At 38.7% G+C, this 461,373-nt stretch carries 429 protein-coding genes, 5 tRNA genes, 27 pseudogenes, 1 CRISPR repeat array, 2 riboswitches and 2 other annotated features (2 of these 466 cut by a window edge); of the genes and pseudogenes, 178 read left to right on the top strand and 283 right to left on the bottom strand.

Annotation, left to right across the window (positions count from 1 at the left end; translation table 11 throughout):
• Nucleotides 1–420 carry the 5' end (the start) of a LacI family DNA-binding transcriptional regulator gene (locus ABKA15_RS04940; protein WP_350015314.1) on the bottom strand. 582 nt of this gene lie to the left of the window's left edge, so 420 of the gene's 1,002 nt are visible here — the first part of the coding sequence; it begins with the start codon at nucleotides 418–420; its stop codon lies beyond the left edge, outside the window.
• Nucleotides 421–661: 241 nt separating this feature from the next.
• Here ABKA15_RS04940 and ABKA15_RS04935 point away from each other — a divergent pair, with 241 nt between their 5' ends.
• From ABKA15_RS04935 to ABKA15_RS04910, 6 genes and pseudogenes are all read left to right on the top strand, one after another.
• The gene (locus ABKA15_RS04935; protein ID WP_350015313.1) at nucleotides 662–1,840 is read left to right on the top strand and encodes a galactokinase; all 1,179 of its coding nucleotides are present in this window, start codon (nucleotides 662–664) and stop codon (nucleotides 1,838–1,840) included.
• A gap of 72 nt (nucleotides 1,841–1,912) precedes the next feature.
• Nucleotides 1,913–3,394 (top strand): UDP-glucose--hexose-1-phosphate uridylyltransferase, encoded by a 1,482-nt coding sequence (gene galT, locus ABKA15_RS04930; protein ID WP_049514006.1) that lies wholly within the window; start codon nucleotides 1,913–1,915, stop codon nucleotides 3,392–3,394.
• 70 nt (nucleotides 3,395–3,464) lie between these two features.
• Nucleotides 3,465–3,701, top strand: a pseudogene (locus ABKA15_RS04925) (hypothetical protein); the annotation flags it as partial.
• A gap of 143 nt (nucleotides 3,702–3,844) precedes the next feature.
• The gene (locus ABKA15_RS04920) at nucleotides 3,845–3,979 is read left to right on the top strand and encodes a DUF4044 domain-containing protein (RefSeq protein WP_003024272.1); all 135 of its coding nucleotides are present in this window, start codon (nucleotides 3,845–3,847) and stop codon (nucleotides 3,977–3,979) included.
• Nucleotides 3,980–4,036: 57 nt separating this feature from the next.
• Nucleotides 4,037–5,347 carry a GTPase ObgE gene (obgE, locus tag ABKA15_RS04915; protein ID WP_049514009.1) on the top strand — a complete coding sequence of 437 codons (1,311 nt, stop codon included), beginning with the start codon at nucleotides 4,037–4,039 and terminating at the stop codon, nucleotides 5,345–5,347.
• Nucleotides 5,348–5,361: 14 nt separating this feature from the next.
• The gene (locus tag ABKA15_RS04910; protein ID WP_003024275.1) at nucleotides 5,362–5,523 is read left to right on the top strand and encodes a hypothetical protein; all 162 of its coding nucleotides are present in this window, start codon (nucleotides 5,362–5,364) and stop codon (nucleotides 5,521–5,523) included.
• Nucleotides 5,524–5,555: 32 nt separating this feature from the next.
• On the opposite strand, the gene ABKA15_RS04905 is transcribed toward ABKA15_RS04910, so the two are convergent.
• Nucleotides 5,556–6,506, bottom strand: coding sequence for a polysaccharide deacetylase family protein (locus ABKA15_RS04905; RefSeq protein ID WP_049514010.1), 951 nt, complete (start codon nucleotides 6,504–6,506; stop codon nucleotides 5,556–5,558).
• A 180-nt stretch (nucleotides 6,507–6,686) separates the two neighbouring features.
• Here ABKA15_RS04905 and ABKA15_RS04900 point away from each other — a divergent pair, with 180 nt between their 5' ends.
• The 6 genes from ABKA15_RS04900 (at nucleotide 6,687) to ABKA15_RS04875 (ending at nucleotide 13,483) form a co-directional block, all read left to right on the top strand.
• On the top strand, nucleotides 6,687–7,973 hold the full coding sequence (locus ABKA15_RS04900) for a homoserine dehydrogenase (RefSeq protein WP_049514012.1): 1,287 nt from the start codon (nucleotides 6,687–6,689) through the stop codon (nucleotides 7,971–7,973).
• Between the two features lies 1 nt (nucleotide 7,974).
• The gene (gene thrB, locus ABKA15_RS04895; protein ID WP_049514013.1) at nucleotides 7,975–8,841 is read left to right on the top strand and encodes a homoserine kinase; all 867 of its coding nucleotides are present in this window, start codon (nucleotides 7,975–7,977) and stop codon (nucleotides 8,839–8,841) included.
• A 360-nt stretch (nucleotides 8,842–9,201) separates the two neighbouring features.
• The gene (locus ABKA15_RS04890; RefSeq protein ID WP_049514015.1) at nucleotides 9,202–10,131 is read left to right on the top strand and encodes a hypothetical protein; all 930 of its coding nucleotides are present in this window, start codon (nucleotides 9,202–9,204) and stop codon (nucleotides 10,129–10,131) included.
• A gap of 141 nt (nucleotides 10,132–10,272) precedes the next feature.
• The gene (locus ABKA15_RS04885) at nucleotides 10,273–11,601 is read left to right on the top strand and encodes a PTS sugar transporter subunit IIC (protein ID WP_049514026.1); all 1,329 of its coding nucleotides are present in this window, start codon (nucleotides 10,273–10,275) and stop codon (nucleotides 11,599–11,601) included.
• The gene (locus tag ABKA15_RS04880; protein WP_049514016.1) at nucleotides 11,594–12,436 is read left to right on the top strand and encodes an alpha/beta hydrolase; all 843 of its coding nucleotides are present in this window, start codon (nucleotides 11,594–11,596) and stop codon (nucleotides 12,434–12,436) included. Before ABKA15_RS04885 ends, ABKA15_RS04880 begins: the two co-directional genes overlap by 8 nt.
• Before the next feature lie 198 nt (nucleotides 12,437–12,634).
• Nucleotides 12,635–13,483 carry an aldo/keto reductase gene (locus ABKA15_RS04875; RefSeq protein WP_049514018.1) on the top strand — a complete coding sequence of 283 codons (849 nt, stop codon included), beginning with the start codon at nucleotides 12,635–12,637 and terminating at the stop codon, nucleotides 13,481–13,483.
• Between the two features lie 849 nt (nucleotides 13,484–14,332).
• On the opposite strand, the gene ABKA15_RS04870 is transcribed toward ABKA15_RS04875, so the two are convergent.
• Nucleotides 14,333–14,836 (bottom strand): LysR family transcriptional regulator, encoded by a 504-nt coding sequence (locus tag ABKA15_RS04870; RefSeq protein ID WP_065428427.1) that lies wholly within the window; start codon nucleotides 14,834–14,836, stop codon nucleotides 14,333–14,335.
• 256 nt (nucleotides 14,837–15,092) lie between these two features.
• Between ABKA15_RS04870 and ABKA15_RS04865 the strand changes: the two genes are divergently transcribed.
• The 6 genes from ABKA15_RS04865 to ABKA15_RS04840 all read left to right on the top strand — a co-directional run bounded on the left by ABKA15_RS04865 (nucleotide 15,093) and on the right by ABKA15_RS04840 (nucleotide 20,693).
• Entirely contained in the window at nucleotides 15,093–16,268 is a 1,176-nt protein-coding gene (locus ABKA15_RS04865) for an IS256 family transposase (RefSeq protein ID WP_350015312.1), read from the top strand.
• A 257-nt stretch (nucleotides 16,269–16,525) separates the two neighbouring features.
• Nucleotides 16,526–17,764 (top strand): MFS transporter, encoded by a 1,239-nt coding sequence (locus ABKA15_RS04860; protein WP_049512746.1) that lies wholly within the window; start codon nucleotides 16,526–16,528, stop codon nucleotides 17,762–17,764.
• Nucleotides 17,765–17,858: 94 nt separating this feature from the next.
• Nucleotides 17,859–18,740 (top strand): LysR family transcriptional regulator, encoded by an 882-nt coding sequence (locus ABKA15_RS04855; RefSeq protein ID WP_049512748.1) that lies wholly within the window; start codon nucleotides 17,859–17,861, stop codon nucleotides 18,738–18,740.
• Nucleotides 18,741–18,834: 94 nt separating this feature from the next.
• Nucleotides 18,835–19,578, top strand: coding sequence for a carboxymuconolactone decarboxylase family protein (locus ABKA15_RS04850; protein WP_049512749.1), 744 nt, complete (start codon nucleotides 18,835–18,837; stop codon nucleotides 19,576–19,578).
• A gap of 24 nt (nucleotides 19,579–19,602) precedes the next feature.
• Nucleotides 19,603–20,043 (top strand): cupin domain-containing protein, encoded by a 441-nt coding sequence (locus tag ABKA15_RS04845; RefSeq protein WP_049512752.1) that lies wholly within the window; start codon nucleotides 19,603–19,605, stop codon nucleotides 20,041–20,043.
• A 254-nt stretch (nucleotides 20,044–20,297) separates the two neighbouring features.
• Entirely contained in the window at nucleotides 20,298–20,693 is a 396-nt protein-coding gene (locus tag ABKA15_RS04840) for an NAD(P)H-binding protein (protein WP_225620254.1), read from the top strand.
• A 235-nt stretch (nucleotides 20,694–20,928) separates the two neighbouring features.
• Here the strand turns inward: ABKA15_RS04840 and ABKA15_RS04835 are convergent, their stop codons facing one another.
• A complete protein-coding gene (locus ABKA15_RS04835; RefSeq protein WP_049512754.1) occupies nucleotides 20,929–21,837 on the bottom strand; it encodes a LysR family transcriptional regulator in 909 nt (302 codons plus the stop codon).
• A 192-nt stretch (nucleotides 21,838–22,029) separates the two neighbouring features.
• On the opposite strand from ABKA15_RS04835, the gene ABKA15_RS04830 reads away from it, so the two are divergent.
• The 9 genes and pseudogenes from ABKA15_RS04830 to ABKA15_RS04790 all read left to right on the top strand — a co-directional run bounded on the left by ABKA15_RS04830 (nucleotide 22,030) and on the right by ABKA15_RS04790 (nucleotide 28,968).
• Nucleotides 22,030–22,836 carry a dihydroorotate dehydrogenase electron transfer subunit gene (locus tag ABKA15_RS04830; RefSeq protein ID WP_049512755.1) on the top strand — a complete coding sequence of 269 codons (807 nt, stop codon included), beginning with the start codon at nucleotides 22,030–22,032 and terminating at the stop codon, nucleotides 22,834–22,836.
• A 9-nt stretch (nucleotides 22,837–22,845) separates the two neighbouring features.
• The gene (locus ABKA15_RS04825) at nucleotides 22,846–23,787 is read left to right on the top strand and encodes a dihydroorotate dehydrogenase (protein WP_049512757.1); all 942 of its coding nucleotides are present in this window, start codon (nucleotides 22,846–22,848) and stop codon (nucleotides 23,785–23,787) included.
• A 192-nt stretch (nucleotides 23,788–23,979) separates the two neighbouring features.
• On the top strand, nucleotides 23,980–24,675 hold the full coding sequence (pyrF, locus tag ABKA15_RS04820) for an orotidine-5'-phosphate decarboxylase (RefSeq protein ID WP_021001617.1): 696 nt from the start codon (nucleotides 23,980–23,982) through the stop codon (nucleotides 24,673–24,675).
• A pseudogene (locus ABKA15_RS04815) lies at nucleotides 24,668–24,993 on the top strand (inorganic diphosphatase). Before pyrF ends, ABKA15_RS04815 begins: the two are co-directional and overlap by 8 nt.
• A 10-nt stretch (nucleotides 24,994–25,003) precedes the next feature.
• Nucleotides 25,004–25,633 carry an orotate phosphoribosyltransferase gene (pyrE, locus tag ABKA15_RS04810; RefSeq protein WP_049512759.1) on the top strand — a complete coding sequence of 210 codons (630 nt, stop codon included), beginning with the start codon at nucleotides 25,004–25,006 and terminating at the stop codon, nucleotides 25,631–25,633.
• Nucleotides 25,621–26,094 carry an ASCH domain-containing protein gene (locus ABKA15_RS04805; protein ID WP_222611892.1) on the top strand — a complete coding sequence of 158 codons (474 nt, stop codon included), beginning with the start codon at nucleotides 25,621–25,623 and terminating at the stop codon, nucleotides 26,092–26,094. Before pyrE ends, ABKA15_RS04805 begins: the two co-directional genes overlap by 13 nt.
• A gap of 77 nt (nucleotides 26,095–26,171) precedes the next feature.
• Nucleotides 26,172–27,701 (top strand): membrane protein, encoded by a 1,530-nt coding sequence (locus tag ABKA15_RS04800; RefSeq protein WP_049512761.1) that lies wholly within the window; start codon nucleotides 26,172–26,174, stop codon nucleotides 27,699–27,701.
• On the top strand, nucleotides 27,698–27,913 hold the full coding sequence (locus ABKA15_RS04795) for a YozE family protein (RefSeq protein ID WP_003032832.1): 216 nt from the start codon (nucleotides 27,698–27,700) through the stop codon (nucleotides 27,911–27,913). Before ABKA15_RS04800 ends, ABKA15_RS04795 begins: the two co-directional genes overlap by 4 nt.
• A 74-nt stretch (nucleotides 27,914–27,987) precedes the next feature.
• A complete protein-coding gene (locus ABKA15_RS04790; protein ID WP_049512763.1) occupies nucleotides 27,988–28,968 on the top strand; it encodes a PhoH family protein in 981 nt (326 codons plus the stop codon).
• Nucleotides 28,969–29,190: 222 nt separating this feature from the next.
• Here the strand turns inward: ABKA15_RS04790 and ABKA15_RS04785 are convergent.
• Nucleotides 29,191–29,553: pseudogene (locus ABKA15_RS04785) on the bottom strand (alanine dehydrogenase); the annotation flags it as partial.
• A gap of 130 nt (nucleotides 29,554–29,683) precedes the next feature.
• Here ABKA15_RS04785 and ABKA15_RS04780 point away from each other — a divergent pair.
• The 23 genes and pseudogenes from ABKA15_RS04780 (at nucleotide 29,684) to ABKA15_RS04670 (ending at nucleotide 50,185) form a co-directional block, all read left to right on the top strand.
• A complete protein-coding gene (locus ABKA15_RS04780) occupies nucleotides 29,684–30,253 on the top strand; it encodes a GNAT family N-acetyltransferase (RefSeq protein WP_049512765.1) in 570 nt (189 codons plus the stop codon).
• Between the two features lie 144 nt (nucleotides 30,254–30,397).
• Nucleotides 30,398–30,470, top strand: a tRNA-Thr gene (locus ABKA15_RS04775).
• 41 nt (nucleotides 30,471–30,511) lie between these two features.
• Nucleotides 30,512–31,220: pseudogene (locus ABKA15_RS04770) on the top strand (FAD-binding protein); the annotation flags it as partial.
• Between the two features lie 284 nt (nucleotides 31,221–31,504).
• Nucleotides 31,505–33,235: an ABC transporter ATP-binding protein gene (locus ABKA15_RS04765; protein WP_049512770.1), complete on the top strand. Its 1,731-nt coding sequence runs from the start codon at nucleotides 31,505–31,507 to the stop codon at nucleotides 33,233–33,235.
• On the top strand, nucleotides 33,232–34,968 hold the full coding sequence (locus ABKA15_RS04760; RefSeq protein WP_049512773.1) for an ABC transporter ATP-binding protein: 1,737 nt from the start codon (nucleotides 33,232–33,234) through the stop codon (nucleotides 34,966–34,968). Before ABKA15_RS04765 ends, ABKA15_RS04760 begins: the two co-directional genes overlap by 4 nt.
• A gap of 117 nt (nucleotides 34,969–35,085) precedes the next feature.
• A complete protein-coding gene (gene ybeY / locus ABKA15_RS04755) occupies nucleotides 35,086–35,583 on the top strand; it encodes an rRNA maturation RNase YbeY (RefSeq protein WP_003032841.1) in 498 nt (165 codons plus the stop codon).
• The gene (locus ABKA15_RS04750) at nucleotides 35,564–35,968 is read left to right on the top strand and encodes a diacylglycerol kinase (RefSeq protein WP_049512775.1); all 405 of its coding nucleotides are present in this window, start codon (nucleotides 35,564–35,566) and stop codon (nucleotides 35,966–35,968) included. Before ybeY ends, ABKA15_RS04750 begins: the two co-directional genes overlap by 20 nt.
• 67 nt (nucleotides 35,969–36,035) lie before the next feature.
• Nucleotides 36,036–36,935: a GTPase Era gene (gene era, locus ABKA15_RS04745; protein ID WP_049512777.1), complete on the top strand. Its 900-nt coding sequence runs from the start codon at nucleotides 36,036–36,038 to the stop codon at nucleotides 36,933–36,935.
• A gap of 12 nt (nucleotides 36,936–36,947) precedes the next feature.
• Nucleotides 36,948–37,724, top strand: a complete 777-nt coding sequence (locus ABKA15_RS04740; protein WP_049512778.1) for an alpha/beta hydrolase — start codon at nucleotides 36,948–36,950, stop codon at nucleotides 37,722–37,724.
• 2 nt (nucleotides 37,725–37,726) lie between these two features.
• Complete coding sequence (locus tag ABKA15_RS04735; protein ID WP_049512779.1) at nucleotides 37,727–38,197, top strand: NUDIX hydrolase; 471 nt, start codon at nucleotides 37,727–37,729, stop codon at nucleotides 38,195–38,197.
• A 53-nt stretch (nucleotides 38,198–38,250) separates the two neighbouring features.
• Entirely contained in the window at nucleotides 38,251–38,775 is a 525-nt protein-coding gene (locus ABKA15_RS04730) for a DUF664 domain-containing protein (RefSeq protein ID WP_049512780.1), read from the top strand.
• Nucleotides 38,776–38,783: 8 nt separating this feature from the next.
• Entirely contained in the window at nucleotides 38,784–39,227 is a 444-nt protein-coding gene (locus ABKA15_RS04725) for a GNAT family N-acetyltransferase (RefSeq protein ID WP_049512798.1), read from the top strand.
• Nucleotides 39,228–39,234: 7 nt separating this feature from the next.
• Entirely contained in the window at nucleotides 39,235–40,059 is an 825-nt protein-coding gene (gene mutM / locus ABKA15_RS04720) for a DNA-formamidopyrimidine glycosylase (protein WP_049512781.1), read from the top strand.
• Between the two features lie 3 nt (nucleotides 40,060–40,062).
• A complete protein-coding gene (gene coaE, locus ABKA15_RS04715) occupies nucleotides 40,063–40,674 on the top strand; it encodes a dephospho-CoA kinase (protein ID WP_350015311.1) in 612 nt (203 codons plus the stop codon).
• Nucleotides 40,652–41,617: an NAD(P)-dependent alcohol dehydrogenase gene (locus tag ABKA15_RS04710; protein ID WP_049512783.1), complete on the top strand. Its 966-nt coding sequence runs from the start codon at nucleotides 40,652–40,654 to the stop codon at nucleotides 41,615–41,617. The genes coaE and ABKA15_RS04710 overlap by 23 nt, the downstream gene beginning before the upstream one ends.
• 236 nt (nucleotides 41,618–41,853) lie before the next feature.
• Nucleotides 41,854–43,059, top strand: a complete 1,206-nt coding sequence (locus ABKA15_RS04705; protein ID WP_080984151.1) for a multidrug efflux MFS transporter — start codon at nucleotides 41,854–41,856, stop codon at nucleotides 43,057–43,059.
• On the top strand, nucleotides 43,043–43,192 hold the full coding sequence (gene rpmG / locus ABKA15_RS04700; protein ID WP_003024746.1) for a 50S ribosomal protein L33: 150 nt from the start codon (nucleotides 43,043–43,045) through the stop codon (nucleotides 43,190–43,192). The genes ABKA15_RS04705 and rpmG overlap by 17 nt, the downstream gene beginning before the upstream one ends.
• Nucleotides 43,193–43,231: 39 nt before the next feature.
• A complete protein-coding gene (gene secG, locus ABKA15_RS04695; protein ID WP_003024744.1) occupies nucleotides 43,232–43,465 on the top strand; it encodes a preprotein translocase subunit SecG in 234 nt (77 codons plus the stop codon).
• Nucleotides 43,466–43,556: 91 nt separating this feature from the next.
• Entirely contained in the window at nucleotides 43,557–45,890 is a 2,334-nt protein-coding gene (rnr, locus tag ABKA15_RS04690; RefSeq protein ID WP_049512784.1) for a ribonuclease R, read from the top strand.
• A complete protein-coding gene (smpB, locus tag ABKA15_RS04685) occupies nucleotides 45,853–46,320 on the top strand; it encodes an SsrA-binding protein SmpB (protein ID WP_049512786.1) in 468 nt (155 codons plus the stop codon). The genes rnr and smpB overlap by 38 nt, the downstream gene beginning before the upstream one ends.
• A gap of 181 nt (nucleotides 46,321–46,501) precedes the next feature.
• Nucleotides 46,502–47,206, top strand: coding sequence for a helix-hairpin-helix domain-containing protein (locus ABKA15_RS04680; protein WP_049512789.1), 705 nt, complete (start codon nucleotides 46,502–46,504; stop codon nucleotides 47,204–47,206).
• Nucleotides 47,190–49,418: a DNA internalization-related competence protein ComEC/Rec2 gene (locus ABKA15_RS04675; protein WP_049512791.1), complete on the top strand. Its 2,229-nt coding sequence runs from the start codon at nucleotides 47,190–47,192 to the stop codon at nucleotides 49,416–49,418. The genes ABKA15_RS04680 and ABKA15_RS04675 overlap by 17 nt, the downstream gene beginning before the upstream one ends.
• An 80-nt stretch (nucleotides 49,419–49,498) precedes the next feature.
• Entirely contained in the window at nucleotides 49,499–50,185 is a 687-nt protein-coding gene (locus tag ABKA15_RS04670) for a DUF805 domain-containing protein (protein WP_225620253.1), read from the top strand.
• Between the two features lie 143 nt (nucleotides 50,186–50,328).
• On the opposite strand, the gene ABKA15_RS04665 is transcribed toward ABKA15_RS04670, so the two are convergent.
• Nucleotides 50,329–50,487 carry a hypothetical protein gene (locus tag ABKA15_RS04665; RefSeq protein ID WP_185952229.1) on the bottom strand — a complete coding sequence of 53 codons (159 nt, stop codon included), beginning with the start codon at nucleotides 50,485–50,487 and terminating at the stop codon, nucleotides 50,329–50,331.
• Nucleotides 50,488–50,564: 77 nt separating this feature from the next.
• Nucleotides 50,565–51,502, bottom strand: a pseudogene (locus tag ABKA15_RS04660) (IS30 family transposase).
• Between the two features lie 280 nt (nucleotides 51,503–51,782).
• Here ABKA15_RS04660 and ABKA15_RS04655 point away from each other — a divergent pair.
• From ABKA15_RS04655 to ABKA15_RS04600, 12 genes are all read left to right on the top strand, one after another.
• Nucleotides 51,783–52,769, top strand: a complete 987-nt coding sequence (locus ABKA15_RS04655) for a Gfo/Idh/MocA family oxidoreductase (protein WP_049513380.1) — start codon at nucleotides 51,783–51,785, stop codon at nucleotides 52,767–52,769.
• 21 nt (nucleotides 52,770–52,790) lie between these two features.
• The gene (locus tag ABKA15_RS04650; protein WP_049513377.1) at nucleotides 52,791–53,444 is read left to right on the top strand and encodes a uracil-DNA glycosylase; all 654 of its coding nucleotides are present in this window, start codon (nucleotides 52,791–52,793) and stop codon (nucleotides 53,442–53,444) included.
• 36 nt (nucleotides 53,445–53,480) lie between these two features.
• Complete coding sequence (locus ABKA15_RS04645) at nucleotides 53,481–53,951, top strand: 8-oxo-dGTP diphosphatase (protein WP_003043000.1); 471 nt, start codon at nucleotides 53,481–53,483, stop codon at nucleotides 53,949–53,951.
• 12 nt (nucleotides 53,952–53,963) lie between these two features.
• Nucleotides 53,964–55,241, top strand: coding sequence for a dihydroorotase (locus tag ABKA15_RS04640; RefSeq protein WP_049513375.1), 1,278 nt, complete (start codon nucleotides 53,964–53,966; stop codon nucleotides 55,239–55,241).
• 265 nt (nucleotides 55,242–55,506) lie between these two features.
• Nucleotides 55,507–56,700: a methionine adenosyltransferase gene (gene metK / locus ABKA15_RS04635; protein ID WP_049513373.1), complete on the top strand. Its 1,194-nt coding sequence runs from the start codon at nucleotides 55,507–55,509 to the stop codon at nucleotides 56,698–56,700.
• A 490-nt stretch (nucleotides 56,701–57,190) separates the two neighbouring features.
• Nucleotides 57,191–58,450, top strand: a complete 1,260-nt coding sequence (locus tag ABKA15_RS04630; protein ID WP_049513371.1) for a UDP-N-acetylglucosamine 1-carboxyvinyltransferase — start codon at nucleotides 57,191–57,193, stop codon at nucleotides 58,448–58,450.
• A gap of 78 nt (nucleotides 58,451–58,528) precedes the next feature.
• Nucleotides 58,529–59,080 carry a GNAT family N-acetyltransferase gene (locus tag ABKA15_RS04625; RefSeq protein ID WP_049513369.1) on the top strand — a complete coding sequence of 184 codons (552 nt, stop codon included), beginning with the start codon at nucleotides 58,529–58,531 and terminating at the stop codon, nucleotides 59,078–59,080.
• The gene (spxR, locus tag ABKA15_RS04620; protein ID WP_049513367.1) at nucleotides 59,073–60,350 is read left to right on the top strand and encodes a CBS-HotDog domain-containing transcription factor SpxR; all 1,278 of its coding nucleotides are present in this window, start codon (nucleotides 59,073–59,075) and stop codon (nucleotides 60,348–60,350) included. The genes ABKA15_RS04625 and spxR overlap by 8 nt, the downstream gene beginning before the upstream one ends.
• Before the next feature lie 24 nt (nucleotides 60,351–60,374).
• A complete protein-coding gene (locus ABKA15_RS04615) occupies nucleotides 60,375–61,232 on the top strand; it encodes a methionyl aminopeptidase (protein ID WP_049513365.1) in 858 nt (285 codons plus the stop codon).
• Between the two features lie 50 nt (nucleotides 61,233–61,282).
• A complete protein-coding gene (locus ABKA15_RS04610; protein WP_003024700.1) occupies nucleotides 61,283–62,191 on the top strand; it encodes a YihY/virulence factor BrkB family protein in 909 nt (302 codons plus the stop codon).
• 71 nt (nucleotides 62,192–62,262) lie between these two features.
• A complete protein-coding gene (locus tag ABKA15_RS04605) occupies nucleotides 62,263–62,712 on the top strand; it encodes a MarR family transcriptional regulator (protein WP_049513364.1) in 450 nt (149 codons plus the stop codon).
• Between the two features lie 10 nt (nucleotides 62,713–62,722).
• The gene (locus ABKA15_RS04600; protein WP_049513389.1) at nucleotides 62,723–63,430 is read left to right on the top strand and encodes a B3/4 domain-containing protein; all 708 of its coding nucleotides are present in this window, start codon (nucleotides 62,723–62,725) and stop codon (nucleotides 63,428–63,430) included.
• Nucleotides 63,431–63,495: 65 nt separating this feature from the next.
• Here ABKA15_RS04600 and ABKA15_RS04595 read toward each other — a convergent pair whose 3' ends face one another.
• Entirely contained in the window at nucleotides 63,496–63,939 is a 444-nt protein-coding gene (locus tag ABKA15_RS04595; protein ID WP_049513362.1) for a GtrA family protein, read from the bottom strand.
• A 28-nt stretch (nucleotides 63,940–63,967) separates the two neighbouring features.
• Nucleotides 63,968–64,076, top strand: a riboswitch (PreQ1 riboswitch).
• Here ABKA15_RS04595 and ABKA15_RS04590 point away from each other — a divergent pair.
• Nucleotides 64,074–64,583, top strand: coding sequence for a QueT transporter family protein (locus ABKA15_RS04590; RefSeq protein WP_049513360.1), 510 nt, complete (start codon nucleotides 64,074–64,076; stop codon nucleotides 64,581–64,583). It overlaps the preceding riboswitch by 3 nt.
• Nucleotides 64,584–64,718: 135 nt before the next feature.
• Here ABKA15_RS04590 and ABKA15_RS04585 read toward each other — a convergent pair whose 3' ends face one another.
• Nucleotides 64,719–65,666, bottom strand: coding sequence for a 2-dehydropantoate 2-reductase (locus ABKA15_RS04585; protein ID WP_049513358.1), 948 nt, complete (start codon nucleotides 65,664–65,666; stop codon nucleotides 64,719–64,721).
• A 198-nt stretch (nucleotides 65,667–65,864) separates the two neighbouring features.
• On the opposite strand from ABKA15_RS04585, the gene ligA reads away from it, so the two are divergent.
• The 5 genes from ligA to kphA all read left to right on the top strand — a co-directional run bounded on the left by ligA (nucleotide 65,865) and on the right by kphA (nucleotide 71,754).
• Complete coding sequence (gene ligA, locus ABKA15_RS04580) at nucleotides 65,865–67,823, top strand: NAD-dependent DNA ligase LigA (protein ID WP_049513356.1); 1,959 nt, start codon at nucleotides 65,865–65,867, stop codon at nucleotides 67,821–67,823.
• A gap of 8 nt (nucleotides 67,824–67,831) precedes the next feature.
• The gene (locus tag ABKA15_RS04575) at nucleotides 67,832–68,791 is read left to right on the top strand and encodes a diacylglycerol kinase family lipid kinase (protein WP_003029816.1); all 960 of its coding nucleotides are present in this window, start codon (nucleotides 67,832–67,834) and stop codon (nucleotides 68,789–68,791) included.
• A 13-nt stretch (nucleotides 68,792–68,804) separates the two neighbouring features.
• Nucleotides 68,805–71,105 carry a type I pullulanase gene (gene pulA / locus ABKA15_RS04570; RefSeq protein ID WP_049513354.1) on the top strand — a complete coding sequence of 767 codons (2,301 nt, stop codon included), beginning with the start codon at nucleotides 68,805–68,807 and terminating at the stop codon, nucleotides 71,103–71,105.
• A 118-nt stretch (nucleotides 71,106–71,223) separates the two neighbouring features.
• A complete protein-coding gene (rpsP, locus tag ABKA15_RS04565) occupies nucleotides 71,224–71,496 on the top strand; it encodes a 30S ribosomal protein S16 (RefSeq protein ID WP_003024685.1) in 273 nt (90 codons plus the stop codon).
• Between the two features lie 18 nt (nucleotides 71,497–71,514).
• On the top strand, nucleotides 71,515–71,754 hold the full coding sequence (gene kphA, locus ABKA15_RS04560; protein ID WP_003001620.1) for an RNA-binding protein KphA: 240 nt from the start codon (nucleotides 71,515–71,517) through the stop codon (nucleotides 71,752–71,754).
• 58 nt (nucleotides 71,755–71,812) lie between these two features.
• Here the strand turns inward: kphA and ABKA15_RS04555 are convergent, their stop codons facing one another.
• Both ABKA15_RS04555 and ABKA15_RS04550 read right to left on the bottom strand, forming a co-directional pair.
• Entirely contained in the window at nucleotides 71,813–72,322 is a 510-nt protein-coding gene (locus ABKA15_RS04555; protein WP_049513352.1) for a transcription repressor NadR, read from the bottom strand.
• Nucleotides 72,323–72,360: 38 nt separating this feature from the next.
• A complete protein-coding gene (locus ABKA15_RS04550; RefSeq protein WP_049513350.1) occupies nucleotides 72,361–72,885 on the bottom strand; it encodes an ECF transporter S component in 525 nt (174 codons plus the stop codon).
• Between the two features lie 143 nt (nucleotides 72,886–73,028).
• On the opposite strand from ABKA15_RS04550, the gene ABKA15_RS04545 reads away from it, so the two are divergent.
• The 5 genes from ABKA15_RS04545 (at nucleotide 73,029) to ABKA15_RS04525 (ending at nucleotide 78,843) form a co-directional block, all read left to right on the top strand.
• A complete protein-coding gene (locus ABKA15_RS04545; protein WP_049513348.1) occupies nucleotides 73,029–73,895 on the top strand; it encodes a GNAT family N-acetyltransferase in 867 nt (288 codons plus the stop codon).
• Between the two features lie 51 nt (nucleotides 73,896–73,946).
• Nucleotides 73,947–74,579: a copper homeostasis protein CutC gene (locus ABKA15_RS04540; RefSeq protein WP_350015393.1), complete on the top strand. Its 633-nt coding sequence runs from the start codon at nucleotides 73,947–73,949 to the stop codon at nucleotides 74,577–74,579.
• Between the two features lie 12 nt (nucleotides 74,580–74,591).
• Entirely contained in the window at nucleotides 74,592–75,263 is a 672-nt protein-coding gene (locus ABKA15_RS04535; RefSeq protein ID WP_049513344.1) for an MmcQ/YjbR family DNA-binding protein, read from the top strand.
• 95 nt (nucleotides 75,264–75,358) lie between these two features.
• A complete protein-coding gene (locus ABKA15_RS04530; RefSeq protein WP_049508264.1) occupies nucleotides 75,359–77,098 on the top strand; it encodes an ABC transporter transmembrane domain-containing protein in 1,740 nt (579 codons plus the stop codon).
• A gap of 2 nt (nucleotides 77,099–77,100) precedes the next feature.
• A complete protein-coding gene (locus ABKA15_RS04525) occupies nucleotides 77,101–78,843 on the top strand; it encodes an ABC transporter ATP-binding protein (protein ID WP_049513343.1) in 1,743 nt (580 codons plus the stop codon).
• Between the two features lie 183 nt (nucleotides 78,844–79,026).
• On the opposite strand, the gene ABKA15_RS04520 is transcribed toward ABKA15_RS04525, so the two are convergent.
• Nucleotides 79,027–80,313 (bottom strand): PLP-dependent aminotransferase family protein, encoded by a 1,287-nt coding sequence (locus ABKA15_RS04520; protein WP_049513342.1) that lies wholly within the window; start codon nucleotides 80,311–80,313, stop codon nucleotides 79,027–79,029.
• Nucleotides 80,314–80,509: 196 nt separating this feature from the next.
• Between ABKA15_RS04520 and cas9 the strand changes: the two genes are divergently transcribed.
• The 7 genes from cas9 to rpsU all read left to right on the top strand — a co-directional run bounded on the left by cas9 (nucleotide 80,510) and on the right by rpsU (nucleotide 90,547).
• Nucleotides 80,510–83,890, top strand: a complete 3,381-nt coding sequence (cas9, locus tag ABKA15_RS04515) for a type II CRISPR RNA-guided endonuclease Cas9 (protein ID WP_186832735.1) — start codon at nucleotides 80,510–80,512, stop codon at nucleotides 83,888–83,890.
• 160 nt (nucleotides 83,891–84,050) lie between these two features.
• Entirely contained in the window at nucleotides 84,051–84,962 is a 912-nt protein-coding gene (gene cas1, locus ABKA15_RS04510; RefSeq protein ID WP_037619531.1) for a type II CRISPR-associated endonuclease Cas1, read from the top strand.
• On the top strand, nucleotides 84,962–85,285 hold the full coding sequence (cas2, locus tag ABKA15_RS04505; RefSeq protein WP_037590192.1) for a CRISPR-associated endonuclease Cas2: 324 nt from the start codon (nucleotides 84,962–84,964) through the stop codon (nucleotides 85,283–85,285). The genes cas1 and cas2 overlap by 1 nt, the downstream gene beginning before the upstream one ends.
• A complete protein-coding gene (gene csn2-St, locus ABKA15_RS04500; protein ID WP_049513336.1) occupies nucleotides 85,282–86,325 on the top strand; it encodes a CRISPR-associated protein Csn2-St in 1,044 nt (347 codons plus the stop codon). Before cas2 ends, csn2-St begins: the two co-directional genes overlap by 4 nt.
• Before the next feature lie 72 nt (nucleotides 86,326–86,397).
• Nucleotides 86,398–87,224: a CRISPR direct-repeat array (repeat unit 36 nt; unit sequence GTTTTTGTACTCTCAAGATTTAAGTAACTGTACAAC).
• A 129-nt stretch (nucleotides 87,225–87,353) separates the two neighbouring features.
• Nucleotides 87,354–89,669: a CAP domain-containing protein gene (locus ABKA15_RS04495; RefSeq protein WP_049513334.1), complete on the top strand. Its 2,316-nt coding sequence runs from the start codon at nucleotides 87,354–87,356 to the stop codon at nucleotides 89,667–89,669.
• 226 nt (nucleotides 89,670–89,895) lie between these two features.
• Nucleotides 89,896–90,234 carry an ATP cone domain-containing protein gene (locus tag ABKA15_RS04490; protein ID WP_049513332.1) on the top strand — a complete coding sequence of 113 codons (339 nt, stop codon included), beginning with the start codon at nucleotides 89,896–89,898 and terminating at the stop codon, nucleotides 90,232–90,234.
• 136 nt (nucleotides 90,235–90,370) lie between these two features.
• A complete protein-coding gene (gene rpsU, locus ABKA15_RS04485) occupies nucleotides 90,371–90,547 on the top strand; it encodes a 30S ribosomal protein S21 (protein WP_000048054.1) in 177 nt (58 codons plus the stop codon).
• 241 nt (nucleotides 90,548–90,788) lie between these two features.
• Here rpsU and mscL read toward each other — a convergent pair whose 3' ends face one another.
• Complete coding sequence (gene mscL, locus ABKA15_RS04480) at nucleotides 90,789–91,169, bottom strand: large conductance mechanosensitive channel protein MscL (RefSeq protein WP_049513331.1); 381 nt, start codon at nucleotides 91,167–91,169, stop codon at nucleotides 90,789–90,791.
• A 155-nt stretch (nucleotides 91,170–91,324) separates the two neighbouring features.
• Between mscL and dnaG the strand changes: the two genes are divergently transcribed.
• The 10 genes and pseudogenes from dnaG to ABKA15_RS04430 all read left to right on the top strand — a co-directional run.
• Entirely contained in the window at nucleotides 91,325–93,100 is a 1,776-nt protein-coding gene (gene dnaG / locus ABKA15_RS04475; RefSeq protein WP_301331515.1) for a DNA primase, read from the top strand.
• A gap of 2 nt (nucleotides 93,101–93,102) precedes the next feature.
• Entirely contained in the window at nucleotides 93,103–94,215 is a 1,113-nt protein-coding gene (rpoD, locus tag ABKA15_RS04470) for an RNA polymerase sigma factor RpoD (RefSeq protein ID WP_049513326.1), read from the top strand.
• Nucleotides 94,216–94,233: 18 nt separating this feature from the next.
• Complete coding sequence (locus ABKA15_RS04465) at nucleotides 94,234–94,563, top strand: metal-sulfur cluster assembly factor (protein ID WP_003024629.1); 330 nt, start codon at nucleotides 94,234–94,236, stop codon at nucleotides 94,561–94,563.
• Between the two features lie 154 nt (nucleotides 94,564–94,717).
• Nucleotides 94,718–96,039, top strand: a pseudogene (gene brnQ / locus ABKA15_RS04460) (branched-chain amino acid transport system II carrier protein).
• 281 nt (nucleotides 96,040–96,320) lie between these two features.
• Nucleotides 96,321–97,034: a thiol-disulfide oxidoreductase-associated membrane protein CcdA2 gene (gene ccdA2 / locus ABKA15_RS04455; protein WP_152907029.1), complete on the top strand. Its 714-nt coding sequence runs from the start codon at nucleotides 96,321–96,323 to the stop codon at nucleotides 97,032–97,034.
• A gap of 169 nt (nucleotides 97,035–97,203) precedes the next feature.
• Nucleotides 97,204–97,611, top strand: a pseudogene (locus tag ABKA15_RS04450) (redoxin domain-containing protein); the annotation flags it as partial.
• Between the two features lie 12 nt (nucleotides 97,612–97,623).
• Nucleotides 97,624–98,742 (top strand): peptide-methionine (R)-S-oxide reductase MsrB, encoded by a 1,119-nt coding sequence (gene msrB / locus ABKA15_RS04445; protein ID WP_049513387.1) that lies wholly within the window; start codon nucleotides 97,624–97,626, stop codon nucleotides 98,740–98,742.
• Between the two features lie 57 nt (nucleotides 98,743–98,799).
• Nucleotides 98,800–99,531 (top strand): response regulator, encoded by a 732-nt coding sequence (locus ABKA15_RS04440; RefSeq protein ID WP_049513317.1) that lies wholly within the window; start codon nucleotides 98,800–98,802, stop codon nucleotides 99,529–99,531.
• Nucleotides 99,531–100,516: pseudogene (locus ABKA15_RS04435) on the top strand (cache domain-containing protein); the annotation flags it as partial. The gene ABKA15_RS04440 and the pseudogene ABKA15_RS04435, both read left to right, overlap by 1 nt.
• A gap of 7 nt (nucleotides 100,517–100,523) precedes the next feature.
• A pseudogene (locus tag ABKA15_RS04430) lies at nucleotides 100,524–101,564 on the top strand (sensor histidine kinase); the annotation flags it as partial.
• Nucleotides 101,565–101,591: 27 nt separating this feature from the next.
• Here the strand turns inward: ABKA15_RS04430 and ABKA15_RS04425 are convergent.
• The 6 genes from ABKA15_RS04425 to ABKA15_RS04400 form a co-directional block, all read right to left on the bottom strand.
• Complete coding sequence (locus tag ABKA15_RS04425) at nucleotides 101,592–102,371, bottom strand: ABC-2 family transporter protein (RefSeq protein WP_186832738.1); 780 nt, start codon at nucleotides 102,369–102,371, stop codon at nucleotides 101,592–101,594.
• A 2-nt stretch (nucleotides 102,372–102,373) separates the two neighbouring features.
• Nucleotides 102,374–103,153, bottom strand: a complete 780-nt coding sequence (locus ABKA15_RS04420; RefSeq protein WP_186832739.1) for an ABC-2 family transporter protein — start codon at nucleotides 103,151–103,153, stop codon at nucleotides 102,374–102,376.
• Nucleotides 103,146–104,129 (bottom strand): ATP-binding cassette domain-containing protein, encoded by a 984-nt coding sequence (locus tag ABKA15_RS04415; RefSeq protein WP_186832741.1) that lies wholly within the window; start codon nucleotides 104,127–104,129, stop codon nucleotides 103,146–103,148. The genes ABKA15_RS04420 and ABKA15_RS04415 overlap by 8 nt, the downstream gene beginning before the upstream one ends.
• A gap of 151 nt (nucleotides 104,130–104,280) precedes the next feature.
• Nucleotides 104,281–105,528, bottom strand: a complete 1,248-nt coding sequence (locus ABKA15_RS04410; RefSeq protein ID WP_049513310.1) for an NAD(P)H-dependent oxidoreductase — start codon at nucleotides 105,526–105,528, stop codon at nucleotides 104,281–104,283.
• Nucleotides 105,529–105,547: 19 nt separating this feature from the next.
• Complete coding sequence (locus ABKA15_RS04405; RefSeq protein ID WP_049513309.1) at nucleotides 105,548–106,156, bottom strand: NADPH-dependent FMN reductase; 609 nt, start codon at nucleotides 106,154–106,156, stop codon at nucleotides 105,548–105,550.
• Between the two features lie 19 nt (nucleotides 106,157–106,175).
• The gene (locus tag ABKA15_RS04400; RefSeq protein WP_318630706.1) at nucleotides 106,176–107,105 is read right to left on the bottom strand and encodes an FAD:protein FMN transferase; all 930 of its coding nucleotides are present in this window, start codon (nucleotides 107,103–107,105) and stop codon (nucleotides 106,176–106,178) included.
• Between the two features lie 285 nt (nucleotides 107,106–107,390).
• On the opposite strand from ABKA15_RS04400, the gene ABKA15_RS04395 reads away from it, so the two are divergent.
• A complete protein-coding gene (locus tag ABKA15_RS04395; protein WP_049513305.1) occupies nucleotides 107,391–108,764 on the top strand; it encodes an FAD-dependent oxidoreductase in 1,374 nt (457 codons plus the stop codon).
• 296 nt (nucleotides 108,765–109,060) lie between these two features.
• On the opposite strand, the gene ABKA15_RS04390 is transcribed toward ABKA15_RS04395, so the two are convergent.
• Both ABKA15_RS04390 and ABKA15_RS04385 read right to left on the bottom strand, forming a co-directional pair.
• Nucleotides 109,061–110,371, bottom strand: coding sequence for a HAMP domain-containing sensor histidine kinase (locus tag ABKA15_RS04390; RefSeq protein WP_021001669.1), 1,311 nt, complete (start codon nucleotides 110,369–110,371; stop codon nucleotides 109,061–109,063).
• Entirely contained in the window at nucleotides 110,372–111,061 is a 690-nt protein-coding gene (locus tag ABKA15_RS04385) for a response regulator transcription factor (protein ID WP_049513304.1), read from the bottom strand.
• A gap of 171 nt (nucleotides 111,062–111,232) precedes the next feature.
• On the opposite strand from ABKA15_RS04385, the gene ABKA15_RS04380 reads away from it, so the two are divergent.
• The 8 genes and pseudogenes from ABKA15_RS04380 to ABKA15_RS04345 form a co-directional block, all read left to right on the top strand.
• Nucleotides 111,233–112,141, top strand: a complete 909-nt coding sequence (locus ABKA15_RS04380; protein ID WP_049513303.1) for an ATP-binding cassette domain-containing protein — start codon at nucleotides 111,233–111,235, stop codon at nucleotides 112,139–112,141.
• Nucleotides 112,141–112,881 carry an ABC transporter permease gene (locus ABKA15_RS04375; protein ID WP_003024586.1) on the top strand — a complete coding sequence of 247 codons (741 nt, stop codon included), beginning with the start codon at nucleotides 112,141–112,143 and terminating at the stop codon, nucleotides 112,879–112,881. Before ABKA15_RS04380 ends, ABKA15_RS04375 begins: the two co-directional genes overlap by 1 nt.
• The gene (locus ABKA15_RS04370) at nucleotides 112,878–113,606 is read left to right on the top strand and encodes an ABC transporter permease (RefSeq protein ID WP_049513302.1); all 729 of its coding nucleotides are present in this window, start codon (nucleotides 112,878–112,880) and stop codon (nucleotides 113,604–113,606) included. The genes ABKA15_RS04375 and ABKA15_RS04370 overlap by 4 nt, the downstream gene beginning before the upstream one ends.
• A 227-nt stretch (nucleotides 113,607–113,833) precedes the next feature.
• Nucleotides 113,834–115,389: pseudogene (locus tag ABKA15_RS04365) on the top strand (chloride channel protein).
• A gap of 194 nt (nucleotides 115,390–115,583) precedes the next feature.
• Nucleotides 115,584–116,567, top strand: coding sequence for a GMP reductase (gene guaC / locus ABKA15_RS04360; protein ID WP_049513301.1), 984 nt, complete (start codon nucleotides 115,584–115,586; stop codon nucleotides 116,565–116,567).
• Nucleotides 116,563–116,658, top strand: a riboswitch (purine riboswitch). It overlaps the preceding gene by 5 nt.
• Before the next feature lie 98 nt (nucleotides 116,659–116,756).
• Nucleotides 116,757–117,338, top strand: coding sequence for a xanthine phosphoribosyltransferase (locus ABKA15_RS04355; RefSeq protein WP_003031369.1), 582 nt, complete (start codon nucleotides 116,757–116,759; stop codon nucleotides 117,336–117,338).
• Nucleotides 117,338–118,603: a nucleobase:cation symporter-2 family protein gene (locus ABKA15_RS04350; protein ID WP_186832740.1), complete on the top strand. Its 1,266-nt coding sequence runs from the start codon at nucleotides 117,338–117,340 to the stop codon at nucleotides 118,601–118,603. Before ABKA15_RS04355 ends, ABKA15_RS04350 begins: the two co-directional genes overlap by 1 nt.
• Before the next feature lie 99 nt (nucleotides 118,604–118,702).
• A pseudogene (locus ABKA15_RS04345) lies at nucleotides 118,703–119,383 on the top strand (MATE family efflux transporter); the annotation flags it as partial.
• An 8-nt stretch (nucleotides 119,384–119,391) separates the two neighbouring features.
• Here the strand turns inward: ABKA15_RS04345 and ABKA15_RS04340 are convergent.
• Nucleotides 119,392–120,255: an IS982 family transposase gene (locus tag ABKA15_RS04340; protein WP_049512690.1), complete on the bottom strand. Its 864-nt coding sequence runs from the start codon at nucleotides 120,253–120,255 to the stop codon at nucleotides 119,392–119,394.
• 88 nt (nucleotides 120,256–120,343) lie between these two features.
• Here ABKA15_RS04340 and ABKA15_RS04335 point away from each other — a divergent pair.
• Nucleotides 120,344–121,015 (top strand): annotated as a pseudogene (locus tag ABKA15_RS04335) (MATE family efflux transporter); the annotation flags it as partial.
• A 73-nt stretch (nucleotides 121,016–121,088) separates the two neighbouring features.
• Here the strand turns inward: ABKA15_RS04335 and ABKA15_RS04330 are convergent.
• On the bottom strand, nucleotides 121,089–121,271 hold the full coding sequence (locus ABKA15_RS04330) for a 4-oxalocrotonate tautomerase (RefSeq protein WP_049513296.1): 183 nt from the start codon (nucleotides 121,269–121,271) through the stop codon (nucleotides 121,089–121,091).
• Between the two features lie 121 nt (nucleotides 121,272–121,392).
• On the opposite strand from ABKA15_RS04330, the gene ABKA15_RS04325 reads away from it, so the two are divergent.
• From ABKA15_RS04325 to ABKA15_RS04290, 8 genes are all read left to right on the top strand, one after another.
• Nucleotides 121,393–121,977 (top strand): thymidine kinase, encoded by a 585-nt coding sequence (locus ABKA15_RS04325; RefSeq protein ID WP_106082815.1) that lies wholly within the window; start codon nucleotides 121,393–121,395, stop codon nucleotides 121,975–121,977.
• An 18-nt stretch (nucleotides 121,978–121,995) separates the two neighbouring features.
• Nucleotides 121,996–123,075 (top strand): peptide chain release factor 1, encoded by a 1,080-nt coding sequence (gene prfA / locus ABKA15_RS04320; protein ID WP_186832634.1) that lies wholly within the window; start codon nucleotides 121,996–121,998, stop codon nucleotides 123,073–123,075.
• Nucleotides 123,075–123,905, top strand: coding sequence for a peptide chain release factor N(5)-glutamine methyltransferase (prmC, locus tag ABKA15_RS04315; protein ID WP_049513294.1), 831 nt, complete (start codon nucleotides 123,075–123,077; stop codon nucleotides 123,903–123,905). The genes prfA and prmC overlap by 1 nt, the downstream gene beginning before the upstream one ends.
• A complete protein-coding gene (locus tag ABKA15_RS04310) occupies nucleotides 123,898–124,488 on the top strand; it encodes an L-threonylcarbamoyladenylate synthase (protein WP_049513293.1) in 591 nt (196 codons plus the stop codon). The genes prmC and ABKA15_RS04310 overlap by 8 nt, the downstream gene beginning before the upstream one ends.
• A 49-nt stretch (nucleotides 124,489–124,537) precedes the next feature.
• The gene (gene glyA, locus ABKA15_RS04305; RefSeq protein WP_049513292.1) at nucleotides 124,538–125,794 is read left to right on the top strand and encodes a serine hydroxymethyltransferase; all 1,257 of its coding nucleotides are present in this window, start codon (nucleotides 124,538–124,540) and stop codon (nucleotides 125,792–125,794) included.
• A gap of 1 nt (nucleotide 125,795) precedes the next feature.
• Nucleotides 125,796–126,770: a nucleoid-associated protein gene (locus tag ABKA15_RS04300; RefSeq protein ID WP_049513291.1), complete on the top strand. Its 975-nt coding sequence runs from the start codon at nucleotides 125,796–125,798 to the stop codon at nucleotides 126,768–126,770.
• Nucleotides 126,770–127,372 (top strand): lysozyme family protein, encoded by a 603-nt coding sequence (locus ABKA15_RS04295; protein WP_106388323.1) that lies wholly within the window; start codon nucleotides 126,770–126,772, stop codon nucleotides 127,370–127,372. Before ABKA15_RS04300 ends, ABKA15_RS04295 begins: the two co-directional genes overlap by 1 nt.
• A 115-nt stretch (nucleotides 127,373–127,487) precedes the next feature.
• Complete coding sequence (locus ABKA15_RS04290) at nucleotides 127,488–128,333, top strand: alpha/beta hydrolase (RefSeq protein ID WP_049513288.1); 846 nt, start codon at nucleotides 127,488–127,490, stop codon at nucleotides 128,331–128,333.
• 55 nt (nucleotides 128,334–128,388) lie between these two features.
• Here the strand turns inward: ABKA15_RS04290 and guaA are convergent, their stop codons facing one another.
• Complete coding sequence (gene guaA / locus ABKA15_RS04285; RefSeq protein ID WP_049513286.1) at nucleotides 128,389–129,948, bottom strand: glutamine-hydrolyzing GMP synthase; 1,560 nt, start codon at nucleotides 129,946–129,948, stop codon at nucleotides 128,389–128,391.
• 141 nt (nucleotides 129,949–130,089) lie between these two features.
• Here guaA and ABKA15_RS04280 point away from each other — a divergent pair, with 141 nt between their 5' ends.
• The 4 genes from ABKA15_RS04280 to xerS all read left to right on the top strand — a co-directional run bounded on the left by ABKA15_RS04280 (nucleotide 130,090) and on the right by xerS (nucleotide 134,107).
• Nucleotides 130,090–130,788, top strand: a complete 699-nt coding sequence (locus ABKA15_RS04280; protein WP_022525842.1) for a GntR family transcriptional regulator — start codon at nucleotides 130,090–130,092, stop codon at nucleotides 130,786–130,788.
• Nucleotides 130,789–130,903: 115 nt separating this feature from the next.
• The gene (locus tag ABKA15_RS04275) at nucleotides 130,904–131,236 is read left to right on the top strand and encodes a putative DNA-binding protein (protein WP_003034487.1); all 333 of its coding nucleotides are present in this window, start codon (nucleotides 130,904–130,906) and stop codon (nucleotides 131,234–131,236) included.
• Nucleotides 131,237–131,299: 63 nt separating this feature from the next.
• The gene (gene ffh / locus ABKA15_RS04270) at nucleotides 131,300–132,850 is read left to right on the top strand and encodes a signal recognition particle protein (protein ID WP_022525125.1); all 1,551 of its coding nucleotides are present in this window, start codon (nucleotides 131,300–131,302) and stop codon (nucleotides 132,848–132,850) included.
• Nucleotides 132,851–133,036: 186 nt separating this feature from the next.
• Entirely contained in the window at nucleotides 133,037–134,107 is a 1,071-nt protein-coding gene (gene xerS, locus ABKA15_RS04265; protein WP_049513283.1) for a tyrosine recombinase XerS, read from the top strand.
• A gap of 95 nt (nucleotides 134,108–134,202) precedes the next feature.
• Here xerS and ABKA15_RS04260 read toward each other — a convergent pair whose 3' ends face one another.
• The 19 genes from ABKA15_RS04260 to ABKA15_RS04170 all read right to left on the bottom strand — a co-directional run bounded on the left by ABKA15_RS04260 (nucleotide 134,203) and on the right by ABKA15_RS04170 (nucleotide 153,003).
• Nucleotides 134,203–135,192, bottom strand: a complete 990-nt coding sequence (locus ABKA15_RS04260) for a lipoate--protein ligase (RefSeq protein WP_049513281.1) — start codon at nucleotides 135,190–135,192, stop codon at nucleotides 134,203–134,205.
• An 8-nt stretch (nucleotides 135,193–135,200) separates the two neighbouring features.
• Nucleotides 135,201–136,904 carry a dihydrolipoyl dehydrogenase gene (gene lpdA, locus ABKA15_RS04255; protein ID WP_049513279.1) on the bottom strand — a complete coding sequence of 568 codons (1,704 nt, stop codon included), beginning with the start codon at nucleotides 136,902–136,904 and terminating at the stop codon, nucleotides 135,201–135,203.
• Between the two features lie 31 nt (nucleotides 136,905–136,935).
• Nucleotides 136,936–137,979: a dihydrolipoamide acetyltransferase gene (locus ABKA15_RS04250; RefSeq protein WP_049513277.1), complete on the bottom strand. Its 1,044-nt coding sequence runs from the start codon at nucleotides 137,977–137,979 to the stop codon at nucleotides 136,936–136,938.
• A 107-nt stretch (nucleotides 137,980–138,086) separates the two neighbouring features.
• Nucleotides 138,087–139,079 (bottom strand): alpha-ketoacid dehydrogenase subunit beta, encoded by a 993-nt coding sequence (locus ABKA15_RS04245; RefSeq protein WP_049513275.1) that lies wholly within the window; start codon nucleotides 139,077–139,079, stop codon nucleotides 138,087–138,089.
• Nucleotides 139,080–139,098: 19 nt separating this feature from the next.
• Nucleotides 139,099–140,067, bottom strand: a complete 969-nt coding sequence (locus ABKA15_RS04240; protein WP_049513274.1) for a thiamine pyrophosphate-dependent dehydrogenase E1 component subunit alpha — start codon at nucleotides 140,065–140,067, stop codon at nucleotides 139,099–139,101.
• 161 nt (nucleotides 140,068–140,228) lie between these two features.
• Nucleotides 140,229–141,389, bottom strand: a complete 1,161-nt coding sequence (locus tag ABKA15_RS04235; protein WP_049513272.1) for an ATP-grasp domain-containing protein — start codon at nucleotides 141,387–141,389, stop codon at nucleotides 140,229–140,231.
• A 19-nt stretch (nucleotides 141,390–141,408) separates the two neighbouring features.
• Nucleotides 141,409–142,149, bottom strand: a complete 741-nt coding sequence (locus ABKA15_RS04230) for an alpha/beta hydrolase-fold protein (protein ID WP_049513270.1) — start codon at nucleotides 142,147–142,149, stop codon at nucleotides 141,409–141,411.
• A gap of 34 nt (nucleotides 142,150–142,183) precedes the next feature.
• Nucleotides 142,184–143,008, bottom strand: coding sequence for an alpha/beta hydrolase (locus ABKA15_RS04225; protein ID WP_049513268.1), 825 nt, complete (start codon nucleotides 143,006–143,008; stop codon nucleotides 142,184–142,186).
• A gap of 132 nt (nucleotides 143,009–143,140) precedes the next feature.
• Complete coding sequence (gene trmFO / locus ABKA15_RS04220) at nucleotides 143,141–144,475, bottom strand: methylenetetrahydrofolate--tRNA-(uracil(54)-C(5))-methyltransferase (FADH(2)-oxidizing) TrmFO (RefSeq protein ID WP_049513266.1); 1,335 nt, start codon at nucleotides 144,473–144,475, stop codon at nucleotides 143,141–143,143.
• 173 nt (nucleotides 144,476–144,648) lie between these two features.
• Entirely contained in the window at nucleotides 144,649–145,146 is a 498-nt protein-coding gene (locus ABKA15_RS04215; protein WP_049513264.1) for a hypothetical protein, read from the bottom strand.
• Between the two features lie 63 nt (nucleotides 145,147–145,209).
• Nucleotides 145,210–147,303, bottom strand: a complete 2,094-nt coding sequence (topA, locus tag ABKA15_RS04210) for a type I DNA topoisomerase (protein WP_152907028.1) — start codon at nucleotides 147,301–147,303, stop codon at nucleotides 145,210–145,212.
• An 85-nt stretch (nucleotides 147,304–147,388) separates the two neighbouring features.
• On the bottom strand, nucleotides 147,389–148,231 hold the full coding sequence (gene dprA / locus ABKA15_RS04205) for a DNA-processing protein DprA (RefSeq protein ID WP_049513260.1): 843 nt from the start codon (nucleotides 148,229–148,231) through the stop codon (nucleotides 147,389–147,391).
• A gap of 82 nt (nucleotides 148,232–148,313) precedes the next feature.
• The gene (locus ABKA15_RS04200; protein ID WP_049513258.1) at nucleotides 148,314–148,871 is read right to left on the bottom strand and encodes a sugar O-acetyltransferase; all 558 of its coding nucleotides are present in this window, start codon (nucleotides 148,869–148,871) and stop codon (nucleotides 148,314–148,316) included.
• The gene (locus ABKA15_RS04195; protein ID WP_049513256.1) at nucleotides 148,861–149,688 is read right to left on the bottom strand and encodes a PRD domain-containing protein; all 828 of its coding nucleotides are present in this window, start codon (nucleotides 149,686–149,688) and stop codon (nucleotides 148,861–148,863) included. The genes ABKA15_RS04200 and ABKA15_RS04195 overlap by 11 nt, the downstream gene beginning before the upstream one ends.
• Nucleotides 149,685–150,467: a ribonuclease HII gene (locus ABKA15_RS04190; RefSeq protein WP_049513254.1), complete on the bottom strand. Its 783-nt coding sequence runs from the start codon at nucleotides 150,465–150,467 to the stop codon at nucleotides 149,685–149,687. Before ABKA15_RS04190 ends, ABKA15_RS04195 begins: the two co-directional genes overlap by 4 nt.
• Complete coding sequence (ylqF, locus tag ABKA15_RS04185) at nucleotides 150,454–151,305, bottom strand: ribosome biogenesis GTPase YlqF (protein ID WP_049513251.1); 852 nt, start codon at nucleotides 151,303–151,305, stop codon at nucleotides 150,454–150,456. Before ylqF ends, ABKA15_RS04190 begins: the two co-directional genes overlap by 14 nt.
• A 119-nt stretch (nucleotides 151,306–151,424) precedes the next feature.
• Nucleotides 151,425–152,342, bottom strand: a complete 918-nt coding sequence (locus tag ABKA15_RS04180) for an MBL fold metallo-hydrolase (RefSeq protein WP_049513249.1) — start codon at nucleotides 152,340–152,342, stop codon at nucleotides 151,425–151,427.
• Nucleotides 152,343–152,345: 3 nt separating this feature from the next.
• Nucleotides 152,346–152,807 (bottom strand): acyl-CoA dehydrogenase family protein, encoded by a 462-nt coding sequence (locus ABKA15_RS04175; protein WP_225620252.1) that lies wholly within the window; start codon nucleotides 152,805–152,807, stop codon nucleotides 152,346–152,348.
• Complete coding sequence (locus tag ABKA15_RS04170) at nucleotides 152,770–153,003, bottom strand: hypothetical protein (protein ID WP_225620251.1); 234 nt, start codon at nucleotides 153,001–153,003, stop codon at nucleotides 152,770–152,772. The genes ABKA15_RS04175 and ABKA15_RS04170 overlap by 38 nt, the downstream gene beginning before the upstream one ends.
• A gap of 331 nt (nucleotides 153,004–153,334) precedes the next feature.
• On the opposite strand from ABKA15_RS04170, the gene ABKA15_RS04165 reads away from it, so the two are divergent.
• Nucleotides 153,335–154,651, top strand: a complete 1,317-nt coding sequence (locus ABKA15_RS04165) for an FAD-containing oxidoreductase (RefSeq protein WP_049513247.1) — start codon at nucleotides 153,335–153,337, stop codon at nucleotides 154,649–154,651.
• Nucleotides 154,652–154,854: 203 nt separating this feature from the next.
• Here ABKA15_RS04165 and ABKA15_RS04160 read toward each other — a convergent pair whose 3' ends face one another.
• The gene (locus tag ABKA15_RS04160; protein WP_049513244.1) at nucleotides 154,855–155,598 is read right to left on the bottom strand and encodes a class A sortase; all 744 of its coding nucleotides are present in this window, start codon (nucleotides 155,596–155,598) and stop codon (nucleotides 154,855–154,857) included.
• Between the two features lie 20 nt (nucleotides 155,599–155,618).
• Nucleotides 155,619–158,066 (bottom strand): DNA gyrase subunit A, encoded by a 2,448-nt coding sequence (gene gyrA / locus ABKA15_RS04155; RefSeq protein WP_049513241.1) that lies wholly within the window; start codon nucleotides 158,064–158,066, stop codon nucleotides 155,619–155,621.
• Between the two features lie 199 nt (nucleotides 158,067–158,265).
• On the opposite strand from gyrA, the gene ABKA15_RS04150 reads away from it, so the two are divergent.
• Nucleotides 158,266–159,249 (top strand): L-lactate dehydrogenase, encoded by a 984-nt coding sequence (locus ABKA15_RS04150; RefSeq protein WP_003024429.1) that lies wholly within the window; start codon nucleotides 158,266–158,268, stop codon nucleotides 159,247–159,249.
• A 131-nt stretch (nucleotides 159,250–159,380) separates the two neighbouring features.
• On the opposite strand, the gene ABKA15_RS04145 is transcribed toward ABKA15_RS04150, so the two are convergent.
• The 12 genes from ABKA15_RS04145 to parE form a co-directional block, all read right to left on the bottom strand.
• Complete coding sequence (locus tag ABKA15_RS04145) at nucleotides 159,381–159,785, bottom strand: NUDIX hydrolase (RefSeq protein WP_049513239.1); 405 nt, start codon at nucleotides 159,783–159,785, stop codon at nucleotides 159,381–159,383.
• Nucleotides 159,786–159,850: 65 nt separating this feature from the next.
• Nucleotides 159,851–159,922: transfer RNA gene (locus tag ABKA15_RS04140), tRNA-Arg, on the bottom strand.
• An 82-nt stretch (nucleotides 159,923–160,004) separates the two neighbouring features.
• Nucleotides 160,005–161,204 carry a 30S ribosomal protein S1 gene (gene rpsA, locus ABKA15_RS04135; RefSeq protein WP_186832636.1) on the bottom strand — a complete coding sequence of 400 codons (1,200 nt, stop codon included), beginning with the start codon at nucleotides 161,202–161,204 and terminating at the stop codon, nucleotides 160,005–160,007.
• Between the two features lie 161 nt (nucleotides 161,205–161,365).
• A tRNA-Gln gene (locus ABKA15_RS04130) sits at nucleotides 161,366–161,437 on the bottom strand.
• Between the two features lie 42 nt (nucleotides 161,438–161,479).
• A tRNA-Tyr gene (locus tag ABKA15_RS04125) sits at nucleotides 161,480–161,560 on the bottom strand.
• Nucleotides 161,561–161,612: 52 nt separating this feature from the next.
• Nucleotides 161,613–161,843, bottom strand: a complete 231-nt coding sequence (locus tag ABKA15_RS04120) for a DUF2969 domain-containing protein (RefSeq protein ID WP_106387957.1) — start codon at nucleotides 161,841–161,843, stop codon at nucleotides 161,613–161,615.
• Nucleotides 161,844–161,946: 103 nt separating this feature from the next.
• Nucleotides 161,947–162,966: a branched-chain amino acid aminotransferase gene (locus tag ABKA15_RS04115; RefSeq protein ID WP_186832637.1), complete on the bottom strand. Its 1,020-nt coding sequence runs from the start codon at nucleotides 162,964–162,966 to the stop codon at nucleotides 161,947–161,949.
• A 139-nt stretch (nucleotides 162,967–163,105) separates the two neighbouring features.
• Nucleotides 163,106–165,562 carry a DNA topoisomerase IV subunit A gene (parC, locus tag ABKA15_RS04110; RefSeq protein WP_186832638.1) on the bottom strand — a complete coding sequence of 819 codons (2,457 nt, stop codon included), beginning with the start codon at nucleotides 165,560–165,562 and terminating at the stop codon, nucleotides 163,106–163,108.
• 212 nt (nucleotides 165,563–165,774) lie between these two features.
• A complete protein-coding gene (locus tag ABKA15_RS04105; RefSeq protein ID WP_186832639.1) occupies nucleotides 165,775–166,596 on the bottom strand; it encodes an aminoglycoside 6-adenylyltransferase in 822 nt (273 codons plus the stop codon).
• A 19-nt stretch (nucleotides 166,597–166,615) separates the two neighbouring features.
• Nucleotides 166,616–167,350, bottom strand: coding sequence for a DUF6261 family protein (locus ABKA15_RS04100; protein WP_186832640.1), 735 nt, complete (start codon nucleotides 167,348–167,350; stop codon nucleotides 166,616–166,618).
• Nucleotides 167,351–167,581: 231 nt separating this feature from the next.
• Nucleotides 167,582–168,445 carry a hypothetical protein gene (locus tag ABKA15_RS04095; RefSeq protein WP_350015392.1) on the bottom strand — a complete coding sequence of 288 codons (864 nt, stop codon included), beginning with the start codon at nucleotides 168,443–168,445 and terminating at the stop codon, nucleotides 167,582–167,584.
• A 9-nt stretch (nucleotides 168,446–168,454) separates the two neighbouring features.
• Entirely contained in the window at nucleotides 168,455–170,398 is a 1,944-nt protein-coding gene (gene parE, locus ABKA15_RS04090) for a DNA topoisomerase IV subunit B (RefSeq protein ID WP_186832642.1), read from the bottom strand.
• 182 nt (nucleotides 170,399–170,580) lie between these two features.
• Here parE and plsY point away from each other — a divergent pair, with 182 nt between their 5' ends.
• On the top strand, nucleotides 170,581–171,228 hold the full coding sequence (gene plsY / locus ABKA15_RS04085) for a glycerol-3-phosphate 1-O-acyltransferase PlsY (protein WP_037567299.1): 648 nt from the start codon (nucleotides 170,581–170,583) through the stop codon (nucleotides 171,226–171,228).
• A gap of 37 nt (nucleotides 171,229–171,265) precedes the next feature.
• Here the strand turns inward: plsY and nt5e are convergent, their stop codons facing one another.
• The 4 genes and pseudogenes from nt5e to ABKA15_RS04065 all read right to left on the bottom strand — a co-directional run bounded on the left by nt5e (nucleotide 171,266) and on the right by ABKA15_RS04065 (nucleotide 175,329).
• Nucleotides 171,266–173,419: a cell surface ecto-5'-nucleotidase Nt5e gene (gene nt5e, locus ABKA15_RS04080; RefSeq protein WP_186832643.1), complete on the bottom strand. Its 2,154-nt coding sequence runs from the start codon at nucleotides 173,417–173,419 to the stop codon at nucleotides 171,266–171,268.
• Nucleotides 173,420–173,578: 159 nt separating this feature from the next.
• On the bottom strand, nucleotides 173,579–174,214 hold the full coding sequence (locus tag ABKA15_RS04075) for a tetratricopeptide repeat protein (protein ID WP_264340941.1): 636 nt from the start codon (nucleotides 174,212–174,214) through the stop codon (nucleotides 173,579–173,581).
• A 47-nt stretch (nucleotides 174,215–174,261) separates the two neighbouring features.
• Nucleotides 174,262–174,728 (bottom strand): annotated as a pseudogene (locus tag ABKA15_RS04070) (cytidine/deoxycytidylate deaminase family protein).
• A 16-nt stretch (nucleotides 174,729–174,744) separates the two neighbouring features.
• Complete coding sequence (locus ABKA15_RS04065) at nucleotides 174,745–175,329, bottom strand: TetR/AcrR family transcriptional regulator (protein WP_106387948.1); 585 nt, start codon at nucleotides 175,327–175,329, stop codon at nucleotides 174,745–174,747.
• Nucleotides 175,330–175,463: 134 nt separating this feature from the next.
• On the opposite strand from ABKA15_RS04065, the gene ABKA15_RS04060 reads away from it, so the two are divergent.
• A complete protein-coding gene (locus ABKA15_RS04060; protein ID WP_106387947.1) occupies nucleotides 175,464–176,309 on the top strand; it encodes a DegV family protein in 846 nt (281 codons plus the stop codon).
• A gap of 42 nt (nucleotides 176,310–176,351) precedes the next feature.
• On the opposite strand, the gene ABKA15_RS04055 is transcribed toward ABKA15_RS04060, so the two are convergent.
• The 4 genes from ABKA15_RS04055 to eno form a co-directional block, all read right to left on the bottom strand.
• Nucleotides 176,352–177,083 carry a DUF3307 domain-containing protein gene (locus ABKA15_RS04055; RefSeq protein WP_186832646.1) on the bottom strand — a complete coding sequence of 244 codons (732 nt, stop codon included), beginning with the start codon at nucleotides 177,081–177,083 and terminating at the stop codon, nucleotides 176,352–176,354.
• Entirely contained in the window at nucleotides 177,076–177,750 is a 675-nt protein-coding gene (locus ABKA15_RS04050; protein ID WP_049512839.1) for a SatD family protein, read from the bottom strand. Before ABKA15_RS04050 ends, ABKA15_RS04055 begins: the two co-directional genes overlap by 8 nt.
• A gap of 160 nt (nucleotides 177,751–177,910) precedes the next feature.
• Nucleotides 177,911–178,651, bottom strand: coding sequence for an NAD-dependent protein deacylase (locus ABKA15_RS04045; protein WP_350015391.1), 741 nt, complete (start codon nucleotides 178,649–178,651; stop codon nucleotides 177,911–177,913).
• 78 nt (nucleotides 178,652–178,729) lie between these two features.
• A complete protein-coding gene (eno, locus tag ABKA15_RS04040; protein WP_003029634.1) occupies nucleotides 178,730–180,034 on the bottom strand; it encodes a surface-displayed alpha-enolase in 1,305 nt (434 codons plus the stop codon).
• Nucleotides 180,035–180,209: 175 nt separating this feature from the next.
• Between eno and ABKA15_RS04035 the strand changes: the two genes are divergently transcribed.
• Both ABKA15_RS04035 and ABKA15_RS04030 read left to right on the top strand, forming a co-directional pair.
• A complete protein-coding gene (locus ABKA15_RS04035; protein ID WP_049512842.1) occupies nucleotides 180,210–180,662 on the top strand; it encodes a DUF1694 domain-containing protein in 453 nt (150 codons plus the stop codon).
• An 11-nt stretch (nucleotides 180,663–180,673) separates the two neighbouring features.
• Nucleotides 180,674–180,997 carry a nuclear transport factor 2 family protein gene (locus ABKA15_RS04030; RefSeq protein ID WP_003032172.1) on the top strand — a complete coding sequence of 108 codons (324 nt, stop codon included), beginning with the start codon at nucleotides 180,674–180,676 and terminating at the stop codon, nucleotides 180,995–180,997.
• 85 nt (nucleotides 180,998–181,082) lie between these two features.
• Here ABKA15_RS04030 and ABKA15_RS04025 read toward each other — a convergent pair whose 3' ends face one another.
• The 6 genes and pseudogenes from ABKA15_RS04025 to ABKA15_RS04000 all read right to left on the bottom strand — a co-directional run bounded on the left by ABKA15_RS04025 (nucleotide 181,083) and on the right by ABKA15_RS04000 (nucleotide 186,771).
• Nucleotides 181,083–181,832, bottom strand: coding sequence for a PHP domain-containing protein (locus tag ABKA15_RS04025; RefSeq protein ID WP_049512843.1), 750 nt, complete (start codon nucleotides 181,830–181,832; stop codon nucleotides 181,083–181,085).
• A 213-nt stretch (nucleotides 181,833–182,045) separates the two neighbouring features.
• A complete protein-coding gene (locus tag ABKA15_RS04020; protein WP_049512845.1) occupies nucleotides 182,046–183,239 on the bottom strand; it encodes an MFS transporter in 1,194 nt (397 codons plus the stop codon).
• A gap of 320 nt (nucleotides 183,240–183,559) precedes the next feature.
• A complete protein-coding gene (gene asnS, locus ABKA15_RS04015) occupies nucleotides 183,560–184,906 on the bottom strand; it encodes an asparagine--tRNA ligase (RefSeq protein WP_049512847.1) in 1,347 nt (448 codons plus the stop codon).
• 19 nt (nucleotides 184,907–184,925) lie between these two features.
• Nucleotides 184,926–185,059: pseudogene (locus ABKA15_RS04010) on the bottom strand (glyoxalase); the annotation flags it as partial.
• 48 nt (nucleotides 185,060–185,107) lie between these two features.
• Entirely contained in the window at nucleotides 185,108–186,286 is a 1,179-nt protein-coding gene (locus ABKA15_RS04005) for a pyridoxal phosphate-dependent aminotransferase (protein ID WP_350015390.1), read from the bottom strand.
• Nucleotides 186,283–186,771, bottom strand: coding sequence for a DUF5590 domain-containing protein (locus ABKA15_RS04000; protein WP_049512851.1), 489 nt, complete (start codon nucleotides 186,769–186,771; stop codon nucleotides 186,283–186,285). Before ABKA15_RS04000 ends, ABKA15_RS04005 begins: the two co-directional genes overlap by 4 nt.
• A gap of 84 nt (nucleotides 186,772–186,855) precedes the next feature.
• Here ABKA15_RS04000 and ABKA15_RS03995 point away from each other — a divergent pair, with 84 nt between their 5' ends.
• Both ABKA15_RS03995 and ABKA15_RS03990 read left to right on the top strand, forming a co-directional pair.
• The gene (locus ABKA15_RS03995; protein ID WP_049512852.1) at nucleotides 186,856–187,302 is read left to right on the top strand and encodes a MarR family transcriptional regulator; all 447 of its coding nucleotides are present in this window, start codon (nucleotides 186,856–186,858) and stop codon (nucleotides 187,300–187,302) included.
• A gap of 66 nt (nucleotides 187,303–187,368) precedes the next feature.
• The gene (locus ABKA15_RS03990; RefSeq protein ID WP_350015389.1) at nucleotides 187,369–187,920 is read left to right on the top strand and encodes an NADPH-dependent FMN reductase; all 552 of its coding nucleotides are present in this window, start codon (nucleotides 187,369–187,371) and stop codon (nucleotides 187,918–187,920) included.
• 47 nt (nucleotides 187,921–187,967) lie between these two features.
• Here ABKA15_RS03990 and yaaA read toward each other — a convergent pair whose 3' ends face one another.
• Complete coding sequence (gene yaaA, locus ABKA15_RS03985; protein ID WP_049512856.1) at nucleotides 187,968–188,693, bottom strand: peroxide stress protein YaaA; 726 nt, start codon at nucleotides 188,691–188,693, stop codon at nucleotides 187,968–187,970.
• 113 nt (nucleotides 188,694–188,806) lie between these two features.
• Between yaaA and ABKA15_RS03980 the strand changes: the two genes are divergently transcribed.
• Both ABKA15_RS03980 and ABKA15_RS03975 read left to right on the top strand, forming a co-directional pair.
• Entirely contained in the window at nucleotides 188,807–189,265 is a 459-nt protein-coding gene (locus ABKA15_RS03980) for a DUF1836 domain-containing protein (RefSeq protein WP_049512967.1), read from the top strand.
• Complete coding sequence (locus ABKA15_RS03975) at nucleotides 189,249–189,896, top strand: hemolysin III family protein (RefSeq protein WP_350015388.1); 648 nt, start codon at nucleotides 189,249–189,251, stop codon at nucleotides 189,894–189,896. Before ABKA15_RS03980 ends, ABKA15_RS03975 begins: the two co-directional genes overlap by 17 nt.
• Nucleotides 189,897–190,005: 109 nt before the next feature.
• Here ABKA15_RS03975 and ABKA15_RS03970 read toward each other — a convergent pair whose 3' ends face one another.
• From ABKA15_RS03970 to ABKA15_RS03935, 8 genes are all read right to left on the bottom strand, one after another.
• Nucleotides 190,006–190,962 carry an ABC transporter permease gene (locus ABKA15_RS03970; protein WP_049512858.1) on the bottom strand — a complete coding sequence of 319 codons (957 nt, stop codon included), beginning with the start codon at nucleotides 190,960–190,962 and terminating at the stop codon, nucleotides 190,006–190,008.
• Between the two features lies 1 nt (nucleotide 190,963).
• Nucleotides 190,964–192,028, bottom strand: coding sequence for an ABC transporter permease (locus ABKA15_RS03965; protein WP_049512860.1), 1,065 nt, complete (start codon nucleotides 192,026–192,028; stop codon nucleotides 190,964–190,966).
• A complete protein-coding gene (locus tag ABKA15_RS03960) occupies nucleotides 192,021–193,556 on the bottom strand; it encodes an ABC transporter ATP-binding protein (protein WP_003024370.1) in 1,536 nt (511 codons plus the stop codon). The genes ABKA15_RS03965 and ABKA15_RS03960 overlap by 8 nt, the downstream gene beginning before the upstream one ends.
• A 136-nt stretch (nucleotides 193,557–193,692) precedes the next feature.
• Nucleotides 193,693–194,748, bottom strand: a complete 1,056-nt coding sequence (locus ABKA15_RS03955; RefSeq protein ID WP_003032189.1) for a BMP family protein — start codon at nucleotides 194,746–194,748, stop codon at nucleotides 193,693–193,695.
• Between the two features lie 72 nt (nucleotides 194,749–194,820).
• Nucleotides 194,821–195,210, bottom strand: coding sequence for a cytidine deaminase (locus tag ABKA15_RS03950; protein ID WP_049512864.1), 390 nt, complete (start codon nucleotides 195,208–195,210; stop codon nucleotides 194,821–194,823).
• A complete protein-coding gene (gene deoC, locus ABKA15_RS03945; RefSeq protein WP_049512866.1) occupies nucleotides 195,197–195,859 on the bottom strand; it encodes a deoxyribose-phosphate aldolase in 663 nt (220 codons plus the stop codon). The genes ABKA15_RS03950 and deoC overlap by 14 nt, the downstream gene beginning before the upstream one ends.
• Before the next feature lie 18 nt (nucleotides 195,860–195,877).
• On the bottom strand, nucleotides 195,878–197,155 hold the full coding sequence (locus tag ABKA15_RS03940) for a pyrimidine-nucleoside phosphorylase (protein WP_106387931.1): 1,278 nt from the start codon (nucleotides 197,153–197,155) through the stop codon (nucleotides 195,878–195,880).
• A complete protein-coding gene (locus ABKA15_RS03935; RefSeq protein WP_350015387.1) occupies nucleotides 197,152–197,745 on the bottom strand; it encodes a class I SAM-dependent methyltransferase in 594 nt (197 codons plus the stop codon). The genes ABKA15_RS03940 and ABKA15_RS03935 overlap by 4 nt, the downstream gene beginning before the upstream one ends.
• Before the next feature lie 94 nt (nucleotides 197,746–197,839).
• Between ABKA15_RS03935 and coaA the strand changes: the two genes are divergently transcribed.
• The 3 genes from coaA (at nucleotide 197,840) to ABKA15_RS03920 (ending at nucleotide 199,638) form a co-directional block, all read left to right on the top strand.
• The gene (coaA, locus tag ABKA15_RS03930) at nucleotides 197,840–198,760 is read left to right on the top strand and encodes a type I pantothenate kinase (protein WP_049512872.1); all 921 of its coding nucleotides are present in this window, start codon (nucleotides 197,840–197,842) and stop codon (nucleotides 198,758–198,760) included.
• Between the two features lie 53 nt (nucleotides 198,761–198,813).
• The gene (gene rpsT / locus ABKA15_RS03925) at nucleotides 198,814–199,065 is read left to right on the top strand and encodes a 30S ribosomal protein S20 (protein WP_020999623.1); all 252 of its coding nucleotides are present in this window, start codon (nucleotides 198,814–198,816) and stop codon (nucleotides 199,063–199,065) included.
• A gap of 63 nt (nucleotides 199,066–199,128) precedes the next feature.
• Nucleotides 199,129–199,638: a DNA topology modulation protein gene (locus ABKA15_RS03920; RefSeq protein ID WP_049512874.1), complete on the top strand. Its 510-nt coding sequence runs from the start codon at nucleotides 199,129–199,131 to the stop codon at nucleotides 199,636–199,638.
• Between the two features lie 48 nt (nucleotides 199,639–199,686).
• Here the strand turns inward: ABKA15_RS03920 and ABKA15_RS03915 are convergent, their stop codons facing one another.
• The gene (locus tag ABKA15_RS03915) at nucleotides 199,687–201,300 is read right to left on the bottom strand and encodes a M20/M25/M40 family metallo-hydrolase (protein WP_049512875.1); all 1,614 of its coding nucleotides are present in this window, start codon (nucleotides 201,298–201,300) and stop codon (nucleotides 199,687–199,689) included.
• 176 nt (nucleotides 201,301–201,476) lie between these two features.
• On the opposite strand from ABKA15_RS03915, the gene ABKA15_RS03910 reads away from it, so the two are divergent.
• Nucleotides 201,477–202,925 (top strand): alpha-amylase, encoded by a 1,449-nt coding sequence (locus ABKA15_RS03910; RefSeq protein WP_049512877.1) that lies wholly within the window; start codon nucleotides 201,477–201,479, stop codon nucleotides 202,923–202,925.
• 388 nt (nucleotides 202,926–203,313) lie between these two features.
• Here ABKA15_RS03910 and ABKA15_RS03905 read toward each other — a convergent pair whose 3' ends face one another.
• From ABKA15_RS03905 to ABKA15_RS03790, 24 genes are all read right to left on the bottom strand, one after another.
• On the bottom strand, nucleotides 203,314–204,660 hold the full coding sequence (locus ABKA15_RS03905; protein ID WP_049512879.1) for a HAMP domain-containing sensor histidine kinase: 1,347 nt from the start codon (nucleotides 204,658–204,660) through the stop codon (nucleotides 203,314–203,316).
• On the bottom strand, nucleotides 204,650–205,324 hold the full coding sequence (locus ABKA15_RS03900) for a response regulator transcription factor (protein WP_003024352.1): 675 nt from the start codon (nucleotides 205,322–205,324) through the stop codon (nucleotides 204,650–204,652). Before ABKA15_RS03900 ends, ABKA15_RS03905 begins: the two co-directional genes overlap by 11 nt.
• Nucleotides 205,325–205,595: 271 nt before the next feature.
• Nucleotides 205,596–206,051 carry a hypothetical protein gene (locus tag ABKA15_RS03895; protein WP_003029592.1) on the bottom strand — a complete coding sequence of 152 codons (456 nt, stop codon included), beginning with the start codon at nucleotides 206,049–206,051 and terminating at the stop codon, nucleotides 205,596–205,598.
• Between the two features lie 404 nt (nucleotides 206,052–206,455).
• Nucleotides 206,456–206,527: transfer RNA gene (locus ABKA15_RS03890), tRNA-Arg, on the bottom strand.
• Nucleotides 206,528–206,566: 39 nt separating this feature from the next.
• Nucleotides 206,567–206,914, bottom strand: coding sequence for a 50S ribosomal protein L19 (gene rplS, locus ABKA15_RS03885; RefSeq protein WP_049512881.1), 348 nt, complete (start codon nucleotides 206,912–206,914; stop codon nucleotides 206,567–206,569).
• 150 nt (nucleotides 206,915–207,064) lie between these two features.
• Complete coding sequence (locus ABKA15_RS03880) at nucleotides 207,065–208,024, bottom strand: ROK family glucokinase (protein ID WP_003027901.1); 960 nt, start codon at nucleotides 208,022–208,024, stop codon at nucleotides 207,065–207,067.
• A gap of 103 nt (nucleotides 208,025–208,127) precedes the next feature.
• Complete coding sequence (gene carB, locus ABKA15_RS03875; protein WP_192208657.1) at nucleotides 208,128–211,307, bottom strand: carbamoyl-phosphate synthase large subunit; 3,180 nt, start codon at nucleotides 211,305–211,307, stop codon at nucleotides 208,128–208,130.
• A gap of 27 nt (nucleotides 211,308–211,334) precedes the next feature.
• A complete protein-coding gene (locus ABKA15_RS03870) occupies nucleotides 211,335–212,423 on the bottom strand; it encodes a carbamoyl phosphate synthase small subunit (protein WP_049512885.1) in 1,089 nt (362 codons plus the stop codon).
• 41 nt (nucleotides 212,424–212,464) lie between these two features.
• Nucleotides 212,465–213,385, bottom strand: a complete 921-nt coding sequence (locus ABKA15_RS03865) for an aspartate carbamoyltransferase catalytic subunit (RefSeq protein ID WP_049512886.1) — start codon at nucleotides 213,383–213,385, stop codon at nucleotides 212,465–212,467.
• Nucleotides 213,386–213,443: 58 nt separating this feature from the next.
• Complete coding sequence (locus ABKA15_RS03860) at nucleotides 213,444–214,712, bottom strand: solute carrier family 23 protein (protein ID WP_003024843.1); 1,269 nt, start codon at nucleotides 214,710–214,712, stop codon at nucleotides 213,444–213,446.
• A 4-nt stretch (nucleotides 214,713–214,716) separates the two neighbouring features.
• On the bottom strand, nucleotides 214,717–215,238 hold the full coding sequence (pyrR, locus tag ABKA15_RS03855; RefSeq protein ID WP_049512890.1) for a bifunctional pyr operon transcriptional regulator/uracil phosphoribosyltransferase PyrR: 522 nt from the start codon (nucleotides 215,236–215,238) through the stop codon (nucleotides 214,717–214,719).
• A gap of 280 nt (nucleotides 215,239–215,518) precedes the next feature.
• The gene (gene whiA, locus ABKA15_RS03850) at nucleotides 215,519–216,430 is read right to left on the bottom strand and encodes a DNA-binding protein WhiA (RefSeq protein ID WP_049512892.1); all 912 of its coding nucleotides are present in this window, start codon (nucleotides 216,428–216,430) and stop codon (nucleotides 215,519–215,521) included.
• Entirely contained in the window at nucleotides 216,427–217,404 is a 978-nt protein-coding gene (locus ABKA15_RS03845) for a YvcK family protein (protein ID WP_049512894.1), read from the bottom strand. The genes whiA and ABKA15_RS03845 overlap by 4 nt, the downstream gene beginning before the upstream one ends.
• On the bottom strand, nucleotides 217,401–218,291 hold the full coding sequence (gene rapZ / locus ABKA15_RS03840) for an RNase adapter RapZ (protein WP_049512896.1): 891 nt from the start codon (nucleotides 218,289–218,291) through the stop codon (nucleotides 217,401–217,403). The genes ABKA15_RS03845 and rapZ overlap by 4 nt, the downstream gene beginning before the upstream one ends.
• A 152-nt stretch (nucleotides 218,292–218,443) precedes the next feature.
• A complete protein-coding gene (gene ndk, locus ABKA15_RS03835; protein WP_003024857.1) occupies nucleotides 218,444–218,866 on the bottom strand; it encodes a nucleoside-diphosphate kinase in 423 nt (140 codons plus the stop codon).
• Nucleotides 218,867–218,944: 78 nt separating this feature from the next.
• The gene (locus tag ABKA15_RS03830) at nucleotides 218,945–219,895 is read right to left on the bottom strand and encodes a CPBP family intramembrane glutamic endopeptidase (RefSeq protein WP_049512898.1); all 951 of its coding nucleotides are present in this window, start codon (nucleotides 219,893–219,895) and stop codon (nucleotides 218,945–218,947) included.
• Nucleotides 219,895–220,533, bottom strand: a complete 639-nt coding sequence (locus tag ABKA15_RS03825; protein ID WP_350015386.1) for a TIGR01906 family membrane protein — start codon at nucleotides 220,531–220,533, stop codon at nucleotides 219,895–219,897. Before ABKA15_RS03825 ends, ABKA15_RS03830 begins: the two co-directional genes overlap by 1 nt.
• The gene (locus tag ABKA15_RS03820; protein WP_049512902.1) at nucleotides 220,523–221,296 is read right to left on the bottom strand and encodes a TIGR01457 family HAD-type hydrolase; all 774 of its coding nucleotides are present in this window, start codon (nucleotides 221,294–221,296) and stop codon (nucleotides 220,523–220,525) included. Before ABKA15_RS03820 ends, ABKA15_RS03825 begins: the two co-directional genes overlap by 11 nt.
• A gap of 22 nt (nucleotides 221,297–221,318) precedes the next feature.
• Nucleotides 221,319–222,050 (bottom strand): acyl-[acyl-carrier-protein] thioesterase, encoded by a 732-nt coding sequence (locus ABKA15_RS03815; RefSeq protein WP_049512904.1) that lies wholly within the window; start codon nucleotides 222,048–222,050, stop codon nucleotides 221,319–221,321.
• Nucleotides 222,051–222,053: 3 nt separating this feature from the next.
• Nucleotides 222,054–223,184 (bottom strand): radical SAM family heme chaperone HemW, encoded by a 1,131-nt coding sequence (hemW, locus tag ABKA15_RS03810; protein WP_049512906.1) that lies wholly within the window; start codon nucleotides 223,182–223,184, stop codon nucleotides 222,054–222,056.
• 141 nt (nucleotides 223,185–223,325) lie between these two features.
• Entirely contained in the window at nucleotides 223,326–223,877 is a 552-nt protein-coding gene (locus ABKA15_RS03805) for a DUF1697 domain-containing protein (protein WP_350015385.1), read from the bottom strand.
• Nucleotides 223,878–223,902: 25 nt separating this feature from the next.
• The gene (locus tag ABKA15_RS03800; RefSeq protein WP_049512910.1) at nucleotides 223,903–224,466 is read right to left on the bottom strand and encodes a hypothetical protein; all 564 of its coding nucleotides are present in this window, start codon (nucleotides 224,464–224,466) and stop codon (nucleotides 223,903–223,905) included.
• Nucleotides 224,467–224,482: 16 nt separating this feature from the next.
• Entirely contained in the window at nucleotides 224,483–226,471 is a 1,989-nt protein-coding gene (gene uvrB / locus ABKA15_RS03795) for an excinuclease ABC subunit UvrB (protein ID WP_049512913.1), read from the bottom strand.
• 90 nt (nucleotides 226,472–226,561) lie between these two features.
• Nucleotides 226,562–227,521 (bottom strand): CPBP family intramembrane glutamic endopeptidase, encoded by a 960-nt coding sequence (locus tag ABKA15_RS03790; RefSeq protein WP_049512915.1) that lies wholly within the window; start codon nucleotides 227,519–227,521, stop codon nucleotides 226,562–226,564.
• A 162-nt stretch (nucleotides 227,522–227,683) separates the two neighbouring features.
• On the opposite strand from ABKA15_RS03790, the gene ABKA15_RS03785 reads away from it, so the two are divergent.
• The 3 genes from ABKA15_RS03785 to ABKA15_RS03775 all read left to right on the top strand — a co-directional run bounded on the left by ABKA15_RS03785 (nucleotide 227,684) and on the right by ABKA15_RS03775 (nucleotide 232,566).
• On the top strand, nucleotides 227,684–229,867 hold the full coding sequence (locus ABKA15_RS03785) for an ABC transporter substrate-binding protein/permease (protein ID WP_049512917.1): 2,184 nt from the start codon (nucleotides 227,684–227,686) through the stop codon (nucleotides 229,865–229,867).
• Entirely contained in the window at nucleotides 229,867–230,607 is a 741-nt protein-coding gene (locus tag ABKA15_RS03780) for an amino acid ABC transporter ATP-binding protein (RefSeq protein WP_049512918.1), read from the top strand. The genes ABKA15_RS03785 and ABKA15_RS03780 overlap by 1 nt, the downstream gene beginning before the upstream one ends.
• A gap of 423 nt (nucleotides 230,608–231,030) precedes the next feature.
• A complete protein-coding gene (locus ABKA15_RS03775) occupies nucleotides 231,031–232,566 on the top strand; it encodes an ABC-F family ATP-binding cassette domain-containing protein (RefSeq protein ID WP_049512920.1) in 1,536 nt (511 codons plus the stop codon).
• 20 nt (nucleotides 232,567–232,586) lie between these two features.
• Here the strand turns inward: ABKA15_RS03775 and ABKA15_RS03770 are convergent, their stop codons facing one another.
• From ABKA15_RS03770 to ABKA15_RS03675, 20 genes and pseudogenes are all read right to left on the bottom strand, one after another.
• Nucleotides 232,587–234,335, bottom strand: coding sequence for an ABC transporter ATP-binding protein (locus ABKA15_RS03770; RefSeq protein WP_049512922.1), 1,749 nt, complete (start codon nucleotides 234,333–234,335; stop codon nucleotides 232,587–232,589).
• Nucleotides 234,316–236,061, bottom strand: a complete 1,746-nt coding sequence (locus ABKA15_RS03765; RefSeq protein WP_350015384.1) for an ABC transporter ATP-binding protein — start codon at nucleotides 236,059–236,061, stop codon at nucleotides 234,316–234,318. Before ABKA15_RS03765 ends, ABKA15_RS03770 begins: the two co-directional genes overlap by 20 nt.
• A gap of 172 nt (nucleotides 236,062–236,233) precedes the next feature.
• Nucleotides 236,234–236,941 (bottom strand): glucosaminidase domain-containing protein, encoded by a 708-nt coding sequence (locus ABKA15_RS03760; RefSeq protein ID WP_049512925.1) that lies wholly within the window; start codon nucleotides 236,939–236,941, stop codon nucleotides 236,234–236,236.
• A 121-nt stretch (nucleotides 236,942–237,062) separates the two neighbouring features.
• A complete protein-coding gene (gene yihA / locus ABKA15_RS03755) occupies nucleotides 237,063–237,650 on the bottom strand; it encodes a ribosome biogenesis GTP-binding protein YihA/YsxC (protein WP_049512928.1) in 588 nt (195 codons plus the stop codon).
• Between the two features lie 11 nt (nucleotides 237,651–237,661).
• Nucleotides 237,662–238,894, bottom strand: coding sequence for an ATP-dependent Clp protease ATP-binding subunit ClpX (gene clpX / locus ABKA15_RS03750; protein WP_049512931.1), 1,233 nt, complete (start codon nucleotides 238,892–238,894; stop codon nucleotides 237,662–237,664).
• Between the two features lie 38 nt (nucleotides 238,895–238,932).
• Nucleotides 238,933–239,106 (bottom strand): hypothetical protein, encoded by a 174-nt coding sequence (locus ABKA15_RS03745; protein ID WP_003024903.1) that lies wholly within the window; start codon nucleotides 239,104–239,106, stop codon nucleotides 238,933–238,935.
• Nucleotides 239,106–239,618 (bottom strand): dihydrofolate reductase, encoded by a 513-nt coding sequence (locus ABKA15_RS03740; protein ID WP_049512933.1) that lies wholly within the window; start codon nucleotides 239,616–239,618, stop codon nucleotides 239,106–239,108. The genes ABKA15_RS03745 and ABKA15_RS03740 overlap by 1 nt, the downstream gene beginning before the upstream one ends.
• A gap of 186 nt (nucleotides 239,619–239,804) precedes the next feature.
• On the bottom strand, nucleotides 239,805–240,644 hold the full coding sequence (locus ABKA15_RS03735) for a thymidylate synthase (protein WP_049512935.1): 840 nt from the start codon (nucleotides 240,642–240,644) through the stop codon (nucleotides 239,805–239,807).
• 85 nt (nucleotides 240,645–240,729) lie between these two features.
• The gene (locus ABKA15_RS03730) at nucleotides 240,730–241,947 is read right to left on the bottom strand and encodes a voltage-gated chloride channel family protein (RefSeq protein ID WP_049512937.1); all 1,218 of its coding nucleotides are present in this window, start codon (nucleotides 241,945–241,947) and stop codon (nucleotides 240,730–240,732) included.
• Nucleotides 241,948–241,961: 14 nt separating this feature from the next.
• Nucleotides 241,962–242,228: a chorismate mutase gene (locus ABKA15_RS03725; RefSeq protein ID WP_049512940.1), complete on the bottom strand. Its 267-nt coding sequence runs from the start codon at nucleotides 242,226–242,228 to the stop codon at nucleotides 241,962–241,964.
• 38 nt (nucleotides 242,229–242,266) lie between these two features.
• A pseudogene (locus ABKA15_RS03720) lies at nucleotides 242,267–243,110 on the bottom strand (phosphate ABC transporter ATPase).
• A gap of 197 nt (nucleotides 243,111–243,307) precedes the next feature.
• Complete coding sequence (locus tag ABKA15_RS03715; protein WP_049512970.1) at nucleotides 243,308–243,943, bottom strand: Pr6Pr family membrane protein; 636 nt, start codon at nucleotides 243,941–243,943, stop codon at nucleotides 243,308–243,310.
• 8 nt (nucleotides 243,944–243,951) lie between these two features.
• The gene (locus ABKA15_RS03710) at nucleotides 243,952–244,290 is read right to left on the bottom strand and encodes a zinc ribbon domain-containing protein YjdM (RefSeq protein WP_049512942.1); all 339 of its coding nucleotides are present in this window, start codon (nucleotides 244,288–244,290) and stop codon (nucleotides 243,952–243,954) included.
• 199 nt (nucleotides 244,291–244,489) lie between these two features.
• The gene (gene proC, locus ABKA15_RS03705; RefSeq protein WP_049512944.1) at nucleotides 244,490–245,287 is read right to left on the bottom strand and encodes a pyrroline-5-carboxylate reductase; all 798 of its coding nucleotides are present in this window, start codon (nucleotides 245,285–245,287) and stop codon (nucleotides 244,490–244,492) included.
• A gap of 4 nt (nucleotides 245,288–245,291) precedes the next feature.
• Entirely contained in the window at nucleotides 245,292–246,554 is a 1,263-nt protein-coding gene (locus ABKA15_RS03700; protein WP_049512946.1) for a glutamate-5-semialdehyde dehydrogenase, read from the bottom strand.
• A 13-nt stretch (nucleotides 246,555–246,567) separates the two neighbouring features.
• Nucleotides 246,568–247,677: a glutamate 5-kinase gene (gene proB / locus ABKA15_RS03695; RefSeq protein ID WP_350015383.1), complete on the bottom strand. Its 1,110-nt coding sequence runs from the start codon at nucleotides 247,675–247,677 to the stop codon at nucleotides 246,568–246,570.
• 86 nt (nucleotides 247,678–247,763) lie between these two features.
• Complete coding sequence (locus ABKA15_RS03690; RefSeq protein ID WP_003032254.1) at nucleotides 247,764–248,660, bottom strand: RluA family pseudouridine synthase; 897 nt, start codon at nucleotides 248,658–248,660, stop codon at nucleotides 247,764–247,766.
• Nucleotides 248,650–249,111, bottom strand: coding sequence for a signal peptidase II (gene lspA, locus ABKA15_RS03685; protein WP_003032263.1), 462 nt, complete (start codon nucleotides 249,109–249,111; stop codon nucleotides 248,650–248,652). Before lspA ends, ABKA15_RS03690 begins: the two co-directional genes overlap by 11 nt.
• On the bottom strand, nucleotides 249,108–250,016 hold the full coding sequence (locus ABKA15_RS03680; protein WP_049512951.1) for a LysR family transcriptional regulator: 909 nt from the start codon (nucleotides 250,014–250,016) through the stop codon (nucleotides 249,108–249,110). The genes lspA and ABKA15_RS03680 overlap by 4 nt, the downstream gene beginning before the upstream one ends.
• A 151-nt stretch (nucleotides 250,017–250,167) precedes the next feature.
• Nucleotides 250,168–250,608 carry a hypothetical protein gene (locus tag ABKA15_RS03675; RefSeq protein ID WP_049512953.1) on the bottom strand — a complete coding sequence of 147 codons (441 nt, stop codon included), beginning with the start codon at nucleotides 250,606–250,608 and terminating at the stop codon, nucleotides 250,168–250,170.
• A 173-nt stretch (nucleotides 250,609–250,781) separates the two neighbouring features.
• Between ABKA15_RS03675 and ABKA15_RS03670 the strand changes: the two genes are divergently transcribed.
• Complete coding sequence (locus ABKA15_RS03670) at nucleotides 250,782–251,039, top strand: metal-sensitive transcriptional regulator (protein ID WP_003024959.1); 258 nt, start codon at nucleotides 250,782–250,784, stop codon at nucleotides 251,037–251,039.
• Between the two features lie 411 nt (nucleotides 251,040–251,450).
• Entirely contained in the window at nucleotides 251,451–251,939 is a 489-nt protein-coding gene (locus tag ABKA15_RS03665) for a prolyl-tRNA synthetase associated domain-containing protein (RefSeq protein ID WP_049512956.1), read from the top strand.
• 48 nt (nucleotides 251,940–251,987) lie between these two features.
• Here the strand turns inward: ABKA15_RS03665 and ABKA15_RS03660 are convergent, their stop codons facing one another.
• From ABKA15_RS03660 to ABKA15_RS03600, 13 genes and pseudogenes are all read right to left on the bottom strand, one after another.
• Complete coding sequence (locus tag ABKA15_RS03660) at nucleotides 251,988–252,284, bottom strand: rhodanese-like domain-containing protein (RefSeq protein ID WP_049512957.1); 297 nt, start codon at nucleotides 252,282–252,284, stop codon at nucleotides 251,988–251,990.
• Nucleotides 252,274–253,929, bottom strand: coding sequence for an FAD-dependent oxidoreductase (locus tag ABKA15_RS03655; RefSeq protein ID WP_049512959.1), 1,656 nt, complete (start codon nucleotides 253,927–253,929; stop codon nucleotides 252,274–252,276). The genes ABKA15_RS03660 and ABKA15_RS03655 overlap by 11 nt, the downstream gene beginning before the upstream one ends.
• Nucleotides 253,930–253,951: 22 nt before the next feature.
• Nucleotides 253,952–254,257 (bottom strand): rhodanese-like domain-containing protein, encoded by a 306-nt coding sequence (locus tag ABKA15_RS03650; RefSeq protein ID WP_049512972.1) that lies wholly within the window; start codon nucleotides 254,255–254,257, stop codon nucleotides 253,952–253,954.
• Nucleotides 254,258–254,389: 132 nt separating this feature from the next.
• Nucleotides 254,390–254,683, bottom strand: coding sequence for a 50S ribosomal protein L27 (rpmA, locus tag ABKA15_RS03645; protein ID WP_003032879.1), 294 nt, complete (start codon nucleotides 254,681–254,683; stop codon nucleotides 254,390–254,392).
• A gap of 17 nt (nucleotides 254,684–254,700) precedes the next feature.
• Entirely contained in the window at nucleotides 254,701–255,045 is a 345-nt protein-coding gene (locus ABKA15_RS03640; RefSeq protein ID WP_003040403.1) for a ribosomal-processing cysteine protease Prp, read from the bottom strand.
• A gap of 16 nt (nucleotides 255,046–255,061) precedes the next feature.
• Nucleotides 255,062–255,376, bottom strand: a complete 315-nt coding sequence (gene rplU / locus ABKA15_RS03635; protein WP_003035040.1) for a 50S ribosomal protein L21 — start codon at nucleotides 255,374–255,376, stop codon at nucleotides 255,062–255,064.
• A gap of 34 nt (nucleotides 255,377–255,410) precedes the next feature.
• Nucleotides 255,411–255,482 (bottom strand) — a sequence feature (ribosomal protein L21 leader region).
• A 166-nt stretch (nucleotides 255,483–255,648) separates the two neighbouring features.
• The gene (locus tag ABKA15_RS03630) at nucleotides 255,649–257,913 is read right to left on the bottom strand and encodes a DEAD/DEAH box helicase family protein (RefSeq protein WP_106387904.1); all 2,265 of its coding nucleotides are present in this window, start codon (nucleotides 257,911–257,913) and stop codon (nucleotides 255,649–255,651) included.
• A complete protein-coding gene (locus ABKA15_RS03625) occupies nucleotides 257,913–259,481 on the bottom strand; it encodes a site-specific DNA-methyltransferase (protein WP_106387903.1) in 1,569 nt (522 codons plus the stop codon). Before ABKA15_RS03625 ends, ABKA15_RS03630 begins: the two co-directional genes overlap by 1 nt.
• Nucleotides 259,482–259,743: 262 nt before the next feature.
• Nucleotides 259,744–260,958, bottom strand: a complete 1,215-nt coding sequence (thiI, locus tag ABKA15_RS03620; RefSeq protein ID WP_049513391.1) for a tRNA uracil 4-sulfurtransferase ThiI — start codon at nucleotides 260,956–260,958, stop codon at nucleotides 259,744–259,746.
• Nucleotides 260,959–260,961: 3 nt separating this feature from the next.
• Nucleotides 260,962–262,104, bottom strand: coding sequence for a cysteine desulfurase family protein (locus tag ABKA15_RS03615; RefSeq protein WP_350015382.1), 1,143 nt, complete (start codon nucleotides 262,102–262,104; stop codon nucleotides 260,962–260,964).
• Nucleotides 262,105–262,216: 112 nt separating this feature from the next.
• Nucleotides 262,217–264,136, bottom strand: a pseudogene (locus ABKA15_RS03610) (fructose-1,6-bisphosphatase).
• Between the two features lie 42 nt (nucleotides 264,137–264,178).
• Nucleotides 264,179–264,997: a pyruvate, water dikinase regulatory protein gene (locus ABKA15_RS03605; protein WP_186832651.1), complete on the bottom strand. Its 819-nt coding sequence runs from the start codon at nucleotides 264,995–264,997 to the stop codon at nucleotides 264,179–264,181.
• A gap of 13 nt (nucleotides 264,998–265,010) precedes the next feature.
• Nucleotides 265,011–265,640 (bottom strand): CBS domain-containing protein, encoded by a 630-nt coding sequence (locus ABKA15_RS03600; RefSeq protein ID WP_049513396.1) that lies wholly within the window; start codon nucleotides 265,638–265,640, stop codon nucleotides 265,011–265,013.
• Nucleotides 265,641–265,817: 177 nt separating this feature from the next.
• Between ABKA15_RS03600 and ppdK the strand changes: the two genes are divergently transcribed.
• Together ppdK and ABKA15_RS03590 are read left to right on the top strand one after the other, a co-directional pair.
• Nucleotides 265,818–268,427, top strand: coding sequence for a pyruvate, phosphate dikinase (gene ppdK / locus ABKA15_RS03595; RefSeq protein WP_049513400.1), 2,610 nt, complete (start codon nucleotides 265,818–265,820; stop codon nucleotides 268,425–268,427).
• A gap of 198 nt (nucleotides 268,428–268,625) precedes the next feature.
• Nucleotides 268,626–269,054 carry a DUF6556 family protein gene (locus tag ABKA15_RS03590; RefSeq protein WP_049513402.1) on the top strand — a complete coding sequence of 143 codons (429 nt, stop codon included), beginning with the start codon at nucleotides 268,626–268,628 and terminating at the stop codon, nucleotides 269,052–269,054.
• Between the two features lie 238 nt (nucleotides 269,055–269,292).
• Here ABKA15_RS03590 and ABKA15_RS03585 read toward each other — a convergent pair whose 3' ends face one another.
• The 7 genes from ABKA15_RS03585 to lepA form a co-directional block, all read right to left on the bottom strand.
• Nucleotides 269,293–270,363, bottom strand: a complete 1,071-nt coding sequence (locus ABKA15_RS03585) for an ABC transporter substrate-binding protein (protein ID WP_049513406.1) — start codon at nucleotides 270,361–270,363, stop codon at nucleotides 269,293–269,295.
• Nucleotides 270,360–271,133 carry an ABC transporter permease gene (locus ABKA15_RS03580; RefSeq protein ID WP_049513408.1) on the bottom strand — a complete coding sequence of 258 codons (774 nt, stop codon included), beginning with the start codon at nucleotides 271,131–271,133 and terminating at the stop codon, nucleotides 270,360–270,362. Before ABKA15_RS03580 ends, ABKA15_RS03585 begins: the two co-directional genes overlap by 4 nt.
• Nucleotides 271,130–271,936 (bottom strand): ABC transporter permease, encoded by an 807-nt coding sequence (locus ABKA15_RS03575; RefSeq protein WP_049513410.1) that lies wholly within the window; start codon nucleotides 271,934–271,936, stop codon nucleotides 271,130–271,132. The genes ABKA15_RS03580 and ABKA15_RS03575 overlap by 4 nt, the downstream gene beginning before the upstream one ends.
• Nucleotides 271,917–273,074: an ABC transporter ATP-binding protein gene (locus tag ABKA15_RS03570; RefSeq protein WP_003032878.1), complete on the bottom strand. Its 1,158-nt coding sequence runs from the start codon at nucleotides 273,072–273,074 to the stop codon at nucleotides 271,917–271,919. Before ABKA15_RS03570 ends, ABKA15_RS03575 begins: the two co-directional genes overlap by 20 nt.
• A gap of 97 nt (nucleotides 273,075–273,171) precedes the next feature.
• Complete coding sequence (gene murB / locus ABKA15_RS03565) at nucleotides 273,172–274,074, bottom strand: UDP-N-acetylmuramate dehydrogenase (RefSeq protein ID WP_003025014.1); 903 nt, start codon at nucleotides 274,072–274,074, stop codon at nucleotides 273,172–273,174.
• Between the two features lie 195 nt (nucleotides 274,075–274,269).
• Nucleotides 274,270–274,914, bottom strand: coding sequence for a hypothetical protein (locus tag ABKA15_RS03560; RefSeq protein ID WP_049513412.1), 645 nt, complete (start codon nucleotides 274,912–274,914; stop codon nucleotides 274,270–274,272).
• A gap of 108 nt (nucleotides 274,915–275,022) precedes the next feature.
• Nucleotides 275,023–276,846: a translation elongation factor 4 gene (gene lepA, locus ABKA15_RS03555; protein ID WP_049513414.1), complete on the bottom strand. Its 1,824-nt coding sequence runs from the start codon at nucleotides 276,844–276,846 to the stop codon at nucleotides 275,023–275,025.
• A 136-nt stretch (nucleotides 276,847–276,982) separates the two neighbouring features.
• Here lepA and ABKA15_RS03550 point away from each other — a divergent pair, with 136 nt between their 5' ends.
• Both ABKA15_RS03550 and pepT read left to right on the top strand, forming a co-directional pair.
• Nucleotides 276,983–277,798 carry a Cof-type HAD-IIB family hydrolase gene (locus tag ABKA15_RS03550; RefSeq protein ID WP_049513416.1) on the top strand — a complete coding sequence of 272 codons (816 nt, stop codon included), beginning with the start codon at nucleotides 276,983–276,985 and terminating at the stop codon, nucleotides 277,796–277,798.
• Nucleotides 277,799–277,931: 133 nt separating this feature from the next.
• Complete coding sequence (pepT, locus tag ABKA15_RS03545) at nucleotides 277,932–279,155, top strand: peptidase T (RefSeq protein ID WP_049513418.1); 1,224 nt, start codon at nucleotides 277,932–277,934, stop codon at nucleotides 279,153–279,155.
• A 59-nt stretch (nucleotides 279,156–279,214) separates the two neighbouring features.
• Here the strand turns inward: pepT and ABKA15_RS03540 are convergent, their stop codons facing one another.
• Complete coding sequence (locus ABKA15_RS03540; RefSeq protein ID WP_049513420.1) at nucleotides 279,215–279,895, bottom strand: YoaK family protein; 681 nt, start codon at nucleotides 279,893–279,895, stop codon at nucleotides 279,215–279,217.
• Between the two features lie 39 nt (nucleotides 279,896–279,934).
• Entirely contained in the window at nucleotides 279,935–280,570 is a 636-nt protein-coding gene (gene udk / locus ABKA15_RS03535; RefSeq protein ID WP_049513421.1) for a uridine kinase, read from the bottom strand.
• A gap of 104 nt (nucleotides 280,571–280,674) precedes the next feature.
• On the opposite strand from udk, the gene ABKA15_RS03530 reads away from it, so the two are divergent.
• Together ABKA15_RS03530 and ABKA15_RS03525 are read left to right on the top strand one after the other, a co-directional pair.
• Nucleotides 280,675–281,664, top strand: coding sequence for a Gfo/Idh/MocA family oxidoreductase (locus ABKA15_RS03530; protein WP_049513423.1), 990 nt, complete (start codon nucleotides 280,675–280,677; stop codon nucleotides 281,662–281,664).
• Complete coding sequence (locus ABKA15_RS03525; RefSeq protein WP_186832653.1) at nucleotides 281,651–282,736, top strand: DEAD/DEAH box helicase; 1,086 nt, start codon at nucleotides 281,651–281,653, stop codon at nucleotides 282,734–282,736. Before ABKA15_RS03530 ends, ABKA15_RS03525 begins: the two co-directional genes overlap by 14 nt.
• A gap of 51 nt (nucleotides 282,737–282,787) precedes the next feature.
• On the opposite strand, the gene ABKA15_RS03520 is transcribed toward ABKA15_RS03525, so the two are convergent.
• From ABKA15_RS03520 to ABKA15_RS03490, 7 genes are all read right to left on the bottom strand, one after another.
• On the bottom strand, nucleotides 282,788–284,152 hold the full coding sequence (locus tag ABKA15_RS03520; protein WP_186832654.1) for a polysaccharide deacetylase family protein: 1,365 nt from the start codon (nucleotides 284,150–284,152) through the stop codon (nucleotides 282,788–282,790).
• Nucleotides 284,153–284,253: 101 nt separating this feature from the next.
• Complete coding sequence (locus ABKA15_RS03515; protein WP_186832655.1) at nucleotides 284,254–284,640, bottom strand: VOC family protein; 387 nt, start codon at nucleotides 284,638–284,640, stop codon at nucleotides 284,254–284,256.
• Between the two features lie 278 nt (nucleotides 284,641–284,918).
• Complete coding sequence (gene rplT, locus ABKA15_RS03510) at nucleotides 284,919–285,278, bottom strand: 50S ribosomal protein L20 (RefSeq protein WP_000124834.1); 360 nt, start codon at nucleotides 285,276–285,278, stop codon at nucleotides 284,919–284,921.
• A 46-nt stretch (nucleotides 285,279–285,324) separates the two neighbouring features.
• Nucleotides 285,325–285,525 carry a 50S ribosomal protein L35 gene (rpmI, locus tag ABKA15_RS03505; protein ID WP_003025048.1) on the bottom strand — a complete coding sequence of 67 codons (201 nt, stop codon included), beginning with the start codon at nucleotides 285,523–285,525 and terminating at the stop codon, nucleotides 285,325–285,327.
• A 33-nt stretch (nucleotides 285,526–285,558) separates the two neighbouring features.
• Nucleotides 285,559–286,089, bottom strand: coding sequence for a translation initiation factor IF-3 (infC, locus tag ABKA15_RS03500; RefSeq protein ID WP_003025051.1), 531 nt, complete (start codon nucleotides 286,087–286,089; stop codon nucleotides 285,559–285,561).
• 15 nt (nucleotides 286,090–286,104) lie between these two features.
• Nucleotides 286,105–286,234, bottom strand: a sequence feature (ribosomal protein L20 leader region).
• 26 nt (nucleotides 286,235–286,260) lie between these two features.
• Nucleotides 286,261–286,938, bottom strand: coding sequence for a (d)CMP kinase (gene cmk / locus ABKA15_RS03495; RefSeq protein WP_049513427.1), 678 nt, complete (start codon nucleotides 286,936–286,938; stop codon nucleotides 286,261–286,263).
• A gap of 9 nt (nucleotides 286,939–286,947) precedes the next feature.
• The gene (locus ABKA15_RS03490; RefSeq protein ID WP_049513428.1) at nucleotides 286,948–287,400 is read right to left on the bottom strand and encodes an SAG1386/EF1546 family surface-associated protein; all 453 of its coding nucleotides are present in this window, start codon (nucleotides 287,398–287,400) and stop codon (nucleotides 286,948–286,950) included.
• A 45-nt stretch (nucleotides 287,401–287,445) separates the two neighbouring features.
• On the opposite strand from ABKA15_RS03490, the gene ABKA15_RS03485 reads away from it, so the two are divergent.
• A complete protein-coding gene (locus ABKA15_RS03485) occupies nucleotides 287,446–287,643 on the top strand; it encodes a ferredoxin (RefSeq protein ID WP_003040052.1) in 198 nt (65 codons plus the stop codon).
• Here the strand turns inward: ABKA15_RS03485 and ABKA15_RS03480 are convergent.
• The 6 genes from ABKA15_RS03480 to cdaA all read right to left on the bottom strand — a co-directional run bounded on the left by ABKA15_RS03480 (nucleotide 287,630) and on the right by cdaA (nucleotide 293,167).
• Complete coding sequence (locus ABKA15_RS03480) at nucleotides 287,630–288,124, bottom strand: EbsA family protein (protein ID WP_003040420.1); 495 nt, start codon at nucleotides 288,122–288,124, stop codon at nucleotides 287,630–287,632. The two genes, ABKA15_RS03485 and ABKA15_RS03480, sit on opposite strands and share 14 nt — an antisense overlap.
• Before the next feature lie 215 nt (nucleotides 288,125–288,339).
• A complete protein-coding gene (locus ABKA15_RS03475) occupies nucleotides 288,340–289,452 on the bottom strand; it encodes a glycerate kinase (protein ID WP_049513430.1) in 1,113 nt (370 codons plus the stop codon).
• Nucleotides 289,453–289,455: 3 nt separating this feature from the next.
• Nucleotides 289,456–290,106 (bottom strand): phosphoserine phosphatase SerB, encoded by a 651-nt coding sequence (gene serB / locus ABKA15_RS03470; RefSeq protein WP_049513433.1) that lies wholly within the window; start codon nucleotides 290,104–290,106, stop codon nucleotides 289,456–289,458.
• A gap of 108 nt (nucleotides 290,107–290,214) precedes the next feature.
• Nucleotides 290,215–291,567, bottom strand: a complete 1,353-nt coding sequence (gene glmM / locus ABKA15_RS03465) for a phosphoglucosamine mutase (RefSeq protein WP_049513434.1) — start codon at nucleotides 291,565–291,567, stop codon at nucleotides 290,215–290,217.
• A gap of 24 nt (nucleotides 291,568–291,591) precedes the next feature.
• Nucleotides 291,592–292,323, bottom strand: coding sequence for a CdaR family protein (locus ABKA15_RS03460; protein WP_049513435.1), 732 nt, complete (start codon nucleotides 292,321–292,323; stop codon nucleotides 291,592–291,594).
• Nucleotides 292,310–293,167, bottom strand: coding sequence for a diadenylate cyclase CdaA (gene cdaA / locus ABKA15_RS03455; protein WP_049513439.1), 858 nt, complete (start codon nucleotides 293,165–293,167; stop codon nucleotides 292,310–292,312). Before cdaA ends, ABKA15_RS03460 begins: the two co-directional genes overlap by 14 nt.
• A 107-nt stretch (nucleotides 293,168–293,274) precedes the next feature.
• Here cdaA and murT point away from each other — a divergent pair, with 107 nt between their 5' ends.
• The 3 genes from murT to ABKA15_RS03440 are packed head-to-tail and all read left to right on the top strand — an operon-like array spanning nucleotide 293,275 to nucleotide 295,680.
• A complete protein-coding gene (gene murT, locus ABKA15_RS03450; protein WP_049513441.1) occupies nucleotides 293,275–294,618 on the top strand; it encodes a lipid II isoglutaminyl synthase subunit MurT in 1,344 nt (447 codons plus the stop codon).
• The gene (gatD, locus tag ABKA15_RS03445; RefSeq protein ID WP_049513442.1) at nucleotides 294,618–295,403 is read left to right on the top strand and encodes a lipid II isoglutaminyl synthase subunit GatD; all 786 of its coding nucleotides are present in this window, start codon (nucleotides 294,618–294,620) and stop codon (nucleotides 295,401–295,403) included. The genes murT and gatD overlap by 1 nt, the downstream gene beginning before the upstream one ends.
• Before the next feature lie 28 nt (nucleotides 295,404–295,431).
• Entirely contained in the window at nucleotides 295,432–295,680 is a 249-nt protein-coding gene (locus tag ABKA15_RS03440; RefSeq protein WP_003035088.1) for a LapA family protein, read from the top strand.
• Nucleotides 295,681–296,057: 377 nt separating this feature from the next.
• Here the strand turns inward: ABKA15_RS03440 and ABKA15_RS03435 are convergent, their stop codons facing one another.
• The 7 genes from ABKA15_RS03435 to ABKA15_RS03405 all read right to left on the bottom strand — a co-directional run bounded on the left by ABKA15_RS03435 (nucleotide 296,058) and on the right by ABKA15_RS03405 (nucleotide 304,839).
• A complete protein-coding gene (locus ABKA15_RS03435; protein ID WP_049513444.1) occupies nucleotides 296,058–297,956 on the bottom strand; it encodes an ABC-F family ATP-binding cassette domain-containing protein in 1,899 nt (632 codons plus the stop codon).
• Between the two features lie 74 nt (nucleotides 297,957–298,030).
• The gene (locus tag ABKA15_RS03430) at nucleotides 298,031–298,396 is read right to left on the bottom strand and encodes a hypothetical protein (RefSeq protein WP_049513447.1); all 366 of its coding nucleotides are present in this window, start codon (nucleotides 298,394–298,396) and stop codon (nucleotides 298,031–298,033) included.
• A gap of 1 nt (nucleotide 298,397) precedes the next feature.
• Nucleotides 298,398–299,102: a M57 family metalloprotease gene (locus ABKA15_RS03425; RefSeq protein ID WP_049513448.1), complete on the bottom strand. Its 705-nt coding sequence runs from the start codon at nucleotides 299,100–299,102 to the stop codon at nucleotides 298,398–298,400.
• Nucleotides 299,103–299,246: 144 nt separating this feature from the next.
• Nucleotides 299,247–300,038, bottom strand: a complete 792-nt coding sequence (locus tag ABKA15_RS03420) for an alpha/beta hydrolase family protein (RefSeq protein ID WP_049513450.1) — start codon at nucleotides 300,036–300,038, stop codon at nucleotides 299,247–299,249.
• A 96-nt stretch (nucleotides 300,039–300,134) separates the two neighbouring features.
• Nucleotides 300,135–301,796 carry a ribonuclease J gene (locus ABKA15_RS03415; protein WP_049513452.1) on the bottom strand — a complete coding sequence of 554 codons (1,662 nt, stop codon included), beginning with the start codon at nucleotides 301,794–301,796 and terminating at the stop codon, nucleotides 300,135–300,137.
• Nucleotides 301,797–302,492: 696 nt separating this feature from the next.
• Entirely contained in the window at nucleotides 302,493–303,779 is a 1,287-nt protein-coding gene (locus tag ABKA15_RS03410) for a U32 family peptidase (RefSeq protein WP_003032731.1), read from the bottom strand.
• 130 nt (nucleotides 303,780–303,909) lie between these two features.
• Complete coding sequence (locus ABKA15_RS03405; RefSeq protein WP_049513454.1) at nucleotides 303,910–304,839, bottom strand: peptidase U32 family protein; 930 nt, start codon at nucleotides 304,837–304,839, stop codon at nucleotides 303,910–303,912.
• Between the two features lie 138 nt (nucleotides 304,840–304,977).
• On the opposite strand from ABKA15_RS03405, the gene ABKA15_RS03400 reads away from it, so the two are divergent.
• The gene (locus tag ABKA15_RS03400; protein ID WP_003027603.1) at nucleotides 304,978–305,271 is read left to right on the top strand and encodes a DUF3270 domain-containing protein; all 294 of its coding nucleotides are present in this window, start codon (nucleotides 304,978–304,980) and stop codon (nucleotides 305,269–305,271) included.
• Nucleotides 305,272–305,368: 97 nt separating this feature from the next.
• Here ABKA15_RS03400 and ABKA15_RS03395 read toward each other — a convergent pair whose 3' ends face one another.
• The 12 genes and pseudogenes from ABKA15_RS03395 to ABKA15_RS03340 form a co-directional block, all read right to left on the bottom strand.
• Nucleotides 305,369–305,836: a YtxH domain-containing protein gene (locus ABKA15_RS03395; protein WP_049513455.1), complete on the bottom strand. Its 468-nt coding sequence runs from the start codon at nucleotides 305,834–305,836 to the stop codon at nucleotides 305,369–305,371.
• Between the two features lie 15 nt (nucleotides 305,837–305,851).
• Complete coding sequence (locus ABKA15_RS03390) at nucleotides 305,852–306,235, bottom strand: DUF948 domain-containing protein (protein WP_049513457.1); 384 nt, start codon at nucleotides 306,233–306,235, stop codon at nucleotides 305,852–305,854.
• An 18-nt stretch (nucleotides 306,236–306,253) separates the two neighbouring features.
• Complete coding sequence (gene lgt / locus ABKA15_RS03385) at nucleotides 306,254–307,027, bottom strand: prolipoprotein diacylglyceryl transferase (RefSeq protein WP_049513459.1); 774 nt, start codon at nucleotides 307,025–307,027, stop codon at nucleotides 306,254–306,256.
• The gene (hprK, locus tag ABKA15_RS03380) at nucleotides 307,020–307,952 is read right to left on the bottom strand and encodes an HPr(Ser) kinase/phosphatase (RefSeq protein WP_049513461.1); all 933 of its coding nucleotides are present in this window, start codon (nucleotides 307,950–307,952) and stop codon (nucleotides 307,020–307,022) included. The genes lgt and hprK overlap by 8 nt, the downstream gene beginning before the upstream one ends.
• A gap of 115 nt (nucleotides 307,953–308,067) precedes the next feature.
• The gene (locus tag ABKA15_RS03375; RefSeq protein WP_049513462.1) at nucleotides 308,068–308,586 is read right to left on the bottom strand and encodes an NUDIX domain-containing protein; all 519 of its coding nucleotides are present in this window, start codon (nucleotides 308,584–308,586) and stop codon (nucleotides 308,068–308,070) included.
• 50 nt (nucleotides 308,587–308,636) lie between these two features.
• Nucleotides 308,637–308,909 (bottom strand): PspC domain-containing protein, encoded by a 273-nt coding sequence (locus ABKA15_RS03370; protein ID WP_049513502.1) that lies wholly within the window; start codon nucleotides 308,907–308,909, stop codon nucleotides 308,637–308,639.
• A 104-nt stretch (nucleotides 308,910–309,013) separates the two neighbouring features.
• Complete coding sequence (locus ABKA15_RS03365; RefSeq protein ID WP_049513464.1) at nucleotides 309,014–309,463, bottom strand: SprT family protein; 450 nt, start codon at nucleotides 309,461–309,463, stop codon at nucleotides 309,014–309,016.
• The gene (locus ABKA15_RS03360; RefSeq protein WP_049513466.1) at nucleotides 309,450–311,579 is read right to left on the bottom strand and encodes a Tex family protein; all 2,130 of its coding nucleotides are present in this window, start codon (nucleotides 311,577–311,579) and stop codon (nucleotides 309,450–309,452) included. The genes ABKA15_RS03365 and ABKA15_RS03360 overlap by 14 nt, the downstream gene beginning before the upstream one ends.
• A gap of 168 nt (nucleotides 311,580–311,747) precedes the next feature.
• A pseudogene (locus ABKA15_RS03355) lies at nucleotides 311,748–311,924 on the bottom strand (DpnII family type II restriction endonuclease); the annotation flags it as partial.
• A gap of 10 nt (nucleotides 311,925–311,934) precedes the next feature.
• Nucleotides 311,935–312,369 carry a DpnD/PcfM family protein gene (locus tag ABKA15_RS03350; protein ID WP_049513468.1) on the bottom strand — a complete coding sequence of 145 codons (435 nt, stop codon included), beginning with the start codon at nucleotides 312,367–312,369 and terminating at the stop codon, nucleotides 311,935–311,937.
• A 2-nt stretch (nucleotides 312,370–312,371) separates the two neighbouring features.
• Entirely contained in the window at nucleotides 312,372–313,142 is a 771-nt protein-coding gene (locus tag ABKA15_RS03345) for a DpnI domain-containing protein (RefSeq protein ID WP_049513470.1), read from the bottom strand.
• A 73-nt stretch (nucleotides 313,143–313,215) separates the two neighbouring features.
• Nucleotides 313,216–313,356 (bottom strand): annotated as a pseudogene (locus ABKA15_RS03340) (DNA adenine methylase); the annotation flags it as partial.
• Nucleotides 313,357–313,498: 142 nt separating this feature from the next.
• On the opposite strand from ABKA15_RS03340, the gene ABKA15_RS03335 reads away from it, so the two are divergent.
• From ABKA15_RS03335 to zwf, 5 genes are all read left to right on the top strand, one after another.
• Nucleotides 313,499–313,639: an SPJ_0845 family protein gene (locus ABKA15_RS03335; RefSeq protein WP_003027644.1), complete on the top strand. Its 141-nt coding sequence runs from the start codon at nucleotides 313,499–313,501 to the stop codon at nucleotides 313,637–313,639.
• Nucleotides 313,636–314,541, top strand: coding sequence for a permease (locus ABKA15_RS03330; RefSeq protein ID WP_049513474.1), 906 nt, complete (start codon nucleotides 313,636–313,638; stop codon nucleotides 314,539–314,541). Before ABKA15_RS03335 ends, ABKA15_RS03330 begins: the two co-directional genes overlap by 4 nt.
• Complete coding sequence (locus ABKA15_RS03325) at nucleotides 314,538–315,353, top strand: TIGR03943 family protein (RefSeq protein ID WP_186832657.1); 816 nt, start codon at nucleotides 314,538–314,540, stop codon at nucleotides 315,351–315,353. The genes ABKA15_RS03330 and ABKA15_RS03325 overlap by 4 nt, the downstream gene beginning before the upstream one ends.
• A 114-nt stretch (nucleotides 315,354–315,467) precedes the next feature.
• Nucleotides 315,468–316,832, top strand: a complete 1,365-nt coding sequence (locus tag ABKA15_RS03320; RefSeq protein ID WP_106388381.1) for an MFS transporter — start codon at nucleotides 315,468–315,470, stop codon at nucleotides 316,830–316,832.
• Between the two features lie 47 nt (nucleotides 316,833–316,879).
• The gene (zwf, locus tag ABKA15_RS03315) at nucleotides 316,880–318,367 is read left to right on the top strand and encodes a glucose-6-phosphate dehydrogenase (protein WP_049513478.1); all 1,488 of its coding nucleotides are present in this window, start codon (nucleotides 316,880–316,882) and stop codon (nucleotides 318,365–318,367) included.
• 51 nt (nucleotides 318,368–318,418) lie between these two features.
• Here the strand turns inward: zwf and ftsY are convergent, their stop codons facing one another.
• From ftsY to ccpA, 13 genes are all read right to left on the bottom strand, one after another.
• Nucleotides 318,419–319,891, bottom strand: a complete 1,473-nt coding sequence (gene ftsY / locus ABKA15_RS03310) for a signal recognition particle-docking protein FtsY (protein WP_049513480.1) — start codon at nucleotides 319,889–319,891, stop codon at nucleotides 318,419–318,421.
• 12 nt (nucleotides 319,892–319,903) lie between these two features.
• Nucleotides 319,904–320,716 (bottom strand): Cof-type HAD-IIB family hydrolase, encoded by an 813-nt coding sequence (locus ABKA15_RS03305; protein WP_350015381.1) that lies wholly within the window; start codon nucleotides 320,714–320,716, stop codon nucleotides 319,904–319,906.
• On the bottom strand, nucleotides 320,716–321,510 hold the full coding sequence (locus ABKA15_RS03300) for an HAD family hydrolase (protein ID WP_049513483.1): 795 nt from the start codon (nucleotides 321,508–321,510) through the stop codon (nucleotides 320,716–320,718). Before ABKA15_RS03300 ends, ABKA15_RS03305 begins: the two co-directional genes overlap by 1 nt.
• Nucleotide 321,511: 1 nt before the next feature.
• Complete coding sequence (gene smc / locus ABKA15_RS03295; RefSeq protein WP_049513485.1) at nucleotides 321,512–325,045, bottom strand: chromosome segregation protein SMC; 3,534 nt, start codon at nucleotides 325,043–325,045, stop codon at nucleotides 321,512–321,514.
• Nucleotides 325,036–325,734, bottom strand: a complete 699-nt coding sequence (rnc, locus tag ABKA15_RS03290; RefSeq protein ID WP_049513488.1) for a ribonuclease III — start codon at nucleotides 325,732–325,734, stop codon at nucleotides 325,036–325,038. The genes smc and rnc overlap by 10 nt, the downstream gene beginning before the upstream one ends.
• A 385-nt stretch (nucleotides 325,735–326,119) precedes the next feature.
• Entirely contained in the window at nucleotides 326,120–326,479 is a 360-nt protein-coding gene (locus ABKA15_RS03285; protein ID WP_049513490.1) for a DUF454 family protein, read from the bottom strand.
• 8 nt (nucleotides 326,480–326,487) lie between these two features.
• Nucleotides 326,488–327,291, bottom strand: a complete 804-nt coding sequence (locus tag ABKA15_RS03280; protein ID WP_049513492.1) for an MBL fold metallo-hydrolase — start codon at nucleotides 327,289–327,291, stop codon at nucleotides 326,488–326,490.
• Nucleotide 327,292: 1 nt separating this feature from the next.
• Nucleotides 327,293–328,645, bottom strand: a complete 1,353-nt coding sequence (gene vicK, locus ABKA15_RS03275) for a cell wall metabolism sensor histidine kinase VicK (RefSeq protein ID WP_022526267.1) — start codon at nucleotides 328,643–328,645, stop codon at nucleotides 327,293–327,295.
• Nucleotides 328,638–329,339, bottom strand: coding sequence for a response regulator YycF (yycF, locus tag ABKA15_RS03270; protein WP_049513494.1), 702 nt, complete (start codon nucleotides 329,337–329,339; stop codon nucleotides 328,638–328,640). The genes vicK and yycF overlap by 8 nt, the downstream gene beginning before the upstream one ends.
• Before the next feature lie 283 nt (nucleotides 329,340–329,622).
• Nucleotides 329,623–329,964 carry a hypothetical protein gene (locus ABKA15_RS03265; RefSeq protein WP_106388375.1) on the bottom strand — a complete coding sequence of 114 codons (342 nt, stop codon included), beginning with the start codon at nucleotides 329,962–329,964 and terminating at the stop codon, nucleotides 329,623–329,625.
• 26 nt (nucleotides 329,965–329,990) lie between these two features.
• Complete coding sequence (locus ABKA15_RS03260; RefSeq protein WP_106388374.1) at nucleotides 329,991–331,304, bottom strand: glycosyltransferase family 4 protein; 1,314 nt, start codon at nucleotides 331,302–331,304, stop codon at nucleotides 329,991–329,993.
• Between the two features lies 1 nt (nucleotide 331,305).
• Entirely contained in the window at nucleotides 331,306–332,304 is a 999-nt protein-coding gene (locus ABKA15_RS03255; RefSeq protein ID WP_106388373.1) for a glycosyltransferase, read from the bottom strand.
• Nucleotides 332,305–332,635: 331 nt separating this feature from the next.
• A complete protein-coding gene (ccpA, locus tag ABKA15_RS03250) occupies nucleotides 332,636–333,640 on the bottom strand; it encodes a catabolite control protein A (RefSeq protein WP_049514346.1) in 1,005 nt (334 codons plus the stop codon).
• A 263-nt stretch (nucleotides 333,641–333,903) separates the two neighbouring features.
• Here ccpA and ABKA15_RS03245 point away from each other — a divergent pair, with 263 nt between their 5' ends.
• Complete coding sequence (locus tag ABKA15_RS03245) at nucleotides 333,904–334,986, top strand: Xaa-Pro peptidase family protein (RefSeq protein ID WP_264340923.1); 1,083 nt, start codon at nucleotides 333,904–333,906, stop codon at nucleotides 334,984–334,986.
• Between the two features lie 192 nt (nucleotides 334,987–335,178).
• Here ABKA15_RS03245 and ABKA15_RS03240 read toward each other — a convergent pair.
• From ABKA15_RS03240 to ABKA15_RS03205, 8 genes and pseudogenes are all read right to left on the bottom strand, one after another.
• Nucleotides 335,179–338,625: pseudogene (locus ABKA15_RS03240) on the bottom strand (GBS Bsp-like repeat-containing protein).
• A gap of 66 nt (nucleotides 338,626–338,691) precedes the next feature.
• Complete coding sequence (gene tpiA / locus ABKA15_RS03235) at nucleotides 338,692–339,450, bottom strand: triose-phosphate isomerase (protein WP_049514349.1); 759 nt, start codon at nucleotides 339,448–339,450, stop codon at nucleotides 338,692–338,694.
• A gap of 155 nt (nucleotides 339,451–339,605) precedes the next feature.
• Nucleotides 339,606–340,802 (bottom strand): elongation factor Tu, encoded by a 1,197-nt coding sequence (tuf, locus tag ABKA15_RS03230; protein ID WP_003023932.1) that lies wholly within the window; start codon nucleotides 340,800–340,802, stop codon nucleotides 339,606–339,608.
• Between the two features lie 123 nt (nucleotides 340,803–340,925).
• Nucleotides 340,926–341,990: pseudogene (locus ABKA15_RS03225) on the bottom strand (anti sigma factor C-terminal domain-containing protein).
• A pseudogene (locus ABKA15_RS03220) lies at nucleotides 341,977–342,448 on the bottom strand (RNA polymerase sigma factor). Before ABKA15_RS03220 ends, ABKA15_RS03225 begins: the two co-directional pseudogenes overlap by 14 nt.
• 146 nt (nucleotides 342,449–342,594) lie before the next feature.
• The gene (locus ABKA15_RS03215) at nucleotides 342,595–343,119 is read right to left on the bottom strand and encodes a hypothetical protein (protein WP_186832671.1); all 525 of its coding nucleotides are present in this window, start codon (nucleotides 343,117–343,119) and stop codon (nucleotides 342,595–342,597) included.
• A gap of 58 nt (nucleotides 343,120–343,177) precedes the next feature.
• A complete protein-coding gene (gene ppc / locus ABKA15_RS03210) occupies nucleotides 343,178–345,877 on the bottom strand; it encodes a phosphoenolpyruvate carboxylase (RefSeq protein ID WP_186832659.1) in 2,700 nt (899 codons plus the stop codon).
• Nucleotides 345,878–345,915: 38 nt separating this feature from the next.
• Nucleotides 345,916–347,148, bottom strand: coding sequence for an FtsW/RodA/SpoVE family cell cycle protein (locus tag ABKA15_RS03205; protein ID WP_186832660.1), 1,233 nt, complete (start codon nucleotides 347,146–347,148; stop codon nucleotides 345,916–345,918).
• A gap of 280 nt (nucleotides 347,149–347,428) precedes the next feature.
• On the opposite strand from ABKA15_RS03205, the gene ABKA15_RS03200 reads away from it, so the two are divergent.
• The 5 genes from ABKA15_RS03200 (at nucleotide 347,429) to lysS (ending at nucleotide 351,941) form a co-directional block, all read left to right on the top strand.
• On the top strand, nucleotides 347,429–348,265 hold the full coding sequence (locus tag ABKA15_RS03200) for a glycoside hydrolase family 25 protein (RefSeq protein ID WP_186832661.1): 837 nt from the start codon (nucleotides 347,429–347,431) through the stop codon (nucleotides 348,263–348,265).
• A gap of 126 nt (nucleotides 348,266–348,391) precedes the next feature.
• Nucleotides 348,392–349,234 carry a DUF368 domain-containing protein gene (locus tag ABKA15_RS03195; protein WP_106388058.1) on the top strand — a complete coding sequence of 281 codons (843 nt, stop codon included), beginning with the start codon at nucleotides 348,392–348,394 and terminating at the stop codon, nucleotides 349,232–349,234.
• Nucleotides 349,234–349,716, top strand: a complete 483-nt coding sequence (locus tag ABKA15_RS03190; RefSeq protein ID WP_049533096.1) for an aminoacyl-tRNA deacylase — start codon at nucleotides 349,234–349,236, stop codon at nucleotides 349,714–349,716. Before ABKA15_RS03195 ends, ABKA15_RS03190 begins: the two co-directional genes overlap by 1 nt.
• 12 nt (nucleotides 349,717–349,728) lie before the next feature.
• On the top strand, nucleotides 349,729–350,370 hold the full coding sequence (locus tag ABKA15_RS03185; RefSeq protein WP_049533097.1) for a histidine phosphatase family protein: 642 nt from the start codon (nucleotides 349,729–349,731) through the stop codon (nucleotides 350,368–350,370).
• Nucleotides 350,371–350,453: 83 nt separating this feature from the next.
• On the top strand, nucleotides 350,454–351,941 hold the full coding sequence (lysS, locus tag ABKA15_RS03180; RefSeq protein WP_106388057.1) for a lysine--tRNA ligase: 1,488 nt from the start codon (nucleotides 350,454–350,456) through the stop codon (nucleotides 351,939–351,941).
• Nucleotides 351,942–352,062: 121 nt separating this feature from the next.
• Here lysS and ABKA15_RS03175 read toward each other — a convergent pair whose 3' ends face one another.
• From ABKA15_RS03175 to ABKA15_RS03145, 7 genes are all read right to left on the bottom strand, one after another.
• Nucleotides 352,063–352,494 carry a pyridoxamine 5'-phosphate oxidase family protein gene (locus tag ABKA15_RS03175; RefSeq protein ID WP_186832662.1) on the bottom strand — a complete coding sequence of 144 codons (432 nt, stop codon included), beginning with the start codon at nucleotides 352,492–352,494 and terminating at the stop codon, nucleotides 352,063–352,065.
• 10 nt (nucleotides 352,495–352,504) lie between these two features.
• Nucleotides 352,505–353,359: a VOC family protein gene (locus tag ABKA15_RS03170; protein WP_106388056.1), complete on the bottom strand. Its 855-nt coding sequence runs from the start codon at nucleotides 353,357–353,359 to the stop codon at nucleotides 352,505–352,507.
• A gap of 41 nt (nucleotides 353,360–353,400) precedes the next feature.
• Nucleotides 353,401–354,030 (bottom strand): NAD(P)-dependent oxidoreductase, encoded by a 630-nt coding sequence (locus tag ABKA15_RS03165; RefSeq protein ID WP_350015380.1) that lies wholly within the window; start codon nucleotides 354,028–354,030, stop codon nucleotides 353,401–353,403.
• A 136-nt stretch (nucleotides 354,031–354,166) separates the two neighbouring features.
• On the bottom strand, nucleotides 354,167–354,616 hold the full coding sequence (locus tag ABKA15_RS03160) for an Rrf2 family transcriptional regulator (RefSeq protein ID WP_049514361.1): 450 nt from the start codon (nucleotides 354,614–354,616) through the stop codon (nucleotides 354,167–354,169).
• Nucleotides 354,617–354,682: 66 nt separating this feature from the next.
• Nucleotides 354,683–355,519, bottom strand: coding sequence for a metallophosphoesterase family protein (locus ABKA15_RS03155; RefSeq protein ID WP_049514362.1), 837 nt, complete (start codon nucleotides 355,517–355,519; stop codon nucleotides 354,683–354,685).
• A 91-nt stretch (nucleotides 355,520–355,610) separates the two neighbouring features.
• Nucleotides 355,611–358,976 (bottom strand): FtsX-like permease family protein, encoded by a 3,366-nt coding sequence (locus ABKA15_RS03150; RefSeq protein WP_350015379.1) that lies wholly within the window; start codon nucleotides 358,974–358,976, stop codon nucleotides 355,611–355,613.
• A gap of 14 nt (nucleotides 358,977–358,990) precedes the next feature.
• Nucleotides 358,991–359,692 carry an ABC transporter ATP-binding protein gene (locus ABKA15_RS03145; RefSeq protein WP_049507924.1) on the bottom strand — a complete coding sequence of 234 codons (702 nt, stop codon included), beginning with the start codon at nucleotides 359,690–359,692 and terminating at the stop codon, nucleotides 358,991–358,993.
• Between the two features lie 133 nt (nucleotides 359,693–359,825).
• On the opposite strand from ABKA15_RS03145, the gene ABKA15_RS03140 reads away from it, so the two are divergent.
• Nucleotides 359,826–360,380 carry a TetR/AcrR family transcriptional regulator gene (locus ABKA15_RS03140; RefSeq protein ID WP_186832665.1) on the top strand — a complete coding sequence of 185 codons (555 nt, stop codon included), beginning with the start codon at nucleotides 359,826–359,828 and terminating at the stop codon, nucleotides 360,378–360,380.
• A 188-nt stretch (nucleotides 360,381–360,568) separates the two neighbouring features.
• On the opposite strand, the gene thrS is transcribed toward ABKA15_RS03140, so the two are convergent.
• The 5 genes and pseudogenes from thrS to ABKA15_RS03115 form a co-directional block, all read right to left on the bottom strand.
• Nucleotides 360,569–362,521: a threonine--tRNA ligase gene (thrS, locus tag ABKA15_RS03135; protein ID WP_186832666.1), complete on the bottom strand. Its 1,953-nt coding sequence runs from the start codon at nucleotides 362,519–362,521 to the stop codon at nucleotides 360,569–360,571.
• Nucleotides 362,514–363,155 carry an ATPase AAA gene (locus tag ABKA15_RS03130; protein ID WP_049514426.1) on the bottom strand — a complete coding sequence of 214 codons (642 nt, stop codon included), beginning with the start codon at nucleotides 363,153–363,155 and terminating at the stop codon, nucleotides 362,514–362,516. The genes thrS and ABKA15_RS03130 overlap by 8 nt, the downstream gene beginning before the upstream one ends.
• Nucleotides 363,156–363,197: 42 nt before the next feature.
• Nucleotides 363,198–363,322, bottom strand: a pseudogene (locus ABKA15_RS03125) (AAA family ATPase); the annotation flags it as partial.
• A 262-nt stretch (nucleotides 363,323–363,584) separates the two neighbouring features.
• Entirely contained in the window at nucleotides 363,585–364,970 is a 1,386-nt protein-coding gene (sufB, locus tag ABKA15_RS03120) for a Fe-S cluster assembly protein SufB (protein WP_049514368.1), read from the bottom strand.
• A gap of 132 nt (nucleotides 364,971–365,102) precedes the next feature.
• Nucleotides 365,103–365,546 (bottom strand): flavodoxin, encoded by a 444-nt coding sequence (locus ABKA15_RS03115; protein ID WP_003030007.1) that lies wholly within the window; start codon nucleotides 365,544–365,546, stop codon nucleotides 365,103–365,105.
• Nucleotides 365,547–365,697: 151 nt separating this feature from the next.
• Between ABKA15_RS03115 and ABKA15_RS03110 the strand changes: the two genes are divergently transcribed.
• Nucleotides 365,698–366,636 (top strand): bifunctional oligoribonuclease/PAP phosphatase NrnA, encoded by a 939-nt coding sequence (locus ABKA15_RS03110; RefSeq protein ID WP_049514369.1) that lies wholly within the window; start codon nucleotides 365,698–365,700, stop codon nucleotides 366,634–366,636.
• Between the two features lie 102 nt (nucleotides 366,637–366,738).
• Nucleotides 366,739–366,984: a type B 50S ribosomal protein L31 gene (locus tag ABKA15_RS03105; RefSeq protein ID WP_003023866.1), complete on the top strand. Its 246-nt coding sequence runs from the start codon at nucleotides 366,739–366,741 to the stop codon at nucleotides 366,982–366,984.
• 129 nt (nucleotides 366,985–367,113) lie between these two features.
• Here ABKA15_RS03105 and ABKA15_RS03100 read toward each other — a convergent pair whose 3' ends face one another.
• The 13 genes and pseudogenes from ABKA15_RS03100 to ABKA15_RS03040 all read right to left on the bottom strand — a co-directional run bounded on the left by ABKA15_RS03100 (nucleotide 367,114) and on the right by ABKA15_RS03040 (nucleotide 379,734).
• Nucleotides 367,114–367,404 carry an AraC family ligand binding domain-containing protein gene (locus tag ABKA15_RS03100; RefSeq protein ID WP_049514370.1) on the bottom strand — a complete coding sequence of 97 codons (291 nt, stop codon included), beginning with the start codon at nucleotides 367,402–367,404 and terminating at the stop codon, nucleotides 367,114–367,116.
• Nucleotides 367,405–367,429: 25 nt separating this feature from the next.
• A pseudogene (gene ldcB / locus ABKA15_RS03095) lies at nucleotides 367,430–368,047 on the bottom strand (LD-carboxypeptidase LdcB/DacB); the annotation flags it as partial.
• Nucleotides 368,048–368,233: 186 nt separating this feature from the next.
• Nucleotides 368,234–369,198: pseudogene (locus tag ABKA15_RS03090) on the bottom strand (zinc-binding dehydrogenase).
• Between the two features lie 11 nt (nucleotides 369,199–369,209).
• Nucleotides 369,210–369,929 (bottom strand): ABC transporter ATP-binding protein, encoded by a 720-nt coding sequence (locus tag ABKA15_RS03085; RefSeq protein WP_049514372.1) that lies wholly within the window; start codon nucleotides 369,927–369,929, stop codon nucleotides 369,210–369,212.
• Entirely contained in the window at nucleotides 369,926–371,458 is a 1,533-nt protein-coding gene (locus ABKA15_RS03080; protein WP_049514373.1) for a glycine betaine ABC transporter substrate-binding protein, read from the bottom strand. The genes ABKA15_RS03085 and ABKA15_RS03080 overlap by 4 nt, the downstream gene beginning before the upstream one ends.
• On the bottom strand, nucleotides 371,455–371,907 hold the full coding sequence (locus ABKA15_RS03075; RefSeq protein WP_049514374.1) for a MarR family transcriptional regulator: 453 nt from the start codon (nucleotides 371,905–371,907) through the stop codon (nucleotides 371,455–371,457). Before ABKA15_RS03075 ends, ABKA15_RS03080 begins: the two co-directional genes overlap by 4 nt.
• Nucleotides 371,908–372,148: 241 nt before the next feature.
• Nucleotides 372,149–372,730 carry a uracil-DNA glycosylase family protein gene (locus ABKA15_RS03070; protein WP_049514375.1) on the bottom strand — a complete coding sequence of 194 codons (582 nt, stop codon included), beginning with the start codon at nucleotides 372,728–372,730 and terminating at the stop codon, nucleotides 372,149–372,151.
• A 9-nt stretch (nucleotides 372,731–372,739) separates the two neighbouring features.
• Entirely contained in the window at nucleotides 372,740–373,597 is an 858-nt protein-coding gene (locus tag ABKA15_RS03065) for an SDR family oxidoreductase (protein WP_049514377.1), read from the bottom strand.
• Nucleotides 373,598–373,652: 55 nt separating this feature from the next.
• Nucleotides 373,653–375,053 carry a dipeptidase PepV gene (gene pepV, locus ABKA15_RS03060; protein ID WP_049514379.1) on the bottom strand — a complete coding sequence of 467 codons (1,401 nt, stop codon included), beginning with the start codon at nucleotides 375,051–375,053 and terminating at the stop codon, nucleotides 373,653–373,655.
• Between the two features lie 19 nt (nucleotides 375,054–375,072).
• Nucleotides 375,073–375,678: a nitroreductase family protein gene (locus tag ABKA15_RS03055; protein ID WP_049514381.1), complete on the bottom strand. Its 606-nt coding sequence runs from the start codon at nucleotides 375,676–375,678 to the stop codon at nucleotides 375,073–375,075.
• Between the two features lie 106 nt (nucleotides 375,679–375,784).
• Nucleotides 375,785–377,584 (bottom strand): excinuclease ABC subunit UvrC, encoded by a 1,800-nt coding sequence (gene uvrC, locus ABKA15_RS03050; protein WP_049514383.1) that lies wholly within the window; start codon nucleotides 377,582–377,584, stop codon nucleotides 375,785–375,787.
• A 151-nt stretch (nucleotides 377,585–377,735) separates the two neighbouring features.
• Complete coding sequence (gene ptsP / locus ABKA15_RS03045; RefSeq protein WP_003031909.1) at nucleotides 377,736–379,469, bottom strand: phosphoenolpyruvate--protein phosphotransferase; 1,734 nt, start codon at nucleotides 379,467–379,469, stop codon at nucleotides 377,736–377,738.
• Between the two features lies 1 nt (nucleotide 379,470).
• Nucleotides 379,471–379,734 (bottom strand): phosphocarrier protein HPr, encoded by a 264-nt coding sequence (locus tag ABKA15_RS03040; RefSeq protein ID WP_003023815.1) that lies wholly within the window; start codon nucleotides 379,732–379,734, stop codon nucleotides 379,471–379,473.
• A gap of 396 nt (nucleotides 379,735–380,130) precedes the next feature.
• On the opposite strand from ABKA15_RS03040, the gene nrdH reads away from it, so the two are divergent.
• The 3 genes from nrdH (at nucleotide 380,131) to nrdF (ending at nucleotide 383,814) form a co-directional block, all read left to right on the top strand.
• Nucleotides 380,131–380,349, top strand: a complete 219-nt coding sequence (nrdH, locus tag ABKA15_RS03035) for a glutaredoxin-like protein NrdH (protein WP_003023812.1) — start codon at nucleotides 380,131–380,133, stop codon at nucleotides 380,347–380,349.
• Nucleotides 380,350–380,604: 255 nt separating this feature from the next.
• Entirely contained in the window at nucleotides 380,605–382,764 is a 2,160-nt protein-coding gene (nrdE, locus tag ABKA15_RS03030; protein ID WP_049514385.1) for a class 1b ribonucleoside-diphosphate reductase subunit alpha, read from the top strand.
• Between the two features lie 90 nt (nucleotides 382,765–382,854).
• Nucleotides 382,855–383,814, top strand: coding sequence for a class 1b ribonucleoside-diphosphate reductase subunit beta (nrdF, locus tag ABKA15_RS03025; protein ID WP_049514387.1), 960 nt, complete (start codon nucleotides 382,855–382,857; stop codon nucleotides 383,812–383,814).
• Nucleotides 383,815–383,944: 130 nt separating this feature from the next.
• Here nrdF and ABKA15_RS03020 read toward each other — a convergent pair whose 3' ends face one another.
• The 5 genes from ABKA15_RS03020 to ABKA15_RS03000 all read right to left on the bottom strand — a co-directional run bounded on the left by ABKA15_RS03020 (nucleotide 383,945) and on the right by ABKA15_RS03000 (nucleotide 389,054).
• Nucleotides 383,945–384,646: a type II CAAX endopeptidase family protein gene (locus tag ABKA15_RS03020; protein WP_049514388.1), complete on the bottom strand. Its 702-nt coding sequence runs from the start codon at nucleotides 384,644–384,646 to the stop codon at nucleotides 383,945–383,947.
• 152 nt (nucleotides 384,647–384,798) lie between these two features.
• Nucleotides 384,799–385,512, bottom strand: a complete 714-nt coding sequence (locus ABKA15_RS03015) for a DUF3169 family protein (protein WP_224785079.1) — start codon at nucleotides 385,510–385,512, stop codon at nucleotides 384,799–384,801.
• On the bottom strand, nucleotides 385,490–385,717 hold the full coding sequence (locus ABKA15_RS03010) for a helix-turn-helix transcriptional regulator (protein WP_037607910.1): 228 nt from the start codon (nucleotides 385,715–385,717) through the stop codon (nucleotides 385,490–385,492). The genes ABKA15_RS03015 and ABKA15_RS03010 overlap by 23 nt, the downstream gene beginning before the upstream one ends.
• 189 nt (nucleotides 385,718–385,906) lie before the next feature.
• Complete coding sequence (locus ABKA15_RS03005) at nucleotides 385,907–388,006, bottom strand: C69 family dipeptidase (protein ID WP_049514391.1); 2,100 nt, start codon at nucleotides 388,004–388,006, stop codon at nucleotides 385,907–385,909.
• Nucleotides 388,007–388,313: 307 nt separating this feature from the next.
• The gene (locus ABKA15_RS03000) at nucleotides 388,314–389,054 is read right to left on the bottom strand and encodes a 1-acyl-sn-glycerol-3-phosphate acyltransferase (RefSeq protein ID WP_049514393.1); all 741 of its coding nucleotides are present in this window, start codon (nucleotides 389,052–389,054) and stop codon (nucleotides 388,314–388,316) included.
• Nucleotides 389,055–389,173: 119 nt separating this feature from the next.
• On the opposite strand from ABKA15_RS03000, the gene ABKA15_RS02995 reads away from it, so the two are divergent.
• From ABKA15_RS02995 to ABKA15_RS02985, 3 genes are all read left to right on the top strand, one after another.
• Complete coding sequence (locus ABKA15_RS02995) at nucleotides 389,174–391,528, top strand: cation-translocating P-type ATPase (RefSeq protein WP_049514395.1); 2,355 nt, start codon at nucleotides 389,174–389,176, stop codon at nucleotides 391,526–391,528.
• A 106-nt stretch (nucleotides 391,529–391,634) separates the two neighbouring features.
• Nucleotides 391,635–392,381, top strand: coding sequence for a tRNA1(Val) (adenine(37)-N6)-methyltransferase (locus ABKA15_RS02990; protein ID WP_003030036.1), 747 nt, complete (start codon nucleotides 391,635–391,637; stop codon nucleotides 392,379–392,381).
• Nucleotides 392,371–392,628, top strand: a complete 258-nt coding sequence (locus ABKA15_RS02985; RefSeq protein ID WP_003030037.1) for a GIY-YIG nuclease family protein — start codon at nucleotides 392,371–392,373, stop codon at nucleotides 392,626–392,628. Before ABKA15_RS02990 ends, ABKA15_RS02985 begins: the two co-directional genes overlap by 11 nt.
• A 33-nt stretch (nucleotides 392,629–392,661) precedes the next feature.
• On the opposite strand, the gene ABKA15_RS02980 is transcribed toward ABKA15_RS02985, so the two are convergent.
• The 7 genes and pseudogenes from ABKA15_RS02980 to ABKA15_RS02950 all read right to left on the bottom strand — a co-directional run bounded on the left by ABKA15_RS02980 (nucleotide 392,662) and on the right by ABKA15_RS02950 (nucleotide 401,065).
• The gene (locus ABKA15_RS02980; protein WP_049514397.1) at nucleotides 392,662–394,890 is read right to left on the bottom strand and encodes a glycosyl hydrolase 53 family protein; all 2,229 of its coding nucleotides are present in this window, start codon (nucleotides 394,888–394,890) and stop codon (nucleotides 392,662–392,664) included.
• 112 nt (nucleotides 394,891–395,002) lie between these two features.
• The gene (locus tag ABKA15_RS02975; RefSeq protein WP_003041218.1) at nucleotides 395,003–396,658 is read right to left on the bottom strand and encodes a PTS lactose transporter subunit IIBC; all 1,656 of its coding nucleotides are present in this window, start codon (nucleotides 396,656–396,658) and stop codon (nucleotides 395,003–395,005) included.
• Nucleotides 396,659–396,662: 4 nt separating this feature from the next.
• A complete protein-coding gene (locus ABKA15_RS02970; protein ID WP_003030041.1) occupies nucleotides 396,663–396,986 on the bottom strand; it encodes a PTS lactose/cellobiose transporter subunit IIA in 324 nt (107 codons plus the stop codon).
• Nucleotides 396,987–396,998: 12 nt separating this feature from the next.
• A complete protein-coding gene (gene lacG / locus ABKA15_RS02965; protein WP_049514401.1) occupies nucleotides 396,999–398,399 on the bottom strand; it encodes a 6-phospho-beta-galactosidase in 1,401 nt (466 codons plus the stop codon).
• Nucleotides 398,400–398,409: 10 nt separating this feature from the next.
• Nucleotides 398,410–399,246: a PRD domain-containing protein gene (locus ABKA15_RS02960; protein WP_106388037.1), complete on the bottom strand. Its 837-nt coding sequence runs from the start codon at nucleotides 399,244–399,246 to the stop codon at nucleotides 398,410–398,412.
• Nucleotides 399,247–399,500: 254 nt separating this feature from the next.
• Nucleotides 399,501–400,034 (bottom strand): isoprenylcysteine carboxyl methyltransferase family protein, encoded by a 534-nt coding sequence (locus tag ABKA15_RS02955; protein WP_049514405.1) that lies wholly within the window; start codon nucleotides 400,032–400,034, stop codon nucleotides 399,501–399,503.
• Nucleotides 400,035–400,132: 98 nt separating this feature from the next.
• Nucleotides 400,133–401,065 (bottom strand): annotated as a pseudogene (locus ABKA15_RS02950) (PfkB family carbohydrate kinase).
• Nucleotides 401,066–401,227: 162 nt separating this feature from the next.
• Between ABKA15_RS02950 and lacA the strand changes: the two are divergent.
• Nucleotides 401,228–401,659 (top strand): galactose-6-phosphate isomerase subunit LacA, encoded by a 432-nt coding sequence (lacA, locus tag ABKA15_RS02945; protein WP_003030052.1) that lies wholly within the window; start codon nucleotides 401,228–401,230, stop codon nucleotides 401,657–401,659.
• Between the two features lie 18 nt (nucleotides 401,660–401,677).
• Nucleotides 401,678–402,196, top strand: coding sequence for a galactose-6-phosphate isomerase subunit LacB (lacB, locus tag ABKA15_RS02940; RefSeq protein WP_003030053.1), 519 nt, complete (start codon nucleotides 401,678–401,680; stop codon nucleotides 402,194–402,196).
• Between the two features lie 135 nt (nucleotides 402,197–402,331).
• Here lacB and ABKA15_RS02935 read toward each other — a convergent pair whose 3' ends face one another.
• Nucleotides 402,332–403,078, bottom strand: a complete 747-nt coding sequence (locus tag ABKA15_RS02935; protein WP_003030054.1) for a DeoR/GlpR family DNA-binding transcription regulator — start codon at nucleotides 403,076–403,078, stop codon at nucleotides 402,332–402,334.
• 170 nt (nucleotides 403,079–403,248) lie between these two features.
• Between ABKA15_RS02935 and lacD the strand changes: the two genes are divergently transcribed.
• Complete coding sequence (gene lacD / locus ABKA15_RS02930; protein WP_049514408.1) at nucleotides 403,249–404,199, top strand: tagatose-bisphosphate aldolase; 951 nt, start codon at nucleotides 403,249–403,251, stop codon at nucleotides 404,197–404,199.
• 64 nt (nucleotides 404,200–404,263) lie between these two features.
• On the opposite strand, the gene ABKA15_RS02925 is transcribed toward lacD, so the two are convergent.
• The 17 genes and pseudogenes from ABKA15_RS02925 to ABKA15_RS02845 all read right to left on the bottom strand — a co-directional run bounded on the left by ABKA15_RS02925 (nucleotide 404,264) and on the right by ABKA15_RS02845 (nucleotide 421,545).
• A complete protein-coding gene (locus tag ABKA15_RS02925; RefSeq protein ID WP_049514429.1) occupies nucleotides 404,264–405,820 on the bottom strand; it encodes a DEAD/DEAH box helicase in 1,557 nt (518 codons plus the stop codon).
• A 398-nt stretch (nucleotides 405,821–406,218) separates the two neighbouring features.
• A complete protein-coding gene (locus ABKA15_RS02920) occupies nucleotides 406,219–407,127 on the bottom strand; it encodes a magnesium transporter CorA family protein (RefSeq protein WP_022526649.1) in 909 nt (302 codons plus the stop codon).
• Between the two features lie 520 nt (nucleotides 407,128–407,647).
• The gene (locus ABKA15_RS02915; RefSeq protein WP_049514410.1) at nucleotides 407,648–409,192 is read right to left on the bottom strand and encodes a peptide chain release factor 3; all 1,545 of its coding nucleotides are present in this window, start codon (nucleotides 409,190–409,192) and stop codon (nucleotides 407,648–407,650) included.
• Nucleotides 409,193–409,413: 221 nt separating this feature from the next.
• Entirely contained in the window at nucleotides 409,414–409,734 is a 321-nt protein-coding gene (locus ABKA15_RS02910) for a hypothetical protein (RefSeq protein ID WP_049514411.1), read from the bottom strand.
• Between the two features lie 11 nt (nucleotides 409,735–409,745).
• Entirely contained in the window at nucleotides 409,746–410,153 is a 408-nt protein-coding gene (locus ABKA15_RS02905) for a helix-turn-helix transcriptional regulator (protein WP_049514412.1), read from the bottom strand.
• A 123-nt stretch (nucleotides 410,154–410,276) separates the two neighbouring features.
• Nucleotides 410,277–410,957: a TIGR02206 family membrane protein gene (locus ABKA15_RS02900; RefSeq protein WP_049514431.1), complete on the bottom strand. Its 681-nt coding sequence runs from the start codon at nucleotides 410,955–410,957 to the stop codon at nucleotides 410,277–410,279.
• A gap of 6 nt (nucleotides 410,958–410,963) precedes the next feature.
• Nucleotides 410,964–411,662: a TIGR02206 family membrane protein gene (locus tag ABKA15_RS02895; protein WP_049514414.1), complete on the bottom strand. Its 699-nt coding sequence runs from the start codon at nucleotides 411,660–411,662 to the stop codon at nucleotides 410,964–410,966.
• Between the two features lie 3 nt (nucleotides 411,663–411,665).
• Nucleotides 411,666–412,217 (bottom strand): DUF1697 domain-containing protein, encoded by a 552-nt coding sequence (locus tag ABKA15_RS02890; protein ID WP_186832667.1) that lies wholly within the window; start codon nucleotides 412,215–412,217, stop codon nucleotides 411,666–411,668.
• A complete protein-coding gene (murF, locus tag ABKA15_RS02885; RefSeq protein ID WP_049514417.1) occupies nucleotides 412,207–413,577 on the bottom strand; it encodes a UDP-N-acetylmuramoyl-tripeptide--D-alanyl-D-alanine ligase in 1,371 nt (456 codons plus the stop codon). The genes ABKA15_RS02890 and murF overlap by 11 nt, the downstream gene beginning before the upstream one ends.
• Nucleotides 413,578–413,709: 132 nt before the next feature.
• Complete coding sequence (locus tag ABKA15_RS02880) at nucleotides 413,710–414,756, bottom strand: D-alanine--D-alanine ligase (RefSeq protein ID WP_049514418.1); 1,047 nt, start codon at nucleotides 414,754–414,756, stop codon at nucleotides 413,710–413,712.
• Nucleotides 414,757–414,888: 132 nt separating this feature from the next.
• Entirely contained in the window at nucleotides 414,889–415,485 is a 597-nt protein-coding gene (gene recR, locus ABKA15_RS02875; RefSeq protein WP_003030149.1) for a recombination mediator RecR, read from the bottom strand.
• A 10-nt stretch (nucleotides 415,486–415,495) separates the two neighbouring features.
• The gene (pbp2b, locus tag ABKA15_RS02870; RefSeq protein WP_186832668.1) at nucleotides 415,496–417,556 is read right to left on the bottom strand and encodes a penicillin-binding protein PBP2B; all 2,061 of its coding nucleotides are present in this window, start codon (nucleotides 417,554–417,556) and stop codon (nucleotides 415,496–415,498) included.
• 135 nt (nucleotides 417,557–417,691) lie between these two features.
• Nucleotides 417,692–418,384, bottom strand: coding sequence for a phosphoglycerate mutase (locus tag ABKA15_RS02865; protein ID WP_186832669.1), 693 nt, complete (start codon nucleotides 418,382–418,384; stop codon nucleotides 417,692–417,694).
• A 140-nt stretch (nucleotides 418,385–418,524) separates the two neighbouring features.
• Complete coding sequence (locus ABKA15_RS02860) at nucleotides 418,525–418,986, bottom strand: Fur family transcriptional regulator (RefSeq protein WP_186832670.1); 462 nt, start codon at nucleotides 418,984–418,986, stop codon at nucleotides 418,525–418,527.
• A 167-nt stretch (nucleotides 418,987–419,153) separates the two neighbouring features.
• Nucleotides 419,154–419,429: an HU family DNA-binding protein gene (locus ABKA15_RS02855; protein ID WP_003023726.1), complete on the bottom strand. Its 276-nt coding sequence runs from the start codon at nucleotides 419,427–419,429 to the stop codon at nucleotides 419,154–419,156.
• Nucleotides 419,430–419,557: 128 nt separating this feature from the next.
• Nucleotides 419,558–420,391: a DegV family protein gene (locus tag ABKA15_RS02850; protein WP_049514425.1), complete on the bottom strand. Its 834-nt coding sequence runs from the start codon at nucleotides 420,389–420,391 to the stop codon at nucleotides 419,558–419,560.
• A 134-nt stretch (nucleotides 420,392–420,525) separates the two neighbouring features.
• Nucleotides 420,526–421,545 (bottom strand): annotated as a pseudogene (locus ABKA15_RS02845) (IS30 family transposase).
• 251 nt (nucleotides 421,546–421,796) lie between these two features.
• Here ABKA15_RS02845 and ABKA15_RS02840 point away from each other — a divergent pair.
• The 4 genes from ABKA15_RS02840 to ABKA15_RS02825 are packed head-to-tail and all read left to right on the top strand — an operon-like array spanning nucleotide 421,797 to nucleotide 425,456.
• A complete protein-coding gene (locus ABKA15_RS02840) occupies nucleotides 421,797–422,750 on the top strand; it encodes an iron chelate uptake ABC transporter family permease subunit (RefSeq protein WP_049513051.1) in 954 nt (317 codons plus the stop codon).
• Entirely contained in the window at nucleotides 422,743–423,705 is a 963-nt protein-coding gene (locus tag ABKA15_RS02835; RefSeq protein ID WP_186832710.1) for an iron chelate uptake ABC transporter family permease subunit, read from the top strand. Before ABKA15_RS02840 ends, ABKA15_RS02835 begins: the two co-directional genes overlap by 8 nt.
• Nucleotide 423,706: 1 nt before the next feature.
• Nucleotides 423,707–424,459: an ATP-binding cassette domain-containing protein gene (locus tag ABKA15_RS02830; protein ID WP_049513055.1), complete on the top strand. Its 753-nt coding sequence runs from the start codon at nucleotides 423,707–423,709 to the stop codon at nucleotides 424,457–424,459.
• A 22-nt stretch (nucleotides 424,460–424,481) separates the two neighbouring features.
• Nucleotides 424,482–425,456 (top strand): siderophore ABC transporter substrate-binding protein, encoded by a 975-nt coding sequence (locus tag ABKA15_RS02825; protein ID WP_350015378.1) that lies wholly within the window; start codon nucleotides 424,482–424,484, stop codon nucleotides 425,454–425,456.
• 62 nt (nucleotides 425,457–425,518) lie between these two features.
• Here the strand turns inward: ABKA15_RS02825 and ABKA15_RS02820 are convergent, their stop codons facing one another.
• The 8 genes and pseudogenes from ABKA15_RS02820 to ABKA15_RS02785 all read right to left on the bottom strand — a co-directional run bounded on the left by ABKA15_RS02820 (nucleotide 425,519) and on the right by ABKA15_RS02785 (nucleotide 432,438).
• Entirely contained in the window at nucleotides 425,519–426,250 is a 732-nt protein-coding gene (locus ABKA15_RS02820) for a metallophosphoesterase (RefSeq protein ID WP_049513057.1), read from the bottom strand.
• Nucleotides 426,251–426,296: 46 nt separating this feature from the next.
• Nucleotides 426,297–427,955, bottom strand: a complete 1,659-nt coding sequence (gene recN / locus ABKA15_RS02815) for a DNA repair protein RecN (RefSeq protein ID WP_049513060.1) — start codon at nucleotides 427,953–427,955, stop codon at nucleotides 426,297–426,299.
• Between the two features lie 7 nt (nucleotides 427,956–427,962).
• The gene (locus ABKA15_RS02810; protein ID WP_049513062.1) at nucleotides 427,963–428,394 is read right to left on the bottom strand and encodes an arginine repressor; all 432 of its coding nucleotides are present in this window, start codon (nucleotides 428,392–428,394) and stop codon (nucleotides 427,963–427,965) included.
• Complete coding sequence (locus ABKA15_RS02805) at nucleotides 428,387–429,202, bottom strand: TlyA family RNA methyltransferase (RefSeq protein WP_049513064.1); 816 nt, start codon at nucleotides 429,200–429,202, stop codon at nucleotides 428,387–428,389. Before ABKA15_RS02805 ends, ABKA15_RS02810 begins: the two co-directional genes overlap by 8 nt.
• Nucleotides 429,168–430,070 carry a polyprenyl synthetase family protein gene (locus ABKA15_RS02800; protein WP_049513065.1) on the bottom strand — a complete coding sequence of 301 codons (903 nt, stop codon included), beginning with the start codon at nucleotides 430,068–430,070 and terminating at the stop codon, nucleotides 429,168–429,170. Before ABKA15_RS02800 ends, ABKA15_RS02805 begins: the two co-directional genes overlap by 35 nt.
• Nucleotides 430,067–430,279: an exodeoxyribonuclease VII small subunit gene (locus ABKA15_RS02795; protein ID WP_003041167.1), complete on the bottom strand. Its 213-nt coding sequence runs from the start codon at nucleotides 430,277–430,279 to the stop codon at nucleotides 430,067–430,069. Before ABKA15_RS02795 ends, ABKA15_RS02800 begins: the two co-directional genes overlap by 4 nt.
• Nucleotides 430,257–431,597, bottom strand: a complete 1,341-nt coding sequence (gene xseA, locus ABKA15_RS02790) for an exodeoxyribonuclease VII large subunit (RefSeq protein WP_049513068.1) — start codon at nucleotides 431,595–431,597, stop codon at nucleotides 430,257–430,259. The genes ABKA15_RS02795 and xseA overlap by 23 nt, the downstream gene beginning before the upstream one ends.
• A gap of 127 nt (nucleotides 431,598–431,724) precedes the next feature.
• Nucleotides 431,725–432,438 (bottom strand): annotated as a pseudogene (locus tag ABKA15_RS02785) (TraX family protein).
• Between the two features lie 268 nt (nucleotides 432,439–432,706).
• Here ABKA15_RS02785 and ABKA15_RS02780 point away from each other — a divergent pair.
• On the top strand, nucleotides 432,707–433,168 hold the full coding sequence (locus ABKA15_RS02780) for a MarR family transcriptional regulator (RefSeq protein WP_049513073.1): 462 nt from the start codon (nucleotides 432,707–432,709) through the stop codon (nucleotides 433,166–433,168).
• A 44-nt stretch (nucleotides 433,169–433,212) separates the two neighbouring features.
• Complete coding sequence (locus ABKA15_RS02775) at nucleotides 433,213–434,442, top strand: acyl-CoA thioesterase/bile acid-CoA:amino acid N-acyltransferase family protein (RefSeq protein WP_049513075.1); 1,230 nt, start codon at nucleotides 433,213–433,215, stop codon at nucleotides 434,440–434,442.
• A gap of 94 nt (nucleotides 434,443–434,536) precedes the next feature.
• Here ABKA15_RS02775 and ABKA15_RS02770 read toward each other — a convergent pair whose 3' ends face one another.
• The 7 genes from ABKA15_RS02770 to ABKA15_RS02740 form a co-directional block, all read right to left on the bottom strand.
• Nucleotides 434,537–436,000 carry a glycoside hydrolase family 32 protein gene (locus tag ABKA15_RS02770; RefSeq protein WP_049513077.1) on the bottom strand — a complete coding sequence of 488 codons (1,464 nt, stop codon included), beginning with the start codon at nucleotides 435,998–436,000 and terminating at the stop codon, nucleotides 434,537–434,539.
• A 7-nt stretch (nucleotides 436,001–436,007) separates the two neighbouring features.
• A complete protein-coding gene (locus ABKA15_RS02765; protein WP_049513079.1) occupies nucleotides 436,008–436,859 on the bottom strand; it encodes a carbohydrate ABC transporter permease in 852 nt (283 codons plus the stop codon).
• A 1-nt stretch (nucleotide 436,860) separates the two neighbouring features.
• On the bottom strand, nucleotides 436,861–437,745 hold the full coding sequence (locus ABKA15_RS02760; protein WP_049513081.1) for a sugar ABC transporter permease: 885 nt from the start codon (nucleotides 437,743–437,745) through the stop codon (nucleotides 436,861–436,863).
• A gap of 87 nt (nucleotides 437,746–437,832) precedes the next feature.
• On the bottom strand, nucleotides 437,833–439,146 hold the full coding sequence (locus ABKA15_RS02755) for a sugar ABC transporter substrate-binding protein (RefSeq protein ID WP_049513083.1): 1,314 nt from the start codon (nucleotides 439,144–439,146) through the stop codon (nucleotides 437,833–437,835).
• 149 nt (nucleotides 439,147–439,295) lie between these two features.
• Nucleotides 439,296–440,276 (bottom strand): LacI family DNA-binding transcriptional regulator, encoded by a 981-nt coding sequence (locus ABKA15_RS02750; RefSeq protein WP_049513085.1) that lies wholly within the window; start codon nucleotides 440,274–440,276, stop codon nucleotides 439,296–439,298.
• Nucleotides 440,277–440,350: 74 nt separating this feature from the next.
• Nucleotides 440,351–441,196 carry an NAD(P)H-hydrate dehydratase gene (locus tag ABKA15_RS02745; protein WP_049513087.1) on the bottom strand — a complete coding sequence of 282 codons (846 nt, stop codon included), beginning with the start codon at nucleotides 441,194–441,196 and terminating at the stop codon, nucleotides 440,351–440,353.
• 85 nt (nucleotides 441,197–441,281) lie between these two features.
• Nucleotides 441,282–442,136, bottom strand: a complete 855-nt coding sequence (locus ABKA15_RS02740; RefSeq protein ID WP_049513089.1) for a bifunctional methylenetetrahydrofolate dehydrogenase/methenyltetrahydrofolate cyclohydrolase — start codon at nucleotides 442,134–442,136, stop codon at nucleotides 441,282–441,284.
• A gap of 267 nt (nucleotides 442,137–442,403) precedes the next feature.
• Between ABKA15_RS02740 and ABKA15_RS02735 the strand changes: the two genes are divergently transcribed.
• From ABKA15_RS02735 to ABKA15_RS02725, 3 genes are read left to right on the top strand one after another with little or no spacing between them, the layout of a single operon-like run.
• Nucleotides 442,404–443,696: an FtsX-like permease family protein gene (locus ABKA15_RS02735; protein WP_049477045.1), complete on the top strand. Its 1,293-nt coding sequence runs from the start codon at nucleotides 442,404–442,406 to the stop codon at nucleotides 443,694–443,696.
• Between the two features lie 11 nt (nucleotides 443,697–443,707).
• Nucleotides 443,708–444,355 (top strand): ABC transporter ATP-binding protein, encoded by a 648-nt coding sequence (locus ABKA15_RS02730; protein WP_003030192.1) that lies wholly within the window; start codon nucleotides 443,708–443,710, stop codon nucleotides 444,353–444,355.
• 23 nt (nucleotides 444,356–444,378) lie between these two features.
• A complete protein-coding gene (locus ABKA15_RS02725; RefSeq protein WP_350015377.1) occupies nucleotides 444,379–445,767 on the top strand; it encodes an ABC transporter permease in 1,389 nt (462 codons plus the stop codon).
• Between the two features lie 483 nt (nucleotides 445,768–446,250).
• Here the strand turns inward: ABKA15_RS02725 and ABKA15_RS02720 are convergent, their stop codons facing one another.
• The 5 genes from ABKA15_RS02720 to ABKA15_RS02700 all read right to left on the bottom strand — a co-directional run bounded on the left by ABKA15_RS02720 (nucleotide 446,251) and on the right by ABKA15_RS02700 (nucleotide 450,022).
• Entirely contained in the window at nucleotides 446,251–446,793 is a 543-nt protein-coding gene (locus ABKA15_RS02720) for a ClbS/DfsB family four-helix bundle protein (RefSeq protein WP_049513093.1), read from the bottom strand.
• Between the two features lie 73 nt (nucleotides 446,794–446,866).
• A complete protein-coding gene (locus ABKA15_RS02715) occupies nucleotides 446,867–447,001 on the bottom strand; it encodes a FeoB-associated Cys-rich membrane protein (RefSeq protein ID WP_003030194.1) in 135 nt (44 codons plus the stop codon).
• Between the two features lie 8 nt (nucleotides 447,002–447,009).
• A complete protein-coding gene (feoB, locus tag ABKA15_RS02710) occupies nucleotides 447,010–449,154 on the bottom strand; it encodes a ferrous iron transport protein B (RefSeq protein WP_049513095.1) in 2,145 nt (714 codons plus the stop codon).
• Nucleotides 449,151–449,627: a ferrous iron transport protein A gene (locus ABKA15_RS02705; protein WP_049513097.1), complete on the bottom strand. Its 477-nt coding sequence runs from the start codon at nucleotides 449,625–449,627 to the stop codon at nucleotides 449,151–449,153. Before ABKA15_RS02705 ends, feoB begins: the two co-directional genes overlap by 4 nt.
• Nucleotides 449,628–449,791: 164 nt before the next feature.
• A complete protein-coding gene (locus ABKA15_RS02700; RefSeq protein WP_003023686.1) occupies nucleotides 449,792–450,022 on the bottom strand; it encodes a DUF1797 family protein in 231 nt (76 codons plus the stop codon).
• Between the two features lie 238 nt (nucleotides 450,023–450,260).
• On the opposite strand from ABKA15_RS02700, the gene ABKA15_RS02695 reads away from it, so the two are divergent.
• Nucleotides 450,261–452,540, top strand: coding sequence for an ATP-dependent Clp protease ATP-binding subunit (locus ABKA15_RS02695; protein WP_049513098.1), 2,280 nt, complete (start codon nucleotides 450,261–450,263; stop codon nucleotides 452,538–452,540).
• 35 nt (nucleotides 452,541–452,575) lie between these two features.
• Here the strand turns inward: ABKA15_RS02695 and ABKA15_RS02690 are convergent, their stop codons facing one another.
• Together ABKA15_RS02690 and ABKA15_RS02685 are read right to left on the bottom strand one after the other, a co-directional pair.
• A complete protein-coding gene (locus ABKA15_RS02690) occupies nucleotides 452,576–453,832 on the bottom strand; it encodes an ISL3 family transposase (protein ID WP_350015376.1) in 1,257 nt (418 codons plus the stop codon).
• A 172-nt stretch (nucleotides 453,833–454,004) separates the two neighbouring features.
• Complete coding sequence (locus ABKA15_RS02685) at nucleotides 454,005–454,613, bottom strand: GyrI-like domain-containing protein (protein WP_049511921.1); 609 nt, start codon at nucleotides 454,611–454,613, stop codon at nucleotides 454,005–454,007.
• Nucleotides 454,614–455,002: 389 nt separating this feature from the next.
• Here ABKA15_RS02685 and ABKA15_RS02680 point away from each other — a divergent pair, with 389 nt between their 5' ends.
• From ABKA15_RS02680 to ABKA15_RS02670, 3 genes are all read left to right on the top strand, one after another.
• The gene (locus tag ABKA15_RS02680; RefSeq protein WP_049511923.1) at nucleotides 455,003–456,127 is read left to right on the top strand and encodes a PTS sugar transporter subunit IIC; all 1,125 of its coding nucleotides are present in this window, start codon (nucleotides 455,003–455,005) and stop codon (nucleotides 456,125–456,127) included.
• A 75-nt stretch (nucleotides 456,128–456,202) separates the two neighbouring features.
• A complete protein-coding gene (locus tag ABKA15_RS02675; protein WP_049511925.1) occupies nucleotides 456,203–456,652 on the top strand; it encodes an NUDIX hydrolase in 450 nt (149 codons plus the stop codon).
• A gap of 63 nt (nucleotides 456,653–456,715) precedes the next feature.
• A complete protein-coding gene (locus tag ABKA15_RS02670; protein WP_049511927.1) occupies nucleotides 456,716–457,015 on the top strand; it encodes a DUF1827 family protein in 300 nt (99 codons plus the stop codon).
• Between the two features lie 70 nt (nucleotides 457,016–457,085).
• On the opposite strand, the gene ABKA15_RS02665 is transcribed toward ABKA15_RS02670, so the two are convergent.
• The 6 genes in view from ABKA15_RS02665 to ABKA15_RS02640 are tightly spaced (at most 41 nt apart) and all read right to left on the bottom strand, a layout consistent with a single transcriptional unit that may run on beyond the window.
• Complete coding sequence (locus ABKA15_RS02665; RefSeq protein ID WP_106388505.1) at nucleotides 457,086–459,140, bottom strand: sodium:proton antiporter; 2,055 nt, start codon at nucleotides 459,138–459,140, stop codon at nucleotides 457,086–457,088.
• An 11-nt stretch (nucleotides 459,141–459,151) separates the two neighbouring features.
• The gene (locus ABKA15_RS02660; protein ID WP_003041513.1) at nucleotides 459,152–459,406 is read right to left on the bottom strand and encodes a hypothetical protein; all 255 of its coding nucleotides are present in this window, start codon (nucleotides 459,404–459,406) and stop codon (nucleotides 459,152–459,154) included.
• Between the two features lie 12 nt (nucleotides 459,407–459,418).
• A complete protein-coding gene (locus ABKA15_RS02655; protein ID WP_350015375.1) occupies nucleotides 459,419–459,967 on the bottom strand; it encodes a class I SAM-dependent methyltransferase in 549 nt (182 codons plus the stop codon).
• Nucleotides 459,961–460,905, bottom strand: a complete 945-nt coding sequence (locus ABKA15_RS02650) for a TIGR01212 family radical SAM protein (RefSeq protein WP_065428419.1) — start codon at nucleotides 460,903–460,905, stop codon at nucleotides 459,961–459,963. The genes ABKA15_RS02655 and ABKA15_RS02650 overlap by 7 nt, the downstream gene beginning before the upstream one ends.
• A 41-nt stretch (nucleotides 460,906–460,946) precedes the next feature.
• Nucleotides 460,947–461,273, bottom strand: a complete 327-nt coding sequence (locus ABKA15_RS02645) for an MGMT family protein (protein WP_049511931.1) — start codon at nucleotides 461,271–461,273, stop codon at nucleotides 460,947–460,949.
• Nucleotides 461,274–461,303: 30 nt separating this feature from the next.
• Nucleotides 461,304–461,373 carry the final stretch of a phosphatase PAP2 family protein gene (locus tag ABKA15_RS02640; RefSeq protein ID WP_049511932.1) on the bottom strand. 581 nt of this gene lie beyond the right edge of the window, so only the last 70 of its 651 coding nucleotides appear in the window; its start codon lies beyond the right edge, outside the window; the stop codon is at nucleotides 461,304–461,306.

Genomic DNA, 461,373 nt, shown 5'->3' with positions numbered 1-461,373 from the left:
AATAAAAACAAGCTGCTCTGTGTGGAGTTCCAACTCCTTTATCTTTTGAGGGCTGAATTTTCCAATCGCAACGATACCGTCAACTTGGACGAGCTGTTCTAATTCTTCATTATTGAAAAAGCGCATAACATCATAACCCAACTCTTGGGCTTTTTTCTCTACGCCGATTCGGATAGCATAGTAGTAGAGGTCGTCTAGTTCCTCCTCTTCTGTGTACCATTCCACAATCGCAATTCTGCGGTTTTGAGAATTGCGATTGCTTCCTCTTTTTGTTTTTTTGTATTCTAATTCTTCTGCAATGTCAAATATTTTTTGGCGAGTCTCATCGCTGACAGACATGGATTTGTCATGATTTAAAACGCGCGATACAGTTGCTGGAGAGACACCTGCACTTTTTGCAATATCTTTAATCGTTGCCATGATTGTTTCCTAATTTCTTTAAAGAATATGTCTATTATATCTTAAAAATTAGTAAAATACAAAAATATTTAGTAAATTTCCTAAACTTTACTATGAAAGGTTGGTGAGTAATACTTCTTACAACTTGATTGATAAAATTTTGGTAAAAATTTACTAAAATACTTGAAATTTTACTAATGATATTTTATAATAAAGATAATAAAACGGTTACAAGGCCTAACAAAACAAAAGGAGACTTTTTATGTCAACAACTCTTTCAACTCAACAATTGCGTTCAAACTTTGCAACAATTTTTGGAACAGAAGCAGATCATACATTCTTCTCACCGGGACGCATTAACCTGATTGGTGAGCATACAGACTACAATGGTGGTCATGTCTTTCCGGCAGCTATTTCATTAGGAACTTACGGAGCGGCGCGCAAGCGTAACGATAACTTACTTCGTTTTTACTCAGCAAACTTTGAAGGCAAGGGAATTATTGAGGTGCCGCTAGAAGATCTTCGCTTTGAAAAAGCGCATAATTGGACGAATTATCCAAAAGGTGTGCTTCATTTCTTGCAAAAAGCAGGACATGTTATTGATAAAGGGATGGATGTCTATGTTTTTGGAAATATCCCAAATGGTTCGGGTCTCTCTTCATCTGCTTCTTTAGAGCTACTGACAGGAATTATTGCAGAGAAACTGTTTGATTTAAAATTAGACCGTTTAGATTTAGTAAAAATCGGTAAACAAACAGAGAACGAATTTATCGGTGTTAATTCTGGAATCATGGATCAGTTTGCCATTGGCATGGGAGCAGATCAACGGGCAATTTACTTAGATACGAACACGCTCGAATACGAGTTAGTGCCGCTTGATCTTAAAGACAATGTGGTTGTCATCATGAATACAAACAAGCGTCGTGAACTAGCAGACTCCAAATACAATGAACGCCGTGCAGAGTGTGAAAAAGCAGTAGAGGAATTAAAGCAAAAACTCTCTATTGCAACCTTGGGTGAATTAAATGAGTGGGATTTTGATGAATACAGCTACTTAATTCAAGATGAAAATCGACTCAAACGCGCTCGTCACGCTGTGTTGGAAAATCAACGGACACTTCAAGCTCAAGCCGCATTGCAAGCTGGCGATTTGGAAAAATTCGGACGCTTAATGAACGCCTCTCATGTCTCACTTGAACATGATTATGAAGTCACAGGATTAGAGTTGGATACATTGGCTCATACTGCATGGAAGCAAGAAGGAGTGCTGGGCGCTCGCATGACAGGAGCAGGATTTGGCGGTTGTGCCATTGCTTTGGTTCGTAAAGACGCAGTGGAAACTTTTCAAAAAAATGTTGGTCAAAAATATGAAGAAGTCGTAGGTTATGCACCGAGCTTCTATATTGCTGAAATTGCTGGTGGCAGTCGCGTATTGGATTAAGCAAGCGTTTTACATAATAGTAATGAGGGCTGACGAGGATTTCAGCCCTTTCTATAAAAGAAAGGAAAATCAATGGCACGAAATTTACTGAATGCCTTTGTAACGGAGGTCATAGCAAATAGCTCTTTTACAGAAATCGACCGGATTTATCTAGTAAATCGCGTCATGAGTCTGGTTGGAGAAGAAGCTGCAAAGCAAGAGACAGCAGCAACCGGCTTAATTGATCTCAAAGATGATTTACTAGAAGTTGCTTTAGCAGTTGGAAAAATCGGCTCAACTCTTGCAGAACAGGATATTCTTGGGGCAGAGTTGATGAATTTAGTCACGCCAGCACCCGGTCAGCTCAATCAGCAATTTTGGCAGACTTATGAACAAGATCCCAAGCGGGCTATTGCTGATTTTTATGAGCTTAGTAAGCGTAATGATTATATCAAGGTCAAAGCCATTTCTAAAAACATTGCCTATCAAACGCCGACTGAATATGGTGATTTGGAGATTACGATCAATCTTTCTAAGCCGGAAAAAGATCCCAAGGAAATTGCAGCAGCTAAGAAAGCCAAGACGAGCCACTATCCAGCTTGCCAGCTTTGTTTTGAAAATGAAGGATATCAAGGGCGACTAGATCATCCAGCGCGAGTGAATCATCGAATTATCCGCTTTGATTTAGCCGGACGAGAATGGGGCTTTCAGTATTCGCCCTATGCATATTTTAATGAGCATTGTATCTTTTTAGATAGCAAGCATACTCCTATGGCTATCAGTCGTGCTACTTTTGAACGTCTTTTGGACATTGTAGAGACTTTTCCGGGTTATTTTGCAGGCTCCAATGCGGATCTTCCTATCGTAGGAGGATCCATTCTCACTCACGACCATTATCAAGGTGGACGACATACTTTTCCTATGGAAAAGGCAGAGCTGGACAAAACTTTCATCTTTGCAGGTTTTGAAAATGTAGAAGCCGGTATTGTCAATTGGCCTATGTCGGTTTTAAGGTTGCAATCAACTGATAAATCCACATTGATAGATTTGGCGGATAAAATTTTACAGAAATGGCGCAGTTACTCCGATCCGACTGTTCAGATTGTAGCTGAGTCAAATGGTGAACTACATCATACGGTTACTCCAATAGCACGTCAAAAAAATGGTCAGTTTGAATTAGATTTGGTTCTTCGGGACAATCAAACGTCAAAAGAATATCCAGATGGTATTTATCATCCGCATAAAGATGTTCAGCACATCAAGAAAGAAAATATCGGCTTGATTGAGGTCATGGGTTTGGCGATTCTCCCACCTCGTTTGAAAAATGAGCTAAAAGAAGTTGAAGAACTTCTTTTGGGGCAAAGAAAAGAAGTGGCTCCTTATCATCAAGCGTGGGCTGAGCAGTTAAAAGCTAGCCATTCAGATATAACAGCAGAATCAGTCCAGACAATCGTGCGTGCTTCGGTTGGTCAGATTTTCAAACGTGTCTTGGAAGATGCAGGTGTTTACAAGCGCACAAAAGAAGGTCAAATCGCCTTTATGCGCTTCGTTGAATCAGTTGGTCTTAAGGAATAGTGTCCTTTTTATGATATAATCTAAAAAATAGGAAGGAATGGTTATGGCAATTTTAGTATTAGGAGGAGCTGGTTATATCGGCTCCCACATGGTTGATCGATTGGTTGAAGCAGCACGAAAGGTGACAGGACACCCCATTCCACTTGAAATCGCAGGTCGTCGCCCAGGTGATCCGGACACACTTATTGCATCGTCTGATAAGGCGCGTCAGGTCTTGGGTTGGCAACCGAAATTTGACAATATTGAGATGATTATCGAAACAGCTTGGAAATGGCATTCGACACATCCAAACGGTTACGCTGATTGACATTGAAATCCAGCAGGAAGCCTGTTGGATTTTTACTTTGTAGTAATTTTCAGTTGTAATCTTTTTATTTCAGCTATCATTTGAAAAACTCTCACCTTCATGTTACAATTAAGAGAACAAATTAAATATATAGAGGTAGTATCGTGGCTTTTGGTGATAATGGACAACGGAAAAAAACAGGATTTGAAAAATTGACTTTGATTGTCGTTGTTATCATGTTATTGGTAACAGTTGGAGCAATCTTTGCAAGTGCACTTGGTGCTTTGAGCAATTTCTAATCCTCGAACGCTTGAAAGAGCGTTTTTTTAGAGTGGAAAACGAGAAAAGAGAAAAATATGAGTATGTTTTTAGATACAGCTAAGATTAAAGTCAAGGCTGGTAATGGCGGTGATGGCATAGTAGCTTTCCGCCGTGAAAAGTATGTCCCAAATGGCGGACCTTGGGGCGGTGACGGTGGTCGTGGCGGCAATGTTGTTTTTGTCGTAGATGAAGGACTTCGTACCCTGATGGATTTTCGTTACAATCGTCATTTTAAGGCTCAGTCTGGTGAGAAGGGAATGACTAAGGGAATGCACGGTCGTGGAGCAGAAGATTTGATTGTTCATGTACCGCAAGGAACGACAGTCCGTGATGCTAAAACAGGGAAAATCTTGACAGATTTGATTGAAAATGGACAAAAGTTCGTCGTAGCTCGCGGCGGTCGCGGCGGTCGTGGCAATATCCGCTTTGCGACGCCTAAAAATCCAGCACCAGAAATTTCTGAAAACGGTGAACCGGGACAAGAACGTGAACTCCAGTTGGAGCTTAAAATTTTGGCAGATGTTGGTTTGGTTGGATTTCCGTCTGTTGGAAAATCCACTCTTTTGAGTGTTATCACTTCTGCTAAGCCGAAAATTGGCGCTTATCATTTCACGACCATTGTACCTAATCTTGGAATGGTTCGGACGCAGTCCGGTGAATCTTTTGCTGTGGCAGACCTGCCTGGCTTGATTGAAGGAGCCAGCCAAGGTGTAGGACTTGGAACACAATTTCTTCGCCATATTGAGCGAACTCGTGTCATCTTGCATGTCATTGATATGTCAGCTAGCGAAGGACGTGATCCTTACGAAGATTATCTTGCTATCAATAAGGAATTGGAATCCTACAATCTTCGCTTAATGGAACGTCCGCAGGTTATTGTTGCTAATAAAATGGACATGCCTGAAAGTGCAGAGAATCTAAAAGTCTTTAAAGAAAAATTAGCAGCAAATTATGATGGATTTGATGAGCTGCCACAGATTTTTCCAATTTCAAGTTTGACGAAACAAGGCTTGTCAACGCTTTTGGATGCAACTGCAGAATTGCTTGATAAAACACCTGAATTTCTGCTTTATGATGAATCCGAGATGGAAGAAGAAGCCTACTATGGCTTTGATGAAGATGCTCCAGCCTTTGAAATTTCACGCGATGATGACGCTGTCTGGGTTCTAACTGGTGATAAGTTGGAAAAACTCTTTACCATGACGAACTTTGACCGTGAGGAGGCTGTTATGAAATTTGCCCGGCAACTACGTGGTATGGGGGTGGACGAAGCCTTGCGGGCGCGTGGTGCTAAGGATGGTGACTTAGTTCGCATCGGCAAGTTTGAATTTGAATTTGTAGACTAAAAAGGGGTGATATCATGGGTGATAAACCAATATCCTTTCGCGATGAAAATGGCAATTTCGTTTCCGCAGCTGACGTTTGGAATGAAAAAAAGCTTGAAAAACTTTTTAACAAACTCAATCCGAACCGAAAACTTCGCTTGGAACGGGAGAAATTGGCACAAAAGAAAAAAGAATAGGACTTGCTCGTTTTTGAGCTAAGTCCTATTTTTCAGTTTGTAGCAATTTCATTTAATAAATCTTGTGCAGTCGTGGTTGGATTGACACGGATACGGTTGAGGGTTAAAAGTCCGTCATTAAGGGAAGCTAGTCCATTGTTGGTGGTCAGTCCCATTTTATAGCCGAGGCTTTCAGCAATCTGTGTCGTCGTTTCACTATAACGTCCAGAAGGATAAGCAACCGTCGTTGTATTTTGGGAGAGGTTGTTATCTAGATATTGCTTAGAAGCTTGCAATTCTGTCGTTTGTGTTTCAGCACTGGCAAGGGATAAATCTGGATGATTAACGGTATGATCTTCAAAAGACATTCCCTTTTGCTTCATTTCCTTGATTTGCTCAAGTGTCAGCATATCCTCGCGTCCATTTTCGACAAAGCCAGTAATGACATTATTGGTTGCCTGCATTTGGTATCTTTGAAGAAGTGGAAAAGCATTAGTGTAGAAATCTCTCAAACTATCATCAAAGGTCAACCATACGACTTTTTTATTTTCTGGAAGAACATTTTCGGTTAAGACTTTATAGGCTTCTTCTGGTGTGAGAGTATAATAACCAGCGTCTTTCAAGGCTTTCAAATGACTTTCAAATGTTTCTGGTGAGACAATCAAACCAGCATTTGCCGCTTCGGAAGGATCCATATTATGAATCGCATGGTACATCAAAATAGGGAATTTAACAGGTTGTTCCTGTTTCACCCATTTGATTTTACTTGTTTTCTGGCTAGAATTATCTGTTTCTTTTGTCGTTGACTGAGAGGTAGAAGATTTCTTTACTGTTGAAGTGGCAGTTCTTGTATGGTTATTAGCCAGATTTGTTCCAGAACGTCTCCACATGAATGTCCCTGCAATCACCAGAACAACCAATAAGATGAGACTAATAATAGCGCGTCGTTGTCTTCTTTTACGAATGCGATTCCGGGTAGAACGATTACCAGAATGTTTCCCCATTGTGTAGAACTCCTTTTACTTTTAAATCACTATGTTTATTTTACCATATTTCTGACTAACCGTTCACAATTTTTTAAAATAGATTTCTATTATTTTTATAAAAATAATAGAAATCTGCTTACTAGAAAAAAACAAGTTTATTTGCTATAATAAAAAGCATAAAAATCTCAAGGAGTAGTCATGTCTATTAAAATTGCTTTACTTGGTTTTGGGACAGTTGCTAGCGGTGTTCCATTTTTATTGAAAGAAAATAGTGAAAAGATTGTGCAAGCAGCTCATTCAGAAATTGAAATTGCGAAAGTATTGGTAAAAGATGATGCTGAAAAAGAACGCTTATTAGCAGCAGGAAATCATTTTAATTTTGTCACAACAATTGACGAAATTGTAAATGATAAAGAAGTAACGATTGTTGTTGAGTTGATGGGGCGTATTGAACCTGCAAAAACTTTCATCACTCAAGCGCTAGAGGCGGGTAAGCATGTTGTCACTGCAAATAAAGACTTGCTGGCAGTTCATGGCGCTGAGTTGCTTGAGATTGCTGCAAAACATAAAGTAGCTCTTTACTATGAAGCGGCAGTAGCGGGAGGAATTCCGATTTTACGCACGCTTGTTAATTCCCTAGCTTCTGATAAAATTACACGTATTCTCGGTGTGGTCAATGGGACATCCAACTTCATGATGACCAAAATGGTAGAAGAGGGCTGGTCTTATGAAGCGGCACTTGCTGAAGCACAACGACTTGGATTTGCAGAAAGCGACCCAACCAATGATGTGGACGGAATTGATGCTGCATATAAAATGGTTATTTTAAGTCAATTTGCCTTTGGAATGACGGTTAAATTTGAAGATGTCGCCCACCAAGGCATTCGCAATATTACACCAGAAGATGTAGCAGTTGCGCAGCAATTAGGCTATGTTGTCAAATTAGTTGGTTCCATTGAAGAAACGGAATCAGGTCTTGCTGCAGAAGTCACACCGACCTTTTTACCAAAATCTCATCCTCTTGCTAGTGTGAATGGCGTGATGAATGCAGTCTTTGTAGAATCTATCGGTATTGGTGAGTCAATGTATTACGGTCCAGGTGCGGGACAAAAACCTACCGCAACAAGTGTTGTTGCAGATATTATTCGGATTGTTCGATGGATAGACGAAGGAACCGTTGGAAAAGCCTTTAATGAGTTTCAGCGTGAATTAGTTCTGGCTAAACCAGAAGATCGTAAGAGCCTGTACTACTTTTCGATATTAGCACCTGATGCGAAAGGACAAGTTTTACGCTTAGCAGAAATTTTTAATGCTGAAAATATCTCCTTTAAGCAAATCCTGCAACAAGGAACAGACGGAAATACCGCACGTGTTGTGATTATTACCCATGCTGTCAACAAAACGCAGCTAGAAAATGTCACTCGAAAATTGCAGGCAACTTCTGATTTTAAATTATTAAACACCTTCAAAGTATTAGGAGAATAAAATGAAAATTATTGTACCTGCAACGAGTGCGAATATTGGTCCGGGATTTGACTCGGTTGGTGTAGCTGTCAGTAAATATCTAACCATTGAAGTTTTGGGAGAAAGCGACCATTGGCTGATTGAGCATGATTTGGAGCGGCGTATTCCTTCTAACGAACGGAATTTATTGATTAAAGTGGCGCGCAGAATTGCTCCAGCTATTCAACCTCATCATTTAAAAATGACAAGTGATATTCCTTTAGCGCATGGTTTGGGTTCTTCTAGTTCCGTTATTGTTGCAGGGATTGAACTTGCAAATCAATTGGCAAATTTGCAGTTGTCAAATGCTGAAAAATTGAATTTTGCGACGAAAATTGAGGGACATCCAGATAATGTAGCACCTGCTATTTATGGTAATTTGACGATTTCTAGTTATTTAAACGAGAAAGTTTCAACTGTAGTGACGGAATTTCCAGAAGTAAGCTTTATTGCCTATGTTCCAAATTATGAATTGCGTACTAAAGACAGCCGTGGCGTTCTTCCAAAAGGTTTATCTTATCGTGAAGCTGTCACTGCAAGCTCTGTAGCGAATGTGGCTATTGCCGCTTTAATGAAGGGCGATATGGTAATAGCGGGGCGTGCTATTGAGTCCGACCGTTTTCATGAGCGTTTTCGCCAAGGTTTGATTAAGGAATTTCCAAAAATCAAGATGTTGGCAAGGAAAAATGGTGCGTATGCGACTTATCTATCAGGAGCAGGACCTACTGTGATGGTTCTAGCACCAAAAGAGCAGTCGAATATGATAAAAGAGAAAATAGAAGAGCAACAATTTAAAGGACAAGTTTTTGAACTTCAGGTTGATGGTCAAGGCGTCCGAGTAGAAAAATGAGAAGAGTGAAGAGGAGGAGAACAGAACTAAATGAAACAAAAATTTAGTTCGTAATCTTACCCTTACAAGGTTGCTCAATAGTCTAAGCAACTATTGAGGTGGCAGATAAGGAAAACGAAGTTTTCGCCAAAAGTGGCTCTTCCGAGCTTGAAAAGTGAACTGCTTTGAAAGCTCTATCTGCCACCTCAAGGCAGTACTTTGAGCAATCAGTCGCTGCGTCGTTGATTTATTACATAGTATACTTTTTAGGTTGGGAATTTTTGTCCTAACCTCTTTTAATATTCTTACAAAAAATCTCCTCTTGTCTATTTATTCAAATGTATGCTATAATAAATAAAGAATATATAAAGGAGCACGGTTATGAATAAACTTGATTTGCAGGCACTTGCGGATGAGTTAGGGTTGCAGTTTGATGAGACTTCATCTGTTATTTTTGGTCAAAAAGATGGTTATACTTTCTATATTGAACAAACGAATCAAAAAAATCAATACTGTATTTGTTGTTCGGTAAAAAATGGTGAAGCATTACCGTCTTTGGAAGAATTTAAAGAATTGACGAAATCTTCTAAGGCTTTGAAAACTTATCAGGTTAATTTATATAAAGCAACTTTTTATATTAAAACTGGTATGACTAAAGGAAAAACACGTGAACATATTCGTCAAGGATTACAAGACATTATCGTGTTCTTGAAAGAAAAAAATCTTACGAATGTTTGTGAGCAGACCGGAAAAACAGGTCAAGTAGATCTTTATCAAGTCGGAGGGAACCTTTTACTGCTTTCACCAGAAGCATTTCAAGAATTAAGCTCAAACTTGTCAATTGAAAACCAAGTTTATGACCACCAAAAGGAAAGTATCTTAGCAGGGACGGTAGGAGCCTTTCTAGGGAGCTTGATAGGGGGAATTGTTACCTTGGTGATTGCTCAACTTGGATATGTAGCTGTTGTTGCAGGGATTGTCATGGGAGTTTGTACGATTAAAGGATATGAACTGTTAGGCAAAAAGTTATCCAAAGTTGGAATTGCAATTAGTGTGCTTTTCATGCTGGTGATGATGTTGGTTGCACATCAGTTTGACTATGCTATTCAGCTTGCAAAAGCAGAAGGAGTGGATGTTTTTACAGCCTTTACTTATCTAACAGAGTATATTTTTAATGGCAATGAAGTGCATATCTCTTATTGGACAAATCTTGGTTTGCTATTATTATTCACAGGTGCCGGTGCTGTGGGAACGATTATTAGCGTTTTGTCTGCACAGTCACAAAAATATGTTACAAGAAAATTAGGGTAAAAGAATTCAAAGGTTTAGATTTTTATCTGAGCCTTTTTAGGTCTGATTAAAAAACATTGAATAATAAATATTCAAAACGTTTAGCATTTAATTTTAAAGAAGCTAATTGAATTGTCATCTCAACTATGCTACAATCAAGCTATGATATTCAATAAATTAACCAGAAAAAGTCGTATAGATCAATACTTAATAAAAAAAATGATTGCTTTTCGGCAAATGAGCTTTATTAAAATTACACAAGAAACATTGGTATCGCTCTTTCCGTTTTTCTTACTGACGACGATAACAATGGTTTTTTCTGAATCCATTTTTGGTATAAATGGCTATATCAACAATCTTTTTGCGATTCGGCATTGGTTTCCTCATTTTTCAACTATTAGCTTAGTTACGACAAATTTCACCTATCTGATAGGAGGATTGGCAGGACCATTAGCAACTCATTTTAGTGCAAAGTACACAGCTGGTTATTATGGTCGTAGTACGGGGACAGCTGGGATTACAGCCTTTATTTTTAGCTTATTAGTCAATTCACGCGAATTATTTTCGGTGGTTTTAAATGACGGCGCTTTGACGAGAATCAATCTTCCTGTCAATATCAATCTAATTGTTGCAATATTGATTGGTTATGTGGTGGGACAAATTTTTCGATTTTCAAGTCCGAATGATGATCACATTGTAGATGAGCATTTTATTTATTACCCTAAAACGTTGCGCCCTATCTTCTGCTCGTTTGCTCTGGCTGTCTTGGTTAGTTTTCTCATTAATCTGGGCAATCGATACAATGTTTTCTCAACAATTGCAAATTTTTTGTCAGGCTTAATTGTCAATCGAAACAATATCTTTGTCATTGAAATGAATACTGCCTTACGGACTTTTAGTGCTTGGATTGGAAATAATAATCCATTTAATGACCTGTCGTTTGTCAATGACTCCTCTGCCTTGGATAATCTCAATTATGCTTTGAAACATCATACTACGACAGGGGTACCTTATCTCTTTTCAACGACCAATCTGTATGATGCTTATGGAACGTTTTCAGGTCTGGGCGGAGTTTTAGCTCTTCTCGTAGCTATTCTCTGGAAATCCCGTAGCGACAAAGATCGTGATGTGAGTTTGAAGAGTATCTTTCCTTCCTTATTTAACCACGGCGTAGCCTTTATGGTTGGGATTCCTATATTTTTCAATTTTCTATTTTTAATCCCTTTTATCCTCATACCAATGCTGAATGTCTTTGTAGCTAGTATTTTTCTATATTTTAGAATAATGCCTCCGGCTGTCTATCCAGTTCCTAGCGGAGCGCCAAGTGTACTCTATGCTTTTATTGGGACAGGCGGAAGTTTGCGAGCATTAGCAGTAGGAATTTTTATTTTTATTATCGATGTTCTCATTTATATCCCCTTTGTGAGATTTAATGACCGGATTCATGAGGAACTCAGACAAATGGATCGGAAAGGAGGCGAACATGACTAAAAAGATAAAAATAGTGCTACTAATTGTTCTAATTTTTTTGATAGGACTAGCAATTCCCTCTTATAGTTGGACAAGAAAAAACATTGATCAAATTGCTAAATTTTATAATGCTCGGATGTCGCCAATCATTATGATACCAGGTAGTTCTGCTACGGAGAGCCGCTTTGACGGCTTGGTTCAAAAGCTCAATCAAAGACGTCGTGGCGTGAAGCATAGCTTGCTCAAAGTTAAGGTCTGGAATGACGGACGAATTACATATAATGGCTCTATCGCAGCGAATGATAACGAGCCAATCATTGTAATTGGTTTTGAAAATAATAAAGATGGCTATAGTAACATCAAAAAACAGGCCAAAATGGTTGACGCTGCCTTTGAAAATCTCCAAGGAAAATACAATTTCAATAATTTTAAGGGCTTGGGTCACTCAAACGGTGGTTTAATTTACACAGCTTTTATTGAAACTTACCTCGGCAGCTATGATGTGGAATTGAAGAAATTGATGACAATCGGAACGCCTTATAACTTTACTGAAACCAATATCAACAACAAAACTGAGATGTTAGCTGATTTCATTAAAAATCGCGAAAATATTCCGACAACTTTAGCGATGTATTCCGTAGCAGGGACTATTACTTATGATTCAGACGAATTAGTACCAGATGCGAGCGTGAGTGCAGGGAAATATATTTATCAGGGGCAAGCAGCGCACTATACTGAAACCACAGTCACAGGTGCGGATGCCCAGCACTCGGACTTGCCAACCAATGATGAGGTTGTCTCCTTAGTCCAAGAGCGCCTTGTAGATAGACAAAACCAGCGAAATCAAAGAAATTGAGAAGGAGTAGGACAGACGACTAGGGCTGCTGACACAATCATGGTCATCTATCCTAATCTCCTCTTTTTGTTGTTATAAATTATGAATCGGACGATAATTGCTATTCATTTTTTGCATACTACTCTGCAATTTTGCTATTGTACTTTTTCTGAAAAGAGCGTTATACTTATGATAAAAATTGCGAAAAGAGGGAATCACATGCAAAATATAACCTTAAACAACGGTGTCGAAATTCCAATTTTAGGTTTTGGAGTGTACCAAATTGCTCCCAAAGATACCAAGAGTGCTGTACTAAATGCTATCAAGGCAGGTTATCGTCATTTTGATACTGCTCAAGCCTATGCCAATGAACAGGAAGTAGGCGAGGCGATTCGAGAGTCTGGGAGTGACCGCAAAGAGTTTTTCATCACTAGTAAAGTCTGGCTATCCAACTATGGCTACGACAAGGCTTATGCCTCGGTTTTAGAATCTCTTGACAAAATGAAGTTAGATTATCTGGATCTTATGTTGCTCCACCAACCTTTTGGTGACTATTATGGTGCCTACCGTGCTTTGGAAAAACTTTACAAAGAAGGAAAACTTCGAGCGATTGGTGTGTCTAATTTCTATCCAGATCGTCTCAGCGACATTGTAGCCTTCAATGAGATTACACCACAAGTCAATCAAGTGGAAACTCACCCACTGAATCAACAGATATTCGCACAAGAAAATATGATAAAAAATAAGGTGCAAATTGAATCTTGGGCTACTTTTGCAGAAGGTCGTGGTGACATTTTCAACAATCCAATTCTCAAAAATATTGCTGATAAACATGGTAAATCCACTGCACAAGTCATGGTTCGCTGGCAAGTTCAACGGGGAATTGTTTGCTTGACTAAGTCTTCACGTTTTGAGCGAATGAAGGAAAATATTGATGTTTTTGACTTTGAACTCAGTGCAGAGGACATGGTAAAGATTGCAAGCATGGACACCCAAACCAGCCTTTTCTTTAATCATCAAGAAGCTAGCACAATAGATCTCTTTTTAGGATTTCTGGGGAGAAAATGAAAACAGGATTTTCGTTTGATTTCAGAAACTAACTATGTTAGTTTTCATTCAGATAACATTTTAATAACAATTGGGTATAATTAGTTGATTTTCGTTTGAAAAATATTATTATATATGTAAGTAATCTGATGTAAAGAATGCTTTATTATAATTTTTGAAAGGTTATCTAATGTTAACTCCCAAATTTAGTCTGTTTGTTCTTGCTAGCTATTTTATCTTACCAATTATTGCATTGTTATTTCCAAACAAATATGTTAAATTAATCGTATTTGTGATATTTCTATTAGAAAATATTTTGGTGATAAGTCTGTATATAAAGGGCAAGTATTTTAACTAATCATCTTATTTTACAATACATATAGTAACAATAGTACCAAGAAAAAGCCTAACTTTTTATTTTGATTGAGTTGGGCTTTTTCATCTTATTCAGTTTTAATACTAGAACAGTATTTAGTTGTTTAATAATCTTATTTTATAGTGAATATATCATGTTTTTTCATGAACATAGATCATTTAGTTTTCACCAACTCCTGTAAAATAGCTTTATTCTTCTTCAAAACGGAAATGTAGAAAGTCTTGGTAGTTTCTTTGTCCGAGATAGGAATCTGGATACGTTGGCTATTCACAGTGGATTCTTCAGTGTTTTGTTGAGTAATATTGGTAGAAAAAGTTGGTAATTCAGAAGCATTTACCAAATCAACAAAGGCTGCCCAATCTTTTTGAACAATAAACTTTGTTTGCGTCAGTTGATTGACTAATGGCTGTCAAATGCCTAGATCTGAGCGCAGCAGCATAGTCAAATTTGCAATTCTGCAAGTTTTATCTCTTTTCGTGTGGCATACGGGTGAGTCAAAGGAACGGATAAGTAAAGTTGCTCCATGAAAAGCTCCATGGAAAGAATATGCTCTTTTTGATAGGATAGTCTGTTACAATGAAGTGAACGTTTTCGTCATCCAGAGCTTTTTCCAATTCGTCATTCGTCTTTTGCTCAATTTGAATGTGTTGCTCCAAGCCCTTTTCTTTTATACGACTTTCCAGTTCAAAGATGGCTCCCGGTGCATTAACACCACCAAAAATAGTACTTTCTTTTAATGCAAAATGTTGTACATCATCGAGAAATTTTTGTTTTTGTTTCAGAAATTTTTTGGTTAGTTTAACTGTTTGATGACCGGTTTCCGTGAAACTTAATTTATTTTTTCTTCGCTCAAAAAGAGTAACTCCCAATTCATCTTCCAGCATTTGCATATTTCGAGTTAAGGACGGCTGAGAGATAAGTAGGACTTCGGCTGCTTTAGACAAGGTTCCCTCCTGTGAGAAAACAATAAGTTGCTCCAAGTGTTGTAAATTCAGCATGATGTCCCCTTTTTGATCAATGAATTGGACAGTTTTAACTATCGTTAAAATGAATACTAATATTATCTATCGTTATTCTACAATTTTTTATTTGTCTTGTAAAATGAAAGTAGAGAGTAGCACAAGTCATTCAAAACTATTTTTTTAAAATCTCTTGACAAATCTTTGGTAGTGTAAAATAAGTTGTGTAAACACAAAAAGGAATAAATCCGTTATAGTAGAGTTGCGAAACATTACTAGAAAGAGATTTATTCCTATGACTCAGTTTACCACAGAACTACTTAATTTCCTAGCCCAAAAGCAAGATATTGATGAATTTTTCCGTACTTCTCTTGAAACAGCTATGAACGACCTGCTTAAAGCAGAGTTATCAGCATTTTTAGGGTATGAACCTTACGAAAAAGTAGGCTATAATTCTGGTAATAGTCGTAACGGAACCTATTCACGGAAATTTGAAACCAAATATGGGACTGTTCAGTTAACTATTCCAAGAGATCGTAATGGGTACTTTAGTCCAGCTTTGATCCCCGCTTATGGACGTCGAGATGACCACTTGGAAGAGATGGTGATTAAACTCTATCAAACCGGTGTAACGACTCGAGAAATTAGTGATATCATCGAGCGTATGTACGGTCATCACTATAGTCCTGCCACAATTTCTAATATCTCAAAAGCAACTCAGGAGAATGTCGCTGCTTTTCATGAGCGAAGCTTAGAAGCCAATTACTCTATTTTATTTCTTGACGGAACCTATCTTCCATTAAGACGGGGGACCGTTAGTAAAGAATGTATTCATATCGCACTTGGCATTACGCCAGAAGCACAGAAGGCTGTTCTTGGATATGAAATCGCCCCAAATGAAAACAATGCTTCTTGGTCGACTCTGCTAGACAAGCTTCAAAACCAAGGAATCCAACAGGTTTCTCTTGTAGTGACTGATGGCTTCAAGTGGCTTGATCAGATTATCAGTCAGGCTTACCCATTAGCCAAGCAACAACGTTGCTTCATTCATATTAGTCGAAATCTGGCTAGTAAGGTGAAACGATCTGATCGAGCGGTTATTCTGGAGCAATTTAAAACGATTTATCGTGCCGAAAATTTAGAAATAGCAGTACAAGCTTTAGAGGACTTTATCGCTGAATGGAAATCAAAGTATAGGAAAGTCATGGAAAGTCTGGAGAATACGGATAATCTTTTAACTTTTTATCAGTTTCCCTACCAGATTTGGCACAGCATTTATTCGACAAACCTCATTGAGTCTCTCAACAAAGAAATCAAACGTCAAACGAAAAAGAAGGTTCTTTTTCCTAACGAGGAGGCTCTGGAACGTTATTTAGTTACTTTGTTTGAAGATTATAATTTCAAGCAAAGTCAACTAATCCATAAAGGGTTTGGCCAATGTTATGACACACTTGAAAGCTTATTTGATTAACACTCAATAACTCTACTTGAGTGTTTACACAAAATTATTGACAGTATCAAATCTTTCAATCTATTTTATACTTAATGCAATTAAATACAACTTTAATCATGTCCCGTGAGGCATAAAAGTAATCGTTAAAATGGATTAGTGCGCTAATCTACTATTTTACTGTAAACTTTTGGCTCAGGACTTCCTGAGCTTTTTGATTTATAGGCTGTATTCGATTAATAAATGTAGTCTGTGAGCTACAATTAAGGAGGATGTGCATGTCTTTAGACAAAAATAATAAGCGAGCACTGGTTGCTGCGATTGTTGCATCAGGAACGGACGACTTAAACGTCATGTTCTTAGCTTTTTCGATGTCATCTATTATTTCAGAATTAGGTGTTACTGGAGCGCAAGGAGGCTGGATTGCAACAATTACCAATCTGGGAATGTTGGTTGGAGGTTTGCTTTTTGGCTTATTGGCTGATCGCTATCACAAGTTCAAAGTCTTTAAATGGACGATTGTTATCTTTTCCTTGGCGACAGGACTGATTTACTTTACCCAAAATATTTATTATCTCTATCTCATGCGTTTTATTGCTGGGATAGGCGTTGGCGGCGAGTATGGAGTTGCTATTGCGATTATGGCAGGGATTGTCCCTGTTGGAAAAATGGGACGTATTTCCTCTCTGAACGGAATCGCAGGTCAAATCGGTTCTATCACTTCAGCGCTTTTAGCAGGTTGGTTAGCGCCGGCACTTGGCTGGAAAGGGCTTTTCCTCTTTGGACTTGCGCCTATTGCCTTGGTTTTGTGGATGATATTAGCAATTGATGATGACCATATTCGAGATAATGGCAATGTGAAATCAATGGCAAAAGAACGTCAGTCTGTTAAAATGAGCGAATTGTTTAAAACACCAGCTCTAACAGCTCAGACGGTAGCATTAATGGTCATGACGACGGTACAAATTGCTGGGTATTTTGGGATGATGAACTGGCTTCCAACCATTATCCAAACAAGCCTGCATATTTCTGTAAAAGATTCCTCACTTTGGATGGTCTCAACGATTTTGGGAATGTGTCTGGGGATGCTCACCTTCGGTCAAATCCTCGATAAATGGGGACCAAGATTTGTTTATTCAATCTTTCTTTTAGCTTCTTCTATGTGTGTTTACCTCTTCCAATTTGCTAATTCAATGCCAGCCATGATTATCGGCGGTGCGATTGTCGGTTTCTTTGTAAATGGTATGTTTGCGGGTTATGGCGCGATGATTACGAGATTGTATCCAGCTCACATTCGCTCTACAGCTAATAATGTCATCTTAAATGTCGGGCGAGCAATTGGAGGCTTTTCATCTGTGATTATTGGGAAAATTTTAGATGTTTCAAGTGTCTCAATGGTCATGATTTTCCTAGCAAGTCTTTATTTGATTAGCTTTGCTGCCTTGTGGACGATTAGGAACTTAAAAGCAGAACGTTACTCACAATTAGGAGAAGAATTAGTCGCAGAAGAAGCGTAGTGTATTAAGTTTTAATGAAAGTCTGTTCATTTGAATGACAGGCTTTTTGTATTTCATGATATAATGAAATCAGGCAAGTATAGGAGGAAATGGGATGAATTTTAAACAGCTGTCTTATTTTCAGGATATTGTTCGTACAGGGAGTTTTACAGAAGCAGCAGAAGAAAATTTTATTTCGCAATCGGCCATGTCCCAACAGATGAAGTCGCTGGAAGAGGAGCTTGGTGTGACCCTTTTTGAACGAAAAAATCGCGGATTTCATTTAACGAGAGCTGGGAAATTTTTTTATCAAAAAAGTCAACGGTTGCTAGAAGATTATAACGGTTTGGTAGCTGATACACAAGTTTTGACAGGGACACAACCAGTTTCCATGCGGATAGGTCTATTGTGGGGAATGACGGAAAGCGTACTGCCTCAGATTTTAGTCAAATTCAAAGAGCATTTTCCAAGTGTTCAGTTGGAAATCATGGTAGGAAGTCATGAGGAGATTGGCACAGCACTGCGCCAGCAAAAGTTGGATATGACCATTAGCGACCAGCGAAAAGCATTTTCTGGCAATTATGCGAATATTTGCTTAACTTCTTTCCCGCTTTATATCAGAATTGGGCAAACTCACCCCTTATCCCAATCAAAATCTGTTCAGATGAAAGACTTGCAGGCTTATTCAGCTTTGTTATTAGCCGTGAAAGGACAGGAAAAGATAGAATCTGATTATTATCGTGACAATCTTGGTTTTCAGTCGGAATTTAATTTTGCTTATTCTCCAGAAGAAGCAGCATTGCAACTCATGGTTTCTACTGCTTATTTTCCTTTTGAAAAAATGACTACTAAGGCAACTTCAAACCTTTATTGCGAATTTCCTCTTTTGCAGAATCAGCAACCGATAGAGCGAGACTATTTTCTTTTTTATCATTTTGAGCATACTCATCCTTACACAGAAGATTTTTTAGAAATTGCTAAACGTTATTTCAGATAAGTTTTTCTTATCTGATTTTTCTTGTAATTCAAATTGATTTGTCAAAATCAAAGCCGTACAATAAGAAATGTGAAGAAGAAAGTGAGGAAATGTCATGGATATTGATAATAAAGTCTCTTTTCCGGATTTGCTAGGCTTATCTGAAACAGATCCAGAATTTGTTGTACTCTTTAAACAATTCGCTTTTCAGGAAGTGCCGAAAGACCTCCCCTTCTCATTAGATGAAAGAAGATATTACTTAGCCACTTTAGCTGTTTTAGTTGGCAGTCAAGGGCTTGAAGCTTATAAAGAGATTCTTCCCGTTGCTTTGGACAATGAGGTGAAAGCCGTAGAAGTCAAAGAATTGCTGTATCAAGCGGTTGCTTATTTAGGACTTAGTCGTGTTTATGCTTTTTTCGCACCAACGAATACGATTTTTACTAATCAAGGAACTTCTCTTCCTTTGGCTAGTCAAAAAAATACGAAAAATCAAACTCGCTTAGAAGCTGGAGAAGAAGCTCAGATTGCAATTTTTGGCGACCAGATGAAGGGTTTTGCGACAAAGGGCGAGCCGGATGTACGCCATATCAACAAATGGTTAGTCGATAATTGCTTCGGTGATTATTATACTCGCTCTAGCCTTGATTATTCTGAGCGTGAATTATTGACATTCTGTTATCTTTATTCTCAAGGGGGCTGTGAACCGCAGTTGAAGGGACATATTGCAGCCAATCTTTGCTTGGGAAATGATAAAACGTTGTTAATTGCAGTCATCTCTGCCTGTATCCCTTATATCGGTTATCCGCGTACTCTCAATGCACTTAGCTGTATCAACGAAGTTGCAAATGCACAACAATAAATTTATCACAAAGGAAGTAGAAAAATGAAATATCAAACAAAAGAAGCCTTTGATAAGGCAAATCATTTCGGACTTGGTGCATCAAATGATGCTTATGCTCAATACTTTATCGGTCAATCGTATCTAAATGCCCTCGGTGCAACAAAAGATGGTGTAATCGCCCTTCATAATGTTACTTTTGAGCCTGGCTGTCGAAATAATTGGCATATTCACCATGCTAGCAGGGGCGGTGGACAAATTTTGATTTGTACGGCTGGTGAAGGTTGGTACCAAGAAGAAGGAAAAGAAGCCGTTAGTTTATCTGAAGGCTCTGTGGTTGTTATTCCAGCTAATGTAAAACATTGGCATGGTGCGAAAAAAGATTCTTGGTTCAGTCATATAGCGCTTGGTGTTCATGGGGAAGATTTGTCGAATGAATGGTGTGAAGCCGTTTCAGACGAGGAATATAATCAATTAAAAGATTAGAAAGTTACTGTTAGCATGAAAAAAGTTCTTATTTTAGGAGCCAATGGGCAAATTGCTCGTTTGGTGATTCCAAGATTATTACAGGAAACAGATGTACATTTGACGCTTTATTTGCGAAAAAGTGCTCGTTTATAGTCACTTGCAGGTGAACGAGTGGATGTTCTTGAAGGGGATGTCAATGATTTTGCAGCCTTGACAAAAGTTATGAAAGGTCAAGATATGTCTACGCCAATCTTGGTGGACAGTTTGAGCCTATGGTAGCAAATATTGTTAAAGCAATGGAAGAAAATCAAGTTTCTCGTTTGATTTATGTAACAGGCCTTGGTTTGTATCACGAAGTTCCAGGAGAGTTTGGTCGTTGGGTGGAAGAAAGTATTGGTTCGGATATTATGGACGATACTCGTCGCGCAGCGAAAATCATTGAAGAGTCTACTGTTAATTATACGATTTTACGCGCCGCATACATGACAAATAATCCTGAAATTGACTATGAATTAACAGAAAAAGGGGAGTTTTACAAGGGAACAATCATTTCAAGAGTAAGTATTGCGGATTTGATTGTTCGTATCATAAAAGAACCGTCTTTACACAGTTATGCTAGTCTAGGCATTTCAAAGCCAAGAACAGACGGCGATAGACCTATGTATTAAAGAAAATAGCACAAACCTATGGTAAGAAAGTTTGTGCTGTTTTTATTTGTGAGCTTTCAGATCATTCTATCTATGGAATATAGTCCGCCCGCTGGGTAGAAAGACGAGAATTGTAGAAAAAACTCCCACCGCAGTACAATAAAAGGATTCAAGCCTATTGTAAAGCGACAGGAGAAAATATAGCATAAAAATTTCATTGTTTATCACATATAAGAGTGGAACAGATGGTTATGATTTACTTATCAAATTGAACTTCTTCTAACAGGTACTCAATGAATTTATCCCCCATTTTAGACAAACTAGCTTTTTCGTGTTTGATATAAACTAGCTCAATAGGGTCATCAATATCTAGCGGAATGGAAACAATATTGTCACCGTTGAGGTTGCTGTTGAGAATACCAGTTGCGATAGTGTAACCGTCAAGACCAATCAAAAGATTGAAAAGGGTTGCTCGGTCGCTGACGACAATCGATTTTTTATGGTGTTCTTGGGATAGGATTTCTTCTGAAAAGTAGAAAGAGTTGTGAGTTCCTTGGTCATAGCTCAGATAAGGAAAATCTTCTAGATCAGCTAGTTGAACCAGTTTTTTCTTTGCTAGAGGATTGCTCTTGCTGACAAAGATATGGGGCTGTGCGGTAAAGAGATGAGTGGCAAGCAAGTGATTGTCATCTAGCATTTTGGAGAGGACATCGCGGTTATAGCTGTTGAGAAACAGAACACCAATTTCACTACGGAAATTTTTGACGTCATCAATGATTTCCCAAGTTCGGGTTTCCCGCAGGAAGAGCTCGTACTTTTCCATGTCACTTTTTTTGAGCAGAGATACGAAAGCATTGACCACAAAGGCATAGTGTTGGGAGGAAACGCTGAAAAGCTCTCGGTTAGCAACGGGATTTTTATAACGTTCTTCCAGTAGCTGGGTTTGCTCCACCACCTGACGAGCATAGGAGAGGAATTCCATCCCGTCCTTGGTCAGGGTAATGCCCTTGGGGTTGCGGATGAAAATCTCGATGCCCATCTCATTTTCCAGGTCACGGACGGCATTGGACAGGCTGGGCTGGGTGATAAAGAGCTGTTTGGAAGCCTCGTTCATGCTACCAGTTTCGACGATTTTAATAATATAATGTAATTGCTGAATTCTCATGAATCTATTTTATCACATTAGCATTGACAAAACACTTGTTAAGTTGTAAAATATATTAAATTTAACCTTTAAGAAAGTCCAGCGAGGCTTCCAAGGTTTCAGGTGAAAGAAGAGTGAGAAAATCTGCTCTCCATTTTCGTGAAGCCTTGCGTGTATATGCAGGGTCTTTTTTAATAAAGAAATGAGGTAGAAATGGTAAATAGCTCGTGTAAGGCAAGATTTGGAAAAATCATGTTGGAGAAGATGAGCATTGTGCATCAAGAGGAAATTGCTCCGCGAATTTTTGCTATGGATTTACAAGGGCAAATGGTTAGCCAGATGAAGGCTGGTCAGTTTCTACATATTCGAGTCCCAGATGATACGAAGCTTCTACGGCGACCTATTTCAATTTCAGAGATTGACAGAGAACAGAAAATCTGTCGGATTATTTACAGGATAGAAGGAGCGGGCACGGAAATTTTCTCTCAGCTGCAAAATGGTTTTCAGTTGGATGTCATGGGTCCTCAAGGAAATGGGTTTGATTTATCTGGTTTGGGCATTGAAGATACAGCCTTAATCATAGGAGGCGGTATTGGTGTTCCGCCCTTGCTGCAAGTAGCAAAAGAATTACATATCAAAGGGGTCAAGGTCACTTCAGTTCTTGGGTTTGCAACAAAAGCCGCCGTTATTTTGGAAGAAGAGATGAAAAAATACGGTCGTGTCATCGTAACAACAGATGACGGTTCTTATGGTCGCAAAGGCTACGTTTCCTCTGTTGTGAATGAATTGCCAGAAAGTTTTACAGCGGTTTATGCTTGCGGAGCTCCCGGCATGCTCAAATATGTTGATGAAACATTTCGTAGTCATCCGCGAGCTTACATTTCTATGGAGTCACGAATGGCTTGTGGAATGGGGGCCTGCTATGCTTGCGTACTTCATGTGGCTGGTGAGGATCAATCAGTCAATAAGCGTGTCTGTGAAGACGGTCCAGTTTTTGAGACTGGTACAGTTTTGGTGTAGGAGGTGAACATGTCGAAAAATCGTTTAGCAGTTTCTCTTCCGGGATTGGAACTGAAAAATCCAATTATTCCAGCTTCGGGTTGTTTTGGTTTTGGTCAGGAATATGCCAAATATTATGATCTGGATGTGCTTGGCTCAATCATGATTAAAGCAAGCACGCAGAATCCTCGTTTTGGCAATCCGACACCGCGTGTGGCGGAAACACCAGCTGGTATGCTCAATGCTATTGGTTTGCAAAATCCTGGTGTAGATGTGGTGTTAGCAGAAAAGCTCCCTTGGCTGAATCAACATTATCCTAATCTACCGATTATTGCTAATGTTGCTGGATTTTCCAATGAAGAATATGCTTTTGTCGCAGGAAAAATTTCTCAAGCACCAAACGTTAAAGCAATTGAACTCAATATTTCCTGTCCTAATGTGGATCATGGCAATGGAGGATTATTGATTGGGCAGGTGCCGGATTTGGCTTACAATGCTACAAAAGCAGCAGTTGAAGCTTCTAGTGTGCCGGTATATGTCAAATTAACGCCAAGTGTAGCAGATATTACCGAAATTTCTAAAGCTATAGAAGCTGCAGGAGCAACAGGTTTTACCATGATTAACACCTTAGTTGGTATGCGATTTGATTTAAAAAGCAGAAAACCCATTATTGCAAATGGAACAGGCGGGATGTCAGGGCCAGCCGTTTTTCCAGTTGCCTTGAAGTTAATTCGTCAGGTAGCTCAATCTAGTAGTTTGCCAATCATTGGCATGGGTGGAGTAGATTCAGCAGAAGCAGCTATTGAAATGTTTATTGCTGGAGCATCAGCTATTGGTGTCGGCACAGCAAATTTCACAGACCCTTATGCTTGTCCTAATATTATTGAGAACCTACCTAAAGTTATGGATAAGTATGGCATTGAAAGTTTGGAAAGTCTGCGAGCAGAAGTTAGAGAAAATTTTCTTGCTTAATTAATGTTTTACTTGACAAGAAATAAAGTAAATTATAAAATAATTGAAATAAAACCTTTAAAGAAGTCCAGAGAGGCTCCAAGGTACATACGGTTTAAAATGGCAATAAAATGCTGATTTTCGTGCAACCTTGCTCTCAGGCAAGGTTTTTCTTTATGATTATTACCAGTAAAAATAAGGAGATTATCCCCCATGCGTGAAGAACGTCCTATTATTGCCCTTGATTTTCCGTCATTTGATGATGTCAAGGAGTTTTTGGAGCATTTTCCAGAAGACGAAAAGTTATATGTCAAAATTGGTATGGAATTTTTCTATGCCATTGGTCCGGAAATTGTGCATTATCTGAAAGGTTTGGGACACAGCATTTTCCTAGATTTGAAATTGCACGACATTCCAAATACAGTGCGCTCTGCCATGTCAGTTTTGAGAACCTTTGGGATTGATATGGTGACGGTTCATGCGGCAGGTGGCGTGGAAATGATGCGAGAAGCCAAGAAGGTTTTAGGTGATCAGGCAAAGCTCGTAGCAGTGACCCAGCTGACTTCTACCAGTGAGGAAGATATGCGGGATTGCCAAAATATCCAAACAACTGTTTCAGAATCTGTTGTCAACTATGCCTGCAAAGCTAAGGAAGCTGGACTGGACGGAGTTGTTTGTTCGGCTCAGGAGGTTAAGCTGATTAAATCCGCAACATCAGAAGATTTTCTGTGCGTCACTCCAGGTATTCGACCAGCTGGTTCTGAAATCGGAGATCAAAAACGGGTTATGACGCCGCAAGAAGCTCATCAAATTGGTAGTGATTACATTGTGGTTGGGCGTCCAATCACACGAGCAACTGATCCAGTAGCTGCTTACCGAGCTATAAAGGCGGAATGGGTGAATGGTTAGAAAAATCTATCGAGCAATCATTGACAGACCAATAGGTTACAAAGACAACTTGGCAATTGTTATCCTATCAACTATGGTTATATTCCGGATTTATTTGCTGGAGACGGCGAAGAACAAGATGTTTATATCATTTCGGAAAAAATACGAGAACCTTTGGAATCTTTTGAAGGAGAATTGATTGCTGTTATTCACCGACAAGATGATGTGGAGGATAAGTGGGTACTGACCTCTACAAATGAGAATATTACCATAGAAGATATTAAAGAAAAGACATATTTTTTGGAACAATATTTTGCTTCCACTATTGAATTATTGTAAAGGAGAAATCATGACTTTAGCAAAAGATATTGCCCGTGACTTACTGAAAATTGAGGCTGTTTACTTGAAACCGGAAGAACCGTTCACTTGGGCAAGCGGCATTAAGTCTCCAATCTACACAGACAATCGTGTGACCTTAGCCTATCCGGAAACGCGGACGTTGATCGAAAATGGTTTTGTGGAGAAAATCAAGACTGAATTTCCAGAAGTAGAAGTCATTGCTGGAACAGCGACAGCAGGTATTCCTCACGGTGCAATTATTGCAGATAAGATGAACTTACCGTTTGCCTATATCCGTAGCAAACCAAAAGACCACGGTGCTGGAAATCAGATTGAAGGCCGGGTAAAATCAGATCAAAAAATGGTCGTGGTTGAGGATTTAATTTCAACTGGTGGTTCCGTTTTGGATGCTGTTGCAGCAGCGAAGCGAGAAGGTGCAGACGTCATTGGAGTAGTGGCTATTTTCACTTACGAATTGCCTCGGGCAGAAAAGAATTTTTCAGATGCAGGTGTGAAACTAGTGACCTTATCTAACTATACTGAATTGATCAATCTGGCGGAACAAGAAGGCTATGTTTCAGCAGAAGGATTGGCACTACTTGAGAAATTTAAGCATGATCAAGAAAATTGGGAGGGATAAGGAAAATAAATCTAGTAGAACTAAGTAGGAAGTATCCTCAGGCAGAAGTTTGGGCACATCCGGATGAATTTCCAGACTTATATGATTTGACATTGAGAGGAACTAAGCAAGCAACAAGTTCTTGGTTTGAAGAGTATGAAAAAGACAAGGTATCGTTACCTAAAGTTGGAGAAGTCTCCATCATGCTAGATAGAATGGAGAATCCTAGTCGAGCCTTGGTTATGGTGACAAACAAAGTTCTTGTCCGTCCCTTTCATCAAGTGACAGCAGAAGAAGCTTTTTTAGAAGGGGAAGGCAATCGTAGTTTAAGAGATTGGCAGACTATTTTTGGGGATTATTGGCGTAAAACCTTGCCAGAAGAAGGATTAGAATTTTCAGAGTCTGGTTTGGTTGTTACAGAAATTTTTACTGTTTTAGAAGATTATCTTTTAGACAATGAAGAAAACGGACGTAGCAAGTAATTAGACGTTAAGCAGCAATCTGACGATTGTTGTTTTTTTAAATAGCGAAACACTGTAGATTTTGTTATAATATCCCTATGCTAAAAATGTACTCTTTTTTCTTTGGAATCTTGCAAAAAATCATGTTAATTGTGGGCTTGCATTGGTTTTTTACTGCGATTATTCATCTAGGGACAATTTCTAGTCTGGCTTTGATTGGAGTGACGATACTAGCGTTTCTGGCTTATCGTTATCTAGAAAATTTTAAAAAATGCTACCACTACCTGATGAAGCACAAAGTTGCTATTATGATAGCGGTGATTATATTTCAGTTAGCAATGCTTTTGTCTGCTCAATTGTTGATTCGGCGAGATGCAGCAGTTGTTTTTAACGGCGCTTTTAAGTACTTAAAAGAATCTTCTATTTCCAGCTATTTGACACGCAATCCGAATAATCTGTTTCTCTTTTTGTATGAGCGCTTTTTTTATAATATCTTTGGAAGTTCAGCTTTATGGATTTTGCAAGGGTTAAATATATTTTATGCCGATATAACGGCTCTCATTTTGTATAAGGGAATGAAAAAATATGTGAGAGAGTCTGCTGCTGATGTGACATTTAGTTTGTATATCTTGCTAGTTGGTTTTTCACCTTATTTTTATTCGATGTACACGGATATATGGCCTCTTCCGCTCATCGCTTTACAAATATTCTTACTTTTTGATTTATTTGGGCTTCAATGGCAGGATAAAAGGGTACTCTTCATAAAGACAATCGGATTGGGCTTGATAAGCGGACTTGCATTTCTGATTCGACCAACTGTGTTGATTGTCATTATGGCAGGTTTTATGTTGCTGTTTTTCAAAAAGGAATGGAAGAAATTTATCCTAATCTTTTTCACCTTTCTCTTATCGTTTAGCATGATTTCTCTCGGCGGGAACTATTTGAAAGCGACACAAACAGAAGTGACATTGATACATGGGAAAGGATTGGCAAAAAGTCCTCTGCTCTTTATTGACTTAGGGTTGACTTTTATTGGACACGACCAAGAAGACATGAAAGAGGGCTTGCTTCAATACATTGATGTGGATGAGCAAGATCAGTATAATAATGGAATGTTCAAGCAAGAAAATGTCAAAAAAGAAATCAAGCGGCGTTTAAAAGAATATTCGTTTTTTGGATTTCTCAGTCATCTTTACTATAAGCATTCATTAACTGTTTCAGAGGGAACTCTGGGGTGGTTGTATCGAGATGTGGAATATGAGAAAACGCCCTATATCTCACCGCTTTATCCTTATACAAAAAAGAATCCTATGGCGCGGTTTATCAGAACTTATTTTCTGAGTGTCGATAAGAGTGAGTATCGGTATTATGAGATTGTGAAGCAAGTTGTTTGGATTGTGACGAGTCTGGGGCTTGTTTTTGCCTTGTGGAAATATCGTGCAAATGATAAATTGAATTGTATCAGCCTTGCAGTTTTTGGAGGTTTGTTGTTTTTACTCATTTTTGAAGGTGGAAAGACGCGGTATTTGATACAATTTTTACCGCAAATCATCATATTATCTGCATTAGGTTTGACTGAATATTTACCAGATTGGTTAAAAAGTAAGAAAGGAGAAAAGATAAAATGAGAAAATCGTTTTACACTTGGTTGATGACGGAGCGCAATCCCAAAAGCAAAGCACCGAAGGCGATTTTAGCAGACTTGGTGTTTCATGAAACAAATTTCCCTAAGCACACGGATGATTTTGATGAAGTCAGCCGCTATTTGGAAGAACATGCTGACTTTTCCTTTAATCTTAGCGATTTTGATGCGATTTGGGAAGAATATCAGGCTCATTAGTTTAGGAAAATATAGAATTTTTCAAGTTACTTTGCTATAATATAGTAAATAATGTGAAGAAAGAGGTTCTTTGTTTGCAAGAACATTCAGTAGAAATTACCTTACAGCATCCGGATGATGCTTTTCATCTTTTTGGTTCCAATGAACGTCACTTGCGTTTAATGGAACAGGAGTTACAGGTAACCATTCATGCAAGGACGGAGGTTGTCCAGATTATCGGTAGCGAAGCAGCTTGTGAGGAGACTCGCCAGGTGCTTCAAGCTCTGCTAGTTTTGGTGAATCGCGGGATGACGATTGGGACGCCAGATGTAGTGACGGCTATTACCATGGTTAAAAATGGTGAAATTGATAAGTTTGTGGCTCTGTATGAGGAAGAAATTATCAAAGATTCTTATGGCAAGCCCATTCGTGTCAAGACCCTAGGGCAGAAAGTGTATGTCGATAGCATTAAGAATCATGATGTTGTCTTTGGGATTGGACCAGCAGGGACAGGGAAGACCTTTCTTGCGGTGACCTTGGCGGTGACAGCTCTCAAACGCGGTCAGGTCAAGCGGATTATTTTGACCCGTCCGGCGGTTGAAGCGGGGGAAAGTCTTGGTTTCTTGCCAGGAGATCTAAAAGAAAAAGTAGATCCTTATCTGAGACCCGTTTACGATGCACTCTTCCAAATTCTTGGGAAAGAACAGACTACGCGCCTTATGGAGCGAGAAATCATTGAGATAGCCCCTTTAGCTTATATGCGTGGACGAACATTGGATGATGCCTTTGTCATCTTAGATGAAGCGCAAAATACGACCATTATGCAGATGAAGATGTTTTTGACACGACTTGGTTTTAATTCTAAGATGATTGTCAATGGGGACATTAGCCAGATTGACTTGCCGAAGAACAGTAAATCAGGTCTCATTGATGCGACAGAGAAATTGAAAAATATCAAGCAGATTGATTTTGTTTATTTATCTGCAAAAGATGTTGTCCGCCATCCTGTAGTAGCTGAAATTATCAAGGCTTATGAACATTCTACTGAAATGGCGCATCATCATTTTTCTAAATAAGAACATTCAAATTTAACCAGTTATGAAATTGTCAATAAGGTAATCAAAGAGAAGGAATCAGAAGATGATGAAGGAATATCTCTTGACTAATCTGAACAAGTAGCACACGACTAATTTTGGGGAAGTACGCTTGCAAAAGAATCTGCTACGTGACTGATGGCTATCAATGCATCTTCCTATGTCATAATCACAGGGCACAAGCAAGGGGAGATGCCCCTCTTAGTCACGAACGGTTTCGTAAGCAATTCCTATTGTCTTGCTAATCGTCATAGCATCAGCTAATTCAGGTGCAGCAGCCATGTGCAAGTAAGTGAAAAGCAAGAGATCATCACGTAAGAAGCCGTATTCAGCAGCTAAGGGTTCTTTCACTTTGACAACTAGATCAGCTGTCCAAGCTTCGGCTGCAGTTGTAACAATTGTCGCTCCCTGTGCTTTGTAGTCAGCGTCTGTAAATCCAGAACCAAGACCAGCTATAGTTTCAACCAAAACCTGATGACCTTTTTGGACGAGACTGTGAATGCCAGCTGGTGTTAAAGCAACACGATTCTCATTGTTTTTAATTTCTTTTGGAATACCGATTAACATAGATTTACTCCTTTTTTGAGATGTTTTTATTGTATATGAAAACGCTTTAAAAATCAAGATGAAATCAAAAAACATTGGTTTCGGTGAGTATTTGTGTTATGCTATGAGGCAAATAGGAGGTTCGTGCAAAATGGAAAATATTTATCTAAAGCTAGCTGAAAACCGAACTTTGGAAACAGAGCGCCTGCTTTTGCGGCCTGTGACCTTAGATGACGCTGAGGATATGTTTGAATATTCCTCTGATGAAGAAAATACTCGCTACACTTTTTTACCTAATAAAGATTTGGAAGAAACTAAAAATATTATTGCTCGTTTATTTATTGGTCGACCGCTCGGAAATTGGGGAATTGAACTGAAGGAGAGTGGCAAACTGATTGGTAGCATTGACCTGCACAAATTGGATCCCGTTCTCAAAAAGGCAGCTATCGGCTATGTGGTTCATAAGAATTACTGGAATCAAGGATTGGCAACGGAAGCATTGAAAGAAATAATCCATCTGGCTTTTGAACGTTTGGATATGAATATGTTGGTGGCTCTCCATGATGTGGAAAATCCAGCTTCAGGACGAGTTATGGAAAAGGTTGGTATGAACTTTTCTCACATAGATCCGTATGCTGCCTTGAATTTACATAAAGAAGGTCGAATTTCTCAGAGAGCTTATTATCGTTTGACAAAGGAAGATTATTTTGAAAAACACTGATGTGAATGTGATATTTATAGGAAATTTTAATGGTGATTAGGTTCTTTTTGGAACGTTTTAGCAAAAAGTTCTTTCTCTTATGATGAAAACATTTTTCAAATCTATTGACAAGAATCTGTCTGCATGATATAGTAGATAGGTACTGCTGATTTAGCTCAGTTGGCAGAGCGCATCCATGGTAAGGATGAGGTCGCCGGTTCGATCCCGGCAATTAGCATGAAGAATAGGAAAAAGCCTAATTTTAATGGGCTTTTTTGCATTGGTGACGATATTAAGACATCAAATTCACCAGCTATTATAGGTGATGGTATTCTCTTGAGTCAAAGCGTTGGTACAGACCTAGTCGGCTTGAACTTTTATCAAATAATACTGGTATTTGACCCGATTACAGGCGCCTCCGGCTAACTTCATCATGGTCAATACTTAAGGAAAACGTTTTGTAGATGAGTATGGTAGTTGGGATAAATGAGTTCAGGCAGCAATTGACAATGGTGGTTTTTTCTATCTGATTGTAGACGATAATATGAAAGAAATAGCTAGTCAAGAAAAGATTGATGCACAAGTAGCACATGGAATGATTTACCGATCAGATAGTTTGGAAGAGTTGGCTTAACAGCTACAAATGGATCCACAGGTTTTTATCAAGACGATCACAGCTTATAATATTTATGTTGATGCAGGCTATAATCCTGAATTTGAAAAGGGAGCTTTCGACCTTAAGGTTGAAAAGGCGCCGTTTTATGCTACTCCTCGGAAACCAGCTGTTCACCACACTATGGGCGGTCTTAAGATTGATACGGAAACGCATGTTATCAATAAACAAGGACAAGTTATCCGAGGTCTCTATGTAGCTGGAGAAGTAGCTGGCGGACTGTATGCCGGAAACCGTTTAGGTGGCAATTCCCTTACTGATATTTCAACTTTTGGACGTATCGTAGCCGAAACTGCTATTGCAAAGAATTGCTAATCTTGATTTTAAGGCAGAAAATTCATTCAGTTTTGGGAGGATTTTTTGTAAATATTCTTGACAAGCATTTCTTTTAATGTTAAAGTATTAACTAATTAAAAGTAGAAAGGAGAATGTATCATGAATAATGTAAAACAAAACAATACTCAGGTATATCATACGACAGAACTCCTTTCTAGCACAGCACTGTAATTTATTTTTGATGAAAAAATAAATAAAACAAGTAAGCTCAGGACAGGTCTATTCTGTCTTGGGCTTTTTTGTGCGTTTCGGAAAGGATTAGGATGATTAAAAGTTTATTTGGATATATAAAAGAGCATAAATGGTTATATTTATCCATTGCTCTGGTTTTACTATTGTATGATTTTACCATGTTGATTCCAACACAGGTGATTCAGCGTTTGGTAGATCATCTGTCGCATCATACTTTGACACAGCAGAATTTAATTAGAGACGTTGGTTTGTTAGCTTTGGTGACAATTTGCAACTATCTGTCGGCTTACTATTGGCATTTAAAAATATTTCAGTCGTCTATTGACTATAAGTTTCTCATGCAAAGAAGAGCTTTTGAGAAATTGGTAGCTATGAGAACGCCTTTCTACGAAAAATTTCGTTCTGGCGATATTCTAACGCGTTTTTCAACAGATGTTGAGGGAATGATGGAGATGGCTGGCTATGGGATTGTCATTCTCTTATACGCAGGAGGCATGATTGCCTTTGTCGTTCCGACCATGTTTTTTATCTCATGGGAAATTAGCTTACTGGCTATGCTTCCGCTTATGATATTGATGATATGGATTTATGTTCTTGGGAAAAAACAAGATAAATTAGTTGAAAATAATCGTGAAGCAGTGGCATCTTTGAATGATGAGGTATTGGAAACGATAGAGGGAGTCCGAGTTGCGCGTGCTTATAGCAAGAAAGCAACTCAGAAAGAACAGTTCCAATTGCGCACGAAAGCTTTATCTAAGGTCGGCGATCAAATTGCTGGCATTCAATATCTTTACGCACCGCTCTCCTCGGTCTTTATCGCTTTATCAACGATTATTGTACTTCTTATTGGTGCTGCTTTTATAAAAACGGGACAGTTGACAATTGGGCAAGTGATTGCTCTTCAATTGTATATGATTAGCCTGATTGAACCTTTTTGGATGCTGTCGGATTTTATCTTGGTCTATCAAACGGGGAAGACGTCTTTTAAAAAGGTAACAGAACTGATTGAAACGACAGATGATATGGAAATGAGTGGAAAAGAGGAGTTGCAACATCTTATCTCTATTCGTTTTCAGGATTATTATTTTACTTACCCACAAGCAGAAAACCCCAGTTTGCGTAACATAGCTTGGCAAATCGAAGCAGGAAAAACGTATGGTATTGTTGGAAAAACTGGCTCTGGTAAAACAACCTTAGTTCGTCAGCTTCTTCAGCAATATCCTATTGGACAAGGTGAATTTCAGATAAATGGAAAATCTGTCGGTCACTATTCACGTCAGTCGATTGAAGCGATGATTGGCTATGTCCCACAGGAACATATTTTATTTTCAAAATCCGTCAAAGACAATATTGCCTTTGGCAAGAGGAATGCGACATTAAGTGATATTGAGCGGGCTATTGAAACAGCGGCATTTTCAGAAGATTTAAAACGAATGCCAGACGGGCTGGAAACTCTTATTGGTGAGAGGGGAGTGTCAATATCTGGCGGTCAAAAACAAAGAATTTCTTTGGCACGCGCTTTTATTAGACAGCCAGAAGTCCTTATTTTGGATGATTCTTTGTCTGCAGTTGACGCTCAGACAGAACGCCGAATTATCCAAAATATCCAGAAGGTACGAGCGAATCAGACAACAATCATTGTGACGCACCGTTTGTCAGCTATCCAGCAGGCAGACTGGGTTCTTGTCTTAGAAGACGGACAAATTGTAGAAGAAGGGACACCGAACCAGTTGCTAAATAAAGGAGGCTGGTATGCCGAACAATATCAGCGGCAGCAACATCAGAAAGGAGGGAGCAAATGAGTATCATTAGTCGTTTGTTAAAAGAACTAAGAGTTGTTCGAACTGCATTCTTTTTTGCGGTTGGAATTGCTGTTTTAGCAACGGTGATTAGCCAACTGTCTCCTCTCTGTTTGAGGAATATGATAGACGGACCGCTTACACAGATTGGAAGCGGAAAAGATCGTCAGGTTCAGCTTTTGCAATTAGCTGGATTATACATAATTGTTGTAGTTTTGGGGAGCATACTGACTTACTTAGGTGATCGCCTTTTAGCGCATTGTGGAAACAAAGTAGCAGAACATCTGAGGAATGAAGCTTATCAGGTGATGCAAAATTTGCCGATTTCTTACTTTGATGATAAGCCGGCAGGTAAGATTGCAACCAGAATTGTAAATGATACGGAAACCTTACGAAGACAATTTTATGCTAGTTTAGTTAGTGTTTTGATTCAAGTTCTTCGGATTGTTTTTACCTACGCTTTATTGTTTTACCTTAGTCCGCTTGCTGCCTCGGTACTTTTGCTATTGCTTCCTGCTTTTTATGGGATACAAGTATTTTATAAAAAACTAACGGACAAGCCGATGAAAGACTTTTATGATTCACGGAGTGACATCAATAATCAAGTGAATGAATTGATGCATGGAGCTAGCTTGATACAGTTATATCATCAGGAAAAAACAGTTCTTTCAGAATTTAATGCAACTGCTCGAAAAATGAGCCAAGCAGATAAACAAATTGTATGGGTAAGTGCTCTTTCGTCTTGGCCATTAACGGAATTTTTAAAAAATACAGTGCTTGCTGTTATTTTGACAATAGTTGGTCAGCAATTTTTAGGCGGTCATAGCGTTATTACCGCAGGTGTACTGTTTGTCTATCTCAATTATATTATTGATTTATTTGAGATGATGGGTTTTCTGGTTCGGCTTTTTCCGAATGTACAACGATCATTGGAAACAGGAAAACGAGTTTTAGAATTGCTAGATCAACCTCAGGAAGCGGATGAGAAAACGCAGTTAACAGTCAATAAAGGTGAGGTTGTGTTTGAACATGTGAGCTTTGCGTATGAGAAAGGCAAGACTATTCTGCATGATATTAGCTTTAAGGCAAAGCAAGGGGAGACGATTGCTTTGGTGGGACATACTGGCTCTGGAAAATCTTCTATCATGAACCTACTTTATCGTTTCTACGATCCTCAAAAAGGGAGAATATATATTGATCAACAAGACATTCAACAATATTCTCGTGAAAGTCTTCGTAGTCACATGGGAATTGTCTTGCAAGATCCTTATCTATTCACGGGAACGCTAGCAAGCAATGTAGCTATGAGTCATTCAGGCATCAATCGTGAAAAAGTTCTGGAAGCTTTAGAAAAGGTTGGTGCAGGGGACTTGCTGGCTCGTTGTAAAAAAGGAATTGATGAACCTGTAAAGGATAAAGGGACAGCATTTTCGAGCGGTGAACGGCAATTGATTTCATTTGCACGAACTCTCTACGCTAATCCCAAAATTTTAATATTGGACGAAGCAACTTCTCATATTGATACAGAAACCGAAGAAATGATTCAAAAAGCAATGGCTGTTGTAAAGGAGGGGAGGACAACTTTTATCATTGCTCACCGTTTGTCCACCATTCAAGATGCAGACCAAATTTTGGTTATTTCTGAAGGAAAGATTGTAGAACGTGGGCAACATGATACATTGGTAAAACAAAATGGCATTTATGCTCAAATGAGCCATCTCCAGCAACAAGTATAAGTTTTGAAAGAAAAAATGTGAAGTAAAGAGCAGAACGAAATAGTAAATGATTAATAAATCAGGCACCCCTATCTGAAATATGGTATAATGAAGTGATACTAATAAAGTGGGTGTAATATGTATATAGAAATGGTCGATGAGACAGGACAAGTTTCGGAAGAAATCATCAAGCAAACACATGATATACTGGAATTTGCTGCTAAAAAGATTGGCAAGGAAGAAAAAGAAATGGCGGTGACATTTGTTACCAACGAGCGCAGCCATGAGCTGAATTTGGAATATCGAAATACAGATCGTCCGACAGATGTTATCAGCTTGGAGTACAAGCCTGAGCTGGACATTGCCATTGACGAGGAGGATTTACTAGAAAATCCTGAGCTGGCGGAAATGTTAGAGGATTTTAATGCCTATATCGGAGAACTCTTTATTTCCATAGATAAGGCGCGTGAACAAGCAGAAGAATATGGTCACAGCTTTGAGCGGGAAATGGGCTTTCTTGCAGTACATGGTTTTCTGCATATCAATGGATACGATCACTATACGCCAGAAGAAGAGGCGGAAATGTTTGGCTTACAGGAAGAAATTTTGACTGCTTATGGACTTACAAGACAATAATACAAACAAACGCAAATGGAAAAATCGAGATGTGATTTCGAGTTTAGAATTTGCTCTGACAGGGATTTTTACAGCAATAAAAGAAGAGCGCAATATGCGCAACCATGCTGTTTCAGGAGTTGCGGTTGTGCTTGCAGGCGTCCTTTTTCAGGTATCTGCGATAGAGTGGCTCTTTCTCTTTTTGAGTATTTTTCTAGTCATTTCTTTTGAGATTATGAATTCAGCTATTGAAAATGTGGTGGATTTAGCTAGTGATTATCACTTTTCTATGAGAGCTAAAAATGCCAAGGATATGGCAGCTGGAGCTGTTTTGGTTGTTTCCGGTTTTGCGGTTATAACAGGAGTGATTATTTTCGTTCCAAAAATTTGGAATTTGCTTTTTTAACGTGAAAATCGGAGAATCCTTTCCGATTTTCTTATATTAGACTAATAAGGAATAAACGAGGTGAAAAATGACCTTTAAATCAGGATTTGTTGCTATTTTAGGACGTCCAAATGTTGGAAAGTCTACTTTCTTAAATCACGTTATGGGGCAAAAGATTGCTATTATGAGTGATAAGGCTCAGACGACTCGTAACAAGATTATGGGGATTTACACGACAGATCAGGAGCAGATTGTCTTTATTGATACGCCAGGGATTCATAAGCCCAAGACTGCCTTGGGCGACTTTATGGTGGAAGCCGCTTACAGCACGTTGCGTGAAGTGGATACGGTCCTCTTTATGATATCTGCTGATGAAGCTCGTGGTAAGGGAGATGACATGATCATGGAGCGCTTAAAAGCAGCTAAGGTTCCTGTCATCTTGGTGGTCAATAAGATTGACAAGGTGCATCCTAATCAGCTGCTGAGTCAGATTGATGATTACCGCAAGCAGATGGACTTTAAGGAAGTTGTGCCGATTTCTGCTCTTCAAGGCAATAATGTTTCGCATCTGGTTGATATTTTAAGTGAAAATTTAGAGGAAGGCTTCCAGTACTTCCCAGCTGACCAGATTACTGACCACCCTGAGCGTTTTTTGGTTTCTGAGATGATTCGGGAAAAGGTTTTATTGCTGACACGTGAAGAAATTCCGCATTCGGTGGCGGTGATCATTGACAGTATGAAGCGTGATGAGGAGACTGACAAGATTCATATCCGCGCTACCATTATGGTGGAAAGAGACAGTCAAAAGGGCATTATTATTGGCAAAGGCGGCTCTATGCTTAAGAAAATTGGCTCCATGGCTAGGCGGGATATTGAACTCATGCTAGGTGATAAGGTCTTTCTTGAAACTTGGGTTAAAGTCAAGAAAAACTGGCGGGACAAAAAGCTAGACTTGGCAGATTTTGGGTATAATGAGAAGGAATATTAGAGGCTGAGGAAGATAAGGTCATTATTTGTTGTAGAAAAAGGACAGCAAAATGATAAGAGTATTGTCCTTTTGCATGCGTCTGGTTCTAGCAGTCAGATGTGGGCACATCATATCACTGAGTTAAAAAATGATTTTCACTGTATAGCTGTTGATTTGCCTGGACATTGTTCTAGCCGCGACATTGGGTGGACAAATTTTAATGATGTTACAGAAATGATTGCTGATATCATCAAAAACAGGGCTCACGGCAAGCCACACCTTGTTGGATTATCGTTGGGAGGCAGTCTCGTTCTTAAATTGTTGGAAAAACATGCTGATTTATTTGATAGAGCGATTGTTGATGGTGTTAGTCACCACCCTATAAAAGGCTACCGCAAAGTCATAGCTGGTGTTTACATCATGTCGCTGTTTAAAAACACGAAAATAGTTGCTAATTTGATGACCAAGATGATGCAGGATGATGGGGTCACTGAAGAGAGCTATCGTCGTTTTATAATGGATTTGCAAAGGGATTCTGCTAAATCATTTCGCCGAGCAATGTCACAGGCAAATCTGCTGAGGATTACTGCAAATTTCGACAATCCTGTTTTCTTTGTTTCGGGCGGTAAAGAATTTGAGACTATTCATGAATCTCATAAAGAATTTGCAAGAAAAAACAGACTGAGTGATTGTGCCTATTATCCAAATAAAGGGCATGCTTGGTTGTTTAGTGATATTGACACGCATATACAATTACTCCGTTACTTTTTTCAAGACGGATTATTTCCAGATAAATTGAAAGGTTTCTAAATATGGACTACATTTCTTATATTCGATCAAAGGTTGGGCATGACAAGGTTATTCTGACCTTTGCTGGCGGCATTTTAGCAGATGACGAGGGACGCGTGCTGTTACAACTACGCGGTGATAAGAAAACATGGGCTATTCCAGGCGGAGCAATGGAACTTGGTGAGTCCACTCTTGATACTGCTAAGCGTGAGTTTTTTGAAGAAACAGGCATTGAGGTAGAAGCTACTCGTTTTCTCAATGTTTACAGTAATTTCGAGGAAGTTTATCCGAATGGTGATGCGGTGCAGACGGTTGTCTTCATCTATGAGCTGGTGGCGGTTTCATCAGTGAATATTGCAGATTTTCACAATGAAGAAACTCTACGCCTGCGTTTCTTTTCTAAGGAAGAAATTGAGAATTTAGAATCTGTGAGTAGTAAGCATCGCCTGATGTTAGCTGAGTATTTTGATGACAACTTTGCTATGGGACATTGAGTTGAGATTGACATATAATCCGTGATTGGTTTATTTTTTAAGGAGGTAGGGCAATGGAATTTGTAAATCTTTTAGTAGAAAACGTGGAACGAGTCGAGGAGCGTTTTTTATCGGTGCTGGATAATTTATCTGTGGAAGAAGTAAATGCTTTTCCGGTTGCAAATACAGTTCCGTCCATTAAGTCTGTGACTTGGTTGACTTGGCATACGGCGCGGGAGCTGGATTTTCAGATTGCTGATTTAGCTAAGACCGAGCCAGTCTGGTTCTCTAAAGGTTGGAAGAAAAAGTTTGCCTTGGATTTGCTAGATGATACGGAAGATTGGCACCATACTCCTCAAGAAGCGCATAAAGTTGTGGTGACAGATATTGAGTTGCTCAAAGGCTATCTGTCTGATGCGGTTGCGGCAACAATTGCTTATTTATCAGAGGTGAATGAAGACAGTTTGGACGATGTTGTTGATGAGAATTGGACTCCAGCAGTTAAGCGTGGGAATCGTTTAGTATCTATCATCGACGATGCTGCTATGCATTCAGGTCAGGCAATCTATGCTCGCCGCCTGCTAGGAAGAGAAGATTGAAAAAGGTAATGGTAGGGGAAGTTCGAGCGGTCGAAAAATCTCATCTAGCTGACTGGGCTTACTTTGCTCATTTAGTTTGGAAAACAGAGAAAAAGAAATTACTAGCAGCATTTTCTGAAGGAAAATTTCCTAATGAATTTTTGTACTACATAGAAGGAGAAGCCGTTGCTTGGGTCAGCTTATCTATGCGTTCGGAGTATGTGGAAGGAGCAGAGCAACTTCCTGTCGCATATATTGAAGGCATAGCGGTAGCACCTGTTTTTCAAAGACATGGTATTGCTACTCAGCTTCTTGACTTTGCTCAGTCGTGGGCGACAGAAAAAGGAGCATCTCAGCTAGCTTCAGATTGTGATATAGACAATGCAGTCAGTCAAGCTTTTCACAAGAAGACAGGATTTGAAGAAATAAGTCGAACGGTGCATTATATGTTACATTTGGATAAGAAAGGATAAAGATTTCATGCCCGAACTGCCAGAAGTAGAAACGGTACGCCGTGGTTTAGAGCGACTGGTTAAAGGAAAAGAGATTGAAAAGGTAGATGTCCGTTACGCCAAGATGATTGGAACAGGGGCAGATGCTTTTGTCTTGGATTTACCGGGACAAAGCATCAATGCTGTTGGGCGGCGGGGTAAGTATCTAATTTTTTATTTGACGAATTGGGTGCTGATTTCGCATTTGCGCATGGAAGGAAAGTATCTTTTCTACCCTGAAGAGGTCCAGTTGACGAAGCATTCTCATGTAATTTTTCATTTTACAGATGGTAGTAGGCTCGTTTATCAGGATGTTCGGAAATTTGGCACGATGGAGTTGTTAAGAAAAGAGAGATTAGCATCCTATTTTACTGAGCGAAGGCTGGGATCAGAACCGACTGAATCAGATTTTCATTTACCACCATTTAAAGCTGCTCTGAAAAAATCTAAGAAATTGATTAAACCTTACCTGTTGGATCAAACTTTAGTAGCTGGTCTTGGCAATATCTATGTAGATGAAGTATTATGGCGGGCGCAGATTCATCCGGCAAGAGCAGCTCAAAGTTTGACCGCTGGAGAAGCAGAGGAATTGCGCAAGCAGATTATTGCAGTCTTGCAGCTAGGTATTGAAAAAGGCGGTTCAACCATTCGCACCTACCGCAATGCTTTGGGAGAAGACGGAACCATGCAGGATTTCTTGCAAGTCTATGGAAAAACAGGCCAACCTTGTACTAGATGTGGTCACGAAATTGAAAAAATCAAACTAGCTGGTCGTGGAACTCACCTTTGTCCACATTGTCAAAAAATGAGGTAGGACATGGCAAAAATAATCGGAATTACAGGCGGTATTGCTTCTGGCAAATCAACGGTCACAGATTATCTCATGCAAAAGGGCTATCAGGTTATTGATGCGGATCAGGTGGTTCATGAATTGCAGGCGAAAGGCGGTAAACTCTATCAAGCATTGGTCAGATGGCTAGGATCTGCTATCTTGAACGAAGCAGGTGAGCTTGATCGTCCTAAACTGTCTCAGCTCATTTTTTCCAGCCAAGAAAATTTAGCGAAATCTTCCCAGCTACAAAATGCTATCATTCGGCAAGAGCTAGCCGATCGACGCGACCAACTAGCTAAGACTGAGGAGACTTTCTTTATGGATATTCCGCTCTTATTTGAGCAGGATTATGCAGACTGGTTTGATGAGGTTTGGCTGGTTTACGTGAATCCAGAGACACAAATCAAGCGGCTGAAGGCACGAAATGGTTATTCACAAGGAGAAGCGTTGCAGCGCCTTGCCAGTCAGATGAAGCTGGAGAATAAAGTTCCTTATGCAGATTTTGTAATCAAAAATGATGGCAATTTAGAAGAGCTGATAGAACAGATTGATAAGAATCTTAGGAAATTAAGAAATGATGAAAGCAATGGTTTATAGAGGAGGCGATTTGGGGAATGCTTTTGAAGTACAAGAGAGAAAACGCCCAATTCCTAAGGAACACCAGATTCTAGTGAAAGTAAACTATTCTTCTCTCAATAATGTTGATTATGAGCGCTTTAAAAGGGAAAAACTGTCTCTGTTTGCTCGAGCAACCCTTCTTTTTGGAGGTAAAGGAAAAATTTTGGGAGGTGAAGTTTCAGGGCAGGTCGAAGCAGTTGGAGAACAAGTTCAAAACTTTAAAAAAGGAGATGAGGTCTTTGGTCAAACATTAGGTTTCATGGCTTTCGGAGCTTGGGCTGAATATGCTTTACTGGAAGAAAAGCAGACTGTACTTAAACCAAGCTACCTCTCATATGAAGAAGCAGCTGTTTTAGCTAGTGCCTCTAAGACAGCCATAGGCGCTTTATGTACAGGGCAATTGCAGTCTGGTCAGAGTGTCTTAATTTATGGTGCTTCGGGTGGTGTAGGGCACCTTTTAGTGTATTACGCCAAAGTTTTAGGAGCATCTGTCACAGGTGTATGCAGCCAGCGCAATTTGAAGATGGCAACTGATTTGGGATGTGATAGAGTCATTGATTATCAACATGATGACTTTGAGAAAGCGGCGGGAAAGTATGATCTCATTTTAGCTGTTAATGGACATGTTGATTTGAAGATACTAAAGGCACATTTGAAGAAAGAGGGTATTCTAGTAGGTGTAGGAGCGAGCTATCTGCCTGCTTCATTCTTGCAATCTTTCTTTTCAAAAAGAGTTCGTTATTTTAGTTACTTTCTAAAACCAAGAGCAGCTTATTATAATGAAATGCAGATGTTAGTGATGAAGGAAGAAATCAAACCTTTCATTGATAAGACCTATCCCATTACTGAGGTTTCACAAGCTATCCAATATGTGATGAACGAACACCCCCAAGGAAAGATTGCTTTAAGAATGCATTTTTAGTATAGATAACATCATATTAGATAGGCTATCATTCAGATGATGCTCAAAGTATTCTAATAGATTGATTAATTGTGTCAATTGAACATTGATTATAAAAAAATTTTTAAAGATTGGCTGAGAAAATAATTATTAAAAGTGCACAACTAGGATTTTTAGAAGAATTAAAAAGGCAGAGTGATGTTTATTATTCTGTGTTATAAACAAGTTGGAAAGAAGATGATTTTATTAAGAATCAAGTGAATTGGAAACGGAATTTATGGATTGCTTGGCTAGGGAACTTTTTTGTAGGTGCTAGCCTGTCACTGGTGGTTCCCTTTATGTCTTTGTATGTGGAAGAATTAGGTGCTAGAGGCTCCATGGTTGAATTTTATTCAGGTTTGGCGGTTTCGAGCACAGCTTTGACAGCCGCTCTTTTATCTCCTGTCTGGGGAAGTTTAGCTGATAAATATGGCCGCAAGCCCATGATGATTCGAGCTGCTTTTGCAATGACTTTTACCATGGGAGGCTTGGCGTTTGTGCCAAATGTATTTTGGCTCATTGTATTGAGACTGTTAAATGGGGTGTTTTCTGGTTATGTACCAAATAGCACGGCATTGATTGCTAGTCAAGCGCCTAAAAAGCACTCTGGATATGCTTTGGGAACATTGTCAACAGGTGTCGTAGCGGGGACGCTGATGGGACCTCTTTTAGGAGGAATGATTGCTCAGAGTTTGGGAATGAGAAATGTCTTCCTTTTGGTTGGATTTTTCTTGTTTGTTGTTACTTTGTGGACCATTTTTGGGATAAAAGAAGATTTTCATCCTGTCTCTAAGGAAAAAGAAGTTTCGACCAAGCAACTATTTCAACGAATTCCTCAAAAATCAATCCTTTTTGGTTTGTTCATTACTAGCATGGTGATTCAGATGATTGGGCAGTCCATTTCCCCTATTTTGACACTTTATATTCGCTCTTTAGGGCAAAAAGAAAATCTGCTGCTAGTATCTGGTGCAATCGTTTCAGCTATGGGAGTTTCAAGTATATTTTCTTCTAGTTGGCTGGGAAAACTAGGAGATAAAATGGGAAATCACCGTTTGCTCTTGCTGGCTCTCTTATATAGTTTTGTAATTTATATTTTCTGTGCGAGGGCTGGTACGCCGCTTGAATTGGGAATTTATCGTTTCCTGTTTGGTCTGGGAACGGGGGCGCTTTTGCCTGGAGTTAGCTCTCTGCTAAATAAAATCACTCCCAAAGAAGGTATTTCCAGAATTTTTAGTTACAATCAAACATTCTTCTATATTGGAGGTGTTATTGGTCCTCTAATGGGCTCAATGATTTCTGTCCATTTTGGCTATCATTGGGTTTTCTATAGTACAGCAGGCTTAGCATTATTGGATTTTTTCTTTTTATTATTTAGTTTTAGAAAGTATTTAGGAGTGAGAGAAGTCAGTGCGGGTAAAGATTAATTTAAAATGTTCAAGTTGTGGTAGTCAGAATTATTTAACAAGCAAAAATATGAAGACTCATCCAGAGAAAGTTGAAGTCTTAAAGTATTGCCCTAAAGAGAGAAAAGTGACCTTACATCTTGAATCAAAATAAATTTTATGGTAAAATAGATGAGATTTTAAGGAGTTTGATATGTATAATTTATTATTAACCATTTTATTGATTTTATCAGTATTTATTTTAATCGCAATTTTTATGCAACCTACAAAAAATCAATCAAGTAATGTATTTGACGCAAGTGCAGGAGATTTGTTTGAACGACCAAAAGCAAGAGGCTTTGAAGCAGTTATGCAGCGTTTGACGGGAGTGATGGTTTTCTTTTGGTTGTTGATTGCACTAATGCTGACAATCTTATCTAGTAAATAAAATGGGCTCTGACTTTGTCTTTGCCTATTTTTTCTGCAGTAGATGAGAAAAGGCAACTTAAAGTTTAGAAAACATAAGAGAAAAGGAAATAATGAAAGAAGAAATTTTAAGCTATTTAAGAGAGAAAAAAGAAGCTAGCATAGATGAACTGGCACAAAAATTAGGAAAAGAAAAAGCAAAAGACTTTAGAAACCTAGTTAAAACGATTTCTGAAATGGAACGAAAGCGTCAGCTGAGCTTTAGTAATGCAGGCAAAATCCAGCTTCACAAAGAAAAGCAAATGCTTACTTTGAAAGGGACCTTTCACGCCCATAAAAATGGCTTTGGTTTTGTTACCTTAAATGAAGAAGAGGATGATCTTTTTATTGGTCGCAATGATGTCAACTATGCGATTGATGGTGATACGGTAGAAGTTTCAATCACTAAGATTGCAGATCGCAGCAAGGGAACATCTGCTGAAGCGAAGGTTATTGATGTTTTGGAACACAGCTTGAAAACAGCAGTGGGTCAGCTTATCTTAGACGAAGAGAAGCCTAAGTATGCTGGCTATATTCGATCAAAAAATCAGAAAATCAGTCAACCTATTTATATCAAGAAACCAGCTTTGGTTTTGGATGGAACAGAGATTTTAAAAGTAGAGATTGATAAATATCCAACTAAAAAGCATGACTTTTTTGTTGCTACTGTTTTAGATGTGGTCGGTCATAAGGACGATCCGGGGATTGATGTTCTGGAAGTTTTGGAGTCCATGGACATTGTGTCTGAGTTTCCAGAAAGAGTTTTGAAGGAAGCATCAACGATTCCAGAGATGTTGTCTGAAAAGGATTTAGAAGGTCGTTTAGATCTGCGTAATGAAATTACCTTTACCATTGATGGGGCAGATGCGAAAGATTTGGACGATGCAGTTCATATCAAGAAGCTGAAAAATGGACATTTTGAACTGGGAGTTCATATTGCAGATGTTTCTTACTATGTCAAAGAAGGATCTGAGTTGGACAAGGAAGCCCTCAGCCGAGCGACATCGGTTTATGTCACCGACCGTGTAGTACCAATGCTACCTGAGCGCCTGTCAAATGGCGTCTGCTCGCTCAATCCTAATGTAGATCGACTGACGCAATCAGCTATCATGGAGATTGATCAAAAAGGTCGAGTTGTCAAGCATACCATTACACAAACAATCATTAAAACTACTTTTCGTATGACTTATAGCGATGTGAATGACATGATTGCTAGAGACGAAGAAAAGCGAGCGGCTTTTAAAGCAATTGTTCCAAGCGTTGAAGCAATGGCAGAACTTCATACTATTTTAGAAACGATGCGGTTTAAGCGTGGAGCCCTCAATTTTGATACGAAAGAAGCTAAAATTTTGGTCAATAAGACTGGACGTCCAGTAGATATTATTTTACGCCAGCGTGGACTTGCGGAGCGTATGATTGAGTCCTTTATGCTAGTCGCCAATGAAACAGTAGCAGAGCATTTTGCTACGTTAAACCTGCCCTTTATCTATCGGATTCATGAAGAACCTAAAGCTGAGAAAGTGCAGAAGTTTATTGATTATGCTTCTACTTTTGGCGTTCGAGTTTACGGAACTGCTAACTCTATGAGCCAATCTGCCCTTCAGGATATTATGAAAGCAGTCCACGGTCAGCCTTATGAAGAAGTGCTGTCTATGATGCTTTTGCGCTCCATGCAGCAGGCTCGTTACTCAGAGCACAATCACGGTCATTATGGCCTAGCTGCCGAGTTTTATACCCACTTTACTAGTCCAATTCGCCGTTATCCAGACCTTTTGGTTCACCGTATGGTGCGCGATTATGGGCATTCTAAAGAAATAGCAGAGCATTTTGAACAAGTCATCCCAGATATTGCTAGTCAGTCATCCAGTCGGGAGCGGCGAGCTATTGAGGCTGAACGAGAAGTAGAAGCTATGAAAAAAGCTGAGTTTATGGAAGAGTTTGTCGGAGAAGAATTTGACGGTATCGTGTCTAGTGTTGTTAAATTTGGTCTTTTTGTTGAACTCCCCAATACAGTTGAAGGCTTGATTCATGTAACCAACTTGCCAGAATTTTTTCACTACAATGAACGTAATCTAACTTTGCAGGGCGAAAAGTCAGGTGTTGTTTTCCGTGTCGGTCAACAGATTCACATTAAGCTAGTTCGGGCTGATAAGGCTACGGGAGAGATTGACTTCGAATACCTACCTAGTGAATATGATGTGATTGAAAGGAGAAAGCAATCCAATCGTGATAGGCGTCAACAGTCGCATCAAGATAACAGAGGACGAAGAGACAAGTCTCCGAAAGAAAAAGTTTCTAGGGATAAGAAATCAAAGAAAAACAAGGGCAAGAAACCCTTTTATAAAGAAGTGGTAAAGAAAGGAAGCAAGAATGGCAAAGGGAGAAGGAAAGGTCGTAGCGCAAAATAAAAAAGCACGACACGACTATACCATTGTTGATACGATTGAAACGGGCATGGTTCTGACCGGAACTGAAATCAAAAGTGTGCGGGCTGCACGAATTAACCTGAAAGACGGCTTTGCTCAAGTCAAAAACGGAGAGGTCTGGCTTAGTAATGTTCACATCGCTCCCTATGAAGAGGGCAATATCTGGAATCAAGATCCTGAACGTAGGAGAAAATTGCTATTGCATAAAAAGCAAATCCAGAAATTAGAGCAGAAAACCAAAGGAACTGGAATGACTTTGGTTCCCCTCAAAGTTTATCTTAAGGACGGTTATGCCAAGTTACTTTTAGGATTGGCTAAAGGGAAACATGACTATGATAAGCGTGAATCCATTAAACGTCGTGAGCAAAATAGAGACATTGCTCGGACGATGAAGGCTTATAATGTGAGATAATGTACGAGATATAAAAATCGGAAGTTGTTTCCGATTTTTTAGTAGTTCGAGGTAGTTGATTGGTCAATCTTTCTCAAAAACCCTTTTCTAACATGGCAAAAGCTGAGAAATTTTTTCGGCTTTTTTATTTGTTTTACGAATAAATAGATAAAGCAAATTTTCATTCAACTGAGGAGGAAAGATGTTAGAGACAATCATTGAAAAGATGAAAGAGTATAAAATTTTGATTGGTTTAAGTTTGATTGGTTTGATAATAGCAGGATTTTTTATGATAAATGGTCAATCTAGTAGACAATCAAATGTAGCAGAGCTCGCACAGGAAACAGTTGCTAGTTCTAAAACAGAATCAGAAGAAATTTCAACTGGAACGAAGAAAAACTCACAGAAAGAAAAAGCAGAGACTCAAACGAGTTCAAGTGAAGAATCAGAATTTTTAACCGTAGATGTCAAGGGTGCAGTCAAAAATCCAGGTATTTATCAACTGAAAAAGACTAGCCGTATCAATGATGCAATTCAAAAAGCGGGTGGTTTAACGACAGATGCTGACAGCAAGTCTATCAATTTGGCGCAAAAACTAACAGATGAAGCTGTTGTTTATGTGGCAACTGTTGGTGAGAATGCGACAAGTGTTGCAAGTGGAACAGGACAATCTTCAACGTTAGGAACTAGTGAAGTCGCATCGCAAAAAGGGAATAAGGTCAATCTAAATACAGCTGATTTATCTGAGCTGCAGACCATTTCTGGTATTGGTCAAAAACGTGCACAAGATATTTTAGATTATCGTGAGGCAAACGGGAAATTTAATTCCGTTGATGACCTGAAAAATGTATCAGGAGTAGGTGCTAAAACACTAGAGAAATTGAAGGAATATGTCACAGTGGATTAAAAGATTTCCGATTAAGCCAATTTACATAGCTTTTTTGCTTGTCTGGTTGTATTTTGCAATCTACCAAAGTAGTTGGTTAGCTTGTCTTGGTTTTATCTTTCTGGTGATTCGTCTTTTTCGCTTTTATTCACCGAAAGAATGTTTCATGACCTTCATGATCCTCTCTTGTTTTGCTGGTTTTTTCTTTGTTCGTAGGGAAATGGTAGAGCAGAAGACGAAAGTAGAACCTTCTCCCGTAAGACAAGTAGCAGTTCTACCCGACACGATTAAGGTAAATGGAGATTCACTTTCTTTCCGTGGTAAAACAAATGGGCAGACTTATCAAGTTTACTACAAATTGAAATCAAAGGAAGAACAGTTGGCTTTTCAAAATCTCTCTAGTCTGGTTATATTGACCGTTGAAGGGGAATTTGAAATCCCTGAGAAGAAGCGTAATTTTGCTGGTTTTGATTACCAATCCTATTTAAAAACGCAAGGGATTTATCGAATTTTAAAAGTGGATACCATTTTATCGAGCCAAGATAGAATCAGCTTGCACCCTTTTGAGTGGCTTTCTAGCTGGCGAAGAAAAGTACTGGTATTTATCAAGAAGCATTTTCCAAATCCGATGAGTAATTACATGACAGGACTCTTATTTGGTGCCTTGGATACAGACTTCGATGAAATGAACAATCTTTACTCTAGCTTGGGGATTATTCATTTATTTGCGCTGTCTGGCATGCAAGTTGGCTTTTTTATGGAGGGTTTTCGTAAGTTGCTGTTAAGGCTGGGTCTTACACAGGAAATGGTCCATAAATGCCAATATCCATTTTCTTTCTTCTATGCGGGAATGACTGGATTTTCAGTATCCGTTGTACGGAGCTTAGTTCAGAAATTATTGTCGCAACATGGTATCACTAAGTTAGATAATTTTGCTTTAACAATAATGGTGTTGTCCTTGCTTATGCCATCTTTTCTTTTAACGGCAGGAGGAGTTCTCTCCTGTGCCTATGCTTTTGTTATTAGTGTGATAGATTTTGAAAGTCTGACTTTTTGGCGAAAGATTGTTGTAGAGAGCAGTGTCATTTCGCTTGGTGTTTTACCGATTCTAATCTTTTACTTTGGTGAATTTCAACCTTGGTCTATTTTGTTGACATTTGTTTTTTCACTGATTTTCGATACAATGATGCTGCCAGGCTTGACGTTGATTTTTATTTCTTCGCCTTTGATAAAGCTAACTCAGGTCAATTTTCTATTTGAAGGGTTAGAAAATAGCATTCGTTGGATAGCAAGTGTCTTTAGCAGACCAATCGTTTTTGGGCAACCCAGTCCGCTTTTGCTGATTGTTATGCTACTTGTACTGGCTATTTTGTATGATATTAGAAAAAATAAAAAATGGGTAATATTTCTTAGTTTGTTTCTTTCATTGCTCTTTTTCATAAATAAATTTCCTTTGCAAAATGAGATCACAATGGTGGATGTTGGGCAGGGAGATAGTATTTTTCTGAGAGACTGGAAAGGACGAAATGTATTGATTGATGTTGGTGGACGTGAGGAAATTAGAACAAAAGAAGCTTGGCAAAAACGAGCGACTAGCTCAAATGCAGAGAAAACTTTGATTCCTTACTTAAAAAGTCGTGGTGTAGATACGATTGATACTTTAGTCTTAACAAATCCTAATCCAGATTATGCAGGAGATGTATTAGAAGTTGCTAAAAAATTTGCAATAAAGAAAATTTATATTTCCAGAAGTAGTCTAAGCAATGCAGATTTTCTAGAGAAATTAAGGAAAATAAACACATTCATTCATGTTGTAAAACAAGGCGACAAACTTCCTATTTTTGATCATCATTTGAAAGTTCTTTCGAGTGCTAGCAAGAACGACCATTCGATCGTTTTATATGGTCAGTTTTTCCGTACAAGATTTTTATTTGCGAGCGACTTGAAAGAAGAGGGCGAAGCAAAGTTAATGCAGCATTATCCAAAGTTGAAAACAGATGTTTTGAAAGTCGGACAGCATGGAGCCAAAAATTCATCACATTCAAAGTTTTTACAGCAAATAGAGCCCGCAGTTGCGCTCATTTCTGTTGGGAAAAATAATCAATCTAAGCAACCAAGTCAAGATACAATAGAGCGATTTGCACAATTGCCTGCTAAGGTCTATCGGACAGATGAACAAGGGGCAGTTAAATTTTCAGGGTGGACAAACTGGCGATTAGAGATGATCAAGTAATTGTTCTCTAAAAATTAATTTCCGTTGATTTATTAGGAAAAGTATGATATTCTATTAGAAATTAAAATGTTAGGAGATTTATGATGTTTACAGCTTATAAAAAGTTTTGGACTCACTATGCTGATTTTGAAGGAAAATCAACTAGATCTGACTATTGGTGGTCTGTTTTATGCAATGCTTTAATTACCCTTCCATTTGTGATAATAGCTTTTGGAGCGATTATGACAGCAATTTTCAGTGCTATTCAACAAGCAGCTTACTATGAAGGAGGGAGTGGTTTTGATCCAAGCGTCTTTATAGCTGGATTAGGTTCTACACTTTTCGTCTTTGTTTTATTGAGTTTATTTGGGATAGCAACTTTAATCCCAAATTTGGCGATTATTGTGCGTCGTTTGCGGGATGCTGGCTATCATTGGGCATTTATCTTTTTATATGCAGCTCCTATACTTTTGATGTGGGTTCCAATTTTAAATATTTTGGCTGCTGTTGCTATGTTACCATGTTCTATCGCTCTAATTGTCCTACTTTGTATGCCAACTAAAGTACAACCTATGGTTTACCAAGGACAATTTACAACGCAACAAGCACAACCTCAGCAACAACCTGTTCAAGCACAACAATTTACTCAACCACAAGAACAAGCAGTTGAACCCGAAACAACACCAACTCAATCTCAACAAGAATCTGCGATTACAACTGAAACTCCAGAACAAGTTGTTCAATCAGATGAGAAAGAGTTGGACTCAGCTATCTCTGAAGATAACTAAACTAGAAACGCTCCAATAATGCATTGGGGTGTTTTTTAGAAATGACGATTTTTTTTAATATCATTTTTATGAATTTACTCCTGAATAAGCCAATCTTATATCTCATTTATCCCATTAGAAAAATGACTTACTTAAGCCAATTTTTAGTCTTTATTTGGATCGTTTTGAAAATCAATGATAAGGCAAATGATAGCAATCGCAAAAATAAATAATCCAAATCCGATAATAGTTTTTATTATGATATTTGAAAGGTAAAATAAAGCAATAATCAAAAGTAAAAATACAATAAACCAAGACCACATAATAAACTTCCTTTCTGTCTTCATTATAACACAGGTGAATCTTTTTATATGATAAATTGCAATAAAAAGTGCAACGTTTACTCGTACTCATCCACTAGAGCTTCACAAGCAGTTCTGTAAGCTAAACATTTTCGTTGTCGGTGATTGATATCATATAAGGCCTTGTTCAAAGCCTCATCAGAGATAGCGGCTAAATCTGTTTTCTTTGGAAAATATTCTCTTAGTAAGCCATTTGCGTTTTCATTGCTTCCTCTCTGCCAGGATGAATAGGCATCCGCAAAGAAAAAGGAAATTCCTAAGTTCTCTACCAGAGGATAGCAGGCAAACTCTTTTCCCCTGTCTGAAGTGAAGGTTTTAAGAGCCTCTTTTGGAAGTAGCCTACAAAGTTGTTCGATGGCTGAAAACATGGATTTGGCTGTTCTATCTGGTATCTTGAAAGCTAAGTAAAAACGCGTTTTTCGCTCTAGAAAGGTCGCTAAACACCCCTTACTTTTGCCTCTGGAAGACACCACAGTATCGAGCTCCCAGTGACCAAAGGTCTCACGATTCCTGACCTCTTTAGGACGTTTGGCAATCGACGTGCCAATCCTAAATCTTCCACGTGTTTCTATGGGTTGTCGAGTCTTTCCTTTACGACGAAGGACGCTTAAATCCAGATCAATCAAACCAGCATAGAGCCCCAGTTATAGATAGTTTTAAAAGCAACCATTGGCTTTTGTTCAAGCTGATAGCGGCCGCAAATCTGTTCAGGTGACCAAGAGGATTTTAAACCGGTCTCAATTTCCTTTTTCAACTTTGGTGTCAAACAAGACTTCCGACCCTTTTGTTTAGCCCTGCGGTCGTACTGTTCCTGTGCTAAGGTAGCGGAATAACCATTTTGACATCGTCTTAACTCTCTTGAAATAGTAGACTTATGGATTCCAAGTTTATTTGCAATTTGGCAAGCTTTCAAACCTAATTCTAAGTAGGTTTCTATCTTTATTCGGTCGGTTATGGTAAGATGGGAGTAGCTCATAGTTTTTCCTCGGGTTCTGTTTGTGTGGTTACTTACAGTTTACACCAATGAAACGCTATGAGTTTTTTTGTTGCACTATATTTTACAATTTATCATATTATTTGAGATAATGTATGTCGTCTGTAGAGAGTTATGCTAGCATTGCTTTTGAATGTTGTTGAAATGTTTAAAAGAAGTGCTACTTTTTCTTCACTAAAGCAATTGATTTCTACACAAAAAGTCAGCTAAATGAAGGAAAATTTGGTATGATAAAAGTAATCATGTAGCTAGGAGAAAGACTATGGAAAACAAAGTGCGCTACAATTGGGCGACTTTAGGTACGGGTGTGATTGCTAATGAATTGGCACAGGCTTTGCAGCAGCTAGGTGGAAAGCTCTATTCTGTTGCTAATCGAACACATCAGAAAGGCTTGGACTTTGCACAAAAATACGGTATTGAAAAAGTTTATGATCAGATTGATGACGTATTTAAGGACGAAAATGTGGATATTATTTACATTTCCACGCCACATAATACGCATATTGATTTTTTACGAAAAGCATTAAAAAACGGAAAACATGTTTTATGTGAGAAGTCCATTACGTTAAATTCAGAAGAATTGGAAGAAGCAGTTTTGTTAGCCGAGCAAGGACACGTCGTTTTGGCAGAAGCGATGACGATTTACCACATGCCAATCTATCGACAATTGAACAACATCATTTCCAGTGGTCAATTGGGTGATTTAAAAATGATTCAAATGAACTTTGGTAGCTACAAAGAATACAATATGACCAATCGTTTCTTTAATCGTCAGCTTGCTGGCGGTGCACTGTTAGATATTGGCGTGTATGCCTTGTCATTTGTTCGGTGGTTTATGACATCTAGCCCTAACCAAGTCCTTTCGCAAGTGAAATTTGCACCAACGGGTGTCGATGAGCAAGCAGGGATTCTTCTAACGAATGCCCAAGGAGAAATGGCGACTTTGACCTTGAGCCTCCATGCTAAACAGCCCAAGCGTGGAACAATTGCTTATGATAAGGGCTACATTGAAATGTATGAATATCCTAGAGGACAAAAGGCGGTTATTACTTATACTGAAGATGGGCATCAAGAAATCATTGAAACGGGAAAGACGAGCGAAGCTTTAATGTATGAAGTTCTTGATATGGAAGCAACAGTAGCTGGCGACAAAAATGAGATGCATTTGGATTACAGCTGTGATGTCATGAAAATCATGACAGATTTGCGAAAAGAGTGGGGTATGACTTATCCAGAGGAAGAAAAATAACGATACAGAACAGGAGAAACAATGGAACATTCAGCTTGGCATAGTTTGATTAAGCAGCAATTGCCTGAAGGGTATTTTGGTAAAATCAATTACTTTTTAAATCAAGTTTATTCATCAGGGACAATCTATCCACCACGTGAAAAAGTTTTTAATGCGATTCAAACGACGGATTTAGCAGATGTAAAAGTAGTGATTTTGGGGCAAGATCCCTATCATGGTCCGCGTCAAGCGCAGGGGCTGAGCTTTTCAGTACCAGATGATATTCCAGCACCGCCTTCTCTTCAAAATATTTTGAAAGAGTTAGCAGATGATATTGGCATCAAAGAATCTCATGATTTGACACCTTGGGCACAGCAAGGAGTCTTGCTGTTGAATGCCAGTTTGACCGTTCCTGCTGGGCAAGCAAACGGGCATGCTGGTCAAATCTGGGAACCGTTTACGGATGCTGTGATTAAGATTGTCAATGAAAAAGATACACCTGTTGTCTTTATACTCTGGGGCTCTTATGCACGCAAGAAAAAAGCCTTGATCACTAATCCTAGACATCTCATTTTAGAATCTCCTCATCCAAGCCCTCTCTCAGCTCATCGTGGATTTTTTGGTAGCAAACCTTTTTCTAAAACAAATGCCTTTCTAACGTCTCAAGGGATAGAACCGATAAATTGGTTATTGTAAGTAGTTTTATATAGTAGTATTTTTTAAAGGAGAAAAATGGTTAAATTAGCAACGATTTGCTACATTGACAACGGCAAAGAATTTTTATTGCTACATCGAAATAAAAAGCCTAATGATGTCCATGCTGGTAAGTGGATTGGTGTTGGGGGTAAGTTAGAGAAAGGTGAAACGCCGCAGGAGTGCGCTGTAAGAGAAATCTTAGAAGAAACAGGCTTGCGAGTCAATAAGCCAGTATTAAAAGGTATTATCACGTTTCCAGATTTTACACCTGATAATGATTGGTACACGTACGTATTTAAAGCGACAGAATTTGAGGGAGAATTGATTGACTGCGATGAAGGGACTTTGGAATGGGTGCCTTATGAACAAGTTTTGTCCAAACCGACTTGGGAAGGAGATCATACGTTTCTATCTTGGATTTTAGAAGATAAACCATTCTTCTCGGCTAAATTTTCCTATAAAGGGGATAAATTAGTGGAGAGTCATGTTGATTTTTATGGAGAATAAGGAGAAAAGTGCATGTTGTTAATTAAAAATGGTCGCGTTATGGATCCAAAATCTGGTTTTGATAAGGTTTGTGATGTCCTAGTTCAGGATAAAAAAATTCTTCAAATTGGTCAGGATTTGAAGGCAGAAAATACTCAGGTGGTTGATGCGACTGGATTGGTGGTGGCGCCAGGACTGATTGATATTCATGTTCATTTTCGTGAACCTGGTCAGACGCATAAAGAAGACATTCATACGGGTGCTTTAGCTGCGGCAGCGGGTGGATTTACAACGGTTGTCATGATGGCAAATACCACTCCAACGATTTCAACAGTAGAGACGTTGAAAGAAGTAATAGAATCTGCCCACCGTGAAAACATTCATATTAAGTCTGTCGCGACCATTACAAAGAATTTTGATGGACAGCATTTGACAGATTTCAAAGCGCTTTTGGAAGCGGGAGCTATTGGTTTTTCAGATGACGGAATTCCATTAAAAAGTACAAAAGTGGTACGCGAAGCTTTGGAAGAAGCTGACAAAAATGGTACATTTATCTGCCTTCACGAAGAGGATCCAGAACTCAATGGTATCCTTGGATTTAATGAACAGATTGCCAAAGAACATTTTGGATTTTGCGGTGCGACTGGGGTCGCTGAATATAGTATGATTGCGCGTGACGTGATGATTGCTCATGCAACTAATACTCATATTCATATCCAGCATTTATCAAAAGCAGAAAGTGTGAAAGTCGTGGAATTCGCTCAGCGATTGGGCACTCACGTAACGGCAGAAGCAGCGCCCCAGCATTTTTCTAAGACAGAAGAGCTATTGTTGTTAAAAGGCAACAATGCCAAAATGAACCCGCCACTTCGTTTGGAATCAGATCGTTTAGCTGTCATTGAAGGACTTAAGTCTGGAGTGATTTCAGTCATTGCGACAGACCATGCACCTCACCACGCTGATGAAAAGAATGTAGAAGACATCACCAAAGCACCGTCTGGCATGACAGGTCTAGAGACATCACTTTCGCTTGGCTTGACGTATTTGGTGGAAGCAGGTCATTTGACACTCATGCAGTTGCTGGAAAAAATGACGATTAACCCAGCGCAACTCTATGGTTTTGAAGCGGGTTATCTTGCTGAGAATGGCCCAGCAGATCTCACCATTTTCGATGCAAATGCTGAACGCATGATAACAGAAGATTTTGCCTCAAAAGCAGCTAATTCACCATTTATCGGCGAAAAATTAAAAGGCGTTGTTCACTATACGATCTGTGATGGGCAAATTGTCTATGGAAGCAAATCATCATAACAAGCATAAGGTTGGAAGTGTTTTTCAACCTTATTGTATTTTAAATTTCTTATAATTTTTAGAAAATTTTCTGTTTATTTTAATAAAAAATGATACAATAGAGAAGTTAAAAGAGTCCCGAAAAGGTAGTCAAAGGTTAAATATTGACCGTAGAGACTAGTGCTTTGTAACTTTTTAACGTAAGTCTGTTTACAGATTTTCAAGTAACTTCCTAGCAATAATAGAATTTCTAGGGACAATATTTCATTAAAAGGGGGACATGAATATGTCAGAGCGTAAACTTTTCACGTCTGAATCTGTATCTGAAGGACATCCAGATAAGATTGCAGACCAAATTTCAGATGCTATTTTAGATGCTATTTTGGAGCAGGATCCAGAAGCTCATGTAGCTGCTGAGACAGCTGTCTATACAGGTTCCGTCCATGTTTTTGGAGAAATCTCTACAAATGCTTATGTGGATATTAACCGCATAGTTCGCGATACAATTGCAGAGATTGGTTATACAAAAGCTGAATATGGTTTTTCAGCAGAAACGGTGGGGGTACATCCATCGCTTGCTGAGCAATCACCAGATATCGCTCAAGGGGTGAATGAAGCCCTTGAAATTCGTGGAAATGCTGAACAAGATCCGCTTGATTTGATTGGTGCCGGTGATCAGGGGCTGATGTTTGGTTTTGCTGTAGATGAAACACCTGAACTAATGCCGTTGCCTATTTCTCTCAGTCACAAATTAGTCCGTCGTTTAGCAGAGCTTCGCAAATCTGGAGAAATTTCCTATCTTCGTCCGGATGCAAAATCTCAAGTAACGGTTGAATACGATGAAAACGACAAACCTATACGTGTGGATACTGTTGTTATTTCCACTCAACATGACCCAGAAGTAAGCAATGAGCAGATTCATCAAGATGTGATTGAAAAGGTCATTAAAGAAGTGGTTCCAGCAGAGTATTTAGATGAAAAAAGTAAGTTTTTCATCAATCCGACTGGTCGCTTTGTTATTGGCGGGCCTCAAGGAGATTCTGGTTTAACTGGACGTAAAATTATCGTTGATACATATGGGGGGTATGCACGTCATGGCGGTGGAGCCTTCTCTGGGAAAGATGCTACGAAAGTCGATCGTTCAGCGTCTTATGCTGCGCGTTATATTGCTAAGAATATTGTTGCAGCAGGATTAGCTAAGAAAGCAGAAGTTCAGCTAGCCTATGCCATCGGAGTCGCACATCCAGTATCAGTCCGCATTGATACTTTTGGCACAGGTACAGTTTCAGAAAGCAAGATTCAAGAAGCAGTTCGACAAATCTTTGATCTTCGTCCAGCGGGTATTATTCAAATGCTTGATTTGAAACGACCAATTTACCGTCAGACTGCTGCCTATGGGCACATGGGACGTACAGATATTGACCTGCCGTGGGAAAAACTTGATAAAGTAGATGCTTTGAAAGCAGTTGTTGCAAAATAAAGAAGAAGTTAGGATACAAGTCTCTTGTTTATAAATTTTTTATGAGGCATTTTATAATCAGTCGCAGTTGCAATCTGACTTAAAACGTATTTATTTGTGCCGATTATATTAGTGTTATCTGCAAACTCCAGCAGTTCCCTAGATTGTCGGATCTAGTTATCATTTTGAGGAAGCTGAGACAAAAGTGCTCGGCTTCCTTTGTTTATTAAGACGCAGTGGTTGAGTAGGACTCTAATACGTTGATAAATCAACTTTCACAGCCCTACTCAACCGTGCAGAGGTGGGACGATGAAATCAAGTTTCTACGAAACTACTGATTTCTGTCCCACTCTCTTTTTAGAATACCACCAAAATAAAAGAGTTTTGTAATCGTTATATAACAAGAATGACAAGTTAAAAGAGATTTCTTTAAAAGGATAGGATTTTCACAGAAACTGTGTTATAATAAAGTGCAGTATATTTGATTATAAATTCCTTGAAAGAGCTAAAAATGAAAAAAATTGTAATTAATGGTGGTCGCCCCTTAAAAGGAGAGGTGACTATTAGTGGTGCTAAAAATAGCGTAGTCGCTTTAATTCCGGCGACAATTTTATCTGATGAAATCGTGACATTGGACTGTGTGCCAGATATTTCCGATGTTGTGAGTTTGATTGACATTATGGAAGCTATGGGAGCTACTGTTGAGCGCCAAGATGATACACTGAGAATTGATCCTTGTGGTATAAAAAATATGCCCATGCCTTATGGTAAAATCAATAGCTTGCGTGCTTCTTATTACTTTTATGGTAGCTTGCTGGGCCGCTATGGCGAAGCAACAGTTGGTTTGCCTGGTGGCTGTGATTTGGGTCCGCGACCTATTGACTTGCATTTGAAAGCATTTGAAGCCATGGGGGCTACTATGTCTTACGAGGGGAGTTCCATGAACCTTTCGACAGGCGGTAAACATCTCCACGGAGCTAGTATATACATGGATACAGTCAGTGTTGGAGCGACCATTAACACCATGCTTGCAGCAGTAAAAGCAAAAGGGCGCACCGTTATTGAAAATGCGGCTCGTGAGCCTGAAATCATTGATGTAGCGACACTTTTGAATAATATGGGAGCACACATTCGAGGAGCGGGTACGGATATTATTGTCATTGAAGGTGTTGACAAACTTCATGGTACTCGTCATCAAGTCATTCCAGATCGAATTGAAGCAGGAACTTATATCTCAATGGCTGCTGCAATTGGTGAAGGTGTGCAAATCAACAATGTCCTTTATGAACACTTAGAAGGCTTTATTGCGAAATTAGAAGAAATGGGAGTTCACATGACCGTTTCTGAAGATAGTGTGTATGTCGAAAAGCAGCATAATTTGAAAGCAATCAATATTAAGACGGCTCCTTATCCAGGCTTTGCTACAGACTTGCAACAGCCTATTACGCCACTTTTGTTAACTGCTGAAGGACGTGGCTTAATTATTGATACGATTTATGAAAAGCGAGTAAATCATGTCCCTGAGTTAGCAAAAATGGCAGGAAAGATTTCAACGAGTACCAATCATATTGTTTATGAAGGGCCTAATCAATTGCAAGGTGCAGCGGTCAAAGCGACTGATTTGCGGGCAGGAGCAGCTCTTGTAATTGCAGGCTTGCTAGCTCATGGAAAAACCGAAATTACAAATGTAGAATTTATTTTACGAGGTTATTCAAATATTATTGAAAAGTTGACGAGTTTAGGAGCAGACATTCAGCTTGTCGAAGGATAGATTCGAAACAGCGTTGACATGATGAGGTGAAATAGCCCAGTTGGCGTACCAACTGGGTCTTATCTTTAGAGGTAAGATATGAATTTGTGGACAAAATTGGCAGAATTTGCCTTTATAGAAACAGAACATTTAGTATTGCGTCCCTTTTCCTTTATGGATAGTGAAGATTTTTATAAAATTGCTTCCAATCCTGAAAATTTGCGTTTCATTTTCCCTGTGCAGGCTAATTTACAAGAAAGCCAACATGTATTGGCTAATTATTTCATGAAATATCCTCTTGGCATTTGGGCGATCTGTGATAAAGATTCTGAGAAAATGATTGGTTCTGTTAAATTTGAAAAGATAGACGAAATCAAGGGTGAAGCAGAGCTTGGTTATTTTCTTCGGCATGATTATTGGGGACATGGTCTGATGACTGAGTGCGTCAAAAATATTGTTTATTTGGCATTTACACAGTTTGATTTGAAGCGACTTTATATTGTAACTCATCTGGAAAACAAAGCTAGCCAAAGGGTTGCCGAGAAGACAGGCTTTTCTTGTAGGCGGCAGTTCAAGGGGAGCGACCGTTATACACGTAAAATGCGGGATTATTTAGAGTTTTGCTATGAAAAAGGAGACTTTCATGAGTAAACATCAAGAAATTATCGCTTATTTGGAAGAATTACCAGTAGGAAAGCGTGTTAGTGTACGCAGTATTTCCAATTATTTAGGAGTAAGCGAGGGGACTGCTTATCGTGCGATTAAAGAAGCCGAAAATCGTGGATTGGTAGAAACACGTCCTCGTAGCGGCACGATTCGCGTGAAATCTCCTAAAGTAGAGCTGGAGCACTTAACATTTAAAGAAATTGCTGAAATTACGAGATCAGAAGTATTAGCTGGTCAAGACGGACTTGAAAAGGAATTCAGTAAATTCTCAATCGGGGCAATGACCGAGAAGAATCTCTTACGTTACTTAACAGAAGGAGGTCTCTTGATTATTGGAGACCGCACCCGTATTCAGTTATTGGCTTTGAAACATGAAAATGCAGTTTTAGTGACAGGTGGCTTAGAAGTGAGTCCTGATGTTTTAAAATTAGCGAACCGCTTAAGTATTCCTGTTCTAAGATCCCAACATGATACCTTTACAGTTGCGACAATCATCAATCGCGCATTGTCCAACATGCAGATCAAAACAGATATTTTAACCGTGGAACAGGTTTATCGTGGTAGTCATGAGTATGGTTTCTTAAAAGATACAGATACCGTTCGTGATTTTATGGATTTGGTTCGGAAAAACCGTAGCAGTCGTTTTCCTGTTGTTAATCAGCATAATATGGTTGTTGGCGTGGTGACTATGCGTGATACTGGTGACAAGTCTCCTCACACTATTTTGGACAAAGTTATGACAAAAAATATCTATGCCGTTACTTTAAACACCAGTATTGCCAATGTTAGCCAGCGCATGATTACAGAAGACTTTGAAATGGTGCCAGTCATTCGGAGCAATCAAACTCTTCTTGGAGTCATTACGCGTCGCGATGTCATGGAAAAAATGAGTCGGGAACAAATCTCCAGCCTACCGACTTTTAGTGACCAAGTCTCTCAAAAACTTCGTCATATCAACAATGAATTTTCTTTTGTTGTGGAACCTTTTATGTTAGAAAGTAACGGTGTTTTATCTAACGGGATTCTAACAGAGATTTTAACGACGGCAACACATCAATACATGACATCTGGCAAGAAAAATATTATTATTGAGCAGATGATGATTTATTTCTTGCAAGCTGTTCAGATTGATGAAACTTTGACGCTGCGACCAAGAATTGTCCGACAAACACGGCATTCTGCTATTTTGGATTACGATATTTACCTAAAACTTCAACTGGTTGCAAAAGCAACAATTACAGTAAAAATAAATTAATACCTCAGATATTAAGGAGAAAGAATGATAACTTTAAAATCACAACGTGAAATTGATTTAATGGAAAAAAGCGGTGCATTTCTCGCCAGTATTCATATCGGTTTAAGGGATTTGATTAAGCCAGGTATTGACATGTGGGAAATTGAAGAGTACGTCCGCAGACGTTGTAAGGAGGATAATGCTCTTCCGCTTCAGATTGGTGTGGAAGGCAGCATCATGGACTACCCTTATGCCACTTGCTGCTCATTGAATGACGAAGTGGCACATGCTTTTCCACGCCACCAAAAATTAGTTGAAGGTGACTTAATTAAAGTCGATATGGTTGTTGGCTTGGTTGATAAATCAGAATTGGATGTTTCTAAGCTGGATTTCAACAATGTAGAGCAGATGAAATACTATACAGAAAATTTCCGTGGAGGTGTGGCGGATTCTTGCTGGGCTTATGCAGTTGGTCAAGTAAGTGAAAAAGTGCAACAACTGATGGACGTCACAAAAGAATGCCTTTATCGTGGAATTGAAGCTGCTCAAGTTGGTAATCGAATCGGTGACATTGGTGCAGCGATTCAAGAATATGCGGAAAGTCATGGTTATGGTGTTGTTCGTGACTTAGTAGGACATGGTGTTGGACCAACTATGCACGAAGAGCCAATGGTGCCTCATTACGGACGTGCTGGACGTGGTTTACGTCTTCGTGAAGGCATGGTCTTGACAATTGAGCCGATGATTTCAACAGGCACTTGGGAGATTGACACAGATTTTGAAACGGGTTGGGCTCACAAAACGCTGGATGGTGGACTTTCATGTCAATACGAACATCAATTTGTGATTACCAAAGATGGTCCTGTTATCTTAACCAGCCAAGGAGAAGAAGGAACTTATTAAAAATAAGAATGGAAAGGGGCTTTTTGCTCTGTATTCTAGTAGGAGACGAGATGAAAAAGTTTGTTTCTAAGATTGGACAGAACCCGTTTTTACAATCCTTTTTTAAATTTTATCAAGCATCAGAGATTGATTTGACAAGCATTGCAGTGGCTTATTATTTGCTGATTTCGATTTTTCCGTTGCTATTGATTGTTGTGAATATATTGCCTTATTTTCAAATTCCGATAGCAGAATTTTTGGAAGCAATGGAAGATGTTCTGCCTGAATCGCTGTATGAAGTCGTTGCAAAGGTTACCCGAAATTTGCTAACTCAGCCTTCTTCTGGCTTGTTGAGTTTTTCCATCCTTTCGGCTCTATGGGCATTTTCACAATCAATGTCATTTTTACAAAAAGCATTTAATAAAGCTTATGGTGTTGCAAAAGATAGAGGTCTGATATCACATAGATTATTTAGTTTAGTCATTAGCTTGGGGTTGCAATTTCTCTTTGCCTTGTCTCTTTTACTGACAATGTTTGGGAGAATGTCGCTTCGCTTGCTTCATAGCTTTTGGGAGTTTGACGATCAACTATATGCCAGTTTGCAAAGAATGACCCAGCCGACTATTTACACCTTGCTGTTTCTTTCTTTACTGATGCTTTATTACTTTTTACCCAATGTAAAAATCAGGAAAATCCGCTATGTTCTGCCAGGAACGATTTTTGTAGTTTTTACGATTGGAGTATTGTTAAATTTATTTTCCGTTTATTTGGATACTTATGTAAATCACTTAATGGATGTTCGATTTTTTAGTTCCATTTTTGTTGTCGTCGTCATGATTTGGTTTACCCTCATTGCCCAAATTATGATTATTGGGGCAATCTTAAATGCAAGTTATCAAGGTTGTCACGAAAAAGAATTTGAAACGAGACATAAACAACTGACAACGAGACTTATAAAAAATAAAGAGAAGTTCAAATGAAACTTCTTTTTTTGCGTTATTTTTGTTGCATTTGCAATAAAATGTAGTATAATATTGTTTAAGGAGGCAATATGACGATTTTGCGAGAGATTGGTATTATCGCCCGAGCGCTGGATTCAATGGCGAATATTGAATTTCGCCATGTTGATTTGGCCAAAGGGCAGTATCTTTATTTGGTTCGTATCGTAGAAAATCCCGGTATTATTCAAGAAGAGCTTTCGGATTTGCTGAAAGTTGATCGGTCAACCGTTGCTCGCTCCGTCAAAAAATTAGAGAGTAAAGGTTGGATTGAAAGAAGAAGTGCAGCTGGAAATTTAAAAAATAAAGAGCTTTTTGCGACAGATACAGGAAAAAAACTTTATCCGTTTATCTTAGCAGAGCACACTTATTCTGAGCAGCAGGCTTTGACAGGATTTTCAAAAGAAGATGCTCAATTGTTAGAAGACATGTTAGCAAAGGTGCGACAGAATATTACTGATGATTGGGAATTGGTTAAAAAAGGACAAAAAAGAAATTATTGAGAGGTGTAAAATGAAAGTCACAGTTGAAAATGAATTTTGGGAATTATTCCCTCAAGCGCAAATTAGCATTATGGTTGTTAAAGGTTTGGATAATAGCGTTGACGAAAGCAAAGACCCTTATTTTAAATCTTTGTTAGACAAGGGAAGCAAGCGTGCAGAAGATTTTATCGTAGATGAAACCTTTACGCAAAATGACGTGATTCAAGAATGGCGTAGTGCTTTTAGTAAGTTTAAAACTAAAAAAGGTGCGCGTTCTTCTATTGAAGCTCTTTTAAAAAGGGTAAGTCAAGGTCGTGAGTTCAATCCAATCAATCCATTGGTAGATATTTATAATAGTGTGTCACTTTCCTATGCCGTTCCTTGTGGTGGTGAAGATATAGCTAAGATTCAAGGAGGGTTGCATCTTGGAAAAGCGCAAGGAGGCGAACCCTTCTTTCCACTTGGTGCAGAGACAGACGCACCAGCTCTTCCAGAGGAAATTATTTATTATGATGATGAAGGAGCTGTTTGTCGTTGTTTTAACTGGAGGGAAGCGCAACGGACAATGCTGACTGAAGGCACAACGGATGCAGTATTAGTCATCGAAGCAATCAATGAAGACCAAGTTAAACGTGCGCAAGCAGCTATGCAGGAATTGCAAAGTTTAGTTGAAGATTATTTTGGAGTCAAAGGAGAAATCACTCATCTAACAATTGACAATCCAAGTGTAGACATTTAAGAAAAAAGAGCCTTAAAGCTCTTTGAGATTGCAGACAAACCACCATTTGAGGTAGGTTTGTCTTTTTAATTAGTTGATTTATTTTTAAATACAAAGACTTTACTAAAAACATAATTGAGCACAATAATAACGATTTGGGCAAATAAAGTTTCAATGGTATTAACTGCTTTGATGTCATTGTGGACAAATTGACCAATAATGTTAGGAAATGTTGTGACAAAAATGAATGTGAGCCCCATGTCCAGCAGAAAAGTAGAAAGTCGCGCAAGAGCAAATTTGACAAAACGAGCGCCCCAGCCTTTTCTTTGTTGCTTAAAAACAATCGTGTCATTTGTCGCAAAAGCAAAAAGGATTCCAGCGATATTGCCTATTGCTGTAGAAAGTAATTCATTACTCGTCAAAGCATAACAAAGCATACGTGTAAGAACTGCAACAGCAGTTGTAGCAACACCGAAAAACAAATAAGATAAAATTTCGTTGTCAAAAAAGTGTTTAACATATTTTTTCATAGATTTAGTCTATCATATTTGCAAAAAATGTGCTATACTTGAAAAGCTGTATTCGTTTTGTCAATACAGCCCTTGGCGCTTAGTTCCCTTTCGTCAAGCATATTACACGCGGTTTAGTCGCTAAAGGAGAAAACATGAAAAAAATTACTGTTCGTGATATGGCTCAGATTGCTCTTGTTGCTGCGATTTACGTTGCTCTGACAATGACACCGCCCCTGAATGCTATTAGCTACGGTGCCTACCAATTTCGGATTTCTGAAATGATGAACTTTATGGCTTTTTATAAACCAAAGTACATCATCGGAGTCACGTTGGGGTGTATGATTGCAAATTTATTTAGTTTTGGAATCATCGATGTCTTTGTCGGTGGTGGTTCAACCTTGGTCTTTTTGAGCTTAGGTGTGTATTTCTTTAGAAAATACATGAATGAATACTTGTTTAATGGACTAATCAATAAAGCTTTCTTTTATTTTGCGATTTTCTTTTCACTTTCTATGGTGACCATTGCAGCTGAATTATACATTGTTGCTAAAGCACCGTTTTTCTTGACCTGGTTTACGACAGCAGTAGGAGAGTTTGCTTCACTCATCATTGGTGGAATTTTAATGGATAAGCTAAATAAGCGGATTGATTTAGGAAAATAATTTTCGTTAATATTAGATTCAATAAAAAATATGCCCAAAAATTCTTCGGCATATTTTTGTTTATCTGGAAATTAAAAAATATAAGACCATATAGTTTTAATATTTTTGTAAAAACAATGAATTTTCTAGCTAAGTTTATTTTGCACCTAATAATTGTTCTTTACAATGGACGAGTTCAGTTATAAGGGCACAGTATGGCGTGTCTACACCATATTGTTGTCCCTTTCGTGCAATAGCTCCGTTGATATAATCAATTTCTGTCAAACGATTGTGCTCGTTCAAATCTTGATACATTGACGGATAATGCAAGCCAATTGTATCGCGATTATAACAATTCTTTTCAATGTAGTCCACGGTTTCTGTGACATTCAAGTCTACATTTTCGTGTTTTGCAACTGTTGCAAACTCGCTAACAATTTTCACAACAATATTATGTGCAGGAGTAGTGTCTCCAAAGTCCGCCATATTAGCAAGCAAAAGGGTACACAAACTATTCATCGTTCCGTTGACACAAGCTTTTTTATAAATGGCATATAAGATATTTTCTGTATATTGCGCATTTAATCCGGCAGAATTCAAGGTTTCAATGACTTTATAAGCTGCTTGTTCGGCTTTTGGATCTGCGACTAAATTCTTCAAAGCGATTGAGCCGTTTCCGAATAATTTTGCACGTCCGGGTTCTTCCATACCAGCAGTCCACATGGTATTTCCAATCATAATTTGATTTCTTGGGACGTATTTTTCAATGACTTCTTCGTGACCAATCCCATTTAATAGGCAGAGAACAGCTGTATCATCATGTATTAAAGGTTGAATATCTGCTAACATCGCTTCTAGCTGCATAGCTTTTGTAAACAGAATAATTAAGTCATTAGATAAAGTTGGATCTACTTGACTTTGAAAGTAGATTGGTAACTTAGCAACAACTTCTTCGCCGTTTAAGTTAGCTCGTAAGCCATCTTTTTGGATAGCTGTGACATGTTCTTTCCAACCATCTACTAAAGTCACTTTATGTCCTGCTCGATGCAACATCAGAGCAAAGCGGCTACCCATGGCACCGACACCTGCAATTGTAATATTCATACTAACAATTCTCCTAGCTTTTTTATTTATAGTATATTTTACTTCTTTTATGTATTTTAATCAATTAAATTTTGGAAATTTATCATATTTGATGTGATGATGATTATTTTTCTGCTATTTTACATTTTTGTCTAATTTTTTGTAAAGAATATAGGTAAGAATGCTGTAGAAACGCATGAATTATGATAAAATAGAAATATGAAAGACAGAATGTTAGAACTGGTGAAGTTGCTCAATCAGTATGCTCATGAATATTATACGACTGATAATCCAAGCGTATCGGATAGTGAATATGATAAGTTGTATCATGAATTATTAGATTTAGAAAAGCAGTATCCAGAGTTCGTTCAGCCTGATAGCCCAACTCATCGTGTGGGAGGTAAGGTTTTAGAAGGTTTTGAAAAATACCAACACCAGTATCCGCTCTATAGTTTGCAGGATGCTTTTTCACGTGAAGAGTTAGATGCATTTGATGCACGGATTCGGAAAGATTTTCCAGATGTTAGCTATCTATGTGAACTAAAAATTGACGGCCTCTCTATTTCTCTCATGTATGAAAAGGGGATTTTAGTTGCAGGAGCGACTCGCGGAGACGGTTCTGTCGGGGAAAATATCACAGAAAATTTGAAAAGAGTGAAAGATATTCCTTTAAAGTTGCCAAGCGAAGTTGATATGACTGTTCGTGGTGAGTGTTATATGCCACGCAGCTCTTTTGATGCGGTAAATCAGCTACGTCAGGAAAACGGAGAACCAGAATTTGCTAATCCGAGAAATGCAGCGGCAGGAACGTTACGCCAGTTGGATACGGCAATTGTAGCCAAACGTAACCTTGCAACCTTTCTCTATCAAGAAGCCAGTCCGACAAGTGCGACGAGCCAAGAAGCTGTTTTAAATCAGTTATCTAAAAATGGCTTCAGTGTGAATGAGCGGCATATTTTGGCACATTCGATGGATGAAGTGTGGCAGTTTATTGGACAAATCACTCAAGAACGCGACCAGTTACCGTATGATATTGACGGTGTTGTAATCAAGGTAAATGATTTGGTTATGCAGGAAGAACTCGGTTTTACTGTAAAAGCACCAAAATGGGCGATTGCTTACAAATTTCCCGCCGAGGAAAAAGAAGCGCAGCTTTTATCAGTTGACTGGACAGTTGGACGGACTGGGGTTGTTACGCCAACCGCCAACTTGACGCCTGTGCAATTAGCGGGGACAACGGTCAGCAGAGCCACTTTGCACAATGTGGATTACATTGCTGAAAAGGATATTCGCAAAGGCGATACGGTCATCGTTTACAAAGCAGGTGACATCATTCCAGCTGTTTTGCAAGTGGTTGAAAACAAGCGCCAATCAGAAGAGAAATTGGAGATTCCAAAGAATTGTCCAAGTTGCAACAGCGAGTTGATTCACTTTGAAGATGAGGTTGCTTTACGCTGTATCAATCCACGTTGTCCTGCACAAATCAAAGAAGGCTTGATTCATTTTGCTAGTCGCGATGCCATGAATATCATAGGTCTTGGTCCTGCTGTTGTAGAAAAGTTATTTGATCAGCAGTTGGTAAATGATGTGGCTGGCATTTATCGCTTGACTGTTGAAGATTTGCTACAATTGGAAAATTTTAAGGAAAAATCAGCTAGTAAGTTGTATACTGCTATTCAGACTTCTAAGGAAAATTCTGCCGAGAAATTATTATTTGGCTTGGGCATTCGCCATGTTGGAAGTAAAGTCAGTCAGATTTTGCTAGAGCATTTTCATGATTTGGAGCAATTAGCAAAAGCAAAAAGAGAAGAAATTGCTGCGCTGGATAGTCTAGGAATGGTGATTGCTGAGAGTCTTTCTAGCTATTTCGCACAAGAAGGAACTCATATTTTATTGTCGGAATTAAAAGAAGCGGGGTTAAATTTCACTTACCTTGGCGAAAAAGTGGCAGCAGATGCAGCGCTTTCTGGATTGACCGTTGTTTTAACAGGAAAATTGGAGCGTCTCAATCGTTCAGAGGCGAAAAAGAAATTAGAAAGTTTAGGTGCAAAGGTGACGAACTCGGTCTCTAAGAAAACAAGTCTAGTCGTTGCCGGAGCAGACGCAGGAAGTAAATTAACAAAAGCTCAAGAGTTAGGAATTGACATTCGTGATGAAGCTTGGCTTGAGAGCTTGTAGAGGTTTGTATGGAAACAGCTAGAAAAAGAGCACGATTGATTTATAATCCGACCTCTGGTCAAGAAATTATTAAAAAAAATATCGCAGAAGTTTTAGACGTTTTAGAGGATGTAGGCTATGAAACAAGTGCCTATCAGACGACGCCTGCTCCTTTGTCAGCTCAAAATGAAGCAGAGAGAGCAGCTAAAGCAGGATTTGATTTAATTGTTGCGGCTGGTGGAGATGGGACAATCAATGAAGTGGTCAATGGGGTAGCACCGTTGGAAAATCGACCTAAGTTAGCCTTTATTCCAACTGGTACGACCAATGATTATGCACGCGCTCTCAAGATTCCAATGGGGGATCCGGTGGCAGCTGCGCGGATTATTGAAAAAAATCAAACCATAAAAATGGATATTGGTCAGGCTTATGGGAAAAAATATTTTATTAACATTGCTGCAGCGGGAACTTTGACAGAATTGACCTATAGTGTTCCAAGTGAAGTCAAGTCACGTCTAGGCTACCTTGCCTATGTCGCAAAAGGAGCAGAAATGCTGCCAAAATCTAAATTACGCAAGGTACACATTGAACATGACCACGGTGTGTTTGAAGGTAAAGTTTCTTTAATCTTTGTTGCCTTGACAAATTCAATCGGCGGTTTTGAAAAATTAGCGCCAGATACAGTGCTAGATGATGGTAATTTTACCTTGATTTTGGTGAAAACTGCTCGGTTGTTTGATATGTTGGCGTTGATGATTCAAGCAATCAATGGTGGTCAACATGTGACAGATGTGAATGTAGAATATTTAAAAACAAGTAAGTTAAAGTTAGAAGTTTTAGACAAAAAGGCCCCATTCATGTTAAATCTGGATGGCGAATATGGTGGAGATACTCCTGTTGAATTGGAAGTTCTTCATAACCATTTAGAATTTTTTGCAAATATTGATGAGATTAGCGATAGTGCTTTGTCATTGGAGAATAAAGAATAATCAGGAGAATGTGATGTTAGACTATCGTGTCTTAATCCATTACCATAATCAATTAGGAAATTATGCAGCCTATAATATGTGGAAATGGCAAATGAATAAATGGGGAGAAGAGAGTGCTTTTTTCCAGTATGATGATTTTGGGATTCAAGGAACCTTGTCCTATACAAGTGAACAAGCTTTGAGTAATGTCCATGTCATTGTAAAAACAACCGATTGGTCTCACCAGTCGGTTGACTATTCCATTCAGTTGTTACCGCCTCATTTAGTGACTGAGGTTTGGATTATCGAAGGAGACAGTCAAGTTTATTATTCTAGGCAGGCTGCTATGACTAGTCCGTATTACGCAAAGTGTGATCCTCACGCCTTTGATATGGCATTGGACAGCAAACATTTTGACCAGCACTGGGGGTATCAAGGTTGGTTGGGATGCCAGTATAATGGTGAGCAAGCAGAATTCAAACTCTGGGCACCGACTGCAAAAAAAGTTCAGTTAGTAGTCTATAAGAATAGCACTAACAAAGCGAAAATCTGGAAGGTCTACGACTTACAAAGAGGAAAAGACTTTTCCAAAGATCATGCTAAAAATACAATCGGAGTCTGGTCTCGGGTGATTTCGGATGACTTGGCAAATAAAGCCTATCAGTATCAGCTAGAGTTTGAACATCACAAAACAGTAACACGCGATCCGTATGCGGAAGCCGTAACGGAAGATGGAAAGCGTTCTGTCATTTTATCGCCTGCGGAGCGAAATCCAAAACATTTCCAAGTGAAACAAGGGCAACAAGCAATTTGGCGTCTAGAGAATCCTTGTCAAGCTGTTATTTATGAGATGCATGTACGAGATTTGACGAAGTCTAACAGTTCTGGCGTGTCTAAAAAACACCGAGGAACCTTTTTAGGGGCTTGTCAAAAAGGAACAAAAAATAGAACAGGTCAAGCGACAGGATTTGATTATATTCAATCATTAGGTGTCAATGTCGTACAATTGCAGCCCATCTCTGATCGACACAAAGAGTATGACCAAGATGGAAATGTAATGTATAATTGGGGCTATGACCCTCAAAATTACAATGCTCCTGAAACGAGTTTTTCAACAGATCCAGCAAGCCCGTCTCAAGGAATGCGGGATTTAAAAACGATGATTCAAGCCTATCATGATGTGGGCATTTCCGTAGTGATAGATGTTGTATACAACCATATTTATTCGACTCATGATTCACCGTTTCAACAAGCAGTGCCTGATTATTACTATCGGATGAATCCAGACGGATCTTTCCAAAATGGAACAGGCGTGGGGAGCGAGACAGCTAGTGAGCATGAAATGTTTCGTAAATATATGATTGATTCTATCCTTTATTGGGCAAAAGAGTATAATATTGATGGTTTTCGTTTCGACTTAATGGGCATTCATGATATTGAAACGATGCGTCAAATTCGGGAAGCGTTAGATGAGATTGACCCTAGAATCTTGACTTATGGTGAAGGTTGGGATATGGGGACAGGATTGCTTCCGCTTGACAAAGCCAAAAAAGACAATGCCTTTGAATTACCTAATATCGGATTTTTCAACGATACTGAACGTGATGCGATCAAAGGAGCAGAAGTCTACGGCGGCTTAAAAGCCGGCTTTGTAAGTGGTCAAGCGACAGAATCAATTGTTGCCAAGGCAATTCTAGGAAGCAGTGAGTTAGGAACCTATCTAGAGCCAAAACAAGTCGTTAATTATGTAGAAGCACATGATAATTACAATTTGCACGATTTGTTAGCCGAACTTCATCCAAATGATGATGAATTGACTCGTACTAAGCGGATTGAATTAGCGACTGCGATGAATCTCCTCTTGCAAGGTATGAGTTTTATGGAGCTGGGACAGGAATTTTCACGTAGCAAACTAGTGGCAACTGGAGCAAATGGGAATACCATTCAGGCAGATCATAAGCGTGCTATGAACAGTTATAACGCTCCCGACGCTGTCAATCAAGTAGACTGGGATTTATTAGCTCATCATCAAGAAAGTATCAACTATATCAAACAGATGATTCATTTAAAAACGATAACAAAAGAATTTTCTTACCAGCATTATGATGACATTTACCAGCATGCCTTTGTACATTCGGCGTATTCCGGAAGTGGAATTGTCATTTTTGAAGTGAAAGATGATAATTATTACCTCGTAATTTTTAATGCAAGTGGTGATAGATACAATATTGAAGATATTGGAAATTTGAAACTTGTAGCTGGAAATAGTCGTCAAGTTAGCGATTCTTTTGTTGAAGATCTGACAGCTACAGTCTTTGAAGTCTTAGAATGGTAATATCAAAAGATGTCAAGATTTTTTCTTGACACCTTTTCTTTCTTGTGATAAGATAGAGTATGTCGGGAATAGCTCTGCTATCCCTAAAAATAAAAAAGAGAAAAGAGAAATTTTTAAAATGGCAGTTAAAATCCGTTTAACTCGTATGGGTTCTAAGAAAAAACCTTTCTACCGTATCAATGTAGCAGACTCACGTTCACCACGTGACGGACGTTTTATCGAAACAGTTGGAACTTACAATCCACTTGTCGCTGAAAACCAAGTAACTTTAAAAGAAGATCGTATTCTTGACTGGTTGTCAAAAGGTGCTCAACCTTCTGATACTGTTCGTAACATTCTTTCAAAAGCTGGTGTGATGAAGAAATTCCACGATTCTAAATACTCTAAATAATAGAAGTGCAGGTTGACTATGGACACGATTGAAAATCTTATTATTGCGATAGTGAAACCTTTGATTTCACAACCAGATGCTTTAACTATCAAGATTGAAGATACACCAGAATTTTTGGAATATCATTTAGATCTTGACCCTAGTGATGTTGGACGTGTAATCGGTCGTAAAGGTCGCACGATCTCTGCGATAAGAACGATTGTTTATTCTGTCCCAACCGAAGATAAAAAAGTCAGAATTGTTATTGATGAGAAATAAAAATGGAGCCATTCAGGCTCTATTTTTTTGCAATCTATATAGAAAGCATGTTTGCATTTTACAATAAAAATCCTAATTCTTCTAATGCTTTTTCGACATAGTCCAAATCTTGTTGCGAATCAGCTTCTACTAGATGATAATGGACACCGTCTGTCAATTCAGATAAACCGCGGAAATTGGTCTCGTGAATTTGTTGGATGAAATGCCGAACATCTCTGCGACAAGTTAATTTCAGATAGGTTTGAATTTCCCCATAAACGGGATGCTCTACCATAATATTTTGAACTCGTCCACCGTTATCTACAATTGCCAGTAATTCCGCTTCAATATCTTCAATCGTATGCTTAACTTTAAAAAGCTGGTGATAATATTTAGCACTATCATTCGTTTTGTAAATATAGCCTCGATTTGTACTAATAATAGGGGCACCATCTGCTCGTAAAACGGCAATGTCTTGTACAATGATTTGCCGAGTAACATGGAATTTCTCAGCTAAAATTTGTCCATTTAAGGGAGTTTCTGCAGTTTTTAAAAGCTGTAATAAATCTGTTCTTCTTTGTTTTATCATAAATTCATTGTAGAATAAATCTGTTAAATATTCAAGATTTAGCGGATTTTTTGTAGAGCTTTATAGATAAATTGTGCAATGATAAAATCAACGATACTATGAATGATAGTTCCAACTCCTACGAGTATGAAAAGAAGATAAAACATATTTGCTGGAAAAGAGGTTGAGGCGTAAAAGATGAGACAAGCAAGGACTTCAGCAATCGCATGAACAAAAGCAAGGACAATATTAAGAATCCAAGTCTGGATTGGCTTATCTAAAGTTTTAGGATATTTTTTTAGATAAAGAGCGCCTACCAAGCCGAAGAATAGGTGTGACAGGGCGCGAAGAACGATAACAATGGGATAACCAGCTACTAAAAAACCAAAAGTAGAACCTAAAATAACAATCAAAGTCATTAACGGCGAGATAAACATGGCTAAGAAAATAGGAACGTGGCTTGCTAAAGTATAAGAAGCAGGTGGAATAATAATTTTTGCAGGCATAACCATTGGAATAACAATAGCTAGTGCAGTCAAGAGAGCTGTAAGAGTTATAAATTGATTTTTTGTTTTAGGTTTCATAATTTTATCCTTTTAACTGTATATACACAAGTATAGTATACTGTTTTTTCAGATAATGTCAAGAGAAAATTTTGATAGAATAGGACAGAATTTCTAAATAATCTGTGTAATTTCTGTAAAAATGTTAGTAGTAGGAGAATATTATGATAGATGTAAAGAAACAACCAGAGTATATTTTCATTGATTCTTCCTTACGTTTGCGAAAGTATGATGGACAAGCTCATCTTGCCTTTTCTTGGTATCAAGACCCTGAGGTAATCCGTTTGATTGATGGTAGTCGAGAGCCTTACACACTTCAACGAATCAAGAAAATGTATGACTATTTTACTTATCATGGAGAAGTGTATTTTATTGAAGTTTTGATAAATGCTGGTTGGCAGCCGATTGGTGATGTGGGTTTTTGGCAAGAGGACATGTCGATTGTGATTGGAGACTCAGCTTATCGTGGTCAGGGAATCGGGAGGACAGTTGTTCAGGTATTGGTTGAACGTGGACGCAAGTTGGGCTATAAGCGCTTGTATGTTCAAGAAATCTATGATGACAATGAAGCTTCTAAGAAGATGTTTGAGTCAGTAGGATTTTATCCTTTGGAAAAGACTGAAAATGGGCATCGCTATGCTTTGGATTTGATGCTTCCTTTGTCAGCTATTCAACCAAGTCAATTTTATCTTTCTGAAAAGAAATTAGAGCAGGTACAGATATGGTTCGATACAAAGGACATAAACGCCTTAAATCCTTTACCAATTAAGCGATTGAAAGGTAAAATCTTTTTCACTGATGGCCACAGCAGAGCATTTATAGCCTATCAATCTGGTTTTGAAGAGATTCCAGTTTATGCAGAAGAGGACGATTTGAATTGGGATTTCTATTACTATTGTCTTCAAACTTGTGAAGAAAAAGGAATTTTGACGATAAAAGATTTAGAAAATCGTATCTTGCCTGAGTCGGATTATAGGAAAAAATGGTTGGATTGGTGCCAGCGGTCGCGAAAGATTTTGAAGAATAAATAGTGATTATATTATAATAAACAAGAAAAAACTTTCACATAGAAGAGGTCAAAAATGATTTATGAATTTTGTGCAGAAAATGTGACTAATTTGGGAAAAGCCATGCAGGCTGGTGCTCGACGAATTGAACTTTGCGATAATCTAGCAGTTGGCGGAACAACGCCTAGTTACGGTGTCATACAAGCAGCTGTTGAGTTAGCAAAAACTTACAATGCGACCATTATGACGATGATTCGTCCACGCGGGGGAGACTTTGTATACAATGACTTGGAAATGGAAATCATGCTAGAAGACATTCAAATGGCGCGCAGCGCTGGGACACACGGACTTGTTTTTGGTGTTTTGACAACTGCTAATAAAATTGATTATCCAAAAATGGAAAAATTATTAAAAGCCTCGCAAGGGCTGGAAGTCGTCTTTCACATGGCTTTTGACGCCATTCCAAGAGAATATCAATTTAGTGAAATGGACTGGCTAATGGAACATAGCGTGAAACGGATTCTAACTCACGGTGGACTGGCAGAAGAGCCGATTCAAGAGCATTTTTCTTGGTTATATGAATTGATAAATCATGCAGCTGGTCGGATTGATATTTTACCAGGAGGCGGTATTACGGTTGATAATCGTGATAAAATTGTTGCAAAGCTCGGCGTCAATCAACTTCATGGTATCAAAATTGTATTTTAGAAAGTGAAGATCATGTTAGACTTATTTGAGAAATATCAAGCAAATCCAGAAAAATTACAGGTATTTGGTTTTGAAAAAATAGGAGAAGAGTTTGTTTATTCTCAGGAAATAATGAATGGTGATTTTCTGTTACAGCTAAAATTGCAGGGTGATAAGCTGGACTATCAAGTGTTTGACCAAGAGACTGATGATGAATATGTGCAAGTCAAAATGGAGGCTATGACGGGTGAGTTTGTCGGTCAAGTCCGTGAAGCCTGTCAGGAGATTTTTTTGATGATCCGAGCTAATTGTTTTGAGGAAGTTGGCTTTCTTTATGAACAGAGCAGCCGCTTGCAGGATTATGTAGCGAAGACCTATGGCGGACGACTGGAATATCTCTGGGAGAATTCTTCAAAAAATGGCAATCTTCATGCTGGTGTTTTTCGACATCAGGATACTAAAAAATGGTATGGTATTTTTATGACGATAGACTGGTCGAAGTTTGAAAATGGCAAAACTGGTCAAATAGAAGTGCTGAATGTCAAAAACAATCAAGTAGCTGATTTGCTTAAGAAAGCAGGAATTTACCCAGAATTTCACATGAATAAAAAATATTGGCTGAGCCTGCCCTTGGATGATACTTTGACGGATACAGAACTTTTTTCCCTTTTGGATAAGAGCTTTGAATTGACCCAAAAGAAATGAGGAACACAGTTAGTTTATGCTAGCTGCGTTTTATCTTTACAGATAATGCAACAAAATAGTGTATAATGGTAATCAGTAATAGCAGAGGAGAGAGTATGAATCTTATCAGAAAATTGGGCTGGTTTTTCAAACTGGAGAAAAAACGTTATATTATCGGAATTCTAGCCTTGTCTTTGGTTAGTGTTTTTAATTTAATTCCTCCTAGAGTAATTGGTGTGGTGATTGACCGTATTGCTAGCCGAAATCTAACGTCAGACCAGTTGCTTTTAAATCTTTTACTTTTGGTTGCTTCGGCCTTTATTATGTATGGTCTGCGATATCTTTGGAGGCTGTACATTTTTGGAACGGCAAATCATTTGGGACGACTTTTGCGTTCTCAACTCTTTGAGCACTTTACCCAAATGGCACCGTCTTTTTACCAAAAATATCGAACAGGAGATTTGATGGCGCATGCAACGAATGACATTAATGCAGTTGTAAGTGTAGCAGGTGGGGGTGTCATGTCGGCGGTAGACGCATCAATCACAGCACTGGTAACGCTGCTGACCATGTTTTTTGTTTTAGACTGGCGCTTGACTTTGATTGCTATTCTGCCATTGCCATTTCTTTCTTGGGGAACCAGTTTAATTGGACGAAAAAATCACGAGAGCTTTAAAGCGGCTCAGGAGGCTTTTTCTGACTTGAATAACAAGGTACAGGAAAGCGTTTCGGGGATTAAAGTGACGAAGTCTTTTGGCTATCAAAAAGCAGAAAGTTACTCTTTTGCTAGAACAAATCAGGATGTCTATGAGAAGAATATTTTAGCTGCTAAATACAATTCCCTCTTCGATCCTATGGTTCTGATTTTCATTGGCTTATCTTATGTGTTAACCTTGATTTTTGGGGGAATGTTCATCTCTAGAGGACAATTTACAGTTGGAGAGTTAGTGACATTTATTACTTATCTAGATATGCTGGTATGGCCTTTGCAGGCGATGGGCTATCTCTTCAACATCAGCCAAAGAGGAATGGTTTCTTATGAACGGATTGAGCGACTATTGGTAGAAAAATCGGATGTCGAAGAGACCAAAAACCCCGTTTTCCCTATAAAAAATGGCCGTTTGGTCTATGATATTCAGCGTTTTTCTTATGAAGAAACAACCACTTTATCCAATATTCATTTTGCATTAGAAAAGGGGCAGACGCTAGGAATTGTCGGACAAACAGGTTCTGGTAAAACAACACTATTACGCCTGCTCATGCGAGAACAGGATATTCAAGAAGGTGCTGTTTATCTGAATGATTACGATATTCGAGATTATAGCTTAAACGATTTGCGGAGTTTGATTGGTTACGTGCCGCAAGAACAGATTCTTTTTGCAATGTCGATTGCGAACAATATTCGTTTTGCAAATCCAGACTTGTCAGATGACGAAGTGATTCAAGCTAGTAAACTTTGTGGTCTTTATGAGGATATTATTGCCATGCCAGAAGGCTTTCAGACAATTGTCGGCGAGAGAGGAGTATCGCTTTCAGGAGGTCAAAAGCAACGTTTAGCCATGAGTCGAGCGCTCGTTCTGAAACCAGATATTTTAATCTTGGATGATTCTTTGTCTGCTGTTGATGCTAAAACAGAGCATTTGATTTTGGAAAATCTCAAGGAAGAACGAGACGGCAAGACGACGATTATTACTGCTCACCGATTATCAGCAGTTGTTCATGCAGATTTGATTTTGGTGATGGAGAATGGACGCATTAAAGAGCGTGGCACTCACCAAGAATTGCTGGCACAAAACGGTTGGTATGCGCATACTTATCACAACCAGCAACTGGCAGAAAGTCTGAAGGAGGAGTGATTATGAAAAAACAAACAACTTTTCATCGCCTTCTGACTTATATGTGGCGTTATAAATGGGTGAGCATTTTGGCACTTACTTTTATCTTTGCGACAACTTTGGTGACGACAGCTTTGCCGCTTTTGGCCCAGTATTTTATTGACCATTTTATCAGTCGTCGTCAGATTATGGCGGGATTTTATATTTTGATTCTCTATTATGCTCTCTTTCTTTTGAGGGTACTATTTACTTTCTTGGGACAGTATTCTTTTGCCCGTGTGGCATATAGCATTGTTCGCGATCTGCGTCAGGAGAGTTTTGAAAATATTGAGCGGCTACGTATGGCTTATTTTGATCAAACGGCTGCAGGAGCGATTGTTTCCCGTTTGACGAATGATACACAAGCGGTAGCAGATATGTTTAGTAGCATATTTTCAAGTTTTCTAAGTTCCATTTTTATTCTTGTTGTAACAGTAGTGACGATGTGCACCTTGAATTGGCGCTTGACAGGACTTATTGTACTCTTTTTACCAGTCATGCTGGGCTCCATTTTACTTTATCAACGCTTATCTAATCGTCTGCTAAAACTCGTCCGAAGCAAACTGAGCGATTTGAATGTCAAACTTTCTGAAAGTATTGAGGGGATGCGAATTATTCAGGCGTTTGGTCAGGAAAAACGCCTAATAAATGAATTTGAAACGATTAACGGCGAGCATTTGGAGTATACAGTTCGCTACCTCAATATCAATAGCCTTTTTCTGCGTCCAGCTATGTCTTTGCTGAAAATTTTAGCTTATGCGGTTATTTTAGCCTACTTTGGCTTTACTTGGCAGGTTGCAGGAGTGACAGCAGGAGTCATGTATGCTTTTATCCAATATGTCAATCAACTTTTCAATCCTCTGATTGATTTGATGCAAAATTACTCTATTTTGCAGACATCTATGGTGGCTGCAGACCGTGTTTTTGCAATCATAGACCGTAGAGACTATGAGCCCAATCAAGCTAATCTTCCATTGGAAATTACAGCTGGGAATATTGTATTTCGTCATGTTTCCTTTTCATACGACGGCAAGCGTGATGTTCTGAAAGATATTTCATTTTCAGTCAAGCAGGGGGAAACAATCGCCTTTGTCGGTTCGACTGGCTCAGGCAAGTCTTCAATCATCAATCTTTTTCTGCGATTTTATGAATTTGAAAGAGGAGAAATTTTAATTGATGATAAAAATATTAAGAATTACAGCCAAGCTGAACTGCGCCGGAATATTGGTTTAGTTCTTCAAGATCCTTTCCTCTATCACGGTACCATTGCTTCTAATATCCAAATGTATCAAGAAAATATGAGTCGAGAGGATATTGTAGAAGCTGCGAAGTTTGTGGATGCTCACGATTTTATTAATCAGCTTCCTGCAGGTTATGACAGTTCCGTAACTGAGCGAGGTGCGACTTTTTCAAGTGGACAAAGGCAATTGCTAGCTTTTGCCCGAACAATCGCTACCAAGCCTAAAATCTTGATTTTAGACGAAGCAACTGCTAATATTGATTCGGAGACTGAAGAACTTATCCAAACTTCACTGAAAAAAATGCGCCAAGGACGAACAACGATTGCCATTGCTCACCGGCTGTCTACCATTCAGGACGCTAACTGCATTTATGTCATGGAGCAGGGGCGTATTGTCGAATCCGGCACACATGAAGAGCTTCTAGCGCTTAAGGGAACCTATTATAAAATGTATCAGTTGCAAGCTGGAATGATGAAAGAAGAGTGATATGTTAAAGAAGAGGCTGTGCAAAAAGTGTCACAGCTTCTATCAGATTTAGTAATAAACGAAGAACGCAGTAGGTGATTGGACTCTTCATTCGCTTTTCAAGCTCAGAAGAGGACCTAATCACCCTTGCGGGGGTAGAACTACGAACTAAAAATTTTCGATTTTTAGTTCTGTCCCACTCCCTTATAAATATTCATTTAAGTGTTCTAAGGTTTTTTCTAGATCCTCGTATTTAATTTTTGCGTATTGATAAGGACAATCCTGTATATAGCTTGCTTCAAAAAAATCCAATGGCAGATTGCTATGTTTGAGGGAGCTGACAGATTTAAGTCCACGTAAATCTAGTAAGATACCATCCCTATTGATAAAGTGGGAAAGTTTGAGCTGATTTTGGCTTAAAAGTTTTCTAGCTCTCGTCAATTCTTTTTCTTGTTGATTGAGAAGAGAGAGACGATTTTTTTCAAACATGAGATTGTCAATATAAAGGGATAGAGCTTTCTGCATGATGAGATTGCTGTCGTAGTCTACTGCTTTTTTGTAGGTAATAAAAGTAGACTGAATAGCTGGAGGAAATAGCAAAGCTGTTATCCGAAGGGCAGGGAAGAGGCTGGTAGAAAAAGATTTGATATAGATAACATGCTGGCTATCGTCCAAGTAATGGAAGGTCAGTCCGCGTTTGCTGTCAAAGTCAGCCAAATAATCATCTTCTATGATATAAACATCATAAAGCCGAGCAAGACGAATGATTTCTTCCTTCTCCTTTCGACTGTAAGAATGCCCCAAGGGATAATGAAAGCGCGGGATAGTATAGAAGAATTTGATACGACCAGATTGAAAAATCCGCTCCAATTCTTCTAAATCAATCCCTTCTGGAGTTCGCTCAATTGTTTGATAAGGAAGTTGTTGCGCAGTTAGCAAATCGTTTATCCGATGGTAGGTCGGCTGCTCAACTAGAATTTCATATTTTTTATTTGGAAAGACAATTTGCGAAAGAATATAAAGAGCTTGCTGGGTACCAGATGTCAGAACGAGCCTGTCAGCAGAGGTGTAGATAGCTGAATCCAGAAGCAGCTGCTGGACAGATTGTCGTAAGTCTTCCAGCCCTTCTTGCTGAGAAAAGTAGTTAAAAAGATAATTCTCACGTCCAATCAACGTTTCATTGAGACAAAGTCGAAAGTCTTCATAAATTTGGTAGTGGTCATCTCTGACGGTTAATTCTATGTCCTGCTGGTCTTCCAGACTATTTTCCAGTACATAGTAGCCACTTTTAGGAACCGCATAGATATACTTCTGATATTTCAACTCTATCAGTGCCTTCTGGGATGTGTCTTTGCTACAGCGATAGTCGTCTGCCAGCTGACGGACAGAAGGAATCTTTTGTCCCTTGGACAATTTCCCACTTTTAATATCTTGGCTAATCTGATCTATGATACATTGATACTTAGTTTTTATCATCTTAACTGTCCCCATACAGAAGAATTTTTTCTCTATTGTAACGTATTTTGAAATCTTTTACAATCAGGAAATGATGTATGGTATTTGTTATTGACGGTAGCGATTGAAATATTTTTAAATTTTAAAACATTTTGCTTATTATTATGTTATAATGTGTATGATAGCGCTTTAAATATGATTTGTAGCAAAATTTTTATAAAAGGAGAGCATCATGAACGGTTTGGTTTTAGGATTGGATATCGGTATTGCATCTGTCGGAGTAGGAATTTTAAATAAAGAAACAGGTGAAATTATTCACGCTAATTCGAGAATTTTTCCTGCTGCAACTGCCGATAGCAATGTAGAACGTCGTGGATTTAGACAAGGCAGAAGACTTGGTCGAAGGAAGAAACATCGCAGCGTTCGCTTAAACGACCTTTTTGAAGAATTCGGTTTTGTAACAGATTTTTCTGATGTCCCTTTAAACTTAAATCCTTATATTCTGCGTGTGAAAGGTTTGAGTGAGGAATTAACAATTGAAGAGTTGTTTATTGCGCTTAAAAATATTATTAAACGGCGTGGTATCAGCTATTTGGATGATGCTAGTGAAGATGGAGAAACAGCTTCCAGTGAATATGGAAAAGCAGTTGAAGAAAATAGAAAATTACTTACCGATAAGACTCCTGGACAAATTCAATTAGAACGCTTTGAAAAATATGGACGGGTTCGCGGTGATTTCACTGTAGTTGAGAATGGCGAAAATCATCGCCTCATTAATGTTTTTTCAACCTCTTCTTATAAAAAAGAAGCTGAAAGGATTTTGAAAAAACAACAGGAATATAATCAAGATATTTCAGATGAATTTATTCAAGACTATTTAACAATTTTGACCGGTAAACGCAAGTATTATCATGGTCCTGGAAATGAAAATTCAAGAACGGACTACGGACGCTTTAGAAAAGATGGAACAACTTTAGAAAATATTTTCGGTATTTTAATTGGAAAATGTACTTTTTATCCTGATGAATATCGAGCAGCAAAGGCGTCATATACCGCGCAGGAATTTAATTTGCTCAACGACCTCAATAATTTAACAGTTCCAACTGAAACGAAAAAATTAAGACCAGAACAAAAGCGGCAGATTGTCGAGTATGCTCGAACTGCAAAAACTTTAGGAACTCCAACTTTACTGAAATATATTGCTAAGTTAGTAGATGGTTCTATTGATGACATAAAAGGATATCGGATTGATAAATCTGATAAACCGGAGATGCATACTTTTGACGCCTATCGTAAAATGAGAACACTAGAACTGGTGGATGTCGATATATTATCAAGAGAAACCTTGGATGATTTAGCGCACATTCTAACCTTGAACACAGAAAGTGAAGGTATTTTAGAAGCTCTTAACAGTAAAATGCCTGGTACATTTACCAAAGAGCAGATTGATGAGTTAATTCAGTTTAGGAAGAAAAACAGTGCGGTATTTGGAAAAGGTTGGCATAATTTTTCTCTTAAGTTAATGAATGAATTGATTCCGGAGCTTTATGAGACTTCAGAGGAGCAAATGACTATTTTGAATCGTCTAGGTAAACAAAGAAGTAGAGAAATTTCAAAACGAACTAAATACATAGATGAAAAAGAATTAACAGATGAAATTTATAACCCTGTTGTTGCCAAATCTGTCCGTCAGGCTATTAAAATCATCAACTTAGCGACCAAAAAATATGGCATTTTTGATAATATTGTCATTGAAATGGCGCGTGAAAGCAATGAAGATGATGAGAAAAAAGCAATTCAAAACGCCCAAAAAGCCAATGAAGATGAAAAGAAAGCAGCAATGGAAAAAGCTGCTGATCTATACAATGGTAAAAAAGAGTTACCAGACAGTATTTTTCATGGACACAAAGAGTTAGCAACCAAAATTCGCCTTTGGCATCAACAGGGAGAACGCTGCCTTTATACAGGAAAGAACATCTCTATTCATGATTTAATTCATAATCCACATCAGTATGAAATTGATCATATTCTGCCGCTTTCACTTTCTTTTGATGATGGCTTAGCCAATAAGGTTCTGGTGCTAGCAACAGCTAATCAGGAAAAGGGACAGAGAACACCATTCCAGGCTTTAGATAGTATGGATGATGCGTGGTCTTACATAGAGTTCAAACAATATGTCAGGAATTCTAAAAGCTTAAGTAATAAGAAAAAAGACTATCTGCTGACCGAAGAAGATATCAGCAAGATTGAAGTAAAACAAAAATTCATTGAGCGCAATCTCGTGGACACACGTTACTCATCACGGGTAGTCCTAAATACTTTGCAGGAATTTTACAAAACAAATGATTTCGATACAAAAATTTCGGTTGTTCGTGGTCAATTTACATCACAACTGAGAAGAAAGTGGAAAATTGAAAAAAGTCGTGATACCTATCACCACCACGCAGTAGATGCTCTCATCATCGCGACCTCCAGTCAGTTGAGACTCTGGAAAAAGCAGAATAATCCTTTGATTTCTTATAAAGAAGGGCAGCTTGTAGATCCTGAAACGGGAGAGATTCTTTCACTGACAGATGACGAATATAAGGAACTTGTTTTCAGACCACCATATGATTATCTTGTAGATACATTGAAGAGCAAATCGTTTGAAGACAGTATCTTGTTTTCTTATCAAGTGGATTCTAAATATAACCGAAAAATATCAGATGCTACAATCTATGGAACTAGAAAAGCTCAGTTGGGGAAAGATAAGCAGGAGGAAACTTATGTACTTGGAAAAATTAAGGATATCTATTCTCAAAAGGGCTATGAAGATTTTATCAAGAGATATAAGAAAGATAAAACTCAATTCTTGATGTATCACAAAGATCCACAGACCTTTGAAAAAGTTATTGAAGAAATTCTTAAAACCTATCCTGACAAAGAGTTAAACGAAAAGGGTAAAGAAATTCCCTGCAATCCTTTTGAAAAGTACAGACAAGAAAATGGACCTATTCGAAAATACAGCAAAAAAGGCAAAGGCCCAGAGATTAAAAGCCTTAAGTATTATGATAATAAACTTGGCAATCACATTGATATTACTCCTGTAAACAGTCAGAACCAGGTTGTTTTGCAGTCCTTGAAGCCTTGGCGGACAGATGTTTATTTTAATCCCCAGACTTCCAAATATGAATTGATGGGATTGAAATACTCAGATTTAAGATTTGAAAAAGGGAGTGGAAGCTACGGTATTTCACCTGAAAAATATAATAAAGTCAAAGCAAAAGAAGGGGTGGACGAGGATTCAGAATTTAAATTTACTTTATATAAGAACGATTTGATTTTGATAAAAGACACCGAAATTGGAGAGCAGCAGTTGTTTAGATATCTTTCAAGAAATGATGGAGGTTCAAACAAAGCTCAGATTAAACCGTATAAAAAGGCGGAATTTGAACCTAAAGAGAAACTGATGAGTATTTTAGGTAATGTTCCAAACAGTACCTCTCAATGCGTAAAAGCACTTAATAAAACTAACATCTCCATCTATAAAGTTAAAACAGATGTTCTTGGTAATAAATATTTTATTAAAAAAGAGGGTGATCAACCACAGCTCGATTTCAAGAAAAAAATTTAAAAAAAGAGTTGCAAACGCTTTTGCAATGTATTATAATAGTGACTGTAAGGGACGCCTTACACAGTTACTTAAATCTTGCAGAAGCTACAAAGATAAGGCTTCATGCCGAAATCAACACCCTGTCTATGACGGGGTGTTTTCGTGTTGTAAAGGAGTTTTTATGACGTGGAGAATTGTACATATCTGTCAAAGTGAAAAGATGAGACTAAAATTAGACAATTTGTTAATAAAGAAAATGGGGGAAGAGTATACAATCCCTTTAAGCGATATTTCAATCATAGTAGCTGAAGGTGGTGATACTGTCGTTACTCTTCGGTTGTTGAGTGCTTTAAGTAAGTATAATATCGCCTTAATTGTATGTGACAATGAACACTTACCAACGGGAATTTATCATTCTCAAAATGGGCATTTTCGGGCCTATAAACGACTGCAAGAACAGTTGCTCTGGTCTCAGGAACAAAAAGATAAGCTCTGGCAACTTGTTACCTATTTTAAAATCAATAATCAGCAGGATGTTTTGGCAATGTTTGAAAAGAATCTTGATTGTATCCAATTGTTAGCGGATTATAAGGATCATATTGAACTAGGAGATAAGACAAATCGAGAAGGACATGCCGCTAAGGTCTATTTCAATGAATTATTTGGCAAGAAGTTTATCCGTGTAACTCAGCGAGAATCAGATGTCATTAATGCGGGGTTGAATTACGGATACGCCATTATGCGAGCACAGATGGCAAGAATCGTTGCTGGATATGGACTAAATGCTTTAATTGGAATTTTTCATAAAAATGAATACAACCAGTTCAATCTGGTGGATGATTTAATGGAACCTTTCCGCCAAATTATTGATGTTTGGGTTTATGAACATTTGAGAGATGAAGAATATTTAAAATATGAATTCCGCTTGGCTTTAACAAATCTACTGAACGCAAAAATTAAATATGGCAAAGAAACCTGCTCGGTCACAGTTGCAATGGACAAATATGTAAAAGGTTTTATCAAATGTATTGCTGATAAGGATACAACAAAGTTTTACTGTCCAATAGTTTCTAGTTTGGAATGGAGTATGTAATGAGGTATGAAGCGATGAGATTATTATGTTTCTTTGACTTGCCAATGGAAACCAATCAGGAAAAACGAACCTATCGTAATTTTCGCAAAGAATTGATTGCCAATGGGTTTGAAATGCTGCAGTTTTCTGTATATTATCGAACTTGCCCAAACAGAAGTTTTGCCAGTAAATTTTATAAAAAGCTGAAACAAAGCAATTTACCAAGTGGCAATGTCCGTTTACTAGCTGTTACAGAAAAACAATTTTCAGAAATGGTCTTGATTATCGGAGGGAAGACCAAGCAAGAAGAAGTAATAAGTGATAATAAGCTGGTGATTATATGAAAATGAATTTTACACATCCTTATAGAGAGAATTTATCTATTAATTTTGGCCCGTTTACTCAAATAGTGGGAGATAATCAGCAATTAAAATACTATATGTGGCAGCTCTTAATTTGGTATTTCAACGGTAAAAAGTATAATGTAGAAGACTTGAACCTTTTTGGACAAATGGAACCAGAAATTACCGAAGAGAATACGATTTTTAAAAGAACAGATTACAAGATTATTTCTATTTCAGATATCCAAGATTTAATCGAGCAAATGGATTATAAAAAAGGGACTGTAGCGTTTGATTTTTTGAAGTCAAAACTAGATAATCTTGAAATAATGGAACAGATAGATTATATCAATGATAAGCTGGATCAAATTTCAATGATTGTAAATAAACGTTTGAATTTTCAAATTGAAGATATACATTACCATACAGAAAGTCAGTATTTTACAACTGAGCAGCTGATTCTTAAGAATTTTTTACCTTATTTTGGGTTCAAAGATAAGAATATATCGTTTGAATTTGTCGAAAATGAAACGAAATTTATTATTTTTATGCAAATGCTAGAACAGTTGATTCAAGGCCAGACCAATCGTATTTTGCTCGTCCTTAGAAATATGGACGATTACTTAAGTTATTCCTCATTTGTAAAATGTTGTGAGCAATTACAGAGAATGGCCGACAATTACAGTAATTTTAGTGTCATTATTTTCCCGTCAAATGAAGGCTATCTTTATTTGAATCGCGAGAATATGGAATACGTCAATGTTGTTTCTGATTTGGTTGAACATTTTTATGAATTTTCTTTTATGTATGAAAGGTTTAGTGGTCAATATCCTACTAACGACGTACCTACAGAAGATGATTTCATCGTCTCTTTGCAAAAGATTTCACCATATTTATTTAGTAAAGACGTGACACATATGAGTTTATCTATCCAAGATATAGTAACCTTGAAAATTATGAACAGTTTATACCATTATAACAAGAAAATTCATTTTGCTTATAATCCACCTACTCAATTATTAATTAATTTTTTAAAAAATTAAGATTGACAAGCTCATCAAAGGACTTTATAATCAATGTAAGGGTACAAAAATCAAAAAATTTTTTAATTTGAGGTTTTTGTACTCTCAAGATTTAAGTAACTGTACAACAATGGAGCCGGTGGGAGAATCTGAAAGGCTGTTTTTGTACTCTCAAGATTTAAGTAACTGTACAACTTTGGTGACGGAATTTTCCAAGAAACCACGTTTTTGTACTCTCAAGATTTAAGTAACTGTACAACTTCGCAAGGAGTTTGTCACCATTTTCTGCCGTTTTTGTACTCTCAAGATTTAAGTAACTGTACAACATATTTGGCAGAAATATTCAACGGCAATGGGTTTTTGTACTCTCAAGATTTAAGTAACTGTACAACGGAAGTTGTTCCAGCTGACTTGCCAGAACCGTTTTTGTACTCTCAAGATTTAAGTAACTGTACAACCCAAATGATTTATAGGTCTATTGACCGTGTGTTTTTGTACTCTCAAGATTTAAGTAACTGTACAACGTCATTAAAGATTTTAAGCCGTGGGCAATCGTTTTTGTACTCTCAAGATTTAAGTAACTGTACAACTGATTGATTTTGTGACCGGCACATTAGCCGGTTTTTGTACTCTCAAGATTTAAGTAACTGTACAACAATTTTGTTTTACGGATTGAACCGAATGCTGTTTTTGTACTCTCAAGATTTAAGTAACTGTACAACTTCAGCATAATCTCATAGTTATCCTTATCCGTTTTTGTACTCTCAAGATTTAAGTAACTGTACAACAGTTAGCATAAGAGCACAATGAAGAAGCAAGTTTTTGTACTCTCAAGATTTAAGTAACTGTACAACTGCTTTTGAAAAAAATAAAAAGATTATTCTGTTTTTGTACTCTCAAGATTTAAGTAACTGTACAACTACATTAGGAATTGTTTGATGTAAAAGAATTGTAATCTAATAGTTATCTGAGTAATACATTAGCGGAATTGTAATTTAGGCTGAAATGGTTTATAATGAAAAGTAGCAAGTATATTAGGAGACCGTCTAATGGAGAGAAAAATTAAAAAATCGGTAGTTGCGACCGGTTTAGCTGCAACCACTATTATTTCAGGCAGTTTATCACATCAAGTAAATGCCGAAGAAGTAAAAACACAATCTACTAAGCCAAAGACATCTGAAAAAATCACCAAACCAGTTACAGAAACAGATGTTCAATCAGCAAAGTTGCAAGCCGATGCTACAAAGGTTCAGACAGATGCTCAGCAAAAAGTTGTAGAGCAAGTTAAAGGGGATGTAAATACTTCAAAGGACGCGGTAGCAGATAGCGAAAAAGCTGTTGCAAATGCTAAGGCAGAAAAGAAAGAAGCAACTCCAGAAGTTATTGAAACCGCAAAAGAAGAAGTGGCGACATCAGAGAAGGCGGTTACAACAGAGGAAAATAAGGTTCAAGAAGCAGAACAGTCTGAAACAAAGGCAAAAGAAGCTGTTAAAAATCAAGAAAATGTTGTTGCAGGGCAACAATCACTTGTTGATGTAGCACAACGTGAATTAGATACAGCAAAAGCTCCGGTCGCAAATGAGCAGCAAGAGCTCAACCAAGCACAAGATTCAGAAAAACAAGCAGAAAAAGATTTAGCAGAAAAGCAAAATAATCTTGCTAAAGTGAAGGAAGAAGTTGCTAATCTTCCTAAAGAAATCAATTCAGCTACCGAACAAGTCAAGAAAAGTGAGCAAAAAGTTGCAGAAAATCAAGCAGCTATTGATCAAAAAGCCACTGAAGTAGCTCGTGCCGAACAGTCAGCTGATAATAGAAGAAATGTTGATTTAAGCAAAGCAACCTACGGTGAATTTTTACAACACGCTAAAACAAATGGAGCCAACCAAGCGATTCGTAATGCAGCTGCTGAAGCTCTAACAACTTATGAAAGAGCTAAACGTGAAGACGGTATTACAGTTGGTTCTGACACAACAAGCCCAGCAACTTTAGAAAATAATTTAAAAGCAATTGAGTTAGTTAGAGCGATCAATGCTTATCGTAGACAAGCTGGATTAAAAGAATTATTAATTGATCCTTACAAAAATCCAGCCAGCCAAGTCCAAACTCTTTATTTTGAAAGAGCAGATTGGCATATGGGCAAATATTTGAGAAATGAAAATGTAGCGATTAGTTTTACTCCGAAAGGAGCCGTTGACTTCTGGCATAAGGAAAAATCTATCTATATGGCTGAGGCAGCTAAGTATGGCTTAACAACCAATGAGCGAGACATTGATTCCAATCAAATTTATACCACCTTACGTAATCGTGGTCAACTTACTTTCTTCTATAGAGTTGGTCACTATCTTCAAATGATGGATAAAAACTTTAATACCATTTCAGCTGCATATGATCAAGTTCCAAATCAATACAGCAATGTATATGGAACGTCTGAAGTTGGATTCTATAACGATCATAATTTTAATGCGCGTGTTAATAATGGCACTCTTCTTAGCGCAGATGCGTATGAGCAAGCAATCCGTAATTTTGCTGGTGCTGCAAAAGCTGCAAATGCACAAGCAACAGCAGCGAAAAAACAATTAGGCGTGTTGCGAGCTCAAAGAACGGGTTATGTATCTACTTTAAATATTCAAAAAGCAAAATTAGCAGACCTTCAAAAGTTGGCTGCGAATCGTTCAGCTGCCCTTGCTACTGCGAATGCTGGAGTGATTACAGCAGAAGCTGCTTTGACAAAAGCAAAGCAAAATGTCGCGGTAAAACAAGCAACTTTGGAGCGCGCTACTGCAGCTATTGCGTCCAAGTTAACACCAAAACAAGTAGCTTTAGAAAAAGCTCAAAAAGTGCTAGATAGTGCTAAAAATAAATTAGCAGAACTCAAGAAAGTCTTAATTACAGCAGAATTAAACGTTGCCAAGACAAAAGCTGCTTTGCAAGCTAGTCAAACCAAGCTAAAAGAAGCACAAGATAACTTGGAAAAATTACAAAATGCACCACAAGCACTTGAAGCAGCTCAAAAGGCTCTTCAAGCTGCACAAGTCGACTATGCTGCTAAGGTTAAAACGTTAAAAGATGAAGAAGCAAAACTAGAGATTTCTCGCTCAATTTATACCAAGTTACAAGAAAACTATGAGCAATTGAGAAGTCAACTTCCTCCGAAGGCTCAAAAAGAAACATATGGAGAAGTACAAAAGTTACACTTATCTAGAACTTACCAACCAAAACCATTGTTAGTTAGACAACAAAATACTGGTCAAAAAGTTCTGCATGCTACAGGTACTAAAGCAGATCAGGTTGCTGCATTAGGTTTGCTACTTGGTTTAGGAACTCTAGCTAGTGCTCGCCGTCGTAAAAGAAATAACGAAGATTAAATAATTGAAGATTTTAGAAAAAATCTAATCTTTCTTCCCAAAGACAAACAACTCTGTTTTTGAGTGTTTGTCTTTTTTTAATCAAGACAATCAAAAGCAAGCATTGAAAACCGCAGCTTTTGTCTACCAACTCTCCCACAGTATCTATCATTTTGAGAATCAGCACAAAAATAGTATAATAAATTGTATTCTCTTAATGAAACGAATAAAACTAAAGGAGTTTTCTATGCAAGTCATCAAACGTAATGGAGAAGTTACTGATTTTAATCCAGATAAAATTTATCAAGCTATTTTGAAAGCAGCACAAACGGTTTATGTCTTGACAGATGATCTACGTCAAAATTTAGCGCTTGTAACTAAAAAAGTAGTGTTGGATCTAGAGGAAGCTGGTGTTGAACGAGCTACTATCAGTATGATTCAATCTATGGTAGAAAATCGTCTGCTAGGTGCTGGTTATATCACTATTGCCGAGCATTATATTTCCTACCGCTTGCAACGAGATTTGGAGCGCAATGGTTATGGCAATCATATTGCAGTCCATTTACATTTTGAACAAATTCGCTAAAATTCAACTCTCTTTTAAGTTAATAATATTGCTTGTTCTACAAAAGATTACACATTTCCTTAATTTCTGGGACTTGACAAGTGTATTTTTATATGATAGAATTTAAAAGATTTTAAGCTTGAAGGGAGTGAAAAAAATGTCAAAAACAGTAGTACGTAAAAATGAATCCCTTGACGATGCTCTTCGTCGTTTCAAACGTGCGGTTACTAAAGCTGGTACTCTTCAAGAAACACGCAAACGTGAATTCTATGAAAAACCTTCTGTAAAACGGAAACGTAAATCAGAAGCAGCTCGTAAACGTAAAAAATTCTAATTGAGCAAAATGACAGACTTCGGTCTGTTTTTTGTTTCTGTTTAGATAAAATTGAACTCGTACTCAATAAAAATCAATAGTTTTAGCAGGTTTACCGTATGGACGTTATCTGCCATCTCAAAACTCCACCGCAAGTTTAATAGAAGTAGCAGCTAGAGGGGCAGGTTAAGGCAAACAGAATATCAAGAAACCGTGAGAATAAACAAAAAACACTGATTTTCATCAGTGAATTTTTTCATAATTATTTGCTTTCGAGCAATGCTTTGATTTCTTGGAGAACTTCTAATTCAGTTGGTCCTGCAGTTTCTTCAGTAGTGTCTTCTTCTTTTTTAGTAAGGCTTTGCGCTTTTTCAACAGACTTGACGATGAAGAAGAGAACTGTTCCGATGACGAGGAAATTGATAACAGCGCTTAAGAAACTACCATATGCAATACCATTCCATTTTAAACCAGCAATTTGTTCTACACCAGCAGCTTTTAAAGCTGGATTGAGAAAGAGTGGAGTAATAACATCTCCGATAAGTGAAGTCACAATAGCTCCAAAAGCATTGGCAATGATAACACCGACTGCTAAATCAATTACATTGCCGCGAAGCAAAAACTCTTTAAGATCTTTTAACATTTTCTTTTTCCTTTCAAAATACTAAAACATATTATATCTTAAAAAAGTGAAAAGTTCAATAAAATGTCTAAAAAGCATAGTGAATATTTTACTTTTTGACAAATTTGTTATAAAATGTAAGTTGTCATTCTATGATAAATTGGGGGTATTGTCTATTGATTGATAAAGAAATCATTTCTGATATTAAAAATAGTGTCAATATCGTCGAAATCATAGGAGAAGTCGTTGCTCTAACGAAAGCTGGAAGAAATTATCTAGGGCTTTGTCCTTTTCATGGTGAAAAAACTCCATCATTCAACGTGGTAGAAGAAAAGCAATTTTATCACTGTTTTGGCTGTGGAAAGTCAGGTGATGTCTTTAAATTTATTGAAGATTATCGTGGTGTTTCTTTTATGGACGCTGTACAAATTGTTGCAGATCGTGCAGGGATTCCATTAGAAATAGAGCATAACAGAAAAGAACAGTCAATGCGTACGCATCCTCATCAAGCGCTTTATGACATTCATACGGAAGCTGCAAGATTTTACCATGCAGTATTGATGACAACAAAGATAGGAGAAGAAGCACGTTCTTATCTTTATGAACGTGGCTTAACAGATGAAGTTATCAAGCATTTTCAAATTGGTTTAGCGCCCAATGAAAATAACTATCTTTATAAAAGTGTTAGTGGGAAATTTGACGAGCAAGTCATTATGAATTCTGGTTTGTTCAACTTAGCTGATAACAATTTGGTTTATGACGCCTTTCAAAATCGGATTATGTTTCCATTGACAAATGATAAAGGCCAAGTCATTGCTTTTTCAGGTCGTATTTGGCAAGCAAGCGATATAGAGCAGAAAGTTGCTAAGTATAAGAATAGCCGCAGTACACCGATTTTCAATAAAAGTTATGAGTTGTATCATCTGGATAAAGCCAAACCGACTATTAAGAAAAGTCACGAAATTTACTTAATGGAAGGCTTTATGGATGTTATAGCCGCTTATCGTGCTGGAATTGAAAATGCTGTAGCATCTATGGGGACAGCATTGACGCATGAGCATGTGGATCATCTTCGTAAATTCGCAAAGAAAGTCATTTTAACGTACGATGGTGATAAAGCAGGACAAGCAGCGACAGCAAAAGCTCTGAATGAATTGCACGATTTATCAGTTGAAATTGTCAGGATTCCTGATAATATGGATCCGGATGAATTTATCAAAAAAAATTCTGCTGATGATTTACAAAATTTACTGACTAAAACACGAATTAGTGATATAGAGTTTCTTTTGAACTATTTGAAACCAGATAATATCGAAAACTTGCAAGCTCAAATTGAATTTGTTGAACAAATGTCTCCTTTGATTGCGCAGGTTCAATCAATCACTGCACAAAATTCCTATATTTATATGTTAGCTGAATTGTTACCTGATTTTGACTACCAGCAGGTGGAGCAAGCTGTTAATAATCATCGTTTAGTAAATAGAAGAGAGCAACAACAGCAATCTCATCAACAAGTGTCAAGACTTGACATTCCGGTAACGCAGCAAGTATCGCGGCTAATTAAGGCAGAGAGTCATCTTCTGCAGCGGATGATTGATAATCCTGTGATTTTAAATGATTATCGTTTGAGGAAAGATTTTCATTTCGCAACAGTAGAATTGCAGACTTTGTACGATATTTTAAAAACAAATGGCGAGGTAACGCCACAAGATTTGTCTGAGCAAAATGATTCGGTACAGCAAGCTTGGTATCGGGTCTTAGAAGAAAATCTACCAGAGGAAGTTTCTGAGCAGGAACTGATTGAAGTGGAGCAAACGCGAGATAAGGAATTGCTTCGCAAAGAAAATCAATTGATTGGTAAAAAAGTCCGTGAAGCATCTCATAGTGGGGATGCAGATACGGCATTAGAAGAGCTAGAGCGATTTATTGCTCAAAAAAGGAGAATGGAGTAGGAATGGCTACAAAACAAAAAGAAGTAACAACTTTTGATGTTCAAGTTGCAGAATTTATTCGCAACCATAAAAAAACTGGTACAGCAACCGATGATGAAATCAATGATCAGCTAGTCATTCCATTTACTTTGGAAGCTGATGGCATTGAAAATCTTCTTCAACGGATTCAGGACGCAGGGATTGCTATTACGGATAAAGAGGGCAACCCAAGTGAACGGGTTTTAAATACAGAGGAAGAAGAAGCTGAATTAACAGATGAGGAGTTGCTTGGTAGCAATTCTGCTAAAGTGAACGACCCTGTCCGTATGTATTTAAAGGAAATTGGTGTTGTTCCGTTATTGACCAATGAAGAAGAGCAAGAATTAGCTGTTCTTGTGGAGCAAGGCGACTTAGAAGCGAAACAACGTTTGGCAGAAGCTAATTTGCGGTTGGTTGTCTCTATTGCTAAGCGCTATGTTGGACGCGGCATGCAGTTTCTTGACTTGATTCAAGAAGGCAATATGGGATTGATGAAAGCCGTTGACAAGTTTGACTATACCAAAGGTTTCAAATTTTCAACCTATGCTACTTGGTGGATTCGTCAAGCAATTACTCGTGCGATTGCTGACCAAGCTCGTACGATTCGGATTCCGGTTCACATGGTTGAGACAATCAATAAATTAGTGCGGGAACAACGAAATCTTTTGCAAGAATTGGGGCAAGATCCAACGCCAGAGCAAATTGCGGAGCGCATGGATATGACACCAGACAAAGTTCGTGAAATTTTGAAGATTGCTCAAGAGCCGGTCTCTCTTGAAACCCCAATTGGAGAAGAAGATGATAGTCATCTTGGCGATTTCATCGAGGATGAAGTGATTGAAAATCCAGTTGATTACACAACACGTATCGTTCTGCGTGAACAATTAGATGAGGTTCTTGACACATTAACAGACCGTGAAGAAAATGTACTACGTCTGCGTTTCGGTCTAGATGATGGGAAAATGCGTACGCTGGAAGATGTTGGAAAAGTCTTTAACGTAACTCGTGAACGGATTCGACAAATTGAGGCCAAAGCCCTACGCAAATTGCGTCATCCAAGTCGTAGCAAGCCACTTCGTGACTTTATTGAGGATTAGTAGACAAAAGGAGGCACCATGGCATACACAAACGAACAAATTGATGATATTAAAAATCGTATCTTAGAAAGTTTAGAGCAAGTTATTGACCCTGAATTAGGAATTGATATTGTAAACCTTGGTTTGATTTATGAGATTCGATTCAATGGTGAAAACGGCGAGACACAAATTGATATGACTTTAACAACAATGGGTTGTCCACTGGCTGACTTATTAACTGATCAGATTCATGATGCGATGTCAGATGTACCTGAAGTGAGCAAAGTGGAAGTGAGATTGGTGTGGTATCCTGCCTGGACTGTTGATAAAATGAGTCGCTACGCTCGTATTGCTCTAGGGATTAAATAAGAATATAGCAGCATGACTTGATTATGCTGCTTTTGTTTTGCTCAAACATTCAGAATTTGTGCAATATTTTAACTTTATACTTTATATCACTTGAAGTATTGTAAGAATCTATTATAATGGTTGAACATACTAAATTTTAGAAAAGGGAGAGAAGATGTTTAAAAAGGGAGCACTGACGGGATTACTCTTGTTTGGAATATTTTTCGGCGCAGGGAATTTAATCTTTCCGCCAACTTTAGGAGCTTTGTCTGGCGAACACTTCTGGTCAGCAATTGCAGGCTTCGTACTTTCAGGAGTTGGAATTGCTATTTTAACATTGATTATCGGTACTTTAAATCAAAGGCTATGTTTACGAAATTTCTAAAAAGGTTTCTCCTTGGTTTGCGACCAGTTACTTGGTAGTTCTATATCTAGCGATTGGTCCATTTTTTGCCATTCCTCGGACGGCAACGACTTCTTATGAAGTTGGAATTGTACCATTGCTTTCGAGTAATATGACTGGATTAGGACTTATTATTTTTACAATCTTGTATTTTGTGGCTGCTTACTTGATTTCATTAAATCCTTCCAAAATTTTGGATCGGATTGGTCGGATTTTGACTCCTGTGTTTGCCATTTTGATTGTCATTCTAGTCATTTTAGGGGCGATAAAATATGGAGCAGCTGCACCGCAAGCTGCTAGCACGGAATACGCAAAAGCAGCTTTTGGAACTGGCTTTCTTGAAGGGTATAATACACTTGATGCACTTGCCTCTGTTGCTTTTAGCGTTATCGCTGTGCAAACATTGAACCAACTCGGCTTTTAAAAAAGAATATATCTCAACGATTTGGATTGTTGGAATTGTTGTTGCATTGGGATTTAGTGCGCTTTATATTGGATTAGGATTTCTTGGAAATCATTTCCCAATTCCGGCTGATGTAATATCTTCTGATGCCAATAAAGGAGTTTATGTCTTATCTCAAGCTACACAAGCTATTTTTGGTCCGACAGCACAGATTTTCCTTGCAGCCATGGTAACAGTGACCTGCTTCACGACTACGGTTGGTTTGATTGTTTCAACATCAGAATTTTTCAATAAAACCTTTCCTAAAATCAGCTACAAAACTTATGCAACAGTCTTTACATTGATTGGATTTGCAATTGCAAATCTTGGTTTGGGAGCGATTATTCAGTATTCAGTTCCTGTCTTGCAAATTTTGTACCCGATTACCATTGCGATTGTAATGATTGTGATTGTCAATAAGTTTATTGCCTTATCTAAGATTGGAATGCAGCTAACGGTCGCAGTTGTAACAATTATTGCCTTTGCGAATATCATTGGCTCGCAATTTAAATTGACTAGTGTGAGCAATTTAATCAATGCTTTGCCATTTGCGCAAGCTTCAATTCCTTGGCTGGTACCAACGATTGTCGGGATTGTGTTGTCTTTGTTTTTGCCAAATAAACAAAAGAGTGACACATTTGAAATGGAATGATAAAAAAGAAGCTGAGACAAAAGTGCTCAGCTTCTATTAGATTTAGTAATAAACGAATAACGCAGTAGGTGATTGGACTCTTCATTCGCTTTTCAATCTCAGAAGAGCACCTAATCACCCTTGCGGGGGTGGGACTACGAACTAAAAATTTTCAATTTTTAGTTCTGTCCCACTCCCTTTTTTATGACCATATCAAATTCAAGTTTTTACAAATCGTATCCTCTATTTTTAGATAGTGAACCAGTGTATACTTTTCCTAGAAAGAAAATGAGGAGGAAAAGATAATGATATCTATTGTGTTTTTGATTTCTGTATTTCTAGCGGGAATTTTATCATTTTTCTCGCCTTGTATATTGCCATTGCTTCCTATATATGTTGGTATTTTATTGGATACAGATGAACCAAGAGCAATCATTATTTTTGGAAAGAAGATTGCTTGGTATGGAATTATAAAAACACTATTTTTCATTGCAGGATTATCAGTAGTCTTTTTAATTCTTGGATATGGCGCTGGCTTTTTGGGAAAAGTTCTCTATACAGAGTGGTTCCGCTATGTATTAGGAGCAATTGTTATTTTGCTCGGTGTTCATCAAATGGAACTGATCAATTTTAAGTTACTACAACGACAGAAAAGTGTTCAATTAAAAAAAGATAAAAATAGAAATGATTTTTACAATGCTTTCTTGCTAGGTGTGACCTTTAGCCTTGGTTGGACACCTTGTGTAGGTCCTGTTTTGAGTTCTGTTCTCGCAATTGCAGCTTCTGGTGGTAATGGAGCAGTACAAGGTGGCTTCCTCATGTTAGTTTATACCCTTGGTCTTGCTATCCCATTTCTCATTTTGGCACTTGCCTCTTCTATTGTTTTACGCCATTTTGGGAAAATAAAACCTTATATGGGACTACTAAAGAAAATTGGCGGGTTACTTATCATCTTGATGGGAATTTTACTTATGCTGGGAAATCTTAATGTTCTAGCTTCAATATTTGGTGGATAAAAGGAGGAATCTCATGAAAAAAACAATGTTAGTCATCACAGGTCTTGTTTGTGTTGCTCTGTTGGGTGCCTGTGGAAATCAAAAATCAGCTAGTGAAACTAAGTCTGGACACGGACAATTTACAAATAAAACGACAGCTACAAAGTTGAATCAAGGTGAAGCAGCTCCTGATTTTGAACTAAAAGGAGTTGACGGGAAAACTTATAAATTGTCAGATTTCAAAGGAAAGAAAGTTTATCTCAAATTTTGGGCATCTTGGTGTTCTATCTGCTTATCTACATTAAAGGATACTGATGAGTTAGCTAAAAATGCTGGGAAAGACTATGTAGTTTTGACGGTTGTTTCACCGGGGCATGTTGGTGAAAAATCTGAAGCAGATTTTAAAAATTGGTATGAGAAATTAAATTATAAACATTTACCTGTTTTACTAGATCCTAGTGGTAAATTATTGGAGCAATATGGTGTTCGTTCCTATCCGACAGCTGCATTTATTGGAAGTGATGGAAAATTGGTAAAAACTCGTCCTGGACTTATTAAAAAAGCAGAAATTGAATCAACTCTTAAAAGCATTAAATAGGAGGGGAGGATGATGGATCATAAAATGAAATGGTTATTATTGGGTGGAGCAGTCCTGCTGGTTTTAGGTTTATTTGTGCTGGGAAGTCGCATGATACCAACCCTTAAAAATCAGTCTGCTATTAATCAGATTAAGGAAGCAGCTGTTAGCCAGGTTGAACCGGTTAAGCAAAAGAAAGCGGACTTGAAAAATGCAAATTTAAAGCATATCTATTTGGCAGGAGGTTGCTTCTGGGGGGTAGAAGAATATTTCTCACGAGTAGATGGGGTGGTTGATGCAGTCTCTGGTTATGCTAATGGCACTAGCGAAACCACGAAATACGAACTAATCTCGCAGACAAAACATGCAGAAACGGTTCATGTAACCTATGATGCCAATAAAATCTCTTTAAGAGAAGTCTTGCTACATTATTTTAGAATCATTGATCCGCTCAGCAAAAATAAGCAAGGCAATGATCGTGGAGTGCAATATCGGACAGGTGTGTATTATAAAGATCAGGCTGATGTAGAAACAATTAATAAAGTCTTTGACGAGCAGAAAGAAAAATTTAAAGAGCCGTTGGCGGTTGAAAAACAACCATTAAAACATTTTATTAAGGCTGAAGAGTACCACCAAGATTATTTAAAGAGAAATCCAAATGGGTATTGCCATATCAATGTTAAGCAGGCTTCTTATCCAGTTATTGATGCTTCTAAATATAAAAAGCCTAGTGATGCAGAGATTAAAAAGAAACTATCCGATGAAGAATATGCTGTAACACAAAAAAATGATACAGAGCGTGCTTTTTCTAATCGCTATTGGGATAAGTTTGATGCAGGTATTTATGTAGATGTTGTAACAGGTGAGCCACTTTTCTCTTCCAAAGATAAATTTGAGTCTGGTTGTGGTTGGCCTAGCTTCACACGTCCAATCAGTCCAGATGTAGCGACTTATAAAGAAGATAAGAGCTTTAATATGACACGGACGGAAGTTAGAAGCCGTATTGGAAATTCACATCTTGGTCATGTCTTTACGGACGGACCAAAAGATAAGGGCGGACTTCGCTACTGTATTAACAGTTTAGCCATTCGTTTTATTCCGAAAGACCAAATGGAAAGTAAAGGTTATGGATATTTATTAGACTATGTGTAACAGCAATTTTCACAGAAATTTGCTATAATGAGTTTAATAAATAATAGGGGTGCGCTAGTGTATTCAATTATGATTGTAGAAGATGAATACCTTGTTCGGCAAGGTATTTCGTCTTTAGTAGATTTTGAAACATTTGATATGGAAGTCATGGATGAGGCTGAAAATGGCTTGGATGCTTGGGAAAAGATACAGCTTGCACAGCCCGATATTGTCTTGACAGATATCAATATGCCACATATAAGCGGGATTAAACTAGCTCAATTGGTCAAAGAACAATATCCTTCTGTTCATATTATCTTTTTAACGGGTTATGACGACTTTGACTACGCTTTGTCAGCAGTAAAATTAGGTGCTGATGATTATTTACTAAAGCCGTTTTCGCGGGAAGATGTGGAAACGATGTTGTTGAAAGTCAAAGAGAAATTGGACAAGGAGCGAAAGCAGCAGCAAGTTCATGAACTGGTTGAGCAAGCAGAATTTTCTGATTTAGAACAAACAATTCATGATCGTTTGACCGATACAGAATTGTCTCTTAAATCACTCGCTTTTCAACTAGGGTTTAGTCCGTCTTATTTGAGTGTTCTCATCAAAAAAGAGCTGGGCTTGCCATTTCAGGATTACTTAATTCAAGAACGGATGAAGAAAGCAAAATTACTGCTTTTGACAACTGACTTGAAGGTTTATGAAATTGCAGAGCAGGTAGGCTTTGAAGATATGAACTATTTTTCTCAACGCTTCAAACAAGTCGTTGGAGTGACACCGCGGCAATTTAAACGAGGAGAAGGGTAATGAAACGTTATTCGCTTCTGATTCAGTTAGTGATTTATGTTTTTATCATGATATTAGCTCTTTTGGGAATTGTCGGTGGGATTTATTATCAGACTAGTTCGGTTGCTATTCGCCAGACAACTGAGCAAAACACACGCAAGACCATTCAGCAAAGTGGTCAGTTTATCATTCTTATTTACAAAAAGTTAAACAGACAACGAGTAGTTTGGCTGAAAATGAGAAAATAAAGACATACGCACAAACACCAAGCCAAGAAAACGCTGAACAACTTCGGCAATTATTCGCAACGATTTTAAAAACAGATTCGGATTTGGTATCTGCTATTTTGGTAACAAAAGACGGAAATCTCATATCAACGGATCCTGAATTAACCATGAAGATATCCGCTGATATGATGAAAGAAAAATGGTATCAGGATGCTATCCATAAAGGTGCTATGCCGATTTTGACACCAGCACGAAGAACCGTCAGCCATACAATTGGTCAAAAATGGGTGATTTCAATCATGCAGGAAGTTGTAGATAAAGACGGTAAAAATTTGGGAGTTGTTCGCTTAGATATTGGATACAAGACGTTGGAAGCTTACTTAGATCAACTGCAGTTAGGAAAAGAAGGATTTACCTTTATCGTCAATGCCAATCATGACTTTGTCTATCATCCTAAAAAAGCAGTTTATTCTTCTAACGCTGAAATGAAAGCGATGGCGCCCTATCTTTCTGTCAAAAATGGCTATGTCAAATCAAAACAAGCTTATGTATCTCAATATCAAATTCCAAATAGTGGTTGGACATTGATTGGGGTTTCTTCAATGGAACAATTGCATGCAGTTCAAACGCAGATTTTGTGGTCTTTTATTGGAACAGGTCTGTTTGCTTTGGGTATTTGTCTAATAGGGATCTGGTTTGTGCTTCGGCTTTGGATTAGGCCATTGCGAGATTTGCAAGCAACCATTTTAAAGGTTGGAAGTGGGCATTCAGATTTGAAATGAAACCGCAGTTTATTCTTCTAACGCTGAAATGAAAGCGATGGCGCCCTATCTTTCTGTCAAAAATGGCTATGTCAAATCAAAACAAGCTTATGTATCTCAATATCAAATTCCAAATAGTGGTTGGACATTGATTGGGGTTTCTTCAATGGAACAATTGCATGCAGTTCAAACGCAGATTTTGTGGTCTTTTATTGGAACAGGTCTGTTTGCTTTGGGTATTTGTCTAATAGGGATCTGGTTTGTGCTTCGGCTTTGGATTAGGCCATTGCGAGATTTGCAAGCAACCATTTTAAAGGTTGGAAGTGGGCATTCAGATTTGAGGGCTAATGAAACCGGCTCTCCTGAATTAGTTGATTTGGCAAGACAATTTAATATTATGTTAGACCGGATTGATCAATTGATGATTGCAGTCAAAGAAGAGGAACAGAATGTCAGAAAATATGAATTGCAGGCGCTTTCCAGCCAAATCAACCCGCATTTTTTGTACAATACGTTGGATACAATTGTATGGATGGCAGAATTTAATGACAGCAAGCGTGTGGTAGAAGTAACAAAATCACTAGCTAAGTATTTCCGTTTAGCTTTGAACCAAGGACATGAACAAATTTCTCTTAAAGATGAAATTGACCATGTGCGTCAGTATCTCTTTATTCAAAAACAGCGCTATGGTGAGAAATCGCAATATGAGATTAAAGAGTTGAAGCAATATGATGACTACAAAATTCCAAAGTTGATTTTGCAGCCTTTGGTTGAGAACGCCATTTACCACGGTATCAAAGAAATGAATCGTCAAGGGATGATTCGAGTTAGCGTTTCTGAAAATGACACGCAGCTCATCGTTTCAATTTATGACAATGGTCGTGGCTTTGTCGCCAGCGAAACTACAAATGCTACACTCGTTCGCTTGGGTGGTGTCGGTTTGAAGAATGTTAATCAGCGTTTGCAATTACAATTTGGTAAATCCTATCACATGGAAATTAAATCTGAAGAAAATACTTATACGGAGATTCGTCTCTATTTTCCAAAGGCAAATAAAACCAACTGATGAAAGATTTCAGTTGGTTTTTAATATTTAATTCCCAACACTGGAGAATTTTTTCATGCCGTATTTGAATAAAGCGTAGTTGATAGTAAAAATAACAAGTAGGACTAAAGGAAGTAGCAAACCAATCCAGCTTAGATTTAAAAAATAAAGAGCTGGAAAAAAAGAAGTAAAAGCATAAGGAAATACAAAAATTAGTATCAATTGGATAAAGGTTGGGTAAATTTTGATAGGGTATTGTGCCATTTGATTGAGGGAGAAAATCCCCATTGTGATAGGGAAAGATTCGACAATCCAAAAAGCAAGAGCAGTAGGTCCTAATTGAATAGCGGCATAGAGTAAACCAATACAAATACAGATAAAGACAAAGAGAAGTAGATGAAAAATGTTCCAATGCAGTCCGAGTAAATGATAGGATTGATAAGTTGCAATAGCTCCCATCAGTGTTGTGCCAAATCCTTGTAGCTGCACGCGTTCACAAATTAGCTGAAAAAGAGGATTGATGGGCATGATAAGCAGGCGTTCAAACTCACCTTTGCGAATATAGCGGCTTCCAAACATCCAAAGATTGTCAAAGAAAATCAGGTGAACTGAACGTCCGATAGTTGCCATTCCATAAATAAATAGCATTTGTCCATAGTTGAATCCGGCAATTTCCTTGATATTTGCAAATAATACATTTAAAAAGATTAAATAAACAATCTGTTCAATCAAAGAAGAAATAAGTCCGATGAAGAAGTCCATTCGATAAGACATGCTAGCAATCAAGTAAGCTTTGAGATTATAAAAATAAATATTGATGTATTTCATCTTCAACCTCCTAAAATGACTAAACGACGTTTAGCTTGATACCAAAGAAAAGCAATGAAAGCTGAAAGTATCGGAATCCAAGCTAATTGAATCCAGAAGAGTTCAAAATTAACCTGTCTTTTCAAAAGGATATTGACCGGAAAATTAACAGCAAAGCTATAAGGTAATAGTTTCAAAATGTTTGCAATATTTTCTGGATAAAAACTTAGTGGCAAAAGTGCTCCTGAAGCGAGTGAAAAAAGCCCGTTTCTGAGAATCAAAATTCCCCAAGTATTTGCCGTGAAGAAGGCTGTTAAGCTAAATCCTAAATCTAACAGGAGGATGATAAACATTCCTAATAAACTAGAAAATAGAAAAAGCAATCCTGTCTGCCAATTTGGAAGATAGAGCTGCCCTTGAATGAAAGGAATCACCAGTAAAATTGGAATGAATTTAACAATTTCAACAATTTTGACAGCAAAGTCTTGGAAAAAGAGCGAAGTAATTAAAGAGTAAGGATAAAGTAGCTCGCCAGTAATATTCCCATCTACAATCATCAGAGATAGATCCCGTCCAATACTAAAACTATTTAGATTTCCTAGTAGATTTGCGAAGATAATATAGGTAGTGAACGTTTCTAAAGTATAACCATTAACGTGAGATTGGGTGAAAAAAATGGTTTTCCAAACAAAAATGGATACAAAAACTTGTATGAAAGTACGAATCAGGGTTGCAACAAAGAAAGATTTATATTGAAGTTGCGTAATAAGAGCTAATCGTGTGATATGGATATATTTACTCATCAAGCCCCTCCTCATAAATTTGTTTGACGATATTTTCAATTGTCAATTCTTTGATAGCTAGGTCTTCGATTGAATAATGATCAAAAATCTGATTAATAACTTGGGCGTTAGTATAAATATCTGTCTGATAATGAATATTGAAATGATAAGAGTCAATTTTCTCAAAACGAAAACCATTGATTTGGAATAGCTCTTCTATTGGCGTTTGCGTTTTGAAAGAAATGGTTTTAACTGTCGAAAACTTTTCTCTTAATTTCGTCAGACTTCCATCATAAACCTTTTTGCCCTTATCAATGATAAAAATTCGTCCACAGAGTGATTCAATATCTTGCATATCATGAGACGTAATGAGAAAAGTTGTCTGATGTTCCATATTCATAAAACGAATAAAAGAGCGGATGGTTTCTTTTACACTGGCATCAAGGCCAATTGTAGGCTCATCTAAGAAAACAACGGCAGGCTGATGAATGAAAATAGCAGCAAATTCGCAGCGAACTCGTTGCCCGAGCGAAAGATTACGAACAGGCTGGTGAATAAAATCTCCTAGCTGCAACAGGTCAATTAATTGCTCCAAGCGTTCCTCAAAAACTTTATCAGGAACGTCATAGATTTTCGCATGCAAAATAAAAGATTCCAGCACAGGAATATCCCAACGTAAATGTGATTTTTGTCCGAACAAAACGCCAATTTGCTTATTGACTGCTGTACGATGTTTCTGTGGGGTAAGTCCATTAATTTTAACACTACCTCGATCTGGATAAAGAACACCTGTCAGCATTTTAATAGTCGTGGATTTTCCGCTTCCATTTGAACCAATATAACCAATAATTTCACCTTTTTGAACCGTTAATGAAATATTCTGTACAGCGTGAATTTGTTTTTTCTTAGGGCGAAAAAAGGCTTTGATAGAACCTTTAAGACCTAATTCTTTCTCGACAATACTATATGTCTTATATAATTGATTTGCTTCAATCATCATCATTATCTCCTTATGATAGAAAACGTTTGCAGACAACAATCATTATAACAGGTGCACGGTTTATATGCAAGAGGATTTTCTGAAAATACTTTTTATTTCATATAGAAAAAGACTAAGATAAAGTTCTCAATCTTTCAAAGTTCTTTTATCAACGACTGGAAGCGCCAGAAGTGGCATCTGCTTCGCCTGTGCTATTGTCGCTGTGACTGCCTGCATCAGAAGCACCGGAAGTAGCATCAGCTTTAGCCTGTCCTCCTGCAGGAGCGAATGGACCGCTTCCACCAACTAGCTGCTGACCAGTTGTTTCCAAGTACCATTCCAGCCATGGTCTGAAATTAAAGACAATTTCATTGATCCCAGCGTAAGAGCCGTCTGGATAGTACATGGGCTGATAATTGTGTGTATTTAAAACTGGTGAATGCGGATTTGGAATCAGGGTGCGGACATATTCTTGATTGCCGTTACGCAAGGTTCCGACCACCCACTCTACATTTTTCATTCTGCCAGCCGGAAGTGAATTGTGAACCGTTGATAGGCGGTTTCCTGACTGAGATGGTACACGTTTTGCCAGCATGGTATCAGGGTCTTGATGTGCATTGTTGTAGTAGAGGAATTGGTTGTTGTCATCGGCGTAAGTCAGTTCAAAAGGCATGGATTTCAAGAACATGTTGATCTGATCCACCGTTAAAATACCGTGGTCTAGTTTTACATAGGTATCTCCTGAGACAGCGCCCACCATGGCAGCAGCCTTTTCAACCCATTCGGGATTATCTGGGTCAATGCCTTGAATCGTTGTTGCGATAGGTTTGGTCACATCTAAATCTTCTGGTTCAATTGGTTTTGGTTTTTTCAATTTTGAAACGACCTCTACATATTTCATAAAATTATCTAAGCAGGTTTCAAGGAATTTGACGGTTCCTTCATTGATAATATTGCCCTCATCGTCGAAGGCTTCTTTGGCTTTTCCAAGCAGAAATTCATTCCCGGGAAGAGTATAAGCATTGACACCTGGTGCGTCAAGAATTTTGCGTAAATGGACCTGTGCGCGTGAAGTTCCTTGATCGTAGTAAGAAGCGCCCACAATCATGACAGGCTTGTTTTCAAATGGATGAACTTCAAATGACAGCCACTCAAGCACGCTTTTCAGAGCGGCGGTAATGGTATGGTTGTGCTCAGGTGTTGCGATAATGACTCCGTCTGCACGGGTAATTTTGTTGTATAGGAGGCGAAGCTGGAAAGATTCGTCCCATTTTTCGTCTTGATTAAACATCGGAACTTCATCGATTTCCAAGACTTCCAATTCAAATTTTAGTTTAAAATGCCTTCTGATAAATTCCAGTAATTCACGATTATACGATTGCTCTGCATTTGAGCCTACAATTCCTACAAATTTCATTGCATCATTTCTCCTTTACTTACAAGTTTTCCCAGTCGAAGTTTTCAGCTTCTTTGTGCAATAATTCCTGCGCGCTGGATAGTTTCTCGGTAATTTTCACAAAAAGACGGAAATCATCAAAGAGTGCATCTAATTTTTGAATGGTTTCAAGGTCGATGAGATTGCCATCTTTATCAAATGCCTGCAGAGAGTGCGACAGCAAAAATTCAGAGCCAGGCATGACGGAAGCTTTCAACTCAGGGGCATCCAAAATCTGGCGAAGCTGTAACTGTGCACGAGATGACCCCAATGTTCCATAAGAGGCGCCTGTAATCATCACTGGTTTATTGAGCAGTGGGTAAATGCCGTAAGATAACCAAGCCAGAGCACTCATGAGCGAAGCTGGAATAGAGTGGTCGTATTCAGGCGTTCCGATAATGACCCCGTCAGCGGCTTCTATTTTTCCAGCGATTTCCGTTACAATAGCCGGAAGTTTTTTGTCTGCGGGTTTATTGAAAATGGGAATATCTTTGATTTCCACCAGTTCAATTTCTGCTTTATCCGCAAAATGTTTTTGCATATATTGTAATAGTTGGCGATTGGTGGAACGTTTTGAATTTGTACCAACTAAACCGATGAGTTTTAACATAATTATTTCCTTTCCGATATTAAAATAGCAGTTCTGGCTTTAAACCAGAAGAATAGAATAATTGACCATCTTTTGTAATCCCTAACGCTTCAATCTGTTCTTCTTTTTCAACTTGTTCTAGAATAGACGATGGGCTTTCACCAAATAATCGGGTTGTCCAAATTTCACCGTCTACAGAGCGATTAGACACAATCGTTAAACTAGCGACATCTGTCTCCACAGGATAGCCTGTCTTGCTATCAAGAATATGGTGATAGGAATGTCCTTGTTTTTCAAGGGTTCGCTCATAAATTCCTGAAGTCACAACAGATTGATTTATGATAGGAAGAATAGCCAGATTATTTCCGCGTGTTAATTTTGGATGTTGAATTCCAATCCGCCAAGGATGCTTAGAAACTTGGTTGATTCCTAGGGTCAATACATTCCCACCTAGGTTGATGAGAGCAGAAGTTACTCCTTTATTTTTTAAGAACTCCATCACTTTATCAGCAATATAACCTTTTGCAAGTGCTCCAAGGTCAATTTTCATTCCTTCTTTTGCCAAAAAAACACTAGAAGAAGCAGAATCGAGTTTAATAAAAGTAGGGTCTATTAAAGAGAGGCAATATTTGATTTCTTCCGACTGAGGCACTTTGGCGTCTGAAAAGCCAATTCGCCATGTTTGTACAAGTGGTCCGATAGTAATGTTTAAGTGACTATTTTGAGCTAAACTATGTTGTTTTCCTAGCTCAATCAGCTCAAATAAGTCAGGATGCACCTGAACCCATTGTTTTCCAGCTTGATGGTTGACTTTCATCAACTCCGAAGCATCATCATTTGCACTAAAGCGTTTCTCATACAGAAAAAGTAGTTGAATGACCTCGTCAAGTAGCAGACCTGCTTGTGGATGCAGAATTGAAATCGTAATCGTCGTTCCCATTAATTGAATGGAACGAGATCTGAAGTCCACCATATCACATCCTTTCTACAAATAAAAAATACATATCTATTATAACAGATAGATAACGTTTTCACAAACTTTTTCTATAATTTTCTGACAATTTCAACAAAGCTGTCTGTCTACAAGATGAGATAAAAACTACATTGAGATTAGAAATGAAAGCATTCATGAAAAGTTCTCTTAAATTGATAGAAAATGTAATATTTTTCAGTTTTATGAGCAAATATATTGTAAACGCTAACACGTAATGTTATAATGTTTTAGTAAATTAAAAATTAAGGTAGGAATTGCTCTATGAGTAAAATTGTTGTTATCGGTGCCAACCATGCTGGTACAGCTTGTATCAATACGATGTTAGACAACTTCGAAAATGAAAACGAAGTTGTGGTATTTGACCAAAATTCAAACATTTCTTTTTTAGGATGCGGAATGGCGCTTTGGATTGGTAAGCAAATTGACGGTCCAGAAGGATTGTTCTATTCAGATAAGGAAAAACTTGAAGCAAAAGGTGCTAAAGTTTACATGGAAAGCCCTGTTTTATCAGTTGACTATGATAAAAAAGAAGTGACCGCACTTGTAAACGGTCAAGAACATCTTGAATCTTATGACAAATTGATTTTTGCGACTGGTTCACAACCAATCATTCCGCCGATTAAAGGTGTTGAAATTGTAGAAGGGAATCGCGAATTTAAAGCGACTCTGGAAAACGTTCAATTTGTAAAATTGTATCAAAACTCAGCTGAAGTGATTGAAAAACTAAAAAACAATAAAGGAATCAATCGAGTTGCTGTTGTTGGAGCTGGCTACATTGGTGTTGAACTCGCAGAAGCTTTTGAACGCCTTGGAAAAGAAGTAATCTTGATTGACATTGCAGATACTTGCCTTGCTGGTTACTACGACCGTGAATTGTCTGACTTGATGAGTAAAAACTTGGCAGATCATGGCATCAAACTTGCTTATGGTCAAACTGTGAAAGCAGTTGAAGGGGAAGGCAAAGTTGAACGTATTGTAACAGATAAAGAAACATTTGACGTAGATATGGTCATTATGGCTGTTGGCTTCCGACCAAACACAGCTCTCGGCGCTGGCAAGATTGAACTTTTCCGTAATGGCGCCTTCCTTGTTGATAAAAAACAAGAAACAAGCATTCCAGGTGTTTATGCAGTTGGTGACTGTGCAACGATTTATGACAATTCCCTTGGTAAAATGAGCTACATTGCCCTTGCTTCAAACGCTGTTCGTTCAGGTATCGTCGGAGCTTACAACGCAACTGGTCATGAGTTAGAAGGCATTGGTGTGCAAGGTTCAAACGGTATCAACATTTACGACCTTAAAATGGTTTCAACTGGTTTGACATTGGAAAAAGCAAAAGCTGCTGGCTACAATGCGGTTGAAACAGGATTTAATGACCTTCAAAAGCCAGAATTTATCAAACACAACAACCATGAAGTAGCTATTCGTATCGTATTTGATAAAGATACACGCGTCATCCTTGGCGCACAAATGGCTTCACACGAAGATATTTCAATGGGAATTCATCTTTTCTCACTTGCAATCCAAGAAAAAGTAACCATTGATAAACTAGCTTTGACAGATATTTTCTTCCTGCCACACTTTAATAAGCCTTATAACTACATTACAATGGCAGCATTGACGGCTGAAAAATAAAGATAAGATATTGAGTTTATAAAGCGTTTTTAGTGTAATTCGTATCTAGTTGTTGACAAAACATTTTAACAGTAAAAGAGTGCAACTTTATTTGTTCACTCTTTTTTTGCGTATAACAGAAAAATTTTTGATAAATAGAATAGTATTGTTACTTATTTATCAAAAATTTACGATGATTAGACGAAAGAATATTTTGCCCCAAAAATAGCATTTAGAAATATTTAGAAGATAAATAATGTGTTGCGATGCTCCAAATGGTTAGTTTTCTGAGTGTAAGCTTGTTCTTAGGTAGGTCATCAGTCCTTTACTAAAGGTAAAGAAATGATGACTTTTAAGCCTGGCTGATTGTCTAAAAAAACAATTTCACCTTGATGTAATTTAATAATTTGTTTAGTGATAACCGTTCCCATACCATGTGATTCATAATTAGTTGATTTTTGATTTAGCTCAGTAATTTTTTGAGCTGTAATATCTCCTTGATCCGCAATGATGATGAGCACTTTATTATCAGATAATTGATAAGTCAGATCAATCTGGTTAGAACCGCTGTGTATGATACTATTAAGCAAGAGATTTCTAAAAGCTCTTTCTAGTAAAGTTACCTCTCCTTTTACCAACACTGCCTCGGTAGGCAAATCAAAATGAAGTGTAATTGTTTCATAATTATTCAATATATCGGCAATTACTGTTCGTAGGACTGCAACCAAATCAAGACTCGAAAATTCGGAGTGATGCTTTTGATTATCCAATAAGTAGCTCATATTGAGATTAGAAATCATTTCTTTCATAGTTTGAATCTGATTTTCAATTTCCTCCGTCTGCTTTCCTTTACCATATTGCTGCTCTAGCTGACTGTTATAACCTGATATGAGCATAAGAGGATTGCGTAAATCATGACTGACCCCTCTAATCCATTGCTCTTTCATCGTGTTGCTTTCTTCCAAAATATGAGATGTTTCATTAAGGGCTGTCTTAATTTCTGAGAAATTTCCCTTTTCATTAAGAGCAATATTTTGACCCTGAGACAAAGAAGTGACAGCAGTAATAATCGGATCCATTTCCTTTTTAATGCGTAGCTTTGATCGGCTCAAAAGAATAAAAATAAGTAAAAGAATAATACCCAAGAAAACAAGTCCCAAACTGAGAAAATTCCTAATAAATTGTGTATTAGCATAGAAATTAAATTTTGCTAAGGAATGCTTTTTAGGATAGCCCAAAACTAAAATTTGCTGACCTCGTACATAGGAGAAAACAGGGTAATCTTCTAAATACCAACGTGAAAATTTAACCATATCAGCATTGGTATAATGTCTTTTGAGCTGTTGAGGTAAATGATAAGATTGGACAATATTGCCATCTTGATTCAGTACCATAGCCCAAGTATTTTGTTTATCCATTTCAATTTTGCTGCTTTTATCAAAATTAAAATTATTCTGTTGACTCGATTGAGCGATTTTAGTGTAAAGTAGTTCCGGTTTTTCCTTTCCATAGAAACTAAAATAGGATGAGAAAACCAAACCATAAACAAAAACAAGTCCTATGATTAAAGCCAAGAGTAATAGAACATACCTGGTTAATAACTTAGTAAAAAATTTAACGGTATCCATTTAATTCACCTTTAGTTTGTAACCCAAACCTTTAACCGTTATTAAGCTTTCTGGTTTAGATGGATTGGCTTCGATCTTTTGTCGAATCTTACGAATATGAGCCATTAGGGTATTATCATAGCCTTGGTATTGTAAGCCCCAGACTTTTTCTAAGAGTTGGTCAAAAGTAACAATGCGATTCTTATTATCATATAAGACCTTAAGAATACTGTATTCCTTAGCTGTCAGCTGAATCTCTAGTTTTCCTTTGGTAATCAAGGCTTGGCTAAAATGCACCTGGCAAGTAGGCAAAACAAGGGTATCTTCCTTTTCGGGATAGGCTCTTTTTAAGATGGAAAGAATACGCAACTCCAAATCTCTTGGGCGGAAAGGCTTGATAATATAGTCATCTGCCCCTAACTCAAAGCCCTGATATTGTTTTTCTATATCGGAGATTGCCGACAAAAACAAAACAGGAACCGTTGAAGTCTTACGGATACCTTTTAAAACTTCAAATCCTGATCCTTCAGGCAGCATAATGTCTAAAATAACTAAATCAAAAGATTTTTCTTCAAATTGCTCCAAAGCTTCTTTTTGTGATTGTACACTTGTTAGATTGCTAAAACCAGCAATGTTCAATGATTCTTGCACCATTTCTAAAATTTCTGGATTATCGTCTAAAATTAAGATCTTCTTTTCTTTATAATTCATACTATTACCTCAATAAGACTAGTATAACACATTGCTTCCTTGGTCAAGGACTTTAAAGTAAAAATTAAGGAAGAATTAAGGTAATGAATAGGTTAAAATAAAGGAGTTTCATTATAATAAAAATAGCGAAAGGATATAACATCACTCTAAGATTTTTAAAGGAGAAAACAAATGAACAATTATATCGTTGAAACCAACCAATTAAGTAAGGATTTTTCAGGTGAAGTAGCCGTTAATCAGCTCTCTATTCATATTAGAAAAAATGAAATTTATGGTTTTTTAGGACCAAATGGTGCTGGTAAGAGCACTGCTATGAAAATGCTTTTGGGATTGTTGCAACCAACCCATGGTTCCATTAAGCTCTTTGGCAAAACCTTTAATAGCAATCAAATATCACTCCTCTCAAATGTAGGTTCCCTTATTGAGGAGCCCTCTTACTATGCTAATTTGACCGGCTATGAAAATCTTGAAATTATCCAAAAATTACTTAAATTACCAAAAAGAAATATTGATGAAGTCTTAAAGATTGTCAAACTTTTCGATCAAAAAGACAAGCTAGTTAAAAACTATTCACTAGGCATGAAACAACGTCTAGGAATTGCGCTAGCCATTGTTAAATTTCCTAAATTACTGATTCTGGATGAGCCAACTAATGGTTTAGATCCTGCTGGTATTCAAGAAATTCGTGAGCTCATCAAGTCATTACCACAAAAATACGATATGACTATCATCGTTTCTAGCCATATTCTTTCAGAAATTGAACAGATGGCTACGACTGTCGGTATTATTAATCATGGTCAATTACTTTTTGAAGGTCACCTATCTGACCTTGAAGAAGATGAAAAATATCTGTTTGAGACCAGTGATGATGTAACTGCTAAAAGAATACTAATGTTCAATGGTTTTAATTTGGATGATGACAAAAAATTGATTGTCAACGATAACGATAAAGTTAATATAGCCACTGCTATTCGACTCTTAGTTGAAAATGATGTTGATATTTATCAAGTTCGTATGATTCGTCGATCGCTGGAAGATGTTTTCCTTGATATGACAGGACGGGAAGGAAGTGTTTTGTAATGCTAAATTTACAATTAGAATTTATCAAATTAAAAAGACGTTCTTTCTTGCTATCTTTGATTGCTATTGTAGCAGTGGGCTTGATTTGGAGTGGCGTTGTTATCAAATATGAATTACCTAAAACACATGAGGCCTATAATGCCATTTATACCATGACTTACTTGAATGATTGTATTTTGCCACTTTTCATTGCAGTTTTAGCGTCTAGACTACTGGAATTGGAACATCTAGGCAAAACTTTTAAACTCTTGCAAACCAGTAACGAAAGTCCTTGGCAACTTTTTAAGGCTAAATTGACTGTGATGGCTATTTTTGCCTTTGTTGTCAGTTTGATTCAAACGCTTTTTCTGAAATTTATTATTCAAGGCATGCAGGTCAGTGTGACACCTGTTTCATTGAGTCTCTTTTTGTTCACAACTTTTTTGGTTTGTCTCTTTCTGTCTTGTTTACATCTTTGCTTAGCTTTTATCTATCCAAAGCCAAGTGTGACAGTGGTAACAGGCTTAATTGGTTCCTTCCTGTCATTTGTAGGTATCGGTGCGTTACCATTTCCTATTCGTATTTTCATTCCTTGGCAATATTTCTCTATGATGGGAATCGCTAAACGGGTGGCTGGAACTAACACTTATCTTTTTCAATATGATAATGCTTATCCCTTTAAATTAGTCACATTATTGCTTATCATTTTTTTAAGCATCTTTGTCAGTAAAAAACTCATTGGAAAGGCGGATCTATTATGATTATTTTTGAATTTAAAAAAATCAAAAAAAGTGCTATTCCGATAACGCTAATCTTCTTTAACCTTGTTGGGTCCTTATTGGGAGCAATGATTTACGCTCTCAATCGAAAGGTGCTCCTAGATGGTACACAAGCTCGCGTCCTTTGGGGACAAACAGTTTTCTATTCCTCGCAGATATTTACTCCTATTCTGATCGGGATTATCTGTTCCATCAGTTGTCAATTCGAGGAAAGTAATAAAAACTGGCAGCGCTTATTAAGTATTCCGGTTAAAGCCAATCGTATCATTTTATCAAAAATCACCAGCTTATCACTAGTCATGGCTATTAGTCAACTGATAGTTCTTCTCTTTTATATTATCAGCGCTTTGGTTTTGAAGGTACCTTTTGCAAATTATCTACTGGACTTTTTGCTTTGGTCTATCACAGGTTGGATAGCAACCATTACTATTATCACCATTCAAATTTTTCTTAGTATTCGCTTAAAAAATTTCGCAGTGCCTATTATTATATCAGCTATTTTGGCTATAGCAGGGCTTATGACCCTATTTATTGGACAAGGTCTTTTTAGCATTTTCCCTTATGCTCAGATTGCTGTTGGTGATCGAGCTCGTTCTTTAGTCCCTTTTACCTTATCTGAATTTATCCTTTTCTTAGTTGTCAATGGTGCTTATATTTTTGTCTTCTATACCTTAGCAGTTAGACAGCTTAAAAAGAGATTTATTTAATCTCATTTATAGTAAAAAACAAGAAGAAAGCGAAGATTTATCGTAATTGTTATACAATTAATGATCAGCAAATAAACAGTGTAGAGATTTAATAAGGATATTATCATAAACCAGTTTCGCATGAAGCTGGTTTGATTTTTTCTCTAGACTTCATTTTCTAAAATAATTTCTATAAGCAATAAGAAAAATTATGCTAAAATAGAAGGAGAACATATTGGGAGGTAATGATGTCTGTTCAGACAGAAAAGAGAATATCAAATACTAAGAAAGAATTTTCATTTACATCTAGTTCGATTATTCTGCAAGTTTCAAGAGGAATTTTAGTCGGGATTATCGTGGGTGCAATTGTTGGTTCTTTTCGTTTTTTGATTGAAAAGGGATTTCATATCATTCAACATTTCTATCAGCAAGGTCATGATAGTATGATTTGGTTTGCTTTATTTTGTTATTTTATGCTTGCGTGATTTGGATAAGTGCAAAGTTAACGCTCTCGGAAAAGGATATTAAAGGTTCTGGAATTCCGCAAGTAGAAGCAGAGCTGAAAGGTCTGATGAGCTTATCATGGTGGAGTGTCCTTTGGAAAAAGTACATTCTTGGTGTTTTAGCCATTGCAAGCGGCTTGATGCTAGGACGTGAAGGACCCAGTATTCAACTTGGAGCAATGGGTGGAAAGGGAATCGCCAAACATCTTCATTTAAGCCCTGTGGAAGAGCGTTCTTTGATTGCTAGTGGAGCGGCAGCAGGATTGGCAGCAGCTTTTAATGCTCCGATTGCGGGTTTACTGTTTGTGATTGAGGAAGTCTATCATCATTTTTCGCGTTTCTTTTGGGTCTCGTCTTTGGCGGCAAGTTTAACAGCGAATTTTGTTTCGCTTATGATTTTTGGAATGACCCCTGTATTAAATATGCCAGATAATATTCCTCTGATGGGGCTAGGGCAATACTGGCTTTATTTGTTGTTAGGAATCTTTCTTGGTTTTTCAGGATTTTTATATGAAAAAGTTGTTCTAGCCATGCCTCGTATTTATGATATGATTGGTAAAATTTTGCATCTTTCTCCGCAATATTATCCTATTATAGCCTTTATTTTCATTTTACCAGTAGGATATTTCCTTCCACAGCTTTTAGGCGGTGGCAATCAACTGGTTCTCTCTTTAACCAGTCAACACTATCTGCTATTAACATTAGTGATGTTTTTTGTTATTCGCTTTATCTGGAGTATGATTAGTTATGGTAGTGGGCTTCCTGGTGGTATTTTTCTCCCCATTTTAGCTCTTGGCTCTCTTTTGGGAGCAATTGTTGGTGTCGTTTGTGTGCAATTAGGCTTTGCAACTCAAGAGCAATTTCCCATTTTTATTATTTTAGGTATGAGTGGCTACTTTGGTGCCATTTCAAAGGCTCCGCTAACTGGCATCATTTTGGTGACTGAAATGGTTGGTGATATACGAAACCTCATGCCTCTTGGTTTAGTGACTTTAGTGGCATACGTTGTAATGGATTTATTGGGCGGAGCCCCCGTGTATGAAGCTATGCTAGAGCGCATGTTACCAGATAACGTGGTAGATGAGGGCGAGACAACCCTTATCGAAATTCCAGTCTCTGAAAAAATAGCGGGTAAGCAAGTTCATGAATTGGAACTACCAAAAGATATTCTAATTACCATGCAACACCACAACGGAAGAAATCAAACAGTGAATGGTAGCACGCGCCTGTATCTAGGAGATATGATTTATGTAGTCTTGAAAAAATCAGATATTGGACGCATTAAAGATTTGCTATTGTAAAAGAGGGAAACCTCTTTTTTAGAACCTAAAAGAACAATCCGTAATTTCCGAACGATAAAAAATATTATACGTCATTATATTGTAATTTCTGTATCTTATGTTATAATACTAAAGAAAATGTCAGGAAAGACATAGCGATGTGAAAGCATAGGTAGGTTATTTTTGCATACAATTTACAATTTAAGGAGAGTGACATGCTGAACGAATTTCCTATTTTTGATTATGAAGACATTCAATTGATTCCTAATAAATGTATCCTCAAAAGTCGGTCAGAAGCTGATACGACCGTTACTTTTGGAAATCACACCTTCAAACTTCCTGTTGTTCCAGCTAATATGCAAACAATTCTGGATGAAGATGTAGCAGAAAAATTGGCGAAAAGTGGCTATTTCTACATCATGCACCGTTTTGACGAATCTGACCGTATTCCTTTCATCAAGCGCATGCATGAGCAAGGACTGATTGCTTCCATTTCGGTTGGTGTGAAAGATTATGAATATAATTTCGTTAGCCAGTTGAAAGAAGATGCACCAGAATATATCACGATTGATATTGCGCATGGACATTCAGATAGTGTGATTGATATGATTCAGCACATCAAAAAAGAACTCCCTGATACTTTTGTGATTGCAGGAAATGTCGGGACACCAGAAGCTGTTCGTGAGCTGGAAAATGCTGGAGCAGATGCAACAAAAGTTGGCATTGGACCAGGAAAAGTTTGTATCACAAAAGTAAAAACTGGCTTTGGTACAGGAGGTTGGCAATTAGCGGCTCTTCGTTGGTGTGCAAAAGCTGCTCGCAAACCAATTATTGCGGACGGTGGTATTCGTACGCATGGCGACATTGCCAAATCTATTCGCTTTGGTGCTACCATGGTGATGATTGGTTCCCTATTCGCAGGTCATATCGAAAGCCCAGGTCAAACGGTCGAAGTAGACGGTGAACAATTCAAAGAGTATTATGGTTCGGCTTCAGAGTACCAAAAGGGTATGTATAAGAATGTGGAAGGAAAGAAAATTCTTTTACCGGTTAAAGGACATTTAGCTGACACTTTGGTTGAAATGGAGCAAGATTTGCAAAGTGCCATTTCCTATGCCGGCGGAAGAGATCTAGCTGGTCTTAAGCACGTAGATTACGTCATTGTGAAAAATTCCATTTGGAATGGTGACGCTCATTAACAATAAAATAATTACTTATTTATATTACGAATTTGGCGTAATGTTTCTACAAGGCACCTAATGTCTAACAATAAGTAAGTCTTCAACTTTCCTGCTGTGTTTTAGTAAGGGATTTTGTATTCAGTTGGTTAACCAATTGTTTTAGGCTTGCTTTTGGCAAGTCTTTTGTTTTTTCTAAAAGGAGATTTTATGAAATTATTAGAAGAACGCATCCTAAAAGACGGAAATGTTTTAGGAGAAAATATTTTAAAAGTGGATTCATTTCTGACTCACCAAGTCGATTTCAACTTGATGAAAGAAATTGGTAAAGTGTTTGCAACCTATTTTCGCTCGGCTGGTATTACAAAAGTTGTGACAATTGAGGCATCTGGAATAGCACCTGCTATCTATACAGCAGAAGCATTGGGCGTTCCGATGATTTTTGCGAAAAAATCAAAAAACATCACTATGACAGAAGGTATTTTGACGACCGAGGTCTATTCTTTTACCAAGCAAGTGACAAGTACGGTCTCAATTGCAGGGAAATTTTTAAATCATCATGATAAAGTGCTTATTGTCGATGATTTTCTAGCAAATGGGCAAGCAGCTAAAGGGCTGGTTAATATCATTGAACAATCAGGTGCCCATGTGGAAGCGATTGGCATTGTGATTGAAAAATCATTTCAAGAAGGAAGAAAGTTGCTAGAAGAAGATAGGCGAAAAGTCGTTTCTTTGGCTCGTATTCAAAAATTTGAAAATGGAAAAGTTGTATTTATGGAGGCTGATGCATAATGGAACTGAAAGAAGAAAAACATTCACAGGCGGCTGTCTTAGGTTTGCAGCACTTATTAGCAATGTACTCAGGGTCAATCCTTGTACCCATTATGATTGCTGGTGCGCTAGGTTATTCGAGCCAACAGCTGACCTATCTCATCTCTACAGATATTTTTATGTGTGGTGTGGCAACATTTTTGCAATTGCAACTCAATAAATATTTCGGAATTGGCTTGCCAGTCGTACTTGGCGTTGCTTTCCAATCGGTTGCACCTCTGATTATGATTGGTCAAAAACATGGAAGCGGAGCCATGTTTGGAGCGCTCATCGTTTCCGGTATCTACGTTCTTTTGATTGCAGGCATTTTTTCTAAAATTGCTAATTTCTTTCCACCAATTGTGACGGGCTCAGTGATTACAACTATTGGTTTGACACTTATTCCTGTTGCGATTGGCAATATGGGAAATAATAGTGAAAAACCAACTGCACAAAGTTTGCTGTTGGCTGCTGTCACGATTTTAATTATACTGTTAGTAAATATCTTTGCGAAAGGCTTTCTAAAATCCATTTCCATTCTGATTGGCTTAATTATTGGAACGATTATTGCCAGCTTTATGGGCTTAGTAGATTTTGCGCCAGTAACTCAAGCTCCTCTTGTACATGTTCCGACACCGTTTTATTTTGGAATACCTAAGTTTGAACTTTCATCCATCGTCATGATGTGTATTATCGCAACAGTTTCTTTGGTAGAATCAACAGGTGTTTATTTTGCGCTTTCAGATATTACGAATGAAAAGTTAGACAGCATTCGTCTGCGAAATGGTTATCGTGCAGAAGGACTTGCAGTGCTTCTTGGCGGTATTTTTAACACTTTCCCTTATACAGGATTTTCACAAAATGTTGGTTTGGTCAAACTTTCTGGAATTAAAACACGGCTCCCAATCTATTATGCAGCAGGATTCTTAGTCTTGTTAGGATTGGTACCGAAATTCGGCGCTTTGGCACAAATTATTCCAAGTCCTGTACTCGGTGGTGCCATGCTTGTCATGTTTGGTTTTGTTTCTGCCCAAGGAATGCAAATGCTAGCACGAGTTGATTTTGAACACAATGAACATCATTTCTTGATTGCCGCTGTGTCTATTTCTGCAGGAGTCGGCTTAAATGGAAGCAATCTTTTTAATAGTTTGCCAACTGGCTTACAAATGTTTTTCTCAAACGGGATTGTTATGGCGAGCGTCATTGCGATTGTATTGAATCTTATTTTAAATTGTGAGAAGAGATAAAGCTCGACAAGAGGCTGGGAGGATTTCCTCCTAGCTTTTTTGACTATTCTAAGTGCTTATAGTATAGTTAAGAGAGAAGGAATAATTTGAGGAGATTTTATGTACCAAGCTCGCAATTTAAAAGAACGAATGACCTTATTTGTCTCGATTTTTTTGCCAATTTTGATTTATCAACTGGCTAATTTTTCGGCTTCTTTTGTGGATACAACTATGACGGGGCAATACCATACGTTGCATTTGGCAGGAGTTTCAATGGCGAATAGCTTATGGAGTCCGTTTTTTACCTTTCTGACTGGTATTGTTTCAGCCTTGGTTCCGATTATTGGACACCATCTGGGACAAAAACAAGAAGAAAAAATCGCTTCTGATTTTTATCAGTTTATTTATTTATCTCTCGGCTTGTCTCTTCTCTTGTTTGGACTCGTTTTTTTAGGTGCACCGCTTGTCTTGTACAATATTGGCTTAGAACCACTAGTAGCAGAAGTTGCTATACATTATCTCTGGTATTTGGCATTTGGTATTATCCCTTTGCTTTTATTTAGTGTTGTACGCTCTTTATTAGACGCATTAGGATTGACAAGATTATCCATGTACCTTATGTTGCTCTTACTACCGTTGAATGCCAGCTTTAATTACATTTTAATTTATGGGGCATTTGGTTTCCCAGAAATGGGCGGAGCAGGAGCGGGGCTGGGGACTTCGTTGGCTTACTGGGTGCTGTTAATCCTTTCGGTAGTAGTTGCCAAAAGACATCCTAGAATTAAAAAATATCAATTATACCCGTGGTGCTAGTTAAGTTCAAAATAGCTCAAATTATAAGCCAATAGGATTTGTTCAATCCTCAGTTGTAGTCCAGTTACTCCTCTGGCGAAGGTGTGTTCCATATCAAAGAGAGCACATAACTCAGAAAAGCGAGTTTCAATGGTTCGCCTCATAGCCAGTAATCTCCCATTGTTATGCTGGCTCGCGCTTCCCATATTCTGACGCAAGGGCGTCCATAAATGATACCCTCTCTGTTTCAACCGATCTTTAAGAGCCTGGCTGAGATAACCTAAATCTGCTAAAATCACAGATTGTTGGCAGCCTTCCAATAAATCCTCCACCACTTTGATATCATGAACAGAAGCTGAGGTGACAATATAGTTCAGAATATAGCCAGATAAGGTAACGAGCATGTGAACTTTGAAACCGTAAAACCACTGGTGTTTTGACGCATTGTAGCCAATGTCTGCCACTCCTTCGAAAATACTTGCTCTATGGTTGCGAACAGACTGACAAAGTGGTAGGGGAAAACTGTCTACGATGGCAATCGTATCGGAGGACACTTGGTCATTCATCGCTTGTCGAATGAGTTGTAGCAACCAAATCAACTGTCTTGAACGACGATTGAAGCGACTTCTTTCAAGCAGTCGGCCACAGGGAAATAGTCGACAGATTCGGTGAAAATGACGTTGCGATTTGATTCCTAGTTCAGCTTGCAATAACAGTAGGACTAATAGAAATTCATCCGAAACTTTTGACAAGCTGACATTACGGCGATGCTTCAATGAATCGGGGCAATAATCCCGATAAAGCTGATGACAAATTTTGGATAATTGCTTCATATTCCATTGTAAATGATGGGATTTAGCGGTATACTGTAAGTGGCTCATTTGGATAACCTCCTGTTTGTTTCATCACTTACAGTATAGTCCTTTTGGGCTTTTTATTGTTGTTTTGACGTTAACTAGCACCACGGGTCAATTATGGAAAATTCGACCTTTGGACAAAGAAGGATTGCAGGAAGGGATTCGTCTCGGTTTTCCTATTGGTGGGACTGTCTTTGCAGAAGTTGTGATATTTTCAGTCGTAGGTTTGCTCATGGCTAAGTTTTCTTCGTTAATCATTGCCAGTCACCAATCAGCTATCAGCTTTTCCAATCTTATGTATGCTTTCCCTATGAGCATTTCTAATGCTATGGCGATTATCGTTTCTTACGAAATCGGTGCAAAGCGTCTAGACTATGTCAGAAAATATTGTGTTTTAGGAAGATTGACTGCGCTTGGGTTCGCTGTTTTCACGCTGACATTTTTATATCTTTTCCGTTATCAAGTCGCTTCGTTGTATGGAACCAACAAGGAATTTATACGTTTGACGTCCATTTTCTTAACTTACAGTTTATTTTTTCAATTAGCAGATACTTTCGCAGCGCCACTTCAAGGGATTTTACGCGGATACAAGGATACAAAAGTTCCATTTTATTTGGGCTTAATTGGCTATTGGGGTGTGTCGCTACCAGTTGGGTTACTATTGGATTACACGACAAATTTAGGTCCCTTTGCTTATTGGATTGGTTTAATCTCTAGTCTGGTCGTTAGTGGCATTTTATACCAACTTCGTCTTAATCATATTCAAAAAAAGAAATTAGCTTAAATGTTGCATCTACATCATTTATCATTCTGAATTAAAAAAGAATCTCAGATTTTTATCCAAGATTCTTTTTTTGTTATTTTGTACGCATTTCACCTTGTGGGAAATAAGTCCCTTCTGGCATGTCGTTTATGATGACATGAACAGCAGATTGTGGTGCGCCAGTATTTTTCACGACAGCAGCAGTAATTTCTTTTGCAAGAGCTTTCTTTTGCTCTAAAGTGCGTCCTTCAAATAAATCAATTCTGACAAATGGCATAGTGTTTCTCCTTTTTATCTTTGATATTTTTATTTTATCATAAATTAGGTTTTAAAGCGTGTCAGATTATGGTAAAATAAGAAGTATTAAAAATTGGAGAATTTGAAACGAATTAAAGAAAATGGCTCAGTTGTATTATAAATATGGCACGATGAACTCGGGCAAAACAATCGAAATTTTAAAAGTAGCACACAACTACGAAGAACAAGGCAAAGGTGTTGTCATTATGACGAGCGCCCTTGATACACGTGACGGTTTCGGCGTTGTTTCTAGTCGTATCGGAATGAAGCGAAAAGCAATTGCAATAGCAGAAGATACTGATATTTTCCGCTTTATTCAAGAAATGCCCGAAAAACCTTATTGTGTATTGATTGATGAAGCGCAGTTTCTATCTCGTCATCATGTCTATGATTTGGCAAGAGTAGTTGATGAATTAAATGTACCAGTTATGGCTTTTGGTTTGAAAAATGATTTTCGCAATGAGTTATTTGAAGGCTCCAAATATCTCCTGCTTCTAGCAGATAAAATTGATGAGATTAAAACGATTTGTCAGTTTTGCTCCAAAAAAGCAACCATGGTATTAAGAACAACGAATGGTAAGCCGGTCTATGAAGGGGAGCAGATTCAAATCGGTGGGAATGAAACATATATTCCTGTCTGTCGGAAGCATTATTTTCAGCCAGAAATTGACGAAATGAAGAGTTAAGGAGAGGTGTAGCAAACGATGAATATTTATGAACAACTACAAGCCGTTGAAGATCGTTACGAAGAGCTGGGGGAACTTCTGAGTGACCCAGATGTTGTCAGTGACACCAAGCGTTTTATGGAATTGTCCAAAGAAGAAGCGAGTACACGCGATACGGTAGCAACTTATCGTGAATATAAAAAAGTTCTCCAAAACATCACAGACGCTGAAGAAATGATTAAAGACGCTTCAGGCGATGTTGATTTGGAAGAAATGGCAAAGCAAGAGCTCAAAGATGCAAAAGCTGAAAAAGAAGAATACGAGGAAAAATTGAAAATCCTTCTTTTACCAAAAGATCCAAATGATGATAAAAACATCATCTTAGAAATCCGTGGTGCAGCAGGAGGTGATGAAGCCTCGCTCTTTGCCGGTGATCTTCTGACAATGTATCAAAAATACGCTGAATCGCAAGGTTGGAAATTCGAGGTTATGGAAGCTTCTATGAATGGAGTCGGTGGCTTCAAAGAAGTAGTAGCTATGGTTTCTGGTCAATCCGTGTATTCTAAATTAAAATACGAATCAGGTGCTCATCGCGTACAACGTGTCCCAGTAACAGAAAGTCAAGGACGAGTTCACACTTCGACAGCAACCGTCTTAGTTATGCCTGAAGTTGAAGAAGTGGAATACGATATTGATCCAAAAGATCTTCGGATTGACATTTATCACGCTTCTGGTGCTGGCGGTCAGAATGTCAACAAAGTTGCAACAGCCGTTCGGATTGTTCACTTGCCGACAAATATTAAGGTTGAAATGCAGGAAGAACGAACCCAGCAAAAGAATCGCGACAAAGCTATGAAGATTATCCGTGCGCGCGTAGCGGACCATTTTGCACAAATTGCGCAAGACGAGCAAGATGCCGAGCGGAAATCAACTATTGGCACTGGAGACCGATCGGAGCGGATTCGTACCTATAATTTTCCACAAAATCGTGTGACAGATCATCGTATCGGTTTAACGCTGCAAAAGCTAGATACGATTTTAGCTGGGAAATTAGATGAAATCGTGGACGCCTTGGTATTGTATGACCAAACACAAAAACTAGAAGAATTGAATAAATAATGAAATTAGCTCAAATTCTTGCTGAAATGGAAAAACAGCTTGAAGCAATTGGCGAAGAAGCTGAAAGTCTCTCCTTTACTTTTCGAATGTCGAAAAACTTATCTTTTACCCAATTTGTGTTGAAAATGCAGGCAGAAGCAACAGCAGATGATATAGAATTACTGAAAAAGATTCAATCTCAATTATTAGTTCATAGACCTGCCCAATACATTATTGGGAACGCAGAATTTCATGGACATTCGTTCAAAGTAGATGAACGAGTGCTGATTCCCCGACCAGAAACCGAGGAATTAGTTGACCTAATCTTGTCTGAAAATCCCAATACTAGTATAAAGGTTTTAGATATTGGAACTGGAAGCGGAGCAATTGCTCTCTCTTTGGCTACCGAGCGTTCGAAATGGCAGGTCACGGCTTCCGACATTTCCCAAGATGCTCTGGATTTGGCGCAAGAAAATGCAGAAGCAATTGATGTAGCGATTGATTTTGTTCAGTCTGATTGTTTTCAGGCAATTACAGGAAAGTATGATATTATTGTATCCAATCCGCCCTATATTTCAGAAACGGACAGAGAAGAAGTAGGACTAAATGTCCTTGCTTCAGAACCTCATCTTGCTCTTTTTGCTGAAGAAGACGGGTATGCTGTGTATCGAAAAATTGCTGAGAACGCCCAAAAATATTTGACAGAAAAAGGTAAAATCTATCTCGAAATTGGCTACAAACAAGGGGAACATGTAAAAGAACTATTTCAGTCTGCATTTCCAAAAATGAGAATTCGCGTCTTGCAAGATCAATTCGGAAAAGATAGAATGGTAGTGGTAGATAATGGATAAAATTGAAGAAATGCTGAGCAGCGGAGGAGCAGTCGTGCTGCCAACGGAGACTGTATATGGTTTATTTTGTAAGGCACTGGATGAACAGGCTGTCAGTCATGTCTATGACTTAAAAGGCAGACCTCGCGAAAAGGCCTTGAATTTAAATGTTTCAAGTTTAGAAGAGATTTATCAATTTTCCAAACATCAGCCTCAGTATTTAAAAAAACTTTATCAAGCCTTTCTACCAGGTCCTTTGACCATTATTTTACAAGCTAATGAACAAGTCCCAGTTTGGGTAAATTCAGGTATGAAAACAATTGGTTTTCGTGTCCCTAGTCATCCTAAAACATTAGACTTGATTAGAAAATTTGGACCTCTCATTGGTCCGTCCGCAAATTTATCTGGAAAGAGTAGCGGAGTAAACTTCCAGCAAATTATGACCGATTTCAATCACGAAGTTCTTGGTATAGAAGATGATGCTTTTCTAACAGGACAGGATTCAACTATTTTGGATTTATCTGGTGAAACAGCCTATATTCTACGCCAAGGTGCTGTCACTTGCGAAGAAATTCTCGCTAAAATTCCAGAAATTCACTTCTAAACCTTGACTAAATAGGTTTTAGCCCCGCTTTAAGAGAAGGGAGACTCTTATGATTTTTGACCATAAAGACTATAAAGAATATGACGCTGAGCTTTGGGAAGCCATTGCTGCAGAAGAAAAACGTCAGCAAAACAATATTGAATTGATTGCTTCAGAAAATGTTGTTTCAAAAGCTGTTATGGCAGCACAAGGTTCTATTTTAACCAATAAATATGCCGAAGGTTATCCAGGCCGTCGCTATTATGGTGGTACGGACGTTGTGGATGTGATTGAAACTTTAGCGATTGAACGTGCTAAAGAAATCTTTGGAGCAAAATTTGCTAATGTTCAACCCCACTCAGGCAGTCAGGCGAATTGTGCGGCTTATATGGCCTTAATTGAGCCAGGCGACACAGTAATGGGAATGGATCTTGCAGCAGGCGGACATTTGACACATGGTGCAGCTGTTAGCTTCTCTGGAAAAACCTACAACTTTGTACCTTATAATGTCGATCCTGAAACGGAACTTTTAGATTTTGATGCTATTTTGGCGCAGGCTAAAGAAGTCAAACCTAAATTGATTGTTGCAGGTGCTTCTGCCTATTCTCATATTATTGATTTTGCTAAATTCCGTGAAATTGCAGATACTGTCGGAGCCAAACTCATGGTAGACATGGCTCATATTGCCGGTTTGGTTGCCGCTGGTTTGCATCCAAGTCCAGCACCGTATGCACATATTACGACAACTACTACTCATAAAACCCTTCGAGGACCTCGTGGTGGCTTAATTTTGACCAATGATGAAGAGTTGGCGAAAAAGATCAATTCCGCAATCTTCCCAGGAATCCAAGGAGGACCGCTAGAGCATGTCGTGGCGGCTAAAGCAGCTGCTTTTAAAGAAGTGTTGGATCCAGATTTCAAAGTTTATGCTCAGCAGATTTTGGATAACGCTAAGGCAATGGTTCAAGTATTCCAACAACATGGTAATTTCCGTGTTATTTCAGGTGGTACGGAGAATCATCTTTTCCTTGTGGATGTGACCAAAGTCGTTGAAAATGGAAAAGTCGCTCAAAATCTTTTGGATGATGTCCATATCACTCTCAACAAAAACTCTATCCCTTACGAAACCTTATCACCATTTAAAACAAGTGGCATTCGTATTGGAACTGCAGCTATTGCAGCTCGTGGCTTTGGGGTAGCTGAAAGTACTAAAGTAGCAGAATTGATCATCAAGACTTTAGAGAATGCAAACAACGAAGCTGTTTTAGAGCAGGTCCGTGCAGAAGTTAAAGAATTGACCGATGCCTTTCCACTATATGAGGACTGAAATGGACATTTACGTAAAAAAAGCTATTATTCATCAATTTGGTCCATCAGACACCGACCTTCTTTTAGCAGATAAATATCTTAATATTACTCCAAAAATTGAAGAATATCTTCGCAAGAAGATTGAACGTGTCTATTCAGATGAGGCCAAAACGGGTATTTTTACCGAAGATAATGTCTTTTTATCACATATTACAAAAGACCTTTTAGAAACCTCTGTCAGTATTGCCAACCTCTGGAAAGAGGAGTTTTCGGTGAGCGAAAATCAGAAAACCAACGATTTGATTTTTGTTCAATTTGACAAGGAAGGCGTGGAGCATTTTGCTTTTTTGCGGATTGCTCTGCGAGAAACACTCACTCACTTGGGTGGAGAAGTAGACAATCCCATCAAGATTACCCAGAACAATTTGCCGGGATTTGGTACAGGTGCCGATGAAGCCTTGATTATCAATCTTCAATCACGTAAATACCATTTGATTGAAAAACGGATTAAATACAATGGTGCTTTTCTCAATTATTTTTCTGATAATCTGTTACAAGTCAATCCTAAAATTTCTCCTAAAAAATCTATCAAAGCCTTAGAAAAAACGGCTCAAAAAGTTGCAGAAAGTTTTAATCAAGATGATTTTCAATTTCAATCCAAGGTTAAATCGTCTATTTTCAAAAATTTAGAAGAAAATGATGAATTATCACCAGAAAAATTAGCAGATGACTTGTTCGATAACAATCTGACAGCTCGTTTGACTTTTATTGATCAGGTTAAGGAAACAATTCCAGAAACTGTTAAATTTGATGAAATTGATAGTAGTCGGCAGAAGAAAAAATTTGAAAATCAAAAGCTCTCTCTTTCAAATGGAATTGAGCTTATTGTCCCCAATAACATCTATCAAGATGCGGAATCCGTAGAATTCATACAAAACGAGAATGGGACCTATTCCATTCTCATCAAAAACATAGAAGATATCCAAAGTAAATAATGTTTAAAATTCTTAGAAAATTGATCCTTCTCATTCTTTTAATCTTTGTTGGTTACAAGCTTGTTCAAGTTCATCATGATGTCAAGCAAGTGATGAACTACCGTAGCTTAGTAAGAGAAGTGCTAGACGAGCAAGATACTGCGGCCAATGAGGAACTAGTCCTTGCTATGATTTACACAGAAACAAAAGGAAAAGTTTCTGATGTCATGCAATCTAGTGAAAGTGCGACGGGTCAGAAAAACTCTATTTTAGATAATAAAGAAAGCATTCGTCAAGGTGTTCAGACTTTATCTGCGAATCTAAATGTAGCTCAAGAAAAGAAAGTAGATGTTTGGACCGCTGTACAAGCCTATAACTTTGGTCGAGCTTACATCGATTATATTGCAAAACACGGTGGCGAAAATACCCTTGATTTGGCAAAAAAATACTCCAAAAATGTCGTCGCACCAAGTTTAGGAAATGTGACCGGCAAAACCTATCCTTATTACCATCCCATCGCCCTCCTTCATGGCTCTAAGCTCTATATCAATGGTGGGAATTATTATTACTCCCGACAAGTTCAGATGAATATGCACATCATGAAAGTGATGAATTGGTTTTAATAACATCACACCCCTAGTAGCTTATTCCTACTAGGGATTTTCAAACAAATCAATTGTTATTTAGATTGTTGCATGTTATACTTAAAAATATATCTCACAGAAAGAAGCGATAAAAATGACGAAAAAAGCGGTCCTAACTACAGGACTTTTAACAGTTCTGATTGCTATTTCTGCTTTTTTATTTTACAACGTTGAAGCAGACGGTAAATTAGACAAAAAAAATTATGTGCAATCCACTACGCCAACCCTTTTCTTTCATGGTTATGGAAGTAGTGCCAATGTGGAGCGGCATATGACGAATGCAGCAAAAAAAGCAGGAGTAACAAAAACAGTTATTCGAGCAAATGTTGATAGAAATGGTGCAGTTACGTTGAGGGGAGACATTCCCAAAGGCGCTATCAATCCAATCGTAGAAGTGAATTACGAAGATAATCGCAATCCTATTGATGTTGGACGATATGCAAAAGCTGTCGTCAGCAAGCTACAGGAAAAGTATGGCTTTACAAAAATGAATATGGTAGGTCATTCTTTAGGAAATATGTCGATTTTGTATTATCTTTTAGAACATGCTCAAGATGAGAATTTGCCACAGCTGCAAAAACAAGTGAATATTGCGAATTTTGCTGCCGGTTTAGAAGCTATGGGCTTACCAGCTGATGTAAAAGTAGATAAAACGACAGGGAAACCAAATCAAGTCACACAAACTTTCCAAAGATTATTACCATTACGTGAAGTATTCCCACAAAATCAAATTGATGTTTTGAATATCTACGGTGATTACAAAAATGGCTCAGACGGTTCTGTTTTAAATGCTTCATCTCGCAGCTTGAAATATTTGGTTGCTGATAATGCCAAATCTTATCAAGAAAAGAAAATTACCGGCAAACTAGCACAACATAGCCAATTACATGAAAATCAAGAAGTAGATAAAATACTAATTCAATTTTTGTGGGGAAAATAAGCTGATAAATTTAAAAGCCAAACTTCTTATTTCTTGAGGTTTGGCTTTTTTGTTTTTATTCCCACTCGACCGTTGCTGGTGGTTTGCTAGTGATATCGTAGACAATGCGGTTGACATGGTCTACTTCATTGACGATACGAACAGAGATTTTTTGTAGTACTTTCCAAGGGACTTTAGCAAAATCTGCTGTCATTCCATCGATAGAAGTAATAGCACGAATGGCAATGGTATAATCATAAGTTCGACCATCACCCATAACACCGACTGAGCGAACACCAGTATTCACAGTGAAGTATTGCCAAATATCACGATCGAGTCCAGCTTTCACGATTTCTTCACGAAGAATGGCGTCGGATTCACGTACAGTTGTAAGTTTTTCTTCTGTAATTTCCCCCATGACACGTATAGCAAGTCCTGGACCTGGGAATGGCTGACGCCAAACAATTTCATCCGGCATACCAAGTTCTGTACCAAGCGCACGAACTTCATCTTTGTAGAGGGTGTTCAGAGGTTCAATCAGCTTGAACTGCATGTCTTCAGGAAGTCCACCGACGTTGTGGTGCGATTTGATTGTTTGAGCAGTATCTGTACCAGATTCAATCACATCAGTATAAAGTGTTCCTTGTGCGAGGAATTTTACATCTTTCAACTTACTTGCTTCATCATCAAAGACGTAGACAAATTCATTGCCGATGATTTTACGCTTTTGCTCTGGATCAGAAACACCAGCTAATTTATCAAGGAAACGTTTGGCAGCGTCTGCTTTGATGATATTCAGACCAAATTTTCCTCCAAGGGAATCCATGACTTGATCTGCTTCGCCCTTACGGAGCAATCCATGATCTACAAAGATACAGATAAGCTGGTCTCCGATAGCTTTTTGAAGGAGAACGCCAACAACGGATGAATCAACGCCGCCTGAGAGCCCAAGAAGAACACGTTTATCGCCAACCGTTTCTCGAATTCGCTTGATTTGCATTTCAATAAAGTTATCCATTGACCAGTCGCCTTTGGCGCCACAAATATTCAAAGCAAAATTGCATAGAATGTCATACCCATAAACAGAATGACGTACTTCAGGGTGGAATTGGATACCATAGATTTTCTTAGCTGGATTTTCAATAGCTGCAAATGGACAATCAGCAGAAGTTCCAGTTCGTACGAATCCTTGAGGAATTTCGGTAACAGCATCTCCGTGACTCATAAGAACGATTTGTTTTTCAGGAGTGCTTGCAAAAAGCTGTGAATCAGTATGAATAAGCTCTGATTGCCCATACTCACGGTTTCCGGCATTTCCAGCAGGTACAACTTTCCCACCTAATTTGTGAGTCAAAAGCTGCATTCCATAACAAATCCCTAGAATTGGAATACCCAATTCTAAAATTTCAGGGTCAAGATCAAATGAGCCTTCTTCATAGACAGAATTTGGTCCACCAGACAGGATAATTCCGACCGGATTTATCTCACGAACTTCAGCGGCTGTGATTTTATTGCTTTTTAGCTCAGAAAAAACACCAATCTCCCGAATACGGCGTGAGATGAGCTGATTATATTGGCTGCCATAATCCAATACAATGATTCTTTCAATATCTTGCAATTCAGTTGTAGTTGCCATTTCTTTCCTTTCTCAAATGAAACTTCTTTGTTTATTCTAACACAAAATAGAGACTTTTTCCAACAACATTAAGTAGCGATTGACTTTTATTTCAATTGATAATACAATGAAGAGAGGAAACTATTCTTGAAAGGGGTTACTATGCTTCCAGCCTATATTAAAATTCACGATCAAATAAAAAAAGAAATTGACGAGGAAATTTGGAAAATCGGGCAACGTCTGCCAAGCGAGCGCGATTTAGCTGAACAATTTGAAGTTAGTCGCATGACACTTCGTCAGGCAATCACTCTTTTAGTAGAAGAAGGAGTGCTGGAACGTCGTATGGGAAGTGGTACATTTGTAGCCAGTACGCGAGTTCAAGAAAAGATGCGCGGCACAACCAGCTTTACAGAAATCATCAAATCCCAAGGCAAGACACCTTCAAGCCAACTGATTTCTTACCGTCGAACACTGCCAAGTAAAGAAGAGGTCGAAAAATTAGGAATTGAAAAGACGGAAAATGTTGTCCGAATGGAGCGGGTACGATATGCGGATAATATTCCCGTAGTTTATGAAGTCGCTTCCATTCCAGAGAAATTCATCAAAAACTTTAATAAAGAAGAAATTACGAAGCATTTTTTCCAAACCTTGCAAGAGCACGGCTATAAAATTGGAAAATCTCAACAGACCATTTATGCTCGTCTTGCCAAAGAAAAGATTGCACATTATCTAGAAATCCCTAGAGGACATGCCATTCTTGGTTTGACACAGATTTCTTATTTTGATAACGGTACCGCTTTTGAATATGTTAAAAGTCAATATGTGGGAGAACGATTTGAATTTTATTTGGAAAACAATTGATTTGTTTTACATAATTTTATATACGTAAACACCCTTGCTGATTTAAGAGTGTTTTTTAGTGAGTAAAACTCTTCGCTAGTAGAGTTTATCTGTATTTTTTGATATAATGTTTTTTATGGAAATTGAAAAAACCAATCGAATGAATGCTCTTTTTGAGTTTTATGCAGCGCTTTTAACAGATAAGCAAATGAATTATATCGAGCTTTACTATGCGGATGATTACAGTTTGGCTGAGATTGCTGAGGAATTTCAAGTTAGTCGTCAGGCTGTTTATGACAATATCAAACGAACAGAAAAGATTCTCGAAGACTATGAAAAGAAGCTCCACATGTATTCAGACTATATCGTCAGAAGTCAGATTTTCGATCAAATAACGGAAAAATATGCTAATGATGCCTATTTACAAGAGCAAATCGCAATTTTATCTAGTATTGACAATCGAGAATAGTGAATTGTCGACTCAAAAATACCAAAACATCATCAATAACAATAACTAGGAGAAATAAAATTTATGGCATTTGAAAGTTTAACTGAACGTTTACAGAACGTTTTTAAAAATCTGCGTCGCAAGGGCAAAATTTCAGAGAGTGATGTTCAAGAAGCGACCAAAGAGATTCGTTTGGCACTCTTGGAAGCCGATGTAGCTTTGCCAGTTGTTAAAGACTTCATCAAGAAAGTTCGTGAGCGCGCTGTCGGACACGAAGTCATTGATACACTAAATCCTGCTCAACAAATCATCAAGATTGTTGATGAAGAATTGACCGCTGTATTAGGCTCTGATACGGCAGAAATTATCAAATCTCCAAAAATCCCGACTATTATCATGATGGTCGGTCTTCAAGGTGCTGGTAAGACTACGTTTGCCGGAAAGTTGGCCAATAAACTCAAGAAGGAAGAAGGCGCTCGTCCTTTGATGATAGCTGCTGATATTTATCGTCCGGCGGCCATTGACCAGCTTACAACTCTTGGTCAGCAAATCGATGTACCAGTCTTTTCACTAGGCACAGAAGTACCAGCAGTAGAGATTGTTCGTCAAGGTCTGGAGCAAGCCAAGGCTAATCACAATGACTATGTCTTGATTGATACGGCAGGTCGTTTACAAATTGATGAAAAGCTCATGAATGAGCTGCGCGATGTCAAAGCACTGGCTCAACCAAATGAAATCCTCTTGGTCGTAGATGCTATGATTGGTCAAGAAGCCGCCAATGTAGCTCGCGAATTCAACGCTCAGTTGGAAGTGACTGGGGTTATTCTGACTAAGATTGATGGCGATACACGTGGCGGTGCAGCTTTATCTGTCCGTCAAATTACTGGTAAACCAATCAAGTTCACTGGTACTGGTGAAAAGATTACCGATATTGAAACTTTCCACCCAGATCGGATGTCTAGCCGTATTTTGGGCATGGGAGATATGTTGACCTTGATTGAAAAAGCTTCTCAGGAGTATGATGAGCAAAAATCGCTTGAGATGGCTGAAAAAATGCGAGAAAACACCTTTGATTTCAACGATTTCATTGACCAGCTGGATCAAGTACAAAATATGGGACCAATGGAAGATTTGTTAAAGATGATTCCTGGCATGGCTAACAATCCTGCTATGAAGAATTTTAAGGTAGATGAAAACGAAATCGCCCGCAAACGTGCCATTGTTTCATCTATGACACCTACCGAACGGGAAAATCCCGACCTCCTTAATCCAAGTCGTCGCCGTCGGATTGCTGCAGGATCTGGTAATAGCTTTGTCGAAGTCAACAAATTTATCAAAGACTTTAACCAAGCGAAACAAGTCATGCAAGGTGTCATGTCTGGTGATATGAATAAAATGATGAAGCAAATGGGCCTCAATCCTAACAATTTACCGAAAAATATGCCAAATATGAACGGTATGGATATGTCAGCCCTTCAAAATATGGACATGTCCGCTTTAGGAGGAGCTGGGAATCCTGATATGAGCCAGATGTTTGGTGGCGGACTTAAAGGAAAAATTGGTGAATTTGCAACCAAACAAGCCATGAAACGCATGGCAAATAAAATGAAAAAAGCTAAGAAAAAACGGAAATAAACAAACGCAAAAAACAAGTCGCTTAATTTAAAGGAACGGCTTGTTTTTTTGTATAATTGCAATCATTGAATAGGAGATATTGTATAAAACTTCCTCTAGCATCTTTCCGAAAAACTATAATTTTCTTGAAAAAAATACAGGAGTGTGCTATACTTCTATTTATAGAAAACGATGGAGAATATCTTAATGAAACGCGAAATATTGTTAGAAAGAATTGAAAAACTAAAGGCCATCATGCCTTGGTACGTTTTGGAATACTATCAGTCTAAATTGACTGTTCCATACAGTTTTACAACCTTATATGAATATCTCAAAGAATATGATCGCTTTTTTCATTGGATTTTAGACTCTGGAATTGCTGATGGGTCGCAGATTGCAGAAATTCCTCTGTCAGTGTTGGAAAATATGACTAAAAAAGACATGGAAGCGTTTATTCTTTACTTACGGGAGCGCCCATTGCTGAATGCTAATACTACGCAAAACGGAGTATCACAAACCACCATTAACCGTACTCTTTCTGCTCTCTCTAGCCTTTATAAATATTTAACTGAAGAGGTGGAAAACGAGAATGGGGAACCTTATTTCTATCGTAATGTCATGAAAAAAGTGTCTACTAAGAAAAAGAGAGAGACTTTAGCTGCGCGCGCTGAAAACATCAAACAAAAACTATTTTTGGGTGAAGAAACTGAGCAATTTTTGAATTATATAGATGAAGAATATCCTAAAAAGTTATCAAATCGTGCTCTCTCCTCTTTTGACAAAAATAAAGAGAGAGATTTAGCCATCATAGCACTGCTTCTTGCGTCTGGCGTTCGTCTATCCGAAGCAGTAAATCTTGATTTGAAAGATCTGAACCTCAAAATGATGGTCATCGAAGTTACTCGTAAGGGCGGAAAAAGAGATTCTGTCAATGTTGCAGCCTTTGCCAAAGCTTATTTAGAAAGGTATCTGGAGGTTCGCTCTAAACGTTATAAAGCTGAAAATTCAGACACTGCCCTCTTTTTGACAGAATATAGAGGTGTTCCTAACCGGATTGATGCTTCTAGCGTAGAAAAGATGGTTGCTAAGTATTCTGAAGATTTCAAAGTTCGAGTGACACCTCACAAACTCCGCCATACACTGGCTACTCGACTTTATGATGCTACTAAATCTCAAGTTTTGGTCAGTCATCAGCTAGGACATGCCAGTACCCAAGTTACAGACCTCTACACCCATATTGTTAATGACGAACAAAAAAATGCATTGGATAACTTATGATTTTTACATATTTAAACTTATGTAAAATCTTCTCCTTGAAATTAAACCAAAAACAACTGACTCTCTTACATTATTAATTAGAGTCAGTTGTTTTTTTATTCCACAATCGCTTCTGCAATTTCTTCTTGGCTAATTCCAGCGAAATAGCGAGCAATTTCCAGGTTTTCAAGAGCTTTTAAAACGTCCTCGCGCTCATACTTGACGCCTTTCAAAGCTTCTTCTACTGCTACTACGTCCTCGATACCAAAGAAGTCGCCGTAAATTTTAATATTTTCAATCTTCGACTCAACAACATTGGCAAAGATTTCGACCTTACCACTAGTAAACTTGGTACCACGATGAACATTGTACTCTGGCGATTTGCCATAATTCCAATCCCAAGTAGCAAATTTAGTTTCCTTGATATGGTTGATTTCATCTAGTTCATCATCGGAGAAGACATATTCTGTCATTTCTGGATATTCTTTCTTCATATAGTCTAGCAGGAGGTCGCGAAATTGCTCGACAGTAATCTTTTCAGGCAATTCATCAACGATATTGGTTACACGAGCGCGAACAGATTTGACTCCTTTGGACTCAAACTTATCTTTGGAAACTTTTAAGGCATTCGCCAAGACAGATAACTCTACGTCAAACAGCAAGCAACCGTGATGCATGATTCGACCATTAATATAAGCCTGAGCATTGCCACAGAATTTTTTTCCGTCAATTTCCAAATCGTTGCGCCCTGTAAATTCTGCTTTTACACCTAATTCTTCCAAAGTCTTGATGACCGGAATAGAGAAGCTCTTAAAATCAAAGGCTTTGTTCTCAGTTTCTTTGGAAATGATGGTGTAGTTGAGATTGTTATAGTCATGATAGACAGCTCCGCCTCCACTGATACGACGAACAACCTCAATGCCATGCTCTCGGACATAGTCACGATTGATTTCTTCAATGGTATTCTGATGACGTCCGACAATGATAGACGGTTTATTGACCCAAAGCAAGAAAATCATATCTTCATCAAGGAGATGCTTGAAGGCATACTCCTCAAGAGCAATGTTGAAAGCTGTATCGTTACTATTATTGATAATGTATTTCATAGTGCCTCTTATCTTTTCTTAAGGGCATGAATAGCCATGCCGAGTACATCTGCAAATGCTTCATACATCACTTCTGAATAAGTTGGGTGGCCGTGGATGGTCTTGAGCATTTCTTCAACAGTGATTTCCATTTCGATGATGCTTGATGCTTCGTTGATTAATTCTGCAGCTGCAGGACCAATGATGTGAACTCCAAGGATTTCTCCGTATTTCTTATCAGCTATAACTTTAACGAAGCCTTGAGCCGCATCAGAAGCGATCGCACGGCCATTAGCCGCGAAGTTGAATTTACCGATAGCAACATCGTATTTCTCACGAGCTTGTTCTTCAGTCAGACCGACTGCCGCAACTTCTGGCAAAGTGTAGATGGCTGCTGGAGTTAGATTTAATTTAGCAACTACGTGATTGCCTTTGAGAGCATTCTCTGCAGCTACTTCCCCCATACGAAAAGCTGCATGCGCCAACATCTTGGTACCGTTAATGTCTCCGGGCGCGTAAATTCCTGAAACAGAAGTTTCCATATATTCATTGACCTTGATACGACCGCGGTCTAGTTCAAAGTCAACCTCGCCAATTCCCTCCAAATCAGGTACGCGTCCAATAGAAAGCAAAGCTTTATCAGCTATGATATCTTCTTTTCCTGCAACTTTGATGCGGAGCTTGCCATTTTCTTCGACAATTTCTTCCAGCTTGGTCTCTGTCAAAATGGTCATGCCCTTGCGCTCAAGAATGAGCCGAAGGTTTTTAGAGACTTCTGCATCCATAGCTGGAACAATCCGATTCATCATTTCGACAACCGTCACCTTGCTACCAAAGGTCATGAAAGCCTGTCCTAGCTCAATACCAACAACGCCACCACCAATGATTACTAAACTTTCTGGAACTTCCTTCATATCCAGGATATCATCGCTAGTCATAACAAGTGGTGATTCCATACCTGGAACGTTAATCTTGCTGACTTTTGATCCACCAGCTAAGATAATCTTCTTGGTCTCAAGAAGTTCAGCACCATTCACCAAGACATTCTTATCTTTGGTAATGGTACCAATTCCTTTGTGAACATCAACACCGTAGCTGCGAAGCAGACCTGCAACGCCTCCGACAAGTGTATTGACAACCTTGTTTTTGGTTTCCAGGACTTTATCCATATTGACGGTAAAGTTTGGATTTTCAATGATAATACCGCGGTTTGCTGCATGGTCTAGGCTTTCAATAATTTCCGCATTGTGAAGATAGGTCTTGGTTGGAATACAGCCACGATTGAGGCAAGTTCCACCTAGTTCAGATTTTTCAACAAGAGCAATCTTGCCTCCTAATTGAGCTGCTTTAATAGCTGCCACATAGCCAGCTGGTCCGCCACCAATAACAACAATATCATAAGCGTCATCACTCTTATTATCGTCGTTAGAAGTTGTGGCTGCAGTTGGTGTTGAACTAGCATCTGAAGCAGCCACAGCAGTCGGAATATTTTCTCCTTCTTCGCCCAGATAACCGATAACTTCCGTTACAGGAACAGTCTCGCCATCCCCTTTCAAGATAGCAATTAGATAGCCGTCTTCTTCTGCTTCTAATTCCATACTGACTTTATCTGTCATGATTTCCAGAAGGATTTCTCCTTCTTTTACAAATTCGCCAACTTTTTTATTCCATTGAACAATCTGTCCTTCTGTCATATCAACGCCGGCTTTTGGCATAATTACTTCTAAGGCCATGTTTTTATTTTCCTCTCATTTAAACTTTTTCTTACACCAACATTGAAATCGGGTCTTCAATTAGTGTTTTCAGGTCTTTCATGAATTTAGCACCTGCCATGCCGTCCACGATTCGGTGGTCAATGGTTAATCCAAGACTCATGATTGGTCGAATCACAATTTCTCCGTTTACTACGACTGGTTTTTCAATGGTTGAGCTAACTCCCAAAATTGCAGAATTGGGCTGATTGATAATTGGTCCGAAAGATTGAACACCAAACATTCCTAGATTGCTAATCGTAAAAGTTGAGTTTTGCAATTCGCTTGGCGCTAATTTCCCGTCTAAAGTCCGACCAATCACATCCTTGAAGGCAACGACTAACTCAGACAGACTCATTTTTTCGGCATTGTAAACCACCGGTGTCATAAGCCCGTTGTCCATACCAACAGCCATAGCCAGATTGACATAATTGTGCATGATAATGGTTTGCCCATCTTCTGTCAGAGACGAATTGAGATAAGGGTGCTTCATCAAAGTTTTGACAACAGCCATAGAAAGTAAATCCGTGACCGTGATTTTCTTTCCTGTCGCTTCCATGATTGGCTCTAAAACCTTTTTGCGTAGCGCCAACAGTTCTGTCATATCTACATCATAGTTGAGAGTAAAAGTTGGCGCTGTCAGATAAGAATCCACCATTCGTTTTGCAATGACCTTCCGCATTGGCGTCATTGGAAGGCGTTCAATTTCTCCATAAGGAATGATGTTGTCAGGTATTTCTTCCGCTTTCTCAATCTGAGCAGGTGACTTGATGCTGTCTGAGTCAACATTTTCAGGAAGCAAAGTCAGAACGTCCTTCTTCATAATCTTGCCGCGAATACCTGTCCCTTGGATTTCCTGCCAAGCGATATTATTTTCTTCTGCAATACGTTTTGCAAGGGGCGTAATTTTCACAATATTGAATTCTCGATAACTTTCGATATCTTCTTTATGAACTCGTCCCTTTGCGCCAGTACCAGATACGTCATAGAGATTGATACCCAAGTCATCTGCTAATTTTCTAGCAGCAGGGGTCGCTCTTAACTTATCATCAATCATAGCTTCTCCTATTTCTTTTTTTATTGATTGTTCTTTAATCTTGAGCTATTTTTGTTTTTGCATAATTTTAGTTATGTGAAATATTGTAATCAATATCAATTTCAGTTTTATTCTTTATTGTAAGTCTTATGAATAGCATCTTTGATACTTTCAACTGTCGGAATCATGGCGTTTTCAAGATTCTGGGCGTAAGGCATGGGTACATCTTCACCAGCACAGCGGCGAATTGGTGCATCCAAATAGTCAAATGCCTCTGATTCGGAAATGATAGCAGAAATTTCACCGATATAACCACTAGTTTTGTGGGCATCATTAACCAGAACGACTTTTCCTGTTTTCTTGACTGAGTTGATAATGATATCCTTGTCCAGAGGCACCAAAGTACGTGGATCCACCACTTCTACCGAAATGCCTTCTTCTGTCAATTCTTCAGCTGCTTGCATAACCCTGCGGAGCATTTTTCCATAGGTCACAACTGTCACATCCGTCCCCTCTTTTTTGATGTCACCAACACCGAGAGGGATTGTATAATCAGGATCAAGCGGAACTTCGCCTTTTTGGTTGAATTCTGACTTGTACTCAAGAATAATAACAGGATTGTTGTCGCGGATTGAGGATTTCAACAAGCCTTTCATATCTGCAGGAGTTCCAGGTGCAACAACCTTTAAACCCGGAATGTGTGTGAACCAAGATTCCAAAGATTGTGAGTGTTGAGCAGCTGATCCGACACCATTTCCAGCTGCGCAGCGAATTGTCATCGAAACTTGACCTTTGCCACCAAACATATAACGAGTCTTAGCGGCTTGGTTGACAATTGCATCCATGGCAATGACAGAAAAATCCATAAAAGTCATATCTACAATTGGGCGTAGCCCAGTCATGGCCGCTCCTGCTGCAGCTCCTGAAATAGCTGCTTCAGAAATTGGACAATCACGTACTCGTTCTGGACCGAATTCTTCTAACATTCCGACGGATGTTCCGAAATCTCCTCCGAAAATACCGACATCTTCTCCCATTAACAACACATTTTCATCAAGACGCATTTCCTCAGACATGGCAAGGATAATGGTGTCACGGAAGGACATTGTTTTTGTTTCCATTATTGTTCAATCTCCTCTCTTAGTCCGCGTAAATATCTTCAAAAGCTGATTCAAGCGGTGGAAATGGACTTTCCTCTGCAAATTTTACAGATGCTTCCACTGCTTCTTTAACCTCTGCTTGGATAGCTTCTAACTCTTCATTGCTTGCAATCTGATTTGCGAGTAAATATTTACGAAGATTTTCAATTGGGTCTTTTTTCTTCCACTCCTCAACTTCTTCACGTGTTCGATATTTACCTGGGTCAGAAGATGAATGTCCCAACCAGCGATAAGTAACACTTTCAATCAAAACAGGTCCTTTACCACTTCGAACATATTTAATAGCTTTTTGAAAGCCCTCATAGACCTCAATGACGTTATTCCCGTCTGGGATAAACATGCCAGGAATACCATAAGCGGCACTCCGCTCGTGAATGTGCTCTATATTGGTCATTTTCTTAATATCCGCAGAAATACCATAGCCATTATTGATACAATAAAAAATCACTGGTAACTTCCAAATAGAAGCCATATTAACCGCTTCATGAAAAACACCTTCGTTCGTTGCTCCGTCACCAAAGAAACAGGCAACAATCTTTCCCGTATGATGCATTTGCTGAGTAAGGGCGGCACCTACCGCAATCCCCATGCCTCCGCCAACGATACCATTTGCTCCTAAGTTTCCAGCATCCAAATCAGCAATGTGCATGGAGCCACCTTTTCCTTTGCAGGTGCCGTTGTATTTGCCCATGATTTCTGCCATCATGCCGTTCAGGTCAATTCCTTTGGCAATCGCCTGACCATGACCACGGTGGTTAGAAGTAATCAAATCATCAGGATTGAGGGCCAGCATAGCTCCAACGCTAGCTGCTTCTTCTCCGACAGAAAAGTGAGTCATGCCTGGCACTTTCCCCTTTTTTACGAGTTGAGCAATTTTTAAGTCCATCCGACGGATCTCTTCCATCTTACGAAACATCTCTAGTAAAAGATTTTTATCTAAAGTTGTCATAGTCAAGCCTTTCTATGAGTGTAATTCTATAATTTCATTCTATCCAAACTAAAAAATACTGTCAAAATTTATGCTTGAACAATTTCACAAAGAAAAATCAGCTAACCTTGCTGGCAAGCTGATTTGAATTGACTAAATAAAAATTTCACAAATGGGTATTTCTACTTTTTCCCAAAATCCTCTATCATTTGATCGATTTCCGAACGACTTGATGTTGTCAAAATATAATGAACATCTCCTTGTAACTCTGCAAATGCCTTTGGCATGATTTTGACTGCTTTTAATTTATCGCCGTACTTTGCACGCAATTCTTCTTCTGAATACACATAATTTGATGTTGAACGGCGTGAAGTAACCAAGCCATATTGTGCTTCGACTTGAGGTTGTGGGAAGGGGTCCCCATTCACAATATCTGCATATCCACTATAAAGGTCAATGGAGTGAGCAAAGTTATACAAATCAATCGTAAAAGCACCTGCTGGACGATTATTGTATTCTATGGCAATATAATCATCTCCGTCACGGAATAATTCAATATGGAAGAAACGTTCTTTCATGCCAAATGCTTTAATAATAGCTTCCCCATATTGACGTAATTTTGGATCCATATCTTTTATAATATAATATGAGTTTTCATAATGATTCAAAACTAAGTCTAAAGGAGTATAAGCATAGTCAAAAGTCGTTGAAAACACAATATTTCCTTTTGAATCGAGTAATCCGTCAAACGTGCAAATTTGTCCAGAGTCAACGAATTTTTCAAAGAAATAAACGGTTTGCTTATCCCATTCTTGTTTAAATTGTTCAACATCTTCAGTGGTTTCCAATTTATAAGTTCCAGCTGCGCCAACTCCATTGTCTGGCTTCGCAATCATCGGAAGTCCAATTTTACTGACAGCCATGTCAACTGCCTGCAAGGTTTTTACAATTTGACCAGGAACGACAGGAACACCAGCTTTTTTAAAGAGCTTCTTCATTTCAGACTTAAACTTTGTCTTTTTCAAGTCTTTTGGTTTTGGTCCGGTAACATTAAACTGTTCACGCAATTTTGCATCTTGGTTCAACCAATATTCATTGTGTGACTCAATGCGGTCAATTGGTCCGTGCTTGTAAAAAAGGAAAGCTACAGCACGTTTAACTTCATCGAGATTTTCTAGATTTTCCACACGAAAATATTCTGTTAAAGCATTCTTCAAAGGTTGATCTAATTGATCATAAGGCTCTTGCCCAATCCCCAAAACAGTAATTCCTTTGTTAGCAAGTTCAACGGTAAATTGTTGAAAATTTTGTGGATAATAAGGTGAAATAACGATATAGTTCATAATATTGTTTCCTTTCTAATCATAGATTTAATTGACTTAGAAAATAAGGCATTTGCTTGCGCCACCAAATCCAGTCATGCGAAACATCATATCCCCATTCAGCAAACCATGCAGGAATGTTCTTATGCTCGAAGGCTTCTTTTAAGGTGTAGAAAGAAGGTAGTCCATCCTGCTCCCATGCACCAAGTCCTGTACAGACAATGATATCAGCATTGCGATAGTGGTCAATAAACCAGCCATCGTTTTGATTCCAAATATAATCTGCTGGTGAATTTTGATAAATTGCTTCATCATCCAAACAATCACCAACAAAGAAGCGGGCATCGTAAACCCCGCTCAGTGCAATGACTTTATTGAAGACATCGGGGTGCTGGAGAAAGAAATTAACAGCGTGATAGGCTCCCATAGAGCAACCTGTTGTCATCATCGGATCAAACCAACCTGTTTTATGCTTGATAAAAGGAATAGCTTCCTCAATGACATAGTGCTCATAAGCTCGGAGCATTTCTGCGCGGTCGTGAGGAGCTTTCCAATCAGCCAACCAGCTTTCACTATCTACACTACTCAAAGTGAAAAATTGGATTTTTCCTGTTTCGATAAACCATGAACAAGCCTCAATCATACCAAAATCTGCATATTCATTGTGACTGCCACCAGACGAAGCAAAAACGACTACAGGCATTCCAGCGTGCCCATAACGATTCACATACATTTCACAGTTTAAATGACTGCTCCAATGACTTAAAAACTCAACATGCATATAAATTCTCTCCTCATATTCTTAATTAATTTATTTACCATTTTTCGCTAAAGAAGCGAAGACAATCAGGTAAATGCTCAGCCCAGACTACTTCATTGTGCTCTGCTCCAGCTTGGATATGAAACAACAGATTTTCCAAATCTAAACCGCCCGCTATTAACTGACGGAAGTAGGTTAATGACGAATCAATATAAGCTTGCTTGATATTGCCAGCCATTAAGGTTTTATCGGTGTCATCTGCCTCTTCTGTTCCAACATAAATATAAATCCGCTGATCTGCTAATAAGTTATTGCGTTCTATATAACGATTGAACGCTTCCTGATGCAGCCAGTTTGCAGATGAGAAAACACCCAAACAGCCAATTTGCTCTTGGTATTCAATTCCCATAAACTGAGTAATGTTTCCGCCTAAAGAAGAACCAACCATAGCCGTGTGCGCTCGGTCTGACTTTGTACGATAATGCTCATCAACAAAGGGTTTAACAACTTCCATGACAAACTCCGCATACTCTGTCCCCTTGCCGCCAAATTGCATACCTGGAATAGTTGATTCTTGATATTTCCATGCAGAATACTCATTCATTCGATTAAAACCGTCATTGTCAATCGCCACCACAATCATTTTTTCAATGTCGGGATTTCTCTTAATCGTTGGAATGATTTTCCAAGAATGTCCACTAAAAGACTCTTTACTATAAAGGACATTTTGACCGTCGTGAAAATAAACTACAGGATAGGATTTCTGAGTATCTTGCTCATAATTTCTAGGAAGTAGTACTCGAACACGACGCTTTTGTTTGCTATAAGGCACTTCTAATGCATGTTCCCTTACTTCAAGGTAAAAATAGGATTGATTCATTGTCAGAAAACTTTCTATTTTCAAAATTTTTATTTATTATATCATAAAATATGCAAAAAAGTTAGGGAATTCCTAACTTTTTTAATACTTTTATAACAAATCATCATTATTTCTATCTTTTTCAAAAGAAAACTAGAGATTTTGATAATTTTTGATAGCTTGTAGCGCTCGTTTTGCTATTTTTTCATAGCGTTCTTTTTTGTCTCGAATACGTGGACCGTCCAACTCCTTGATAATTCCAAAATTGACATTCATTGGCTGGAAATGTTTGCTATCAGCATGCGTGATATAATGAGGTAAGCTTCCAATAGCAGTTGTTTCTGGAAAGACTAGAGCTTCTTCTCCATTGAAAAGTCTAGTTGCATTGATACCGGCTACCAGCCCAGATGCAGCGGATTCCACATACCCTTCTACACCGGTCATCTGACCTGCAAAGAAGATATTCTCTTGTTTTTTAGACTGGAACGTCTGTGTCAGGAGATTTGGTGAATCCATGTAAGAATTGCGGTGCATCACGCCATAGCGGACAAATTCTGCATTTTCTAATCCCGGAATCATCCGAAAAACGCGCTTCTGTTCTCCCCATTTGAGATGAGTTTGAAAACCAACGATATTATAAAGGCTTCCAGCTGCATTGTCTTGACGAAGCTGAACGACTGCATAGGGTGTCTTAAATTCACCGTCACGAGGTCCTTTATAGTCATCTGGGTATTCCAAACCAACTGGCTTCATAGGACCGTAGAGCATGGTTTTTATTCCTCTTTTTGCCATCACCTCAATCGGCATACAGCCTTCAAAGTATTTTTCTTTTTCAAAGCTATTTAACGGTGCTTCCTCGGCATTTACCAAAGCGTCATGAAAAGCCATAAACTCATTCTTAGTCATAGGAGCATTGAGATAAGCAGCCTCTCCCTTGTCATAGCGAGATTTGAGGTAAACTTTCTCCATGTCAATTGTATTGACATCTACGATCGGTGCCGCCGCATCATAAAAATAGAATCCAGCTCCACCATTTAGCGCGTGAATCTTTTCAGCAAGTGTATCACTTGTCAAAGGTCCCGTCGCAATAACAGTAATCGTATCATCAGGAATTTTGGTGATTTCCTCACGAATAACTTCGATTAAAGGGTGGTTTGTCACCTCATCAGTCACCATTTGTGAAAAACCGTCACGGTCAACTGCTAATGCTCCTCCAGCAGGAATACGCGTAGCTTCTGCTGATCTCATAATGATAGAATCCAAACGTCGCATTTCTTCTTTTAAGAGACCAACCGCATTCGTTAGCGAATCCCCCCGTAGAGAGTTAGAACAGACTAGCTCTGCAAAATCACTAGTCTTATGTTGCGGAGTAGATTTCACTCCTCGCATTTCATACAGCTTAACAGGAATACCGCGTTTAGCAATTTGATAAGCTGCTTCGCTACCTGCAAGACCAGCTCCTATGACATTGATGTAAGATTGAGACATGAAACAAATACCTCTTTGGGAGGAGACTCCCACAAATCTTTCTAATTATTCTTAACCATTATAACAGAAAAAGCCCCTACTGACGAGTGAGACTTTCTAGAATGCAAATACACTAACTTATTAGTATCCATCCTCAAACATTGGTGTAAAGAATATAATGATTGGTCATGTATCTATTTCTTTAACATTTTTTCCAGATAAGCAATTTTAACAAAATCCTTATCATTATTTTGGTCATTTCGATAGGAATCTTGCGAAGATGCTGTGTAAATCTTAAGATATTGTTCAGCATCAGGAAGAAAATAAATTACCCCTGCTGTTTCATGTTTTACCAATTCATCTAAAGGAATCCCAGCAAAGTTTTCCAAAGTATTCATGCTACCAAATTCAACCGATAGATTTCCTTTTTGAAATTCGTGCTCGTGCAAATCTACTAATTGGTAGCCAATCCGGTTCATAATCATTTCAATCTTTTCAAAATCATAAATTCGCTCCTCATCAGGAGCCCCCCAACCTCTTGGGTCTCCCGGCACATGAATATCAATATCTCGCGCTTGCCAATCTCGACCAGTTACCTGTTCAAGTCCTAATGAGCCCATAAGAAGAGGAGTGATTTCGATTTTGTTCAACTCTCTTGTAATTTTAAAAAATTCATCAAATTTCTCTTTCATACAGTTCCCTTTGCTATATGTAAAGAAAGTTTACATAAAATAAATTATGCAAACATCTTTAATTTATTTTACTTTTTCTTCTTCATAGTCGCCATTACTGCAGACAACTTGTTTGCCACCACCACGAACCTTCTTTTCTACAAGATACTGACCACATTTCGGACAAGAGCGACCGACTGGTTTATCCCAGGAAGTAAAGTCACAATCTGGGTAGCGATTGCAGCCATAGAAAAGGCGATTGCGTTTGGTTTTGCGTTCAATGATTTGCCCTTTGTGACACTTAGGACACTCTACACCGATTTCTTTGACAATCGCTTGAGTATGACGACAGTCAGGAAAATTGCTACATGCATAGAATTTACCATAGCGGCCCAATTTGATAACCATAGGACTTCCACAGACTTCACAGTCAAATCCAGCAGGTTCATCTTTGATTTGAATTTTTTCCATTTCAGTTTCTGCTTTTGCAACTTCTTTTCCAAACGGCTTATAAAATTCATCAATGACCTTTTGCCATTGCTCTTTTCCTACTTCTACATCATCTAGCTTAGCTTCCATATCAGCGGTAAATTTCACATTGACAATATCTGGGAAAAATTCAACAATCAGAGAGTTCACGATTTCTCCCAGTTCAGTTGGCTCAAAGCGCTTAGAAACTAATTTGACATAGTAGCGTTTTTGAATAGTTTCGATTGTTGGTGCATAAGTTGATGGACGTCCGACACCATTTTCTTCCAATGTCTTAATCAAGGTCGCTTCAGAATAACGAGCAGGTGGTTGTGTGAAATGCTGTTCAGGATTGGTATTGACCCGTTTCACTATGTCACCCTTTTCCATATCAGGCAACATTTTATTCTTATCAGAATCGTTGTAAATAGCTAGATAACCGTCAAATTTAACTTGACTACCATTTGCAGCAAATTGAACACCGTTTTGCTCCAATTTCACACTCATAGTGTCAAATACTGCTGCAGTCATTTGACTAGCTACAAAACGATTCCAAATCAGCGTGTATAGCTTTAATTGATCTTTATCTAGATATTTCGCGATATTTTCAGGTGTGTTGAACACACTTGACGGACGAATCGCTTCATGGGCGTCTTGTGCGCCAAAAGCATTTCGGATTCTACTGCCGTGTTTAGAATATTTCTCACCAAAACGATCTGTAATGAAGGTTGCAGCTTCGTTTTGAGCTACCGGACTAATACGAGTGGAGTCTGTACGCATATAGGTAATCAAACCTTGCACACCAGATCCGATATTAATTCCTTCGTAGAGCTGCTGAGCAACCATCATCGTCTTACGAGTTCGGAAATTAATTTTATTGGCAGCATCCTGCTGCATAGATGATGTGGTATAAGGTAGCGGAGCGTTGCGCTTGCGTTCCTTTTTCTCAACGCTTTCGACAGTAAATTCATCGCCTTTGATATGAGAAAGAACGTTTTTTACATCATCGTTGGTAGCAAGCTTCATTTTCTTGCCATTCATGCCGTAAAAGCTTGCTTGAAATTGACGAGGTCCTTTTTTGAAAGTTCCATCAATCGTCCAATACTCTTCTGGTTTAAAAGCATTGATTTCATTTTCACGGTCAATGATGAGCTTCAAGGCAACAGATTGCACACGTCCAGCTGACAATCCCTTTTTGACTTTTTTCCAGAGAATTGGAGAGATAGAGTACCCCACAATACGGTCAAGGACACGACGCGCTTGTTGAGCATCTACCAAATCCATGTCAATCTGGCGCGGTTCTTTAAAAGCATTTTTAACTGCATCTTTCGTGATTTCGTTGAAAACAACACGGTTTTTATCTGTCTCGTCCAAATTTAGAATATGTGCCAAATGCCAAGAAATGGCTTCTCCTTCACGGTCCGGGTCACTTGCAAGATAGACTTGTTTCGCTTTTTTAGCTTCTTTTTTCAAATCATTGATAAGAGGCCCTTTTCCGCGAATATTGATATATTCTGGCTCATAGTTGTTTTCAAAATCGATGGACATGGTAGACTTTTTCAAATCGCGAATATGTCCAACGCTGGCTAAAACCTTGTAGTTCCGCCCTAAATATTTTTCGATTGTTTTTGCTTTAGCTGGCGACTCTACAATCACCAAATTTTTTTTCATTGCTGTTTTTTTCTTTGTTTTTGTTACCAATGTAAACACCTTCTAAAAGTAATAAACCTCATAGAGTTTAAACTATTTTTTTTAAGATGTCAACTAGTAACATTCTCTTATAGGAGAACTTGTTTTAAAATTGGAATTCAGAAAGTACGTCAGCGCCTGATGTGACGCACTTTGCACCCTCTTGAATCAAATGATGACAGCCATCACTTCTGCCGTCTAAAATTGACCCTGGAATAGCAAACACATCTCGTCCTTCTTCCATTGCGCGCTCACAAGTAATTAGACTTCCTGAGCGCATTTTGGCTTCAGCGACAATAACGCCCCTACACAAACCTGCAATAATGCGATTCCGTTCTGGAAAATGAAATTTCAATGGTTCTGCTTCGGGACCATATTCACTAAGCACAAGGTGATGTTCTCCCAAATACGATTGGAGTTTTTTATTTGCTCTTGGATAAAAAACATCTAAACCGGTTCCAATAACGGCAATCGTTCGACCGCCATTTTGCAACGCTGCCATGTGAGCTGACGTATCAATTCCGCGCGCTAAGCCGCTTACGATAACTAGCTCATTGTTTAGCTCTTTAACAATTTTTTGAACAGATTGACTGCCTGTTCGGCTACTATTGCGACTTCCCACAACAGCTACTTTCGGTAATTTTAACAAATCCAAGTTTCCTTTGTAGAAAAGGAGAACGGGTGGATTGTAAATTTCACTCAAATCCCAAGGATACACATCATCCAAGATAGAAAAAGACGGAAATTTTTTAAATTCTTGACATAATAAATCACCATCTAGCTGCAGATATTTTTCAATGAAAAGAGCTGGATTACGGCATTCCGACACAACTGCCATATCTTTTACTGATAATTCTTTTTCTTGTATCTCAGCATACGAAAGAACATTGATGACCTGTTGGTTGGTCAAGCCGGCTTCTTTTAATTTATAAATATCAAAATTATCCATTTTATCATTCCTTTTACTTTCATTAATATCTTTCAAAGATACTATTCGTAAAAGAAATGAAAAAACGAGAAATTCTCGTTTTTTACATTTTATCTAATTCTTTAATAATCCGAGCTGGGTTGCCAGCCAAAACAATATTATCACCATAAGATTTGGTAACAACCGAGCCTGCTCCAACGACGACATTGTCTCCTAATGTTACTCCAGGTAAAATCGTTACACCGCCACCCGCCCAGAAATTATCGCCAATGATAATTGGTGCACCGTATTCTATACCTGATATGCGTTCTTGTGCATCTAAAGGGTGGAGAGGGGTCAGAAGTTGACAATTTGGTCCAAACAATGCATTTTTTCCAATAGTAATTGGACAAACATCAAGCATGGTCAAATTCCAATTAGAATAGAAATTATCTCCTAAGTGAATGTTGATACCATAATCGCAGACAAAGTTTGGTTTCATCGAAATGTTCTCACCAGTTGAACCGAACCATTCTTTTACGAGTTTACTTCTTTTTTTACCGTCCTGTTCTGCATTAAATGCGTATTGAAATTGACGAGAACGTGTTACCAATTTTCGTAATTCGGAATCTTGCGGATTGTATAATTCTCCCGCAATCATTTTTTCATATTCAGTTTTCATTGACTTTCCTTTTCATTCTTGATAAGTGAATGGTTAGATACATTTGTTCGTCATCAGACATCTGATAATTGCGCGTTTGCTTAAGATATTGGGTAATCTTTGTTGTCGTTTCATAAGCTGACGGATACTTAATTTTTAGTAAATCAAACATATCGTTGTCGTCTAACTCCTGATGTCCGGTGTCCGTTAAAACACGTTCGCAAAAAAATTTCAGATGCGTAATAAAGCGCTGAACATAAATATCCTCGTCATCTAATGAGATCTCTAAGCTGTATTTGACGATTGTCATGATTTCTTCTATTAGCTGTGTCAAATCTTGAGCGGCTACATTACCATTATCTAATTCAGCATTGACAATGGTCAAAGCCATAAAACCTGCTTCATCTAAAGGTAAATCTTGTCCTAAATAGCCACCCAACAATTGATTGGCATACTTGCCAACTTCAAATTCGTCAGGGAAAAATCGCTTAATATCCCACATGAGGAAATTTTTCATAAAGAAATGATCTTGGACACGTAAAACTACACCATACAGGTGATCAGCCATTGCTAAAAAGGCACCATCTTGCAATTTTTTATTTATTTTTGCATGTGCGTAAGTGATAATTTTATCAGCCATTTCTATGATGTCAGCAGGTAATTCCAACAATAATTCACGCTTGTTTTCTGACAAAACATACTTTTTCTCAATCAGATTATCCCGAATATCATCTCCTGCTTTACATCCAAAAGCCAGTCCGCATCCCATCAACACTACTTCTTGGTGATTTTCTTCAGAAATGACCACATTATTATTTAAAACTTTAGTAATAATCATCCCTTGTCCTCGACTTCTTCAAGCATGGATTTAATTGGTTCAAAAGTTTTGCGATGAATAGGAGTGATTCCTTTTCGTTTCAATCCATCTAAATGATGCTGGGTTCCATAACCAACATTATGTGCAAAGTCATAACCTGGATAAGTTAGCTCATAATCAGTCATCATGCGATCTCTAGTTACCTTGGCTACGATCGAAGCGGCCGCAATAGACAGTGAATTGGCATCTCCTTTGATGATAGACAGTTGCGGTATTGGAATATCTAGCTGCATGGCATCAATCAAGAGATGTTGCGGAGAGATTTCAAGATTTCCCACAGCTTCTAACATAGCTAATTTCGTCGCTTCATAGATATTCACCTTATCAATCACTTGATTATCCTTGACACCAATACCAACTGCAACGGCTTGTTTTAGCACTTCTTGATAGATTTCTTCATGCTTTTTCTTGGGAATTTTCTTGCTATCGTTGAGACCTTTGATTTTACAGTTTTTAGGTAAAATAACTGCGGCTGCCACAACAGGACCTGCTAAGGGACCACGACCAACCTCATCAATCCCAGCGATATATTGGCAACCAGTAGCATAAAGCTCTTTTTCGTATCGTAGCATTTGCTCCAAACGACAGTCTTCGTCCAATTCAGCTTGGATTTGTTTTTTACGCTTCATAATGAGCTTGTGGACACCAGCCCGACTATCATCTCGAAATTGCTCAAAAACAGGACTCTCTATGTCTGTTATTTCAGATAAGATTTCTTGAATCTCTTTAATTGTCGCCATGTATCTCACCTAAAGTATCCAAAGTATAACGTCCTAACTTGCCATCGCGAATATCTTTTATGAAAAGACGATAAAAGCGGTCATAGTCATCTCGAAATCCTAATTTTTGTGTCATATCCATAATGATTTCAGGTGCTTCTTCTTCCAAGTCCATTTGCTTGAACCGTTCTTGAAGCTCCTTTGGATAATGTTCTTTGAAATAATTGATTCCAAAAATAGTAACCTCATCCATTGGAAGCAAATCGTCTTTAATTGCTCCTGTTAAAGCGAGTTTCAAAGCAACTTTTTCATCTTCAAACTTAGGCCAGAGAATTCCTGGCGTATCTAAAATTTCCAAATCCTTATTTGACTTGAGCCACTGTTGCCCTTTGGTAACACCTGGTTTATTTCCAGTCACAGCAATTTTTTTTCCGGCTAAACGATTCATCAGTGTAGATTTTCCGGCATTAGGAATCCCGATAATCATGGTTCGCAATGTTTCAATTTGGATTCCGCGCTCTTTTTGCCGAGCGATTTTCTCTTTCATCAAAGACTGAGCTGCTTCCGTGACTTTTTTAACAGTTGATTGTTCTTTAGAATTGATTGCCAAGGTCTTGATACCTTGACTTTCAAAATATCTTCGCCACTCTTTCGTCAGATCAGAATCAGCTAAATCCGCCTTATTTAAAATAAGAAGCTTGGGCTTATCGCCCACGATTTTAGTTAGCATAGGATTTTGACTAGATAATGGTAAACGCGCGTCTACTAAAATTGTCACAAAATCCACAAATTTGATATTTTCTTGTACTTGTCTCCGAGCCTTGGACATGTGTCCCGGAAACCATTGAATAGTAGCCATGAAAACCTCTTTCTTACACTAGTTTAACATCTTCATTATACCAGAATTTTAGCTAATCCGCATTGATAAATCATGCAACAAAAAATCACCTTTCAAAAACAAAAGGCAATTTTTGAATCTTAATGATACAAAACAGGCTTTCTATCTTGCTTATCGGTAAACGGAAGTCTTGGTTCGCGAATCCGTTTCACATAGTCAACAATTTCTTTCCCTTCATGGTCAAATTCCACAACAGCAAAAAATTGATCGTGGTAAAAGAAAAATTTATAATGATTTTCAAATGCTTCCTTGAGCCATTTTTCTTTTGCAATAACGGAACACATGGGGTAATCATCTACAGCAGCACCCCATACAGGCTTGCGATGCGCGTGAGTTAAGAGCAAGTCTGCCATATGAATCATGGTTTCATTTCCTTGTTTCAGCAAAATGATACTATGACCATTGCTATGACCACCAGTATGAACCATTTGAATTTCTGGTATGACATTTAAGTATTCCGTAAATGTCTCAACTTGATGTTGAATAGGTTCCCAATTTTCTCTGAGATAAGTCCCTTTAGTCCGATTATTTGGGTTCATCATCTCGTACCATTCAATATCATTTACAAAAATCTTAGCATTGGGAAAAGTTGAAACCAACTGATAATTTTCATTTAATTTCGTCAATCCACCAGAGTGATCGTGATGCATGTGAGTCATTAACACATAAGAAATATCTTCAGGAGTCAAACCTAAAAGTTCCAAGCTCTCTTCAATTCTGCTTTCAGATAAAATCCCTAAATTTCGTCTTTGTTTATCAGATAGTTTCGCAGTGTTAAAACTTGCATCAATTAAATAATTTTTATTTTTGTATTGAATCAATATTTGATCGGTTAATTCAACCATCATATTTTCTTCAGTTGTTGGATAATAGCGTGACCAAACAACTTTTGGTACAGGACCAAATAAAGTGCCTGCATCTGTCATTTTGTCAACTCCACGTAACCAAATTAATTTCATGTCTCCAAATTGATACTCTTGTAGAGCGAGTTCTGTCATTTCTTACTCCTTTAGCCACCTTTCGGCAATTTCTCTTCTGATAGAATTTCCAGATCTTCCATAGTTTTCAATAGTTTCTGCATCCTTTAAATAACGTTTGATATTAACCTTGTCGAATTTTTGTAAGGGACCAATTAGTCGAAGGATTTCATCGGATATCTCAATGGCAACTTTCGTCGTGTACAGTTTTATTCGAGAAACAAATTTTGCATCTTCTTCAATTTGACTAGGATAAGAATCAAAATAAGCTTCTGCAGAGCATAATTTATTGTATAAATCAGCAAATTTATTTTGATAAATTTCCACATCAATCAAACGCTTTCCAAATCCTCTCTTCACCTTTGCAAATTCAATACCTTTATTGAAAGCCCCCTCAGCAACACCTAATGCAATAGCACTTAAGCCAAGTTGCATATTTTTAATGATGTTAGCAAATTGGACATCCCCAGCTAATTCGTCTCCCAATAAGGCGTTTTCCGGGAGCAAGACATTTTTTAGCGTGACTGAGACCTATCAAGCCCGGTTTTTCAATCTGTTCACCAATTAGCACATCCGAATCTTTTGGATCAACAATAAAGAGTCCGTACTTCTCCATCTTACCTTGTTCTTTTACTTTCGCCAAAACCAGTAGTATATCTGCAACGCTGCTATTGGAAATCATCGCCTTTTTCCCTGAGAGACACCATCCTTGCTCAGTATTTGTTGACGCTTACATTTTATATCAGATATGGTCTTGTGTCTACTTAAGAAAAATTAATCGTCCCATAAGTTTCTATTATACATATTGATTTTACTGACTTTTCAAAGGATAAAGACAATATTTTACAAATAAAATTTTTGCAAAATCTAAAAATTTATTTGTAAAAATAATTGAATTTCTAAAAATATTTTCTCTAATTTCAAAGAAATTCTTTTCCCCAATCCTCCAGAGCAAAATGCAAGCATTTGCAAAATGAATATGTTACAATGCTTATAAAAACGGAGGAAAAATCATGTTAACATACGATTTAATTGTTATTGGTTTTGGTAAAGCTGGAAAAACATTGGCAGCAAAAATGGCAACACAAGGAAAAAATGTTGCCTTAATTGAACGTAGCAAAGCCATGTACGGTGGAACTTGTATCAATATCGCTTGTATTCCAACCAAAACTTTATTAGTCGCCGCAGAAAAAGGACTATCATTTGAAGAAGTAATGGCTGAGAAAAATGAGGTTACTAGCAGACTTAATGGGAAAAATTACGCAGCCATTAGTAGTGCTGGAGTAGATATTATTGATGCAGAAGCTCATTTTCTGTCTAACAAAATAATTGAAATTGTAGCAGGCGACGAAAAGCAAGAGCTAACAGCCGAAAATATCGTCATCAATACGGGCGCTATCTCAAATATTTTACCAATTTCAGGACTTACTACAACAAAAAATGTTTATGATTCAACAGGCATTCAAAATCTTTCTACATTACCTAAACGTCTTGGCATCCTTGGTGGTGGAAATATCGGCCTTGAATTTGCAGGACTTTTCAATAAGCTAGGAAGCAAGGTTACTGTCCTTGACGCTGCTGATACTTTTTTGCCACGCGTAGAGCCTTCAATTGCCACTTTGGCTAAACAATATATGACGGAAGATAGCATTGAAATTCTTCAAAATATTTACACTCAAGAAGTGAAAAATGAAGGTGAAGAGGTGCTTGTCATTGCTAAAAACGAAATATTTCGCTTTGACGCTTTGCTTTATGCTACCGGTCGTAAACCAAATATCGAACCATTAAAACTTGAAAATACAGACATCCAAGTTACAGACCGCGGTGCTATCCAAGTGGATAAGCATTGCCAAACAACTGTTCCTGGTGTCTTTGCTGTTGGTGATGTCAACGGTGGACTACAATTTACTTATGTTTCACTAGATGATTTTCGTGTCGTTTTCAATTACTTAGCTGGTGATGGCTCCTACACACTTGAAAATCGCAAACACGTACCAACTGCTATGTTCATCACTCCTCCACTAGCTCAAATTGGTTTGACTGAAGCCCAAGTTAAAGAACAAGGACTGCCTTATGCTACCAAAGAAATTCCAGTTGCAGCCATGCCACGTGGACATGTCAATGCAGATCTTAGGGGAGCGTTTAAAGCTGTTGTTAATACAGAAACTAAGGAAATTTTAGGGGCTACTATCTTCTCGCAAGGTGCTCAAGAAATCATTAACATTCTAACTGTAGCTATGGACAATAAGATTCCTTATACTTATTTCACAAAACAAATCTTTACTCATCCAACTTTGGCTGAAAATCTTAATGATTTGTTTGCGATTTAGTCACGACTTCTGCACTTCGACAAACATGTTGTCATAAACCACTTTGATTTCATTCGACAAAAAAGCAAAAGTGGGATAAGGCTGAGAACTAAAAATTTTTAGTCCGTTCTCTCACTCTTACAAAGCTTGCTCAAGTATCGCGTGACTATTTATTTCCATCATAAAAACGAGGCTGAGATATTATCGTCCCAACCTCGTTTTTATTATAGCTGCATTTGATTATACGTTTTGCTAAATGCATTTAAAATTTCTTTTGGCGCGTCTTTATAAGAAGTTTCTCCTTCTAGCGTTCCTTTAACAATCGTTCGTGACGTAGCTGCAGCATCTTCACAAGTCACCAAAGTCACTTCATTGACACCTTCGTGATCATTAATCACATCTACTCTATCAGGTGCCACATTCTCAACTGAAGTAATGGAATAAGTATAAATTTTTTCCTTATCTGTCAGATAAATTTTCATTCCGGCTTTAGCACGATCTAAAGGAGAAAAGAGCATATTGCTTGCACCTGTAATCCCAAATACATGGTGACTAGCCAATGCATAATTCCCTTTCCCCATTTGCTGTGTTTCTTTCATCGTACCTGCGCCATAATAAAGACCCACATTGTCCAAGCCTTTAAAAATTGGCAAATTCATCGAAAGTTCAGGAATAGCAATTCCACCAATAACTGGTAATTGTTGTGCTTTCCATTGCGCATTAATCACATCTTCGGTAGACAGCGATTTAACTTTATCGAAATTAAAGCTAGTTTTGGCTTTTTTATTTTGAGTGATTTTATCTTTTGAAACATTGCTCACTTGATATCGATTGGTATGCCAAACCATGATCATATTCCGAATAGAAGAGTTGAAAATAAGTGCAAGTGCAACAATGATTAACAATGTCGCAATAATATTAATTAGAATATTTTTTCTTTTATTATGTTTTTTTCTTGTTGATGACATAACATTTCCTTTTATTTAGTTTATTCTTCATCCACTTCTTTTTCATTCTCTGCTGCAACGCTTGTAAAAGTAACAATCTGCGCTCCCTTATCTAGTCGCATTACTTTAACACCCAAAGTTGCACGTCCTGTTTGAGAAATATTAGCAACATTTGTCCGAATAATAACCCCCGTATTTGTGATAATCATCAAATCTTCATCACCATTCACAGCCATAAGCCCCGCTAATGGACCATTTTTCTCAGTAATATTAGCTGTTTTCATTCCTTTTCCGCCACGACCTTTCGTAGCGTATTCACTAGCTAAAGTACGCTTGCCATATCCTTTTTCAGTGATAACTAACACTTCTTGATCATTCGAAATGACACTTGCTCCTACAACATGGTCATCCGCACGCAAATTCACTCCGCGCACACCGGTCGCAGCCCGTCCCATGTTTCGGACTTGGTTTTCGTTAAAACGTACAGCGTAGCCCATTTTTGTTCCGATAATGATATCCGCTTGCCCATTTGTCAAAAAGACGTTAATCAGCTCATCCTCTTCTTTTAAATTCAGAGCTTTTAGCCCATTCTGACGAATATTAGCAAACTCTGTTACGCTTGTCCGCTTCACAACGCCATAGCGCGTTGTGAAGAAAAGATAGGAATGATCATCATGCTCGGCTTGAACATTGATAATCGTCTGAATTGTTTCACCTTCGTCTAATTTCAACAAATTAACAATCGGCAAACCTTTCGCTGTACGGCCGTATTCAGGAATTTCATAACCTTTCAAGCGATAAACGCGACCTTTATTGGTAAAGAAGAGTAAGCGATCATGTGTGCTGGTAGAAACTAATTCACGGACAAAATCGTCATCCTTTACACCTGTTCCTTGAATACCACGACCACCACGTCTTTGCGCAGTGAATTCATCTTGGTTCAACCGTTTGATATAGCCTTTATTGGAAAGTGTAATCAAAACATCTGCTTCTTCGATGAGATCTTCATCTTCCAAAGACAGTACTTCACCAACCATTAGTTCTGTACGACGTTCGTCAGAAAACTTACGTTTAATCTCTTCTAATTCTTCCTTGATAATCGCAACAACTCGTTCTGGTTTAGCTAAAATATCTGCTAAATCTGCTATCAATTTCATCAAGTCGTCATATTCAGATTGAATCTTATCCCGTTCCAATCCCGTTAAACGACGAAGACGCATATCCAGAATCGCCTGACTTTGACGTTCGGATAATTCATAGCGTGCCATCAACTCTGCTTGCGCTTCTGCATCTGTCTCACTGTTTCGGATGATGCGAATCACTTCATCAATGTGATCAAGTGCAATCAGCAAACCAGCTAAAATATGTGCACGAGCTTCCGCCTTTTCCTTATCAAAAACCGTCCGACGTGTCACCACTTCTTTTTGGTGTTCAATATAAGCAAGCAAAATCTCGCGTAAAGACAGAATCTTTGGCACTCCATTTTGGATCGCCAGCATATTGAAACTAAAATTCGTCTGCATTTGCGTTAATTTAAATAAATTGTTCAAAATAACATGCGCACTTGCATCCCGCTTCACATCAATGATAAAACGAACCCCTTCACGGTTAGATTCGTCACGAACCGCTGTAATCCCGTCAATACGTTTTTCTTGAACCAGTCGCACAATATGCTCATGAACTTTGGTTTTATTGACCATATACGGAAATTCAGTGACGACAATTCGTTCACGACCAGATTTAGTTTCTTCGATTTCTGTCCGAGCACGTAAAACAATGGAACCCTTCCCGGTTTCATAAGCGCGATGAATGCCTGATTTCCCCATAACCAAAGCGCCTGTCGGGAAGTCTGGACCAGGCAACACTTCCATAAGGTCACGTGTGGTCACATCTGGATTATCCATGACTGATTTTACAGCATCAATGGTCTCACCAAGATTGTGAGGAGGAATGTTTGTTGCCATTCCCACAGCAATACCTGTCGCCCCATTGACCAGCAAATTAGGAAAACGTGACGGTAAAACTAATGGCTCACGCTCACTGCTATCATAGTTATCTGCAAAATCAACTGTATTTTTGTTAATATCACGTAACATTTCAAGCGATATTTTGCTCATCCGAGCTTCTGTATACCGTTGTGCCGCAGGACCGTCTCCGTCCATAGAACCAAAGTTTCCGTGACCATCTACTAACATGTGACGGTAAGACCACCATTGCGCCATCCGCACCATTGCTTCATAGATAGAAGAATCTCCATGTGGGTGGTATTTACCCATGACATCGCCCGTGATACGAGCAGATTTCTTATGTGGTTTGTCAGGAGTCACCCCCAGCTCATTCATCCCATACAATATTCTACGATGAACAGGCTTTAAACCGTCTCGAACATCCGGAAGAGCACGAGCAACAATGACACTCATGGCATAATCGATGAAACTCGTCTTCATTTCGCTCGTTAAATTCACGTTTACTAAATTATTATCCTGCATTAAAAAATGCCTCTCTTCAATTTATATGACCATATCATTATAACATAAATTGGGATTTTTTTCAGTAAACACCCTTTATTGTAAAAACGTTTACATAAGATGATATGTATTATATTCGTGACAAAATGTTACAAAAGTGATAGAATGGACGTGTAAAGGGAAAACGTTCCCCAATAAAATAAAGGAGATGTTTAGCAAAATGACTCTTACTAAACAACATAAAAAAGTCATCCTTGTTGGTGACGGTGCTGTAGGTTCTTCTTACGCATTTGCTCTTGTCAACCAAGGAATCGCCCAAGAACTTGGTATTGTTGATATTTTCAAAGAAAAAACAGAAGGGGATGCTGAAGACCTTAGCCATGCCCTGGCTTTCACTTCACCTAAGAAAATTTATTCAGCAGAATATGCTGATGCACACGATGCAGATCTTGTCGTTTTGACTGCTGGTGCACCACAAAAACCAGGTGAAACTCGTCTTCAATTGGTTGAAAAAAACCTTCGTATCAACAAAGATGTTGTTACTAAAATTGTTGCTTCAGGATTCAACGGTATCTTCCTCGTAGCTGCTAACCCTGTTGACATTTTGACTTACTCAACTTGGAAATTCTCTGGATTCCCTAAAGAACGTGTCATTGGTTCAGGTACTTCTCTTGACTCAGCACGTTTCCGTCAAGCACTTGCTGAAAAATTAGATGTAGATGCTCGTTCTGTCCATGCTTACATCATGGGAGAACATGGTGATTCAGAATTCGCTGTTTGGTCACATGCCAACGTTGCAGGTGTCAACCTTGAAAATTATCTTCAAGACGTAGAAAACTTCAATGCTGCTGAATTAGTTGACCTGTTTGAAGGTGTCCGTGATGCTGCATACTCAATCATCAATAAAAAAGGTGCAACTTTCTATGGTATCGCAGTTGCCTTAGCTCGTATCACAAAAGCTATCCTTGATGACGAAAATTCAGTTCTTCCACTTTCAGTATTTCAAGAAGGTCAATATCCTGGCGTTACAGATTGCTACATTGGTCAACCAGCTATTGTCGGCGCACATGGTATCGTACGTCCAGTAAACATCCCGTTGAATGATGCTGAAAAACAAAAAATGCAAGCTTCTGCTAAACAATTAAAAGACATCATCAATGATGCCTTCTCCAAAGAAGAATTTGCTTCGGCAGCTAAAAACTAAAGAATTTCCTTTCTTACTCCTTGTTTTATCAAGGAGTTTTTTCATATCTAAAATGGATACGATAAAGTTGATTTGCACGGCATCATGACTTTATCGTATCCATTTATTTTATATAATCTCACCTTATCAATTTATTTCAATATATCTTTTAAATAAGGAACAGTCTTCTCATCCTTCATATCTGACAAGGTCCGAATCCAGCGAAACGCTGTATACTCTTCCAAATCAAGTTTAATCTCTCTATATTCCAGCAATTTTGCCTTATACACTAGACGCGTAAAAACGATGCCCTTTGTATCATCATAACAGCTATCCTCATGAAGAATCGAACTTAATTGTACTTTTTGGTTGACTTCTTCCATCGCTTCTCGTACAGCACCTTCTCGCGGCAATTCGTCTTCTTCCACACTACCTCCTGGAATATCCCAATATTCGGGATACATGTTTGGAGAACCACGTTTTATTTTACTTCGTTTAATAAGCAAATATTTTCCATCTTTTTCAATTAAAGCATGAGCAATCAATTTCACAGGCATTCGCAATCTCCTTTGTAAAAATAAAAAATCTTGCATAAAACAAGACTTTCAAGTAATAAATACAATCCACCCTGAGAGAATCGAACTCCCATCTCAAGAACCGGAATCTTACGTGATATCCATTACACTAAGGGTGGCAACTATTTTATTATATAAAAATTTTATAAAAATAACAAGTAAAAAAGGACTGAAATAATAAATTCCAATCCTTTTATTTGATTATAATTCAATATCACCAAACAAGTCAGCCATTGAAAATCCAGTTTGAGTTTCTGGAAGTTCAAAGTCACGTTTTTCTTGACGTTTTTGACGACGAGGACGTGATTGACGTTTTTCTTTTTGATCATCTTCTTGTACTGGACGTTCTTCAAGAGCCTTGATAGAAAGTGATACACGTTCTGCATCAGCATTTACATCAAGAACTTTCACAGTTACTTCCTGACCGACTTTAAGCACATCTTTTGGATTTTCAACACGTTTATGTGAAATTTGTGAAATATGGATAAGCCCGTCAATACCTGGTAATACTTCTACAAAAGCACCGAAATCTGTTAAACGTTTAACTGTACCTTCAATCACATCACCAGCAGCTAATTTTTGTTCAACACCGTCCCATGGTCCAGGTGTTGTAGCTTTAAGAGAAAGTGATACGCGTCCTTCTTCTTCGTTCAAATCAAGAACTTTTACTTCAATTTCATCGCCAACTGATACAACAGATTTTGGTGAAACGTTGCGTTCGTGTGACAATTCAGTTAAGTGAACAAGTCCGTCAACACCACCAAGGTCAATAAAGGCACCAAAGCTTGTGATACGTGCAACTTTACCAGTCACGATGTCACCAACAGCTAATTTACTAAATACTTCAGCACGTGCTGCTGCAGCTTTTTCTTCTACTACTTCACGGCGTGAAAGAATGAAACGATTTTCTTTTGGATCCACTTCTTTAATTTTTGCTTCAAATTCTTGACCTACAAAACGTTCAGTATTACGAACGAAACGAGTATCTAGCATTGAAGCAGGAATAAATCCACGAAGTCCTTCAAATTCTACTGAAAGGCCACCTTTAACTGCACGAGTACCTTTTACAGTAACAACTTCTTCTTCACGTCCAACCAACTTGTCCCATGCCTTGCGAGCTTCTAAACGTTTTTTAGATACAAGGTAAGTAACTGTATCAGTATCTTTACCAACTACTTGACGAAGAACAAGCAATTCAAGTGTTTCACCTGGTTTTACAAGGTCGTTAATGTCAGCTTCACGATCGTTTGTCAATTCACGAAGGGTCAAAACACCTTCCACACCAGTTCCAGCGATTGCAACATTAGCTTGGTTCGCATCAACAGTCAATACTTCAGCAGTAACGACATCGCCTGGCTCAACTTGGCTAACACTATTTAGCAAATCTTCAAATTCATTCATCTAAAAAAATCCTCCAACAATCAAGCATTTCTTGCTTGACATACTTATAATATTTTTCCTAAGCACCGCAATGACATGAACTATCTTTAACGTTTCCCACCCTATAAAGAAATAAAATACCCTAAGATATTTTACCATTTATCTGATATATTACCTAAGAACTGGGGTAGCTGGATTCGAACCAACGCATGAGGGAGTCAAAGTCCCTTGCCTTACCGCTTGGCTATACCCCAAAAAGAACGCGGACAAAATCCTTTAAACGCTGAGTACGCTCATGGAGAGGGAGGGATTCGAACCCCCGAACCCGAAGGAGCGGATTTACAGTCCGCCGCGTTTAGCCTCTTCGCTACCTCTCCTGTATAATTAACAGTATTTATTATACCATTGATGAAAAGAAAACACAAGCATTTATTTCCCCAAATTATAGGTTTCAATCAATTTTTCCACGGCATTTTCAAGTTTTTTATAAAAACTATCAATATTTTCATTTTTTATGATAGCAAATTGCCCGTCTAACTCAGCAATTTGACCAATAACTTTTTTACCAATAGATAAAGCATAACCTTCGTATTGTTCAGACCCTACTTTTACTTGGCTATCTGCTAATTGGATTTCAATCTTTTTGTCTTTTTTACTCATCATATACCTCTTTCAAGTCTCTATTTTACAAAAAAATAGAAAAACTAGCAAGCAATATGCGAAATTTAAAGCTACCTCAGCAGAGAGATAGCTTCAAAAATTTCTAAACTTTGACAATCCAGCCTTCTGGTGCTTCAACATCACCAAATTGAATACCGGTTAATTCATCATAAAGTTTTCGAGTGACAGGTCCAACTTCTGTTTCACTGTAAAAGACATGGAAATCGTCACCGTGTTGAATACCACCAATTGGAGAGATGACCGCTGCTGTACCGCAAGCCCCTGCTTCAGCAAAACGATCTAAATCATCAATTGGTACATCTCCTTCGATAGCTTTCAAGCCCAAACGATGTTCTGCTAGGTATAGAAGAGAATATTTTGTGATAGAAGGCAGGATTGATGGGCTATATGGCGTTACAAATTCATTGTCTTTGGTAATTCCAAAGAAGTTTGCCGACCCCACTTCTTCAATCTTCGTATGAGTGGCAGGGTCTAGATAAATGACATCAGAGAATTTCTTTTCGTGCGCCATTTGTCCTGGAAGCAAGCTTGCTGCGTAGTTACCGCCGACTTTAGCAGCACCTGTTCCATAAGGAGCGGCACGGTCATACTTGTCAGAAACGATAAAGTTTGTTGGAGTCAAGCCCCCTTTAAAGTAATTTCCAACAGGCATGGCAAACACGGTGAAAATGTATTCATCTGCTGGTTTAACACCGATGATGTCACCAACACCTAACAATAGCGGACGAATATAAAGGGTTCCTCCCGTTCCGTACGGCGGAACGTATTCTTCATTTGCACGAACCACTTGCTTCACAGCATCTACAAACATATCAGTCGGAACTTGCGGCATCAAGAGACGGTCTGAGGTGCGTTGCAGACGTTTTGCATTTTGATCTGGACGAAATAGCTGTACACTGCCGTCTTTCGTGCGATAGGCTTTCATTCCCTCAAAGGCTTGTTGCCCATAATGAAGGCAAGGAGAAGATTCGGACATATGCAAAGTAGCATCTTCGGTCAATTCTCCTTTTTCCCATTGACCATTTTTATAATAGGCAAGATAGCGATAAGGCAATTTCATATAGGAAAAGCCAAGATTTTCCCAATCAAGATTTACTGACATAACATTCTCCTTTTTAATTTTATGATTTTTATTTTACACTATTTTTAGATATTTTCAATAGTTTTTTGCAAAATTCTGAAAATTTTTTAATTTCAGTTTATACCTGAACAAAAAATCAGCCGCTTGGACTGATTTTCAATTATTTAATATTCGCAGAGAACACTTCTTCATCAGAAATAGTATCAGAGATAAAGCTACCGTTACTGGTTCTTTCAGACAAACCGAGGTCAGCAAGATTCACTTGGTAAGTCGTTCCTTTGTTAGAAACAATAGAAAGAATCTGCTCTTCTTCTGCTGTTGGATGATCTGAACTAAAGAGGTCTAGTTCTGCAGGTTGCTCTCCGAAGACAGGACCTGCTTGGAAAATACGATGTGGCTTGGACTTCAGCTCGCGCAACACTTGCAAACCACGATTTGCTCGGCTCGTCACAGGAATATCTGCAACTGCCATTCGCTTGAGCGCTCCGCGCTGGGTCAAGATATAAAGTGAATCAGTATTGGCAATAAAAGCCGCTGCTAAGACATCATCTTTTTTGAGATTGATAGCTTTGACACCTGCTGCTTTAGCACCCACAACTGGCACTTCTTCAATATTAAACCGCAAGGCATAACCGTTCTTGGTCACTAGCATAACATCATCTAGCTTGATTGGAGAAAGTGTGATAATTTGGTCGTCTTCATTTTTTAATTTAGCAAATTTAACAGACTTGGACTTATAGGTGCGCCAAGGACTGAATTCTTTTCGCTCTACACGCTTGATTTGCCCTAGTTTTGTTACCGCAAAATAAGTGCCTTCGTCAAAATTATCTACTAACTCAGTGTAGATGACTTCTTCGTTGGTCTCAAAATTGGTAATGGTCTGGCTGAGGTGTTCCCCGATTTCTTTCCAGCGAATGTCTGCCAATTCATGTACCGGCCGATAGATGACATTTCCAAGATTGGTAAAAATCAAAAGGTGCTGAGTGGTTTTCGCCGAACTGACAAAAATCAGACGGTCATCATCCCGCTTGCCGACCTCATCAACCGTTGATGAATTGAAAGAACGTGGACTGGTGCGTTTGAGGTAGCCACCACGAGTGACGCTGACAAAGGTTTCTTCTTCCACAATCAGACTAGCCGTATCAATCTCAATGGCGTTAGCCGTATCTTGCAATTCACTAAGACGGGGATTGCCGAATTTCTTTTTGACCTCGCGGAGTTCGCGCTTCATGAGATTGTACATGGTCCGCTCATCGCCGATAATGGCAGAAAGCATAGCAATTTTTTCGCGTAATTCCGCCTGCTCTTCTTCCAAAATCACCACATCTGTATTGGTCAAGCGATAAAGTTGGAGAGTGACAATGGCCTCCGCCTGCTCCTCAGTGAAATCATAGCTGACTTTGAGATTTTCCTTGGCATCCGATTTATTTTCCGACGCACGAATAAGCGCAATCACTTCATCCAAGATAGAAATCACTCGAATCAAGCCTTCTACGATATGCAGACGCTTCTCTGCTTTCGCTTTGTCAAAACGACTACGCGCCAGAATAATCTCTTTTCGGTGGGCGATGTAACTAGTCAGAATCGGCACGATCCCTACCAAACGCGGTGTAAAATGATCAATCGCCACCATGTTAAAGTTGTAATTGACCTGCAAATCCGTATATTTAAAGAGATAATTCAAAATCAGCTCGGTATTGGCATCCTTTTTCAGCTCAATGGCAATACGAAGCCCGTCACGGTCAGACTCATCCCGTACTTCCGCAATACCAGCTACCTTATTATTGACCCGAACATCATCAATCTTCTTGACCAGAACAGCTTTGTTAATGTCATAAGGAATTTCAGTGACAACAATCTGCTCTTTGCCACCCTTGAGCTTTTCAATCTCCGTCCGAGAACGCACGACAACGCGACCTTTCCCAGTTTCATAGGCTTTCTTAATCTCATCACGCCCTTGCACAATGGCTCCCGTTGGGAAGTCAGGCCCTGGCAGAAACTCCATGAGTTTGTCAACCTTGGCTTTGGGGTGGTCAATCATATACACCACCGCATCGATGACTTCAGCCAGATTGTGAGGCGGAATGTCCGTCGCATACCCAGCAGAAATCCCCGTCGCCCCATTTACCAAAAGATTTGGAAAAGCAGCAGGCAATACGGTCGGTTCTTTTTCCGTATCGTCAAAGTTCCAAGCAAAAGGTACGGTGTCCTTTTCGATGTCTTGGAGCAAGTAGCCCGCAATCTCAGACAGGCGAGCCTCGGTGTACCGCATAGCGGCTGGCGGATCACCGTCCATAGAACCGTTATTTCCGTGCATTTCCACTAAAATTTCACGGTTCTTCCAATCCTGAGACATACGCACCATAGCGTCGTAAATGGAGCTGTCACCATGCGGGTGGAAATTCCCCATGATATTTCCGACAGACTTTGCCGACTTGCGGTAGCCCTTGTCAAAGGTATTGCCGTCCTTGTTCATCGAATAAAGAATCCGACGCTGCACGGGCTTCAGTCCGTCACGAATATCGGGTAAAGCCCGCTCTTGAATGATGTATTTGGAGTAGCGCCCAAAACGCTCTCCCATGATGTCCTCTAAGGACATGTTTTGAATGTTACTCATAAGATACAAAGGGACGTTTCGGCTTGCCGAAAATTTCTGTAGAAAAATAGGAAATCGATGCAGGGTTCGATGAACTCCAATCGATTTATCTTTTTTTCTAAGTCTTAGTCCCGTGTTCAGTTGCTATACAACCAAACTATCCTTTCTGTAATTTTCTTTTTTAATGCTTCCTGATGTAAGAGGCATCTCTTATGAATGAGCAAAGTGGATTATCACTTTCTTAGATTCAGTTTTTCTTTAGTGTACTGAATCATTTTTTCTGCAGTTTCTTTATCATAAGGAAAACCAGTCTTGAGAGAGAAAACCTGAGCTTCTTTGTGGAAAAATTGCTGCGTAGACAGTAAAGACTGGATGAGGCTTTCTTTGTTGGAAAAATCAAGCAAAGCGGCAAATTCTTCTTCCTTCTCAGCGGGCAAATACTCAAACAGGTACTTGTAGTTTTTGCCGACATCAATGACTCCTCTATCTGCTGCCACTTGCCAAGCCAATAATTTCAGCAATTCTTTCTGACAGATACCATAGAGATGATCCACCGCATACACAAATTGCTGACGCTGAATCCCCTTGACAACATAGGCTGAAACCCACCAGAATTCATTGCACGATTTTGCAAAATCATCTGCACTCGCTGGTTTTGTCCAATAACGTTTGGGAGTAGGTGTATAGGGCTGAAAGAGTCCCTGGGGGTCATCCAGCACCGTGAAATCTGCTTCGCTATCCACCCATTCTTTGATATGCTCCTTGGGGCAAAGGGTCAGATCTATCCGATTGCCATCTTCAAAGAGCATGAGATAGAGGCGGCGATGGTCAAGTATATTATGTTGCTCGATGATGCGCTTGCCAAACGCTTCTAACCAAGCAAGGTCGGTTACTATAGCAGCCAAATCATCCACAATGTAAACCACATCATAGTCTTGAAACTCATCCTTGGGAGCATTCGGATTTGTCCGCGAGCCAGATAGAGCGACTGAATCCGCTTGTATGACTTTTGCAGTTCGTAAAATCAAATCCAACATTTCACTTTCAGTTCTCATGGCAGTACCTACCTTTTTGTTAGATCGCTTCTTTCACTTTCTTAACCGCTTTGCGTTTTTTGTAACGGCTACGAATAGCATTGAGTTGGTCGCGAAGATCTGCGTAATGCGTTCTTTCTGGGTAAGCGTAGGTCATGATAGCGGTGAAATCCAGCAGGAAATCGTAGATTTCTTGTAGCTGCATGCGGAGTTGCTTGCTTTGGCTAGGCACTTTGCCTTTCAACTCGGTCAAGCGCTCCTTGTATGCTTCTTCAAATTGCTTTTGCGCATTTACCAAACTCTCCACATGTTCTTCCAAGTGCAGTTTTGCCAGCGCCGTTTGATAGGTCGATTTCTTCAGCTCTTGGAGCAGGTGGTTGATGCCCTCTGTCTCTTTTTCATAGTTAGCAGCCGCAATCCCTGCGTAATTTTTCAGCAAGCCCGCCAAGGTGTCGTAGGCTTCTTTGGTCGCAGTCTCCTTGACCCGTGAAAATGCCCGCACCAAAGCAGTCAGCGTCCCAAAAGCATCGTCTCGCTCGCGGTCGGCTTGGTCTAAACTAGTCACCAAGCGACTAGCTTTCGTCTGATGAAGCCCCTCCTGAAACTTAGCCAAATGCTGGCTCATCTCTTCCAGCTTACTCGTATAAATACTTTCAACCTTGTGCGCCTTGTTAAAAGCAGCAATCGCCTCTTTCGACTCGGTCATGAGCTGGGAAAATTCACTTTTATCCAGAGTTTTCGTGTCCAATGTAGTGATTCCGTATGTCAATTTCATTATTTTCTCCTAATTCTTTTAAATTCTAATCTATTTCATATCATTTTTACATTATTCAGTTTCGGAAAAGGCTTTTTACTCAAAAACCGTTCGTCCGAAATTGGAATGTTCGTCTTTTTCTCCAAAAACTCTTGTCCGAAAACAGAACAATCGGGATTTACTAAAAAGTCGCTTGTCCGAAAGTTGAACGACTTTACTTTTGCTCTAGCGAGCTTGTCCGAATTTTTATTTCTAGTTTGAAAGTTTTAGTTTATTAAATCTTGATAAAATTCTAGCTTCATCTAAGCTAAGAATAACAAATAAAGTTGAAGTATAAATATCATCATACCATTGTTCGAGCTCTTCGTCAGAACAACCATCATTATATTGTCTTTCTGGATGCCGTACATCAAGTTTATTATACATTTCAAAGAGTTTATCAACCGCAATAATTTTCTTATTATTCACTTTCATAACTTCTTTTAATTCTTCAGAAGCATTCAATTCTTTTTCTAACGGCTCAAGATATTTTGCTAAAGAGAATAAGATTTCTTCTTTACGTTTAGTATTCCCTTTGTTAGTAAAATGATTGTATTCCAGAACTTTCATCGCTTCCTGAATATTAGTTTCAGATACAATTTGATAAACTTCTGAAGCATAAACATTTTTTTCAACAATAATCCGATTTCCACTGTCTAATTCAATCAGTTCGTGATTTGTTTTATCTAGAGAATAGTTTATTCTATCCTCAATCTCTCTAAAACTATTTGATATTAAGTAATAATTATAACGGTCTGAGTTGTTCATTTTTCCCGTATTCTTTTTCAAAAAAGAATATAAATCAATAATGAACTCTATATAAGAAAATAGCCGCTCAGTACCATTCATATTATTCTTAAAATATTTGTTTACCTCATCATAAGAAGTAAACTGAATTTTTCTATATTTAAGATATAATATGAAATTTACATTAAATACATTTTGCAGTGATATAAGTGATAAAGTTATTGAAGATGGTGACCTTTTTTCCGATATAAGTTTTGAAATTATTTCAAACTCCTTATCTGCATTAAATTCCATATCCTGAATAAGCTCAAAATAATTTTTTCTCGTCATAAATTCCTCCTAAAACACTCCACTCTCCTCCAGCGTAAACTTGACATTATCTTCAATCCATTTACGGCGGGGTGGGACTTTGTCGCCCATGAGGACATTGACGCGGCGCTCGGCACGGGCCAAGTCGTCAATGGTAACGCGAATGAGGGTGCGGTTTTCAGGGTTCATGGTGGTTTCCCAGAGCTGGTCGGCGTTCATTTCTCCAAGCCCTTTGTAACGCTGCAGCATGGCACCTTTGCCAAATTTCTTGCGCAGGTCTTCTAGCTCGCCGTCCGTCCAAGCATACTCGACAACCTCGTTCTTGCCTTTGCCTTTGGACATTTTATAGAGCGGAGGCAGGGCGATATAGACATGCCCCGCTTCTACGAGTGGGCGCATGTAGCGGTAAAAGAAGGTCAGCAAGAGCGTCTGGATATGGGCACCGTCCGTATCCGCATCGGTCATGATGATAATCTTGTCGTAGTTGGCATCTTCTAGGGAGAAGTCCGATCCGACACCTGCACCAATGGTGTAAATCATAGTGTTGATTTCTTCGTTTTTGAGAATGTCTGCCATTTTAGCTTTGGCGGTATTGATAACCTTACCGCGCAGGGGCAGAATCGCCTGAAACTTGCGGTCGCGTCCTTGCTTGGCAGAGCCACCCGCTGAATCTCCTTCGACCAGATAGAGTTCGTTTTTGGCTGGATTTTTGGATTGAGCTGGCGTTAGTTTTCCAGATAAAAGCCCCTTGTCTTTCTTGTTCTTCTTGCCACTTCGACTTTCATCTCTCGCCTTGCGGGCTGCCTCGCGCGCATCTCTCGCCTTAATCGCCTTGCGGATGAGATTAGATGCCAATTCTCCATTTTCCAAGAGGAAGAAAGTCAACTTGTCTGACACAATCGAATCCACCGCAGGACGAGCAAGCGGACTGCCCAACTTGTCCTTGGTCTGCCCTTCAAACTGCAAATGCTCTTCTGGCACTAAGATAGAAAGAACAGCCGCTAAGCCCTCGCGGTAGTCAGAACCTTCCAGATTTTTATCCTTTTCTTTCAGCAAACCAGTCTTTCTTGCATAGTCATTCATGACCTTGGTAATGGCTGATTTAAGCCCTGTCTCGTGCGTTCCACCGTCCTTAGTGCGGACGTTATTGACAAAAGAAAGGATATTGTCTGAGTAACCGTCATTGTACTGGAGAGCCACTTCCACTTGAAATCCGCCCTCTTCTCCTTCAAAATAAAGAACTGGTGTCAAGGTTTCCTTGTCTTCGTTCAGATAGCTAACAAAATCCTGCACCCCATTTTCATAATGAAAATCAACAGACTCGCCCGTTCGCTCATCCGTCAGAGAAAGGTGAACATTTTTCAAGAGAAAGGCTGACTCATTGAGCCGCTCCAAAATAGTATTGTACTTGAAATCTGTCGTCGAGAAAATCGTGTCGTCAGGCATAAAGGTCACTTTTGTGCCTGTTTTTGATTTAGGAGCTTTGCCAATCTTTTCCAGACTGGTAACAGGTTTCCCACCCTTCTCAAATCGTTGCCGATAAACCGTTCCGTCACGTGTGATTTCAACTTCCAGCCAGCTAGACAGCGCATTGACCACAGAAGAACCGACACCGTGCAGCCCCCCAGAGGTCTTGTAACCACCCTGACCGAATTTACCTCCGGCGTGGAGCACCGTAAAGATAACTTCTACTGTCGGGATTCCCATAGCGTGCATACCGACTGGCATTCCCCGACCGTGGTCTGCTACAGTCAAACTCCCGTCTTTATGAATGGTCACGTCAATCTTATCACCAAAGCCAGACAGAGCCTCGTCAACTGCATTGTCCACAATTTCCCAGACCAAATGGTGAAGCCCAGTTGCATCTGTTGATCCGATATACATACCAGGACGTTTACGAACCGCGTCCAATCCTTCTAATACTTGAATGGCATCATCATTGTAATTGTTAATATTGATTTCCTTTTTTGCCACAAGGAACCTCCTGAATCATTCATCCTTTCTATCTTACAAGTTTTTAGTGAATTTTGCAAAGATTTTTAGAAAATAGTGTATTCTTTCTGCTTCTCACCGCTATTTTTTCAGCCTAGACAAATTTTATAAAATATTTCTGGTCGTTCAACTATCAAAATCAAAATTCATGGTATAATAAAAACATGATAAAGATAGTTTTTACATTGATAGTAGCTTATTTGATTGGTTCAATCCCTGCCGGGCTTTGGATTGGACAAGTATTTTACAAGAAAAATCTCCGCGAATACGGCAGCGGAAATACAGGGACGACCAATACCTTTCGTGTCCTTGGGAAAAAAGCAGGCATGATCACCTTTATTTTCGACTTTTTTAAAGGAACATTTGCGACACTATTGCCATTTTTTCTTCATATCAACGGTATTTCTCCTCTTGTTTTTGGACTTTTAGCCGTGCTTGGGCATACCTTCCCCATTTTCGCAGAATTTAAGGGCGGTAAAGCCGTGGCAACCAGTGCAGGTGTCATTCTGGGCTTTTCACCGACTTTCTTCACTTATTTAGCTGTCATCTTTTTCAGCTGCTTGTATTTGACTAGTATGATTTCTTTTTCAAGTGTGACAGCCGCTGCCTCTGCTATTCTGGGAGTCTTAATTTTCCCGTTATTTAGTTTTCTTTTGCCACGTTACGATGTGCTTTTTACCGTAATTGTGCTGGCATTAGCGCTCATCATTATCGTTCGACACAAAGATAATATTCAGCGGATTCGGACGAAGCAAGAAAATCTCATTCCCTTCGGATTGAATATCACAAAACAACAACCTAAACAGAAATAAAAGAAGCTAGGATAAAAAATCTTAGCTTCCTTTTATTTTATTCTTTGTGAGCTTTTTTAAATCTAGATAATCCTAAAAGTCCAACAACAAAGCCAAGTAAACTGATAAAGGTAGTATCTGTTGTACCTGTTTCTGGCAAGTTCTTTTGACCTGAAGGCACAAATTGTTTGTGTACATTAACTGGAATCGTTGCCGTTCTTTGATGTGTATTTGTTTGAACCGCTGGCACAAGTTCTTTTTGTCCAGTTTCATTTGGCTTCACTTGATTAGCAGCTTGATTTTGAAGTTTCTTGTATTGTGCAGTCGAGATTGAAATAGTCCGTGAATTAGGATTGACAACCGCATAAGCTGTTAAGTCTGTTTTTGCTAAATAGTCCGCAAAAGCAACATCCATTGAAGGACCTTCTTCGCGAGCTCCGCTCAACATACTATAACCATCACCACCTGCAGCCAAGAAATCATTGGTTGTCAGATAGTAGATTTTCTTAAGGTTTAATTTTTCATATTTTCCCGTTTCAGGATTTTTAATTTCAATGCCAAGAATACGTTTATCGGCTGGCAAGGTAGTGTCATAATAAACTTTTGCTCCAGAAACTTGCAGGAAACCACCACTTGGTTCAAGTAACGGTTGACCATTTTCATCTAGGACTGGTTTGCCGTCTTTTTCTTGTAAAATAGAACCTAAAGACTTAGCAAACATGTCTGCGATGTTTTGCCCAGTTACTTTTATTTGAGTAATGGTATTACCAAATGGTAAAACAGCAATAATATCTCCTTTGGTGATTGGTTTTCCTTTCGCAATTGTTTCACGAAGTCCGCCGCCGTTAGTTACAGCAAGGTCTGTCTTATGGCTGAATCCTGTTTGCCCGTACTCATAGAGCGCATCTGCTACGACATTTCCAAGATTGGTTTCCCGCACACGGACATTTTCTCGATTACCATTTAACTCAACTGGGCTATTAGCAACGACCACTTTTGCGTTTTCTTGGTCATATTTCTCTTTGATTTTGTTTACTAATTGCTGAATAGCTGGATCTGGAGTAACGCCTTTTACTGAATCAGCTGAGATTTGTTGAGGATTTCCTAGAAGTTGACCAGATTTGTATGTTACCTTTCCAATATTATGCAAGTAACTACCTGTTTGATTATAAGTAACATTGTCGCCGTAGGTTACTGATTCTACAGTATGTGAATGCCCGTCAATCACTGTCACACGTTTTCCTTTTAGCAAAGGATTTTTTGATAATGCTTCTGCCAAGGTAGAACCGCGCCATTCAACTGGTGTCGTCGTATCTACACCCAAATGCGCTAAAACAACATAATGTTTGTAAGTTTTACCTTCTGCTTTCGCACGAGATTCCACTTCTTCAATGACTTTATTGACTTCTGAAATTGGATCTGTAAACGTAACCCCCTGAACATTGCGTGGGTGTGTTTTTGTTGCAGTTTCTGGCGTTGTCACCCCAATAACCACAAATTCATCTCCCACAACATTCTTATCTTTATCAACAATCGTAGAAGCTTCAAAGAGACGTGCTCCATTGACATAAGTATTGGCACTAAGAAGAGGGAATTTCAAAATTTCTTTGTATTTTTTCACCTCATCCAAACCAAAGTCAAATTCATGATTTCCGACCGCCATTGCGTCATAGCCAATCTTATTTAAAATATTCGCGCGCTCTTCTCCTTTTGAGCTATTGGAAATCGGAAGACCTTGAAAAGCATCGCCTGCATCCACAACAAGTGTTGTTTGATTGGTCTTTGCACGTTCTTGCTCAATGACAGCTGCTAATTTAGCATCGCCAATGACTCCTTTTTCTTCCACAATACGACCGTGCACATCATTTGTATGAAGAATAACTGTATCTTTTTCAGATTGAGCTGTGGGCGCAACCACAGCTTGAGCGACTGGAGTTATAGAATCTGCTGGAGTTACAGAAGTTTCAACTTGTTTGTTCTCGCTCTTTTCTGTTACTTTCTCTGTGGAAGCTTCAGTAGCAGGTGAAGCTGCTGAATCTCCTTGAGCGGTCGTAGGTGCAACCGACTGATTTTCTTTAGGAGCTTCTACTTGCTCTACAGGTGCTGTTGAAGTAGCTGGATCTACAGCATCAGCAGAAACCTGATGTGCTAAAATTGCTGGAGCAATTAGCAATGTTGACAAAATAGGAACAATGAATTTGTTCTTCTTCATAATCAATCCTCTTTTATTATTTTTTGATTCTATTATACAAGATTGTCTGGTAAAATAAAACCTTATTTAGCAAGCTTTATCTCATCGTTCGCTAAAATTATCATAAAAAGAAAAATATTCTAACTTTTACATTAGAATATCTTATTTCACAAACATTATCTACAACCTTCTATCTTGTGAGTTTATCTGTGTCATTAAGTCCTTCAGTCCTGCTGCTCCAACGGTATCACCTGCTTTTTCAAAACACGCCAGTGCTTTTTGAGCATAAGATTTAGCCATTTTTATATCTCCCTTAGCTAGCATTACCTCAGCCAAGCCACGATAAGCACAAGCATGATTGACGAAGTCATCTGTCTGCAATGCTAAATTTAGTGTTTCTTGCAAAAGTTCCTCTGCAAGGTGAATATTTCCAAGTTTGAATTGTAAATACCCCTGTTCGTACAAATTGACTGAAGTCTTTAAAACATCATCAGGGAAATGTTTTGCAATAATTGCAGCTTCTGTCATTATCAAGTCATAGGCTTTTTGAAAATGTTCTTCTTCTCGTTCGACCATCGCTAATTGATGCAAGCCTATATGTTGTTCTTCTAGATTCTTTTCAGACACAGCCTGAGCATAGTAGTCTTTTAAAAACTGACGTGCCAACTGAAAATCCTTTTCTTCCAAAGCAATATAAGCTTTTAAGTTCAGTGTACTATAACTATCTTGGTCTATTTGATAAACGAATTGCTTGGCAAGCTGATATTGCCCGTCAAACAATGCTTGCCAGGCTTTTTGAAGTTGTTCTTCTATCATAATTTCTTTCCTTTTATTCATAGAAAACAAAAGTCACACTTTAAAAGTTATATCAAATCAGTCTCCGAGATTGCCTCTTTTACTTTTTCGATTGGCAGATGTACTAGCTCAACTTCCTTTTCGCTATATAAATAACGCGCATAATCATCCATACGGTATTGATTGATATAAACCACTCGCTTGCAACCAACTTGTAAAAGCTGTTTTGTACAATTGAGACAAGGAAAATGCGTGACATAAACAGTAAATCCTTTCGGGATCCCGCGCTCTGCACCTTGCAAAATCGCATTTACTTCTGCATGTAACGTCCTCACACAATGCCCATCGACTATCAGGCTTCGTGATCGATGCAGTGCTCCGTTCCTGAAACGGATCCATTATATCCTGTTGAAATAACTTTATTATCCTTTACAATAACCGCACCAACGCTTGCTCGTTTGCAGGTTGAGCGATTTGCAATCAAGAGCGCTTGTGCTGCAAAATATTCGTCCCAAGCCAATCTTTTTGTCACCATATTGTCACCTTCTTTTTTATTTATCACTCAGTTTATCATTTTTTCGATGTGGAAAAAGCGGAAGTCCGAGCGATGCGATCTTTTCTGCCGGAACCCTCATGCCGTCTTTTGTCCATTTGATTAAGACAGAAACCACCGCCGAACTCCAAAAGGAATTCATGTAAGTCGAAGCCTCTTTTCTAGAGCTATTTTGTTTTTCCAAGAAATCAAACACAGCACTTGTCAACAGTTTTTCTAAATTGTAATCCACTGCTAAACTAAGGATTCGTGCCTCTTTTTTGACTTCTTTAAACAAAAACAACCACACTTGATAGAGCTCTGTTCTCATATTGAATTGTTCCAATTTATCAGTAATCTTTTGTACTGTTCGTTGGAAAATCTCTTGTAAAATTTCTTCTTTTGAATCATAATTTCGATAAAAAGCTGCACGTGAAACGCCTGCCCTCTCTACTAATTCAGAAATAGTAATTTTGGTCAACTCTTTCTTTTCCAATAATTGCAATAGCGAAATTTCTAAGGATTCTTTTGTAATGCGATTGGATTCCTGATTTGATATTTTTAGATTTTCTAAAGATTTTTTCGATATTTTACGTTCCGACATAACATTTTCTTTCTACATGTAACAACCGACTGTAAAGGCTTTCTAAAGCGGTATTTTCATGATATAATTGTAAAAAAAGACAAACTTTTTGTCAATGTCTAATTAACGGACTATCCCACCAAAGGAGAAATTGAATGACTTGGAAGATCGTAGCTGATTCAGGCTGTGATTATAGAACTATCGAAAACCTTGCTGTTGACATCTTATTTGAAAGTGTTCCTTTGACTATTCAAGTAGGCGATGAAATCTTTATAGATAATGCTCAGCTCAATATTGATGATATGATGGAAAAAATGTATGCCACTTCTTCGGCTTCAAAGTCTGCTTGTCCTAGTCCAGATGATTATATGAAAGCTTTTGATGGAGCTTCAAACATTTTTGTCGTTACTATTACAGGAACCTTGTCAGGAAGCCATAATAGCGCACAAGTGGCTAAAAAACTCTATCTTGAAGAACATCCCAACGTGAATATTCATGTTATTGATACTCTTTCTGCTGGCGGTGAAAATGATTTGATTATCAAAAAGCTTAATCTTCTCATCGGTCAAGGGCTAAGTTATGAAGAGGTTGTAACAGAAATTACAGCCTATCAAGCAAAGACGAAGTTACTTTTCGTTCTTGCAAAAGTTGATAACCTAGTTAAAAATGGACGACTGAGCAAATTACTTGGAGCTGTTGTAGGATTATTGAATATCCGTATGGTCGGCGAAGCCAGTCAAGACGGTAAACTAGAGTTGCTTCAAAAGGCGCGTGGTGCTAAAAAATCACTAGTCGCAGCTTTTGATGAACTCATCAAAGCGGGCTATGCCGGTGGACAAATCATTATTGCTCATCGACATAATCCTAAGTTTTGCCAGCAATTTTCCGAAATGGTTCGTGAAAGATTCCCACAAGCTGTTATTGAAGTCATCCCGACTTCTGGACTTTGTAGCTTTTATGCTGAAGAAAATGGTCTCCTCATGGGCTATGAAATTCAATAATATAACGAAACTGTAGTCAATCACTAAACTACAGTTTTTATATTACAAATATAGCAAACCAAAAACAACTAGCACACTAATCATGCTAAAAAGTGAGCCAATGAGATAGTATTCTGCAAAGGACTGACTTTCAGAAATTTTGTTATATCGTGCGATTGACTTAGCAGTAAAGACTAAGCCAACGGAAGCAAACTGCCCAAATATAAGAGACAAAGCCATAATAAAACGCTCTAAAATCCCAATCATCGCCCCTGCACCTGCTATAGTGTCTTGGTTATCTCCCTTTGACTGATACCTACTGAAGAAAAGCTTAAATAAAATATTAACAGGCTTGCCAACGATTGCCAAGAAAAGAAGGGTTTGAGCAACTGATGCTCCATTTTTCAGCCATTGTGGATTGATTTTGCTGGCCAATAAAGCATAAAATAGAAAAATGCAAATCAAATGAAGGACTTGGTCAATGATGAAAGCTTGTTTTGTGAGTCTCTTTCTTTCTATAAACGTGTTGAGCCTGTATTTCAGGAAATCAATAACTACATGACTAATCCAAACAGCAGCAAAATAAATAATATTTTTTGGGAAAAAGATACTCAAAATCAGCAACGGCAGAAAAACAATGGCTAAATGCAACAATAAATAAGGCAACTTTCGACATTTTAAATCTGCCATTTTTTGACTTTGCCATTGGAAATCAGCTAAAACATGCGCCAATAAGACTAACAACAAGATTGGATGTTGGACAAAATAGTCTGAAAATCCCCACAAATTAGACATGTTTCGCCTCCTTCTCTATCGCGTTTAACATCAAGTTCATCGCAACTCGTTTATTTCTGAGATAAATTTTTAACCCACTCGCCTTGATACGTTTGTTGAAAGCACTCGGAGTGATACCAAGTAGTTTTGCCATTTCTTTATGCGAAAATGTTTCATCGTATATATTTTCAGCTAGTAATTGTTTGAGGACATCATATTGGATATCTGTCCACTTGGACTGAATAAAAGAGCACGCAGCTAAAATAGCATTGATTGTCTGGGTGGCTTTCTCATCTGCCAAAAAAACTGAAATGTGATTGATGCCATAATCATTCTTATCGTGGATATGGTTAATGGCTTCTCTCGCCAACCAATATGCAGGACCATCAGAACCTATACTTTGTTCTTTATTTATCTCTGTAATCATATCTCCAACACCAATACCGAATCGAATTTCATAAGGAGCAAATGCAACAGAAAGCTGATCTATGATTTGAAATATATAAGAATTTGGTGAAAATAAGGCTTGAAATTCATCTCCAGTTGTGACTGTAAAGGGAGAAACTAAATATTTCTGATATTGCTGATTCAACTCTTTCATCAATTGCAACAATTTCTGTTGCGCCTGCGCTCGATCTTGTATTTTTTTTGATTCAATAACATCTCCAATAAGAGCAATGTACATCATCTTCTCACCTCTTTTTGTCTATTATAATGGAAATTTTGGAAAATTTCCATTATAAAGGACATTTCCCAAAATTTCCGTCATGGAGGACATTTTTTAATCTACTATCTCTAAAAAATACAACTAAGCACATGATTGAAACCATCATTTGATCTGATAATGACTATCCTTTTACTTTCCATACCTTACCCAGCACTTCTCCAATCTTGCCCTTGATAACTAAGTCAGCTTGACTATCTTGTAGTACATTGTTTTTATTGATAACAACTAAGTGCCGTCCTTGAAAATAATGAACCAAATTAGCAGCTGGATAAACAACTAGCGATGTTCCGCCAATGATGAGTAGGTCAGCATGACTGATAGTCTGAATAGCTTGAGAAAAAACTTCCATATTTAACGGTTCCTCATAAAGAGTCACATCTGGCTTAACTACACAACCACAAGTCTCGCAATAAGAAATGGTTCCTGGCAATTTCAAAAAATTCTCTAAGTCATAAAAACGATGACAATTGGTACAAAAATTTCGGTCCACACTACCATGAATTTTTAATACGTTCTTGCTTCCTGCCATCTCGTGTAAACTATCAATATTCTGTGTAACAATTGCTTTTAATTTCCCTAGCTTTTCTAGATAAACTAAATATTTATGGGCTACATTTGGCTTAGCATTAGGATAAATAAGATATTTCTTGTAAAAGTCAAAAAACTGTTCTGGATAACGTTCAAACATCGTATGTGAAACTAATTGCTCTGCTGTAAAATGCTGGTTTAACTCAATATTGTAAATACCATTTGAGCTGCGAAAATCCGGAATACCAGATTCAGTTGAAACACCTGCACCACCGAAGAATACAATATTTTGGCTACTTTGAATGATCTGAGCCAGTTCTTCAATCTTGTCCATATCGCCCTCCTAAAAGTCACCAATATTATTAAAGAAAAAATCGGCTAGCAGAACTAGCCGATTCATATTATAACTGAATTATTTTGACAAGTTATAGAAAGATTTCAAACCACGGTATTCAGCTACTTCACCAAGTTGATCTTCGATGCGAAGTAATTGGTTGTATTTAGCAATACGGTCAGTACGTGACAATGAACCAGTCTTAATTTGTCCAGCGTTAGTTGCAACTGCGATGTCAGCAATTGTTGAATCTTCAGTTTCACCAGAACGGTGTGATACAACGGCAGTGTAACCAGCTTCTTTTGCCATTTCAATAGCATCAAATGTTTCAGTAAGAGTACCGATTTGGTTAACTTTAATAAGGATTGAGTTAGCACATCCTTCGTTAATACCTCTTTCAAGATAAGAAGTGTTTGTTACGAAGAAGTCATCACCAACAAGTTGTACTTTCTTACCAAGGCGTTCAGTAAGTTTCTTCCAACCTTCCCAGTCATTTTCATCCATACCATCTTCGATAGTGATGATTGGGTATTTATCAACTAATTGTTCAAGGTATTCGATTTGTTCGTCAGCTGTACGAACTGCAGCTCCTTCACCTTCGAATTTAGTGTAATCATAAACTTTGCGTTCTTTGTCGTAGAATTCTGATGATGCACAGTCAAATCCAAGGAATACATCTTTGCCAGGAACATAACCAGCAGCTTCGATAGCAGCAAGGATAGTTTCTACACCGTCTTCAGTTCCGTCAAAACGAGGAGCAAATCCACCTTCGTCACCAACAGCTGTTTCAAGACCACGAGATTTAAGGATTTTCTTAAGAGCGTGGAAAATTTCAGCACCCCAACGAAGAGCTTCTTTGAATGTAGGTGCACCAGCAGGCACAATCATAAATTCTTGGAAAGCGATTGGAGCATCTGAGTGAGAACCACCGTTGACGATGTTCATCATTGGAGTTGGAAGAACTTTAGTATTGAATCCACCAAGGTAGCTGTAAAGTGGGATTTCAAGGTAATCAGCAGCAGCACGTGCTACAGCAATAGATACACCAAGAATTGCATTTGCACCCAATTTACCTTTATTTGGAGTACCGTCAAGTGCAATCATTGCACGGTCAATAGCTTGTTGATCGCGAACGTCATAACCAATAACTGCTTCAGCAATGATATTGTTTACGTTGTCAACAGCTTTTTGTGTACCAAGACCGCCGTAACGAGATTTGTCACCATCACGAAGTTCAACTGCTTCGTGTTCACCAGTAGAAGCTCCAGATGGAACCATACCACGTCCGAAAGCACCTGATTCAGTATAAACTTCTACTTCAAGTGTTGGGTTACCGCGTGAGTCTAGAACTTCGCGAGCGTAAACATCAGTAATAATTGACATTTTTTACTCTCCTTTGAGTTATTTTATTTACATTCCTATCATACCTTAAAAATCAGTTTTTTTCAAGGAAAAATCGTGCCTTTCTATGAAATTTACGATAATTTTCTATGTAAGCGTTTTATATTTCCGAATGTTTCTTGGATAAATTTCAAAAAAAGTATGTTATACTAACTTTATGACAGATATAAAAAAAGCAATAATGGAAAAATCTCAAGGGGGATTAAAATTAAATCCTGATGAGCAAAGAAAATTTTTAGAAACATTTGAAGAGCGGGTCATTGCAGAATGTAGTATTGATGAAGCTAACAGCGCTCCCATCCACGACCACTTTAAAGAAATGTTGCAAAAGATTATCTTGGACTATCAGCCTGTAACTGTGAAAATATCTCCTGAGGTCACTAGTCAATATCAAATTTTTTACTTAAAAATAGCAAAAGATCTTGGCTGCAAAGCAACAATTGTGTCTAGTAACTACAAGAATTCTCCATTTGGCTTGGTCATTCATAGCGATCATCCAGTAGAGATTACCGAAAAAGAAATCCTTATCCAATTTTCTGAACTTTTCCAATCAGATTTATCCCAACAAGCAGAAAAGAAACCTTCTTTTTGGGAAAAGTTGTTTCATTAAAGGGACGATTGATGCCAAATTCAGAAAAACTAACCTTGTTCTTTCAAGCAGAAAATCAAAGAGACTGGGAAACTTACCAAAATTTTTTACATCCTGAAGTTATCTGGGAATTGCACGGGCAAGAAGTTTCAACCATTCATGGAATAGACGATTATCTTCTGAAGATTCAGCAAGCCTATCATCATAGCAACGTTCAATTTTCCTGCTTGCATACTTTTTCAACTAATGAAAATCGGATTGTTACTATTCTCAAAAACGATTTTGGTCAACTATCCTGTGATATTTTTGAGTTTGAAAATGGTTTAATTATCAGAGAATATGAATATTTGTTATGATGTTTCCATATCCGACAACTACTACACCTTGTAATCTAAAACAAATATAATGGGAGGTTAAGAACTTTTTGTTCTAACCCCTTTTTTATAGCAACATTCCTTCGTCTATGCCAAATTCCGTTAGGATTTGCTGGATTCGGTCGAAATTCAAGCGAAAATGTTCTAACGTATGGGCATCAGACCCAACAGAGTATTTCGTTCCACCTAGTTCTTTCACCAAAGACAGAGCATAAATATAAATATCTTCATGGTCATAGAGATACATTGACTTGCAATTCAGTTCAAAAGCCAAGTTGTGCTCTATCATTTTCTGAAAGAGGGCACGAAGTTGAGGTTCAAAGTTTTTTAGTTCTTCAACTGTCACATTAAACTTGCGAAAACCATAGTCAAAATGAGCCAAAACATCAGCTGGAATACTTTCAATAGCTTCTTCCATTTCTTTAAAATAAATTGGAATCACCTTCATTTTATCAGATTGCAAAGCAGGTTCTTCTAAGTAATCGAACTTCCCATTATGGTGAACAGACAAAAGTTTCAAATCATAATCTTTATTCTCCAAAAAAGCTAAAATATCTTTCTTACGTGGTTTGTAATAGCCAATCTCAATTCCTTTTTTGATTCGATTTCCATATTTCCGATTAAGAGCAGCTATTTTTCTAGAATAAGACTCATAATCAGGAACATCATCGTGAGGAGAACCTGCATCATACGGATAGGGATTAGATAAATCCAGATGTTCAGTCGTCACGATTTCACCATCGTAATGTTCCAAATAATCTATGAAATCAGCATCTGAATCGTAAGAAAAGTAAGTATGAAGATGATTATCGCGCATAATGTTTTTCCTCCTATCGTTCCATTAAATCATACCAGAAACTTAAAAAATATCGTTTCTAGTTCCATTATCTCTTTCTATGATCTATGAATAGTAATACCGTCATTTACAATTCCTTACCATAGAGATTGATTAAGTGACAAACCAATCTGTCCATGAAATTTAGCTCATAAAACTTATATCTTATCAATAAATATAGCCTAAGGTAAAAAATTAATTTTCGATTGTTTTCAACTGTTTACGAATCCTTTGTAAAACGATAATTAAAGGTAGTACTAACACTATCAGTACCGTTCCCAAACCAATAAAAGTCGAATTGAAGCCAAAACTGTCAATCAGCCAACCAACAATCGGAAAAATGATAATCATGCTTAAACTGAACATCATTGAAGTAACGCTTAACATGGTCGCTCTGACTGAGTTTGGTAAATACTGTTGCAAATCATTATAAAAAATCGGTTGATACATGGCATACAGAGCATTCGTTACCAAATAAATAATAATATACATGAATGGTGTCCCCAAAAATGACAGTACATAAGCTGCTCCTGTCAAACTGACAACTACTGGAAAAATCCGAAAAGAATGCCATGTTTTCCCAATCTTACTAGCAAGAGAAACTGCCAAAATATTTAAGACACTACCAATCAACATAACTGTCGAAATCTGCCATCCTGCCAAGTCTGGCAATTGTTTTTGATAGTAAAAGTAAAACATGCACATTATTGTTCCAACAAATTGAAAAATCATCATCCATGTAAAAAGACTGGGATTATTTTTCATCTCTTCTCTCACAATCAAGATAATTTTTTTCATCGTCAACACTTCGTCATTTTTCTTTTTCATTGTCGGTTCTTTTATCAACCAAATCAGAATTAAAACAATAATAGAAACCGCAATCATGATATAATAGGTAATATACAAATATCCATGTACAAATAACCCCGCTAGTACCGTTCCTAAAGAGATTGCTGCCTCAGAAACACCTGACATCAAACTTGATATTTTCAAATAACGGTCTTTTAAACCAGCTTCTACAGCAGAGTCATATAGCAGTGCAGAGCTCGTTCCTGAATCAAAGTTATAAGACAAAGCATTGATTATCATTGCCATTGCATATATCCAAAAATTCCCTTGCCCTGTCAACATTAAAATAGATGATAAAATGCTAGTCAAGCGGCTTACGTACAGATTGGTCTTATAAGAAAATCGATCTGCCAACATGCCTGACGGAATTTCAAAAATGATGCCTGTTGCATGAAAAATACTCTCTAACAGCCCAATTTGCAGTAAAGACATACCATTTTGACTGAGGAATAAAATCCAAAAACTCGTAATACCTAAAAATCCTAAGAATTCCACTCCTGCCATAAGAGGAATATTTCTTTTGTAACTTCTCCTAAACATACTTTTTCCTTTACTAAGAAGAAACCGAACTTCCCGTTCAGTTCTCTAACTTATTCATTTCTCATAATATTTCAATTTTAAAGAGGTTGGGACACAATCTCCCAACCTCTTGCATTTCATAGTTTGGCTTGCAAAACGCAGTGGTTGGTTGGATATCCTTATCCCTTGTTATACCGGTGATAACGACTATCCTAACCAACTTGTGCAGAGGTGGAAGTAAAACAGTCCAGTGGACTGTTTTAGGTCAGCAACTAGAAACTAGAACTTGCTGAAAAATCAAATTCTTCGAATGATTGATTTCTATCCCACTCTCACATTTCCTAAGGTTCAATTCTGTGGAGCATACGTGGGAATGGAATGGCTTCACGGATGTGTTTCGTTCCTGCAACAAATGTCACCATACGTTCCAAACCAAGTCCAAATCCAGCATGAGGAACTGAACCATATTTACGAAGATCTAGATAGAAAGCATAGTCATCAGGGTTCAGACCATTTTCTTCAATCTTCGCTAATAATTTTTCATAGCTTTCTTCGCGAGCTGAACCACCAATGATTTCTCCATAGCCTTCTGGCGCCAAAAGATCTGCACAAAGCACACGTTCTTCGTTACCAGGAACAGGTTTCATGTAGAAAGCCTTAAAGCTAGCAGGGTAGTTCACAACAAAAGTTGGCACACCAAAATAGTTTGAAATCCAAGTTTCGTGAGGTGAGCCGAAATCATCACCTCGTTCGATATGCTCATACTCAGCTTCTTCATCATTTTCGTGTTCTTGTAAGAGGTCAATTACTTCATCGTAAGAAATACGTTTGAAGGGTTCTGCTACGTATTTTTTAAGAAGATCAGTATCACGTTCCAACACTTCAAGCGCATGTGGTGCACGATCCAAAACTCCTTGAATCAAAGCCTTCACATAAGCCTCCTGAAGATCAAGCGACTCATCATGAGTAACAAATGGATATTCTGCATCCATCATCCAGAATTCTGTCAAATGACGACGTGTTTTAGATTTTTCGGCACGGAAAACAGGGCCAAAGTCAAATACACGACCAAGTGCCATAGCACCTGCTTCTAAGTAAAGTTGCCCAGATTGACTTAGAAAGGCAGGAGTTCCAAAATAATCTGTTTCAAAAAGCTCTGTGGAATCTTCTGCTGCATTTCCTGATAAAATCGGACTATCAAATTTGATAAAGCCATTGCGGTCAAAGAATTCATAGGAAGCATAGATAATCGCGTTGCGAATTTGCATAATTGCCATTTGCTTGCGTGAACGCAGCCATAAGTGACGATGATCCATCAAAAAGTCTGTTCCGTGCTCTTTTGGTGTGATAGGATAATCAGTAGACTCTCCAACGATTTCAATATCCGTTACGTCTAATTCATATCCAAATTTTGAGCGCTCATCTTCTTTGACGATTCCTTTTACTAAAACGGCTGTTTCTTGGTTCAAGTGTTTGATGATATTAAATTTATTCAAACCCTCTTCTTCACCAAATTTTTCAAGGAAATTTGGCTTGAAAGCCACAGCTTGAAAAAAAGCTGTACCGTCACGCAATTGCAAGAAGGCAATTTTTCCTTTTCCTGATTTATTGGCAACCCAAGCACCAATCGTCACTTCTTCTCCGACATGATTTTTAACATCCATAATTGAAGTATATTTTGTTGACACGTTTTTTCTCTTTTCTATTTTATTTTTTATGATAAACAGCCTCAATGTTGTTCCCATCTGGGTCTATCACAAAGGTCGCATAGTATTTTTACGTTCGCCAGGTGCACCATTATCCTTTCCTCCAGCAGCCAAAGCTGCTTGATAGAAAGCTTTAGAAACTTCTAAATTCTTTACCTTAAGGGTAAAATGATCGATCACTTTTTAACCCTCCATAAACGCCTTGATACGATGAACGGCCTCTTTCAAGGTATCCATATCCGTCGCATAGCTCAGGCGAACATTCTCTGGCGCACCAAAGCCAGCACCCGTTACAAGAGCGACACCTACTTCTTCTAGAATAGCTGTTGTAAACTCTGTCACATCTGAATAGCCTTTCAGCTCCATTGCTTTTTTAACATTTGGAAAGAGGTAAAACGCTCCTTGTGGTTTCACCACTTCAAAGCCAGGAACTTCTGCAAGCAAAGGATAAATGGTATTGAGACGTTCTTCAAAAGCCTGACGCATGGTTTCAACAGTGTCTTGAGACCCCTTTAGAGCTTCAATCGCTGCATATTGGGAAGCAGCGGTTGGATTAGAAGTCGTTTGTCCAGCCACTTTACTCATCGCTGCAATGATTTTAGGTTCTCCAACAGCATAACCAAGCCTCCAACCAGTCATCGAATACGACTTAGATACACCATTGATAACAATTGTCTGCTTGCGAATAGCTTCAGATAAGCTTGAAATCGGTGTAAATTCATTTCCATTGTAAACCAAGCGGTCATAAATATCATCTGCCAAAATGAGAATATCGTGCTCTACCGCCCAATTACCTATCGCTAATAACTCCTCATCAGTATAAATCATTCCCGTTGGATTGGAGGGAGAATTGAGCACCAAAACTTTCGTTTTCTCTGTCCGAGCAGCCTCTAATTGCCCAACGGTCACTTTGAAATGATTTGCTTCTGTCGTTTGAACAAAAACTGGTACCCCTTCTGCCATCTTAATCTGGTCGCCATAACTAACCCAGCACGGTGCCGGAATAATCGCTTCATCACCTGGATTGATGACACTCATAAAAAAGGTATAAAGGGAGAACTTTGCACCCGTTGCAACGGTCACTTGATTTGGTTTAATCGTATAACCATAGTATTTTGCAAAATATGCTACAATTGCTTCCTTTAATTCAGGCAGACCACTGGTAACCGTATAAAAACTAGCTCTACCGTTTTTTATTGCAGAGATAGCAGCATCTTGAATATTCTTCGGAGTTGGAAAATCTGGCTCTCCCAAAGTCAGCGAAAGGATATCACGACCTTGTGCTTTTAAAGCTTTTGCGCGCGCTGCTGCTGCTAAAGTTACACTTTCTTCCATATTTAAAACACGATTTGATAATCTCATAGTCCCTCCTTGCTGAGCAATGTTCCTGTTTCAAATCCAACATTATAATAAGTTGTTCCAGACTTGACTTCCCAGATTGGTTGCTCTTTTACATAGCCAAATGTCACTTTATCAATTTGTTTGGCACCACTCTCTTTAGCGATTTGTTTTGCTTTTTCTTGACTAATCCCTTTGGACAATTCATAAGTATAGATTTTATCACTATCTGCTTCTATCAAAACAGCAAGCTGCGTCTTTTTACGATTTTTCCCCAAAAGACTGTAATAACTTTTTTCACCGTTATAAATAGCAAAGCGATCCACTTTATCCAAATCCGCATATTGACGAGCAATTCTACTAGCCGTTACCTTAGCTGATTGGTAAGGTTCCATAGATAGATTCAAAATGTAAAGAAAGGAAAAAGTGAGAACGGCCAAAACTATCACACTTCCGATAATATATTGCCAAATAATGAAATTTCTATCATTTTTTCTTCTATTTTTCACTCGTCCATTATACTATAAATAAGGATTTTTTTCTATCTTTTTCTAAAATTTGATTTTATTACTACTTATTGATAAAATACAGTTATGGACAAACTAGCAAAACTTTTTCAAGAAAATCATTTAGATTTAAAAACCATGATTATTTTAAATAAAGCTATTCACACGATTCGACCTTTTGAAAATCAGGCGGCAAAACAACACAAGCTGACTCCAACTCAATTTTCAGTTTTAGAAACCCTTTATAGTAAAGGGAACTTACGCATTCAAGACTTAATTGATAAAATGCTTGCGACATCTGGAAATATGACCGTTGTCATCAAAAATATGATACGGGACGGTTGGATTTTTCGTACCTGTGACCCATCTGATCGACGTTCTTTTTTAGTCGGATTGACCCCAGAAGGACGTAGCAAAATTGAAGTGGTGCTTCCAAATCATATTCAAAATATTCAACATGTATTTAGCATTTTAACAGAGCAAGATAAAGAAGATTTGATTCGGATTTTAAAAAAATTCAAAAGTTTGAGCTAATTTCTTGCTAATTAGTGATATTTGTTGTAACATAAACAGGTACAAAAGAAAAGGAGAGTGACTTATATGTCTAAAAAAGTACTATTTATCGTCGGGTCTCTTCCCCAAGGCTCATTCAACCATCAATTAGCTACTCAGGCCGAAAACATTCTTGCTGACAAAGCTGAAGTTTCTTATCTTGATTTCAAAGATGTTCCATTTTTCAACCAAGATATTGAAAGCCCAGCTCCTACGGCTGTTGCCAAAGCTCGTGAAGAAATTCTCGCTGCTGATGCTATCTGGCTCTTCTCACCAACCTATAACTGGGCAATTCCAGGAGTTGTTAAAAATCTCTTAGATTGGCTATCACGTGCACTTGACCTTTCAAACCCATCAGGTCCTTCTGCTCTTAATGAAAAACTTGTAACAGTTTCCTCAGTAGCCAATGGAACTTCTCCAGATGAAGTTTTCAAACATTATCGCAGCCTTCTTCCATTTATTCGCATGAAAGTTGTTGAACCATTTACTGGTGTTGCTGTAAACCCAGAAGCCTGGGGAACTGGTCAACTGACAGTTTCCGACGAAAAACAAGCTGAACTCGTAGCTCAAGCTGAAGCATTATTAGCAGCTATTGACTAAAATAAGCAAAAAATGGAATGACACTTTTACATCATTCCATTTTTATTTTACTCCTTAACAAAGACATAGGTATTTATCGTAGACAAATCCTCTCGGAAAGCAAAGCCTGCAAATTGCAATTGTTTGATTTCTTTTTTGCTTCTTACTTGGCTTTCAATTAAAGCTGTTAAAAATTGACCACGAGCTTTTTTAGAAATAGTTGAGTGAACTTTCAAACTTCCTTCTCTATCTTCTAAAAATTTAAACCGAAGCATCTTATCGCGCATAGATTTGGAAAACACCGTCTCAAACTCACTTGATAACAGAGACAAAATCATTTCCTCGTCTGAAATAGCTGCATCATAATCGTTGCGCCAATAATTTTTTAGGCTTTTGCCAGAAATAGTACATTTCACTGAAAAATCCAATCGATGAGGTGAAATCAACACCATAGCTGGCATAACACCATATAGACTAGAAGTAATGAACAAATGCTTGTCTACATACCTCGACTTTTTCTCCGTTAAATCACTTCTTTTGATGTTTCGATACATAAGACCATCAAATAAATGTAGTGCTGGGTAAGTCAAGGCTTGCCCATTTTTTAATTGTTGAAAATGAACATACTCCTCTTCTGCACGTTCCAGACTAATATGATAGAAATCTGCTAATTCTTCAATAGAATACTGTGACAGACTAGCTACAATTGTTTTTGTTTGCTCTGAAAGAAAACACTTGCCATGAGGTTTAAGGCTAAGATTCATTTCCTTTGCAGTTGGAATTAAAATTTTCATAATCTTATTGTATCAAAAGTTATTTTGCAGAACAAATGATTTTTCTCTTGACATTAGACATTTGTTATCATATAATCTAGTTATTAAGACTAGATAAGAAAGAGGTGGATATTTTGGAAATCACAAAATTCCCAACTTGGGAAGAACTACCAGAGTTAGATCTTTATCTTGACCAGGTTCTCCTCTATGTGAATGGTGTCAACGAACAAGCATTTCATAGTACAGATAAGCCTTTAACGGCTGCTATGGTCAATAATTATGTGAAACACGCCCACATTCCAAAGCCAATTAAGAAAAAATACAATCGTGTACAGATTGCTCGTCTGATTGTACTGACGACGTTAAAACCTGTCTTTCCAATACCAGATATTATCAAGACGATTCAACTGCTGGTAGACAGAAAAGATTCGGCCACTCTTTATAATGAATTCGTTAATTGCATGCAAGAAGAAAAAGCTGACACAGTCGCACCTGCTATTGAAGCAGCTTGCCAAACGGTAAAATTATTTCATCAAACAAAAAAATTAGCTCTAGCCTTAGAAGGAGGTAAAACAAATGAATCAAACGCTTAAACTCAGCAAAAAACTCAGCTTCGGGGAAGAAATTGCCAATGCTGTCACTCACGCTGTTGGGGCTGTGGTTATGTTAGTACTGCTTCCTATCTCAGCCATTTACAGCTATGAAGAACATGGTATGCTTGCCGCTGTCGGAGTTTCAATTTTTGTCATCAGTTTATTTCTGATGTTTCTTTCTTCAACGATTTACCATTCAATGAGCTATGGTTCTACGCATAAGTATATTCTACGGATCATCGATCATTCAATGATTTACATTGCTATTGCGGGAAGTTATACGCCAGTCGTACTATCTCTTATGAACAATTGGTTGGGTTATCTTATTATCACAATTCAATGGGGAACGACCATTTTTGGTATTTTGTATAAAATATTTGCTAAAAAAGTTAATGAAAAATTTAGCTTGGCACTTTATCTTATTATGGGCTGGTTAGTGATTCTGATCATTCCGCAAATCATTGGTCAAACGGGACCTATTTTCTGGGGATTGATGTTAGCTGGAGGACTCTGTTATACTGTTGGTGCAGGATTTTATGCTAAGAAAAAACCATATTTCCACATGATTTGGCACCTCTTTATCCTAGCTGCTTCTGCACTTCAATATCTTGCTATTGTCTATTTTATGTAAAACATTTTAAAAACAATCATTCTCTGAGTCGCTCTTCTTAGCAGAATGATTGTTTTTTTATCAAAAAAGCCAGGCTACTTTGAAAAGTAACTTGGCTTTTTGCAATAGTTTATTTTGATTTAATATAATTGACACCGTCTGCTTTTGGTGCAACAGCTTTTCCGAAGAATGCTGCCAACACAACAATAGTCAATACATAAGGTGCAATTTGTAGGTACACAGCTGGTACATGTGATAGGAATGGTAATTGACTTCCGATAACGGCCAAACTTTGAGATAGTCCAAAGAATAGACTTGAAAGCATAGCGCCAATTGGATTCCATTTACCAAAAATCATAGCAGCCAGTGAGATGAATCCTGGTCCGATAATGGTTGTAGCAGCGAAATTTACGGAAATAGATTGTGCATAAATCGCTCCACCAACACCGCCAAGAAAACCTGAAATCATCACACCGTAATAACGCATAAGATAAACATTGATACCGAGGGTGTCTGCCGCTTGTGGGTGTTCCCCTACGGAGCGCAAACGAAGCCCAAATTTCGTCTTAAACATAATGAACCATGCTAGGAAAGCAAACGCAACTGCAATATATCCCATTAAGCTGGTATGTTTAAAGAAGATATCTCCAATGACTGGAATATCTGATAATAGTGGAAAATTAAATTTACCAAATGATACTTGAATATTATCTGTTTGCCCTTTATTATAGAAAGCTTTTACCAAGAAAATCGCTAACGCAGGCGCCATTAAATTGAGCACTGTACCACTGACAACGTGATCCGCACGGAAATTGATAGTCGCTACAGCATGAATGAGTGAGAAAATTAGTCCCACAATACCACCGACTAAAAGTGCTAACCAAGGAGTTAAATTTCCAAAGATATTCACAAAAGTAAGGTTAAAGACAACTCCTGAGAAAGCTCCCATAACCATAATACCTTCAAGTCCGACATTAACAATCCCAGCATGCTCTGAGAAGGCACCACCGATACTAGTAAAGATTAAAGGTGCCGCATAAATCAGCATAGAGGAAACTAACAGACTTAACATTGTTACAAAATTCATCTTATTTTCCTCCCTTTACTTTTGCTTGTTTTCTTGGTTTGATAAAATGTTCAATGATGTAATGAATACTTACAAAGAAAATAATTGATGCTGTTACAATATTGACCAATTCCGCTGGAATCGTTGCGGTGTTCATACCTGGAGCTCCGACTTGAAGCACGGCAAATAAGAATGCTGCAAAGAGAATACCAATTGGTGAATTATTTGCCAGCAAGCTAACGGCCATACCATTAAAACCGACAGCTAGGGAACTTCCTTGTACATAGACATTTTGGAAAGTTCCAAGTCCTTCAACAACACCTCCGACACCGGCAAGAGCACCTGAGATAATCATTGAAAGGATAATTGTTCTTTTAGCAGACATCCCTGCATATTCACTCGCATTTGGATTTAGCCCGACAGAACGGATTTCAAATCCAAGCGTTGTTTTTTTCAGCATAAACCAGATAAGGACAACTGCAATGACCGAAAAGAAGATTCCGATATTCATCCGTGAATTATTGGTCAATGCTCGTAGCCATTCTGTTTGATAGGTTGCATTAGCTCCAACCTTAACACTTGAGTCAATACTTTGCATAACACTTTTTGGGAAACTATGAATCATTGCGTTTCCAACATAAAGAACGATGTAGTTCATCATAATCGTAACGATAACTTCACTCGTTCCCAAATAAGCACGAAGAATACCTGGAATAGCGCCGATAATCCCACCAGCTATTGCTGCAATGACAACCGTAGCAAGAATCATAATTGGACGAGGAAGATTAGGAAATGAAAGTGCAAACCAGCCACTCAAAATCCAACCAGCTAAAGCTTGCCCTGGTAAGCCGACATTAAAGAATCCAGCCCGACTTGCTACTGCAAACCCAAGAGCAATTAAAATAAGTGGACCCATTGCACGGAAAATTTCACCAATACTACGGATAGTACCAAAAGCAGCTTTGAACAGCTCTTCATAACCCCAGATAGCATCATAGCCAAAAATCCACATGATAATGGCACCGAGTAAAATTCCAAGAACAACGGAAATCAAAGGCACCGCAATTTGCTGTGTTTTCTTAGTCATTTGAATCTCCCTTCTTAATTTCACCACCAGCCATCAAGATACCCAACTCTTGTTTATTTGTTTCTGCTGGGGTAACAATACCTTGAATCTTACCATCATGGATAACAGCGATACGGTCTGAAACATTCAGGATTTCATCTAATTCAAAGCTGACAACAAGTACTGCTTTACCCTTATCACGTTCTTCAATCAAACGTTTATGAATGTATTCAATCGCTCCGACGTCTAATCCACGAGTTGGCTGACTAACGATTAAAAGGTCAGGATTGCGGTCTATTTCACGAGCAATAATGGCTTTTTGTTGATTTCCTCCTGAAAGAGCAGATGCTGGAACACTTTCACTTGCAGCCCGAACATCAAATTCATCCATTAACTTTCGTGCATAAGAAGTGATATTATTGTAATTCAAAATTCCATTTTTGCTTAATGGCTCCTTGTAATAAGTTTGCAGAGCCATATTCTCAGATAACATCATATCTAAAACCAAGCCATCACGATGACGGTCTTCTGGCACATGACTAACTTGCATTTCAGTAATTTTCCGCGGAGATAAGCCAACGACTTCTTTACCCTTAATGGTAATGCTACCTGATTTCACCTTTCGAAGACCTGTGATTGCTTGAACTAGCTCGCTTTGTCCATTGCCATCAATCCCAGCAATTCCGACAATTTCACCAGCTCGTACATCCAAAGATAAATTTTTAACAGCAGGCACACCACGATTCTCATTCACAACCAAATCTTTAATAGATAGAACAACTTCTTTTGGATTTGAAGCTTCTTTTTCCGTTGTAAAGGATACCGAACGTCCCACCATCATTTCAGCAAGATCTTTATTCGTTGCGCCACCAATCTCAACGGTTTGAATACTCTTACCGCGACGGATGACAGTGACACGATCAGAAACAGCACGGATTTCATCCAATTTGTGCGTAATCAAAATGATGGATTTTCCTTCCTTAACTAGATTTTTCATGATATGTTCTAGTTCTTCAATTTCTGAAGGAGTTAATACTGCTGTTGGTTCGTCAAAAATCAAGATATCTGCGCCACGATACAATGTTTTCAAGATTTCAACACGTTGTTGCGCACCGACTGAAATATCTTCAACTTTTGCAGTCGGATCCACAGCTAAACCATATTTTTCGGATAGTTCCTTGATGTCTTTGATTGCCTTTCGAATATCTAAAACACCATTTTTGGTCGTTTCACTCCCCAAAATGATATTTTCAGCAACCGTAAAAGCCTCTACCAGCATGAAATGCTGGTGAACCATTCCAATTCCTAAAGATGCTGATTTCGATGGAGAATCAATTGTCACTGATTTTCCATTCACAGTAATCTCACCACTTGTTGGCTCAAGCAAGCCAGCCAACATATTCATCAGAGTGGACTTGCCCGCTCCGTTTTCTCCTAAAAGTGCATGAATTTCACCGCGTCTTAGATTTAAGTTGATTTTATCATTTGCGACAAATTCACCAAAAATCTTGGTTATTTCATGCATTTCAATGACATTCTCATGTGCCATATGATTGATTCCTTTCAGAAATTATTTTATTTCAGTAAAACTCACTAAAAGATTAGCCAGCTTTACTGAGACAAAAGCTGTCTCAATCTCAAAAAAGCGGCCCACGAAGGTCGCTTCTTGAGTGTCAGGTTATTATTTATTCTGTAGGAACTTTAATACTTCCGTCAAGGATTTTTGCTTTTGCATCTTCAACAGCTTTTTTAGCATCATCTGATAAGTTCTTAGTTGTCAAATCTACTCCACCGTCTTTTAGACCGTAAGTTGTAGTTTTTCCTCCTGGGAATTTATTTTTTGCTGTTTTGTTAGCAATATCTTTTACAGTACCACCAACTTTTTTCAAGCTAGATGCCAAAACAAAGTTAGATTCTTTGCCGTCTTTAGATTTGTATTTACCTTCATCGTTTTGGTCGCGGTCAACACCGATAACCCAAACTTTGTCAGATTCATTTCTAGTTTCGTTGATAGATTTTGCTTCGTTGAATACACCAGCACCAGTACCACCGGCTACTTGATAAACAACATCTGCACCAGCTGCATATTGAGCTGCTGCAATCGTCTTCCCTTTAGAAGCATCTCCAAAGCTTTCAGCGTATTTCACATCAATCTTAATAGAAGGATCTACTGATTTCACACCAGCTTCAAAACCTTTTTCAAAACGAGTTAATACAGCACCTTTGATACCACCAACAAAACCAATCATTTTTGTTTTAGTTGTTTTGGCTGCAGCCACACCAGCAAGGTAAGCAGCTTCGTTATCTGCAAAGAGTGCAGAAGCTACATTCTTTTGACCTTTAATTTCATCATCAATAATAACATAGTTAATATCAGAGTGATCCTTTGCAGCAGATTCTACTGCATTACGAAGAGCAAATCCAATACCAAATACTAATTTGTAATTGCTAGAAGCAGCTTGCTCAAGGTTTGTAGCGTATTCAGATTCGTTTGTAGATTGGAAGTAAGTAAAGCCATGGTCTTTTGTCAATCCATTTTCTTTACCCCAAGCTTGCAAACCTTCCCAAGCAGATTGGTTAAATGATTTATCATCTACACCACCTGTATCTGTAACAATTGCAGCTTTCAAATCCGTCTTTGCATCTTTATTATCTGATTTAGATGCACGGTTACCACATGCAGCAAGTCCAATTGCTGCGACAGCTACTAGACCAAGGCCTAGCCATTGTTTCTTGTTCATCTCTGAACCTCCTAAATAAGATGTGCAACAACGTTGCAAGATTAACTATGGTCAAATGACCTTTTTTACTAACTAGTCTAAGTTAGTAAAAGAATATGGAAGTAATTCCCTGACCGTCATCACGACCGTCGATTTATCTTTGGCAACAAGCGTTACCTTTAAATCCTTAGAAAAAAATTCCGCCATTACTTGTCGACAAGCTCCGCATGGAGAAACAGGCTGTTCGGTTTCACCGTAGACGATTAACTCCTCAAAATCTGTAACACCTTCAGAAATCGCTTTAAAAATAGCTGTGCGTTCCCCGCAATTTGTCAAACCAAAACTAGCATTTTCAATGTTCACACCTGTAAAAATCTGACCATTTTTTGCTACTAGTACGGCACCAATTGGAAAATGAGAATAAGGAACGTAGGCCTTTTTACTTGTCTCAATCGCTAGATCAATCAACTCAGTAGTCGCCACTAGCTTTTTCTCCTTTCATAATGGCTACACCAGAAGAAGCTCCGATACGCGTTGCGCCTGCTTCAATAAATGCAACTGCATCTTCATACGAACGAGCCCCACCTGAAGCTTTTACACCCATATCTGGACCCACTGTCTTTCTCATCAATGCTACATCATGAACAGTAGCTCCACCTGTTGAAAATCCAGTTGAAGTTTTTACAAAGTCTGCACCAGCTTTTTGGGCTAACTGACACGCTACAACTTTTTCTTCATCAGTTAACAAACAAGTTTCGATAATTACTTTTACAAGTGTGTCACCGCTTGCTTCCACAACAGCAGCAATATCTTCTTCTACCAACACCAGATTTTGAGATTTCAAAGCACCAATATTGATAACCATGTCTACTTCGTCTGCTCCGTTCTTAATGGCATCTTTTACCTCAAAAGCTTTTACAGCAGGTGTATTTGCACCCAAAGGGAAACCAATAACAGTACAAACCTTAACATCTGTATCTCGTAATCCTTCTGCTGCAAAGCTGACCCAAGTTGGGTTGACACAGACACTTGCAAAATCATATTCTCTTGCTTCTTCAATCAATTTTTCAATTTGCTCTTGTTGAGCATCTGGTTTCAAAAGCGTATGATCAATGTATTTATTTAACTTCATTTTCGGTTCTCCTGTAAGTTAAGCGATTACTTCAATAATCTCTTGAACTTTTTTCGGCTCATTACTTATTTTAACATTTTTTTTGAATTCTGTAACTAGTTCTTGTGAAATTTTTTCATTTGCATAAACTTTTGCGACAATTTCACCAATTTCGACTGATTCTCCGACTTTCTTTTCAAAAACAATTCCTGTTTCAAAGTCTAAGGCGTCGGTTTTCACAGCTCGGCCAGCACCCAGTCGCATAGCAAATAGGCCAAATTCCATAGCTGGTAATTCAGAAATATAACCAGCTTCGTCTGCAGTTACTTCTACAACGTATTTTGCTGAAGAAGGACTGTACAAATCTTCTAAATCGCCACCTTGCGCTGCAACCATAGCTTCAAATTTTTGAAGAGCTGAACCATTCAATAGATGTTCTCGAACCTCGTCTACAGTTTTTTCGACATTTGCTAAGCTGAGCATGATTTGACCTAATTCACAAATAAATTCAGTCACATCTTCCCGACCTTTTCCTTGCAAAATATCCAAAGCTTCCAGAATTTCCAAACGATTACCAATACTGGTTCCTAAAGGTTGGCTCATATCAGTGATAACAGCAGTTGTTCTACGCCCAACTGCCTTTCCTAAATCAACCATAGTGCGAGCTAGAGCACGCGCATCATCCAAATTCTTCATAAATGCGCCTTCACCAACTGTCACATCTAGTAAAATACTATCTGCACCAGCTGCGATTTTCTTACTCATAACAGAACTTGCGATTAAAGGAATGGTATCAACGGTCGCCGTCACATCACGCAAAGCGTACAACAACTTGTCTGCCTTCACCAACTGATCAGACTGACCAATGACGGATAGTCCAATATCCTGTACTTGCTTAATAAATTCTTCTTGGCTGCGCTCAACTTGAAATCCTTTAATGGATTCTAATTTATCAAGCGTTCCCCCTGTGTGACCGAGTCCACGACCGCTCATTTTAGCAACAGGGATTCCAAAACTAGCTACCAAAGGCACCAGTACAAGCGTTACCTTGTCTCCTACGCCTCCGGTTGAATGCTTATCAACCTTAACGCCAGATATAGCTGACAGATCAATTTGCTGACCTGTCCCTACCATGGTCATGGTCAAATCAGATATTTCACGAGTGGTCATGCCTTTAAAATACACTGCCATTGCAAAAGCTGACATTTGATAATCTGGCACAGTTCCAGTAACATAACCTTCAATTAACCACTTGATTTCATCGCTGGTTAATTCTAAGCCGTCTCGCTTTTTCTGAATAACATCAACTGCTCTCATATTTCCTTCCTACTTCTAAGGATATAATATCCCTTATCTTTTTTTAGGATTTCGCAGTTTCCAAAAACTTCTTCCATCTTGGCTTTGGCACTTGGGGCACCTTGTTTTTTTTGAATAACAATGGTTAAATCCCCACCGTCTAGTAAGTGCGTATAACTTCCTGTAATCACCTCATGAACGACCTGTTTCCCTGCTCGAATCGGTGGATTACTGATAATATGATGAAATCTCCCTTCTACATTTCGATAAAGATTAGATTGAAAAATCGTAGCTAGGGCTTGATTGCGCTCAGCATTTTGACGCGCCAAATCAAGAGCGCGCTGATTTATATCAACAAGCGTCGCTTCGACTTCTTTAGCTTTGACCAAAGTCAGTCCCAATGTTCCATAGCCACAACCAACATCTAATACGCTTTCTTGCTTATGAAAATCAAGACACTTTAAAAGAGCTTGACTGCCATAATCAATCATTTTCTTACTAAAGACTCCTGCATCAGTCAAGAAAGTCATCTTTTGACCCAAAAGCTGAGCCTTCAATTCGTGAATATCATGCTCTGCATCTGGATTTTCTGCGAAATACATTTTAGCCATAAAACTATTTTAACATAAAGACCTTTTATTTGTAAACCGTTTACAATTTGTTTAAAATTATGTTATACTATTTGTCAACTAATAGGAGTACATAATGACCAACGAATTTATTCATTTTGAAAAAATTAGTCGAAAAACTTGGCAAAACTTACATCGCAAAACAACCCCACCTTTGACTCAAAAAGAGCTAAATTCTATCAAAAGTTTCAATGATAAGATTAGCCTTCAAGATGTGACAGATGTTTATCTCCCCTTAACCAATCTTATTCAGATTTACAAGCGTTCAAAAGAGGATTTGGCATTCTCAAAAGGGATTTTTTTACAGAAAGCAAGCAAGCGGCAACCGTTCATCATTGGCGTTTCTGGAAGTGTCGCTGTTGGAAAATCTACTACTAGTCGGCTGTTGCAAATACTTTTATCTCGGACATTTTCAAATGCAACTGTTGAATTGGTAACAACAGATGGATTTCTTTATCCTAATGCTCATTTGGAGGAGCAAAATCTTCTTAAGCGTAAAGGCTTTCCAGAAAGTTATAACATGGAGCTGCTGCTTGATTTTCTTGACAATATCAAAAATGGACAAGACTATCAGATTCCCGTTTATTCACATGAAATTTATGATATTGTTCCTGATAAAAAACAGTCTGTTACAGCTGCAGATTTTGTCATTGTTGAAGGTATCAACGTTTTCCAAAATCCACAAAATGAACGCCTTTATATGACGGATTTCTTTGATTTTTCGATTTACGTGGATGCGGAAGTTGAAAATATCGAAACTTGGTATCTGGACCGCTTTAAAAAATTGCTCACTTTAGCAAAAGAAGATCCAAATAACTATTATCATCCTTTCATTTCTCAGCCAGAAAACAAAGTTATGGAATTTGCTCAAAATGTCTGGAAATCTATTAATCTTGTCAATTTACAGGATTATATCGAACCCACACGCAACCGAGCTGAAATTATTCTTCATAAAACAGAAAATCATGAGATTGATGAAATTTACTTAAAAAAATAAAAAAGCTTGTCAAATCTCAACTTTTCATATATAATTAGATAGTTAGTATATCATTGGAGGTGAAAACATTGGCAAATATTAAATCAGCTATCAAACGCGCTGAATTAAACGTTAAACAAAACGAAAAAAACTCAGCTCAAAAATCAGCTATGCGTTCTGCAATTAAAGCATTTGAAGCAAACCCTTCTGAAGAACTTTTCCGCGCTGCAAGCTCAGCTATCGATAAAGCAGAAACTAAAGGTTTGATCCACAAAAACAAAGCGAGCCGCGATAAAGCACGCCTTGCTAGCAAACTTGCAAAATAATCTGCATAACGTAAAAAGAGCTCAAAGGAGCTTTTTTTGTTGCATCGGTAAGAAAGGCTCTATATGAAAATCGCAATTATCGGCTACTCCGGCTCTGGAAAGTCTACACTTGCTAAATATTTAGCAAAACATTATGACACCTCACTGCTTCATTTAGACATGCTACAATTTCTACCCAATTGGGAAATGAGTGACCGCAACTGGATGCAAGAGCAAGTTAAGGATTTTTTAGAAGCCAGAAAAAGCTGGGTAATAGACGGAAACTACAGCCCCTGCTGCTATGAAGAGAGAATGGAGCAAGCAGACCAAATTATTTTTTTAAATTTCTCGCCTTGGAATTGTCTTTTACGGGCTGCAAAGCGTTATTCCAAGAACAGAGGTAAGGTCAGAGACAGTATGGCACAAGGTTGTCCTGAAAAGTTTGATTGGGAATTTATCCGCTGGGTCTTACATGATGGACGAACTGCTAACATTCGGAAACGATATGAGAAACTTCAAAAAATGTATCCCTACAAATTTATAGTTCTTCATAACCAAAAAGAACTAGATAACTTTTTAGAGCAATTTTCATAAAAAACAAGAGCTATGTTCAATTCAGTTAAGAAGATAGCTCTTGTTTTTTTATTTTTTAATACAGTCAATATGTTCTAGCAAATATAACAGAAATTGAGGAATCGTCTCCAACATATCCTTTTCATAGACGCGTTCTGTTAACTGGTGTAAATCTTTTCCCCAAGGACCCAGATTGATTCCGGGAACATTAATGTCCTGAATTTTCTCAAAATCAATCGAATATAAACATTCAGGAACAGCCATACTCTCGATAATTTTCTGATACTCTTTAACAGATTTTTCTAAAGCACAGTAACTAATGTCACAGATTCCCATAAAGAATTCTTCGACTTTTAAACTACTAGCTCCTTGTTCAACCAAGTAATCCCTATAAAATGCAATGAGTTTTTCAATATCAACCACGCTATTTTTCAGATGCCGACAATTCATGGAAGGATAATAAGGTGGTGCGATAGCCAGCACAACAAATGCTTCCTTTTTATCATAGAAATCTAACACCTTTTGAACAGTTGCAATGGTTATTTCTTGATAGCTTGAACCCGCTTGAAATGCTTTATAAGCAAATTGGTTTACCTTGTGCATGAATTCGTCAAATCCATCCTTCTTTTGACATAACTGGATTAACTCTTCATAAGTCAATACACGAGGTTTTGTGACTTTTTTATCCTCTTTATAAATCACCTGCAAAGCCTGATAACGCTCATAAAATTTATCAACAGCTTCTTGACAAAGATGTTGAATCGTCGCCATCAGCTCTTTCGGACTTTTATCTAAATAAAGAACACTAAAATAACCTGCTGCTCTGAGAACAGTTGACACATCATAATTTTCCTTCAAATCACGCATATAAGACCACGAAGGCAGAGGAGCCTGCTCTCCATAAATCGAATCCGACAAAAGGGGATTGAGATCAATTTTTTCCACTACTTTTGCGAGGAGTGAAACAGCATTGATACCCTTGAGAGGTTCTTTCATGTGGGAAAGAATACCCTGCGTCACCACGACAGGCATCATTTTCCCAACTGTTCCAACATGCAACACTTTTTCTTGAGCTGAAGGACTTTCAAATGGTTCTGAATCAATCGCCAAGATATAATTCAGATGAAATTTATTTTTCAGATTAGCAAGCAAACCTACAGCAGCACGCATTCCCTGAGAATAAGATTCCTCATCTCCAACTGATAAATAAAGAAGATTCACTTTCCCTTCTGCTTTGCTCGCATATTCTGCTACTACTCCCAATTGCAAAGCCAATGCAGCTTTCATATCACATGACCCACGACCAAACTGCCATTCGTTAGAACCGATATCTTCTAGTACATCTTGACCTAGTGAAGCACTCGCTAAAGCCTTTTTCAAAGCAGCATTGTCAAAAGCAATTTCTTTTAAATTGCCAAAGTCTTCGATATCAACTGTATCATGGTGGTGAAACAAAATCACTGTATCTGCACGATGACGTTTTACCAAAGCCCAATTAACATTACGCCGATAAATATCATCCGGAATCTGATAGGTGCCAAAGTAATCTGAATGCTCTTGAAAATACGGCAAACTGCCAATATATTGATTGAGAAAATTTTCAATATTTCTTTCTGAACTCGTATGCGTGAAACTCTCAATCGCCATGCTCTTGTCAAAAATATCTTGAATCCTATTTTTCATCAATGGCTCCTTCAACTTTTTATAAAAATAGCTTGCTAGCCTTATTATATACCTCAACAATCATCGTTTCAATCTATTTTTCATCCTCTGATTCTATAAAATTTACGCAAACGTTTGCGCTGTAAAGATTATTTTGATAAAATAGTAGCCATCAAGACAAGAAAGAGGTATCTCGTATGGAAAATCAAACATTAATGCAATATTTTGAATGGTATCTACCAAATGACGGACAACATTGGAATCGTTTGGCAACAGACGCTCCACATCTAGCTTCTAAAGGCATTCGCAAGGTTTGGATGCCACCTGCTTTCAAAGCAACTAGTTCTAATGATGTCGGCTACGGCATTTATGACTTATTTGACCTGGGCGAATTTGACCAAAAAGGAACCGTTCGGACAAAGTATGGCTTTAAGAAAGACTATTTGAAGGCTATCTCAGCACTCAAAGAAAATGGAATCGAGCCTATTGCAGATATCGTTTTAAATCACAAGGCGGCAGCGGATTACAAAGAGCGATTTACTGTTATTGAAGTTGACCCAAATGATCGTACAGTCGCCCTCTCTGAACCTTTTGAAATAAAAGGCTGGACCAAGTTCACTTTCCCTGGTCGCCATAAAAAATACAATGATTTTGAATGGCATTGGTACCACTTTACAGGGACGGATTATGACGCTAAGCGAAACAAATCAGGGATTTACCTCATTCAAGGGGACAACAAAGGTTGGGCTGATGATGACTTGGTGGACAATGAAAATGGAAATTTCGACTATCTTATGTACGCTGACCTTGATTTTAAGCACCCAGAAGTCATTCAAAACCTTTATGATTGGGCAGATTGGTTTATCGAAACAACCGGCATTCATGGCTTTAGATTGGACGCTATTAAGCATATTGACTCTTTCTTTATGGGAAATTTTATCCGCGACATTATGGCAAAGTATGGAGAAGATTTCTATGTCTTCGGAGAGTTTTGGAATGGTGATGAAACTGCAAATAACGATTATTTAGGAAGTATTGACTATCGTTTTGATCTCGTAGATGTCAAACTGCACCACAACTTATTTGATGCTAGCCGTGCTGGGGCGGACTATGATTTGCGAAATATTTTTGAACAAACGCTTGTCAAAAACCACCCTAAATCGGCTGTTACTTTTGTCGATAATCACGACACACAACGTGGACAAGCACTAGAATCAACTGTTGAAGAATGGTTTAAACCTGCTGCTTATGCGCTTATCTTGCTTCGTGAAGCTGGGCTTCCTTGTGTGTTCTACGGAGATTACTATGGTATCAAGGGCGAGTTCGCTCAACAAAGTTTCCAAGAAGTCCTAGATAAACTGTTAGACATTCGGCTCAACTTAGCCTATGGTGAACAGACTGATTATTTTGATGACGAGCATTGTATCGCTTGGACTCGTTCAGGAAAAGACAACGGACAACCAATTGCTGTCATCATAAGTAACGACCAAGCAAATTCAAAACGCATGTATGTTGGTGAAAATTGGGCTGGTAAGGAGTTCAAAGATTACTTAGGAAACAGCTCTTCAATCGTGACAATCAAAAAAGACGGCTGGGCAGATTTCCCAGTTGCAGAAAAGGCAGTTAGTGTCTGGTCTGTGCAATAAAATAAAGAACACAGCAAGATTGAAACCAAAATTCGTTCTCTCTGTCGATTAGGGCGACAAAGCAAACCGAAAGTTGGGAGTCTTGTCTGCCCCGCCCAGCTGACGGTATAAACTAAAACTTAGGCAGTCCGTCCGCCCAGCTGACAGCATAAACTAAAACTCAGGCAACTCGTCCGCCCAGCTGACAGCATAAACTAAAACTCAGGCAGTCAGTCAACCCGGCTGACGAAAGCAACGTTGGCATCCCAGCCTCAACCATTCAACTCTGCTTTTAAACAAGATAAAAACACGAACAGATCAAGATAGTCAACTACTAATCCTGACTTTGTTCGTGTTTTTCTCATCTTCCGAAACAACCTTCCCCCTATGGATACAAGTTATTCCTGACTTATTTTTTCTTTCTATTGTCCGTTCTAATGGCAATCTTCACCTCAAAAATGGTTCCTTTCGGCTTATTATCTTTCACCGTAATAGTCCCTTTAAGGGCTTCTGTGATTTGCTTTGCAAGCGACAAGCCTAGACCAAAACCGCCTGTCTGCCGAGTTCGTGCTTTATCAACACGATAAAAACGATCAAAAATCTTTTTCTTATCTGCCGTACTAATCCCCGGACCATTATCTGCAACTTTCAAAAAAAGGGTTCGGTCATTCGCTAAAATCGTCAACTCAATTACACCGTCTTCATCTGTATATTTCAAGGCATTATCAAACAGAATTGTCATCAATTGCTTCAGCAAGGTCTTGTCTGTTTTAATCATGCGGTGAATCCTATTGTCAAATCGGAAAGTTTTCCCATTTTCTGCGGCAACCATCTCATAGTTGGTAAAGGTCGTATTAAAGAAATTTGGCTCGACATCGCCAATTTCTGGTTTAATCCCGTCATCGCGTCGTGCTAGATTGAGTAGATTTGTCGTCAACATTTTCATGTTCCGGACTTCGTCCAAACTAGAAGCAATGCTTTCGCTTGATTCCATAATGGTGGCTTCTGGTTTTCTAAACAAGGTTTCCAAGCGATTTTGCAAAACTGCTAGAGGCGTCCGCAACTCGTGACTAGCATTTTCAACAAAGCTCTTTTGCTTTTGAATACTCTCCAACAAAGGTTTAACACTGACACGAGCCAGATAGACACTTGCAATCAAAGAAATTCCCCAGAAACTAATCATTACAACTACAATCAGCTGCTCATGATTTTGACTGGTTTGTTCCAATTGGCTGGTATTGATAAAGACCGCTGCGTATTTAACGTTCGTTTCCAAATTAGGCAATTTCACCTTAAATAAAATCGTCCGATAGGTTTCTTCACGCCCATAATTGCTTTTTACTTGAACTTGCCGAATGCGATCCAATTGCTTGCTATTAAAGGAAAGTTTGTTAAGTCCCAGAAAATTATTGCTAGTAATAATCGGCTTGTAATTCTTATCAAATAAGATAACTTCCGTATTAGCACTGACATTTGGTTTATCAGTAAGCTCTTTGTCACCCGTATCGGCTTTAGGCTCTTCGTTGTCTGACTTCTGTTCCAGCCCTACTCTACGAGCGAGCGCCAAATTGATGACAGAAGCGGAATCCTGACTGAGACTTTTCAAGTTATTATCGACCGTTGTATAAAGGCTTGAGCGCATCACCTGAATGATGATCAAAGTCATGGCTGAGAAGATGAGAGTAAAAATACCAAAATTGCGAATGAAATAAGAAAAATCATCCGCATACCATGTTTTTTTTAGTTTATTCAGCATCTTTTAAAATATATCCGACGCTGCGAAGCGTTTGAAGATTGTTCGCAAAGGTCGTCCCTTTCAATTTTTTCCGGATTTTTGAAACATAGACTTCTACGACTGAAATCGTTGTATCACTATCAAATCCCCACAAGCGATCGAAAATCTGTGTCTTAGGCAAAATGACATTTTGATTTTGCAAGAAATACACCAGCAAGTCAAATTCTTTTCCGAGCAATTCTACTTCGTTTCCATCTACAAGTGTTGTGTTAGTTGATAAATTAACAGTGACATCGCCATAAGAAAGGGTGTTTTCATTAAACTTGCCAGAACGCTTCAACAGAGCTTGAATCCGCATTTTTAATTCTTCCAAATAAAATGGTTTGGTCAAATAATCATCAGCACCCAGTTCAAAACCATGTCCTTTATCATTCAAACTTTCTTTGGCTGTCATGATTAGCACAGGAGTTGTGACACCTTTTTCACGCAATTCTTTCAACACTTGGAAGCCGTCTTTTTCTGGCAGCATCAAGTCAAGCAAGATAAGGTCGTACACGCCACTCTCAGCCTCATACAATCCTTCCTCACCATCAAAAACTTGCATAACATCTGCAAAATCATCCAAAAAGTCAAATACTGAATTAGATAGACCGAGATCGTCTTCCACTAATAGAATCTTAATCATATGCTTTTCCTTCTAAATACGAGTTTGGGACAAAAGTCTCCAGTTTCAAAATTCGTTATGCACTAAACTAACGATACAGTAGCAGATTGCTCAAAACAGCACTTTGAGGCTTGAGGGGATAAGATCACGAACTAAACATTTTGAATGTTTAGTTCTGCCCACTCCTTTAATCGTGAACCAAGTACAAGTAAAGACTTCTTCTCACTTCACCTTTTTGAAAATCAACTTACTAACGTTCTGATTCTATTATATCATGACTTTCTCTGAAATATTAAGAATTTGTTGTATTTGAGTCATTATTTTCTGTCGTGCTACTATTCTTATCTGATTTGGTTGAACCGTCAGCATTTGATGGAGCTTTTTTCTTTGAGTTATTACTGTTTCCTGAGCCATTTTGGCTGTTACTATTGTCACTTTGGTTGCCATTTTGTTGGGGTGGCATTCCATTTGGACCGCCTTGATTATTTCCGTTTTGTTGTCCGCCTGGAGGCATTCCCGGACCACCTTGATTTTGGTTCCCCTGTTGCTGGTTATTCTGTGCCTGAGTTGTTGTACTTGTCTGTACTTTTGCCTGCTGATTGAGAGCATTCGTTGCCAAAGAACCAATGCCTAGCCCACCGAGAAGACCAACAGCGAGTGATCCGCTCGCTACAACGGTCATCCACCATTTGGTACTTTTTTCAACCATGATCATTTTCTCTTTCTTACTTGTGTTCTCTTGTTTCATTTTTGTCAAATTCCTTCTTTCTATTTTTAAGCGTTCAGAGATTGCATTCCAAAGAGTATTGCCACAATAACTCCTTTGATGCCAAGATTTATCAGACAAACAAATTTAACTTTGAGTTTTTTCATCTCATCACGTCCTTTCTTTTGAATGGAACTATCATATCTACTTTTTCTTAAAAGTGACTGAATTTTTTCTTAAAAGAAACTAAAAATAAAGACAGAAAATAGTAAAATGATATACAAAATATAAAAAGAAAAAACTAAATCAGAATATTCCAATTTAGTTTAAAAGATTATCTCATAAAATTGTCCTAGAAAAAGTCTCTTTTCTCAAAAGAGCGACCTAATTTCCATTTTATCTTCAAGTAATGCTACTATTCTTTCGGTTTTTCCATATACAATGAATGTCCCCTGCCGGAATCGAACCAGCAACTACTCCTTAGGAGGGAGTTGTTATATCCATTGAACTAAGGGGACTAGAGAAAAACTCTGCCAAGTGACAGAGTTAATTCTACATTAACGGCGGATTTCTTTGATACGCGCTGCTTTACCTTGCAATGCACGAAGGTAATACAATTTCGCACGACGTACTTTACCGTAACGAACAACTTCAATCTTTTCAACACGTGGTGTGTGAAGTGGGAAGATACGTTCAACACCTACACCATTAGAAATTTTACGAACAGTATAGTTTTCTGAAATACCAGCACCTTTACGAGCGATAACCACACCTTCGAAGATTTGGATACGTTCGCGATTTCCTTCGACAACTTTCGCGTGAACACGAACAGTATCACCAGGACGGAATACAGGAATATCAGTACGAAGTTGGCCTTCAGTCAAACTTTGGATTAATGGATTCATTTTTCTTCTCCTATCTTACTAATCTTACAGTTCATGACCACAGCGGATTAGTCGTTTTCTAGTGCTTCCATTACGCACTAACTAATATCATAACAAATTTTGTAATAATTGTAAATGCCTTACTCAAATTATTTTTCTATTTTAGGAAGGTTATTGAAGAACCAATGAAGCTGCTCCGATGACTCCCGCATCATTTCCAAGCGTTGCAAGTGCAAGTTTTGTGGAGGTACGTACTTGAGGGAAAGAATTTTCTTCATAGACCTTACGAACACCGTCTAGTAAAAATTCACCTGCTGCAGAGACGCCACCACCGATGACAATCGTTGACGGATTTAAGATAGATCCAATGTTGGCACAAGCAATACCAAGATAACGTGCAAAATTGCGATAAACAATGAGAGCTAATTCATCACCAGCTTTAGCCAAATCAAAGACAATTTTTGCATTGACATCTTCGCCATTGTCAATCAATTTTTTCAGCTCTGCATCACCAGCATATTCATCAGCGTAGCGGCGCGTTAAATTGACAATTCCCGTTGCAGAAGCTACGGTTTCTAGGCAACCTTTTTTACCACAAGTACAGAGAATCGGCTGATCAAAATCAACTGTGATATGCCCCAACTCTCCGGCTGCTCCAGCTACCCCATGCAGTAATTTCCCTTCCGCAACAATACCACCACCGACACCTGTTCCAAGTGTCATAAAAACAACGTCTGGTTGGTTTTCACCAGCACCTTTCCAACGTTCGCCAAGCGCAGCTACATTCGCATCATTATCAATAAAGAAAGGAATGCCAGTCGCTTTTTCAATTTTTTCTTTTACGGGTTGAAGGGTTTTCCAGTTTAAGTTGTAAGCTCCGATAACAGTTCCTTTTTCACGATCCACGACACCAGGAGAACCCATACCAATTCCGATGAAATCTTCAGCTGAAAGGTTTAATAATTTCAAGCGATGGTTGATCGATTCAATCATATCATCAACAATATGACTGCCTTCATCTAAAATATTTGTCTTAATAGACCATTTTTCTTGGACTTCTCCTTCTTGGGTCAGAATCGCAAACTTCACAGATGTACCACCTAGGTCAATTCCAATAATTTTTTTAGACATGCTACTCTCCTCTAATAACTTTTTTCATTCTCATTATATCAAATTTTTTACGAATTGAAAAGGTTTGCATAGAACTTAATATCATGACAAAAAGAATACTGCTCTAAATTGCTTCTGTCATAAAGCTACGACTTTCTAAGACCTTTAGCATGGCATCAGCTGTATCAAGTGCTGTAAATAGCGGCACTCCATGCTCAATGGCTGATTGACGGATAGCCTGACCGTGCTTATCAGCCGTTCGCTTCGTTCCGACTGTATTGATAATCGCCTGAACCTTGCCTTTGCGAACAAAGGCAGGAATATCATTATTATCGGCTGTACCAATTTTTTCAACCAATTGTGTCAAAACATCATTTTCTTTAAAGAATTCCGCTGTGCCTTGTGTTGCTAAAATACTATATCCAATCGCTGCAAAACGTTTTGCTAATATGAGGGCTTCTTCCTTATTTTCATCCGCAATCGTAAAGACAACATTGCCAAAGTTTGGAAGATGTAGATAAGAGGCTTCAAAAGCCTTGTATAAAGCTTTTTCAAGAGTTGCATCTGTTCCCATAACCTCACCCGTCGATTTCATTTCAGGACCAAGAAGGCTATCTACCTTGGCCAACTTAGTGAAGGAAAAGACTGGTGCTTTAACATGTACATTTTGACCTTCTGGATAAAGACCATCTTCATACCCTAGCTCCACTAAAGTTTGACCGAGAATCAACCGAGTTGCCACCTGTGCCATAGGGATATCCGTCACTTTAGACAAGAATGGCACCGTCCGGCTAGCACGAGGATTGACCTCAATGACATAAACCTTCTCATCTTTGATGACAAACTGAATATTCATCATACCGATACAGTGAAGTCCGATAGCCAATTTCTTAGTATAATCGGCGATAGTCTGCTGCACTTTAGTAGATAAGGTTTGCGGAGGATAAACAGCCATAGAATCACCTGAGTGAACTCCGGCCCGTTCAATATGCTCCATAATCCCTGGAATCAAGACCTGACGACCGTCTGAAATAGCATCTACCTCACATTCCTTACCGACAATGTAAGAGTCCACCAACACCGGATGATCAGGGCTAGCCTTGACAGCAGTTCGCATATAAGAACGAAGATCTACTTCATTCTCGACAATTTCCATAGCCCGACCGCCCAGAACGTAGGACGGACGAACCAAAACAGGAAAACCAATCTTACGAGCAGCTGCTACCGCTTCTTCTTCATTCGTCGCTGTCTGACCTGGTGGCTGCGGAATATTCAAATCCTTAAGAACCTGTTCAAACAAATCACGATCTTCGGCACGGTCAAGGTCAGCTACCTGAGTACCTAAAATTTTCACACCAGCTTTTGACAATGGCTCAGCTAGATTGATAGCGGTTTGTCCCCCAAACTGAACGATAACCCCTTTAGGTTTTTCCAGTTCAATGACATTCATGACATCTTCAAAAGTTAGCGGTTCAAAGTAAAGTTTATCAGAAATGGAGAAGTCTGTTGAGACGGTTTCCGGATTACTATTCATAATAATAGCTTCATAGCCAGTTGCTTGAATAGCCTTGACCGAGTGCACGGTCGCATAGTCAAATTCTACTCCTTGACCAATTCGAATAGGTCCAGAGCCCAACACTAGAACAGACTCTTTTTCTGACTTGATTGATTCATTTTCCAAAGCATAAGTAGAATAAAAATATGGTGTGCTTGATTCAAACTCGGCTGCACAAGTATCAACCGTTTTATAAACTGGAAGAATCCGCTCTTCTTTACGAAATTGACGTATTTCTTCTGCTGTCATTTTCCAAAGCCGAGCTAACTTAGTATCTGCAAAGCCGTTTTGCTTAGCCTGTCTAAGCAGATTTGCATCTCCAACATGAGTCATTAACTCCTGCTCTAATTCATGAATGTGAAGCAATTTATCCAGAAAGAACAAATCAATCTTGGTTAGTTTTGCAATTTCTACGATATCATAGCCACGACGGATGGCTTCAGATACATAGAAAAGACGATCATCCTGAGCTTTGACGACTTTTTCTAGTAAATCATCATCTGCCACTTGATTTAGTTCTGGCATTTCATTATGGTCAACACCGATTTCCAGAGAACGACAGGCTTTGAGCAAGCTTTCTTCGATATTACGCCCAATAGCCATGACCTCACCGGTAGCTTTCATCTGCGTTCCCAGATGACGTTCTCCATGTTCAAACTTATCAAAAGGAAAACGTGGAATTTTAGCTACCACATAGTCCAGAGCTGGTTCAAACATGGCATAAGTTGTGCCTGTGACCGGATTGATAACTTCATCTAGTGTCAAGCCAACAGCGATTTTGGCAGCTAATTTAGCGATAGGGTAGCCAGTTGCTTTAGAAGCTAGAGCTGATGAACGTGAGACACGTGGATTAACCTCAATGACATAGTATTTAAAGCTATGTGGATCCAGAGCCAGCTGTACATTACAACCACCTTCAATCTTAAGGGCACGAATAATTTTTAAACTAGCATCACGCAGCATTTGATTTTCGATATCTGAAAGTGTCTGCGTTGGCGCAAAAACGATAGAATCCCCTGTATGAACACCAACTGGATCAAAATTTTCCATGTTACAGACAACTAGAGCATTATCTGCACTGTCTCTCATAACTTCATATTCGATTTCCTTAAAGCCAGCAATAGAACGCTCAATCAGACATTGCGTTACAGGTGACAGTTTGAGACCATTTTCAGCAATTTCACGAAGTTCTTTCTCATCTACACACATACCGCCACCTGTGCCGCCAAGCGTAAATGCCGGACGAACAATGACTGGATAGCCTATTTTCGCTGCAAAGTCTACCGCTTCTTCGACTGTATTTACAATTTCAGATTCTGGAATAGGCTGTTCCAGCTCTTCCATGAGCTGCTTAAACAAATCACGATCCTCAGCTTGATCAATAGCCGACAGCTTAGTTCCTAAAAGTTCGACACCTAGCTCATCCAAGATACCTTCTTTGGATAATTCCATTGCCATATTGAGTCCTGTTTGCCCACCCAATGTCGGCAGAAGTGCATCTGGTCGCTCTTTCCGTAAGATTCTAGTGACAAATTCCAGCGTGATTGGTTCAATATAAACCTTGTCAGCAATTTCCTTGTCTGTCATAATCGTTGCAGGATTGGAATTAACTAAAATGACTGTGTAGCCTTCTTCTTTCAAAGACAAGCAAGCCTGCGTTCCTGCATAATCAAACTCAGCAGCCTGTCCAATGATAATGGGACCAGAGCCAATCACCATAATTTTCTGAATATCTGTACGTTTTGGCATGTTTTTCTCCTATTCCTAATCCATTGATTACAATGAACTATGCTGTTGTTTAAAAGCATCAATCATTTCCATAAACTCATCAAAGAGATAACTGGCATCATGTGGTCCTGGTGCAGCATCAGGATGAAACTGCACTGAAAAAGCAGGGAAAAACCGATGTCGCACACCTTCAATAGACTTGTCATTGATTTCCTCATGTGTAATCAGCAACTCGCTTGGAAAATTTTCCCGACTAACAGCATAACCATGATTTTGGCTGGTAAAATCAATTCGCCCTGTCGCAATCTCTCTGACAGCATGATTAAAACCACGGTGACCGAATTTCATTTTATAAGTCTGAGCTCCATTTGCCTTACTAAAAAGTTGATGTCCCATGCAGATACCAAAAAGAGGAATTTTACCTTGAATCCCTCGAATCATGTCTAGCACTTGCGGTACATCATCTGGATTACCTGGACCGTTGGATAACATGACACCGTCAGGGTGAAGGTGAAGAATATCTGCTGCACTTGTATCATAGGGAACAACTGTCACATTACAATTGCGTGCCGCTAATTCACGAAGAATCGAATGTTTCAATCCAAAATCAACTAACACAATACTAGGACCTGAACCCGGTGCTGGATACGGTGTCTTTGTTGAAACTTGTTTGATATTATCGGTCGGCAAAACGGTCGCCTTCAACTGATCTTGCAGATGCACCATTTGGTCGCCTACATTGGCTATTGTTGCTTTCATCGTTCCATGCTGCCGAATGATTTTCGTCAATGCCCGTGTATCAATACCAGCAATTCCTGGAATTTTCTTGACTTTTAAAAACTCGTCCAAAGTCATCTGATTACGCCAATTGCTCGCCCTTCGTGCCCACTCATAAACGATCACTCCCTTGCAAGTAGGAGTGATCGATTCATAGTCGTCGCGGTTGATTCCATAATTTCCGATTAACGGATAAGTGAAAGTCAAGATTTGCCCATTGTAAGACTGATCCGTAATGGATTCTTGGTAGCCAGTCATACCTGTATTAAAGACGATTTCTCCGGTCACCTCCATATCAGCCCCGAATGCCTCTCCTTCAAATACTGTACCATCTTCCAGAATTAACAAGCGTTTTTCCATTTTCCCCTCCGTTTGTTATTGCAACAACGTATTAATGCTTATTATTTTTTTCGTCCATTTAGGACAGACTCGATAATTGCCATCCGAACAAATACACCATTTGTCATTTGTTCTACAATACGAGATTTTGGAGCTTCCACTAAGTGGTCTGCAATTTCCACATCACGATTTACTGGAGCCGGATGCATGATGATGGCTGTATCTTTCAGCTTATCATATCGTTCCTGTGTTAGACCATGCATTTTATGGTAATTTTCTTTTGAAAAGAGTGAATCATCATCGTGGCGCTCGTGCTGCACGCGCAGAAGCATTAAGACGTCTACTTGGTCAACGACTTCATCAAGTGTGACAAATTGCCCATAATCTGCAAATTCTTCACTTCTCCATACTTCTGGACCTGCAAAATAAAGTTCTGCACCCAGACGCTTCAAGATTTGCATATTTGACTTCGCCACACGCGAATGATCTAAGTCGCCTGCAATCGCAATCTTCAAGCCATCAAAATGCCCAAACTCTTGATAAATGGTCATCAAATCTAGCAAACTTTGACTCGGATGTTGTCCAGAGCCATCACCACCATTCACAATTGAAGTTGTAATCGTTGGACTTTCAACTAATTCCTTGTAATAGTCCACTTCTGGATGACGAATGACACAGACATCCACTCCGAGCGCTGACATGGTTAAAATAGTATCATATAAGGTCTCTCCTTTGTTGATAGAGCTGGTCTTTGAATCAAAATCCAACAGGTCACAACCTAGCTTTAATTCCGCTACTTCAAAGGCTTTATGTGTTCGCGTAGAGGGTTCAAAGAAAAGATTAGCGATAATATGCTGTTCATCATAATGAGCTTTCGCTCCATTTTTAAATTCAATGCCACGTTTGATTAAACTTAAGACTTCCTCATTGGTAAGAGTTTCCATAGAGACAACATTTTTAAGAGCGATTTGATTAGATGACATGGTGTATTTCTCCTTTTATTAGATACGGCGTTTCTTTCAATAAAGTTAAGAATTCAAACTAATTTTTAGGTTCTGGCAAGATAAGATAGAGCACAATTCCAAGAACCGTTGACAAGGCAACCCCTGAAATTTGCAGACCTGAAAGTTGCAAGGTTAAGCCGCCAATCCCTGCAACTAAAATTACACTGGCAATTAACAGATTTTTCTTATTATCAAAGTCTGTTTGTTTTTCAATTAAAATTTTCAAACCACTAGAAGCGATGACTCCAAAGAGCGCAATAGAAATACCGCCTAGAACTGGAGTTGGAATGGACTGTAAGAGTGCCGATACTTTTCCGACAAAACTCATCACAATCGCAAGTACTGCTGCACCTGCAATAACATAGACGCTATAGATTTTATTGAGAGCCATCACACCGATATTTTCACCGTAACTCGTTACTGGTGGTGCACCGAAAATCCCAGCGATAACTTGTGCAAGACCATCTCCGGCAAGAGTTTTATCCAATCCTGGGTCTTTAAAGAAATCTTTTCCAGTCAGGCTATTCAATACCATAACATGACCAAAGTGCTCCGTCATAGTTACAAAGGCAATTGGAGCCATTGTTAAAATCGCACTTGGATAAAATTTTACATTATAATCTAAGAAAGGAAGATGCATAGGCGGGACATGGAACCATGAAGCTTGAGAAACTTTTGCAAAGGAAATAATTTCTTCTCCTGTTACCGCTCCAAGAATGAGCGCGAAGACATATCCGACAATCAAGCCTAACAGTACTGGAATAATTCCCACAATCTTTTTACCATAAATATTGAAAAGAATGACTGCAAAGAGAGTGACGATCCCAATAATGAAATAAGTTAAATTGTATTTACCATCTTTTAACATGACATCGTTTACCGCTGTGCTGGCCAAACTTAGTCCAATAACCATAATGATTGGTCCTACCACAACTGGCGGCAAAATCTTATCAATCCAAGCATTCCCAGCGAACTTCACAATAAGAGCTACAATGAAGTAAACCAAACCACCTGTAATGGCACCTTGAGCGACTGCTGCGATACCGTCTGTTTTCATCAACATTTGCATAGCTGCAATATAAGCGAAACTAGACCCCATATAAGCTGGCACTTTGTACTTGGTAACTGTTAAGTGTGCCAAGGTTCCTAGACCGCTTGAAAACAAGGCAACTGCTGGGTCAATTCCAACCAGAATTGGAACAAGAACCGTTGCTCCAAACATGGCAAACAAATGCTGAAAAGACAATCCTACAAGCAAACCAGGTTTTGGCATATCGTGTACATCATATTTCACATCTTGACTCATTTTCTTATAACTCCTCCGCAATCAAGACACGGTCTTGACCATCCTGTTCTACCATTTCTACAATAATCTCTTCTGTTCGGCTTGTCGGAATATTTTTTCCAACATAATCTGCTCGAATCGGCAACTCACGATGCCCACGGTCCACTAAAACAGCCAAGCTCACGCGTGATGGACGTCCCAAGCTAACTAGATTATCAATAGCAGCACGAATGGTGCGTCCTGTATAGAGGACATCATCTACCAAGATGACTTCGCGGTCTGTAATATCAACAGGAACATGTGTTGTGTCTTCTTCCACTTTAAAATCATCGCGGAATGGTTTGGTATCCAACTCACCGATAGGTACATCAATCTTTTCAAGTTGCGCTAATCGTTCTTGAATCCGCTGTGCAATGTAAACACCCCGTGTTTTTATACCAATCAAGACAATCTTGTCTAGCTCTTTGTTGCGCTCAATGATCTCATAAGTGATCCGTGTAATGGCACGTTTCATTGTCAAACCATCAACAACTTCTTTTATTTTCATGGAAATCCTCCTGTATAAAAAGTTAAAAGAAAAAGTCTCCTTCACAAGGAGACTTCAGAAAATCTAGGTAAGCATAGAGAAACTGCTAACAGCCTCACTGTACTATACCATCTTATACTTTGACTCCTTGTCTGCCTCACGGGACAAATTTAAAGGATTATTTAATTTTTATTACTATATCACACTTTTTGAAAATCTTCAAGAGAAAACCGTAAAGTTTTAATGGAAATTTTCAAATTGATTCCGCCTATAATATATAATCCCCATTTCCTTGCATTTTCTACAACTCATTTGCGATTTTATTGATTTTCCTCAAGCGATGATTGACACCACTTTTCGTCAAAGGCTTACTAAGACTTTCTGCCAACTGCTGGATAGAATAATCCGGATGATTGACACGCAGATAAGCCACCTCTTGCAAATCAACCGGCAAGCTCTCTAAACCAACTGTGTCAATGATTTTGCTAATGTTATGAATGGTTTTCATGCTAGCTGTCACCGTTCGAGCAATATTCGCCGTTTCCGCATTATTCGTCCGATTCAAATCATTTCTAGCCTCTCGCAAGAGCTTGACCGACTCAAACTCAGTCATTGCTTTCATAGCCCCAATCACAATCAAAAAGTCCATAATGTCCTCAGCTCGCTGCAGATAGGTTACTGAGCCTTTTTTGCGCTCAATTGTCTTGGCATCCAATAAAAACTTTCGCATTAAAGCTGCTAAATCTTCCGCATGGTCAGAATAGACCGATAAGATTTCCAGTTGATATTTCCCAGAATCTGGATCACGCATACTGCCCGTGGATAAAAATGCTCCTCGTAAATACGATCGGCTCGCTTCATCATCTGATAAAATAGCTTGGTCAATACCTGCTTCAATCCCAAAAAAGGAGTCTGCCAAGTGTAAATCGGCTAAAATTTGTTCCACACCTTCGTCTAAAAAAACAGTATAAACACGATTTTTCCGAAGATTCGCTTTTTGATGATGACGAATATCCGATTTGACTTGATAAAAAGCTGCCAACAATTCATAAATGTGACGAGCGATTTTTGCATTTTCTGTCGTAACAGATAATGTTAAGCCTTGACTAGAAATTCCTAAGCTGCCTGACATCTTAATGATAGCCGATAATTCCGTTTTATCTTTTTTGCCTAGACCAAGCAGTTCTTCTTTCACTTTAATGGTAAAACTCATTTGCGCACCTGTATAATCTGCATAAGTTCATCGACGACTGATTCACCATCATGAAAAGCTCCGCCATTTTCCAAGCGAAGAAAATTAGACGAAATGACACGAGGTACTTGCTCTTTCAAACCTTTAAAATCATGCTCAACCTGCACCAAATACTCATCAAATTTATTAGAATTCATATATTCTTGAGGAACTTGCTCAATGTTTACTAAAACCGTGTCAATAAATGCTTTCCCAAGATGACGATGCAAAACAGCCACGTGGTCACTATCTGTGAAATGCTCGGTTTCACCACGCTGCGTCATAATATTACAAACATAAGCAATCTCTGCTTGGGTTTCCAAGAGCGCTTGCCCAATTTCTTCTATCACCATATTGGGTAAGATAGAGGTAAACAATGATCCCGGTCCCAAAACTACCATATCACTTTCTAAAATTGTCTGCACCACTTTGCGGCTAGCAGTTGGTTTTTGGTCATTATAGGTGTTGGTGACATAAACTCGTTCAATCATACCTTGGTGCTCTGCCAAATGACTTTCTCCAGCCACCTCACTTCCATCAGTAAATACAGCATGAAGCGTCAAAGGTGTATCACAAGACGGATAAATCTTGCCAGTTGTGTGGAAAAACTTGGTCAACAGTTGCATGGCATTGTAAGTCGAACCTTGCATTTCTGAAATTCCGGCAATAATCAAGTTTCCAAGAGGATGTCCAGCTAAAGCACCGTCTTCTTCTGCAAAGCGATATTGAAAGACTTTTTCATAAAAACGAGGCATATCCGACAAAGCCACCAAAACATTTCGTAAATCACCTGGTGGTGTTAATTGCTGAATGTTTTTCCGTAATTCACCTGAACTTCCTCCGTCATCAGCGACTGTTACTATGGCTGCAATATCTACATCTTTCTTACGCAAACTGTCTAAAATCACAGAAATTCCTGTACCACCACCTATAACAGCAATTTTAGGTTTTCTCATGAACGATTCACCGTTTCCTTTCTGCGGTCTTTATCTCGATGTGATGAATGAACGGTCCATTCGCTCGCCAAATCATCTGCTAGACGTTGTGCAAAAGCTACGCTTCTGTGTTGACCGCCTGTACAACCAACTGCAATTGTTAAAACAGATTTCCCCTCTTTTTTGTAGCCCGGTAAAATCGGTTTGATAAGAGCCACTAAGTGCTGATAAAATTCTTCTGACTCCGTATGATTCATCACATAATCATAAACGGGTTTGTCAAGCCCTGTTTGATTGCGAAGTTCTGGTTGGTAATATGGATTTGGTAAAAAACGTACATCAAAAACAAGGTCGGCATCTAGCGGAAGACCATATTTAAAGCCAAAACTCACCACTTCAATGCGAAACGATTGAAGCTTTCTCTGATCTGAAAAATGCTCAGAAATGGTTTTACGCAATCCGCGCGGTGTTAATTCGGTCGTATCTACCACGTTTTGACTCATGTTTTTCAATGGTGCCAGTAACTCACGTTCTAGCTTGATACCGTCTAAAATACGCCCATCTGCCGCTAAGGGGTGGCTACGCCGCGTTTCCTTGTAACGTGCAACTAATTCCGTATCTGCCGCATCTAAAAACAAAATCTTAAAATCAAGTCCAGCGTTACTTTCAATCTCATCTAGAACTTTCTGAATCTCAGAAAAGAATGAACGACTACGCATATCTACAACCATAGCAATCTTGTCGTTGTCTTGTGTCGTTTCGATTAACTGCAAAAATTTAGGAACCAGCGTGGGGGGCATATTATCAATCGTAAAATAGCCCAAATCTTCAAAAGACTGGATGGCTACAGTCTTTCCCGCTCCACTCATTCCCGTCACGATAACCAAATGAATTTGTTTGTCTGACATATCTCCTCCTTGATAAAACAATCAATTTCCAGTATATTAAAACATTTCCAATTCCTTTTTATTATAACACACCCAGTACAATTCGGATAGTAAAAAAAGAGAGAACAAAAGCAATGGCTATCTGTACTCTCTCGAATTTATACTACTATGTTTTAATGATTACCAAACCAAAGCGCAATTTCCCGTTTGGCAGACTCTTCAGAATCTGAACCATGAACAACATTTCGAATCGTTTCACCAGCTTCAGCTGCTTGTGCAAAATCTCCGCGAATAGTTCCTGGTAGAGCTTCTTCCGGACGAGTAGCGCCCATCATGTGACGCCAACCTGAAATCACTTGGCTTCCCGATAAAACACCGATAATCACAGGCCCGCTTGTCATATAATCACGGATTGAAGGATAAAAATCTTTCGTTAATAGGGCTTCATAATGCTGATCAATTAACTCATTTGAAACATTGGTTCTCATTTCCAAACGTTCGATTTTGTAACCACGTTGTTCTACGCGCTTCAGTACTTCTCCAACCAAGCCACGTTTTACGCCGTCTGGTTTTATAATAAAAAATGTTTGTTCCATGATTGATACGCTCCTCTTTTGTTACCTTTATTTTATCATAAATGAAAGAAAGTTGAAAGTCCTTTCAAAAATCTTCTTTCACAAATGACTTATTAAGGTCAAAGATGTTAAAAACATGAAGATTACAAAAATCCAGAACCAAACAGAACGAAAAGCTTGCCTATAGGTTCCTGAAAATGAACGATTTTCTTGTACATACATTTTTATGTCTACTTTGTTTTTAAACAGGAAAATTACTGCAACACTTGCACCGACTAGCAGGATAAATAAGTGTAAGAGACCACCTATATCGTCCGACAAAAATGAATACAAATAAGTTAAACCATCTCCGATGACCAAGTTATTAAAAACGTGGAAAACCATTGCCCAGAGAATTGAATACTCCAAGGTCACATAAGAGAAGACAATTCCAACAAAAGCTGCAAAAAAGAACTGCGGGATATTTCCATGAAATAAACCAAATATGAGGGAAGACATCAGAATCGCAAAGACTTTTCCATATTTTTCAAACGTTCGTAAGCCCGCCCCGCGAAAAATCAACTCTTCTGAAACAGGACCGAAAAAGCTTGCATACAAAAACATAGAAACACTATCTGAACCTGCCGAAGCTGATTCGACAGCTTTAAGCATAGTAAAACCAAATAAATTAAAGATTGTTTCAAAAATCTGATTAAATAAGACGAACCCTAATTGACCCAGAAGTAAAAAAGATAAAACTATTCCAAACGTTTTTGGAGTCATGACTCTTTTCTGCGTTCGTAAATCAGACTTAAATAATTTACCATCCCGATACAACCAAAAGATAAAAACTCCTGCACAGACAGCAATTAGATAATAACTACCATCGCGTGACATAAAACTTTCCGTTGCTTTTTGGATTCTCTCAAGATTTCCGGGATAACGAATCGCTTGAAACAAGGTTACAATCGTTTGATAAATCAGACCAATCATTGCCATTACGACCACATACAGTAGACATAAAGCAGAGAACAAACCAATATCTTTTCGTACTTGCTGATTGACTAGCATCAGTTTCCCTCCTTCTTCAAATAGCTTTTTCGACTCCACAGGTATAGCCCCACAGCAAAACCTTCATAAAGAACAAAAAACAAAAGAAAGGCGTGAAGGAAAAATTCTTCTGGTAATATCCAAATAACAGGATCTTTAGCAGGGTCAAATAACCAAGTATTATCCCCAGCAAATAAAATCTGATGAAAGAGAGTGAAAAACGCATCAAAGCCAATCCCCAGCGCCACACCAGCAATTACAATAGGCAACCAAATAATAGCTAAAATCGCCTTTGAAAAGACAGATAGATATCTTTTTTTTATAATGTTTTTTACAAACAAATAAACCGCTGGTAAGGTTGCTAGAAAAACAACTTGCGCCAGATGAAAAAGATATTTCACGACTTGAAAATGGTGCAAACCTACTGCTGATGAGCGAAAATTAGGCATGGAGAGCTTTTGCTGAAATGGATTGGTTAGGTAATTCATCAAAATATTGAAATTGTGCTGAATGGTTGCAGATTTGAGGTAAACTTGATTTTCTAAATGCAACCAAGAAATTTCCAAAGGATAAAACAGCCAAGTCAGATAAATGGTCAACAAAATGGCTGTTGCTAAAAAGCAGAGCATACTCAGCCAAAAGGTCAGTTTAGTGCGCATCAAAATCCCACTCCGCTAGGCTAGAAAGTACATAATCTGGTTGGATTGGCAAGCCTGGCACTTCTTCTGGTTTCGTAAAGCCAGTTGTCACCAGAAGCGTAGGGATACCATTGTTAATCCCAGCCCGAATGTCCGTCAGGTAATTATCCCCAACCATTATCACTTCCTCGTGTGGTAGTCCTAGATGCTCAACCGCCTTTTCCATGATAATTGCATTTGGCTTCCCGATATAAACAGGTTTCACACGAGTTGCTACTTCAATGAGAGTAATAATCGATCCTGCTCCAGGCATGAGACCGCGCTCTGTTGGAATATTAAGATCCGGATTAGTTCCTACGAAATGAGCTCCCTTTTGAATAGCTAAAGTAGCAATTGACAATTTTTCATAGTCCACTTTCCAGTCCAATCCAACAACTACATAATCTGGGTTATCAGTATCTTCGACATAGCCAGCTTCTGCAATGGCTTGCTTAAGTCCGACATCACCGATAACATAGACTTTCTTGCCTAGATTTTTATCATTTAAGTAGTCAATGGTTGCTAAAGTCGCTGTATAAATCGTTTCAATCGGCGTTTCAACATTGAATTGTTCCGCTAACATTGTTTGAACAGTCTCAGGAGTACGTGTTGTATTGTTCGTCACAAATAAATATGGAATGTTGCGTCGTTGTAATTCATGGACAAAAGCTTCACCCGTAGGAATACGGTCTTTTCCTTTATAAATTGTTCCGTCTAAATCAATTAAATATCCTTTGTAGGTCATACTTCTCTTTCTATTGTTTTTCTTATGAAATTTCTTGCCAAGTTACCATAGCTTGTGCATTAATATCGCCATCGCTGGAAATCTGATGATTACTCTCTAATCCATTCAAATCATAACTAGAGGTAATTTGTCCGCCAGGTCGTACTTCCTTAACATACTTGAGGTGAACTTTTTTGGGAACGTGTTTCATGAGAAAATCAGCACCCATAACTTCAAAAATCCAGTCCAGATACTTGCTGTTGTTGACATGACCATTCATGTCTAAATCATAAAACCGAACATGATAATCTTTACTGGTCGAATCTTTCAGTTCTGGATATTTTGGACCACGAATCAACTTTTTAGAAAATTCTGCTTCATAAGGTGCGACAATCTTTGGCTCTACAGCATGCACTTTTCGACTGTCTCTGTCCATAAGAACAAAGGTAGCCATCATTTCAATCACGGCAACATCATTTTCATCAAAAACGGTAAAACGACGATAACAAAAGAGACGATTATAGGAAAGCGCTTCTGTTTCAATCATCATTTCTTCACCAAATTTAGGCAGCCGTACCACATCGATATCATAGTCAGTAATAATCCAGACCAGATTGTATTTCTCCAGCATATCCTTGTCGCTAATTCCCAAGTCAATGGACTGCAAACCTGATACCTGTAAGGACAGCAAAATGACATCAGGCAACTTGATATGACCATTCATATCCGCCATATCAAACGGAATTTTCATTTTCATTTGATAAGTTAAACCCATAATTTACTCCAATATAAATTTCTCTGCGACCGTATCGCCCAAAAATAGACCCTTTTTAGTCATACGAACGATTTCTTTGTCAGGTACTAAGAGTCCTTGCTCAATAAGTTCTGTTACTACATGACCGTACTGCCGATCAAAAGAAACACCAAATTTTTCTTCAAAACGCTTTTTAGAGACACCTGACTTCTTACGCAAGCCCAGAAACATTTCTTCTTCCATCATCTCTTGCTTACTCAGATGTTCTTCATTCACACGCGCATTGCCTTTTTCAACCGCCTCTAAATAATGACGAATCGGACCATGATTCTTGTAGCGAACCCCATTGACATAACCAGAAGCCCCTGCCCCAATACCAAAATATTCCGCATTATCCCAGTACATGAGATTGTGTTGACTCTCAAAACCTGGCTTAGAAAAGTTAGAAATCTCATAGTGTTCAAACCCAGCTTTTTCCAACTCTTCAATGATATACTCAAACATCTCTGCTTCCAAGTCTTCTTTAGGCAAAGGCAGTTTTCCTCGCCGCATCCGATTCATAAAAACCGTGTGATTTTCTAGAATTAAGCTATAAAGGCTCATGTGAGGGATGTCTAGTGCAATGGCCTTGGCCACATTTTCCCGCACGTTGTCCATGGTCTGCTTGGGCAGTGCATAGATCAAATCAATCGAGATATTGTCAAATCCAGCCAGCTTCAGATTGGCGATGTTTTCATAGATATCTTTTTCTAAATGACTTCGACCAATTTGCTTGAGCATGCGATCGTCAAAAGTCTGAACACCTAAAGATATCCTGTTCACAGGCGAAACCTTTAAAACAGCAATCTTATCCGGATCCAAATCTCCTGGATTAGCTTCAATAGTCAGTTCTTCTAACAATGACAAATCCAGCTTTTTCGTCAGCTCTGCCAATAAAAACTCCAGCTGCTGCGCTGAAAGAGCTGTCGGTGTCCCACCACCGATATAAAGCGTCTGTAAATGCTTTATATCATAAGAAGTATATTCTTGAAGCAAGTGCTCTAAGTAGGCGTCAACTGGCTGATTTTTGATAAAGACCTTAGAAAAATCACAATAATAACAAATTTGAGTACAAAACGGAATGTGTACATAAGCAGAAGTTGGTTTGGTGTACATAGTATTTATTATAGCATAAATTTAGTATATGGATGTTTCAAAGCACACATAAAAATTTATAGACTCTTATCAATATATTCTTGCTCAACAACGAAAATACCATAAGTGTTAAAAACGTTCAACTTAATTCGCTACTTCTATTCATTTTTGAATTGTACCTACCAACTCCACTATCTTCTGGAAAGTCTTGCCGTTTCGGATGGTTAGTTGCTTGTAGAAACTGGACTTGAGCAGTTTCTTATGGTGGTTGGACTTGAGATAGTCCGCTTGATCAGCATTACTATAAAAGAAAGCCGTCTGCCCAAAGTGCAGCTGCTCCTTGTCATTTGCCCAACTGCGAGCCAGCTCTTGAACACTCTCCCTATCTGTCTCCGGCAGATAAAAGAGAACATCACGCCGAAAGGCTGTTTCATCCTGCCACCAAGCAGGAAGATTCGCTCTTTCTTTTTGAAGCATGGCAGAGCTGACAAGGGCAAAAGGCAGAGGAAAATCATAAGACCGACTGAAATAAGCCGTCAAAATCTCCCGAATCCTCTCCTCCTGCTCCTCGCTATCAAAGAAAAGATTGCCACTATTGATGTAGGAAACTGGATTTTCAAAACCCAACCCAGCCAAATCCTTCTTCAAATCAGCCATAACAACCTTGTTTTTTCCGCCGATATTGATTCCGCGGAGTAAAAGTGCATATCGCATGTGTGCTCCTTTCAGCAATTAAATTTCACATCATAAAGTTCTTATCTAGCCCTAACTCATCTATTAACTTGTTTGTCGCTTCAGAATTCCTCTTTTCTTGCGAGTCGAAATCATTCAATTTCATTATAAACCAATATTTCGGACTAATGACAGCTGAAGTAACATCATATTTAATTTGTGTAGCAAGTAGTACATAGATAGCCATCATCCGATATTCATTTTGAGTAATTCTTTTAACCGCAGCCTCATAGTTTTCTTTTTGCATTAACGATACTATCTTTATAGACTCTTTTGAACCGTATGAGTAGATTGTATTAATTATCTCTTTAAAGATTTTCAAATTTTCTTCTTGTCTCTTTTCTTTGAGTTTAGCGTTTTTTAAAGAATTGATTTCAATCATTTCATCAAAAAGCGCTAAAACCTTATAAGGAATTTTGGACATGTTCTCCAGTGCTAATGTATCTCTATTACGCTTAAGTTCATTCTGGAAACTCTGCTTCATTGAAAAATAAGTTACAATAAAACCAACAATTGAAATAACACTAGAAATCATTACACTGATAACTGTTATTAAAGAAGCTTCACTCATTCTTCTATTTATCCTTTCAATCCATCGCCTTTATCTCTAAAATCATATCCCGAATCTGTGCAGCCAGTTCGAAGTCGAGAAGTCCTGCAGCTTCTTGCATTTGTCCTTCTAGCTTTTTAATCATATCCTTGCGTTCCTGCTTGTTAAGACTTTCAATATCTACCACTTCTTCCTTGTCTGGCAGAGCGGATTTTGTCACACTGATTAGGTCACGGATTTCTTTCTGGATTGTTTGCGGTACAATACCATGTTCTTCGTTATAAGCCATTTGAATCTGACGACGGCGGGCAGTTTCATCCATAGCTTTTTGCATGGAATCTGTGATTGTGTCAGCATACATGATGACGTGGCCTTCACTATTACGGGCAGCCCGACCAATGGTTTGGATCAAACCACGCTCATTACGTAAGAAACCTTCCTTGTCTGCATCAAGAATGGCAACCAGACTAACCTCTGGCACATCAATTCCCTCACGCAACAGGTTAATTCCGACTAAAACATCAAAGACACCTAACCGCAGGTCGCGGATAATTTCTGTCCGCTCTAAGGTCTTGATATCTGAGTGCATGTATTTGACCTTAACACCCATTTCTTTAAAGTAATCCGTCAGATCTTCTGCCATCTTTTTAGTCAACGTCGTGATAAAGGTCCGCTCATTCTTCTCTGCACGCGCATTGATTTCGCCTAAAAGATCATCTATTTGTCCCATAGTCGGACGCACTTCTACTTCTGGATCCAGCAGACCAGTTGGTCGAATAATCTGCTCAATCACTGTATCCGTCTGCTCCCGCTCATAGTCGCCCGGTGTCGCAGATACATAGACAATCTGATGAACATGACTTTCAAACTCCTCCCGACGCAGCGGACGATTGTCCAAGGCAGACGGCAGGCGGAAACCATAATTGACCAACATTTCCTTCCGTGAGCGGTCACCATTATACATACCCTTGATTTGCCCCATCGTCATGTGACTTTCGTCTACCATGATTAAAAAATCATCAGGGAAGAAATCAAGCAAGGTATAAGGTGGCTCACCTTCGCTGCGCCCATCCATGTGACGAGAATAGTTCTCAACACCATTCGTATAGCCCATCTCACGGAGCATCTCAATATCATACTCCGTACGCTGTTTCAATCGTTGGGCTTCCAAGAGCTTTCCTTCCTTTTCAAAGATAGCCAGCTGCTGCTCCAGCTCAGCCTGAATCTTGGCAATGGCAATCTCCATATTTTCGTCATTTGTCATAAAGTGAGTAGCTGGGAAAATTGCTAAATGATCCACTTCGCCCAACACTTGACCAGTCAACGCTTCTACTTCTCGAATACGGTCAATTTCATCTCCGAAAAATTCCACCCGAAAGGCATGTTCATCGCGAGAAGCTGGGAAGATTTCTACGACATCTCCACGCACACGGAATTTCCCCCGCTGAAAATCAATATCATTACGCTCAAACTGGATATCCACCAAATCATTGAGAAGTTTATCCCGTGAAATCTCTAAACCCGGCCGCAGACTGACAACGCTATCAGAGTATTCCTTAGGCGAACCCAGACCATAAATGCAGCTGACTGACGCCACTACAATCACATCGTTGCGTTCCAAGAGAGCCGAGGTTGCTGAGTGACGAAGCTTGTCAATCTCATCATTGACAGAGCTGTCCTTCTCAATATAGGTATCACTGGAAGGCACATAGGCTTCCGGTTGATAGTAATCATAGTAAGACACAAAGTATTCGACCGCATTGTCAGGGAAAAATTCCTTAAATTCCCCATAAAGCTGACCTGCCAGAGTTTTATTATGAGCGATGACTAAGGTCGGTTTATTAACCTTTTGAATAACCTGACTCATAGTATAGGTCTTCCCAGTTCCTGTCGCTCCCATGAGAATCTGAGCTTTCTCACCCCCCTCTATATTGTCCACTAATTGCTCAATCGCCTGTGGTTGATCTCCTGAGGGCTTATACTTAGAAACTAGTTTAAATTTATTGTCCGTAATTCTATTTATCATTATTCTTTTCCTCTATACAATCTTCTCTTATTTTATCATATTTCTAAAAATATCACTGACTTAGGATAATAAGAAGCCCACCTAGTAAAACTAAGTGAGATTTGATTTTCTAAATTGTAATGCTGCTGGTAATTTATCTTCTTTTTTAAGAGACCAATACAGATAGAAAATGCTGAGAATTAATACCAGACTGGTGAAAATAGAGCCTTCTGCTCCAAAAGCCCCACCCGAAAGCCAATCTACGTTGGATTTCGTATTGTAAGCAAAGACGGAAGTTTCTGCTCCCTGACCACTGACCTGAATACCATAAATGTTACCTTGAACAAAATTCCAAGCACCGTGAATACCAGCTAGCCCCCACATATTGTCAGTTTTTAGCATGTAAAAACAAGCAAAAGCACCATCGAGAATAATATTGACAATCGAAAGAAGCGTCACACCAGGATTTAGTAAATGGAGAGCACCAAATAGGCTAGCAGAGATTAAAAAACCGACCAAAATATTTGACTTGGCAGTAACCGTAGGAAATAGCCAACCACGCGTCACCAGTTCTTCTGTTCCTCCTTGTAACATCCAAAACGGAATCAGGGCGATGATAAAGAGAAAAGGCTCCAAACTAAGATAAGAGAGTTCTAACCTACCTACACCTGTCACCAAAAGCAAGGCAACTATGAAAGAAAACTGTGCCGCTCCAATCAAAAAACCTTTTCCTAATTCTTTAAACCAATTTTCCTTAAAAAAACCAAGACTTGAAAAAGGTCTTTTTTCAACGCATTTCACCCAAAGAAAGAGAGCCAAAGAAATAAAGAAAAAGAGGAAGAGTTGGATGAAAATCATATAATGCGATGTCAGTTCTTGTATCATTACAAAGCCTGCCTCAGAATGAACAAGGCCCAGCACAAGACCCAGCAGTATCGAAATTGGAACCAATGCAAGCCCGCCGACAATTTCACCTCCATAAACAAAAACAATCGAGAGAATAACTGCCAACCAAATAGGTGGAATGTAACGGGACTGTTTCACATTATCAAGCATACGAAATTTAAACATAAAATTCCCTTTCCTTTTTTGATTATTATATCATATTTATTTTACGCAAATCAAAAAAGAAATTTTCATCTATGTTATAAAATCTAACATAAAAATACAAAATATTTGTATTTTAAAGATATTTTTGGTATAATTTAAAAATATTCTTTAAAGGAGAGACTCATGAAGAAAAAAATTATAGCTTTTTTGTTAGCTTTACTACCACTCTTTGCTGTAACAACTATTCATGCTGATACAATCAAAGTAGTATCTGATACAGCTTACGCACCTTTTGAATTTAAAGATTCCGATCAAACTTATAAAGGTATTGATGTAGATATCATCAATAAAGTTGCTAAACTAAAAGGTTGGGACATCAATATGACTTTTCCTGGCTTCGATGCAGCCGTTAACGCCGTTCAGTCTGGTCAAGCAGATGCCATTATGGCTGGCATGACAAAGACCAAAGACCGTGAAAAAGTCTTCACCATGTCTGATACTTATTATGATACAAAAGTTGTCATTGCAACAACTAAAGCCAATACAATCAGCAGTTATTCCCAATTAAAAGGGAAAACTGTTGGGGTTAAAAACGGAACTGCCTCTCAACGCTTTCTAGAAAAAATCAAAAACAAATACAAATTTACTATCAAAACATTTGACACAACTGATTTGACTTACAACAGCTTGAATTCTGGTTCGATTGATGCCATGATGGACGACCAACCAGTCATTGAGTATGCTATTAAACAAGGTCAAAATTTAAAAATCTCTATAAAAGGAGAAGCTGTTGGTAGCTTTGCTTTTGGTGTTAAAAAGGGAAGCAAGTATGAATATCTAGTAACAGAGTTTAACGAAGCACTTGCTCAAATGAAAAAAGATGGTTCTCTTGACAAAATCATCACAAAATGGACAAGTTCTACAAATACAAAAACAACTAGTTCTACTCCAGAAACCACTACTCCTGCTGGTCAAAAAGCTACTCCCGTAAAATCAACATATACCATTGCTAGTGATTCTTCCTTTGCACCATTCGTCTTCCAAGACAGCAACAATAAATATACTGGGATTGACATGGATTTGATAAAAGCCATTGCCAAAGATCAAGGTTTCAAGATTGAAATTACAAATCCTGGATTTGATGCCGCTTTAAATGCTGTACAATCTGGACAAGCTGACGGAATGATTGCAGGAATGTCTGTGACGGATGCTCGTAAAGAAACCTTTGATTTCTCAGAGCCTTATTACACAGCAAACGCAATCCTTGCTGTCAAAGAATCCAGCACAATTGCTTCTTATAAAGACTTGAAAGACAAAACAGTCGGCGTTAAAAATGGAACTGCTTCGCAAACCTTTTTAACAGAAAATCAAAGCAAGTATGGCTATAAAATCAAGACATTTGCTGACGCTTCTTCTATGTATGACAGTTTAAACTCTGGCTCTGTGGATGCTGTTATGGACGACGAACCCGTTGTAAAATACTCCATTAGCCAAGGTCAAAAACTAAAAACTCCAATCAAGGGAACTCCTATCGGAGATACTGCTTTTGCAGTGAAAAAAGGTAGCAATCCTGAATTGATTCAAATGTTTAATAATGGTTTAGCAAATATCAAGAAAAATGGTCAATATCAAAAAATTCTTGATAAATATTTGAAAAAGACCAGCTCTGCTTCTAGCTCTTCAGACAGTACAGTTGATGAAACAACTATTTGGGGGCTTCTCCAAAATAACTATAAACAATTGTTAAGCGGACTTGGTATCACCATTGCTCTTGCGCTTCTGTCATTTGCTATTGCTATGGTAATTGGAATTATCTTTGGTATGTTTAGCGTGAGTCCCGTCAAAGCCCTCCGCGTCATCTCAGAAATCTTCGTAGATGTCATTCGTGGAATCCCGCTTATGATTCTCGCAGCCTTTATCTTCTGGGGCATTCCAAACTTCATTGAATCAATGACAGGGCATCAAAGTCCGATTAACGATTTTGTAGCTGGTACAATTGCTCTTTCTCTCAATGCAGGTGCTTATATTGCAGAAATTGTCCGGGGTGGGATTCAAGCTGTTCCAGCTGGACAAATGGAAGCCAGTCGAAGTCTTGGTATTTCTTACTCAAAAACCATGAGAAAGATTATTTTGCCACAAGCAACAAAAATCATGTTACCAAACTTCGTCAATCAGTTTGTTATTGCTTTGAAAGATACTACAATCGTCTCTGCTATCGGTCTTGTTGAACTTTTCCAAACAGGTAAAATCATCATTGCTCGTAACTATCAAAGTTTCAAAATGTATGCTATCCTAGCAGTCTTTTACTTGATTATCATCACTCTTTTAACGAGACTTGCAAAACGCTTAGAAAAGAGGATTAAATAATGGCTAAATTAAAAATTGATGTCAATGATTTGCATAAATACTACGGGGAAAATGAAGTCCTAAAAGGAATCACAACCAAATTCTATGAAGGGGATGTCGTTTGTATCATCGGGCCTTCAGGTTCAGGAAAATCAACTTTTCTACGTAGCTTGAACCTATTGGAAGAAGTTACAAGTGGATCGATTACTGTAGATGGTTTCAATCTAACCGACAAAAACACAGATGTTGACCTCGTTCGTGAAAATATTGGTATGGTTTTCCAACACTTCAACCTCTTTCCTCACATGACCGTTTTGGAAAATATCACCTTTGCTCCTGTCGAGCACAAGCGAATGACACAAGCCGAAGCAGAAAACCTTGGTATGGAGCTATTAGAAAAAGTCGGGCTCTCTGATAAAGCTGATGCCATGCCAGACAGTCTCTCAGGTGGACAAAAACAACGTGTGGCGATTGCACGTGGACTTGCTATGAATCCTGATATTATGCTCTTTGACGAACCTACTTCCGCTCTTGACCCCGAAATGGTTGGAGACGTTCTCAATGTTATGAAAGAATTGGCCAAGCAAGGCATGACCATGATTATCGTGACTCATGAAATGGGATTTGCTCGTCAAGTAGCCAACCGTGTCATCTTTACGGCTGACGGAGAATTCTTAGAAGACGGCAAACCCGACCAAATCTTTGATAATCCGCAGCATCCACGCCTCAAAGACTTCTTGGACAAAGTCTTGAATGTGTAATATGACTTCGAGTCTGGGACAAAATGTCCCAGACTCATTTACTTTCTAGAAGAAAACTCAATAACGCAGTAGTTGCACTTTCATTCCATTTATTCTTAATGACAAACTTTTTTCTCGGTACCCTTTTGACATTTAACGCCTTTTTTGCTACACTAAAATCAGTAAAATTCGGAGGTAAGGAGTTTATGTACAAGAAATCTATTGCTTAAAGGAAACTTTATCTAGTAGATTTTTTGTTATGCTCTTGCCTATTTTTCATAAAAGAAATTTTTTTCAAACTTCTCAATGATAAATATATTCGTTGCAAACTACTCCGTTTTGCAGTGTTTGTTGGCAATCCAAAAACAAGAACAGCTCTACTAGGTAAAATAGGGCTGTTTTTCTTAGCTCTAAAATGACAATGAACATCAAAAGGAGACTTGTATGCTACAAATTCGACATTTAACTATTACCCACTTAAAAGATTTGAAAGATTTAGTTAGCGATTTATCGCTTACTGTCAATGCAGGCGATAAAGTCGGCATTATCGGAGAAGAAGGTAATGGAAAATCTACTCTTCTCAAGCTACTCATGAACGACACACTTGTTTCAGACTATGTTAGTTATAGGGGAGAAATTCAGAAAAACTATCATTGTTACGCTTATTTGCCGCAAACTTTGCCTGAAAATGAAAGAAAGCTCTCCCTCAACGACTACTTCTTTGGTGATTTGGACGTAGACTTAGATTACAGCAAACTTTATCGCTTCGCTCAAGAATTAAAGTTTGACAGTCAACGTTTTACTAGTCAGCAAACAATAGCCACTTTATCCGGTGGTGAAACATTAAAAGTGCAGCTTTTAAAAATCCTCTCTACAAATTGGGACATTCTCTTTTTAGATGAACCTTCCAATGATTTAGACATAGACACTCTGATTTGGCTGGAAAATTTTCTTCAAAATACACCTCAAACAGTTATGTTTGTTTCACATGATGAAAGTCTTTTAGGTCATACAGCAACAAAAATCGTGCATTTGGAATTGGTTAAGAAAAAGCAAGAAACTCGGACGACTGTGAGGAACCTTGATTATGAAAATTACAACCAGCAAAGACAGACCGCATTTGAAAAGCAAACTAAAGATGCAAAAAAAGAACGAGAAGAATATCAAAAAACAATGGAAAAACATCGCCGCGTCAAACAAAGTGTGGAGCACGTGCTGCGCAACACTCATGATAGCACGGCTGGGAGATTAGTGGCTAAAAAAATGAAAAACGTCCTCTCACAGGGCAAACGATTTGAGAGAGAAGCGGCTGAACTGACAGAATTGCCAATACAGGCAGATGCTATCAATCTGAAATTTCCTGCTATCGCTCCTCTGCCATCTACAAAAAGACTAGTCACTCTCGAGCAAATGTGTTTGAAGGTAGGAGAACGCACTTTAGCCCAAAATATAAATTTTGAACTCTTAGGGCAGGAAAAGATTGGGATTATTGGTGAAAATGGTGTCGGAAAATCTACTTTTATCAAAGAACTGCGAAATCTATTACAAAAGAAAAAAGGCATTACGCTAGGGTATATGCCTCAAATCTATCCTGATAGTTTAAACGAAGTCGATTCTCCAATAGATTTTCTAACATCCACAAGAGAGGGTATTGAGCGAGAAAAAATCCTCACCCACCTAGCCAGTCTGCAATTCACGCGCAATGAAGTGCAACATTCTATTTCCCAGCTATCTGGTGGACAAAAAGCTAAATTACTGCTTCTAAAAATGGTATTAGATCAAGCAAATGTCTTGTTGCTAGATGAGCCGACACGCAACTTTTCCCCCACTTCTCAGCCACAAGTACGAAAACTTTTTACAGATTATAACGGCGCTATCATTACCGTTTCACATGACCGCACCTTTCTCAAAGAAGTTTGTCAGAAAATCTATCGCTTGACTGAGACAGGAATAGATCCAGTCCGCAAAGAACAGCTATAAGTTTGTTCTCCTAGTCGATCTTAAACAGCCAAGTTCCCTTGAGCTGTCTGCATTTGGTAATAAACGCCTTGTGCTCGCATCAGCTCTTGATGACTGCCATGTTCCACAATATCTCCGTCAACCAACACTAAAATGATATCTGCATTCTGAATGGTAGACAAGCGATGAGCAATGATAAAACTGGTTCTTCCTACCATGAGCTTATTAAAAGCCTCTTGAATGAGCACTTCAGTCCGCGTATCAATAGAGGATGTTGCCTCATCCAAAATCAGGATTTTAGGAACCGCTAGAAAAACACGCGCAATGGTCAATAACTGCCGTTGTCCTTGTGACAAAGAATCTCCTGCATCTGCTAGATAAGTATCGTAGCCATGTGGCAATTGCTGAATAAAGAAATGAGCATTAGCAGCTTTAGATGCTGCAATTACTTCTTCTCGGCTAGCCTCTGGTCGCCCAAAAGCAATATTTTCATGAATTGTCCCCGTCTTCAGCCATGTTTCTTGTAAAACCATACCAAACTGCTGGCGAAATGAGACTCTGGTATAATCTGAAATATCTCTGTCGTCTAACTTAATCTTACCCGCATCTACATTATAAAAACGCATGAGGAGATTGATTAAAGTCGATTTCCCAGCACCAGTTGGCCCGACAATAGCAACTTTGCTTCCTGCTGGAACGGTCATGTTTAAATTGTGAATCAAGGGTTTATCTTTTTCATAACCAAAACGGACGTGCTCAAAATGAACCGCACCCCGTACTGCTTCACTCGTGAGTTCTTTTTTTCCAGTTTCTACAACTTCTTTTTCATCTAAAATCATGTACAAACGCTCTGCACAAGCAAGGGCACTTTGTAATTCAGCCATAACAGACGAAATATCGTTGAATGGTTTGGTGTATTGGTTGACATAATTTAAGAATGTCACTAATTGTCCAACTGTGAAACTAGAGCCATTAATGATACGAACCGCACCAAATCCAACAACAATGGCATAAATAAGAGCATTCACGAAGCGCGTCGCTGGATTGACAGTAGAGGAATAAAAAATAGCATCCTGAGAATAGTCCGCATAGCTCTCATTGCCCTTTGTAAAATCCGTAATGAATTGCTCTTGGGCATTGAAACTGTGAATCAAACTTTCTTGAGACAAACTTTCTTCAATGAGCTGCGTCTGCAGCCCCCGAGCTGTTGTTTGTTTTTGAAACAGCTTGTAACTTTTACGGGCAATAAAACGCGCAATCAGCATAGATAAGGGAGTTAAAAGCAAGACTAATATCATCATGAAAAAGTCAATCCTTGCCATTGTCACAATCGTTACAAAAATAGTCAACACGCCTACAAAAAACTGATTGAAGACCATGAGCAGACCATTATTTAACTGCTCCACATCCGTCGTCAATCGACTCACTAAATCACCACTCCCTTGACGATCAAGATAAGCCAAGGGAAGTAGATGAATTTTTTGAATGACTGCATCCCGAAGTTTCTGACTATAACTATAAATCAACTGATTATAGATTAAAGGATTGAGCCATTGAATCGCTGTATTGGCAACAATCACCATACCCATTTTCGAGAGAATTGGAAGCAAATGCTGACTTGCATTGGGAAGTAAAACACTATCAACTGCATTTCCAATCAAAATCGGCAAATAAATGGTCAAGGCAACCTGAACAATCGTTCCAATTGTAGCTAGTAGGAAAAGCCAGCGCTGCTGCAACAAATCACTTGCAAGGCGTTTCAGACCACTTTTAGAATACCTCGTTTTCATGCTTTTCCTCCTTACTATGTTGTGAGAGATGAATTTCTCGATAAATAGCACTCGTTTGAAGCAACTCTTCATGTTTGCCAAGAGCGACCTGATGACCTTTATCCAAGACAAGTATCTGATCAGCTGCACGTAAGCTATTGGTTCGTTGAGAAATTAAAATCAAACTCGTGTTCTTTAACTGCTCTTTAATCACTTGCAATAGTTTAGCTTCTGTTAAATAATCAAGTGCCGAAGTGGAATCATCCAACACTAGAAAAGGTGCTTTTTGTAAAATAGCACGCGCAATTGTCAACCGTTGGCGTTGACCACCGGAAAAATTCCGACCAAAAGCTTCTACTACTGCATCTAGCTGACCTTCTTTTTCCTGTACAAAGTCACTAGCCTGCGCAATATCAAGAGCCCACCAGAGTTGTTCATCCGTGACCTCGTCTTCCAGACCCAGCGACAAATTTGAGCGAATCGTTCCGCGGAACAATTCTGCTTTTTGTGGCACCAAACTCATCCAAGTGCGCCACTCTTCAAGGCTGCTAGGACTTCGACCATTTTTGAAAATAGCCAATTGACCAGCATCAATCGTATACAAGTGCGCCAAGAGTTGCACCAAGGTTGATTTTCCTGAGCCTGTTCCGCCAATCACTCCCAAAGTCTGACCAGATAGTACGTCAAACGAAATATTTTCCAAGGCTGGACTGGCAGCTTGTGGATAGGTAAAGGTAACATTTTCAGCAGAAATAGATTGAGCACCAACAGAATGCGTATTTGGCAATTCTGCTAGTATATCTTCCTCTTCTTGTTCAAAGACCTCTTGGATTCGTCCAGCGCTGATGTAACTTTGGTTCAAAGAAGTGACGAGCATTGCCAGTTTCAACAACTCTATCAAGATTTGCAAAAGGTAATTGACTAAAGCGACTAATTTCCCTTGCGTCAGCAAATCCTGTCCAATAGCTAGATTCCCCTGCCAAATAACCATGACTAACGTGCTATTTACCACTAAAAAAGTCAACGGGCTAATCAAGCTCGACCAAACTCCTGTTTTTATCTGCCAGGTCTTATAGATTTCATTGGTATCTCTAAACTCATGAATTTCTTTATTTGTTTGCCCAAAGGCACGGATAACACGCATACCTTGTAGTTGCTGGCGTGTCATATTGACAATTTTATCTGTAATCTGGCGAATTTTAGCGTAAAGCGGATTCACCAAGCGTGACATGATATAGATAATGCCCGTTAGGATGACAACCATGAGTAAAAACCAGACTGTAATACTTGGACTGATCAAAAATGCCATGATTATTGAGCCAAAAACAATAATCGGCGCGCGCAAAAAAAGACGAAGAAATTGATTGATACCGGTATGAATTTGATAAGTATCACTTGTCAAACGAGTGACCAGACTAGATGTCGTCAAGTTATCTCGACTAGCTTTTGGCAAACGCATGATTTTTTGATATAAATCTTTGGTTAATTGACGTGTAAAACCTACCGCTGCTTTTGAAGAATAATATTGAGCAATAACCGCCACGACAACACCAAACGATGCAAGGACAACCAATAAAAAGACCATGGCATAAAGATGCGCACTGTCTTTTTTAGGGATTGTTTGGTCAACAATTGTTGCAATCAAAATTGGCACCAATAGCTCAAAACTAGCTTCTAATAATTTAAAAAGCGGTCCTAACAAGGATTCCTTGATATAACCTTTAAAATATTTCAATAAATCTTTCATGAAATCTCTTTTCCTACACAAAACTAGTTCTATTTTATCATAATCTAGCCTTCTCTGTGATTTGTTAGCGGATACAATTATTTTTATTGGAGAATTTTTGTTAGATGAATTCCAGATAAAAAGGAGAAGAACTATGTCGCTCTCTCCTACTAAATTTCTTTCAAATAAAATATTATTGATGACGATTTGCCCAAGCAACATCTAAATCTAACACTTCTTGTGTTGTGTATTGTTGGCGATAAGGATTGTAGACTTTGTTAGTTGTTGCAACATTGGTTGCTTGCACATTTGGTACATCGTATTGTGTCAAATTATATTGTTGAATCAAATTATTCAACTTAACATTATAGCTTGTATCCGTTGCATAGACACCTGTTAAAGCAGCAGTCGCATTCATATAGCTGGTCGTATTACTCTTCCAAGCATAAGTGTAGCGGCTGTGTTTTAAAATCGCCACATAGTCTTGTAAAGATTCAACATAACTTGGATAGGATCTAAATTCTGCATTGACATTATAAGTATTTCCCTGTCCGTCATCTTCCAGTGTAGCCATTGTGGCTGATTGCCCAGCATATTGTCCTTTGATACCAAACAAATTATGATGAGGAGCGGCTGATAAAGCAGAACGTCCAGAATTGCTTTCCAGAATTGCTTGTGCAATCATAACTGAAGCATACAAATCATTCTCTTGTCCCAATTGGCGAGCAGTTTCACCGATTTGTGAAATGAACACCTCTGTTTGAGTCAACGGACGTTGGTAAGTCTCATCATTGGCACTAGCTGGGTGAACTTGCTTGGACAAAACTGCACTAACCAATAAAGCAGCGGTCACCAAAGCTAGAACTGTTAAAATTCTTTTTTTCAATTTTTTCTTTCTCATAGCTTATTCTCCAGTATAATATATTTTGATTATAACATAAAATTCCCAGTTCTTAGTTACAATTTAGTGACAGATTCATTATAAAAAACCGAGAAAATGATTCTCAGTTTTTCTTCAATTCCTAAATTTTTTCCAAAATCGCATCCCAAGCTGCATCTAAACCATCTTTATTAACAGATGAAAAAATAATAAAATCATCATTTTTATCAAAATCTAACTTTTTCTTAATGACTGATTCATGCTTGTTCCATTTGCCGCGTGGAACTTTGTCAGCTTTCGTGGCTACGACAATGACTGGTATTTCATAATATTTGAGAAATTCGTACATTTGTACGTCGTCTGTACTTGGCTCATGGCGAAAGTCCACTAGACTGACAACTGCTCTAAGATTTTCCCTGCTCGTCAGATATTCCTCGATCATCTTGCCCCACTTCACTCGTTCTGTTTTAGAAACTTTAGCATAACCATAGCCTGGGACATCCACAAAGCGGAGCTTGTCATCAATGTTGAAAAAATTAAGCAGTTGCGTTTTTCCTGGTTTACCAGAAGTTCGAGCTAAATTTTTTCGATTTAACAATGTATTGATAAAGGAAGATTTTCCAACATTGGATCGCCCAGCAAGGGCAATTTCAGGAATCTCGTCTTGGGGATAATGAGATTTATTAGCTGCACTTAGCAAAATTTCTGCATTGTGTGTGTTAATTTCCATTGCACACCTCTTTATGCTGTTTCTAAAATCGGCTTATCCGTTCCGTCAACTGCTTCCTTAGTAATCCGTACCAGCTTCACATTTTCTTGACTTGGAACTTCAAACATGACATCCATCATAGTCTCCTCGATAATCGAACGTAATCCACGCGCACCTGTCTTGCGTTCAATGGCCTTGTTAGCGATTTCCTGAAGAGCGTCATCATCAAACTCCAATTTGACATCATCATAAGAAAGAAGAGTCTGATATTGCTTCACTAAAGCATTCTTTGGTTCGCGAAGGATTCGCACCAAATCATCAACTGTTAAAGGCTCAAGCGCTGCAAACACAGGCAAACGACCAATCAATTCCGGAATCAAGCCAAATTTTTGAATATCTTCAGAGATGATTTCTTGCATATAAGAACCAGTTTCATCAATGGCTTTGTTGTTTTGACCAAAACCGATAATTTTTTCGCCTAGTCGTTGTTTGACAATTTCTTCAATACCGTCAAATGCACCACCAACGATAAAGAGAATATTTTTCGTATCTACTTGAATCATCTCTTGTTGAGGATGCTTGCGGCCGCCTTGCGGAGGTACGCTGGCTACAGTTCCTTCAATAATCTTGAGGAGTGCTTGCTGAACACCTTCACCAGACACATCACGAGTAATAGAGACATTTTCGCTTTTCTTCGCAATTTTGTCAATCTCATCTACATAGATGATACCACGCTCAGCACGCTCAATATTGAAATCTGCTGCTTGCAAGAGTTTCAAGAGAATATTTTCAACATCTTCTCCGACATACCCAGCTTCTGTCAAAGCTGTCGCATCTGCAATCGCAAAAGGAACATTCAGACTTTTTGCCAAGGTTTGAGCGAGGAAGGTCTTGCCAGAACCAGTTGGACCAATCATAAGGATATTGGATTTCTGCAATTCGACATCTTCCTCATCTTCACGATTATCATGAAAATTGATGCGTTTATAGTGATTATAGACAGCCACAGCCAAAGCACGCTTAGCACGGTCTTGTCCAATCACATAGTGATTCAAAATACTGAGTAGTTCTTGTGGTTTTGGCACTTCTGACAAGTCTGCTAGCACTTCTTCTGCTAGTTCCTCTCTGATGATTTCTTGTGCTAATTCCACACATTCATTACAAATAAAGGCATTATTTCCTGCGATAATTTTTTGGACTTCTTCTTGGCTTTTACCACAAAAAGAGCAATAAACCATCATTTCATTCGTACGATTTGTAGGCATTTTTCACTCCAATTCTATTCGTTGTTTATTCTTTTTTCTCATTTAAATAAGGTCATATAAAAAGCATGAATACTATTCACTAAATTTGTAAAAGCATTCAGCCAAAAGAGCACTGATAATCCATACCGTTTTTTACGAAAAGCTTGCGTTGCCGCCATAACACAAACGACACATAAAAGAGCCGTAAAAAATCCGAAAATACTACGTTCCATTACGACTCCTTTCTTTGAAAGGTTGTGACAGTAAAGTCATACTCATTCTTTTCATCTTTGGCATGAAACTGATGAGACAGCTCCTGAAATTTCGTCATATTAAAATCTTTCGGGAAATAGGTATCTCCTTGTAAACGAGCATGAATACGGGTAATAACTAATTCATCTATTAAGGGTTCGAATGCAGAAAAGATCTGACCGCCACCGATAATATAAAGAGTTCTTTCTTGATTCTTATACCATTTCATAACAGAATCAACATCATGAAACACCAGAACTCGCTCATTCTCTGCTTGATATGATTTGTCTCTCGTCAAAATAATTGTCGTGCGATTGGGCAATACTCTGCGGTTCATCCCATCAAATGTCACTCGCCCCATTAAAATAGCCTGTCCAGTTGTCATTTCTTTAAAATGCTTGAGATCAGCTGGTAAATGCCAGGGCAATGTGTTGTCTCGCCCAATCAAGCCATTCTCATCTTGCGCCCAAATAGCTACAATTTTCTTTGTCATTTCCTCATCCTTTGAATTGATATTTCTATTTTATCAAATTTCACAAAAAAAGGCTGACTTTAACTATCAAATCAAAGCGCCAATTTATATTGCACAAGAAATCCGTTCTTTTATGATGTCTTGTGAAAATAGTTAGATACAGCCCTTTATTTTTTAGATTTTGAAAATCTGAAAATCATTTCATTCTCAAATGGCTAAATCAAATTTCAACTGTGGCTTAACAGGGATATAATCAACTAATTCAAAATTTTCTGCTTTAATGTCAAAAAAGTTGGTTCCGTCTGGGACATTCAATACTAATCGTGGCAGGCAATCCGTCGGTTCACGTCGAAGTAATTCTTCAGCTTGTTCAAATTGATTATCATAAATATGCAAGTTGTTGACAAAATAAAAGAATTTACCAACTTTCCAGCCAAAATGCTTGGCAATCATCATTTGCAATGCTACATACTGCATAGCATTGATGTGATGAGCTACCAACATATCATTTGAGCGTTGTGTCAGAGTTGCATCCAGATAAATGTCACCATCTACACGGCGTACATCAAACATGGTCTGAAAAGCACAAGGCAATAGGCCTTCTGTTTCCTCAAATGCTTCATAATCCCAAAGCGAGATAATATTTCGTCGATTCCAAGGATTGATTTCTAGCTGTTTCAAGATTTTATTGATAATATCATGTTTCTTAACAACAGCGCCATAGCGCAAGCCAATCGTGCGAGTATCTCCCACTTCCCAATCATTCCAATAATGAACATTGTACTTTTCTTCTAAAATATCTAAGCTATTGGATTGGTCTTGGTAAATCCAGAGTACCTCTTTGATAGCTGACTTGATAGCAATCGGTCGAAGCGTTGTAATAGGAAATTCTCCCTTGCTCAAGTCGTATTCAGCAAAAGAACCTGTAATATACTTAGAGTTAGCCACTTTCCCGTTTTTATAACGAGGACGTGCATTTTCAGAAAAAACACCTTCATGTAAAATTTTTCGAATATTTTCTTTAAAAATAGTATCTGCTTTTGTCATGATTTCCCTTTTCTAATATTGCTTTTTCTAGTATAACACAAAATAAAAATCTCCTACAAGTCAAAACCTCGCAGGAGAACATGCTTTAATATCGAATTTTTTGAGCTCCATAAATCGAATGCTGACGATGTAGAGAAAACGCCACCGCACACACTATGAAAAAATAGGGGAAATTAGTAAAGCCAAATACTTCACAGCCAATTAAAATCGGGCCTAAGAAAGTAGAGGTCGCACTTCCAAAAACAGCAGCATAACCTAGTGCAGCAACCAAACCAACTGGAAGTCCAAATAAACCTGCTAGCAACACACCTAAGCTTGCACCAATTGCAAAAAGCGGTGTCACTTCTCCACCTTGAAAGCCAGCTGCCAAAGTCAAAACTGTTAGAAGTAACTTGAAGAGCCAATCATATACATAGACGGGCTGACCAGCAAAACTGGCTGCAATCAAATTTGTTCCAAGCCCTGAGTAGCGACCTTTATCTAACAGCAGAAAGACGATACTTAAAAATATTCCCATAACGACAATCCGTTTGTAGGGATTTGGAAAAGTAATTGCTGCTTTCTTTTTGCTCCATGAGAGAGCATAAGCAAATACATTGCCGCAAAGTCCAAAAAGAACTCCAAGAAACACTAATTTGATAAGAAGCGTCGGTGACAATACCAGATGCACAGAAATTGGCTGTACAAACTTCTCAAGCCCTAACGCATGCGATGTCCAAGAAGCAACGAAAGAAGCAATCATTGCAGGATACAGAGCCGTCAGTTGCATGGTTCCTACAACCAAGACTTCCATTGCAAACAAAATTGCCGCCAGCGGTGTTTGAAACAGTCCAGCAAAACCAGCAGCCATCCCTGTGACTAAAAAGATTTTTGAAGTGTTGGGGATAGAAAATTTCTTGCCAAACCAATGAGAAACTGTTGCTCCTAATTGTACTGCTACTCCTTCTCGACCAGCTGAGCCACCAAAAAGGTGCGTCATCCAAGTTGTCAATATAACCAAAGGGATCAGGCGCTTTGGGATATGATTCTCTACACCATGTCCTACATCAAAAATCAAGGTCATCCCTTTACTACTTTTTCCGCCGTATTTTTGATAAAGAAATACAATCGCTAATCCTGCTAAAGCCAAAAAAGGAATCAAGTAAAAAGGATGCATTGACCGAACTTCGCTTAAAAATATGAGAGTTCGTCCAAATATCGTATCAGTAACTCCGATCACTAATCCTATCAGAATGGACAATATGGTAATAGCTACCACTCGCTTTCCAATATCAAGCCATTCTATATCATGCGCATTTTTCATTTGAATTTCCTTTGTTATTTGATGTGTTGGTCTTGATAAGCACGCGAATGTTTCAAAATATCAGAAAAAGTCTGAATAATGCTTTCTTCGTACTGTTTTTCATGTACACTATTTGCAACTTTCTCTAAAATTACTTGTTCTCGCTGAGTGTCTAATACAGCTTTTCCAGTCTGACGTTTATAGAGAGCAACTTGACTCACCAAAGCCATTCTTTTTTCTAGTAAGGCAATCAAATCTGCATCTATTTGATCAATTTCTTTTCTAATTTCTACTAAATCCATGATTTCCTCCTAATTGCTTTCTATCTTAACAAAATTTTTCACAATATGCTAGTGGTCGTCCTAACTCCACCATCGAACTCTAGCACTTTTTCATATACCTTATCATTCCATTTTACCAGTCCATCGTTTTGATAATCTAAATAATGAATCCTGTTTTTTAAATAATTTGGAATAATACCTTCAAATTCCTTTTTATTTTGATTTGGAATAATGCAAACACAAAGATTGAGATCTAACAATACCTCATCTTTCACTTTTGCTGCATGATAACCATCAAATACATAGCCCTTTTGATTCACAATAGTTTCATACCGGAAATGAAAGCTAACACCAGGTATGAAAGCTTCTTCCAGATCGACTTCCGTGGGATTTCTTTCTAGCAATCGTTCCATTGCTAACCTATAACCAGATGTCGTATTAGACCACCCAAACATGACATAGTCAAAATAATCCGCTGGATCACCTGCTGCATTTCGTTTATCGTTCACAAGCTGTTTGCCAGTCAAACCAAAAGCCTTCGTGGCAGACAATAATTTCCCACTTTTCAAAATCTCCTTAGCAGTTTCCACAGTGCAAGTATGACTGAGATAATCTGACGTCACACATTCACCATATACATTAAAGGTTCCAGCTTCTTTTCTGTCACGCGGGGTAAACGGATATATTACTTTACCATTTATCCAGATACTGACAGACTAGGCTTTGTAGAACAGGATTTTTACACTCTATTTGAGTCTTCCTATTGTACATTTTTTCATATCCCACGAACTTGGCAATTTTTTCCAATTCCCATTTGTTAATTTCAGGATAATCTACTAAGGCTAAATAGTAAGTCCCCTGCCATTGAAGGCTAAAATCATTTTTGCAAATTTTTACTTTCATACATATAATGCCTTTTTCATCATTTTTCACATTTATGCTTATTCTATTAATTATACACCTATCAGTCATAAATGGTTCTATAATTATAGATAATGATAGAAGTTTTGACTAGCTTCAAACAATTTTATTTTTCAACAAAAAAGCCTGAAGAAAATAACTAAAAAGTGTTTCTTCAGACACAATCTGCTTTTTGTGTATTAGGATGATGATTTTCTACGTGAGAAAACAGACATGAATCCAAAAAGCAAAAAGCTCGCCAATAGATAGCCAATAAAGATTTTAAGTGACCACTGTAAAACATAAGGCCAACCATATTTTGGAATATTTAAAAAAAAGTAAGCAAAGGGACTGTCCTTAGCACCTGGAATAGGCCACTTGATAACCAAGCCATTAAACAGAGCAAAAACCATGTAAAGTAAGGGAACACTCGTCCAAGCAATAGGGTCATACCATCGATATTGTAAACGTTTGTCAAAAAGCAAGGTATCTGCTAAAAACCATAGTGGCACAATGTAATGACAAAGGAAATTTTCAAGTCGATAAAAATCAGTTGCAAGCGGTGCCAACATAAAATGATAAATGACGCATGTAATCATAATACACATGGTCACTCCGCCTTTTAGCCGAAACAGCGATTGCGTTTGCCAGCGTTGTTCAGAACGCGCCATTAGATAGAGCAAATAGGCCGTAAAAGCTGTAACAATCATGTTAGATAAAACTGTGTAGTACATCAGCATTCCTAAGCCACCATGCTTTGTGATTTCAAGGTAAACTCCTGTAAATCCTAACATAAACAATACCATGCGGCTATAAAAAATCACATTTCGCTTCATCATCAACCTCAGATTTTCTTGACAAACTCTGATTTGAGCTTCATCGCACCAAAACTATCAATCTTGCAGTCAATATTGTGATCTCCTTCTACAATTCGAATATTTTTCACGCGCGTCCCTTGTTTCAAATCCTTTGGAGCACCCTTGACTTTTAAATCTTTGATGAGAGTAACGGTATCTCCGTCTGCAAGCTGATTCCCATTCGCATCAATTGCTCTGATACGCTCATCTTCTTCAACGATTTCTGCTGGATTCCATTCAAATGCACATTCTGGACAAACTAATAGTAAACCGTCTTCGTAAACATATTCTGAGTTGCATTTTGGACAATTTGGTAATTGATTCATACTTCTCCTTCACTAATCTCTAGACATCACACCTAGAATTTATCATGCTTTTCTATTTTACTATAAAATAAAAAATTTGACAAATGAGATAAAATGACTAATTTTGAAAAGATACATTTCATCATATCAAACTTGAAGTAACATTCTAATTAATGGTTCATTCTTAAATTGCTGTAAATACGTAGTATCATAAGTTTGTTCATTTCCCCAGTTCTTGAGTGCGTTTGTAAGACGCATCAACGGCTTTGATAATGTTTCCTCTGAAAGCATCTGCTTCAAGACTCGCTACTCCCGCAATCGTTGAGCCTGCTGGGCTACAAACCTGATCTTTAAGAACCGCAGGATGTTGACCACTTTCTTTGACTAATACCGCTGAACCTAAAAGGGTTTGATTCGCTAATTGCAAAGCCAAATCTCGTGGTAAGCCAATTTGTACCCCTGCATCAGCCAGTGCTTCCAAAAAAAGATAAACAAACGCAGGACCACATCCAGCCACAGCAGTTGCCGCATCTAACTGCTGCTCCTTTAAATGAACCAGCAAACCGGCAGGATCCAATAGTTCGCACAACAAGTGTTCATCCTGCTCTGTTGCTTTATCTGATAAAGTATAGCTGATAACACCAGCACCAACTGCAACAGGCGTATTGGGCATTATCCGGATTAACCGATGTTGTGTAGGAACGAAAGCTTCTAACTGCTGCAAGGTCAAACCGGCAGCCATAGAAATGAGTAAAACAGAGCTGCGCTTTTCCAAAATAGCATGGTATTCTTGCAACAAATCCGCAAATTGATTGGGTTTCACACCCAAGAAAATAACATCTGCTTGCTCAAAGATGACTTCGTTCGTGACAGGTTCGCCACCCACTTCATTCGCAATCTGCTTTGCTTTTTCTGAGCTTCGGTTTGCGAGCAGAATGATTTGATGTTTTTTTTGCCTAGCCACTACACGTGCTAAACTGCCACCCATATTTCCTAAGCCGATAAATCCAATTTTCATGTTTTTACTCCCTAATTTGTCCTGAACCTTGCACAACATATTTATAACTCGTTAATTCTTTTAAGCCCATCGGACCGCGTGCGTGTAATTTCTGAGTAGAAATCCCCATTTCACAGCCTAAACCAAATTCTCCACCGTCTGTGAAACGTGTGGAGGCGTTGACATAGACTGCTGCACTATCAACCTGCTCTGTAAAAATCGCTGCGCTGGTGGCATTGTTGGTAATAATGGCATCTGAATGATGTGTGCTGTGTTGCTCAATATGTGTGATAGCTTCTTCCAAAGAATCCACTACCTTTACAGCCATGATGTAATCTGAAAATTCGCTATCAAAGTCGCTAGGCTCTGCTATTTCCCCTGAGATGAAAGAACGAGCTGTTTCATCCAATCGAAGTTGAACAGGTACTACCCCACGCGCTTTACGAACAGTTACTAAGCGTTCTTCTAACGTTGGGAGAAACTGGGAAGCTATTTCTTTATGAACCAAACAAACCTCCATTGCATTGCAGACCGAAGGACGACTGGTTTTGGCATTGTCGATAATCTCTAGTGCCATTTCTTGATCAGCGTCCTTATCCACATAAACATGAACAATTCCGGTGCCAGTCTCAATTACAGGAACGGTCGCATTTTCAACGACCGCTTGAATCAACCCCGCGCCCCCACGAGGAATTAGCAAGTCCAAATAGCCTTTTGCTTTCATCAAGATTTGAGCACTTTCACGACTGGTATCTGACACCAACTGCAAGCAATCATCTGAAATCGCGGTCTGACGAAGTGCCGCCTTTAGCGCGGAAACAATGGTGGCTGCTGTTTTGTGCGCTTCTTTTCCGCTGCGAAGGATAACTGCATTCCCGCTCTTAATGGCTAATGCGGCTGCATCAGATGTCACATTTGGACGACTTTCATAGATAATTCCAATCACTCCAAGAGCTACCCGCTTTTTAGTGATTTCTAGTCCATTTTCCAAATGAGAGACTTCTAAGATGTCTCCAACGGGATCTGGCAACGCAATCACTTGACGAATGCCAGTTGCCATGTCTTTGATGCGATTGGCATCTAAATACAGACGATCCAACATGACATCTGAAACATGATCTTTTGCCGCTGTCATATCTTCTGCATTGGCTGTCAAAATTGGGTCCGTAGCTGCTTCTAAATAATCAGCCATCAAAGACAGAGTTTTATTTTTCTCAGCCGTTGAAGCTGTGTTAATTGATTTTTTTGCTTGCTTGATTTTCTCTAGTAAGCCTTGTGTACTATTCATATCCTACTTCCTCTTAAAATTCTGACAATAATAATTCCAATTCAGGCGTTAGTGAAATCCAATGGTCTCGGTGAATTACCACTCCCTTTGGTTTATTGGCTTTCAGCATATCTTGCAAAGCTGACTGCCCAAAACGAACACGTCCTTTTCCTAAAATGCGCTCTGTGTCCTTTTCATAGACGGTCACAATATCATCATAAGAAAAGTGTCCTGACATTTTTGAAATTCCTGAAACAAGTAAGCTCTTGCCTTGCTCACTCAATGCTGTGCTTGCTCCTCTATCCACCCAGATAGAACCTTGACTGGTAGCGTAAAAAGCCAACCATTGTTTTTGCGTTTTCATATTTTTGGCTGAAGCAGTAAAAAATGTGCCATTTCCCTGATTTTCTGCGGCTTCGATGAGGGGTTGCTCTTTCAAAGAAGAGCAAATGTAAACAGGAACCCCTGCCATAGTGGCAATCGTTGCTGCTTTTAGCTTGGTCAGCATGCCACCTGTTCCATTAGAAGAGCCTGCTCCACCTGCCATTTCAAGCAAATCTGTCGTAATCTCCTCTACCAAATCAAGGCGCTTGGCATCAGGATGATTGACTGGATTTTCCGTATAGAGCCCGTCAACATCCGTTAATAAAATTAACAAATCTGCTTGCACCATAGACGCAACCTGAGCGCTCAACGTATCATTGTCACCGACTTTCAACTCAGCAATGGAAACCGTATCATTTTCATTGATAATCGGAATGGCTCCTCGGTTGAGCAAGACAGAAATCGCCTGATGTGCATTTTTATAGCGCCGTTTATCCGCAAAATCATCTTGTGTTAATAAAATTTGAGCCGAGACAATCTTTTTCAATAGCAGATTCGTCGTGTATTCTTCTAACAGCAAGCCCTGACCTACCGCTGCGGACGCTTGCTTGTCTGCAATTTTTGTCGGGCGTTTCTTAAAGCCCAAAGATGAGAAACCCGCTGCTATTGCTCCTGATGAGACTAAAATCACCTCGTGCCCTGCTTCATGTAGCATGGATAACTGCTGGGTAATCACTCTCACTTTCGCTCTCGATAAACTTCCATCCTCATTTGTTAAAGAACTGGTACCGACTTTACATACAATTCGTTTATATTTCATAACCCTCTCCAAAGCTGATATATTGCATTATTATATCAAAATTTCGAGCAAAATAAAAAAGAAATGAAGCAGAAAGAGATATTCTCTCACTCCATTCCTTTTCTCAATTTCTCTAGTGTTTCTTGGAAAATAGCTGGCGCTTCTGCTGTAAATTCCATGACTTCTCCTGTCTTAGGATGAGTAAATCCAAGCGTTCTGGCATGTAAAAATTGACCGTGCCCTTTTAGCGTTTTACGTGGTCCATATACTTCATCACCTGCCACTGGGTGACCAATATAAGCCATGTGCACACGAATTTGATGTGTACGACCTGTTTCCAGTTGCAACTCCACCAGCGTATAATTGCCAAAACGTTCTAAAACATGGAAACGTGTAACAGCTGGCTTTCCTTTTGCCGTTACAGCTTGTTTTTTTCTATCTTTTTCACTGCGTCCAATCGGTGCTTCAATAACGCCTCTGTCATTCGGTAGATTACCATGCACAATAGCCCAATACTTCCGCAGGGATTTTTTATCTTTTAATTCCTCAGCAAGCTTGATATGCGCATCATCGTTCTTGGCAATCATCAACAATCCTGATGTATCTTTGTCAATCCGATGGACAATTCCGGGGCGCAAAACACCATTGATACCGGACAAATCCTTGATGTGGTACATCAGCGCATTGACCAGTGTTCCACTCGTATGCCCCGCACTTGGATGCACCACCATACCTTGAGCCTTGTTCACCACTGCGACATCTTCATCCTGATAAACAATATCTAGTGGCAGATTTTCTGCAACATACTCCAGCGCTTCTGGTTCGGACAATTCATAAGTAATCACATCACCTGCCTTGACAGCATACTTTGCTTTCTTGACTTGCCCGTTGACTAAGATTTGCCCATTTTTGATTTGTTCATTGGCATGGCTGCGGGATAATGGTGTCAAATCAGCAACCGCCTTGTCCAACCGTACACCGCCAATCTCTACTTTAACTTGCATTGCCCTCTTCCTTTAACATCATCACTATCAGTACAAGCACACCAATCGTCAGATAACTATCCGCAACATTAAAAATTGCAAAATTGATAAAATCAAGCTGAAACATATCCACAACAAAACCTTGGCGCATGCGGTCAATAAAATTTCCAATTCCACCTGCAATAATCAAGCTCAAAGCAGATAGCAGCCAGACAGAACCTTTGATGTGCTTGCTCAAATACCAAATAGCAGCTCCAATCACCACTAAAGTAATCACCGCAAACAACCATTGCTGGTTCTCCAGAATTGAAAATGCCGCTCCTGTATTTCGCAAATAAGTCAAACTCAAAATCTTTGGAATGAAAGGCTTCACTCCGCCTAATTGAATGTTTTTGACAATTTCAAACTTGACCCATTGATCCAGCGCAATCAAAGCCACAATCACAATCGGCACGATCACTTTTCGTTTCATTTTTTACCTCTTTTTGCAAAATATTCTTCCATAACAGCAACAAAAGCTGCACCGACTGGTGAAAGCTCTACTTCTTCGCGTTTGACATAAACCATACGGTTTTCCAAATTGTCTTTTAACCGAATTACCGTAATGCCGTTTACACTATTGCTATCCAAAAATCCAGAGCCTGTCGCATAAGCATCTGTCCGCTCTAAAATACCATTTAAAGTGGCACGGTCCGTCACATTAAACATCTGCGAACTAGCACTAGTGTCCACGAAATTCTCTGAATAATAGAGATATTCGTCCTTTTCCTGTGTAAAACGAACCGTCGGCAAATCTGCCAAATCGTCCATAACCAGCTCATCTTTTTCAGCTAAAGGGTGATCTGCTCGCAGATAGATATGTGTCTGAAAAGGAATCAAATCTACCACTTCTAGCCCCAATTTATCCATCCGCTGCATCATTCCCTTGGTATTTTGGTTATTCAGATAGATAATGCCAATCTCGCTGTGTCCTTGTGCGACTTCGTTTAAAATCTGCACCGTTGTAGATTCAAAAATTCGGAAATTCTTACCTTTTGGATAGCGTTTGGCAAATTCCGTTATCAGAGGCGGCAAGAAATCATAGTGCTGGCTGGCAATGGAAAATTCTGCTTTTTCTTCCTCTGGATTGGCATACTGATTTTGAAAGACATCAAATCCTTTAACCAATTCTTGAGCTTTTTCGTAAAATTCCATCCCTCGACGTGTCAGAAATGTACCGCTACTCGTTCTGCGAAATACTTTAAAACCCAGTTCTTTTTCTAATTCTCGAACCGCAATGGACAAACTAGGCTGGCTGACATACATTTTCTCAGCGGCTTCACGAAAGGTGCCACTATTGGCAATGGCTACAACATAGCGCAGTTGTTGAATATTCATCCTTTTATCCTCTTTCAAGTGTTTTATCATTATACCATAAATCAAGGCATAACTAAACCGTCATACACCCATGAAATCCAGTCGTCGCTTCTTTCATATCTTCCTAATAAAGCAGATAAAACAAGTTGTTTTTGGCTGCTGCAAGTGACATTCAACTTCTTTCACTCATGTAGCGGCTTATCTCATCAGCTGTCAATTTTCGCACTTCTGTATTTGGATACTCTTTGTATTCATGAACGGTAAAAACAGGTGCCAGCAATGGGCATGTTTTATCCTTATTCTTTTTTAAAAATACTTGTAAATCTTCTTTTGCTACAAGAATTTTATAAGACAGCCTTCCCTTGCTATTTTTCATTTCATAAATACCGCATGGGGTTTTCATCGTATAATCAGCGGTTCGCAAGTATAGCTTTGCGATTTCTAATGATTTAAACGGAAAATGCCACCTTTGCAATCCTCTCTTTGGGTCTTTTTCAATGCAGATACACCGCCCACATGTTCCGCAAATATACTGCCTGTGGTGTTGCAAACAATCCAAAGGATTCAGTAAAGGCGTTCTTCTACTTTCCCTAGAATAACATTCTTGACACATGTTTCCCTCCTGTTACTGACCGACATAGACGGCTTCTGTCATGGTGAACATCCAAGTTTGACACAAACCATTCACATCATACCTCCCTCATTATATCATAAAGAAAGAGCGAGAACTTTGACAAAGAGGTCTATTCAAGATATAATGTAAAAAAATAAACAGAGGACAAGGACATGGCAAATTCAAAGCTTATTACGCGGCTGAAACGCTCTGAAGGACAATTGCGTGGCATTCAAAAAATGATAGAAGAAGAGCGCGACTGTGCGGACATTATCACTCAATTAACCGCTGTGCGCTCTAGTGTCGAGCGGGTCATTGAGTTGATGATTACCGAAAATCTCACTGAATGTCTCAACCATCCTTTAGACGATCCCGAAGCTCAAAAAGAGCGACTAGAAAAAGCCGTCCAATACCTTATCAAGCGAAAATAACCTCAGCAGGCGACGAAAACTGCTGAGGTTTGTTTATTTACGGTACACAATATAAGGGATGATTCCAACTATCACTTTTTTAGAAAAATAGAACTGTACAATGGGCAAAAGTAGTTCTTAAAGGAGTGTGTCCGCCCGGCGGACAGAGCAAACTTGTTTCTAGGCAAGCCGTCCGCTCGGCGGATGAAGTGAACTTGTTTCTGGGCAAGCCGTCAGCGCAGCAGACAGAGTAAATCTATTTTAGGGCAAACCGTCCGCCCGGCGGACAGAGTGAATCGCTTTTAAGACAGACTAGCGACCCGATCGACGGAGTGGACTGCTTTTGGGGGCAGGTTGCCAACCATTGAAAGAAAAGTCCTCCTCAATATGGTATAATAAGAGTAATAAAACAAATCAAAGGAGGCAAGTAAAATGGACTTATACACAAAAGTAGAAGAAACCTTAAACAAACTAAACATTCCATTTGAAATCGTGGAGCACGAACCGGCCCTTACGACCGAGCAAGCAGACTGCTTTATCGAAGGCATTGAAGGTGTCCGCACCAAAACGATGTTTCTCACTAACAAGAAGAAAACTGCCTACTACTTGCTCATCATGGACGACAAAAAGCGCTTGGACATGGACTTATTTAAGGAACTGGTAAAAGCCAATAGAATCCGTATGGCATCCTCTGACAGTCTATTTGAAAAAATGATGTTGCCAGCAGGCGTCGTCTCTCCATTTGGATTGTTAAACAATGCCGATAAAGACATTCAAGTCTATTTTGACAAAGAAATCATGTTGGAAAAACGAATGAGTTTTCATCCCAATACCAATGAGAAAACACTCTTTTTAAACACGACAGACCTACTCAAATTCCTAGAAGCCATTGGTTACGAAGCTCATATTATTGAATTGTAATACGAATAAACCCGATTAAGATAGCACTTAATCGGGATTTCTTTTACTTTACTCTACCTCTCCGGGCCAGATATTCATACCCCCAGCCACATTGGTTACATCAAATCCTTGCGCACTTAAAAACTGACACGCAGCCGCAGAACGTGCGCCAGATTGGCAGATGACATAGTATTTCTCCTGCTGGCTGAGTAGTTTGTAGCCTGCCTCCAAACTACTCAAAGGCAGGTTCTGTGCTGTCGGAACGTGCCCTGACGCGAACTCATAAGCCTCTCGCACATCAAGAATGGATAAGGTTTCTGTCTGATATTTTTTATAAAATTCAGGCATGCTGATGCTAGTTTCCATATTCTACTCCCTCTGGTTTTACCATTTTGTACAAGGCAAAAGCGCCGTCTAGATTTTGAACAGAAAATCCTGCTTGTTTGAGAATGCGCTCGGCAATATAGCTGCGAAGTCCGCTATGACAGCTCACGATGTAGTCCTGCGACTTGTCTAGCTCTCCTAAACGCTCACGCAGCTCATTCAATGGAATGTGAACTGTATCTACTTTCAGATGACCTTGCTGAAGCTCACTGGCCGTCCGCACGTCTAGGAATTTCTTACCAGCAGCTAGTTCATCTTCCAATTCATACCACTGGATATTGTCACTCAAACCTTCTACCAAGTTTAAGGCTGCATAACCTAGCATATTGACCGGATCTTTAGCAGAGCCAAACGGTGGCGCATAGGTAAATTCCAACTCTGGCAAATCAAAAATCGTTAGATTGCCTTTGATAGCCGTCGCCAAAATATCAATCCGCTTGTCAACACCTTTTTTCCCAACGCCTTGCGCACCGTAAATTTTGCCACTTGTTGGCTCAAAGAGGAGCTTCAAGGTCACATCAGCCGCACCCGGATAGTAACCAGCATGATCCTTACCACTGACATGAATGACTCGATAAGGCAAGCCATTCATACGAAGAATGCGCTCGCTCAAGCCAGTTGACGCTGCCATCATGTCAAATGCCCGAACAATAGCTGTACCAATGCTGCCTTTATTCTTTCGAGCTACTCCAGCAATCACATCCGCAACTTGGCGACCTTGACGATTGGCAGGCGAAGCCAATGAAATCAGTGCATCTTCTCCTGTAACTTCTTGCTTGACAACAATCGCATCGCCGACCGCATAAATATCAGGTTGACTGGTTTCATAACGCTCATTGACTAAGATACCGCCACGCAGTCCCAGTTCAATACCTGCCGCCTGTGCCAAAGCATTCTCTGGTTGCACCCCGACAGATAAAATGGTCACATCAGAAGCAATTTTTTGCCCATTCTCCAGCACAATGACCTTTCCCTTGTCCCCAAACCGCGTAGCAGACTGAGAAGTAACTACTTGAATGCCGTTTTTCAACAATTCAGCCTGAACAAAAGCAGCCATTTCTTCATCAAGCGGTGGCAAAACATGCGGTGCTTTCTCAACAATTGTCACCTTCAAACCGCGCTTCCGAAGATTTTCTGCCATTTCAAGACCAATGAATCCAGCCCCAATCACCACAGCTTCTTTTGGCTGTTTCTCCAAAGCCAACATAATCTCATCTAGGTCAGGAACATTGCGCAAAGTATAGGTATTTTCGGCTGTTTCCAAACCTTCAATCGGAGGCACAAAAGGCTTTGCTCCCGGAGACAAAATCAGCCTGTCGTAAGTCTCTGTAAACTCTTTTCCGTCATGCCGAACCGTCACTATATGTTGATCTGGTGAGACAGCCGTCACTTCATGAAAAGGACGAACATCTAAACGAAAGCGTGCCTTTAAACTCTCAGGCGTTTGCACTAACAAATCTTCCCGATTAGCAATTTCCCCAGAAACATAGTAAGGCAGACCGCAGTTCGCAAAGGAAACAAATGGTCCCTTCTCAAAAATAATAATCTCAGCGTCTTCTTTTAGCCGTCTTAAACGCGTCGCTGCAGACATTCCCCCCGCTACTCCACCAATAATGATAATTTTCATTCGACTTTCTCCTTTATAACTTTTAAACAACTTTTCCAATCCAAGCACTCATTCCGCCTTGAACATTCACAACAACGTAGCCTTTTTTCTTTAACTTTTTGGCTGCCATTTTGCTCCGCATGCCAGAGTGACAAATGACATAGACTGTCTCATTTGTTTTCGGTGTATATCTTGCGATTTCATTGAGTGGGACATTCTTCGCACCCTTGATATAACCAGACCGATATTCCGACGGCGTCCGAACATCCAACAGTTGAATCTTCCCTTTTAATTTTTGTTCCAATTCACTTGTAGAAATACTGTCTATTTTCGTAAATAAGTGAAATATAAGCGCCTCCATTTATACCCTTGTAGGGTATATTAAACCATGAAGCATTATTTTTGTCAAGAATGTTGTTTCTAGAAAGTTCTGAATTAATTTGTAACAAAAAATCCCTGCCTTTTGGCAAGGAATTCAGTTTTATTTCGCAATTGGGTAAACAGAAACTTGTTTTTTATCGCGACCTTTGCGTTCAAAGCGTACAACGCCTTCAACTTTTGCAAACAAAGTGTCATCTCCACCGCGTCCAACGTTGACACCTGGATAGATGTGAGTACCGCGTTGGCGGTAAAGAATTGATCCACCAGTTACAGTTTGTCCGTCAGCTGCTTTAGCTCCAAGACGTTTTGCTTGTGAATCACGTCCGTTAGATGTAGAACCTCCACCTTTTTTGTGGGCGAAAAGTTGCAGGTTCGCAAGATTCATTTTCAACATAATGTTTTTCCTCCGTGTTAGTTTTCTGTGATAACTCTTGTTTGGACGAACTCAGCTGAGTCCTCCGATAAGTTTGCCATACCCAAGAAGAATGATTCAAAGAAAAGTTGAGTCATTTCTCTTTGGTGAGGTGGAATATCTGTAGGAATCTCTACCCGTAAGAATCCACCTTCTTCTTCGTTTAATTCTAAGATTGGTTCATAGCCTGCGAATTTTTCAATCGAATTGATAAAATTTATGGCAAGCGTAGAAACCGACGCACACACGACATCAAAGCCGTATTCGCCACTTTCGGCGTGTCCAGTAATTTCTGCACTCCTCAGCTCACCATCCTCGGCTCGTTCAAAGACTGCTTGTATCATGTGCTCTCCTTAAAAATTAAGCGTTGATTGCATTGATGACAACCTTAGTATATGGTTGACGGTGACCTTGTTTACGATGGCTACCTTTTTTAGGTTTGTACTTGTAAGTAACAACTTTCTTTTGTTTTCCTTGTTTTTCAACAGTTCCAACAACAGTAGCTCCAGAAACAAGCGGAGTTCCGACAACAGTGTTTTCACCACCAACAAGAACAACTTCGTCAAATGTTACATCTTGACCAGCTTCAACGTCTAATTTTTCAACGTAGATTGCTTGACCAACTTCAACTTTAACTTGTTTGCCGCCAGTTTTAATGATTGCGTATGTGCTCATTATGCACCTCCTATGAATTTTACGGGTTTCCCCTAATTTTGTGAAGACTCGCCTAGCATCGTGGGACGAACCACTTATGACGATGTTCGAGCGGTTGCACAGGCTGTGCATAGTCAACTCTCTAAGTATAGCATTTCTAGAATTATTTGACAAGTATTTTTATCAAAAGCGCACTATACGCATAAAACTTAGGTCTTTAGGAAACATTATAACTTTGAGAAAGGAAAGACAATTCCCAGATTCTACAAACTAGGTAAGTTAAAAGTAAAAAATTAAAGATCAAATAAATCATTTTGAAAGAACTCACTCATTGGTTTCCAATGCTCTCTATCCTCGGTGTCTTCTACCCAAGACGTTTGATTAAATACCAACCCACTCACCTCTCTAGTGATACTATCTATTATTGGGCGTACAAAAGCAAAACGAGCTCCATTAGGATTAGTTTTTTGATTCTCACTCCATTCCCTGATAGCTTTAAATTTTGCTTCTGAGTACTGGTCAATATTTTGATTTTTTCCACCTTTGGTTTCAACAATGTAAGTCCTGCCATCTGTCCCAAGGAAAATATAATCAGGAAAGAACCCTTCTTTTTTCTGTCCATAAGCAACAGAAAAATACTTATCTCCTCGGTCCTTGCTACGATACCACCACTTGACCTGATCATTACTTTCAAGCCATTCTTCAAAAGCTTTTTCCGGTTTTGAAGTTGTCACCCAATTATTTTTACCATACCCTTTGTAAACATTTTTGGAGAAGACTTCTCCTGATTCTTTTTTTAAAGCTTGGTACATTTCATATTGAGGTAGTTCAAAAGGGACAAGATCTAGTTCTTCATGACTGATGCCGTATTCTAAAGACAATTGCTTGTCAAATAAACCTCTGGCATCTGCATGTTTTGCAAGATCACGAAGAAGTCTGTAATTATTAATGACAAAAGCCATGAAGTCGGACTGCTTTAAGCTCAAAAATCGTTTGTTTGGTTCTTCACTACGGTTGGAAAAAAGTTCCAACAGAATATGATTCACATCACCAGAAGTATCGCGGTAAAGGTGCTTCTGGAGAGCTTGTTCAGCATTCAACATATCTAAACGATTTTCCCGAAGATTGACGGGCATGCTAATCTCATACGTTTGGTGCCGTTCTGTCACAATATCTCGTTCCAATTTATCTGATGTCGCCAATCGTTGGTAAATCATTCTGCCAAATCGGAAACCATAATTTTCTAGTTTTTCTTGATTTTGTTTACCATTTTGTTCAATAAGGCTATATTCTTTTTTGAACTGGATTCTAAGCGCTTGGATAACTTCACTATTGGTCAATCCAGCCCGCAGATTTGGCTTCACTGACATCAGTTGAAAATCTGGTACCCCTTCTTTTAGCTCATAGGTTGCAATATAAGTGCCTTCGCCTTTTTTCAAGACATCAGCAATGTATTTTTGGTCATTCGAGTAGATAAAAGCATTATCCAGCAAAGGATTGTCATAATGCTTTTGCTGGGGCATACGGCGGATACGACCAATGGTTTGCAAGGTAAAATTGGGCTCCGTATTGAGACGCAGTTTGACTAAGATTTTCGCTCGAGGCGCATCCCAACCAGTAGAAACCGCCTGTTTCATCAACAGATAATTAACAGGACTGTCTAATTTTTCAATATCAACGACATTGATTTTCTCGTTTGCCAGCCAAGTTGCCACTTGACTATCGTCTTGGCCAATTTCACGGAGGTACTCTCTGACTTGCTTGATGAGACTTCTGCGCTCTTCCTTATTCGCTTTTTTCTCATCTGGAAATTGAACCAGAACTAAGGGATTGATCGTCAGGCCTAATTTTTCATACTCAGCCTTGATTTGACGGCGCTTATCATCCGCAAAATCCAAAAAATACTGAACCATATTATCCACGACATCCCCATCAACACCGTCTGGGTTAAGCTCAACATTACGGACAATGAGACCCTGTGCAATCACATCTTCATCATTGACTTGAACATTGTCATAATCTGGCGATGACGACTTAGGTGTCGCTGAAGCTCGGATAATCTTATCTGCATCGAATTTATCGATAATCCGTTGCGCTTTTTCTGTCTGGTCGCGATGTTCTTCATCGATAATCAGCACAAAGTGCAGACCTTTATTTCTGGCGCCTTTGATAATATCGTCAAGATTCTTGGTTTCACCTTCACGAAGCGCAATCGCCTTGTCATTTTTCACGCGCTCCCAGTTTAGGAAAGTTGCTGTATTGGCTTGAAAACCTCCCGTCAACGCATCATCTAGGGTAATAGATTTGACGAATTTTCCATAATCTTTTGACTTATTCCAGGACTGCTCCTCAAGCTCACCATTTCCAGGTGTCAGCCAAACAAAGACATAGTCATAAGGATTGGGATTATTTTCGATAATCCTGTCCATGAGATTGATGAGCATAATCGTCTTTCCTGCTCCCGTTGGTGCATAAAAGACCGTTGTTTGTTTTGAAGAATAGAAAAATTTATCTAGCAGGGTTTGCACCGCCTGCTCTTGAAAAGGAAATAATTTCATTAGAGTCCTGCCTCTCTCATTTCTTTGGCAAAGTAGTATTCTGGAACATCAATTAGCTCTATACCTTCATATCTCACTAAGTCGTTTTTATCCATCAGGGCATGAGAATGCTGGCGAACATATACCGTTTTAATCCCCGTTAAGTCTAGTGCTCTGATTTCCGATAGACTAAAAGCGACAGCCTTACCACTTTCATTCAGGTCAATGGCATGTTCCAATTCAATGAGTGTCTTAACATTATTGAGAAGGGAATATTCCAATTCCTCGTCTTCTTTTTCAATGAATTGTGTCTTGAAATATTTAAGATTATGAGGAAGCTCTTCTTGGATGTTTGCCAAACGTTTGTAGGTCACCTCTTCACAAATCTTGTTTTCATTATTGGTACAAAGGATGTACTTCCGATTGCCACCATCTTCTTTGTTAAGCTGAGCCACCGCATGACCTGTTGTACCAGAACCAGCAAAGAAGTCGAGGATTGTACCTTTTTTTGAAAAAAAAGTAGCACCTTTTACTAAATCTTTCACAAGACTCATTGGCTTAGGATAACTAAAATCGATTCCAATACCTTGTACTTCTTTTATCCCATCTTTGTTTAGATGTTTAATAATTGAATAAAATTTCGAACTATCTTCATCAACCCTTCTAAGTTTCCCAACTATATTCAAACCGTTATTTTTAGGTATAAGGACATATTCCCCACTATCCAATTTTTTATCCACTTCATTCTTAAATTCTTGCCCCTTAAATTCAATAATTTCCTCATAATGACAATTACCATATTTCCCAAATTCTTTTCGTAACCAATCTTCTTGAATCCAATATTCAATTCCGTCTTTTTTTATAACCTTCCCTCTAATATCCTTCTTTTTAGCCAACGGGGTAAAAACAGAAATATTTTTAGCATACACAAAACAATATTCATGACCTTTAATTACTTGCTTTGCCATACCTCCCCCTTCTGCTCTTATAACACAAAAAGTTGCAGATATATTATCCTCCCCAAAAATTTCATCACACAATAACTTCAACTGTGCTTGTTCATTATCATCGATAGAAATGAAGATAACCCCCGTTTCACTCAATAATTCCTTTGCAAGTTCCAATCTTTTACTCATAAAGGACAGCCATTTGCTGTGAGAGTAACCGTCCGTTTTATCCACAATCTTATCGTTATAGATAAAATCTTTATTTCCCGTATTATAAGGTGGATCAATATAAATCACATCAATCTTACCTGCATGCGTTTTTTGAAGGAGGTGAAGGCTATGGAGATTGTCACCTTCAAGCAGGAAATTATAGTCCTCGGATTCAGGATTTCCCTGAATTTTTCTGGTCTCGTCTTCGACGAAAACAGGTATCTTTGTTTTCATCTCTTCCTCGACCAGTTCAGCATGTTCCTCCCAGACCAGACCATAGCGCTTGGAATCAATCAACTCTAGTAACTTCTCTAGTTTGGGAAGTTCTTCATGATTGGACTCTTTTCTCGCCTGCTCCATTAACTGCCTAACATACGCCAGAGCTTCTGTTTTCTCGTTCTGATGTGGACGTTCGTTAAATGTCGCAGGCATTAGAAAACACCTCCAATCTCATGGATTGAAAGTGTTTTTGGGTATGCCGAAAAAAGGGCATCAATTACCTCTTCTCTTCTCTTCTCTTCTCTTCTCTTCTCTTCTCTTCTCTTCTCTTCTCTTCTCTTCTCTTCTCTTCTCTTCTCTTCTCTTCATAGTAAAATCCTTTCTAAGTCTTGTCAATACATTTTATCAATTTTATTCATTTTTATACAACTGTACACTTTATTTACGCATCATAATTATAAAATTCAATATAAATCTACAACAATCCCTCAATCATCTCATCCACTTCGTCTGTTTCTGCTTCTGGTGTGATTTCAGTAATGATGATACCAGCAACAGCACGTTCCACTAATCCTTCCACATCCATACGTGTTTCGTATTGCTCTGCATTTTTTATCTTTGGATTGGTTTTCGGACGATCTGGGGCAAAAATGGTACAGCAATCTTCAAAGGGCTGAATTGAGATATTAAAGGTATCAATCTTCTCAGCAATGTCAATGATTTCCAGCTTATCCATGGTCACAACTGGACGAATAATCGGAGTATTAGTGACCGCATTGATTGCTTGCATACTCTCTAGCGTTTGGCTGGCGACTTGCCCAAGGCTTTCTCCGTTGATGATAACGAGCCCACCGCGTTCTTCACGAATGCGATCCGTGATCCGCATCATAAAACGGCGAGTTAAGGTCATAAGATAAGCTTCTGGTGCTTTAGCTTTTATTTCTTCTTGGATTTCCGTAAACGGCACTTCAATAAATTGAATATTGCCACCAAATTTGGTTAATTTGCGCGTCAAATCCTGCGCCTTTTTGAGGGCACCGGGACTTGTATAAGGCGGACTAGCAAAGTGCACCGTTTCAATATCCACTCCACGTTTTAGAGCTAGATAGCCTGCAACGGGTGAATCAATCCCGCCTGACAACATCAGCATACCTTTTCCAGATGTTCCGACAGGAAGACCGCCTGCTCCACGAATCGTTTCATAGGACAGATAGACTGCTTCTTCGCGGATTTCTACTTGCAGTGTAATATCTGGCGCTTTCATCTTGACTTGAACGTGTGGAATCGCATCAAAGACTGCATTTCCCAAGGTCTGGTTCAATTCACGACTATCCAATTCAAAATTGTGGTCACTGCGTTTGCTGGCAATCTTAAAAGTCATCCCCTCTTTGTAAATTTCTTTCATAATTGTCTGCACCGCTTCAACCAAAGCAGGAACTGATTTTTCAATCTTATAAGACGGCGAGAAATTTTGAATCCCAAAAATCTGTTTAAGCGATTCCGCAACTGGCTGATAGTCCGTCCCGTGAAGATAGATATGTGCACGATCTCGGTCTGCTTTCACATGCACATCTGGGTAAATAGAGAGGACTGCTTGCATATTGCGTTTCAATTTGTTAATAAAACGCATGCGATTTTTTCCTTTAGTTGAAAGCTCGCCGTAGCGAACCATAATTTCTGAATATTGCATTGTTTACCTTACTTTTCTAGTTTTTTCATAAATGAGTTTAAACGTTGTCAGAAATTGCTCAATCTGACTCATATCATTATCGGCATCCAGACTAATTCGCACAGCCGTTTGAGCCAGGTATTTTTCAACACCCATAGCTATTAAGGTTCCAGCTGGTTTGCCAGCTTTAGAGGAACAAGCACTCGTAGTAGATATATAAATGTCATACTCTTCAAAAGCATGAACCACTACTTCACCTCGTACGCCTTTAATCCCAAAAGTCAGGATATGGGGCGCAAACTCTTCTATTCCTGAAAAAATCGTCACATCAGAATATTTAGCTAGCTCTTCTAGGATAATCTCTTTCATTTTTGCGGTTCGTGTGGTGAAAATTTCCAAATTTTCCATAGACATGCGCAAGGCTTTTGCGGTCGCTGCAATACCCGCCAGGTTTTCAGTCGTAGAACGTTTATCCGATTCTTGACCGCCACCATTCAACAGCGGACTGATTTTCTTACCAGATTTGATATAGACAAAACCAACACCCCGTAAGCCATGAAATTTATGACTAGAAAATGTCGCAAAGTCCACGCGCTCGGTCAAGTAATCTTCCGTTGGAATCTTAGCTATGGCTTGTACTGCATCCACATGAAAAGAAATAGTAGGCTTGTCCGCTAAGAGTTCTGAAATAGCCTTAATCGGCTGAACAGAGCCGATTTCATTGTTGACCGCCATGACTGAAATTAAAGTCGTATCCGATCGGATAAGGGTAGCTAATTTTTCAACATCTACAAACCCTTTTTTATCAACAGGCGCAAAATCCACTTCAAAACCTTGCTGCGTCAGCCAGAGAGCGGATTCTTTCACTGCTGGATGCTCAATAGCAGATACAATGATATGCTTTCCATAGCGCGATTTTTCAAAAGCCACACCCTTGATAACCCAATTATCGCCTTCCGTCCCTCCAGACGTAAAGAAAATCTCTTGAGAGGATTTACCGAGAAGCTCCGCAATCTGCCTGCGAGATGCATCTAACAAGCGGGTCGCTCGATTGCCCAAACCGTGGAGACTAGAAGGATTTCCCCAGATTTTAGAAGCAACTTCTGTATAGGTAGCCAAAGCCTCTGGATAAGGCTTGGTTGTTGCTGAATTGTCTAAATAAATCATCTTAAACCTCTCCATTTCAATACTTCTATTGTAACACGAAAAAGAAATGGGGACAACAGCAAAACTTGAAATGAAAAGGCCCTCCAAGTTTTGACTTGAAGAGCCATGAAGGTTAATCATAAAATTCATGCAAGAGAGCGAATAGTTCCTGTTGTTGTTCGATGAGGCTTTGACCGATTGTCGTTGATTTTATCAAAGTTCGCTCACGGACATGCTCAATCACTCTCTTCAAGGATGAGAGATCTACAGCCTTCTCAATCATTTTTTGCACATTTTGAAAAGGTTGGTGTGTGACAATTTGAAAACCATATGAATTATTGATCAGGGAATAGCCAGCGATTCCCGTTTTCTTTTGATAGGCTTCACACAAACCACCGTCAATAACGAACAGCATCCCTTCACCTCGAATTGGAGATTCGCCTTTCAACGTTTTTACAGGTGTATGCCCATTTACAATCCTAGAATCTTCAGAAAAGAGATCGAATTCTTCCAAAATCAACTTGCAAATCTTAGCAGAATTCCGATAGGAAAAATAGGGATTTTCCTTTTCAACGTGCGTTTCCTTATCCTCAATAAAATAACGCTCCAAGGTGGTCATCTTATCCTTGCCAAACAAGGGAGACAGTTTTCCATTCCAACAATACCAGATAAGATCCGTTGAGAAATCGTCTTGAATCTCTGGATTTTTAGAACTTTCTCGAATGTGATATTCAAAAAAGTCGAGCAATTCTTTGCCAGCATAGCGAATTTCATTGATCTGTAAAGGTTGAAAATCTCCAGATTCTTCTAAAGGAATGCAGCCATGAAAAAGGAGGTGATTATTATAAATCTTATACATCGAACCCTTGTTCATCAAAAAAGAAATGTGGTTCTTGAGCTGAATTGAATGCTGAAAAGAATCCAGCAAAGTAGTAACCACTTCTTCTTCCTCGTCTGTCAGCTGATCTGGCTCTTGAGGATTGATTGTTTGGAAGCAAGTATTAGCTAAAAAATGCTTCTTTTCTCCAACTAGAATACTCTCTTCCCAATAATCAATCTTATCAAGCGTCAAGTTTTGAGCCATATCAAACTCCGGCCGCCTTTTAATCAGTTGATTTTCCAATTTAAACTAAATGATTGCTAGTGCTTGGTGAACCTTTTCCAACTGGAGAATTTCGATAGGAGAATAGCTGTCGCTTCGTTTTCCTAAGTTGGGCTTAAATTTCGCATTTTCCGAATAAGTCTTTTCGGCAAAAAGGACGAGCGGCCTTAGATTGAGACCATAAGCTCTCTCAATATCGTAAAGATAGCCATATCTAGCAGCTATTCGCAAGAGAATAAGCAAACATTCTTTCGAGCCAAAGAAAGCCCCCATCCAGATAATATCGTGATTGCCCCATTGAATATCCACAGAATGATAAGCCACGATTTCATTCATTACTTTATCTGCGGCTACCCCGCGGTCAAAAATATCGCCAACTATATGAAGATGATCAATGATTAACTGCCGAATGACCTTTGCTAATGCCGAAATAAACTGACTTGCCTCGCCTAAATCAATCAAATAGTTCTGAATCGTTTCAAAATAAATATTGCTATCCGGCAAATTTCGATCTGTATAGAGCAATTCTTCAATCACATAAGCATATTGTGGCGGCAAAGCCTTTCTCACTTTGGAACGAGTGTATTTTGCTGCCACAAAAGTTAGCAAAGTCAACAAGTTTTGAATAATTTCTCCATACCAGCTCTTGTCTTTCAAAGGATAAAGAAAACCATCGCTCAAAACTTCCTGAGGATAAGCAATCCGCAAGGTTAGCTTGTCTTTTTCTGCTTTTGATAATTCCTCTCCAAAGCAGTCGTTGATTTTTTCATTCAGATTCCCCGCACAGATCCTTAGGATATAGTCAAAAGCCTCAAACTCACCATGAATATCACTAAGGTACAACTCGGTTCCTTCCGGCAAGTTTAAAATAGCTTCCAGATTGATTAACTCTGTGATGACCTTTTGCTTGGAATCAAACTCTTTTAATAAAATTCGTTTGTATTGCTCCATTCGTTCACCTCGTTTAAATACAGCACCTTAGGGCTTTAATTCTTATTTTGAAGCCAGAGATTTTAAGTGTTCTTCAATAATGCAAGCCGTCTCTTCAATAGATTTATCTGTCATATTGATAACATGTGCTTGATATTTTTGAAATACTTTTTTAGAATAGTCCAATTCTTCATAAATTTTTTCAATATCTGTATAGCTTGTAGCTTGTGTCAAACCGAGCGCATCCAGACGGTTACTTCTCACTTTTGCCAGTTTATCTGGGTCACACACCAAGCCTATCATTTTTCTTCTATCTACTTTATCCAAGACTTGCGGTAGCGGAACCTCTGGAATCAAGGGAAGATTGGATACTTTGTAGCCTTTATTAGCTAAATAGATGCTGAGCGGAGTCTTGGAAGTCCGAGAAACTCCTAGAATCACAAGGTCTGACTCCAAAAATCCTTGTGGATTCTTACCGTCATCATATTTAACAGCAAATTCAATAGCTGAAATTTTATTGAAATATTCCGTGTCCAAACGGTGCAGAACTCCTGGCACCTCAATCGGTTGCGTGCCTGTTTTTTCCTTGATGATTTCAAAAAATGGATTCATCAAATCCAGATAAGACAAATGATTGACTCTGCTAAATTCCCTCGCAGTTGCTGCTAAATGACTGTCTACTAAGGTACTGATTACAACTGCGTCATCTTTGATAGCGTCCTGCAAAATATCCAACAATTCAGATTCCTTATTTATAAAAGGAAACCGATAGCTATTGTTGAAAATCAAATCTGGATATTGAGCCATGACGGCTGATAGTAATTTTTGGGATGTTCCTCCCAAAGAATCAGAAATGGCGTAAATGGTAATCTCTTGTTTCATGAAAACTCCTTTTTTATCTATTCACTTCTGCATTTCTAGCTTCTTGGATAATAAAGTTCAGCAAAGCCGACTTCGTAATTGTTCCGATAATATGACCTTCATTTTGCTCCTCCACAACAGGCAAGGAATCAATGGCAAAATCCTGCAAAAGTGCCGCAGCTTCAAGGATATTTAAATCTTTATGGCAGGTTTTTATATGCGGCATTCTGGTCATGCAAACAGCTACTGGTGTCACATCAATATTGGCATTAAGCGCCGCTCTTAACAAATCCTTTCGCGACAAAATGCCCAGTAATTGCTTTTTTTCATCTATCACATAGAGAACATCTGCATCATACATAAATAAAGTAATAATGGCATCTTGAATAAACGAATCGTGCGCCACCAATACTGGTGAGGTCATGACATCTTCAACTTTCTTCTGAAAAGTATCAAAGAAAAAGAGCGTTTCCAAATCCGAACCAGCATAAGTGTAGCCAACTTTCGGACTTGCTTTTAAAATCCCCACTAAGGTTAGAAAGGATAAATCTGAGCGCAAAGTTGCCCTAGACACATCTAGCAATTCTGAGATTTTTTCCCCGCTGACCGGTTGATCTTTCTTTACAATCTCAACGATCTCTTTTTGTCGTTTTGTTAATTTCAACTTTTACTCCTTTTCCAATATCAATTTCAAATCATTATTATGTGTCATATTATAACAAATAAAACTCGTTTATCAACGATTTATGATTTATTTTTTTCAGTTGACAAACATATATGATGGATATTGCAATGTATTTGTCTTTCATTATGACACACATTTGATAAATTGGATGCAAAAATGGATAAATGGATTTATTCTTTTGAAGAAGGACGCGCTGAAGACAAGGCGCTACTAGGTGGTAAGGGTGCCAATTTGGCAGAAATGACCCATTTGGGGCTGCCTGTACCTGAGGGATTTACGATTACAACTCAAAGTTGTCTACGTTATTTAGAAACTCCTTCCTTTTTTGAATCTATTTTAAAAGAGGAAATTTTGAAAGCGATTACTAAACTAGAAACCAAAACGAATAAATTTTTCATGGGGAATGAACCCTCACTACTACTGGTTTCTGTCCGTAGCGGAGCTAAAATTTCTATGCCTGGTATGATGGACACGATTCTCAATCTTGGTCTAAATGACTTGCGTGTTCAGACTTTAGCAGATGCGACAAATGCCAATTTCGCTTACAATTGTTATCGGCGTTTATTGCAGATATTTGCTGATGTCGTTTACGGCATTCCCAAAGAAGAATTCGACCAATGCTTAGAAAAAAACGAAAAACAGTTGAGTAAGAAGGTCAATGACTTTTCAAAAGAAGAACACCAATCACTTATTCAACAATATACAGAACTCTATCAAGAACACTATCAAAATTTCCCACAAAACCCTAAAGAGCAACTCTACGCTGCTATCAAAGCGGTATTCAAATCATGGAACAACCCACGCGCTAAAGTCTACCGTGAACTAAACCACATTCCACATGATTTAGGTACGGCTGTCAATGTCCAGAGTATGGTATTTGGCAATAGCGACCAAAAAAGCGGCACAGGCATTGTTTTCACCAGAAATCCTGCCACTGGTGAACATCATCTGTTTGGGGAATTTTTGCTCAATGCGCAAGGAGAAGATGTCGTTGCCGGTATTCGAACTCCAGAGCCGATTGACTCTCTTAAACGGATCTTACCGCAAGCCTATGAAGATTTCTGCAACTACGCCAAGGTTCTTGAAAAACACTACAAAGATATGCAAGATATTGAATTTACTATTGAAAAAGAAAAACTTTATATCCTGCAAACTCGAAACGGAAAAAGGACGTCTAAAGCAAGCTTAAAAATTGCTTTGGATTTAGTGAATGAAAAAATGATTTCAAAGCAAGAAGCTCTCCTACGAGTTAGCCCTTCTGCCATTACCCAACTGATTCACCCTGTTTTTGAAGAAAAAGCTTTAACATCAGCTCATCACTTAACTCAGGGGCTTCCCGCTAGTCCAGGTGCCGCAACAGGAGAAATTGTCTTTACTGCCGAGCGCGCCAAAGAATTTCATGCACTTGGAAAGAAAGTGATTTTAGTTCGCCAAGAAACTTCTCCCGAAGACATTGAAGGAATGGTAGTTAGTCAAGCAATCGTGATCAGTCAGGGTGGCATGACTTCTCATGCAGCCGTTGTAGCTCGTGGCATGGGCACTTGTTGTGTCGCAGGATGCGGAGAATTATCTATCAATAAAGACGGAAAAACACTTGTATGCGGTAAGGTAACCTTAAAAGAGGGAGACATCCTTTCTGTAGACGGCACTTCCGGCAAACTCTACATTGGAAGCATTCCAACCACTATGATTGATAATAATGACGAATTACAACTGTTCCTTTCTTGGGCAGATGAAATGGCACAGCTAACCGTTCGAGCGAATGCCGAAACCATTCAAGATTTGAAAACAGCTGTTCAATTTGGAGCCAAAGGCATTGATCTTGCTCGTACAGAGCATATGTTCTTTGGTGAGGAACGGATTTTAGAAATGCGCAGATTTATTTTATCAACGAATGAAATCGAAACTAAGTCTGCTTTAATGACACTTTTGACTTTCCAAGAAGAAGATTTCTATCAGATGTATCAAACCATTCAAGATAAACCGATGATTGTCCGCTTGCTAGATCCGCCCATGCACGAATTTTTGCCAAAAACACAACAGGAAATTGAGCAATTAGCTGGGAAATTGCAAGTACCTCTTGATACACTAATGCGGAAAATCACTTCTCTGCAAGAAACGAACCCAATGCTGGGACATCGTGGTTGCCGCTTGGGAATTACACAGCCTGAAATTTATAAAATGCAAGTTGAAGCCATTTTTAATAGCGCTATAAGACTAGCCAAAGAAGGCATGGTCATTAAACCAGAAATCATGATTCATTTAATCGCAGAAAAGGCGGAGTTGATTTCAATCAAAACATCTCTTTGTCAGCATATTGATAACATTTTCAAGAAACATCACATGCAGCCATTTCCTTATGAAATCGGGACAATGATTGAATTGCCGCGCGCCTGTTTTATTGCAGACCAACTAGCTGAAGAAGCCGATTTCTTTAGTTTTGGTACCAATGACTTGACGCAAATGACCTATGGTTTTTCTCGTGATGATATTGGAAAATTTATCCAGCATTACAAAGACAAAGAAATCATGTCATTTGATCCATTCCAAACCATTGACCGAGCTGGAGTTGGAGTGCTCATGAAAATAGCTATTTCTAAAGCTCGTCAAGTGAAGCCAGAACTTCCAATTGGCATTTGCGGTGAAGTCGGAGGAAATCCAGCTTCTATTCCTTTCTTCCAAGAGATTGGCATTACTTATGTTTCTTGCTCACCTTATCGCGTTCCTGCTGCACGATTAGCTGTTGCGCAAGCACATCTTTCCTAGTTCCTTCCTTATAAGTGAATCAGCTCTTTCTATCTGCTAACAGGACAGACAAGGATGGAGCTGATTTTTTGTAAAAGGTGATTTTTTCAATCGCTTTTCAATCGCTTTACATGAAATTTTCAACATTCTAAATTTTTTTAAGACAATTTTAAATAAAGAGGGTATAATGAAGATGAGAAAGGAGATTATCAACTTACAATGGAAAATTATTCTCGAAAAAACAAAACTTCAACTACTAAAGAAGAAAAAGCGCCTACTCGCCACCATATCAAAAAAGGGCTGTCTGCTTTTCAGAAGACCCTTGCTACGATTGGGAGTATTCTTGGGATTATCACTGCAACAATTACAATCTTGACTTTCATGAACAATAATAAATCTGATACCAAGACAAAAAGTAGCCAGACGACACAAACAACTATTATCAAAGAAATTCAGAAAGAAACAACAACAGACGGGGCTAAGTCTAGCGACACAACAGCTGCGAGTCAAGGCGCAACAGAAACGAGTAGCGCTAGTTCGGACACCACGCAGTCTAGCAATACATCAAGCGATACTAGCTCTAGTCAGACAAGCAGCACAACGACTGACAACGACACAAATACAACTACTTCAAGCTCTAGCAATTAAAAAAGCGGAAGCGAGACAACCAATCAGACCAAGGTCTAGGAGTTGCTCAACTTCCGCTTTTTTATATTTAATTTTATACTCAATGAAAATTAAAAAGTCTGAAAGAGCTTTGATGCATGAACCCTCCCCACGACTCCAACTAGCTTCCAGAATGTTTTTGATGGAGACCTCGTTTTCTTTATCCGCAGACTTTAACAGTCCGGTGGCTAACAAGGTTTGAAACAATTTTCACGGAGCATTATTTCCGATACATTTTCACTTGAAGATACAAGTCATTATAAATTCCCAGCCACTTAGTGCCGAGTTGTTGATAGACTTCTAAGTGCTTCATTGTTTCTTCATCTGGGTAAAAGGCTTTGTCCTCTTGAATTTCTTTTGGCAGCATCGCCTTAGCAGGCATGTTAGGCGTTGAGTAGCCAACATATAAAGCATTTTTATAGGCATTTTCAGGTCTTAACATAAAGTTAATAAATTGATAAGCAGCTTTTTTATTTTTAACTGTTTTAGGAATGACAATATTGTCAAACCAAAGATTGCTGGCTTCTGTTGGAACAACATAGCGAAGTTTGTCGTTTTTCTCTAACATTTGCCGTGCTTCTCCTGAAAAACTAACGCCAATCGCCGCATTGTTTTGAATCATATAGCCTTTCATCTCGTCTGCTACAATGGCTTTGATATTCGGTGTCAACGTATAAAGCTTATCAACTGCTTCTTGTAATTGCTTAGTATTTTTAGAATTGAGGCTATAACCTAAAGCATTTAGCCCGACACCCATTACCTCGCGCGCTCCATCAATCATCATAATAGAGTTTTTATACTCAGATCGCCACAAGTCACTCCAATGATTAGGTGCTGTTTTGACCAATTCCGTGTTGTAGACAATGCCAAGCGTTCCCCAAAAGTAAGGAATAGAGTATTTATTTTGGGGATCAAATGATTGATTTAAAAACCGATTTCCAATATTTTCTAAGCCTTTAATCTGAGAATGATCCAGCTTTTCTAATAAGTGCTCCGACATCATTTTTGAAATCATGTATTCACTGGGAATAGCAATATCGTAGGTTGTCCCGCCCTGCTTAATCTTCGTGTACATGGATTCGTTAGAATCAAAGGTTTCATATTGGACTTGGACACCGGTTTCTCTGGTGAACTTCGTCAGCAACTCTGGATCAATGTAGTCTCCCCAATTGTAGATGACCAATTTGTCACCATTCCCGCTTTTTGTCCGACTTTCAATATGATAGCTCACTCCCCAAAGGACAAGGATAATGGCAACAATGCCCATTAAAAATGAATAGAGCTTTTTCATGCTTCATCCTCCTTCTCACGAGAAATAAAGTAATAGCCAATTACCAAAAGAATACTGAACAGAAATACCAAAGCTGAAAGAGCATTGATTTCTAGGGAAATTCCTTGCCGAGCACGCGAGTAAATCTCAACCGACAAGGTTGAAAAACCATTTCCTGTCACAAAGAACGTCACAGCAAAGTCATCTAGAGAGTAGGTGAAAGCCATAAAGTAACCGGCAATGATAGCTGGCGTCAGATAAGGCAGCATGATTTCCTTGAGCATCTGAACTTGGCTTGCTCCTAAATCATAGGCCGCCTTAATCATGTCATCATTCATCTCTTTTAACCGTGGCAATATCATCAAGACTACGATAGGAATTGAAAAGGCAATATGACTCGCCAAAACGGATAGAAAACCTAATTGAAATTTGATAGTTGTAAAAAGAATTAAGAAACTTGCCCCAATCATGACATCTGGCGCTACCATAAGGATATTATTAACCGATAAAAAGGCGTTCTGGTATTTCTTTTTGGCTTGATAAATATAAATGGCACCAAATGTTCCGATTGCTGTTGCGATCAAAGAAGATAGAAAGGCTAAGAAAAAAGTTTGTGCTAAAATGAGCATTAGGCGAGTATCACTGAACATATTTTGAAAATGCGTCAGACTAAAGCCTATAAACTTGTTCATATCATCGCCAGCATTGAACGCATAGCCAATCAAATAAAAAATCGGCAAATAAAGAATTAAGAAGACGACTGTTAAATAAATACTAGCAGTTTTTTTCATCGCTCTCCCCTTTCTTTCGTTGCCCACATGATAACGAGCATGGCTACAATCAAGACAACACCAATGGTTGAGCCCATGCCCCAATTTTGTGTAGTCAGAAAATGCTGCTCAATGGCTGTACCTAGCGTAATAACACGATTGCCACCGATCAAACGCGTCAGCATAAAAAGACTGAGACTGGGAATAAAGACTGACTGCACACCACTTCTAACGCCATTCATAGATAAAGGAAAAACGACACGACGGAAGGTTTCCCAACGATTGGCACCAAGATCATAGCTGGCATTGATCAGATTTTGGTCCATGTCCTCTAAAACATTAAAAATCGGCAATATCATAAAGGGCAGTTCAATATAACTGGCTACAAAAATAAAAGAGAAATCTGTAAACAGGATTTGCTGAGGACCAATCCCAATAAAATTTAAAAATTGATTGACAGAGCCATTTTGCCCGAAAATCCCAATAAAAGCATAAGCTTTGAGAAGGAGATTGACCCAGGTCGGCAAGATAATGAGCATCAACCAAAGCTGTCTGTGTTTTAATTGCGTCAATAAAAATGCCGTTGGGTAACTGATTACTAAAGTGACAACTGTGATAATCCCCGCATATAAAACAGAGTTCAAACTCATTTTGAGATAAGTCAGATTTTGCGAAGCGAAGTAAGTCTTGTAGTTTTCAAGGGTAAATTGACCTTCGACATTGAAAAATGACTGCCAAACAATCATGGCAACAGGCGCCAATACAAATAATAATATCCAAAGAATATAAGGAGCAACAAAAAGATTAGAGGTTGTTTTCTTCATCGCGTTCCTCCTCAATGGCATTGATTAAGCCTGCTTCTTGCTCTTCCATTTCGACATATTCTTCAATCCGAGCGTCAAACTCTTCCTCTGTTTCATTGAGACGCATGATATGAATATCTTCTGGTTCAAAGTCCAGACCAATTTCTTCTCCGACAATGGCTTTGCGAGTCGAATGAATCATCCACTCATTGCCCAAGCCATCATAAGCGATGATTTCATAATGCACTCCGCGGAAGAGCTGCGTATCAACCTTAACTTGTAGTTTTCCTTCTTCCGGAAGTGTAATCCGTAAATCTTCTGGACGAATGACGACTTCCACCTGCTCATTAGGACGCATTCCTCCATCAACAGCTTCAAATCGTTTGCCATTAAATTCGACCAAATAGTCTTCAATCATCTTGCCAGGAAGAATATTGGATTCCCCGATAAACGTCGCTACAAAGTGATTGATAGGTTCATCATATATATCAACAGGTGTCCCTGACTGCACAATCTCTCCGTCATTCATCACAAAAATCCAGTCGCTCATAGCCAGCGCTTCTTCTTGGTCATGGGTGACAAAGACAAAGGTAATCCCCAGACGCTGTTGCAATTCCCGCAATTCATACTGCATGTCTGTCCGCAACTTCAAATCTAGTGCAGACAAAGGCTCATCTAGCAAAACCACACGCGGTTCATTGACAATAGCTCGCGCAATAGCAACCCGCTGACGCTGACCACCAGAAAGTTTGCGAATAGAGCGTTTCTCAAAACCGTCCAAACGTACCATTTTCAAGACTTCCGCAACCCGACGTTCTACTTCTTGTTTTTCAACTTTACGCAAACGCAACGGAAATGCCACATTTTCAAAAACAGTCATGTGCGGAAAAAGGGCATAGGACTGAAACACCGTATGCACATCACGTTTGTTGGTCGGAATATCGTTGATTCGGACGCCATCAAGAAAAACATCACCGCTTGAAGCATCTAACAAGCCAGCGATGATATTTAGAATGGTTGATTTTCCTGATCCAGATGCGCCTAGAAGTGTGTAAAATTTGCCTTCTTCTAACTCAAAATTGATGTCCTTTAAAACGACTGTATTGTTATCTTCAAAAACTTTTGATACGTTTCTAAATTCAATGATTGGTTTGTTCAATTGCCATAAATTCCTTCTTTTTCATAGATTGACAGATTAAAGTCTTGTCCTGACTGATTTTTTTAGAGAATAATATGAATGTTGCCACTAGAGACACTCATTTCTCCCCAATAATTCGGACTTCTCTTTCCAAAGTCACACCAGAATGAGCTTTCACTGTCTCAATCACATGTGCAATCAAATTTTCATAATCTGCTGCAGTTCCATTATCAACATTGACCATAAAACCTGCATGCTTTGTAGAAACTTCTACCCCACCAATGCGATGCCCTTTTAAATTTGCTTCACTAATCAATTGCCCTGCGAAATGCCCTACCGGACGTTTAAAAACAGAGCCACAAGAAGGATACTCTAATGGCTGCTTCAATTGACGAAGGTGGGTCAAACGTTCCATTTCTTGACGAATCACACGGTGCATTCCTGGTGCTAAGGCAAACTTAGCAGAGATCACCACATCACCTGTCTGTTGAACATAGGAACGACGATAGCCAAATTTCATGTCTTGAGCACTAATATTTTTGATTTCTCCATCCCGTGTCAACACTTTACAAGAAAGTAAAATATGCGAAATTTCACCACCATAAGCGCCAGCATTCATAAAGACAGCTCCACCAATGCTCCCTGGAATCCCGCAAGCAAATTCAAAACCTGTCAGGCTATGATGAAGTGCAATATGAGTCGTTTCGATAAGATTAGCACCCGCTTCTGCTTCAATGGTGTAGCCATCCACTGCCACTCCATTTAATTTGTCAAACATAATGACAAAACCACGAATACCACCATCGCGAACGATGATATTGCTAGCATTCCCTAGTACCATCCAAGGAATCTGCTCCCGATTAGCAAATTTCACCACTCGTGCCAATTCATAGCGATTTCGCGGGAAAACCAAATAATCAGCAGCTCCACCTACTTTGGTATAAGTGTATTGTTTCAAAGGTTCATCAAAACGGATATCAATTCCGTTTAATTCTGATTTTAACATTTCTAAAGTTGACATTTTTTCTCTCTCTTAAACAAAATTCAATCTATTATACCAAATTTAGCAAATATTTACGATAAATTGAAGAAAAATATTCTTTCAAAAAAGGTCCAAATCATGGCTGAAGCCTTTATTATAGGTTTCCCAAACTATTTAAAAAGTGGATTGAAATCGCGATGTTTGTAAAATCACAATTTGAACTCCACTTTACTTTTAAATTTTTGTTTTTTCTTTACTCAAGCTCCATGTATTTTCGATATAATTAATGAACTTTATGAGTGTTGCTCGATCGCCCTCGAATGCAATGAGATAAACTTTCTCGTCTTTTTTGAAAATCCAACTAATCAAGTATTGACCTGATTTCATTATAACATTGACTTGATAAGCTTCGTTACCTGCAACCGTGCTTTTTGAACCCCAAATTTTCTTTACGCCTGCATTGTTTTGCCAATTGTAGTAAATGCGATTAGCAATCGTTTGTGCCGTAAATTCTTCTCTTTCTTTGATGTTGGCTTTTTCTTTCGTATAGCCATTCATGGTCACAATATTATAGGCAGAACCATCTGTATATTGAATACTATCGTCACCATTTACATCAGTAAACTTCACCCACTTTTTAGGAATATCAATATAACCGTAATCATCCGAACCAACACGTTGCATTTCTTCCATCTTCACATCTTTTTTCGTAGCATTTGATGAACTTGAGCTACTGCTTTCTTTTGCAGAGACTCTACTTGACGAAGATGACTGTTGTGATGATTTTGGTTTATTCCCTCCGCTTGAACTACATGCTTCTAGTGTAAAGATAAGGAGTACCGCTAAAAATAAAATCAGCCAGCTCTTTTTCTTCTTCATAACTAATTCCTCCTATCTTTTTATTTTAGCATATTTATTTAGAGTTCACAATTATTTCACGACACAAGAAAAGAGAGCATTCAACTCTCTTTATAACTTTTGTACATATCACTCATCATCCATGCTGAGGACGCTGAGGAACGCTTCCTGAGGCACTTCAACAGATCCGATTGCTTTCATCCGCTTCTTACCAGCCTTTTGTTTTTCCAAGAGCTTACGTTTACGAGAGACATCTCCACCATAACATTTGGCAAGTACATTTTTCCGTAGAGCTTTGATGTCTGTCCGTGCCACAATTTTCTGACCGATTGCTGCTTGAATCGGCACTTCAAATTGCTGACGCGGAATAATTTTCTTTAATTTTTCAACAATCAATTTTCCGCGTTCATAGGCAAATTCCTTGTGAACAATGAAGCTAAGAGCGTCTACTTTGTCGCCATTAAGGAGAATATCCATTTTAACGAGACTTGATTTGCGGTATTCTGAGATTTCATAGTCAAAGCTAGCATAGCCACGAGTTGAGGATTTTAGTTTGTCAAAGAAGTCAAAGACAATTTCTGCCAACGGGATTTGGTAGATGACATTGACTCGATTTTCATCGATATAGTCCATGGTCACAAAGTCACCGCGTTTACGCTGAGCCAATTCCATGACTGCTCCGACAAATTCCTGCGGCACCATAATCTGTGCTTTGACATAAGGCTCTTCAATGGAATCAATCTTGGTCGGTTCTGGAAATTCGCTCGGATTGGAAACATCAAGGGCTTCGCCGTCTGTCATATTAACCTTGTAGATAACCGACGGTGCCGTCATAATCAAGTCAATATTAAACTCTCTCTCCAAACGTTCCTGAATCACATCCATGTGGAGCAAACCAAGGAAACCACAACGGAAGCCAAAACCTAGTGCCTGAGACGTTTCGGGTTCAAATTGTAGACTGGCATCATTAAGCTGAAGTTTTTCCAAAGCTTCCCGCAAATCATTATATTTATTGGATTCAATCGGGTAAAGACCAGCAAAAACCATTGGGTTCATTTGCTTGTAGCCATGAAGTGGTTCATCTGCTGGATTATTCGCCAAGGTTACTGTATCGCCAACCCGAGTATCCTGAACAGTCTTGATAGAAGCCGCAATATAGCCAACATCACCCGTTGCGAGAAAATCTCGTCCAACGGCTTTTGGAGTAAAAATACCAACTTCGGTCACATCAAAAATCTTGCCATTGCTCATCAGCTGAATAGTATCGCCCGGTTTGACCACTCCGTCCATCACGCGCACTTGCAAGATAACTCCACGATAAGCATCATAAACCGAGTCAAAAATAAGAGCCTTGAGTGGTGCAGTCACATCTCCTGTCGGTGCAGGAACTTTCTCTACGATTTGCTCTAAGATTTCTTCAATCCCGATACCAGCTTTAGCCGAAGCCAACACAGCTTCACTTGCGTCCAAACCAATGACATCTTCAATCTCAGTCCGCACCCGCTCTGGGTCAGCAGCTGGAAGGTCAATTTTATTGATAACCGGCAAAATTTCTAAATCATTATCCAAGGCGAGATAGACATTGGCTAAAGTTTGTGCTTCAATGCCTTGTGCTGCATCAACCACCAAAACAGCCCCTTCACAAGCTGCTAAAGAACGAGAGACTTCATAGGTAAAATCCACGTGTCCTGGTGTGTCAATCAAGTGAAAAATGTAAGTTTCACCGTTCTTGGCAGTATAGTTGAGTTCAATCGCATTGAGCTTAATGGTAATGCCCCGCTCCCGCTCCAAATCCATGCTATCCAAAAGCTGAGCCTGCATTTCTCGACTCGAAACCGTCTCCGTTGCTTCCAAAATTCTGTCTGCCAAAGTTGATTTACCGTGATCAATATGCGCAATAATAGAGAAATTTCGAATCTTCTCCTGCCGTTTTTTTAATTCATCTAAGTTCATTTTTCTCATCCTTTTCGGGTATTCTATTTATTATAACATAAGGCAGGTGACTTTTACCAGTCTTGAAAAAGCGTTCCATATCCCGTTTCATTTGTGATATAATAAAAGCAAATACATTTACAGAAATGAGGGTGCTATGATTAAATTAATCGCATTAGATATGGATGGCACACTTTTAAATAGCCAAAAGGAAATTCCCCAAGCACATATTGATGCTATTCATGAGGCAGTTGAAAACGGAGTAAAGCTCGTTCTTTGTACAGGTCGTCCCTTGGTCGGAGTGAAACCTTACTATGAACAACTAGGATTGAGTGGAGAAAACGAATATGTCATCATCAATAACGGCTGCTCTACTCATCAAACCAAGGATTGGAATCTTGTTGCTTGGAAAGAGTTGAGTGTGGAAAACATTCTTTACTTGGATACAATTGCCAAGCAAACTCCTGCCCAATTGACTCTTTTTGATGAAGAACGTTATTTAGTGGTAGACGAAAAGCCAAGTGAGCTAGTCACCTATGACGCTAGTCTTGTTTTTACAACTCCCACAGAAATCAGCCTCAAAGAAGCTATTAGCGGCAAGAATATCATGTTCCAAGCTATGTTTCTAGCACAGCCTGATGAATTAGACACCTTTGAAAAGCAATTTGCAAGCCAGATTTGCCAGCATTTCAGCGGTGTTCGTTCCCAACCAGTCATTTACGAAGCTATGCCCAAAGGCACTACTAAAGCGACTGCTCTTAGGGAATTAGCTCAACGATTAGATATCAACCCCCAAGAAATTATGGCAATCGGTGACGCCAATAATGACATCGAAATGCTAGAGTTTGCAGGTCTTGGTGTGGCTATGGGAAATTCCAGTGATTATGTAAAAAAACTCGCTGATTACGTTACAGATAGCAATGATGAAAACGGTGTTGCCACAGCTATTGAAAAACTCATTTTGAATAACTAATAGGATGAATCATGAGCTTCTTTTCAAGTTCATGATTTTTATTGAAACATATTGTCATTCTTTCACTATTTGTAGATAGCCTTCCCTCCAAAAATATGATACACTAATTACATCTATGCAAAAAGGAGAACTTATGAACTACCCTACTCTTTTAGAACGTTTTTTGACTTATGTAAAAGTAAATACGCGTTCAGATGAACATTCTACGACGACACCAAGCACACAAAACCAAGTAGATTTTGCCAATAACATCCTCATTCCTGAAATGAAACGCGTTGGCTTGGAAAATGTCTACTACTTACCTAACGGCTACGCTATCGGCACTCTTCCTGCAAATGACCCAAGTTTCATACGCAAGATCGGTCTCATTTCCCACATGGACACCGCAGACTTCAATGCAGAAAGTGTCAATCCGCAAATCATTGAAAATTATGACGGTGGCGTGATTCCGCTAGGACAATCTGGTTTTAACCTTGACCCTGCTGATTTTGATAGTCTGAAAAAATATAAGGGACAAACCTTGATTACAACTGATGGAACGACTCTTCTCGGCTCTGATGATAAATCAGGTATTGCTGAAATTATGACAGCCATTGAGTATTTAACAGCTCATCCTGACATCAAGCACTGCGAAATTCGAGTTGGCTTTGGTCCAGATGAAGAAATTGGTGTCGGAGCTGACAAGTTTGATGCGACAGATTTCGATGTAGATTTCGCTTATACGATTGACGGTGGACCGCTCGGTGAACTTCAATTTGAAACCTTTAGCGCAGCCGCAGCTGACATTACTTTCCAAGGACGCAATGTCCACCCAGGCACTGCCAAAGGACAAATGATCAATGCTCTGCAATTAGCCATTGACTTTCATAATCAATTGCCAGATGGTGCTCGTCCAGAGCTGACAGATGGCTACGAGGGTTTCTATCACCTTATGAATGTAGAAGGAACTGTCGAAGAAGCAAAAGCAAGTTATATCATTCGTGACTTCGACACAGCAACTTTTGAGCAACGCAAAGAACTGATGCGCTCTATTGCCGATAAGATGAATACAACGCTTGGAGGCGAACGTGTTCAGTTAGAGCTTAAAGATCAATACTACAATATGCGCCAAGTCATTGAAAAAGACATGACACCTATCAATATTGCAAAGGCTGTTATGGACAAATTGGACATCAAATCGATTATCGAACCTATTCGTGGCGGAACAGACGGCTCAAAGATTTCCTTTATGGGGATTCCAACACCAAATATCTTTGCTGGCGGAGAAAACATGCATGGACGCTTTGAATATGTCAGTCTGCAAACAATGGAACGCGCCGTTGATACTATTATTGGTATCGTTTCTTACAAAGACTAACATTCCATAACTCTATCAAAAAACTGCAACTCTCATCAAAGCTGAGTTGCAGTTTTAATTTATCTTCTGCGAATGTATTGCACCATTCTAAAAGTTAAAAATGCTAGTAAAATAATAGCTACGAGCCAGATTGTTTTCAACAAATAAAATTGTATCAAATAAGTGGAAACAATGGCTCCTGTCACAAAACTTCCTAATAAAGCAACGAAGAAAATACCTTCCGCTAAGTAAGCTTTTTCTTTTGTCCGCACATAAGTACCAAAAGCAACCATCGTTTTTTTGATATTGCCCGTCATAAAGGAATTATTGTAGACAATACCGTCCACTTCACCAAAAGCTGTTGCCACCAACCCCATACAAAAACCAATCGGTGGAACAATGAAAAGGTTGGACACAGTTACTGATAGAAATCCTGTAAGCCCACAAACCAAAATCAGTGGAAGAATGCTGGATAAGCGCCATAAAGAATTTTCAAAGTTATTTTTGAAAATAGTTAGCACAAAAATGCCTAGCATAAAAGCCAGCATCGTTGCTAACTTCACTTCTATTTCTCCTGTCTCATGATGAATCAATTCAACTGACAAGAAAACAACGTTTCCTGTTTGGCCCGCAACCAATGTCCCGCCTCTTTCAATAAATGTATAAGCATCAATAAATCCCGCACAAAAAGTCAGCAGACCGGCAAAAAATTTCGAGCGCGAATGAAACTCTCTTTTTCTTTTTACATTATTTATCATCATCACCTAAAAAGTCTAGCAATTCCTCACTAGACTTCCTTTCTATTGCTCTCTTGCTTCCTGCAAGATTTTTTCAATTTTCGTTGTAATCAAGTCAATTGCTACTGTGTTAGAAGCTCCTTCTGGAATAATCACATCCGCATAGCGTTTTGTCGGCTCGATAAATTGATGATACATAGGCTTTACCACACCTAGATACTGCTCAATGACACTATCTAAACTACGTCCACGCTCATCCATATCTCGCTTAATCCGACGAATAATCCGAACATCATCATCCGTATCCACAAAAATCTTAATGTCCATTAAATCACGTAAGCGTTTGTCCTCTAAAACCAGAATTCCTTCTACAATAAAGACATCTTGTGGATCTTGACGATACGTTTTATCACTGCGTGTATGAGCTGTATAATCATACGTCGGAATATCTACTGGACGTCCTGCCAACAATTCCTTGATTTGCGCAATCATCAAATCTGTATCAAAAGCAAAAGGGTGGTCATAGTTGGTCTTAATTCGCTCTTCAAACGTCAAATGTGACTGATCCTTATAATAAGAATCATGCTCAATCATAGAAATCTTTTCATTTGGGAAATTTGACAGAATGGCTCTTGAAACACTCGTCTTACCGCCACCAGAACCACCTGTTACGCCAATAATAATCGGTCTATTTTGCATTATTCACTCCATTTTTTATCATCTTATCTATTTTACACCAAATCATGATATAATGAAAGAGGTAAATTAAAATAAATGACAAGACAAAAAATAAGGAGAAAACGATGTTAAAACTCGGAACGATTGGAACAGGAGACATTGTTCACCAATTTGTCAAGGCTGCTCATTCGACAAAAGAGTATCAATTGACTACGGTATATTCACGGACGATACAAGCTGCTCAAGCATTTGCCAGTCATTATGAAAATGTAGATTGCCACACAGATATGGCTGATTTTTTAACTAGTGATATAGACATTGTCTATATTGCAAGCCCTAATTCTCTGCATTTCCCACAAGCAAAAGCTGCTATTTTAGCTGGCAAACATGTGATTGTGGAAAAGCCCGCTGTTTCCCGCCCAGAAGAATGGGCTGAATTGGTAGCATTGGCGCAAGAACAGCATGTTTATATCTTTGAAGCGGCTCGAAATTATCATGAGCAATCATTTGATGTCATTTCAGATTTTCTCAAAAATAAAACGATCCTTGGAGCACATTTCACCTATGCGAAGTATTCTTCCAAAATGCCAGCTCTGTTAGCTGGACAAGAGCCAAACGTCTTTTCTGCTAAGTTTTCAGGCGGTGCTCTAATGGACTTAGGTATCTATCCTGTCTATGCAGCCATACGACTTTTTGGAGCACCAGAAAATGCTTATTACACCGCTCAGCAGTTACCAAATACCGTTGATCTAAATGGAGTAGGAAGTTTAATCTATCCAGAATTTCAAGTGACTATCCAAACCGGAAAAAATATCAATAGCTTTTTCCCTGCTGAAATTTACACAACAGACGGTACGCTAACCTTAAATTCAATCGAATTCATCACTTCTGCTGTTTTCCAAAATCTAAACAAGGAGAAAACAACTCTTGAAATCACACGCTCTTCTCACACCATGGCTGAAGAAGCCAAACGATTCGCTCAAGTATTGAGCGGTGAGATAAAACAAGAAATTTACCAAAACTGGTTAGACGCTGCTGCAACCGTGCATAAAACTCTGTTTAGCATGCGACAAGATGCCGGTATTAGATTTGAGGCTGATCATGACAACAACTAATTTCCCTCAAAGTTGGCAAGACCAACTCACCAAACTTGGCTTTGAGCATTTAACTCCCATTCAAGAGCAACTCTTTCAACCTATTACAGACGGTGAAAATGTCCTTGGGATAAGCCCTACCGGAACTGGAAAAACACTTGCCTACCTTTTCCCAACTCTTCTAAAACTAAAACCTAAGAAATCCCAGCAATTACTTATCTTAGCTCCCAACACTGAGTTAGCTGGACAGATTTTTGACGTTACTAAAACGTGGGCTGAACTACTTGACTTAACAGCTCAACTCTTTCTATCTGGTTCCAGTCAAAAACGACAAATTGAACGATTAAAAAAAGGTCCTGAAATTCTCATTGGTACGCCAGGACGCATTTTTGAACTCATCAAACTAAGAAAAATCAAAATGATGAATGTTGATACAATCATTCTGGATGAATTTGATCAACTGCTTAGCGATTCGCAATATCATTTCGTTCAGCAGATCCTGCACTATGTACCACGTGAACATCAATTGATTTACATGAGTGCGACTGCTAAGTTTGACCAAGACAAGCTTGCTGAAAATACTCTGCTCATCAAACTAGAAGATCAACAGCTTGACAATATTCAACATTTTTATATGCAGGTCAAGCAGCGCGACAAGGTTGAATGCTTGCGAAAGCTTGCTCAAGTCTCAGAATTTCGTGCCTTTGTCTTTTTCAATGCTCTCTCAGACTTAGGAAATGCTGAGCAAAAACTACAATATCGTCAGATTCAGGTCGTGTCTCTGGCAAGTGATGTCAATGTCAAATTCCGCAAAGTCATCTTGAACCAATTTAAAAATGACGAACTCACACTCTTACTTGCTACTGACTTGGTAGCTAGAGGAATTGACATTGATTCTCTCGAATGTGTCATCAACTATGACCTGCCTCGCGATCTTGAAACCTATACCCATCGCGCTGGACGAACCGGCCGTATGGGCAAAGAAGGATCTGTCATTACATTCGTCAGCCACCCAGAAGAATTAAAAACGCTTAAAAAATATGCTCACGTTCAAGAAATTATCTTAAAAAATCGTGAACTTTATGTAAAATAAAAAGAGTATAGAAAAAGGATAGGAAGCAATCATTTCTATCCTTTTTTCTATCTAATTTGCACCGTAATACAGCCGATGTCCTTCCAATCGATGATTCAGAAGTTCACTAACTGTAACCAAAGTGTACCCATTCTTTTGCAAATATTCAATCACACTCGGCAAGGCATTAATGGTTGTTTGATGAATGTCATGCATTAAAATGATTGATCCTGGACAAGTCTGCTTTTTCACTTGCTCCATGATAGATGCAGTATTGCGATTTTTCCAATCCAAGCTATCCACATTCCACATGATGAAAGACATATCAACAGCATTTCGGATTGTATCGTTGATAGCTCCATAGGGCGGACGCATCATTTTTGGACTCTCTCCGATAACAGCCCGCAGTGCTGCTTGTGTATCCTCAATCTGTTTTTTCGCTTGTTCAAGAGCAAGAGTTGGTAACTGCGGATGACTCCAACTATGATTGCCAATCTCATGCCCCTCATCGTGAACACGTTTGACAAGTTGCTCATTTCCAGCTACATTTTTCCCCAACATGAAAAAGGTTCCTTTGACATGGTATTTGGCTAAAATATCCAAAGCCTGCGATGTCGTTGCTGCATTGGGACCATCGTCAAACGTCAAAGCTACTAATTTTTGCTGTTTTTTAGCTTGATAGGACTGATAAGCTGCCAAATCCTCTCCCTTTAAATAATGCTCATCAATTGCCTCATATAAGGCTGGTAAGGCGATTGCTACCTTTGAAACTCGCTCATTGTTTTTATAAAATAGATTGAGTTTTCCTTTTTCATAACTGAATGTCCATTGGGAGATATCTCTTGTTTGAAATTCTTGTAGAGTCTTCTGTCCTTCTGTTTTATGGAGAGTGGTGATTTGCTGCTGCATTTCTTCTAGCAATATCTTTTTGGCGTGCTCAGCATTTTTAAAAAGTCGATTTAAGCTAAACAATTTATTGTCAGACGACATGTAAAGCGAGTCCAAAACCTCTTCTCTAGCCTTTCCAACTTTAGTAGTCAACACTGGATAAGATAGTCGCTTGATTTCAACTTGCTTTACTCCAGAAAAATTTGTCTCTGTAAAATGACTCACATAAAAAATAAGTTTATCGTATTGCGATACTTGACTTTGTTTATCTGAAAATTTCTGAATATCGGCATTGATTTTCTCTTTAATAACACCAATATCTTGCTTACTCTCTGTTAATGGATAGTAAGACGTAATGAGCCGACTTCCTACACGTCCTGTCTGCTTTCGTACTGAACCCTGATGATATTTTGTATCTGCCTTTTTCAGAACTTGTGAAATTTGTTGATTTAATTTTCTTTCTTGCAGTAATTTTCTAATCCGAAAACTCCCAAAAATAATAATCATTAAAAAAGCGACATTTAGGACAATGAGAAGTATTTTTTTCACTACACTACCTTTCTATCTCGTCTCTTTCGTTTAAAAAAGACTTTACCTACTAAAAAAGGCTAAAATAGTTTCAAGCCTTTCATTTGCAATTATTTACAAACTTATAAAGTTTTTTCTTGAATCACTTCAACTTTATAACCATCCGGATCCTTAATAAAGTAATAATTCGGCTTTGTTCCAGGAAGTCCATTTGGCTGTGTAACCTCATATCCTTTAGCAGTGTGTTCAGCGTGAAGCTGTAGCAAATCAGCCGTACTCAAAGCTACATGAGCAAATCCATCGCCAATCACATAAGGTCCATGGTCATAGTTATAAGTTAATTCCAACTCATAATCATCACCTTCAAGCCCCAAATAAACAATTGTAAACTGATGTTCTGGGAAGTCCTTGCGCCGCAATTCTTTAAATCCAAATGCATCTGCATAAAATGCAATAGATTTTTCTAGATTTTCCACTCGCAAGCAAGTATGCAACATTTTCGAAGCCATAACATCCTCCTTTGCTTTTTTCCATTATATCCTAAATCACGAATTTTCTCCAGCTTCAGCTATGAAGAAAAAATAAGGAGTGGGATAGAACTAAACAAAATTTAGTCTTATCCCGCTCCTATAAAGTTGCTGAGTTAAAAAACAAATAGCCCTGAGATTTGTTTCGCACATTCTATCTTGCAATCTCAAGGCTCTCCTTTGAACAATCAACCATTGCGTCGTTGGTCTATGACACAGTATAATTTAAGGCTGGAAACATTCTCCCAGCCTATTTTTCATTATTTACCTAATTTTGCTTTAGCTGCATCTGCAAGAGCTGTGAAAGCTGCTGCATCGTTGACAGCTAGGTCCGCAAGCATTTTACGGTTGACTTCAATTTCAGCCAATTTCAAACCGTGCATCAATTGTGAGTATGACAAACCATTCATACGAGCTGCCGCATTGATACGAGTAATCCACAATTTACGGAAATCACGTTTCTTTTGACGACGGTCACGGTATGCATAGTAATAAGAATTCATTACTTGTTCTTTTGCTGTACGGAACAAGATATGTTTTGCACCATAGTAACCTTTAGCTAATTTTAAAATACGTTTACGACGTTTGCGTGATACAACGCCACCTTTAACACGTGCCATTTATATTTCCTCCAATATTTCCTAGAATAATCTGCTACAAAATCTCTTATTTAAGACCTGTCAGCATTGCTTTGATACGTTTGAAATCTCCTGAATGCACCATTGCTGCTTTACGAAGATGACGACGTTGTTTTTTAGTTTTTCCGTGGAAACGGTGAGAAGTGTAAGCACGAAAACGTTTCAAGCCACCAGAACCTGTACGTTTGAAACGTTTAGCTGATGCGCGATGTGTTTTTTGTTTTGGCATGATATTTTTCTCCTTTTTCTAACTTCTGACAGATTACTTTTTGTCAGGGATTGGTGCTAATTGCATGAACATTTGACGTCCATCCATTTTAGCTCTCTGCTCAATAATCGCAATGTCTTGCGTTGCTTGAGCAAAGTCGGCTAATACTTTAGCTCCGATTTCTTTGTGAGTAATCATCCGCCCTTTAAAGCGAATAGAAACCTTCACTTTATTTCCTTTTTCAAGGAACTTGCGTGCGTTGCGAAGTTTTGTATCAAAGTCACCTTTATCAATCGTTGGACTGAGACGAACTTCTTTCACAGTAACAACACTTTGTTTTTTGCGCTGTTCTTTTTGTTTTTTCTGATACTCAAATTTGAACTTTCCGTAGTCCATAATTTTCGCAACAGGTGGTTTAGCTTGTGGTTGAATTAGAACAAGGTCCACATTTGCATCGTCGGCAATTGCTTGCGCTTCGCTAAGTGGTTTAATGCCTAATTGTTCACCATCAAGACCGATCAAACGAACTTCACGCACACGAATTTCATCATTGATGAATAAGTCTTGTTTTGCTATGGTTTTCACCTCTTTTTTATTTTTAGAGAAAAACAAAAGCGGACTTGCTAACGCAAGCCCGCACTACATGATAGTATTTCATTTCTGAAACTTAATCCGTAGAGCCAGACAACGTTAGTCGCAAGGCGAGAAGTTCTCACTTCTGCTTTTCTCAACTTTTATATGATACCAAGTTTTGGATTATTTGTCAAGGATTTTTTTAGCTTTTTCTTCGATAAAAGCCACAACTTTAGCAATTCCAACACCCGTTGTATCAAAATGAATGGCGTCAACTGCTGGTTTTAAAGGAGAAACCGCTCGGTGACTGTCTTTATAGTCCCGCTCTGCAATTTCTTTTTTCAGAGTTTCCAAGTCCGTCGGAATGCCTTTTTCACGATTTTCTTTATACCGACGCTCAGCTCTTTCGTCAACTGAGGCTACGAGAAAAATTTTTAATTCCGCATGAGGCAATACAACCGTTCCAATATCCCGACCGTCCATAACGATACCGCCTTGAGCAGCAATTTCTCGCTGTAAATCAACCAACTTTTCTCGTACTTCTGGAATTGCAGACACCCAAGAGACATTGTTGGTCACTTCGTTTTCACGAATCGGATGCGTCACATCTACATCTCCGACAAAAACAAGCTGCTCCCCATTTTTATCACGCCCAAAACTAACTGGATAAGTGTCTAATAATGCGATAATTTCAGGCCACTTTTCTGCCGATAAATCATTCTTTAAAGCTAAGTAAGTCGCCGCACGATACATAGCGCCTGTATCCAAGTAAGTGTAGTCGAAATCTTTCGCAATAATCTTGGCAACCGTTGACTTTCCACTTGAAGCCGGACCATCAATGGCGATTTGAATTTGTTTCATTCTATACTCCTATCGAATTTTCACCACATCACCCGGATTGGCATACCAAGCACCTGTTGTCATATGAGAAGGATTTAAACGCTCCAATTCAGCGATTGAAATTCCCGCACGCGCAGCAATGGAAGCCTCTCCTTCTCCAGCCTGAACGGTAATCGTTCCTTCTGATGATTGGGTTTGACTGCTATCACTTGTTGCTGCAGAAGAAGCCGAAACACTAGAACTTTCACTAGATTTGCTTGTAGTTTTTGTAGCATTATAAAAGCCCTCTGTTGCTGCCTTTTTGCTGCTTCCGCCAGTTGATAAATAAATCATCATTCCTACAATTGCAATCACCATGATGAAAAAAATAACCGCTAAAATTGTTAACACACGATTGGCCATTGCACCATTCGATTTTTTACTTCTTGTCAATTCTTTTTCTCCCTTGTCGTAAATATCTTCTTCCCATGGTTCCTTTGCCATGACTTCCTCCTTGTATTTTTTCCAAATTCCGATTACAATATGAATATGAAAGTTACACTCATTCCTGAACGGTGCATTGCCTGCGGGCTTTGCCAAACCTACTCTAACTTATTTGATTACCACGACAATGGCATTGTCAAATTTTATCAAGATGATGAATTGCTAGAAAAGGAAGTTCCTGAAACAGCTGATGTTATCGAAGCCATCAAAAACTGTCCTACAAAAGCTCTTAAGAAAGAGTAGTTTTTTTAGGATGAGCATAATAGGTTTCAAAATAGTCTACGTGGGTTAAGTTGTCCATTAGTTCAACCTCTCCTTTAAAATGGTCATTCAAAGCCAAAGCATTTACAAAATATTTTTTAGGCCACTTACGCATACAAAACGTACGGCCTTTTTCTTTGCCATCAAAGAAAAGAGTAATAGAAGTTTTTGTCACTTCTACTTTACGAATTGTTGAAATTTCAATCTTTGAAGGTGTGAATGGATTTGCCGTAGTAATTCTCAAAATCCCGTCATCGTATATAGTGAAATACCTATGTACACCAATCCCTAACAAGACCATAAAGAGAAAGAAAGAGAAAAGAACTAAAAACGGAACTTCTGAACTCTCAAATAAAAATGCAAAACCTATAAAAATCGGAATGACCGATAAAGACCAATAAATGATTAGAAGAGAAAGATCTGGTTGCCAATGATAGCGCAACTGACCAAATATCTTTATCATGTCTACACCTCCTCTTATATAGTTTATCATAAAAAAAAGAAAAATGGGAGTGAGATTGGACAACAAAAGAAAAAATTAAGGAAGTGAAAGAATGCTAGCCCTAATCCCTTATTAAATTAGCCGAAAATGGCAGGTGTGATAGAGATAATCACCTCAACGAAATTGCAAGTAGCTCAACTTCTACTTTCTCAAGATTCAGCCGATAGAGTTAAATCTTATATTTTCATTTTTAATAGATTTCCAATATTTTGGGCTGTCCGGATGAGATTCTCTTCTGCCTTGGCTAGAGTAATAGCCAGAGGTTCAACTTGAGAAATGATCGGAAAAGCAGCTTGAATATTTTCTACTGGAAAATCAGGTAAGTTATCACTTAAACTACCACAAATAGCAATCACAGGAATATTACTAGGCGTCCTTTTGGCTACTCCAATCGGAGCTTTGCCTGCCAGACTTTGTTGATCCATTCGTCCTTCACCCACGATGACTAAATCAGCCTTTTTGATACGATTATCAAAATCAAGCAAATCAAGACAAGTATCAATTCCTGAAACAATTTTTCCATGTGCAAATGTTACCAGACCAGCTGCCATACCTCCTCCAGCGCCTGCACCAGCCAGTGAAAAAATTGCTGGATTAGCCTGTTTATAAAATGTTGCCATTGCCTGATCCACTTGAGAAAATAGCAGAGCGGATAAGCCTTTTTGTCCTCCAAAAACGTATGTTGCGCCGTTTTCACCACAGAGAGGATTCGTGACATCTGTCAAAATCTGGATGTCCAGATTTTCTAAAATTGTAGGAACTTTGTCAGCTGAAATGCGGGCCACACGACCCAACGATGCACCTTTTGCTTGAAGCAAATGATTGTCTTTATCGAAAAATTCATAACCCAGTCCAACTGCCATTCCAATCCCACCATCATTGGTAGCAGAGCCCCCTACACCAATATAAATTTGCCTCACACCTTCCTTGGCTAGATACAAAATTAACTCTCCCAATCCCCTGGTATCAAGAGTCAGAGGATTTCTTTTTTCTGGTGAAATAGAGGCTAAACCAACCAAATCAGCCATTTCAAAGAGAGCTATATCTCCTTTGCGAGCATATTTCATCGAAACAGGTTCTCCGAAAGGCCCAGTTACGATGTGAGTATAAGTGTCTAACTGCAAGGCTGCGATCAAAGCTGTCATCGTTCCTTCACCACCATCTCCAATGGGTAGCAAGTCAAATGTCGCTTCAGGGAGTGCCTTGGAAAATCCTGCTTTTATAGCCTCTGCAACACTTTGGGCTGATAAACTTTCTTTAAAAGAATCTGGTGCAATTAAAATAAGCATGGCTTAGTCCTCACTTTCTATCTCTTCCAAAAGTTTTATGACTTGATACAAGTTCGTTTGATTGATTTGATACGGCGCTTGTTCTCTCACAAGAGGCTTGGCGTTAAAAGCAATCCCGATTCCTGCCGTCAATATCATTGGGAGGTCATTGGCACCGTCTCCTACAGCAATGGTTTGAGCAAGAGTCAAATTGTTTTCCTCTGCCCATTGTCTTAACATTGCTTTTTTGACTTCTTTTGTGACAATTGTTCCTAAAACCTTACCTGTTAGCTTACCGTCTTTCACTTCTAAACGATTAGCTTTTACGTAATCTACATTCAATTTCGCAGCTAATTCGTCTACCATCTCATGAAAGCCACCTGATACAACGCCAACCTTGTATCCACGCTGATGCATGTCTTCTATCAACTGTTGAGCTCCTTTTGTAAAATGAATTTGCTTAGAAACTTGTTTAAAAATTATTTCAGGAAGTCCTTTGAGCAAGGCCACGCGTTCTATCAGAGCTGTCTCAAAATCATATTCCCCTTGCATAGCCCGTTCTGTAATGGCTGCGACTTGCTCACCAACTCCTGCTGCAGCACCTAGCAAATCAATTCCTTCTTCTCTAATCAAGGTACTGTCCACATCCAGTACCAATAACCCTCTTGTTTTCACGTCATCACCTCATATATTGCTTGTATTATATAAAAAATTGATTGACAAAACAAGTTGCAATAGAAAGAAAAAAGCCTCGTTTGCTGTACAAACAAGAGCTTCTTTACTTTATTCAATACCAATTTCAGTACGTACAATATCTGCAATTGTATCAACGTAATAGTCTACTTCTTCGTGGCTTGGTGCTTCTGCCATGACCCGTAAAAGTGGTTCTGTCCCGCTTGGACGAACAAGAATGCGACCATTGCCAGCCATTTCCGCTTCCATTTTTTCAATCACCGCTTTAATGGCAGGCACTTCCATGGCCTTGTCCTTCATGCTGTTTTCAACACGGATATTGACCAATTTTTGTGGATAAATCGTTACTTCCGATGCTAATTCAGACAAAGGCTTGCCTGTTTCTTTCATCACTTTTGTCAATTGAACAGCTGTCAGCTGACCGTCACCCGTCGTATTATAATCCATGATAATCACGTGACCGGATTGCTCACCGCCCAGATTGTAACCAGATTTGCGCATTTCTTCTACAACGTAGCGGTCACCAACAGCTGTAATCACCTTGTTAATGCCTTCGCGATCCAAAGCCTTATGGAAACCAAGGTTTGACATAACGGTTGTTACGATTGTATTTTGAGCAAGCAAACCTTTTTCAGAGAGATATTTACCAATGATATACATAACTTTATCGCCATCAACAATCTCACCGTTCTCATCAACTGCAATCAAGCGGTCGCTATCTCCGTCAAATGCCAGACCAAGTGCTGAACCTGATTCACGGACTGTTTCTTGCAATTTTTCAGGATGTGTAGAGCCAACATTCAAGTTGATATTTAGCCCATCTGGATTTTCCCCGATGACTGTCAATCTAGCTCCCAAATCCGCAAATACTTGGCGAGCACTGGTTGAAGCAGCACCATTTGCTGTATCAAGAGCAACCTTCATGCCGTCCAAATCAAGACCAGTGGATACGAGATATTGTTGATATTTGCGCAGTCCTTCTGGATAATCCATAAGAGTTCCTAAACCTTCAGCACTTGGGCGTGGTAGATCATCTTCTTCGGCATCAAGTAGAGCTTCAATTTCTAATTCACGCTCATCGTCCAATTTATAGCCGTCGCCACCAAAGAATTTAATACCGTTGTCAAGCGCTGGATTGTGGCTAGCTGAAATCATGACACCAGCACTTGCTTTCTCAGATTTCACCAGATAAGCCACACCTGGTGTTGCGATAACCCCAAGCTTGTAAACACGGATTCCAACCGATAAAAGTCCTGCTATTAATGCACTTTCCAGCATTTCTCCTGAAATACGTGTGTCACGTCCTACAAAGACGCGCGGCACATCTTTCTCATGTTGGCTCAATACATAGCCACCAAATCGCCCTAATTTAAACGCCAATTCTGGCGTTAATTCCACATTTGCTTCTCCACGAACTCCGTCCGTTCCGAAATATTTTCCCATTTTTATAAAATCCTTTCAATACTTTTATTTGGATGACGAGCTTGAGGAGCTCGAAGATGAATTTGCTGATTTAACAGTGATTTTTATAGATGTTTCATAAGGTGTAATGACGCTTGGCAAAACTGTGCCATTTGCATCAACTGCCTGTAATGGGGCATTTCCTGAATAGTTAGCGGATATTTTTTCACTAGTTGGCACTACCGCTTCTACATGATCGACCTTAGCCAGCGTATCTTCGTCGCTTGTAACAGTTACCTTACTGTCACCAACCGTCACGCGATCAACCATCAACCCATCTGCTAACTGGGCTGAACTGATAGTTGTTTTCACTTCGACTGTCTTGCTTGCTTTCTTGCCAACTTTCACTGTAATCTTAGCCGGTGTAACAGTCGCAGTCAACCCACTTGGTAAATTTTTAATAGCTAAAGGTACCTCTCTTGTTCCTTCCGTAGCTTTTGTCAAATCTGCCACAACCTTGAATTTTCGTGTACTTTCTTGCATTTCACTGGCAAGGGTTACACGGTTAGAGCCTGTCAGCACCACCGACACTTCAGATGAAAATCCACTGATAAAATATTTTTCACTATTGTATTTAATATCAATTGGTACACTAGGCAAGGTGTTGGTATAGGTTTCAGAAGTTGTTTGTCTAGCATTTGAATTATTTTGGTAATTTGTCGTGGTGGCGTAAATAAATAAAACACCCGCAAAAAAGATGGAAGAAATGATGTACCAAATCTGTTTACGATTTGTCATGTTTCCAACCTCCTAGCACACGATTTCTAAATGGTAATTTTGGTGGTTCATCTGAAATCAGTACTTTCCGCAATTCTGCTTCAAATTCCTCTAATGTCAAATTATGCTTGAAAACTCCATTATGTGTGATAGAGATACCTCCAGTTTCCTCCGATACTACAAAAGTAAGGGCATCGGACACTTCTGACAGACCGATTGCCGCGCGGTGACGTGTCCCAAATTCCTTAGAAATCCCTGTATTTTCTGTGAGCGGAAGATAAGCGCAAGAAACAGCTATTTTATTGTCTCTTACAATGACAGCACCGTCATGCAGCGGTGTATTGGGAATGAAGATATTGATTAACAACTCACCTGATACATCGGCATCTAAAGGAATCCCTGTTGCAATGTATTCTTGTAAGGTTCTGCTACCTTGGATAGCAACGAGAGCCCCAATTTTCCGCGGACTCATATAATCCACTGCTTTGACAAATGCCTGCACCATTCTTTCTTCTGAGCTAATGGGTGCTGTCGAAAACAAATCGGTAGCACGCCCCAGCCTTTCCAGACCTGTACGAATCTCAGGTGTAAAAATCACAACCGCCGCAATAACTCCATAGGTAATGACTTGATTAATCAACCAAGAAACCGTTGTTAAACCAATGGCATTGGCAAGAATCTGAGCCAGCACAAAGATTAAAACCCCTCGAACGAGAATCATAATTTTAGTACCAGCGATTGCTTTTGTAAAATAAAATAAAATCCAAGCAACCAGTGCAATATCGATAATATTGGTAACAATACTCCAAGGACTAGAAAATAAACTAGACCAATATTGGAGATTAGACAATTGCTGAAAATTCATTTTCAGTGTCCTCTCTTTCTCAACCTAAAAACGTTCTTGACTATTATATCACTTTTCAAAATATTTTTCTGTAACCTTCTTTACTTTTTTATGATAAAATATTTCTTATGAAGATAAATACATTATTTGGCAAACTTGTAGGAAAATCCTCCCATTTTGTGTTAAGCAAATTGGGACGCGGATCGACCTTGCCCGGAAAGCTTGCTCTGAAATTTGACAACGACATTTTAAACACACTAGCGCGTGACTACGAAGTGGTGGTAATCACAGGAACCAATGGTAAAACTCTGACTACTGCTCTTACAGTTGGAATCCTCAAAGAAGCTTTTGGCGAAGTTGTGACCAATCCCAGCGGAGCCAATATGATTAGCGGGATTGCGACGACTTTTCTGACCGCTAAAAAAGGAAAATCCGGCAAGAATATCGCCGTACTAGAAATTGATGAAGCTAGTCTCTCACGCATTTGCGACTACATTAAACCGAGCCTCTTCGTCTTTACCAATATTTTCCGAGATCAAATGGATCGTTACGGAGAGATTTACACGACCTACCAAATGATTTTGGATGCTGCTCAAAAAGTTCTTACGGCAACCGTCTTGCTAAATGGAGACAGTCCACTGTTTAACTCTGTTACTCTCAAAAATCCGGTCCAATATTATGGTTTTGATACCGAAAAAGGTGAGCCAAAGCTGGCTCATTACAATACGGAGGGTATTCTCTGTCCTAAATGTCAGCACATTTTAAAATACAAGCTTAATACCTATGCCAATCTAGGCGATTATATTTGTGAGCACTGTGGCTTTAGGCGCCCTGAATTAGACTACAAACTGACCCAATTGACCAGCCTTCATCACAATAGTTCAGAATTTGTCATTGACGGACAAAGCTATCACATCAATATCGGTGGTCTGTATAATATCTACAATGCTTTAGCTGCCGTTTCCGTTGCTCAGTTCTTTGGAGTTGACCCAACCACTATCAAGACTGGTTTTGACAAGAGCAGAGCCGTTTTCGGACGTCAGGAAACTTTCAAGATTGGAGACAAAGAGTGCACGCTGGTTCTCATTAAAAACCCTGTCGGAGCCACGCAAGCTCTAGAAATGATTAAACTAGCTCCTTACCCATTTAGCTTGTCAGTTCTACTCAATGCTAACTACGCGGACGGTATTGACACGAGTTGGATTTGGGACGCGGATTTTGAGCAGGTTTTAAACATGGATATCCCGCATATGATTGCTGGCGGGGTTCGTCATTCTGAGATTGCCCGACGCTTGCGGGTGACTGGCTATAATGCTGAACAAATCAGTGAAGTAGCTGATTTGAGCCAATTCTTTGAAGAAATTAAAAACCAAGAAACCAAGCATGCCTATATCCTAGCTACTTATACAGCCATGCTAGAATTCCGTGAATTGCTTGCTTCTCATCAAGTCGTCAGAAAGGAGATGAACTAATGGTTTATACATCACTAACTTCTCCTGAAAATCGGGATTATACTTATGATTTGAAGATTGCTCATCTCTATGGCAATCTCATGAATACCTACGGTGACAATGGCAATATTCTCATGCTCAAATATGTAGCTGAAAAGTTAGGCACTCGCGTTCAAATTGATATTGTCTCACTTGAAGATGAGTTTGACAAAGATTACTATGATTTGGCGTTTTTTGGCGGAGGGCAAGACTACGAGCAGACCATTGTGGCACGAGATCTGCCTGCAAAAAAAGATAGCTTGGAAGAATTTATCAATCATGACGGCGTGGTGCTAGCTATTTGTGGTGGCTTTCAGCTTCTAGGTCAATACTACATTGAAGCTTCTGGTCGGCGGATTGAGGGACTTGGAATTATGGGACACTATACTCTCAATCAAAAAAATAACCGCTACATCGGCGACATCAAGATTCATAACGATGAATTTGACGAGACTTACTACGGTTTTGAAAATCACCAAGGACGGACATTCCTATCTGAAGACGAAAAACCGCTTGGCAGAATTATTTATGGGAATGGAAACAACAAGAAGGATCAAAGCGAAGGCGTACACTACAAGAATGTCTTTGGCTCTTACTTCCACGGTCCTATCCTATCCCGAAATGCCAATCTAGCTTACCGCCTAGTGACAACTGCCCTGAAGAATAAATATGGTCAAGATATTCCCCTCGCCAACTACGAAGACATTCTAGCTCAAGAAGTCCCAGAAGAATACGGCGACGTCAAGAGCAAGGCAGAGTTTGAATAGGGATATAAAACACAAAAGGAGACCAATGATGAAAGAAAGAATGTACTACATTTTACTGTTGCTCGCAATCCTCCTAATCGCTGGACTATCTTTGGCTAATATGCAAAGCGTCACCGTTAGCTTTATTCTCTTTCGCTTTAAAATTCCACTGATTCTCTTAATTTTACTCTCTGTCTTACTTGGAGCTATCACTACTATCCTCATCAGCATGCCGAAGAATTTTTCTCTCAAAAATGAATTAGCCAAAGCCAAAAAAGAACTCAAAACAAAAAACTAGGTTGGAAATCCAACCTAGTTTTTTGAAGACATTCTTAAAAAATTCGGATTTTACTTTCGGACACATCTTTTTTTGTCAAAATCCTCTTGTCCGAAAATCGGACGACATTATTTTTTCAAAAAAGCTTTGTCCGAAACAAGAATGTTCGGAATTTTCTCTAAAAATCTCTTTCCGAAAACTGGACAAAACCATTTCCCCCTAAAACTTCTCGTCCGCATGTGGAAAATGGCAAATTACTTAAAAGTTGCTTCGTTCTTCATGAAGGACGAGGTTTTTTGCTCAAAAAACTCTCATCCCCATTTTGAACGTTCGAGATTTACTCTCATGGAAGAATTTCTCCGCTTCGGATGAACTTTCTTGACTTAAAAATAGTTCGCTCACACCTGTTCTGCCACTTCTCCCCACTCTGTCATGGCTGCTTCCTGTCGTTCAGTCAGCTGGTCTAGCTTCTGCTGAAACTCCATGAGCTCGCTCGCATCATTGGTTTCCTGCATAGCTGTAGTCAACTCGGTCGTTTGCGTCTCAAGTTCTTCGATTTCAGCTTCTAACTGCTCCAAACGGCGAGCTAATTTCCGAGCTTCTTTCTGTGTTTCTTTCTGGAGTTGGTAGTTGGTTACTGGCTGAGGCTGAGTGGGCTCTGTTGCGGTAGCTTTCTCCTCTCTCAAAGCTTCCAGCTCTGCTTTTTTCTCCAGATAATAGTCATAATCGCCCAGATAAAGAGTGGAGCCAGTATCAGAAAGCTCGATAATCTGCGTAGCAACACGGTTAATAAAGTAGCGATCATGGCTAACAAAGAGCAGAGTGCCGTCAAAGTCAATCAAGGCATTCTCCAACACCTCTTTGCTATCAATATCTAGGTGGTTGGTTGGCTCATCTAGCACCAAAAAATTTTTATTTTCCATAGACAGCTTAGCCAGTAAAAGCCGCGCCCGTTCCCCACCTGACAGCATACTGACAGACTTTTTGACATCATCTCCTGAGAAGAGAAAGGCACCTAGACGATTGCGAATTTCCACTTCTGGTGTTAGTTTAAAATCATTCCAAAGTTCGTCCAAGACTGAATTGCTCGGTGTCAATCGGCTTTGGGTCTGGTCATAGTAGCCCAGTTCCACATTTGCCCCTAGATGCTCCTGCCCACGGATAAAAGGAATTTGTCCTACAATGGACTTGATAAGAGTTGTTTTGCCAATACCATTTGGTCCGACAATAGCTACTGCGTTAAATTTACGAATATCCAGATTGATAGGCTCGGACAACACTTGGTTATCATAACCAATAGCCGCATCTTCTACAGTCAGAACGACATTTCCAGAAGGCTTAGCCGAGCGAAAGGTCATATTAGCAGAACGGCTGCCTCTGTCTGGCTTGTCCAGACGCTCCATTTTTTCCAGCTGTTTGCGTCTGGATTGAGCGCGTTTGGTTGTAGATGCCCGAACCAGATTGCGATTGACAAAATCCTCCAAAGCAGCAATTTCCTTCTGCTGCTTTTCATAATTCTTAGCCTCTGTCAAGAGCTTCTGCTCCTTTTGCTGAACAAAGCTAGAATAATTTCCCACATAGCGATCCAACGAATGCTGGGTCAAGTCCAGTGTCACAGTGGCTACTTTATCAAGAAAATAACGGTCGTGACTGACGATGATGAGAGCTCCGCTATAGTTGCTCAAGTAATTTTCCAGCCAAGCAATCGTCTCTATATCCAAATGGTTAGTAGGCTCATCCAGTACCAATAAATCTGGCTTTTCCAGCAGCATTTTCGCTAGAGCCAATCGAGTATTCTGCCCGCCCGAAAGCTCTTCTATCTTCATCTGCCACATAGACTCATCAAACTTGAAACCATTAAGAATCGCACGAATATCTGCCTCATAGGTAAAGCCGCCTGCCTGACGGAAATCCTCTGACAAGCGGTCATAATCTGTCATCAGTTTTTCCAGATCCGTCCCAGTCAAATCCCCCATAGACAGCTCCATCTGTCGCAATCGTTGCTCCTGCTGACGTAAATCATCAAAAACATGCAGCATTTCATCGTAAATGGTATTCTCCGACTCAAAGCGGCTGTCCTGAGCCAGATAGGACAGGGAAAGATCTCGTTTTTTATTGATTTGACCAGAAGTAGGCTCTTCCTCACCCACTAAAATCTTGAGCAGGGTTGACTTCCCAGCTCCATTTTTCCCGACTAAGGCAATTCTATCTCGTTCATCCACTTGCAGGTTGATATTATCAAAAAGAACCTCCCCTGCAAAAGAGCGTTCAATCTTATTTGCTTGTAAAATAATCATAAACCTATTATAGCAGATTCCTATCTCAACTGCTATCTTAGAAAACAAAAATACGGTTCATTTCGACCGCATTTTCATTTAAAACTACTTAAAATTTCTTGATTTTGCATCACAAGGTAAACACCTAATAGAATAATCAAAGCAAAAAGCCCTAATTTGATGATTCCTTTTACAAAACGAATGACCCAAAGAATTATCATCGAACCAATCAACCACATCACAGCTGAACGATTGAAAAATCCTTGAATAGCTTGACTATTTTGACCAAAGACATTCTGAATGGGTGCTGGAACATGTTCCTGCCATGCAGCTGTCACACCGATATGATTGGCAATATCAGAACCACTTTGCCAAAGCCAGGCAAAAATGCTGGAATTAAAGACAAACAAGAAAACTTGCTCTGGGAAACGTCTAATGATTTTAAAGATACTTCTTATCATGCTATGCTTGATACAACTCCTTTACTGCTTGAATGTCTACTGCTTGAATACCATAAAACGAGCCAGCGGACTGCATGACAGATTTTTCTTCATTATGTTCTAATCCAATCGCATGTCCCAATTCATGTTCTGCTGTGTTTACGATTCGTTCATAAGAGTAGCCGTATTGACTATTCAATAGATAATAACGATTTAGCCGAACCGTTACATTTGTGAAGCGTTTCGTCAATAAATTAGTTTGTGATTCTGCCTCACCTGCCGCACTCACCGTACCATCATTCATCTCTGTCGCCACAATATTGGCTTGATTTTTATCATTTACAATCTGAAAAGTAAAAGCACCTGTTTGATTCCAAGCACGAATGGCTTCTTGATAAGCTGAGCGAAATGTCTCATCTTGTGTATCTATATAAACCGTAGCGCTTGCTGTGTCCCATCGGACACCAGACGCTTGATGAACATGATTGTCCGATAACTGTTTGGTCGAGTCTTTTACATTTTGTCCAAGGCCTAATTGACTGTCTTGACCACTTACATATCGGTAAATTTGACTGACATCTTGCTGAAGTGTTGTCGAAAAATTGCTTTTAGAAGGACTCATGATATACAAGATTCCCACTAAAAAGAGTGCTGTTAATGCAATGCTATAAACTAAACGCCATATCAAGCGCAACAGCGCTGAAAATATTCGAAATATAAACCTCATACTTCCCTCCTAATCTCAAATGTAAAGAGTAAGTATAATGAGATTCGCTTAAAAATTTCTTAACATAGAGAACTGTAAAAGAAAGAATAAAATATTGACAAAAAAATGTAAATTGCTGTCAAAAAAGTCATCTCTCAAGCGACTTTAGGATAAGCGCTCTTCTACTTCAAAATCAATCGGCAGCCATTTCAGAAATTCTTCTAGTTGTTTTTCCCAATAATACCACTCGTGCTTTCCCGGACTATGATGATAGGTGATATCTAAGCCGCATTCACACAATTGTTTAACAGCTACTTCATTTGCTTGATAAAGAAAATCTTGCTCCCCACACCAAGCGTAAAACTTAGTCTTTTTATCTGACTTCTTTGCCATTGTCGTTAGGAAATGCTGCTTGACATCAGCTGCTTTCAAATCGCCAAACACACCTTGCCAATAGTTGAGCGTCCCGCCAGGGAGTTCCTCTATATCCACATCATCCAAACCGAGCCCAATAGCGCCTGAAAATGACCCTGCATAAGAGAATCGATCTGTCGTCAAGGCTATTTTATAAGCCCCATAACCTCCCATTGACAGACCTGCAATAAATGTTTTCTCCCGTTTCCGACTCATATTGGGGAAGAAACGCTGCATAACCTCAGGCAATTCTTTTGCTATGGCATCATAATAATTCAATCCATAAGCAGTATTGGTGTACCAAGCAAGATCTGTCGTTGGCATGACCACGATTAAATTTGTATGGCGCAATAAACGCTCAATATTCGTCCGTTTTCGCCACGAATTTTCATTGCCTCCCATACCGTGCAAAAGGTAAAGAACGGGAATATCTGTATCTACTATCTGACTGGGGGCTACTGCATCCGCATCAGGATAGATGACATTGACACGACGCTCCATTTCTAGTACTGCTGAATGATACTCTATTTCAAAAAATGCCATTTTGTCTCCTTTTCATATAAATGTAAGAAAGGGGTTGGAACAAATGTCCTGACCCCACGATTTTTGTAACTATATAAAATGTGCTAATTAACCTACTTAACGCACTTCCATTACAACAGGTAAAATCGCCGGACGACGTTTGGTTTGCTCAAAGAGATATTTCGCAAGATTATCACGCACCGAGCCCTTCAACTCACTCCAGTCAAAATTATCTTTCGCAAGGTAATCTTCAACTGTCTTATTGATTAAGTCAGCACTCTCACGCAAAATATCACGGCTTTTCTTGACATAAACAAATCCACGCGTATGAACCTTAGCTTTGGAAATAATCTTCTTGTCACGACGATTCACCGTAATGGCGACGATAAAGATACCGTCTTCAGACAGAACTTTGCGGTCACGAAGAACGATATTTCCGACATCACCAATCGCATTTCCGTCAATCATGACATCACCAGAAGATACCGCACCAGCAGGTACAAAATCACCCTTTTCATATTCCATAATGCTACCACGCTTTGGAATAAAAATGTTCTCCGGCAACATACCAATTGCCATGGCAGCTTTAGCATGTGCTGCTAATTCACGATATTCTCCTTGAATTGGGAACAAGAATTTTGGCTGCAAGAGATTTAACATCAGTTGCAAATCGCGCTCATTTCCATGTCCAGACACTCGCAAATCTTGTGTAATCAGTTTAACAATACCACCTGCTTGGTAAATCATGTTTTCCACACGTGCCACCAAGGCTTCTTTTGCAATAGACGGCGTTGTAACAATATAAACCAAATCGCCTTCTTTGATTTCTACATAACGGTGACGGCCGATAGACATCTTGCGCAAGCCATTGATTGGCTCACCCATACGCCCAGTTTCCAAAATAATCAGTTCATGATCTTCAAACTTGGACATTTCTTTTGGTTTGATTAGCAAACGTTCGTCCACAAGTGATAATTTCTTCAAGCGAATAGCTGTACGAACGATATTTTCAATGTCAAATCCAGTCAATACAACACGACGACCTGTCCTAGCAGCAGCTTCAAAGACTTGTTGAATCCGAGAAAGATTGCTTGCAACCGCCGCAACAATCACGCGCCCTTCACAATCACCAATCGTATTGCTAATTTCTTTTGCAACTTCGCTCTCGCTTGCCACTTGAATATTACTATCCGCATTTGCAGAATCACTAAGAAGAGCTAGAACGCCTTCTCGACCAATTTCTGCTAGACGTGCAAAATCTGTTGCGTAAGACTGACTAGCCGTTTGGTCAAACTTGAAATCACCTGTGTAAACAATATTGCCTTCAGACGTTTTCAAAACAATCCCTAAACTCTCTGGAATAGAGTGCGTTGTTTTAAAGAAAGATACAACTGTACTACCAAAATCAATCTCTGTGTCTTCATCAATCACATGAAAATCATTGAACTTTTTGACCGTATCATTTCCTTTGACAAATAACTTAGCCAACTCAATCGTCAATTCTGAGCCAAATACAGGGACTTTCGTTTCAGCAAGTAAATAAGGCAAGGCACCAATTGCATCCGCATGCCCGTGTGTCAAAAAGACCCCTGCAATACGGTCCTTATTTTCAAACAAATAGTCCATATTTGGAATAACAAAATCCACACCAAGCTGTTCATTTTCTGGATATTTTAATCCGACATCCAGGACAAAAATAGATTCATCCACTTCAGCGATGTAAAGATTTTTCCCATTTTCACGCACACCGCCCAAAGCAATCAATTTAATATTGCTCATTGATTCTCCTTTTCAAATTTTTTTACTAACGGTCCTTGGAATCCCAAGTCGAATTACAGTTTTGCAAATCTTTTGCATATCTAATTTATTATACTACTTTTCATGATTTTTTTCAAAGAACAGAGCATATAAAAACTCCTAGTTACTGTATACCTACAGAAAGCTAGGAGCCGTCTCTATTTGCTAATAAGTGATAGATAGACTTTCAGAAAGTAATTATCTGAAAAGAGATTCTTATGATGATTCCATCGTTATTTTATTAAAGAATGATTTTCTTGTCCACAATATATCAAAAACAAGTTTTTTCATCTAAAACAATAGCGGTTTTTTTACTAAGCATGAAAATCATTAAAAAGCTTCTACCGACTGCATCAAATAACATTCTTATTTATTCTTACTTTGCGTTCTTCATACGCGATGCAATTCTACAAACCACTACATGACATCTTCAGAAATATTTAATCAAATACCTCCAATTAAGAAAAACAATTAGCAAATAGAAACTAATACATCATAAACGATTTAAAATATGAATGTTCCGATACCCATTGGAATCAGCCCTTTCTTATCTTTCTTTAATTATATTGTACACCTTCTTTTTTAAAAAAGCAAGCGTTTACATTCATTTTTTAAAATATTTTTTACAAATGAAAAGAGGTAGAATTAACCATTCAAACCTCTTCTCAATGTGGATTTTTATGCCCGTACTGTGACACTTGTGCCGTCTTCTTTATAAAGATTTATCAAACCTTCTTTACGACTACGTACCATATCACCTGGATAAACTGGATGTGGCAAGGAAATCGTCAACAGTTCCATCGGATTAGGAGCCCGATCAATTTTATTTCCATCTGAATCGTGTAAATCTGTAATGACTGCATCAAAATGACGGAAACCAGGACCATAAAACTCAACTGGGTCGCCCTCATTGATGACATTTCGTTGCCGAATAGTCGCTGTTTGCGTATCAGGGTCATAAGCAACCACTTCTGCCACAAATTTATATTGCGGAATTTTGCGGCGTGCTCCAAAAAGCTGCTCATTTTCAGTCGGTGTATGATAATAAAATCCTGTCGCCAACTCACGTTGCGCAACTTTCCACATTTCATCTACTAAATCTTGCTTGATTGCTTCAAACTTTTCAGGACTTTCAAGATAAGCATCTACTGCCGCCTTGTAACAATTTGAAACAGTAGATACATAGTGAATAGACTTCATGCGTCCTTCAATTTTCAAGCTGTCTACTCCATTTTCAATCATATCTGGAATATGGTCAATCATGGACATATCAACAGCTGACATAGAAAATTCTTCTGGGATTTCGCCTTTTAAGCTCTTGCGCTCTTGTCCAAAGGGCATATCGTAGAGATCATATTTCCAGCGACAAGATTGAGAGCAGCCCCCACGATTGGCATCCCGCATGCTCATATGATTGGACAAAGTACAACGTCCTGAGTAGGAAATACACATAGCGCCGTGAACAAAGGCTTCAATTTCAACATCGGTATGTTTGCGGATTTCTGCCAATTCTTCCATGGAAACTTCGCGCGCCAAAACGACACGTGTCAACCCCAAATCTTTCCAAAATTCCAATGTTTCATAGTTTGTCGCGCTAGCTTGTGTTGACAAGTGTACTTCCAAACCTGGCGCTTCTGTACAAGCAATGGCAATCAAAGCTGGGTCAGATACGATAACAGCAGAAATACCAATATCCCGCAAAGTGCGGAACCATTCCCCAGCTCCTTCTTCATTACCTTCGTGGGTCACCATATTTGCAGCCACATAGACTTTAGCGCCGTGTTCACGAGCAAATTGAACGCCCTCTTCCATTTCTTCAAACGTAAAATTTCCAGCACGACTGCGCAAACCATAGGCTTGTCCGCCAATGTAAACAGCATCCGCTCCATAGCGAATGGCGACTTTTAGTTTTTCCAATGTTCCAGCAGGCGCCAGAACTTCTGGTCTTTTCAAAGTTTTTGTCATATTCTCGCTCTTTTCTAAATTCTAATACTTAGCCTTTTTATTTTATAGCAAAAAAGGTTTGAAAGCAAGCTAAAGGTAGCAGATTGTGAAAGATAAACAAGCAGTCACAACTCGCGACCACCTGTGTTCTTTATTTCACCTGATCTGGATCATATTCATAAAATCCAGTATCCAAGAAACGATTCTTTGGATGCAATTGATGAACCTGCTCATCCAAAAGGAAAGCCTGGTCATGTGTAAATTGATTGGTCTCAATCAACTCACGCGCTTGCACAAAGAGTTTGGCAATTTCAACAAAATTGTGTCCTGGCGTGTAAATGCCTTCTAATTTCCAATGTGTAAAGCCATGTTCTACCAATTCTTCAAGTTTCGTCATCATATCCAAGTCATTATTTGCAAAAATATGCGTCCCATGATTGTCCTCAAAAATAGAATAATGGCTATCTGGGTCACTCGGCTCTGCAAGGAATAAATCACGCTCACGGCTCTTTTCGTCATCAATATGAGTAAAATTATAATAATTTTGCAAAAGTGGACGCTTAGAATGATGAATCACACTCGCACCATAAACCAAGATCTCAACAGGAATTTCTAAAATATCTTGCATTTTAAAAAGTTCAGCAGATGGGATTTCACGCGCTAGAACTGCCTCAGAAACGCCAGCTTTTTGCCCCCAGAAGTTCACCTGACGACTGCTGGCAACCATAGTTGAAGCATCATAAATCGTCTTAAACGGATAACCATCACGTTTTAACACATAAAAAACTCCAGCATCTCCTACAGTAATATAATCCGCCTGAATATCCACTAAAAAATCAAGAAATGGCTTGATTTTATTCATCATTTCCTGATGCATCAAAGCATTGACAGCAATTGTCAACTTTTTGCCTACCTCATGTACAAGGGCTGCAATCTGTCGCAATTCGTCATAAGAAAAAGTACGGGGTAATCGAAGACCATACTCTTTTTCACCTACATAAATGCGATCCACACCTGCTTCTAAAAGCTCTTTTACTTGTTCAACGCTCTCAGCTGTCGCTGTAATGATAATCTTTTTCATAGCAAAATTATAACATATTTTTGATTTCTCTTCTATTTTTTAATTTGAAAAGCATTTTTAGCCTTTTTGTAACTGTTATGTAATATTTATCTAATTAAAATCATGATAAAATAAGAGAGTACTGTAAGGAGAGAGAACATGACCGCAAGAAAATATCAGTCCTATCAAGAGGACTACACCTATCCAGAATTAGAACAAGAACAATATCCCCTTTATCAAGATTACATTCCTGAAGCAAAAACGAATCCAAACCTGAAAGAATTACTATTTTTCGTGAATATTGCTACATTTTGTATCTTGACAGCTTTGTTTAGCTTTTTATTCTTGTCTATTAAAGTAAACACTTTCTTAGCTTTTGCTTTAGCAATTGGTGTTAGTTTAGTCTGCATTAAAATGCAGCAAGCATTTATTCGTCGGAAAAGAAATAAATAGTTTTGAAATTAAAGTGCCTATTTGCAAGGCACTGTTTTTGTTGTGATTCGTTGTGATGTAAAATCGATTTAGTTAAAAAGTTAAAAACATTGAGGTGCTAGTCCTCAATGTTTTTGTCTTCATTTTCCGATTCTTGGTTTTCTGTCAAATCAATGACAATATCCTCCGATGTGGTTTCTTTATCAACTGGTTCTTGCTCAGTTTTTTTGAAATCTTCTGGAGAGATACCTTCTGGTGTCATTTTTTCTTTCCATTCTTGCATTTTCTCTTGTGAAAAGTCAACTACTTGTTTCGTTGCTTCTTTCACAGAGTCAAGAACAGTTTCGCCTGTGATTTCTCCGCTTTCAACCTTTTCTTTGGCTTGGTTGACTACTTCTACAGCTTGGTTAGAGAATTGATTGGCTTTTTGTACTACTTGATCTTTAAAATCATCTGGATTTTCTTTGACGTCATTCATAAAATCAGAAACCTTAGCAGTCACTTCTTTTCCTTTTTTGCTAGTAAGAAATACAGCTACAGCCGCTCCAGAGATTGTTCCTAAAAGGATTGATGAAAATTTACCCATAATAAGCCTTCTTTCTTATTTTTTAAATAGTTTTGTAATCATGCGCAAAGCTGATAAGGTTGCACCAGCTTTGACACTATTCTTTCCTGCTGTAGCGGCTTTTTTACTCAAATGACGAGCAGAATCATTCAAATCCGAAACGGACTCAGATAAATCTGCAACTGCAGTGAAAAGCGGGTCAATGGTTGTCATTTTTCCGTTAATATCATCTGCTAAAACATTCACTTTCGTTAACAATTCATTGGTTTGATAGAGTGTCACATTAGCATCTGTCGTCAACACCTGAATTGTTTTTTCTGTTTCGTCAACGACATTTGAGATTTTCCTAACCAAAAAAATCGTATAAACAATCAAGGCAACCAAAGCGAGGGCAACTAAACTATAAGCAATCTCAAGCATTTTTCTTCTCCTAACTTTTTAATAATAAGGGGTATCTTTTTTTCTGCGTTGGTAAATGACGAGAATGATTCCGGCAACCACTAGAACAGCGGACAACCATTGTGACACACGCAAGCCAGCAAACATGAGACTGTCTGTCCGCATCCCTTCAATGACCATGCGCCCCATTCCGTACCAAATCAGATAAAACCCTGTAATTTCACCACGTTTGAGGAAGTTTTCCTTTCTTCGTACAATCATCACCAGAGCAAATCCAAGCAAATTCCAAACCGACTCATAAAGGAAAGTTGGTTGTCGATAATGACCATCAATGTACATTTGATTGCGAATAAAACTTGGTAAGTAATTTAAACTTTTTACGACCGCTCCATAAGCCTCTTGGTTGAAGAAATTTCCCCAACGTCCAAGACTTTGGGCAATCATTACACCCGGAACCGCAATATCTAAAAAGTCTAGCGTATTGATAAGCTTTCTCTGTGAGAAAAAATACAAGACAATCGCTCCGGTGATTAAACCGCCATAGATAGCAATTCCTCCGTGCCAAATGGCAAAAATCTCACCAGGATTTTTAGCATAATAGCCCCAATCAAAAATAACATAATAAATGCGAGCTCCAACGATTGCCAAAGGAAACGCAATGAGGATAAAATCAAGAATATCATCTGGAATGATTTTCTTCCGCGGCGCTTCACGCATAGCCAGATAAACAGCTAAAACTAAACCTGTTACAATACAAATCGCATACCAACGAATACTAAAAGGCCCTATCTTAAATGCAATTGGATTAATCATGAGCCACCTCATTTTTACTAATAAGATTGGTTAAACGTTCCTCAAAAGTCTTCGTTGCATCAAACCCCATTTCTTTTGCACGGTAATTCATTGCTGCTGCTTCAATCACTACCGAAATATTGCGGCCCGTTTTCACAGGAATGCGAATCCTTGGAATAGCCACACCTGATACTTCAAACTCTTCACCATTATTTCCTAAACGGTCAAATGTTTTATTGACATCATAATTTTCCAAATAAACGGCAATCTGCACTTGTGATGAATCTTTGACAGCACTAGCTCCATAAAGACTCATGACATCGATAATTCCGACACCGCGAATCTCAAGCAAATGGCGCAAAATTTCAGCTGGCTCGCCCCAAAGAGTCATTTCATCTTTTGCATAGATATCCACGCGGTCATCTGCAACTAAACGATGCCCTCGCTTCACCAATTCCAAACCAGTTTCACTTTTCCCGATTCCACTATCTCCTTGAATCAAAACACCCATGCCATAAATATCCATTAGAACGCCATGAATACTGGTTCGTTCAGCCAAACGTGAATCTAGATAGCTAGAAATTTCACCTGACAAACGACTTGTCGGTGTATGACTGCTGAGAACAACAATTTCATTTTCCTTTGCAGCCTTTAACATCTCATCGGGAATTTTCAAATCACGCGCCACAATCATAACAGTGTCTCGTTCAAACATTTTCCGTAAAACCTGATAGCGATTATGTGACGTCATCTTCATCAAGTAAGACCATTCTTTCATGCCCATTAGCTGGATACGCTCTGGTGTGTAATAGTCAAAATAACCTGTCATTTCAAGTCCTGGACGGGAAATATCAGAGGTCGTAATTTCTCTTTCCAACATTTTCTCGTCGCCATAAACCACATTCAATCTGACCTTTTTTAATAGATCTTTGATCTTTACAGTCATATTCTTCCCCTTTGATAGTTTCTTTTTCTATTATAGCAAATTTTCAGATTAAAGGAGAGTTTCATCCTTGATTTTAAAGAAAATGGATGCAAGCATATATAATACATAGCATTTATTACTTCTCTGACTGGAGCATTTTTTCTACAATTTGTTTTTGATCTTGAAATAAAGGATAACGATTCATAAAATATCGGAGTTCACTAGGTTTCAACCAAATGTGATTATCCGTTTCACCTTCTTGATATTTCACATCTTTCTCTGTGACGATTGCCTTATAAAAATCAAAATGGCAGTGATCTTTAGGTGAAGTCGTCTGCTCAATCAGTTGTATTTCTCTAGGAATCAGCCCAGTTTCTTCCTGTAATTCACGATAGGCTGCGGTCATGCTATCTTCACCAGCCAACACACTTCCTCCTGCACCAAACTCATAATAATTAGGATGAATTTCTTTTTTGGGACTACGATGCATCAGGAGAAATTCCCCATCTATATGACGAACGAAGACATTGACACAAAGATGGTACTTTCCTTCTGGAATCTCTTCTCCTCTGAGCAATTTATATCCAACTTTTTCCCGATACTCATCGTAAGCATCCCAATATTCCATTTCTTCTCCTAAAATAAAGAAGTCCATTGTCCGAACTCCTTTCTAGCATATATAACCAAGCGCTTACTCCATCACACTCACCAAAACCAGCCGTCATCTTCTTTGATTGCTTCTGCTTCTTTACGCTTACGAGGTCCTGTTCCATACATTTCTTCTTCTACATCTTCCTTGTAAGGTATTACAGCAGCTAAAATGATGTAAACGATAATACCTAATCCGAAATTAAAGACAGTAAATAAAACGAATAGAAAGCGAACAAGCCCTACATCTAGACCAAATTTATCAGATAAACCTGCTAACACTCCCGATACAGCTCTATTTCGACGTAATTTATAAAATGTTGTTTTCATAATCAGTAAGCCTCTTTCATTGATACTGAATCCAGTGTAGCACATTTCATTCATCATGCCATCCGTCCTTAGGCGGATTTCTGATTGTTTCGTCAAAATAATCATTAAGACTGCAACTGTCTGACAAAAATGAGTTTCCCTTGGCAACGTCCGCAGCAATACCGCTCAGTATTGATTCGTCTTTTTCTATGATATTGTGCACGACAATGCAAGCATTGATAAACAAGCATTTTTGAAGTTGATTGGCTTGATAAAGTAGGGGCATAGCGCAAACCGTCCACTGCTTTCAATAATTGCTTGAAATCTAGATCCTTATGCCGATAGCCCTTCTTTTCAAAGTAAAGATGATAGTGACACAGCTCATGCCGCACAATTTTTTGGAAGGTTTCTAAGCCAAACTGTTCATAGATTTTAGGATTAAAATCAAGATGACCATCCTTTGGAAAAAAGCGTCCACCTGTTGAACGAAGACGCTTATTCCAAGAAGCCGTATGTCGAAATTCTTTGTCAAAGTCTTCCAATGAGACTTGTCTGACATAGTTAGTTAGATTCACGCGGTGCCACCAAGGAAAGATTGACCTTTTCTCTTTCTATATCCAATTTGTCTACCCACACGGTTACCAAGTCACCAACAGAAACTACTTGACTCGGATGTTTGACATAGCTGTTACTGAGCTTAGAAATATGAATCAAGCCGTCCTCATGAATGCCAATATCCACAAAAGCACCAAAATCAACGACATTGCGAACAACGCCTTCTAACTTTTGCCCAATTTGTAAGTCCTTTATATCAAGGACATCTTGACGCAGAACCGGTGCATCAAATGAATCACGCATATCACGACCTGGCTTGAGCAAGTCTGCAATGATATCCTTAAGAGTAGCTTCTCCCAAGTCCAAATCTACAGCAACTTTTTTGACATCTAAAGACTGCAATTTTCCCTGAGCGGCTTGATCCAAGTCCGTAATTGCAAGCATTTGGAACAATTTCTCAACAGCTGGATAACTCTCTGGGTGAACACCTGTATTATCCAAAACATTATCACTTTCGGGAATCCGTAGGAACCCTGCCGCCTGTTCAAATGCTTTAGCACCCAGACGAGGAACTTTTTTAATGGCATCGCGCGAGCGAATCATGCCTTCTTCTTCACGATATTTGACAATATTTTCAGAAATAGTTTTGTTTAACCCTGCCACATGCGATAGAAGAGATGGACTTGCGGTATTGATATTAACGCCGACTTGGTTAACAACGGTATCTACGACGAAATCCAAGCTTTCAGATAATTTCTTCTGGCTAACATCATGTTGGTATTGACCGACACCGATTGATTTCGGATCAATTTTAACCAACTCTGCAAGCGGATCCTGCAAACGCCGAGCAATCGAGATAGCCGAACGTTTTTCGACCGTCAAGTCTGGAAATTCGTGTCGCGCCAACTCGCTAGCAGAATAAACAGACGCGCCACTTTCATTGACAATAACATAGCTGACGTTTGGATGAGTCTTTAGCACTTCCGCAACAAACGCTTCGCTTTCGCGGCTAGCCGTCCCATTTCCAATAGCAATGATTTCAACACCAAATTGGTCAATCAAGTCTGACAAATCTTGCTTAGAAGCTTCAATTTGTGCTGCTTTTGCCGGTGGTACAGGATAGATGACCTGCGTTGTCAGCATTTTCCCAGTCGCATCTACGACTGCTAATTTTGCTCCTGTCCGAAAAGCTGGGTCAAATCCTAGTACCACGCGTCCTTTGAGCGGTGCAATCAAGAGCAGATTTCGCAGATTATCTGAAAAAAGCTGAATCGCTCCGTCTTCTGCAGTCTCGGTCAATTCTGCCCTAATCCGACGTTCCATAGCTGGAATGATTTTCTTTTTCACTGCTTGCTGGATTGCTTCATGAATGTAGTCATTTTTGAGCTTAAAGCGCACTTCAAAAAATCGGATAATTTTATCTACATTGTGCTCAAAGCCAACTTTGAGCACACCTAACTTTTCACCACGATTCAGCGCTAAGGTGCGATACCCCTGCATATCCGCGATTTTTTCGGAAAAGTCATAATAGATTTGGAATACTTGCTTTTCATCCAAATCGGCGTCTTTCAAAGTTGAAATAATGCTTGAATTTGTCAGCATTTCATGATAGGTCCAAGCACGCAGCTGCACATCTTCTGAAATGGCTTCCACTAAAATATCTACAGCTCCAGCTAGAGCTACTTCTGCTGTCGGAAATGTTTCGCTAGTTAAGGCAGTTGCTTCCTCTTGAAGATTGGCAGCATTTTGTAATATGAGTCTAGCCAAAGGAAAAAGTCCTGCTTCACGTGCAATCGTGGCTTTTGTCCGACGCTTTTCTTTATAAGGAAGATAGAGTTCCTCCACATCAGCTAATTTTTCAGCTGCTTCAATAGCTGCACGTAGTTTTTCCGTCAGTTTTCCTTGCTCTTCAATCTTCGCGAGCACCGTTGCCTTGCGCTCTCTGAGGTTCGTCAGACTTTTATCCAGATCAAGAATAGCCTTAATCTCTACCTCATCCAAATTCCCTGTCATTTCTTTCCGATAACGAGCGATAAATGGGATTGTGTTACCTTCTGCTGTCAGTTCCAATACTTTTTCAATTTGCTTCTGACTAATCTTTAAACTTTGCGATAGTTCGATAATATTTGTTTCCATAAAGAATATTATACCATACCTTATCCAGCAGTCCAAATACAATTGTCTCTCTGGCTACTTTCTTCTTTCGCCATTATTTTATTCATTTGATGAATTGCAAGAATAAGTGCAATTTATCATTCTAAAAACACTGATAAAGATGAATTATTCCTCAGATTATGTACTCAATCATTGTAACAACTCAGTTAAATACCCTCGCTTCATCATCTCCAGATTAAATACATTTGGAATATGAGCAAAAGCTTCCGCAAGAGGTAAGTGTGCCGTTTTCCAGCCCTGTCCATCTGTTACCCAGACAAAGTTCACATCATCTGTTGAACTTTCAACAAACTGGCTTAGTTCTGTGAGGCTCCAGCTAATTTGTACGATTACTCAATAATTCTTGTATAAGTAATAAACGGTGTTCAATAGAGTCCAACCATTCTGGATGATAATCATATTCAAATAAATCTTGATCAAAAAATTCTAGGTTTTCACTCATCCATCGGATACAATCGGGATCCGACAAAGTATAAATCATAGCGGAGAGAGATTCGGCATCTTTTTCATTCTCCCAATCAGGCCAAAATAATTTTACAAATTCATATACTTCAGGTGGTGCTACTTTATCCTTTGGACTATTTACGTTTACCATATCTAAAGGTACATACTCTGTTGATAGATAATCATTGATATCTAGGATAATTTCTTCATTTCGATACAATTGATCAACTTGATTTATCCCCTCTTCAACGGTTGAAGCGTCAATTGTTACAATTTTTGACAAAGTTTCTATTATCTCAATATTCATCCTTACCTATCCAACTTTCTATACTGACCTCGTCCAATAAATTCAATGATATTTTTATCTCTCAGCACTTGTAACTGCTGCCTAATTTTGTCTTTAACAAAGTGATTATTTGGATATTGTTCCTGCAACTCTTTTTCAAATGCATATACATCACTCAAAGTAAAGTTTTTCTTCGGGATTCTATCAATACAATTCAGAATATCTAATGTCCACCCTCTTGCATCTTTCGTCTTATTTCGTAAAAAAAGTGTTTTTTGAAAATTTTCTTGTACTTGTCTCTGTTTTGCAATCTGTCCATCTCTGACTAAAAATATTTTTCCAATCTCTGGAACGTGCGAAATATCAATATTGCAGCCTATCCAACCTGCTCTTTGAGCGCTGGATGACAAGGGTTTTCTTTTAATAATAATTTTAGGTGTAAAAAAATGTTTCGGAATTAAAATAAAATTTATTACCGTCATTTCTTTAGAATAGTTCAGAAAGAAAAAGTTAGGGTTATTCTCACTTTTCAGACGACGAATCATCGTATCATAAGCACCGTCGTTAATAATTGTGGAAAAATTAGTTTGCTTACTTTTCAGCTCAAATTCTTCTCTACAATTAGCACAAAAGAAATCTGCAACAGGACGATTATTTTCAAAATGTGATAAGTAAATCTGCCCACAATTGGGACAATAAGCATTTTCCGCAACCCATGATTCTGTTATCACCCTTACGATTTGAGACTTACTCTTGTAACTCTCTGCAAGATGAGTGGGTAACTCTAGTTTCATATATAGTTCCTCTGTATTTTCATTTATGCATCAAATCTTCGTAATTCGCTAAAATTCTTTTTGACGAAGGAGTTACAAAAGGCTCAAAATAACACTTATACTTCTCAGGCATATAGCTCCTCAATACACTTAAAAGTTGCCGCTTTCCGCCCGTCCATTTGGTAAATGGTTGAAGATTATAGTATTTTAATTTTATATTATTATCTGGAGACATGATCCTTCCTTTGCACATATAGTCTATTTATTATACCACATTCATCTCCTTCTTTCACAAGCTAATCTTTATTCTGCTGACTTTATTTCACCATAATTTTCAAAATGATAGTATAATAGTTAAAAAGGAAAAGGAGGCTGTTATGGCTATTAAATTTACGCGTTCAGATGATTTGGACAAAATGTTTGAAGAATTTGCAACGTTACCTAAAATCGAAAAGGTAGAATTTCCTGATGAAAAAGAAAAAAAGACCAAAAAAGAGCAAAAGGCTAAAAAGTCATGAGCTTTTTTAATCAACTGCCACCTAGTGTGCTACAAGCTGGTGCGATTTTCCTCTCCATTATTATCGAAGCACTACCTTTTGTGCTGATTGGGAGCATTATTTCAGGTTTTATAGAGGTTTATATCACACCAGACAAAGTTTATCGCTATCTGCCTAAGAATAAATGGGGTAGGATTTTCTTTGGTACTTTTATTGGCTTCATTTTCCCTTCTTGCGAATGTGGAATTGTCCCTATTATCAATCGCTTTTTGGAAAAGAAAGTACCAAGTTACACAGCTGTTCCTTTTATGGTGACAGCACCTGTTATCAATCCTATCGTTCTTTTTGCGACCTATTCTGCCTTTGGGAATTCCTTTAAAATGGCTTTGCTCAGAGCCCTTGGCTCTATTGTTGTGGCAATCATCTTAGGAATTTTCTTTGGCTTTCTCAACACGGCAACTATTCAAAAAGAGAATCGAGTTATTCAGCATGAACACGACTTCTCTCATTTAAGTCAGCCAAAGAAAGTATTTCAAGTGTTTGTACAGTCTATTGACGAATTTTTTGATACAGGTCGTTACTTAGTCTTTGGTTGTCTCTTTGCCAGTCTAGTGCAAGTCTACGTGCCTACACGCATTCTGACTTCCATTAGTGCAACACCACTTATGGCTATTTTGCTATTGATGGTGCTTGCATTTCTTCTCTCACTTTGCAGTGAAGCAGACGCCTTTATCGGCAGTTCGCTCATTTCTAGTTTTGGCTTAGCGCCAGTCCTGGCTTTTCTCGTCATTGGACCAATGTTAGATGTGAAAAATATCCTCATGATGAAAAATTACCTCAAAGGACGATTCATCTGGCAATTCATTGGAATTGTTAGTTTAGTTGTTGTCATTTACTCTTGGCTTGTGGGGGTGGTGCTATGATTCGTTTTCTAATTTTAGCTGGTTACTTTGAAATCACCATGTATTTGCAACTTTCTGGCAAGCTCAATCAATACATCAACATGCATTTTTCTTATTTGGCATATATTTCCATGATACTTTCTTTTGTGCTAGCTATTGTGCAGCTCATCATCTGGATGAAAAAAATGAAAGTGCACAGCCATTTGACGAGTCGCTCAGCAAAATTTGCTAGTATTGCTTTTCTTGTTGTACCGCTGATTGTTGCTCTCTTCTTTCCAACGGTCAATTTGGACTCTACAACTGTTTCTGCTAAAGGTTACCATTTTCCACTAGCTGATGGTAGTTCAAAGAGCATTCAGGCTGATGAAGGCACTACCAATCAATATCTGAAACCTGATACCAGTACTTATTTCACTAAAAGTGCTTACGAGAAAGAAATGCGGGCAGCTGCAAAAAAATATCTGAAAAAAGACGTCATTTCCGTTACGACTGAAAATTATATGGAAATCATGGAAGTCCTCTATGATTATCCAGATGAATTTGCGGGAAAACGGCTAGAATTTACTGGGTTTGTCTATAATGACCCAAGCGATAAAAACAGCCAGTTTCTTTTCCGTTTCGGTATTATCCACTGTATCGCAGATTCGGGAGTTTATGGACTTCTGACAACTGGTAATACGGAGCATTTTGAAAATAATACCTGGATAAGAGCAAGTGGGAAAATTACGATTCACTATCATAAACAACTAGGACAAAGTTTGCCAACGCTTGAAGTGGATAGTTTCAAGAAAGTTGAGAAGCCTAGCAATCCTTATGTCTATCGTGTCTTTTAACCTACATTGAATAAACAAAAGAAGACCTTAGAAGTATTTCTCTAGGTCTCCTATTATGCTCTTTTGTGAGCAATTATGATAAAATAAGAAAAATTTATATTTTTAGGAGGTACTATGTCACATCAAAATCAACCTGTTTCAAGGAAAACCTTGCTATCTATTTTCGCCACTGCTCTAATTACTTTTGCTGGAATTCTTTCTGAAACCAGTATGAATGTCACTTTTCCACATCTTATGAAAGTTTTTCATACAGACCTTGGCACATTGCAATGGATTACGACAGGTTATCTGCTGGCTGTCGCCATCACAATTACACTCGGAGCTACGCTAGCACACAACTGGTCTGAACGGAGAATTCTCTTCACCAGCCTAGCTATTTTTACGTTAGGAAATGGTGTTGCAATGCTTGCGCCTAATTTTGCCTTACTCATGTTAGGACGCATTTTGCAAGGTTCAGCAACTGGAATTGCTACCCCCCTTATGTTTAATCTTATCGTAGAACGTATTCCGCGTAGCCAAATTGGTTTTTACATGGGATTGTCTGGACTTGTTATAAGCCTAGCTCCTGCGATTGGTCCCACCTATGGCGGCTTGATGATTGGTTCATTCGATTGGCACATGATTTACACATTCATCATGCCGGTTCCGATTATCTCCTTCATTTTAGGATTTTTCTTTTTAGAAAATACCCCCAATAGAAAGGAACGTCCCTTTGAATGGGTTTCTTTCTTGCTCCTTGCACTCGCACTTACTTTTTCTATTATGGCGATTTCTAGTTTAGAAGCAGGCAGCTTTAATTGGAGCTTTGTTATCATCTTTTTATTATCACTTATCCTTTTCATTTGGAGAAGTCTAACCGTTGAACATCCTTTTTTAGATATTCGTATTTTGAAAAATCCAGTTATTTTACTAGGGATTATTCCTTTCTTTCTCTACCAATTTTCAAATTTATCAGCCAATTTTCTGATTCCTAATTTCTTGGTTTTAGTGAAACACGAGGCTACTTCTGCTGCTGGCTTTGCACTGCTACCTGGAACAATGTTAGGAGCTTTTTCGGCACCTTTCTTGGGAAAATTATATGACACCAAGGGACCCAAATTTTCTCTATATGGTGGGAACCTCCTCTTTTTCTTAGCCGTTTCCGTTTTTGCATTCTTTACAAAAGCCTTAACATTACCGCTCATCATCCTTTTTTATATTTTCTTTACGATTGGGCGCAATCTGGCTTTCAACAACACGATGGCCTTATCTGTTTCACAAATTAGTCGTGAAAAGTCACCAGACGCCACTGCTCTCTTTCAAATGGCTCAAACATTTGCTGGAGCTTTAGGAACGGCGATTGCTGCTATCATGGTCAATCAAGCTCCTGATACTACAACAGGTGTACATCTTGTCTTTCTACTTTTATTCTTCCTTGTTATCCTTATTTTTTATCTTTTTTACTCTTTATTTCGAGCTATCAAAAATCAGAAATTTTAATCAATTTATGGTAAAATAAATAAAATATTAGAAAATGGGTGTTCAAAATGTCTTCAAAAGTGATTATTACAATTTTTGGTGCCAGTGGAGATTTGGCAAAAAGAAAACTCTATCCTTCTCTTTTTAGATTGTATAAATCTGGCAATCTGTCTAAGCATTTTGCCGTTATCGGTACAGCTCGCCGACCTTGGAGCAAGGAATATTTTGAATCTGTCGTGGTCGAGTCTATCACAGATCTCGCTGATAGCCCTGAGCAAGCGCAAGAATTTGCTAGCCATTTCTATTACCAAAGTCACGATGTCCAAGATACCGAGCATTATATTGAATTGAGAAAACTACAAAATCATCTCAATGAGCACTATCAAGCAGAACACAATAAACTTTTCTTCCTATCTATGGCTCCTCAGTTTTTTGGGACGATTGCTAAACACCTCAAATCAGAACAAATTGTGGACGGGAAGGGATTTGAACGCTTAATTGTAGAAAAACCTTTTGGCACAGACCTAGCTTCTGCTAGCAAACTGAACAATGATTTGTTGGCAACATTTGACGAAGAGCAGATTTTCCGGATTGACCATTATCTCGGCAAAGAAATGATTCAAAGTATTTTTGCTATTCGCTTTGCCAATCTTCTTTTTGAAAATGTCTGGAATTGCGATTATATTGACAATGTGCAGATTACCTTTGCTGAAAAGTTAGGTGTGGAGGAACGAGGCGGTTATTACGACCATTCAGGTGCACTGCGCGATATGGTGCAAAATCACACACTTCAACTCCTGTCTTTGCTTGCTATGGACAAACCCAAAACTTTTACCAAAGATGATATTCGTGCTGAAAAAATTAAGGTTTTCAAGCACTTGCATAAACCTACTGATAATGATCTGAAAAAACTCTTCATTCGTGGTCAATATACTTCTGGTAAAGTAGACGGGAAAAAGTATATTTCCTATCGCAGCGAACCAAATGTTGACCCAGAATCTACCACAGAAACCTTTGCTTCTGGTGCATTCTTTGTAGATAGTGACCGATTTCGCGGGGTGCCATTTTTCTTCCGTACTGGAAAACGTCTCACTGCCAAGGGAACCCATGTCAACATTGTCTTCAAGCAAATGGAATCCATTTTCGGCTCCTCGCTTCAACCAAATGTGCTGACGATTTACATTCAACCAACTGAAGGATTTTCTCTTAGCATGAATGGCAAAGAAGTGGGCGAGCAATTTAACTTAGCTCCATTGACACTTGATTATCGTACAGATGCAACAGCTTCTGGTGCGTCACCAGAACCTTATGAGAAGCTCATCTACGATGTGCTAAACAATGACTCAACCAATTTTAGCCACTGGGACGAAGTTCGCTCTAGTTGGGAATTGATTGACCGTATTGAAGCCTTATGGGCAAATAACGAAGTTCCACTTCATCATTACAAATCAGGCACTATGGGACCCGAAGCCAGCTTTGAGCTCCTTAACCAATTTGAAGCTGATTGGAACTGGCGTCCAGATGAAGCCTATCGCAAAGAAGGACGATTGGGGTAAAGTAAATATATACAAAAGACTTGCAATTCATTCATTTGCAAGTCTTTTTTCTTATACCAAGCCCTCTAAGAGCCCTTTCATAAAGTTTTCAGAGTTAAATACTCCAATATCGTCAATTTTTTCTCCGAATCCAATCAGTTTAACTGGAATATCCAGCTCTTGACGGATTGCAAGAACAACACCACCACGCGCTGTTCCATCAATTTTCGTCAAGACAATTCCTGTTACTGGCGTAATTTTTGAAAATTCCTTAGCTTGAACAAGGGCGTTTTGACCAGTTGATGCATCCAGTGCCAAGAACGTTTCATGTGGCGCAGCTGGATCTCCCCGTTTGATAATCCGTCCAATTTTTTCCAACTCTGCCATTAGATTATCTTTGTTTTGCAAGCGTCCGGCTGTATCAATCATGAGAATATCCACATTTTCAATCTTTGCACGCTCCATACCGTCATAAACAACGCTAGCTGGATCACTCTTTTCTGGACCTGTCACAACAGGAACATCTACTCGACGTCCCCATTCCACCAACTGAGCAACAGCTCCTGCACGGAAAGTATCTGCTGCAACTAACATGACTGTCTTGCCAGCCTGCTTATATTTATAAGCCAATTTCCCTATCGAAGTGGTTTTCCCAACTCCGTTTACACCAACAAAAAGCATGACTGTCAAACCGTCTTGTAAATTGATTTTTTCGTTAAATTGACCGTCTTTCTCATAGATGTCTACTAACTTTTCAATGATGACCCGACGAAGGACATCTGGCCTTTTGGCATTTTCAAGGCGAGCTTCTTGGCGTAATTCTTCAGTCAGACTGGAAGCAACTTGCACCCCAACGTCACTCGTAATCAAGAGTTCTTCTAACTCTTCAAAAAACTCCTCATCTACCGAGCGGAAATTTGCAAAGAAGGCATTAAGCCGCGCTCCAAATCCTGTCCGTGTCTTTTTAAGACTACGGTCATACTTTTCCTGAACCGTTTCTTCTTGAATAGATGAACTTGCTTCAACTGGTTCGCTAATAGTCTTCTCTGCCGTAGTTGACTCTACGTTCGCTTTGTTCAACTGCCTCATATTTTCTTGTTCTGCCTGCTGTCTTCTAGCTTCTGCTAAACGTGCCTGTAAATCTGTGGCAACTGGATGAGTCGTATGTTGCGAAAAGGCTGCTGTCTCGTCAGGTTGTGGAGTTCTCATTTCAGTCTGCAATGTATGATTTTCTGGAGCTTGCAAATCATTTTCAGCAAACTCTAGACTTGATCCTGTAGTAGCCGTTTCCGGCTCCATTTCTTCTACTTTTTCTTGAATGGTTTCAAGACGTGTCTCATCATTAGCAAGACGTTCTTTCAGCTCTGTTTGGAATGTTTGTTCATCTAGATTCTCAGATTGCGTATTCTCTACAGGAGCTGTTTCTACTTTTTCTAGATTCTTTCCTTGATCATCCTCTGATACTGTTTCTACAGCTTCTTCAGGAATATTTTCAACTGGTTTTTCTTCTTTTTGGCGACCAAAAAGGCGATCAAATAAACCCATTCAATTCCTCCTTTATTTCAGTGCATATTTTTCTATAGCCCAAGCAACAGCATCTTCGTCATTCGTCATCGGCGTCACCACATTGGCAACTTCTTTGACTGCTGCTACCGCATTTTGCATAGCTACACCAAGTCCTGCCCATTTTATCATAGACAGGTCATTTGCTTCATCTCCGCAAGTCATGACTTGACTTTGTTCAATTCCTAAATGAGCAATCAATTTTTCTAAGCCATTTGCTTTATGGACATTCTTCGGAGACCATTCTAACAGCATATCGCGCGACTTAAAAATTTCATATTTGTCAAATAAATCGGACGAAAGTTGAGCAATACCACGATCAAGCGGATCTGGTGCATAAGCTGTTACACATTTATTATAAGTCTGTTGGGTAGATAAGTCTGCAAATGAAACCGACTCAAATGTTAAAGCAGGATTGCAAGTTTGATAAAGCGATTCATGGTCTGACTGGATTTGGTAGACAGTTCCTTCGCAAATCGCATCTAGTGGCAAGCCTAACTTTTCTGTTTCCTCAAAAATACGAGCCACATCGTCATAAGCAAAGACTGTTTTATCAAGAATTTTACCTGTATTGCGTTGCACTAAACCACCATTAAAAGTAATGGTGTATTCGTCCTCTTGATTGGCTACACCTAGTTCGTTTAAGAAAAGCTCCATTGCCTTTAGAGGGCGACCGGTCGTCAAAACAATCTTGATTCCCTGCTCTTGAGCGGCTTTAAGCGCCGCTAAATTTCGAGCAGAAATTTTTTTCTCAGAAGTTAGTAAAGTCCCATCTAAATCTAAGGCAATTAATTTTATATCTGCCATTATAAGCCCTCCATATACGTCATAACTGAATGCGCCGCATGGTGTCCAATAACCTCTTTGGCTACTTCCAAAATCTCTGGGCGAGCATTTTCAGGGGCAATGGGATAACCTGCTACTTGCATCATGTGTAGATCATTCAAATTGTCACCAAATGTCATGACCTGATCCATCTCAAGATTTAATTTCTTCGCCAATTCGACAATGGCAACGCCCTTGTCCACATAGTCTAGGACAATATCAATTGACTTATAGCCTGTTGTCATAGCTTTGACACCAGGGACGTGTTCATTGACCCAGGCCTCACCTGCAGCTACTGTTTCTTCAGAAAAATTGGCTGTAAATTTGAAAATTTCATCTGTAATATCCTCCAAGCGAGCTACTTTTTGGATATTTTCATTATAATGCGCACTAAAAGCTAAATAAGCTGGATCAACTGTTTCCAAAACATAACAACCTTTTTTACCTGTTAGAAGCAATTCACTGGTATTGATGAAAGGAGATGTCTTCAATTTCTCAAAAGCTGACAGATAAAAATCTTTAGACATAGTTGCTTCGTAGAGATCTTCTCCGTGAAATTCTACCAGACTGCCATTTTCAGCAATAAAAATTATCTCATCTCGCACATCCTCAAATAGCTTTTCTAATGACAGCAAACCGCGTCCACTGGCGACTGCAAAATAGATGCCCTTTTCTTTAAAACGGAGCAACAACTGTTTCAATCGAACCATATCAAACTGCCCTTTGTCATCTAAAAAGGTGCCGTCCATATCTGTCGCAACTAATTTTATATTCATTTTACATACTTTCTAAATCTTTTAATTTTACGGAGACAATCTTTGACACACCGGACTCTTGCATGGTTACTCCATAGATAGAGTCTGCTGCGGACATCGTTCCTTTACGGTGTGTTACCACGATAAACTGGCTGTCCTTGTCAAAGCGATTGAGATAGTCTCCGAAACGTTTGACATTAGCTTCGTCAAGTGCAGCTTCCACCTCGTCCAAAATGACAAATGGTATCGTCTTGACACGGATAATGGAGAAGAGTAATGCCAAAGCTGACAGAGCTTTTTCTCCTCCGCTCATCAGATTGAGCGACTGAATTTTCTTACCAGGTGGTTGTACTGAAATTTCTACCCCCGCAGTCAGCAGGTCACCTTCGGTCAAAATCAAGTCCGCTGAACCACCGCCAAACATCTGTCTGAAAGTCACTTTGAAGCTCTCACGAATAGCTTCAAAGGTTGATTTGAAGCGGTCTTTTACTTCGTCATTCATTTCTTCGATGGTTTCCAAAAGTAGATTTTTCGCAGAAAGTACGTCATCTCTTTGAGTATTGAGGAAATGCAGCCGTTGACTGACTTCTTCAAATTGCTCTACCGCATCAAGATTGACTGGTCCTAAAGCCCGAATAGCCTTTTCTAAGTCCTTGACCTTAATTTCAGAAACCGCAAGATTTTCTAGTGGACGAGCCTGTTTACTAGCTTCATCAAAAGATATTTGATAGTCATCTGTCAAATTCGTCAAAAGGCGTCGAAGGACATCTGCAATCTTATCTTTTTCAGCTTCTGCCTTGGCTTGACTGCGAATCAAATCCTCATTTTGCTGACGGGCTTGTTCTAGATGACTGGTAAGATCTTCTGCTTGCCCTTCCAAATTATCCAGTTCAAACTGACACCGAATATTGGCTTGGTTCAAAGCTGTCTTTTCTTGTATAGCCTGTGTTAATTGCTCTTCTAAAACAGCAATATCCACTTTTGAAGCGGTCTCTTCCTTTTGCTCCATTAGAAATTGTAAAGTAGAAATCTCTTTTTCCAATTCAGATTTTTCATTGGACAAACGTGTGAGATCCGTCTGAACGTAACGCTGATGCCCCGTCAGCTCGGTACGAGCCAAATGAAGCTCAGATAAGTGGGCTGTTAGCTTGTCTAAACGTGCTTGAACAGCATCTTTATCTGACTTAATCTGCTCAATCTCGGCTTCTGTTTCAGATTTCTCTTGCTCAATTTCTGCAAGGCGATTAACCAATCGTTCCTTTTGTTCCGCCATGTCAGGAAGAACTTCACGAGATAGCTCTCTTTCTTGCAGCGCTAAGAGCTCGGATAAGTCTTCAACCTGTTTATGTGTTTGCTCATAAGCCATTTGAGCCTTTTGCTCTGCTAATCGAGCTTCCTCACCACTTGCTTTTATTTCTTCTAACAGACTGTTGGCTTGGCTTAGCTGTGTGTGCAAATCCTCCACTTGCTTTTCTTGCTCGGCTAATGTTACATTCTTCTCAGAAAGTTCCTTTTGCAAAGCATCCAACTCCGGCTTGATGAAAATTGTATTGTTATTTCGATTAGCGCCACCTGCATAAGAACCGCCTGTCCGCAATTCTGTTCCATCCAACGTAACAATTCGTACTTGATACCGAACTTTGCGAGCAGCTGCTCGCGCATTTTCTACCGTATCAAAAATGGCTGTTGTACCTAGCAAATTTTGGAAAATATGCTCTAAACTCTTATCATAGCGCACCAAAGACGAAGCCAAACCAAGAAAACCATTACTCTTTTCAATGCTTCCTTGATGATGATCTGGTAAATGCCGCGCTTTAATCGTTGTCAGTGGCAGAAAAGTTGCCCGTCCTGTTCGATTGCGTTTCAGAAATTCAATTGCTCGTGTCGCAGCTTGTTCGTCCTCTACAATAATATGTTGGCTACTTGCTCCAAGTGCAATTTCAAGTGCTGTCTGATAATGCGAATCAAAGCTCAATTTTTCACTAACAGCACCGATAATACCGCCCAGGCGCTCTGCTTCTTGAAGAACACTTTTCACCCCAGCATAGAAATGACTGTGATTTTTCAGAATAGCTTCTAAACTACCAACACGCGCCTTTTTATTTTTTACATCATCCATTAAATCAAACATTGCCGTTTGTTTTTGCTGATAATTTGTTTTTACAGCTTGAACTTGCTTTAGCTGTGCCTGATAATCTGTCAGTAACTGCTGAACCGACTGCCGAGCTGTTTCTAAATCTTCCAGTTGACTTTGCTCGTTGATTTGAAGATTCTTTAAATTTTCTTTTAACTTAGCAAATTCTGCTTGTTTGCTTTCAGATAATTGTAACTCATTGGCTAAGCGACTTTCTAAAGCAGTTAAGTCATTGGATAAGTCCGCTTCTTCTTGCATCAATTGGACAAATTCAGCACGTAATTTTTCAATCATCTGGTCAGGATTATCCGAAAATGCCTCAATTTCAGCTTCTAATTTATGAATCACTTGTTGATTTTGTTCCAATTTTACAGCAAAATCAGTCAATTGCTCATCTTTTCCCTGCCATTCTGTTTGAACCGCCTCTAATTTTTCTGTCAATCCTTGCAGGCGTTCCTCATTTTCCTTCCGACTGTTGGCAGCTTGACTAGATTCTAATTTGGAAACTTCGATTTGGCGTTCTAAGTCACTGATGAGGCGTGTTAATTCAAGCAAACTCGCTTGGTCATCTGCCATTTGTTTCTGCAAATCATGGCGTTTTTCTTTCAGAAGAACATTTTCTTGCTCTAGCTGGTCACGTTTGCTGTAATAAGCAGACAAAGATTGCTGAATCCCCACAAGCCGTTCTTCAGTATCATTCAGCTGTGTTTTATTTTCCTTTATTTGAGCAATCAATACATCCAAATAAAGAGCACGACGTTCTTCATCCAATTTCAAAAACTGCTTAGCTGTCGTAGCCTGCTTTTCAAGAGGCTTCACTTGACTATCTAGCTCATAAATAATGTCTTCCAGCCGATCTAGATTATCTTGTGTTTGGCTGAGCTTGCTTTCAGTCTCCTTGCGCCGCGTCTTGTATTTCAGTACGCCAGCCGCTTCTTCAAAAATGGAACGGCGCTCCTCTGGCTTGCTATTGAAAATTTCTTCCACCTTTCCTTGGGAAATAATGGAAAAACTATCTCGTCCAAGCCCTGTATCCATAAACAAATCATGAATATCTCGTAAACGTACCTTCTTGCCGTCTATTTTATACTCGCTATCCCCACTGCGATAAATATGACGTTCCACACGAATCTCATCTGCAGCTTGCTGGATAAAACGGTCTTTATTGTCCAAAACGACAACAACAGAAGCATAATTCAGTGGTTTGCGAGTTTCAGTCCCCGCAAAAATGATATCTGGCATTTTCCCGCCACGAAGGCTTTTAACACTAGACTCTCCCAGTGCCCAACGCAGGCTTTCAGTAATGTTACTCTTTCCTGAGCCATTAGGTCCAACGACTGCTGTCACTCCCTGATCAAACACTACCTTGGTCTTATCTGCAAAAGATTTGAAACCTTGAATTTCAATTTCTTTTAAATACATGAATGACTTTCCTTTTCAAATGCATTTTTAGCAGCTTCCTGTTCTGCTAATTTTTTCGAACGTCCTTGTCCTTGTCCAACCGTTCTGCCATCAACAGATACCGCTACAGCAAATTCTTTGGCATGAGCTGGACCAGACTCAGAGATGACTTGATAGACAATCTCGACATCACCATTGACTTGGAGCAGTTCTTGTAGCTTGGTCTTGTAATCAACCACCTGCTCAAAGTCTCCAACTTCTACCTTTGGAATCATGACTTGATATAGGAAGTTTTTGACCGCTTCCACTCCCCTATCTAGCAACAAAGCTCCTAAAAAGGCTTCAAATAAATCTCCAAGAATGGTATCCCGATTACGCCCACCTGATTTTTCTTCGCCACGACCCAATTTGATAAATTGATCAAACTGGCAATCTCGACTAAAACCAGCCAAACTCTCTTCACGTACAATCGTTGAGCGAAGTTTTGACAAGTCCCCTTCTGGTTTTTTTGGATATTTTTTATACAGATATTCCGAAATCAATAATTGCAGAACAGCGTCTCCTAAAAATTCCAAGCGCTCATTGTGTGAAATGTTTAAGAGGCGGTGCTCATTGGCATAGCTAGTGTGTGTAAAAGCTGTCTCCAGCAACTTTTCATCTTGGAAGACAATTCCAAATTGCTGACTTAAAACTTTATGTAAATCTCTCATTTTTTCTCCTTTCAAGAAGAACTTTTTCTTTTAATACTCAATGAACATCAAAAATTTAACAATCACCTCCAGCTGTCTCCCAGACAATTAGAACTAGGAAGCAAGTTGCGGGTGGGGAAAAAACTCTACTTGAGCTTTTGAGGTTGCAGGTGTAATCAACGAAGTCAGTAACAAAGAGTACGGCAAGGTTGACAAAAAAAGTTTCACTTTTCTTCTCTGCCACCTCTCACAGTCACCCAGACTGTGAAATCCGACGAAGTTTGAAGAGATCTTCACAGAGTATAAAATGAAAACAAATTCTCTACTATTATATCAAAAAAATCCTTGATACTCCAACGATACCAAGAATTTGATAGGAAAAGTTCACCATAGATGAAATGAATTTTCATTCTTTATCTGGAATGACTTTGAATAAATAATACGTCATAAAAAGGGTTAAGGCAGCTAAAGCAAACTTCACCCAGATAAAAGGTGCAAAGAAGATAGAAATTCCCATTAGAATGTAAATAGAAATAAGAATTTTTCTTTTACGCTCCCGAGCAATAGCTCCAGTTTCGCGAAAGTTCGCCACATAGATTTGATACAACTTAGTATGGTATAGCCATTTTTCAAATCGTTTGGAAGAGCGTGAAAAGCAAGCAATTGCCAACAGTAAAAAGGGAGTTGTCGGCAATAGCGGTAAAGCAACTCCCAGAAGGGCTAATCCTACTGAAATAAAACCAATCATTAAGTAAAAAATTCGCATTCTTTCTCCTAAATATTTGTTAAAGGTGTCGCTGTATCTGGCGATGTATCACAAATATGAAAATCATGCTCAACCGCCAAATCAGCCTGTGCTAATTGATTGATCATTGTGATATGAGCCAATTCTTTGGTATTATTTTCTTTGCTAAGATGCCCTAGATAGATTTTCTTAGTGCGATAACCCAACGTACGAATCATGGTTTCTGCCCCGTCATCATTCGACAAATGGCCTTGGTCAGATAAAATCCGCTGCTTCAGGCTCCAAGGATAAGCTCCGCTACGAAGGATTTCAATATCATGGTTGGACTCGATCAAATACCCGTCCGCATTTTCAATAATCCCCGCCATACGATCGCTAACATAGCCAGTATCCGTCAGTAGAACAAAACTTTTATCGTCTTTCATCAGTCGGTAAAATTGCGGTGCAACCGCATCATGACTAACACCAAAACTTTCAATGTCAATATCGCCAAATGTCTTGGTTTTTCCCATTTCAAAAATGTGCTTCTGACTAACATCAATCTTCCCAAGCGCTACTTCCATAGCATTCCATGTTTCTTGATTGGCATAAATGTCTAAATGATATTTCCGTGCCAAAACGCCCACACCATGGATATGATCCTTATGCTCGTGCGTCACCAAAATAGCATCCAAATCCTCTGGCTTGCGGTCAATTTCACTCAATAAGCTGGTAATTTTCTTCCCAGACAAGCCCGCATCAATCAACAACTTCTTCTTTGGGGTTTCTAAATAGAAACAATTGCCAGTAGAACCTGACGCTAAAATACTGTACTTAAATCCCTTCTCGTTCATGCTACCCTTCTAATTCATCTTCTTCCCAATCATCATCTTTGACAGCTTCCTTGTCATACGGCAGAACTATAGTAAACGTTGAACCTTTGCCATACTCGCTCTTTGCCCAGATAAAGCCGTTATGCTGCTTGATAATCTCTTTGGCAATGGCTAAGCCCAGTCCGGATCCACCTTGGGCGCGACTTCTCGCTTTGTCTACACGATAAAATCTATCAAAAATTTTCGGCAAATCTTTTTTAGGAATTCCTAAGCCTTCATCTGAAATTGACAAAATCATTTGGGTATCCGTTGTTTTCATACTGACCGTAATTTTACCACCGTCAGGAGAATATTTAATGGCATTGTTGATAATATTATCAATCACCTGTGTCATCTTATCTGTATCAATTTCGACCCAAATAGAATTAATGGGATAATCTCGAATAATTTCATACTTTTTATCATCGTTCTGACTTCTGATTTTATCAAAACGGTTCAAAATAAAGGTGATAAAAGCTGTAAAATTCGTCAATTCAATATCCAAATGACTGGTTGCATTGTCAATACGTGACAAACTCAGCAAGTCCGAAACCATTCGCATCATCCGATTGGTCTCATCTAATGAAACCTTGATAAAATCCGGTGCAACTGGTTCTGACAAGGCACCTTCATCTAGTGCTTCCAGATAAGACTTGACACTGGTCAAGGGAGTACGTAATTCGTGACTGACATTCGAAACAAACAGTCTCCGCTCACGCTCTTCTTTTTCCTGCTCCGTTGTATCGTGCAACACCGCAACCAGCCCTGAAATAAAGCCTGATTCTCGCCGAATCAAGGCAAATCGAACACGTAAACTTAAAAACTCTCCATTTTCATCCTGCGAATCAATGGTCAATTCTGGAACTTTCGTAATCAAGTCTCGTAAGTCATATTCGTCTTCAATATCCAGCAGTTTTAAGATATTCATCTTTCGTGCTTCGGATTCTTTGACTCCCAACTGTTTGGTTGCCATATCATTGATCATAATAATCTGCCCACGACGATTGGTCGCAAGAACACCGTCCGTCATATAGGATAAAATACTTGACAGGCGCTTAGTTTCTTGCTCTAAATTTTCATGCGTTAGACGGATTACCTCAGATAAATCATTGATACTATTGGTAATATCCGTAATTTCTGGACCACCTTGTACATCTAAAATTTCTGAGTAATTGCCTGCAATTAAATCTTTTACTTTTTGATTCAATTGGCGAATACGAACATTATCACGTCGGTTTTCCAAGGAAAGCAAGGTAATCACCAAAATAAATCCTAAAATGAGTAAGACAAATACAAAATCTTTTGATACAACAAATTGTCTAATATTATCAATCATTGTTTCTCATGTAATATCCAACGCCGCGCCGTGTTAAAATGTACTCTGGTCGGCTAGGAATATCCTCAATCTTTTCTCTCAAACGACGAATTGTCACATCGACCGTCCGCACATCTCCAAAATAATCATAGCCCCACACCGTTTCTAGCAGATGTTCACGCGTCATCACTTGCCCGATATGCGTTGCCAAATGGTGGAGCAATTCAAACTCACGGTGTGTTAAATCTAATTCTTCGCCATGCTTTTTCACGACAAAAGCATCGGTCAAAATCTGCAGATCTCCAATCACAATTTCTTTTGGTTCAGCTTCTGCTTCTTGATTTTCAATTGTCAAATCTGTCCGCCGCAAAATGGCTTTGACACGCGCCTGCAATTCACGATTAGAGAAAGGCTTTGTCATATAGTCATCTGCACCAATCTCAAGACCAATAACTTTGTCAAATTCACTGTCTTTGGCAGAAAGAACGATGATTGGCACATTACTCGTTTTCCGAATCGTTCGCGCCACCTCTAAACCATCCATTTCGGGCAACATCAAGTCCAAAATCAAAATATCTGGATGTTCTGCTTCAAACATTTCTAACGCTTCGCGACCGTCGAAGGCTGTCACTACTTCATAACCTTCTTTTACCATGTTAAACTTTATAATATCTGAGATTGGTTTCTCATCATCTACAACTAATATTTTTTTCATTTTATTCACCTTTTTCTATCACTTTATTATACCAAATTTTCCTTAAAATTTACCAATTCAACTCATAACACATCATTTCTTTACTTTACAAATTTAAAACAAATATGTTAAAAATATGACAGCAAAGACAGGTTTTCATATCAAAAAATAGTCCAGACAAAAGCGTCTTAGACCATTCATTGAATTTTTAGGAAAAACTATGAAACGCAATACATCTGTCTTAACTTTTCACTGCTACTGTAGTAATTTCCTAAAGAAGCAAATGCTCTGAACTGCTAGATGTTCATTTACTTGTCTTTCTCCAGCGAAATATCCCATAACCTAACAGCATCCCCACCAATAAACAGATAAAATGGGCTGCATGATACAGTAAAATCCATTCACCAAAGGTCAGAATCGTCACAAAGAACATGAGTGTCGCTAAAAGCAAAAAGCGGCGAGAAAAACCATTTAGTCCAGCATAGACAACTGCTACAAGGAATATTGCCAGCGGTGAATATATCAAAACATTATTCACCACCAAGCCCTTTCGTAACAATTCGTCCATTGGTATCATTTGGACAATTCCATAAAATAACGAATAGAAAAAGAGTAGTACAGCTAAAAAAGGAAGATCGTGTTTCATTTTCCCACCTCGCTAGTCTAGGAGTTTTATTTTAGGTATTTCTGTATATTTTTGATTTGTCGTTTAGACGCTTTAAACATTCGTGCTGATCCATTTACAGGAAGGGCAATCGCTTTTTTAGGAAGATAGATAACCGATTTCGCTAATCGCTTACTAACAGTTTCCTCCGGATGCAAATCATTGGCAAAATCTTTTGAAATAATCAAATCCAAGTAGAATTCATATACACGACGCCCAAAGTTTTCAGCAGAGATTTCGTATAATTTTGTAGCGAGACTCTTTTCATCCAAATCTGGTGTTGCAATAACAGCTTCCAAAATCGCTCCCGCCAAATCACGTTCTTCATAATAAAGTGTTCCAAACATTTTATCATTGATAACGTTGTCCAGATAAGGATTTCCGTGAGCAATAATAGGAGTGCCACTCGCTAGGCTTTCTAAATATGTCAAGCCCTGCGTCTCACTCGTTGAAGCAGAAATAAAGAAATCCGCTGCTTTATAATACAATGCGGTTTCACTTGGTGCAATCATTCCTGTGAAAATCACTGCATCTGTAATGTTCAACCGTTTGGCTTGCGCTTTTAAGTCAGACAAATAAGGACCGTCTCCTGCCACTACCAACTTCACATCTGGATTTTCTTCCAAAACAGCTGGCAGAGCAGCTAAAACTGCCTGAATGTTTTTTTCATAAGAAACGCGTGATAAGCTAAGCAACATGGTTTCTTGATTTGAAATGCCTAATTTTTCTCGTAAATCAGCAATATTCTCAGCAGTAATTTCTGGACGTTCAAATTTGGCCAACTCAATTCCAGTCGGAATAACCCGTTTTTCTACTTTTACTTTGTATTTCATGAGCAGGTCATAAACAATCTCGCTTGGACAAATCACGCCATCCAGATCACTCATAAAACCACGAACAATGTATTTGACCATGCTAGGACGAATGACCATACCTTTAGCAATGTAGCGCACATAATCTTCATACTGTGTATGATAGGTATGAACAACTGGAATCCGCAGTTCTTTCGCAATCCAAACACCCAACAACCCCAAAGAAAATTCAGTCTGGGTATGAATAATATCCAATTGATATTGGCGAGCAATCTCTAAAGCTGTTGAAAAACCGCGATAAGCAATTCGCCGATCTTTAAAGGCAAAAAACGGCACACTAGGAATTCGAATAATCTGCCAATCCTCATAACGATTGACATCCTTATCTGTCGTTGTAAAAATAAAAACGGTGTGTCCAAGCTTTTCTAATTCTGTTTTTAAAGTGCGAATACTAGTTGCCACCCCTGAAACCTGAGGGAAATACGTATCCGTAAAAAGACCAATTCGCATGCTACATCTCCAATACTTCTCGATAAGCATCTACAAGCTTATAAGCCACATCATCAATTGAACGACTCTGCGCTACCTTATAGCCAGCTTCTCGCTTATCCACCTTTCTATCCAAAATCTTTTGGATAGAGTCTACAAACTCATCTACATTGTGTCCCAATTCAGCCGATTGTTCATCAATCCAGCCCTCATATACAGGAATATCTCGCAAAACTACATGCTGATGACTAGCCAACGCCTCTAGCACCACAATCCCTTCCGTCTCTTCATAGCTAGGGAAAAAGAAGAGACTACTGCCGCTCATAGCTCCTTCAAAAACAGCCCCCTTGAAATAACCTGGAAATTCAACATTTTTAGGATGATTAAACAGTACAAGATTTCTGATTTTCCGTGGAATGATCCACTTGTTAATGCTTCCCAGCCAAATAAAGCGAACATCTGGCATTCTGCGTGCTACTTCTACAAAGTCTTCAATCCCTTTGCGTCTGAAATAAAGCCCTGCACAGACAACCACCTTATCTCCTTCTTGGATATGAAAATGTTTTCTAAATACTTCTTCTTTATGTGGATCTTTTTTATATTTCTGAAGGTCAATCCCATTAGAAACCACCACAATTGGTGTTGTCACGCCATAGCCCTGAATCAACTTTTTGGAATACTCAGACGGTGTAATGATAAAATCCGCCATTTGGTACATGTGAGCTAAATATTTTCCAAAGGCTTCCGCAAAAAAGTTTGACCCGATAAAGGAATTGCGAAAATCTTCTTTAGTCGAATGCCCATGCATAATCACTTTTTTCCCTTGTTTTTTTGCTTTGTGCAAAAGTCGCAAACTTCTAGGCCCATAAGTATTGATATGAACCACATCATAATCTCCTGAAGGATCGGTCGTGTAGGGAATTCCAGCCAAATCTAGAGCTTTCATCTGATGTTGCAAAGCTCGTCCAATGCCTGATTTTTCCAAAACCGCTTTACCTTCTAAATACAGTAATACTTTCATGTCTTCTATTATATCCAAAAGATAGAAAAAATAAAACCACAAAGGTATAGAGCCTCTTGAAAACAAAAAAAAGGCTGGGACAAAAGTCCTTAACCTCGTCAGATTTTTATGAGTTTCTTGCAAGTCGCAGTGGTTGAGTGGGTTCTATGCGGTTGATAAATCAACCTTTACAGCCCTACTCAACTGTGCGGGGGTGGGACGACAAAATCAAATTTCTTCGAAATTACCGATTTTTGTCCCACTCCCATAAACTACTATCATAATAAACGAGTAGCAAAATGATTGGACAACAAACTTAAAATTGAAAATTTCAAGTTCTGTCTAACTCTACTTACTTTCTTGTTGAACGACGCTCAATAAGACCATGAGCTAATACTACTTCACGTTCTTCTAACTCTTCCTTGTGCATAATCTTAGTCAGCATGCGCATACTAATCGCACCAAGGTCATACAAAGGCTGACCAATAGTTGTCAAATTTGGACGAGTGAAGCGTGCTACCTGCGAATCATCGCTAGTGATGATTTCAAAATCTTCTGGTACATTTACACCCTTGTCTGATAAACCATTTAACAGTCCAGCCGCCAGCTCATCACCAGTCACAAAAGCTGCTGTGGCTTTGGAAGCAATGACCCGTTCTGCTAATTGATAACCATCATCATAGCTGTATTTTGACTCAAAAACCAATCCTTCACTATAAGTAAGTTTGGCTTTCTTCAAAGCTTCTTTGTAGCCAGCTAAACGAATCTTACCATTGATGTCATCCACCAAAGGTCCGCTTACAAAAGTAATTTTTTGATTATTTTTTGTAAGACGTTCAACTGCATCCATGGTTGCTTGCTTATAGTCAATATTCACACTTGGTAATTGATGCTCCACATCAACCGTGCCTGCAAGCACAACTGGCGTCCGCGAACGAGAAAACTCGGAGCGAATCTTTTCTGTCAAATGATAGCCCATAAAGATAATACCGTCCACTTGTTTTGAGAACAGCGTATTGACAACAGAAACTTCCTTGTCATCATCTTCATCACTATTTGCTAAAACAATATTGTATTTATACATCTCTGCGATATCATCAATCCCTTTTGCAAGCGTTGAAAAATAACTACTTGTAATATTTGGAATGACAACCCCGACAGTTGTCGTCTTTTTGCTAGCTAAGCCACGCGCTACCGCATTTGGTCGGTAATCCAAGCGGTCAATCACTTCCAAGACTTTTTTTCTTGTATTTTCCTTTACATTTTTGTTTCCATTTACCACACGGCTAACGGTTGCCATTGAAACTCCCGCTTCACGCGCGACATCATAAATGGTTACTGTATCGTCTGTGTTCATGTTTCTTCCTTTCTATGTTGAAAATATCGTTTTCACATTCCTACCAAACTCATTTTATCACTTATTGGAAACACTTTCAAGCATTTTGATAACTTTTTGAAAAATCTTGTTTTTTAGGCAAATTTTTAGCAATTTTACCAATGATTTTACAAGAAAAATGTACCCAATCTGTAAAATTTCTGAAGTGAAAAAAAGTTCTTACTGTCCTCTTGATTTTTACCTATTTTTTTGCAAAAATAGAGGGGTAGAAAGAAGGTACTAGAATGACCAAAATAAATCAAATTATTTCTTATCTGGAAACAGAAAAAGCAGATGTTGCCGTAGTTTCTGATCCTGTCACGATTAATTATTTAACAGGATTTTATAGCGACCCTCATGAACGTCAGATGTTTCTTTTTATTTTCACAAATCATGAACCACTACTCTTTGTTCCTGCTCTTGAAGTAGAGCGTGCTAGTGTAATTGTTGATTTCAAGGTTCTAGGTTATGTTGATTCTGAAAATCCTTGGGAAAAAATCAAAGCAGCCTTGCCAGCTAGCAGCTTCCACAAAGTTGCTGTTGAGTTTGATAACTTGGTTTTGACCAAATATAATGGTTTAAATACCGTTTTTGAACGCGCTGAATTTACAAACTTAACCCCATGTATCAATCGTATGCGTCTCATCAAATCAGCCGATGAAATCAAGAAAATGTTTGTCGCAGGAGAATACGCAGATAAAGCTGTTAAGATTGGTTTTGATACTATTTCTCTTGATAAAACAGAAACAGATATTATTGCTCAAATTGACTTTGGTATCAAACAACTCGGCTATGAGATGAGCTTTGAGACTATGGTTTTGACAGGTGATAATGCTGCTAATCCGCATGGCATTCCTGGTGCAAACAAAGTCGAAAACAATGCCCTGCTGCTATTTGACCTTGGCTGTATGGTCAATGGTTATGCCAGCGATATGACACGGACAGTTGCTGTTGGAAAACCAGATCAGTTTAAAAAAGACATTTACAATCTAACGCTTGAAGCTCAACGGGCAGCTCTTGACTTCATCAAACCCGGAGTAACAGCTCATGAAGTAGACCGCGCAGCACGCGAAGTCATCGAAAAAGCCGGTTATGGTGAATACTTCAATCATCGTCTGGGGCATGGTATCGGCATGAGTGTTCACGAATTTCCATCTATCATGGAAGGAAATGATATGGTTATCGAAGAAGGTATGTGCTTCTCTGTTGAGCCTGGTATCTATATTCCTGGAAAAGTTGGCGTTCGTATTGAAGACTGCGGGCATGTCACAAAAGAAGGCTTTGAAGTCTTTACAAGTACAAGTAAAGATCTACTCTATTTTGATTAAAAACTAAAAAAAGCTAAAATAGTTGATTTAAGGACTGAAGCCTGTATTGGATTTAGTCCTTTTTATTGTATTCAGCAAAAAGAAGGAGCGGAATAAACAATCATGATTACTGGGCAACCAATCATGAATGTCTTTCCCACTCCTTCATTAATTAGACTCTACGTTCTTCGTTCTCATAGAGCAGACACAATATTATGCTCTGATTGTCATGAATGGAGATCCTTCTGTATTGTCAGTTGGATCCAAACTCTGTACTCTAAATAAATAATCTACTGAATAATAGCCATTATTATTAGCATTATACGGATCCATTACATAAGTCATTCCGTTGTTATAGCCTTTCATGACCAGTTTATGTGTAACAGGATAATTTGCAAATACACTGGTTCCTACTGCACCAAGCACATGGTGTCCCATAGCAAGTGCTTCTCGCACAGCTGCGGTTGAACCTAAAACATCCGTTTTCAACCCCCAATGTTGAGCTGCTAAGACAATACCTCGACTCGTTGTGCCGTAGCTTCTCTTATTGAATTCATTTGTAGAATGGTAGAGATAATCTGCCACAGTCGTTGGTAAAACAGTCTGTTCTGTAATACCAGAAATTGCCATAGCAACCGTTGTTGGTACGCAACCCGTTGCAGCAAATGTGTAGCCTCCATAAGTTCGTCCTGCCCAACGACCATCACGTTGAGAAAAATATGGTGTCGGGTAAGACGTTTTAGAAACTTGTACTGTTGTACCACCTACTCCAACCAGCTTACCATTGTTTTGAATGTAATACAAATGAACATTGTATTCGCCGGTTGAGTTCTTATGGTCACTCGCTTTCACAGTTATCTTATAGGTACCATCAGCTCGTTTTGCAGCAGTATACCAAATGATGTCATCTTGACCATTTACACTAGACCACGTTGGCAGCTTCACTTCACGAACACCATGAGGGCTGGAAACATTAGACACCAACACGTCAAATGTTCCTGTTTTAGGATTATTATTTTAGATCGTGATTTTTCCAGTTGGTTTAAGGTTTTCCGCAGAAATTGTCACATTGGTTGATGTACCGCCCACTCCAATCAATGTTCCATTGTTTTGAACATAGTACAAATGAATATAGTACAAACCAGTTGAATTCTTATGATCACTTGCTTTAATGAACGCCTTATAAGTTCCATTGGTCTGTCTAGTGGCAGTGTACCAGATAATATCGTCCTGACCATTGACATTAGACCAGGTCGGTAATTTCACTTCACGGACACCATCTGGATTAGAAACATTGGAAACAATTACTTCAAAAGTCCCGTTATTGGCATCTTTATTTTGAATTGTTAACGTACCTTTTGGACGTGCAATTGAAACTTCTGTCGTTGTGCCACCAATCCCAACGATTTTACCATTTCCTTGGATATAGTAAAGATGAATATGGTACAAACCTGTGCTTCTTTTATGGTCACTCGCTTTGACAGTTGCTTTGTAAGTCCCATTGGCCTGTCTAGTGGCAGTGTACCAGATAATATCGTCCTGACCATTGACATTAGACCAGGTCGGTAATTTCACTTCACGAACGCCGTAAGGGCTAGAAACACCTGAAACAATCACATCAAAGGTTCCTGTGTCTGGATTATTATTTTGAATGGTAAGATTCCCTTTTGCTCTCGCTAAAGAAACATTTACTTGTGTTCCAGCTACTCCAACAAATTGTCCATTATCCTGAATATAATACAAATGAACATTATATAGACCTGTTGAATATTTGTGATCACTTACCTTGACGGTCGTCTTATACGTTCCATTGGCTTGTTTTTTAGCAGTATACCAGATAATGTCGTCTTGACCATCCACATTAGACCAAGTCGGTAATTTCACTTCACGAACACCATCTGGACTGGAAACACCTGAGACAATCACATCAAAGGTTCCTACGTTAGGATTGTTATTCGCGATAGTCAAAGTACCTTTAGGATGCGCAATCGAAACCGTTGTCGTTGTTCCTGTTACTCCTACCAACTGATTATTTTCTTGGATATAATATACATGAATATTATACTCTCCAGTTGATTTTTTATGATCAGTCGCTTTAACTGTTACTTTATAGGTTCCATTGGCCTGCTTCTTCGCTGTGTACCAGATAATATCATCTTGACCACCTATGCTGGACCAAGTTGGAACTTTTACTTCACGAACACCGTAAGGGCTGGAAACACCTGAAACAATCACATTAAAGGTTCCTGTGTCTGGATTATTATTAGCAATGGTCACTTTTCCTTGAGGTCGACCAAATGAAAGCTCGGTAGTTGTTCCACCTACGCCAACCAATTTCCCATTATTTTGAATGTAATAAAGGTGAATGTGATAGAGTCCTGTAGAAAATTTGTGATCTACTGCCCTTACTGTTACTTTATAAGTTCCATCAGCCTGTTTAGCAGCTGTATACCAAATAATGTCATCTTGACCATTGACATTAGACCAGGTCGGTACTTTCACTTCACGAACGCCGTAAGGAGCAGAAACGTCCGACACAATCACATCAAAGGTTCCCGTGTTAGGATTCTTGTTTTGAACCGTGATTTTTCCCTTTATTGGCTGATTTGCAGCACGATTGCTTGGAGTTGCCTTATTCGTAAATCGTCCAGTATAATCCACACTTTGGTCAAATACATGACGACCAGGTAGTAGTTCAGCTTGCGAAGTAAACTGCCAAGCACCTGCTTCACTATTATATTTCAGTGTTTTCGCATCATCGGCACTTAATTTTGAAGTTGGATATTGCGCTACCCAGAAATTTTCCAAGCCAAATTGTTCTGTTTGGATTGGTCCTTTCGTTCTAAGATTGTTTCGATCAAGCCAACTTGCACTTGTATAGTACATCAAATTTGAAAAGCCCATACGCCGCATTTCATCTGCCCAAGCTTGAGTAGTTGCATTGATATTCGGACGCATATCAGAATCTTCAATATCATTTACCATAACAGTTGAGGAAGGAAGGTTCAATCGTCTTGCTTCCTCTGCAAAATAGCGCGCTTCTGCTCTTGCTTCTGCTTCATTAGTATAATGAGAAAAAGCATAAGCCGACACTTGCATACCTGCCGCTTGTGCATTCTGTGTTTGAGAAGCCGCATAAGGATTTTTATAACTCGTTCCTTCTGTTAATTTAACAACAACCCCATTTACCCCTTTTTCAGCTAAATGTTGATAATCTTCTTTGCTGATATGCCCATTATGACTGCTAACATCTACAAAGGTTGATTTTTTTACTTGCGCATCAGGATTACTTCTAGCTGTTGTTTGATTATTCTGCGCAGCAAAAAAAGTTGACTTGTTGTCTTTTTTAGTCTCAGTTGTAGTTGTCGAATTTTCTTTTACAACTGATTGTTCTTCTGAAACTTTAGCCTCAGTTGAAGCAGTTGAAGAAGCAGTTGCTTCGTTTTTAGATGAAGAAGATGAAGTTGTTTGATTTATTGGAGCAGTTTGAGTTACTTCTTTTGTTTGGAGTTCAACTGAAGAATGAGCTTCTTGTTTATTGACTTCTACTGTCGGCTCTAGCGTAGAAGTTTTTACAGATTCATCAGCAAAAATTTGCTGTGAACTAGCTGCAATTAAAATAGCTGTGCTTGCTAAATAAAATAAACTTTTCTTTTTCATTTTATTTCTCCATTTTAAAATAAGCCTGCCATAAAATATGGCAAGCTAACTATTTCTTTTAAGAAATTATTTTACAAAGTCCAACAATGCAAGGAAACTTTCTGCTTCAAGTGATGCCCCACCAACAAGGGCACCGTCAACATCTGGACATGCCATGTATTCAGCTACATTGTTCGGTTTTACTGAGCCGCCGTATTGTACACGTACTTTGTCAGCCACTTCTTGACCAAAGTCAGCTGCTACAACATCACGAACTGCTTTACACATTTTTTGAGCATCGTCTTGAGTAGCTGATTTACCAGTACCGATAGCCCAGATTGGTTCATAAGCAATGACAAGAGAAGACACTTGTTCTGCTGTCAATCCTTTAAGGGCTGCAGATACTTGAGCACCTACAAATTCCACTGCTTTACCAGCTTCGTAAGTTTCAAGAGATTCACCACAGCAGATGATTGGAAGAAGACCATTGCGGAAGATAGCATGAGCTTTCTTGTTGATATCTTCGTCTGTTTCATGGAAATAGTCACGACGTTCAGAGTGACCAATTACAACATAATCAAGACCCATTTCAGAAAGAACTTTGGGACTATTTTCACCAGTAAATGCACCAGCATCTTCAAAATAAGTATTTTGTGCAGCAACTTTAAGATTTGAACCTTTTGCTGCAACAAGAACTGTCGTCAAATCAAGCGCAGGAGCTGCGATACCTGCTTCAACAAGATCAGATGAAGGAAGTTTACTTGCAACTGCTTCTACAAAAGCTTTAGCTTCTTCTGGATTTTTATTCATTTTCCAGTTACCAGCAATAAATGGTTTACGTGACATTTCACATACCTCTTCTTTTTTTATTTACATCTATTATTTTACCATAATTTAATAGAGAAATAAAGACTGAGTCGAATGAAATCATAAAAAAGAAAGCCCCGCAACAGCGGAGCTCATTGTCTGACTTTAATTGTTCATCTGGGAACTTAATTGAATTAAGCTTCGATTTCTGTAACCATACCTGAACCTACAGTACGTCCACCTTCACGGATAGAGAATGTAGTTCCTTGTTCTACGGCAATTGGGTGGATCAATTCAACGTCGATTGTTACGTTATCACCAGGCATTACCATTTCAGTACCTGCAGGAAGTTCGATTGAACCTGTAACGTCTGTAGTACGGAAGTAGAATTGAGGACGGTAATTGTTGAAGAATGGAGTATGACGTCCACCTTCTTCTTTAGTAAGGATGTAAACTTCACCTTTGAATTTAGTGTGTGGATGAATTGAACCTGGTTTAGCAAGAACTTGTCCACGTTCGATTTCGTCACGTTGGATACCACGAAGAAGAACCCCTACGTTATCTCCAGCAAGACCTTCGTCCAATTGTTTACGGAACATTTCAACACCAGTAACAACTGCTTTTTGGATTTCGTCACGGATACCAACGATTTCAACTTCGTCGTTGACTTTAACAGTACCACGGTCGATACGTCCTGAAGCAACAGTACCACGTCCAGTAATTGAGAATACATCTTCGACTGGAAGAAGCAATGGTTTGTCAGTGTCACGTTCTGGTTCTGGAATGTATTCATCAACAGTATCCATCAATTCCATGATGATGTCTTCATATTTTTCATCACCTTCAAGAGCTTTAAGAGCTGAACCTTGGATAACTGGGATTTCATCACCTGGGAAATCGTATTCTGAAAGAAGGTCACGGATTTCCATTTCAACCAATTCAAGCAATTCTTCATCGTCAACCAAGTCAACTTTGTTCATGAAGACGATAAGGTATTTAACACCTACTTGGCGTGAAAGAAGGATGTGTTCACGAGTTTGAGGCATTGGTCCGTCAGTTGAAGCTACTACAAGGATAGCTCCGTCCATTTGAGCAGCACCAGTGATCATGTTTTTAACGTAGTCCGCGTGTCCTGGAGCGTCGATGTGAGCATAGTGGCGTTTAGCAGTTTCGTATTCAACGTGTGCAGTGTTGATAGTGATTCCGCGTTCGCGTTCTTCTGGAGCAGCATCAATAGATGAGTAATCTTTTGGTTGGTTAACTGAACTTGGAAGACGACGTGCAAGTACAGTTGTGATAGCTGCAGTTAGGGTAGTTTTACCATGGTCAACGTGTCCGATTGTACCGATGTTAACGTGTGGTTTACTACGATCGTATTTTTCTTTTGCCATTTGAGTAAAAGCCTCCAATAAAATATATTTTATAGATAGACAGTAGGCAATACAGTCTAACTTTCCTTACTATTTTATCAAATTTTCTTCAAATTGCAAGCATTTTACGCCTTTTTTATCAATTTATTCTTTGTCCAACTTGTAGTATGGTTGATTTGGTGTAGAAGCCCCAATACTTGATGCGTAAATCCACTCCTTACCTTCCAACTAAGCAAAATTTTCAGCTTTTCCTGTCAAGATGACGCCTGAGAACTCTAATTTTTCTAGGTCTTCTTTCTTAGACAAGTCTAGCTTACCAAATTTTTTCAAGTAGGTTTTAATGTCATCTGACGGAGTTACATTATTGTAGCTGCTTTTTCCAAATCCACTTTTAATATATTTCTTCAGATTAGCCAAGAATCCATCTACATCCTTCATTTTGGAAAGTCTATCACTCAATTTCTCTCCTTCTTTGAGGTTTTTAATAGATTCTTCTGCTTCCTTTTTGTGAAGATATTCTTTTTGCGTTAGATAATCTGGACTCGTACCATATAGATTGCTTGGTTGCCACCAGCTTGGATCGCTTGTTAAATTTGTACCAATCCAATACCAATTGGTCTTGAGGTTCTTAGGGATCATTGCCCAAATTTCTTTTAAACTATATGGTTTATCAAAAGTCAGAGCCACTTCTACCAGTTGATTTTTCATTTCTTTGATATAAGGAAGTTCTTGGGTTGGTTCATGGACAGATTCTCCCTTCTCCTCTTTCACATTTTTATTGTAGAATTGTGGCACTTTTTGATTATTTTCTATTTGAATAGTTGCCCCAGATTCTGTATATCTGCCAGAATTTGCATGAAAAAGAGTTCCTCGATCGATATTAAAAATTCCAAAATCTGTCTTGTATTCACCATAGTCTAGCGGAATCCCATAAATATCTTTTGCCTGTCTACCTTTAATACCACCGTGGAACATATCCCCACCATTAGCAGACCATGTATACGTTTCAATATTAGGAAAGGCTATGCTTTCAACTAGTTGTACCTCATTGACCATCTTCCAAGCTTGGTCGCTGATGAGTTTTCCCGCAATCATACGAACAGCAATATATATTCCAAAAAATACTACCACTACTGTTGTTGACCAGAGGATAATCCGCTTGATATTTCTCTTTTTGTTTTTCTTTGCAACGATTTCAAATGTTTCCATGATAATATCCTTTCTTTTCCAAAATCTGTCGAAGTTTCTTTCGACTGCGCATGAGCTGAACTTTGACTTTGCTCTTAGAATAATGGAGTACTTCTGCTATTTCTCCTGTTGAAAACCCTTGAAAATAATAAAGATCCAACATGATTTTATCCTGTGTTAGCAACTTTTCTACCTCCTCCACTAGAAAGTCGTAGTCTGATCCTTCAACAATCAATTGATTTTCCTTTGTAAAAAAAATCTCGTCGCAGAATTTCCATATAATGCTTATCACGCCGGTATTTGTCAATATAGCGGCGAATAGACACACGATACATCCAAGCTCGCATTTTTTCAGCAGGGATGACAAAATCAGACTCTAGCATTTTGATAAAAACATCTTGAACAACATCTTCTGCTTGCTCTTTTGGAACGCCTGAGCCTTGCAGATAATAGACGATTTCTTTCGCAAAGGCAATCAAGACTTTTTCATAATCATCTAATTTGATATTCTCATCCCCCTTCCTTCACTAGTATAACGAATTGGAAGCGTTTTTGGTTACAAGGATATAAAAAAATCGGAAATAATCCGATTTTTACACTTTTTACTCTTGCCAAGACATATGAATTAATGTGTTGGTCCCAAAAATACTATTAAAGAAAAAATAACAGCAATTACAATGAAAGCAGCAACATAAATGGCACGTCTAACTGGGTGCTTGGGATTTATTGCTATACCAAGCCTTCTAGCTTCTGAAAATACTTTAGAATTTTGAAACCGATGATACTCATATAAATAACCTGCTACTAACATGCAAAATATGAAAACACATAGTAGAGAAGCCAATAATTTTTGAGTAGCAAGCGAAATGCTGTTACCAAAAGTAAGCATTACACAGATTACTATCAATAAACAAAGCAGAAAAATATAAAAGAACCAAATACTGATCTTTCTTATCTGCATATATTTTCGAGTGTTATTATTTTTTTCATTAAGGTGTCGATAATAAATATTGCCTAAAATAAGTATAATCAGCAAACTTGCCAATCCTATGAAGCTTATTAAGTTACTCATGTCAGTAAAAACACTAATACTAGCAAATAATATAAAGCCTACTGTAACAATACCATTAAAAATCTTTCTTTTACTCATCACAACTAAACCTTATTACACACAAGTATTCGTTATCATCCTACATTTTCATTCTACATCAGCCTGAGTTTCTCAGTCCTGTCGCAATTCCGTTGATTGTGATATGAATCAATCGTTCTTCATCCGAGGATAATTCTCCACGGCGTTGGCGCTTGATGAGTTCTAGCTGAATATAATTCAAAATGTTAAAGTAACGCATACGATAGTCTAAACTGTCTCGCAAGTAGGGATTTTCTTCTAACAGGTCGTCATAATCTTCAATGGCAAGAATAACATTCTTGGTTAATTGCCACTCATCCAAAATTGTATAATAAATTTCTTGTACTTCTTTATCTTCACACAATTGAGCATATTCAAAGGCGATATTCATATTCGACTTTGATAACACCATGTCTACATTGGACAAAAGCGATTGGAAGAAAGGCCAATTTTTATACATCTTTCTCAAAAAAGCTAGATTTTCTTCTGGATTTTCATCAATAAATTCTTTAAAGCTGGATCCAACACCATACCAACCAGGGAACATCACCCGACTTTGCGACCATGAAAAGACCCACGGAATGGCACGCAAACCACCGATTTCAGTAATGGTTTTACGCGCAGCCGGTCGCGAACCAATATTAAAGCTGGAAATAGCTTTGATCGGGCTTGATTCAAAGAAATAATCATAAAAATGCTCATTGCCAAAAACCAAATCACGATAAATTTGATAGCTTCGTTCCACTATCTGATCCATAATGCGCTCGTAGCGGTTAGACGTGTTGGTATCACTTTTTTTCTTAGTAATCATACGGTTAATCGTTGCCGACACTAGCATTTCTAAATTGTAATACGCTGCGTCTTTATTTCCGTATTTATTGCCAATGACTTCTCCTTGCTCTGTCAGGCGAATCCGATCATTGATACTGCGGAGAGGCTGAGAGGTAATGGCCTCATAAGTAGGTCCGCCACCACGACCAACCGTTCCACCACGACCGTGGAAGAAGGTGATTTTCACACCAAATTCATCTCCGATAGCGGTCAGTTGCTGTTGAGCTTTATAAAGAGTCCAGCAGGATGATAAGTAACCACCGTCTTTATTGCTGTCCGAATAGCCCAACATGATTTCTTGATAATTGTCATTAGAGGCAATCCATTTCTGGGCAATTGGAAGAGATAAGTATTTCTTCATCGTGTCATAGGAATTATCCAAATCTTCAATGGTTTCAAAGAGCGGCACAATCTGTACACGCGCAAATTCTTTGTCAATGAGACCAACTTCCTTGTGCATAACAGCCAACTCTAAAAGGTCAGACACGCTCGTAGCATGAGAAATAATGGTTTGCTTAATAACCGCATCTCCTAGCTTGTCTTTCAACTCACGCGCCGTTTGAAAAATCTCTAATTCTTTTTGCAAAAGGGCAGATTTTTTAGCATGTGTTGCAGAGAGAATCCGCGGATCATAGAGAAGTTCATTTAGCAGAACGTGACATTTTTCGTCTTCAGAAAGCTCGCTATAATGCTCCACAATTCCTGCGCTCGCTAATAACTCCGCAACGCAGGCTTCATGAACACTGGAATCTTGACGCATATCAATGGAAGCAAGGTAAAAACCGAATACTTCTACTGCTTGAAGCAACTCAGTAAACTCACCAGAAATCATTGCTTCGCCTTTATTTTCAAGAAGAGACTGCTTGATAGCTAGTAAATCATGTTTAAATTCTTCAATTTTGTGGTAATGTGGCTCGGTTTTTATTTGATCAATAAAGTAAGTCTTTGTATTTTTTAGTTTTGTTTGAATATAGTAGAAGGCTCTACGATACAATTCTTTTTCGCGGTAAATAGAATTATCTTCTGACAGATAAGCCATTTCCTGCACCGCTTCACTAACTTTTACGATACCTGTTGACAAAGAAAATTCACGGTACAAATTAGCAACTTTCGTATCGTAATAGTTCATAATCACTTCACATTGGGTCAAAGCAGATTTTTTCAACGTTTCAGATGTGACATACGGATTTCCATCTCGGTCGCCACCAATCCACATTCCCATTGTTATGGGAGTTGGATTTTTCAAGTCAATCCCGTGCTGTTTGGCTAAACGCTTGTATTCTTCTGTTAAATTAGTCACCGCCTGCAAGAAAGAGCTATTGTAGTATTCCATCACATTGGTGATTTCATTGGTCACTTTTAATTTCTTCTCACGAATCATATCTGTCCGCATGATAATTTCGATATACCGACGAAGATTATTGTGCCATTTTTGCTCATTGAGCAAGCCCATTCGCACATCGCGGTATTTACGCAACAAAACGTGAATATGATTGGTCAAATCCAGCATAGTCGTTCGTTGCACTTGAGTTGGGTGAGCTGTTAAAACAGGAACCACATTCAAATGCTCCAAAATTTCAGCAGCGTTTTCCTTTTCAGCAACCGAATCAATCGTTGTGGATAATTTCCCAAGATAATCTTGCCCCACATTATTTTGATAGTTAATCTCAAAAGCCAAATCCACATCTTCTGAAATATTGATTAAAAGAGGCAGGATTGAAAAATAACGAGAAATATAAGACATTTCCTTGTTCGATAGACTTTGAACAATCTCATTTAACCCTTCATAATTTCCAGCTGCTGCTAATTCTTTTAAAGCAATAATTTTTTCAAAGGTTTCAGGACTCAGCATATTTTTTGTAACTTCTTCTAATAAGTCCGTCAGAATCGTAACTTCTTCTTTGATAACTTCTTTATTGTTGTAATTTTCTAATTTTTGAAGTGACATAATCTACACCTTTCAATAAGCCTTTGCTCAATCTAACGTTAGCGAATAATTCTTAAACCGTGATTGGTTTCTTCGATTTCTCTATACAAACTTTCTCGTTTTTCATTGGCATCAATGTTTAACACAAAAGCAATCGCTACGGATAACACCAACAAACTATTTCCACCTTGTGATAAGAAGGGGAAGGTGACACCCGTCGAAGGAATTAAGCCGGAAATTCCTCCAATATTGACAAACGTTTGTGTCAGTAGCATTCCACCGACACCAAGAGCCATCATAGAATTAAATGGATCTTTCGCTCGAATTCCCACAAGAATAATCCGCAAAATAAGGAAAAATAAGAGGGCTAAAATCAAGCTAGCACCGATAAATCCAAGTTCTTCAATAACAATGGAAAAGACGAAGTCTGTCTGTGCTTCTGGCAAATAACCACGTTTTTCGATAGAATTTCCTAATCCTAAGCCAAACCAACCGCCATTGCTCATGGCGTAATAGGAATTAGCTAGCTGGTGACCTGCGCCTGATAAATCTTTAAAGGGATTAAAAAAGGCACTAAATCGTTTTGCTACATAGCCAAACACAGGAACCTGAGCAACTTTTTCCACACCAATCAACCAGATGCCTGCTAAAACCGCTGTGGAAAGAGTGACCAATATCCCAAGAAGAGTTGAAAACCAGCGATAACCAATCCCACTAACCGTTACCATGATTAAGGTCGTCAGCAAAAGAATGGTCGCATTCCCCAAGTCAGGCAGCGCTGCCACAATCCCAATGAGCACCACGACCAGAATTCGCCAATCGTTCAGTGCGCGTGGAATCAGTTGATTTTGTGTTAAAGCCTGATAGTCATACGTTGCGATTTCATCTTGCTGATGAGAAAACCGCTGTGCTAAAAACCAAATCAGAATAATTTTTAAATACTCAGCCGGCTGGAGACTAATCGGACCAAATCGCAACCAACCATGTGCACCATTGATTCGGGCACCAAAGAAGCGAGATAAAATTAAAAGCAAGATTTCCACAAAAATAACAATGACAATCAGTCGATTGTCTTTTAAGAAATCTAACTTTATTTTGTAAATTAAAGCAATGGCAAGTAAGCTGATTGCCCAGAAAATTCCTTGATTTAAAACAGATCTGAGCGAATTTGCTCCCACCTGTACTAAAGTGGCACTTGATGTCGAATAAACAACTATCAATCCCAAAATAGATAAAATCAAATAAGGAATCAAAATGGAATAATTCAGCAGGTGGCGTTTATCAATTTTCATAGTTCACCTAATATTATTAAATTTTCACCGAACATTATACCATTTTCCAAGGTAAAAAAAAAGTATTTAACGAACGGTATTTTTTAAATCCTTGCAGTATCTAGGCTAAACTTTAACTAAAAAAAGAACAATAAGCTGAGTCTATGAAAAGGATTTATAAGCATTCTTCACCATTATGTCCAATAAACCGCTTTCTTTAATATTTCAATTTGATGACAAATACTTATTTTCTACTAATTTATTTTGCTTTTTATCTGACTTTACGTTAAAATGAAATTATATGAGAAAGAGGATTAAACCGCTTGTTGTCTTTGTCTTCTTTGTTAGCTTCATTGCGATTATTTTAGGAGCGAAGCATTATTCAGAAAGCAAGGAAACTAAACAGCAAAAGGACGCTATTACACAAACATCAGCTGCTTCTCAGTCAACTGATACTTCAGATTCTGATGAAGCAGACAAATCCTATAAACCAATCATTGACTTGTCTGGCTGGCAATTGCCAAGTGATATTAACTATGATGTACTAGCAAAAAATGTTTCTGGCGCCATTATACGCGTGCATAGCGGAGCACAAGCAAAAAAAGAAAATGCAGCTACTCACTTAAACGGAATTGATAAATCCTATCAACGCCACATAGAAGAATTTCAAAAACGAAATATTCCTGTCGCTGTCTATGCTTATGTGGCTGGTAGCAACAAGAAAGAAATGCAAAAAGCTGCCGAAAGTTTTTATAAAGCCGCTTCAAAATACAAACCTACCTACTACTGGCTAGATGTTGAAGAAAAAACTATGGATGACATGAATGCTGGTGTTGAAGCTTTTCGCGCTAAGTTAGCATCATTGGGTGCTAAGAACATCGGGATTTATGTCGGAACCTATTTCCTTGAAGAACACAGTATCTCAACTAAGAAATTCACAGCTATTTGGATTCCAACTTACGGCTATAATGACGGTTATTACAACGCTGCCCCTAAGACAGACTTGAAATATGATTTACATCAATACACATCACAAGGCTCAATTAGTGGTTTTGCACATGATGTCGATCTCAATCAGCTATCTCCTTTAAAAAATCAGACAAAAACATTTAAAAAGTTATTTGGTAATGGAAAATAATAACTCTGTAATAGTTTGAATCGAAAACTTTGCAGAGTTTTTCTTTTCTTCTCGTCCAGTTATCACTACTTTCTTGTTTCTAAATATGATATAATAACTAACATAGAAAAGTTTAGGGAGTAATGGATGATTTCTTGGTTGATAAGAATTTTTAAGGGAATTGTCATCGCGCTAGGATTTATTCTCCCCGGAGTATCTGGTGGAGTTTTAGCCGCTATTTTGGGGATTTACGAGCGGATGATTTATTTTTTAGCGCATATAAAAGAGAATTTTCGTGAAAATGTACTTTATTTTTTACCTGTTGGTATTGGAATAGTTTTAGGGATTGCACTATTTTCCCTGCCAGTTGAATATCTCTTAGAGCATTATAAAATCATTGTTTTATGGGGATTTGCAGGAGCGATTATTGGTACGATTCCAAGTTTGCTAAACGAATCTGTCAGAGAATCTGATCGCGATCGAACCGATGTCATTTGGTTCGTAGCCACTTTTTTCATTTCTGGGGTTTGCCTTTATTTCCTCAATAGTTTAGTCGGAACATTGCCAGCAAATTTCTTGACTTTTATTTTAGCTGGTGCCCTTATCGCACTGGGAATTCTCGTTCCAGGCTTGAGTCCTTCAAATTTACTTTTAATTTTGGGACTGTATTCTCCTATGCTCATCGGTTTCAAATCTTTAGATATTTTAGGAACTTTTTTACCAATTGGAATCGGCGGTCTACTCGCACTTGTAATTTTTTCAAAATCTATGCATTATGCTTTGGAAAATTATCATTCTCGAGTGTACCATTTTATCATTGGGATTGTCTTATCTAGCACTGTTCTCATCTTGGTACCAAATCATGGGAATAGCGAAAGTATTCATTATGCTAATACTTCTATCATTACCTTTGTTACTGCTGCGTTCTTCTTTGGATTAGGAACTTGGTTGGGTGCTTGGATGAACCAATTGGAGGAAAAGTATAAATAATGGCTAAAAAAACAAAAATTAAGAAAACTCTTGTAGAGCAAATTTTAACAAAAGCAAAAATTCCTCACAAAGGCCTCCAAATTAATGCTTTAGAAGGACAATTACCTGAAGAAATAGAGCGCTCACAAATTTATAAAACATTAGCTCTAACAGGTGATAAAACAGGAACAGTCATTGGAATTGTGCCCATAACAGAACACCTTGCAGAAAAAAAACTAGCTAAAATATCTGGCAACAAAAAAGTCAGCATGATTCCGCAAAAAGAGTTGGAAAAAACAACGGGTTATATCCATGGCGCAAATAATCCTGTCGGCATTCGGCAAAAACACCACTTTCCTATTTACATTGACAATTCAGCTTTAACACGCGAGACTATTATTGTCTCAGCTGGAGAATTAGGACACAGTATTGAAATAAACGCAAAGGAATTAGCAAATTTTGTCGAGGCAACCTTTGCAGACATAAAAGAGGATTCAAAATAGAAAGGAAACTGTATGAAACTCTACTTCGTTCGACACGGAAAAACTCAATGGAATTTAGAAGGACGCTTTCAAGGAGCCAATGGTGATTCACCGCTGCTTGAGACTTCTATTGAAGAATTGCACTTGCTTGGAAAACACATGGCTCACATTAAATTTGACAAGATTTTTTCAAGTGATTTACCACGCGCAATGGCAACTGCACAGATCATCTGTAGTGAAAATCAATATTCATCAGTTGTTGAACCACATACAGAGCTACGCGAATGGCAACTTGGCTCCCTAGAAGGACAGAAAATCTCTACAATTACCGCCATCTACCCTCATCAGATGCAAGCTTTTCGTCATAATTTGGCAAAATTCAACAACTCTATTTTTGGTGCAGAATCGGTCTATAATACTACACGACGTACAATAGACTTCATTAAATCACAAAAAGGACAATCTTATGAAAATCTTCTTTTTGTTGGTCATGGAGCGAATTTAACTGCTTCTTTACGTTTGTTATTAGGGTATGACTTTGCTCAACTTCGTCAGCAGGGCGGTCTTACAAATGGAAGTGTCACCATTCTTGAAACACAAGATTTTGAACATTTTACACTTCTTGATTGGAACAATGTTGACCACTTAAAAACAATTGAAACCGTGAGCGTATAAAATCACGGTTTTTTCTTTATTTATAGGTGAATTTCTGCCTTATTTATGATAGAATGAGGAAGGTAAACTTTAGGAGGAAGAATATGACTACTGAACATATTGAAGAATTAAATGACCAGCAGCTGATTCGTCGTGAAAAAATGGCTGCTTTAGCAGAACAAGGTATTGACCCATTTGGTAAACGTTTTGAACGTACTGCAGATTCTGCCCAACTAAAAGAAAAATATAATGATAAAACAAAAGAAGAACTGCACGAATTAGCTGAAATTGCTACAATTGCTGGCCGCCTTATGACCAAGCGTGGTAAAGGAAAAGTCGGTTTTGCTCATATCCAAGACCGTGAAGGTCAAATTCAAATCTATGTCAGAAAAGATACTGTCGGCGAAGAGAATTATCAAATTTTCAAAAAAGCAGATATTGGCGACTTCCTTGGTATTGAAGGTGAGGTTATGCGTACAGATATGGGAGAGCTTTCGATTAAAGCAACTCACATTACACACCTCTCTAAAGCACTTCGTCCATTACCAGAAAAATTCCATGGACTAACAGACGTTGAAACGATTTATCGTAAGCGTTATTTGGATTTGATTTCCAATCGTGAAAGCTTTGAACGCTTCGTGACTCGTAGCCGCATCGTTTCTGAAATCCGTCGCTATCTTGACAACCAAGGATTCCTTGAAGTTGAAACGCCTGTGCTACATAACGAAGCCGGTGGTGCTGCTGCTCGTCCATTTATTACTCATCACAATGCACAAAATATTGATATGGTACTTCGTATCGCAACCGAATTGCACTTAAAACGTCTGATTGTTGGTGGTATGGAGCGTGTCTATGAAATGGGACGCATTTTCCGTAATGAAGGTATGGACGCTACTCATAATCCTGAGTTCACTACAATCGAGGCTTATCAGGCTTACGCAGACTTTGAAGATATCATGGACTTGACGGAAGGAATTATCCAAAGTGCGGCGAAAGCTGTCACAGATGCTGAAAGTGTCCCTTATCAAGGTACTGAAATCTTTATCGGTCGCAAATTTGCACGTAAACACATGCTAGAAGCCATTAAAGAACAAACTGGCATTGATTTCTGGAAAGATATGACTCTCGAAGAAGCAACTGCGCTGGCTAAAGAACATCATGTAACAGTTGAAAAACACTTTACGGTTGGTCACATTATCAATGCTTTCTTTGAAGACTTCGTTGAAGATACCTTAATTCAGCCTACATTTATCTATGGTCATCCGGTAGAAGTATCTCCACTAGCTAAGAAAAATGCGGATGACCCACGCTTTACAGACCGCTTTGAACTCTTTATCGTTGGACGTGAATTTGCCAACGCCTTTACCGAGTTGAACGACCCAATCGACCAATTAGCGCGTTTTGAAGCGCAAGCTAAAGCCAAGGAACTCGGAGATGATGAAGCAACTGGTATCGACTACGATTACGTAGAAGCTCTTGAATACGGCATGCCACCAACTGGAGGTCTCGGAATTGGAATTGACCGCTTGATTATGCTGTTGACAGATGTCACTTCTATCCGTGATGTATTACTGTTCCCTACGATGAAATAAATCAACAAAAACGAGAGACTCTTCTCGAACCGCTCCCTGTCAAATAGACGTTAAAAAATAAAAGAAACACAACGAGCTTGCCTCTCTTAAAATGAGAAACAGGATTGCTGTGTTTTTTCTTTTACAGTTTAATTTCAAAATTATCTTGAAAAGGGGGCAGTTGGCTTAAATCATAAAATTCTCCCTTTGCACGCTTAAAACGAAAGACTTCTAGAAAGGAACGCCCTTCTTCTGTTGGATAAATGTCATACATATAGGGATTCGTTGCAAGAAGTTCCTCCAGCTTTTCTTTGCCTATATGCTCTGCCTGACCTATCAAAGTAATGGACTTGCGCTCCATGGTACCATTCACCTGCTTCATACCAGTCACCGACGCACGTCCATCATCTTTCAAATGTTTAAACAATGACTTAAAGGAGGCTGTCAAGAAATAAACAGTCTGTCCATCTTCAAGCATCATAACTATAACAGAAGTACGAGGATTTCCTGCCTCATCAACTGTTGCCACCACAACCGAGCGAATCTCTTGAACCAAAGTTTTAAGGTAATCCATTATATTCCTCCTACTTGACCTTGCGCACCAAAAAAGCAATCCCATTTTGGTCGGTAAAAAGGAGTTCTGACGAGGACAACCACTCACTTCTTCCGCCCTTAGTTTGAGCTTGTTCATGGATAGCAACCAATTGCTCCTTATCAGTTACTTCTGCGGTAAAATAGGCCAGACCCAGCTGGTCAGGTTGACGCTGTTCTAAATTAGGTCCTCCCCATTCATTAACGGCTAAATGGTGATGATAAGCACCAGAAGCAAGCCAACTGGCTGAAGGAAGGCTAAATTTTTCAGACAAGCCCAATACTGCTTGATAAAATTGACTAGCAGCTCTGCCATTGTTCACCGACAGGTGAATATGACCCATGCGAGTTCCTGCAGCGATTGTGAAAGGCTCTAACTCTCGACCCAGTTCATAAATGGATTGAGCGTCCAGCTCTTCGGTCACTCCGATAATCCGACCATCTTCACGAATATCCCACTCGGACACTGGCTTGTCCCAATAAAGTTCGATGCCATTTCCTTCCAAATCTTCCAGATAAATAGCTTCACTGTAACCATGATCTGCTCCTCCTACCAAAGGAATCTGATATTCTAGCAAATGTTTTAGAATATCAGCCAAGTCCTGACGAGAAGGCAAGAGAAGCGCCATGTGATAAAGACCGTAAAGCTGACGAATCGGAGTTTTATCTTGAACTTCCCTCAAGTGTACTAAAGCTTTTTCGCCACGACCAAGAATGACTTCTTGTTCTGTCTGGAGCAAAATTTCCAGACCTAGTATCTGATGATAAAAAGTTGTTTGTCGTTCAAGATTTTGAACATTGAGTACAACTTCAGCTAAATAAATATGACTTTTATAGGGATAATTCATTATATTCCTCCTAAATAAGTACAGAGCACTTCATCTGTTTTCTATTTTCCTAAAACTGAAATCCGTTCTTGAATATGTTTTCCAGATTCGATTTCATCGACAAAAGCAATAGCGTAATCAGCATAAGAAATCTTACTTTCTCCTGCTTCATTAACTGTAAAGAAATCGCCCGCTAAGATATACTCACCCGTACGAGCACCATCTGGTATAAATTCTGCTGCTGGGCTGACAAAGGTCCAATTCAAATCTTTCTTTGTACGAAGCAAGTCCAATTCATAGGCTTGAGCACTAGCAAGTAGTTTATAATCTGCAGGAAATTCTGCTGTATCTACCAAGCGGACTTTCTTTTCCTTATCAACATAAAGACTACCAGCACCACCCACAACTAGTAAACGCATACTTGTGCCTGCCAACAAATCATTGAAATGCTCAATAGATTTGCTGTGAAGTGGCAACGTTTCTGGTGTCCAAGCCCCAAAAGCTGTAGCGACCACATCATAACCTGCCAAATCTTCTTTTATCAAATCAAATAAGTCCTTTTTAAGTAGGTGCTGTGCTTGTGTTTTATTTTCAGAACGAACAATAGCTGTTACATCGTGTCCACGTTTTACAGCTTCTTCAACGATGAGTTGCCCTGCTTTTCCATTTGCTGCTACGACTGCGATTTTCATAGTGATTTCCTCCGAAATTGTTTGTTATTTTTGGTTGTAACTTTTTATATTACAACAACAGTATATCACATTTAGTTGTAATGTCAATAGTTACAACTTAGAACTTTCAAGATTATTCCAAAAAACAATCCATTCCTCACGAAACGGATTGCTTTTTTATCTCTTCTTGGGCAGATGCAACGACATCTGCCAGACTGGTCTTGCTCAATTCTTTTTCCATTGCTGCTTGAATTTCTGCTAATTTATCATCTAAAACTAAATGAATATTTCTGCCAATGGGACAAGATGGATTGGGATGTTCATGAAAGCTAAAGAGTTGCCCAGATTTGCCTAGACTTTCTACTGCTTGATAGACATCCAAGAGGGTAATGTCTTTTAAATCTTTTCTGATGATAGCTCCGCCCGTTCCACGCGCTACAGAAATCAAATCTGCACTTTTCAATTGTGATAATGTCTTGCGAATAATGACAGGATTTACTCCAACGCTATCAGCTAAAAAATCACTAGTTACCTTATGTTCTTGACATTCTAGTGCTATAACAGTCAACATGTGCGTAGCAATGGTAAAGCGACTCGAAATTTGCATGTAAAAACTCCCTTCATTTGCTGATTCTATTACTAGTATACTTTATTTACGTTGTAACTTCAAGTATTACTTCTCAAAAAACTCCTTGAGATGCGCAACATAATCTTCTCGCTCACTAATCGCCCGAAGTAAATCATGGTTATGCGTATGATGAATTCCATTGACCAGACTTTCGTAGTACACTTCATAATAGGGAAGCTTATACTCTCTCGCCATTTCCAGTTCTTTATTTACATCATAAGCGACTCGCCTAAAGTCAACATCCGCTAAGCCTTGTTCATCAATTTTTAAAATAGCATACTGAGCTCGCAGATCCTTTCGCAAACAAGCATCTAGAAAGAAAGGCTGACCGATAGAGCCTGGATTGATAATCATCTGTCCACCCGTCGCATAACGAAGAAATTGCTGATGAATATGACCATAAATAGCAATTGCACAATGATTTCCTTCAAACAGGCGATCAAAGTTCTCTTGTTGACCAATGTGAATCAACTCTCGGCCCCAATTTTTATCTGGCAAATGATGAGTCACAGCGATTTCTAAATCGCCAACTTTTGTCAAAAGCTGCGAAGGCAATTCATGCAATCGGTCTAGTTCTTCAGGTGTGACTTCTTCCAAAAGATACTGGCATAAACAAACCATATATAAATGACTAGGGCGACTGATATCTAATTTCCCATGAAGAGCATTCCAAATGCTATCTTCCCAATTTCCCCGTACTTGGAGACTGATTGGCAAAGCAGCCATTAAGTCAAGAATCTTCCTTCGCCCCGTTCCCGGCGCCAACAAATCTCCCAAAAACCAGTAATCGGTCACCTGTTCCTTTTTGGCATCTGCTAACACAGCTTCTAAAGCTGTCGTATTCCCATGAATATCTGATAATAAAGCAATTTTTCGTTTCATTGTATCGTTTCGTCTGTCCTTTATAAAAATATTATAACAAACCAAGAAAAAACTTCCACTCCCAAGTTTGAGTGAAAGTTTTACTGCCTCATCAATCTACTGATTTCAATGCTTCCAACATGTCAATGCGTCTCAATATTGCATTGACCATAAAGCCTAAGATAATCAAAATCATGATGATAGAAAAGACTGGCACAAGATATACAAACACCGATACGGTCGGATTGAGAAGAAAGGCATCTGGAGCAATCGTCTCTAAAAGGGAGCGATGTAAGATATTCCCCAAAAACAAGCCTACAATAATACCAATAACAGACAAAAGAATGGTCTCTCGATAAATATAAAGCGTGACTTCTTTATTATGAAATCCCAATACTTTAATCGTTGATAATTCTCGAATCCGCTCTGCAACATTGATATTCATCAAGTTGTAAAGAATCACAACGGCTAGTAAAATAGAGACAAAAGTTAAAATCTGCATTACAAAGCCAAGAGATTTAACAATGACATCAATTTGTTTCAAAATGCCTGTATTTTGTACGACTGCTCGCACGCCTGTTAATTTCATGAAGGCTGCTGCGGTATCTTGTACATTTTTACTAGAGGAATCTTTCAATTTTATCAGATAAGCATTTTCTTGGAACTTACGAGCAAATACCGTTTGATAATAGTCCTGATTCATAAAGATAAAATGCCCTGCGTACATTTCAGTGATACCAGAAACTTTGATTTTATAGCGTTTTCCTTCGTTGGATGTCACCTCAAAAGTATCTCCAACAGAAACATGCATAATGGTTGCTAATTTCTGAGAAATGACCGCTCCATGCGAAGACAAGTTCAAGCTCGCTTTGCTTTGACTATCATATAACTCTATGAAATGATGAAAATCCTTGCCTGTTGTCACAAATAACGCGAGAGACTGTTCATCTTTAGTACCCTTGATTTTTTTGGTAAATGTTTCTTGATAAATACCGCGTTTTTTAGCTATTTTTTTATCTGCTAATAAATGATTGATTGCTGCTTGCTCGTCTGATTTGAGATGCTGTTTTTGCGAAATGACCGCATCATATTTGATAATTTCTCCATACTGACGATTTCCTATACCTGCCATAGAAGATGACAAACCGAGACCAGCAAATAAAAGGGCGACGGAGCCTGCCACACCAAAAATGGTCATCAACATTCTTTGCTTGTAACGAAAGATATTTCGAGCTGTCACTTTTTGCGTAAAGCTGAGTCGACGCCAAATGAAGTCAATCCGCTCTAGCAAGATTTTTGAGCCTTTGGTAGGTGCCTTAGGCAACAATAATTGAGATGGTTTTTCTTTCAACTCTTTGTGAGCAATATAAAGGGCTGGTACAACACCACACAAGACCGAGCACACGAAAGCAATGAGACTAATTCCCCAATAAAAGTCTAATCGCAATGCTGGATAAGTGGAGGTTTTAAAAATCGTTTTCCCTAAGATGTAGGGTAAGAAATAAGTACCTAACAAACTTCCTATTACTGTACCTAGCAAGCTTGAAACCAAGCCATAGATGACAAATTTCTTAACGACATCTTGGTTCCGATAACCCAAAGCTTTTAAAACACCTGCATTTGTGCGTTCTTCGCTGACAAAACGTGTCATTGTCGTTACCGTTACAAGGGCAGCTACCAGATATAGTACAATCGGGAAAGCATTCCCTACAGCTGAGATTCCATAAGCACGATTCCCCGTTGTTGTGTACTCGTCAGCTCCTGGAAATGTCCGACGTGTATACACGTGGTAGGTTGGTACAGACAAGCCAGCTACTTCATCTTTTGCCTTTTGAATGTCTGCTTGCCCATTTTTTATTTTTGTTTCAGCATCTTTCTTTTGCTTTTCGTATTCAGTTTTTTTATCGTTCAATGTTGCCTGAACTTGGTTCAATTGCGTCTGACCATCTGCGATTTGTTGTTTTGCTTGCACCAATTGGGCTTGACCTGCTTGGTATTCGACTTGTTTATTTCTTAAGGTTGCCTGACCACTTTGATATTGAGCCAAGCCTGCGTCATATTCAGCTTGTTTCGCATTCAATGCCTCAGCCGCAGATTGATATTGGACAAACCCAATTTGATAAACTGCTTCTTGTTTTTGATACTGTACCAGTCCAGCTTGTAACTCGGCTTGTTTTTTTTCTAATTCTGCACGCGCAAGATTTAATTTCGTTTCTTCTTGTGCTAGTTTAGTTTGTGCTGCCACAATTTCTGGCACTGTTGCTGGATCAATTCCTTGCGCTTGCAACGCAGCTATCTTTACCTGCAAATCAGCTTTTGCAGCCGCAAGTTGCGTTTGACCTTTTTCTAATTCGACCTGTGCTGCGGCTAATGTAGCTTGACTGTTTGCTAGATTTTCTTTTGTAACAGACAATTGACTAGCTGCCTGATCTAATTGGGTTTTCGTTTGGTTCAATTGTGCCCAACCTGAAGACAGTTGAGCGGTGGCTGTATCTAATTTTTCTTTCGAGCTTGCTAAAGTTTGTTCAGCCTGTGCAATTTGAGCAGCTCCTTGCGCAAGTAAGCTTTCTTTTTCAGTTACCTGACCTTGAGCAGCCTCTAAATCTGCTCTTTTTTGATCAATTTGATCCTGTGCAACCGCTAGTTGCTGTCTGGCATCTGTCAATGCTTGTTGAGAAGTTCGAATGTTTGCTTCTCCGTCCGCAATTTTTGTCTGTGCTTGTTTTTTTATCTCTGACAAACGATTTTTCCCATTATCAGCCACTAGCTTTTCCAGCTCATTTTCATACTGTTTTACCTTTTTTCGATAGTAGTCTCCAAAAGAATTAAGTGCTTTTAAATCGTCATACTTCAAACGAGCAACTGTATAGACTGAACTTTGAAATGTTTTTGGCATCACCACTGCATAAGCAGATAAGGTCCCACTCCCTGAGTTAGAATTGCCAAGAGAAATCGTCGAAGCCAATTCACTTGAATTGACGAATCCCGTCACCGTAAAGGTATGCTGCTTCAAAGCATAATCATTGGTTCCTTCCTCGTTTAAAGTAATGCTATCGCCAATCTTGTACTTTCCTTGATAAAAACTAGCCAAAGCCACTTGATTTTCCTTGCTTGGAAAATGACCTGAGACAAGCTTGAACTTAGAAATATTAGTTGTCTGAGAAAAAACTCGAACAGAAGTTGAGCTATCTCCAACCACCGTATCTGTAAAATAACCATATTCTACCTGTGCATTTGGAACTGCATTCAGTTCTTTTTGGTCAGCTTTGCTGATACCATAATCTGACATCACTGCCAAATCCATCATTTTCATCTGTGAAAGATAACGATTGGCTGAATTTTCAATGTCTGGACTGGCTGCTTTCAGTCCTACTAGCGCAAAAGAACCTAACATCATCAAAAACATAATGGACAGAAAGCGTCCTTTGGACTGACGAAAAGAGAGCCAGATATCCTTATTTAGAATGAATTTTTTCATATCACCACTCCTCACTAATACTCTAGACTTGCAATATCTTGAGGATGTTCATTCAAAGTGACGGACTGAATCCGTGCATCATGCATACGAATCACGCGGTCTGCAATCGGAGCTAACGCACCATTGTGAGTCACGATAATCACTGTCGCACCTTGCTTGCGCGACATATCTTGAAGGATTTGCAGTACTTGCTTACCTGTTTTATAGTCCAATGCTCCTGTTGGTTCATCACAAAGCAAAATTTTAGGATTTTTTGCCACGGCACGCGCAATGGAAACCCGTTGCTGCTCGCCGCCAGATAATTGAGCAGGAAAATTATGCAGTCGATTTCCCAAACCAACTGCTGCTAGTGCCTCTGCTGCATCCTGTGCATCTTGAACAATTTCTGAAGCTAGCTCAACATTTTCTAACGCCGTCAGATTGGGAACTAAATTATAAAATTGAAAGACGAAACCAACATCATTTCTCCGATAGTCCGTCAACTGGTGAGCGTTGTAATGTGCTATATTTTGCCCATCAATCAGGACATCTCCCTCGTCATTGCTGTCCATTCCACCAAGAATGTTCAGAATCGTCGATTTTCCAGCACCAGAAGCTCCAAGAATGATGACCAATTCTCCTTTTTCGATGTCAAAAGAGATATCATTGTTGGCAATAATTTCTGTGTCTCCCATTTGATATCGTTTGTAACTATGCTTCATTTCAATATAAGCCATCGTCTTTTCCTCTTTCAGTTTCCATGTCCAATTAAATAAACAAGCTGTTGATTAGATCCTATCTTTATTATAAAATAGACTTAACATAAAGGCAATCATCAATTATCAACAGAGTGTTCATTTAAGGAGTGTTATGGTACAAAATCGACAAACAGCAACCAAGCAGCATATCAGAGAAGCCCTCATTCAGCTCTTGTTAGAAGAAAAATTTGAAACAATTTCCGTTAGTAAACTCTGTCAACGAGCAGGTATCAACCGTGGAACTTTCTACCTTCATTATCTTGATAAATTCGACCTAATTGAAACACTAAAAGAAGAAATTATTTCCCAATTACGTAAAAATTTTGAAGAAACTACAAACACACATGACCTAACCATTACCAATCTAAGCTATCTCCAACAAAACCATGACCTAATTTATGCTGTTTCTCAAAGTCATTACCTCAATTTCCGTGAAACAATCCGTGAATTTATGCTTAGTATTTTAACGAACGATCAGCACAAAGTTCAAACCGAACACTTTTTAAAAGAAAATTTCCCCATTTCTGAAAAATATGCACTTGAAGTTTTTCTATCTAGCATAGAGGGCATTATCTCACTCTGGATTTCAAGCGGCACTAAAGAAACGCCTGAAGAAATGACGAATATGATTTTACAAACCTTTGATTACGATGCTTGGCGATTGTAAACTAAAAAACTCTATTTCTATAAAAGGGATTTCCTCAATTAGAAATAGAGTTTTTGATATACATTTTTTCTAAAGCTCAAAAATTGAAAGGTTGTAAAATGAGACGACAGCATACAGGATATGATGTTCTATTGCATATCTTTATAACCAGTCATGTCATCATTGCAACCTATCATCTACTTTTTAGCTTAGTTTTCACTATCATCTGAGCGTGATTTTCTAGCAATATCAGCCAAAATATGGTCTACAAATTCTGCAACTGTTTCTGTATGCGTTTGTTTGCTGCCATAACGACGAACATTCACCGTACCGTCTGCTTGTTCCTTGTCCCCTACAATCAATTGATAAGGAACTTTGTGGGTTTGACTTTGACGAATCTTGTATTGCATTTTTTCATTGCGTTCATCAACATCCACGCGGACACCACGATTGCGCAGTTCTTTCGCCACTTTCCAAGCATAGTCAGCATGTGCTTCATTAGAAATCGGAATGACTGTCACTTGATGAGGAGCAAGCCAAGTTGGGAAAGCACCTTTGTATGTTTCAATCAAGTAAGCAATAAAGCGCTCCATAGTAGACACAATACCACGGTGAATCATGACTGGACGATGCTCTTCACCGTCTGCTCCGACATAATGAAGGTCGAAACGTTCTGGTAGCAAGAAGTCCAATTGAATAGTGGAAAGGGTTTCTTCATTTCCAAGAGCCGTTTTTACTTGGACATCCAATTTAGGACCGTAGAAAGCAGCTTCGCCTTCTGCCTCAAAGTAGTCCAAACCTAAGTCATCCATTGCTCCTTTTAACATGCGTTGAGCATTTTCCCACATTTCATCATTATCAAAATATTTATGCTTGTCATTCGGGTCACGATAAGACAGACGGAAACGATAATCTGTAATGTTGAAGTCTTTGTAAACGTCAATCATCAAATCCAGCACATGTTTAAATTCTTCTTGAATTTGCTCTGGCATGACAAATAAGTGAGAATCATTCAGCGTCATTTCACGAACACGTTGAAGTCCTGAGAGCGCACCTGATTTTTCAAAACGATGCATCATACCAAGTTCCGCAATACGAATTGGCAGCTCACGATAAGAATGCACATGGTTTTTATAGACCTCAATATGGTGTGGGCAATTCATCGGACGAAGAACAAATTGTTCACCGTCTCCCATATCCATTGGCGGGAACATATCTTCTTGGTAATGTTCCCAGTGACCAGAAGTCTTGTATAAATCCACACTTGCAAGCGGTGGCGTATACACGTGTTGGTAACCATCATTAACCTCACGGTCTGTAATATAGCGCTCTACAATACGACGAATAGTCGCACCATCTGGAAGCCAGAATGGAAGTCCTTGTCCAACTTCAGGAGAAATCATGAAAAGATCCAACTCTTTACCGAGCTTACGGTGGTCACGTTCCTTCGCTTCTTCACGCATTTGGAGATAGTTTTTTAGGTCTTTCTTATCAAACCAAGCTGTTCCATAGATCCGTTGCATCATAGCATTGTCACTGTTTCCACGCCAGTATGCACCCGCTACATTTAACAAATGGAAAATTTGAATACGCCCAGTTGACGGTACATGAGGTCCACGACAGAGATCCACATATTCTCCTTGACGGTAGATTGTCAAACCACCTTCGTCTTCTGAATGCTCCTCAATCAATTCCAACTTGTAAGGATCATTCTTGAAAATTTCTCGTGCCTGATCTTTTGTCACTTCTTCGCGAATTGACGGGAAATTCTCCTTGACAATCTTCTTCATTTCTTCTTCGATACGAGGCAAATCTTCGTTGGAAATCTGACCAGCAGCATTGTCCGTATCATAGTAAAATCCGTCCTGAATAGCTGGACCAACTCCCAAGTGAATGTCTGGGAAAAGACGACGAGCAGCTTGGGCAAAGAGGTGAGCAGCAGAGTGACGCAAGATAGGCAGGGCGTCTTCGTGGTCAGGTGTCACAATTTCGATGCTACCGTCTTCTGTGATAGGACGAGTGGTATCGATGAGTTTGCCGTTGAATTTACCAGCCAATGCTTTCTTTGCCAAGGAATTGCTGATAGACTGAGCAATATCAAATGTTGTGCTGCCGCTTTCGTATTCACGAACAGCGCCGTCTGGGAAAGTAATATTAATCATAGTTTTCTCCTTTAATATCTATTCTATTTATATTGGACAATTTTAAAAGCCGAGCAACCTCTTCCACAGTCTGCTTTTCTGATTGACTACCATCTGCTATGAGGCTAGGATAGCCTAATTCCATCGCTTCCTTCCGAACCATTTGGGCAAAAAGAATGTCTCGCTGCATCCAGTTTTCAAAAGCTTGCTCAGGATTGGATGTTCCCTCTAAGACATAAGAAACCCATTCTCTCTGTTTATAATGCTTTTTCTGAAAATCAGCTGTCGGAGTCAAGCATAGATAGGAAACCGCTGGTTCTTCAAGACTTTTTATCAGGTGAGGCAGAAGCCCTGCTCCCTCCACCAAGAGGGCTTTGTCTTGATCTTTTATCAAGCAAGATTTCACATAAGGAAAAATCTCTTCATAAAAGCGCCATTCTTCATCTGCCATCTCTTCTGGATTTCTCATCCAGATTTGTTCCGGATTTCTGTCCTGTCTAAGAAGGCAAATCGGTCGTGAGTCTACACTTGCTTGACTCATCATCTCGTCTACCAAATCATCCAGCTTGATATGAAGCAAATCGTACTTCCGAGCAAGAAGGGAAGCGAGCGTTGATTTCCCGCTGCAGGGTGATCCGCCAATCATATAGAGCATAACTTTTTCTCCCTTCAACAAAATAAAAAAAACGACATCCCGAAAAGGACGTCGCAACGTGGTTCCACCTTCATTCATGTACAACAAAAAAGTTTGTTGACACCTCTGATTGGCTCTAACGTAGCCACCGTTTTATATTTGCATAAAAACAAATCGAGTAGTCCCAGCTACATCCTCTGCGTGATTCCCAGCTCCACACGCTCTCTGAAAGATTTCCTGTAGGTGATATGTCTCTAAAAAGTATTATAACACGATTGGAAAAATTTGCAAGCCCTATGATTAAAATGTATTGTGTTTTGGAACCATTCGAAACAACACAGCAAGTTAAAATAAGGCTTTGTCCGTACTCAACTTAAAAAGTGGCACCGATTCGGTGCTTTTTTCTTTCTCTTGTTTCAACAAAAAACAGCCTCACGACTGTTTTTACTTTTATCCTACAGAGCCTTCCATACTCATATTGATGAGCTGATTGAGCTCCACTGCGTATTCCATTGGAAGTTCTTTGATGATCGGTTCCATGAAACCATTGATAATCATGGCGGTTGCTTCTTCTTCGCTAATACCACGGCTCATGAGGTAATAAAGCTGATCCTCTGAAACCTTAGAAACCTTAGCTTCGTGTTCAAGTGCAACATTTGAATTGTGAATTTCATTAAATGGAATCGTATCCGAGCTGGATTCATCATCCATGAGAATCGTATCACACTCAATGTGAGACTTTGAACCAGCGCTGTTCTTGCCAAAACGGACTTGACCGCGGTAATCTGTCTTACCACCGTCTTTTGCAACAGACTTGGAAATCAATGTGCTAGAAGTCTTCGGCGCATTGTGATAGACTTTACAGCCTGCATCCAAATGCTGACCATAATTAGCAAAAGACATGGAAAGGACCGAAGTTCTTGCATTACGTCCATTCAAAATGCTACAAGGGTATTTCATGTTGACCTTGCTGCCCAGATTTCCGTCAATCCATTCCAAAGTACCGCCTTCTTCAACCGTTCCACGCTCTGTCACCAGATTATAAACATTGTCTGACCAGTTTTGAATAGTTGTATAGCGGAAAAAAGCATCTTTTTTAACAATAATTTCCACATTTGCAGCATGAAGACTATTGGTCGTATAAGTCGGCGCTGTACAGCCCTCAATGTATTGAATAGAGCCACCCTCTTCTACGATAATGAGCGAGCGTTCAAACTGACCGGCATTCTCTCCATTAATACGGAAATAGGTCTGAACTGGCACCTGACATTGAACATTTTTAGGAACATAGATAAATGTACCACCTGACCAAACAGCACTATTTAAAGCGGAAAATTTATGTTCTGCATTAGAAATGACTGTTCCAAAGTATTTTTTGACCAAATCCGGATATTCTTGTACTGCCGTGTCGGTATCGGTAAAAATAATGCCTTGCTTGGCAAATTCTTCTTTCATATTGTGATAGACCACTTCAGATTCATACTGAGCAACAGCCCCTGACAAAAATTGACGTTCCGCCTCAGGAATACCTAAACGGTCAAAGGTTTTCTTGATTTCGTCTGGTACCTCATCCCAACTTCTAGCCCGATCCCCACTTAATTTTTGATAATAGACAATATCATCAAATCGTATGCCGGACAAATCTGGTCCAAAATCAGGCATGGGCAATTTATGGAATAATTCTAAAGAACGCAAGCGATAATCCAACATCCATTGTGGCTCATTTTTAATTTCAGAAATTTCACGAACAACCTCTTCTGTCAGACCTTTGCCTGTTGAGAACAAAGGTTTCACATCGTCATGAAATCCAAAGGCATAATCTCGTTCTTTCGTCATCTTATTCCTCCCATTGATACAAATTCTCTTCTCTTATTATACTATTCTATATTAGAAATGTCAGAATATATGCCTAAAATCGAATAAATTAAGCTAAAAAGGCTAGGAAAAGTTCCCAGCCTTCTTACATGATTACCGTACTTTTTCGGCTAATGCTTCAGCGAATTTCTCCAGATTTTCAATATCTTCATCTTCTGCTGATAGATCGACTTTGACATTTTCAGCACCTTTTTCAGCACCTGTCGCTGCAAAAGCGCGATCAAAGTCATCTACTGCCTTACAAAACTCATCATAGAATGTATCACCTGACCCGACAACACCATAAATCTTTCCAGTCAAGTCAAGACTAGCTAAATCTTCATAAAAATCAACAATTTCATCAGGCAACTCGCCGTCACCGTATGTATAAGAAGCAACGATTGCAATATCTGCTTCTAGAAATTCCTCTGCATCAACCGTTGTGCATTCATCAATATCTACTTCTAAACCAAGTTCTTTTAATTTATCAGCTACAATATCTGCGATTTCCTCTGTATTTCCTGTCATACTCGCAAATACAATTTTTGCTAAAGCCATAATTTCCTCCAAAAAATTCTATCAGTTTATTATAACACATTGAACAAATTGTTGCACTTCAAATCTCTTAAAGTTCCCTACTTTTCCCTTTTACTTTTTAAAATAATTATCTTATGATACAATGAATAAAAGGTAGAGCGGAGGTTATCATATGGAAATTTTCAAGCAAATTTTACATAAAATTAAAGAATATGATACAATCATCATCCATCGTCACATGCGACCCGATCCTGATGCATTAGGAAGTCAAGTCGGTTTGAAAAAATTACTTCAAGTCAATTTCCCTGAGAAAAAGATTAAAGTAGCAGGAAAGACTGAACCTACTCTTGCTTGGCTGGCTAAAATGGATGATGTTTCAGATGATGATTACAAGAATGCTTTAGTTATTGTTTGTGATACAGCAAATACTGCTCGGATTGATGACGAACGGTACAGCAAAGGAGATTTTCTCATCAAAATCGATCATCATCCAAACGATGACATTTACGGGGGTATTTCTTGGGTAGATACTAGCTCTAGTAGTGCTAGTGAGCTAATTGCTCTCTTTGCATTGGAAAATAAACTAAAACTAGATGATTATTCTGCTAAGTTACTTTATGCTGGAATCGTTGGTGATACTGGGCGTTTCCTATATCCTGCTACAACCGCCCGAACTATGGCTATCGCCAGCAAACTTCGCGAATATCCTTTTGACTTTGCTGCTTTAGCGCGGAAAATGGACTCTTTCAGCTATCAAATCGCTAAACTTCAAGGCTATGTTTATGACCATTTAGAAGTCGATGGAAATGGTGCAGCACGTGTCATTTTAACTCAGGAACTTCTCAAAGCCAATCATTTAACAGATGCTGACACTTCTGCTATCGTTTCAGCTCCAGGGCGTATTGACAGCGTTGAATTATGGGGAATTTTTGTTGAGCAAGAAAATGGCAATTATCGCGTTCGGCTAAGGAGTAAATTTATCCCGATTAATGAAGTAGCTAAAAAACACGACGGAGGCGGTCATCCTCTTGCCAGTGGTGCCAATGCTTACTCCAAAGAAGAAATCGAAGAAGTTTATCAAGAATTGAAAGAATTGGCAAAAAGGAAATAATTTGGTAGAAAAGACTTGTCAAATCCTCTAGAATTTGGTAAACTATCAAAGTAACGAATCTATGGCTCGCAGAGAGACCATGGCAGAAAGGAAATTTTAAAAATGAGAAAAGACATTCATCCTGAATACCGTCCCGTTGTCTTTATGGATACTTCAACTGGCTACAAATTCCTTAGTGGTTCTACTAAGTATTCTAGCGAAACTGTTGAATGGGAAGATGGAAACACTTATCCTTTGATTCGTGTAGAAATTTCATCAGACTCACATCCATTCTATACTGGACGTCAAAAATTCACTCAAGCAGATGGACGTGTGGATCGTTTCAACAAAAAATACGGTCTCAAATAAAAATCGTATTTACATTACAAAAATGTTGATAATAAGCCTTTTCCAATTTTGGGAAAGGTTTTTTTATATAATCAAAAAAACTTGGAATCTACGACAGTATGACTTCCAAGTTTTTACCTTTTTTCACATTCAGTATTTTAATTGTTGAATAACCAATACATGGCTATCTTTTACACCATATAAACTATGAAGTTCATTTGGTTCCATGGTTAAAAAACTTCCGGGAACAAGTTGAACTGTTTGACCAGATGATGTAAAATCAACCTTTCCTTCTAGACAGACAACAGTCACCAAAGCATCAGTCTTGTGTTCGGGAATTATTTTTCCTTCTCCTAAGTGAAGGTGACGGATGATGCGGCTAGTTTCTTCAACAGGTGTTTCCACGACATCAATAGTAGGGTTCATTGTGTAGATTTTCATGTGTATTGTCTCCTTGTGTTCAACTTTAATCCTTATAATCTCCCCCGGAAAAGCCGAAATACTCTTCTAAAGATAGTCCTGAATCCGCAATCGCTTTTGCTTCTTTCCCAACATAACGCAGATGCCATTGTTCTGGCATATATCCAGTTTTGTCTTCTTTCCCATTTAGATAGCGCACGACAAATCCATATTCGGCTGCATGTTTCAAAAGCCATTGGCTCGCCTTTTCTTCGGTTACTAGATTTCCGTCTGTGCCAATCAAGTCAAATGCCAAGCCCGTTTGATGTTCACTATAGCCAGGTCGGGCAGAATAACGATCTGCTGCTTCTTTCCCGTCTTGATTGACATAATTTTGATAAAGAGTAACCTGCGTTTGGTAACTACGAAAACCGCTATATTGATGACTGATAGGATAGCCTTTGCGCTGCATAGCAGCAATCAACTCCAGCAATTTTTCTTTAGCAGTAGGATTTTCACCAGGATTGTAATCTGAAGATAATGGATAATGTTTATTTGCGATGACAATTTCATCGTATTTTCCTTTTACACTATAGTAAGAACCATTATAATGAACTTTTGTTTTTTTCTTTGCTGGCTCAGAGGACGCAACTTTTGCAGACGCTGCTTCTCCTTCTTGTTTCGTTTCCACATTCGTTTTCTTTCCCCCACAAGCTGTCAAAAGAAACAAACTCGCTACTAATAAAATCCCAATCCTTTTTTTCATCTGTATCGCCTCATTTATAGAATTTTCTAATTTTCATTATAGGCGTAGATATACTGTATGTCAATTCAAAAAAGCATGCATTTGCACACTTTTCATTTTTTCTAGTTAATCATTTAAGACGACCACTTTCCCAAATCCCGCTTGACTTTCGATATAAGAATGGGCTGCTGGGATTTGCTCTAACGAAAAGATTCGTTGAGGAGATACATTTATTTGGTAAGCATCAATATAACTAAAAAGTTCATCAATAAGCTACTGGCTCACATTGCCTGAATAAAAACTCGTCAAAAAACTATTATTTTTTATTTCTACGATTGGGTCAAACTCCTCTACATACCATTTGCCACCTAATTGCCCAGTATTACAGATAATTCCTGCACTTTGAATATGGTCAAATGAATTTTTTAGAGTAGCCGGACCGACTAATTCAAGGATTTTATCAAACTTTTCCTCGGTTTGCAAAACTCCTTTTTCATCTAAAATAATCTCATCAAAGCCTTGTTGTTGAAGCAAATCTTTTTTTGCGAGAGAACGAACTGCACCAACTACACGATTCTGTGGGAATTGCGCCTTTACCAATTTTAAGAAAGCTAATCCAACACCACTTGTCGCAGCTCGGACTAGGATTGAATCTCCTTCTTTTATCTGCAGATTTTTGAAAGAGCCAAAAGCGGTATAATAGGTCTCCGGTACCGCCGCTAACTCAGACCAAGGTAATTGGCTATCTACGGGATAAATCTGCTCATTTGGAAGTAGAGCATATTCAGCATAAGAACCGTCAAAAGCACGTCCCATTTCACCCATGATAGAGACAATTTTTTGTCCAATTTGTAAATCTCTCCTTGTCGTTTCAACTACTTGTCCTACACACTCAATCCCTAAAATACGAGGGAATTGAACAGTTGGAGATAAACCTTTTCGAGTGACAATTTCTGAATGATTGATACCAAAACCCTTGGCTTTGACTAAGGTCATCCTTCTTTTACATTCGGGATTTCTCGTTCTTCTAGAACAAATTTTTCTGGACCACCAGAATCATAAATCACCATGGCTTTCATTTTTTGATTCATAGAACTTCTCTTTAACTAGCTAATTCGAGCAATTTTCTTACAAATTCATTAGCTGGCTGTTGTTTGATTTCCTCTGGCGTGCCATATTGCTGGATTTCTCCCTTATCTAAAACGAGGATTTTCGTACCTAGTTTCAAAGCTTCTGCTATATCGTGTGTGATAAATACAACTGTAATTCCGGTTTCTTCATGCAAGGATTTCAACTCATGCTGCAGTTGATAGCGCGTAATAGCATCCACTGCTCCAAAAGGCTCATCCATTAGCAAAATATTAGGAGTTGCAGCTAATGCACGTGCAATCCCCACTCGTTGCGCCTGTCCGCCAGAAAGAGCTGCTGGATAGCGATTTTTTAGTTGGGCATCCAAACCAAGCATAGCTAACTTTTTATTGATAATCTTCTCTATTTCTGCCTGATTTTTCTTTTGCAAATTCAAGACATAAGCGATATTCTCGGCAACTGTCAAATGCGGAAAAAGCCCATTTCCTTGAATCGAATAACCGATGTTTCGTCGCAATTCAATCAAATCCGTGTCCTGAACATCTTGACCATTGATAAGGATTTGCCCTTGATTCGGCTTGACCAAACCATTTATCATCTTTAACAATGTCGTTTTGCCTGAGCCAGAAGTCCCCACAACTGTCAGAAAAGTGCCGTCTTCAATCTTTAGATTTAGATTTTTGATAATGTCTTGATTTCCATATGACTTGCTGACATTTTTATATTCAATCATTTCTTCAAAATTCCTTTCTCTATAAGATAGTCACGAGCAACTTTAGCAGGCTCTTCTTTGTCATTTTCTACTTTATGATTTAGTTCTGCCATTTTACTATCCGTTAAAATACCGTCTAATTTCGCTAATGCCTTTTTCAATTGTGGGTATTTTTTAAGAGTGGCTTCTCGAACAACTGTTCCTGCCCGATAAGAAGGATAGATTTTTTTATCATCTTTCAAAACCACTAGATTGGCACCATAAAGCTGTCCATCTGTGGTAAAAATATCAATCGCATCAACTTTTCCGGATTTAATAGCCTGATATTTCAATCCACTATCCATATCCACTTGAGATTTGAACTTCATACCATAGGTAGATTGCAAACGTGCAAAACCGTCTTCACGACCAAAGAAGTCATACTCTGCACCAAAAGTTAAATTAGGACTAACTTTGGCTAAATCACTAAAGGTTTTAATATTGTATTTTTCTGCTACATCCTTGCGAACGGCTAAGCCATATGTGTTATTAAAGCCAAATGTATTTGCCCATGTAAGTTGATATTTCTTGCGGTATTGACTTTCAAGCGTCTTAAATTGACTTTCATCATACGAGCCTGATTTTTTGAGAATAACTTCCCAGATTGTACCGGTGTATTCAGCATAAATATCAAATTCACCTTTAACCATTGCTGGATGAATATTTGAGGTACCACCACCAACACCTTTGGTCATTTTGACCTTCAGATTGGTGTATTCTTCAATAACTTGCTTTTGCATTTCCCCTAAGATATAGTTTTCTGTCTGTGGCTTGGTCGCAATTTTGACCGTTCCACCCATTGGATTCATTTGCAAAAATGCGATAATTCCTGCCATCAAAAGAACTATAGAGCTGAAAACAGCTAACCATTTTTTAGATACTTTTTTATGACGTAAGATTGATTTTTCAACCAAAGAAAGGAGAAAATCAAAGACCAATGCCAACAAAGCTACTAAAATACTTCCGACCAAGGTCAAGGTTTGATTATTAGTGGTAATCCCACGGTAGATTGCAACCCCCAGACCGCCAGCACCGACGAAAGAGGCAATCCCAGCTAGCGCAATGGTCATCGTCACCATATTGCGAAAACCAGACATCATGACCGGAAAGGCAAGTGGCAACTGAACCTTGGTTAAAATCTGCTTGCGAGTAGAACCCATTCCTTCTGCTGCTTCAACGAGAAGCGGATCAACACCTGTAATACCTGTATAAGTGCTCCGTACCATAGGTAAAAGTGCATACAAGGTTAAAGCTACAATTGCTGTTTTGTTACCAATTCCTGTAATTGAAATCAAAATCCCTAAAAGGGCAATGGAGGGGATTGTATAAAGAATATTCACTATTCCGATAACGACACCAGCCCAGCTTTTTTTGAAACTGATGAAAATTCCAAGCCTAACTCCCAAAATTAAAGCAAGCAAGATAGACAAGCCCGATATCCAGACATGATCCCACACCAGACTAAATAGAAACTGCCATTGATTGGTCACTAATTTAATGAACTCGTTCATGCTTCATCCTTTCTTGGCTTGGTTAAATTTGCCACGATACGCTCCAAATAAGTCTCAAATTCATCAATTTCTAGGTCAGAAAATCCGCTGTAAAAGATTTCAATTATTTCCTTAGAAATCGCATTATACTCATCTTGCAGACCTTTGGCATAGCCCGTCAAACAAATCATCTTTTTTCGCTTATCTTTTTCATGAGAGCACCGCTCCACAAGTTTCATGCTAATCATTCGGTCAATCATTTTAGTAAGAGTATTCAGTGTCAAGCCGGTCTGCTCTGACAGTTCCGTTTGACTTTGATAATCTTTTTGCCAAAGCGCGTGCAAAATGCGTCCCTGTTCTCCATTAAAAGCTTGAATCCCGCGTTCTAACAAAATGTGATTCATCAGTCGATTGGACAAACGATGAATTTTCCCGATGTAAAACCCACCATTGATTACTTTTTTACTCATTTTTCTTCTTTCTAAAATATACGATATAGAAGTTTGCGCTTATTCTACTATATAGAACATTTTTTGTCAAAGATTTTGTTTAAAAAAAGAAGCTGGGGTAAAAGTGCCTAGCTTCTATTATTTATGCGTTACGCTTGCAAAGCGCAGCGGTTTGGAGAAATTCATTAGGCGCTTCCGTACTAATGAACCACTGTGGAGCAACAAAATCAAAAACTTTTAAATGATTAACTTTTGTTCCACACTATGAAATAATCTTTTGTACTCGTTCCCTTAAATCAGGAATTACGGTTTCTGCAAACCAAGGATTCTTAGCCATCCAAATTTGATTTCGCGGTGAGGGGTGGACAAGCGGGAAAAATTCTGGCAAGTAGTCTTGATAATGTTTTACCGTATCAGTTAGTTTTACAGTTCCTTTTTGATGAAGGTAGTATTTTTGAGCATACTGACCAATGAGAATCGTCAATTCAAGATCCGGCAGCAACTCTAAAATCGGCTGATGCCATTTTTCAGCAAAGCCCTTGCGAGGCGGTAAATCGCCTGATTTTCCATGACCTGGGAAATAAAAGTCCATTGGAATCGCAGCAAAATAGCCTGAATGATAAAAGGTATCATAATCGACACCCATCCATTCACGCAAGCGATCACCACTCTTATCATTCCAGTACAAGCGTGTTTCCTGCGCTTTGATGCCCGGTGCTTGACCGACAATATTGATACGTGCCGTTTTAGGTGCTGCAAAAAGTGGCTCAATTCCTCGCTTTGTATATGCTTGATTTTGTGAATCAGCCATAATAGCTTTCTTAATGTCTTCTAGCGTTTCCATTTCTTGCCTCTATTTTTGATAATTTTTCCTCATATAGCTTTTCAAATCAGTTGCCTGCCGTCCTGTGATTGTCCGAAAATCATCTGTCACAATATCCAGACAGCCTTGACTTCCAGCTTGATAAAGAGAAGCCAGCACAACACCGAAACCTTTTGGTTGATCATAAAGGGCAGCAAATTCCTCAACCGTCACTGGTTGGTAGCCAATCTCGTGACCAGAAACCTCGGACAAAAGATTAGCCAGCTCCAACATTGTGTAATTGCGTTCTTGAGTCAAAACATACGTCTTTCCCTGTAAGGCAGGTAACATAGCCAGTCTGACAATAGCTTCTGCACTGTCTTCTCGCGAAATAAAGCTCATTTTGGCATTTTCCATTGGATAAATGACCGCCTTGCGCTCTATTAACTCAGGTAAATAAGGTACCAATGGATCAGCATACATAGCATTTTTGATAATGCTGTAAGAAAATCCAGCTGATGCTAGACGAGTATTGGCATAAGCAAAGAAAGCCGCCATGTGAAATGGACTATTGACTTGATCGGCGAAAAATCCAACAAAGATAAAGTGCTTAACTCCAGCTCTTTCTGCCGCAATAACTGAATTTTCAAACTCGGGTACACGCACAATACTTGGATGAGAAATACTTGGAATGTAAATCAAAATATCCATTCCACGCCAAGCCTCGACCATAGAATCCACATCTAAATAATCAGCTTCTCTGACATCAATCCCTGCTGCTGCATACTGGCTCGCTTTTTGGGGACTTCGAACAGATAGCCGAATGTCATTAGAATTTAAATATTTTTGTGCTTCAGCAACGACCTTTTGCCCCAATTGACCTGTCGCACTCGTAATTGTATAAATCATAATGGTCCTCTTTCTTTGAAAGAAACTCAACTATTTCTAGCTGAGTTTACGTCCTTTATTTAATCAATTCATAGATTGCCTCAGCATAAATAGCTGCTGCACGGAAAAGATCTTCTACATCTATAAATTCATTTGCTTGGTGCATGGTATCTGTATAGCCTGGGAACATGGCACCATAAGCAACACCGCGTTTCAAGAGACGACCAAACGTTCCTCCACCAATAATTTGCTCATAACCTTTCAGACCTGTTTGCTTTTCATACACATCTAAAAGTGTCTTCACAAGCGGATCTTCCATTGGAACATAGTGGGGAACATGCTCGTGCTCGGACAATGTCACTGTCTCCACAGGTAAGTTTTCCAATTTAGATTTGATCATTTCTGGATTGGTTCCTTGTGGATAGCGGAAATTAAGGGCAATGGTGTTGTCGTTGCTTGCTTCATCGAAGCGGAAAACACCAGCATTCATAGAAAGAGCACCCATTTTTTCATCTACATAATCTACTTTCAGAGCTTTTCCTGCATGGTCTTCTAAAAGAATGTTCCCAGCCACTTCAAGATAATCCTTAGCAGAACCTGCAAAGTCAAACTGGGTCAAGAATTTCGCCAAATAAGTCGCGCCATTGACACCAGATTGTGGAGAAGCTCCGTGGGCGGATTTCCCAACAATCGTAACTGTTATTTGTCCACTCGGTAATTCTTGGTATTCAAATCGAAGTTCGTGTTCCTTTGCAAATTCATCCAATTTATCTACAAGATTTGGCACATTTCCTGATACCACTGCTGTTGCAGATTCAGGAACCATATTTTCACGAAGCCCGCCAGTAAAGCTATGCAAGCGCGCAGCTCCGCTATTTTCCCCTGCAAAATGAAGATATTCGGTAATATTTCCTTTTTCACCATTGATAATTGGAAATTCTGCGTCTGGTGAAAAGCCAAAATTAGGCTCTGGCAGACCAACATGCTTGAAATAATAATCCATATCAGCCCAGCCGGATTCTTCATCTGTACCAACTACAAAACGAACCTTCTTAGATGTCGGTAAACCCAATTCTTTGATAATTTTCAAGCCGTAATAGCAAGCCATTGTCGGTCCCTTGTCATCGCTCGCACCGCGCGCAAATAATTTACCGTCCTTGATAGTTGGCGTATAAGGATCTGTATCCCAGCCACTTCCAGCCGGCACAACATCCATATGCGCAAAAATTCCAAGCACTTCTTTTCCTTCACCATATTCAAAATGCCCTGCATAATTGTCAACATTCTTTGTTGGATAGCCATCACGCGCGGCTAATTCTAAGAATTTTTCCAAAGCCTTAACAGGTCCAAGCCCAAAAGGATGTTCTTTATCTGCTTTCGTGTCATCTCGCTCGGAATTAATTTCCAAAAGGCTAAACAAGTCAGCCAGCAGAGCATCGCGACGTTTCTCAACTTCTGCTTTAAAATCAATCGTCATAAAATCAGATTCCTTTCTATCAACGTTTTTCAATAATCTCGTCCACTGGCAAACGATAGCTTGGCTCCAGTTTATCATCTGTATAACCAACGGTAATTAAAAGTTCTGGACGGAAGCGTTCGTCAATATCTAGCACTTGATTAGCTTTTGACTTATCAAATCCAAGGATAATATTGGAACCAATTCCTTGGTCAGTCAAAGCCAACACAAGATTCATTGCCACCAAACCAGCATTTAAAGCCAAATAATCGCTTTTTTGCTGCTCAGAATAATGACTATACTCAACCGGTAAATTTTGCATATAATATTGCAACAATTCGTCGGACATATTATTGACCCCAGCTACACGAGCAATTTTCCGAGCTCGTTTAACTAAGTCTGTATCTGTAAAAAGAGCAATCGTCACAGGTGCTTCTGTGATTTGGTCTTTGTTTGCACCGAAAGCAATCTCAGCCAATTCTGCATTTTTCTCACGCACAACTACAAATTTCCAAGGCTGGCTATTGTGAGCACTTGGCGCTAAAGTTGCAATTTCAATTGCCGTCCGCACATCTTTCGGATCAACTGCTTTATCATTGAAATACTTCGTTGCATGACGCTTTTTATTTAATTCAAGAAATTTCATAGGGACTTTCCTTTTCTTATTATACTAATTTCATTTTACCATAAATTGGAAGAGCTTGCAGAGGTTTTTCACGAGAAATAGTCTGATGAACTTGCTTCCCTAAAATCTAGGAGTTGGTTATCTTTTTATCTGTAGATTTGCTCAATTTCTCCTGCACAGCCTCCGCCACTTTTCGCGGTACGCCTACTTCGACAATTTCCTCAACACTAGCTTTCTTGATGTTAGTCAAAGATTTAAAATGTCGCATCAAATTCTGCTTGCGCTTGGGTCCTAGCCCCTCAATACCATCCAATTGCGAAGAAAAGGAGTTTTTTGAGCGAAGCTGGCGGTGGAAGGTAATGGCAAAGCGGTGCACCTCATCTTGAATGCGTTGCAAAAGGAAAAATTCCTGCGAATTGCGAGACAATTCGACCACTTTCAAAGGATCGCCAAAGAGCAATTCATGCGTCTGGTGCTTGTCGTTCTTTTGCAAACCAGCGATAGGAATATCTAACCCTAATTGATGTTGAATGACGTCTTTAGCAATGTTGACTTGACCCTGACCACCGTCAATGACAATAAGATCAGGCGGTATTAAACCATCGCGCATGACTCGGCTATAGCGACGCTTAATCACTTCTCGCATACTAGCATAGTCATCAGGACCGATAACTGTCTTAATCTTATACTTGCGATAATCCCTTTTGCTGGGTTTCCCATTGATAAAGACCACCATAGCTGAAACAGGACTGGTTCCCATAATATTGGAATTATCAAAGGACTCAATCCGAACTGGGGTGGGAATATTGAGCAACTGCCCTAGATTTTCAATGGCTCCTTGCGTTTTTTCAACAGATTTCTCCAACAAATCAAACTTCTGCTGCAAACTAACTTGCGCATTTTTAATAGCCAAATTAACCAACTGTTTCTTCTCTCCTCGCTGAGGTTTGAGAATCTTCGTATCTACCACAGCCTGAACAGCTACATCATCAATATCAGACGGAATCAAAATTTCATTGGGAATCAGATGAGATTTTTCCTGATAAAATTGACCAATATAGGTCAGAAAATCCTCATCGGGATCATTGTAGTAAGGAAACATATTCACGTCTCGCTCAATGAGTTTTCCTTGACGGACAAAGAACACCTGCACACATATCCAGCCTTTGTCTACATAATAACCAAAGACATCCCGATTCTGCAAATCCTTCGCCATGACTCGTTGTTTAGTGCGAAGCGTCGCAATGCTTTGAAGCAAGTCGCGGTACTCAGCCGCTTTTTCAAACTCCATTTTCTCAGCCGCACTAGTCATTTTCCTTTTCAGCTCATCAATAATCTTATCATCATGCCCTTTGAGAAAGTCTGATACTTCTTGAGCCATATCTTGAAAAAAATGTGGTTCATTATGGCAGATAGTGTGAGCTCGGCACTGCCCAATGTGGTAGTAGAAACAAACCTTCTCAGGCGGATTAGTGCATTTGCGAAAAGGGAAAATTCGATCCAGCAGGCGCTTAATTTCATTGGCAGCACCTACATCAGGATAAGGACCAAAGTAGAGCCCCCCATCCTTTTTGACCTGACGCGTAATAATTAGACGCGGATATGTCTCATTGGTAATTTTGATAAAAGGGTAGGACTTATCATCCTTGAGCATGATATTGTACTTAGGCTGATTTTCCTTGATGAGATTGATTTCAAGCAGCAAAGCTTCAATGTTAGACTCCGTGACAATAAACTCAAAATCCTCAATCTCAGATACCAGCGCTTCGGTCTTAGTATCATGGCTCCCACGAAAATAAGAGCGCACCCGATTGCGCAAATTCTTAGCCTTACCTACGTAAATAATGGTACCATTTTTATCTTTGTGAATATAGCAACCTGGACTGGTTGGTAGCAATTCTAATTTTGATTGAATCAAGTTATTCATAATTATCATTATAGCAAAAATGAGCAAAAGGAAGTAAAAAGGAACACAGAAAGCCTAAATGATTTGCAATATAAAGAAAGAGGACAACAACGCCCTCTTTCAATAACTGAGATTTCAATTGTCTTAATTGACAATGGTCTTCGTTTCGATATTATTCAAAATCAAGATATTCTTTTTCAAGTTCAAGAACTTCTTCCATCGTTGCACATTCTGTAAGAGCACGTTGAGCGAGTTCTTGCATCTTCTTCGTATCCAATTTCTTCATCAAGCTACGTGTACGAAGAACAGATGTAGCACTCATTGAAAACTCATCCAGACCAATACCAACTAGAAGTGGAACAGCAGTTTGATCACCCGCCATTTCACCACACATACCAGCCCACTTGCCTTCAGCATGAGCAGCTTTGACCACTCGATCCACTAAACGTAAGATAGATGGGTTGTATGGTTGATAAAGGTAAGAAACTTGTTCATTCATACGGTCAGCAGCCATTGTGTATTGAATCAAGTCATTGGTACCAATTGAGAAGAAGTCAACTTCTTTTGCAAATTGGTCAGCAAGCATTGCTGCCGCTGGAATTTCAATCATGATACCAACTTGAATATTGTCCGCAACTGCCACACCCTCTGCAAGCAATTTAGATTTTTCTTCTTCCAAAATGCCTTTTGCAGCACGGAATTCAGTCAACAAAGCAACCATTGGGAACATGATACGCAATTGTCCATGCACAGATGCACGCAAAAGTGCACGTAATTGTGTGCGGAACATTGCATTTCCTGTTTCAGAAATAGAAATACGAAGAGCACGGAATCCAAGAAACGGATTCATTTCTTTTGGCAAATCAAAGTAAGGAAGTTCTTTGTCTCCACCGATGTCCATTGTACGGACAACAACTGGTTTGCCATTCATCCCTTCAAGTACAGCTTTATAAGCTTCATACTGCTCATCTTCTGTTGGGAAATCTTGCGAATCCATATAAAGAAACTCAGTACGGTAAAGCCCGACAGCTTCTGCGCCATTTGCATTCACACCTTCGACATCTTTAGGTGTACCGATATTTGCAGCCAGTTCAAAATGTTTTCCGTCAGCTGTTACTGTTTCAGCATCTTTCAGCAAATCCCATTCAGCTTTTTGTTTTGCATAGGCTTCACCCGCTGCTTTAAAGGTTGCAACTTGTTCTTCTGTTGGATTGATAATAACCTCACCAGTAATTCCATTCACGGCAACTGTATCACCGTCTTTTACTAATTCGGTAATGTTATTTGTTCCAAGAACCGCAGCAATTTCAAGAGTACGAGCCATAATAGCCGAGTGGCTTGTACGTCCACCAATATTGGTTACAAAAGCTTTAACAAAGTTTTTATCTAATTGAGCGGTATCAGAAGGAGTCAAGTCATGGGCAATCACAACCACTTCTTCATTGATCATAGCAGGGTTTGGCAAGCGTACACCAAGCAAGTGAGCCAACACACGTTTGGTCACGTCGCGAATATCTGCCGCACGTTCTTGCATGTATGGATTATCTTCCATATTTTCAAAGAGAGTGATGAACATGTCTGTTACTTCTTTTAGACCTGCTTCAGCATTCACTTTTTTTGCACGAATTGTTTCTTTAATCTGACCAATCATTTCTGGGTCAGAAAGTACCATTAAATGAGCATCAAATACTTGAGCTGCTTCTTCTCCAAGGCTTTCTACTGCTTTCTCACGGATAACAGAAAGCTCGTTCTGTGAAGCTTCAAGAGCTACATCCAAACGAGCCTCTTCTGCATTTGTATCTTCGACTGAAGCAGTCTCAAATGATAAATCCGGTTGAACGAGTAGATATGCCTTAGCAACAGCAACACCGTCAGATGCTGCAATTCCTTTTAGCATTTCTGTCATGTTAAGCCAATCCTTCTTTTGTCATTGTTTCTGCGATTGCTACAATTGCATCATCAGCGTCTGCACCTTCTGCAGTAATTGTTACATCAGCCCCTTGACCAACACCAAGGCTCATAACACCCATGATTGATTTGAGGTTTACTGATTTACCTTTGTATTCAAGAGTAATATCTGAAGCAAATTTGCTAGCAGTTTGAACTAACAAAGTTGCTGGACGTGCGTGAATACCTGTTTCTGCCACAATGTGGAAATCTTTAGAAGCCATAGTTTGACTCTCCTTTAATGTAATCTTTTTGGGGTCTCATGTGATAACCCTTACAATTCTAGATTATAACATCTTTGTAAAATTTTTTCAAGAATTTTATGTGTATTCAGCAAGTCTTTTTTATGAGAATTACTGAAATTTCATTAAAACGAGATTTTCACTGTCCAATTGATTGACACATTTTTAATCCATTGTTCCCTAAGGAAAGCTTAGTCTAACGAAGCCCAAAACAGGAGTTCATTCTATCTTTTTCTTTTTTAAGAAAACACTATATCTAGTGCCATAGTATTTAAAACCCCAAAACAAAACACAATATTTAGAACATAATAGTTGACAAAATTCCCTGCTTTAGATATACTAATTCCATACTGAATTTAAAGAAATTAGGAGTTCATTATGGTAACTATTTATTCAAAAAATAATTGCGTTCAATGCAAAATGACAAAACGCTTCTTAGACACTAACCATGTAGAATATCGTGAAATCAATTTGGACGAACAGCCTGAATACATCGATCATGTGAAAAGCTTAGGCTTTAATGCTGCTCCAGTCGTTCAGACTCCAACGGAAGCATTTTCCGGTTTTCAACCAGGTAAATTGAAAAAATTATCATAATTTATGACATGTACATAATGGGAGAAATGGTTAAAACTGCGATAACTAGACAAAACCTTCTCCGTTCACTTTTTATACTCGGAAGAGTACCTTTGATGAAAACTTTGTTTTCTTCGTTCACCACCTCAACACTTTTCAAAACTGTTGAGTAACTTTGTGGGGTGAGACTACGAACTAAAATTTGCAATTTTTAGTTCTTGCCCGCCCCTCTTTCTTTTGCCAAATATCAAACCTAACACTTAGAAAAGGAACACTATGGGACTCAAACAATTAGAAGATGTGACGTATTTCCGTCTCAATAATGAAATCAACCGTCCAATCAACGGACAGATTATGCTTCACAAAGATAAGGAAGCCTTGGAAGCATTCTTTAAAGAAAATGTTGAACCAAATACAAAAAAATTCTCTTCTATCACAGAAAAAATTCACTATTTAATTCAAGAAAACTATTTAGAAAAAGAATTCATCCAGCTTTATTCACCTGAATACATCGAAGAACTATCCAGCTTCATTCATGAACAAGATTTTCATTTTAAATCTTTCATGGCAGCTTATAAATTCTATAATCAATATGCTCTCAAAACAAATGACGGTGAATATTACCTTGAAAGCATGGAAGACCGCGTTCTTTTCAACGCGCTCTATTTTGCCGACGGTGATGAAGCAATTGCCAAAGATATTGCCAATGAAATCATTCATCAACGGTATCAACCAGCAACTCCAAGTTTCTTGAATGCCGGACGTGCTAGGCGTGGTGAATTAGTTTCTTGTTTCTTGATTCAAGTCACTGATGATATGAATTCAATCGGTCGTTCTATCAATTCAGCTCTGCAATTATCTCGGATTGGCGGTGGCGTTGGAATTTCCCTCAGTAACCTGCGGGAAGCGGGTGCCCCTATCAAAGGTTATGAAGGGGCTGCTTCTGGTGTAGTACCAGTTATGAAGCTCTTTGAAGACAGCTTTTCATACTCTAATCAATTAGGTCAACGTCAAGGAGCCGGTGTTGTTTATCTTAATGTCTTTCACCCAGATATTATCGCTTTTCTTTCAACTAAGAAAGAGAATGCCGATGAAAAAGTACGGGTAAAAACTCTTTCTTTGGGTGTTGTCATTCCAGATAAATTCTACGAATTAGCTCGGAAGAACGAAGATATGTATCTCTTTAGCCCTTATTCTATCGAACGGGAATATGGCATTCCATTTGCCTACATTGACATTACCGAAAAATATGACGAATTGGTTGCCAATCCTAAGATTAATAAAACGAAGATTAAAGCTCGTGATTTAGAAACTGAAATTTCCAAGTTGCAGCAGGAATCTGGCTATCCTTATGTAGTTAATATCGATACTGCTAATCGCGCGAATCCAGTAGACGGCAAGATTATCATGAGCAATCTCTGCTCCGAAATCCTGCAAGTCCAAGAACCAAGTCTCTTGAATGACGCTCAAGAATTCGTTCGTTTAGGAACAGATGTTTCTTGCAATCTCGGCTCTACCAATGTGGTTAATATGATGACTTCGCCAGATTTTGGTAAGTCTATCCGTACCATGACACGTGCGCTGACGTTTGTTACAGATAGCTCTCACATCAAAGCTGTTCCGACTATTGATCATGGTAATAGCTTAGCTCACACTTTTGGGCTAGGTGCCATGGGCTTGCACAGTTATCTGGCTCAACAATTGATTGAATACGGATCAGCTGAATCTGTTGAGTTTACCAGCATTTACTTTATGCTCATGAATTATTGGACACTTGTTGAGTCCAATAATATTGCCCGTGAGCGCGGGGTGGTTTTCCATAACTTTGAAAAGTCTGATTATGCAAATGGTTCATACTTTGACAAATATGTGACCGGTGAATTTGTACCAAAATCTGACCGAGTGAAAAAACTCTTTGAAAATATCTTTATTCCTTCTGCAAAAGATTGGACTGAGCTACGCGAGAAAGTCATGACAGACGGTCTTTATCACCAAAATCGCTTAGCTGTTGCGCCGAATGGCTCTATCAGCTATATCAATGATGTCTCTGCTTCTATCCACCCAATTACACAACGCATCGAAGAACGCCAAGAAAAGAAAATCGGAAAAATCTACTACCCAGCAGCAGGACTGTCAACTGAGACTATTCCTTACTATACTAGCGCTTACGACATGGATATGCGTAAAGTCATTGATGTTTATGCAGCAGCTACTGAGCACGTAGATCAAGGGTTATCTCTGACCCTCTTTATGCGCAGCGACATTCCACAAGGACTCTACGAATGGAAAACCGAATGCAAACAAACGACACGCGACCTGTCTATCCTGCGCAACTATGCCTTTAACAAGGGCATCAAATCAATCTATTATGTCCGTACCTTTACAGATAACGGCGGCGAAGTTGGAGCCAACCAGTGTGAGAGCTGCGTGATTTAACGAGATTTAAAATTTTTAAAAGCCTTTCAGAACAAATTTAAACTATCTGTAAACAATAAGAATCAACTGGAATAAAAGAAAGTAATCAACATGAAAACCTATTATAAAGCCATTAACTGGAATGCCATTGAAGATGTCATTGACAAATCTACTTGGGAAAAACTGACCGAGCAGTTCTGGCTCGATACACGAATCCCCCTCTCCAACGATTTGGACGACTGGAGAAAATTATCACCTGAAGAAAAAGACCTTGTTGGTAAGGTCTTCGGCGGATTAACATTATTGGATACGATGCAATCCCAATCAGGTGTCGAAGCTATCCGAGGAGATATTCGCACACCTCATGAAGAGGCTGTGTTGAATAACATCCAATTCATGGAGTCTGTTCACGCTAAGTCGTATTCATCTATTTTCTCAACCCTTAACACGAAATCAGAAATTGACGAAATTTTTGAATGGACCAATACAAATCCTTATTTGCAAAAGAAAGCCGAAGTTATCAACGAGATTTACCTCAATGGAAATGCTCTTGAAAAGAAGGTTGCCAGTGTCTTTTTAGAAACCTTCCTCTTCTACTCTGGTTTCTTTACTCCGCTCTACTATCTTGGAAATAACAAATTAGCCAATGTAGCTGAAATCATCAAATTGATTATCCGCGATGAATCTGTCCACGGAACGTATATTGGCTATAAATTCCAATTAGGCTTTAACGAATTACCAGAAGAAGAGCAAGAAACATTCCGAGAGTGGATGTACGACCTGCTCTACACCCTCTATGAAAATGAGGAAGGCTACACAGAAACCTTATATGACGGTGTCGGCTGGACAGAAGAAGTCAAAACTTTCCTTCGTTATAATGCTAATAAAGCTCTCATGAATCTTGGTCAAGACCCACTTTTCCCTGACACGGCTGATGACGTCAATCCGATTGTCATGAATGGTATTTCAACCGGAACTTCTAACCACGACTTCTTTTCTCAAGTCGGAAACGGTTATCTTCTTGGTGAAGTTGAAGCCATGCAAGATGATGATTACAATTACGGGTTATAAAATATCAATTAATAAAAATAACATCTAATAACACAAAAACACGAATGAAGCAAGACCAGCAAGTAGCTGAAACTAAAATCGTTCGTGTTTTTATTATATTATTGTAAATGATTGTACTATTTTTACATCGCTATCGAAACATCGCAAACAGCATAACGAGAGCTGCTGGTGTGTTGTTTAAAATATGCACAGCTATTGAATCTTTCAGATTTCCTCGACGTGCAAAGGCAGCATAAAGGACTAATCCCATGGCAAAATAAAGTGGAAACTCTGTCCATTTTGAGATATGAGGAAGTGCAAAAATGATAGATGTTATGATGGCTGCTGATATTTTTTGATCTTTCTCAAAGAAAAAGATTGTCGCAAAACCACGGAATACTAATTCTTCAATCACCGGAGCTATTATTGCAACAGTTACTACATATAACAGAGCAAAAAAGATATGATTAACAGACATAATTTTTCCTAGATTTTGTAAAGCACTATCGTTACTGGTCGTACTTTGCCCTGTTAAAAAGATGTTTAGATAAGTTCCTAAAACCGCTACTACTCTTGCCGCTAAAAAGAACAACAATGCTTTCCCAAAATCTCCCCAAGAAAATGACAGGACTTTGATATCCTCTGAGACATGTGTCTGGTATCTCCTCCATAAAGTGCGGATAGCAAAAAACATGAGCACAAGGTAGGCTAACACCAGTAAAATTTCTATATACACGGGCAAATCTTGCCCTCTAGCTAGAAACAACATAGGAATGCCATTGATAGCCATGACTAACACAATTAGTCCCAATAATTTTACAATTCCAAGTCCAATATGGGCTATTTTTTTCATTAAAATTCTCCTCGTATAACTAGTTATATTTCATAAGATTGGGACAGAACTTATCTTGAAAAATTTAAGTTCGTAGTCCCACTCTCAATCACCTACCACGTCATTCACTTATCACTAAATGAGATAGAGGCAGAAATACTTTTTGACCAGCCTTATTTAAAGTATTTCTTTATCATAGAAATATTTACTACATTGATGTAGAGGTGGATAAAGACCACGATTGCAATAGGAAGGTATTGAACTTCACGTAATAGAAGCGAAATAGTGAACAGGAGGATGTAAAACGCTGGCAAAATGAACTGATTTAACTGAAAAAGAATCTTAAAGCTCTGCTCATAATGTGCTTCTCTTTCTGCTTCATCATAGGTCTTCATCAAGGCTAAAACATCTTCAGGAAATGTAACGATTGGCAATTTAAAATGCCGAACCTGCTCAATTGTCTTTTGGAGACAATATTGTCCATATAGAATAAAAGTAAGTGCTACATAAGGAAATAAACTGCCTGTAATCAAAACACTATTTTTAGTAATGAATACATTAAATGATGTTAGTATATCAAAAATCGTCAAGATTGTCACAACGTCTAATAAAATAGTACCATATTCCAGATTTTTGAACATCTTCTGATAAAGTTGTTCATTTAATTCATCTCCATTTGTTGACTGCTTTTGAATTGTTCGACTAGACTGTAGTAAATAAATCGTCATGCAGAATAAAAGCAGATTGAGCACACGAATAATCCAACCCCAAAGTATGCTATTTAAAAAGATTGGAAAATGGAAATTTCCGAGCCAACTACTTGCTACAAAAATTCCTAGCAAAACACTCACTACTAGTAAACCACTAATTTTCATCCATTTTTTCATCGCTATTCTCCTTTAGATAAAATACATTTTCTACGTTTTCTCCAAAAATATGTGCAATCTTCAAGGCAATGATGACAGACGGAGCATACTCTCCCCGCTCAATCAAACTGACGGTTTGTCGAGAAACTCCTGCTTTTTTAGCCAACTCTGTTTGATTCAACCTATCTCGCGCTCGAAGTTCTTTTAATCGATTTTCCAGCTTCATATGCTCCTCTCCTTTCATCTCTATTGTAACTCATTCGTGTCACTTTGTCAACTATTATTGTCAAAAATAATATTATCATTGTCAATTTAATGTAGAAATTTATTCAATTCATATAAAAATCCCCCAAAGTTAGTTTTGTATCCAACTTTGAGGGAATTCTTCAACATGATGTTGATTTTCTTGCTTCAACTAGTCACTATTCTTTTTTGAACGTTTTGCTAAGATGAAGATGACAACTCCTAAAATGACAATTCCTACTAAACCAAGGAAGGTTACTTTTTCACCAGTTGACGGAAGGAAGCCACGTTTATTTTGTTTTGGCGTTTCTTTGACAACTTTGTAATTTACTTTGTAAGTAGAGAAGTGTGTTGTTTTAAAGCTAATCGTTTGATCTTTGTTGAGAACAAAATCAAATTTTTCCGCTTGCTTGCCGTCTTTCATAGCATAAACAGAATCCACCGTAGCACCTTGCTTCACTGGTACTGTCACTACTGTTGAACTGACTTGTGATACTGTTTCGCCTTTCGGATTGGTCAAGGTAATGTCATAGCTGTCTGCGTTTTCTTCAATCGTCTTTTTAACTGCTAATTTGAGATTAGCTTTCACTAAATCTACATTTTGCAAGCGAACACCCGTGGCTGTATCCACTAAGGTATCAGAAGTTTCGCTTGGTTTAGGTTTTTCAGTATCCGATGAACTAGATGTAGACGTTTCATTTGTACTTGACGAAGATTGAGATTGAGATGTAGACGAAGTGGAAGATGTGGTTGAAGATGACTCACTTGTACTTGAAGATGGTTCTGAGCTAGAGCTTGGTGGCGTTTGCTCATTTTTAATCTTTTCTTCCATTTCAGCTTCTAGAGCTTTCATTTCTTTAAAGACTTCCTCTGCACGCGCCATACTAGACGCAGTCACTTCTTCTGACGAAGCTCCACCTGCAGCTGCGTATTGTTCATCTAATTTGGCTTGTTCTTCAATCAATCGTGCTTCCAAAGCTTTCCATTTTTCTTGAATGCTATTGCCAAATAATTTTTGATGCTTGGCTGCCATATCGTAAATGTGTGACGCAACCCAGTACCAAGAATCTTTGTCATATTTCGTTGTATCAACTTGATAAGCAGCATAAGTATTGTTGATATTTCCATAGTATGGCAAGTATGGTGCAAATCGAGGACTACCAACAGAAAGCCACATTGTACCACCACCCATGCTGGCAGGGATATTATCTTTCAATTGGAAGATATGGGCTTCCATTACATTTGGATTGCCAAGAGGATATTTGTAGACTGGATCTACTTTTCCACGTTGAGGAATGCCCTTCCCGTCCAATTCCATTTGGTCAAGGGGTTTAAATTGCGTTCCTTCAAAACGGTTCCGCTGCATCCGCATCACATCTGCAACGCTGATTTTTTTATTGCTAGATTGCAACAAATCAAAATATTTATCATCATAATTGACTGGTGCGTCTGGGTTCAAAGCCTTAATACCAGCCCAAGCCCGTGAACGATCAGCTTCTGCCATTGGCGGATTGTAAGATTGGGAAATATGGAATTTGCCATTGATTTCCTTGTAGGAATTTGCATCTCGTGCTACTTTTTCCACATTTTCTGAAGCAATGACATTTTCCTTATCATTAAAATCAACACTTCCTAAGAAGAAGGTATTAGGGAAAATACTGTATTTGTCGTCTGGATATTTAATGGCAACATATTGATGACCAGACAAGATTTCCATGTACCAGACACCTGTCTTATCTGCAATTGTCACAATGTTTCCTTCAGCAGCTCCTTGTTTTTTGACAATCTCTGCGATGAGCTCCACACCTTCACGAGCTGTTTTGACATGTGGCAAGACAACCGTTGTCATAATGGATTCTGCTAAACCTTTTTCCACATAAGGATCAACTTTCTGGATAGCTTTATTCGCCTTAGCTGACACTGTAGCAGAAATGGAAACTCCATGCTCATTGAAGCCTACTTCATCAAAAATACCTTCTTTTGGTGTAACATCCGAAACAGAAGTATATTTATAGCTATGTGCGGGTAATTGCCATTCAAAGCCATTGGCTTCATCAATCAGCTTTTCTCCCGCTTGATTGTCCTTGGCTGGATGAACTTTAAAGACTTTGTTATGATTAGGCTCCAAATCCTCTGTACGACCATACAAAGTAGAGCCGTCTGCCGTCAAGTTCTTCCCGACAATGAAACCTGTACAGGCTTCTACTGCTTGAAAAGGAAAGAGCATAAGAGCAGATAACAGAATTGTTAAGCGAAAAATCAATTTTTTCATATATTTCTCCTTTTATGATTGCATGTTGAATACATCAACTTTTAAGAGTGAGCATCACTCTTATCACCTTTTTTAAACCGTATACCTTAAATTTAGTATACTATTTTAAGTCTATTTTAGCAAGCGTTTTCATATAAGTTTTGTGTGTTGTGGTTCTTTTTATCTCAAAATTTACAAACAAAAAAGGTCGGGGCAAAAATTCCCAACCTCAAAGCAGTTCTTTGCGCAATTAGATGTGCTACTTGTTTACTACGAGAGTAGTTCAAGTCTGAGATACTACTGCATCAGGTTCTTTTATAGCATATTTTTATTTCCTATGTTTATCAGGATCCCAAACGAAACTTGCGATGAAACTGAAAGCAAATGTTAGTAAGCCAACAACAATTGACAGTAGCAGAGCGATCAAACGGGGGAGTAACAATGATATATTTGGATTTTTTTTCACTTGAAGTGCAGCTACTTCGACATCTAAGCGATCAAATTCAACTTGAATGCGACGGGCGACTTCTTCCACACCCTCGTCATTCATCTTTTTGATATCTGAAATATCAATAGGTTGTCCAAAGTCCATGTCCACGCGCTCACCTTTTGCTAAACCTTTCAGACTCATCGGTCCTACATAAACAACTGGAAGAATGCGCACCTTTGCCATTTTAGCAATCAGTGCAACGCCACCTTTCACATCTGTCGAATGTCGGCTTCCACTTGGAAACATAATTAAAGACCGATTGCTTGATTTCAACATCTTGACGGGGTATTTAATAGCAGATGCTCCTGGATTTTCACGGTCAATTGGAAATGCGCCACACATGCGAATCCACCAGCCGAAAACGCGATTTGTGAACAGTTCTTTCTTTGCCATAAAGATAAATTGCTTGGGCCTTGTTGCAAAAGCCATGTAAACAGGATCCCACCAAGTACGGTGTGGAGCCACTAAAATATAATTTTCCTCTTGGTCTGGAATGTTCTCCAAATGGTGGTAGTGAGCATTACCATTTAAAGCCCATAAAATCAACATCACCAATCTTCTTAAATATCTATAAAACATAGGCTCTCCCTTCTTATCCTTTTCATTATACCTTATCCAATGTCCACTCGCAAACTTTTTTTGCTTTGAAACTGTTACAGCTGAATGAATTCTATTAGAAATTTTACTAAAAAAATGGTATGATTAACCTCATGAACATGAAAGAATTTACGGGATTAACCCACCAGCAAGTCCAAGAAAAAATTTCACAAGGACTCACCAATGATTTTACAGTCAATACAAGTATCAGCACTTGGCAAATCATCAAGCGTAATGTTTTTACGCTATTTAATGCGTTAAATTTTGCCATTGCCGTAGCACTCGTTATTGTACAAGCCTGGAGCAATCTGGTCTTCTTTGCCGTTATCTGCTTCAATGCTTTTTCTGGAATTGTCACCGAATTGCGCGCCAAGCACATGGTTGATAAGCTCAATCTCTTAAATAAAGAAAAGATTAGTGTTATCCGTAATGGGCAAACCACATCTATTAATCCAGAAGAATTGGTTCTAGGTGATGTGATTCGTTTGAACGCAGGTGAGCAAATTCCAAGCGATGCAACTGTTTTAGACGGTTTTGCAGAAGTAAACGAAGCTATGCTGACAGGAGAAAGTGACCTCGTCCAAAAGGAGATTGGGGATCAACTGCTCTCAGGAAGTTTTCTTGTCAGTGGTCATGTAATAGCTGAAATTACTCATGTTGGAGCTGACAATTACGCCTCTAAGCTCATGCTAGAAGCTAAAACCGTTAAACCAATCCATTCTCGCATCATGAAATCCATGGACAGAATTGCAGGTTTCACAGGGAAAATCATTATTCCTTTTGGAATTGCGCTCTTTCTAGAAGCACTTTTGGTAAAACACTTGCCTGTCAAAGATTCGGTTGTCAATACTTCGACAGCTCTTCTGGGAATGTTGCCAAAAGGAATCGCACTTTTAACGATTACCTCGCTTTTAACAGCGGTCATCAAGCTGGGCTTGCGAAAAGTCCTCGTACAGGAAATGTACTCCGTTGAAACGCTGGCTCGTGTTGACATGCTCTGCCTTGATAAGACAGGCACCATTACACAAGGAAAAATGCACGTCGAAACAGTTAGCCCGCTCACAGAAGATTTTTCAGAACAAGCAGTCTCTGAAATTCTTAGCGCTTATATCGCTGCAAGCGATGACAACAATCCGACCTCCCAAGCAATCCGCAAACAATTTACAAGTTCTTCTAATTACCAAACGAGTAACGCTATTCCATTTTCTAGTGACCGTAAATGGGGAGCTATGGAAATGTCGGACTTAGGTACTGTCTTTCTCGGTGCGCCTGAAATGCTCTTTAACAAAGAGATTGAGATTGCCCAAGCAGCCCAACAGCGAGGTTCGCGCGTACTCGCTTTAGCCATTAGTCCTGAACGCATTGACCATAAACACATTTACTTACCTAATAATGTTCAACCTATTGCTATTTTAGAAATTACAGATCCGATTCGTGACGGGGTAGCTGATACCTTGGAATACTTACGCTCACAAGAAGTTGGCTTAAAAATCATATCAGGTGACAATCCGGTTACTGTATCAAACATTGCTGCAAAGGCAGGTTTTGCAAACTACCAAAGTTATGTTGATTGCTCAAAAGTAACAGATCAAGAGTTGATTGAGCTGGCAGAAACGACTGCTATCTTTGGTCGTGTTTCTCCTCATCAAAAGAAACTTATCATTCAAACCCTGAAAAAAGCAGGGCATACCACAGCTATGACCGGTGACGGGGTCAATGATATTCTGGCCTTGCGTGAAGCAGACTGCTCCATTGCTATGGCTGAAGGAGATCCCGCAACCCGACAAGTTGCCAATCTCGTCTTGCTTAATTCTGATTTTAATGATGTCCCTGAAATTCTCTTTGAAGGACGCCGCGTTGTTAATAACATCGCCCGCATTGCACCAATTTTCCTCATTAAAACAACCTATTCGTTCATTTTGACAATCATTTGTATTTCTAGTATTCTGTTGGGACGAGCAGAATGGCTCTTAGTCTTTCCATTTATCCCCATTCAAATCACCTTGATTGACCAATTTGTTGAAGGTTTGCCGCCCTTTGTCCTCACCTTTGAGCGAAATATCAAACCTATTGAACAAGATTTCCTTAAAAAAGCAATTTTCAAGGCGCTACCTAGCGGGCTAATGGTCGTCTTTAGCGTTTTATTTGTCAATATTTTTGGTGGACTGCATGGCTGGTCACAGGTGGAAATCTCAACTTTACTTTATTATTTATTAGGCTCTATCGGCTTTCTATCTGTTGTTCGTGCCTGCCTGCCACTTAATCTCTGGCGGATTCTGCTGATCCTCTGGTCCCTCGTAGGATTCTTTGGAACAGCCATTCTTCTACAAAAATACATTGAAATCGCTACTCTAACCAGTAATAGCTTCCCTGTCTACATTATTCTGATGATTCTCTTTACAATTACTTTTATTGTCGTGACACACATACAGAACAAACGGGAGCAAAGTTTATAAATCTTAAGAATTAATACCTACAGGCAGTAAGAAAAACCGTACATTTTTGTCTTACTGCTTATTTTTGTTACTTCTTTTCCTCTACATCATGATATAATAAGGGTATATGGCAGAAATTCTTTTAAAAGACGGTGAGCGAGTTAATCAGCTCTTTTCTACTGACGTCAAAATTATTCAAAATCGAGAGGTCTTTAGCTACTCAGTAGATAGTGTACTCCTCTCCCGTTTCCCAAACTTACCTAAGCGTGGTCTTATCGTGGATCTTTGTGCTGGAAATGGTGCCGTTGGGCTTTTTGCAAGCACCCGAACTAAGGCTCAAATCATAGCGGTTGAAATTCAGGAAAGACTGGCAGATATGGCAGAGCGCTCTATTGAGCTAAATGGTCTAACCCACCAAATGCAGGTTATTCAGGATGATTTGAAATATCTCACCCACTATATTGACGGTAGTAAAGTAGACATGATTTTATGCAATCCACCCTATTTTAAAGTGGATGAACATTCTAATCTCAATGCAAGCCGACATTATCTGCTTGCACGTCATGAAATTGCGACCAATCTGGAAGAAATCTGTCGAATCTCCCAACGAGTTTTAAAGTCCAACGGACGTTTAGCAATGGTGCATCGTCCTGAACGATTCCTTGATATTATTGACACCATGATAGCGCATAATCTAGCTCCAAAACGTATTCAGTTTGTTTACCCAAAAGCAAATCGCGAAGCCAATATGCTCCTCATTGAAGCTATCAAAGATGGTTCCCGTGACGGGTTAAAAATCCTGCCACCGCTTTTCATTCATAATGAAGATGGCAGCTACACTCCAGAAATTCATGAGATTTACTATGGAAACTAAAGCCTACATGTACGTTCTGGAATGCGCCGATGGCTCTCTCTACACAGGGTACACGACCGATGTCAAAAAACGACTTTATACGCATAATACTGGAAAAGGCGCCAAATACACGCGTACACGATTACCCGTTACTCTTTTATATCAAGAAGAATTTCCCGACAAACCTTCTGCCATGTCAGCCGAAGCCCTCTTTAAAAGAAAAACACGACAACAAAAATTAGAATATATCGCAGATAAGAAAAAGTAGAAAGCGGGAGGTCTTTCTACTTTTTTCAATGATTTATTGGTTATTTTTCTTAGAAATAACAGCAACAAAGACACTCAGAAAAACAACACCGATACCAGCTAAATATGACATGCTAGTCCCTGTACTTGGTAATAATTCTTTGGTTTTAGCTAATTTTTTGTCACTTGTAGTAGGCAAAGTTTCCTTGTTTCTATTCGTTTGAGAAGACTTTTCATTTTTATTAGACGAATCAGAATCTGTCAACCCAGCATGGGAGTTTTCTCCTTTTTGTTCTTTGCTATTAGAATTTTCCTTTGTTTTTTTGCTATCTTCATGCTGAACATTAGATGAAGATTGATTTTCTAGTGGTACAAGGACTCGAATGGCAGTCTGTAATGCTTCACATTCTGCATCAATCTCTGCTTGTGTCGCATCATCTTTTTGTAAAATAACTTGTGCTTCTTCTACTTGTTCTTTTAAGTTCGCAAGTGAATCCTTTGTATAATGCATAGTTTCCGCTAATTTTTCTTTTGCCGAAGAAAGAGTGGTTCCCAACTTTGTCTTATCTACTCCTTCTTTGGTTAAAAGCAAATCGTCAATTGTTCCCCATGAACCTTTATTTGCTTTCACACATATTCCCAGTGTCACCTCGGTCTCTTTTGTTAATGTAAAGCTCAATTTAGCTGTCTGCCAATTTGACCAACCAGCTAGTTTGACTTTTTCACTTTGAACATTTACTGCCTCAGCACGAGCAAAAGCATAAATATCTTCAGAGCCATTCGTATCACCACCTTGAATTTGAGCAGAAAATTGATAAGTTCCTGCTGGAAGTGTTATCTTTCTTTCAACGCCAGTTATATAATTGTTTGTGCCATTGTAGAAATTCATGGCATACTTGCCTGTTTTAGGCGTGTCTTGTCTACGCTTGATAAAATCATTAAAAGTATAATCTGAAAGATCTTCTTCCTCAAAGCTAGAATTTGATAACAAACTCTCTTGCTGCCCTGTTTCTTCATTCTTATCATATTTTAGATTTGTATTCAACCCAGTATAAACATATTTAAACGTCGCAAGTGATGGCAAAGCTTTTCCTGTAAAATCAAACAATGCTTGATTATCCCATTCAGAGCCACCGTAATTTTCCTGATTAACATTTGGATCATACCCAATGACGGCACTAGAAGCCCAGCCCGAACCGTATTTTTCCCAAATAGGTGTATTTACTTCTTTTCCTTTGGAACTAACCGGTGTCCAAGCTGGTTCCCAATAAAAGATGCCTAATGCACTTGCTTTATTGGCTGCATCAATGACATCTCGTAAGGCATGCGATTGCCCTTGAATAGAGGCAGGATAGCCACCTACCAGCATTTGATTTTGTGTTCGGATAACATTTTGTTGACCATCTCCATCTTCTAATGTATAGGCATAAGAAGTCTCTGCTACAAGCGTCTTTTTCCCATACTTTTCGGTTACTGTCTTTAAAACTGAAGTCAGATTATCTAAATTACCATGCCAAAAACTATAATAACTAGTAGCAAACACATCATAATCAATATGGTGATCTGATAAACCTTTTGCGTAATTCAGTATCGTTTCCGTTTTATCTGGGTTGGTAAAATGAAAAGCTATCAATATAGTTGCATCCACTTCTCGCACTGCTTTGGCGCCTGCTGCAAACAACTGATAGCGTTCCTCTCCTGCTTCACCTGCTATCCCACTACTCGTTGTTTCATTACCAACTTGAACCATTCCTACATTTACACCAGCTGCTTTTATTTTTTCAAGACTAGCTTTGGTGTATTGATATAAAGCCTCTGATTTTTCAGACACATTCATATTTGTCCAATCTTTTGGTGGAACTTGACGTCCTGGATCAGCCCAAAAATCTGAATAATGAAAGTCCACTAGTAGCCGCATACCATGTGCTGTAGCTCGTTTTCCAATCTCAATCGCCTTTTCTATATCGCTATTTCCAGCACCATAACCATGTCCGTTATGATCATAAGGATTATTCCATACTCTGACGCGAATGTAATTCACACCATTTTCTTTCAAAATATCAAAGATATCTTTGATATTTCCATTTTCATCTTTGTACTCTACACCACTTTTTTCTTGAGCAATTACTGTTGAAATATCCGTCCCCATGATAAAATCAGATGATAAATTTTCAACTTTATCAACACGTATTTTAGTATTTTCATTAGCTTTAATAGGAATGACTCCTCCAAGCAAACAAAGACTAGCAGCAAAAACAAGCGACAATCTTAATCCTATTTTCATACAGTTTTCCTATTTCTATTTAGTTTAATATTTTAGTGTTCGCTTTAAAAAACTGATAAAACAAGAACTAGGTTTTATCAGTTTTTAAACGAACATTTTATAAGAAGGCTAGTTATTCAAAATGCGAAAGAACGAATTGCACAGCGCCTTTAGGATCACGTGTCAATTTGATATATTCAGCACCTTTTGTCGCAACAAGTTTGATGCCCAATTTATCCGTATCTTTCTTAATATCTTCATAGTAAGAATTGACTTGTGGAGCTAGCACAATCATGTCGAAATCTTTCATAATATCGTAGTGCGAACCATAAGCACCAGCTGTTGAACTGAGGTCTATGCCTAACTCTGCTGCGCCTTCTGTTAGTGCATTTGCTAGCATGGCGCTTGTCCCTGCACCGGCACATAGAACCAAAATATTATGATGCTTTCCATCTGCAACCGCTTGAATTTGATCGTCTATTTCAGCTTCTGCCGCTTCTTCAAGCTCAATCACTTCTGCCTTTTTCGCTTCTTCTTCTACTAATGAATCATCGTACGCTTTGATAAATGGAAGGTAGATGAGAGAATCAACTACAATCAACAACAGCATCAAGACAATAGATAAGATTCCTGCACCCGTACCTAAAATCAAGCCAATCGGTGCTGGCGTTGCCCAAGGAAGGACATACATAAAACTATTCATACCTAACACATCAACAAAGAACTTGAAAGCACAAACATTGATCATTGGAGTGATTAAAAATGGAATAAAGAAATAAGGATTTAAAATAATCGGCGTTGCAAACAACAATGGTTCATTGACTGCAAAGCAAACCGGAACAAAGGAAGCTTTTCCGACAGCTTTTAATTGCTTAGATTTTGCAAAGAGCATGAAGAGGAATGGAACAACCAATGTTGCACCTGTACCACCCATTGTGCCAACAAAGTTTCCAAGTCCAACTGTCAACACGTTTGAAGCATGGTGACCTGCTTTTACCAACTGTAAATTCGTTTCCACATTTGCATAAATAATCGCGACAATAGCTGGTTCTACAATTGAAGGACCATGCACACCAACAAACCAGAAGAGCGCCATTGCTCCCCAAATAATCGAAATTCCTAAATAGCCATCAGCTGCGGTAAATAAAGGTTGGAGAAGTGTGATAACGGCTTCTGCAAACGAATGCCCAAAGAAATAACGCACGATTGTATCAATCAGAACAGCAGCAAATACTGCAAATGAAAATGGAAAGACGTCACGGAAAGTTTGAGAAATTGTTCCAGGAACTTCTTTTGGCATCTTAATAGTAATGTCTTTCAATACACAGAATTTATAAACATTCACCGTGATAAAAGCTGCTACAAAAGCCGCTAAAATCCCTTTTGTTCCCATGTAGCCATTGGCTAAACCGTTTTCAATTTGATCCACACTTAAAAGGAGGAAGCTCACAATGGAAGCCAACATAACAGAAACCGAATTGATAGTCTTGTTGGTCGGCATATTGCGGTTCATTGATTCTGACAAACAACGAGCAGTCGTAGCGGACACTAGAATAGCCACTACACCCATAGAATAGCCATATACTTTCCAAAGCCAAGTAGAAACGTCATTTGGCAACTTAAATCCAAAAATTTCTGGAATTGCTGCTAGCAAGATAAAAATACTTGAAAATAAAATGGCGGGCATGGCGGCTAAAAAGCCGTCACGAATAGCACCAAGATAAATATTGCGTGATATTTTTTCAAAGAAAGGTTTTCCTTTCTCAATTTGTTTGATAATTCCGTTCATGGAATTAGTCCTCCTTGTATTGATTTTTATATAATTCAATAAAATCTACGATCAATTCTTTTAACAATAATGTCGTCATCAAATGATCTTGACCGTGAATAAAGATAAATCCTAAATCTAAATCTTCCCCAGCTGCCTCTTGTGCTAAAATCTGCGTTTGTGAATTGTGGGCTAAATTTAAATTTTCATCTGCTTCTTTTAAAGCAGCATCTACATTTGTAAAATTCCCTTGACGAACCTCTTTCAGCAAATTCAGTAAACAACTACGTGCATCTCCCGAATAAGCTACGATTTCAAATCCCAACATTTGTAATTCGTTTTTATTCATTTCATCTCCCCCTTAAATCACAATTTTTGTTTCGCTAACATGCTTGTACCAATAAGCGGATTCCTTAGGGTAACGCTTTTGAGTTTCAAAATCAACGTAAAACAAGCCATAGCGTTTATTGTAGCCATTTGACCACGAGAAAACATCCATTAAAGACCAAAGAAAATACCCTTTTACCACAACACCAGCATCAATAGCTTTGCTTAAAGATTGCAAATACACTTTCAAATAATCAATCCGCGGCTTGTCCATAATGATGCCATTGTCAAACTCGTCTTTATAGCCCATTCCATTTTCAGTGATATAAATCTTTTGATAATGTGGGTAGTCTTTCTTAATTCTCAATAAAAGGTCATACAAACCTTCTGGGTAAATAATCCAATCCCAGTCCGTTCGTTCAATCCCTTCCTTGTAAATCCGTTCTCCAATGCCTTTCACTTTATAAACCGAAGTGCCTTTATCACCCGTCCCATTATGATGAATGGTTGATTCGCCCTGATAAGCCTTAACAAAATGACATTGATAATGGTTGATTCCAAGATAATCATTTCGGTGACTAGCTTTTTTCATTTCTTCAAAGTCGCTTTCAAGGAATTCATAACTAGCATTGTTAGCAGCGCAAATCTCATGAAGCGCTTCCATTGTTTCCTCAGAATAATATCCCAGATAAGTAGCATCTAGCAAGAAACGAATAGAAAGCGCATCATCCAGAAAAGCCGCATGCTTATCTTCTTCGCTGTCTGTTGCTGGGTATTTTGTTTCCAAAGAATGCACCACTCCAATTTCACCAAGGTAACCTTTCTCCTTGAAAAGATTTACTACACGCGCATGCGCATACATCATATTGTGAAGACATTGAATCACCTTACTCAAATCATACTGAATCCCCGGAGGAAAGACACCGAGCAAGTATTGATTGGTCGCAACAGGATAAATTTCGTTAAAAGTGCTCCAATGATGAACCTCTGGAAATTCTTGAAAACAAAATTCAGCATATTCCACAAACGCTTCAATTGTATCTCGATTAAGAAAATCACCTTGATCAAACAAAACTTTCGGAGTATCAAAGTGATGCAGTGTAACAAATGGCAGGACATGGTGTTTCGCACATTCAGCAAATACACGGTGATAAAACTCTACTCCTTCTTGGTTGACCTTGCCACGTCCCTCTGGAAAAATACGGCTCCAAGCAATAGACAAGCGCAAGCCATTGACGCCAAACTTCTCACACAACTCAATATCTTTTGAATATTGATGATAGAAATCACTAGCTGGATCTGCTAAAAATCGCCCTTGTTTTTCTAAAAATTCATCCCAAGCGACTGGTCCTTTCCCACCTTCTTTTGTAGCTCCTTCTACTTGATAGGCAGCAGTCGCACCGCCAAAAATAAAATCTTCTGGTAATTGAAACATGTCTTCTCCTTTACAATAATCTTTGAATATGAATTACCAAATATACCTTTTCATTTGGATGAAGTCCTCCACCCAAATGCTGACGAATAACTTCATAAATATCTTCGCCAATTTGATAGGCTTCTGGATAATCCTTTTTGATATGTTCTTCTAAATTTTTCATGGAGACTTTTGAATCACTGTCATCCTGATCCAAACGCTCAATAAAGTATGTCAAATGAATCATCAAACGGTCGTAAAAATTACTATTCTTTTTCGTCCGCTTAATTCCATATTTTAAGAGTTCCTCTTGCACCAAAGCAATCATTTGTCGGGTCAGTGTTTGTTCATCTTTACTAATCACGACATCTTCGCCTTTCGCATTGATAAACTGTAAGGCTAACCGCCCAATCTCATCTTTTGGAAAATCCACATCCAATTTTTCTTTTACAATCACCAAAGCATGCTCAGCAATTTTGTACTCCGTCGGATATTGCTTTGACATATCCGGCAAGTGATTACTTTTATAAGTATTTCTTTGCAGCGCTTGATAACTACAATAAATATGATCTGTCAAAGTTACATAGATGTACTCTTGAACTGGAAATTGGAACTGTTGAATACCATAATCAATAATTTCATAACTAGTCGTGATAAAGTCCAAGGGAACATCTTTTAACAAAGCAGAAAAGTTTTCGCGCGATTCTTCACTTTTCAGTTGAAAGACTTTTTCTACTCGTTCTCCTGCCAACAAATCCCCTTTTTTCTTTTTAAAAATGATACCGAGCCCCATAACAACAGCCTGTTCACCACTTTCATTTTTAACCACCGCAACATTATTATTTAGTGGCTGGACAATTCGAAACATTCGTGTCCTCCTTCCTAACAATCTTTTTGTAAAACATAAAAAAACCATAAATAAACCAAGATTTTTTACTTGGGTCATTTATGGTCTCGCCTAATTTCTTAGTTACAATCCATGTTTTATTTAACTTTATGAATAGAGTTTAACACATTTTTAAACTTTTGTAAACCCTTTCTTACTTTATTTTTTAAAAATTTATACAAAATGGATAATTTGTGTAAATTTAAAATCTTTCATTTTATACTTAAAAAAATAGCTTACTTCTGTGCCATACCATTTGGGATAATGACTTCTTTGGGTAATTTCTCTTCTTCCTTGATGCGATTATACAAAACTACCGCATATAGAGGAAATAGAATACAAAATGAAATTAGTGCATGACAAAGTAATGCTAAACCAATCAACTCTGGAACGATGTTCAAGAAATAATTGGGATGTTTCACATAGCAGAAAAGCCAGTGATCAACAAATTTATGATTCTTAACCAGTATCAATTTTACAGTCCAAATTTCACCTAATAATTGTGTCACAACATAGAGCATAAACATTGAAAATAGCAACAGTCCAAATCCTATAGCACTAAGTGCGTCAAACCGAACCTGACGTATCGTAGCTTCAGCAAAACAAGAAATGTAAAATAAAATGTGAAGAATAGTGATATACTTGGTATTTTGCACACCATATTCACGCCCACCATTCGCCAATATCGCTTTCTCATTCTTCATCGATATTTTCAGAAATACCAACCGAAATATAAATACCGCTAAAACAATAAGTCCTGATAAAGTCATACGACCTCCTTATAATAAAATAATCTATTTTATTATATAAAGAGGGGATTTTCTAAGTCAATACATTCAAAAAATATCATATAAACTGTAGAAAGAATTTACAAAGTTGTTAGTTCGATTTCGTCTACAATTCGTTTTACATCGGCTAGGTCTACTTTTGGAGTCCATTGCAGGCAGTTAGCTGTTGCATAAGCACAGGCACGAATGATAGCTTCTCTATCAACTCTCCCCTTACTTTCTAAAGCATGGCAGAGACTTCCAAGGAAAAAGTCGCCTGACGCAATAGGATTTTTAACATGAATTGTTGGAAACGTCAGTTGGAAAACATCATCTTTCAGGCGTGCTACGACTCCTTTTCCTCACATTGTCACAATGAAATAAGGAATTTTAGTATATTCTTTGAGAAGTTTTGCTGCTTCTTCTGCAGTTTCAACTGGATATCCTGTTAATTCTGTCAATTCTTCATCGTTGATTTTTACAATGTCAGGCTGTGCTGTGAAAGCTGCTTTTAGTGCGGCACCACTTGTATCTACTACTAAATTCACATCTTCTGGTAAAAGACGACCAATTTGTGCAATATAATCATCTGGCATCCCTTTCATCAAAGAGCCAGAAAACACAACGCTATCGCCAGGTTGAATGTGCTTTATAAGATTTGTGGTGAATTGTTCTAATAAATCCTTATTCAGCTCAAATCCAGCTTCATACACAAGATAGGTCTTTCCTAATTCTGTATCAATCATAATTGTACAAGTACGCGTATTTTTATCAACCTCTGTCACAACAAGCGGAATACCATCTTCCTCATTTAATTGTTGAATATATTCGCCCATTTTGCCACCTAACATTGTATGAATGCAAAAATTTCCTTGCTCTTCGCCCTTCTCGTAATTCAGGACATAAGCCACATTAAAACTCTTTCCGCCAGCATTTTCATGCACTTGCCTTGGTCGGTTGACCACATCTTCTTTAAACCGACTAAGTAAAACTGTCCGATCCAAAGCTGGATTTGGACAAACTAAATGAATCATATTTCTCCTTCTATTTTGTTTTATTTTGTTTATACACAAAGTATGTCATTATATGTAAACGGTGTCAATAGTTTATTTTGTTTTTTTATGTTATTTTTTGTTTGACAATATTTGTGCGAGATGTTATGATGTTGTTGTGAAATAAAAAAAGGAGGTATAACAATGAAAGTTATACTAGGTACAGACCGTGATGGTTTTGAGTTAAAAAATAAAGTAAAAACTCATTTACTCCAACTTGGTTATGACATTAAAGATCTCAACGAACAAGAAGGTGCTGCTGATTTTGTCGACTCGACAGACGCTCTTGTTGAAGAATTACGAAAAGATGATACTGCCCGTGGTATTTTGTTTGACCGTTTTGCAGTTGGTTCTTATATGGTTGCGAATAAACACCGTGGGATCATTTGTGCTGCTGTTTCAGATGAGCATTCTGCCATGATGACCATTCGCCACAATTCTACACGCATTATCACTCTCGGTGCAGCTATTCTCGGTGAAGAATTGGCAAATGCCTGTGCAGAAGCTTATTTAAAAGCTGACTATGATGCTGGGCGTCACCAAGTTCGCATTGATATGCTTAATAAATTATGTTAAAGGGTAGGAGGAAAAATTATGAAAATCGCTCTCGGCTGTGACCATATCGTAACAGATACAAAAATGAAAATTTCTGAACATTTAAAAGACCTCGGTCATGAAGTCATTGATGTCGGAACCTACGACTTTCACCGGACTCATTATCCAATCTTTGGTCGTCTGATTGCAGAAAATGTTGTTTCAGGAAAAGCTGATCTTGGAATTGCCCTTTGCGGTACAGGAGTCGGTATTTCTGCTTCTGCTGACAAAGTTCCCGGTACTCGTGTAGCTCTTGTTGGTGACGTTCTAACCGCACGCTATGCAAAGAAAGAACTCAATGCAAATATCATCGCTTTTGGTGGACGTATTCTTGGTCAAAATCTTATTCACAATATCGTTGATGTCTTTCTTGAAACAGAGTATGAACCAACAGAAGCCAACAAACAATTGATTGAAAAAATCGATAATAGCATTGAAGTTAGCCCTGAAATCGCTAAAAATGACCATATTTTCGATGAAGAAAATGCTAAATGGGCTCGCGGTGAATACCACGACTAAAAGCTCAATACTCAGAAAATCAGGCTCAGTCTAATATGGACGAGACCTGTTTTTTAATAGGATGTATCAATACCGCACGAAAGATACAAAACAAAAATCACCTGCTCCTATATGAACAGGTGATAAAAATATTAACTATAAAACATTTGTATATGATTTATACTTTTCCTTGACCTTTGGTGAGATATGATCATCTGTAATTACTGCATCCAAACCATCCAACTGATAGAAACAATAGAAAGAATAGCTGTCAAATTTGCTATTATCTGCCACAATGTACTTTTCAATCGCATTGTTCAAGATAATGGCATTGCCATTTCCTTCTTCTTCATTGGCAGTCGTGACATTATGACCGTCAATTCCATTGACGCCAATAAATGCTTTAGAAACTTTGATTTCTTTCAATAATTTATTAGCAAATTGTCCGACAAACGTTTGTGTTTTCACCCGATAACGACCGCCAATCAGAATAATGTCACAATTGGGATTATCTTTTAATTTTTCAAAAATAGGAAGCGAATTTGTCACAATACTCACACTTTTATCAGCCAAATAATCTCCGATAAAATCCGTCGTTGTTCCCGAACCGATAAAAACTGTATCACCAGAAAAAATCAAATTAGCACATTTTTGAGCAATTGTTCGTTTTTCTTCAATATTTAACATTGTTTTTTCAGTATGGGAGGCTTCGTTCAAGCCATTTTTTACTTTTTTATGAGCTCCTCCATGAACACGAGTCAACAAACCTTGCTTTTCCAAGTCAATCAAATCACGACGTATCGTCATATCCGTTACATCTAGTAACTCTTTTAATTTCTTGACAGAAACCACTCCTTGCTGATCCAATTCTTGGAGAATCACTCTATGCCGTCCTTCTTTCATTTTGTCTCCTTTCTAGTTTTATATAATTTTATTCCTCAAATATATTATACAACAATTTATTCATTTTGAAAAATTAAAAACAATATTTTTTTGATTTTTGTAAAATATTGTTTGACTTTGTTTTATTTGTGTTCTATAATTAAACTATACAAAACAAAAGGAGCCTAAAGATGACAACAAAACAAGAAAAATTAAAACGTTTATGTGATAAAAACAGAATTATCGGCGCTTTGGCTATTGACCAACGAGGGGCTTTGCGTCGTATGCTTGGTGAAGACACTCCAGTTGAGCAATTGGAAACCTTTAAAGTGCTAGTTTCGAAATACTTAACAAAATACGCTTCTTCTATCCTTCTTGATTCAGAGTTAGGTTGGAAAGCGGCGGAAGCTCGTGATAAAAACGCTGGATTATTAGTTGCCTATGAAAAAACAGGTTATGACAAAACTGTTCCCGGTCGCTATCCTGACCTCGTCGAAAATGTCTCCGTCCAACGTCTCAAAGCAAACGGTGCTGATGCTGTGAAAGTCTTACTCTATATAGATATTGACGAAGATAGAGCAGTCAATGACGTCAAAGAAGCCTTTATTGAGCGAATAGCTTCTGAATGCAAAGCAGAAGACATACCTTTTTTCCTTGAGTTAGTTTCTTACGATGCCAAGGTGACGGATGAAAAAGAATATGCTAAACTCAAACCTCGCAAAGTCATTGAAGCAATGAAGCTTTACTCACAAGAACGATTTGGTGTAGATGTTCTCAAAGTTGAAGTTCCAGTCAATATGAAATATGTTGAAGGATTCGCAGAAAATGAAGTTCTTTACACCAAAGAAGAAGCTGCTGCCTTCTACAAAGAACAAAGTGATGCCACTTCTCTTCCATTTATTTTCTTATCTGCTGGAGTATCCGCACAGCTTTTCCAAGATACACTTCGCTTTGCTAAGGAATCCGGCTCAACTTTCAACGGTGTCCTTTGCGGTCGTGCAACTTGGGCTGGTGCTACCAAAGCCTATCAAGAAGGTGGCGAAGCTGCTACAATTAAATGGCTTGAAACAATAGGTAAACAAAATATCGTTGAATTAGATGCAGTTCTCCAAGAGACTGCTACGCCTATTGTATTTAAATAACTTTGTATCTCCTTATAAAAACATAAAAAGACGAACTTCTATTCGCCTTTTTATTATTGTATAATTACTTATCACCTTTATTACGGATGACAAATCCTGTTTTCTTCTCACTTGAAGTATTACGAGGTTTTTTGTGGTCTTTGCGGTAACGCTTTTCTTTGTCAAAGCGATCGTGGCGACCACCCTTTTTGTAATTGTCACGCCCATTAGTACGGTCACGACGATCATTACTACGACGCCCATTTTTGCTGTTACGATTGCCTTTATTAGCTCCCGAAACATACTTAAATGGTAATGGCTTTTCACGCGCAATTTCTACTTCTGGTAGAGTGTCTGGATCTTGTACGGTTAAGGTCAATATATATAAAGCCAATTCCTCCGGTGTAAATTCAGCTGCCAGCTTGCGAGCGTCTTTGCCAAACTTTTCAAATTGGTTGCGAATACTTTCATCTGCAAAATCTCGCTCAATCTTTTTGAGTGCAACTTTTTTCTTAGCTTGAAAAGCTTCTTCTGCAGATGCTGGCTTCATACCTTTCATCCGTTTTTTAGTTAAGCTTTCAATGACTTGAAGATACCCCATTTCATTTGGTGCAACAAATGTAATGGATTGACCAGATTTCCCAGCACGACCTGTCCGTCCGATACGATGCACATAACTTTCGGGATCTTGTGGAATATCGTAATTGTAAACATGCGTGACACCAGAAATGTCCAATCCACGTGCTGCGACGTCCGTTGCAACAAGAATATCTAAATTACCATTTTTGAAGTCACGAAGAACACGGAGACGTTTTCCTTGGTCTAAATCGCCATGAATCCCCTCTGTGCGGAAACCACGGATTTTAAGTCCACGAGTCAATTCATCAACTCGGCGTTTGGTACGCCCAAAAACGATAGAAAGTTCTGGTTGTTCCACATCCATGAGACGTGTCATGGTATCAAATTTTTCATTTTCTTTTACACGGATATAATATTGATCCACCAGTTCTGTTGTCAATTCTTTTGCTGCAATTTTGACATGTGTTGGCTCTTTCATAAACTTCACGCCAATCCGCTTGATAGCATCTGGCATAGTAGCTGAAAAGAGAAGGGTCTGACGCTCTTCCGGCACGCGTGAGATGATTGCTTCAATGTCTTCTAAGAAACCCATATTGAGCATTTCATCCGCTTCGTCTAAAATTAGCGTTTCTACATGATTGAGTTTCAGTGCTTTGCGCTTAATGAGGTCTAATAAACGTCCTGGAGTTCCAACGACAATGTGCGCGCCTGAACGGAGAGCCTTGATTTGCTTTTCAATGCTAGATCCACCATAAACCGAGCGAACTTTCACTCCTTTGCTTCGACCAAAGCGGAAGAGTTCCTCTTGACTTTGAACAGCCAATTCACGAGTTGGTGCAATGACTAAAGCCTGAACAACAGGATTTTCTGTGTTAATTTTTTCGAGAGTTGGAAAACCAAAAGCAGCTGTCTTTCCTGTACCAGTCTGAGCTTGTCCAATCACATCTTTCCCTGCCATAGCAAGCGGGATTGTTTGTTCTTGGATTGGACTGGCTTCAACAAAGCCTGCTTTTTCAATTTCTGCTAACAATTCAGCAGACAAATGTAATTCATTAAATTTCAATTTTTTCTTCTTTCTAAAAAGGTAGTGCGAAGCTACCTTATAAAACATATTTTGCTTTCTCATTCAGTAAATTTGATACCAGTATTCCAATAGAAAAGACTTTATCTTAATTACTTGCCAAAAGCAACTGAGAAAGCTGACTATTTTGTAACTTATCTAGTATAACACAAAGAATGATAAAAAGATAGGTTTTATTTTTTACTTCCACGCCGTACACATGAAGAAAATGCATGTAACCCTTTTTTCCGTAATACATGCATTTTTCAAAAAAATTTTCAAACAGATTTACCAATTAAAACTAAATACATTCATTTTGAATGAATTATACTTAAAAAGTGATATTTATCGTGAAAACACGCTAATTGAAAACGATAATTTCTTCATGCGCTTGGCGTATTTTACTTTTTATTGGCCAGCCATTTTAAAGCTTTGGTCAATACAACCCACAGAACGAGACTAATAACAACAATATAAATCCAAGCATTTTTATCATTAGATAATGGAAGTGGCACATTCATGCCAAAGAATCCCGTAATAACTGCAAGGACTGCTAAAAGAACTGAAATGATTGTTAAAACGGTTAAATTATCATTTAGATTATTGTTCAAAATATTATTGTATGAACCAGATAGTTGGCTGAGAACTTGAGAAATCAAATCTGTCATTGCTACTAACTGACGAGCTTCAATCATGACATCGTCAAACTGCTCTTTTTCAATCTCATCCAAATGACGATAAACAGCATGTCCTTTAATATGCTCCAATAACATGCGATTTTGCTTTGCAGCTGCTACCAAATAGACTATGGAAGTTTCTAAGTCTGCTAAAGCAAAGAGATTTTTCTTAGTGGTCGTTTTGTGCAATAACTGATTGATATGATCCTTTGTCTCATCCATTTTTTCGATAACAGGATAATAAGAATTGCACACTAATTCTAAACTAGCAAATAGAAATTTGTACACTGTCACAGGTTCATGATGTTCAATATAGTTTTTCATCATATCTACGACATAAGTATTTGCTCGATTGCTGACTGTTAAGAGTTTATCTTTCTGTACAATAAAGGTCATAGGAATAGTTTCATAATAGTCCTTATCCCTTTTTAAGTTTAATACGTTGAAAATAAAAACGACTGTTCCTGTTTCACGATTGTAATCCATGTGTGCTCGTTCATTTTTATCTAGCGCGTACTCAATCGTTTCTTCATCAATATTGTATTCCTTATAAGAATCTGGATGTTGACTTAAAATATCTGCATCTAAGTTTATCCAAGACATTCCATTTTTCAACTCTTTTTCAATAAACACCCTTTTCTCCTTTCTTGACTTTAAATAATCTAAAGGATTGAGAAAAACGCTCAATCCTTCATCAATCGTTATTGCACCTCTTTATCTAATGCTTGATATGCTAACAAACGAACTCACTTACCCCAGTTCTGTTTCAAAAATCATTATGATAAAACTCCAACAATAGCATAGTTTTTAAGTTAATTACTCTGCTAATATGCAGTGGCAAGTCTCACATTTTCTTTAACTGAGTTCAAACTAAATCCTCGGAAAATAGATAAAGCTTCCTATTTTTCCTAGCGTTACGATACAGAGTCAGACGAATCGATTTTATTCGTCTGACGAAGTTAGTAAGGCAGTTAGCTAGTCCCTCTACAGTGGCTAGCGTCCAATTACAGTAACTTCAGTTACTAGTCATTGGCAACGTCTTACATTTTCTCTAACTGAGTTCGAGCTAAATCCTCGGAAAATAGATAAATCCTCCTAGAAGCAATCGCTTCTTCGTCAGATTTTCTAATTTTCTGTCGGATTTTTAACGCTCTCACATCTTCTCTTCCAACTTGACATCTGGATATTTATCGGCAAACCAGCGCAAGGCAAAGTCATTTTCAAAGAGAAAGACAGGCTGGTCAAAGCGGTCCTTGGCTAAAATATTGCGGCTGGAGGACATACGCTCGTCCAGATCATCTGGTGAAATCCAGCGGACAGTCTTTTTGCCCATGGGTGTCATGACTACTTCGGCATTGTACTCATTTTCCATGCGGTGCTTGAAGACTTCAAACTGAAGCTGACCGACAGCTCCCAACATGTACTCACCAGTCTGGTAGTTGGTGTAGAGCTGGATAGCTCCTTCTTGGACCAGCTGCGCAATTCCCTTGTGGAAGGATTTTTGCTTCATGACATTTTTAGCTGCAACCTTCATGAAAATTTCTGGGGTAAAGGTTGGAAGCGGCTCAAATTCAAACTTATTTTTTCCGACAGTCAAGGTATCGCCGACTTGATAGGTGCCGGTATCGTAAACCCCAATAATATCTCCAGCCACCGCATTTTCTACATTTTCACGTGATTCTGCCATGAACTGGGTGACATTTGAGAGTTTGACAGCTTTTTTGATACGGGTCAGATTCACACTCATACCGCGCTCAAATTCGCCCGATACGATGCGGACAAAAGCGATGCGATCACGGTGCCTTGGATCCATATTGGCTTGGATTTTAAAGACAAATCCTGAAAAATCCTTATCCAGCGGGCTGATTTCCTGATTATCTGTGGTTTTGTGTCCATGAGGCTCTGGTGCAAACTCCAAGAAAGTGTCAAGAAAAGTCTGCACTCCAAAGTTAGTTAGGGCTGAACCAAAGAAGACAGGGGTTAATTCCCCATTAAAAATAGCTTCCTGTGAAAATTCATTTCCCGCTTCCCGTAGGAGTTCAATATCCTCTAAAACCTGAGCATAAAATGGATTATTGCCAAATATTTTTTCTCCTTCTTCGATGCTGGCAAAGCGCTCATCACCTTTACAGAGCTCCAGTCGCTGATTGTGCAAATCATAGAGACCTTCAAAGGATTTCCCCATCCCAATTGGCCAATTCATCGGATAACTGGCAATGCCAAGCACTTCTTCTAGTTCTTCCAGCAAATCAAGGGGTTCACGCCCGTCGCGGTCCAGTTTATTGATAAACGTAAAGACTGGGATATTGCGATGTTTGACCACTTCAAATAGTTTTTTAGTCTGGGCTTCAATCCCTTTGGCAGAGTCCACCACCATGACTGCTGCATCCACAGCCATGAGGGTGCGGTAGGTATCTTCTGAAAAATCTTCGTGCCCAGGTGTATCAAGAATATTGACCCGTTTTCCAGCATAGTCAAACTGCATGACAGAAGAGGTCACTGAAATTCCCCGCTGTTTCTCAATATCCATCCAGTCAGATTTGGCAAAGTTTCCGGTCTTCTTACCCTTGACCGTACCTGCTTCACGAATCTCGCCTCCAAAGTAGAGCAACTGCTCTGTAATCGTGGTCTTCCCTGCATCCGGGTGAGAGATAATCGCAAAAGTTCGGCGTTTTTTAATTTCATCTTGAATCGTCATTTTGTCCTCTTTTTCTTTTGATTAGTATTTTTTATCTCTATATCACAAACTCTTACTACATTGGTCTGTCCTTAACTCTTTTAACTTACCTATTATAGCGGATTTAAAGGATTTTTTCAATTGCTTAGAACATATAAAGAAGCTGGGGCAAAAGACTCAGCTTCCTTTGTTTGTATAGTCATAATTATAAGACGCAGTTTCTTGATATAAGAGACTACATTTTAGAATCTCACAATCACACTAGCAAAGAGAAAAATCACCAATATAACGATTAAAACCAGTAAATAGATAATCCGTTGTTTCCTCATTTGAAGTTCTTCTTTTTCTTCTGATGTCATGGAAAAAATAGCCTTGTTTCGTTTTAATAAGTACAAAATCAATCCTTCTCCCCCTCGACCGCCAGTTGCCAAGAATCCCCAGAATTTAGGATGTTTCATCCCGCGAACCACAGCGTCTAATTCAACTAGTTTAAACAATTGATACACAAACAGCCCATTTGCTACGATGAGCAAACCAATCAAGGTCAATAGATACCAAGTCATGGTAGAACCTCCTATATTTTACGAATAATCTGCACCAGAATATACCCACTTGTCCCGGTTACCAGCGCCACTGCCAACAAGGTCAACAGATAACTCTTAGAGATTGGAGTGATAAAAATAAAGAAAAGAAACAGTAAACAAATATTGCATATAAAAGCTAGTAAAATCTTTTTGTTGCTCTTTACAATGTTTGTCGAATCCTCTAAGTGCTGAATCATGCGCTCATCTCCTTTCAGCAATTCATCCAAACTAATCTGGTACAAATCACTTAACTGTAAAACATATAAAATATCCGGATAAAATTTTTCTGTTTCCCAATTTGAGATGGTTTGTCTAGATACAATTAATTTTTCTGCGACATCTTCTTGTGTCAAACCACTCATCTGACGTGCTTCTTTTAATTTTTTCCCAATTTCCATTATCCCTCTCCTATCTTTCTACCTTTATTTTACTATTTTCGTTTATAAAATCTAGCAAAATTTTTTTACATTTAGAAAAAATCCTGCCAAATAAACTTGACAGAGGATGTAATGCTTAAAGCTTTAAACTAATTTTGATTGCTTTTTCCATCGCCTTTTAAAATATTCATCAAAAAGGAGCAAAGCGATGGCCAGAACCAGTGAGACAAGTATGTAATTTACCCAGATTCGGTCTCCTTTTATAAGCGGGGGATGAGTCATTAATCCATAATTTCCACCAGTTACGGCATTGACACCAACTAAAAACAAATCCAAAGCAAATGTGTAGCCCACAATCTCATATTTCTTCAACAGCTGCTTGTCATAGTGGTTAATAAGATAGACCAGCGAATTAACCAAGAGACAGTAATGCCCCAGAAGAAATGAAAAACTGGTGATATGCGGAAAATTATAGGGATCAAAAACCGGATAACCAATTGCAAAAATCGCCCCACTGACACCTAAAAGTGCAAAATACTGCTTGCTTCGGCATTTATCTGGCAGCAGCAACATGGCAAACATGGCTAAACGACAATGATAAAAAGGTAGACTGTTTGCAAATGAAATATGAAAACCAAAATACCAAGAATAAAGTATAACTAATTGAAAAGCTTGTAAATATTTAAAAGTTTTTTGATACAGTGGGTTTTGCGCATAGTGAACTGAAATGTAAATGAGGAACAAGAGAATTCCTATCATCGTCACATAGCCCATAGCAGAAATGGGAGGTGGTTCTGTCTTTTGAGTTGTTAAAAAATCATTCAGCACAGCTTAATTTTCCTGTCTTACTGTTTCTTCTTGTTCTTGTCTCATTTGTTTAAAAATCAGAGAAACCACGAAAATTGCTAAAATCAAGGTCAATGAAACAAAAATATAATTAGCAATCATTCCATGACTTCCAACTAAAGGTGGTACTTTCAAAAAACCATAATTTCCGCCACTCACCAGATTTACAAATATCAATAAAAGATTCATACTAAAGCTAATCTCTACAATTCGCCGTAAATTCAACTGCTCACTATCATAATGATTCAGCAAATACGTGAGAGAATTTCCCAAAAGAGCATAGTGACCAATCAAATAGGAGACTAAAGTGATGTGAGGAAAAGCAAATGGGTCAAATAAAGGATAGACCAATGCACAAATAGGTCCAAACACTCCTAAAAGTGCAAAATATTGTTTATAGGTTGAAGAATCAGGCAGTAGCAAAACAGCAAACATCGCCAATCTGCAATGATAAAAGGGAAGTGATTCAGAAATTGGTGACAAGGTCACAATATACCAGCCATAAAGCACTAAAATTTGTAAACCTTGTACAGCTTTCAAAAAGTTCTGATAGCGCCTGTTTTTATGATATTTTACAGCACTATACATGACATAAATGATTCCTAAAAACATCATTCCATACCAAAATGGAGTTAATTGAGGGGCCTCCGTTTTATGACTTGTAAAAAATTCTTGTAGATTCATCTCCTACTCATCCATCCTATTACTTAATTCTTTGATGACACTCAGCTTTCTTGTTGTGGCGACAATACCTAACTTCTTTTCAAGAAAATTATTATTTAACTTCTTTTTTCTGGCAGCTATTGGTAAATACATATAAAGACAAGCTTCTCCGACTGCAAACATTTCGTCTGTAAAATTCATTGCTTGTAGTTCTGCCAATTGCTCCGTTGAAATGTGATTGTTTGTAAAAACGAGATGAATCCGTGACGAATCCAACTCCTCAGAAAAGGGATTTCCTAAAATAGCCCTTTCTAAATAGGACTTTTCTTTTACGATAATGGATAAATTTGCACCAATGTTTTCCAATATCACCTGATGCATGTGTTGGGCTAATTCTCCAGCTGGTAGGCTTGTTTCGCAAATTACATTGCCTGATTGAATATAACTTGAAACATTATCTAAACCAGATTGTTTCAACATTTGAACCAACTCACTCATCTTAGGGATCCGATTTGGTCCTGTTGGCATCACGCCACGAAGGAGGGCAAGATACTGTACTTGACGGTTACTCTTCATTCTCCAATTTCTCCACTAGACTGGCTAAGTTCATAGAGTTACTTCCTTTTATCAGCAATTGGTCCGTTGGTTTTAGTGCTTCTTTAACAGCCTTGACTAAGTCAGAAAATTGATCTTTTTCAGCATTTTTTACAAAATAATGGGCTTTTCCAGGCGGGAAAATTTCCTTAGCATAGGCAAATAGAGCAGCCATGTCCTCTCCATAAAGGAAAATTTCTGAGAGAATTTCTGGATTTAGGCTAGTTATCATGGCACCGTGCATTTGTTTAGAATCAGCCCCCAATTCTTTCATATCAGCTAAAACTGCCAGTTTCCGACCTTTTTCATTAAACGGAATCGTTGAAAATGTCTCCAAAATCAATCGCATAGCGGTTGGATTGGCATTGTAAACATCTGAGAGGATATCCGCACCATTTTTAGCTTTCTTCCATTCGGTTCGATTTCGTGTTAATTCAAGCGTGGCAAATGCTTTTTGGATCTTATCTTGTGTTACCCCTTCTTTCAACGCCACATAAGATGCAATCATGGCATTTGTTGCATTGTACTTCCCAGTTACTGGAAGGTCAATGGCGTTATCTAAGAAATTGGTTTCAAAAGTCAAACTATCTTTTCGTTCTTCCAATTTCGTTAGGAAAATATCTTCGTCTGGACCAAAACGGACTACATTTTGCTGGCTCGGTAGAAAATCATTGATAATCTTGTCCGCTGGAACGATTAAAAGCCCCCCCTCTTTCATGCCGTTGGCAATTTGCATTTTTCCTTTTGCAATTTCATGACGACTTTTAAAGAATTCTAAATGCGCTTCGCCAATCAGCGTCACAATACCTACTTTTGGCTGAGCAATTGTGGACAGAAGGTGAATATCCCCCATGTGATCTTGTCCCATTTCCAAAACCAATTTTTCGGTGTCATCTGGCATGTGTAAAACCGTATAAGGAAGACCAATTTCATTATTGTAGTTTCCTTGCGTTTTATAAGTCTTGTAAGTTGTTGACAAGAGATGAGCCAGCATATCTTTGGTCGTCGTCTTACCGTTAGAACCTGTGACCGCAAAGACATCTACCTTCATTTTTTCCAGATAATACTGTGCCAAACGCTGCAACGCTGCCAATACATCATCAACTAAAATATAAGGATAGTCGTCCAATTCTTTTTCTGACAAGGTTGCCACAGCACCATTTTCAAATGCTGTCGCAATAAAGTCATGCCCGTCACGTGCTCCTTTAAGAGGCAAAAATAAATCCCCTTCTTCAATCAATCGGCTGTCAAATTCTACATTTCTAAATGTACAATTCGGAAATTGATGAACATCATTTTTGGCTTTCAATACAGAAGCTACTTCATAGAACGTTAATTGCATTTTTCTCACCTATATGTCTTAAATTTCTCTAACTCTCTCATTATACCACAGAATAACCTACTTTTACACATACTCGCTAAAGATATACTAAAACAATAGAAAAAAGAACCTTTCGGCTCTTTCAATCTTGTCTTACAACAAATGTTTTTCATGTTTTGTAAACGTTTCTTGGGCTAAAAGGACTAATTTCTCAATCAAATCCGTATAAGAAATGCCCATATTTTCCCAAAGCAGCGGATACATCGACCATTGAGTGAAACCTGGCATCGTATTTAGCTCATTAAGGAGAATCTCGCCCTTATCAGTATAAAAGAAATCGCAACGAGATAAACCAACACCGCCGATAGCATGAAATGCTTTTTCAGCATATTGACGCATAGTGGCAATGACATCTTCTGATAGTTTTGCAGGAATATCCATGGTGATTTTGTTGTCAATGTACTTGGCTTCGTAGTCATAAAAAGCAACATCTTTCACTACCTCACCTGGCAAACTGCTTTTGACTCCTTTATTTCCAAGCAAACCGACTTCAATTTCACGCGCATTGACACCTTGCTCAATCAAGACACGGCTATCATATTTGAAAGCCAGCTCAAGAGCAGAGCGCAATTCATCTTGATTTTCAGACTTAGAAATGCCGACGCTAGAACCCATATTGGACGGTTTGGTAAAAACTGGATAAGTTAGATTGGCTTCTACTGCTGCAATCTTTTCGTCTATGTTTTCCCCTTCAATCACTGCTACATAGGGAACTTGCGGAATGCCGGCAGAAGCTAATACACGTTTAGTCGTGATTTTATCCATAGCCACACTAGAAGAAAGGATATTGCAACCCACATAAGGCATTTTCAACACTTCAAGGAATCCTTGGATAGACCCGTCTTCTCCCATTGGACCATGCAGAACCGGGAACACAACTGCCCCTTCTTCGTAAATATCACTCGGTTTAATCTTTTGACTTGCAACAACAGTATCGTTGGTCATTAATTTTTCATCATCGGTAGGTTTGCTTGAAAATTCTTGCGTCTTGATGAAATCACCTGCTTGTGTGATGAAATAAGTCTTCACAAAGAATTTATCATAGTCAATCGCACGCATGACACTCTCCGCTGATAAAACAGAGACCCTTCTTTCCGCACTGCGACCACCGTAAAGGAGAATAATTTGTTGTTTTGCCATTTTTATACCTAACCTTCTTATCTTAAAAGAAATCTACAAATTTAATCGCTTTTTAGTATATCATATTTTAGATTGTTTTTGAATAGAAAAAGAGCTTCCATTTTCTGTTAAAGGAAAGCTCTATTTTCTTTTTTACAATTCTGTGCGATTCTCAATAGCCCGAAGCAGCGTCACTTCGTCTGCATATTCAATGTCAGAACCAACTGCTAATCCACGAGCCAGGCGTGTGACCTTGATACCAGCTGGTTTTAACACCCGTGAGATATACATGGAAGTCGCTTCACCATCTGCTGTCGCATTGGTTGCCACAATTACCTCTGTTACCTCACTATCCATCAACCGTGTAATGAGACTTTTCAGATTGATGTCATCAGGCCCAACACCATTCATAGGAGAAATCAATCCCTGCAAAACATGGTACAAGCCATGGTATTCTTGAATATTTTCCATAGCAGAAACATCTCGGCTATCTTCTACAACCAAAATAGTAGATTGATCACGTGTCTCATCGGTGCAGATAGCACAAGGATCATCATCTGTTAGATTCCCACAAATAGAACAATAGGTCAGCTCACGTTTTGCTGCAAGCAAATTTTTAGCAAATTCATTGACATCATCATCACTCATACCAATCGTATAAAACGCCAAACGCGTTGCTGTTTTTATACCAATTCCTGGTAATTTAGAAAAGCTATCAATCAATTTTGCAATCGGTGTTGGATAAAGCATAGTATCCTTTCTAATTCATTGGATGTTGTTGTTGATACAAGTTAATAATATCACGAGTTATACTATGGCTAACGGTTGACGATAAGTTTGTATTGTGTGGGAACACAACTGCCACTGCAATCTGCGGGTTGTTACTTGGCGCATAAGCCACTACATTCGTATTAATAGCTTCCTTTCCACCCGCGAAGGTTTCTGCTGTCCCTGTTTTGGCGCTAATCGGCACTGCTTCACCTTGTGACAAAGTACGCCCTGTAGTAAATCCGCTTGTACCATGAACTACTTGATAAAAACCTTGTCGAATCAAATCCATATTCTCTTTTGAAATATCAACTTTATTCAGCTCTTTGGTTGACTTGGATTCAATCAACTTTCCAAGCCCGCCCGTCTCATTATTGTCATAAATTCCTTCTACTAAGTGTGGTGCAATACGAGTACCGCCATTAGCCACCGTTGCAGCATATTGCGTCAACTGCATTGGAGTATAGTTATCAAACTGCCCAAAAGCATTGGTTAAGTAGTTCGCAAACGTATATTTCTTAGGTGTGTAACCTTCTGATTCACTTGGTAAATCAATTCCTGTAGATGCTCCCAAACCATATTGAGCAAAAGCTTTACGCAATTTGTCCATAGAGGAATCCAAATTCGTCAAATCAATCGCCATATTGGGCGTATAAGGCGTTCCCATCATATTTAAAGCTAGTTGAACCATATAAGTATTGGATGAATATTCTAGTGCCTCTAAAGCCGTAATTTGACGAGCTCCATATTGTGTGAACCAAGAAGTGATGGCAGAGGAGCCTCCAAAAGAAATTGGTTGATCCGTCATAACTTGATTTCCTGTGATAGCTCCAGATTCCCAGCCAGCTGTTAAAGTAGCTCCTTTCACCACAGAACCCGGGACAAAGTTGTTCATAATCGTTCCAAGAGAGTCTGTTGTTAGTTCTCCTGTATTGGTATCGTGCTTCAGACCAGCCATGGCTAAAATAGCACCTGTTTTAGGATTCATCGCAACAGCATATACGCCTTCAGAATATGTCGCATTTCCGCTCGCTAATTCCGCACTAAAATACTTTCTCAAAATGTCTTCTACACCGTTCTGAAAAGCTAAATCTGTTGTTAATTTTAAATTATTTCCCTTACTACCATTGGAAATATTTTTCACGCTTTCCATATTTCCATTTTTATCAAGATTGATTTCTTTGACTGCGCGTTTTCCTTGAAGTGTAGACTCATATTGTTTTTCCAAATAACTCGTTCCAACACGATCATTAAGGGAATATCCTTTTTTCAAATAAGCATCCACTTCTTCTGCGGGTAGCCCTGCCTTTTCACTTGAAACACTTCCGATAATAGAAGCCAAAGAAGTATCCAACACTTTCCTGTCCCAGCTGGTGGTAATACTGATACCAGACAGTTCTTTCGAGCTAGAGGCGATTGTCGCAATCTGATCAGCTGATAAATTATCCGTACGAATATTTCCCGTTTCAAAATTAGAAATAGCATTCATCTGACTGAACAAATAAATAGCTTTTTTATCTTCATCTGAGTAGTTTAACTTTGCTACATCAACACTCTTAACGGCATTATTATAAATCTTAGACTCTGCCAAACGATTTCCATCTGTACCATATTTTTTATTTTTAGGCAGCTGATTAACGACCTTCTTATAAACCTCGCTGTCTGCCAAATAATAATCTACTTGTTGACGCTCAGTAACATCTGCGTTGGAAATAGAAACCAATGGAAGCAATTTTTGAGCAATTTCTTTAATCTCTGCAGCCGTCATTTTGTTGCTACGTGTGAAAGAGACGACTTGCTTGGTTGTATTCTCAACCAACGGTTTCCCACTCGCATCATAAATCTGACCCCGAACCGAACTGGTCGTCACTTTAGTCTTGCTAGCTGTCGCCAATTTTTTTGTATAAAAACTCCTATGGATAACCTGCATATAGCCCAAACGCACAATCAAACTCATAAACAGTAAAATCACAATTCCAAATAATAAATTCAAACGTCGTGGGATTGAATGGCTATTAAATGTTCTTTTTTCCTTAGACATGGTATCTCTCATTCTAGTCAAAATGCTATCTTTTATTGTACCATAAATCCACCTAAATGAAGTCGTGGAAAATGGAAAACACTGAGAAAAAACTCGCAACACCTTAAAAAGCCCTGCTTGCGCAGAGCTTACAATATTTTATTGGGCTTATTTCCCAAGATAGTATTCGTTGACAAGATTCAATTTTTCATCAAATTCAAATACAAGTGGTGGGAAGTTAGGAATTTCCACATTCATAATTTCGTCATCTGACAATTTTTTGATGTGTTTTACAAGGGAACGGATAGAATTACCATGTGCACCTACGAATACATTTTTACCGTCTTTCAAAGCTGGAGCGATTTTATCTTCCCAGAATGGAAGAGCGCGTTCCAAGGTTACTTTCAAGTTTTCTGCATCTGGAATAACAGAGTCATCAAGGTTTGCATAGCGACGGTCAGTATGTGCTGAATATTGATCATCTTTTGCCATAGCTGGTGGCAATACATCATAAGAACGACGCCAAATATGAACTTGTTCGTCACCCCATTTTTCAGCTGCTTCAGCTTTATTTTGACCTGTCAAACCACCATAGTGACGTTCATTCAAGCGCCATGATTTTTCAACTGGTACCCAAAGTTGATCTGCCGCTTCAAGAGCAAGATTTGTTGTTTTAATAGCACGTGTCAAAACAGATGTGTATGCTTGGTCAAACTCAATACCAGCTTCTTTAATCAATTTACCAGCATCAATAGCTTGTTGCGTTCCTTTTTCAGACAAATCAACATCAGCCCAACCTGTAAAGAGGTTTGCTTTGTTCCATTCAGACTCACCGTGGCGAGCAAAAACTAATTTTACCATTAGAAATTCTCCTTTGATTTTTGAAAACTGTCTCACAGTCACTACTATATTTTACAAAATTTTTTCAAAAAAATCCAGTATCAATGGGAGAATATTTGATTTTTGATAATTTACTTTATTCAAGCGTAGACATCAATTCCTTAACTATTTTTCGAGCACTCAGGACAAATTCCGTACATCAAGACTTGTGTCTTTGTAATTTTATAACCTGTTTGTTCTTCAGCTTCGCGCTTCAAATCAGGTATATCTACATCTTCAAAGTCTGCAATTCGACCACATTTTTCACAGACAACATTCAGATGTTCGTGCCCCATAAAATCAAAATAAGTCGTTTTATCATGGCTAATCTTAATTTCTTCTACAAAGCCCTCTTCCACCAAAACTTTGAGATTATTATAAACTGTTGCTAAACTCATATTAGGAAAGTCAGGAAGTAAATCATGATAAATTGCTTCCGCACTTGGGTGTTCATGCGTCCGAATCATATAGGCAATGACTGCCTTTCTAGTCTCTGTAATGCGGACTCCCTTTGTTTTCAATCGTTGAATAACGTTTTCATAATCACCTTGATCCGTGAGTACTAAATAAGGATGTGAGTTCATTTCCTACCTGCTCATGATTTTTTCCTTTATTATATCACGAAAATAGAAAAATGCATATTTAGAATGATTGCAAATAATAAAGTTAGTCTCCTTGTCTGCCCTTTTACAAGAAAAAAACCTATTGCTCAACGCCAAAACGTTGAAACAATAGGTTTTTTAAAATTGCATTATTTAACAGCATCTTTAAGAGCTTTACCTGCTTTAAATGCTGGTACTTTAGAAGCTGCAATTGTGATTTCTGCACCAGTTTGTGGGTTGCGACCTTTACGAGCTGCACGTTCACGAACTTCAAAGTTACCAAAACCAATCAATTGAACTTTTTCACCAGCTGCAAGGTATTCAGTTACTGCTGCAAATACAGCGTCAACTGCTGCTGCTGAATCTTTCTTAGTCAATTCTGTAGCTTCTGCTACTTTTGCAATCAAATCTTGTTTGTTAGCCATTTAACAAATCCTCCAAAAAATTTTATGAGTTAGCAGTTACTAACTCTAACAAGTATTATCATATCTAAAAATTACTATTAGGTCAAGCATAAAACGAACTTTTTTCTATCTTTCCAAAAATATCCAACTTATTCATAGCGAACAAGAACTGCCCAAGCATTTTCCCCAGTATGTGTTTGGATAATAGAACCCGTTTCTAAAACAGGAATCGGAGCTGTCACAAATTGTTGCAACACCTGTTTCATCTCATTTGCCAACTCAGCAGTCCCTGCATACGAGATTCCAATCTCAGCCACTTTTTTATCTTTTAAGCCTTCAGCTAAATCATTGACCCATTTTTTAAAGGTTTTTACACCACGCCCCTTCACAATCGGTTGTAATTCGTGGTTTTTCATTTGCATAACCACTCGAATATTAAGCAGCGAACTGAGAAGACCAGTCACACGACTAATACGACCGCCTTTTACAAGATTTTCAAGCGTTGAAACACCAATATACAATTCTGTTTTTTCGCGCACTTCTTCGATTTTTACTAAAATAGCATCAAAGTCTGCACCTTCTTTTGCTAGTTTTGCAGCTTCAACCACTTGAAACTTCAATGCTTGATCCGTAAAGGAGCTATCAATCACTGTTACATCCACATTTGCCAAGGTTGCACCTTGACGTGCAGCTTCGACCGTTCCAGATAAAGCATGCGACATATGAATAGATATGATTTTATCGGCAGTTTCTCCGAGTGTTTCAAAGATTTCTGCAAAAACACCAACTGGTGGTTGACTGGTCTTCGGTAGATTTTTACTTGACTGCATCAAATGAAGAAATTCTCCTTCTTTTAAGTCAGCGTCTGAATAAACAACACCGTCTACCATTACAGACAAAGGGACGATTGTAATCTCTAAATCCTCTACAACTTGCGGTTCAATCGTAATAGATGAATCCGTTACAATTTTGATTTTTGTCATGGTTTTCCTACTTTTATAAATTTTATCTATTTAATTTATTATATCAAAAAAATAACTTTTTGTGGAATAATTTTTCTGTCTCAATTGTCAAGTCAAGTGCAACAAAGTTGTTCCTCTGATTAAGTGAGTATCTTTCAAGCTGTTTGAGTTAGCTCAAACAGCTTTTTTGCGGACTGATAGCCATGGATTCGTCTAGGTCTTTCATTGATAGCCTTTGTATAGTCCTCTAAAAGTGTCGGATTTAGTTTTTTTAGTGAGGATCCTTTGGGAATGAACTCTCTTAATAATCCATTGAAATTCTCATTTGTGCCTCGTTCATAAGATGAATAGGCATGTGCAAAATAAACATCTAATCCCTCTATCTTACTCAATGATGAAAATTCGTTTCCATTATCTGCAGTTATGGACTTAATGGGATAAAGTTTCATACACTCTAAGACTGCTTGATTGACATACTCTGCTTTCTTTTCCACGAGTTTCTTTGTGACAGCATAGCGTGTTTATCGTTCTACCAATGTTAAAATAGAAGGTTCTCCTATTGTCTTTCCACCCAGAACAGAATCGATTTTCCAATCTCCAAAACGGGAACGATTATTAATCTCTTCTGGTCTTTCTTCAATTGACTTTCCTAGATGTTTCTTGGTAGAGGGACGCTTGTTAAATTTCTTACGAATCCGCACTGCTCTTGGTAAATCAATAACCTTAATCTCTAACAAACCTTGATGGATATAGTTATAGAGCGTCTTGGTTGAAGGAACAACTGCATCTACATGTTGGAGTCTATAGGTATGAACAAAGGTATCCACGCTATGCACCCTTGGTTTCTCTCTCATCGCTTCTATAAATTTTGTCAGAAAATCGTTCGATACACGATCCAGTTTTAGATAATAGCTGGTTTCTCTAGCATCCCGATAACGGTTATGGGCAGCATCTGCATAATAGTGTTGGTAGTAGACCTTCTGCCCATTGACTTTTTTCAATTGTGTTATGGAACCACGATTAATTTCACGAGTAATAGTAGAGCGATTTCTCCCCAGTCTACGAGCAATTTCAGCAGGTTTGAGTCCTACGCTTAAATAAGCTTCAATTTCTCCTCGCTCAGCTTCAGATAAGTGCTTGTAGGATTGATTTGTGGTAGAATAATTTGTGGACATGTTCATCTTCCTTTATACTGTTTTTCGCAACTCTAGTATATCAGATGAACATGTCTTCTGTGTTGCACTTCATTTTACAACAGGGCAATAATTTTTCTGGATAAAATATGTAAAAGTTGTGTAAGAACCTCTTACTTTTCTAAATAGACATAATTATTAAATTTTCAGAAAACAATTGACAGTCTTTTATTTTTTTGTTAGCCTAGTGATGTATCTTGCTGAAGCAATTGCTTTTAAGAAAGGGTTGATAAATGAAACAGACAAAATTTTTAGGAATTCTTTGTCTTGCTCTGGTTATGATTTCAATTACAGTTGGTTCTAGCCACTTTTCGTGGTGGCAACTGCTATATGGAGATAAGCAGACCGGTCTGCTATTTTGGGAGTCACGCTTGCCAAGGACAATTAGTATTCTCCTAGCAGGCTCTAGTATGAGCATTGCCGGGCTTCTTATGCAGACTGTTACACAAAATCATTTTGCTGCTCCTAGTACAGTTGGAACGGTCGAGGCTGCGAAATTTGGTATGTTGCTCAGTTTATTTTTCTTTCCGTCAGCCACATTAGCGCAAAAAATGCTATTTGCTTTTGTATCTGCTATTTTTTTTACAATTATTTTTATTAGATTTGTCAGAAAATTCTCATTTAAAGAAAAATGGTTGTTACCGCTTGTCGGAATTATTTATAGTGGGGTGATTAGTGCAGCTGGAGAAATCATTGCTTATCGTTTTGATCTTGTCCAAAGCATGACTTCATGGACACAAGGCTCTTTTTCCATGATTCAGAAACATCAATATGAATGGTTGTTTTTAAGTTTAATCATCTTGATTGCGGTATGGAAACTATCAGCCACGTTTACCATTATGAATCTAGGGGAAGACGCCAGTCATAATCTAGGCATTTCCTTTTACCAAATGGAGGAAATGACGTTGTTTCTCATTGCATTGACAACAAGTGTGACGATGATTACAGTCGGCTCTCTTCCATTTATCGGAGTCATTGTTCCAAACATCATTCGAAAATTTTATGGTGACCATATCACGCGCATTAAGGGACTGACCTCATTAACTGGTGCCTGTCTCATCTTAGCCTGTGATATTGTAGCACGTCTAGTCATTCGTCCTTACGAAGTCTCCGTCAGCTTGATTTTAGGAATTTTGGGTAGTTTGGCGTTCGTGTATCTTTTGTGGCGAGGTGCTGCTCATGAATAAAATGAAGAGTCAAACAAGAAATCTCTTACTTCTATTGCTTTTGTTAGCCAGCTTGAGTGGCTTGTTATATCTCATGCCGATGGACTATCCTTTAACAGGTTTTATTATGAAATTGCGCTTGCAAAAGTTACTAGCCTATCTCTTAGTCGCCATAGCTGGAAGTCTTGCTACAATCAGCTTTCAAGCAATCACAGAAAATCGTTTTTTAACACCAAGCATTCTTGGAATAGAATCTCTCTATGTCTTTATGCAGACGATTTATCTTTTCTTTGCTAGCAAATTCATCGGCAATACCAGTCATCCTTTGCTTGAGTTTATCTTAGTCTTACTCATACAGTGCGGCTTCTTTTTCTGCCTGCAACCTGCATTAAAAAAGCTACTCCAGCAAAGATTTCTATTTATTTTATTGATTTGTATGGCACTAGGGACGCTATTTAGAAGCGCTAGTACATTCTTGCAAGTGCTAATGGATCCTAACGAATATGATAAACTGCAGACAAAACTTTTTCCTTCCTTTCAACGAATGAATATGGATATTCTATCTGTCGCTACAATCATCATTGGACTAGCAGGTTTGTATTTGTTAAAGAAGAACGCTATTTTGAATGTTTTTCATTTGGATAAAAAGACAGCAACTATTTTAGGTGTAGAAGTTGAAAAAGAGCAAAAAAAGATACTATGGGCAATTGTTTTGCTGACTTCAACGACAACTGCTCTCGTTGGACCTATGATGTTCTTCGGCTTTATGATGTCCAATTTAGCCTATCTGTTAATCAAAGAATACCAACACAAATGGTTGTTCTCAGTAACAATTTTACTCGGTTTTCTTTCTCTGACCACTGGGCAAATGCTGGTAGAGCGCGTCTTTCAGCTCCAAATCAATGTCAGCATGGTCATTGAGCTTGTCGGAGGGCTATTCTTCTTTTATCTTTTAGCTAAGGAGGCAAAACGCTAGAATGCAATTAAAAAATGTTGGCAAATCATTTGGAAATCAAGCAATCTTAGAAGATATTCAACTGAATATTTCACCGAGCAAATTCACCGCCTTTATTGGACCAAATGGCGCTGGAAAATCAACGCTGCTTTCTATTATGAGCCGTTTGCTCAAGAAAGATCAGGGGGTTCTCAGTATCAAGGGAAAAGAAATTGAAACGTGGAACTCAAAAGAGCTCGCCAAAGAATTAACCATTTTAAAACAAAAAATCAATTACCAATCTAAATTAACGGTTGAAGAATTGGTTTCTTTCGGTCGCTTTCCTTATAGTCAGGATCGTTTGACAAAAGAAGATTTCAAAAAAGTAGAGCAAGCACTTGAATATCTGGACATTCTTGATTTAAGAGACCGTTTTATTGATACACTCTCCGGAGGCCAATTACAACGCGTTTTTATCGCTATGGTGCTCGCTCAAGATACTGATTTTATCCTCTTGGACGAGCCGCTAAACAATCTAGATATTAAGCAAAGTATTTCCATGATGAAAATCTTGCGTTCTCTCGTTGATGACTTAGGAAAAACGATTATTATTGTCATTCATGACATCAATATTGCCAGTCAATATGTTGATGAAATTGTCGCCTTTAAAGACGGAAAAGTCTTTTACCAAGGCACAACCAATCAGGTCATGAGAAAAGAAATTTTAGATCCATTGTATGAAATGGACATTACCCTTGGTGAAATCAATGGTAAAAAAGTTTGTATTTATCTATAATATTAATTTTGGAGGATTTCTAATGAAAAAGAATACAAAAACACTACTTCTATCTCTCTTCACAGCTATTGCAGTTGTGCTACTCGCTGCTTGCGGAGCCAATAAACAGACCAATTCAAAAACGACAAATTCTTCATCTGCTTCTAGTGAAGTCACTGTCAAAACAGCAAATGGAGATGTGAAAGTCCCTACCAACCCTAAAAAAATTGTAACGCTAGATTTAGGTGCAGCTGATACCATTCGTGCTTTAGGTAAAGAAAGCAGCATTGTCGGTATGCCAAAGAAAACTCTTCCTACTTACTTAAAAAATTTACCAAGTAGCATTAAAAATGTAGGTAACATGAAAGAACCAGATATGGAAGCTATCGCAGCTTTAAAACCAGACTTGATTATTGCTTCTGGTCGTACAGCTCAATATGTCAAGAAACTCAAGGAGATTGCCCCTACTGTATTATTCCAAACAGACAACAAAGACTACTGGGATTCTACTAAGAAAAACATCCTTTCTTTAGCAAGTATCTTTGGGGAATACGGAACCAAAAAAGCTAAAAGTGAATTAGCTAAATTAGACAAAGAAATTCAAACTGTTGCTGCTGCCAATGAAAAATCAAATAAAAAGGCTCTGACGATGATGTTAAATGAAGGTGCAATGTCTGCTTTCGGAGCTAAATCACGTTTTTCTTTTCTTTACAGCACTTTGAAGTTCAAACCAACAGATGCTAAAATTAAGGAATCAAGACATGGACAAGAAGTCAGCTTTGAAAGTATCAAACAAATCAATCCAGACATTATCTTTGTTCTGAACCGCACTCTTGCTATCGGTGGGGACAATTCGGCCAATAAAGACTTACTGAATAACTCACTGATCCAAGAAACAAATGCAGCTAAAAATAAAACTATTGTAAACTTGACATCTGACCTTTGGTACCTCAGCGGAGGCGGACTCGAATCAACAAAATTGATGATTGAAGATGTAAAAAATGTAGCTGGGAAATAATATAAAAGAGCTGAAGAAAACCTTAAATGAATTTTCTCCAGCTCTTTTATCGTCCCCAACTTCTAATCATCTTCTACCGCGAAACCATCATTTGTGATGAAATGATGTTCTAAAATTCCCTCATTTCCAAATAAAACTCCGTGGAGAACACCGCCATAGACAGCTCCGCCATCCATGCCAATTTTTTGATCCTGCGTTTGCCAAAGGCGACTTGTCCCAGGCATCTCAGAAAAAAGATAAAAAGTCGGAGTATGACCAAATACAATTGTTTTCCCTGTTTGATTGAGACCTTGATGAAAGGGCTCACGTATCCAAACTTTTTGATAATCGCTTGTTTCATGCCAATCTTTTAAAGTTAAGTCAACTCCAGCGTGTACAAAAATATAGTTATCTGTTTCAACAAAGAAAGGCATCTGACGAATAAAAGACACGAGGTCTGGCGCTTCTTCCGACACGCGCTTTGCGTCTTCAACTCCATCAACAGGAGTATCTAAAGGTCGCCCCAAAATGGAATTGATTGTTGTATCTCCACCATTGCGACGATAATGAGCATAGCCGCTCTCAGGATTGTCCAACCAAGTTAAAAACATGTACTCGTGATTTCCAGAAATACAAATCGCTCCTTGCTTTTCAACAAGTTCTTTCACACACTCCAAAACAGCGCGGCTATCTTCCCCACGATCAATCAAATCCCCTAAAAAGATGAGTTGGCTCTCTCCATCCCATTTTTTGAGTAATTCTTTTAGCATTTTTGCTTTTCCATGTACGTCACCAATTACAAAATAATTTGTCATGATTACCTCCTGATAACAACTCATTTAGCACAAGCCAAGAAGTGTTTCATTTTTTCAAGAGCTCTCTAGCCTGCGTGAGGGCTGCTTGGGTCACATTTTCACCCGCCAACATTTTGGCAATTTCTTCGACACGCTCCTCATCTGATAACAAGCGAACAATTGAAACGGTCGAATGTTCATCAGATATTTTCTCAATGAAAAATTGATAATCTGCAATGGCAATCACTTGTGGCAAGTGCGAAATTGCGAGGACTTGTCCGTTTGAGCCAATTTTATGAATCTTTTGAGCAATAGCTTGCGCAACACGTCCCGATACGCCTGTGTCCACTTCATCAAAGACAATGCTAGTCTTGCCTTCCTTACGAGAAAAAGCAGATTTGATTGCCAACATCAAACGAGACAATTCACCTCCTGAAGCAACCTTAACGAGCGGTTTGTAGTCTTCACCGGGATTGGTCGAAATATAAAATTCAACGTGTTCATTTCCTTCACGACTAAATTTTCCCTTGGTAAATTGAACTCGAAAATTCGCCTTTTCCATATAGAGGTCTTGCAGTTCTTGCTGAATCTCTGCTTCTAACTGCTGGGCTAATTCGTGCCGAGCCTGACTAAGACTGCTTGCTAGAGAAACCAAGTCTTTTTCCAGCTTTTTCAGCTCTTTGTCCAAATCATCTGATGAAAGATTTTTCCCAGTAAGTAGAGCATATTCTTTAGAAATCTGCTCAAAGTAAGCTAGGACATCATCTACTTGACCACCGTATTTGCGAGTAATACTATAGATTAAATCTAGGCGATTTTCTACTTCTAAGAGACGGCCACCATCAAAATCCAAGTCTTCTAGAATATCCTCCAAACGCTTTGTCACATCTTCCAACACATAGTAAGATTCAGAAAGGTTGGTCGCAATTTCTTTGTAAGTGGCGTCGTAGTCTTCAATAGCTTCCATGTCATTCATGGCAGATCGAACATTTGCTAAACTAGAAAATTCTTCATCATCCAGCATGGCATAAGCATTGGTCAAAGTGTCTGCAATCTGCTTATGATTGAGCAACTTATCACGTTCTTGATTTAAAGCTAAATCTTCACCTGCTTTTAAATTAGCTGCTTCAATCTCTGCAATCTGATATTCCAGCATGTCAATCCGCGCTTTATTTTCTTCTTGATTCTTTTGAATCGTCAAGACCTGCTTGCGCAACTGACGATACTGATCAAAAGTTTGCTGATAATCCGCTTTGAGTTTAAAAAATACTTCATCTCCAAACTCGTCCAACATAGCAATATGTAACTGGGAACGCATCAACTCTTCTTGGTCGTGCTGACCATGAATATCCACTAAATGCTGTCCAACGGCTCGCAAGACAGACAAATTGACCATTTGACCATTAATACGGCTGATACTGCGACCATTTTGGAAAATTTCTCGTCGAATAATCAACTCATCTGTCATATCAAGCCCTTGCTGCTCAAAGATTTCAACCAAAGCTTTACTTTGTTCAATCGCAAACAGCCCTTCAATCTCTGCTTTTGATGCACCGTGACGAATCACATCTGTTGTCGCGCGGCTTCCTAGCATCATGTTCATAGCATCAATGATAATAGACTTTCCGGCCCCTGTTTCACCTGTCAAAACAGTCATGCCTTGCTCAAAATTGAGGGAAATCTCTTCAATAATTGCAAAATTTTTAATGGAAATTTCAAGTAACATAGGCTACCTACCAATTTTTTATCTCTTCCAATACCTGATGAGCCATTTCTTCATTACGGAAAATAAGGAGGATTGTGTCATCATCGGCTAAAATACTAAAAATGTCATCAGAAAAATCTTCTACAATTTGTCGCTTCACAAAAGCTGTGCTTCCAGGGACAAGATTGAGATTGATCATATTTCCCAATAGCTCAAACTTTAAGATATTATTGTCTGCTAACTTCAAACTCGTACTAGCTGATTTTGGTAATTCATAGATATAGGTGTTATCCTTCTGCGGAATTTTGACAATTCCCAGCTCTTTAATGTCTCGTGAAATGGTTGCCTGTGTTGCTGTAATTCCTGATTTCTTCAGATATTCTACAATGGCTTCTTGTGTTCCAACTTCATAGTCCGACACAAAATGTCTAATTTTTTCTAATCTTTCCTTTTTATTCATCTTTAAATTCCTTATGTGCTGTCTCTACGACCGTTGTAATCATTGTTTTTACTAGATTTTCTGGGTGAGAACTTTTTTCTAAATAGGCTAAAAATTCCACATTCCCATGCCCACCTTGAATAGGGGAGAAATCCAGACCTTGGACAGAAAATCCGGCTTCAACCATAAAGTCCGTTACTTTTTCTAAAACTGCTTGATGCACTTTTTTATCTTTCACAATCCCATTTTTGCCAATCTGCTCTCTTCCTGCTTCAAACTGAGGTTTGATGAGAGCCACAACTTTTCCATTTTCAGCCAAAATCTTATACAGAGCTGGCAAAATGAGACCAAGCGAGATAAAACTGACATCAATGGACGCAAAGCTAGGTGTCTCCTCAAAATCAACTACCTTGGCATAACGAAAATTAAACTGCTCCATGCTGATGACGCGTTCATCTTGCCGGAGTTTCCATGCCAGTTGATTGGTGCCGACATCTACTGCGTAGACTTTCCTTGCACCATTTTGCAGCATGACGTCCGTAAACCCACCCGTTGATGCCCCAATGTCCAACGTAACCTGATTTTCAACTGAAATCTCAAAAACCTGCAAAGCCTTTTCTAATTTTAAGCCACCACGGCTAACATATTTGAGCTTTTCGCCTTTGAGCTTCAACTCAATAGTCTCATCAACTTTCTCGCCAGGTTTATCGAAACGCTCACCATTCACAACAGCAACGACTAAGCCTGCCATCACACCGCGCTTGGCCTGTTCTCTTGTTTCAAAAAGCCCTTGCTTATAAGCTAGAACATCTACTCTTTCTTTCGTCATTGAGTTTTAAACTTTCTATTATCTTTCTGATAGCCGCACCTGAAAAAGCTAGCTCTGCTTCTACTTCTGCCAATAAATGCTCTGTTTCCTCTAGCTGTTCTTCAAAGAAATACTTAGCACCATCCAAGCCCAAAATAGCTGGATAGGTGGCTTTCTCTGCTGCCACATCTTTCTGCGGTGTCTTGCCCAAGTCCTCAAAGCTCGCTGTGATATCTAAAATATCATCTCGCACCTGAAAAGCTAGTCCCAGCAGCTGACCTATTGCTTTCAATTTTTCCTGCTGTAGCTGTGCCACTTCCGCAATCAAACCTGCTGCAACAAACGGATAGGTCAGGAGTTTGCCAGTTTTATTGGCATGAATATTCTGTAGCTCTGCTAAACTGATGTCCTTTCCTTCGCCCTGCATATCAAGGGCTTGACCTCCGACCATACCAAAAGTTCCAGCCGCCAACGACAATTCTGCGATTAAGTTTACCTTGATTTGACTAGGTAGTGCCGCTTCTGCGATCAAAGCATAAGAATCTAAAAAGAGAGAATCTCCTGCTAAAATAGCCATTGCTTCGCCAAATTTCTTGTGGCTGGTCAAGCGACCACGACGATAATCATCATCGTCCATAGCCGGCAAATCATCATGAATCAAGCTACCTGTATGAATCATTTCAAGCGCTGCTGCCACTTGGAAATGTGCTTCTGTCAGTTCCATTCCTAGACCTTCTAATAATTCCAAAAGCAAAAGAGGACGAATTCGCTTACCGCCTGCATTAACAGAATAGAGGATTGCTTCTATCAAATCAGCGGATACCACTTTTTGAGCATAAAATCCTTCAATAGTTTGTCCAATTCTAGCTAATTTTTCGTCTTGTTTCATTCCATTTCCGTTTCTGTGCCATCAGCCTGCATAACTTTTACTAGCGTTTTTTCTGCCTGATCCAATGTTTTTTGCAATTCTTTTGAAAGTTGCATCCCCTTTTGAAACTCAGAAATCGCTTCTTCCAAAGGAACATCCCCGTTTTCTAACTTCTGTACAATAACTTCTAAATCTGCTAAATTTTCTTCAAATTTCTTTTCTTTCGACATTTTTTACCTCAACTTCTATCTGACCATCTCGCATCAAAATGGTTAATTGATCTTTTTTATTGACTTTCTCAATAGATTCTAACACCTGTTCATCTTTTTTGACAATAGCATAACCCCGAGCCACAATTCGGCTAGTATCCAGCATGAGCAAAGCGTCAGACAGACGCTTGACTTCAGCCACTTTATGATCATAAACGACTGCCATATTGCTGCGCAGAAGCCGTTCCAACTGAGCTACACGCTCTTGATAAATCTGAACCTGCCTTAAGGGAGCTAGAGCCTCCAAACGATGTTGTAAAAGCCTTACTCGCTGCACTTCCTCGTTATAATATTCGCGAATTTTTTGCTTGAGCCGTAAATTTAGTTGATCTAATTTTTGCAGGTAGCTATCATATAGTCGTTCTGGTTGTCGAAAAATGACAGACTGACTCAGCTTAGCTAGTCGCTCACGATTGTAAGTAAGACGATTAGACATGGCGGCTGCTAACCGATTTTGTTGCTGCTGCAAGTGTGCTAGGAGATCCAACTTTGTTACAGGTGTTGCTAATTCCGCAGCCGCAGTCGGCGTTGCAGCCCGTCTATCCGCAACAAAATCTGCCAAGGTCGTATCCGTTTCATGCCCTACACTCGAAATAATCGGAATGTGAGATTCAAAAATTGCACGGACAACCACTTCCTCATTAAACGCCCAGAGATCTTCAATTGAGCCACCACCTCGACCGATAATAAGGACATCCAAATCATTTCGCTCATTAGCACGACGAATATTTTCAGCTACTTCAGCAGACGCTCCTTCGCCTTGCACCTTCGTCGGATAAAGAATTATCTCAACTCCCGAAAAACGACGGCTGACAGTCGTTATAATATCACGAATCACTGCACCACTAGGACTGGTCACTACTCCAATTTTCTTTGGAAATTGCGGTAAAGCTTGCTTAAAGCGCTCCTCAAAAAGCCCTTCCTCGCCTAGCTTTTTCTTGAGCTGCTCAAACTGAATCGCCAAAGCTCCGATACCGTCTGGCTCCGCTTTTTCAATGATAATAGAATAAGATCCACTTGGTTCATAGAGTTGAACACGACCGATGACATTAATCTTCATACCCTCTTCCAAGTCAAAACCTAACTTCTTATAAACACCACCCCAAATTGTTGCCTGAATGACTGCTTTTTCATCTTTGAGAGAGAAATATTGGTGATTAGGTCGCCTACGAAAATTAGAAACTTGCCCCGTCAGATAAACTCGTTCTAAATAAGGATCTTTATCAAACTTTAATTTTAAGTATTTGGTCAAGGTTGACACGGATAAATACTCAGACATTCCTCTCCTTTCATTTCCTGTAATACTTCTTTATTCATAAATTTTATTATACCAAACAATCTATAAAAAATCATTTCCAGCCCTCAACGAAAAAGGAAAGACTAGTTTCCCATATCTTAAGCAGAGCCTAGCTCAACAAACTTGCCAAAATATACAAAAGATAGATATGCACAGGATAGAAAATGTAGAAAAACAACTTCATACCACGCCCCTTTTCACCATTGTAAAAATACATTGGAACAATCGCAAAAACCATCATCCATTGTACAGACATTGGATCTGTCAGATACACAAATAAAGAGACTAGTGCTAATATCACCATTTGTGCTATGCGGTGTCTGCGGAAAATATAAAAGAGAAGACCAAGGTAAACCATGATATACCCTCCTTCAACCACGAGAATGTTCGGAATAGCTATGATAAAAAAGGAAATAATCTGAACCATAAGAGGTGGTACATTCTCACTCGTTAGATAACTCGATAGAAACAAGACCGGCAGAGCCAGAAGAATCGGCAAAAGAAAAGGCCCTAACCTTTCCAGAATGAATAAAGTTTCTTTTCTTTCATACCATCAACCATCAAATCCCAAGCACAGATAGATATGCCCGCTAAAAAAGGCGCCAAAAGCATTATTCGCCAGCCCAACTTGACCATTAGTGAAAAAGTAACTGACAATCATGTCCCCAATAATCATAAACCATGTCATAAAGAGCAACCGTTTCAAATAATCTTTTCGATTATGCGTATAATAAAAACTATCAGCTGCCAAAAACATAAAAAGAGGAAAAACGATGCGCCCGAGCATTGTTAGCCACATCGGAGCGCCAAAAGCACTAAACATTTCGTGGATATGATCTAAAAACATAAGAAAAATAGCTAAAAATTTCAAGTTCGTTGCATTCGATACTTTCTTTAAAGATTGTAACATCATAAATTCTCCATTTCATTTTTTCAACAAGCATAATCTTACCGAAAATTTCCCATTCTTTCCATTACATAAACTTACATTTTCAGAAAGAAAAGTGACATTTTTGTAAGACAAACTTATACTATTGACTTTTCTAAAAAATTTTTGATATAATGTTAAGCAACTTAACAAAGAGGAATTTATGGACAGAAAAGAGCTTTATTCTTTCAATCAATCATTTCAATCGTTTATACAAGCTTATTTGCAATTAGAAAAGCAGCAACATTTTATCAGGCAATTTAAAGATTTAACATTGGCAGAAATTCATACAATTGTCGAAATTGGCAAAAATGACAAAATTTCCATGATAGAACTTTCTAAACGTCAAAATATTTCTCGTTCTGCTATTAGTCAGATGATAAGAAGATTAGAAACAAAGCATCTTGTTAAAAAGTTGCCATCTCCTATCTCTAAAATCGGGTATCAATTAGTTCTAACTGATACAGGTCAAAAAATTTTAAAAATTCATAAAGAGCAACAGCAATATCTTGATCAAGAACTATTAAAACTTTTGAATCATTATCCGCCTGAAACAATTCACGCATTTGAAAAATTAATGGAAGAAACAAAGACATTATGGCAAACTTTGCCATGGTTAGATTAATTATTTTATCGATATGTTAAGCGACTTAACAAAAAGGAGTTAAAATGGTAGTAGAAATTTTTGTAGAAAGTCCAAATCAATTAGCTGATTCACCTTTTAATATAAACATTACTGGTTTACATCCTTACCAAGAAGCAATTGTCCAAATGAGCAGTCGGGACTATTATAATATCAATGCATCAATAACCTTGCCTCCTGATACTCTTTGGCAGTCTCAAGCTACTTTTCTGACCGATGCAAAAGGAAGTATCTCTCTAAATAAAACTCCTGCTATTTCTGGTTCTTATAAGGGAATAAATGAAATGGGGTTATTTTTCAATCTCCAACCAACAAGTCAGAAAAAAAGACAACTGTCTAAAAATATCAAAGATATTCCCTTATTTTCTGACTTTCATTTACAAATTCAAGTACTTCAAAAAGAGGAAATACTAGCAAAAATTCAATTTAAAAGATACTATTTGGAGTCAAATTCCATTCAACAAGAAGTGAAATTTAATCAAGCATTTGGTCGATTTTTCTGTAAAAAGAATCAAAATAATATACCTGCTATCATTGTACTTAGTGGAAGCGAGGGTAGAATTGAAAAAGCACAAAACATCGCTCAGCTATTATCAAATCATGGTTTTGCATGTTTAGCACTTGCCTACTTTGGTTTAGATAGTTTACATCAAAATCTAAATAAAATTCCATTAGAAATCATTAAAGAGGCAATTGATTTTCTTAAAGAAAAAGATTTTATTGCTTCTGATAAAATAGGACTTTATGGTCGGTCAAAAGGTGCTGAATTTGCTTTAATAGCTGCTTCTCTATTTTCAGATATAGACTGCTTAGTATTAAATTCTCCAACTATGGCTATCTTAGAAGGCTTAAATGGATGGAAAAACTCAAATCATTCTTCTTGGACTTATCAGCATAACGAACTGCCTTACACAGCCTTTTCCATAACAAAGTTGATAAAACAAAAATTATTTAAGCAAGCTTATAGGTTTAGTCAGCAAAGTCTCATCCCTGTGGAAAAAATACAAGCTGATATTTTACTAATTGCATCTCCAAATGATGAAATTTGGCCAGCCTATCAAGCATCTTTAAATATTCTTAAAAAGGTCAATCAAAATTATGTCTCGGATTTAGCCATCTATCCTAATAGCGGGCATATGTTAACAGTTGCTTATCAAGGAAATCATCGTTATCATCAAACTCCTTGGGAAAGATTGCTTCAAGATAGCATTGATTCTTGGAGAAAAACAGTTGAGTTTTTCCAAAATAATTTATAGCTATCAATAAGGCCCTAGCTAATAAATAAAACCCAATCGTTTTTTCGATTGGGTCATTTTATAAGGAGCAATTTGTGAAATAAAGGTCATAAAGTTAAGAAATATTATATAATTCTAAACAACCCTTTATTGACTTCTCTTTGCGTCTCAGCACCAAATTAGAAGCCATTTCTTTTTCATAAAAAGTCATAGACATGGTTCGACCATTGACAAATAACTCTAAAGAATTTGTATCGCGGACAAGTTCCAATATGAAGGGCTCTTCCAATGATGTCAACTTCATATAGCGAGTGTCAGAATAGGGCTCTTCCTTGCCTTTAATCGCATATCCCACTTCTACACGGCTGAGCTCCAATACTTGATTTTCTTGAGAGTAAGCAATTTTAATAAACTGATTGTTCTCGTTTTTAGCATATTGAAGTTCAAATTCAGCTAATCGTTCTAGTTTTAGCCGAATATACTGCTGCTGTTTTACACTGTTCACAAGGTATAAAATAGCTTCCTCATCCTGTAAAACAATCTTTTCCTGTAAATCCAACTGTTGAAATAAACTTTGAGGGATTTCCTGATACAAGCCATTATTTTTTATAGAAAGCTTACGAGGTAGGGTCATCATACCGGACCACCCATGTCCCAGTTCGTGAGGAGGAATGGTTCGATGCCACATCTGCATCCAAGCAACCAGATAGCGCTCTCCTGCATCATTCACGCAGGTCTGCGGAGCGTAAAAGTCCAACCCACCATCTAATTCGTGTTTCTGTTCGACTTTAAATCGTCCAATTTCCCAATCTACTTCTCCAATAAAGACCAATGTTGAATTGATATTCCAATACTGATATTGCTGCCGTTTCATTTCAATCGGCGACATCATCAGTACCCATTTACCGTCTAATTCAAACAAATCTGGACACTCCCACATAATTCCTTCTTCCTGATTTCCTTCCAGAAGAACGGATTTGAAGTGCCAATTGAAATAATCCTCCGATTCAAATAACAGAATTTGCCCTCGTGAATCAGGTGTTTTAGAAGCTACGACGGTATAGTAGACATTCCTATATTTGAATATTTTTGGATCTCGAAAATCTGCAGTATCTGCAATTCCTTGAATATGTTCTTGTGAAATAACAGGATTTCCATCGTATTTCTCAAAGATAATACCATCTTCAGATATCGCAATACATTGCGTTTCTAACCGTGTCTCACCATCTTCGACATGTCCTGTATAGATAAGCACCAGTCTATCATCCACAACCAACGCACTCCCTGAAAAACAACCGTTTTGATCGTAGGTTTCACTTGGTGCTAAGGCAACCGGTAGTTCATCCCAATGGAGCAAATCCGTTGACTTTGCATGTCCCCAATGCATGGGACCCCAGACACTATCGTAAGGGTAAAATTGATAAAAGAGATGATATTCCCCTTTGAAATAGACAAAACCATTAGGATCATTCATCCAGCCAATTGGTGGCAATAGATGAAATCTCCCTCTATATCGTTCCACTACTTGATGATGGTGGTTAGCTATATATTCGTTTGCTTTTTTTATTTTTTCTTTCATACCTCACCTACTTAATCCCTGTACCTGAACCACCCAAACCTTGGATTATATATTTTTGAGCAACGATATAAACCAAAATCAGTGGAATAGTTGAAATGGTTAGCACAGCCATTACTTGATTGATATAAACAGGCTGTGTCGTATTAATTGTGGTAATGGCGACTTGCATGGAAAATTTTGAAGAATCTGTTAACACCATCAAAGGCCAAATATAGTCATTCCAGCTAGAAATAAAAGAGAGGACACCTACTGTTGCAATTGCTGGTTTTGACATTGGTAACATAATCCGAAAGAAAATTCGTAAAATACTAGCCCCATCCATTCTGGCAGATTCAATAATCTCCTCTGGAATAGCAATAAAGAAATTTCTAAAAAGATAGATATTAAAAACACTTGCTAGACCTGGAATAATAACCGCTAAACGATTATTGACTAATCCAAGAGCATTGATAATTGTAAATTGAGGAATCAGCATGGTCTCCATTGGAATAATCAGTAACCCCAAAAGAAAACCAAATAGATATTTTTTCCCTGAAAAGTTAATTTTAGCAAAAGCAAAGCCTGCCAATGAATTAATAATGATTGACCCAAGAGCAAATGTTCCAGCGTAAAACAAGCTATTTGCTAGATAGGTTAAAATACTGAACCGTGCCAATACTTCTTGGTATGGTTTAAACCAATTGGCTGGATTCAGACTAGGTAAAAAGGCCTGCCAACCAGTTAAATTTTTATAAACATCTGCCTCTGGCTTCATGGAAGACACAACCATCCAAATCATTGGAAAGAGAAAGAGTGCTGCTAACAAAAGCAAGAGGATGTATTCCAGAATAGTACTTGGTTTTATTCTTTTTCGTTTCATATCATTCATCCTCCTTTAAGACACGTCTTTGCACAAGACTAATCATACCAATCAAAGTTGTAAACACTAGGGCAATAGAGCTAGAATAACCTACTAAACGGTCAGTGAAACCTTGTTGGTAAATGTAGTAAACCATGGTAATCGTAGAGTTCATCGGACCACCTTGCGTCATAACCATTGGCTGTACAATCAATTTGAAAGCTGAAATTAAGGTTGTCAGCAATACAAACAAGGCCGTTGGCTTTAAAAGCGGCATGGTGATATAACGAAATTGTTGCCACTTTGTGATACCATCCAACTCTGCAGCTTCATAGACATCTTGAGGAATATTTTGCATTCCGCTAAGAAAAAGTAACATTTGATAGCCTGCACCTTGCCAAGCTGAGACAAACACAATCGCATACATCGCTTGCTTAGGACTTCTTAAAAATGGCTGAGAAGCAATGCCGATTTTATTTAATAAAGCATTTAATAAACCATTATTTGGATTAAGCAAATACAACCACAAAATTGAAATGACAACCAAAGACATAACAACCGGAGCAAAAAATGCAACTTTAAAAAACATATTTCCTTTCCGCTTTTTATTGACAATCAAAGCCATTCCAAGAGCCGCACCTAGCTGAACCGGAATAATCCAAACAACAAATTGCGCTGTATTTAAGACACTTTTTAGAAAGGTCGGATCTTTAGCCAAACGAACGAAATTAGCTAATCCAACAAATTTACGCTCGTCCGGTGTTAATAAATAATAATCAGTAAAGGCATAATAAATTACCATTCCAACCGGAATGACTAAGAAAATCAGCAAAAGGATCAGTGCAGGTGATAAAAAACCGTAACCCAATAAATTTTCTTTTAATTTCTGACGCTTCTTTTGAGCCATGACAATCTCCTTCTTTTTGAAATAAAAACAGAGATGAAGCATAACCTATTTTTAGGCTTTTGCCTCATCTCATAGATTGAATGATTTCTATTTGTTCAAGGCATCATCAATTGCTGTTTGCATTTCTTTTGCACGTGAATCCAGTACTTTTTGAACACTTGGGTTTTCCTTATAATAACTAATATCTTGCATAGCTTGTTGGAAGGCACGAGACACTTGTGGGTAAGCTACAACAACTGGACGTGCATGAGCTGTTGTTGCATTTTGTTCCATCAAGAATTTCATCGGTTCAGATACCTTGTTTTGCATATTCTTGATAGTTGATTTACGAATTGGCAAAACGCTATTTCCCAAACTTAGGATTTCACTTGATTCTGTATTGGTTGCAAATTTAACAAACTCAGCTGCAGCCGCTTTTTTATTAGATTTTGTAGTAACTGCTAATTGCCAACTTCCTGAAGGAGAGACAAGTTTCTTTGTCTTATTAGAAACAGGATAAGGCAAGATTCCAAAATCAATATCTTTATAGTTGGTTTGTAAATCAGCAATTGTCCATGATCCACTCAAAACCATTGGATATTTTCCTGTTTCAAATCCTTTTTCAACTGGACTAACTGTCGTATATCCTTGCTTAACAAGGTCTTGAATGAATTGAACCGCTTCTACGCTTTCTTTAGCATTGAAATAGCCTTCAGCTTTTGTTCCATTTTTATTGACAACTGTACCACCATTTGACCAGATAAGAGGCATATAAGCATATGGCAACATTTCGTCGTTGGAGTTAAGACGGAAGTCAATTGCAGCTTCTTTAAAGTGATCTTTCAACTTTTGACTAATTGCTTTAAATTCATCCCATGTCCATGGTTTTTTCAAAGTTGGTAGACTTGCTTCATCTATACCAGCTTCTTTGAACATTTTCTTATTGTAATAAACACCAACATTTGATTCTGAATAGCCAAATGCATAAAATTTCCCATTGTAAGTTCCTTGTTGTTTAATACTGTCAAGAACATCATCCATATTATTGTCTTTTAGATACTCATCTAATGGCGCAATAACTTTTGATTTTGCATAAGCTGCTGTATTGGGACCATCAAGTGTAATCACATCAGGAAGACTGTTTGTTGAAATAGCGGCATTAACCTTATCTTCGTATCCGCCTCCACTTCCACTACGAGGAATATACTCTGTCGTGACTTTATACTCTCCTTTATATTTCTTGTTGAAGTTTTGAACAACTTTTTCCCAAGCTTTTCCTTCAGCAGTCTCGTCGGAAAATTGAACCCAAACCTTCACATCGTTCGATGTCCCTTTAGAGTTCTTATTAGAGCCTCCGCTACAGCCAGCTAACACTCCGATTGACAAAGCTGTAACCATTGATAGAACAATACCTTTACGCATATGCTTCTCCTTTTTTTGGAAACGTTTCAAAACTTCTGCTAAACAGAAAGGTCATTGGACCTTTTTATGATTTTTGAAACGTTTCAAATTTTATGATTTTATTATAACAGCGCTTTCATAAAAAGTCAATACTTTTTATGAAATTTTTATCAAATCACTTTTTTTGTTGTACTACCCTCTTCAAAATGAACTGGAATCGTAATTCTTGACTCAGTAACCTTTTCTTTCGCAATCAAGCGAAGCAATAAATTAACCGCAGCTTGTGCTATTAAATCCAACGATTGCGCAATTGTTGAGAGTAGGTAGGTCTGGTCTGCTGCATTACGCAAACCGTCAAAACCAATAATCTGATAATCCTGGGGAGCAACTTTCCCCAATTTTTCCATTACTTTCATGACATCTAGTGCCATAAAATCATTGACTGTAAAAATGCCGTCAATCTGCGGATGCGCTACTAAAAAATTTTCAATTTGCTGCTCGGGTTTAAACAGTGGTTCTGGCATGTCCAATTTCAAAACTGAATACCCTTGTGCTCTTGCTTCTGCATAGAACCCCTTTTTCCGTTGCGTCGTTTCATTTTCATGAATATTAGTTCCACCTATATATGCTAATTGTTTAGCTCCATGTCCCAATAGTTCTTTTGCTGCAATCTGTCCACCAATATAATTTTCTGAAGTCACATAACATACATTTTCTGAGAAATGACGATCAAAACTGACAAAGGGAAGGCTAGAAGAAATGTAACGATCAATATCTGAGTAAGTAATCCCGATAATACCGTCTACTTTATTTTTTTCCAGCATCTCAATGTACTCAATTTCATTAGCTGCGTCCCCATCTGCATTACAAATAAATAATTTATAATGATTTTTCAACAATTCCTTTTCGACATGATAAGCAAACTCAGAGAAAAAAGGATGCCAAATCGTTGGAATAATTAAAGCAACAATATTACTTCGATTCGTTTTTAGACCTCTAGCATATTCATCTGGAGTATAATCCAACGTTTGAATAGCATCTTGAACCTTTTGGTAGGTAGAATCTTTCACTCGATAACCGTTCACGACGCGTGAAACTGTTCCGACTCCCACTCCAGCAAGCTCAGCTACATCTTTCATTGTCGCTTTCATAATTAACCTCCCTCCTTTCTTTTTATGTTACCACGCAGCCACTTTAAAGACAAGATATTTTTTTATAAATTTCATTATGACTGACATAGTCTCCTCATCCACTTAGGGATTTCTTTGCTGATTTCCGTTGGCAAGACTACATAGTTTTCTTTGCTTAATTCCTCTGCAATGGCTGAATGGAGATAGACTGCTGCTGCTACACGTTCCAGTAAAGAACTACTCTTGAACTGTCCCGAAAAGCCCGCAACCATCCCTGCCAGAGTATCTCCCATGCCGCCCGTTGCTTGATAAGGGCCACCAATAGTCAGTTGAAAATGGTTCCCATTTCCACTTTGGAAAATAGTCGTTCCGTGCTTCTTTTGAACAACGATAGTTCCAGCAGGGAAGGAATTAACAGCTTCTTGGCTTTTTTCAACTGATTGCTCAGCTATCTTTAGTCCGCTCAACCGCTCCCACTCTTTTTGATGTGGGGTAAAAATCGTCTGTGCTTTTGGAAATGGCAGAGCTTCTTTGCTAAAGAGGGAAATAGCCCCACCGTCCATGATGAAGACTTGATGTTTACTGACCAGTTCCACTATCAACCGCAAAGTGGCTTTTTCAAGTTTACTTTCAGCTAAACCTGGTCCAATCAATACTACATCTGCTTTTTGGACTTGCTCGGTCAATAGCTTTTTATCTTGTACATCAAAAGCCATAGCTTCTGGTAAATGAGCGTGAACAGCTGCGATATTTTCTCTATCCGTCGCAACCATCACTAGACCAGCTCCGCTATGAACTGCAGCTAAGGCTGCCATGATAATCGCTCCACCAAAAGGATACGTCCCGCCAATCAACAACAAACGACCGTAATCTCCCTTGTGACTATTGAGCGCACGCGGCTGAATAATCTTTTTCAATAATGTATAGTCTACTACTTCCATGTTTGCTCCCTTCACCTATGCCAGTAGAGAAGTGACACCCTTGTTTACCTTTGTTTTACCATAAAAGAAATAGACGTGTCGCATTCTATTTCTTCAAACTCCGCTTGCAAGCTCGATAGGTTTGCTCCATGAGCATGGTAATGGTCATCGGACCAACCCCTCTTGGTACAGGAGTGATGAGACTCGCGATTTCAGATACTTCATCAAATTTCACATCACCAATCAATTTACCATTTTCATCACGGTTCATGCCAACATCAATCACGACCGCGCCTTCTTTGACAAAATCTTTCGTCACAAAGTGACCACGACCAATGGCGACAACCAAAATATCAGCTTTTTTTGTGATCTCTGATAAATGATGTGTTCGTGAATGCGTCAGAGTTACTGTTGCATTTTTAGCAAGTAAAAGCTGTGCCATGGGCTTTCCGACAATGTTACTCCGCCCAATGACCACCGCACGTTTACCTTCTAATTCTACACCGTACTCATGAAACATTTCCATAATGCCAGCAGGTGTGGAGGGAATCATGACAGGATGACCACTCCAAAGGCGTCCCATATTCATCGGATGAAAGCCATCCACATCTTTATCGGGATCAATCGCTAACAGCACCGCTTCTTCATCAATATGCTTTGGCAGCGGCAATTGAACTAAAATCCCATGCCAATCTGGATCTTGATTGTACTTTTCAATCAAAATCAGCAGCTCTTCTTGGGTTGTTGTTTCTGGCAGACGCACCACTTCACTTCGCAGTCCTGCAGCCAAAGCTGACCGCTCTTTATTTCTCACATAGATTTGACTAGCTGGGTTATGGCCCACTAAAATCACTACAAGTCCAGGTACCAAGCCTGTTTGGTCTTTTAGTTTACGAACTTTCTCCGCTAATTGTGCTTGTAATTTTTCTGCCAAAGCTTTTCCGTCAATTATTTTTGCCATATAACTCTCATTTCTATTTTCTTCATTCTATTATAGCAGAAATTCATTCATTTGCCCTATAGACTTTTTTATAGAAAGTTATAGAGCGAAACCAACCTTGTCTTTCCCCCTTTTTCTACCATTTTATGAAAATTTACACAAAAAACAGAAAAAAAGGAGCCAAAAAACTTAAAATTACCTTAAACCTTAAAACTATTTTAAGGTAACTGCTTTAATATAGAACACGGTACCGATTTAGTTTAAAAATATATAGAAGGGAAGAAAATTATGCAAATAGCCAAGCAGGCTTTGAATTACATCAGTAGAAAAAGAGTTAAAACTCTTCTTGTATTTCTGATACTTACTCTCATTTCAACTGCCTTAACTAGTAGCTTTTCTATTATGGGAACGACTAATAATATCGAAAAGAAAATCTATGACGCATCTAATACCGGCTTTACCATAACTAGTAAAACACTTGAACGACCACTTTCACTAAAAACAGCAGAAAAATTACTTGAGAATAAAGAAATTTCAAAATTCAACTTCAAATACGATGCTTTAGCAAGTTTGACAGATAAAACTGTTGTTAAGAAAAAACAAGGTGTTACAAGAGACAATCAAAACCCTGTCCTCAACAATCTGGTTGCTGCATTAGGAACAAGTGATTCTACTCTAGAAACAACCTTTGCAAGTGGTGTTTTCAAACTTGAACAAGGAAAGCCAATTCGTAAAGGCGATAAATCCAAGATTCTCATCCATGAAAAATTAGCTAAAAAGAACCATTTAAAAGTTGGAGATAAACTAAAACTAAAGGGAGCCTCCTTAAAGGATGAGGATGCTAAACAACTCCATGAAGTAGAGTTTGAAATTGCTGGTATCTTCTCCGGAAAAAAAGAAGAGAAACAAACAGGTTTAAGCTCAGATGCGACAGAAAATACTGTCTATATGGACTATGAATCGAGCCAACACTTACAAGGCTACAAACCAGCTGATTATAAATTATCTGCAGCCGTTTATTTCGTATCAAATCCAAATCAAATTGATAAAGTCATTAATACAGTCAAAAAGTCAAAAATTGATTGGAAGCAAACGGATCTTGTTAAAAATTCTAAGGCTTTTGAAGCAGTTTCTTCTTCTGTTACCAGTTTCAAACAGATTATTAATGTTTTAACTTTCAGTATCATTATTGGAAGTATCATCGTTCTTTCCTTGATTCTCATGTTCTGGTTGAGAGAAAGAATTTATGAAATCGGAGTACTATTATCTCTCGGTATTTCAAAAGCGATGATTATCTCTCAATTCATACTAGAACTGGTTATCATATCAGTATTTAGTATGGCACTAGCTTCTATTAGTGGCTCTTATATTTCCACTATGGTATTCAAAGGGTTTATAAAAGGCGGTCAACAACAAGATAGCTCATCCGCTATTTTTGAAAATATCGTTCCACACTTACATACCTCTACTATTCTGATGACTTATGGAATACTGCTCATCATTATTTTACTTGCAGTAGTAGGTTCATCTTCTATTATCCTACATAAAAAACCAAAAGATATTTTAACCGATATAAGTTAAGGAGACAAAACATGACAATTTTAAAAATGGATTCAGTTAGTTACCAATACAATAGCCTACAAGAAAATGTATTGAATCAAATCACAGCTTCATTTGAAGAAGGAAAATTTTATGCTATTATAGGGAAATCTGGTGCAGGTAAATCAACCTTGCTTTCCCTTCTTGCAGGACTTGATACTCCTACAAAAGGAAAAATCCTCTTTGAAGATCAAGACATCGCTCAAAAAGGCTATAACCATCACAGACGGAAACAAATCTCCCTGGTTTTCCAAAATTATAATTTAATCGATTACTTAACTCCGATGGAGAATGTTCGACTCGTAAATTCTCAAGCAAATAAAGATAGCTTACTACAACTTGGACTCAACGAAAAAGAAATCCATCGTAACGTATTACGATTATCAGGTGGCCAGCAGCAACGGGTAGCTATTGCACGCGCTCTTGCATCTACAGCACCAATTATCTTAGCAGATGAACCAACTGGGAACTTAGATGAAGGTACTGCCATGGACATCATTGAAGTCCTAATTAAATCAGCTAAACAAAAAAATAAATGTGTGATTGTGGTGACACACAGCAAAGAGTTAGCTAATAAAGCAGACGTCGTCTTAGAGTTAAGCAATAAGAACTTAGTCGAAGTCACTAAGAATTATAAATAAGACCTCCAAGGAGAAGAAATTATATGTTAACGATAAAGAACGCTCTTGCCTATGTATGGCGCAAAAAAATAAAAACACTGATTATCTTTTTAATCCTGTTAGCCATCTCTACTTTAACACTTGGCAGTATTGCTGTTAAAAATGCAACAGACGCCGCTTCAAAAGAGACTTTCAAAAATATCACTAGCAGTTTCTCAATGCAAATTAACCGCGAAGTGAACCAAGGTACCCCTCGCGGAGCAGGAAATCTTAAAGGCGAAAATATCGAAGCTGTGGAAAAAGTTAAAGGTATCTCTGGTTATATCAAGCGAATGAATGTTGTCGCTGACTTAATTGATCACCAGTTGGTTAAATCTGGAGAAACCGACTTTGAAAGCGAAGATAGAAAACAAAAATTCGGCCGTTCCGTTATGGCAACAGGTATCAACGATTCATCTAAAGATGATAAATTTACCGCAGAAACCTTCAAACTAGTTGAAGGTAGACATATCAACAAAAATGACAAAAATGTTGCTTTAATTCATAAAGATTTTGCAGAAAAGAACAAACTTAAAGTCGGCGATACGATTAATATAAAATCGAATACTTATGACTATGATAACGTTCGCAAAGCTAATAAAACGACTAAAGTGACAGTTATCGGAATTTTTGACGGGAAAAATAAAGGAGGCGTTTCTAGTCCTCAAGAATTGTATGAAAATACCTTTATCACAGACTTAGAAACGACTAAAACTTTACAAGGTTCAACAGATAAAAACGCTATTTATCAAGATGCTACTTTCTTTGTAAATGGTAGCCAAGATATTGATAAAGTGATGGCGAAAGTAAAAGAAATATCATCTATTGATTGGGAAGCCTACACCCTTGTTAAGAGTACAAGCAACTTCCCAGCACTTCAATCTTCTATTAACGGTATTTACGGCGTTACTGGAAACCTCTTAATCGGAACTCTAATCTTTGGAGCGATTGTTCTTACGCTAGTCTTGTTCTTATGGATCAATGGTCGTAGAAAAGAAATGGGAATCATGCTTTCAATGGGAATTAGCAAAACAAAGATTTTCTTCCAATTTATGACCGAAGTACTATCTGTCAGCGTCTTTAGCTTCATTGGTGCTTACTTTGCAGGTAGTGCTGTCAGCAAGGTGATGGGAAATAGCATTTTAAAACAAGTTACCAGTGGTATTGCTGAAAAACTAGCTCGAGAAGGTAAGAGCGCCAATCTTGGAGGCGGGGCTGAAGTGGATGGCTTTAACAAGACCCTCACTAGCCTCAATGTACATGTATCTCCTGATGATATGACCAAGGTGGTCATCTTTGGACTTGCCATTATCATTGTTTCCGTCCTCATTGCTTCAATCACGCTCCTTAGTAAGCAACCAAAAGACTTGCTAATGGGAGATAACAGCAAATAAGAGATCAATGAGTTCAGACAAAATCGGTCCGTCAACTTAGCTGACGGACCGATTTATTTTATAGACAGCTGGACTGACTCTCGGATGAAATGACGTGAGGTTCTCTTTGTCGACTTGGTCGATAAAATGAACCGCTTTGGATTGGCTCTGTCGACCCAGTCGAAAAGATAAATGACTTTTAGTTTACCACGTCGACCCGGCGGACGAAATGAACTACTTTTGGTTTGCTCCATCAACCCGGCAGACAGGATGAAACTGTTTTGATTGGCTCCGTCAGCTCGGAGGACGAGTTGAACGACTTCTAGTTTAATCCATCAGCTCGGCGGATGAGATGAAACTATTTTGGTTTGCTCTGTCAGCCCGGCGGACGAGGTGAAACTCTTTTGATTTACTCCGTCAGACCGACGGACGAAATGAAGCACATTGGATGTGGCTCACTTGCCTATTGTTGCCCTCTTTTTTGCTGCCAGTCCTACTGATTGTTTACTGATTTTTACAGTTCTTTTGATGTGCTTTCAGCTTCTTCATGACCCAGTCGTAGTGACTCGATGTGCAGCTGACAAAGTAGGAGCCAAGGGTACTCCCACCAACCCATTTATAAACGCTCTTTGAAAACAGCTCTTCATTTGTAAAGGTTTCAGCCAGGGTTAGCACTTTTTCCTGTGATTGATGAAGCAACTTGATTGCTTTTTCTAGCGGTGTCTGTTGATGTTTTTGCCAAAATGCCACATTCATCTCACCATAGCTTCTCCAATTATAAGGTGCTGGCAAAAACGATTTTTCGACACCATTTCGATTGGAATGCACCCAATCCAAAAGCAATTGCTGCCACTCATAAAGATGAATGAGAACATCTCTGAGGTTTTTATCCCTCTTCCAATGCGCCTCTTTCTTTTTTTCATCTTTTGAAAAATCAAATGGAGTCTTTAACTCTTCTTCTGTTAATTGGGAAATCAATGACTGCAGCTTTGCATATTGCTGCGTCGCTGCACTGATCAACTCAGTCTTGCTAGTAGGTCTTACCATGTTATGTTCTCCTTTTTTAATAAATCATACAACAAATGACCTGACAACCTCTGTCATATTTTTAGTTTTCTCTTTATTTATGTCTCATTTTTTCTTTGATTTCACATTGGCAGTCGCAATTGCCACAACTTCCTTTTCCCTTAATGATATGGTGCATAGCTGCACCTGCTAGAAATAAAATAATAACAAATACAATAATCGTTGACATAGTTTCTCCTATACTGTTTGATGTGCCAGACTATCTAAAGTGATAACCTCTACTTTTTCTTTGCGCGTTTTTCTAAAGATGAAGTACAGACCAGCTACCATAACGATAAGTGCAAAAATACTCCAAACTGAAATTCCTTTTCCATACAGCAAGACTTGCCCGAATTGGTAAATCACAAGACTGACATTATAAGCCAGTAGGGTTTGGAAGGAAATAGCAATCCACGTCCATTTAGCATTGCCCATTTCCCGATGAATAGCACCAATCGCTGCAAAACAAGGAGCGCAGAGCAGATTAAAGATAAGGAATGAGTAGGCGGAAAGTGCCGTATAATGCTGTTGGAGATTGCTCCATAGTTCTTTCGTAGTCTCTGTCGCGTCTGTCACTTTATACAAGATTCCAAAAGTCGAGATCACCGTTTCCTTAGCCAATAAGCCCGTAATAGCCGCAACCGTTGCTCGCCAATTGCCAAAGCCAAGAGGGCTAAAGATCCAAGCCAGCCCTTTTCCTAATGCCGCTAGGATACTGTCTTCCGTTTCAACTACCTGCAAGCCAAAGTTATAGGAACTAGCAAACCAAATGAAAATATTGGTCACAAAGATAATCGTTCCAGCACGCTTAATGAAGCTCAAAGCCTTTTGACCAGCATAGCGCAAAACCGTCTTGACTTGTGGCAGGTGGTAACTCGGCAACTCCATGATAAAGGGCGCTACTGCTCCACCAAGACTCGCTGTCTTTTTCAAAGCAATCCCTGATAAGACAATGGCTCCCATTCCGATAAAATAAGCGCTTGGTGCAATCCAAGGATTATTAGGGAAGAACGCTCCAGCAATCAAAGAAATAATTGGTAATTTGGCAGAACAAGGCATAAAGGTTGTTGTCATAATCGTAATCCTACGGTCACGTTCATTTTCAATGGTTCTACTCGCCATGACACCAGGAACGCCACATCCCGTCGAAATCAACATGGGGATAAAGGATTTTCCAGACAACCCAAACCGTCTAAATAGACGATCCATGACGAAAGCAATCCGGCTCATATAGCCGATGTCTTCCAAGATGCCCAAGCAGACAAACAAGACGAAAATCTGAGGCACAAAGCCTAGCACAGCTCCGCAGCCTGCGATAATCCCATCAATAATTAAAGATTGAAGCCAGTCGGCTACAGCTAATTGCTCTAGCAGTGATTTAATACCATTTGGAATCCATTCTCCAAAGAGGACATCGTTTGTCCAATCGGTTCCCATTGTTCCAATCGTTTGAATGGAGAGAAAATAGACCAGCCACATAACAACTGCAAAAATCGGCAAGGCTAAATAACGATTGGTCACAATACGGTCAATCTTATCCGACAAACTCAATTGATTGACATCAGCTTGCAGAGCCATTTTAACGGCTACCTCAATAAACTCATACCGCGCATTGACAACAATACTCTCTGAGTCTTCTGTGTAGATTTCTTCCGTAATCCGAATCGCATCTTCAATCTCTGTTTTTTGAAAATCAGACAATGCCAGCTGTTCAGATAATTCTTTATCGCGTTCAAAAAGCTTAATGGCATAAAAACGAGCTTGTTTTTGAGGTACTGCATTCCCCAAAATACGGATAATTTCTGACAAAGCCGCTTCAAAATGATTGTCGTAAGCTGGATAAACCTCCTCCTCTGTCTGGTTCATCACTCGCATGGCCTGCTGCATGACTTGGTCAATCCCTGTCTTTTTCAAAGCACTGGTCGCTACGACCGGCACACCCAGTTGGTAGCTTAATTTAGTCGTATCAATCCATTTCCCTTGTTTTTCAACGACATCGCTCATATTTAAAGCCAGCACAACTGGAATCCCCGTCTCAATCAATTGCAAACTCAAGTACAGATTCCGCTCTAAATTGGTCGCGTCAACCACATCCAAAATAGCATCCGCGTTACCACTTAAAAAATAATTTCTACTGACCATTTCCTCTGATGTATAAGGAGACAAGGAGTAAATTCCCGGTAGGTCTTGGATAATGATTTCTTTATTTTTGCGAAATAACCCACTTTTCTTTTCAACCGTTACCCCAGGCCAATTTCCCACATGCTGGCTACTACCGGTTAGAATGTTAAATAAACTAGTCTTTCCACTATTCGGATTTCCCGCAAGCACTAATTCTTTCATCCTTTTGCTTCCTTTTCACCTTTCACAACACTAACCAGACTCGCTTCTGACTTTCTCAATGTCAAATCGTAGCCTCTCAACTTAATTTCTAGTGGATCACCTAATGGTGCAACCTTCTGCAACTGAACTTTTGTATTTTTCGTCAAGCCCATGTCCATCAGCCTCCGTTTTAAAGCACCCTCTGCATGAATTGCTTCTATATACGCCACATCTCCAACAGCTAACTCAGATAAAGGAAGAGCTGAGCGATTGCTATCTTTCAGAACAACGTCCAACTTTTCCAAAATAGATTTGTCCAAAGCAATCCTAGCAGCTCGAACTAAGAGAATGGCTGTATCATTTGTTTTTGAAATGATTTGAATCAAACTGCCTATCTTAATCCCTAAATCTGCTAAATGACGGACGCTCGCTTCCTCCAGATCGATTCCGACAATTTCATATTCTGTTAATAATGTTATCCGAGATAAATCCATACTATCTCCTTTTCTGTTTGTCAAGAAATATGCTTACTATCACCATTAGTATACCACTTTTTTCTAAGAATTTCTGACAATTCTAAGGTAGATAGGCAAAAATTATTGCAAAATAAATACCCCTAAGCAGGTGCCTAGAGGATATCTTATTAGAGACTAGCAAATTAATACAACAATTCATAAATTTCCATAGCAATCAAATCAATGCTATCAAAAGTATAGGTTTCACGCGCTGCAACATCGCGAAGAGTGAATACTGAGCCATTTTCTTCATCATAGCTATAAGCTACTTCTGCTACAACAACCCCGTCACGTTCAAAATTACGTTTCAAATTGCCGCCATCTTTTGTCATAGCATCTAAACGATTGATAATTCTTACTAAATGTGATTCCATTTTCCTTCTCCTATTCATTTATACGTTACTATTTTACCACAAATGAAAGATGAAATACTAGTAAAAGCCCTGTTTTTGATAAATTTAACACAAAATGAAACGCTTCAGTACAAAAATCTGTCTTTTAACACTTTATTCTTGCAATGTTTTAGAATACTGATATAATAAAACTAAGAAGTTTGACTATTGTTGACCAATTGATTTCCGTCAAGCAAATTTTAAAAGAAAGAGGTAGCGTATGCTTTGTCAAAACTGTAAAATAAATGAATCAACCATTCACCTTTACACAAATGTGAATGGAAAACAACACCAAGTCGACCTCTGTCAAAATTGTTATCAAATCATGAAAACAGACCCCAATAATGCTCTATTTCGTGGAATGACTAATATGAATAATCAAAACAACTTAGATCCTTTTGATGACTTCTTTAGTAATCTCGGGAATTTTCAAAACCATCAAGAACCACAAACCCCTCCGACTCAATCTGGAGGCGGTTACGGCAATGGAGGTTACGGTTCCAATCAAGGTGGAGGTGCACGCCAGCAAGCTCCGCAACAGCCTAAAGGCCTCCTAGAAGAATTTGGTATCAATGTAACCGAATTTGCTCGGCGCGGTGAAATTGACCCTGTCATCGGTCGTGATGAGGAAATCGTCCGCGTCATTGAAATTCTCAACCGTCGGACGAAGAACAACCCTGTCCTCATCGGAGAGCCCGGTGTCGGTAAAACAGCTGTTGTAGAAGGCTTGGCCCAGAAGATTGTGGACGGTGATGTTCCACACAAACTCCAAGGAAAAGAAGTCATCCGTTTAGATGTAGTCAGCCTAGTGCAAGGAACTGGTATCCGTGGTCAATTTGAAGAACGAATGCAAAAACTCATGGAAGAAATCCGTTCTCGTCAGGATGTGATTTTATTCATTGATGAAATCCATGAAATCGTTGGAGCTGGTGCAGCTGGAGATGGCAATATGGATGCTGGCAACATCTTAAAACCCGCTCTTGCTCGCGGTGAGCTTCAATTAGTTGGTGCCACAACTCTCAATGAGTATCGCATTATCGAAAAAGATGCAGCACTGGAACGCCGTATGCAGCCTGTAAAAGTTGATGAACCAACAGTTGAAGAAACGATCACTATCCTCAAAGGTATTCAAAAGAAATACGAAGACTATCACCACGTCAAATACACAGATGATGCCATTGAAGCGGCAGCTGTCTTATCCAATCGTTATATCCAAGATCGTTTCTTGCCAGATAAGGCTATTGACTTGCTGGACGAAGCAGGTTCTAAAATGAATCTGACACTTAACTTTGTCGATCCAAAAGTCATTGATCAACGCTTGGTAGAAGCTGAAAATCTCAAGGCACAAGCTACTCGTGATGAAGATTTTGAAAAAGCTGCCTATTTCCGTGACCAAATTGCCAAATACAAAGAAATGCAGCAAAATAAAATGGCAGACCAAGATACACCTATTATCAGTGAAAAAACCATTGAGCATATCATTGAGCAAAAAACAAATATCCCAGTTGGTGACCTAAAAGAAAAGGAACAATCGCAACTAATTAGTCTAGCTGATGATTTGAAAGCTCATGTCATCGGTCAAGATGATGCCGTTGATAAAATTGCCAAAGCTATTCGCCGTAATCGTGTCGGGCTTGGCTCTCCTAATCGACCAATTGGTTCCTTCCTCTTTGTCGGACCAACCGGTGTCGGTAAAACAGAACTTTCTAAACAATTAGCGATTGAGCTCTTTGGTTCATCTGACAGCATGATTCGCTTTGATATGTCTGAGTATATGGAAAAACACAGCGTAGCCAAACTCGTTGGAGCACCTCCAGGCTATGTTGGCTACGAAGAAGCCGGACAATTGACAGAGCGCGTACGCCGCAATCCTTACTCTCTCATTTTACTTGACGAAGTAGAAAAAGCGCACCCAGATGTCATGCACATGTTCCTGCAAGTTCTTGATGACGGACGTCTGACAGACGGACAAGGGCGCACAGTTAGCTTTAAAGATACGATTATCATTATGACTTCAAACGCTGGTACTGGCAAAGTCGAAGCAAATGTTGGCTTTGGAGCAGCGCGTGAAGGACGGACTAACTCTGTTCTCGGTGAATTAGGCAACTTCTTCAGTCCAGAATTTATGAACCGCTTTGACGGTATTATCGAATTCAAGTCCCTTGATAAGGAAAATCTCCTAAAAATCGTAGACTTGATGCTTGAAGATGTCAATGAACGGCTTGCAACAAATGACATTCACCTCGACGTGACAGACAAAGTCAAAGAAAAATTAGTTAATTTGGGTTACGATCCGAAAATGGGAGCTCGTCCGCTCCGTCGGACAATCCAAGATCACATCGAAGACGCCATTACTGATTACTACCTTGAACACCCAAGTGAAAAAGAACTCAAGGCTGTCATGACAAGCAACGGCAAGATTGTCATCAAATCAGCTAAAAAAGCTGAAAACGAAGCCGGCAAAGAAATCCAAACACCAGCAGATGACAATGCTAATTAAACGGCTCTTTGTCAACTGTAGTGGGTCGATGTCAGCTACCATCGCGAGAGGACGAGATTCGTTCTCTCTCTTTTGATGTTCAAAGCGATGAGAATGCGTTTCTTAAAGTTGTCAAAGCTCCTGAATCCAAAAGCGTTTCGCTTGATGACCTTGATGAGATTGTTAGTCGCTTCCAGCTTGGCGTTGGAGTAGGGTAGTTCCAAGGCGTTGAGAATCTTGTCTGTGTCCTTCAAAAAGGTGCGAAAGACTGTCTGAAAAATTGGGTGAACAGCGGGAAGATTCTCCTCAATCAGGTCAAAGAAATAATCAGCTTGCTTTTCCTGAAAGTGAAAGAGCAGAAGCTGGTAAAGCTCATAGTGCTGTCGAAGTTGGTCCGAATAGCTGAGTAGCTGATGGAGAATCTCTTGATTGGTTAAATGCGCCCGAAAAGCTGGTCTGTAAAAACGCTTATAGCTGAGCTTGCGGCTGTCCTGTTGGATGAGTTTCCAATAGCGTTTGAGGGCTCGGTATTCCTGAGATTTTCGGTCGAATTGGTTCATGATTTGGATGCGGACACGGTTCATAGCTCGGCTGAGGTGCTGGATAATGTGGAAACGATCCAGAACGATTTGGGCATGCGGAAAAAGCTGCTTGGTCAGCTGATAGTAAGGACTGAACATGTCCATGGTCATCACTTTAACCCTCCTACGAACCTGTCTAGGATAGCGTAGAAAATGATTTCGAATGACCGCTTGGGTTCTGCCGTCCAGGATGGCTAGGACCTCATTGGTATTAAAATCCTGAGCGATAAAGCTCATCTTCCCTTTCTTGAAGCTATACTCATCCCAGCTCATGATCTCTGGCAGTCTCTGCCAGTTCGTTTCAAATTTGAATTCCTTGAGCTTGCGAATGACGGTTGAGGTCGAAATTGAGAGCCTGTGGGCAATATCAGTCATGGCTTGCTTCTCAACTAATAATTGAGCGATTTTCTGTTTGACTGCGACGGCAATCTGGTGATTTTTCTGGACGAGGGAGGTTTCGGCGACAGCCATTTTTCCACAGTTCTTACAGCGAAAGCGCCGCTTTTTGAGTCGGATAAGAGTTTTGTATCCTGCTGTCTCCAGATAAGGGATTTTAGAAGGTTTCTGGAAGTCGTATTTGGCCATCTGTCCCTTGCAGGCAGGGCATGGAGGGGCATCATAGTCAAGGTGGGCCAGGATTTCTTTGTGAGTGCCGGCATCAAAAAGATTGTCTATTTTGATATTTTGGTCTTTAATTCCAAGGAGTTTTGTGATAAAATCGAGTTGTTCCATATGAGTCTTTCTAATGAGTAGTTTCGTCGCTTTTCATTATAGGTCATAGGGGACTTTTTGTATACACAAAAATAGCTCCATAACCTCTGCGGTAGTTTTACCCACTACAGAAATTATAGAGCCAATTAAACATGAAAGTCACTCCTTAGAAGTCTAGGGAGTGACTTTTTAGTTACTGAACACTGTACCTCAAAATTGTTTTTAGTTTCTCTGGAGCGGTGCGATTTTTATTGTTCAAATAAATTTCACGATGATATGCTGTGCAGCGTTTTAACCCATTTTCTTGACAGAAAGCATCCATTTTCGCGAAGGTCTGTGGCTCATCGTCAAATGGTCCTACATGAAGCATTGCAACGCTGCTTCCTTCACTTATTCGTTCAAAGCGAATCTCATTATAAAACGGATTTTGTTTTTTCACTTTTACTTTTGCGAGAGCTGTTTCAACTATTTCATTTGTAATAAACTCTGGCTGGGCAATCATAATCGTATAAACTAAGTCGTCTTTTACCAAAGTCTTCTCTGATTCTGTTTGCTCCCAAATCCCTTCCAAAGGGTAAACGGTAAAATCAGTAAATTCCTGATGGTGAGCAGTTTTTTTATACTCCATTTTAATCGCATAAGCGAGGGAATAAAGAGCAGAAACCCTTTCTGAAAAGTCAGCTTTATTTGGATTTCCTTGACCATTTAACATGATAAATGACTGCACAGGGTGTTCAATCACCACAGGAGTTTTTGGAACTTGATAAAGTTTTTTATCTAATTTTCTCCATTCATATTTCATTTGTTTGCTCCTTTCATTTTTCTATCATGAGTATAACAGAATAAACTTGTCACCTGATGTCACCTTTTATATAATAGTGAAATTTGTTTGAAGATTTTTCTTCTATTTACCCATATTTTTATGCCTGGATATTCTATTTTTTCAAAATAATCAGAAAATTTCAATTTTTCTATTGTTTTTTTGGAATAAGATGTTATAATAGACAACAAGAAAAATAAAAAGGGGTTACGTTATGTTGATGATAGCTATTATTATCATTATTTATAGTATCTTATCAAGGCGTAGCTACCGTTTTAAAATGGGATAATCATCTCCATTTTTACATGACTCCGCCTTATTCTCATTTCGGATAGGGCGGATTTTATTTTTCAAAAATAAAGGAGTTTTTTATGACAAAAGAAAACACAACCGCATCACTTACCCCTAAATCATTTTTGCATAAAGTTCTAAACGGAACCGCAATTGGTGTTATCGTAGCCTTGCTGCCTAACTGTATCTTTGCCATTATTTTCTCTTTAGACTTTTTCAAAAATAATGCTTTCTTTGCAACTTGGAATGTGGCTAACGTTCTTTTCCAAGCCACTTTATCTGCCGTAATTGGAACGCTGGTTGCCTTGGAATTTAATTTCAAAGGAATGAAAGCTGCGCTTCTGACAGCCATTGCTTTTGTTAGCTCTGGTGCTTCTAGTAAATTAGCGGGTGCTACAGAGTTATTAGGATATCTCCAAAAGCAAAAAGCCCCTGCTGAAATTACCGCAACTGCAAACAAAATGGTTACTGGATTCTACACGACTGGTACAGGGGACATTATCAATGTCATGCTAATTTGTACCCTCAGCGTCCTCGTATTGCTCTGGCTAGAAGGAAAATTTGAATCCTTTAATTTTGTTCTTCTTCCAATCGTTGGATCGCTTCTTGCGACTGTGGGGCTATTCACACTTCCTTATGTCAAAATGATTTCTAGCTTAATCGGGCAAGGAATCATCTACTTTACGGATCTTCAGCCTTACCTAATGAGTGTTCTCATCTGTGTTACTTTTGCTATCTTAATCGTGGCTCCAATCTCAACTGTTGCAATCGGTCTTGCCATTGGACTAAATGGACTCGCTGCCGGTGCTTCTGCTATGGGGGTCGGAACAACTTGTATCGTACTTGTTGTTCATTCATTCTTCGTCAATAAACCTGGTGTAACTGCTGCTGTCGCCCTTGGTTCAATGAAAATGATGATGACCAATGTCTTTGAGCACCCAATCTCTTATGTTCCTATTGTCGCAACCTCTGCTGCTACTGGTCTGTTGGTTCCGCTCTTCACCATTACCGGGACGCCTGCATCAGCAGGTTTTGGATTAGTTGGTCTGACTGGACTCTTCGCTTCTGTTACAGGCGGACTTCCCATGGGACTGGCAATCTTAGCTTGGCTTGTCATCCCAACAGTCGTTGCCATTCTTTTCCGTCTTCTCTTTGAAAAAGTGCTCAATTTATATACAGCAGATATTTTCAAATTTGAACCTTAAAATGCTTGAAAGCCTTGACAGCACTTGATTTCTGCATTATGATATTAGTAGCATATAAGAAAGAGTGGAAACGATATGACAGTCGCAACTTTTGGAGAAAAGCAAGAAGACGTTCAATATGTGAATCGCTATGGCGTTTATGCAGTTATTCCAGATGAAAAGCAAGAAAAGATAATTTTAGTGCAAGCCCCCAACGGCGCTTGGTTCTTGCCCGGAGGCGAGATTGAGCAAGATGAGGATCGCTTAACTGCCTTAAAACGTGAACTGATTGAAGAGCTTGGTTTTACTGCTCAAATCGGTCAATATTACGGACAAGCAGATGAATATTTTTATTCTCGCCACCGCGATACCTATTTTTATAACCCTGCTTACATTTATGAAGTAAGCCAATATAAGCAATCGCATGCACCTTTAGAAGATTTTAATCAGCTCGCCTGGTTTCCAATCGAAGAAGCTATTTCCAAATTAAAACGTGGCAGTCATAAATGGGGAATTGAAATGTGGAAAAAGAATCATAAAGTATGAGAAATTGTTCACATTTTTTATTAAAAAGTGCTATAATAGGAATAGAGTATAGGAGGAAGTCAGATGAAGCTTATTAACACGACAAACAGCCATGCACGCCTTGTACAAAGTCAATTAGAAAGTACAGATGCTACACTAGTTGAGACTTTTTCCGCTGGAAATACAGACGTCGTCTTTACGCAAGCACCTTTTCATTATGAAATTCTGATTTCAAATAAACACCGCGCCATTCGCGAACAAGAAGTTGAAAAAATTCGAGAATTTTTTCTGAAACGAAAAATTGATACAAAATCGATTGATGCCTCTCGAATTAAGACACTCTATTCAGCAAACCTCATTGAAATATCCATCCCAACTAAATAAGCCTTGACGGGCTTATTTTTTTGTTTAAAAAAGAGTGAATTCGCAACTAAGTGCTCAATCCACTCCCGTTTTATTTCTGTCTGACATAGTTCATCATGTCGTATGGTAATGTATTGGCGGTTTCTTTGAGAGAATAGTTTTCTAAATTATTGACATTTTGACGGAGAAATTTTGCATAACTAGCTGAAATCAGCTTTTCGTGTTCATATTCAAAAATAATCTTCCGCTCCAAATAATAACCTCGTAGCATTTCCTTGATATTATTCGGTTTGATACGCGTGATAACCCGCTCAATAAAAGCACCGCTTTCAATAATTGCTGTCTCACGGATACGCGAATCTTGCAAGAAATTGATAAGCGCAGTATTATAAACGCCCTTCAGATTTTCTAAACTGCCGATAATCACTTCTGTATTGGCTAGATACAGTTCGGCAATCTCTTCTCTTTCAGCCTTACTAGGCTTTGCTCTATCTTGATTGAGCCAATTACGGAAAGTAGAGCCAAACGTAACAATCTCATGTAGCAATAAGCGAGTCATTCTGAAAAAGCTAATCAAAAAATAAGTGAAGCGCGAAGCAAGATTGCGGTTGATTCTTTGCTCCATATTCCATAAATAACGTTGGTAAATGGAATAGGCACGGTTACTCATTTTTCTTTCTTCGTAGGCTTGTTCCAAACCGTCACTTTCAATACTCAGCATCAGCAATTGTAAATCTGTCAAATCTTTTTGAACAGATTTGCCTTCTTGCTCCAGAATAAGATGCTCGATTCGTCCATGATAATTATCAATAGCCGCATAAAGCGGAGCTTTGACTTTGGTATGCTTCAAATCTTCTTCTAATTCTTGGACAACGTCATTTAAAATAGCAATATACATGAGGTAGTCTGATGATTCTTCCTTATTTTCTGATAAACGAGGCAACACTACCAGTCCTGTCAAAAAACTAAGCAATGTAACTCCAGCCACCAAGAAAAGCAAAAGAGGATATTCCTGCTCTAAAGCTGTTGGAATCAAGAGAATGGTTGCAATGGATACGGTTCCTTTTACGCCTGAAAAAGTTAACAGAGCAATGTCTCTCCAATATTTCGACATTTTCTTTTTCAAACGTAGACTTCTCCAGAAATAAAAGCCATAAATCATGACAAAACGAATGACAAATAGCACAATCGTCAGCAAAAGAATCGTCAGAAGGAGCCAGAGATTATCATAAACCGGACTTTTCAAAATGGGTTCAGCTATCGTTTCCAACTCAATTCCTAAAATGACAAAGACCGCTCCATTCAGCATAAATGTGACAGTTTGCCAAATCGTATCTGTCACGGTATCAACTTGAGCCTCTAATAAAGTAATCCTTTTAAAACGACTAGCCTTAAAAATCCCTGCCACGACAACTGCAATAATCCCTGATACATGGAGTTCTTCGGCTAAAAAGAATGTCAGCAACGGTAAACTTAATTCTAACAACAACTCTCCTGCTGTGTCTGAGGCTCGCACCGTATACAGCAGCTTTTGCAACTGACGATTTAAAAAAGCAGTTAGACCACCCACAATAAAACCGCCAATGATTGAAAGGATAAGTGAGGTGCTGGCTTCCTGAGCTGAAAATTTCCCTGTTGTCCAAGCCGTCAGGGCAAATTGAAAGGCAACTAAACCACTCGCATCATTTAGCAAGCCCTCCCCTTTCAAAATATTTTCTACACGTTTTGGAAAGGTAAAGCGCTCAGATAAGGACGCAAAAGCCACTAAATCAGTCGGACCCAAGGCGGCTCCAACCGCGATACAAGCTGCAAGAGGAAGGGAGACCCATAGCCAATGTGACAAAAAGCCAAGACTCAGAGTTGATAGAAAAATAACTGGAAAAATCAGATAAACAACAATCTTCCAGTGCTTAAGAATACTGGTAATATCGCTTTCTTCTGCTTCTCGAAACAGTAGCGGCCCAATGATTAAAGCTAGAAACAGCCCCGTTTCTAAATGAAACGTTCCAACTGGAATGAAAAATCCCAAGCCAATCCCTAATAGAATTTGTATGAGTGGCGTCGGCAAGCTTGGAAATAGCTTGTTGGTGGCATTTGAAACAATCAGAACAGATAAAAAGATAATAATATAAAGGAGTAAATCCACATTTTCCTCCTTTATTTTTGTTTACAGCATTTTTCAAAAAGCATCTTCTGCTCGGAGATTTTTTGCTCAATTTTCGATAAATCGCGATGCTCAATCATTTTTTGACAGCGCTCCATTTCAAGATTGACTAATTTTTTCTTAATCCGAAGCATTTTTTTGCTCATCTGCACATCATTTACTTGCTTTGCTAAGATTTCTCCATTGGTTGAATCTAGATATTGACTGCGTAAGCAGTTCAATTTTTCATGTAGATATTGCTTATCCATTTTTCTCTCCACTTAGGCCATTTTTAATTTCTCAATCATCACTAAAAAGGGGGGCTGATTGATTTGGTTGATTGTTTTATAAAGGGCGACAGTAAATTCCTGCTGCGGCAATTGACTGACAAAGTCTAAAACTGCATCTCGCTCCACATCACCACCTTCATGCCCATAATAAATCATGATTGCAATCCGACCACCAATTACTAAACGCTGACATAATTTTTCTAAGGCCTGTATCGTTGTATGTGGTTGCGTAATCACCGACTTATCTGCGGACGGAAGATAGCCTAGATTAAAAATAGCCGCTTTAATACTTTCAACGTATTGATCCACATTTTCGTGACCTGTCAAAAACAGTTCAACATTGTCCAATTTAGCTTCTGCCAAGCGCTTGGTGGTTTGCTCAATGGCTTGCTCTTGAATATCAAAAGCATAGACTTTTTTAGCCAATCGTGCCAAGAAAAGCGTGTCGTGCCCATTGCCCATAGTGGCATCAACGACGATGTCTTCATCAGTCACTACTTCCTCTAAAAAAGCATGTGCCATTTGTAATGGTCTTAACATATAAATCGTTGCTCCTTTGCTTTACACCCTTGAACGCTGCCGCGACGGTTCATTTCTTGCTCAATCGCATTGAGCACTTCCCATTTATTGAGGCTCCACATGGGCCCAATTAGCATGTCCCGTGGTGCATCGCCTGTAATCCGATGAATGACGATATGCTCAGGGATTATTTCTAATTGGTCACAAACAATAGAAACATACTCATCTTGGCTAAGCAGCTGCAAGCGTCCTTCATGATAATCTCGTTGCATCCGTGTGTTGGTCATTAAATGCAAAAGATGTAATTTAATCCCTTGAATATCATTATCTGTCACACATCGGCGAACATTTTCTATCATCATTTCATGAGTTTCACCAGGCAAGCCATTGATTAAATGGGACACTATCTCGATTTTTGGAAATTTCCGCAGGCGTTGAACCGTTTCAACATATAAGTCATAAGAATGCGCACGGTTAATCAATTGCGAAGTGGCTTCATAAGTCGTTTGCAAGCCTAGTTCCACCGTCACATGCATGCGTTCAGACAATTCTGCTAAATAGTCAATCGTTTCATCAGGTAGACAGTCTGGCCTAGTTCCGATATTGATACCGACAACCCCTGGCTCATTGATAGCTTGCTCATATCGCTCACGAATGACCTCCACCTTATCATGGGTATTGGTGAAATTTTGAAAATAAACTAGATATTTCTTGACTTCAGGCCACTTTCGATGCATAAAATCAATTTCTTTGTAAAATTGCTCACGAATCGGTGCTTCTGGTGCTACAATGGCATCACCTGAACCAGATACCGTACAAAAAGTACAACCACCATGAGCTACCGTTCCGTCTCGATTAGGGCAATCAAACCCCGCATCAATCGGGACTTTAAAGGTTTTCTCTCCAAATAGTTTCCGATAATAAGCATTCAAAGAATTATAAGGTTTCATAACTTCCATTGTACCACAAAATAAAACAGAACTCGCGCTCGGAGTTCCATTTACACTTTACTCATGTCAATTGGCTTCCATTGGTGTTTTTGCAAATCCACACAGCCATTCGTTTTAAAAGTCACTCCTTCAGCCCAGAGGAGATGTCGCTGATCTTCCCATGCTGGTGCTAAGCGTCCTGCTGCATTGACCACACGGTGGCAAGGAAATTTTCCATAAAGTTCTGCTTGAGACAGCACGCGCCCCACTAAACGAGCATTTCTTTCTCGCCCTATCAAATGCGCAATTTGTCCATAGGTAGCCACTTTTCCTACAGGAATCTGCTCAACTATTGACAAAATTTGAAGAATAAGACGTTTATCTAAAACTTTTGCCACCCTGCCTCCTCTAAACTGTCTGCTAACAGTCTATTTTTGCTTTCCTGCAAAACGCCATTGGAAGCGCACCTTATCATAGTATGGAAATTCAATATATAAA

This window comes from Streptococcus sp. KHUD_010 (genome assembly GCF_040207525.1).
Lineage (GTDB): Bacteria > Bacillota > Bacilli > Lactobacillales > Streptococcaceae > Streptococcus > Streptococcus hominis.
Note: the sequence above shows the minus strand (reverse complement) of the source record. Positions and strands in the feature narration are given on the sequence as shown.

Excerpts from the sequence above, each read along its gene's own strand:
- ABKA15_RS04935 (WP_350015313.1), top strand. The coding sequence starts at position 662 with ATGTCAACAACTCTTTCAACTCAACAATTGCGTTCAAACTTTGCAACA.
- galT (WP_049514006.1), top strand. The coding sequence starts at position 1,913 with ATGGCACGAAATTTACTGAATGCCTTTGTAACGGAGGTCATAGCAAAT.
- obgE (WP_049514009.1), top strand. The coding sequence starts at position 4,037 with ATGAGTATGTTTTTAGATACAGCTAAGATTAAAGTCAAGGCTGGTAAT.
- ABKA15_RS04910 (WP_003024275.1), top strand. The coding sequence starts at position 5,362 with ATGGGTGATAAACCAATATCCTTTCGCGATGAAAATGGCAATTTCGTT.
- ABKA15_RS04905 (WP_049514010.1), bottom strand. The coding sequence starts at position 6,506 with ATGGGGAAACATTCTGGTAATCGTTCTACCCGGAATCGCATTCGTAAA.
- ABKA15_RS04900 (WP_049514012.1), top strand. The coding sequence starts at position 6,687 with ATGTCTATTAAAATTGCTTTACTTGGTTTTGGGACAGTTGCTAGCGGT.
- thrB (WP_049514013.1), top strand. The coding sequence starts at position 7,975 with ATGAAAATTATTGTACCTGCAACGAGTGCGAATATTGGTCCGGGATTT.
- ABKA15_RS04890 (WP_049514015.1), top strand. The coding sequence starts at position 9,202 with ATGAATAAACTTGATTTGCAGGCACTTGCGGATGAGTTAGGGTTGCAG.
- ABKA15_RS04885 (WP_049514026.1), top strand. The coding sequence starts at position 10,273 with ATGATATTCAATAAATTAACCAGAAAAAGTCGTATAGATCAATACTTA.
- ABKA15_RS04880 (WP_049514016.1), top strand. The coding sequence starts at position 11,594 with ATGACTAAAAAGATAAAAATAGTGCTACTAATTGTTCTAATTTTTTTG.
- ABKA15_RS04875 (WP_049514018.1), top strand. The coding sequence starts at position 12,635 with ATGCAAAATATAACCTTAAACAACGGTGTCGAAATTCCAATTTTAGGT.
- ABKA15_RS04870 (WP_065428427.1), bottom strand. The coding sequence starts at position 14,836 with ATGCTGAATTTACAACACTTGGAGCAACTTATTGTTTTCTCACAGGAG.
- ABKA15_RS04865 (WP_350015312.1), top strand. The coding sequence starts at position 15,093 with ATGACTCAGTTTACCACAGAACTACTTAATTTCCTAGCCCAAAAGCAA.
- ABKA15_RS04860 (WP_049512746.1), top strand. The coding sequence starts at position 16,526 with ATGTCTTTAGACAAAAATAATAAGCGAGCACTGGTTGCTGCGATTGTT.
- ABKA15_RS04855 (WP_049512748.1), top strand. The coding sequence starts at position 17,859 with ATGAATTTTAAACAGCTGTCTTATTTTCAGGATATTGTTCGTACAGGG.
- ABKA15_RS04850 (WP_049512749.1), top strand. The coding sequence starts at position 18,835 with ATGGATATTGATAATAAAGTCTCTTTTCCGGATTTGCTAGGCTTATCT.
- ABKA15_RS04845 (WP_049512752.1), top strand. The coding sequence starts at position 19,603 with ATGAAATATCAAACAAAAGAAGCCTTTGATAAGGCAAATCATTTCGGA.
- ABKA15_RS04840 (WP_225620254.1), top strand. The coding sequence starts at position 20,298 with ATGGTAGCAAATATTGTTAAAGCAATGGAAGAAAATCAAGTTTCTCGT.
- ABKA15_RS04835 (WP_049512754.1), bottom strand. The coding sequence starts at position 21,837 with ATGAGAATTCAGCAATTACATTATATTATTAAAATCGTCGAAACTGGT.
- ABKA15_RS04830 (WP_049512755.1), top strand. The coding sequence starts at position 22,030 with ATGGTAAATAGCTCGTGTAAGGCAAGATTTGGAAAAATCATGTTGGAG.
- ABKA15_RS04825 (WP_049512757.1), top strand. The coding sequence starts at position 22,846 with ATGTCGAAAAATCGTTTAGCAGTTTCTCTTCCGGGATTGGAACTGAAA.
- pyrF (WP_021001617.1), top strand. The coding sequence starts at position 23,980 with ATGCGTGAAGAACGTCCTATTATTGCCCTTGATTTTCCGTCATTTGAT.
- pyrE (WP_049512759.1), top strand. The coding sequence starts at position 25,004 with ATGACTTTAGCAAAAGATATTGCCCGTGACTTACTGAAAATTGAGGCT.
- ABKA15_RS04800 (WP_049512761.1), top strand. The coding sequence starts at position 26,172 with ATGCTAAAAATGTACTCTTTTTTCTTTGGAATCTTGCAAAAAATCATG.
- ABKA15_RS04795 (WP_003032832.1), top strand. The coding sequence starts at position 27,698 with ATGAGAAAATCGTTTTACACTTGGTTGATGACGGAGCGCAATCCCAAA.
- ABKA15_RS04780 (WP_049512765.1), top strand. The coding sequence starts at position 29,684 with ATGGAAAATATTTATCTAAAGCTAGCTGAAAACCGAACTTTGGAAACA.
- ABKA15_RS04765 (WP_049512770.1), top strand. The coding sequence starts at position 31,505 with ATGATTAAAAGTTTATTTGGATATATAAAAGAGCATAAATGGTTATAT.
- ABKA15_RS04760 (WP_049512773.1), top strand. The coding sequence starts at position 33,232 with ATGAGTATCATTAGTCGTTTGTTAAAAGAACTAAGAGTTGTTCGAACT.
- ybeY (WP_003032841.1), top strand. The coding sequence starts at position 35,086 with ATGTATATAGAAATGGTCGATGAGACAGGACAAGTTTCGGAAGAAATC.
- ABKA15_RS04750 (WP_049512775.1), top strand. The coding sequence starts at position 35,564 with ATGGACTTACAAGACAATAATACAAACAAACGCAAATGGAAAAATCGA.
- era (WP_049512777.1), top strand. The coding sequence starts at position 36,036 with ATGACCTTTAAATCAGGATTTGTTGCTATTTTAGGACGTCCAAATGTT.
- ABKA15_RS04735 (WP_049512779.1), top strand. The coding sequence starts at position 37,727 with ATGGACTACATTTCTTATATTCGATCAAAGGTTGGGCATGACAAGGTT.
- ABKA15_RS04730 (WP_049512780.1), top strand. The coding sequence starts at position 38,251 with ATGGAATTTGTAAATCTTTTAGTAGAAAACGTGGAACGAGTCGAGGAG.
- ABKA15_RS04725 (WP_049512798.1), top strand. The coding sequence starts at position 38,784 with ATGGTAGGGGAAGTTCGAGCGGTCGAAAAATCTCATCTAGCTGACTGG.
- mutM (WP_049512781.1), top strand. The coding sequence starts at position 39,235 with ATGCCCGAACTGCCAGAAGTAGAAACGGTACGCCGTGGTTTAGAGCGA.
- coaE (WP_350015311.1), top strand. The coding sequence starts at position 40,063 with ATGGCAAAAATAATCGGAATTACAGGCGGTATTGCTTCTGGCAAATCA.
- ABKA15_RS04710 (WP_049512783.1), top strand. The coding sequence starts at position 40,652 with ATGATGAAAGCAATGGTTTATAGAGGAGGCGATTTGGGGAATGCTTTT.
- secG (WP_003024744.1), top strand. The coding sequence starts at position 43,232 with ATGTATAATTTATTATTAACCATTTTATTGATTTTATCAGTATTTATT.
- rnr (WP_049512784.1), top strand. The coding sequence starts at position 43,557 with ATGAAAGAAGAAATTTTAAGCTATTTAAGAGAGAAAAAAGAAGCTAGC.
- smpB (WP_049512786.1), top strand. The coding sequence starts at position 45,853 with ATGGCAAAGGGAGAAGGAAAGGTCGTAGCGCAAAATAAAAAAGCACGA.
- ABKA15_RS04680 (WP_049512789.1), top strand. The coding sequence starts at position 46,502 with ATGTTAGAGACAATCATTGAAAAGATGAAAGAGTATAAAATTTTGATT.
- ABKA15_RS04675 (WP_049512791.1), top strand. The coding sequence starts at position 47,190 with ATGTCACAGTGGATTAAAAGATTTCCGATTAAGCCAATTTACATAGCT.
- ABKA15_RS04670 (WP_225620253.1), top strand. The coding sequence starts at position 49,499 with ATGATGTTTACAGCTTATAAAAAGTTTTGGACTCACTATGCTGATTTT.
- ABKA15_RS04665 (WP_185952229.1), bottom strand. The coding sequence starts at position 50,487 with ATGTGGTCTTGGTTTATTGTATTTTTACTTTTGATTATTGCTTTATTT.
- ABKA15_RS04655 (WP_049513380.1), top strand. The coding sequence starts at position 51,783 with ATGGAAAACAAAGTGCGCTACAATTGGGCGACTTTAGGTACGGGTGTG.
- ABKA15_RS04650 (WP_049513377.1), top strand. The coding sequence starts at position 52,791 with ATGGAACATTCAGCTTGGCATAGTTTGATTAAGCAGCAATTGCCTGAA.
- ABKA15_RS04645 (WP_003043000.1), top strand. The coding sequence starts at position 53,481 with ATGGTTAAATTAGCAACGATTTGCTACATTGACAACGGCAAAGAATTT.
- ABKA15_RS04640 (WP_049513375.1), top strand. The coding sequence starts at position 53,964 with ATGTTGTTAATTAAAAATGGTCGCGTTATGGATCCAAAATCTGGTTTT.
- metK (WP_049513373.1), top strand. The coding sequence starts at position 55,507 with ATGTCAGAGCGTAAACTTTTCACGTCTGAATCTGTATCTGAAGGACAT.
- ABKA15_RS04630 (WP_049513371.1), top strand. The coding sequence starts at position 57,191 with ATGAAAAAAATTGTAATTAATGGTGGTCGCCCCTTAAAAGGAGAGGTG.
- ABKA15_RS04625 (WP_049513369.1), top strand. The coding sequence starts at position 58,529 with ATGAATTTGTGGACAAAATTGGCAGAATTTGCCTTTATAGAAACAGAA.
- spxR (WP_049513367.1), top strand. The coding sequence starts at position 59,073 with ATGAGTAAACATCAAGAAATTATCGCTTATTTGGAAGAATTACCAGTA.
- ABKA15_RS04615 (WP_049513365.1), top strand. The coding sequence starts at position 60,375 with ATGATAACTTTAAAATCACAACGTGAAATTGATTTAATGGAAAAAAGC.
- ABKA15_RS04610 (WP_003024700.1), top strand. The coding sequence starts at position 61,283 with ATGAAAAAGTTTGTTTCTAAGATTGGACAGAACCCGTTTTTACAATCC.
- ABKA15_RS04605 (WP_049513364.1), top strand. The coding sequence starts at position 62,263 with ATGACGATTTTGCGAGAGATTGGTATTATCGCCCGAGCGCTGGATTCA.
- ABKA15_RS04600 (WP_049513389.1), top strand. The coding sequence starts at position 62,723 with ATGAAAGTCACAGTTGAAAATGAATTTTGGGAATTATTCCCTCAAGCG.
- ABKA15_RS04595 (WP_049513362.1), bottom strand. The coding sequence starts at position 63,939 with ATGAAAAAATATGTTAAACACTTTTTTGACAACGAAATTTTATCTTAT.
- ABKA15_RS04590 (WP_049513360.1), top strand. The coding sequence starts at position 64,074 with ATGAAAAAAATTACTGTTCGTGATATGGCTCAGATTGCTCTTGTTGCT.
- ABKA15_RS04585 (WP_049513358.1), bottom strand. The coding sequence starts at position 65,666 with ATGAATATTACAATTGCAGGTGTCGGTGCCATGGGTAGCCGCTTTGCT.
- ligA (WP_049513356.1), top strand. The coding sequence starts at position 65,865 with ATGAAAGACAGAATGTTAGAACTGGTGAAGTTGCTCAATCAGTATGCT.
- ABKA15_RS04575 (WP_003029816.1), top strand. The coding sequence starts at position 67,832 with ATGGAAACAGCTAGAAAAAGAGCACGATTGATTTATAATCCGACCTCT.
- pulA (WP_049513354.1), top strand. The coding sequence starts at position 68,805 with ATGTTAGACTATCGTGTCTTAATCCATTACCATAATCAATTAGGAAAT.
- rpsP (WP_003024685.1), top strand. The coding sequence starts at position 71,224 with ATGGCAGTTAAAATCCGTTTAACTCGTATGGGTTCTAAGAAAAAACCT.
- kphA (WP_003001620.1), top strand. The coding sequence starts at position 71,515 with ATGGACACGATTGAAAATCTTATTATTGCGATAGTGAAACCTTTGATT.
- ABKA15_RS04555 (WP_049513352.1), bottom strand. The coding sequence starts at position 72,322 with ATGATAAAACAAAGAAGAACAGATTTATTACAGCTTTTAAAAACTGCA.
- ABKA15_RS04550 (WP_049513350.1), bottom strand. The coding sequence starts at position 72,885 with ATGAAACCTAAAACAAAAAATCAATTTATAACTCTTACAGCTCTCTTG.
- ABKA15_RS04545 (WP_049513348.1), top strand. The coding sequence starts at position 73,029 with ATGATAGATGTAAAGAAACAACCAGAGTATATTTTCATTGATTCTTCC.
- ABKA15_RS04540 (WP_350015393.1), top strand. The coding sequence starts at position 73,947 with ATGATTTATGAATTTTGTGCAGAAAATGTGACTAATTTGGGAAAAGCC.
- ABKA15_RS04535 (WP_049513344.1), top strand. The coding sequence starts at position 74,592 with ATGTTAGACTTATTTGAGAAATATCAAGCAAATCCAGAAAAATTACAG.
- ABKA15_RS04530 (WP_049508264.1), top strand. The coding sequence starts at position 75,359 with ATGAATCTTATCAGAAAATTGGGCTGGTTTTTCAAACTGGAGAAAAAA.
- ABKA15_RS04525 (WP_049513343.1), top strand. The coding sequence starts at position 77,101 with ATGAAAAAACAAACAACTTTTCATCGCCTTCTGACTTATATGTGGCGT.
- ABKA15_RS04520 (WP_049513342.1), bottom strand. The coding sequence starts at position 80,313 with ATGGGGACAGTTAAGATGATAAAAACTAAGTATCAATGTATCATAGAT.
- cas9 (WP_186832735.1), top strand. The coding sequence starts at position 80,510 with ATGAACGGTTTGGTTTTAGGATTGGATATCGGTATTGCATCTGTCGGA.
- cas1 (WP_037619531.1), top strand. The coding sequence starts at position 84,051 with ATGACGTGGAGAATTGTACATATCTGTCAAAGTGAAAAGATGAGACTA.
- cas2 (WP_037590192.1), top strand. The coding sequence starts at position 84,962 with ATGAGGTATGAAGCGATGAGATTATTATGTTTCTTTGACTTGCCAATG.
- csn2-St (WP_049513336.1), top strand. The coding sequence starts at position 85,282 with ATGAAAATGAATTTTACACATCCTTATAGAGAGAATTTATCTATTAAT.
- ABKA15_RS04495 (WP_049513334.1), top strand. The coding sequence starts at position 87,354 with ATGGAGAGAAAAATTAAAAAATCGGTAGTTGCGACCGGTTTAGCTGCA.
- ABKA15_RS04490 (WP_049513332.1), top strand. The coding sequence starts at position 89,896 with ATGCAAGTCATCAAACGTAATGGAGAAGTTACTGATTTTAATCCAGAT.
- rpsU (WP_000048054.1), top strand. The coding sequence starts at position 90,371 with ATGTCAAAAACAGTAGTACGTAAAAATGAATCCCTTGACGATGCTCTT.
- mscL (WP_049513331.1), bottom strand. The coding sequence starts at position 91,169 with ATGTTAAAAGATCTTAAAGAGTTTTTGCTTCGCGGCAATGTAATTGAT.
- rpoD (WP_049513326.1), top strand. The coding sequence starts at position 93,103 with ATGGCTACAAAACAAAAAGAAGTAACAACTTTTGATGTTCAAGTTGCA.
- ABKA15_RS04465 (WP_003024629.1), top strand. The coding sequence starts at position 94,234 with ATGGCATACACAAACGAACAAATTGATGATATTAAAAATCGTATCTTA.
- msrB (WP_049513387.1), top strand. The coding sequence starts at position 97,624 with ATGGATCATAAAATGAAATGGTTATTATTGGGTGGAGCAGTCCTGCTG.
- ABKA15_RS04425 (WP_186832738.1), bottom strand. The coding sequence starts at position 102,371 with ATGAAATACATCAATATTTATTTTTATAATCTCAAAGCTTACTTGATT.
- ABKA15_RS04420 (WP_186832739.1), bottom strand. The coding sequence starts at position 103,153 with ATGAGTAAATATATCCATATCACACGATTAGCTCTTATTACGCAACTT.
- ABKA15_RS04415 (WP_186832741.1), bottom strand. The coding sequence starts at position 104,129 with ATGATTGAAGCAAATCAATTATATAAGACATATAGTATTGTCGAGAAA.
- ABKA15_RS04410 (WP_049513310.1), bottom strand. The coding sequence starts at position 105,528 with ATGAAATTTGTAGGAATTGTAGGCTCAAATGCAGAGCAATCGTATAAT.
- ABKA15_RS04405 (WP_049513309.1), bottom strand. The coding sequence starts at position 106,156 with ATGTTAAAACTCATCGGTTTAGTTGGTACAAATTCAAAACGTTCCACC.
- ABKA15_RS04395 (WP_049513305.1), top strand. The coding sequence starts at position 107,391 with ATGAGTAAAATTGTTGTTATCGGTGCCAACCATGCTGGTACAGCTTGT.
- ABKA15_RS04390 (WP_021001669.1), bottom strand. The coding sequence starts at position 110,371 with ATGGATACCGTTAAATTTTTTACTAAGTTATTAACCAGGTATGTTCTA.
- ABKA15_RS04385 (WP_049513304.1), bottom strand. The coding sequence starts at position 111,061 with ATGAATTATAAAGAAAAGAAGATCTTAATTTTAGACGATAATCCAGAA.
- ABKA15_RS04380 (WP_049513303.1), top strand. The coding sequence starts at position 111,233 with ATGAACAATTATATCGTTGAAACCAACCAATTAAGTAAGGATTTTTCA.
- ABKA15_RS04375 (WP_003024586.1), top strand. The coding sequence starts at position 112,141 with ATGCTAAATTTACAATTAGAATTTATCAAATTAAAAAGACGTTCTTTC.
- ABKA15_RS04370 (WP_049513302.1), top strand. The coding sequence starts at position 112,878 with ATGATTATTTTTGAATTTAAAAAAATCAAAAAAAGTGCTATTCCGATA.
- guaC (WP_049513301.1), top strand. The coding sequence starts at position 115,584 with ATGCTGAACGAATTTCCTATTTTTGATTATGAAGACATTCAATTGATT.
- ABKA15_RS04355 (WP_003031369.1), top strand. The coding sequence starts at position 116,757 with ATGAAATTATTAGAAGAACGCATCCTAAAAGACGGAAATGTTTTAGGA.
- ABKA15_RS04350 (WP_186832740.1), top strand. The coding sequence starts at position 117,338 with ATGGAACTGAAAGAAGAAAAACATTCACAGGCGGCTGTCTTAGGTTTG.
- ABKA15_RS04340 (WP_049512690.1), bottom strand. The coding sequence starts at position 120,255 with ATGAGCCACTTACAGTATACCGCTAAATCCCATCATTTACAATGGAAT.
- ABKA15_RS04330 (WP_049513296.1), bottom strand. The coding sequence starts at position 121,271 with ATGCCATTTGTCAGAATTGATTTATTTGAAGGACGCACTTTAGAGCAA.
- ABKA15_RS04325 (WP_106082815.1), top strand. The coding sequence starts at position 121,393 with ATGGCTCAGTTGTATTATAAATATGGCACGATGAACTCGGGCAAAACA.
- prfA (WP_186832634.1), top strand. The coding sequence starts at position 121,996 with ATGAATATTTATGAACAACTACAAGCCGTTGAAGATCGTTACGAAGAG.
- prmC (WP_049513294.1), top strand. The coding sequence starts at position 123,075 with ATGAAATTAGCTCAAATTCTTGCTGAAATGGAAAAACAGCTTGAAGCA.
- ABKA15_RS04310 (WP_049513293.1), top strand. The coding sequence starts at position 123,898 with ATGGATAAAATTGAAGAAATGCTGAGCAGCGGAGGAGCAGTCGTGCTG.
- glyA (WP_049513292.1), top strand. The coding sequence starts at position 124,538 with ATGATTTTTGACCATAAAGACTATAAAGAATATGACGCTGAGCTTTGG.
- ABKA15_RS04300 (WP_049513291.1), top strand. The coding sequence starts at position 125,796 with ATGGACATTTACGTAAAAAAAGCTATTATTCATCAATTTGGTCCATCA.
- ABKA15_RS04295 (WP_106388323.1), top strand. The coding sequence starts at position 126,770 with ATGTTTAAAATTCTTAGAAAATTGATCCTTCTCATTCTTTTAATCTTT.
- ABKA15_RS04290 (WP_049513288.1), top strand. The coding sequence starts at position 127,488 with ATGACGAAAAAAGCGGTCCTAACTACAGGACTTTTAACAGTTCTGATT.
- guaA (WP_049513286.1), bottom strand. The coding sequence starts at position 129,948 with ATGGCAACTACAACTGAATTGCAAGATATTGAAAGAATCATTGTATTG.
- ABKA15_RS04280 (WP_022525842.1), top strand. The coding sequence starts at position 130,090 with ATGCTTCCAGCCTATATTAAAATTCACGATCAAATAAAAAAAGAAATT.
- ABKA15_RS04275 (WP_003034487.1), top strand. The coding sequence starts at position 130,904 with ATGGAAATTGAAAAAACCAATCGAATGAATGCTCTTTTTGAGTTTTAT.
- ffh (WP_022525125.1), top strand. The coding sequence starts at position 131,300 with ATGGCATTTGAAAGTTTAACTGAACGTTTACAGAACGTTTTTAAAAAT.
- xerS (WP_049513283.1), top strand. The coding sequence starts at position 133,037 with ATGAAACGCGAAATATTGTTAGAAAGAATTGAAAAACTAAAGGCCATC.
- ABKA15_RS04260 (WP_049513281.1), bottom strand. The coding sequence starts at position 135,192 with ATGAAATACATTATCAATAATAGTAACGATACAGCTTTCAACATTGCT.
- lpdA (WP_049513279.1), bottom strand. The coding sequence starts at position 136,904 with ATGGCCTTAGAAGTAATTATGCCAAAAGCCGGCGTTGATATGACAGAA.
- ABKA15_RS04250 (WP_049513277.1), bottom strand. The coding sequence starts at position 137,979 with ATGATTGATGATAAGTTAAGAGCGACCCCTGCTGCTAGAAAATTAGCA.
- ABKA15_RS04245 (WP_049513275.1), bottom strand. The coding sequence starts at position 139,079 with ATGGAAACAAAAACAATGTCCTTCCGTGACACCATTATCCTTGCCATG.
- ABKA15_RS04240 (WP_049513274.1), bottom strand. The coding sequence starts at position 140,067 with ATGACAACTTTAGATAAAAATCTTTTACTAGAGATGTTTCGTAAGATG.
- ABKA15_RS04235 (WP_049513272.1), bottom strand. The coding sequence starts at position 141,389 with ATGAACTATATCGTTATTTCACCTTATTATCCACAAAATTTTCAACAA.
- ABKA15_RS04230 (WP_049513270.1), bottom strand. The coding sequence starts at position 142,149 with ATGCATGTTGAGTTTTTAAGTCATTGGAGCAGTCATTTAAACTGTGAA.
- ABKA15_RS04225 (WP_049513268.1), bottom strand. The coding sequence starts at position 143,008 with ATGAATCAATCCTATTTTTACCTTGAAGTAAGGGAACATGCATTAGAA.
- trmFO (WP_049513266.1), bottom strand. The coding sequence starts at position 144,475 with ATGTCTCAATCTTACATCAATGTCATAGGAGCTGGTCTTGCAGGTAGC.
- ABKA15_RS04215 (WP_049513264.1), bottom strand. The coding sequence starts at position 145,146 with ATGAAAGAGAAATTTGATGAATTTTTTAAAATTACAAGAGAGTTGAAC.
- dprA (WP_049513260.1), bottom strand. The coding sequence starts at position 148,231 with ATGGATAATTTTGATATTTATAAATTAAAAGAAGCCGGCTTGACCAAC.
- ABKA15_RS04200 (WP_049513258.1), bottom strand. The coding sequence starts at position 148,871 with ATGAAAACTGAATATGAAAAAATGATTGCGGGAGAATTATACAATCCG.
- ABKA15_RS04195 (WP_049513256.1), bottom strand. The coding sequence starts at position 149,688 with ATGATTATTACTAAAGTTTTAAATAATAATGTGGTCATTTCTGAAGAA.
- ABKA15_RS04190 (WP_049513254.1), bottom strand. The coding sequence starts at position 150,467 with ATGGCGACAATTAAAGAGATTCAAGAAATCTTATCTGAAATAACAGAC.
- ylqF (WP_049513251.1), bottom strand. The coding sequence starts at position 151,305 with ATGGCTACTATTCAATGGTTTCCGGGACACATGTCCAAGGCTCGGAGA.
- ABKA15_RS04180 (WP_049513249.1), bottom strand. The coding sequence starts at position 152,342 with ATGACAGAACTCGCTCTACAAGAGTATCAATTTGGAGACATGAAATTA.
- ABKA15_RS04170 (WP_225620251.1), bottom strand. The coding sequence starts at position 153,003 with ATGATTTCCAATAGCAGCGTTGCAGATATACTACTGGTTTTGGCGAAA.
- ABKA15_RS04165 (WP_049513247.1), top strand. The coding sequence starts at position 153,335 with ATGTTAACATACGATTTAATTGTTATTGGTTTTGGTAAAGCTGGAAAA.
- ABKA15_RS04160 (WP_049513244.1), bottom strand. The coding sequence starts at position 155,598 with ATGTCATCAACAAGAAAAAAACATAATAAAAGAAAAAATATTCTAATT.
- gyrA (WP_049513241.1), bottom strand. The coding sequence starts at position 158,066 with ATGCAGGATAATAATTTAGTAAACGTGAATTTAACGAGCGAAATGAAG.
- ABKA15_RS04150 (WP_003024429.1), top strand. The coding sequence starts at position 158,266 with ATGACTCTTACTAAACAACATAAAAAAGTCATCCTTGTTGGTGACGGT.
- ABKA15_RS04145 (WP_049513239.1), bottom strand. The coding sequence starts at position 159,785 with ATGCCTGTGAAATTGATTGCTCATGCTTTAATTGAAAAAGATGGAAAA.
- rpsA (WP_186832636.1), bottom strand. The coding sequence starts at position 161,204 with ATGAATGAATTTGAAGATTTGCTAAATAGTGTTAGCCAAGTTGAGCCA.
- ABKA15_RS04120 (WP_106387957.1), bottom strand. The coding sequence starts at position 161,843 with ATGAGTAAAAAAGACAAAAAGATTGAAATCCAATTAGCAGATAGCCAA.
- ABKA15_RS04115 (WP_186832637.1), bottom strand. The coding sequence starts at position 162,966 with ATGTCAGTAAATCTTGATTGGGAAAATCTTGGCTTTTCCTATATGAAA.
- parC (WP_186832638.1), bottom strand. The coding sequence starts at position 165,562 with ATGAGTAACATTCAAAACATGTCCTTAGAGGACATCATGGGAGAGCGT.
- ABKA15_RS04105 (WP_186832639.1), bottom strand. The coding sequence starts at position 166,596 with ATGAGAACTGAAAGTGAAATGTTGGATTTGATTTTACGAACTGCAAAA.
- ABKA15_RS04100 (WP_186832640.1), bottom strand. The coding sequence starts at position 167,350 with ATGAAATTGACATACGGAATCACTACATTGGACACGAAAACTCTGGAT.
- ABKA15_RS04095 (WP_350015392.1), bottom strand. The coding sequence starts at position 168,445 with ATGACGAGAAAAAATTATTTTGAGCTTATTCAGGATATGGAATTTAAT.
- plsY (WP_037567299.1), top strand. The coding sequence starts at position 170,581 with ATGATAAAGATAGTTTTTACATTGATAGTAGCTTATTTGATTGGTTCA.
- nt5e (WP_186832643.1), bottom strand. The coding sequence starts at position 173,419 with ATGAAGAAGAACAAATTCATTGTTCCTATTTTGTCAACATTGCTAATT.
- ABKA15_RS04075 (WP_264340941.1), bottom strand. The coding sequence starts at position 174,214 with ATGATAGAAGAACAACTTCAAAAAGCCTGGCAAGCATTGTTTGACGGG.
- ABKA15_RS04065 (WP_106387948.1), bottom strand. The coding sequence starts at position 175,329 with ATGTCGGAACGTAAAATATCGAAAAAATCTTTAGAAAATCTAAAAATA.
- ABKA15_RS04060 (WP_106387947.1), top strand. The coding sequence starts at position 175,464 with ATGACTTGGAAGATCGTAGCTGATTCAGGCTGTGATTATAGAACTATC.
- ABKA15_RS04055 (WP_186832646.1), bottom strand. The coding sequence starts at position 177,083 with ATGTCTAATTTGTGGGGATTTTCAGACTATTTTGTCCAACATCCAATC.
- ABKA15_RS04050 (WP_049512839.1), bottom strand. The coding sequence starts at position 177,750 with ATGATGTACATTGCTCTTATTGGAGATGTTATTGAATCAAAAAAAATA.
- ABKA15_RS04045 (WP_350015391.1), bottom strand. The coding sequence starts at position 178,651 with ATGGACAAGATTGAAGAACTGGCTCAGATCATTCAAAGTAGCCAAAAT.
- eno (WP_003029634.1), bottom strand. The coding sequence starts at position 180,034 with ATGTCAATTATTACTGATGTTTACGCTCGCGAAGTTCTAGACTCACGC.
- ABKA15_RS04035 (WP_049512842.1), top strand. The coding sequence starts at position 180,210 with ATGACAGATATAAAAAAAGCAATAATGGAAAAATCTCAAGGGGGATTA.
- ABKA15_RS04030 (WP_003032172.1), top strand. The coding sequence starts at position 180,674 with ATGCCAAATTCAGAAAAACTAACCTTGTTCTTTCAAGCAGAAAATCAA.
- ABKA15_RS04025 (WP_049512843.1), bottom strand. The coding sequence starts at position 181,832 with ATGCGCGATAATCATCTTCATACTTACTTTTCTTACGATTCAGATGCT.
- ABKA15_RS04020 (WP_049512845.1), bottom strand. The coding sequence starts at position 183,239 with ATGTTTAGGAGAAGTTACAAAAGAAATATTCCTCTTATGGCAGGAGTG.
- ABKA15_RS04005 (WP_350015390.1), bottom strand. The coding sequence starts at position 186,286 with ATGAGATTATCAAATCGTGTTTTAAATATGGAAGAAAGTGTAACTTTA.
- ABKA15_RS03995 (WP_049512852.1), top strand. The coding sequence starts at position 186,856 with ATGGACAAACTAGCAAAACTTTTTCAAGAAAATCATTTAGATTTAAAA.
- ABKA15_RS03990 (WP_350015389.1), top strand. The coding sequence starts at position 187,369 with ATGTCTAAAAAAGTACTATTTATCGTCGGGTCTCTTCCCCAAGGCTCA.
- yaaA (WP_049512856.1), bottom strand. The coding sequence starts at position 188,693 with ATGAAAATTTTAATTCCAACTGCAAAGGAAATGAATCTTAGCCTTAAA.
- ABKA15_RS03975 (WP_350015388.1), top strand. The coding sequence starts at position 189,249 with ATGAATCAAACGCTTAAACTCAGCAAAAAACTCAGCTTCGGGGAAGAA.
- ABKA15_RS03970 (WP_049512858.1), bottom strand. The coding sequence starts at position 190,962 with ATGAATTTTGTAACAATGTTAAGTCTGTTAGTTTCCTCTATGCTGATT.
- ABKA15_RS03965 (WP_049512860.1), bottom strand. The coding sequence starts at position 192,028 with ATGACTAAGAAAACACAGCAAATTGCGGTGCCTTTGATTTCCGTTGTT.
- ABKA15_RS03960 (WP_003024370.1), bottom strand. The coding sequence starts at position 193,556 with ATGGCACATGAGAATGTCATTGAAATGCATGAAATAACCAAGATTTTT.
- ABKA15_RS03955 (WP_003032189.1), bottom strand. The coding sequence starts at position 194,748 with ATGAACAAGAAACAATGGCTAGGCCTTGGTCTAGTAGCTGTCGCAGCA.
- deoC (WP_049512866.1), bottom strand. The coding sequence starts at position 195,859 with ATGAAGTTAAATAAATACATTGATCATACGCTTTTGAAACCAGATGCT.
- ABKA15_RS03940 (WP_106387931.1), bottom strand. The coding sequence starts at position 197,155 with ATGAGAGCAGTTGATGTTATTCAGAAAAAGCGAGACGGCTTAGAATTA.
- ABKA15_RS03935 (WP_350015387.1), bottom strand. The coding sequence starts at position 197,745 with ATGGCTAAAATGTATTTCGCAGAAAATCCAGATGCAGAGCATGATATT.
- coaA (WP_049512872.1), top strand. The coding sequence starts at position 197,840 with ATGACCAACGAATTTATTCATTTTGAAAAAATTAGTCGAAAAACTTGG.
- ABKA15_RS03920 (WP_049512874.1), top strand. The coding sequence starts at position 199,129 with ATGAAAATCGCAATTATCGGCTACTCCGGCTCTGGAAAGTCTACACTT.
- ABKA15_RS03915 (WP_049512875.1), bottom strand. The coding sequence starts at position 201,300 with ATGAAAAATAGGATTCAAGATATTTTTGACAAGAGCATGGCGATTGAG.
- ABKA15_RS03910 (WP_049512877.1), top strand. The coding sequence starts at position 201,477 with ATGGAAAATCAAACATTAATGCAATATTTTGAATGGTATCTACCAAAT.
- ABKA15_RS03905 (WP_049512879.1), bottom strand. The coding sequence starts at position 204,660 with ATGCTGAATAAACTAAAAAAAACATGGTATGCGGATGATTTTTCTTAT.
- ABKA15_RS03900 (WP_003024352.1), bottom strand. The coding sequence starts at position 205,324 with ATGATTAAGATTCTATTAGTGGAAGACGATCTCGGTCTATCTAATTCA.
- ABKA15_RS03895 (WP_003029592.1), bottom strand. The coding sequence starts at position 206,051 with ATGAAACAAGAGAACACAAGTAAGAAAGAGAAAATGATCATGGTTGAA.
- rplS (WP_049512881.1), bottom strand. The coding sequence starts at position 206,914 with ATGAATCCATTAATCCAAAGTTTGACTGAAGGCCAACTTCGTACTGAT.
- ABKA15_RS03880 (WP_003027901.1), bottom strand. The coding sequence starts at position 208,024 with ATGTCTAAAAAAATTATTGGAATTGACCTAGGTGGTACATCTGTGAAG.
- carB (WP_192208657.1), bottom strand. The coding sequence starts at position 211,307 with ATGCCAAAACGTACAGATATTCAGAAAATTATGGTGATTGGCTCTGGT.
- ABKA15_RS03870 (WP_049512885.1), bottom strand. The coding sequence starts at position 212,423 with ATGGAAAAACGCTTGTTAATTCTGGAAGATGGTACAGTATTTGAAGGA.
- ABKA15_RS03865 (WP_049512886.1), bottom strand. The coding sequence starts at position 213,385 with ATGTCATCTAATCAAATCGCTCTTAAAAATGTTGTCTCTATGGAAACT.
- ABKA15_RS03860 (WP_003024843.1), bottom strand. The coding sequence starts at position 214,712 with ATGAGTCAAGATGTGAAATATGATGTACACGATATGCCAAAACCTGGT.
- pyrR (WP_049512890.1), bottom strand. The coding sequence starts at position 215,238 with ATGAAAATAAAAGAAGTTGTTGATGGTTTGACAATGAAACGTGCCATT.
- whiA (WP_049512892.1), bottom strand. The coding sequence starts at position 216,430 with ATGAGTTTTACCATTAAAGTGAAAGAAGAACTGCTTGGTCTAGGCAAA.
- ABKA15_RS03845 (WP_049512894.1), bottom strand. The coding sequence starts at position 217,404 with ATGAGAAAACCTAAAATTGCTGTTATAGGTGGTGGTACAGGAATTTCT.
- rapZ (WP_049512896.1), bottom strand. The coding sequence starts at position 218,291 with ATGTCAGACAAACAAATTCATTTGGTTATCGTGACGGGAATGAGTGGA.
- ndk (WP_003024857.1), bottom strand. The coding sequence starts at position 218,866 with ATGGAACAAACATTTTTTATTATAAAACCAGACGGCGTAAAACGTGGC.
- ABKA15_RS03830 (WP_049512898.1), bottom strand. The coding sequence starts at position 219,895 with ATGCTAGTCAATCAGCAAGTACGAAAAGATATTGGTTTGTTCTCTGCT.
- ABKA15_RS03825 (WP_350015386.1), bottom strand. The coding sequence starts at position 220,533 with ATGCGCACTAAACTGACCTTTTGGCTGAGTATGCTCTGCTTTTTAGCA.
- ABKA15_RS03820 (WP_049512902.1), bottom strand. The coding sequence starts at position 221,296 with ATGACCTACAAAGGATATTTAATTGATTTAGACGGAACAATTTATAAA.
- ABKA15_RS03815 (WP_049512904.1), bottom strand. The coding sequence starts at position 222,050 with ATGGGTTTAACTTATCAAATGAAAATGAAAATTCCGTTTGATATGGCG.
- hemW (WP_049512906.1), bottom strand. The coding sequence starts at position 223,184 with ATGTACACCAAACCAACTTCTGCTTATGTACACATTCCGTTTTGTACT.
- ABKA15_RS03805 (WP_350015385.1), bottom strand. The coding sequence starts at position 223,877 with ATGCGATATGCACTTTTACTCCGCGGAATCAATATCGGCGGAAAAAAC.
- ABKA15_RS03800 (WP_049512910.1), bottom strand. The coding sequence starts at position 224,466 with ATGAGTGAAGCTTCTTTAATAACAGTTATCAGTGTAATGATTTCTAGT.
- uvrB (WP_049512913.1), bottom strand. The coding sequence starts at position 226,471 with ATGATAAATAGAATTACGGACAATAAATTTAAACTAGTTTCTAAGTAT.
- ABKA15_RS03790 (WP_049512915.1), bottom strand. The coding sequence starts at position 227,521 with ATGTTTAAATTTCGTATGCTTGATAATGTGAAACAGTCCCGTTACATT.
- ABKA15_RS03785 (WP_049512917.1), top strand. The coding sequence starts at position 227,684 with ATGAAGAAAAAAATTATAGCTTTTTTGTTAGCTTTACTACCACTCTTT.
- ABKA15_RS03780 (WP_049512918.1), top strand. The coding sequence starts at position 229,867 with ATGGCTAAATTAAAAATTGATGTCAATGATTTGCATAAATACTACGGG.
- ABKA15_RS03775 (WP_049512920.1), top strand. The coding sequence starts at position 231,031 with ATGCTACAAATTCGACATTTAACTATTACCCACTTAAAAGATTTGAAA.
- ABKA15_RS03770 (WP_049512922.1), bottom strand. The coding sequence starts at position 234,335 with ATGAAAACGAGGTATTCTAAAAGTGGTCTGAAACGCCTTGCAAGTGAT.
- ABKA15_RS03765 (WP_350015384.1), bottom strand. The coding sequence starts at position 236,061 with ATGAAAGATTTATTGAAATATTTTAAAGGTTATATCAAGGAATCCTTG.
- ABKA15_RS03760 (WP_049512925.1), bottom strand. The coding sequence starts at position 236,941 with ATGAGAAAGAAAAAATTGAAAAAAAGAATTTTAACAGTTCTAGCTTTG.
- yihA (WP_049512928.1), bottom strand. The coding sequence starts at position 237,650 with ATGGAAATTAACACACACAATGCAGAAATTTTGCTAAGTGCAGCTAAT.
- clpX (WP_049512931.1), bottom strand. The coding sequence starts at position 238,894 with ATGCCTACAAATCGTACGAATGAAATGATGGTTTATTGCTCTTTTTGT.
- ABKA15_RS03745 (WP_003024903.1), bottom strand. The coding sequence starts at position 239,106 with ATGGAACGTAGTATTTTCGGATTTTTTACGGCTCTTTTATGTGTCGTT.
- ABKA15_RS03740 (WP_049512933.1), bottom strand. The coding sequence starts at position 239,618 with ATGACAAAGAAAATTGTAGCTATTTGGGCGCAAGATGAGAATGGCTTG.
- ABKA15_RS03735 (WP_049512935.1), bottom strand. The coding sequence starts at position 240,644 with ATGACAAAAGCAGATACTATTTTTAAAGAAAATATTCGAAAAATTTTA.
- ABKA15_RS03730 (WP_049512937.1), bottom strand. The coding sequence starts at position 241,947 with ATGAAAAATGCGCATGATATAGAATGGCTTGATATTGGAAAGCGAGTG.
- ABKA15_RS03725 (WP_049512940.1), bottom strand. The coding sequence starts at position 242,228 with ATGGATTTAGTAGAAATTAGAAAAGAAATTGATCAAATAGATGCAGAT.
- ABKA15_RS03715 (WP_049512970.1), bottom strand. The coding sequence starts at position 243,943 with ATGAAGCGAAATGTGATTTTTTATAGCCGCATGGTATTGTTTATGTTA.
- ABKA15_RS03710 (WP_049512942.1), bottom strand. The coding sequence starts at position 244,290 with ATGAATCAATTACCAAATTGTCCAAAATGCAACTCAGAATATGTTTAC.
- proC (WP_049512944.1), bottom strand. The coding sequence starts at position 245,287 with ATGAAAATTGGATTTATCGGCTTAGGAAATATGGGTGGCAGTTTAGCA.
- ABKA15_RS03700 (WP_049512946.1), bottom strand. The coding sequence starts at position 246,554 with ATGAATAGTACACAAGGCTTACTAGAGAAAATCAAGCAAGCAAAAAAA.
- proB (WP_350015383.1), bottom strand. The coding sequence starts at position 247,677 with ATGAAATATAAACGAATTGTATGTAAAGTCGGTACCAGTTCTTTAACA.
- ABKA15_RS03690 (WP_003032254.1), bottom strand. The coding sequence starts at position 248,660 with ATGCAAGTTAAAGTAGAGATTGGCGGTGTACGGTTGGACAAGGCGGTT.
- lspA (WP_003032263.1), bottom strand. The coding sequence starts at position 249,111 with ATGAAACGAAAAGTGATCGTGCCGATTGTGATTGTGGCTTTGATTGCG.
- ABKA15_RS03680 (WP_049512951.1), bottom strand. The coding sequence starts at position 250,016 with ATGAATATTCAACAACTGCGCTATGTTGTAGCCATTGCCAATAGTGGC.
- ABKA15_RS03675 (WP_049512953.1), bottom strand. The coding sequence starts at position 250,608 with ATGTGTCAAGAATGTTATTCTAGGGAAAGTAGAAGAACGCCTTTACTG.
- ABKA15_RS03670 (WP_003024959.1), top strand. The coding sequence starts at position 250,782 with ATGGCAAATTCAAAGCTTATTACGCGGCTGAAACGCTCTGAAGGACAA.
- ABKA15_RS03665 (WP_049512956.1), top strand. The coding sequence starts at position 251,451 with ATGGACTTATACACAAAAGTAGAAGAAACCTTAAACAAACTAAACATT.
- ABKA15_RS03660 (WP_049512957.1), bottom strand. The coding sequence starts at position 252,284 with ATGGAAACTAGCATCAGCATGCCTGAATTTTATAAAAAATATCAGACA.
- ABKA15_RS03655 (WP_049512959.1), bottom strand. The coding sequence starts at position 253,929 with ATGAAAATTATCATTATTGGTGGAGTAGCGGGGGGAATGTCTGCAGCG.
- rpmA (WP_003032879.1), bottom strand. The coding sequence starts at position 254,683 with ATGTTGAAAATGAATCTTGCGAACCTGCAACTTTTCGCCCACAAAAAA.
- ABKA15_RS03640 (WP_003040403.1), bottom strand. The coding sequence starts at position 255,045 with ATGATACAAGCAGTCTTTGAACGAGCCGAGGATGGTGAGCTGAGGAGT.
- rplU (WP_003035040.1), bottom strand. The coding sequence starts at position 255,376 with ATGAGCACATACGCAATCATTAAAACTGGCGGCAAACAAGTTAAAGTT.
- ABKA15_RS03630 (WP_106387904.1), bottom strand. The coding sequence starts at position 257,913 with ATGAAATTATTTCCTTTTCAAGAGCAGGCGGTGCAAACCCTGCTAGAT.
- ABKA15_RS03625 (WP_106387903.1), bottom strand. The coding sequence starts at position 259,481 with ATGCCTGCGACATTTAACGAACGTCCACATCAGAACGAGAAAACAGAA.
- thiI (WP_049513391.1), bottom strand. The coding sequence starts at position 260,958 with ATGCAATATTCAGAAATTATGGTTCGCTACGGCGAGCTTTCAACTAAA.
- ABKA15_RS03615 (WP_350015382.1), bottom strand. The coding sequence starts at position 262,104 with ATGATTTATTTAGACAATTCAGCAACAACCAAGCCTTATCCAGAGGCT.
- ABKA15_RS03605 (WP_186832651.1), bottom strand. The coding sequence starts at position 264,997 with ATGAAACAAGAGATTACCATTTACGCCATTTCTGATTCTTTGGGAGGA.
- ppdK (WP_049513400.1), top strand. The coding sequence starts at position 265,818 with ATGGATAAATGGATTTATTCTTTTGAAGAAGGACGCGCTGAAGACAAG.
- ABKA15_RS03590 (WP_049513402.1), top strand. The coding sequence starts at position 268,626 with ATGGAAAATTATTCTCGAAAAAACAAAACTTCAACTACTAAAGAAGAA.
- ABKA15_RS03585 (WP_049513406.1), bottom strand. The coding sequence starts at position 270,363 with ATGAAAAAGCTCTATTCATTTTTAATGGGCATTGTTGCCATTATCCTT.
- ABKA15_RS03580 (WP_049513408.1), bottom strand. The coding sequence starts at position 271,133 with ATGAAAAAAACTGCTAGTATTTATTTAACAGTCGTCTTCTTAATTCTT.
- ABKA15_RS03575 (WP_049513410.1), bottom strand. The coding sequence starts at position 271,936 with ATGAAGAAAACAACCTCTAATCTTTTTGTTGCTCCTTATATTCTTTGG.
- murB (WP_003025014.1), bottom strand. The coding sequence starts at position 274,074 with ATGTCAACTTTAGAAATGTTAAAATCAGAATTAAACGGAATTGATATC.
- ABKA15_RS03560 (WP_049513412.1), bottom strand. The coding sequence starts at position 274,914 with ATGAAGAAGAAAAAGAGCTGGCTGATTTTATTTTTAGCGGTACTCCTT.
- lepA (WP_049513414.1), bottom strand. The coding sequence starts at position 276,846 with ATGAACTTAGATGAATTAAAAAAACGGCAGGAGAAGATTCGAAATTTC.
- ABKA15_RS03550 (WP_049513416.1), top strand. The coding sequence starts at position 276,983 with ATGATTAAATTAATCGCATTAGATATGGATGGCACACTTTTAAATAGC.
- pepT (WP_049513418.1), top strand. The coding sequence starts at position 277,932 with ATGAACTACCCTACTCTTTTAGAACGTTTTTTGACTTATGTAAAAGTA.
- ABKA15_RS03540 (WP_049513420.1), bottom strand. The coding sequence starts at position 279,895 with ATGATGATAAATAATGTAAAAAGAAAAAGAGAGTTTCATTCGCGCTCG.
- udk (WP_049513421.1), bottom strand. The coding sequence starts at position 280,570 with ATGCAAAATAGACCGATTATTATTGGCGTAACAGGTGGTTCTGGTGGC.
- ABKA15_RS03530 (WP_049513423.1), top strand. The coding sequence starts at position 280,675 with ATGTTAAAACTCGGAACGATTGGAACAGGAGACATTGTTCACCAATTT.
- ABKA15_RS03525 (WP_186832653.1), top strand. The coding sequence starts at position 281,651 with ATGACAACAACTAATTTCCCTCAAAGTTGGCAAGACCAACTCACCAAA.
- ABKA15_RS03515 (WP_186832655.1), bottom strand. The coding sequence starts at position 284,640 with ATGGCTTCGAAAATGTTGCATACTTGCTTGCGAGTGGAAAATCTAGAA.
- rplT (WP_000124834.1), bottom strand. The coding sequence starts at position 285,278 with ATGGCACGTGTTAAAGGTGGCGTTGTATCACGCAAACGTCGTAAACGT.
- rpmI (WP_003025048.1), bottom strand. The coding sequence starts at position 285,525 with ATGCCAAAACAAAAAACACATCGCGCATCAGCTAAACGTTTCAAACGT.
- cmk (WP_049513427.1), bottom strand. The coding sequence starts at position 286,938 with ATGAAACAAATTCAAATCGCCATTGATGGTCCGGCTTCAAGTGGAAAG.
- ABKA15_RS03490 (WP_049513428.1), bottom strand. The coding sequence starts at position 287,400 with ATGGCAAAGGAACCATGGGAAGAAGATATTTACGACAAGGGAGAAAAA.
- ABKA15_RS03485 (WP_003040052.1), top strand. The coding sequence starts at position 287,446 with ATGAAAGTTACACTCATTCCTGAACGGTGCATTGCCTGCGGGCTTTGC.
- ABKA15_RS03480 (WP_003040420.1), bottom strand. The coding sequence starts at position 288,124 with ATGATAAAGATATTTGGTCAGTTGCGCTATCATTGGCAACCAGATCTT.
- ABKA15_RS03475 (WP_049513430.1), bottom strand. The coding sequence starts at position 289,452 with ATGCTTATTTTAATTGCACCAGATTCTTTTAAAGAAAGTTTATCAGCC.
- glmM (WP_049513434.1), bottom strand. The coding sequence starts at position 291,567 with ATGGGAAAATATTTCGGAACGGACGGAGTTCGTGGAGAAGCAAATGTG.
- ABKA15_RS03460 (WP_049513435.1), bottom strand. The coding sequence starts at position 292,323 with ATGACAAATCGTAAACAGATTTGGTACATCATTTCTTCCATCTTTTTT.
- cdaA (WP_049513439.1), bottom strand. The coding sequence starts at position 293,167 with ATGAATTTTCAGCAATTGTCTAATCTCCAATATTGGTCTAGTTTATTT.
- murT (WP_049513441.1), top strand. The coding sequence starts at position 293,275 with ATGAAGATAAATACATTATTTGGCAAACTTGTAGGAAAATCCTCCCAT.
- gatD (WP_049513442.1), top strand. The coding sequence starts at position 294,618 with ATGGTTTATACATCACTAACTTCTCCTGAAAATCGGGATTATACTTAT.
- ABKA15_RS03440 (WP_003035088.1), top strand. The coding sequence starts at position 295,432 with ATGAAAGAAAGAATGTACTACATTTTACTGTTGCTCGCAATCCTCCTA.
- ABKA15_RS03435 (WP_049513444.1), bottom strand. The coding sequence starts at position 297,956 with ATGATTATTTTACAAGCAAATAAGATTGAACGCTCTTTTGCAGGGGAG.
- ABKA15_RS03430 (WP_049513447.1), bottom strand. The coding sequence starts at position 298,396 with ATGATAAGAAGTATCTTTAAAATCATTAGACGTTTCCCAGAGCAAGTT.
- ABKA15_RS03425 (WP_049513448.1), bottom strand. The coding sequence starts at position 299,102 with ATGAGGTTTATATTTCGAATATTTTCAGCGCTGTTGCGCTTGATATGG.
- ABKA15_RS03420 (WP_049513450.1), bottom strand. The coding sequence starts at position 300,038 with ATGGCATTTTTTGAAATAGAGTATCATTCAGCAGTACTAGAAATGGAG.
- ABKA15_RS03415 (WP_049513452.1), bottom strand. The coding sequence starts at position 301,796 with ATGAGCAATATTAAATTGATTGCTTTGGGCGGTGTGCGTGAAAATGGG.
- ABKA15_RS03410 (WP_003032731.1), bottom strand. The coding sequence starts at position 303,779 with ATGACAAAAACTTTGAAAAGACCAGAAGTTCTGGCGCCTGCTGGAACA.
- ABKA15_RS03405 (WP_049513454.1), bottom strand. The coding sequence starts at position 304,839 with ATGAAAAAGATTATCATTACAGCGACAGCTGAGAGCGTTGAACAAGTA.
- ABKA15_RS03400 (WP_003027603.1), top strand. The coding sequence starts at position 304,978 with ATGACCGCAAGAAAATATCAGTCCTATCAAGAGGACTACACCTATCCA.
- ABKA15_RS03395 (WP_049513455.1), bottom strand. The coding sequence starts at position 305,836 with ATGGGTAAATTTTCATCAATCCTTTTAGGAACAATCTCTGGAGCGGCT.
- ABKA15_RS03390 (WP_049513457.1), bottom strand. The coding sequence starts at position 306,235 with ATGCTTGAGATTGCTTATAGTTTAGTTGCCCTCGCTTTGGTTGCCTTG.
- lgt (WP_049513459.1), bottom strand. The coding sequence starts at position 307,027 with ATGATTAATCCAATTGCATTTAAGATAGGGCCTTTTAGTATTCGTTGG.
- hprK (WP_049513461.1), bottom strand. The coding sequence starts at position 307,952 with ATGACTGTAAAGATCAAAGATCTATTAAAAAAGGTCAGATTGAATGTG.
- ABKA15_RS03375 (WP_049513462.1), bottom strand. The coding sequence starts at position 308,586 with ATGGACTTCTTTATTTTAGGAGAAGAAATGGAATATTGGGATGCTTAC.
- ABKA15_RS03370 (WP_049513502.1), bottom strand. The coding sequence starts at position 308,909 with ATGAAAACAACATTTTATAAATTACGTCGAAATAGAGCTGTATCGGGA.
- ABKA15_RS03360 (WP_049513466.1), bottom strand. The coding sequence starts at position 311,579 with ATGGAAACAAATATTATCGAACTATCGCAAAGTTTAAAGATTAGTCAG.
- ABKA15_RS03350 (WP_049513468.1), bottom strand. The coding sequence starts at position 312,369 with ATGAATATTGAGATAATAGAAACTTTGTCAAAAATTGTAACAATTGAC.
- ABKA15_RS03345 (WP_049513470.1), bottom strand. The coding sequence starts at position 313,142 with ATGAAACTAGAGTTACCCACTCATCTTGCAGAGAGTTACAAGAGTAAG.
- ABKA15_RS03335 (WP_003027644.1), top strand. The coding sequence starts at position 313,499 with ATGGCTATTAAATTTACGCGTTCAGATGATTTGGACAAAATGTTTGAA.
- ABKA15_RS03330 (WP_049513474.1), top strand. The coding sequence starts at position 313,636 with ATGAGCTTTTTTAATCAACTGCCACCTAGTGTGCTACAAGCTGGTGCG.
- ABKA15_RS03325 (WP_186832657.1), top strand. The coding sequence starts at position 314,538 with ATGATTCGTTTTCTAATTTTAGCTGGTTACTTTGAAATCACCATGTAT.
- ABKA15_RS03320 (WP_106388381.1), top strand. The coding sequence starts at position 315,468 with ATGTCACATCAAAATCAACCTGTTTCAAGGAAAACCTTGCTATCTATT.
- zwf (WP_049513478.1), top strand. The coding sequence starts at position 316,880 with ATGTCTTCAAAAGTGATTATTACAATTTTTGGTGCCAGTGGAGATTTG.
- ftsY (WP_049513480.1), bottom strand. The coding sequence starts at position 319,891 with ATGGGTTTATTTGATCGCCTTTTTGGTCGCCAAAAAGAAGAAAAACCA.
- ABKA15_RS03305 (WP_350015381.1), bottom strand. The coding sequence starts at position 320,716 with ATGGCAGATATAAAATTAATTGCCTTAGATTTAGATGGGACTTTACTA.
- ABKA15_RS03300 (WP_049513483.1), bottom strand. The coding sequence starts at position 321,510 with ATGAATATAAAATTAGTTGCGACAGATATGGACGGCACCTTTTTAGAT.
- smc (WP_049513485.1), bottom strand. The coding sequence starts at position 325,045 with ATGTATTTAAAAGAAATTGAAATTCAAGGTTTCAAATCTTTTGCAGAT.
- rnc (WP_049513488.1), bottom strand. The coding sequence starts at position 325,734 with ATGAGAGATTTACATAAAGTTTTAAGTCAGCAATTTGGAATTGTCTTC.
- ABKA15_RS03285 (WP_049513490.1), bottom strand. The coding sequence starts at position 326,479 with ATGCGAATTTTTTACTTAATGATTGGTTTTATTTCAGTAGGATTAGCC.
- ABKA15_RS03280 (WP_049513492.1), bottom strand. The coding sequence starts at position 327,291 with ATGAACGAGAAGGGATTTAAGTACAGTATTTTAGCGTCAGGTTCTACT.
- vicK (WP_022526267.1), bottom strand. The coding sequence starts at position 328,645 with ATGATTGATAATATTAGACAATTTGTTGTATCAAAAGATTTTGTATTT.
- yycF (WP_049513494.1), bottom strand. The coding sequence starts at position 329,339 with ATGAAAAAAATATTAGTTGTAGATGATGAGAAACCAATCTCAGATATT.
- ABKA15_RS03265 (WP_106388375.1), bottom strand. The coding sequence starts at position 329,964 with ATGAAACACGATCTTCCTTTTTTAGCTGTACTACTCTTTTTCTATTCG.
- ABKA15_RS03260 (WP_106388374.1), bottom strand. The coding sequence starts at position 331,304 with ATGCGAATTGGTCTTTTTACGGATACGTATTTCCCTCAGGTTTCAGGG.
- ABKA15_RS03255 (WP_106388373.1), bottom strand. The coding sequence starts at position 332,304 with ATGAAAGTATTACTGTATTTAGAAGGTAAAGCGGTTTTGGAAAAATCA.
- ccpA (WP_049514346.1), bottom strand. The coding sequence starts at position 333,640 with ATGAACACAGACGATACAGTAACCATTTATGATGTCGCGCGTGAAGCG.
- ABKA15_RS03245 (WP_264340923.1), top strand. The coding sequence starts at position 333,904 with ATGACCAAAATAAATCAAATTATTTCTTATCTGGAAACAGAAAAAGCA.
- tpiA (WP_049514349.1), bottom strand. The coding sequence starts at position 339,450 with ATGTCACGTAAACCATTTATTGCTGGTAACTGGAAAATGAATAAAAAT.
- tuf (WP_003023932.1), bottom strand. The coding sequence starts at position 340,802 with ATGGCAAAAGAAAAATACGATCGTAGTAAACCACACGTTAACATCGGT.
- ABKA15_RS03215 (WP_186832671.1), bottom strand. The coding sequence starts at position 343,119 with ATGAGTAAAAGAAAGATTTTTAATGGTATTGTTACAGTAGGCTTTATA.
- ppc (WP_186832659.1), bottom strand. The coding sequence starts at position 345,877 with ATGTCACTTCAAAAATTAGAAAATTACAACAATAAAGAAGTTATCAAA.
- ABKA15_RS03205 (WP_186832660.1), bottom strand. The coding sequence starts at position 347,148 with ATGAAAATTGATAAACGCCACCTGCTGAATTATTCCATTTTGATTCCT.
- ABKA15_RS03200 (WP_186832661.1), top strand. The coding sequence starts at position 347,429 with ATGAGAAAGAGGATTAAACCGCTTGTTGTCTTTGTCTTCTTTGTTAGC.
- ABKA15_RS03195 (WP_106388058.1), top strand. The coding sequence starts at position 348,392 with ATGATTTCTTGGTTGATAAGAATTTTTAAGGGAATTGTCATCGCGCTA.
- ABKA15_RS03190 (WP_049533096.1), top strand. The coding sequence starts at position 349,234 with ATGGCTAAAAAAACAAAAATTAAGAAAACTCTTGTAGAGCAAATTTTA.
- ABKA15_RS03185 (WP_049533097.1), top strand. The coding sequence starts at position 349,729 with ATGAAACTCTACTTCGTTCGACACGGAAAAACTCAATGGAATTTAGAA.
- lysS (WP_106388057.1), top strand. The coding sequence starts at position 350,454 with ATGACTACTGAACATATTGAAGAATTAAATGACCAGCAGCTGATTCGT.
- ABKA15_RS03175 (WP_186832662.1), bottom strand. The coding sequence starts at position 352,494 with ATGGATTACCTTAAAACTTTGGTTCAAGAGATTCGCTCGGTTGTGGTG.
- ABKA15_RS03170 (WP_106388056.1), bottom strand. The coding sequence starts at position 353,359 with ATGAATTATCCCTATAAAAGTCATATTTATTTAGCTGAAGTTGTACTC.
- ABKA15_RS03165 (WP_350015380.1), bottom strand. The coding sequence starts at position 354,030 with ATGAAAATCGCAGTCGTAGCAGCAAATGGAAAAGCAGGGCAACTCATC.
- ABKA15_RS03160 (WP_049514361.1), bottom strand. The coding sequence starts at position 354,616 with ATGCAAATTTCGAGTCGCTTTACCATTGCTACGCACATGTTGACTGTT.
- ABKA15_RS03155 (WP_049514362.1), bottom strand. The coding sequence starts at position 355,519 with ATGAAACGAAAAATTGCTTTATTATCAGATATTCATGGGAATACGACA.
- ABKA15_RS03150 (WP_350015379.1), bottom strand. The coding sequence starts at position 358,976 with ATGAAAAAATTCATTCTAAATAAGGATATCTGGCTCTCTTTTCGTCAG.
- ABKA15_RS03145 (WP_049507924.1), bottom strand. The coding sequence starts at position 359,692 with ATGGCTTATATTGAAATGAAGCATAGTTACAAACGATATCAAATGGGA.
- ABKA15_RS03140 (WP_186832665.1), top strand. The coding sequence starts at position 359,826 with ATGGTACAAAATCGACAAACAGCAACCAAGCAGCATATCAGAGAAGCC.
- thrS (WP_186832666.1), bottom strand. The coding sequence starts at position 362,521 with ATGATTAATATTACTTTCCCAGACGGCGCTGTTCGTGAATACGAAAGC.
- ABKA15_RS03130 (WP_049514426.1), bottom strand. The coding sequence starts at position 363,155 with ATGCTCTATATGATTGGCGGATCACCCTGCAGCGGGAAATCAACGCTC.
- sufB (WP_049514368.1), bottom strand. The coding sequence starts at position 364,970 with ATGACGAAAGAACGAGATTATGCCTTTGGATTTCATGACGATGTGAAA.
- ABKA15_RS03115 (WP_003030007.1), bottom strand. The coding sequence starts at position 365,546 with ATGGCTTTAGCAAAAATTGTATTTGCGAGTATGACAGGAAATACAGAG.
- ABKA15_RS03110 (WP_049514369.1), top strand. The coding sequence starts at position 365,698 with ATGGAAATTTTCAAGCAAATTTTACATAAAATTAAAGAATATGATACA.
- ABKA15_RS03105 (WP_003023866.1), top strand. The coding sequence starts at position 366,739 with ATGAGAAAAGACATTCATCCTGAATACCGTCCCGTTGTCTTTATGGAT.
- ABKA15_RS03100 (WP_049514370.1), bottom strand. The coding sequence starts at position 367,404 with ATGAAAATCTACACAATGAACCCTACTATTGATGTCGTGGAAACACCT.
- ABKA15_RS03085 (WP_049514372.1), bottom strand. The coding sequence starts at position 369,929 with ATGATTGAATATAAAAATGTCAGCAAGTCATATGGAAATCAAGACATT.
- ABKA15_RS03080 (WP_049514373.1), bottom strand. The coding sequence starts at position 371,458 with ATGAACGAGTTCATTAAATTAGTGACCAATCAATGGCAGTTTCTATTT.
- ABKA15_RS03075 (WP_049514374.1), bottom strand. The coding sequence starts at position 371,907 with ATGAGTAAAAAAGTAATCAATGGTGGGTTTTACATCGGGAAAATTCAT.
- ABKA15_RS03070 (WP_049514375.1), bottom strand. The coding sequence starts at position 372,730 with ATGGAAACGCTAGAAGACATTAAGAAAGCTATTATGGCTGATTCACAA.
- ABKA15_RS03065 (WP_049514377.1), bottom strand. The coding sequence starts at position 373,597 with ATGATTTATACAATTACGAGTGCGACAGGTCAATTGGGGCAAAAGGTC.
- pepV (WP_049514379.1), bottom strand. The coding sequence starts at position 375,053 with ATGACGATTGATTTTAAAGCAGAAGTTGAGAAACGTCGCGATGCTCTG.
- ABKA15_RS03055 (WP_049514381.1), bottom strand. The coding sequence starts at position 375,678 with ATGAAATTTCTTGAATTAAATAAAAAGCGTCATGCAACGAAGTATTTC.
- uvrC (WP_049514383.1), bottom strand. The coding sequence starts at position 377,584 with ATGAATAACTTGATTCAATCAAAATTAGAATTGCTACCAACCAGTCCA.
- ptsP (WP_003031909.1), bottom strand. The coding sequence starts at position 379,469 with ATGACAGAAATGCTAAAAGGAATTGCAGCATCTGACGGTGTTGCTGTT.
- ABKA15_RS03040 (WP_003023815.1), bottom strand. The coding sequence starts at position 379,734 with ATGGCTTCTAAAGATTTCCACATTGTGGCAGAAACAGGTATTCACGCA.
- nrdH (WP_003023812.1), top strand. The coding sequence starts at position 380,131 with ATGGTAACTATTTATTCAAAAAATAATTGCGTTCAATGCAAAATGACA.
- nrdE (WP_049514385.1), top strand. The coding sequence starts at position 380,605 with ATGGGACTCAAACAATTAGAAGATGTGACGTATTTCCGTCTCAATAAT.
- nrdF (WP_049514387.1), top strand. The coding sequence starts at position 382,855 with ATGAAAACCTATTATAAAGCCATTAACTGGAATGCCATTGAAGATGTC.
- ABKA15_RS03020 (WP_049514388.1), bottom strand. The coding sequence starts at position 384,646 with ATGAAAAAAATAGCCCATATTGGACTTGGAATTGTAAAATTATTGGGA.
- ABKA15_RS03015 (WP_224785079.1), bottom strand. The coding sequence starts at position 385,512 with ATGAAAAAATGGATGAAAATTAGTGGTTTACTAGTAGTGAGTGTTTTG.
- ABKA15_RS03010 (WP_037607910.1), bottom strand. The coding sequence starts at position 385,717 with ATGAAGCTGGAAAATCGATTAAAAGAACTTCGAGCGCGAGATAGGTTG.
- ABKA15_RS03005 (WP_049514391.1), bottom strand. The coding sequence starts at position 388,006 with ATGAAAAAATTGATTTTTCGCTTAACAATTCTGTTATCTGCTCTTATG.
- ABKA15_RS03000 (WP_049514393.1), bottom strand. The coding sequence starts at position 389,054 with ATGTTTTATAGATATTTAAGAAGATTGGTGATGTTGATTTTATGGGCT.
- ABKA15_RS02995 (WP_049514395.1), top strand. The coding sequence starts at position 389,174 with ATGATTAACCTCATGAACATGAAAGAATTTACGGGATTAACCCACCAG.
- ABKA15_RS02990 (WP_003030036.1), top strand. The coding sequence starts at position 391,635 with ATGGCAGAAATTCTTTTAAAAGACGGTGAGCGAGTTAATCAGCTCTTT.
- ABKA15_RS02985 (WP_003030037.1), top strand. The coding sequence starts at position 392,371 with ATGGAAACTAAAGCCTACATGTACGTTCTGGAATGCGCCGATGGCTCT.
- ABKA15_RS02980 (WP_049514397.1), bottom strand. The coding sequence starts at position 394,890 with ATGAAAATAGGATTAAGATTGTCGCTTGTTTTTGCTGCTAGTCTTTGT.
- ABKA15_RS02975 (WP_003041218.1), bottom strand. The coding sequence starts at position 396,658 with ATGAACGGAATTATCAAACAAATTGAGAAAGGAAAACCTTTCTTTGAA.
- ABKA15_RS02970 (WP_003030041.1), bottom strand. The coding sequence starts at position 396,986 with ATGAATAAAAACGAATTACAAATGTTGGGATTTGAAATCGTAGCTTAT.
- lacG (WP_049514401.1), bottom strand. The coding sequence starts at position 398,399 with ATGTTTCAATTACCAGAAGATTTTATTTTTGGCGGTGCGACTGCTGCC.
- ABKA15_RS02960 (WP_106388037.1), bottom strand. The coding sequence starts at position 399,246 with ATGTTTCGAATTGTCCAGCCACTAAATAATAATGTTGCGGTGGTTAAA.
- ABKA15_RS02955 (WP_049514405.1), bottom strand. The coding sequence starts at position 400,034 with ATGACTTTATCAGGACTTATTGTTTTAGCGGTATTTATATTTCGGTTG.
- lacA (WP_003030052.1), top strand. The coding sequence starts at position 401,228 with ATGAAAGTTATACTAGGTACAGACCGTGATGGTTTTGAGTTAAAAAAT.
- lacB (WP_003030053.1), top strand. The coding sequence starts at position 401,678 with ATGAAAATCGCTCTCGGCTGTGACCATATCGTAACAGATACAAAAATG.
- ABKA15_RS02935 (WP_003030054.1), bottom strand. The coding sequence starts at position 403,078 with ATGAAAGAAGGACGGCATAGAGTGATTCTCCAAGAATTGGATCAGCAA.
- lacD (WP_049514408.1), top strand. The coding sequence starts at position 403,249 with ATGACAACAAAACAAGAAAAATTAAAACGTTTATGTGATAAAAACAGA.
- ABKA15_RS02915 (WP_049514410.1), bottom strand. The coding sequence starts at position 409,192 with ATGACGATTCAAGATGAAATTAAAAAACGCCGAACTTTTGCGATTATC.
- ABKA15_RS02910 (WP_049514411.1), bottom strand. The coding sequence starts at position 409,734 with ATGACTTGGTATCTATTGACCTTGATTGGTTTGCTCATCGTAGCAAAT.
- ABKA15_RS02905 (WP_049514412.1), bottom strand. The coding sequence starts at position 410,153 with ATGGAAATTGGGAAAAAATTAAAAGAAGCACGTCAGATGAGTGGTTTG.
- ABKA15_RS02895 (WP_049514414.1), bottom strand. The coding sequence starts at position 411,662 with ATGAATCTACAAGAATTTTTTACAAGTCATAAAACGGAGGCCCCTCAA.
- ABKA15_RS02890 (WP_186832667.1), bottom strand. The coding sequence starts at position 412,217 with ATGAAGAGTAACCGTCAAGTACAGTATCTTGCCCTCCTTCGTGGCGTG.
- murF (WP_049514417.1), bottom strand. The coding sequence starts at position 413,577 with ATGCAATTAACGTTCTATGAAGTAGCTTCTGTATTGAAAGCCAAAAAT.
- ABKA15_RS02880 (WP_049514418.1), bottom strand. The coding sequence starts at position 414,756 with ATGGCAAAACAACAAATTATTCTCCTTTACGGTGGTCGCAGTGCGGAA.
- recR (WP_003030149.1), bottom strand. The coding sequence starts at position 415,485 with ATGCTTTATCCAACACCGATTGCAAAATTGATTGATAGCTTTTCTAAA.
- pbp2b (WP_186832668.1), bottom strand. The coding sequence starts at position 417,556 with ATGAGAGATACCATGTCTAAGGAAAAAAGAACATTTAATAGCCATTCA.
- ABKA15_RS02865 (WP_186832669.1), bottom strand. The coding sequence starts at position 418,384 with ATGGTAAAATTAGTTTTTGCTCGCCACGGTGAGTCTGAATGGAACAAA.
- ABKA15_RS02860 (WP_186832670.1), bottom strand. The coding sequence starts at position 418,986 with ATGAACTCACATCCTTATTTAGTACTCACGGATCAAGGTGATTATGAA.
- ABKA15_RS02855 (WP_003023726.1), bottom strand. The coding sequence starts at position 419,429 with ATGGCTAACAAACAAGATTTGATTGCAAAAGTAGCAGAAGCTACAGAA.
- ABKA15_RS02850 (WP_049514425.1), bottom strand. The coding sequence starts at position 420,391 with ATGACAAAAATCAAAATTGTAACGGATTCATCTATTACGATTGAACCG.
- ABKA15_RS02840 (WP_049513051.1), top strand. The coding sequence starts at position 421,797 with ATGAAACAGACAAAATTTTTAGGAATTCTTTGTCTTGCTCTGGTTATG.
- ABKA15_RS02835 (WP_186832710.1), top strand. The coding sequence starts at position 422,743 with ATGAATAAAATGAAGAGTCAAACAAGAAATCTCTTACTTCTATTGCTT.
- ABKA15_RS02830 (WP_049513055.1), top strand. The coding sequence starts at position 423,707 with ATGCAATTAAAAAATGTTGGCAAATCATTTGGAAATCAAGCAATCTTA.
- ABKA15_RS02825 (WP_350015378.1), top strand. The coding sequence starts at position 424,482 with ATGAAAAAGAATACAAAAACACTACTTCTATCTCTCTTCACAGCTATT.
- ABKA15_RS02820 (WP_049513057.1), bottom strand. The coding sequence starts at position 426,250 with ATGACAAATTATTTTGTAATTGGTGACGTACATGGAAAAGCAAAAATG.
- recN (WP_049513060.1), bottom strand. The coding sequence starts at position 427,955 with ATGTTACTTGAAATTTCCATTAAAAATTTTGCAATTATTGAAGAGATT.
- ABKA15_RS02810 (WP_049513062.1), bottom strand. The coding sequence starts at position 428,394 with ATGAATAAAAAGGAAAGATTAGAAAAAATTAGACATTTTGTGTCGGAC.
- ABKA15_RS02805 (WP_049513064.1), bottom strand. The coding sequence starts at position 429,202 with ATGACGAAAGAAAGAGTAGATGTTCTAGCTTATAAGCAAGGGCTTTTT.
- ABKA15_RS02800 (WP_049513065.1), bottom strand. The coding sequence starts at position 430,070 with ATGAAACAAGACGAAAAATTAGCTAGAATTGGACAAACTATTGAAGGA.
- ABKA15_RS02795 (WP_003041167.1), bottom strand. The coding sequence starts at position 430,279 with ATGTCGAAAGAAAAGAAATTTGAAGAAAATTTAGCAGATTTAGAAGTT.
- xseA (WP_049513068.1), bottom strand. The coding sequence starts at position 431,597 with ATGTCTGAGTATTTATCCGTGTCAACCTTGACCAAATACTTAAAATTA.
- ABKA15_RS02780 (WP_049513073.1), top strand. The coding sequence starts at position 432,707 with ATGGACAGAAAAGAGCTTTATTCTTTCAATCAATCATTTCAATCGTTT.
- ABKA15_RS02775 (WP_049513075.1), top strand. The coding sequence starts at position 433,213 with ATGGTAGTAGAAATTTTTGTAGAAAGTCCAAATCAATTAGCTGATTCA.
- ABKA15_RS02770 (WP_049513077.1), bottom strand. The coding sequence starts at position 436,000 with ATGAAAGAAAAAATAAAAAAAGCAAACGAATATATAGCTAACCACCAT.
- ABKA15_RS02765 (WP_049513079.1), bottom strand. The coding sequence starts at position 436,859 with ATGAAACGAAAAAGAATAAAACCAAGTACTATTCTGGAATACATCCTC.
- ABKA15_RS02760 (WP_049513081.1), bottom strand. The coding sequence starts at position 437,745 with ATGGCTCAAAAGAAGCGTCAGAAATTAAAAGAAAATTTATTGGGTTAC.
- ABKA15_RS02755 (WP_049513083.1), bottom strand. The coding sequence starts at position 439,146 with ATGCGTAAAGGTATTGTTCTATCAATGGTTACAGCTTTGTCAATCGGA.
- ABKA15_RS02750 (WP_049513085.1), bottom strand. The coding sequence starts at position 440,276 with ATGAAAGCGACAATGAAAGATGTAGCTGAGCTTGCTGGAGTGGGAGTC.
- ABKA15_RS02745 (WP_049513087.1), bottom strand. The coding sequence starts at position 441,196 with ATGGAAGTAGTAGACTATACATTATTGAAAAAGATTATTCAGCCGCGT.
- ABKA15_RS02740 (WP_049513089.1), bottom strand. The coding sequence starts at position 442,136 with ATGGCAAAAATAATTGACGGAAAAGCTTTGGCAGAAAAATTACAAGCA.
- ABKA15_RS02735 (WP_049477045.1), top strand. The coding sequence starts at position 442,404 with ATGCAAATAGCCAAGCAGGCTTTGAATTACATCAGTAGAAAAAGAGTT.
- ABKA15_RS02730 (WP_003030192.1), top strand. The coding sequence starts at position 443,708 with ATGACAATTTTAAAAATGGATTCAGTTAGTTACCAATACAATAGCCTA.
- ABKA15_RS02725 (WP_350015377.1), top strand. The coding sequence starts at position 444,379 with ATGTTAACGATAAAGAACGCTCTTGCCTATGTATGGCGCAAAAAAATA.
- ABKA15_RS02720 (WP_049513093.1), bottom strand. The coding sequence starts at position 446,793 with ATGGTAAGACCTACTAGCAAGACTGAGTTGATCAGTGCAGCGACGCAG.
- ABKA15_RS02715 (WP_003030194.1), bottom strand. The coding sequence starts at position 447,001 with ATGTCAACGATTATTGTATTTGTTATTATTTTATTTCTAGCAGGTGCA.
- feoB (WP_049513095.1), bottom strand. The coding sequence starts at position 449,154 with ATGAAAGAATTAGTGCTTGCGGGAAATCCGAATAGTGGAAAGACTAGT.
- ABKA15_RS02705 (WP_049513097.1), bottom strand. The coding sequence starts at position 449,627 with ATGGATTTATCTCGGATAACATTATTAACAGAATATGAAATTGTCGGA.
- ABKA15_RS02700 (WP_003023686.1), bottom strand. The coding sequence starts at position 450,022 with ATGGAATCACATTTAGTAAGAATTATCAATCGTTTAGATGCTATGACA.
- ABKA15_RS02695 (WP_049513098.1), top strand. The coding sequence starts at position 450,261 with ATGCTTTGTCAAAACTGTAAAATAAATGAATCAACCATTCACCTTTAC.
- ABKA15_RS02690 (WP_350015376.1), bottom strand. The coding sequence starts at position 453,832 with ATGGAACAACTCGATTTTATCACAAAACTCCTTGGAATTAAAGACCAA.
- ABKA15_RS02685 (WP_049511921.1), bottom strand. The coding sequence starts at position 454,613 with ATGAAATATGAATGGAGAAAATTAGATAAAAAACTTTATCAAGTTCCA.
- ABKA15_RS02680 (WP_049511923.1), top strand. The coding sequence starts at position 455,003 with ATGACAAAAGAAAACACAACCGCATCACTTACCCCTAAATCATTTTTG.
- ABKA15_RS02675 (WP_049511925.1), top strand. The coding sequence starts at position 456,203 with ATGACAGTCGCAACTTTTGGAGAAAAGCAAGAAGACGTTCAATATGTG.
- ABKA15_RS02670 (WP_049511927.1), top strand. The coding sequence starts at position 456,716 with ATGAAGCTTATTAACACGACAAACAGCCATGCACGCCTTGTACAAAGT.
- ABKA15_RS02660 (WP_003041513.1), bottom strand. The coding sequence starts at position 459,406 with ATGGATAAGCAATATCTACATGAAAAATTGAACTGCTTACGCAGTCAA.
- ABKA15_RS02655 (WP_350015375.1), bottom strand. The coding sequence starts at position 459,967 with ATGTTAAGACCATTACAAATGGCACATGCTTTTTTAGAGGAAGTAGTG.
- ABKA15_RS02650 (WP_065428419.1), bottom strand. The coding sequence starts at position 460,905 with ATGGAAGTTATGAAACCTTATAATTCTTTGAATGCTTATTATCGGAAA.